Genomic DNA, 460,078 nt, shown 5'->3' on the forward strand with positions numbered 1-460,078 from the left:
ACAAAAAAGCCTTCCCAACTCGGTCCAGGTTTTTTTAATATTCCTTGACGGATGTTGTTTGTACTTACCAAGTCCCCTACCCCGCTAAAGGTAGAGGCTTGCTGTCTGTCAATATGTCAATGACCTTCCGGTAACCCAGGACCTAAGCCCTCTCGTTACCCCACTCTCATATCCTCTCGGCCTGAAAGCGGCTGCAAATATATGATGGTTTTTTTGGTTCCACAAACCCCTCTGGAAAAAATTTTTTCTAAAACTTTCTTAAATCAACAATACGATGATAATCAGAGTTTTACATCAATATTCAAAAGTCAGAAACCTCCAATTGATTGGTAATCAGGAGAAAGAAATCTTCCGGGTATTATCCCAAAAAAGGCAGATAGGTCAGGAGAAGAAGTTCCAGACCAACCCAAAACGGATCACAAAATCCCGGTACGGGTAGCCGGGGGCGGCGTAAAACGTGTTCCCTGAAAAGGAGGAATTGAAGTGCTCCGCCTTGAGGTAAATGCGCGTCTGGCGCACGCGGGCATTGATAAAGAAATCGAGCATGGGGAAGCCGCCCAGTTTCTCCCGTTGCTGCACATAGAAATCGCCCAGGAGCGGGTTGTAGGCATCCATGTAATACTCGGTGAAATACTTCAGGGTAACCCCCGTCTGAATAAACATGGCCTTCTTAAAAACGTCGCTGGAGAAATACAGGGTATTGCGGGTTACCAGGGTAGGTACATTAAATACATCCTCCGCCTGGTCCACTTCCTGGTAAAGCAGGGTATTCATCAGCGCCCATTTACGCCAACGAAGCTCCTTTTCGTAACGAAGCCTCAAATAGGTGATCCGCTCCCCGAACTGGAAGGGGCGGATCAGACTCCGCTCCTGCCCTTCCGCAATCTGTTCGGCGCTGGCATCAGAAGCGAAATAGGAGTACTTGTCCATGGAGCTCACCTGGGCCTTAAGCGTTCCCCAGAAATCGGAGCGCAGTTCTGCCATTAGGCTCTGTACCTGCTGGTTCTCGAACCCCTGGCTGTTATCCCAGTTGTAGTTCAGGTAGTCGGATTGGTAGAGCAGCATATTAAATTCCGGTTTGGCCGCCCTGTGGTGCAGCCCTGCCCGGAACTGGTAGCGACTCCCAAGTGGAATGGAAAGTCCGGCATCCAGGTAGGAGCCTGTGAGGTCCCCGGAGAGGCCCAGCCCGCCGCGGGCATCGAGCTGGAATAGCCCGAAGTCCTTTACCCAGGAGGCCATGCCAAGCCACTGCTGCCCGTCCAGGCGATCGGGAATCACCCCGGCTTCGGTTTGCAGGATACTGGTGAAGTAGTAGTTGTAATCCAGGACCCCGAGGCTGGCTTCCAGCCGGCCCAGGACCTTGTTGTCCCATAAGAGGCCCAGCTGGTTGTAAGTGGTCTTGGAATAAGCCTGGTCCTTGACCGGGGTAAGGATCAGGTCCCCAAAATACCCCGTGGTATTGCTATTCTGGGAAAACTGGAACCATTTGGACTCATATTCGAACCGGTGGGTCAGATACATCCCCGCCGTAGCGGCAGTGGAGTCTGTGCCGTTGCCCAGCAGCCGGAATTGGTGGTCCAGGTAATACCGTTTCCCGTTGAGCTCATTCTGGACGTTGTTAAAAACCACATCTATACGGGAACGGTCGTCGAAGTCCGGGTTGCCGGATTCAAACTGCTCCTCTTTGTCCAGTAGCCCCCCATTCTCCTGTCCTTTGATGTCCTGTGCCGCAATATGCGCCCGGAAACGGTAGACGCCATTGGCCGTGACATAATTGGCGGTGGCCCTGAAGTTGCCGGAAGTGACCTCATCCTGGCGGTATTTGCCCCGGGAACGGAACCCCTTATAGGCTATGGACACATTGCTTCGTTTGCTGAAGTTGCTCGTAAGCATGGCATCCAATAGCTGTCCCTGCTCGAAGGTAGTCTTGAAGAACAGGTCCGTAAGAGGGGTGGCTACATTGTAGTATTGAATATCCTCGGTTTCCAGGTAGTTGAAATGCCTGGCCCGGGCCCCCATCCCCGGATAGGGCTTTACCCGGTTGGGCTGCCTGCCCAATCGGTTATAAGGCTGACCCACATTGGAAAAGGGCATCAGCTCAAAATCGTCCCGGCGCAGGTAGTTATACCGGTATTCCTTGGCAATGGTGAGGGAGGTGTCCAGCACCGTGGTATCCCGCCCATGCGAGATGATCTTGTAATCGGCAATGCTAATTTCCGATGCAGGCTGCTTCCCGCCCTGGGGTACACGTCCGGCCTCTTTGCCCAGGGGCAGGGCCTGTTTTTGTTTCAACGGTGGCGGGAGGGAATCCTGTGCCAGGGCCGGGTGAAGGAACAAGACCAGGAAGAGCAGTAATAAAAGGCGCATGGGCATTGTCTTCCGGACAAAGGTATCGTTTTTGTTGTGAAGTATATGTGAAAGTTTTAGATTGGGCTCGGCTAAAAACCAACAGTGCCTTCGCCGATAGAAATCAACCTTTTAACGGATGAATTGGCCGATAGGTTAAAATTTTACATCTTTAAGCAAAAAATTGGTATGAACCGCTATCTCATACTCTTCTGCCTGTTGGCAGCAGGGGTGCTGCGCGCCCAGTACAACCCAAGCGCGCCTTCCATGCAGCTCCTGGAAAAAGACACCAAAGGGCAGAACACAGCCAAACTGGCTTCCCCCGTTTATTCGATAGACCAATTATCGGCAGCTTTCCAGGAATACTGGACCGACCGGGACTGGCAGGCCCGCGGGAGCGGGTTTAAACCCTTTAAGCGTTGGGAGAATTATTGGCGTTTTTACCAGGACAAGCAGGGATATGTCCCCTCGGCAAAAGACCTTTGGGACAGCTGGGAACGCAAGGCATTCCGGTCTTCCTTTGCTGCCAACCCCATTAGCAACTGGAGTTCCGTGGGGCCTTTTGCACCCGGTATTTTTCCGGGGCAATTGCCCGGGGTAGGCAGGACCAACGCCATAGCCGTAGATCCGAATAACCCGGACATATGGTATGTAGGCGCCCCTGCAGGGGGTATCTGGAAAAGCACCGACGCCGGGGCCAGCTGGACCAACCTTTTCGACGATTTCCCACAGATCGGGGTTTCGGGTATTGCCATTGACCCCAACGATTCCAATACCATCTATATCAGCACCGGGGACGACGACGCTGCAGACTCTTACAGCGTTGGGGTTTTCAAGTCTACAGACGGGGGTGCCTCCTGGGCCCCGACGGGACTCAACCCGGACAATACAGACATATCGTCCCTGATGAATGAAATCATCATAGACCCCACGAACTCCAACATCCTTTGGGTAGCCACCAACACGGGCCTATTCAAATCCATAGATGCCGGTGTTACCTGGGAACAGAAGCAAAGCGGCAACATAAAGGACCTCAAGCTGAAGCCCGGGGACCCCAATACGGTTTATGCCGTAACCAACAGCCTGTTTTACAAGAGCACCGACGGGGAAACCTTCACCCGCATCATTGACAACGACCTGCCCGCCAACTCAGGGCGGCTTGTGCTGGGGGTGAGTCCGGCCAACCCGGAAGTGGTCTACATCCTAAGCGCCGCAACCTTCCAAAACGACTTTGAGTTTCAGGGCCTCTTTAAATCTACGGACTCCGGGGAGGACTTCACCCGCACCCTGAATAACGAGGACATTATGGAATCCAACCAGGCCTGGTTCGACCTGGCCCTGGAGGTTTCCCCGACCAATGCCGATGAGCTCTACATGGGTTGCCTGAACATCTGGAAAAGCACGGACGGTGGCGACAGTTTCAGTAAACTGAACGAATGGTTTATCAACGACCCCGCGTATACCCACGCAGATATCCACACCCTGAAGTTCTTCAACAACAAACTATACGCCTGCACCGACGGGGGGTTGTATGTAACAGAAGACGGCGGGCAGACCTTCCAGGACTACTCGGCTGGCATTGCCGTTGGCCAGTTTTACAGGCTATCGGTTTCCCCCCAGAACCCGCAAATCATGATCGGGGGGTTGCAGGATAACGGAGGGCAAATCCTGGGCGGAACCCAATGGAACAACTACCATGGGGGCGATGGGATGGACAATGTCATCGACCCGGGCAATGCCTCAATTGTGTACGGCTTTATTCAATTTGGCGGGGTGCTGAATATTTCCACTGACTCCGGGCAAACCATCGGGCAGGTAGGCGCGCCCTTTAACGATAACGGAGACCGGATACAGGGGAACTGGATCACGCCACTCGCCATTGACGGGGACGGGCAGGTCTATGCCGGTTACAATGCCGTGTACCGCCTGAATGGCAATGACTGGGAACAGCTTTCCTCTGCCCTGGGCCAGGGCATCGAGGATCTTGAGGTTTCCCAAAACAACAACCAGATCCTTTATGCCGCGGAAGGGGATGACCTCTACCGGAGCACCAACGGCGGGCAAACCTTTAGTTCCCTCACCTTTTTCGGGACTGTTATCGCCGATATCGCCATCCATTCGGATAATGACGACATCGTTTATGTGGTGACCTCCGACCGGGTAGGTACCCCGGAGTCGAACCAGCCGGGAGGTAGGGCCGTGTATAAGGTAACCGTTATAGGAGGGGATGCCCAGGTAGAGGATATTACCGGGAACCTGCCCACCGACCAGGCCTTCTTTTCCGTGGTCCACCAGGGCAGGCACTCTGAGAACCCCGTCTATGTAGGAACCAGCCTTGGCGTATACCGCATTGACGACACCCTCACCGAGTGGGAGGATTACTTCACCGGCCTTCCAAGCGTTGCGGTCAGCGACCTGGACATCAACCTGGACGATGGTATCATTACCGCTTCCACCTATGGCCGCGGGGTCTGGCAATCGCCCATACCGGTGCAGGTACCACAGGCCGACGTGCGCCTGCTTACTGTTACCCCCAGAGCCGATTTTGTAAGCTGCGGGCCGGTAAGCCCCGAGGTAGAGGTCGAAAACCTGGGCCAGGATCCCATTTCGCAAGTCCTGGTGAGCTATACCATAAACGGGGGAACACCCCAGGAATTTACACAGGACATCAACCTGGCAAGCGGGGCCAAAGGCACCTTCAGCTTGCCCTCCATCGATGCTTCCACAGGGGGGGAAATCCTCCTGCAACTCGATGTGAGCGTTCAGGGCGATGCCTTTGCAGATAACAACTCCGGCCAGGTGCGCTTCTTTGTGAATGCTCTGGGGGAACCCAATGCGCAAAACGATTTTGAAGCCGGGTCCCCGGATCTGGTTACCTATAACGCCGTGGGGGAAGGTTCGGAATGGGAACGGGGTGTTCCCACAGGGACCCTCCTGAACCAGGCCGCCTCCGGTACCCAGGTCTATGCCACCAACCTGGACGGGGACCACAACAATGCCACCCGGTCGTTCCTGGTGACTCCCTGCTATGACTTCTCCAGCCTGCTGGCGCCGGTGCTGCGCTTTAATATGGCTTATGAGCTGGAAATCAATTTCGACGTCGTCTATGTGGAGTATTCCACAGACAGTGGCACCAACTGGCAGGTACTGGGCAGTGTGAACAGCCAGCCCAATTGGTATAACAGCGACAGGACCAACGCCAGTTCCGGGGCAGACAACGATTGCCAGAATTGCCCGGGCGCCCAATGGACCGGCACCAATGCCACCATGACGGAGTACGCCTATGACTTTGTTCAAAATGCCGCTTTGGGCGAAACAGACCTCACCTCGGAAACCAATATTATGTTCCGGATCGTTTTCCATTCCGACCCATTGGTGGTGGAGGAAGGCGCCGTGGTGGACGACCTTGGGGTAACCAGCCCGATTGACGACGATGACGATGACGATGACGGTATCCTCGATGTGGACGACAACTGCCCGCTCATTGCCAATGCCGGCCAGGAAGACACCGACGGGGACGGCCTGGGCGATGCCTGCGACAACGACGACGACAACGATGGCATAGTGGATTCCGAGGACAATTGTCCGCTCACCCCGAATCCGGGGCAGGAGGATACGGATGGCGATGGCCTGGGCGATAGTTGCGATCCGGACATAGACAATGATGGCGTGCCCAACGCCACTGATGCCTGTTCGGATACCCCGGCGGGAGCCACCGTAGACGTAAACGGATGTGAGGTATTTACTCTGCCCATCTCGAATTTCCTGGTTCAGACCACAGGAGAATCCTGCATCGGAAACAATAACGGCTCCATCCGGATAGAGGCCGAGCAGGCCCTGAACTATACCGCCACCCTTACCGGCGGGCAGCAAACCCTCCAACAGGCCTTCACCGATGCCGCAGCCTTTGAGGACTTGCGAGCCGGGGGCTACCAGCTATGCATCACAGTGGAAGGCCAAGCCGGGTACCAGCAGTGTTTCAACCTTTCGGTTACCGAACCTGAAGCTTTAGGAGTTAGTGCCAAAATCAGTTCGTTGTCCCAGGAAGTGGAACTGCAGCTGGAAGGGGGCAAAGAGTACTTCATTACACTGAACGGAAGGGAATACCGCACCTCCCAGACCAGCATCCGGCTGCCGCTGGACAAACCGAGCAACAGCCTTTCCGTGCGCACCGAACTCGGCTGCCAGGGCGCTTATACGGACACCATCGTCCTGCAGGCCAAACCCTTGATTTATCCAAATCCTGTAGGGAACGAATGGCTCAGCGTGTATCTGGGCGAACAGACACCGCAGCAGGTAATGCTTTCCTTGTATACCCTTAACGGGACCCGGGTATTTGCCAAGGAAAGCCCTGTGGATGGAGGGGAAACCGGGCTCGACATGAGCGGCTTCCCGCAGGGGGTTTACATCCTTAATATCCGGACCGACAATACATTGCAGATTTATAAAATCGTGAAGAGATGAAAGTAGAAAAGGGAATCCTGATTTTGATGATGGCGCTCCTGGCTGCCTGCGGCGGGGGAGACAGCGGAGGGGAAGACCCGGATCCGGAACCGCAACCCAGGCAACAGCCGCCTACGGCAGCCTCCCTGGTGTTCCCGGAAAACAACCTTCCCTGTACCGAAGGGGTGGTTATCAGCGCTACCCGGAGCCGCATCACATTCCAGTGGAACGCCTCCCAGAACACCGATTCGTACCAGGTGGTTTTGCGCGACCTCAATACGAACGAAGAAGTAACTGCTACTGCCAATACCAATGAAGCAGCGGTGACAGTCAACCGGGGGACACCCTATGAATGGTACGTGGTTTCCAGGGCCAACGGCATCAACCAAACGGCCCAAAGCCCTACCTGGCGCTTTTACAACGAAGGTCCCGGGTTTGAGAACTACGCTCCTTTCCCGGCCCGTGCCATCTTCCCCCAACGGGGTTCCCATATTAATGCCAGTGGCACGGTCCTGCTCCAGTGGGAAGGGGCGGACGCAGACGACGACATTTCAGCGTACGAGGTTTTCTTCGGTACCGATCCGGCAGACCTCCCAACGGCAGGGTCTACTGTGGAAACAGAACTGGAAGTCCCGATTTCCTCAGGCACACCATACTATTGGGTGGTACGCACAACAGACCTTCAGGGCAATGCCACGGATTCGGAGTTATTCGAATTCCTGGTGCAATAGTTAGGATACTTTTTTCCTGAAGCAAGAACCGTCGGCCCATGCTCGACCCATACTATCACGGCCTCCAGGAAGCAGGCACAGACGAAGCCGGCAGGGGATGCCTGGCCGGTCCGGTAACGGCAGCAGCGGTCATCCTTCCCGAAGGCTTTTTCCACCCGGTACTGAACGACTCCAAAAAACTCAGTGCGGCCCAGCGGGAAGCCCTCGCCCCCATTATCCGAAAGGAGGCCCTGGCCTGGGCCGTAGCCCATGTGGAACCAGCCACCATAGACCGGATAAATATCCTGAATGCCTCTATAGAGGCCATGCACCGCTGCCTGAAGCAACTGGATCCCGTTCCAAGGGCCATCGCGGTAGACGGGAACCGGTTTAAACCGCTTGGGGATATTCCCTTTCAGTGTCTGATAAAGGGGGATGGGCGTTTTCTGAATATCGCAGCGGCCTCCGTCCTGGCCAAAACGGATCGGGACCACTATATGGCCCGTCTCCACCAACAGTTCCCGGAATATGGCTGGGACCGCAATAAGGGCTACCCCACCAACGAGCACCGGGAAGCCCTGGTGCGCTATGGGCCAACCCCGCACCACCGCAAGAGTTTTCGGCTACTCCCGGAGCAGTTGAAAATCCGGTTTTAGCCCGTACATTTGTCATAAAGCCCAAACACATGAGGCTCCCTGCCTTATTCCTGTTTCTTTTGGTATGGCTTACCGGCTGCCGGGAAGGAGTGCCGGAAGCCGCAGACCCTTCCGATTACCTCCCGGAATCGACCCTTTTGGTCTTGCGAATCCACCACAGTGACGCATTGCGGTCAGCCCTGCAGAACAATTCCCTGCTGGAACAGTTACGCACAGGCAATCCCGCCTCCCCAATAGAAATAGCCCACAAACAAGTCCTTCCACTAGACTTTGGGGAATCGGCTCTGGTGGCCTTCACCCGGGAAAGGGACACGGCCCTGGGGTGGGTCGCCATCTTCGAAGAGCCGGGAATGGTCCGTCCGGACAGCCTGGGGCAGGAGACCGGGCCTACTCCCCCGGCCTGGATGCTGCCAGACAGCACTACTCTCTTCACGCAGCGCGTGGGCAAATGGCGCATGGTCGGCACCTCCCAGGTCCTTTTGGAACAAGCTATATCCTCTGGAAAAACCGAAAGCGGGGGCTTGAAAAAAGCACTGCGCACCACCAACAACCAGGCGGCCGCCAGCCTGGTCTACCCCCGGACCGCCCTCCACCCCCTGGAGGTTTTGCTGGAGGGAAAAATACCTCCTTCCATAACAGATCGGATGGAGCCGTGGACGGCATTTGACCTGAAAATGGAATCGGACGCCCTTTTGGTACAGGGGTTGGAGATACGCCCGGATAGCCTTTGGGACAACCGCAAACTCTTCAGGGGAGCGCCCGTATTACCCCTGGATGAACTACTGGAGGTAACCCCCTCAGGAGCTACCTCCCTGGTAGGGTACTCCCTCCTGGACCCAGGGCAGTTCCTGGAAAACCAGCGGGGGCTGCTGGGCCATGAAAACCCCCAAAACACCCTGGCCGAAGGGGTAGAGCAACTGGCGCGATATTCCTGGGAGGGCAAACCCTACCTGGTTCTAAGGGCGCTAAACCCGGATAACCTCTCTGAAGTCTTCAGGTCCCAACAGGGGGAAGGCACTGAATTCCAGACGGCCGCCCTCTACAGCCTGCAATCGGACCAGGCCCTACAGGAGGCATTCCAACCCTTGTTGAATGAGGCACCCCAATGGACCTGGTATGCCCGGATGGGCAGCCATTTCATCTTTTCAACAGACCGGGAGGGCCTGGAAAACGCCATAAGTGCCCTGAACCGGAAAAACACCTACTTGGAGACCCCGGCCTACCAGTCCTTACGCGAGTACCTTCCGAGTAGTGCAACGGTAATGGCAATGGGCTCCCAGGCTGCCCCTTCCGACCCGCTCACCAATCCTGAAGCCGCCTTGTACCTGCCGGAAGCCATCGCCGCCCGCTTACCAGAAACCTATCTCTTTACCGCCCAGCTCAACAGCTCAGAGGCCTTCGACCTGCTGGAGTACCAGTTCCGTAAAAAAGACGACCCATCCGGTGGTGGCACAGGGGTCAGCCAGGTACTTAGCCTGCCCCTGGACGGACGTGTCCAGGCCGGGCCCTTTTTCCTGAAAAACCACCGGACCGGGGAAATGGATATTGCCGTCCAGGACGACAACAACCAGTTCTATCTATTCTCCAATACCGGGTCCCTTTTCTGGAAAAAAGAGCTTCCGGGACCCATTCAGGGAACCATCCACCAAGTGGACCTGTACAGGAACAACCGCCTGCAAATGGCATTCAACCTCCCGGACCGGCTCGTGGTGCTGGACCGCAACGGGGAAAGAGTTGCTCCTTTCCCCCTGGAATTTGAAGGCGGGAACCTGGGACCCCTTGCGGTTTTCGATTACGAGGGCACGCGAAACTATCGGCTGGTCTTCTCACAGGGGTCTAACATCCTGATGTACGACGGGCAGGGACGTGCGGTTAGAGGCTTCAAGTACCGGGATGCCGGCAGCCCTCTTCTGGGTCCCGCACGGCATTTTCGCATCGGCTCCCGGGATTATCTGGTTTTTGCCCTTGAAGACGGGCGTTTGGAAATCCGCAACCGGGTGGGAGACACCCGCGTACGGGTTAAGGAAACCTTTAATTTCTCCCAAAACGGGGTTTACCTCTACCGCAACACCTTCGCCTTCACAGACCGGGAGGGCCACCTGGTAACCATCGATCCGTCCGGGCGCGTTTCGCGTACCCCCATGAACCTGAATGCCGACCACGGGATCTTCGCCACGGCCAGGACCCTGGCGGTTATGAACGACAATATCTTCCAGGTCAAAGGGAACCGGGCAGAACTGGACTTAGGGGTCTATACGGCCCCAGAGATTTTCTACCTGAACGATATTATTTATGTTTCGGTGACCGACATCCAAAGCCAGAAAGTCTTCCTCTTCCGCTCCAATGCCGCAGCCTTGCCAGGTTTCCCGGTGGAAGGAAACGGACAGCCCGATATGGCCGATATGGATAACGATCGGAATCCGGAACTTGCGGTGCGTTTCCGCGACAGTACCGTGGCAGTGTACCGCCTGCAACGGTAAGCCTATCAGTACCAGATGTACAATTCCCGGATCAGGGCACACAATTGGTATTTGCCATTTACCGGAGATCGCTATCTTTAAGGGAGTCAAATCATTAGAAACAAGATGAAAATGAACAAATACGTGCTCCGGACCGTTCTGGTGGCGGGGCTGTGCCTGTTGGCTACCTCCGGTGCCGAAGCGCAATTCCTGAAAAAACTGGGCAAGAAAGCACAAGAAGCCGCCGAGCGCACCGTGGAAAGGCGTGTGGAACAAGAGTCCAGCAAAAAAACAGACCAGGCCCTGGACAGTATCCTGGAGCCCGGCTCCAAGTCCCCGGAAAACCCGGTCCCCCGGGACACCCCTAATGGCAATGGCGGAGGCAATGGAGCGGGCACAGGGCAATCCCCCGAGTCCTCAGGCGGGAATACCAATGGAACCATTGGCAGCCCTGCTACCGGCCCGAAATCCCTGGAAATCTACAGTAAGTTCGACTTTGTACCTGGCGATGAACTCTTGTTTTATGACGATTTCGGGGACGATTTTATCGGGGATTTCCCGGCAAAGTGGAATACCAATGGGAGCGGCGAAGTGGTGACCTTGGGGAATAGCCCCCAGCGTTGGCTTAAAACCGTACATGGCTATAGTATTTATTACATCCCTGATGTCCCGGATTTACCCGAGGATTACACCATTGAATTCGATATCGCGGTAAACGGGGTAGACCGTCAAACCTCCTCCACCGCCAGTATCACCGTACACCTGAGTGAAACCAAGACTTTCGACATGGACGGGCATTGGGCACGCGTTAGCATCCCGGTGGGGCAATACACCGTATTTTCCATGGCCCTCCGCAATTTCACCCCAAGGGACGGGTCCAGCATTAACAGCGATGTCAAAGCAGATATTCGGCAAGCCATCCTGGACGGAGCCCATATCTCCATAGCCGTAAATGGCTCGCGCTACCGGTTGTGGGTGAATGAAACCAAATTTGTGGACGTTCCCCGCTTTATCCCGGAAAACTCCGATTTTAAAGCGGTCAAAATCAACACCAATGGGCTGCGGGAAGGTGTCGAGAATATCCTGATCTCGAACTTCAAAGTAGCCAAGGGCGGTGTAGACCTTCGCCGCAAGCTCCTGTCGGAGGGTAAGATCTCCACCAATGCCATCCTTTTCGATTCGGGTTCTGCTAACCTCCAGCCGGCCTCCATGGGGGTTATCCGGCAAATAAGCCAGGTATTACAGCAGGATTCCGGGATACGGTTACAGATTGTAGGACATACTGATTCGGATGGAGAAGCAGCGGCCAACCAAGCGCTCTCCGAAGCCCGGGCAGCCGCGGTAAGGGACGCTCTGGTTTCCATTTACAATGTCTCCGGGGACCGCCTGGAAGTAGCCGGAAAGGGCGAGTCCGAGCCCGTTGCCGAAAACGCCGGCCCTAATGGAAAAGCCCAGAACCGTCGTGTAGAATTCATCAAATTATAAGTACCATGAAAACCAACTTCTTCTTCACCCCATCTGCCCTTTTGATTATACTGGCGGCCTTGACCTCCGGCAAGGGCATGGCCCAGGCCTGCAGTACCTATTATCCCATGAAGGAAGGTGTACGCCTGGAATATACCCTCTATGACAAAAAGGACAAGGTGGAGGGCACCCAATGGCAGGAATTCCGCAATGTTCAGGAGACCTCTGAAGGCCTTGAGGCGGAGGTCCATATGGGCTTCAGCGACGCCAAGGGCAAAGAAGTCTACGAGACCTCTTATGGCATGACCTGCAATGGGAGTGTGATCCGCATAGACTACCAGTCGTTGCTTTCCGGGCCCATGCTGGACCAATACGGCGAGATGGAAGCCGAGATAACCGGAACGGACATGGAGTTGCCCAACAACCTGGAGGTAGGCATGGAACTGCCCGACTCCCAGGTGACTATGACCATCGACATGGGAGCCATGAATATGAAAATGGAGGTAGAGGTCACGGGCAGGAAAGTGGAAAAAAAGGAGACGGTTACCACCGCCGCCGGCAGCTTTGAGTGTTTTGTGATCTACAGCGACACCCGTTCGAAAATGATGATGGCCAACCAGAACTTTCCCACCCGGACCTGGATTGCCCCGGATGTTGGGATGGTCAAAAGCGAGAGCTACAACAAGAGCGGTAAACTAACCAGCCGGATGGAGCTCAGCGGCATTTCCGGATAAGCCTATTGGGATCAGGCGGGTCGGGCCTCGAAAAGGGTCATAAAATGGTGTAAAAGCCTCGTTTTAACTTCCTGCAGCGGGGTATGCCTCCCAAGCTCGGCACTCAGGGAAGTCACCCCTTTATCCCGTATCCCGCAAGGTACCATAAGGTCAAAATAGCTTAGGTCCGTATTCACATTCAGGGCAAACCCGTGCATGGTGACCCACCTACTGGCCCTGACCCCCATGGCGCAGATCTTCCGGGCTTGGGGGGTGCCCACATCGAGCCATACCCCGGTCTCCCCGGGGGAACGCTCCCCCTTCAGGCCAAAATCCGCCAGGGTGAGGATAACCATTTCCTCAAGGAACCGCAGGTATTTATGAATGTCGGTGAAAAAATTCTCCAGGTCCAGGATGGGGTACCCCACAATCTGGCCCGGCCCGTGGTAGGTAATGTCGCCCCCCCGGTTTATGTGGTAGAAGGTGGCGCCCCTTTCAGCCAATACAGTTTCGGGAACCAGCAGGTTGTTCCTATCCCCGCTTTTTCCGAGGGTGTACACATGGGGATGTTCTACAAATAGCAGGTAATTGGGGGTAGGCTGGGGCTGATCTGCCTTGCGGTTCGAAGACTTCAACTGAAGCAGGTCGGAGAATAGGCGCTCCTGATACTCCCAGGTCTCCTTGTAGTCCCGGAACCCCAGTTCCCGGATGTCCACCGTTTTATTCATGCGGCAAAGATACGTAACCGCGGGGCGGCTAACCTAATCTTCCAATTCCACCTCCATATCCAGCAGGGAGGGGTTCTTCAGGTACTCCATGAAGCTCACTTCCCGAATCAGGGTTTTGCCGTCCATACTTAGGGTAGCCTCCTGGATGTTGGCGGATTTGACCTTCCTCGGAAAATGGATTTTAAGGGTATAGGTGGAGCCGGATAAAAACGCTTCGGTACCGGCCAGGCTGTCTATGCGCTGCTGGTGGAGCACGGAGTCGGTTATGAAGGCGCGGCGGGAAAACCGGCCCTTTCCATAGCTGAAAGCGACGTCGGTACTTTGGTAAAACTCGGTGGAGGCGGTCATAGGGGATTCCTTGTCGTCCGGATCCAGGGCACTGGCATCCTGGAAGGCATTAAAGGAGTCCTGAATTTCCCCGATATCCGTAAAGTCGCGTTCCAGGGAGAAGAATAAAGACTTGGCCTCCGGATCTGCCTTCATATGCATCCGATAGGGCTCTAGTTTGGCCAGGCGCTGTTGCTCTGCCTCCGGGAGGGAGGCGATACTATCCTTCTTCTCGGCCAGGATATCGGAGAAATAAATGACCGAATCCATGGCTTGCTGCCCGGGGGTCTCCCCTTCTTCTCCGGTTATGGACATCAGTTCCGACCCATCGAAGCTCAGGGCTACGGATCCGGAACCATCTTCACTCAGGTAGATCTCTTCTGTAAAGTTACAGGAGGCAAATACTATCGCCACCAGCGACAGTATTCCCATTCGAATGGATTTCACGGGCATCAATTAGGGTTGTTCAGAATGATCAGGGCCGCAATAACTCCCGGCACCCAACCGCAAAGGGTTAAAAGTAAGACAATAAGGACGGAACCGCAACCCTTGTCCAGCACAGATAAGGGCGGAAAGAAAACAGCCAGTAACACCCGGAAACATCCCATTATATCCAATTTCCATTCATACCCATAGGTCGCAGCCAAAGGCGTTTCGTTACAAATTTGATACATTTATTCACCAGAGCGGTAGCGCATGAAAAAAGGACTCATAATTCTATTGGGGATAGCGGGGTTCCCGTGTTTCGGACAATTCCATTTTTCCGGTGAACTCGGCCAGGAGCACGGGGGTAAAGCGGTCTACCTGTCCTTGGTAGAGGACTATCGAAAGATGGGACGGCCCTATGCGGACCAGATCATCGGCCAGCAATGGGCAGACCCCGAAGGCCGGTTTGCTTTTGCGGGCGATCAGCTGAGCGGGGACAACCGGATTTACCGCATCCACCTGGATGATTGCGAAGTATCCGGTTCCAAACCCGGGCACATCCTGCAGCATTGTCCGGGCTATAAATCCCTGCTTTTTATCGCTCATAACCAGGACACCCTGGTGCTGCCCCCTTCCTTCGATCTGGAGATCTTTTGCGAAATACAATCCACCAATTCCTCCAGCGGGGACCTGCTGGAGGTCGAACGCCTCAAGGAGGAAATGGCCTTCGATTTAATGGAGGTACCCACCCGGGCCGGTACCCGCCTGAATATGGATCGCTGGTTCAGGCGCTTGCAGGAATTCGGGGAGAACAGCCAGGAACCGCTCACCGAACTCAGTATTTACTCCTTCCTTTCAGACCGGGCTAATGAGACCCGGGCCTTTTTCCTGGAAGACCTCGCCTACAATCCGTATTACGACAAGCTCGCGGCAAGGTTGGAGGAGCGCTATCCCGAAGCCCCCTTTACCCGCCTCTATGGCCTTGAATTGCAAGCCGACCGAAATACGGGAGTTTCGCCATCCCAGGATAGCCCGCAGACGCTCTGGCTCCTTGGGGGGCTCCTTTTCGCTTCCATGGGCGCCAATATATACCTGGTTGCCCGGCGCAGGAGGCCTTCGGCAGGTACTACCGCGCCCCTGGAGCAGCTCACAGCCCAGGAAAAACGCATTGCCCGCGGCATTCTCCAGGAGGCCTCAAATAAGGAAATCGCTTCGGAACTCTTCATTAGTGTAAGCACGGTTAAAACCCACATCAACAATCTGTACAAGAAACTGGGGGTCCGTAACCGGGACGAGCTTAAAAAACGGTTGCAGGAATAATTCCACCGGGGTTCTAGTACCAATCCCATACCCCCGGAATGGGGAAGGTATCTCCATACCGGGGCATCTTCATGGCATCAAAAATGCAAACCCATGAAGATTATTATCAGCCATTTCCTTTTGGTAATCCTTTCACTCAGCCCGCTGCTCGGCCAGGTCGCACCCGATGAAGTGCAGATGGCAGACGGGTCCCGTTTCCTGTTGGGGGCTATTGGCCGCCATAGGCTACAGGACCCACCGTATGGGTCCTGGTTTCATTCGGGATACCGCGCCTACACGCCGGATCCCGCCCTTGTCCAAAGCCTGGCACCCTTGTTGCACGATGTGGAGATCCTAGTGTTCCTGGGTACCTGGTGCGGAGACAGTAGGCGCGAGGTCCCCCGGTTTTTAAAAATTCTGGACGAAGCCGGATTTCCCCCGTCCCGTCTGAAGCTCGTAGCGGTGGACCGGCGCAGGCCCACCTATAAGACTAGTCCGGGAGGGGAAGAACGCGGAAAGAACATCCTTAGGGTACCAACCTTCATCCTTCAGCGAACTGGCAGGGAAGTTGGCCGGATCGTGGAGCGCCCCAGAATGGGACTGGAACTGGATCTTTGCGACATCCTCTCATGCAGCCCTTCAGTCCCCTGGAGGGACTGAAGGGCTGTATCTGATTCCTTCCCCGTAGCGGGTTGGGGTTGAGGCCTTAGAGGCTGGTGTTCCCCGGGGCGCAAAGGCCTTCCAGGGTGTCTTCGATGTCTCCGGGGGTACTCATGATCTTCATAAAGGTCCCCATGGTCAAATCCGGCCAGTGCAGGGCTATACGGTACTTGCCGTGCAACATGGTGGCTTCGGTCCCCTGGAGGATAATCTCATAGGGCAGGGCAGCCGCGTGCGCCTCCCCGATTTTGGACAGGAAGTGGGCTTCCCCGTCTTCGGGGCTCATAAGACCCACCCCGAAGACCGCCACTTCGCGGCCGGGGAAGACCAGTTTGTATACCTCCACGGTATGGCCTTTACGCGCTTTCAGGTTGGCTTCAATCACGCTAAGGCCCTGCTCGAAGGAGCTAAATGTGCCCAGGGTAACCGGGTCGGTAAAGTAAGGCATCATGATCTTGTAATGGTAGTTCCCGAGCTTATCGGCATCGATGGCTCCCCCAAACGGGGTGGCGTCCGGGCCCACCCGGCCCATGGCCACCTTAAGGTCCCGGGCAAATTTCACGAGGGATGCCTCGTGGGCTGCATAGGCTTCGCGCAGGTAGGCCCGATGCAGGTACTCCGGGTTCGTGTAGGAGACGGTAACCCGGCCGTTGTTTGAAACCAACCCGACTTTCAGTACTGCCCCCAGGGCACCCCGGTCTGCCACGCGGATGGTTGTGTTCTTTAAATCGTTCCGGGTAAACGCAATGACTTTCAAGGCCTGTCTCCCCGCTGGTTGGTAGGTTCCAAGCACCTCAAAACCCGCATCATTGAGGGCGTCATTCACCTGCTGGGAGACCCCGGCTACCGAACCCTGGATGTCGGCCACCTGGATATAAGGGGCCAGGTCCTGCCCGGTTAGGGTAGTTTGAAATGTAATAAATAAGGAGAAAACAAGAACCAAATGTTTCATCAGAAATCGTTTTATCGGACCGGGTATAAGCTACCCCGTCCTTGTAGTTAGTCAAAAGGAACCCGGACCTTAGCCGGGCCGGGTCCTGCATATATCCCACAAAGGGAAACCAATGGGTGCAAATCACCTATGATTTTTATCATGGCCTCCCCCTTCCCACCCCGCCCCATCTTTCTCTTAAATAGCTTAATTTTGCGGCTGAAATCTATTTCTCATGCAACTCAGCGAACAAGAAATCGTACGGCGCCAGAAACTTGCCCAATTGCGGGAATTGGGGATTGATCCCTACCCTGCCGCCCAGTACCATGTGGATACCTATTCCCGGGAAATCCAGGAAACCTATGCCGAAGGGCAGAAGGTTACGGTGGCCGGAAGGCTGATGTCCCGACGCATTCAGGGGAAGGCGTCGTTTGCCGAGTTACAGGACAGCACGGGACGCGTACAACTCTATTTCAACCGGGATGAAATATGCCCGGGGGAAGACAAAACCCTCTACAACGAGGTCTACAAAAAATTGCTCGACATCGGGGATTTTATTGGGATTGAGGGGGAACTATTCACCACCCAGGTGGGGGAACGGACCATCATGGTACGCCACTTTACACTGCTGAGCAAATCCCTGAGACCCCTGCCCCTGCCCAAAACAGATGCAGACGGCAAGGTGTACGACCAGTTCAATGACCCCGAACTCCGCTACCGGATGCGCTATGTGGACCTGGTGGTAAATCCTCAGGTAAAGGAAACCTTCGAGAAACGGACCCGGATTACCAATACCATCCGTACCTTTTTCAATGAGATGGGGTACCTGGAGGTGGAGACCCCTATCCTGCAGCCCATTCCTGGGGGTGCCACAGCCCGCCCTTTCGTGACCCACCACAATGCCCTGAACATACCGCTCTACCTGAGAATAGCGAATGAACTCTATCTCAAGAGGCTTATCGTGGGGGGGTTCGAAGGCGTATATGAGTTTGCCAAGGACTTCCGCAACGAGGGGATGGACCGCACCCACAACCCCGAGTTCACTGTCATGGAACTCTATGTGGCCTACAAGGACTACCACTGGATGATGGAAACCACCGAACGGCTGCTGGAGCAGGTAGCCCTGGAGGCCAATGGCAGTACCCGGGTAAACGCCTGGGGACAATCCATCGAATTTAAGGCTCCCTATCCCCGTGTCCCCATCCTGGAGGCCATTAAGGAACATACCGGATACGATGTGGCCGGGATGAACGAGGCCCAACTGCGGGAAATAGCCCGGAAGCTCGACCTGGAAGTGGACGATTCCATGGGTGTAGGCAAACTCATCGACCAGATCTTCGGAGAGTGCTGCGAACACCATTATGTGCAACCCACTTTCATTATAGACTACCCCGTGGAAATGAGCCCCCTTACCAAGGCGCACCGCTCCAAACCCGGGCTTACCGAACGTTTCGAATTGCTGGTGAACGGCAAGGAAATCGCCAACGCCTATTCGGAGCTGAATGACCCCATAGACCAGCGGGAACGCTTCGAGGACCAGCTCCGGCTTTCCGAAAAAGGGGACGACGAAGCCATGTTTATAGACCAGGATTTCCTGAGGGCCCTCGAGTTCGGGATGCCCCCAACTTCCGGGATCGGAATCGGGATTGACCGCCTGGTGATGCTGCTGACCGATAACGCTTCCATCCAGGAAGTCCTCTTTTTCCCGCAGATGAAACCCGAGGCCAAACCCGTGGAACTCAGCGAGGAGGAAAAGGCGGTCATGGCCCTGCTGAAACCCGTGGGCGAAATGGACCTTTCCGAACTCAAGGAGAAAACAGGCCTGAGCAATAAAAAATGGGATAAGGCTACCAAAGCGCTGAGCAAGAAAGGTCTGTTCCAGGTCGAAAATACCGAAGCTGGCCTAATAGCAAAACTCAAAGGCTGAGGTACCGCCCGAACACAGGATGGTTTTTCAGCAGCGTCGGGAGTTTTCCTTTCCAGCTAAGCCCCTCTACTTCTTCTTCCAACGGGTTATGCCAATCGTAGAAGGCGTATTCGTATACCGGGATTTTAACCCCTAACAGTTTGAGGGTCCCTGAGGCCTTGCCCTGGGGCCTGAAATCGGATATGGCCTGTTCCAGGGCTGCGACCATTTCGTCCCGGCTGTACGTCTGCGGCAGATATATTTCAAGGAGTTCAAGCACCTGGGCATTTCCCGCCAGCCCGTTGTAGAACACATGGGGAAGCAATTTTTCGATAGCCTTCCTGGGTTTTCCCTGCCCGTAGTACACACGGGCATAAAGGGTGGCGGTAAAAATCTCATTGGCCGAAAGCTCATTTCCGCAAAAGTGCTGATAGGGGTATACCTTGTCGTACTGGTACACGTAAGCAGCCGCCTGGTCATAATCTTCGAGTTCCAGATAGAGTTCCGCCAGGTGACCCGCGCTGCGGTTCTTATACAGTGCGTATTGCTCCATTATCCCCCCATAAGGCTCGTATTCGTCAAAATCGGAGCGCATAATGGCTTTGAAGGCGGCGATTGCCTGGTCCGGTTTGCCCAGCTCCCGGAGCAGGCAGGCCCTGTTGAATTCGGCCCGGGGACGAAATTCGGAACCCGGGTAGGTTTCCATAAACCGTTCAAAACCCATAAGAGCAGTCCAATACTCCCCGTCGTAATAGGCGGTTACCAGGTCGTCGAACCATGTTTCCTCGGTGCGGGTACCCTCTTGGGCCCAGGTGTATGCACCTGTAAACCCCATCAGTAGAATCCAAAAATATTTCATAGTACCAGGGTGTTGGTTTACCCCAATATGCCAGTAAAAACAGGACACCACCACCAGAAATGAGGGAAAGCCCACCCCGGGTTAGGGAACCCCACCGGGTTGCTGCCAATCCAAAAAAAAGAGTAGCTTAGAGGGCCTAAAACCGATCCATGGAGCGACCCAAAATGATCGGGCTCCTGGCAGGGCCCCTCCTTTTCCTGATTTTAATGGTATTGCCGGGCGACCTGGTGTCGGCCGATGGAGACAGGGTCCTTGCTGTGGCTGCATGGATGGTCCTCTGGTGGATTACCGAGGCCGTATCCATTTCGGTGACCGCCCTGCTGCCCCTGCTGCTCTTCCCCTTGCTGGGGGTCATGGACCTGCCCGATGTGGGCGCCAATTACGGAAGCCCCATCATCTTCCTGTTCTTCGGGGGTTTTGTCCTGGCCCTGGCCCTTGAAAAGGTCAACCTGCACAAACGCATTGCCCTGACCATTATTAACCGCACCGGAACGGGCCCGCAGCGGGTGATCCTGGGGTTTATGATTGCAACGGCTTCCCTGTCTATGTGGATCAGTAACACGGCCAGTACGGTGGTGATGCTGCCCATAGCCCTCTCAGTAATCGGGCTGCTGGTGGACGACGCCGATGGTTTTACCAAAAAGGACCGGAATTTTGCCCTGAGTGTTATGCTGGGGATTGCCTTCTCGGCCAATGCCGGGGGAATCGCCACCGTCATTGGCACCCCACCCAATTCGGTACTGATCGGGTTGCTGGAAAACGAATACCAGATTGAAATCTCCTTCCTGCGCTGGATGACTATTGGCCTTCCTATTTCGGTGATCCTGATCGGGGTCTCCTACCTGGTGCTGGTCAAGTGGATGTTTCCCTGCAAAGGGCTCCAATTTGCTGCCTCCCGGGACGTTATCAAAAACGAATTGAAAAAACTGGGGCCCCCGGACGGCAAGGAAAAACGGGTGATGCTCATTTTCGGCATTACCATCTTCCTCTGGATCTTCCGCACCCTGATCAACCACCTGATCCCGGGGCTGGGACTGACCGATACGGCCATTAGTATGTTTGGCGCCCTTCTGCTCTTTACCTGGCCCTACCGTTGGGGCAGGGGGGAATTTATCCTGGAGTGGACAGATACCACCCGCCTGGCCTGGGGTATCCTGATGCTCTTTGGGGGTGGGTTGGCGCTGGCGCGCGGCATGTCGGCCAGCGGGCTGGTAGACCTGGTATCTGCGGCCATCGCCAGCAGCGAAATTAGCGTGTTGCTCACCGCCGTATTGCTAATTGCCCTCATGCTCTTTATGACCGAACTGATGAGCAACGTGGCCCTTGTGGCTGTATTGGCCCCAGTGGTAGCCGGAATAGCCATGGGCCTGGAGATCCCTATCCTTTACCTGCTTATTCCGGTAACTATCGCCAGTAGTTGTGCCTTTATGCTCCCTATGGCGACCCCGCCAAACGCAATTGTCTTTGCCAGCGGGTATATCCGGGTACACCAGATGGCCCGGGTGGGGTTTGTCCTGAACCTTATTTCCATCCTCCTGCTGGTCCTGGTATTCCAGTTTGTGGTGCCGCTCCTATTCTAAACACAAAACCCTTGCGGAACAAGGGTTTTGCAGCTGACTAATTCAAATAACTGACAGAAATGAGAAAATGCTGTCACTCGGAAAGTTCAATGCCCTAACTGGCATCGCTTCAATACTATAGACGGCAGTTCCCCGGCATTGTTACAGGATTCCCTATGAATTAACGTTTATTTATCGTTTCCGGAACCCGGGCATAAAAACCCCGTATAGGACCATAGGTGCCCTTTTTCGGATAAACGGTAAAAAGACCCGAAAATAGGGCCTTGCACGATCCCGATTTTACCACAGGCATCCTCCTTTTAACCACACGGAACCCGTTTTTGACAACATTTCGCCACACCTCACCTCTTGTGCTGCTATCTTTATTCCTATCAAAACCCCCGAATATCATGAACACCTACAAAATCAAAAGCCTGCTGTATCTGGTCCTTTTTGCGATCAGTGCCGTTATCTATTACCACGTCATCCCGGATAGCGCTAAGGAACACCAGAGTAAAAACACTCCTGTCCTGGCCGAGGCAGATTCCCCGGTTAAAGCGGAGCAGGCCCTCTGACCCCTCCGTGTTAATTCTATGCCAAAACCCCTGTATCGGATTAAACGATCAGGGGTTTTTCGATTCTTAAGGGTATAATCTTAAAATCGTAAACATGATGAAAAAAGCATTAATGGCCGTAATGGTTCTGGCCGGATTGGGCCTGAACGCCCAAAGGGGCCCGGGTCCGGGCCACGGAAACCACCCCGGAAAGGAAATGAGTGCCGAACAGGCTGCCACCCTCCACAGCAAGCGGATGACCCTGGCCCTGGGCCTGGATGATCGTCAGCAAAAAGAAGTCAAGGCCCTGCTGGAAACCGAGTTTCAATGGCGGAAAGAAACCCATGAAGCCCGCAAGGCAAACCGGGACTCTACGGCGAAGGCCGATCCCGAAGCACGGTATGCCCATATGAACGCCCGGCTGGACCACAGGATTGCCTTTGAGCGCGACCTGAAGGAAATCCTGTCGGAGGCCCAATTCGACCAATGGAAGAAACACCAGCACCGGAAAAAAGGCCGTAAAGAACACCGGCGCCAAAAGGGGCATCACGGTAAATAAGACAGGGCATTGCCCTGTTTTTTTATACGATTTCCCATGCCTATGCGTTTAACCCAAAAGGCTACCTATGAAATCGTTAACCGCTTTTTTGTTTTTTATCCTGCTTGTTTTCAGCACCCATGACCTGTGGGCCCAGCAACAGGGACGTGGTAAGGGTACCCCAACTGCCACGGAGAACCGGGTAAAGGGAAAGGAAACCCAGAAAGAGTCCCGCCGCAGCTCCGAAGGGGATAAAAAGGGAAAGAAAGACAAGGACAAAGACCGGGACAAGGACAAGGACCGCGATAAAGACAAAGACCGGGACAAAGACAAAGACCGGGACAAGGACAAGGACCGGGACAAAGACAAAGACCGGGACAAGGATAACGATAAGGACGATTTGGAGGATGTTTTCTCCGAAGCACCCTCAGACCCCTCCGAGTTGCGTGCAGTCGAAGAAAGCCAGCGTTTGGCCCGGCAATACGGCATTGAAACCGACAAAGACAAGCGCGAATTACTAAAGGCCTGCAAGAAATACTACAAAGCCCGGGCACTGCTCACCCGCCAATACCCGGACAAGAAAGCAAGGGCCCAGAAGGACCGTGCTGAAATCCTCGAAAAAGAATACAGTAGGGAATTGCGCAAAATACTCCCGCAATCCTGATCTTAGCTCAGACCGCGAGGACCTCGGCCGCTGCCGCTATGGTAAAGTCCAGATCCTCATAGCTGAGGGCATCGTTCAGGAAGTAACTCTCGAAAGCACTTGGAGGCAGGTAAACACCGCGGTCCAGCAACCCGTGGAAATAGGCCTTGAAAGAAGGGTTGTTACCGCTCGCTGCCGTTTCAAAATCCGTTACGGGAACCTCCGTGAAGTGCACCGAAATCATGGAACCAAACCGGTTGATCTGGTACGGGCGCCCGGTTGCAGAAAGCACCTGGTCCAGGCCTTGGTGCAGGTAGGCCGTTTTCTCTCCAAGGCGGGTGAAGACTTCCGGGTCGGCCTCTATGCTGCGGAGCATGGCCAGGCCGGCACTCATGGCCAGCGGGTTGCCACTCAGGGTCCCCGCCTGGTAAACCGGCCCTTCAGGGGCCAGGCAGGACATGATTTCCGCAGAAGCCGCGAAGGCGCCTACAGGCAAACCTCCCCCAATGACCTTTCCGAAGGTGACCAGGTCGGCACGGACACCAGTGACTTCCTGTGCCCCGCCCCGGCCCAGGCGGAAACCGGTCATTACCTCATCGAAAATAAGGAGGATCCCCTGGTCGGAACACCGCTCGCGCAGGCCTTCCAGAAATCCCGCCTCGGGCGGGATACAACCCATATTCCCCGCTACAGGTTCGAGGATTATGGCTGCAATGGTGCCTTTATTGGCGTCCAGGAGGGCATCCACGCTCTCCAGGTCGTTGTACCGGGCCAAGAGGGTATCTTTTGCGGTACCCGCGGTTACCCCGGGGCTGTTGGGGCTCCCGAAGGTTACGGCCCCGCTGCCGGCCTGGATCAGGAAGGCGTCGGCATGGCCGTGATAGCACCCGGCAAACTTGATGATCTTATCGCGCCCCGTATACCCGCGGGCCAAACGGATGGCACTCATACAGGCCTCCGTTCCGCTGTTTACAAACCGGATCTTGTCGATGTTGGGCACCATGGAAACGGCCAATTGGGCCAGCTCGGTTTCCAGGGCGGTGGGAATCCCGAAGGAGGTCCCCTTTCTGGCCCGCACTACAACCGCTTCCAGGACCGCCTCATGGGCATGACCGAAAAGCAGTGGCCCCCAGGATGCGATATAATCGACATACCGGTTGCCATCCTCATCCCAGAAATAAGCCCCTTTGGCTTCCTTTACAAAAACCGGGGTCCCCCCTACCGCCTTAAATGCCCGCACCGGGGAGTTAACCCCTCCGGGCAATACCTGGTTGGCCTCCTGAAACAAGGCACTGCTTCGCTGGTAGCGCATATTATCTTCTGGTGTTTTCGGGTTTTACCTTCAACAGCTGGCCTACGGATATAAGGTTGCTGTCCAATTCATTGAGCCGCATGAGTTCGTCCACCGTCATACGGTACCGGCGCGAAATCCCGTAGAGGGTATCGCCGGCCTGCACCCGGTGCATCTCGTATTCCCCGGCGGCACTGGCAATAAGCGACCCGCGGCCTGGCCGGCCGAGTACCTCCTCGTCGTAGCGGTAGAGTTGGTACCGTTCAATAATCTGGATGAGTTTTTGGGGGTATTTCCGGTCTGTGGCATAGCCCGCAGCTTTGAGACCCCTGGCCCAGGCCTTGTAATCGTCCTGGTCCAGGTCAAAAAGCGCAGCATAGCGGGAACGGGTGGTCAGGAACAGGCTATGGTCCCGGAAGGAGTACATCGGGTGGTTGTATTTGCGGAAACATTCCCCCCGTTCATCATCGTCGTGGCGTTCGTAATCCCCTTCCCACCCGGTATGGCACTTGATGCCGAAGTGGTTGTTCGTCTTGCGCGTGAGCTCACCTTTTCCAAAGCCGCTTTCCAGCAAGCCCTGGGCCAGGGTTATACTCGCAGGGATGCCGTAGGTGCGCATCTCGGATTTGGCCACATCGGAAAACATCCGGATGTAGTGCTCCGGGGAATTGGCAGAGACAAAAACAAAGCGTCCGGGGTCCTCCGGCATGGGATATGCGCCCTGGGAAGCCTCCTTTGTTGCAGGGGATTCGGTTTTGACATTTTGGGCCAAACTCCGCTTCTTGCTTCCGCAACCGGCAAGCAACCCTCCCAGGAGCAACCCGCAAATCAGCATCCTTTTCATAGTAGCAACAAAGGTAAGTTCTTTTTCTGCAATTTCTGGTTCATCCCGCGGAGGCCCTGCATCCCCCCGGTGTGGATGAGCAGTACCCGGCTCCCTTCCCGAATACGCCCTGACCGTATATCCTCCAGCACGCCGAAAACCATTTTCCCTGTATAAACCGGGTCCAGGGGGATTCCAGTGCGCTCCCTGAATGCGTTGATGAATTCGACCAGCTGCGTATCTATCCGGGCATACCCGCCGAACCGATCGTCCTGGATAAGGATCCAGTTTTCCGGGGTTCCCCAGAGGCGAAGTTCCGTCTCCAGTCCGGGGGCTTTCAGGGCACTGTACCCCAGGATGCGCTGGCCCGGGCCAGCGGCACGGGACAAGCCGGCAAGAGTACCCCCCGTCCCCACCGGGCAGCCAATCAGGTCGTAATCGGAATCCCCGGGCTGCAGGATTTCCTCGCACCCTTTGAGGGCCAGGGCATTGGTCCCCCCCTCCGGAAGCAGGTACGCCGGGCCAAAACGCTCCAAACAGGATTCCCGGAACCCAGGGTCGTTTCTCCGGGCGTATTGGCCGCGGGAAAGGAAATGAAGCTGCATCCCCCATGCGCTGGCGTCGGAAAGGGTGGGGTTTAAAGGGGCCCGGGCCAGTTCTTCCCCCCGGATAAGCCCGATGGTTTCCATTCCCGCTGCTGCGCCTGCAGCTGCAACGGCGTGGATATGGTTGGAGAAGGCGCCCCCGAAGGTAAGCAGACGGTTAAAGCCCCTGGCCTTGGCCTCCAGGAGGTTGTATTTGAGTTTTCGGTATTTATTGCCGGAAACCTCAGGGAAAAGCAAGTCTTCCCTTCGGATAGAAAGGGTAACCCCGCGGGCTGTGGCTTCGTCCAGTTGTACCGGGTCAGTCCTGGCTTTCAACAGGGTAGATGTGCCTTAGTCAGATACGAAAGGAATTGGTAGGGCCTGCGGCTACCCAGGTAATCCCTGTCCCGTTCCCGGGCATAGGCCTCCCTTTCGAAGGATATATTCCGGTATGCCTTGTAGAAACTAAAGTATACCAGGCTTCGCAACAACCACTCCACCAGGTACCAGAGGTAGAAAAACACCACCAGCAATTCGGCTTGCTGCCGGAGGTGGATCCGCTCGTGATTGATCAGCACGGCATCCTGACGCAAGGCCGGCGACCTTAGAAATATAAAGGGCCATAGGGTAAGGCCTACATAATTCCGATAAAAGAAGTGCTTGAAAACTAATATCATAGCTGTCAGTGGGGAACACCTAAACAAATATAGCAGTTTTCCGGTAGGCCGGGGCAACGGGGTCGCCGGGGCGTATTGAAATTAAGCCTTGATGCCTATTTTTGCAGAAAAAGGGACTATGAAGCGCAACCCGCCCCTGGAAGAAGGGGATTTTTACTGGAGCGAGTCCGGTTACCGGGTATTTACCGAGCAATACCTGCTCAAAAGGGGCTATTGTTGCGAGAGTGGTTGCCGGCATTGCCCCTATGGCTTTAATGTTAAAACCGGGCAAAAAATGTAGGGTATTCGGCATGATTTTTGTTATCTTTTAAAATGGATTCTCAAAAACCGTATTGCTATGAAACCCCTCCACAAACCCTTACTTTTTATCGCCTTTATAGCCCTGCTGGGCAGTAGTTGCACCTCTGTGCGCGTCCTCTCGGATTACGACCGTACGGCAAACTTCGACCAGTACCGCAGCTACGCCTTTTACAAAACCGGCATAGACAAGGCCCAGATATCCGACCTGGACAAAAAACGCATCCTCAGGGCCATAGAAACCGAAATGGGTACCCGGGGGTTTGTGAAATCCGAACAACCGGATTTGCTGGTGAGTATTTTCACTACCGAAAAAGAGCGCGTGGACATCTACAACAACAACCTGGCCTGGGGATGGGGCTGGGGCTGGGGTTGGGGTTGGGGACCCTACTGGGGCGGCGCAGGCTGGTGGGGGCCGAATGTCAGCACCCGTACCGAAGGCGCCCTCTACATAGACCTCATCGATGCCCAAACGCGGGAGCTCATCTGGCAGGGCCGGGGAACCGGCTCCCTGAACTACGGGACCAACGTAGACAAGAAAGAGGAGCGGATCCGGGAATTTGTGAGTCGTATCCTCTCCCAATACCCGCCGGATGCCCTGGTATCCAACTAATGTATCCAAACCCTGCCCCGAGCAGGGTTTGCGCTTTAATACGGCCTTATAATTCGTATCTTTAAGGGACGCAAAACACCTGGTATGTCTTACGAAAGCAACCCCATCCTGGACCGGCTCCCAAAACATCTGAGGCAGTATATCAAACCGCAGGACTACGAAGACTACAGCCCGGTAGACCAGGCCGTCTGGCGGTATGTGATGCGCAAGAACACCGATTACCTCAGCCGTGTAGCCCACCCTTCCTACCTGCCCGGGCTGGCCAAAACAGGTATTACCGTAGACCGGATCCCCAACATGTATGGCATGAACCGGATCCTGAAAGAAATCGGGTGGGCGGCTGTGGCGGTAGATGGGTTTATCCCACCCGCCGCCTTTATGGAATTCCAGGCATACAATGTACTGGTCATTGCTTCGGATATCCGGCAACTGGACCACATCGAATACACCCCGGCCCCGGACATCATCCATGAAGGCGCCGGGCACGCCCCCATCATAGCCAACCCGGAATACGCAGAATACCTCCGGCGCTTCGGGGAGATTGGGTGCAAGGCCATTTCCAGTGCCAAGGACTACGAGCTTTATGAGGCGGTCCGCCACCTCTCCATTATCAAGGAGGCACCGGGGACCCTTCCGGAAGCCATCCGCCAGGCAGAAGAAAAAATTGAATACCTCCAGGAAAATATGGGCCCGCCCAGCGAGATGGCACTGATCCGGAACCTGCACTGGTGGACGGTGGAATACGGGCTAATCGGCACCCTGGATTCCCCGCGGATTTACGGGGCAGGGCTGTTGTCTTCCATTGGCGAAAGCAGCTGGTGCATGACCGGCCAGGTTCGGAAAATCCCATACTCCATAGAAGCCGCCCACACGCCCTTCGACATCACCAAACCGCAGCCGCAATTGTTTGTAACACCTGATTTTGCGTACCTCAGCCAGGTGCTGGAAGAATTCGCCAATACGATGGGGCTTCGCAAAGGAGGGCTGAAAGGCCTTGAGAAGCTGATAGAATCCCGGGCCCTGGGTACGGTGGAACTCAGCACGGGCCTGCAGGTATCGGGGGTGTTTTCCCGCGCGATCTCCCACGAGGGGAAGCCGGTATACCTGCAAACCTCCGGGCCTACCGCCCTGGCCTATCGGGAAAAAGAACTCATCGGCCATGGCACCGCTTCCCACCCGGATGGTTTCGGTTCCCCTGTAGGCAAATTAAAAGGGATCAACCTGGCCATAGAAGACATGAGCCCGAGGGACCTGAAGGCCTACAATATTTACGAGGGGGAGAAGGTAACGTTGGAGTTTGTGGGGGGAATTACCATAGAGGGACGGATCGTGACCGGTACCCGGAACCTGCGGGGTGAAATTATCCTGATCACCTTCGAGGATTGCCGGGTAAGGCATGGGGATGAGGTCCTCTTCGAACCCCAATGGGGCCTCTACAATATGGCGGTGGGCCAGCATATCCGCTCTGCCTTCAACGGCCCGGCGGACCTGGGGAGCTTCGACCTGGTCAGCCACGTCCCGGAGGAAAAGACCATCAAGGTAGGAAAAGACCCTGCCAGACAGACGCTCGAACAACTCTACGGGCAGGTGCGCGACTTCCGGGAAGGCACCAACACCACCATCTCCCGAAACAAAGTACTCAAGGTGCTTCGGGAGGAATTTCCGAGGGATTGGCTGTTGGCGGTGGAACTCTATGAACTGGCCAAAGGGGAGAAGGACCGCGACTTTGCGGCAGAGATCCTGGAGCACCTGGAACAGGTGAAGCAAAACCGGCCCGAGGTGGGCCACCTGATAGACGACGGTATTGCCCTTGCACGGGGCGAGACGGTTACTTACTAAACCAGCGATGTGTATCCGGGGTATCGGATAACTGAATAATAGGGGCGCGCCGGACGGGAAGATACTGGATAGGGACCCGTTTCCCATCCCGCAGCACCACTAATTCCACTTCCTTGGTCGTGCTGCCCATATAGATGCTTCTGGAAACCACCCGGTCGCCCTCGCGCAGCCCGGTGGCGTAGGCCACAGAGGCGGTATCCACGGACTGGACCCGCGCCCGGTCCGGGTCAAACTCAAACCCAAGGTCAAACACCTCAGCTCCTATGGTATATTCCAGGCCCAGGGATGTAAACAGGTCTTCCAGGGGCAGGGGGACGCCCTGTTCGATATGCGCCTCCAAAAACGGGGCCAGGTCCTCTACCAGGTAAGGCCGGGCCTTTTCCAGGAACAATCCGGCATTTAGGCGGGCCCCGGAGCGGCGGACTTCCTCCAGCAGGTCCCGCATCAGGTTATCCAGGCTTTTCTTTATATCGCTAACGGCCCGGATCTGCTGGTCCAGGTAAAAGGCAAAGAGCATCCCACGCCGGTACGGCAGTTTCTCATAATCCCGGCTACCCCAGAAAGTTTCGTAGGTGATGGCGCTGTTGGGCTCCCCCCGTACCGGGGAAGTTTCCAGCAGGCGGATGGTTTCGTTCAGGTATTCGATAAAGTACCCCCAGTCCTTTCCCCCTATGCCATTGCTGGCGATGTTCTTTACGGTGTAGTATTCGGTGAACCCCTCACTGAACCAGTACTGGGCCTCCTCCGATTCGTTTTCTATGGTATGCCCGATCCAGTTGTGCATCAGTTCATGGTTAAACAAGTAGAGCAGCTGGTCCAGTTCGGTTTCCATGTTATTGGAAACGGAAGTGGCAAAGGAGTTTGTAAGCCCGGTACCCTGGAAACTGGAACCGCGCTCCTGGGGGTAGGGCCGCATGGTAACCGTGAAATACTCCTGGCTGTGGTCGTCCCAGAACCTGCGCTGTGCGCGAACCGTCTGGCTGAGGACATTCATAACCTCCTGGTCTGTAAAGGGCACCCATTGGCCCCGCGTCGCTAAATGGAGGGCATTCCCTTCTATGGTATCGGTGTAGATGCGGAAATCCCCACCGGTGAAGATGGCGCTGTGAAAGCGCGCAACAGTGAGGACCCCGAGATTCTGCTCCTTCTGGTTGCTTCCAAAACTGTTATGCACCACTTCCGGGTGCTCCCAACCACGCCAACGCAGCCGGAAATGTACAGGAGTCTCCGGCTCGGCATCGAGGTGGGCGGGCATCATAAACAGGTTGTGGGAGAATACATGGAAATAGTCAGGGGTCACATGCGGGCGGTAACTCTTGTCCGGGTCGCCACTGGCCGTGGCGCTGTCCTGGACTACCTTGTAGCTTAGATAGACCTGCTCCCCCGGGCGGGTCCGTTTCACTTCCACGCGGTTACTATCTGCCAGGACCACTACCTCCCCATTCCCTTCCAGCAGTCGTACATCCCGGATATGCCGGAACATATCGGTCTCCCCCCAGGCATTGTTCTGGTAGGCAACAGGGCTTACCTCCCCTTCAGGGGCCTCAAAAGCCATTCGAACCTCCAGGGCCGGACGGCCCTCGTGGGTCGATTTTACAATTTCATAGACCACCTCCGGGGTGGTTTCGCGCTGGCAGGATAGGGCAAGGACCAGGAATAGCCCGGCAATGCCCCAGTTCAATCGGGTAAGAATCATGCGTTGGTTTTAAACACCTAAGAGACGGCAGAATGGGTCGAATGTTTCAACCCTAAGAAGAAAAATCCATGTGCGGGAACTCGGCCTGCAGGGTTTCCCGCTGCCCTTCCAGCTTCTGCAGGAAAGCCCGATGCCCTTCCGATTGGGGATTAAGGGGGCGGTGTGCGAGGCCTTTGCGAAGCGCCTCCACCCGATCCATTACAGGTTGGGCTGCCGGGCTTACCCAGGCCTCCCTGAAGCGGTCCCAAATGTGTTGAACCGCCACGGCACTGGGGTGTGCCAGGTCTTCTGCGTAAAAGCGGTAATCCCGCAATTCATCCACCAGGAGCTCATAGGCCGGAAAATAATGGGCCCCATGGGCTTCCAGCACCTGATGGATGGCTGTGACCAGGTGGGCCTTGGAGCGCTGGTTTTCCACAATCCCATCGCGCAGGTGGCGCACGGGGGACACCGTCAGAATGGGTGTGACCTGTGGATTTGCTTCCTTAAGGGTGCCCAGGAGGGTGTCCAGGATCCCGGCGATGGCCGACACCCCGGCAAGTTCCTTGCTGAAATACCCCGAGGGTTGCTTATGACAATTGGCCACCAGGATACCCGATTCCCGGTGCCGGTAGCCCCAGGCCGTACCCAGGGTAACCACCACATGGGTGGCGGAACGGAGTGCGGTTGCCAGGGTCTGAAGGGAGCCGTTTAGCCGTTCCAGGGCATTGCCTGCATCCGGATGTGCCAGGCTCCCGTGGGCCGCATAGCAGCGCCACAGGCCCTGATGCTCAAAAAGATCATCTCCGGTAAAAGGGCGGTGTTCCAGAGCACGGGTGACCAGGCCTGCCAGGGGCTGCGGATGGAAAATAACCCCGAAAGGGTTGGTCCACTGCCGGAACTGAAAATACCTGAGGTGCTCTCCCATATGGGCTGCAAAACAAGAGCCCATCAGCAACACCCCACTGTGGTAGTCGATGGGAGCCGGTACTTTGGAAATCGGTATTTCGGTAGACCATTTCATGGGCGCGTCAGGTATCAGCCTTGTGGGAGGAAACCGGAAGCCGCATCAAGGGCAGCAGGGATCCCCTGGGGGTCCTTTCCTCCGGCCGTGGCAAAGAAGGGCTGCCCGCCCCCGCCACCTCGGATGTGTTTACCCAGGTCCCGGACAATGGCACCGGCGTTAAGCCCGGATGCAGCGGCCAGGTCCTTGGAAATATAGCAGGTTAACAGTGCCTTCCCGTCCTGTTCCGACGCCAGCAGCAAAAAGAGGTCCTGGTACTGTTGGCCCAGTTCAAAGGCCAGGTCCTTCATGCCCCCGGCATCCAGATCTACTTGGCGCGCTAGGAAATGCACGCCGTTGCGCTTGGAGATTTCCCGCAGGAGCTCAGTTTTCAAATTGCCTGCTTTCTCCCTTTTGAGCGCTTCCACCTCTTTTTTCAGGCGGTTATTTTCCTGTTGCAGTCCTTCCACGGCCTCCACCGGGTCCTTGGGGTTTTTCAGAAGGTGGCGGATTTCCTCCAGGGCCTTATCCCGGTCGTCGAAATAGGCCTTTACTGCATCCGAAGTAATGGCTTCGATACGACGTATACCTGCAGCGATGGCACTTTCGGAAACAATCTTGAAGTGCCAGATATCCCCGGTACGCGCCACATGGGTCCCCCCGCATAGCTCTATGGACTCCCCAAACCGGATGGTGCGGACCGAGTCCCCGTACTTTTCCCCGAACAGGGCCATGGCTCCCTCGGCCATAGCCTCGGCAATGGGCACCCCGCGGTGCTCTACCAGGGGGAGGTCTTCATCGATCCGGGCATTGACAAAATCCTCAACCTGCCGCAGCTCCTCCTCCGTGAGTTTCGCGAAATGGGAAAAATCGAAGCGCAGGTACTTGGAGTGTACCGCAGACCCTTTCTGTTCCACATGCTCCCCTAAAACCGTGCGCAGGGCCTGGTGGAGCAGGTGGGTGGCGGTATGGTTGCGGGCCGTCCGCTGCCGCTGTTGGCGGTCCACCACAGCATTAAAGGAGGCAGATGGATCCTTGGGCAGGGCCTTTACCATATGCAGGATTTCGTTGTTTTCCCTGAGGGTATCCAACACATAGGTGACGTCCCCGTTGGGGGCTTCCAAATACCCCTTGTCCCCTACCTGCCCACCGCCTTCCGGATAAAAGGGCGTGCGGTTGAGCACCACCTGGAAGCGGACTCCTTCTTTCTTGGTTTCCACCTTGCGGTACTTCACCAACCGTACAGATTCCTGCAACTGGTCGTACCCCAGGAATTCGGTGCCCTCGCCCGGGTGTACGGCCACCCAGTCGTCCCGGGAAATTTCCGAGGCCGCCTTAGAACGATTTTTCTGTGCCTGCATGGCGCGGTCAAAACCGGCTTCATCCAATTCATAACCCCGCTCCCTGAGGATAAGGGAGGTGAGATCTATAGGGAAACCAAAGGTGTCGTAGAGCTCAAAGGCGCGTGCGCCATCTACCAGTTTGCCCTGGGTTTCGCCCAGGATATGGTCCAGGCGGACCAGCCCCTGCTCGAGGGTTTTCAAAAAGGAAAGTTCCTCCTCCCGGACTACGTTTTCAATGAGTTGGCGCTGATGCCCCAGCTCCGGAAAAGCCTCCCCCATAACACGGCCCAATACCTGTACCAGGCGGAACATAAAGGGTTCACTGGCCCCGAGGAAGGTAAACCCGTACCGGATGGCCCGGCGCAGGATACGCCGGATCACATAGCCGGCCCCGGTATTCCCGGGCAGTTGGCCGTCTGCGATGGCAAAGGAAACGGCGCGGATGTGGTCGGCAATGACCCTCAGGGCAATGTCGGTATCTTCCGATTGCCCGTATTTGGACCCCGTAATGGTTTCAATTTCGCGGATGAGGGGCACAAAAAGGTCTGTGTCGTAGTTGGATCGTACCCCCTGCAGGACCATACAGAGGCGTTCGAAGCCCATGCCCGTATCGATATGCTTCTCCGGCAGGGCCTCCAAGCGGCCGTCTGCCTTGCGGTTGTACTGGATAAATACCAGGTTCCAGATTTCCACCACCTCCGGGTGGTCCTGGTTGACCAGCGATGCGCCTGGTACTTTGGCCCGCTCTTCATCCGGGCGGATATCCACGTGGATTTCCGAGCACGGCCCGCAGGGACCCTGGTCCCCCATTTCCCAGAAATTGTCCTTTTTGGAGCCCGGCAGGATACGCGCCTCGGGAATCACATCTTTCCAGAGGGCATATGCTTCTTCGTCCCGGTCAAGGGCATCGGCATCGGAGCTCCCCTCAAATATGGTCACATAGAGCCGCTCCGGGTCTATCCCGCAGGTTTTGGTAAGGAATTCCCAGGACCAGGCGATGGTTTCCTTTTTGAAATAATCCCCGAAACTCCAGTTCCCGAGCATCTCGAAAAACGTATGGTGGTAGGTGTCGCGACCCACCTCTTCCAGGTCGTTGTGCTTCCCGCTCACCCGGAGGCACTTCTGGGTGTCTGCCACCCGCCGGTCGGCCGGAGTGGAAATCCCCAGGAAATACTCTTTGAAAGGGTTCATCCCGGCATTGGTAAACAGCAGGGTGGGGTCGTCCTTGTTCACCAGGGGTGCGGAAGGGACAATCCGGTGGCCCCTGGCCTGGAAAAAGTCCAAAAACTGCGTTCTTATCTCTCTGGAAGTCATACCAAAAGCTGGGGTTATATTACGCTTTGATTATCCAAACAATTTTTATCTTTGTTGGATACCGCTTGTAAACGGTGCAAAAATAGGACAAAATCCCGTCATGACTAAGGTTAAGTACTACTACGACCCGGATACGCTCTCCTATCGGAAGATCGAACCGAAAAAATCGCGAAAGTACCGGAATATTACCCTATTCCTCCTGGGTTCTGCCCTTTTCGGCTTTATGGGGCTTATGCTGCTGCTCAACACCAACCTGCTGAACACCCCCAAGGAACTCGCCCTTCAACGGGAAGTCAACAACTTCGAACTGCGTTTTGAACTGCTCAACCGGAAAATGGACCAGATGGAGCAGGTCCTGGCCAATATCGAGGACCGGGACAACAACATTTACCGGCTTTATTTTGAGGCCAACCCCATCCCGGAGGAACAGCGGCGGGCAGGTTTCGGGGGCGTCAACCGCTACAAGGACCTGGAAGGGTTCAACAACAGCGAGATGATTAAGGCCACCACCCGCCGGATGGAAATCATACAAAAACAAATGGTCATCCAATCCAAATCCCTGGATGAGATTACCAAACTGGCTGCGGAGAAAGAAAGCCTCCTGGCCGCTATCCCCGCCATACAACCTGTCAACAATGAGGACCTTACCCGGATGGCCTCCGGTTACGGATGGCGTTCAGACCCCTTTACCAAAGCGCGGAAAATGCATTGGGGCATGGACTTTACCGCCCCCAGGGGCACCCCCATTTACGCCTCCGGCGACGGGCAGGTGGTCCGGGCAGACAACTATGCATCCGGCTATGGCAAGCACATCCGCATAGACCACGGCTACGGCTACCTGACCGTTTACGCCCACCTGAGCAAATACAATGTGAAGAAGGGGCAACGGGTGAAGCGGGGCGACCTCATTGGCTTTGTAGGGAGTACCGGCCGTTCCGAGGCCCCCCACCTGCACTACGAGGTCTGGAAGGACGGCAACAAGATTAACCCTATCAACTTCTACTACGGCAGCCTTACCGCCGAGGAGTTCGAGAATATGCTGAAGATAGCCACCCAGGAAAACCAATCGCTTGACTAATGATCGTAGAGCTGCCCGAGAAACGGTATTACGGAATTGGCGAAGTGGCGCGTGCCTTTAACGTGAACACCTCCCTGATCCGTTTCTGGGAAAAGGAATTCGATGTTTTGCAGCCCAAGAAGAACGCCAAGGGGAACCGGAAATTTACCCCGGCAGACATCAAGAACCTGGAGCTGATCTACCACCTGGTCAAGGAACGGGGCTTTACCCTGGACGGGGCCAAACTCCACCTGAAGGAAAACCGCCAGAAAACCCTCGACACCTTCGAAATTATCCGCAAACTGGAGCGGGTAAAGGCAGAGCTTATCAAGATCAAGGACCAGCTCTGAGCAGCAGGGTTCTTGTAACATTTTGGCGCGCTTCGCGACCTATTACCGCTAACCATTAATCCTTAATAACCATGAAAAAAGGACTTGTCGCTTTAGTAATCCTCGGGATAATTGTCTTTTTGGGCGTAATCCTGGGTGGGTGGTACATCCGTACCAACAACGTATTGGTGGACATGAAAGGCCAGGCCACCAAGCAATGGGCCAACGTAGAGAGCTCCTACCAAAGACGAAGCGACCTGATTGGCAACCTGGTCAAAACCGTCCAGGGGGCGGCAGATTTTGAACGGGAGACCCTAACGGAAGTCATCGAGGCCCGGGCCAAGGCCACTTCCACCACCATAGATGCCAATAACCTGGACGCCGGGAGCCTGGCGGCCTTCCAGGAAGCCCAGGCAGGACTCTCCTCTGCCCTTTCCAGACTTCTGGTCACCGTAGAGCGCTACCCGGAACTGAAGGCAAACCAGAACTTCCTTGAGCTGCAAACTCAGCTGGAGAGTACGGAGAACCGCATCAATGTGGAGCGCAACCGCTTTAACGACCTGGCCGGGGAATACAATATCAAGATCCAGAAAATCCCGACAAACATCATCGCCTCCATTGCCAATTTCGAACCCATGGCCCTGTTTGCCTCCAACCCCGGTGCGGAAAATGCGCCAGAGGTGAACTTTGAATTCGACTAAGGCCGATGTCCAGGGTTGAAGCCTTCCTGACGGCAGAAGAAGAGGCCGAGGTTGTCCGGGCCATCCAGGAGGCGGAGCGGGACACCTCCGGCGAGATCCGCGTGCACCTGGAGCACACCGACCGGGGCAACCCCCAGAAGCGGGCCGAGGCCCTCTTCCACCTCCTTAAAATGGACAACACCCGGGAGCGGAACGGGGTACTGCTCTACATCGCTGTGAAGGACCACCATTTTGTGATCCTGGGAGACAAGGGAATAGACCGTGTAGTCCCCGAGGGCTTCTGGGATGGCACCCGGGATGTGATCCAGGACCATTTCCGGCGCGGTGCTTTCAAGGATGGCATTATTGCGGGTATCCGCTCGGCAGGCCAGGAGCTCAAGGCGCATTTCCCCTGGCACCCGGAAGACGTAAACGAACTAGACGATGGGATTTCCAGGAGTTAGAAAAGCATTGGTGACTGCAGCGGTGTTGCTGTTTTGCAGCACAGGGCTCCTGGCGCAGTTCCGGATTCCTGAAAAACCCACCGGTTCCGGCCAAACCAGCCTTTACGACTATATTGGGTTGCTATCCCAGACCCAGCAACGGCAACTCGAACAGAAACTTATCCGGTATTCCGATTCCACCTCCACCCAGATCGTGATTGCCATAATCGGTAGCACCGAAGGGGAGAATATCCAATATCTGGGGGCCCAATGGGGACATGCCTGGGGCATCGGGCAGGAAGATGAAGACAACGGCATCCTGGTCCTGTTGGCCAGGGAAGACCGCCGGTTGGCGATCAATACAGGCTATGGGGTGGAAGAATTCCTGACGGACGCCCAGTCCAGGCGCATCATTGAACGGGTCATTATCCCGGAATTCAAGAAAGGGGATTATTACGCCGGGCTCGACAAGGGTACCGATGCCATTTTCCAGACCCTCACCGGACAGTTCCAGGCCGGGGAAAAACCAGCCGAGTTTCCGTTCCGGGCCTTGCTGCCCCTGATCTTCTTTATCGTCATCGTCATTATCCTGGCCTCCCGCAACAAACGGGGCGGCGGCAGGGGTGGCCGCAAACGCGGCCTCGACCTGTGGGATGTCATCATCCTCAGTAATATGGGGCGGTCCGGGTCTTCCGGAGGGGGCTTCGGCAGTGGCGGGTTCGGAGGAGGAGGCTTCTCGGGCGGCTTTGGCGGCGGCGGTTTCGGCGGCGGTGGTGCCTCCGGGGGGTGGTAACCCTTATTTCTTCCGCATAAAAATATCCATGGGGACCCCGGTAAAGTCGAAATGTTTCCGGAGTTGGTTCTCCAGGAATCGCTTATACGGGTCCTTCACATACTGGGGCAGGTTGCAGAAAAAGGCAAACTGCGGGTATGGGGTTGGAAGTTGGGTGATATACTTGATCTTGACGTACTTCCCCTTGGCGGAAGGCGGAGGCTGCCGCTCGATGATAGGCAGCAGCACATCGTTAAGTTTGCGGGTTGGGATTCGCCTTTTCCGGTTTTCATAGACCGTAACCGCGGTTTCGATAGCCTTAAAGATGCGCTGTTTGTTCAGTACGGAAATAAACAGAATCGGCACGTCGGTAAAGGGGGCAATGGCTTCATGGATTTTCCGCGTGTACGTTTTCACGGAAGCCGTATCCTTATCTACCAGGTCCCATTTATTCACCAGAATCACAATCCCTTTGTGGTTGCGCTGCGCCAGCCAGAAAATATTCTGGACCTGCCCGTCGAAGCCTCGGGTGGCATCGACCAGCAAGAGGCAAACATCCGAATGCTCAATGGTGCGGACCGACCGCATTACCGAGTAGAATTCCAGGTCTTCTTTTACCTTCGACTTGCGGCGGATCCCCGCCGTATCGACCAGGTTGAATTCAAACCCGAAACGGTTGTACCGCGTATCGATGCTGTCTCGCGTGGTACCGGCAATGTCGGTAACGATATACCGCTCCTCCCCGATGAGGGCATTGATAAAGGAGGATTTTCCCGCATTGGGGCGCCCCACCACTGCAAAGCGCGGCAGGTTTTCTTCCCGCTTCGGTTTTTCGGGCAGCACCTCTACCAGGGCATCGAGCAGGTCCCCGGTTCCGCTGCCATTGATACTGGATACGGGGTAGTATTCCCCCAGCCCCAGCGCATAGAATTCCACAGCATCCTCCAACCGGGAGTTATTGTCGACCTTGTTGACCACGAGGAATACCGGTTTCTCTACCTTCCGCAGCAGGGTCGCCACTTCTTCGTCCATACCCGTTACCCCGGCCTCGGCATCAACCATAAAAATGATAGCATCTGCCTCGGCGATGGCTAGTTCCACCTGCTTATCGATCTCCTTTTCGAAGATATCGTCGCTGCCCACCACGTAGCCGCCGGTATCGATCAGCGAAAATTCCCGGCCATTCCAGTCGGACTTACCGTAGTGACGGTCCCGGGTTACCCCGCTGACGGCATCCACAATGGCTTCACGCCTCTGGATCATCCGGTTAAAAAAGGTGGACTTGCCCACGTTGGGCCGTCCTACTATGGCAACAATGGCAGACATAGGCTTGCTTCAGGCTGCAAAGGTAGTCTATTGGCGGGAACTCCAACCCATCCAGGTTGGCATCAGGGTTTGGAACCGGACGTTACCCCGTAGGCATGCATGGCTTTGCGGTTCAGCCCGGAGAGGTACGCCTCCCCGGCTTCCCGGCCGCGGATGACCCTTGCCGGGGATCCAAAGGCGACAGAAAGCGCAGGAACCGGGTCTATCACCAGGGATGCTGCCCCCACCACACTGTGCTGGTCAATGCTAATGTTTTCGATGATGTTGGCGCCCAGGCCAATGGCAGAGCAGTACCCAAGGCGGAAGTTACCCCCGGCGCACACCATGGGGGCCAGGCTGGAATAATCGGCCATCTGCCCGTCGTGGCCCAGGGAACAGCGCGTATTGAGGATGCAATGCCTGCCGATCCTGGAATTGGCATTCACAATGACCCCGGGCATCACCACAGTGCCCTCGCCTATCTCCACATCCCGGCCCAAAACGGCATTCGGGTGGATGGCGCGGACAAACCGGAAATCCGGCATGATGCGAAGAATTTCATGAACAATGCGCCGGCGCACCCAGTTATCCCCAATAGCCACAATTCCACCTACGACATCGAAGCGGGTGACGATTTCCACAAGGTCATTTTCGGTACCGAGAACCGGGTAGCCATTGACCAGGCTACCGGTTTCCTTAAAAGAATCCAGGAAACCCACCGGGGTATAAAGGCCTTCATTCTCAACGATATCCAGGACCACGCTCCCATGACCAGAGGCGCCAAAAATGAGGATGTTTTTCATGAAATTCGGGGGAATTTATGCATTTCATCGATGAAATTGACCGTTCGTCGATAATAACCAAAGATAGGCAAACTTCTCCTATCCGAAAAACAAGGCGAAAATATTTCATCCGGATCGGGAGTTTAGCCGCAATTGGCTATCTTTCCCATTACCCTAACCCACCGCCATGTCGCTGCCCAATGAAATCGTACTGCGACCCCGTTTCCAGGAAACCCTGGATACCCAAGCCGCATCCCTCCTGGACCAATTGGAGCATGCCTCCACCCCTCCTTTCCTCGTTAAGCGCCTGGACGACCACGTCTTTATAAAAATCGCGGATGCAGAGCGGCATTTCTGGTCCCCCCAGCTACAGCTGGAAATCCTGGAGGAAGAAGGCCAAGAAGGCTGCCGTATATACGGGCTTTTTGGTCCCAACCCCTCCTTGTGGACTTTCTTCATGTTCCTGCATTTCGGGGTAGCCACCCTTTTTGTGATCCTGGGGATATGGGCCTACAGCAGCGCCTCCCTGGGACGGCCCTACGGAATCTTGCTGGGGGCTATGGGCGGAATGGTCGTGCTGTGGTTTGTCCTGTACGCCTTCGGGCGGGCCGGTAGGGCCAAAGGGAAACCCCAGATGCACCAGCTATACACGTTTTACAAAGAAGTAACCGGCACCTGATTACTTGTTGGAATAGCCGAATCGACGCAGCTGGCGCTCATTGCTGCGCCAGTTTTTGCTCACCTTAACAAAAAGCTCCAAAAATACCTGCTTGCCAAAAAAGGCTTCCATGTCCTTGCGGGCCTCGGTGCCCACGCGCTTCAGGGCACTCCCCTTGTGGCCGATAAGGATCCCCTTCTGGGTTTCCCGCTCCACATTGATAACAGCCCCAATGCGGATCAGGTCTTCCTCCTCTATAAAACTCTCGGTAACCACCTCAACGGCATAGGGTACTTCCTTCTTGTACTGCTGCAGGATTTTCTCCCGGATGATCTCCCCCACAAAGAAGCGCTCGGGCTTATCGGTAAGCTGGTCTTTGGGGAAGTACGCCGGGCCTTCGGGCAAGAGCTCCAGCAAACGGCCCATGACCGCCTCCACCCCAAAGCCCTCCAGGGCAGAGATGGGAAAAATCTCCGCCTGCGGCAGGGTTTCCTGCCAGTACGCGACCTGGGCTTCCAGGAATTCCTGGTCTGAGGTATCGATCTTGTTGATGAGCAGCAGGACGGGGACCTTGGCATTACGGATACGGGCCATCAGGCTTTCATCCTTCAGTTCCTTTTCCCCGATTTCGACCATGTAGATGAGGATGTCTGCGTCCTCCAGGGCCAGGCGGACAAAATCCATCATGGAGTCCTGCAACTGGTAAGCCGGTTTGATAACCCCGGGGGTATCGGAGAACACCACCTGGAAATCGTCCCCGCTCACAATGCCGAGGATCCGGTGGCGGGTGGTCTGTGCCTTTGAGGTGATAATAGAGAGCCGCTCCCCAACCAGGGCGTTCATCAGGGTAGATTTCCCCACATTGGGGTTCCCCACGATATTGACAAAACCGGATTTATGCCCGTTCATGTTTCATTTTTTTCAAATACTCCCGCGCTGCGGCATTCACACGCGGTGCCAGCAAAAGTACCGCAATCATGTTCGGGATCACCATAAGGGCATAGGACAGGTCGATCAGGTTCTTCACCAGTTCCAGAGAGGCCACGGCCGCAAAGACGATCATCAGTACAAAATACACATTATACCACTGCCCGATGCGGGCATTGGTCAGGAAGGAAAGACTCTTGACCCCGTAATAGGAATAGGTGAAAAGCGTAGAAAGGGCAAAGGCGGTTACAATGAGCATAAGCAACTCATCCCCCCACCCGAAAAGGGTTTTCTGGAAGGCGTTCAGGGTCATGACAATACCACTGCCGTCCTCCAGGTAGGCACCGCTGAGAATGATGACCACCGCGGTAAAGGTACAGACCATAATGGTGTCTATAAAGGGGCCCAGCATGGCCACCAGCCCTTCCCGTATGGGCTCGTTGTTGCGGGATTGGCCATGGTACATGGGCGCACTTCCTAAACCGGCCTCATTGGAGAACATGGCCCTTTTGACTCCAATTATCACCAACCCCCAGAAGCCGCCGGTCACCACCGACTTGAAGTTCCAGGCCTCGGTGAGGATCATTTTCAGGGCGGGCCATACCTGCCCGGCATTCATCCCCATGACCACCAATACAGCTGCCAAATACAAGAGCACCATAAAAGGGACTATGGCAGAGGCCACCCGTGCGATCTTTTTCAACCCCCCGAATATGACAAAGGAGGTGATGACTGCCAGCAGTATCCCGATACTGAGTTGCCAGTTGAAGTCGCTGGTCGCATAGAGGGTCTCACTTGGGCGGACCACACTCATAAAGGTTTCGGTAAACTGGTTGGCGGTGAATACTCCAAGAAAGCCAAAGAGCCCGCAGATACTGAAGAAAATGGCAAGAGGCCTGGCTTTTGGCCCGAGGCCCCGGGTAATGTAAAACATGGGGCCGCCCTGGGGTTTCCCATCGGAATCCACCCCCCTGTACATAATGGCCAGGCTGCAGGAATAGTACTTGATACACATCCCGATCAGGGCCGTCATCCAGATCCAGAAGACCACCCCGGGCCCGCCGTCGTGGATGGCAATGGCCACCCCCGAGATGTTTCCAAGGCCCACCGTGGCAGCTACTGCAGCCGATAAGGCCTGGAAGGAGCTCACCTCCCCCTCGGCTTTTTTATCGTCGTATTTGCCCGCGGTAATCGCCAGGGCATGGCGGAAAAACCGATAGGGTAAAAAGCGGGAATAGACCACCAGGAAAAGCCCTCCCCCTATGAGCAACACAAACATGGGCCACTCCGCATAGCTGTTGGCCCCTACCAAAAAGTCGTTGATTGCTTCCATGAGATGTGCCGAAGGTAGGGAATTTGGTCAAATGGACCACTGCCGTAAAATCCACCCCGAATTCCGATGCCAAAGTTTGCAGAACCAAGAAACCTTCGTATATTTGCCGTCCACATCGCGGGGTAGAGCAGTAGGTAGCTCGTCGGGCTCATAACCCGAAGGTCGCTGGTTCGAGTCCAGTCCCCGCTACAAGGAAAACCGGTCGCCAGAGGCGATCGGTTTTTTTGTTCATGGAAAAGCCAAATTTATTTGAGCTTTGGAATGGACAAAAAACCGAAGCGGATGCACAGCATCTGCCGGTTTTCCTTGTGAAGCTCTCCCATTCTGGCCCTTTTCCGACTGAAGGGAGGAAAAGAATCCAGTCCCACCAGAGAAAATTCCAAATTCCAAATTCCAAATTCCAAACCTGCCTGCTGTTACTCCTTGTGAAGCCCTCCCTTTGGCCCATTTCGAGGCAAAGCCGAGAAATGAATCCAGTCCACCATGTAAAACAGGGCGGATGGCTTTCCTTGTTAAGCCTCCCCCAAGGCCCCTTCCGAGCAAAGCGAGGAAGCAATCCAGTCCACCAAACTACTGCACAACCGGTTTTCCTTGAGAAACTCCCCAAGGATTGTTAGATATGCCTTGAAAACGTAAACTTGAGATTTGTCATACTTTGATTTATGGGGTAATCCTAATTTTATCCTATAAAACTACTGGTATGTTCTTGAAAGCACTCCCCCTGGTGGGATGGGAAAACGGAATTTGGATGATCGGGCTGTTTGCCCTTGTGGTGGTTCTGCTGATTGTTGCCGTGGTTTCCATGATGAATAGTGGCAAGGGTTCTGAACCAAAATAAGGGGTCATGCCTGAAGCAAAGGAGAAGCGCCCGGACCAAAGTCCGGGCGCCCCTCCTTCAACATAGGCATCCGTTTTCCCTGCTACGGCACATAGCAGACAGATGCAGAAACCTAACAACTAATTCTCTACAGACAGGGTAACCCGCAACATCTCTGAGACCTGGGGGACATTGTCGGGGATAGCGCCCTCCAGCATCACCATCCCGTTCTCGTCCACCCCGGTATCGGGTCCTGCTTGCCTGGGTGCCTGGTTAGGGCCTGCGCCGGGATATTCATCCACTTCTGTACCGGAGTCATAGATGGCGAGTTGTGCGGTGATGTCGCCGGATACGGGCATGCCGTTCTCGAACAGGGCAATCCCGTTCCCGCCAATTACCCAGTCATTGGACTGGATCAGCATGGTGGCAAGGGAGAGGACATCGCCATCCACTGCCTCGCAGGTGAAACTGTAGGACTGCCCGGGGAAAATCGGACCCGGGGCAGATGCCCCAACCGGGGTATTGAAAATATGGGCGTACCCTGAAGGATCCCCATCTTCGGCCAGGTCTTCGAAGGCTGCCGTGGACGGGGCCCCTGTCTGAAAAACCATTTCGTTTACGGCAAAAGCACCTGGGGCAAACGGCGTTACAAAGCCACTATTCTCGGACAATTCCATATCAGAAATACTGTTGTCTCCATCCTCGGCGATATCTTCAAGGCCCGGGGAGGCGGGCATCCCCTCCATAAACACCGGGGTTTGGTTTCCGCTATGTACCACCCAAACCCCCGGAGCCAACGGAGATGCGATCCCACTCATGTCCGAGATATTGTTCAGGGTAAGGGTAAATTCCGTGTCCCCGTCGTGCTCCAGGATAACCTGCAACTGATCGGCAACTGCCGGGTAGGTGAAACCGTCGTTTACATTGGATAGGCGCTGTACGGTCCCGCCTTCATCCACCCCGGTATCGGGACCGGCCTGCCTGGGCGCCTGATTGGGGCCCACTCCGGGTTCTTCATTGACCTCCGTGCCCGCATCCCAAATGAGGATGGAGCTAGTCACATCGCCGGTTACGGCGTTCCCCATGGCATCGTAAAGGGCCAGCCCTGCTTCCTCCGGGGCAAAAAACAAGTCATTGCTTTGGACAAACATGGTGGCCAGGCTTACATAATGTCCCGGTCCTGCATGGAAGGTATAACTGGCCGACTGCCCTGGCATGATAAAGCCGATGGTCCCCGAGTCGAAATACATCCTGGGGGTGCCTACATTCTCAATGGTCACGGTAAATCGGGTGCTTTCCAGGGTATTCCGGTTCACCGTGATCGCATTGGAAAGGTCGTACTCGCCTGCAAGCTCACTCACATTGTTACCCACTTGCAAACCCGTAAGGCCCGTGCGATAGGTCATATGCCAGATCAGACAGACCCCGGGCCCGGCTTCATCGAAATCCACACCCTCTACAGCCTCAAGGGTAGGCGGAAGCCCGAGGATGTTGTTCTGATCGTCGGTTATGACATAGGTCTGCGCGTCCCCGGACCCATTAAAGTCGGTAAGGGCAATGCCGCTGACCCTATCCGGGGTCCCGTCTACCGTGAAGGCAAAGGGGCCACCGCTCAGGGTGCCGGCATTCAGGGTTTGGGGCATATCCTCTGCGTCGTCCGATTCGCAGGATACCAGAAAGGCCCCTGCACTAAAGAGTAGAAAAAGTGTTTTAACGTATCTCATGATTTTTGGTTTTAAGGATGCTACAAAGGACCCGATGAGATGTTGCAGAAGGATCACGGAAAAATCAAATTTTTTAATAGGCTTATTTTCAATATTTTACATTAATTATTGTCTAGGGATTGCAAGCAATGGGCCCATTTCCCGACCCAAAGCGTATTGGACTTAGGGGGAATCGTTACGGCTCCGTGAAGATTCCGTGATACTTTGCCCCTTTATTTGCCCGTAGATGAAGCATGTATTGATCATAGAAGACGATCCCGAAATTATCGGGCTATTGGAGATTCACCTTTCGGATCTCGGATGCCACGTAAGCTCGGAGAAGCAGGGCGATTCCGGCTTGAGAACTGCCGTAAACGAGGTCCCCGACCTTATCATTCTCGACGTCATGCTCCCGGGTATGGATGGGATTGAGGTTTGCCAGAAAATCAGGGCCAGCAATGTGCACTCGCCTATCCTGATGTTAACCGCAAAGTCCGAGGAAATAGACAAGGTCCTGGGGTTGGAGGTCGGGGCAGACGACTACCTGACCAAGCCATTTAGTGTTCGGGAATTCATCGCCAGGGTCAAAGCGATCTTCCGCCGGCAGAAAATGGACCACCCCCTGGAAAACCCCATGGAAACTGCGCGGGTGATGACTTTCGGGGATTTGCAAATCGATGTGGATATGCGCAAGGTTACCCTGGGTGGCCAGCGGGTAGAACTTTCCCCCAAGGAATTTGAACTACTGGTCCTGCTGTCTTCCAACCCCGGTAAAAGCTATGATCGGAGCAAGCTGCTCAACCTGATCTGGGGGTACGATTTCAAAGGATATGAACATACGGTGAACTCCCATATAAACCGGCTCAGATCGAAAATTGAACCCGATATGGGGCATCCGAAATTTATCCTCACCACCTGGGGTGTGGGATACAAATTCAATGAAGAAGCATGAAGGCCCCTCTCCTCTCCAACCGGCTGATTAAAAAACTGGTACTCGCCTTCCTGGGCATCCTGGTCCTGGCCAGTTTGGGCTACGCCCTTGCGACGATTTACTTTACCAACCAGCACTACAACGAAACCACCCAGCGGGTCCATGCCAGCCTGGCCCAGGACCTGATCGATGAAAAATTCCTGAATGAAAGCCCCATAGACAGCCTGGGCAATGTGAACCAGGCCTTGTTTGGGGATATCATGCACGACATGATGGCGGTGAATAAGGCCATAGAGGTCTACCTCCTGGATATGGAAGGGCAGGTCCAGTATTCGGTAGTCCTGGACCACGATTCAAGCGATACGCCTCCGCAGCAGGTATCCCTTTCACCCATTAAGGAATTCATTAAAACCGGTGGGGAAAGATACGTTCTGGGCGACGACCCGAGAAACCCGGGAGCGCAGAAGATTTTTTCCGCCGCCCGGTTTAACAGGGGTGGCAAGGAAGGGTATATCTATATTATCCTGGCCGGGGAGGACTACCTCGCTACCAAGAACATGCTTCTGAAGGGGTATGGGATGAAACTCGGCCTGGGTATCTCCCTGCTTACCCTGCTTTTTGCTGCGGTTTTAACTATAGGCGCCGTCATGTATCTGACCCAGAGCCTCCGTAAGATTACCTACGCCAGCCGGCGGTTTCAGGAAGGCGACCTGCACTACAGGATTGAAAATGCAGAGCGAACAGATCTGGCCGGGGTGGCATGTACCTATAATGAAATGGCCGAAACCATCCTTAAGGATATTGAACAGATCAAATCCCTGGAAGGCCTTCGCAGGGAACTGATCGCCAATATTTCGCACGACCTGCGTACGCCCCTTGCAGTTATCCAGGGGTATATAGAAACCCTCCAGATGAAGTATGACACCCTGAGTCCGAAGGAGCGGGAGCACTACCTGAATACCATCAACCAGGGGTGTGCAAGACTGTCCAAACTCATTGCCCAGCTCTTTGAGTATTCCAAACTGGAGGCCAACCAGGTCGTCCCCCAGAAGGAGCCGTTTCTGATTGGGGATCTCGCCAATGACCTGTACCTGAACTACAAGCTGCTGGCCGAAAAAAAAGGCATCCGTTTGCACCTGGAAATGGACGATGCACCTCCCCTGGTGTTTGCAGATATTTCGATGGTGGAGCGGGCCATCCAGAACCTTATGGACAATGCGCTTAAATTCACGCCTGCGGGGGGTGTGGTAACCCTCAAAATCCTGGGCAGCGAGCAGACTGTTGAAATCAGCATCAGGGACACGGGGCCGGGAATTAGGAAAGAGGAGCAGGCGTTGATTTTTGAACGCTACCGGCAGATCAAAAGCGGCAGTTCCAAGGAAGGCGCTGGGCTGGGCCTGGCCATTGTCCGCAAGATCATCGAGCTGCACAACGCGAGTATCCGCGTATTGAGCCAGCCCAACGAGGGTACGGTCTTCTCTTTCGAACTTCCGGTGTATCCGGTATCCCAGCTATCCTGAACGAATACCCCCCCTTTACGTAGTTCTTTGTCCCGTAGGATTCCAACCGCACGTTTCCTATCTTACCTCCAATCCCGGCTAAAAGCGGCTGGATACCGGACCTTTACGTTCCATGAAAACACATAAAGACCTAACAGACAACGAACTGGTACACGCCTTTAAAGCCTGTAGCCTTGCCCCTGCCATTTTCACGCACGAAGCCCACCTTCGGATGGCCTGGCTCTACCTGAAACAATACGGGTTGGAAGAGACCCTTGTACAATTCCCCCGGGACCTGAAGGCGTATGTAGATCATCTGGGGGTCTCCGGGAAATACCATGAAACCCTTACCCAGGCGGCCATCAGGGCGGTTTCCCATTTCATGCAGCGCTCAGAAGCCTCCGACTTCCCGGGGTTCATCTCCGAATTTCCCCGCCTGAAAACCCATTTCAGGGAGTTGATGGCAGCCCATTACGGGAATGATATTTTCAACTCCTCGAGAGCCAGAAGCGAGTACATTGAACCTGACCTGCTTCCTTTTACCTGATCCCTGCCACGCCTTATGAAACCCAAATCCGACCCGGTTTCCGATTACATAGAACGCGCTCCGGAAGCTGTCCGGGAAGTCCTGTTCCGCATAAGGTCGCTGATCCTGGAATTGGCGCCAGGGGCCGAGGAGGGAATGGCCTATGGCATGCCGGCCTACAAGACCCATGGGCGGCCATTGGTTTATTTTGCAGCCTTCAAACGGCATCTGGGCCTGTACGCCACCCCCAGCGGGCATGCGGCCTTTGCCGAGAAGCTGGCAGGTTACAAACAAGGTAAAGGATCCGTACAATTTCCATGGGACCACCCCATCCCTTATGACCTCATCAGAGAGATTATACAGTTCCGGGTTTCGGAGAATGAGCACCTGTACGGATAAGACTTGTCGCGGCAGGTGAGAATGCCTACATTTAAAACACCCGCACCACGGGCCACCTAAAAACACCTCCCTATGAAGCCTGCCCTTTACCTCCTGGTCTGCATCAGCCTGTTCTCCTGCCAGGAACAGCCCCCTACAGGGGCCGACCTCATCGTCATCAATGCCGATGTCTGGACGGGGGTACCGGATGCCCCGTCTGCCACTGCCTTTGCGGTACAGGGAGACACCCTGGTCGCGGTTGGCAACGACGCGTATGCCATGGAGTGGAAAGGAACGGCTACCCAGGTGGTAGATGCCGGAGGGCACTTTGTAACCCCTGGGATCATCGATTGTCACACGCACTTTATAACCGGGGGCATGAACCTGGCTTCAGTACAACTCCGGGACGCGGCAACACCCGAGGAATTCATACGCCGGATGGGGGCCTTTGCAAGCACCCTGGAACCGGGGCAATGGATCAGCGGAGGAGAATGGGACCACGAGCGCTGGGGAGGCGAGTTGCCCACCCGCCAGTGGATCGACTCTGTTACGCCACAGAATCCGGTTTTTGTACGCCGCCTGGACGGGCATATGGCCCTGGCCAATTCGCTGGCCCTGGAGCAGGCCGGGGCTACACATTTCCCACAGGTGGTAGAAGGAGGCGAAATCATCCGGGATGGCTCCGGGAACCCTACCGGTGTGCTTAAAGACAATGCCATGACACTGGTCCTTAAGCATCTGCCTCCCCCATCTGCCGACACCTACCGGAAAGCCCTGGATGCCGCTATGGAATACGTGGCCAGCCATGGGGTAACCTCGGTTCACCATGTGGCGGGCACCAACCAGGAAGGCTACCTTGAGGCGTATGAAGAAGCACATGCCGGGGGCCGTCTCAAAACCCGGGTTTATGTCCTTACCCCTCTTTCCGAGTGGCAATGGCTGCAAGCGCGTATGCAGGAAAAAGGGCCGGGAGATGACTGGCTGAAATTCGGGGGCCTGAAGGGGTTTGTGGACGGCTCGCTGGGCGCCCACACGGCAGCCTTTCTGGAACCCTATACGGATGCCCCCAAGGACCGGGGGTTCTTCCTGAACCACCGGGATAGCCTCAGGCAGTGGATAGGGCATGCAGACCAGGCCGGTCTGCAGGTGGCTGTCCATGCCATAGGCGATGCCGCCATCCGGTTCCTGCTGGACACCTACGACTCCGTTGCCCGGGCCAACGGGCCGCGCGACCGGCGCTTCCGCATAGAACACGCCCAACATATTTCCGAAGCCGATATCCCGCGTTTCGGGGCTTTGCGGGTAATCCCCAGCATGCAGCCCTACCATGTGGCAGACGACGGACGATGGGCCACGGCTGTAATCGGGCCGGATCGCAGCCGCACCAGCTACGCCTTCCGCTCCCTTATCGAAAACCGTTCCCGCCTGGCCTTTGGCAGCGACTGGTTTGTGGCGCCACCAATCCCAATGGCCGGAATCCATGCCGCAGTGACCCGCCAGACCCTCGATGGCAAACACCAGGAGGGCTGGGTTCCGGACCAGAAAATCACGGTACAGCAGGCCCTGGCCGCCTACACCGTGAACGCCGCCTACGCTTCCTTCGACGAAACCCGGAAGGGTACCCTGGAACCGGGTAAACTGGCCGATTTCGTCCTCTGGGATGCCAACCCCATGGAGGTACCGGCAGACCAGATCCAACAGATCCGCGCCTTGCAAACCTATGTGGGGGGAAAACGGGTATTTACACAGGAGGACTAAACAAAACGGCGCCCCGAAGGACGCCGCCTCAACATTCAAAACAACATCAACATTAAAGTTCTGAAAGTGCGGTTTGCCGGATGTCCCGGGAGGAAGCCCCGACGCGTATTTCATACATCCCGGGGTCCAGGATCCAGGCCGCAGCTTCCTCATTCCAGTAACGCAGGTCTGCGACCGGAAGGGTAAACCACATTTCCTGTGACTCCCCCGGGGCGAGCAGGCGGGTCTTGCCAAATACTTTTAGCTCCTGCACCGGCCGGTCTATGTGGGAATCCGGTTTTGATACATATACCTGCACCACTTCCTTCCCAGGGGTTTCCCCCCTGTTGCGGACCTGTAGGTGCACCTCCAGAATATCTCCCCTCGCAGCCACCTGCAGGGAGTCCATTTCGAATGTGGTATAGGACAGGCCAAAACCGAAAGGATAAGAGACAGGGATATTTTCTTTGTCGAAATGCCGGTATCCCACATAAATGCCTTCCTCATATACCGTATAGTCTACATTGGGCTCCCACTCGGCTTCCGGTTTGCGTTTGGAAGACAGCATGTCGGTCATACTCATGGGCCTGCCGTCCAGGGGAAAGTTGGCATGGGAGGCATGGTCGGCCACGTTGACGGGAAAAGTCATGGGCAGCTTCCCGCTGGGTACTACCTTGCCGCTGAGGATATCGGCCACGGAGTTCCCCCCTTCCTGACCGCCCTGCCAGGCCAACAGGATGGCATCCGGCTTGTCCTTCCAGGACGCCGTTTCAATCACGCCCCCCACATTGAGGACCACAACGACTTTTTTGCCGGCCTCGTGGAATAGGCGACAGGTGAGGTCTATCATGTCCTGCTCGGCCGAACTCAGCAGGAAATTATCCCGCTCTACCCGGTCTCCCCCTTCGCCGCTGTTGCGGCCTATGGTGATAATCGCGACATCGCTGCCCGCTTCGATCTCCCGCATTTGCGCTTCAGAGTACACCAGCTCCGGCGGGGTGTAGGGGACAAACATGGCATTGATCCCTTCCGGCTTTTCAAAAGCTTCGGGATTGGCAGCCCTGTGGGACTCATAGGCCGATTTAGCTACCGCGTTTACCACAAACGGGGTGCTTCCCATCCCCTCCTGGGGAGAAAGCCCCGTGGAGCGGAGGCCTTCCTCCAGGCTCACGGAATAGGCTTCGTTGACATCTCCGGAACCCGTGCCCCCTGCAATAAAATCGTAGGAGGTAACTCCGATAAGGGCTACATTCTCCATGTCTTGGAGGGGCAGCACCCCTTCGTTTTTAAGGAGCACCATGCCTTCTGCAGCCGATTGACGGGTAATTGCGGCATGCGCATCCAGGTCTGGGTTATTGCCGTAGGATGGATTCTCAAATTTGCCGGACTTGAACATGAGTTCGAGGATCCGCATGGCCGAGGTATCGATGGAGGCTTCGGAAAGGGTCCCGTTTTCATGGGCATCAGTCAGGGCATCCCATTGTTTTTTGGTTCCCGGTTCCAATAGGTCATTCCCTGCCCGTACCATGGCTGCGGCATCCTTCCCGCCGAACCAGTCGGACATGACCAGGCCCTCGAAGCCCCATTCGTCCCGCAGGATGCCCGAGAGCAGCTCGGGGCTTTCCGCCACATGGGTGCCATTTACCAGGTTATAGGAAGACATGATGGTCCAGGGCTGGGATTCCCTCACGATTATTTCAAAACCCTTCAGGTAGATCTCCCGCATGGCCCGGCCCGATACGATCACGTCATTGTTGTTGCGGTTGGTTTCCTGGTTGTTGGCCACAAAGTGCTTTACCGAGGTCCCTACCCCCTGGGATTCGATCCCGTTTACCATGGCGGCGCCGATATACCCTGTAAGGACCGGGTCCTCCGAGTAATATTCAAAATTCCTGCCGCAGAATGGGTGCCGGTGGATGTTAGCCCCGGGGCCAAGGATCACATCAATGCCGTATTCCAGGGCCTCGTTCCCCATAGCGGTGCCTACCTGCTGCACCAGCTCGGTGTTCCAGGTGGATGCCAGCAACGTGCCGATGGGAAAAGCCGTACAGTAATAACTGCGCTCCTCCCCTTCGCGGAAGGGCTCTATCCGGAGACCTGCCGGCCCGTCCGAAAGGTATATGGTAGGGATTCCCAGGCGCGGGGTAGGTACAATGGTCCCCACGGCCCCTGGGATACCCTCTCCGGGCTCGGTACGACCCATAGCAGAGGAAAGCCCGGAACCCTTCAGGAGGTGAATCTTCTCTTCAATGGTCATTTGCGAGAGCAAGTCCGCTGCCCGTTCTTTGACCGGGAGCCGGCTGTCCTCGTATGTATCGAGTCTTCCATTCCCATTTCGGTCATAATAGGTATGGCCGTTTTCCGTCAATTCCACCAGCTCCGTTTTGTCGGCATAGTCGCCCTCGAAATCCAGAAATCTGGATTTGAGGTACCACCAACCACCAACCCCCGTCAGTATGAGGAGTAACACGATTATCCCGATTATTTTCAGTGCGATTTTAAGGCCTCTTTTCATGACAAAACCATTAATTGTGTCTTATTGTCACAAATATAGATTTAATTTTATTTGTGGCCAAACGCCTCAAATGTTTACTTTTGGGTATGGCCCTTGAAAAATTCCTTACAGAAGGTGGGAAGGAATTTCTCCCCAACCTCAGCGTGGATATTGTCATTATCGGGTATCAGCAGCAAACCCTGAAATGCCTGCTGGCGCGTATCGGCAGCAAGTGGATGCTGCCCGGGGGGTTTGTGGGTTATAATGAATCCGTGGATACTGCCGTAGCCCGGGTCATGAAACAGCGTACCGGGCTGGAAGACCCTCATCTGCGGTTCCTGGCCGTATTCGGGGAGGGCAACCGCAATTTCGCCATGCAGTGGAAGGCCTATATCGAAAAAGAAGGGGTTCCCTGGCAGGAAGATTCCTGGATCAATTCGCGATTTGTAACCCTGGCGTATTATTCCCTGGTGGATATGGCCCATGCACAACCGGAAAAAGGCGCCATAGACGAGGCCATCGGATGGTTTCCCCTGGATAACCTGCCCAGTATGTGGATGGACCACGCCGCCATTGCCACGCGTGCCCGGGAACAACTCAAGACAGATATCCGGAGGGAACACGTGACCCACAACCTCCTGCCGGAACCCTTCACCATGCCGGAACTGCACCAATTACACCAGACTATCCTCGAAGAAAAACTGGACCGGAGCCGGTTTCAGAAGAAAATGCTTGCCACTGGCCTGCTGGAGCGCCTTCCCAAAAGGCAAAAGGACAGCCCGGGCCGCAACCCATACCAGTACCAGCTGAAGGAAGGGGGCTAACCGGGTGTCAGCCCCTCCTAAAATCCGGTTCTCTTTTATTGGAACAACATCGGGGCGAATTCCGACAGGTAAATCCGCCAGTTGGTCCAGGTATGCCCGCCGGGACTCTCGCGGTATACATAGGGGAAGTCGTGCTTATCCAGTTCGGCCCGCATGGTCACCACACTTTCAATGAGGAAATCCTCCTTGCCACAGGCAATCCAATACACCTTAGGGGCAGCCGCCTTCAGGGCCAGGATCTGTTGTTCGCGTTTGGAGTGGTCTATGTTAATCCCAAACCGGCTCAGGTCTGCAAAGCCCATACTCATCACCCCGATATAATCGAACAGCTCCGGGTTTTCGAAGGTGGTGTTCATAGTCTGCAGGCCACCCATGCTCAGGCCGGTCAGGGCCCGGTTTTCCTTTCCGGTTTTCACCGGGAAATGTTTTTCCACGTAGGGGATTACGTCCTGTACCAGGCTCTTTTCAAATTGCATGCTGGCCATCCCGCCAATCCCGGCACTGGCCACTTCCACAGGCGGGCTTACCGTAAAGGCCGCAGCCTGGTCCGGATTGCCGTTGGTCATCACCACAAGCATGGGCTTAGCCTTGCCTGCATTAATCAGGTTGTCCAGGATATTGGCAGCCGTCCCCAGGGTAGGCCAGGCCTCCTCATCGCCCCCGCCTCCATGGAGCAGGTACAATACCGGGTAGTTTTCATTGCTGTCCTCATAACCCGGAGGGGTATAGACAAACATCCGTCGGGTCAGCCCCAGGGTGGGCGACTCGTACCAAACGGCGCGAACAGACCCTTTAGGCCCGGTTTTGGCCCAGTAGAGGTCCGAGGCAGGGCCGGGCACGTAGAGTACACTGGCCGTACTGAAGCGTCCGTCGCGGACAATATTCTTGTTGGCCGGGTCCAGGGTGCGCACCCCATCCACCATAAAGGCATAGGCGTATAGTTCCGGCTCCATGGCGGGGATGGCCACGGACCACACATCGTCTTCCCCTTTCTCCAAAGAGGTCATTTGCTGGGCAAAGCCCCCATTGCCATCGGGCCCGAAAGGCATCCAGTTCCCGGAGAGCTGCACCAGGGTAGCTTCCGGCGCTTTAATCCGAAAGGTGACCGTCCCGTCCTCTCCCATTTCCGGGGATACTACTGGGATATTTTGTGCCAGTTCCTGGGCGCCGGCAAAGAGCGGAAGCGCAGCTATTACTAGGGCGAATACTGCATTTTTGAAGGCCGGTTTCCGACCTGTGGAGAAGGGTGTTTTCATGGTTAAAGAAGTTTATGTGTGAAAGATACACATAAGGCGTTCCGCGGGCAATTTTCCCGTCAAAAAAAACATCGCGCTACATTTTTGTAATTCCCTGAAGCGCAAGGTATTCTTCCTTTTGATTATCTTAATCCCTGACCAACCTAAGCAACCGACATGCTGCGCTTCCTTCGCGCTTTTCGCCAACGCCTGCTCGCCGAAAACCGGCTGAGCAAGTACCTGCTGTATGCGGTTGGTGAAATTGTGTTGGTGGTGATCGGGATCCTGATTGCTTTGCAGATCAATACCTGGAACAATGACCAGATGGAAAAGCAGGCCGCGGTCATTTTTTACCAGAACATCATACAGCAATTGCGCGATGACCGGGGAAATTTAATGGGGCAAATCGAGTACAATAACCGGTATTATGCACCATTTGAATTTGCCATCCGTACCATCGACTCCAAAAATCTAAGCCAAAAGGACAGCCTGAGTTCCATTGCAGTTCACCTTTCCGATTACTCGGACTTTGACCGGGAGGGCAACATCTATGAGACCATTGTGGCAAGCGGGGACGTCCAGCTCATCCACAACGACCAAATAAAGGGACGCTTACGCAACCTGGAGGAAACCTATCTGTATATTAACCGCATAGAGTCCATCCAACTGCAGTTTATCATGCAACTCATGCCGGAGCTGCTTCAAATGGTGCAACTTACCACAGGAAAGCCTGTGGATATCGAAAAACTGTTTGGGGTGGAATTGCAAAATTCCTTCGCTATTGCGCTGCGGCTCATGGGCGAGAAAGGTGCCATCTATGACCGGGCCGTCCGGGAAATAGACACCGCGATAATGGAAATAGAAGCAGAACTCGGCCGGCTTCAATAAATAAGTACCCTATGACCCTCGACCTTACTTTCACCCGCTCCCAATTCCCCGCCTTCTCCCAACCCGATTTACAGGGGTGGGCCTTTTTTGAAAATGCGGGGGGCTCCTATCCATGTAAGCAAGTCGTGCAGCGGCTCACGGATTTTTACACCCAAAACAAGGTACAGCCTTATTACCCCTACCCGGCTTCGGAACGAGCCGGGGACCTTATGGACAGCGCTTATGCCCGAATGGCCACCTACCTGAATGCGGAACCGGAGGAGGTTCACTTCGGGCCTTCCACCACCCAGAATGTCTATGTGCTGGCCCATGCGCTGCGGCCCATGTGGCAGGAAGGCGACCGGATTATCGTCTCCTGCCAGGACCACGAGGCCAATGCCGGGGCCTGGCGCCGCCTGGCAAAGCGGGGTATTGAGGTAGTGGAATGGCATGTGGACCCCCAAACCGGAGTCCTGGACCCCGCTGCACTGGAAGGGTTATTCAACGACCGTACCCGCCTGCTGGCCTTCCCGCATTGCTCCAATATTATTGGCCATGTAAACCCGGTGGCCGAACTCACCCGGATGGCCCATGCGCATGGAGCCCTTTCAGTAGTGGATGGGGTGGGATGGGCCCCGCATGAAATCCCCGACATGAAAGCCCTTGGGGTGGATATTTATATGTTTTCCTCCTACAAGACTTACGGCCCCCACCTGGGGGTGATGTACGTAACAAAAGACCTGATGGGCCGTGTGGAAAACCAGGCGCATTTCTTTAAGGAAGGAGTGGCCCGAAGCATGCTCACCCCGGCCGGGCCGGACCATGCCCAGGTGGCTGCAGTGAATGGTATCCTGGACTATTTCGATGCCCAGTACGCCCACCACGTTGGAGGGGATGCCCCCGCACCGGAGCGCGCCCGTGCCCTGAACGGACTCTTCCGGGCCCAGGAACAGGGCTTGCTGGAGCCGTTGATGGGCTTCTTAGAAGCGCGGGAAGATGTACAGCTTGTAGGACCGGGCATGGGTGCCCAGCGGGCCCCCATTGTAGCCATCCTGCCGAAAAACAAACCACTGGAGGAGGTATACGCGGCGTTAACCGCTCATAAACTGATGCTGGGCTTCGGTGACTTTTACGCCGTAAGGCCCCTGATGGACATGGGCATCCCGACCAAACCCGGAGTCATCCGTATGTCCTTTGTGCACTATACCTCCCCGGAAGAAATCGGGCAATTGATCCGCGGGCTGGAAGCCGCCCTATAACGGACATGAAATAGCATAAAAAAAGGGGGCCTATACCCCCCTTTGAATACGTTTAAGAAGTCGCCTTAGGCCGTAGTGTCGTTAACACCGGCATCCGGAGCATTCTTTTTAACCGAGGCAATTCCATTTTCCATGGCGCTGGTCCCGGAATACATTTCGCTGGAGCCGATTACCTGGCCATTGGATGCCTTCAGGTTGAAGTAGGGACTGCCGTTGCTGGAAGTCTTGCGCTCGAACATGGCGTCGTTCTGAGAATTCTTGCGAACGGATTCGATGCCGTTTTCGCATGCAGCTTTGGTGGAATACCCCTGGCTGCTAAGGATGACTTGTCCGTTTCCGGCCTTGAGGTTAAACCTGAACTTGCCAGCATTATCGGTTTTTATTTCAAATTTTCCCATGTCAAAAGAGATTTGTTAATGGATTTGCCGTGAAGTTAACTAAAATGGGCGGAATCTTATAATAAAACGCTTAAAACGTTGCCCATAATAGGGGCATAATCCCGTTTGTTCATTGGAGGCGGGATTAGCCTATGCTGGGGAGTTGCAGGGTAAAAGTGTAGGTTGCTGGGTGGGCGGGAGTGGGGGACCCCCTGGCCTGAAAATGCGATTTGTGGCATCCGCTATTTCAATGGCGAAAAGGCAACAGGCACCAGCAATTCCGCAGTTATGGAATCCACCAAGGGGCCATCCGCAATAGATTCGGCATACGCCTTTTTCCAGGCAGGGTCCTCCCCGAAGCGCTTCCAGCTTTCAGACCGCGCCGCAGTATCAGGGAAACTCACCAGGTATTTCAGGGTATTTCCTGCTCCCGGAGTCTGCGGGTCCAGGTTGAAATACACCACATTTGTAATTCCATTGTCCTCAAAGATTTTCATAGTATGGTCCCGGAACCGCGCGTGGAGGGCTTCCAGCTTACCCGGGTGGGTATAGTAGGTACGAAGGGAAAAAATCCGGGGGGCTTTATCTTCTGGCAAAAGGCGGGGGGAATAGTCCGTATAAGACAAAAAGACATTGGCCACGGAATCCACAATCGGGCCGTTCTGGTGGGAGGCCTCATAGGCCGACTTCCACTCCGGATCGTTTGAGAAAGCTTGCCAGGATTGGTCTCGGGCTTCACGCGACGGATACCCCATCAGGTAAACCAGAACATCCTCCTCTCCTTCCAGGGGGGTCCAGTATCCGAGATTGACCATGTCATGCTTTTCGAAAAGGGCCAGGGTATGGTCCTGAAAACGTCTTAACAAGGCTTCCCGTTTGCCGGGATAGCAGTAATAGGTCCTCAGCTCGAAGTATTCCGGAGTTACCGCTTCCGCAGCTTCAGGGACCGGTTCTGCAGGGGCTTCCTCCTTATTGGCGGGCCCTCCGCAGGAGAGGGTGATCAAAGCGGCAATCAGATAAATAAGTTGGGTTGGTTTCATAAGGTGTTTCTTTTCAGTAAACAGGTTCTTTGGTATTCGGAGGGGTGTAAAGCAATGGGAAAAAGCGGCCTTCCATTTTTTTGCCCTTGGCAATGGAGGGGACCCCTTCCAGCAGTACCTCATCGGAATTCGACAGGGTGCCATCGGCAAAAACGTTGATAACAAAGGCCCTTCGAGGGCGCTCCGACCGGTTCTCGTAGGACCCGTGTACCATTTTGGGATGGTGGAAGGTGCCATAACCTGCAGGCATTTCCACTGCGACCCGATTCTCGTAGGCCTTTCGCTGGGCATCCGAAAGCAAGGCGCTTAGCCCGTCCATATCCCCTGCCAGCTCAATTTTATCCAAAAGCTCCCATTTATGGCTTCCGGGGATATAATGAATACACCCGTTATCGGCACTGGCATCGTCCAGGCCCACCCAACAGGTGAGGTGTTGCAGAGGAGTCGTTCGGGTCCAGTAGCTGTAATCCTGATGCCAGGCCACTACACCCCCATGGCGCGCCGGCTTGCAAAAAAGCTGGTCGTGCCAGAAGCGGACTGCACGGGTACCCAGCAACTGGGATGCCGGAACCACAAACCTCGGGTTAAAGAGGACGTCATGAAACCCCTCGGCAATACGCCAATGGCCCAGGGAATGAAAAAGCACCTTGTCTGCATCCCCTGATTCGTTCGAATGGAATTCATAGAAGAGGTCATGACCGGGATGACCGGGATCCATAAGCCGCTCCAACTCGGTGCGCAGGGCATTTATCTGATCCTCCTCCAGGATTTTTACATGGCTGAGGTACCCGTTTTCTTCATAGAACGCTACCTGCTCCTCCCCTAGCCGGTACCGTTCCCAGGCATCCTCCGGGGACATTCCGGGGAACAGGTCACTTACAAGGCCATGTATTTCGGCCAGATCCCTTACACCGTGTTTGTTCATGTCACCATCCATTTTCAAATCGACACAGCTTCAAATCAACTACATCTCCCATCCTTCCCTGTAGGTGCGACCCACAAACTGGTTGGCTTCTTCGAGGTTGGTGACGCGCATAGCATCCCCATCCCAAAGCAACTTCTTCCTGCCGTAGAATTCATGGCGGCCTTCCTCAGTTTCCCTGCGCAGCATATAACTGCGTATGGCCAGGTTGCCCATCAGCACCGTTTCGGTCATGGGCCCGGCGTAGTCGAAAGAGGAGGTCAGCGAACGGTGCTCCTCGCTGTCAAAACCGGCCTTGCAGGCATCCACCCATTTGCGTTGGTGCCCGTATTCCGGTTCTTCCATTTCTTCCACCTCCGGGCCGAATTCCCGGGTTCCATCATTGAGGAACAGCTTGGGCATAAGGGGGGAACTATCGTTGATATTGGTCGAGATGATCCCGTTTTCCCCGATAATCAGGACCCCATTGGCACTGTCTCGACCTCCGATATCCATATCTGCGGGAATCCCTTCCGGGTGGGCCGGGCGGATGCCGCCGTCGCTCCAGGTCATTTCCACAGGTGCCCCGGTCTTAGCCGTAGCCTCGTAGTGGAGGGTAATAAACGAAGAGGCCGGACAGCCTTCCGGGTGGTAGTCCGGAGTCCACATCTGTGTATATACAGAGCCCACACTGCATTCGGCATCAGTGGGAAAGGTAAGCCCCAGGGTGCGATAGGGGATGTCGATCAGGTGGCAACCCACATCTCCAAGGGCGCCTGTTCCGTATTCCCACCAGCCCCTCCAGTTAAACGGATGCATGTTGGGAATATAGGGTGTTTCCGATGCAGGCCCCAGCCAGAGGTCCCAATCCAGGGCATCGGGTTTCCGGGCTGGGTCCGGTTGCGGCATGGCAAACCCCTGCGGCCACACCGGGCGGTTGGTCCACACCTGTACTTTTGAGATGGTCCCCAGCACCCCGGAATCTACCCACTTTTGCACCATCCCCAGAAGCGGGTTGGATGCCCCCTGGTTACCCATCTGGGTAACGACCTGTTTTTCCCGGGCCATCTGGGTAAGCAATCGCGCCTCCCGGATATTGTGGGTTAAGGGTTTCTGGACGTAGACGTGCTTTCCGCGTTGCATGGCAAATGCAGCTGCCGGACCGTGCACATGGTCCGGGGTGGAAATGGTAACGGCATCGATGCCTTTCTCCTTATCCAGCATCTCGCGGTAGTCTGCGTAGCGTTTGGCTTTGGGGAAATGCTCAGCCGTCCTGGAGGCAGAACCGGAAAAGTCCACATCGCAAAGGGCAACCACCCGTTCCCTGCCACCTACAGAGGCATTGATAATATCGCTATGGCCCTTGCCCCCGGCCCCAATGGCGGCCAGGTGGAGCCGGTCGCTGGGCGGGATGAACCCCGGGCCACCCAACACATATCGCGGCACGATGAAAATGGAAGAAGCCAGAGCGCCCTTCTTGAGAAATTCCCTGCGACTATCGGCCTGGGAACGGTTGGGATTTTCAGGGGTTTGTTTCATGGATTGTCGGTATTTGAAGTAGGGTAGAAAGTACAAATTATTTCGATAGGGTTCCCGGTCAACCCAGCATGGGGTGCTTTAGGGCCAACCGGATTTGCCCGGCATGGTAGGCATTGTGGTTGAGGATATGGCCCAGTAGCTTCACCCTTGGGATAACCCCGAAAAAAGGGGTCTCAACTTCCCCTTCCCACCAGCTGCCGTCTTGGGATTCCGCCAGCCGGTTCAAGAGGCTATTCCCCGAGGCAACCAGCTCCCGGGAGGCTTGTATATCTGCCCCCTGGCCCGTATCTGTGAACCCCATAGTGGTATTCTCCACATGGGTCTCAACTCCCAGGAAGGTACAGAGCAGGTGCATGATTTCGCCCACATGCCTGTAGTAGAACCCCACCCGAGCCGTGGAAGGGTTAAGTTTATTGTCCTGGTTGTCCTGGTCTATCTTATGGAAAACATAATGGCAGGTGAGTTCGTTCTGCGCAATGAGTTGGAGGAGGTGTGCTTGCATAGGTCCGTTTTGAATGTATTCCTCAATATCGGCAAAATCCTCAAGCCGGCCACCTTGTTGTTTCAGGGTGCTGCCGAGCGCTTCAAAACCCAGGAAAAATCTTTTTGCCTAAATTTAGGACCGAGGTACCTTCAACACGATACGCATGTCCATTCCCCTGGTAGACCGCGCTGCGGCATTTGCTTCCCGAACCGCCATCCGGGAGGATGATCAAAAGTATTCCTATTCACAACTACTGGAGCGTTCCGAAGCAATCGCCCGGCATCTGCTCGGTTCCCGGACCGACCTTCAGGAGGCGCGAATAGCCTTCCTGGTCCCCGCAGGGTTCGATTATGCCTGCGTGCAGTGGGGTATTTGGCGGGCAGGAGGCATTGCAGTCCCCTTATGTGAAAAACACCCCCTGCCCTCTATGGAGTACGTTTTGGACGATACAGATGCAGAACTCCTGCTCTGTACGGAGGCCTTTGCCGGAAAACTGGCTCCTCTGCAAGGCCGAAACGGGTTGGATGTCCTACGTCTCGAAAATTTAGGGGAGGCCTCCGGCCCCCTTCCGGAAATCGGACCGGACCGAAGGGCAATGATCCTGTATACGAGCGGCACCACCGGACCGCCTAAAGGGGTGGTTACCACCCACGCCAATATCACCACGCAGATAACCACGCTGGTATCTTCCTGGGAATGGGAGCAGGAAGACGAAGTCCTGAATGTCCTGCCCCTCCACCATGTACACGGTATCGTGAACATGCTCTGCTGTGCCTTGTGGAGCGGTGCCTGTTGCCGGTTCCTGCCCAGGTTTGAGCCCGATGCGGTCTTTGAAATTTTCACCGAGGGCGAAGTGAATGTCTTTATGGCTGTCCCCACCATCTACTATAAACTCATTGCCCATTACGACTCCCTTCCGACATCACGGCAAAAACAGATTTCGGAACAGCTGCGGGGCTTCCGCCTGATGGTTTCAGGATCGGCTGCCCTGCCGGTGAGTGTCCTGGAACAGTGGAGGGACATCAGCAGCCATACCCTTCTGGAACGGTATGGGATGACAGAAATGGGGATGGCCATCAGCAACCCGTACCGGGGCGAAAGGCGACCCGGCCATATCGGGCAGGCCCTGCCCGGGGTCCGGATCCGCCTGGCGGACGAAAACGACCTCCCGGTCCCTCCTGGGGAGCAGGGCGAAATCCAGGTAAAAGGAGACAACGTCTTCTCCGAATATTGGGGAAAACCGGAGGCGACGCAAAAGGCATTTACCTCGGACGGATGGTTCCGAACGGGCGACATGGCCCTCCTGGACCAGGGGAGTTACCGGATCCTGGGGCGGAATTCTGTGGATATCATCAAATCCGGCGGGTATAAGATCTCGGCCCTTGAAATCGAGGAAGTCCTCAGGACGCACCCGGCCGTTAAAGATTGCGGGGTGGTGGGCCTGCCCAACGTGGAGTGGGGGGAAATTATAGGGGCCGCAATTATCCCGGACGGGGCCGCTACTTCCTCCGAAACCCTGGTGGAATGGCTGGGTGAGCGCCTGCCTTCCTATAAAGTGCCGCGTGTGTACATCACCGTAGAAGACCTTCCCCGAAACGTCCTGGGAAAGGTCACCAAAAATGAACTGAAATCCCTGTTTCCTATAACCGGAGCCGCATGAAAATTTATGGTGTAGCACTTCTTTGTGCCTGTTTCCTGGCGGGCAAGAGTATCGGGCACCTTTTGGGGGAACTACTCGGGATTCCCGGAGATATCGGGGGCGTTGGCTTTGCCATGCTGCTGCTGATGGGGATAAGTGCCTATTTGCGCAAGCGCGGGCGTTTTTCGGCAGAATCCGAGACCGGGATTACCTTCTGGAGTGCCATGTATATCCCCATTATCGTAGCCATGGCCGCAACCCTCAATGTGAAGGCAGCCTTCTCCGGAGGCTGGACAGCCCTTCTGGCCGGGGCGGCGGCTACCCTGGCCGGGTTCCTGCTGGTGCCCGTCCTGACCCGGCTGGGCGCGAAGGGAGACTCTCACGATAATCCGGAGCACTGATGGACTGGTTAGATCCTGTAATCGGCAAAAACGGACTCATCCTGGCCTTCCTAGTGGTGGGCCTTATCCTGCTGTTCTCCTATGCCGTATCCCATTTCCTGGGACGGGGACGGATCCCCGGCGCCGCCCTGGCGATCATCATGGGGCTGGCCCTGGCCTTTACCGGATCCGAAAAGGGCATTGCCGACCATCCCCTGTTTGCAGGCATGGCTGTTCTGGGAGGTTCGATGTTCCGGGATTTCTCTGTAGTGGCTACTGCCATGGGCGCCAACCTGGAAACCATTCGTAAAACGGGGCGTGCTGGGTTTCTTTCCCTCCTTATAGGGGTTTGTATCTCCTTTATAGTCGGGGTTCTGGTGGCATGGGCCCTGGGATATACCGATGCCGTAAGCCTTACCACCATAGGGGCCGGCGCCTGCACATATATCGTAGGGCCCGTTACCGGGTCGGCCATTGGTGCAACATCGGAGGTCATTGCCATATCGGTAGCGGCCGGGGTGGTCAAAACCCTGGTGACCACTATAGGGACCCCACTTATTGCCAGGCGGATAGGACTCACAAGCCCCCATGCCGCCATGGTCTTTGGTGGCCTGATTGGCACCACCAGCGGCGTGGTGGCAGGCCTTGCTGCAACCGATGCCAAATTGGTCCCCTACGGGGCTATGACCGCTACCTTTTATACCGGCCTGGGGTGTCTGTTATGCCCCTCTATCTTTTATGTGCTCCTCCGGATTTTCATTCCGGCATAACCCGATTCCATGACCAAACGCAATCTGGGCCACCTGTCTTTTATGCTTGCCGGCTGCACCCTGGCCTGGCTGCTTTACCTTTCGGTGGCCGGGGAACTCGGGAGGACCGGAGTCCCGATGGTGCTGTTTTTTGTCCTTACGGGACTGGGGTTTCAGGGCTTCGACAACCTAAGAGGATATACATTTTCGACGCTTATTTTTGCCGGGGTTGCCCTCTCCCTTTATTTTCCTGAGTACTTCATCGCTATAGGCCGTTTTAAACTCGCCGCCCTGATCATCCCCCTGATTCAGGTCATTATGTTCGGGATGGGCACCGCTATGAGCCCGTCCGATTTTATGGCGGTATTCCGGGCCCCGAAAGGGGTGCTGATCGGACTGTCCGCCCAGCTTACCCTCATGCCTTTATTAGGCTACTTCCTGGCCAGTTTCAGTGGGTTGCCGGCAGAGATAGCCGCGGGAATCGTCCTGGTGGGGTGCTCCCCCAGCGGGGTGGCATCGAATGTGATGGCCTACCTGGCAAGGGCTAACCTGGCGCTGTCCATTACCATAACCTCGGTGGCCACCTTGCTGTCGCCTTTTATCACCCCCCTTGCGATGCGCCTGTTGGCCGGAGAATTCGTGCAGATCGATGTAGTTCAGATGATGTGGGACATCGTTAAGATGATCCTCCTCCCCATTGGGATGGGCCTTTTGGTTAACAGGCTTTTGGGCAGGCATACCGCACGGATTACACGCATTATGCCCCTGCTGTCCATGCTGGCAATAGGGCTGATTATCACCATCATTACCGCGGCAGGGAGGGACAGCCTGCTTCAGATGGGAGGGGTTCTGATCCTGCTGGTCCTGGTGCATAATTTCAGTGGTTATCTTTTAGGGTACGCCTATGCCCGCCTGCTCCGCATGGACCGCAGGGACGCCCGCACCATCGCCCTTGAGGTTGGGATGCAGAACAGTGGCCTGGCTTCAGGCATTGCGTACTCCCTGGGCAAAATCGCAACCATGGGCCTTGCCCCAGCGGTTTTCGGGCCGCTCATGAATATTTCAGGCTCTGCCCTGGCCAGCTATTGGCACAACCGGGACCCTGAAAAAGCAGCATCGGCTTAAACAGGGAGGGTATCTTTAGAAACGGGCTTAAAATTCCCGAAATTTGTCCTGCCGTGAAAAAACCGCGATCCTATTTCCTGTTGTTAACCGGCTGGGGGCTTATCCTGGCGGACCTCCTGCTTATCCCCTTGCTGGTTGTGCAGAATATTGCCATTAACCGCTTGTTTATGGAGGGGCGCATGGACGATGCGACCATTTCGGCATTCAACCGTATTGAAGTGGTTTTTTATTCCAACCTGAGGGAATTCCTCGCCTTCTTCCTCCTGGCCTCCCTGGTGCTTTTGGTAAGCGCCATCGCATTGCTCAGGCGGAAGCGCTGGTCCCTGTTAAGCCTGTCCATCCTGTTGGGGGTTGGTATAGGGGGGATGATCCTGTTGTCCGGGTCCTATTGGTATTATGACTATGAAGTGACCCTTTGGCCGGATCCCGAACGCAATGCCCGCTTTGTCCGGAACGCCTTCCTGATTATGGGCAGTCTGAGCCTTTTGTTCGGATGGCTGATCTATAAACTGAATTCCCCGCGTATCCGGCGGTTGTTCGAACCCGCGCTTCCCTAAAACCCAATACGTTATGAAAAAACAAGCCCTGCAACCCTTGCTCAAGCCCAATGACGCCCTCGCTTTGGAGCGGACCCGCCTGGCAAACGAACGGACCTTCCTGGCCTATTTCCGCACCTTCATCGTCTTTCTGAGCTCCGGTTTTGCCATCCTTAAACTGAGCGCCTTAAGTGAAATTATATCGGTGGGTTATTTCCTGATGATCCTCTCCCCGCTCTTACTGGCGGTGGGTATTGGCCGCTTCTTATACGTCCGCCGCCAATTGCGCCGCTACTATCCTTAGCCTGATAATCTTATATATTGATTATCAGGTATTTACTTATTTCAAAGTAACAGCTATTTTCCCGGGCTGTTTTCCCTGGATCGATGGTTATTTGCGTACTTTAGAGGTAGCAATGAACCTATATCCAAGCGCCTTATGGCACCCCCATTGAACATGCTCGACGGGGTTCGCCCCAAACCCATTCGCATCAGTAAAGATGTGGAAGCCCTCGCCCGCGAGGTACGGGACACCAGCCTGTCAATTACAGACCGCCTGGAGTCCTTTGAAGATATCATCAACCTGGAAGTAGGCGATACGGCCTTAACCCGGCTTCGGAACCTGGAGCGGGAGTACGACCTACGGCAGCTCTATGTGAAATTCGAAGGGGACAACCCCACCGGCACCCAGAAGGACCGCATTGCCTTTGCCCAGGTATACGATGCCCTCAGAAGGGGATTCACCACAGTAGCCCTGGCAACCTGTGGGAATTACGGGGTGGCCATGGCCTTCGCCTGCTACCTGGCCGGGCTGCGGTGCCGGATCTATATCCCGGCCTCCTACCATACCGAACGGGTACGGGAAATGGAAGACTACCATGCAGAAATCATCCGTTTGCCAGGCACTTACGAGGATGTGGTGATGGCTTCGAGCCGGGACGCCAGCGAACTGGAACTCTACGATGCGAACCCGGGCGGCAGCAATACCCCCCTGCAGCTGAAGGCCTACTCCGAAATCGCCTTCGAAATTTACGACCAGTTGCGCGATGCCCCCAAATACGTGGCCTGCCCGGTCTCCAATGGCACCTTGCTGGCCGGGGTCTACCGGGGGTTTGTGAACCTGTTTAAGCGGGGAAAAACCTCCCGCATCCCTATTTTCATCGCAGGGTCTTCCAGCCACAAGAACCCCATCGTAGTTTCTTTCAACAAAGGACTCAAACACTGTGCAGACCTGGACCCGGCCAAAATAAGGGAAACGGAGATCAACGAACCCCTTATTAACTGGCACAGTTTTGACGGGGACGAAGCCCTGTATGCCCTGAAGCAAACCCATGGGCGGGCAGCTCATGTGAGCGACCAGAAAATGCGGCAGATGAGCGCCTCCATCTTAAAGAGCGACGGGATGAAGGTGCTGCCGGCTGCCACGGCAGGACTTATCGCCCTACTGGAGATACACCAGGAGGCAGACCTGGAAAACGACCGCTTTGTGGCCATTGTGACGGCCAGAAACTAATGTGCCGCGTATAAGCACGCAAACAACCAGAATTATGAAAAGAGTTATTGACGGCACCGCAATTGTCTATGCCGACGGCGCCTTTAACACCCCTAACGGAAAAACGGCCCATGGCCTTGTGCGTTTTACAGAACGGTATGAGGTGCTTGGGGTTATAGACCGGAATTACGCCGGCCGTGATGCCGGGGAAGTTCTGGATGGCCGCCATTACGACATCCCCATTTTCAGAGACCTCCGGGAGGCGACGGAGGCTCTGGGAGCAGGCCGTTTGGATTATTTCGTGGTTGGGCTGGCCCCGGATGGCGGACGCCTCCCGGACGAAGCACGCTCCGTAATCCGGCAGGCCATTGGCCTGGGGATGCATGTGGATTCCGGGTTGCACGATTTCCTGTATAAAGACCCGGATATAGCCGGCCTGGCCAAAGAAAAGGGATGCCGCCTGAGGGATATCCGGCGGACGCCCGAACGGGAAGAGCTCCACTTTTTCACAGGAAAGATCGAGGAGGTGGATTGTCTGAAGGTTGCCGTCCTGGGCACCGACTCGGCAGTGGGGAAACGCACCACAGCCTGGATCCTGGTCCATGGATTCCGCAACGCAGGCCTAAAGGCCGAGCTCATCGGGACCGGGCAAACCGCCTGGCTGCAAGGAGCCAAATACAGTATGGTGATGGACAGCTGCATCAACGATTTTGTCTCTGGTGAAATAGAACATGCCGTTCACGAGGCCTGGAAGCAAGAAAGCCCGGACCTGCTGGTCATAGAAGGACAGGGCAGCCTGATGAACCCGGCATACCCCGGAGGGTTTGAAATCCTGGCTGCCGGAAGGCCCGACTACGTAATCCTGCAACACGCCCCCATGCGCAAAGAGTACGATGGCTTCCCGGGATACCCCCTGCACCCCCTGCCGGAACAAATCCGTGCCATTGAACTGATCTCGGGGAAAAAAGTCATTGCCATTACCGTAAACCACGAGGACATGGAAGCCGAAGCCATCGGCCCTGCCTGCGAAGCCATAGAAGCGGAAACAGGCATCCCCGCCTTCGACGTACTGGCCCATGGGCCGGAAGGACTTACCCAACTGATCCGCAACTACCTGCCGTGAGTCAACTTAAAGATTTTCAGGTATTGCGGAGCCTCAGGGTAGACCACCTGGAACTCAGCCGCAAGCGGGTGCAGGCCCGGTATACCGCAGTGCGGGAGGATGGGTCGGAAGCGTCCACGGACCTGATCTATTCCTACGAAGCAGACCTGTTTAACCCCGAGGACCCGGCAGACTTGAACCTGGCCAGCATGATGGTGGCGCAGATAGCCCTCAATTACGGACTTTTCTGCCGGGAAATCGTCCTGGAGGGCCTGTACGACAAGGCAGACGAAAGCCTGCTGCGCTACATGCTCGAAAACACCAGCCGGGAGATCCTCACCGGGAAACTGCTGGCCCCGAACCCCTTCCTGAAACCCGGGTACCAACCCCTTGAAGCAGGTCGTCAAAAACGGTATACCCAGGCTACCCTTGTCATTACCCCGGAAGCCAAAAAGGAAATCCACAGCCCCTACCCCACGCCAGACTATGGGCGTTACGCCATCCTCAGCAGCGGAGGCAAAGACAGCCTGCTCACCTACGGCTTAGTCCGGGAGCTGGGGGAAGCCCACCCGGTATACATCAACGAAGCAGGTCGGCACTGGTTCACCGCGGTGAATGCCTACCGTTATTTTAAGGCGAACGAACCCCGTACAGCCAAACCCTGGTGCAACAGCGACCGGGTCTTCACCTTTATGCTGAAACAACTGCCCTTTATCCGGGAGGATTTTGCCTCGGTACGGGCAGATATCTACCCCATCCGGCTCTGGACGGTGGCCGTTTTCCTGTTCGGCGTCCTCCCCCTTGCCCTGAATCGCGGGGTGGGCAACATCCTGATCGGGGACGAATACGATACCACCGTGCGCGGAAACACCCAGGGCATCAGCCATTATTCCGGGCTCTACGACCAAAGCCGGTTTTTTGACAATGCCTTTACCCGGTATTACCGGCAAAAAGGATGGCACCTGCGGCAGTATTCGATGCTCAGGAGCCTCTCGGAGCTCCTGATCATGAAGGTTCTCACAAAGCGCTATCCGGACCTGCAGGCCCTGCAGGTATCCTGCCACGCCGCCCACGAAGCGGAAGGAATAATGAAGCCTTGTGGAAAATGCGAAAAATGCCGGCGGATTATCGGGATGATGGTAGCCCTGGATGCCGATCCTGCCCATTGCGGCTACACCCCTTCACAGATCGAAGAGGGGTTGCGCCAGCTGGCCTCCCGTTCCATTAAGCAAATAGGCAGTGATGCGGCCCACCTGTATCACCTGCTTCGCGAAAAGGGCGCCCTCCCCGATACCGCCCATGTCCGGAAGCTGGCCCGCCACCACCCGGAAATCCTGAAGCTGCGATTCGACTCCGGGCGCAGCCTCCTGGAAGACCTCCCTCCGGAGGTACGGGAACCACTTTTCAGGATCCTGAGGCAGTACGCCACAGGCACCGTAATCAGAACCCCAAAAGGTTGGCAGGGCCTGGACCTGGACCAACACCTCAAAACACAACCCAAATACACACCCTATGCCGTTCAATCCTGAAACTTCATTTATGTGGGAAGAGATGAAATGGCCCGAAATCGAGGCTAAACTGAAGATCACCGATACCGCCATCCTCCCCACAGGGGCCATCGAACAACACGGGCCCCACCTGCCGGTAGATGTGGATTTCTACGATGCCGTATATATGGCCCGGGCCGTGGCCGAGGCATGCGGCACCCCCCGGCCTTTTGTCCTGCCTGCCATCCCTTATGGCGTCTCATACCACCACAGCGCCTTTAAAGGAACCCTGAGCGTGACCAACAATGCGCTTTCGGCCCTTATTTACGACATCGGGATGTCCCTGGCCCATAACGGGATCCGGAAAATCATAATCCTAAACGGGCATGGGGACAACAAACCCACCCTTACCTACGCGGCCCAGATGATCAACCGGGATGCCAAGATCTTTGTGTGCGTGGAAACCGGGGAAACAAGCGATATCGACCTCTACGAACACGTGGAGACCCATAACGACATCCACGCGGGGGAACTGGAAACCAGCACCACCCTTGCCCTTCGCCCGGAGCTGGTAGACATGGAGAAGGCTGTAGACGAAACCCTTTACCTGGATAACGAGTACCTGGAGTTTACTTCCGACCGGGGGGTAAACTGGTATACCCACACCCAGCGCCTTTCCCAGTCCGGCATTATTGGCAACGCCACCAAGGGTACTGTGGAAAAAGGCAAGCTCATGTGGGAGATCTCCATCCGCAAAATGGTGGAATTCGTGGAGAGTATCATGCACACCCCCCTGGAGGAATTGCATCAAAACCGGTACTGAAATGAAAATCCACTCCCTGGAATACGAACTTTTGGAGCTACGCCTGGCCGAACCCTATGCCATTGCCTATGAGACGGTCCATTCCAGCGCGAATATTATCCTGAAGGTGATAACCAGGGAAGGCCAGGTGGGCTACGGATGCGCCTGCCCGGACTGGCATGTTACCGGGGAGCGCCCCCATGAGGTACTGCGCCACCTGGAAGGGCCTGTAACCGATCTCCTGACTGGGGAGCCGGCCTTCCGGCGCAGGTACTACCACGAACAGCTCAAAACCCATTCCGGCCTTGGGCCCTCTGCCCTGGCCATGGTAGATATGGCCCTGCTGGATCTCATGGCCCGAAAGGCGGGCGTCCCCCTGTATCAGCTCTTGGGAGGGTACCGGAACCGGATGGCCACCAGCATTACCATCGGCATACTGCCGCTGGACCAGACGCTTGACCATGCGGAACGGTTCCTGAAACAAGGGTTCAGGATCCTGAAGCTGAAAGGAGGGGCCCACCTGGAAGAAGACATTGAAAAGGTGCACCGGCTTCGGGAGCGATTCGGCCCAGGGTTCGACCTCTGGTTCGATGCCAACCAGGGCTATACGGCAGAACAGGCCATTCGTTTTATTTCCATGACCCGGGAGGCCCGAATCGAAATCCTGGAGCAGCCTACCCCTACAGCAGACCCCGAAAGCCTCGGGAAAGTAAGCCGGGAAGTGCCCATCCCCGTAATGGCCGATGAGAGCATCAAATCCCTGGCCGATGCCTTTCACCTGACCAGTGGGGAGATGATCGACATGGTCAACATCAAAATCCAGAAGGTAGGCGGTATACAGGAAGCCGGACATATCAATTCCGTGGCCCGGGCCGGTGGTTTAGAGGTCATGGTCGGGTGCCTGGACGAATGTGGCCTGGGCATTTCCGCAGGCCTGCATTTCGCCCTGAGCCGGCCCAACATCCAATACGCAGACCTGGATGGCCACCTGGACCTGGTAGACGACCCATTCGGCCAGCTGTTCTCGCTGAAGGATGGGGTGCTGATCCCATCCGATTCCCCGGGCCTGGGGCCTATTCCTACGGGAATATAACCTCCCTGGGTTATTGCGCCGCTCCAGGGATATCCATGACACACCGGAACCCCGTATGGCCAAAACCGGAATCCGGGGTGGAACGCATGCGCCGTGAGACGCGGTACCCAGTGCAATAGGATTCACTACACAAAAAGGACCCGCCCCGAATAACAAATTTTTCCGCCTGGGGCTCGACCGGGTCAAAGGACGTTTGCGGACCCTTGGGGTTCGAAAGAGAAGCAGGGTCCTGTTCCAGCCGATAGGTATCGGCCCGGTACCTGTCCTGGCACCATTCCCAGACATTGCCGGCCATGTCGTACAGGCCATAGCCATTAGGTGGAAAGGACCTGACGGGTGCCGTGCCGTAATAGCCGTCGAGGGTATCGTTTCGGAAGGGAAAAATCCCCTGCCAGAAGTTGGCCATAGAGGCTGCTGCCTGGGCGGGTTCATTTCCCCAGGGGTATATGGGATCCTCCAGCCCCCCCATGGCCGCCCACTCCCACTCGGCTTCTGTGGGGAGTCGCTTGCCCGCCCATGCCGCGTAGGCCCGGGCGTCTTCCAGGGAAATGTGCACAACGGGGTGGTCCATCCGCCCCTGAAGCGTACTCCCGGGACCCTCAGGGTGCCTCCAGTCTGCGCCAAGGGTCCAGGTCCACCACTGACTCAGGTCCCTGAGGTCCACCGGCCGGTCTGTTGGCGTGAAAACCAGCGACCCGGCCTCCAGAAGGGAATCCGGGGGCTTGGGTGTGCCGGGGGGCAACTGGGATTTGAGAAGCTCCCAGTCCACCGGACGCTCCGCTGTGGTGATATACCCGGTCTGGTCTGCGAACGCCGCAAACTGCTGGTTGGTCACCTCGGTTCGGTCCATGTAAAAGGCGGAAACACTAACCGGACGCCGGGGCAATTCATCTTCCTGGGCCTGGAGGCTTTTACCCCCCATAAGAAACCGCCCAGGCGGGATACGCACCATTCCCTCAGGGGTCGCCTCCTCCCGGGCCACGGTATCCTGTACCCCAGGTCCCTCCTTTCGGGTGGGATCCTGGCAGGAACGCCCCACTACCAGAAGCAGCAAAAGCAGAAAGATGTATCTTGAGAATGATTTTAGCTGCGGAAGGTTTTCCATAACAGTTACACGTCTGCAGCACAAATTACAACAAACCCATGAAAACCGAATTTGTCGAAATTCAACGATTCAGGCAGTGGTGGTTATGGCTGATCCTTCTCGGCAGTTTCCTGCCTTTGGCCGTATCCTTCTTCCGGAAAATAAACCGGGAAGGGGTATCGCCGGAGGACTTCTCCTTTAGCGGGTGGCTGGTGTATATTGGGATAAACGCCGTGGTTTTCCTGTTTTTCCTGGCCCTGGAATTGCGCACCGAAGTGGACTCCAAGGGTGTGCGGATGCGCCTTCGGTTTGTAGACCGCAAAGTAATCCCCTGGGAAGACGTGCAATCAGCCGAAATCATCACCTATGGCTTTGTAGGCTATGGCCTGAGGTTACTCACCAAATACGGTACAGTATTCAACATAAGCGGCAACAAAGGCCTAGCCATCCGATGCAAAGACGGCAGCCGCTACCTGGTAGGGACCCAGGAGCCGGAAAGGCTCCGGAATACCCTGCAAGCCCTCACGGCCCAACACGCTATTGCCTTTAAAGACACATCTGATCCCCTATGAAACCTCATCTGCGCATCCCATACCTTTTCCTCATTACAGTCCTGTTTTCCGCAGGCTGCCGGCAACAGCCCGAAACCGAGCCCCTGTTCCAACACGGGATAACGGCAGGCCCAACCCCGTGGACTTCCGATACCTTCGAGCCCACAGAACCGGATTTCACCTTTGCCATTATTTCCGACCTGAACGGAGGGGAGCGGCCGGGAGTTTTCAGCCGGGCCGTGGAACAGCTAAACCGCCTAGACCCTACCTTTGTGTTAAGCGTAGGGGACCTGATTGACGGGGGCACGGAAGACAGCCTCCAACTAAAACGGGAATGGGATTTTTTCGAGGCCCGCGCCTCCAGGCTCCAGATGCCCTTCTTCCACCTGGGGGGCAACCACGACCTGACCAATGTAAAAATGCGGGAATTCTGGGCGCAGCGTTTCGGCCCCAGGTATTACCACTTTGTATACGACAACGTCCTGTTCCTGATGCTGGATTCCGAAGATTATAGCGAGGCGCGCATGCATGCCATCTACCAGGCGCGGGATACAGCCCTTCGCATTCTCGATGGTGAACTACCCGGGTCCTATCCGGAATCTACCTATTACCATATGCCGGAACGGAATCTCGGCGGCATGAGCGATGCGCAACTGGCCTATTTTAAAGAGGTGTTGGAGAAATACCCGGATGTGAGGTGGACGTTCCTGTTGATGCACAAACCCCTATGGCTCCGTGAGGACGGGATGGGCCTGAGCAGGGACTATGCCCCTCTGGAAGGCCTGGAAGCTGCATTACAGGGACGCAGGTATACGGTTATTAATGGCCATTTCCACCGGCTGTCTCACCGGAAGCGCCACGGGATGGAGTATCTGATCCTGGGGACTACAGGCGGGAGCCAGGTGGCCGGGGATTCTACAGCCTTCGACCACGTAAGCCTGGTGCGGATGGATACGGTACCTGTCATAACCCATTTGCGGATGGACGGCATCCTTCAATCTGACGGACAACTCCCCCCGGGCAAGGACCCCCACAGGCCCTAGCGGGGTTACTGTTCCAGGCTTCCTGCGCTAAAGCCCTCCAATTCCCCTCCCTGGCACCTGATAACAAAGTCGATGGGGTTGCAGCATACCTCACAGTCCTCCACGTATTGCTGGGCTGGCACAGAGGTGTCGACCAGCACGGAAATGGTTTCCCAGCAATACGGACATTGAAAAAAGTGTTCCAGCACGGTAAAATGGGTTACTCAGAAAGGCTCTGATGTTCTTTTGGGGTTTCCATTGCTAGGGGAATAAGCCCCCTTCCTTGCCCCAAGGATCAAAGTACAGGATATCCCCGCAATTCACCAGCAGAAATAGAAAATTTCGGTTCCCCTGTGCGCCCGCAAACCATGCCTGCCGGCTCTTGTCAGAACTCCAGGTTCAGGAGCTGGCCGGTGAGTTGCAGCAACTGGATCTCCGCCAGTTTGGCATCGTACTTGGCCAGGTTCTTATTGGTCAGGGCATTGAGCAGGTTAATCTGCGCCTGGCGGAATTCGATGGAAGTAATCCGCCCCAGCTGGAATTGCTCGCGAGACCGTTCGAAGTTATTCTGGTTGGTCTGCACATTCTGTTCCTGGATGTGGAAGATCTCCAGGCGGTTCTCATAAATCGCCAGGGCGTTTTCAATATCGCGGGCCACTTCCAGTTCTACCTGCTTCTTGAGCAATTCCTGGTTTTCGAAGGCTATCCTGGCGTTTTTCACCCGTACCGTGGTGCCACCCCCGTCGAAAAGGTTCCAGGTCAGGGTTGCCCCAAGGGCCAAGTTATTGCTGATGGTATTGGTTCCCGGTGCGGTAAAGGCCCCAAATACCCGGGGCGGGCTCTGGGTCCTGTTCCACCCATAAGAACCGTTCAAACCAATGGTGGGGAGGTATCCGGAACGGTTAATCTTAATATCGTACTCGTTGATGGTCAGGTTCCGGGCCGTTTGCAGGATGGCCACGTTGTACTGCATGGCCGTCTCGATGTAGGCCTCCAACTGGGGCCTGGGGATAAAACGGATGACAGTATCTACCTCGAACCCGGCATTCAGATCCCGGCTCAGGACTACATTGAGGTCCCGTTTCACGTTGGCCAGTTGCTGGCGGGCGCTCAGCAGGTTTATGCTGTCATTGGTTACATCTACCTGAGCATTGAGGATATCCAGCTTGGTATTCTGGCCGAATTCAAAGGCATACTCGGCCCGGGTAATGCGGTCCCTGGAAATACGCAACGCCTCTTCGAAGATCCGCTCGTTTTCACTCAGGCGGGCGACTTCAAAGTACACGCTGAACAACTGCAGGATGGTGTTCTCGATGGTTTCCCTGGCCTGCAATTCGCTAAGGGCATACCGCTCCTTGAGGCTCTTATAGTTATAGTAGCGCCCCAACCCGTCAAAAAGGGTGTAGTTCACATTGAGGGAGCCGGTATACTGCTGGGTCTCCGCATCATTGATTTCCACATCGGGTACGGGGTTGCCGTTCTCGTCAAATTGCCCCGGGAATTCCGTCCGGCTGTTGTTGCGGCTGTAGTTGGCGCCGGCAATACCCGTCAGGGTGGGCAAATACCCGGAATTGAGAAGGCTGGCGTTGTTGTCGGCCACTTCCACCTGGTTGCGCGCCACCTGGATGCCGAAATTGTTTTCCAGGGCCAGGGTAACTGCAGTTTCCCGTGTTAGCAGGGTATCCTGTGCCCAAACGGCAGACAGCCCGCCAAGGCAGATACACAAAAGAAATAATCGTCTTATCATTTCAGATTCTTAATATTCGGCAACCCTTTCCCTGGATTTACCACTGCGGGCGCCCGGGCCTTCAGGGCCCTGAGATAAATGCGCTCCGAGGTGCTCCTCCTCCCTCTGTTCCTTAATGGCCCGCTCTACCTCTTCCTTGGTCACGGCATCCCCTGTTTTCAGCCATTTGCCCGTTACTTTAATCCGGTTGTTAAAGGAAAGCAGCAGGGGCAACATCAGCAGGGTCAGGACCGTGGCAAACCCGATGCCATAGGCGATGGAAATAGCCATGGGCTTGAGGAACTGCGCCTGTCGGCTTTTTTCCAACAGCAGCGGGGCGAGGCCCGCTATAGTGGTGGCAGAGGTCAGGAAGATGGCGCGGAACCGCGAGCGGCCGGCCTCAAAGATAGCGTCATCGAATTTCATCCCGCCGCGCAGGTTGGTGTTGAACTTACTTATTAGTACCAACCCGTCATTCACCATAATCCCGATAAGGGCAATGATTCCCAGGGTAGAGGGCATGCTGATGGGGAACCCATGGATCCAGTGGCCCCAGGCCACAGCTGTAAGGCTGAAAGGCACCAGCAGGATCAGCATAATGGGTTGGCTCAGGCTACGGAAGGTAAAGGCAATAGTGATGTAAATCAGGAGCAGCACAGTAAGGCCTGCTGTCTTCATGGAACTGGCCGTTTTGGCAGCCTCCCGGTTCTGGCCTTCATAGGATACAGCCACGGTGGGGTAACGCGAGAGGATATCCGGCAGGACGTCCTGACGGATCCAGGCCAGCATGTCGGTGGCTGTTGTGGTCTCGTCATCCTGGATATCAGCCGAAATCTGGATTTCCCGACGGCCGTCCAGGTGGTTTATGGCCACATCGCCCCGCTGGATGGAATAATTGGCGATTTCCCTCAGAGGCACCCGCTCCCCGGAAGGGGTCACAATGCGCATGTCGTCCAGATCCGTGATGGAAGAACGGTTGCTGCGGTCGTACCGGACCCATACCCGGATCTCATCCTGCCCGCGCTGGAAGCGCTGCACCGGGGCTCCGAAGAACCCGGCCCGTACCTGGTTCATGAGCGAGCGCAGGTCGAGGCCCAGCAAATAGGCGTTTTCCTTGAGGTCCAGGCGGATTTCCTTGATCCCGGCCGGGTCGTTGTCCTCCACGTCCTTAAGGAGCGCATTGTTTTCCATGGCTGCCTTGAGTTCTTCCTTGGCGCCCTTGAGTTCCTGGATATTGTTACCCAGCAGGGAGACCGATACGGGTGAGCCCCCAAAGCGCCCGCCAAACCCGTAGACCAGGCTTTCTACTCCGGTAACAGGGCCCATTAGTTCCCGGATCCTGTTCGAAACGATAACCGACCCCACCTGGTCGGGGCGTTCTTCGCCCGGCAGAAGGTTGATGGTAAGGGTAGCCTGGGAAGACCCGGGCCCTATGGACTTGATAATGTTTTCAAACATCTGTTTGCCCGTGCCCTGCAGGTATTGTTCAGTAAGCTCCTGGTTTACGATAATGGCCTTTTCCTCAATAAGATCAATGATGGAATCGGTTACCCGTTCATTGGTCCCATTAGGCATGGTCAGTTCCACCGAAACCCGGTCGCTGGCAATATTGGGGAAGAAGGAGGTGCGAACCACCCCTCCGCCAATGGAGCCCAGGGTCAGGACAAAAGCGGTGATGAAAAACGCGAAAGTGAGCACCTTGTGCTTCAGGGTAAAATGCAGGGTAGGCGTGTAGAGTTTATCCCGCATCCACATCATGAAGCGGTCTCCAATTCTGTTGATTTCGCGGAGTTTTGAAAAGGCTTTTCCCAGGAGGGTTTTAGGCCCTTTACGCTCCCGACTGAGGGCCTTGGAATGCGCCAGGTGGGCCGGGAGTATGATCAGAGCCTCCACCAGCGACACCAATAGGGTCAGGATCACAATGACCGATACCTCCCCGAAAAATTCCCCAAGGCGACCGTCCAGGAAAAAGAACACCGAAAACGCGAGTATCGTGGTTATGATGGCCGAGACAATAGGCGGGATTACCTCCATGGTCCCATCGATAGCGGCCTGTATGGGGTTTTTACCCTTTTCGTAGTGCTGGTAGATATTTTCGGCAATCACAATACCGTCATCCACCAGGATCCCGACTACAATAATCATCCCGAAGAGAGAAAGTACGTTGATGGTCACATCGAATAGGGGGGCGAAAATAAACATCCCCAAGAAGGAGATGGGCAGGCCAAAGGCCACCCAGAATGCGAGCCGGGTATTCAGAAAAAGGGAGAGGAAAATGAGGACGAGTACCATCCCCATGATAGCGTTCTCTGTAAGGAGCTGGGTCCGTTGGTTCAGGGTCACGGACTGGTCGCTGACCACGTTGAGCTGGACGTTGTTGTACTTCTGGTTAAACTCGGTGATGTATTCTTTTACCTTGTCGGCCGAGGAGAGGAGGTCTTCCGTGTTGGTACTGTTGATTGAAACGTTCACGGAAAGCTTGCCATCCAGGTAGGAAGCATTGGGCGTTTCGGAGAACCGGTCCCGTATGGTGGCCACGTCCTTCAGGCGCACGGTCTTCCCGGTGGCATCCCCCCGGATGATGAGGTGGGATAGCTCGTCCCCGTAATAGGAACGGTTGTTGGCCCGGATCAGGTATTCCTCCGTATCGGTTTTGATGTTCCCCCCGGTGACCAGGATGTTGGCGTTGGCAATGGCATTAGCCACCTCGTTAAAGGTGAGGTCATAGGCCAGCAGGCTGGTCTCGTTTACGGCAATCTCAATCTCCTCTTCCGGGAAGCCCGAAACCGTTATCTGGGAGATCCCCTCCATGCCCCGGATGTCGTTTTCGATCTGGCGGGCAATTTGCTTGAGGGTTACCAGGGGGACCTGGTCTCCGCTGATGGCAAAGTTGATGGTGGGGCGGATCGGCCGCTGTTTGGATACCACAAGGGGCTCCATGCCCGTAGGGAATGTAGGCACCTGGTCTACGGCGTTCTTGACCTCCAGGAGCATAAAGTCCACATCCCGGCCCTTTTCGATCTCGATATTGATGGTCCCGCTGTTCTCCCGGGAAACGGAAGTCACACGCTCTACCCCTTCCAGGCCCTTTAGGTTGTCTTCAATTTTCAGGACTACCCCTTCCTCGATTTCCTGGGGGGAGGCCCCGGGATAGGCAATGTTGATGGAGAGGTTCCGGGACTCCACCAACGGGAAGAAGGAGGAATTCAGGTTTTTGGCCCCGTAAATACCAAAAATCACAAAGGCGATGATCATGACATCTACCGCCACATGGTATTTGATGAAATAGGAAATCAGGTTACGCATCCGGAAAGGGTCACTTAGATTAGTTGGCAGGGGAATCTCCCTGGAAAATCTTTACCAGCATCCCTGCATAAGCACCCACTACAGGACGGGACACAATGGTGGTTCCGTCCGGAACGGCCTTCAGGACCACAGACTTATCGGTAAAGTAAACGGGCTTAACGTCCATCAGGTCCAGCACGCTGTCGCGGACTACAAAAATCTGGTCGTTCTCCAGGAGCAGGCTCCGACTGATCTCAATGGCATCGGGCTCCTCCTTGGCACTGAGGCTGGCTTCCAGGTACATTCCTTCCTTTAGGGAGCGGTCCCGGACCTCAATAAAGGCCGTAATGGTCTGGGAGGTCTGGTCTACCCGGGAGTTGATCCGCGCCACGCGGCCTGTGTAGGACTGGGTGCGCTCCAGGTTGGTCAGCTCCACGGCTTCCCCGATCCGGAGCATGTCGCTGTAGGTTTTGGGGATGGCCACCTCCAGCTCATACACCTCCGTGTCGATGAATTCGCCAAGCTTCTGCCCGGAGCGGATAAGGGTGCCTTCTGTAACAAGGGTTTCTGTCAATACCCCGGCAAAAGGGGCCCTGATATTGTATTTGGCGAGGCGTTCCTCCAGGTTCTTGACGTTGTAATAACTGGTAAGGATGCCCCGGCCGGAGATAAAATACCGCTCCTTTTCCGAGGTCATTTCGGGAAGGGCGGGCGTTACCTTATCCATATCAAACCCGCTGAGGTATTGTTGCCACTTGGGGCTTACCTCCGGGTAGTCCAGGCGCAGGTCCGGCATGATGGAGGTGATGAGGTTGTACAAATTGCTCTTGGCCGACTGCACACTGGCGCGGTACTCTGCCGCATCTATGCCTATAATGAGTTCGCCGGCCCGGTAGGCCTGGCCCGGCTTAAAGAGTTTGTTGCCGCGTTTAAAGACTCCCTGGACCTCTGAAAACAGTTCCATCCGCTGCCGGGCCACGAGGTTACCGTTGGCCGGGACCACAATGGGAATGGAAGTGTTTTGAACCGTGTCTACAAAAACGGTTTTAACCACCCGGTTTGGCCTTGGGGCCGGGGTGGTTTTACTATCGATAATAACTTTCGCAAAATAAAAAGAGAGGGCAATCAGGACGACACCCAATATCGAAAGGACGATTTTTCTTGTATCCATGCAGGCAGATTGGTCCGTTTAAGACTCCAAAACTATCCATAAGTTTAACCGGGCTTCGTTAAATAAATCATAAATACCCTTGAACAAAAAAAGGGCGCCCGAAAGCGCCCCTCCAACAGCTACGTTGAAAACTAACCTAATCACTCATTGTCAACGTCGTCAAATTTCGTGTCCGCCATCCGGGTACGGGAAAAGTTCAGGTTGCGGTAATCGATATCGGCCTTCTCCACGTCGTAATCGAAGACCAGAAGTTGCCGGGTATTGATTTTCCCGAGGTTTTGGTAATTGTCAAAGTCGTTGTGCTGCAATTGCAGGACCTCCAGGCTGGCCAGGTTCTCAAAACTCTCCGGAATAGCCCCACCCAGTTTGTTGTTGGACAGCACCAGCTCGCGCAGGGCGGTCAGTTTCCCAATGCTCTCCGGGATATCCCCAAAGAGTTGGTTGTCGAACAGGCCTAAAACCTCCAGCTTCTCATTCTGCCCGATGCCGTCGGGGATCCGCCCGTAAATCATGTTACTGGAAAGGTTCAGAATCTCCAGGTGTCCGAGCTCCCCGATCCGGGCCGGGATGCGGCCTGAAAGGAAGTTGTTGAACGCTGAAAGTTCCTTGAGGTCCTTCATATCGCCCACCGTCTCCGGGATCTTTCCCTTCAGGCGGTTCATCTCTATTTTCAGCACCTGGAGTTTCTTCAGGTTAAAAACGGTTTCGGGCAACTGGCCGGTGAGGTTGTTGAATGCGAGGTTCAGTATGCGCAGCTCGCTCAGTACCCCTAGGGTCTCCGGCAGGGGACCCATCAGGTTATTGTGAAACAATTCCAGGGCCACTACATGGCCATCCTCTACGGTTACCCCATACCAGTCGGCAACCGGGGTATCCGGGTTCCATTTCCGAACCCAGTGGAGGCCGTTGGTCCCCCTGAAGAGATCCATCAGGGCCTCTTTCTCCTGCTCAGGGATTTGGGCAAACCCGCTTTGCAGACCCAGGCCCAAGGCTACTACCGTTAAAAACCAAACGACACGCATTATAACTTTTTCTTATAGTATAACGATGTATTTTCCTACAATATTACAAATTCCTACATACGGGCCCTCTTTTTAAACGCCCTATCTTCAGAAAATGTTGTGAAAATTCGATAACCAGTGGTGAAATGGAAATTCCCCTTAGCCGAGGGAGTCCAGCTCGGCAGAAAGGGCTGCCCAATCTTCCATTAATCCCTCCAGGATTGCTTTACGCTGCTGGTACGTATCGAAGAATTCCGGGTCGGAAACCGTCTTGTCGTATTCCATCTGCAGGGCGTAATCCATCTCCCCGATTTCCTTTTCCAGCCCGGCAATTTTGGTTTCCAGGGTCCCAAGGCGGTTTTTCAGGGAGCGTTTCCGCTTGCGCGCCTCGTAATTCTCCGCACCATCCGATGGCGCCTGTTCGTTTTTCGAAACGGTAGGTACTGCTTCCCCTTTTTCAATACTGCGGAAATCCTCCGCCTTCCGCTCTTTCAGGTAAAAGTCGATATCCCCCAGGTAGGGTTTGATCCCGCCATCGCGGAACTCGTAAACCTGATTGGTAAGCCCCTGCAGGAAATCCCGGTCGTGGGAGACCAGGATGAGGGTCCCTTCAAAATGCTTCAGGGCTTCCTTGAGTACTTTCTTGGAAGGGATGTCCAGGTGGTTGGTCGGTTCGTCCATGACCAGGACGTTGAAGGGTTGCAGCAGCATGCGCGCCAGGGCCAGTCGGTTGCGTTCCCCACCGGAAAGTACCTTTACCGGCTTCTCCACATCGTCGCCCCGGAAAAGGAAAGCACCCAGGATATCCCGGACCCTGGGGCGGGTTTGTTCGGTAGCGGCATGGATCATGGCATCCTCCACCGTTTGGGACCCTTCCAGGAAGTCTGCCTGGTTCTGGGCAAAATACCCGATCTGTACGTTGTGGCCCAGGGTACACCCGCCCTGGTAGTCCAGATCCCCGACCAGGATCCGGGCCAGGGTGGTCTTGCCCTGTCCGTTTTGCCCCACAAAGGCAATTTTACTGCCCCGCTCCACCAGCAGGTCTATATCCTGCAGGACGGTGTTAGACCCATAGGTCTTGGAGAGGCCTTCCAGTTCCGCTACCACCTTTCCCGGGCGGACAGAAACCGGAAACCGCAGGTTCATGACCTGGGAATCTTCCATATCCACCTCAATGCGCTCCATCTTGTCCAGCTTCTTGATCAGGGACTGGGCCATGGAGGCTTTGGAGGACTTGGCACGGAACCGTTCAATGAGGCGTTCGGCCTGCTGAATCTCGCGTTGCTGGTTCTTAAGGGCACTGAGTTGCTGTTGCCGGATTTCTTCCCGCATCTCCAGAAAAGCCGTGTAGGGCTTGCGATAGTCGTAAAGCCGACCCAGGGAAATCTCGATGGTCCTGTTGGTGACCTGGTCCAGGAACATCCGGTCGTGGGAAACCAACACCACGGCCCCGGGAAACTGCCTCAGGAATTCCTCGAGCCAGATGATGGAATCGATATCAAGGTGGTTGGTAGGCTCGTCCAGGAGCAAGAGGTCGTTTTCCTGCAGCAGGAGCTTGGCCAGTTCCACCCGCATGCGCCACCCTCCGGAGAATTCCGTGGTCTGGCGCTGGAAATCGGTACGTTGAAACCCGAGGCCCATCAGGATTTTCTCGGTTTCCCCCTGATAGCGGTACCCCCCTATCAGCTCAAAGCGGTGGGTAAGTTCACTCAGGTCCACCATAAGCTGATGGTAGGCCTCGCTGTCGTAATCCGTACGGGTGGCCAAAGAGGCATTTACCTGTTCCAGGGCCGCCTCCACCTGCTGGATTTCCCCAAAGGCCGTATAGGCTTCCTGGAGAACCGTCCGGCCCTTTTCAAAGTCCAGGTCCTGTTTCAGATACCCCAGTTTCAGGTCCTTTTCCCGGGCAATGGTCCCGCTGGAGGGCTGCATTTCGCCTGAAAGCAGGCGCAACAGGGTCGATTTCCCGGCCCCGTTCTTGCCGATGAGCCCCACGCGGTCGCCCGGCCCCAGTTGAAAGGACAGGTCCTCAAAGAGGGTTTCCCCTGAAAATTGGACACCGAGTTTATGGACGTTTACCATCTGGACATATTACAGGGCAGGGGCCTGTGGATTGCGGTTGCAAAAGTCCGAAAAAAAAAGCAGACGGGCACCAGGCCTAAGGGCGCCTGGCTTTGCGGTAGTATCTTTCAATATCCATATCTGCAGGCAAAGGGCGACCTTTTGAGATGAAGGCCCAGAGACAGGAAGCCGCATACGGGGCAATGAGTACCCCGCGGGAACCCAGGCCGTTGACCAGGTATAGGTTGGGATGCTCCGGGTGCCGGCCCACCAGGGGCCTGCGGTCCGGCACCGTTGGGCGTATTCCGGCTTGCTGGGCCTCTACCTCATAGGGGCAGCGGATAAAGGTATCTAGCCGTTCCAAAAGGGTTTCGCGGGCCTTGGCCGTAGTGTCCTGGGAATAGTCGTTCCAGGCATAGGTGGCACCAACCCGGTACCGATCCCCGCCCAGGGGGATGATGAACGCCCCGGATTTGATCACGGCTGCTTCCCGGAGCTCCGGGGCCCGGATGGTCAGTAATTCCCCTTTGGTACCCTGCAGGGGCAGGTCCGAGAAAAAGGGGTTCTGCAACATCCCGTACCCTTCGCAAAAAATGACCCCCCGGGCCTGGATTCCCTTATAGGAGATGCCTGTAGGGTGGAACTCCAGGGCCTCGTATTCGAAGGACTCCGATAAAAGGTGGCCCTCCCGGTGCAGGCTTTTGCTGTAGGCCTCCAACAAGGCGGCGGTATCCACTTTCCCTGTATGCTTTACCCTGCCGTAGCCAAATGGGGCATCCAGCGCCGGGTTCTCATTTGGGATGATCCGGGGCTCCAGAAAATCGGCAAGCCCGGGTTTGTCTGCAGCCTCAAACCAGGCATTTTGCTCTCCCGCCGAGGCAAACCGCCGCATTACCGGGAGTTTGGCATCCACACGGATCCCCAGGCGCGCTTCCAGGTTGGTGTACAGGGGAATGGAATGCGCCATGAGCTCCCCGCCCTTCCAGCTGAGGTTTAACCTTTTCAGGACCACCGGGTTGTAAAGCCCCCCTGCCACCCGGGACGCACGCTGGGAGCGGTTGTCGAATAGCCGGAAACTCTGGCCGGCTTCCCTCAGGGTTTCGGCCATGGCCATCCCGGCCAGGCCGCCGCCTACAATGAGATAATCCACCATGGGGCAAAGGTAGGGAAGTTCCTTGGGGCGCATAAAAAAAGATCCCGGCCAAATGGGCCGGGACCTTGATTCGATTGAATTGGAAAATCGTAGTTCTTGCTGGCCCTCCGGCCAGCGGGGCAAGGGTTAATACGCCCACATATCCTGTTCGCGGTTGCGGATCTGTTCTTTGATCCGCTCCGATTCCAGGAGTTGGAACAGGGCGTTGTCTGCGATGTAGTCGCGGATTTCCCTGTCGCCATGAACGTTGTCTTCCTTATAGATGACCCCGTTAAACCGCCGCGCGTTGAGCAGCATATCGAAGGATATGGGCTGGGCGGAATTGCGTTGGTTGAACACCTTTGCCTCATGCAGGATCTGGCGGGCACTGGGGTACCAAACCCAGAACAGTTCCACCAGGGCGTCTTCCGGGGCCATGGTATCGTCGTCGATAAAGTTGACGTCCGGGGCCACCGGGGCAATCCCCAGCAGTCGGTACTTCAGCTCGCCCTGCCGTTTGTCGAAATACCAGATCCCTTTGACACGGTACTCCTCAATATCGGCGGCAGTAAGCTCCCTGCGGTTGATGAACTCCGGAGAAATCTGCTCCCCGGCGTTGAGTTGCTCGTACCCCAGGTCCGTGGTATCCACTTTCTGGAGGGTGTATTTCAGGTCTTCGAACTTACGCTTCTCGGTAAAGTACGAATCCACATATACATCGCTGAGCTTCCCGTTTTTGATGTTCTTGATCAGCACATGATACAGCGACCGGCGGTCCGGCGCGATATCGATGGTGTCTGTGGGGTAGTACAGCGGGAAGTTCACCCGCTCGTCCAGGTCAATGGTTTCCCACACGGTCTTGGACCAAAGGATATCCCTGTCGTCTACGTAGCCGTAGTCCAGGGGCTTATCGTTGTCCAGTTCCTTCTGGGCTTCGGTCCGTACCCCGATCTGTTCCGGCTTCTTCGCGTTGAGGATGTTGGCCTGGGCCATTCCGGCTGCCGGAAGCACTGCGAGTACCCCGAGTGTTACTATTCGTTTCCAATTCATGGTTTTACCCTCTTGTATTTATGGTTTAGGTAACCGGCGGGCGGGCCGGCGGGCCCGCCCTTCGGTTTAGCACATTCTAGTTGGTGATCTCCACGAATACGGGAGATACCTTCTTCAACTTGTAACTCTTGTTATTGGTAATATAAGCCTGGATATCGAAGATCTGTACGGCATCGCCGCGCTTCACACGAGCCAGGGCAGATTTGGCGCGGGCATCGAGTTTGTTGCCCTGTACGTTAACCGTGGGCTGGCCCGGCACCTTAAACTTGAAGCCACTGACTTCCAGGTTCAGGTCGAAATCGAAATCCTCCAGCATGGCGCCGATGGTAGACAGTTCCAGGTTGCGTTTCGGCATCTGGATACTACCGGTCTCGCCACGTACGGCACCTTCAGGACGCGGGATATCCTTGATACGGAACTCGCTGCGCGTGCTGATGTTCTGACCGTCGGGCAGGGTACCACTGGCCGTAATGGTCACGGTACGCCCGGTTCCGGGGTTCATCACGTAGTTGCTGCCGCTGCGCTTGCTCAGGCCGGCGGCCGAAGCCGTTACCTTGTTGTCCGGGATACCGGGGATGGAGATGGTCATGGGGTTGGCCACTCCGCGGTATACCACGTTCATCTTGTCGGCAGAAATTACCGCTGCATTCGGCTTGGAGATGGTAGAGAAGGAGTTCTTAACCGGAACTTCAGTCTCGGCACCGTCCTGCATGTAATACAGCATACCGGCAATTTCGTGGTCTCCCGGGTTGCCTGCTCCGATGAGCATTTCAACCCCACCTTCCTTCAGGCGGTAATCCGTCCCTTCGGACAGTTTGCGACCGTCCAGGGTGAGCTCGGCGCGAACCGGCTTGGCAGACTTGTCGGTCTTGCCCAGTACCAGGCTTCCGCTGAATTTCTCCCCGGCGTAGAAGGCCGATTTCTCAGACTCCAGCAGGGTGGAGAAGTTGGAAAGGGATACCTGGCTGGTCAGCTCGCCTTGCAGCATGGCTTTCAGGGCAGCCTCCTCGGTTGCCTTGATATCAGATTGCAGGGAAGTGAGCTTGGTCAGGGAGGCGATAAGCGGGAAGCCTTCGTAGTGATAGTTGATCCAATCTACTTTGGCCCCGTCGCGACGCGCCACCTTACCGTTTTCGTCCCCGGTCTCGAAACGGGTTTCAACCGCTTCTTTTACGTCCGGGAAACCATCACCGAGGATACTGACCACCTGGGTCCGGTACTCATTGATCCGATTCATGAATTCCTGACCGGTAGGTCCGAGCTTATCGCCCTGGAAAAATTTCTGATCCAGGTAGTCGGACTTGTCCATGACCTGATAGTCGGTCGGGTCTTCGATGTCCTTAACCATTTCAGCCTTGAGGTCCTCGAGCCAGGTGTAGTACTCCTGGGAGAGCTGCTTGATCTGCTGAGCGTCTTTGTAGAGCTCCGCATACTTGGCAGCATCCTCTCCGGCTTTGGTTTCGAGGCTTGCGAGGAACGCTGCGTTGTTCTCGCTTGCCTTTTCATTGGAGGCTTCCAGCTTGGCATTCATCAAGCCGAAGGCGGCCAGAACCTCCTTACTCATATTTAAAGCCAACATCGCGATGAAGATCAAGTACATAAGGTTGATCATCTTCTGACGTGGTGTTTGTTTTCCTGATGCCATTGTGTCTAATCAGTTGTTAATAGTTACTTTGATTTGGGATTTTTGCTAGAACAACACGATTAGTTTCTGTTCATGGCAGACAGCATACCTCCGTAAACGCCGTTCAGGGAAGAAAGGTTGCTGGCCAGGGATTCCATCTGATCTTTGAGGGCTCCTGCATTCTGTACCACTTCCTCGTTGATGGAAGCCTGACGGGAGGCATTCTCCAACTGAACCTTGTAAAGGCTGTTCAGGGATTCCATTTGAGAAGCGGCCTGAGAGAGCTCGTCGTTGTATTTCTTGGTAGACTGGATGGCATCGGCAGTCGGGGCAATGCCTTTGGCAGCACCTTCGAAGTTGCGGATGCTCTCGCCCAGGCTGGTCATCAGCTCGGCGTCGATGTTGGCTTCTTTCAGCAGCTCATCGAGCTTCTTGGAAAGCAGACCTTCGGCTTCCTTGGCCTCGGCAGCAGCATTCTTACCACCTTTGGATTGTCCTCCGGAAAGTTCCGGGTACACCAGGGACCAGTCGTATTCGTCGTCTACCGGTTCAAAGGCGCTTATCGCGAAGATCAGGGCTTCGGTAATAAGACCTACCGCGAGAAGCAGACCACCGGTAAGGGGGCCAAACTCCCAGTGAAGGATCTTGAACAGGGCCCCGATGATTACCACCGAAGCTCCAAGGCCGTAGGCCATGTTAAAGAGCTTTTTTGTTGATTTAGATTGTGCCATAATTTGAAATTTAAATGAAGATTGAAGTTAACAATAAGTATTTGGTTGCGTTTGTTCGGTTTTGAATACCGGGGGATGTTTACTGGGTTGAATCTTCTTCTCCCATGTAATCCTGTACGGTGCGGAAGCCAATGTAGCTCCGGGCCGAATCCCTGTATTCGTAATCTCGCGTACTCACCTGAAGGAAGTACGCCACATCCTTCCAGGACCCACCCCGGATCACTTTCCGGGTGTTGTTCTGGGTATCCGCATTCGGGTTCATTGTGGATGCGTACTCGTAGGAACCGGAATAATAGCTGGAGTTGGTCCACTCCGAAACGTTTCCGGCCATATTGTAAAGGTTGTAATCGTTGGGCTCGTAAGACTTGGCCTCTACGGTGTAAAGGGCCTGGTCTGCGGCGTAGTCCCCACGCTGCGGCTTGAAGTTGGCCATAAAGCAGCCGGTATCGGAGATCACGTACGGGCCACCCCAGGGGTAGGTCCCCCCTTCGATGCCCCCGCGGGCTGCATATTCCCACTCGGCCTCGGTAGGCAGGCGGAACTGGTTCACAAACTGTTTACCGCGCTCGCGCTGGTCATCGTTCTTGTATTTGGTACGCCAGTTGCAGAACGCCTTGGCCTGGGTCCAGGACACCCCAACTACCGGGTAGTCGCTATAGGCATCGTGCCAGAAATAATCGTTGTGCATGGGCTCATTATAGGAGTACTCAAAGTCGCGGATCCAGACGGTGGTGTCCGGGTAGATGGACGTCTCCTCCTTGCGGATGAAATCCTTCCGGCGGCCGGTCTTGGCCCGGGCGGCGGCTTCGATATCCATCCAGGTATACTTATAAACGAGCTTGGTTACATCTATGGTGCGCTGCCCGTTGTATGCCTCTTCCTCAGGGATGTACATGGAGTCCATCACCTCGGCATAGTACTCGTCCGGGTAATCGGAGGTATCCCATACCAGGTCCTCATCCTTGTTGAGGGCGCGGTTTTCGAAATAATCCTCCCCGAAACCGTAATTGTCCATCATGTACTTGTCGTACACAGACAAGTTGGCGGTATCGGCATCCTTAAAGGCATATTGCCCGATCCCGTCGTCTTCCGGGCCCAGGCCGAGCTCGTCGGCCAGGATGGCCAGCTTGCTGCGCACAACCGAATCCTTTACCCATTCCACGAACTGACGGTATTCGCTATTGGTAATCTCGGTGTCGTCCATATAAAAAGACCGGACGGTAACAGTCTTGGTAGGGGCATTGAGCAGGTTGCCCATATCTTCTTCGCTTTTACCCATTATAAAGGAACCCCTTGGGATGAGTTCCATGCCATACGGTTTTTCTGGGTACCATTTTTTCCCGCGAACGCCTACCAGTTCCCCTTTTGATTTGGAACCACAGCTACTCAGCAAAAAAACACACGCTAAAGATGAAAACAATAGCTTCTTCATACGTTAGGTCAATTTCGGTTAAGATTGTACGGTACTATCTTTTAATTATTCACTAAAACTTAAAAACGAATAATTTATTGTACGATAGCGCCTAATCTCGCTAATTCAATGTCGGTTTAGTTGAAGCCTTTCTTGTAGGCCTTGAACCACCGTTCCGGGATGTTCTGATCGCAGGCGTCCAGGTAGTCCCTCTCGGTGCAAGGTAATAACGCCGTTGCATTGGATTTAGTATGCCCTGTGAGCAGGTTTGGTACCTCCACCCACCAACGGGAGGTCAGGGCGCTTTTGTAGAAGTGCAGTTCTTCGGAATCGCAGGGTACGATGTAGTGGGTAAAATCCGGGTTGGATTCCGAAGGATTTTCGCTAACGCGGAAGTTGTGCCCTTCCAGGAAATACCAGATCATCTGGGCTACCAGCTGGAAGGACTGGGGGTTGTTTTCAATTTCGAAGATCCCGAGGGCAGCTATCCGGTCGCCCATACCCGCATACCGGGTAATGGCGCAGATTTCCCGCCCGGTAAACCCATTGGGCGAGAAGTGTTCGCTCATCCCCATTTCGCAGGCACGCACGGCACGGGCATCGATGCTCACCAGATGGGCGTTGCGCAGTACGGGCTCGGCAAGGGCCACGTCGGCCGTGATTTCCCCCAAGCGGTAGGCGTCGAAAAAGAGCCGTTCCATCAGGTCCACTTCTTCCTGGGCATTGAAGTAACTCTGGTACCCGATATTGGAAAAATTAAACAGGTTGTTCGGCTTGTCTGTAATGATCCGGCTCATGTAGGAATTGGAGGAGATCAGTTCCTCATCGGCGCCGAAGTCGAAGCGGCTGTCTACCGAAACCAGGTTGACCATGTCTTTTATACCGTCGAAGGCGCGGTACATCGGGTAGGTAATATCCTGGGTGGCCCCCAGGACAATCGGGATGATTCCCTCCTCCAGGAGTCCGGCCATAATTTCGCGCACCACGAAGTAGGTGTCATCCACGGTTTCCCCCTCATCGATATCCCCCAGGTCTATAATCGTATCGTTCCAGTTCCCCAGCATGAGGCGGTAGAGCTGCAGGCGGAGCTCCTCCAGGTCCAGGCGGTTGTGCTTCTTGATAAAGGCATTGCGGGACTCGAATACCCCCACTATGGCAAAGGTAGCCCCGGCCAGTACCGGGAGGCCATCCTGTTCGGTATGCTTATAGATAAGCTGGCCCAATGCCTGGGGAGGCATCAGTTCGCAATGGGCCAGGACTTTTTGGGAGACGGGTTGGAGAAAATCGAATGCCATGGGCCCTATACCTTATTCTATTATACTAGCTTTTTTTCTTGGGTTTGCGTTTGGAGAGCAACTCCTGGGCCTGTTCCAGGGTCATACTTTCCGGGTCTGTATCCTTGGGGAGGTTTACCCGGGTCCGGCCTTTGATCAGTACCAGGTTGCCCCAGCGACCCTTTTCGATCCGCACCTCGGCCTCGGGCCACTGCCGGACCTGTTTCTCCCGGTCCTTCTGCAGCTTGTCTTCAATCAATTCGGCGATATCCGAATCGGAAAGGTGGTCGAAGTCGTATTTCTTACCCACGTTAATAAACATGTCGTCCCATTTGATAAAAGGCCCGAACCTCCCTTTTCCCTTGGTCACGGGTTTGCCCTGGTACTCCGCAATGGGGGCGTCTGCCTTTTCCTTGGCCCGGATGAGCTCAGCAGCGCGCTCAAGGTCCACATCGAAAACACCCTCGTCCTTATCCAGGGAAACAAATTTCTTCCCGTAGCGCACATAGGGTCCGTAGCGGCCCACATTGGCTTCTACTTCCATCCCCTCGTAGGTGCCCAGTTTCCGGGGCAGCTTGAACAGGTCCATGGCCTCCTCGTAAGTAATGGTCCCTATGGACTGTTCCGGGAGCAGACTGGCAAAAAGCGGCTTCTCCTCCTCCTCGGCCGTCCCGATCTGCACCATAGGGCCAAAGCGGCCCAGCCGTACCGAAACCTGCCGGCCGGTCTTGGGGTCTGTCCCCAGGATGCGTTCGCCCTTGGCCCGGTCTGCATTTTCCTCCACGTCCTCCACGGTTGGGTGGAAGTCTTTATAAAAGGTACGGAGTACCTGCTGCCAGTCTTCGTCACCCGCAGCGATATCGTCGAAATCCTTTTCCACCTTGGCGGTGAAATTGTAGTCCAGGATATTGGCAAAATGGCTTACCAAAAAGTCGTTCACAATCATGCCGATGTCCGTGGGAACCAGTTTGCCCTTGTCCGAGCCCACCAGTTCCGTGAGGTCTTTGCCCTGAATCTGGCCGGCTTCCAGCACCAGCTGGCGGTAGGCCCGCTCCTGCCCTTCCACACTTCCCTTTTCCACATACCCACGGTTCTGGATGGTAGAGATGGTGGGGGCATAGGTAGAGGGCCGGCCAATGCCTAGTTCCTCGAGTTTCTTGACCAGAGAGGCTTCCGTATACCGGTAAGGCGGCCGCGTAAAGCGTTGGGTGGCGGTGATATAGTTACACTCCAGGCGGTCTCCCTTGCTCATGGCCGGCAACATGCCGTCCTGCTCTTCCAGATCCTCCTCATCCTTGCCTTCGAGGTAGACCTTTAAAAACCCGTCGAATGTGATGACCTCCCCGCTGGCATTGAAAAGGGCATCCTCCCGGTTGTTTCGTATCCGGACATTGGTGCGCTCCAGGCGGGCATCGGCCATCTGGGAGGCCAGGGTCCGCATCCGGATGAGTTCGTATAGGCGGGATTGGTCCCGATCCAGGTTGGGGTTCTGCAGGCGCATGTCCGTGGGGCGGATGGCTTCGTGCGCCTCCTGGGCCCCCTTTGTTTTGGAGCTGAACTGGCGCACCTTGCTATAGTCTTCCCCATAGGCCTCCACAATGGCATCTTTGGCGGCTTGTATGGCTTCCCCCGAAAGGTTCACACTATCGGTACGCATATAGGTTATAAGCCCGGCCTCGTATAAGCGCTGGGCCACCTGCATGGTGCGTGCCACAGAAAAATAGAGTTTCCGGGATGCCTCCTGTTGGAGGGTAGAGGTGGTAAAGGGCGGAGCGGGAGATTTTTTGGCAGGCTTGCTCTCGAGGCTGTCCACACTGAAGGCGGCATCGGACACGGATTGCAGAAAGGCTATGGCGGCCGATTCATCTGCAAAGGTCTCGTTCATCCGGGCGCGGAAAACACTCCCGCCTTCGGTGCGGAATTCCGCCACTACCCGGAAACTGCTCTCCGGGTTGAAGGCTTCGATTTCCCGTTCGCGCTCCACAATAAGCCGGACCGCTACGGACTGTACCCGGCCGGCGGAAAGGCCTGGCTTGATTTTTTTCCAGAGTACCGGCGAGAGTTCATACCCCACCAGGCGGTCCAGGATCCGGCGCGCCTGCTGGGCATTGACCAGGTCGTAGTTAATGGTGCGCGGGTTTTCGATGGCCTTCTGGATGGCCGACTTGGTAATGGAGTTAAAAACAATCCGGCGGGTCTTGTCCCGGTCGAGTTTCAGGGTCTCGGCCAGGTGCCAGGAAATGGCTTCCCCTTCCCGGTCCTCATCGCTCGCCAGCCAGATGGTTTCGGCTTTGGAGGCGAGCTCCTTGAGTTTCTTGACCAGGGCTTTCTTTTCCTTGTCTACGACGTATTTAGGAGTGAAGTCCTTTTCTACGTCAACCCCGAGTTCCCGGGAGGGCAGGTCTGCAATGTGGCCGAAACTCGAGGTCACCTTGAAATCCTTTCCCAGGAATTTCTCAATGGTTTTAGCCTTTGCGGGCGACTCTACGATGACCAGGTTCTTTGCCATTCAATGCGCGTTTTGGTTCACAAAAGTATGGCAATTTTTTTATAGGTACCCCCAGGGCCCTTCCGGATTGTCCCGGAAAAAGGCCGCAACGAGACATCCGCCCGCCTCCCTTAAGGCGGGAAGATTCAGTCTTTCAGCGAAAGGGTGCTGACCCATTCCAGCCCCGCCTCACTATAGGAATACTGTAAAAGTTCCCCGTCCCCCACCATCAGCAGGCGCTCCTGCAGCGGGATAACATCGTAGGCGTCAACTTCCTGGAACTGCCCCAGCAGTTGCAGGTCCATGATGTCGGTTTTATCGTAGACCTTCAGGCCGGAAGACCCGTCGCAGACAAAAAGCTGGGTTCCCTTCAGGCCCAGGCCGTAGGGTTCATCCAGGGGGTATTGCACCGCGAGTTCCGGGCGGGTGATATCCGATATGTCCACGATGAACAGGCCGCTTTCCAGGGCGCCACACCCGTTACCTCCCCGGAGGGTCACATAGGCATATTGCCCGTCTACCACCACCGGGTCGCAGGCTGTGCCATGCTGGAATTCCGATACAAAGGTGGGGGTGGCAGGGGCGGTGATATCGTAGATGTACATCCCGCGCATGCTGCCCAGAAATAAATGGTCGCCGTAGTTAAAAATGGTTTCAATATCGAAACCGGCAAAGACGTCCTCCAGGGCCACCGGGGCTTCCAGGTCCGAGATGTCAAAGACGTTGATGGTATGGCTGTCTACGGCATAGAGGTAGTCTGCCACAATCTTGAACCGGGCCAGGGACCCGCCTTGCCCGGTATCGGCACTGGCGGCATCGGCAAACATCAGGACCTCCTCGTTCATCCGCTGACGCACCTCCTCTACCCTGCGCCGTTCCGAGGTCACCTCCCACCCAACCTGGATTTCAGTTTGGGGGTCCCAGTCTCCATATTCGATAAGGTCTGCCTCCAGGGGCCAGGCAAAATAGGATTGCAGGACACCCTCCAGGCGGGCAACGGGCCGGATATTCCCCATATCCGAAATATCCAGAACCACCAGGTCGGAGAGGCTGTCGGCAAAGAGGTAATCCCCCTTCACCGAGATATCCACGTTGCCGGGGATGCGTATAAAACCGGTTTTTCTGGGGGATGCAGGATTGCTGTTGTCAATAACATGCACGCCTTTGTAGGGTTCGTTCACAAAAACATAATCCGCATAGGCATAGATCTTCCCGGACTGCGCAATGGGCTGGGGGGCTACAATATCGAGGCTGTTGCTGAAGTCCTCGAGGGTCATGGTCAGGGGTCGGGCTACCAGGTAGTCCGCAAACTCGGGGTTGTCATCCTTTTCACAGGAGGACAGGCCGGCGGCAAGGGCAACTGCCAGCAGGATTCGAAGCGATTTCATAACCGTTTGTTTTTGGGGCTGTATCCCAAAGATACAACGCAGGCAGCCCCGTTGCGTTTTTGCAAAAATTTAATTTCTGCCAAATTGTCACTTCTATGCCGAAGTCGTATCTTTGCCTCCCTGCCGGAAAAAGGGAAACATGGAAAAGATCATAGACGAAGCCATACAGGGCAGCGCCCTGGAAACACACGGGCGGCAGACCAATGCCCGGAAACTGTACATAGAGAGCTACGGCTGCCAGATGAATTTTTCGGACAGCGAAATCGTGGCGTCCATCCTGGCCGGGGAGGGGTTTAACACCACCCCCAAAATGGAAGAGGCAGACCTCATCCTGGTCAATACCTGCTCCATCCGTGACAAGGCGGAGCAAACCGTCCGCAAGCGCCTGGAGCAGTTCAACACCCTGAAAAGGGAGAGACCCTCTATTAAGGTAGGGGTCCTGGGCTGCATGGCCGAACGCCTGAAAGCCCAACTCCTGGAAGAGGAAAAGATCGTCGATATGGTGGTAGGGCCCGATGCCTACAAGGACCTGCCCAATTTGGTGAGGGAAGTAGACGGGGGCGCGCAGGCGGTTAACGTTATCCTCTCCAAGGAGGAGACCTACGGGGACGTTTCCCCGGTGCGGCTGGCCTCCAACGGCGTAACGGCCTTTGTCTCCATTACCCGCGGGTGCGACAATATGTGCACCTTCTGCGTGGTCCCGTTTACCCGGGGCCGGGAACGCAGTCGCGACCCCCAGTCCATCCTGGAGGAAGTGGGCACGCTCTGGGAGCAGGGCTTCCGGGAAGTGACCCTTCTGGGCCAGAACGTAGACAGCTACCTCTGGTATGGGGGAGGGCTCAAAAAGGATTTTGAAAAGGCGAGTGCCATCCAGAAAGCCAGCGCGGTGACCTTTGCCGGGTTGCTGGACCAGGTGGCCACGGCCTACCCGGGGATGCGGATCCGCTTTTCCACCTCCAACCCCCAGGACATGACCCTGGAGGTAATCGAGACCATGGCCCGCCACCGGAATATCTGCAAGTACATCCACCTGCCGGTTCAGAGCGGGAGCGACCGCATCCTGCAGGCCATGAACCGCCTGCACACCCGGAAGGAGTATATGGAACTGATAGACAACATCCGCCGGATTATCCCGGAATGCGGGATCAGCCAGGACATGATTGCCGGCTTCCCCACCGAGACGGAGGAGGACCACCAGCAAACCCTGTCCCTGATGGAGTACGTCAAATACGACTTCGGCTTTATGTTTGCCTATTCGGAGCGGCCCGGAACCCTGGCGGCCCGGAAGATGGAGGACGATGTGCCGGAGGCCGATAAAAAACGCCGGCTCCGTGAAATCATCGAGCTCCAGCAGCAGCACAGCCTCTGGCGCAACCAGCAACACCTGGGCCAGGTGGAGGAAGTCCTCATAGAAGGGCCTTCCAAACGGTCCGACGCCCACTGGATGGGGCGCAATACCCAGAATACAGTGGTGGTCTTCCCCAAGGAAAACTACCGCAAAGGGGAATTGGTCAATGTCCGGATCGAAGACTGTACCTCGGCTACCCTGCTGGGGACAGCCGTCGGGTATTCAAATTCGTGAACAACACCATGGAAAACATACAGGTCATTAAACAACGGTTTGAGATTATCGGGAACGATACCAAGCTCAACCGCGCCCTGGAGAAAGCCATACAGGTGGCACCGACGGATATTTCCGTCTTGGTTACGGGGGAGAGCGGCGTTGGGAAGGAAGCCATCCCAAAGATCATCCACTCCCTTTCCCACCGCAAGCACGCCAAGTACATAGCAGTAAACTGCGGGGCCATCCCTGAGGGGACCATAGACAGTGAACTTTTCGGGCATGAAAAGGGGGCCTTTACCGGGGCTACCCAAACGCGCAGCGGGTATTTCGAAGTGGCAGACGGGGGCACCATCTTCCTGGACGAGGTGGGGGAGCTGCCCCTGACCACCCAGGTCCGCCTGCTGCGGGTGTTGGAAAACGGGGAGTTCCTCAAAGTGGGTTCCTCACGCGTCCAGAAGACCAATGTCCGTATTGTAGCAGCTACCAATATCAATATGATAGAGGCCATCCAGAAGGGTAAGTTCCGGGAGGACCTCTACTACCGCCTCAGCACCGTGGAAATACACATCCCGGCCCTGCGCGAACGCCAGGGAGACATCCACCTGCTCTTCCGCAAATTCGCCTCGGATTTCGGGCAGAAGTATAAAATGCCTACCATCCGCCTGGAGGACGATGCCGTGCAATTGTTGGAACACCACCGCTGGCCGGGCAATATCCGGCAGCTGCGCAACATAGCCGAGCAACTCTCCGTCCTGGAACAGGACCGGTCTGTTTCGGCAGCCACCCTGAGGTCTTATCTCCCGGATGCCGGGAGCAACCTGCCTGCCGTGGTGGCCACCCGCCGCTCAGAAGGCGATTTCAGCAATGAGCGGGAAATCCTCTACAAGGTCCTCTTCGACATGAAGTCGGACCTGAACGACCTGAAGAAACTGACCCTGGAGTTGCTCAAGCACGACGATGCCGAAAAAGTACAGGAGGAGCACGGCTCCCTGATCCGTAAAATCTACGGGGAGGCCGAGGATGCCGTGGAGGAGAGCAGCGCGGTAGCCGTCCTGCCGGCAGCACCGGACCCGGAGATAGAGGCCCCCGTGCCCCAGGCTCCGGCCGAGGACCGGTACCACTTTGCCGAAGAGATAGAAGAGGAAGAAACCCTATCTTTACAGGAAAAGGAAATCGAACTGATTGCCAAAGCCCTGGAGCGCAACAAAGGGCGTCGGAAGGCTGCGGCCTCCGAACTGGGGATTTCCGAACGCACCCTGTACCGCAAGATCAAACAATACGACCTGTAAGATGGCTGCCAGACCCTTTTTGTTCCTTGCTTTCATGGCCATGGCCCTGGTAGGGTGCGGCGCCTACAACTTTACCGGAGGGGATGTGGGTACAGCCCAAACCTTCCAGGTGAACTACTTCCAGAACAACGCCACCCAAAGCCCGGGTTCGGTATTCCACCCGGGGCTGGACCGCGATTTCACCCTGTCCCTGCAGGACCTCATCCTGAACCAGACCAACCTGGACCTGGTGGGCTCCAGCGGCGATCTGGTTTACGAGGGCGAGATCGTGGAATACCGGGTACAGCCTATGTCTGCAACCGCGGAACAGCGGGCAGCACAGAACCGGCTTACCATGAGTGTAAACGTGCGGTTCTTTAACCGGACCAAGGAGGACTCGGACTGGGAACAGCGGTTCTCCTTTTTCTTCGATTACCCTGCTGCCTCCCAGCTCTCGTCTGTACAGGACGAAGCCCACAGGGAAATTTTCGAACGGATCAACCAGGAAATATTCAACAAATCGCTGGCAGACTGGTAAGATGAAGGTCTCGGATTTCACAAACCTGCTCAGGGCGCCCGAAACGCTCCGTACCCCGGCCCAGGCCAGGGCCCTGGAAGAGGTGGTGGAGGCCTACCCCTGGTTCCAGGCCGCCCGCGCCCTGCACCTCAAGGCCCTGCACAACGAGGAGAGTTATAAATACAATCAGGCCCTGAAGGAGACCGCGGCCTGTACGGCAGACCGGGAAATCCTGTTCGATTTTATCACTTCGGAAGCCTTCCTGCAGAACCCTATTGCCGACAGCATTTCCGGCCGGGTATCCCTGGAAGACCAGGAAATCATTGCAGAACCCGTGGAGCCGAACATGGCGCGGGATACCGGGATGATCGAAAAACAGGAGGACAGCCCCCTGCCACGCAACCTGGAGGAGGCCGACCAGATCCTGGACCCCAAACTGTTCCGCTCAGTAGACCCCGAGGTAGACAAAGCCCTGGAAGCCTCCCGGGAAAGCCTTCAAATGGGCAAGCCCCTGCGATTTACCAAGGACGAACGCCACTCCTTTTCCGAATGGCTGCAACTGGCCAGTTTCAAGAAGCCCGCCCCGCCCCCTGCGGAGGCACCGGTGCAGACGGAACCGGAAGCCGATCCCAGAAAGGAAAAATTCGAATTGATTGACCGGTTCATAGCCGAGAACCCCAAAATTGTCCCCAACCCGGAACAGGCCGAAAAAGTGGATATCGGAGCCTCGGTGCAACTCAATAAAAACGAGCTTATGACCGAGACCCTGGCGCGGGTTTACCTGGAACAGGGGAAGTATAAAAAAGCCATTCAGGCCTACCGCATTCTCAGTTTGAAATATCCGGAAAAAAGTGGTTTCTTTGCAGACCAAATTAAAGCCGTCGGGAAACTTCGCGACGCTAAACCGAAGAAAGACAAATGAGCACATTTACAATCTTTGTGATCCTGATCATCGCAGTCTGCTTGCTGCTGATGCTGGTAGTGATGGTGCAGAACCCCAAAGGCGGAGGGTTGTCCTCTTCTTTTGGAGGCGGCGGCAACCAGGTTGTAGGAGGGGTGAAGAAGACCGGGGATTTCCTGGACAAGAGCACCTGGACCCTGGCCACCATCCTCATCGTCCTGATCCTGGTCTCAAACGTGACCCTGAAAAGTAATTTTCAGGCTTCCGAATCCAAACTATTGCAGGAAGACGGTATCGAAGCTGTCCCGGAAGGCGACCTCAACGCCATCCCGGAAGAGGCCCCGGCCGGAACGCCGGCTACGCCGATTGACACCCTGCAGTAACATCAAGACATTTCGCGTGACCAAAATGCCAGCTTTTATGACAAGCTGGCATTTTCATTTTACAATCTGTCAGTTTTTATCGGCTGGCACAATTTTGGCCCAGGCAATGGGCGTAATCTTTAAATTAAAAAATCGATCAATATGGCTAAAGTGAACATTAAACCATTGGCGGATCGGGTCCTGGTAGAACCCATGGCAGCCGAAACCAAGACAGCCTCTGGCATTATTATCCCGGACACGGCCAAGGAAAAACCGCAGAAAGGGAAAGTGGTTGCGGTTGGCCCCGGTACCAAAGATGAGAAAATGACCGTATCTGTTGGAGACACCGTGTTGTACGGGAAGTACTCCGGTACCGAGCTGAAGTTCGATGGCACGGATTACCTGATGATGCGGGAAAGCGATATTCTGGCGATCATCTGATAGAACACCAACCTGGCCCGCACCCGGGCCGAAACCCAAAAAAACGAAACAAGTATTATGGCAAAAGATATAACCTTTGAAATTGAAGCACGGGATGGCCTGAAGCGCGGCGTGGATGCCCTGGCCAATGCCGTAAAAGTAACCCTCGGCCCCAAAGGCCGCAATGTGATTATCAGCAAATCCTTCGGGGCGCCGGTAGTCACCAAGGACGGGGTAACAGTAGCCAAGGAAATCGAATTGGAAAACGCCCTGGAAAACATGGGTGCCCAGATGGTAAAAGAAGTAGCATCCAAAACCAACGACCTGGCTGGGGATGGCACCACTACCGCTACCGTCCTGGCACAGGCCATCGTTAAGGAAGGCCTCAAGAACGTAGCCGCAGGCGCCAACCCCATGGACCTGAAACGCGGGATTGACAAGGCCGTGGAGGCCATTGTTGCCGACCTGTCCAAACAGGCCAAGAAAGTGGGGGACTCATCCGAGAAAATCAAACAGGTAGCTTCCATCTCCGCCAACAACGACGAAACCATCGGGGAACTCATTGCAGAGGCCTTCGATAAAGTAGGCAAGGAAGGCGTAATTACCGTAGAGGAAGCCAAGGGAACCGACACGTACGTAGACGTGGTGGAGGGCATGCAGTTCGACCGCGGATACCTCTCCCCTTACTTCGTTACCGATTCCGAAAAAATGATTGCCGAGCTGGATAACCCTTATGTGCTGCTCTTCGACAAGAAGATCTCCACCATGAAGGACCTGCTGCCGGTACTCGAGCCCGTGGCCCAGTCCGGGAAGCCCCTGCTGATCATTGCAGAGGATGTGGACGGCGAGGCCCTGGCTACCCTGGTAGTGAACAAACTGCGCGGCAGCCTGAAGATTGCCGCGGTTAAAGCTCCCGGCTTCGGGGACCGCCGCAAGGCCATGCTCGAGGATATCGCCATCCTTACCGGAGGTACCGTTATCTCTGAAGAGCGCGGCTTTACCCTGGAGAATACCACTGTGGACATGCTGGGTACCTGCGAGAAGGTCAGCATCGACAAAGACAATACGACCATTGTGAACGGTTCCGGAGCTGCCGATACCATCAAGAGCCGCGTGAACCAGATCAAATCCCAGATTGAAACCACCACTTCCGATTACGACCGGGAGAAGCTCCAGGAGCGTCTGGCCAAACTGGCCGGTGGGGTTGCCGTACTGTACGTAGGCGCCGCTTCGGAAGTGGAGATGAAGGAGAAGAAAGACCGCGTTGACGATGCCCTGCACGCCACCCGTGCCGCGGTGGAAGAAGGCATTGTTGCCGGAGGCGGGGTTGCGCTGGTACGCGCCCAGGGAGTCCTCTCCAAAGTAGCCGTGGAGAATTCCGATGAGGAAACCGGGCTTCAGATTGTTTCCCGTGCCATTGAGGCACCCCTGCGCACCATCGTGGAAAACGCCGGCGGGGAAGGCTCCGTTGTCGTAGCCAAGGTACACGAAGGCAAAGGCGACTTCGGTTACGACGCCAAGAGCGAGAAGTTCGTGGAAATGATGAAGGCGGGTATCATCGACCCGAAAAAGGTAACGCGTATTGCCCTGGAAAATGCCGCTTCTGTAGCCGGTATGATCCTCACCACGGAGTGCGCCCTTACCGAAATCAAGGAAGATGCCCCGGCAGGGCCCCCTATGGGCGGAGGCGGTATGCCCGGCATGATGTAAACCACAGCCTTGCAAAACCAGAAAATCCGGCAGTTTCCCTGCCGGATTTTTTTATAGGTTTGGGACGTGTTTTGTACCTTGGCCCAATTAAAACTGACTCCCATGCAGGACCACCTCACCCGTGCATTAGCCATCCTTTCCGAAGCGGGTACAACACCTTCCCGGAAGCTGGAGGCCGTTTGTGAATACCTCCGCACCACCATTGCCCATTACGACTGGGTGGGCTTTTATTTCCGCAATGGCCAGCGGGAGGAACTCAAACTGGGACCCTATGCAGGCGACCCTACGGACCACACCCTGATCCCCTTCGGGAAGGGCATTTGCGGGCAGGTAGCCCTCAGCAACCAGAACTTTGTGGTGCCGGACGTTTCGGCCCAGGACAATTACATCGCCTGCAGCCTGCATGTGAAATCCGAGATTGTGGTCCCCGTTTTTCTGGATGGGAAGAACATCGGGCAGATCGACATCGACTCCCATACCCCGGACCCGTTTTCCGAGGAAGATGAACGGTTGCTGGAAGGGATCTGCGCCGGGGTCTCCCGCTTGCTGGAGGCCGAAGGGATTTCCGACCCATCCGCCCAACTCGGGTAGGACTGGCAACCGGCCAGGCTTTTAAAAACTTTCCCTCTATTGTTGATAACCCGGCGGGGTTCATCGGGCGAAATGCGCTACTTTTGCTTGCCTAAACCTTTTATCACAAGCCTTTAGCATGAGTACTTCCAGGAAGGCGGCATCCGCCCTTATTTCGGTATTTCACAAAGACGGACTGGAGCCTGTGGTCCGCAAACTTCACGAGCTCGGGGTAACCCTCTATTCCACCGGGGGTACCGAAGCCTTTATACGGGGGCTGGGCCTCCCGGTAACGGCGGTCGAGGACCTTACCGGATACCCCTCCATCCTGGGCGGGCGGGTTAAAACCCTCCACCCGAAAGTATTCGGCGGCATCCTGGGGCGACGGGAACTGCAGGAAGACCTGGAGCAGCTGGGGCAGTATGAAATCCCGCAGCTCGATATTGTGGTGGTGGACCTCTACCCATTCGAGAAAACGGTTGCCGAGGGCGCCTCACAACAAGCCATCATTGAGAAGATCGACATCGGCGGGATTTCCCTGATCCGCGCTGCCGCCAAAAACTACAAGGACGTGCTTTGCGTGGCCTCCATGGAAGACTACAAACCCCTGCTGGATCTGCTGGGGGAAAAAGGCGGGAGCACCGATATGGAAGACCGACAGGCCTTTGCCACCCGGGCCTTCCAGGTATCCTCCCACTACGATGCCGCCATTTTCAACTATTTCAACCGCAGCGGCGCCAGTAGCGCTTTGAAAATCAGCGAGCCCGTTGGGCGGGTGCTCCGGTACGGAGAAAACCCGCACCAGGAAGGAGTATTCTACGGGGATTTTGACGCCCTCTTCGAACAATTGCACGGCAAAGAACTCTCCTACAACAACCTGCTGGACATAGACGCAGCCGTGAACCTGATGGAGGAATTCCGGGGGGAAGATCCCACCTTTGCCATCCTGAAGCACAACAACGCCTGTGGTCTGGCCACGCGTCCCACCCTGGCCCAGGCCTACGCAGACGCCCTGGCCGGAGACCCGGTTTCCGCCTTCGGGGGCATCCTGATCTGCAACCGGGAAATGGATGCTGCCACGGCAGCCCAGGTTCACGAACTTTTCTGCGAGGTGGTCATCGCCCCGTCCTATACCGCTGAGGCCCTGGAAACCCTCAAGGGGAAGAAGAACCGTATTCTGCTGATCCAGAAGCCTACCCCCCTGCCCGAAACCCAGGTGCGCACCTGCCTGAACGGCATCCTATTCCAGGACAAAGACCTGAAAACCGATGCAGCGGAAGACCTGAAATGCGCCACCAAAAAAGCCCCCACGGACCAGGAGGTCAGGGACCTGCTTTTTGCTTCCAAGATCTGCAAACACACCAAGTCCAATACCATTGTCCTGGCCAAGAACCAACAGCTCTGCGCCAGCGGCACCGGGCAAACCTCCCGGGTGGACGCCCTGAACCAGGCCATCCATAAGGCCGGCTCCTTTGGTTTTGACCTCAATGGGGCTGTTATGGCCAGCGACGCCTTCTTCCCGTTCCCGGACTGTGTGGAGATTGCCGGCAATGCCGGAATCCGCAGTGTAATCCAGCCCGGAGGGTCCATAAAAGACCAGCTGAGCATCGATTATTGCGATGAAAACGGAATTGCCATGGTAATGACGGGAACCCGTCATTTTAAGCATTAATTTTACTACTTTTACCGGTAAAATTTACCCGTTCGTCGGGAAGCAACCTTTAGCCCATGGGTTTTTTTGATTTCTTGACCGAGGAAATTGCCATCGACCTCGGAACGGCCAATACCCTTATTATCCACGACGATAAAGTAGTGGTGGACAGCCCCTCTATTGTAGCGCGCGACCGTATTTCCGGAAAAATCATCGCCGTAGGCCGCGAGGCCAATATGATGCAGGGGAAAACCCATGAAAACATCAAGACCATCCGACCGCTGAAGGACGGGGTTATTGCAGATTTCGACGCTTCCGAGAAGATGATCAACATGTTCATTAAGGGCATCCCGGCCCTGAAAAAGAAGTGGTTCCCGCCGGCCTTGCGCATGGTTATCTGCATCCCTTCGGGCATTACCGAAGTAGAGATGCGGGCGGTAAAGGAGTCGGCCGAACGCGTCAATGGCAAGGAGGTATACCTCATCCACGAGCCCATGGCGGCTGCCATCGGGATCGGCCTGGACATAATGCAGCCCAAGGGTAACATGATTGTGGATATCGGAGGGGGTACCACCGAAATCGCGGTTATCGCCCTGGGCGGGATTGTTTGCGACAAATCCGTAAAGATTGCGGGGGATGTGTTTACTAATGATATCATCTACTACATGCGCACCCAACACAACCTCTATGTTGGGGAAAGTACCGCAGAGAATATCAAAATCCAGATAGGTTCGGCTACCGAAGACCTGCAGTCTCCCCCGGACGAAATGTCCGTGCAGGGGCGCGACCTGCTCACCGGGAAGCCCAAGCAGGTTTCTATCTCCTACCGGGAAATTGCCAAAGCCCTGGATAAATCCATCCTCCGGGTAGAGGATGCCGTAATGGAGACCCTTTCCCAAACCCCGCCGGAGCTGGCAGCGGACATCTACAATACCGGGATTTACCTGGCAGGGGGCGGATCCATGCTCCGGGGCCTGGACCGGAGGTTGTCCCAGAAGACAGACCTTCCGGTTTACATCGCGGAAGACCCCCTCAGGGCTGTTGTGCGCGGAACGGGAATCGCCCTGAAAAACCTGGAGCGCTACAAAAGCATTCTGATCAAATAGGCGGGGCGGCGCTGCCGCCTGACGCCCAGCCCCAAAGCGCTGTATGCAAAGGATCATCAATTTCATATTACGGAATAAGACCTCCTTGCTCTACCTCTTTTTGCTGCTTATCGGGCTCGTCCTTACCATTCAGAACAATACCTACCACCGGACGCGGTACTTCAACTCCGCCAACTGGCTCAGCGGCTCGGTCTATTCGGCCTCGGCCTCGGTTACGGATTATTTCGGGCTCTACTCCGAAAACCAGAAACTCGCCGAGGAAAACCGCCGGCTCCGCCAGCTGCTGATCAACACCCCGGCGGTCGATAGCACGGCCCTGGATACGGCCGGGCTCACCTACGAGGTGTTTGCCGCCCAGGTCATTAAAAACAGCTATTCCCAGGCGAATAACTATATCACCATCAACAAGGGGGCTCGGGACAGCATCCAACAGGACATGGGGGTCATTACCCCCCTGGGCATCCTTGGGATCGTGGAGCGGTCCAGCGCGAACTTTGCCTCGGTGCAAAGCATCCTCAACACCCGCTCCAACATCAACGCGAAAATTGCCGGGACGGATTATTTCGGCTCCCTGACCTGGAACCGCAAGGACTTCCGCTTTGCCCAGCTGGAGGACATCCCCAGGCTGGTTCCCTTAAGGGCCGGGGATACCATTGTGACGGGGGCCATGTCCAGTATTTTCCCGGAAGGCATTCCCATTGGCACCATCCATTCCTTCGACCTGAACGAAAGCAACAGCTTCTACCATATCGAGGTACGGCTGTTCAACGATATGACCAACCTGAGGCAGGTATACGTAATCCGCAACCGATTCCGCCCGGAACTCCTGCAACTCGAATCCGAAATCTCCGATGAACAATAGCATCCTGGTCGGAATCCTTCGTTTTGCAGGCCTCGTGCTCCTACAGGTCCTGATTTTCAGCCGGATGAATTTCCTGGGGCAGATCAACCCCATGGTCTATATCCTATTCCTTTACTGGTACCCGGTACGTGAGAACCGGACTGCGCTCCTGGGCATTGCCTTTTTACTTGGCTTTGCCGTTGACCTCTTTACCGATTCCCTGGCCATGCATACTGTAGCCAGCCTCACGGCAGCCTATTTCCGGCCTGCCATCATGCGGTTTGTCTTTGGGGTAAACCTGGAATTCCAGAATTTCCGCCTCTCCGCCTCCACCCGGGTACAAAAAGTCACTTTTCTTGCGTTATTGATAGGGATACACCACCTGGTTTTCTATACCCTGGAAATTTTTAGTTTGACGAATTTGCTCTTAATTTTGAAACGGGTGGTACTCAATGGCCTGGGGACCTTTGTTTTTGCCCTGTTGCTTTCCTCCCTGTTTGCCCGGCAACGGGAATAAGCCAGGCCCGGCCCCAAAGACCGAAATGCCCGCGGAAAAGCTATGAAGAAACTGGTGCTTTCCTCCATCATTATCCTGATAGGGATTTCCTTTATCGGAAGGCTTTCCTATTTGCAGCTATTCCGGTTTTCACCCGACCAGATCCTGGACGACCCTGCCATTAAACGCGTTTACGACTACCCGGAGCGGGGGTACATCTACGACCGCAACGGTGAGCTGCTGGTGGCCAACCAGCCCGCCTACGACGTGATGGTCATCCCCAGGGAGGTGGAACCCCTGGATACCACGGAGTTCTGCCAACTCCTGAATATTACCCGGGAGCGCTTCGTTGCCCAGTTGCAGAAAGCCCGCACTTACTCCCCACGCCTGCCCTCGGTCCTGGTTCCCCAGCTCTCCAAAGAGGACTATGCACGGTTACAGGAGAAAATGCGGAAATACCAGGGGTTTTATATCGAGAAACGCTCCCTGAGGGACTACAACACCCCGGCTGCCGCCAACGTGCTGGGCTATATCAGCGAAGTGAGCGAATGGGACCTGAAAAGCAATCCCTATTATGAACTGGGCGAACTTACAGGCAGAACCGGCATTGAAAAGCAATACGAGGAAATCCTGCGCGGTCGCAAAGGGGTCAAACTCATCCAGAAAGACCGGTTTAACCGCGACATTGGCCCTTACAAGGGCGGAAGCCTGGACACCCTGCCAGAGCCCGGCACCGAAATCCATATTACCCTGGACAAGGAGTTACAGGAATACGGGGAGCGACTGATGAACGGAAAACGCGGGGGCATTGTAGCCATTGAGCCCTCCTCCGGGGAAATCCTGGCCATGATCTCCGGGCCAACCTATAATCCCGAACTCCTGGTTGGGCGGGAACGTTCGGCCAATTACAGCACCCTCCACTACGACTCCATTTCCAAGCCCACCTGGGACCGTTCCATCCTGGCCGAACCCAGCCCGGGCTCGCCTTTTAAGACTCTCCAGGCCCTGGCCGCCCTGCAGGAAGGGGTTATTACCCCGGAGACCACTTTCCGCTGCTACAACGGGTTTTATGTGGGGAACAAGAAGCGCGGGTGTCATTGCGGGGGCGGTCTGCGAACAATGAACAGCGGGATCTTTCGCTCCTGCAACGCCTATTTTGCCGGTACCTTCCGCAAATTTTTCGAGAAATTCGAAACCACCGATGCCGGCATGGACGTCTGGGAAAAGCATATGCGCAGCTTCGGCCTGGGCGATTACCTGGGGTACGACCTGCCCACCGGGCGGCCTGGCCGGATCCCCGGCAAGGAATATTATGACCGAGTGTATGGGGACGGCCGCTGGTCCTCCACTTACATCATTTCCAATTCCATCGGGCAGGGCGAGGTGGCGGCAACACCCATTCAGCTGGCCAATATGACAGCAGCCATTGCGAACCGCGGGTACTACTACACCCCCCACCTGATCCGGCAGATCGGGGATAACCTGGTAGACGACCCTACTTACACCGAACGCAAATATACCACCATTGCCCCCCAGCATTTCGAACCGGTTATCCGGGGCATGGCAGATGTGTATGAAAAAGGGACGGCCAAATGGATCCAGATCCCGGGCATCGACATTGCAGGGAAAACGGGAACCGTGGAGAACTTTACCCGTATAGACGGGGTGCGCACCCAGCTCACAGACCACTCCCTTTTCGTGGCCTTTGCCCCGGTGGACAACCCCAAAATTGCCCTGGCGGTATATATCGAACACGGGTATTACGGGGCCCGTTATGCCGGGCATATCGCCTCCCTGCTCATCGAAAAGTACCTGAAAGGGGAGATCACCCGGAAGGACCTTGAGAAGCGGATGCTGGAGAAAACCCTGGAGCACGAATACGCCAAACCCTACAGCGGGGAGGAATTCAAGATCAACGAGTATGTCTGGTAGCGTGCTCAGAAGGGTAGACTGGCTCTCGGTCCTGATCTACCTCCTCTTGGTCCTTATGGGCCTCTTAAGCATCTACTCCAGCACCTACGACCCGTCCTCTCCTTCTATCCTGGACCCCGGGCAGCGCTATGGGAAGCAACTGGTCTTTATCCTGATCAGCGTAGGGGTCATTGTCCTGATCATGGCCCTGGAAGCCCAGTTTTACGAACGGTTTTCCAGTTTGTTCTACGTGGTTACTCTGGCCCTGCTCCTGGGGCTGTTCCTTTTCGGGAAGACCATTGCCGGGGCCACCTCCTGGTACGACCTGGGGTTTTTCAACTTCCAGCCCTCCGAACTGGCCAAAACGACCACTGCCCTGGCACTGGCCAAATACCTGAGCGATATCCAGACCGACATCAAGAAGGTGCGCCACCAGGCCTACGCCCTGCTGATCGTGATCATCCCGGCACTGCTGATTATCCCCCAGCCGGACCCGGGGAGTGCCCTGGTATTCTTTGCCCTGGTCTTTGTGCTGTTCCGGGAAGGCCTGCCCTTGTGGTACCTCATAGTAGGGCTCATGGCGGTCCTGGTTTTTATCGCGACCCTGGTCTTCGGGACCATCTGGGTAGGCATTGGCCTGGCCCTTATCCTGGGCCTTATCTATATTCTGAAGAAGCCCTCCTTCAAAATCCCGCTCCTGCCCGTTCTGTTGGTCTACGGCGCTGCGGTGGTCTTTTCCCTTTCCGTGAATTTTGTGTTCGAAAACGTCTTCGAACAGCGCCACCGCGACCGCTTCAGCCTCTGGCTCCGCCTGGAAAAAGACCCGGAGAAGCTGGAGGAGATCCGCAAGACCATCGGGTACAACACCTACCAGTCCGAAAAGGCCATCGAATCCGGCGGACTCAAGGGAAAGGGGTTCCTGGAAGGCACCCGCACCAAGGGGGACTTCGTCCCTGAACAGGATACGGATTACATCTTTACCACCATCGGGGAGGAATGGGGGTTTTTGGGGACTGCCTCGGTAGTGCTGCTCTTTACGGTACTGCTGCTGCGCCTGGTCCACCTGGCGGAACGCCAGAAAAACCCTTTCAGCCGGATGTACGGCTACGGGGTCATTTCCATCCTGCTGGTCCACTACTTTATCAATATCGGGATGGTTATCGGGCTGTTGCCCACCATTGGAATCCCCCTGCCCTTTTTCAGTTACGGGGGCTCCGGCCTGCTGGGCTTTACCACCCTGCTGTTTATCTTCCTGAGGCTGGATGCCAACCGGCTTAACGAGTGGAATTAAAGCCCCCAGTCCGAGGGTCGTACCCGGGATTCCAGGCGGTCTTCCTCTTGCTGTTCCAAAGCTTGGAAGAAATCGAGCCCGGAAAGGGATTCAATACGGTCTACAGGCACCGCATAGGTGTGCAGGGAAGCCTGGTGGGGCCTGTTTTCCATTAGAAACCCGATAGCCTTCCGGTTAGTCCCTTCCCCTCGGACTACCACCTTAAAGAAGTATTCCGGCACACTTACGCCTTCGTCTCCAATTGTGGGCAACCCATTGCGCAATACGCCTCCGGTGATTACATACAGCCTGCCATAGCGTTTGCACCACCGGCGCACCTGCTGCTCCAGGTCGTTCCAGGGCCCGGCATTAAACTCCCGGTCCTGCGGGCTTATATTGCTGGTATAAAAGGTCTGGTTATAGGCCAACTCCGAAAAACGCCGGTCGCCGGCCGGGCAGAGGTGGCCCCGGTCGTACCCGGAGCCGCGATAATTGCGCCAGTCGGCCGAATGGGTGGGTACCTTCGGGTCTTCCACAAAAAAAGGGCGCTCCCGGTCCTCGTAAGTCAGGTGGGACGGGTCCAGCACATAAGCTACCCAGGCTGCCTGCTCGTGCGGCTCGCTGTACTGCAGGACATAAAAGTCGTGACGCACCAGGTCACCCTCAGGGCCCTTGGGGTAAAAGGCCTCCGGAAAATCTGCGGTTTCGGGTGCGGTCCCGGACCCATAGGGGTCCTCCCGGTAGTAATTCTCAAACCACCAGAAAAGGATAATACACGCACCCATCAGCAGGGTGTAGGTCCATTGTTTCTTGCGCATAGGCCAGGATGGGGCTTGCCCAAATTTACACTAAATTCGCAGGGGACAAGCACCGGAACACCCCTGTAAGGGACCCTGCCCGGTGCCGACTATTTCCTACCTAAACCCACAGCATGTTACACTGGAAAGACATTATCCACTTTACCGTTCAAGGCAACCCCGAGCCAGACCGGCGCGTTGAGAAAACGGAAGCCGAGTGGCGGGATCAGCTCACCCCTGAGCAATTCCGCATCACCCGGAAGCATGGGACAGAGGCGCCCCACTCCGGGGCCCTGTGCAGCGCACACGAACCGGGGCTCTACCGCTGCATCTGTTGTGATACCCCCTTGTTCGATTCCACTATCAAGTTCGAATCCGGGACCGGGTGGCCGAGCTTTACCCAGCCGGTAAAGGAAAACGCCGTCCGGTACATCCGGGATACCTCCTTCGGGATGGTACGGGTAGAAACCCGCTGCAATACCTGCGATGCCCACCTGGGCCATATTTTCCCGGACGGGCCGCCCCCCAGCGGGCTTCGCTATTGCATTAACTCCGAGGCCTTGCGCCTGGACCAATCCGAAACCGATGCGTAGCGGGGTTGCAACGGCCACCTTCGGGGGTGGCTGCTTCTGGTGTACGGAAGCGGTTTTCCAGCAAGTTAAAGGGGTGGAGCATGTGGAATCCGGATACAGCGGGGGGAATGTACCGGGCTACCCTACCTACCGCGAGATTTGTTCCGGACGCACCGGGCATGCCGAAGTCGTGCGGATCACCTATAACCCGGAGGAGGTTTCCTATGCCACCCTGGTCCGCATCTTTATGGGAACCCACGACCCCACAACGCTGAACCGGCAGGGGGCAGACAGGGGTACGCAATACCGGTCTGTTATCTTTTACCACGACCCCGGGCAGGAAACCACCGCCCGGGAGGTGGTGGCAGCTATGCAATCCTATTACCAGGACCCTATCGTGACCGAAATAAGCCCCCTGATTAACTATTACCCGGCCGAGCCCGAACACCAGGACTACTACCGCCGCAATACCGCACAAGGGTACTGCCAGGTGGTGATCAGCCCCAAGCTCCGAAAGTTGCGGGAGACCTTCTCGGAGTACCTGGAAAGCCCTGCAGGCCAGTCATAAAAAAAGCCCCGAATTTCTTCGGGGCTTTTTGCTCTGGGCCAGGGCTTAATCCTGTAAACGGCTGGCCAGCTTGTCTTTCTTGAAGTTGTTCAGCTTGATGTCTTCCAGCACATTGATGGCCTCTTCCACATAGACATCCCCGGCGAGTTCCTTGTGCCAGCGGTCGCGCTTTTCGCGCAGGACCGAATCCTTGGTAAACAGTTCCTGTTCGTAACCCAGGGAACTGAAAGTCATTCTGGAATCGTACTTCATCTGGGAGCGGAAATACTGGGAACGCTCCTTGTTCTGGGCCTCCCGTTGCTTGTAGAGGTCGTAGTTCAGGGGCACGCGGGTATCGTCCTGCTGCTCCTTGAGCCATTGGGCATTCTCCTCGATCAGGGCAATCTGCGGATGGGTTTCCATCCGGGCCTTAGACCGGGCAATGGTGGTTTCGAAATCGATGTATCCATCCCAGACCTGGTATTCGGCCGGGCTGATTTTATCCCATTTCAGGGGGTTGGACTGGTCGCGTTCGCCCAGGTCGATATAGCTGTAGCGGTCCGGGACCACCACATCGCTCTTCACCCCTTCCAGCTGGGTAGACCCGCCGTTGATGCGGTAGAATTTCTGGGTGGTGAGCTTAATGGCCCCAAGGTCCCCGTATTCGTTGCTCCGCATGATGTTTTCCAGGGGGATCACGTTTTGGACGGTACCTTTTCCAAAGGTTTGTTTGCTGCCAATCACAATGGCGCGCTTGTAATCCTGCATGGCCGCAGCCAGGATTTCGGAGGCCGAGGCAGAGAGTTCATTCACCAGGATCACCAGCGGGCCATCCCATTGGATCCGCTCGTCCCGGTCTTCGTAGATTTCCTTGTCGCGGGCAGAGGAACGCACCTGCACCACAGGGCCGTCCTTGATAAAGAGACCTGCCATATCCACCACGGTCTTCAGGGAACCACCCCCGTTGTCGCGGAGGTCCAGGATAAGGCCCTCCATCCCCTCGGATTTGAGGCGCTCGATTTCCCGGGCCACATCGGTGGCGGCGTTGCGCTCGCTGTAGTCGTCGAAATCCACATAGAATTTCGGGAGGTGGATCAGGCCGTACTTGCGTTCGTTTTTAATGACGGTGGCAGACTTGGCGAAGGACTCTTCGAGTTCCACCACATCGCGCACCAGGCTTACCTCGTCTATAGTGCCATCTACCTTACGGACAGTCAGGTCCACTTTGGTCCCCTTTGGGCCTTTGATCAGCTTGATGGCGTCGTCCAGGCGCATGCCCACAATATTCACGGGCGGTTCCCCGTCCTGGCCCACTTTGAGGATTTCATCGCCCACTTCCAGGCGTTTATCCCTCCAAACCGGGCCCCCGCTGATGATCTCAACGATTTTGGCCCCTTCGGGTTGCTTTTGCAGGCGGGCGCCAATCCCTTCGAATTTCCCGGACATGCTAACGTCAAAACGCTCCTTGTCCTCCGGGGCGAAGTAGTAGGTATGGGGGTCAAACTCGTCTACGATGGTATTGAGGTATTGCACAAACCAGTCCTTGCGCTCCAGGTCGTCCACGAAGTCGAAAAATTCATCCAGGGTTTTTTTGGTGGCTTCCCGGGCGGCCAACTCGGCCTCGGCAGGGCTCAGGGCCTCCTTCTCGTCCGCGCTTTCCGCAGCGCTGAGGTTGAGTTTGGAGTGGTAGGTGCCAATGCTGGCATACTTGAGTTGTTTGCGCCAACGCTCCTTGAGGTCGTTGCGGTCCTGGGCGTAGGGTTGCTTTTCGTAATCGATCTCGATGCTTTCCTCCACAGAAAAATCGAAGGGCTCCTCCAGCACCTCCCCATAGAGGTCCCGGGCCTGCTGCATCCGCTCCATCAGGCGGTCGTACACCAGGTTAAAAAACCCGATCTCCGTATTTCGGATCTGGTCGTCTATGGAAAACTTATACTGTTCGAATTCGGCCAGGTCCGAGGCCAGGAAATAGCGCTTGGTCGGATCGATCACATCGAGGAAATCCTCATAGACACTGGCGGAAAAATCGTCGTTGATATCCTTGGGCTCATAGTGGCCGCGCTCCAGGACATAGGTAATGAGGTCCAGCAGGAGCTTGTCCTTGTCGTCGGACTCGAAAGAGCGGTTGGTAAAGCTACAGGATGCTATTGCAATGAGGGGGACGAAAAATACGAGTAGTAAATTCCTTTTCATGTACATTTTTTTTGAAAGGACCCCATGGTATAAGGCCCCGGTAATCCTTCTACATTCGTTACTTAAACTCCCAAGATACAGAAAAAACCATGCCAGCATGGGAGGGCCGCGCATAATTTTTTGTTAATGCCGGGGCCGGGAGTCCTATTACTGAAAAACGTATTTTTACCCCGGAAAGTATACCCGACGGGAAAAGCCCGTGCATTTCATGCCGGGAATCGGCCAAAAAGAGCCCAAAACCCTGACTTCAGGGCCCTTTCAGGCCTTTAAGGCGCCTGGGGCAGGCCACTTGGTCGGGGAACCAAATCGCTGTGTTCTATGAATCGCAATAAGGAAATTGCCATCGGCTTCGTTGTAGGCGTCATCGCAAATGCCATAGGGGTGCTGCTCTATATCCTGCTCTTTTCGGATATGGGCATAGTGGAAACCTATCAGGCAGCCGTGCAGGAAGACCACGTGGGCAGCCTGCTGGCCCTGGGTGCCATCCTGAACCTTGTGGCCTTTTTCGGTTTCCTTAAACTGAGGAGGGACTACCGGGCGCGGGGGGTGCTGATGGCAACCGTCCTGACAGCCCTAATCATCCTCTATTACAAGGTCGTCTAAAGGTGAAGTACTACATCATTGCGGGAGAGGCTTCCGGGGACCTGCACGGGTCCAACCTGATCCGTGGCATCCTGGCGGAAGACCCAGAAGCGGACATCCGCTGCTGGGGGGGCGACCGCATGGAACAGGCCGGGGGGACCCTTGTCAAGCACTTTAAGGAGATGTCCTTTATGGGCTTTGTGGAAGTCCTGACCCACCTGCCCGCCATTTTCCGCAATATGGCGTTTTGTAAGGCCGATATAGAGGCCTTTGGCCCGGATGCCCTGATTTTTATCGACTTCTCCGGGTTTAACCTGCGCATTGCCAAATGGGCACACGCCCGGGGTATCCGCACCCATTACTATATCTCCCCCCAGGTCTGGGCCTCCCGGGAAGGACGGGTGGCCAGCATAAAGCGGGATATAGACCATATCTATGTAATCCTCCCTTTTGAAAAGGCCTTTTACGAGGAGAAACACCACATGCCCGTGCACTTTGTGGGCCACCCGCTTATCGATGCCATGCAGGGCCTGCCCGAACCTGACCCGGAGGCATTCCGCAAGCGCCACGGACTTGCCCCGGATAAAAAGATCATCGCCCTTCTGCCCGGGAGCCGCCGCCAGGAGATCAGCAAGGTCCTCCCGATGATGGTAGCGGCAACCCGGGAGTTCCCCGACTACCAGTTTGCCGTGGCGGGTGCCCCTAACCTGGGGGAGGAGCCCTATGGCGCTTTCCTTGAGGGTACCGGGATCCCATTGCTCATGGACCAGACCTACCCGCTGCTCCAACACGCAGAGGCCGCCCTGGTGACCAGCGGGACGGCAACCCTGGAGACAGCCCTGCTGCAGGTGCCGCAGGTGGTGTGCTATAAAGGCAACTGGATTTCCTACCAGATTGCCCGCCGCCTGATCCGGTTGGAGTATATCTCCCTGGTGAACCTCATTATGGACCGGGAGGTCGTCCGCGAACTCATACAGGACGCCCTTACCCCCAAGGCCCTGAAGGAGGCCCTGTCCGAAATCCTCAGCCCCAATGGGCGGGAAAAACAGCTGGGGGACTATCGGGAGCTGAGGCAAAAACTGGGTGGGGCCGGGGCCAGCAGAAAAGCGGCCAAACTGATCGTGGATTTCACCCGGGCCGAATAGGTTTGAACCTGTTGGCCGGAGCAACTTCCGGCTGGTTTCCGGGATTTCTATAATTTAGTGGAACGGTTAAGCGTTACATCCCTATGAGGCGAATCTTGGGTATTACGGTCATGGCATTGCTTTTGGGCAGTTGCGGGGCGGTCAAAAAACGGACCACCTATGCAGAACCCAGGACCGTTGAAGTGCCCCCGTCCGGCCCCGTTTCTGAATCGGAACAGGCAACGCGCCAAAGCGGGCCCAGTGCCCCGGAGGTCTTTACCAAAGCAGCCGCTGTGGTGGAAACAGCCCTCTCCTATGCTGGGGTGCGGTACCGGTATGGCGGGACCACCCGTAAGGGTATGGACTGTTCCGGTCTGCTGTTCGTCTCCTTCCAGGAGCACGAGGTACCCCTGCCCAGGGTCTCCAGCCAAATGGCAGATACGGGCGAAAAGGTGCGTCTGGGCAACATCCGCAAAGGGGACCTGCTCTTTTTCAACACAAAAAAGAGGGGCCGCAAGATCAACCATGTGGGGCTTGTGGTCGAGGTCCGCGGCGACGATATCCGTTTTATCCATTCCACCACTTCCCGGGGCGTCATTGTCTCATCCCTGCGCGAAGGTTACTGGAATTATGCCTTTGTAAAGGCAACCCGCGTCTTCTGACATGAACCACCCACATATGCCGGCAGCCGCTTTGGCTGTTGGCCTTGCCTCCGGGATTGGCACGGGGCAGTTACTGGGGTACCCGGAATCGGGTTCCGGATGGGCAGCCCTTTTACTATTGGCGGCCCTGGCCCTGGCCCTGCGCCGCGGGAGGAACCTGCCCTACCCGGCCTTCCTGCTGCTGGCCTGCCTGACTGCCTGGGGCATCGGCTTCCACGCCGGCTGCCTCCACCACCCACCCAACCGGCCAGAGCACTTCAGCCGTTCAGCGAACCAAACCCCCACCCCCTTGCTCCTGGAACTGGACGAAAAACGGAGCCCCGGGTATTACCAACCCTGGACAGCCACCCTTCTCCGAACAGGGGACCGTCCCATAAGGGGTAAAATCCTGTTGGAAATCCCCAGGGAGGTCCTCGCAGAATCCTGGCAGCCCGGGGACCTCCTGCTGGCTGAGGGCTTGCTAGAGCCCTTCCGACCACCCGCAAACCCCCATGCCTTTCCATACAAGAATTTCATGGAAACCCGGGGTATTTGGGGCCGCATAAGGACCCGCCAGGGGCGCTTCCGCCATATCCCTATTCCTAAACCAGGGTACCGGCACAGCCTGGCCCGGTTCCGAAGCCGGATGGCGGGTCTGCTGGAGCATCCCCACCTGTCTTCTGACACCTCCGGCCTGCTTAAAGCCCTCCTGCTGGGGAACCGCTCCGGGCTGGACGCCGATTTGTCCAGGGCCTATCAACAGGCCGGGGTGGCCCACCTGCTGGCCGTTTCCGGACTTCACGTGGGCATCCTTTCCGGGATCCTGGCCCTGTTGCTGCGGCCCATCCGGATCCTCCGGCAGGGCCGGGGTACCCAGGTGGGATTTACGTTATGCTGCCTGTGGGGGTATGCATGGCTCGCGGGATTCAGCCCGTCCATCGTGCGCGCCTCTGTCCTTTTCAGCCTGCTGGCCCTTGCCCTGCTCCTGGGCCGGGGCAGGGAAAGCCTGCACTTCCTGGCCCTGGCTGCGCTGATCCTGCTCGCGCTCATAGACCCCCAATGGCTTTTCCAACCCGGCTTCCAGATGAGTTTTGCCGCAGTGTGGGCCATCCTGCATTTCTATCCTGCCCTGATGCAGACATGGCCCTTTCGGCGCGGCCCTGCCAAGGCTATTGGGGCCTGGACGGCCCTGAGCCTCTCGGCCCAGGTTGGGGTACTGCCCATAAGCCTTTATTATTTCCACCAGTTTCCCACCCTGTTCCTGGTCTCCAACCTACTCCTGGTGCCCTTTGTCGGGTTGGTGGTAACAGGGGGGCTGCTGGTCCTGGGGCTGCGGGCGCTGGGAATAGATCCGCCTTTATTCTTCCAGAGCTATGACATCCTGGCCGGGACCTTCCAGGCCGGGGTATCCCGCCTGGGCAACCTCCCCGGGGGCCTGGTTCGGGACATCCCCTGGGACGCTGCCGAGCTGGCTCTGGGGGTATGTGCCATAGGGTGCCTGGGAGTGTGGATCCGGGCCCGGAAGCCTCTTTTTAGGGTGCTCGCAATTACCGCTTGCCTGGCACTGGGCCTTTATGGTATTGGAGTGGAGTACAGAAGCCTGGGAAAGGCAGAATGGGTGGTGCCCCACCGTACCAAGGCCAGCGGGTTCTGGTATCGTAAGGGCAAGTCCGTAAGCCTGTTTACACAAACCCCGGAACTCTGGAGCGCCTCCTTGCGAGACTACCGCTTGGGGGAGCGCACCGACGCTCCTGTGGCCTTCCCCCTAGGGCAGGCGTACCGGATGGGAGACCTCCGCCTTATCCGTATCGATAGCAGCGGGGGCTACCCTATAGGAACGGATCCGGCAGATATTGTCTTGCTGAGCGGGTCCCCCCGGATACACCTGGAACGCGTCCTGGACGCATTAAAGCCGCAACAGGTCATTGCCGATGGCAGCAACTACAACAGTTACGCGGAGCGTTGGCGGGAAACATGCCGGGATATGGGCATCCCCTTCCACCATACTGCGGCAGACGGGGCGTTTATCCTGGAACCGGAGTAGAACCCGGGTCCTAATCGTCCATTTTCCTTTCGGCTTCCTCTACCCCGTGGGTGAGGCGTTTCAGGGGTTTGATCAGGGCGATGACCAGGAGTCCGAAGACCACACAGAAAATGGTGATCCCGGAGAAGATTGTGAGTTCTCCCAATTCAGATGCCGATTCCCCGATTAATCCGGCCACCTTATTCCCCAGGCCTGTAGCGGCGAAATACACCCCCATCATCAGGGCGCCATAGCGCACAGGTGCGAGCTTGGTGATAAAGGAAAGGGCCACTGGCGAGGCCGAGAGCTCCCCAACCGTATGGAAGAGGTAGGCCAGGGCCAGCCAATAGAGGGCAGATTTTCCGAGGGCTTCGTACTGCATGGAGGCAAAGACCATAAAGACAAACCCGAGGCCCATAATAATGACCCCATTGGCCATTTTAAAGAGGGAGGAGGCTTCCTTGCCCCGGTGTTTCCACCACAGCCAGAAGTTGGCTACGGGAATGGCCAGGATCAGGATGTAAAAAGGGTTGAAGAATTGCAGGGCCGCAGCCGGGACTTCATACCCGAAGACCATCCGGTCGGTGCGGTTTTCCGCATAGAGGTTCATCAGGCCGCCCGCCTGTTCGAAGGCGCCCCAGAATACGATCACGATGATGAAGGAAAGCAGCAGCACCAGGTAGCGGTCCTTTTCCTGTTGGTTGTCCAGGTCGCCGTAAATGGTAATCATCATCCCCACAACAACAGAGAGGAAGATGAAAAAGAGAATATAGGCCCATTGCTGATCCTGAATAAACAGGAACGCCACCAGGGAGGAAACCACCGCCAGGGCCAGGGTAACGGTAAGCGGGGTTTTCCGGCTGAACTGCTGGGAAAAGATCTCCCCGATGGAGACATTCCCGGATGCCGCCGTGGCCCTTTCGGGCTTGTTGCCCACTTCCACCAGGTATTTCTGCCCGCTCATATAGACCACCTGGCCCAGCACCATCCCGATAGCGGCCAGCCCAAAGCCGGCATGCCACCCGTAGATATCGGCCACATAGGCCACCGAAAGAGCTGCCAGGGCAGCACCCACGTTAATCCCGATATAGAAAATGGAGAACCCCTTGTCGCGTCTTTCGTCCCCCTGCCGGTAGAGGCTGCCTACCAGGGTGGAGATGTTGGGTTTGAGCATCCCTACCCCGGAAACAATCAGGGCAAGGCCGGTATAAAAGGCCCACATCTGTTCCACCGAAAGGATGCCGTGCCCGGCTACCAGCAGGAAGCCCCCAATCATCACAGCCCGCTTCTGCCCAACTATCTTGTCGGCAATAATCCCCCCGGGAATGGAGGCAACATAGACCAGCATGGTGTACCAGCCGTACAGAGACAGGGCTTCGGCATTAAGCCACCCCAGCCCCGGGTTGTCCCCAAGGGTCTCGGCCGTAAGGTAAAGCACCAGGATGCCGCGCATCCCATAGTAGGAGAAGCGCTCCCACATTTCGGTAAAGAAGAGGATATACAGGCCAACGGGGTGTCCGAAGAGCTTTCGTTTGTGCGCGGGTTTGTTTACAGCATCCATTTGTATGAAGTTTGGTTATAGGTTATCCAGAACGAAATTGGTCATCCGGGTATAGAGGTGGAGGCGGGTATTGCCCCCGTATATGCCGTGGTTCTTATCCGGGTAGATGGCCCACTCGAAGGGCTTGTTGGCTTGTACCAGCGCCTCCACCATCCGCATGGTGTTCTGCACGTGTACGTTGTCGTCTGCAGAGCCGTGTACCAGCAGGTAGTTCCCCTGCAGGCGGTCTGCGAAGAACAAGGGGGAGTTTTCATCGTATCCGCCCGGGTTCTCCTGGGGGGTATGCATATAGCGCTCGGTGTAGATGGTGTCGTAGAACCGCCAGCTGGTGACCGGCGCCACCGCGATGGCCATTTCAAAAACGTCGTTGCCTTTCAGGATACAATTGGTAGACATAAAGCCTCCGTAACTCCACCCCCAGATGCCCGTACGGGCTTCGTCGATATAGGGAAGGGCGCTGAGCTTCCGGGCGGCTTCAATCTGGTCTTCCACCTCGTACTTGCCCAGTTCCAGCTGGGTCACTTTCTTGAAATCCCTGCCCTTGAGGCCTGTTCCCCGGCCGTCCACGCAGGCCACGATGTATCCCTTGGAGGCCAGCAGATGGTGCCAGTAGTCGTTGCTGCCGTTCCAGCGGTTGGCCACCTGCTGGGAACCCGGGCCGCTGTACTGGAACATCAACAGGGGGTATTGCCGGTTCGGGTCGAAGTCGACAGGTTTAATCATGTACATGTTCAGCGCATGCCCGTTTACTTCCAGGGTGCTGAATTCCTTGGGCGAGAGGGCATACCCGGCCAGTTTTTCCAACAGGGCGTTGTTGTTTCGGAGTTCCCGGACCAGGGCACCGTCAGATGCCTTGTGAAGCGTATACCGCGGCGGAGTCTGGGCGCTGCTGTAGGAGTCGATAAAATAAGAGTAATCCGCACTAAAGGACGCCCCATGGGTGCCTATGTCCTGGGTTAGCTGGCGCTTCCCCTTCCCGTTGGTCCCTACACTGTATACATCCCGCACGGTGGAGCCGCGTTCGGAGGATTGGTAGTAGATGCGCTTGCGTTTGGCATCGAAGCCGTAGTAGGCGGTCACTTCCCAGGGACCGCTGGTAAGCTGGCGCTCCAGGGCGCCGTCTGCCCCGTGGAGGTAAATATGGTTATAGCCGTCCTTTTCGCTGGTCCAGATAAAACGGTCCGAGGGCAGGAAGGTCAGGTTGTCTGTCACATCCACATAAGCGGCGTCGGTTTCTTCCAGCAGGACAGATGCTTGCAGGCTGGCGGCATCTACCTTGTGCAGCAACAGGCGGTTCTGGTGGCGGTTCAGGGTCTGGACACTCAGGTGGTCCGGGTGTTGCATCCACTGGATCCTGGGGATGTAATAGGCTTCTCCCAGGTCTACCGTATTTGTAGTGCCCGAATCGAGGTTGTAGATGTGGAGGGAAACCACGGCATTGGCCTCCCCGGCTTTCGGGTATTTGAACACATGGGGCTGCGGATAGAGCCCATCGCCATAGACATCCATGGAGAACACCGGTACCTCCCGTTCATCGAACCGGAGAAAGGCAATCCTGTTACCGGCGGTATTCCAGTCGAAGGCGCGCACAAAGGCAAATTCCTCTTCGTACACCCAGTCGGTGACCCCATTGATAATGGCATTGGGGGCCCCGTCTGTGGTTACCTGTACCACATTGCCGCTGCTGAGCTCGCGGATATAGAGGTTATTCTCCAGGACATAGGCCACCCTGCTCCCGTCCGGGGAAAGGGTGGGTTCCTGGATTTTGGCATCGGCTATCCGGATTACCTCCCCGGTGGCCATATCGTATACATAGTAGATGCCCAGGCGGGACCTGCGGTATACCGCTTCCACATCGGTAGCCAGGATGACCATGGATTCGTCGGCGCTAAAGGCATAGGACGTGAAATAGGGGATGCCGCGGCCGGTATCGGTCTGCACCAGGGTCCCCACGCGCAGCTGGGTTTGGTAGTCGTATTTGACAATGGCGCTGCTGCGGGTGGCCCGGTCCACTTCCAGAACCGTATAGTGCTGTCCGTCATTCATGGAGCGGAGCACCTGCAGGCCTTCCGTCTGGAAAGCCCCGCCCCAGATCTCTTCGAGGGTAATCGTTTTCTGGGCACTTGCCGTTATAAAACACAACAGGAGCAGCACCAATGGGAAACGCATCTTCATAAAGGGTAAAAAAGGTTATAAACCCTCAAGTTTAGCAATATTTTACCAGAATCCGTAACCCTTGGGGCATTTTGTGCCCCGGCCCGCGGGATGTTTTCCCGGATATTCCCGAAGGTTTCGATTCCGTATCTTTGAGGCCAGAAATACATCCCCGATGGCCCAACCCGTAGAAGGATTCTCCAAGCGCTCCAAGGATGAAAAAATCCGCTGGCTCGCCGAAAACTACACCGACTATCCCGAAGAAACCCAGCGCCTGCTGAAGCAGTACTGGAATTCCGATGCCCAGCTCCAGCAGCTGCACGACGAGTTCATCGAAAACACCATCAGCAACTTCTACCTCCCCCTGGGGGTGGCGCCCAACTTCCTGATCAACGGGAAGCTATACGCTATCCCAATGGCCATTGAAGAGAGTTCCGTAGTTGCGGCGGCGAGTAAGGCCGCCAAATACTGGGGCTGCCGGGGTGGGTTCCACGCGGAGATCCTCGGGACGGAGAAAATCGGGCAGGTCCACTTTCAGTACCACGGGCCGAAAAAAGGCCTGCAATCCTTCATCGAGGCCATTACGCCCCAACTCCTGCAAGACGCCGAACCCATAACCCGCAATATGGAAAAACGGGGCGGGGGTGTTACCGGCATCGAGCTGCGGGACCGCACCGATGGGCTCGATGGGTACTACCAACTGCATTGCCGCTTTGAAACGCGCGATGCCATGGGTGCCAACTTCATCAATTCCTGCCTGGAGCAGTTTGCCACCACCCTGCTGCGGGAAGCCGGGAACCATCCGGACCTGGGTGGGGAAGCACAGCCGATAGAGGTACTTATGAGTATCCTCTCCAACTATACCCCCGGCTGCCTGGTACGTGCCGAGGTACGCTGCCGGGTGGAGGAACTGGAAGCAGAATCCGGCATGGAAGGCGCGGAAATCGCCTCCCGGCTGGTACGGGCGGTACAGGTAGCCGATTGCGAACCTTATCGTGCCGTGACCCACAACAAAGGGATTATGAACGGTATAGACGCCGTGGTCATTGCCACGGGGAATGACTTCCGGGCCGTGGAAGCCGGGGTACATGCCTATGCTGCCCGTTCCGGCAGCTACAGGAGCCTGACCGGGGCCGAATGTACCGATGGCATGTTCCGGTTCTGGATTGAACTGCCACTGGCCCTGGGCACCGTGGGGGGGCTCACCCAACTCCACCCTTTGGTAAAGCTGGGGCTGAACATCCTGGGGAACCCGGGGGCCCCGGAGCTGATGCAGATCGTGGCCGTAGCCGGCCTGGCGCAGAACTTTGCGGCCGTCAGGTCCCTGGTAACCACAGGCATCCAACGCGGGCATATGAAAATGCACCTGCTCAATATCCTGAATCAATTGGGGGCTACCGAAGCGGAGAAAACCGCCGTGGTAGACTACTTTAGAACCCATACGGTAAGCCACAGTGAGGTAGTGGCCCGCTTAAATGCCCTGCGGCAGATGCCATGAAAGAGCGGTTCTACAGCCATGGCAAACTCCTGATTTCCGGCGAATACGCCGTGCTGGACGGGGCCAGGGGCCTGGCCGTACCCACCAGACGGGGGCAGTGGCTGGACGTGACCCCGGGAGAAGGCCCGGGGCTGCACTGGGTGAGCCGGGATGCAGACGGCAGCCCCTGGCTGGAGGCCTGGTTTGAACCGGAGGGACTCGTCCCAAACCTCACAAAAGGCCCCTTCCCCAAGGATCCGAAAGCCGGGTTGGTGCGCATCCTCCAGGCCACTATTGCCCTGAACCCCGGGTTTGCCGCCTTGTGCCAGGGTAAGACCGTGGAAACACAATTGGAATTCCCGAGGCCCTGGGGCCTGGGCTCCTCCTCTACCCTGCTGGCCAACCTAAGCCGGTGGGCCGGGGTAGATCCCTACGCCCTGCTTGAGGCGACCATGGGCGGGAGCGGATACGACCTGGCCTGCGCTACCGCCGCCGGGCCGGTATATTTTACACGGGTCGCAAGCGAAGCGCCTCTGGTAACCCCAGCACCCTTTAACCCCCCGTTTAAACAGGAATTGCTGCTGGTGTACCGGAATGTAAAACAGGATAGCCGCGAAGGTATCCGCAGGTACCGGGAAGCCGGCGGCCTTGGGCCAAAGGCCCTTCAGGAAATTACGGGTTTGGCAGAAACCCTTGCCACAGCCCAGGACCTCGGGAGCTTCCGCAATGCCATGGATGCGCACGAGGCCCTTATTTCCAATGTACTGGGGATGCCTCCGGTACAAGAATCCCACTTCCCGGACTTCGACGGGAGTGTAAAAAGCCTGGGCGCCTGGGGTGGCGATTTTATCCTGGCTGCCGGGGGCACCGAGGCCACGGCCTACTTTTCAGGGAAAGGATTTACGACCCTCTTTCCCTTTTCCGACCTGGTTCTGATATAAAAAAAATCCGCAGTTGCCTGCGGATTTTTATTCTTCCAGGGGGTTAAACCCGGATTAATCTTTAGTAATACGCTGCACGCTCATCCTCGATGGTCGCCTTGGCCTTCAGGGCTTCGTAAACCGCGGTCCCAACACGGGGGGACAGGCTTCGGGTAAGCGTATTGGCGTAAGGGGCATAGTTGTCCATGGCCGGGGCGGCCTGCCGGGCAGTCACCTCCAGTTTGAAAATACCAGTCTCCCCTTCGATAAGCCCGGAAACGGCGCCCTCCTCAAGGGAAATGGCAGTCCCTACCACCAGGGGCTCGCGGCCGGCTCCTGCAATGGTGGGGGTTTTGGCATTAAGGGCGGAGGCACTGGAGATCGCCACGTTGTTGGCCTGGGCAATATCCTCCATAGATTTCCCCTGGTTGGCTGCTATCAGCTGGGCGGCCTTTCGCTCGCGGCGCAGACGGGGGATAATCTGTACGGAAGCGTCTTCCACGCTCATGAGCCCTTCGCGGTATTTGGCGGTAAGCTGTACTACGGCATAGCCGCCTGTCAGGTCGAAACGGCGCACATTTCCTACTTCGGTGTCCGGGCTGAAAGCCCAGTTTACCACACGGCGTTGGGCTCCCAAGCCGGGGAGGTTTTCGTCCATGGCGTTGAGGCGGTTTACCGGCCTTACCGAATAATTCATTTCCTCAGCCTTGGTACCATAGGTGTCGGTGGCCTCACTCACAGCCATCTCGAAAGTGGTGGCTTCCGTAAAGGTAGCGTTGATGGTTTCTTCGGAGGGTTCAATAAGGCGGGCCATGGTGGCTACGCGAACAATATCCTCCTTGTCGTCTACCTTAACGATATGGTATCCGAATTCGGTTTCCACCAGGCCGATGGTACCGATGGGGTTCTGGAAGGCAAAATCGTTGAACTTGGGAGTCATGACCCCTTCCTGGAAAAACCCGAGGTCTCCCCCGCTGGGTGCAGAAGGGCCATCGGAATTCTCCCGGGCCAGCTGGGCAAAATCGGCCCCGCTTTTGCGGGCCTCGGCCAGGAGTTCCTGGGCGCGGGCCTCAGCCTCTTCCTGGGTCCGGGTAATGGCAGGGTTGGCGCGCATGGCCCCCTGGTAGGCCACCAGAATGTGGCTGGCCTTTACCGATCCGTTTTCCTTCCGGTCCATCATCCGGGAGACCTTGAAGTACTGCCCGTCCCGATACGGACCGTATAGATCGCCTACTTCCAGGGCCATCAGGCTGTCTGCAACCACGGAAGGGAAATCCTTCCGGGCTTTCATGACGGTGTCGTATTTGATGTCGGAATTCCGGTCCAGGAACGCCACCATATCGGTGGTATTGCGGAAGCCGTACACGGTGACCGTGGAGTCCAGTTCATCCCGGTATTCCTCGCGGTCTTCCAGCAGGTTTACCAGGGATTCGCGAAGGGCCGCTTCATCGGCCTCGGAGGCCTTTTCCTCGAAGTAGACATAGCGGATATCCCGCATCGCCTCCTGTTGGAATTCATCTTCATGCGCCTTCATATAGGCCTCGATATCGGATTTTCCTATGGTAAAGGAGCTGTCCGGGACGCTGGTGTAGGGCACACGTACGTAGCGGATATCCACCTTGTCGTTGGCCAGGCGGTAATCCAGTTCCCCTTCCTTGAGGGTGGCTCCTATCCCAGCTCGGATCAGGTCAAAATAGGTTTGTTCCATTGCCGCACGGATCAGGGCCTGCTCGCTCTGCAGCCACAGCCGGTACTGCTCGGGCTGGTTTACGCGGAGTTCCGTGATAAAGTTGCGGAAGAGGTCTTCGTCGAAGATCCCGTTGGCATCCTGGAACTGCGGGTTTTGTGTAAAGTTGGGGTTGTTGCGGATCAGTTCCATGATCTGGTCCTGCTGGATGTCGATGCCCAGGGCACCAAACTGCTGGCCCAACAGGGTGTTGCGAACCGTTTGCTCCCAAACGGAATTCACAATCTGGGTGGAAGTGGCCTGCCCGCCGAAACGGCCTTCGGCAGCTTCCATTTCCTCCCGAAACTGGTCTATGCTAATGGATTCTCCGTTGATCTCCCCTATGGCACTTCCCACCTTGCCGAGGCTCATGCCCCCGTTACCGGTAAAAATGCCGGAAATCACAAAAGCGAACAGGGCCATCCCGATAATCAGGATCAGCACGGTGGTACGCTTGCGAATCTTCTCTAAAATTGCCATGTGCGGTCTTCTTTAAATCAGTGGGCGAAAATACCATTTTCTCCCCAATAATAAAAGGGAAATACGGGTTGGAAAACTAATCGGATTCGAGGATTTCCAGGGACACCAGGTCGATCTTGGTACTGGACACCTCCAGGACGCGGAAAAGGAAGCGCCCGATCCGGATTTCCGCCTCTTTGGTGGGTATATCTCCCGTCTCATTCAGGATCATCCCGCCCAGGGTGCCGTACTCGTCGCTTTCCGGGAGGTTCAGACGGTACTGCTCGTTGAGGTAGTCTACCTCCAGGCGGGCCGAAAACACAAACCGGTTCTCGTCTACCTGCTCCTCGTGGTGTTCCACACTGTCGTGTTCATCCTCGATTTCGCCGAAGAGCTCTTCAATAATGTCCTCCACGGTGAGGATCCCGGAAGTCCCGCCGTACTCGTCCAGGACCACGGCGATACTCTTGCGTTTTTTGGTGAGGGCGTTCAGGATATTCTGGATGAGCATGGTTTCCGGGACGAACTCCACGGGCAGAAGGATGCTTTTAACCGTTTTGGGCTTTTTAAACAACTCGTAGGAGTGGACGTACCCGATAATATTATCTATGTTTTCCTTATAGACCAGGATTTTGGAATACCCGGTCTCGGTAAACAGCTTGGTGAGGTTTTTCGGGGTTTCGTGAAGCTCAACGGCCATGATCTCTGTCCGGGGGACCATCACTTCCCGGGCCTTTACCTCGGAAAATTCCAGGGCATTCTGGAAAATCTGGATCTCGGAATCTACCTGGTCTTCCCGTTCCACGGTTTCCATCTGCTCGGTGATGTAATCGCCCAGTTCTATCTTGGTAAACGTGAGCTGCACCGTATCCCCATCCGTTTTAAAAAAAACCTTGAGGATGCGGTCCGAAATCCACATGACCCCCTCGGAAATCAGCCAGAACACCTGATAAAACAGATAGGCCGGTACGGCCAGGGCCTTGAGCAGGGTATTGGCGTAGATCTGGAAAAGCACCTTGGGCAGGAATTCCGCGGTAACCAGGATCACCAGGGTCGATATCACCGTTTGGGAGAGCAGGCTAAAGTCCGTAAGGAGGGACTCCACCACCGGGTAGGGCGACGGGAGCATGCCCTGGAACCACTGCATGAGCCACTCCCCCATATAATAGGCGTAAATGACCAGGGCAATGTTGTTGCCCAGCAGCATAGTGGTGATAAACTTGGACGGTTTGGCCGTAAGGCGCCCCAGGACCCCTGCCAGAAAGCCCTCCTGCTTCTTCTCGATCTCGATGTGGATCCGGTTGGCCGAGATAAAGGCGATCTCCATGCCCGAGAAAAAGGCACTGCAGAGCAGGGAGACCAGGATGATGATCAGGGTCATGGCCGCCAGGTTCCCTAAGGTTTATCGGACTTCTGTCGTTGCTCGAACTTCTTCCGGTAATTCCGGCGGAACAGGAACATCCCCAGGGATACCACCGCAAAGAATATAAACAGGTAGCTGCGGTTGCGGTCCGGCCCCCAAAGCTGGCTTACCTCATAGATGGATATAAGCCCAATGGCCAGATAAATATACTCGGTGTATTTCAGGATCTTGATCATAGGTTTATTCTTCTCGTACCTGTAATTCGCCCCCGGTGCGGTGGGCATTAAAATAGGTAAATTCCCGGTTAAAATCCATCCCGATACCATTGAGCACAGAACCCTCTTCCGGGTTGGTCAGGGTAAACCGGGATTCGGTAAAAATCCATTCGCTGCCGCGGTCCCAGTACAACTGTTCGGCCTGGAGCCGCTTCCCGTCGAAGGTCTCCATCACCACATTGCCCCTGAGGTCCACCACATTGGTTTGGTCGTAAATGATAGCCGAGTCTGCCGTTATGGTACTCATGCGGCCCTCCTCGTCGTAGTGCTCTACGGTCAGGCCCTCGGGAAAGGTGCGGTACTTAAACCGGAGGTTGGTATAGTCTTCGCTTACCGGGCTGCGAAGCACCGCCATTTTCCTGGTGTGGCTGCTGTCCTGGGTATTGAGGGCTTTGGGGCTCTCGGTATAGTTCAGGGTAAAATTCCGCGCAACCCCCTGGGGGTATACCGGATCTGCCTTTTCCTCCCCGACCCTCTGGTACTGGTCCTCACAGCCCAAAAAGGACATTGCCATGGCGCAGGCCATGGCAATGCAATAAATTTTTCTGGTCTTTCCGGGCCTCATGGCTACAGGGTAGGCACCGTAACGCTACCGCCAATCCAGCATGGGAAAGAAAGGGATTTGCCCGACATTCCGGACTGGAAGATATCTGTCTTGGAAGGCGCCTTGGCACTGTAGCTGGCGGCAGCCTGGCTGGCACGAGAGCTCAGGGACGGGTCTACCCGTGCGGCCTGGCGGGCCATTTCAGCAGCCTTCCAGTACACGGCACGCTTTTCGAAAGGCGTGCTGCCACATTCGTTGGCGCTGGATGCGTACAGGGTGGCGATCAGCAAATACGCCTTCCCGTTGGAACCGTATGCGCTAATGGCCTTCTGGGCATAGCTCCGGGCCTGAACCTTGCTGAATTTACGTGCAATGGTAGCAGCCTTATAGAGAATGTCCGATTTCTTGCGGGCATCGGTCTCCAGTTCTGCAGCCTTGTCGAAGTCTGCGATGGCACCTTTATTGTCCCCATCCTTGGCCTTAAGGGTACCGCCATAGAGGTAAGCACTGGCAGAAGGCTCCAGGGCCAGCTGGGCTTCGAAAAGTTTGCGGAAGAGCGGGTCGTCTGTACATTCCTTGGAGAACATACGCCCTACGGCGCGCTTCACCCAGGTAACGTCTCCCTTCTTCTCCTCGAAGCTCTTCTGGTAGAGCGGGATCAGGTTCTCGCAGTCTGCCAGGGCACCGAGTTTGGAATCGATACTTCCGGAAATCTTTCCGTAATTCTCAGAGTAGCTGTTATAGGACTTCAGGCGGAGTTTTTCCTTGGAGGTAAGCGTTCCGGCCTCTTCCTTGGGCAGGAGTTGTTCAATCTGCTTAAGGTATTTGCTGTTTTCCTCCTCGATCTTTTCGGTAACGTCGTCATAGACATCGAATACCTCCTGCAGGTCCTTTTTGCCGGCTCCGTGAAGGTCTACCAGGCTGGAGAAATACAGGTAAAGGGCCTTGGGGTTATCGAAATTGTCCCGGTCCTCCTTAAAGGCTGTGGAGAGCATGCTGTAGAGCTGGTCGTCCGTGGCCATTTTATTGTCGTACAGAAGGGAAGCTTTATCACTGGCTACTCCCGCCTTGGTGTAGTTCTTCGGGAAATACTCCATACTCTTGTCGTAGAGGGACAGCAGGTCTTTAATATACCCTTCCTTCTCTGCGCCGGTGGAGTTGTCGATCTTGTGGTTCAGGATACGCTCCCCATAGGAAAAGTTGGCCTTGTTGACCCCGGGACAGTTGTCATACACCATCTTCCAGGGCTCGTAAGCCGCTTCGTAGTTCTTCACCTTTACGTGCTCTGCGTAAATGGAAAGGTTGGTCATGCATTCCGGATTCTGAGCCTGACCGAACACCGATCCGAGGACCCCAAAAAACGCAAGCAGCATAGAGTAAAAATCCTTTTTCATCGTATTCATTTCTTTTGAGGGGGGTTAAAATACAATTTTTTTATCAATTTATAGTCCTCTTCAAGAACCACTTAGAGTTGAAGGATATCCCTAAACTCAGTTTAAAATAGCTTTCGCGCACCAGGTTGTTCATCGTGGTGCCGCGCCTTCCCAATTCGAACCCCACGTTAACGTTAGAGAAGGTACTGGTACCGGTAACATCGCGTCCCAGCGGTAAACCCATTCCAAATGTTATGCCATAATTCGAAAGGGGCTTGTCATTTACGACGAAACCCGTATTATCCAGACGAACGCCCGCCCGGTAGGTCACCCGGCTGAAATAGGAATCCAGGGAGGTGTAATCCGGGACGTAAAACCCGCCCAGGGCATAACTGCTGGCATCCTCATACTCGGAACCCTCAATCTCAAGGAAGCGGTTCTGGAAATCGGAAAACTTCTGCATGCTGTATTCGGCACCTACAAACCAGTGTTTGTCCTCCCCGTACCCGAGGCCTACGGTATAGGTAGTTGGGATTCTGATCTCTGTGAAACGCAGCAGGTCGCGGTCCAGGTTAACGTCTATCGATTCGATATCCCGACCGGTCAGGGGCACAAAACTGGCGATGCGCTGCTGGTTTTCGGAAGTCAGGTTGCCCTGGGTATGCACCCGCAAGGAGGTAAATAAGGTATGCTTGTCGGTAACCTTCGGGGTATAGATAAGCCCGTAGTTAAAATCGAATCCACGCACATCGGAGATGCGCTCGTCCAGGGTCCCGAAGGCCACGCCCTCGGTAACCTGGCTGCGGGCATATTCCAGGCGGCCAAAGTAGTGGTTTACCGTAGCTCCCAGGTAAAGCTGCGGCATGAGGCGGAAGCCAAAGGTGAGGAACACCTGGTTTACCCCGCCTTCACCTGTATATAAGGTATTCACCGGAACCCCGGTGTCGTTGACCGTTTGGTTCTCGATGTCGAAGCCCACCGAACTGAAGGGTTTTAACCCGAAGGTGAGGCCGGCGCGCTGCATTTTTATCGGAAAGGCCAGGGCCAGGTAGTCGATATTGGTAACCGAGGTGTTTTGCTGGTCCGAAAAGGTCTCCACGCGCAACTCGCTGTGGGAGCCCCCCACGCCAAAAGCGGTAACCCCGAGCATCCCGAGGGCTGCGGGGTTATTAAGGTGCAGGTGGATGCTATCCCCATACATGCCCAGACCCCCCATCATCTGGTTTTCGACCGTGCGCACAGACCGCATATCCCCAATGCCAAAGGCAGAATAGGGGGAAACAGTGGCGTCCTGGGCGTACGTTGAGCAAAATGCAAAAATGAGGATTGCGAAGACGAGACGTCTGACCATCTAGTTTTTGTTGTATTCCAGCAGCTGATTTAAGCCCTCAAGGAGAAAATTAGGAAGGGCAAATATGGTATTTTTTAGTCGCTTAGACAAAAATTGCGCATCCCCGCCTGTTAAAATCACTGTTAAAGTAGGATAGCGGGATTTATACCGGTCTATCATGCCGTCTATTTCGGAGCAAAGCCCGAATACCACCCCGATGTGGATACTGCTTTCGGTGGCATTGCCAATCAGGTCCGGCGGGTCTGCCGGCTCCAGTAGTGGCAGGCGTGCGGTAAACGCATTCAGGGAGGTATAGCGCATGCGCAGGCCCGGGGAAATGGCGCCACCCCGGTATTCGCCGAAGTCATTTAGAAAATCATAGGTGATACAGGTACCCGCATCGATCACCAGGGTATTGGTATTCGGGTACCTGAAGAATGCCGCACTGGCCAGGGCCATCCGGTCTGCCCCCAGGGTCTGGGTAGTGGCATACGTATTCCGGTACGGGGTGCGCATGGAAGGGGATACCACCACCACAGGACAGAACACCCGAATCAGGTCGGTCATGGTCTTGTCCGGCGAACCCACTGAGGCCAGGATGGCATGCCCGATGCCGGGATACTTATCGAAGGTTTGGGTAAGGGCCCATTTGAACGTCCCCACTTCGCACCGCTCCACGTGCTCCAGGCGCGTGCCCCGGAAGACGCCGAGTTTCACCTGCGTATTGCCTGCATCCACAACTAAATTCATACTGTAAATATCGCCCATTTCGGGCAGACCCACCCCTTTTTTCAGGATTTTGTTGGTTCTTGATAAATAAGAAATTATATTTGCACCCGCCTGTTCGGAAAGCGCTGGTTGCGGGCCAAACCCCCAACTCCCGAACAGCCTGACATCCTGGTACCTTAGCGCTCCCGATAGCCATCGGGAGGTAGAGCAACGGACTGAACCCCGATAGCTATCGGGGCTTGTGTCCCTGGTTCATAAAACACGTTAAGACAGGTCGTTCATTTAGTATTCTGGTACCTTAGCTCAGTTGGTAGAGCAACGGACTGAAAATCCGTGTGTCCCTGGTTCGATTCCTGGAGGTACCACAAGAACCCCCCGAAACTTTAATGTTCTCGGGGGGTTTTCTTTTTGGTTGACAATCTGGTTGACAAACTTGATTTCGTATTCACTTATAAAATCCTTAAAAATTGATTCTAACTGACTAATTTTAAATCCAATAATTTCAACCTCAAAATTAGATTTCAAATAGTGAGTAATGTTTATAATTTGTATTGTGATGAAAGTTGTCATTTGGAAAATGACGGCATTAACGTAATGGTGTTAGGCGCTTTATGGTGCCCCGATGAAAAGCGAAAGGAAATCTTTGAGAGAATTCGAGAAATAAAGGCAGACCATGGATTTGGGAATGACTTTGAAATAAAATGGAATAAAGTCTCTAGAAGTTATGTTGACCTTTATTTGGATTTAGTCAACTATTTCTTTGATGACGATGACATGCATTTTAGGGCATTAGTCATACCGGACAAATCAGCTCTTGACCATAAAAAATTTGATCAAGATCATGACACCTTCTATTATAAAATGTATTTCGACCTAATCAAGGTAATTCTTAACCCTGAATACGCTTTCAATATATATATAGACATAAAAGATACTCGAAGCCAGGATAAAGTAAATAAGCTCCTAGAAGTCCTGAGAAACAATCATTATGACTTCAATAAGAAGATAATAAGGAAAGTTCAGCAAGTCCATAGCCATGAGGTTGGCACTTTACAAATAGCTGATTTACTTACCGGTGCAATTTCATATTTACACCGTGGCCTAAGTGGAAATAAAGGAAAGGAAGTCCTTATTGAAAGAATAAAAAGACGTTCTGGATACGCTTTAAACCATTCAACTTTATACAAGGAGAATAAATTCAACTTGTTTGTTTGGCAACCAAGAATTATTGAATGATGAGCGAGCTTGGATTACCAGAATTAATTTATCTCAACGACTATTCAGGTAATTACGAGGCCTATATAGCTGCCGTATATGAGGTGTTTAGAAGGGACTTCGTCGTAAATCGTCCTTTATTTCAAGGTGTAAGACTTAGGTTAAAATGTCATCCATACTTTCAAGATAGGGAATATACATTCTATCATATTACCCACGAAGGGGATCAAGAGGATCAAAGAATTCCAGATTTACGCAGATGCGAAAGAATTGGCTATGCTAGAGTACTTATTGAAAATGCAGACCATCCAAGTCTAAAGGTTTGGAGACAAGTAAGGAATGGCAAAAATAGAATTGCCATTTATCATGAAGAAGAAAGTTACCTAGTAATTTTGGACGATCGTAGTGAATATATTTTACTATGGACTGCTTTCTATGTCCGACATAATAGCTTCCATAAGAAATTGATGAAAGAATATGAGGAGTATATTAAAAACCAAAACCGCCCAGGGTAATACTGAACGGCTTCTTAACTCCTCTAACGCTTACAACCTAAAGGTATGGTCATTGAGTTGAAGCAAAATTAAGTATTTTTTTTTGGTTTTTTGCAAAAAAATCGTTAATAAGCATGATTTCAGTCATTTAGCGATTAATTTCCGAAAAATTGTATTCACACGATCCTCACCGCAAAATAACAGAAGGCGTTATTGCAAAAGGCTATCAAGGCGTAACCCGATGAGATACTTTGCAGGGATAGCACAGTAGGCAGTTAGTCCCGTGCTATTGCCCAAGGCATCGAACCGGAGTTCTACAAAAAAAGAATCAAGCGCATAGATTAATGGCCCTGCTTTCTCCGGGCATGGGTCCAGAACTAGCCGTCCGGCGTTCTGTAGATACTCTGTTTGCTCTGAATCGTTGAGGTCGAGAAAAGTTTCAAGTTTCATAAAGTCAAAGGTATTCCCGGTCGCTGCAAAATTCTTGCAGTTCATACAATCTCAGGATAACTATAAAAGCGTTTTTAACGCCAACACAGTATTGAGATTTATTTGTGGATTCCCGTAACTGGTATTCAAAACATCTTAATACTTTTTGCTCCCTTTGAAAGTGAAATATCCTTGAGGCTAATCATACGAATCTAAATTTCAACCTATCATGAAAAATCAATTTCTATTATTTTCTCTTTTTGCCCTTTTCCTCAACCAAATAGTCCTCTCACAAAGACTTGCCGTTACGATAGACGGGGACACTTTGGAAATATTTGAAAATGGCACATGGAAGAATCTCAATTCTTCTGCTTCAGTAATAGTGCCGATTGAAACAACAGTAATGGCCACAGTAGAAGTTGATGACTTTAGCGGCAAAAAAAGCGCGTCAACCGAAACATGGAATAGCTTTGCCAGGGGGCCTTTAACTTCCCTTAGCGGCAGTGCTTATATGACTGAAACTGGAATAATCTCTTTTCCTTTTATTGTTTCTGGAGACTTAGGGTGTTTGGTAAAATGGCAAAGCACAATGCAGATCAAACTTTCAAATGACGCTGTTGTTACGCTAACCTATATTTCGGACACAGACTGTGGGGATGTAGTTTTAGGATCATGGGTAGCCTTAGAGCCGACGGATGCCGAAAACCCAAATTTCGAATCAATTATTTCAGAAAACAATGAGCTTTTGAAGACATACGATTGGGTTAAAATTCGAGTTACTGGTTCTGATGTTTATGCAGACCTTGAACCTCGTAACTCAAATAGGTCAATGCCTAACCCTGAACAGTTCTTTAGACAACACATTATTGCTTTAGAAGGAACCAAATAGTCTGGCAAATCAGACATTAATTAATCCCCCAATCATGGCAGGACTAAGAAAAACACCACTTGAAGAATTTGTAATCGAGCACCGGCATTGGGAGGACTCGGCCTGATTCTCTAAAATCAAGTACACCTAAAAAATGGTTAATAAATGTCGATGGAAGAAAAAGATCAATTAATGGAAATAACAAGAATGAAAGCGCTTTTGGATCGTCAATCTCAATTGGACGAAATTGCAAAACAAAAGATTCAGGACTTATTGAAGAACTATCTTATTCTTGAAAATATTGAGGGGAATTTTGAGGACTTCCAATCAAAGCAAAAACAAATGGAAAAAGACGGCATAAGAATGGCCGTTGAACTTTGGGAGAATGCCAAAAGCATTCATAAGGAACATCAAATAGGCGGACTCCCCATGGTAGCACATCCACTTACCCAGTATCCTCAATTAATTGAAGGTGTTCTTACTTTGATCTTTTGTAACATTACTGCCTACTGGAATAACTTAAAGTATTATAACATTCGTAATAAAACGATGCATTCCGGATTCTTAAGGGAGCAGAAAAATATTATGCTTTCGAATATTAAGACTGCTAAATCTTTTTTGAAAACAGAAGAACAAGAGCTTATACCGATTAGATTGGAATACATAAATCCATTCAACGAATTCAAAACTTTAGAAAAGACAATATCGGACAGGATAAAGGAAATAGAAAATCGTCTTTCACCTGAAACACCTAAAGGCTGTCTGGCCTCAATATTCTTCCTTTATTGAAAGAAAATCTAGAACATTTCACAAATAAAACTTTGGCCCGTTTTTTTCCATTCCATATTTCTGTGTGGGACCAAATTCTAAGTATGTAATGCCGCTTTTTTCAAGATGAGGAATTATCGGTTTTAGAAACTTGTTGCACTTATCATCATCAAAAACAATGTATTTGACAATCCGTTCCCATTCATGCTTTGTATAATCGTTGCCTGATTCGAAGTTGCCGGCAATTCGAACCATATTCTCATCAAACCCGACATATTCAGGCAGAATAGTAAACTCAGGCTCGATGCTGGTTTCTATCTCTTCTAAAATCTTAAGCTCTTGTTTCTTGTCCATTTTGCCCATAATAATATTCAATACGCAACCTAATATCCTGGAGGTGTAAGTGTCCCTAAAAACAGCTACGGTTAAAAATAGAATATTAACTGTAGATTTAGAGACATGAAAAGAAGTCGATTTTCGGAGACCCAGGTGGTCAGGATTTTAAAGCAACACGAGGCTGGCGTTTCGGTAACGGAGCTTTGCAAGGAGCACGGCATCAGTGCGGCCACGTTTTACAACTGGAAGGGCAAATACGGAGGGATGGATGCCTCACAGCTAAAAAAGCTTAAAGAAATGGAAGCTGAACTCTCCCGCTACAAGCAAATGTATGCCGAGCTGGCCCATCAGAATTACGCCCTGAAAGATCTCATTGAAAAAAAGCTCTAGGGCCAGCCGAGAAGCGATCTGCAGCGGATTATCTGGTAAGCGAACACCGATTAAGCTTGCGCGTGGCCTGTATGGTACTGGTCTTAAGCAGTTCGGTGTATTATTACCGGCCCAAAAGCCGGGATGATCAGGCAATCATCCAGGCACTGGATCGGCTGGCTCAAGAGCACCCCACATACGGTTTTGGAAAGATGTTCCGGATGCTTTGCGCTGAAGGGCATCCCTGGAACCACAAACGGGTGTATCGGGTCTACAAGCAGATGCGGCTTAACGTACGCCGTAAACGCAAACGCAGGGTGCCCCAGCGCGTGAAAGAACCCCTCACATTGCCGATCACCAGGAACATTACCTGGAGTATTGACTTTATGCAGGACTCTTTAAGCTATGGCAAGACCTTCCGGGTGCTCAATGTTCTCGATGATTTCAACCGGGAAGCCCTTTGGAACGTGATTGACGTATCGATTGGCTCTCAGCGTTTGGTTCGGGAACTGGATAGACTGGTGGCCTTACGGGGAGTTCCTGAAGCTATCCGGGTGGATAATGGTCCGGAGTTTACTTCGGCCAACTTCCAGATTTGGTGCCAACAAAAGGGCATTGAGATTAAATACATCCAACCCGGAAAGCCGGTGCAGAACAGTTTGATTGAACGTTTCAATAGAAGCTATCGACAGGAAGTATTAAACGCTTATCTTTTTGAATCCCTCTCACAGGTAAGGGTTCTATCCGAAGAATGGATGGAGCATTACAATGGGAAAAGACCCCATGAATCCCTGGGGAATCTTACCCCAAAGGCATTCTTAAAAAAGCATGCGAAGAAAAGAGAAGAAAATAACCTAATTTATATACCCTGAACTGTAGCTAAATAAGGGGTACTTACAATAAGACATAAATCTCGGATCAAACACAAATCGCTTTATATACCACTGTGACAAAAATTGTAGATAATTTGCCTACAATAGGCATTATCAATTTGGTTATATTAAATCTTTTATATGTTAATCTATTTGCACAGGTATACTTCCGCCAAAACTAATCCACTTTCCACCTACCTCGGAAATGTTTACATGTAATTCGTCTTTAGTTTCTATTCCAACTAAATTGACGTCAATCTCATCAAATGAATTGAGTCTAACGGTTATAGAACCATCTTCATTTATTGGCACTAGTCCGTAACTACTACTTGGAATTGTATTCAAATTACTGGACGGTTCGTTGGCATAGGCCTTAGGTATCAAATCAATATTCTTTAGTGTCAATATTGACAAGTTGATTGCTATAACAGTTAATACGATTTTTGTAAATGTGTCTACCTTCATGAAAATTAGATTTTAATTGTAACTCAATATATTTACCGGCATTCTATGGAAAGATTTATTAGTTCAATAGAAAACTTTTCAAACAACTTAATCCAAACATCTTAACATTCCCGTTAGGGTCACCTTATAAGGGGGAGGCAAAGTAAGAAAACCGATCTTAAGTTAAAGCAAATTAATCCGAAGGCTTCCCTGTTTTTCGGACAGTTTAAAAAGCAACTACTTTGAGAGCATCAAGAAAAGTAAATTGGCGAAAACCCAGATTGTTGCCATGCTTCACCAATATATTAATCAACACCTATTCCTCCTTCATGTTTGATATTATAAAAGCCTACGCTCAATGAAATCTTACATTACGGATATAATTCCCAAAATATCTTCCTACTCCAAAAAACTGGACGATCTAAGTCTCCTTAAAAATCAGAATTGGGTTTTGATAAATCAAATTCAAAAAAGCAAAACTGTTTATATATTTCGCGACAACTCGCAATTATTAATTATCGAAAATGGAATTGTTAGTAATGCCGGCTGGGAATACATTAACAGTAATTCCTTGATTATAGAAAGAAATAGCAAACCTATGTTATTTAAACATGGGTTTTTAGACCCAAATGTTCTTCTACTTAGTATTGATGGTTCCGACAATGAATACATCTATTTCATAAATGAAAGCAGAGCAAATCGAAATTTAAATAGTGTTAATGATGTAAATAATTATCTACGCAGAACCTATTTGACAAACAAACCCAGTAGTACGAATAATCCATCCAGACCTTATCTAAAGACATTTTATTGCCTAAATCCAAAAACTCAAAAAGAGTATGGCCCATACTCCGCTCCTGAAATTGTTAAGAAATTAAAAAACGGAAGGCTACAAAGCGGCTATTTAGTGCGTGAGTCAAGTATTGAAGGTTATCAACACGCGCCGAGAATCATGGATCTTCTTGAAAAATGATTCCATAATGCTAGAATCTAAAAAAGTGTCTGTTGATTTACTAAAAATTATTCCCTCTTCATTACAGACCGGTTACTTGGGATGGACAAGTTTGACGATGTAGATTATTGGAAAGGTATTATCCTCTATGGGCTTAATCAAGCCACCTATAAGATTGCCCTGGGTAAAACTTTACTAGAATTAGCTGAAGAAGGTAATGATGTTGTCGATTGGAGCCAACTCTCTAAAGTCTACCTTGACAATTACATAAAAAGACTAAAAGGCACCCATCTCCCCCAACAAAATAACCCCACCAGAAAGACGAAAATGGAGCGGATCGTGGATTCTCTGAGGAAGGGGAAGATTAATTACGACACCGCTGTCATTCAAGTAGGCCAGGAAGCATTCAATGACGTAATCCCACGCTTTCAGACTATCGGGACAAACAAAGAAATTGTCGGCGAGAGATTCTATCATTTTGACCATTGCAAAAAGCTATATCTGCATGATCCGACCTTCAGAATCCATGAGGAGTTCAAGCAGGAGCTTTTCGATGAGCTGGAGGCACGCTGGAGTCTTTTGGAAGGAGCTTTTACAATAGTGCACGGAGATTGGCAGCTATCAAATGACATCAGAGACATTTATCTTGTAAACGGCTACTCCAGGACCAACATAACGCATAACATACCCTTCCTGCAAGGCTATCAAGGTAACACTTGTTTTTACTGCGGTGAGCCTATCCGTGACACGGATATTCATGTAGATCACGTGCTTCCCAGGCAGGTGATTCAACATGACGAGATATGGAATTTGGTCCTCAGTCATGGTATATGCAACCTCCATAAGAATGATGCCTTGGTTGGAAAACATTACTTTGAAAAGCTTGTTGCCCGAAATGAGAATATTATGGGCAGCAACCACCCCTGGAAGAAAAAAATTGCAGATGCCCTGGGTAGTACCCCAGCAAAAAGAGCTAAATCCATGTGGCACCATTACGAGAATGCCAGGATTGTTTTGAGAAATAACTATTGGGAGAACTCTCCTGGTTATAATAGAGAGACCGATCCTTTTTTTAAACGCCTAATTACCAAACTGAATAACCCATGAGTGTCTTCAGCGAAATAGATCCAGACAACTACGTGTTTGAGTCTGAATTTTTCTTTGCCATCTATGATAGGTTCCCTGTTTCCGAAGGGCACATCCTGATAATTTCGAAACAGGAGAAGAAGGACTACTTTGAGCTGAACCAGAATGAGCAAGAAGAATTACCAAAACTTATTCTCAAAGCTAAAGGAATCCTTGAGGATAAACACTCACCCGACGGATACAATATCGGAATGAATTGCGGAGAAGTTGCAGGCCAAACGGTAATGCATTTCCATTGTCATGTAATACCAAGATACAAAGGAGATATGGGTGATCCTCGTGGGGGTGTAAGACATTGCGTTGAGGGGAAGGGCTATTATTAGCCAGAAGTATTCACCGGATAAACAAGCTAAGGCCCTGCATTCTGAGACAGACAATTAAGGCCAAACACTATGTTATTCCCGACCTTTAACTTGAGCCATTCCACGAATCTAAAGACTCGCGACAACAGCTTTATGTGTTCTCTCTTACCTTCGAGGTTTCAGGCAGGGGACCAGAGGAACACCCCGGAAGTAGTGCTAAGCTCACTACCGGGATGATCTCCCGGAGGCTGCAAATCGCGAAAAATCATCTATAAAAGAGTCCAACAGCAGCGTTCTGAGTTCCTTTAAGAAAGCTCAGATATTACTGGTTCGGCCAGGTTACCAGCTCTTGAAAAGCCCCTAAAAAAATCATGCTGAATTGCATAGAATAATTTCCTATTTTGCTGCTGGACATCAGTCCATTACGCAATTAACACACATCAACCATTAACACTTTACTATTATGAAAAAACTAATCGCAGAATTTATCGGAACGCTCTGGCTGGTACTTGGAGGGTGCGGTAGCGCGGTGCTTGCTGCCGGGTATCCGGAACTCGGTATCGGGTTTGCAGGCGTTGCCCTTGCCTTTGGGCTTACCGTTGTGACCATGGCCTATGCCATAGGCCACATTTCCGGGTGTCATCTGAATCCGGCAGTAAGTATCGGACTTTGGATGGGAGGCAGGTTTAGCCGCCAGGACCTCATCCCCTACATTATTGCTCAGGTACTAGGGGGCATTGCAGGAGCGGGCATTTTGTATGTCATTGTATCCGGTAAACCGGGGTTTGAACTCGGAGGGTTTGCAGCCAATGGATTCGGGGAACACTCCCCAGGGGGGTACGGGATGATGGCAGCCCTGGTTACCGAGGTGGTCATGACTTTTATGTTCCTGATCATTATCCTTGGTGCTACCCATTCCAAAGCACCCCAAAAATTTGCCGGACTCGCTATCGGGTTGGGTCTTACGCTCATCCACCTGATCAGCATCCCGGTAACCAATACTTCGGTAAACCCGGCAAGGAGTACGAGCCAGGCCCTCTTTGCAGGCGGATGGGCCACAGAACAACTCTGGTTGTTCTGGGTTGCCCCCATCGTTGGCGCCATTCTGGCTGGCCTGGTTTACAAGGCCATTTCTCCGGACGAATAAAGGCATTTACACCAGACAAAAACCCCGCCACCATGGCGGGGTTTTATTTTTAGGCGGGCGTTCACAGTTTTCCGTTCCCCTATTCCACACGCACTGAAAACCTCACCTGCACATCCCGGGATGAATTCCCAACGGTAAAGTCATACCAGGTGGGCTCCACCTCCCAGGATCGGCTTTCCTCATTGTAAAAAGCCAGTTCCGAAACCGGGATGGCCATTTCTATGGTTTTCGTCTGGCCCGCAGGCACCAACACCTTCTGAAACGCTTTGAGTTCCTGTGCCGGGCGGGTTACCCGGGAGTCCCGGGCAGTGGCATATACCTGTACTACTTCCTTTCCGTCCCGGGTTCCCGTATTGGCCACCGTTGCCCGGATCCGAATCGTATCGGAAGGGGCATAGATTTCCCACTCCGGTGTGGCCTCCCCAATTTCGAAGGAGGTATAGGAAAGACCATATCCAAAGGGGTAGAGGGGCTCGATATTCTTGGTGTCGAACCAGCGGTAGCCCACCAGCAGGCCTTCACTGTAGGTAACCGTGGTGTCTCCGGGGAAGCTATTGGTGGCATGGGCCGGGGAGTCCATCAGGTCTTTGGGCATGGTCCACGGGAGTTTCCCGGAAGGGTTCACCTGGCCCAGGAGCACATCGGCAAGCGCAGTTCCCCCTTCGGAACCGTTGTACCAGCTCCATACAATGGCCTTGGCCTTCTCCTTGATGGAGCCTATATCGAAAGGCGCCCCCGCAATGATGACCACAATGGTATTCGGGTTTACTTCCAGCACCTGCTCGATGAGTTCCACCTGCCCAAAGGGCAATTTGAGGTCCACCCGGTCTGAGGCCTCGGTCTCATAATCCCGGTTAGACCCTGCAAACAAAATGACCTGTTCCGTTTGCGCGGCCACCGCCAGGGCCTCTTCTAAAAGGTCAGGGTCCAGTTCATCTATCGTAAGGGCCCGCTCCTGGGTCACTTCGCCAAAAACGGACTCCTTTTTGGGGGCATAGCGCTCCAGGTATCCTTCGGCATACCGGACCTCAACATATTCCGGGAGCCGGTTCTGCAACCCCTCGAGAGGGGTAACCTCCCGTTTTGTTTTGACCCCCGCACCAAAGCCGCCGAGGGCATTCTTCTTGGTGGCATTGGCACCGATAACGCCTATTGAACCCATCCCATCTGCGGTCAAGGGCAGCAGTGCGCCCTCATTCTTAAGCAAGACCACGGATTCCGAGGCAATTGCATAGGCGTCCCCAAAGTGTTCCTCGGTATGGATACTGCCTTCCGGGCGGGCCTCCCCTCCCATTGCCTTGAGGGCAAAGAGTACCCGCAGGATCCGTTTCACGTGCACATCGATCTCGGCCTCTGAGACTGCACCGGAGCGCAAGGCCTCCAACAGGGGGTCGGCCAGGTAGAATTCGTCAAAGGGCTTAGGGGTACCCATCTCCAGGTCCAGCCCGTTTTCCAGGGATTTAACCGTACTGTGGACGGCGGCCCAGTCGGAGATCACAATCCCCTGAAATCCCCACTCGCCCCGCAGGATATCATTAAGCATGTAGCCATTCTCACAGAGGAACTCCCCCCGGAACTTGTTGTAGGCCCCCATCATGCTGTATGCCTTCGCGTCGGTTACCGCCGCCTTAAAGGCCGGGAGGTAAATTTCCCTGAGGGTGCGCTCATCGATCTGTACATCCACAAAATCGCGGTTGGTCTCCTGGTTGTTTGCCGCATAATGCTTCACGCAGGCGGCAACATCGTTTTCCTGTAACCCGACAATAAAGGGCACCGTCAGTTTTTTATTGAGGAAGGGGTCCTCGGTAAAGTATTCATAGGTCCGGCCGCCCAAGGGGGTACGGATGATGTTGATGGCCGGGGAGAGCAGGACGTCCTTGCCCCTGGCCCGGGCCTCCTCCCCCACGCTCTGGCCGAACAGATAGGCCAGGTCCGGGTTCCAGGCCGCAGACAGGCCCGCCCCTGCCGGGTAATAGGTAGCAAAATCGTCGTCCGCCCCAAGAGGGGCCCAGGAATCCCTGGAAATTTCCTCCCGAATTCCAAGGGGGCCATCGGCCATCTTTAGTTCGGGGATGCCCAGGCGGGGTACCCCGTCTGTGGAAAACATGCTGGTCCCGTGAAGCATGCCAACCTTTTCCTCCAGGGTCATCTGCCCGATGAGGCTGTCTATCTGGGCATCGAACTGCTCTGGAATGGGTTTTCCTGAGTACGATTTCTGGGTCTCCATAGGCGTTTCCTGGGTTTGGGAAGGTTCGCTAGTACAAGAAATAACAAAAAAGGCAATGGCTGCAAATGCCGCCATGGCCGGAACTAACCGTTTCATGTTGTGGATGTTGTGGATACCTCCAGCGGATTTATCCGGATTAAAAGCTAAAAGTACGGCCGGAGCGGGAGGAAAAACCTGCTTTTTATCAGGTGCAGAGCCATCTGCCAGGTTCCACGGATTTCGCAGATTCCTGTACCTTTAAGGAGACTACCCGAATCCGTGCGGGCTCCCATGAAAAAACTCCTCATCCTGCAGATGCGCCCGGAAGACGCCACCGCCAATAGCGAATTTGAAGCTATCCTGCGGGTGAGTGGGTTGAATCCCAGTGAAACAGACCGGTTCCGCCTGGAACAGGAAATCCCCAAGCTGCACCTGGAGGACTATTACGCCATCATCGCTGGGGGCAGCCCCTTCGATGTAAGCACCCCGGAAGCGGAAAAAACCCCGGTTCAGCTCCGTATTGAGGCCTTTTTTACAACCCTTTTCGACCGGATCCTCCCGGCGGATTTCCCGTTTCTGGGGTGTTGTTCCGGGAATGGATTGCTGGGGAAATACTGCGGGGCTCCCATTTCGGGCACCTATTCGGAACCCATCTCGAGCGTGGCCATAACCCTGACACCAGAGGGCAAAAAGGACCCCCTGCTTTCCGGGCTGTCCAACCGTTTCGAGGCCCTGGTAGGCCATAAGGAAGCCTGTGACGCGCCGCCCGGCGGGGCCGTCCTGCTGGCGTCCTCCCCTACCTGCCCCGTGCAGATGTTCCGGCTCGGGAAGCATGTATATGCGACCCAGTTTCATCCGGAGGCAGATGCAGAGGAATTCATCCTCCGCATTCATACGTACAAAGACTACGGTTATTTCCGGCCCGAAGAAGCGGATGCGCTGATTACTGCTGTCCGGCATACCGACACCCCGGTTCCTAAGGAAATCCTGAGGCGGTTTGTAGAGGCGTACAAACCGGCTTAACGCCCATTTCACCCCCAAATTCCCTCGGTTAATCGAAAAAAAGGCCACCCCGGTGCGTTTGGCCTGCTCCTGGATTGTTACATGACAAAACCCTCAAAATACTATCGTCATGAAAACAGCACTACTCATCAAGGAAATCTATATGGAAGCCTTCCGCGACCTGGGAAACTTCCTGATCAAGAACTACCTGAAGGTTTTTGCCTGGTTTAGCTTTGCCATGTTTGCCGTGGTTTTGTACGCCTTTGTCTTCCGCGTGGCTACGGGGTTTGTGTTTGATTAGGGGTGGGGTTGGAGCGAATGTCTGCCTGGGTGGGGCGTACCCCCACCCATGGGGATAAGATAACCTCCCGGACTGCAATGCGCCAGCACGCCACTACCACGCACAATACGCCGAAAGGTTTTGTTTGCTATCTTGCCGGGAAAGACTTTTCACCTCTGTGACATCATTCACCCTGGACACCGAACCCGGCAAACTGGAAACGTACCTGCAGCAAAAGGCCTGGCTGCGGCCCGGGGAGCGACTGCTTCGGATCTCCAAGCCCGGGGAAGGGAATATGAACGTCGTTCTGAGGCTGCATACGGATTCGCGCAGCCTGATCCTGAAGCAATCCCGGCCCTACGTCCAGAAGTACCCGCAAATCCCTGCCCCCCTGGATAGAATCGGGGTGGAATACCAGTTCTACAAGGCTGTGTTTGGTTCTGGCGTCAGTAAACACATGCCGGAGATCCTGGGATACGCAGCAGAGGACCACCTGATGCTTTTGGAAGACCTCGGGGAGTCCGAGGACCTGACAACGCTTTATACCCGCCGTACCGTTTCGGAAGATACCCTTACCACCCTGGTATCGGTAATGGAAAGCATCCATAGTACAGGTGCAGTAAAAGGCTTTCCTGAAAACCTGCAACTGCGCCAACTCAACCACCAACATATTTTCGTCCTTCCCTATGCCGAGGATAATGGGTTTCCCCTGGATCAAATTCAACCCGGGCTGGAAGCGCTTGCTAAACCCATAAAAACAGACCGTATTCTTAAAGGTCGAATTACCGCTTTAGGAGAAAAGTACCTGTCCCGGGGGGCTACCCTGCTGCATGGGGATTACTATCCAGGCAGCTGGCTGGAAAGTGAGGGGAAGGTTTATGTCATTGACCCGGAATTCAGTTTCCTGGGGTTTCCGGAATTCGATCTTGGGGTAATGGCAGCCCATATGTACATGGCCACCTCCCGGGCCGAAATGCTTCCCGCTCTTTGGGACCGCTACTCCCTGCCTCTGGACCGTGGATTGGTACAACAGGTGGCGGGCACCGAAATCCTGCGTCGCCTTATAGGCCTGGCACAACTGCCCCTGGAGCGGAGTTTGGATGAAAAATCGGCCCTGCTGGAACAGGCTTGTAACTGGATATCAAATGAAAACTAGGCCTCTTATTGTTATAATTCTGTTGGCAATCCTGTCTGGGTGCAACCCGGAAAAAGCCTCCGCACCAGAGTTTATACAGCCTGTTAAACCTGCCTATGGCCATGCGACAGCGTTGCCGGAGGGTGAGGTTTTATACGATAAGGTACTGGGTGCCCTGGTGGGATCGGCCATTGGGGATGCCATGGGCGCTTCCACCGAAATGTGGCACCGTACGGACATACGGCGCACCTACGGGTACATCAATAACCTGACCCCGGCGGTGCGCAACCAGTCCCCGGAAGGGACCTGGGATCATAACCTGGGGGCAGGTGCCACCACCGATGATACCCGCTGGAAGGCACTGATGTCTTACTATCTGGAACCCGCTGAGCAGGCCTGGTCTGCCGCTTCCTTTGCCTCGCATATCGTGGATTTTTATGGACAGGCTGTTGGAGGGATCGATACGGAAAAGGCCGCATTGGACCCTGACCTGCTGGAAGCCCCGCTGGAACAGGTAGACTGGATTCGGGAATGGGCCCGGGTAGCCCTGGCCTACCAACAGGGACCTGAACCCTACCACAGGGCCCGCGATCGGTTCTATGGGGGCGAAATGTCCTGCGCCGGGATGCTGTATACCCCGGTATTCGGACTGGTCAGCCGGGACCCCCTATCTGCTTACGAACTGGCCTTCGAACATACGCTTTTCGATATTGGGTATGCACGGGATATCTCGGCCCTGCTAGCTGCCATGACCCGGACAGCCGTGGATACCCGCAATATGGATTCCATCCTGAATACAGCAGTCTTTACCGACCCCCTTCGCTATCAGGACAGCCGGCTGGTTGGCAGGATTTCCCTGCAAACCGCCCAGAGGGCCAGGGACCAGGTTCGCCGTGCCTTGCAAATGGAGCCCAACTTCCAAGGCCCAGTCCTGGATTCCCTCCTCAGGAATATCCCGGAAGGGTACCCGGGAAGCCCCTCCGACTGGGTCCGGCAGGAGGCCATTTACACCCTGCTGGAAAAAGATCAGGAAGCCATCCCCTTTCATGCGGGGGAGATATGGCAAATCCTCATTGCCGGGTTAGAATTCGGGCAGGGGGATTTTGAAAAGACCATGGCCTTTATTGTCAACTACGGAAGGGACAACGACACTGTTGCGGCCGTCGCCGGTATGATCCTGGGGGCCAGCCTCGGATATGAGGAACTGCCAGAAAGTACTCGGGAAACTGTCCTGAAAGTCAACCGCGAACAACTCGGTATAGACCTGGAGGCCGCGGCGCGAAGGATATCCGGGTATTCTTCTCAACAGGCCCATTAGTCGGGAGCATCCTGAAGGCAACCGCCAGACAGATATTCACGTACTCCTCTGACACCTAAACCAAAACCGGAGCATGGGTATTTAGTACCTGGCAAACAATATCCGATGCAACATCCGGATAGTTTACGGAAACCTTTTTATCAGAATCTACCCAGTCCCATAATGCCGGTAGGGTCTTTTCGTGCAGGGACTCCAGGATGGGAACACCCATTTGGCCAAGTGCCGCGGCATTACACTGCTGCTCATATTGTCCTTTCATGGGAATGACACAGAGTTTCTTGCCCATAAAAAGGGCCTCTGAAGGGGTTTCAAAACCCGCAGCACAAAGGACGCCTCGGGCTCTGGTTATACTCGCTAGGAAAGCCTCATTGCTTACCGGTTGTACCCTGACATTTCCAAATTCGTAATGCCGTTTACCGTGCTTGGAAAACACCTGCCAATCCACATCGGGGACTCGTAGAAGGACGTTGAGGATCCGCTGGTCCTCATAGGCCGGGAGGTAAACCGTATAATGCCCCTTGTCGGCAAGGGATGCTTCTCTTACCCCCTTTCGAATTACCGGGGTGAAAATACCGGGGTCATAGGCCTGGAAATGAAACCCATATTGGGCCGAAACCGGGGCATACCGTTTTAGTACAAGTAATCCCAAGGGGTCCGCCTGATTGGGTCTGGGGGCGGAGGGCGACAGCACGGCTGCCTGGTGGCTAATCCCGATGCATGGAATTCCCCTCAATTTGCAAGCCCATGCAGAAATGGGCTCAAAATCGTTCAATACAAGATCGTAATCGCGAACGGGCAACATACGTACCTCCTTTTGAATTCGCAGCGCATTAATCTGCAGATAGGTCTCCCAGATATCAACCCCCCCTTGCCTGCCGAAAATAAAGCTCATCCCCCCAAAACGGAACTTAACTTCATAGGGTAGTGGAATATCGGACTGTACCCCACTAACCAGGAGGTCCAGCTGTACTCCTGCCTTGAGTAACTCGGGGATTATCGCCCTGGCCCTGCTCAGATGGCCATTCCCGGTTCCCTGGATAGCGTAAAGCACTTTCATGTCAGCCTTGCTTGATTTGAAATTCCTGAACCAGGGCTTCAAAGAGCACCTGGGTGTTGTGTAATTCTTCTGTTTCGGGAGCCGGTTCACCTGTTAAAAGGAGCTGATCATCCTCCTCGTAGCGGTAAAGTTGCCATTGGCCCTGGTGGTATTCCAGACTGGTGAGGTTTTCTATCCAATCCCCGGAATTCAGGTACGCCACCTTTCCTTCCCGACTTGCGATTTCTTTAATTTCCGGCTGATGGATATGCCCGCACACCACAAAATCATAGTTGTTGTCTATAGCGATCTGGGCCGCCGTCATCTCAAAATCGTTGATGAATTTGACGGCAGACTTGACACTGTTTTTAATCTTCTTGCTCATAGAAATTTTCCCGTATCCAAGTTTCATACTGAAATAATTCATGACACGATTCAGAAGAATCAGGGTATCATAGCCTATGGCTCCGAGTTTTGCCAACCATTTGGAGTGCTGCATGGTAACATCGAACACATCACCATGAAAACACCATGCCTTCTTCCCATCCAAATCCAGGACCACTTTATTCACGATCCGGAAACTCCCCAGCTCAAAACCTGTAAATTTCCTCAGCATTTCATCGTGATTCCCCGTTATATAGTACACCCTGACACCTTTGGAAATCCAATCCAGCAAGATCTTGACCACCTTCATATGGGAAGCGGGCCAGTAGCGTTTGGAGAATTGCCATATATCCACAATATCTCCGTTCAGGATAACGGTCTGGGGACGAATGGATTTGAGATACGCAATTAGCTCCTTGGCATGGCATCCATATGTGCCCAAATGGACGTCTGAGAGCACCAGGAGATCCAGTTCTCGTTTTTTCATATGAGTGTCGGATTAAAGTTCCTGCTGCCGAGAAGTGGGGTCATAGCGACTGGTGGGAGCAGCGCTGGTATCTCGCTAGTGCCGGGAGGAAAATGGCGATTCAACAGGACAGGGTTCTCGGTGAAAAGAATTTAATTTCAATATTGGGACTTTTCTTTTACCGGAATATCATCTGTGCTTTATAGAACCGTTGTTTTAGCATTAAACCAGTGTTAGGCAGTAAAGCAATCTCCCCATGTGGCGAAAAAGGAAATCCCCCTCCCTCCCACCCATAAATCTACCTCCCCACCCTGCAACCCGCCAGCACCCACCCCACTTCCACACCCCCCCTATTGGCAACCTGCACATTTTTCAAAAAAGCAACCCTTTCTTAATGCTGCCCTAACGCCGGTCGGTGAAATAAACCACATCTTTGAATCTCATTCATTGCTAAGCCAGAATTGAGTTAGTTTGGTTGTAAGGCCGGTACGCCCCAAGAGTACCGGCCTTCATTTTTTTCCGGTGGTTGCCCCCTGCTCCTTATACGGCACTTCACAGTGTCGTTTATCGATTATTCCCACGGCTCTTTGAGCCTTGTAGGAATTTCCTTCACCCGACGGGATGTCTGAAAAATCGGCTAAAGGGAAAACGAGAGGCCGTTTACCGAGAAAAAGGGTGCGAAAATCCAATCCGGAGGCGGATTTTACAGAAGCGCTGCAGATTTGTCCCAACAGCAAGTCAAACGCAAAATTCCCCAAGTATGAAAACACTTTTACTCGTTAAAGAAATTTACCTGGATGCTTTTAAAAACCTCGGCAACCTAATTGTCCGGAATTATTTCCGCGCCTTTGCCTGGTTCAGCTTTGCTATGTTCCTGGTAGTGCTTTACGCATTCGTCTTCCGCATCTCTACCGGATTTCCTTTCGATTAAGCCAAAGGTTCCCAAAACAGACAGCAGAACACGAATACCCGATTTACTCTTCTCCGAGAAACAGCACTTATGAAAACAATGGAAAACACCGCGGTTATTACCCGGATAGGACGGTTCGTCCACCGGTTCCGCACAGCATTCCTCTTCTGGATGTATATCCTGGCACTGATGTTATACGCCTATCGCTGGATGCCCGCATAGGGCACCTGCAGGGCGCGTGGTGGCGTGGTATAAAACCCTTTGGGGTTAGGGCGGGAGTTCCCTGCCAAACACTATCTTTGTGGGTGCCGGAGGCCCTTCCGGCAAAACCGCAAAGCGCCGTTACTTGACCCGAAATTCCAGACAGGCATTATTGATATTTACCCGAAACCCCGTTTTGGGATCCTGCAAAACCCGGCTCGCCGCAACCCTTGGCGATAGCCGGGCTTTGGAGGTTTACCGCTTTTTATTGCGCCATACTGAAGGGGTTGCAGAAGCCCTGGAAGGCACCGACCGCTATGTTTACTTTTCGGATTCCCTGGGCGATGGGTCCCATTGGGACGTTTCGCATTTTACCCATTGCCTCCAGCACGGGGAAGACCTGGGTGCCCGGATGCAAAAGGCCTTTGAAGCGGCTTTCTCAGAAGGCTACCAACGCGTATGCCTCATCGGAAGCGACCTTTACGACCTGCGGACCCGGGACCTGGAAGAAGCCTTCCGGTTACTGGAATCCCATGAAGCCGTGGTGGGCCCTGCCCAGGACGGGGGGTATTACCTGTTGGGCCTCACCCGGATGTTTCCGGGCCTCTTTACTGCAAAAAAATGGGGGACTTCCTCGGTGCTCTCAGACACCCTGAATTCCCTGAAGGGCCGGGCGGTGGCTGCCCTCCCTGTACGAAACGACATCGACTACTACGAAGATATTGCCGGCCACCCGGACTTTGAACCATTCCTAAAAGACTTGCACCATGACTAAAAAACAGCTGGAAACCTCCGTTCAGTTTTTAAAAGACAAGGGGTTTGACGCCCCCGAGGTAGGGATCGTCCTGGGCTCCGGCCTGGGGCGGATGGTGGAGGAAATCCAAAACCCCAGGGTAGTGCACTACCACAACATCCCGTTTTTCCCGCTTGCCACCGTGGAATTCCACAGCGGGAAACTTATCTATGGCGAAATCGGCGGCCGCAGGGTGGTGGTCATGCAGGGGCGCTTCCACCTCTATGAGGGGTACGCCTTTACGGACATCACCTATCCCATCCGGGTCATGCACCTGCTGGGGATTAAGCGCCTGCTTATTTCCAATGCAGCCGGGGCCATAAACCTCGGGTACCGGAAGGGAGATTTAATGCTGGTTGAGGACCACCTGAACCTGCAGGGCGGGTCTCCGCTGGCCTTTAAGACGGTCTCGGAATTCGGGGAGCGTTTTGTCGATATGAGCTGCCCCTATAACCCGGAAATGTCCTCGGGGCTCGAAGCTATTGCTAAGGCTGAGGGGATTGTCCTGCATAAAGGGGTGTATGCCGCAGTGGTGGGGCCCCAGCTGGAAACGCGGGCCGAATACCGGATGCTGGGCCGGATGGGTGCCGACGCCGTAGGCATGAGCACCGTACCGGAAGTCATCGTGGCCAACCACCTGAAACTGCCCGTGGCAGCCGTATCGGTCCTCACGGACGAATGCGACCCGGACCACCTGGAGCCGGTCAATGTGGCCGAGATCCTGGAAGTGGCTGGCAAGGCCGAACCCAAACTGGTCACCCTCTTTAAAAAACTGATTGAAACATTCTGACGGCGGGCTGTAAGTTCCCGTTTTCCAACCCTACTAACCTAAGTGATAATCCTAATGCTACCCCCGTATGAGCTACCTGAAGGCCACCAATGACCTTTATCGCGATGCAGCCCTGACCCCGGATGTGGGCCTGTGCTGCACCACCAACCCCGTTTGGCAATTCCCCGGACTGTCTATTCCCCGTATCATGCAGGAGATGAATTACGGCTGCGGCAGTACGGTTTCCGCCCAGGATTTAGTGGGCAACCCCAGGATCCTCTATGTGGGCGTAGGAGGCGGGATGGAGCTGTTGCAGTTCTCCTATTTCTCCAGGCAAAAGGCCGGGGTGATAGGCGTGGATGTGGTGGATGAAATGCTCGCCGCCTGCCGGGATAATTTCCGCCAGGCCGAAGCCGAAAACGACTGGTTCCGCTCCGAATATGTAGAACTGGTAAAAGGCGACGCCCTGGACCTCCCGGTAGCCGACCAAAGTGTGGATGTGGCTGCCCAGAACTGCCTCTTCAATATCTTCAAGGAGCAGGATCTGAGGAAGGCCATCTCGGAGATGTACCGCGTACTCAAACCTCAAGGAAGGTTGGTGATGAGTGACCCGGTCTGCGAGGTACCCCTTGGCCCGGAGCTCCGGAATGACGACAGGCTCAGGGCAGCCTGCATTAGCGGCAGCATCCCCGTGCGTGACTATATCCGGATCCTCACTGACGCCGGGTTTGGGACTATCGAGGTACGGGCCAGAAGGCTCTACCGCGTATTGAGCCCCAACCACTACCCTGTGGATCAGCTCATCCCTATCGAATCTATCGAAATCGCCGCCATCAAAGATCCCATGCCAGAAGACGGGCCCTGTATCTTTACCGGAAAATCGGCCCTATACTACGGGAAGGAGGAATATCTGGACGACGGCAAGGGCCACGTGCTATTGCAGAACCAGCCCCTGGCCGTTTGCGACAAAACCGCTGCTGCTCTGGCGTCCCTGGGTGCTGAAATCTACATTAGTGAGAGCACCTGGCATTATAACGGCGGTGGATGTTGTTAACCCCTATGGTAGCTGTGCTTCGCTTCGCCCGTTTTTTCTGCCTGTTGGGCTTCCTGCAGTTCTGCAACTGGCACCCGGGGGTGCGTTTGCCGGATCCGGACCCCGCCCAGAGTGCCCCTACCCATGAAACCTGGGACGCCCTTTTGAAAGCCCACGTGTCCGAAGACGGGATGGTGGATTACCAGGGGATGCTCCGGGACCGGGACGTCCTCAGGGACTACCTGGAGATGCTCTCACAGCATATTCCCGGGGAGCACTGGAGCCGCGAGGCGCGCCTGGCCTACTACATCAACCTCTACAACGCCGGGACGGTAAACCTCATCCTGGAACACTACCCGGTAAAAAGCATTAAGGACATCCGAAACCCCTGGGGGAGGAAGGACCTACAGATAGGAGATAAAAGGGTTTCCCTGGACGACGTGGAACACGGAATCCTGCGGAAAATGGATGAGCCCCGCATTCATTTTACCGTGAATTGCGCTTCCTTTTCCTGCCCGAAACTCCTTCCCGAAGCCTTCACAGAAGCCGAGGCAGAGCGCCAGCTGGATGAGGCCGCCCGGGCTTTTATCAATGACCCCCTGCGCAACCGGATCGGGAAGGGGGACTACGCCCTTTCCCGGATTTTCAAATGGTACGGGGGGGATTTCAAGACAACCGGGAGAAGCCTGGAAGCCTTCCTGAACACCTACCTGGAAGAACCCCTCCCGGAAGGTGCCAGACCCGAATTCCTGCCCTATGACTGGTCCCTGAACAGCCAGCGATGACCCGCATCAGTATAATCATCCCGGTCCTGAACGAAAGGGCCAACCTGGAAGCGCTGCTCCCCTACCTGAACGCGGCAGCAGATGACCCTTCCTGGTTTGAAGTCCTGGTTTGCGATGGGGGCAGTACCGACGGTGGGGCAGAAGTAGCGCGCTGCCATGGCGCCTCATTCCTGTCATCTGCCCCGGGAAGGGCCCGTCAGATGAACGCCGGGGCCCTGGAGGCGCGGGGGGAAGTGCTCTATTTCCTGCATGCGGATTCCCGGCCACCACAGGGCTTCGACAAGATGATCCTCAAGGCCCACGACCGCGGCAAGGGGGCCGGCTGCTTTCGCCTGGCATTCGACAGCCCGAACCTCGTCCTCAGGGCCTTTGCCTGGTTTACCCGCCTGAACTGGCCCCTTTGCCGCGGGGGTGACCAATCCCTTTTTATCCGCAAAGCCTGGTTTGAAGCACTCGGGGGGTTCAACGAGCGCTTTATCATCTATGAAGACAACGAATTTACAGGCCGCATTTACGACCGGTTCGCTTTTACCGTCCTGCCCGCAGTGGTAAAAACCTCGGCCCGCAGGTACGCGGACCACGGGGTACTGACCCTGCAATTCCACTATACGGTTATCCACCTGAAACGATGGCTGGGGGCCCCGCCTGAAGCCCTCTACCGGTATTACCGCAAATTCATTGGAACCTAATCTTCCCGGGACTCAAAGTCGAGCATTAACCCTTCCCCAATCCACTTGGCCAGGGCCTGGCGGTTGTCGGGCTCTAGGATACGCCTTTGGTCGCGGGTGTTGCTAATGTTGCCTACCTCGATAAAGGCGGTGGCCGGGAGGGTATTTTTGACCACGTACAGGCTGCTGCGGTCCTCGAAGGTGCCGGTATAGGTGCGCCCCGGCTGGAACCGGGCATAGTTTTCCCGGAATGTGGCGTGGATATGCTCTGCAAGCCTGCGGCCGCTTTTGCTCTTCTCGTGGTGGTAAAAGAACACATCGATGTTCTGCCCTTTGCTGCGGCTGTCCACATGAGTAACCACCAGTCGCTGGTAGCGTCCCCTGTGCTGCCGGTACAGCTTGTTTACGGCTTCTACCCGCTGTTCCAGCCGCTCCTTCTGGCCCAGGGGGATCTCCAGGTCCGGGTAGGTGACTTCATCCCTGTCCATCTCCAGTATGCGCTGGTCCCGGATGCCGTCGTCCGGGTCCCGGATAATGACATAGACCAGGGCCCCATGGGAAATGAGGTAATGGGCCAGTCTCAGGGTAATATCGTAGGCGTATTCATCCTCGCTAATCCGTCCCTTTCCGTATCGGGTAACCGCACCGGGGTCCGGCCCGCCATGTCCGGAAATCAGGTAATAAACAGCTCCCTCAAGGCGCTTGCTGCGCTCGGGCACCCGGGCATAGTCGGGTCCGAAAAGTTCATAAAGGGTTTCGGTGGCGGTTGCCTCCGGGCCTGTTTTGGTTTCGGGGAGGGAATCTCCCGGTACCGGGCTGGGCAGGACATAGGTACTTCCTGCAATAAGCTGGTCGCCCTCCCCGAGTCGGGGCCCGTTGAGTTTTCTGAAGTCGTCCATACGGGAAAGGTCGGCCCCGTGGCGCCGAAGGAGGGAATAAATCCCATCCCCGGGGGCCGCAACCACCTGCTGTAGGGAATCCTGGGCACACACAGGGAAAGTCTGTACCAGGATCATAGCAGTAAAAAGGCGTAACAGGCCGCGCGGCATGGGCAAAGGGTTTTACAAAGATTATCAAAAATGCGGCCGAATTGCAAATACCCCCTATTGGAAGCGCTGGTAGTAGGTGCGGATTACCTGTTGGGCCGGTTTGTTCTGGGGGGTAAACCGGTTGTCCATGGCCCCTCCGGAAACCGGGTGGTGGATAAACCATTTCCAGACAAAGCCCCCGGCAAACCAGGGTTCTGCCCAGAATTCCTCAAAAAGGGCTGTCTTGGCATTGGCCTGGGCCTGCAGGTTTACCCGTTCCTGGTTCCGATCTACCAACCAGGGTTTCTTGGCGGTGAAGTCCATGGACCGGTACCCGTATTCGGTAAAGATTACCGGGCGGGCAGTGCCTTCCGACAGGGCCCGGATCTCTTCTTTCCACCGCTTCCAGCCCGTGCGTAATTCCTCCACGGAAGGGTCCCGGCTCTCAGAAAGCGGGAAGTACGCATCGATACCAATAAAGTCCAGGTCTTCCCAAAACGGGGTCCGCCCGTATTCGTCCCAGTTGGCGGCATAGGTAAGCTTACCGCTGTAATGCTGGCGGACTTCCGCAATAAGAGCTTTCCAGAATTGGGGGCGTGCCGTGACGAATTTCTCGAGTTCAGTACCCACACAAAACAGTGCCACTCCCGTCTCCTCCGCCAGGTCTGCATAATTCAGGATAAAAGCCCGGTAAGAGTCTTCCAGGGCTTGCCAGCCCGCTTCCGAGTCCATTTCCATTTCCCCGGTAAAGAGGCCCCTCCAAATCCACAATTGCGGCTTGAGCATAACCGATATCCCGTTGCCTTGTAAGGTTTCTATGTACTGCCTGGCCCCCTGACGGGTTTCCCCGAACCACTGGCGGTCCGTATCATAAATAATTTCAGCGCTCCCGATTTCCCGGATAAAACCAAAGGGCATAACCGCGGCATGGTCCGCGTAGACCTCCAGCAAAGCATCCACATGGGCCTGGCTGGCAGCTTCTCGGGAACCCACAAAACTCACCCCATTGATCTTGGGTGCGCGCTGGGCGGCGCACCCTGCAAGCAGCAGCAGCAACAGTATCCCCAACCTTCTCATAAACGGGCTCTTAGCGCTAAAGGTAAAGATTTAATTCACTCCCGTTTCAGAATAATTGTTAAGTTCCTAACTTCCCTCCGACTGAGGCTAAAACACTCAGCCCTAACCATGCATGTTGTCATAATTGGAAATGGTATTGCCGGGGTTACAGCGGCCCGGCATATCCGGAAATTATCCGATGCCCGGATTACCCTCATCTCGGCAGAGACCGATTCCTTTTTCTCCCGCACCGCCCTGATGTATATCTACATGGGGCACCTGACCTTCGACCAGACCAAGCCCTACGAGGAATCCTTCTGGGGTAAAAACCGCATCGACCGGGTCCGGGGGTACGTGCAACAGGTACTTCCGGAGCAAAAATCGCTGGAACTGGCAGACGGCAGGACCATGGGGTATGATACCCTTATCCTGGCAACCGGGTCCCGCCCCAACAAATTTGGCTGGCCGGGCCAGGACCTGGATGGGGTGCAGGGGCTGTATTCCTACCAGGACCTCGAACTGCTGGAGCGCTATGCCCCGGACAACAAAACCTGCCACAGGGCGGTCATCGTGGGCGGGGGGCTTATCGGAATAGAGCTGGCGGAAATGCTGCGTTCCCGCGAGATCCCGGTCACCTTCCTGGTCCGGGAATCCAGCTTCTGGAACGGGGTCCTGCCGAAGGGGGAATCCGAAATGATTAACGAACACATTCGGGAACACCATATAGACCTTCGCCTGGGGACCAACCTGAAAGAAATCCTGGCAGACGCCTCCGGGCGGGCCCGGGCCGTGGTCACGGACACGGGGGAAACCATCGATTGCAACCTGGTGGGGCTTACCGCCGGGGTGTCCCCGAACATCGGCTTCCTCAAAGGATCCGGGATTGAGCTCGACAAAGGGGTCCTGGTAAGCCGATATCTGGAAACCAACATCCGGGATGTCTATGCCATTGGCGATTGCGCCCAGCAACGGGAGCCAATCGGCCGCCGAAGACCGGTGGAGGCTGTTTGGTATACCGGTAGGATGATGGGCGAAACCGTGGCCCAGACCATCTGTGGCAACCGGCGTGAGTACGCCCCAGGGCACTGGTTTAATTCCGCTAAATTCCTGGATATCGAATACCAGACCTATGGCTGGGTTTTCCCCGAGCGCTCCCGGGGGGAGGAAGAACAGCACTTCCACTGGCGCCACCCGAAGGACCTGGTTTGCCTGACCCTCGCCTACAACGGGTCTTCCGGCCTGTTCCTCGGGCTAAACACCTTCGGCATGCGAATGCGGCACGAAGTCCTGGACCGCTGGCTCCGGGAAGGCCGCAGCGCTACCCACGTGGTAGCCCACCTGCGAGAAGCCCTCTTTGACCCTGAATTATACCGCCACCCGGTTGCACAAATCCAGGCCGCCTATCAACTCCAAAACCAACCTGTATCATGACCACACCCCAATCCATGTCCCTTGCCGGAGGACCCCCGAAAAGCCTGAATACGGCGCAGCGCCTTTGGCTTTTTACCGGGTTTGCAGGCCTGTTTATCCTGCTCCTGGCCACCTTCGGGATTGCCTTTCCGAACTCAGGTTTATGGCTCAGTTCCTCCCTTTTCGCCATCCTCGTCTCAGTAATCGGGTTCAGCCATGCCTCCTATGGCACACATCCCGAAGGCATCAAGAACAACGGGGTTTGGTTTAAGTCCGTTTCGGGCCGGGGCATCTGGGCTTGGGGCCTGGGGATTTTGCTGACGGGCTTTTACGTCGTCCTTTATTTTTACCCGGAATACCTGGGGCTGGTATCCGGGGGAGACAACCAGGGGCTTATCGCCTTCTTCGACCCCCTGAGCCGTGCCCTGAGCGGGAACCCGGCCAGCCAATGGTTTGTATACGGGGCCCTCTATACCCTGGCTATCCTGGCCTTTGGCATTAAGTTTATCTGGAAATACCGCCACAACCGGTATCAGATCCTGCGCACCCTGAGCGTGATGTTCTTCCAACTGGCCTTTGCCTTCCTGATCCCGGAGATCATGGCCCGCCTTAACGGGGACCTGCCCTACTACGACCTGAAAAACATCTGGCCCCTGAATTACTACAATTTTGAGCGTTATCGCATCAACGCCTTTATCTCCTCGGGCAATCTGGGCCTGGCCATGCTGCTCTTCGGGATTGCCTCCACCCTGGTCATTACCCCGATACTGACTTATTTCTTTGGGAAACGCTGGTACTGTTCCTGGGTATGCGGGTGTGGCGGCCTGGCCGAAACCGCCGGGGACCCCTTCCGCCACCTGAGCGACAAGAGCACCTTTGCCTGGAAGGTAGAGCGTTGGGTCATCCACAGCGTGTTGGTTTTTGTGGTCCTGATGACCACGGCGGTTATCTACTCCTACCTGGGCCCGGACAACAGCAAATACTGGCTCAGCCGCGGTCAGCTTCTATTCGGTGTTGGCGCGCTCCTGACCCTGGTATTTGCCTGGGTAATGGTATTTAAACGGCAGGAGCTCCGAAAAGATGCCAAGGTAGGCGCCATCGCTTATTTTGTGGTTATCATGGGGCTGATCCTGCTGCACACCACCAGCGACGGCCAGCAGCTCTTCCTCTTCAAGTCCGAAACCCTTCGCAAGACCTACAGCTTCCTTATCGGAAGTGTCTTTTCCGGGGTGATCGGCACGGGGTTCTATCCCATTTTCGGCAGCAGGGTCTGGTGCCGCTTCGGGTGCCCCATGGCGGCTATCCTGGGCCTTCAGCAAAGGCTGTTTTCGCGCTTCAGGATCACGACCAACGGCGGGCAGTGTATCTCCTGCGGCAATTGCTCCGCCTATTGCGAAATGGGGATAGACGTGCGGGCCTACGCCCAGAAAGGCCAGAATGTAGTCCGCGCCAGCTGCGTGGGGTGCGGGATTTGCTCGGCCGTATGCCCGAGGGGGGTGTTGCGGCTGGAGAACGGCCCCTTAAAAGACCGGATCAACCCGCGGGAAATCCTCCTGGGCAACGATGTGGACCTTATGGATTTTCTGGGTAAAAGCCCCCGATAATTGCCTGGGATTGCGTTCTTTTGCACCGGCCAAGCGCCCCACCCATGACACGCATAGACCTTATCATACCGGCCTATAACGAAGCGGATTCTATTGGCCACGTCCTGGCGGAGGTGCCCGATTTGGTCTCGGAAGTGGTGGTGGTAGACAACCATTCCACCGACCAGACGGCTGCCGTTGCAAGGGCTGCGGGCGCAACCGTCCTTCACGAACCCAACCGGGGCTACGGGTATGCCTGTCTGAAGGGCATGAATTATCTGGTCGAAAAATCCAACCCACCCCATATTCTCGTATTTATGGACGGCGACTACTCCGATTACCCGGAGGAGCTGCCAAAGGTGGTGGCGCCCATCCTGGAAGGGAGGGCAGACCTGGTAATCGGGGCTCGGCATAAAAGCCTCCGCGAACCCGGGTCCATGACACCGCAACAGGTCTTTGGAAACTGGCTGGCCACAACGCTGATGCGGCTGCTCTACGGGGCACGCTTCACAGACCTGGGGCCCTTCCGCGCCATCCGAACGGATCGGCTGCTGGAGTTGGGCATGCAGGACAAAACCTACGGGTGGACCGTGGAGATGCAACTGAAGGCCCTCAGGCACAAGCTTGCATATTGCGAAGTGCCAGTGCGTTACAAAAAAAGAATTGGCGTTTCCAAAGTATCGGGAACGGTAAAAGGTACTATATTTGCAGGCGTAAAAATCCTGGGGTGGATCTTTAAACACAGTATAACATAAATGGGACTTACTATTTCCTACATCATCATCGCAATCTACAGCCTGGCGCTGTTGCTGATCTTTTTCTACAGTTTGTCCCAGCTTAACCTGCTGGTGAACTACCTCGGATATAAACGGCGCAACCAGGATGCCCCCAAGTTCAACCTGCTGGACCCGAAGGAAATCCCCTTTGTAACCATCCAGCTGCCCATCTTCAATGAAGAATACGTGGTGGAACGCCTGCTGGAGAATATCGCCAAAATTGAATACCCCAAGAGCAAGCTGGAAATCCAGGTGCTGGACGATTCCACAGACGACTCCGTCCATGCCACCGCTGCCATGATTGCTGAACTTCAGAAGGAGGGACTGGACATCCAGCACATCCGCCGCGAGAACCGCGAAGGCTTTAAGGCCGGCGCCTTGAAGGAAGGGCTTAAAATTGCCAAAGGCGATTTTATCGCCATCTTCGATGCCGACTTCCTCCCCGGAAGCGACTGGCTGAAGAAAACCGTACCCTATTTCAAGGACGAGGAAATCGGGGTGGTACAGACCCGCTGGGGCCACATCAACCGCGATTACTCCACCCTGACCCGGATTCAAGCCTTTGCCCTGGACGCGCACTTTACCCTGGAGCAGGTAGGACGCAACTCCAAAGGGCACTTCATCAACTTCAACGGCACAGCCGGAATCTGGCGCAAGGAGTGTATCTACGATGCCGGGAACTGGGAGGGGGATACCCTTACCGAGGACCTGGATCTGAGCTACCGCGCCCAGCTTAAAAACTGGAAATTCAAGTACCTGGAAAATGTGGAAACCCCGGCAGAACTCCCGGTGGTTATCAGTGCTGCCCGGTCCCAGCAATTCCGCTGGAACAAGGGCGGGGCCGAAAACTTCCGCAAGACGGTACTGAGTGTGATCAGGGCCAAGAACATCCCGTTCAAAACCAAGTTCCACGGGGTCATGCACCTGCTCAACAGCAGCATGTTCCTATGTGTTTTCGTAGTGGCCGTGCTGAGCATCCCCATGCTCTACATCAAAAACACCTATGGCCACCTGGGCTGGGTCTTTGAGGTTACGAGCTTCTTCATTGTTAGCACCATCATCCTCTTTGTCTGTTACTGGTTCACCTACAAGAGTATGCAGGGCAGCAGTTTCGACAACTTTGTGGACTACATCAAACTGTTCTTTACGTTCTTCTCGGTAGCCCTAGGCTTTTCGCTCCACAACACCGTGGCGGTGCTGGAAGGGCATATGGGCAAGCGGTCTGAGTTTGTCCGCACCCCGAAGTTCAACATCAACAGCCTTACGGACAGCTGGAAGGGCAACAAGTACCTGGCCAAGAAACTGTCCCCGAACATGATCCTGGAATTTGCCCTGATGCTTTACTTCCTGTTTGGAATGTACAGCGCCATCCCGCTGAACGACTTCGGGTTGTTCCCGTTCCATTTCATGCTGTTCCTCGGCTTCGGGTTTGTCTTCTTCACATCCCTTACGGCAAAGGCCTGAGTAAAACCATCCCCCTGGGGAATTCCGTGCGGTTTTCCTGAATATTTTTAGTTATTTGCAGGAGTAACCAAACCAAACTCCTATGCCCCGGGCATTGGTGACCTACTGGAACCTCCACCGGATCTCCATCCTGTTGCTGGCCCTTGGCCTGGGCCTTTACGCCGCCTTTGCCTACGACCTGGCCCGCGCCGATTCGGTTAAACTGGTTACCCTTTACGCTGCCCTTTTTTTCCTTGCCTTTAAACTTATTCAGTTCGAAAAGTGGAACTACCGCTTTCTGGTGGTTGGGGGCATCCTCATGCGCCTGGTTTTCTTCCTGGCCGAACCCAACCTTTCCCAGGATTTTTACCGGTTTGTCTGGGATGGCATCCTCGTGCTGGATGGAGGCAACCCCTATGCCATAACCCCGGATGCCTTCATGGAGCAAGGAGGCAGGGGCTTCCCCCTGGCCGAAACCCTGCATCAGGGCATGGGGTCGCTCAGCGCCCGGAATTACAGCAACTACCCCCCGGTTAACCAGTATTTCTTTGCCCTTGCCGTATGGCTCGGGGGCAAAACCCTTTGGGGTAGCCTCCTGGCCATGCGGGCCCTGTTACTCGCCGCCGATATCGGAATCCTGTATCTGGGTCGGAAACTGCTCCGGAGCCTGAACAAACCGCCACAGCTCATTTTCTGGTACTTCCTGAACCCGCTGATTATAGTGGAGCTGGGGGGAAATCTGCATTTCGAGGGGCTCATGATCTTCTTCTTCCTGATGGGCTTTTACCTGTTGGTGCACGCATCCTGGGTGTGGGCGGCTATCCCCTATGCCCTTTCCATTGGGGTAAAACTCATGCCCCTATTGCTTTTGCCTTTGTTCTGGCCCCTGCTGGGCTGGAAAAGGGGTTTCGGGTTTTACGCGATTACTGCGGCAACCCTCGGCCTTGCCGTTTATCCCTTGTACTTTCCGGAGTTCCTCCCGCACTACCTGCAAACCCTGAAACTCTGGTTTTCCAACTTCGAGTTTAACGCAGGGCTCTATACCCTGGCCGAAAAGCTTGCGGTATGGCAGGGTGCCAAACCCTGGGAATTCATTGCCGACTACGGCCGCTATGTGCCCTGGTTAACCGCCTTGGTTGCCGGCCTTCTTTGCTTCCATCCCAAGATGCGTTCCCCAAGGCATTGGTTTACCGGAGCCCTGGGGGTGTTCAGTGTGTATTACCTCACCGCCGCGGTGGTCCACCCCTGGTACCTGGCTTTCCCCTTATTGCTTAGCCTTTTTACCCGTTTTCGCTTCCCGATTGCCTGGAGTGCCCTGGTTGTCCTGTCTTATACGGCCTATGCCTCGGAGGTGGTGGAAGAGTTACCCCTCTTGCTGTTCGTTGAATATTTCATAGTCATCGGGTATATGGTTTATGAAATCGTCAGGATGCGCCGGGATATTTATGCGTTTTTCAAAAAAGAATCGCCGAAAAGCGCCAATTAAATAATATTTGTACATTTAACCCGATGAATACGAGCGCCTCTTTATCGAATTTCAACGGGAAGTATACATTCCCGTTCCCCCGTGCGCGCCGTCGCCGCCCGTAAGGGTGTGCTGCTGTTTTTGGAATTAGGTGTGTCCAATTCCGTTTCTCCGACCCTCTTTTCTCCTTTTTAACTTAATCCCCAGTTGGCAATGAATATTTGCGTTGCTGATGCATCACATGTAAAATACGCGCAGATTATCTGCGACACCATCGCCGAGTCCGCCAAGGTGCGAGGAACCGGTATCGCTAAGCGTACGCCCGAATATATCATTAAACGGATCAAGAACGGGAATGCCATCATCGCCCTGGACGGGGAGCATTTTGCCGGTTTCTGCTACATAGAAGTATGGGGGCACCAGAAATATGTGGCCAATTCCGGGCTTATCGTGCACCCGGACTACCGGAACCAGGGCCTGGCGAAGAAGATCAAAAAAGCCATCTTCGACCTCTCGCGCAAGAAGTTCCCCGAGGCAAAGATCTTCGGGATTACCACAGGGCTGGCCGTGATGAAGATGAATTACGACCTGGGGTACCGCCCGGTCACCTTTTCCGAACTTACGGACGACCCCGAATTCTGGAAGGGGTGCCAGACTTGCAAAAACTTCGACGTCCTTACCCGGACCGAACGCAAAATGTGCCTGTGCACCGGAATGCTCTACGACCCCAACGACCGGAGCATAGGCAGGGAGCGGCAGGTAAACAAAAAAACCTACGAGCGCCTTAAGCGCATAAAAGAAACCCTTTTTCTAAAGAAGAAGAAATCATGAAAAAACTCGTGTTGGCATACAGCGGGGGCCTGGATACTTCCTACTGTGCCCATTACCTGACCCACCAGGAAGGCTATGAAGTACATGCCGTAACCGTCAATACCGGGGGCTTCGATGCCGCCGAACTCCAAACTATTGAACAAAAGGCGCTGGAACTGGGTGCCGCTTCCTATACGGCCATAGACGCGGTGGATTCCTTTTACGACAAGGTGGTGAAATACCTGATTTTCGGGAATGTGCTGCGCAACAATACCTACCCCTTATCGGTAAGTGCGGAGCGGATCGTGCAAGCCCTGGAGATCGCCCAGTACGCCCGAAAGATTGGCGCCACCCATATTGCTCACGGCAGTACGGGCGCGGGCAACGACCAGGTGCGGTTCGACCTCATCTTCCAGGTCCTGGCGCCGGAAGCGGAGATCATTACCCCGATCCGCGACCGGAAACTGTCCCGGGAATCGGAAATCGAATACCTGCAGTCCCACGGGATCCCGTACAGCTGGGAAAAGGCCAAATACTCCATCAACAAGGGGCTTTGGGGCACCTCCGTGGGGGGCGATGAAACTCTCACTTCCCGCAAGGCCCTCCCCGAGGAGGCCTATCCCACGCCAGCCAGCCAGACCGAGCCAAGGACCGTGGCCCTGGAATTCCAACAGGGCGAGCCCGTGGCCCTGGACGGCAAAAAAGCTTCGCCCGTGGCCATCATCCAGCAATTGGAGGCCCTGGCCGGGCCCTACGGCATCGGGCGCGACATCCACGTAGGGGATACCATCATCGGCATAAAGGGCCGGGTGGGGTTCGAAGCCGCAGCTGCGCTGATTATCCTTAAGGCCCACCACCTGCTGGAGAAGCACACCCTGAGTAAATGGCAGCAGTTCCAGAAGGAACAACTCGCCAATTTCTATGGGATGCTGCTGCACGAAGGCCAGTACCTGGACGAAGTAATGCGCAATATAGAAGCCTTCCTCTCCGACGCCCAGCGCAAGGTTAGTGGCACGGTGTACGTCCGGCTGCTGCCTTACCGCTTCGAACTGGAGGGGATTGCCTCGGAGAACGACCTGATGAATGCCTCCTTTGGCAGCTATGGCGAAATGAATAAAGGTTGGAGCGCCGAGGAAGCCAAGGGCTTTATCAAAATCCTGTCGAACCCCGGGCGGATAGCCCGCCATGTGCAGCAGTCATGATCCGGGCGGGTATCATAGGGGGTTCGGGATATACCGGCGGGGAGCTTATCCGGCTCCTGCTGGCCCACCCTGCCATCTCACTGGATTTCGTCTACAGTACCACCCGGGCGGGCAAGCCCCTTTCCGAGGCACACCCGGACCTGCTGGGGGTTACCCGCCAGGTTTTCAGCGGGGAGGTCGATGCGGGGGTCGATGTAGTCTTCCTTTGTCTGGGCTATGGGAACTCCAGGGCATTCCTGAAGGAACACCCGTTTAGTGAGAAGACCCATGTGATAGACCTGAGCAATGATTTCCGCCTGCAGGCGGATGCCTCCTACCTGGGGCGGGATTTTGTCTATGGCCTGCCGGAACTGTATCGGGAGGCTGTTGAAGGCGCCCAGAACATTGCCAACCCGGGGTGCTTTGCCACAGCCATTCAGCTGGCACTGCTTCCCCTGGCCAAAGCCGGGCTGCTGACGGAAACCGTACACGTAAATGCCGTTACCGGGAGCACGGGCGCAGGGGTTAGCCCGTCGGAAACAACCCATTACAGTTGGCGCGACAACAACGTGAGCTGGTACAAACCCTTTACCCACCAGCACCTTGGGGAAATCGGAGAAAGCCTCTCCGACCTGCAGGGTAAGGGGGCAGAAGTCCTCTTCCTGCCGGTTCGCGGGAACTTCACCCGGGGGATTTTCGCCACCGCCTATACCCGGTATGAGGGGAGCCTGCAAGAGGCAGAAGGGCTGTACGATGCCTTTTATGCCCAGGCCGCCTTTACCGTCCGCAGCGGGAAACCCCTGGCGCTAAAACAAGTGGTCAATACGAATTTTGCCCATTTGCACCTGCACCGCCACGGCGAATACCTGCTCGTAACCTCGGCCATAGACAACCTTTTGAAAGGGGCTTCGGGCCAGGCAGTACAGAACATGAACCTCATCTTTGGCCTGGAGGAAACCCTGGGCCTGGAACTCAAAGGCAGCGCCTTTTAACCCAAAAACACAACCGCCATGAAAATAGCCATAATCGGGGCCGGCAACCTGGGAATCTCCATTGCCACGGGAATCCTCCACAGCGGAGGCGCCACCACCATGTATCTGACCCGGCGCAACCTGGAGGGCATCCGCTCCTTTGAAGAGTACGGAAATGTAAGGCTGACTACGGATAACCGGGAGGCCGTTGCCGGCTCGGATATCCTGATTTTCGCCGTACAACCCATCCACTTCGAAGGCATCCTGGAATCCGTGAAGGACCTGTTGCACGAAAACCACGTGGTCATTTCCACCATTACCGGTTTTGGGATTGCCAAGATGGAATCCATCCTGGGGACGGACACCCATATTATCCGCTCCATGCCCAATACCGCCATCTCAGTAGGCCATTCCATGACCTGTCTGTGTTCGAATAAAAAAGGGGAGGCCCGGCTGCAACTGGCAGCGGCCATCTTTAACCGGATGGGGCACTCCATGGTTATCCCGGAAGCGCAGATGCAGGCTGCCACTGTGATTTGCGCCAGTGGCATCGCTTTCTGGATGCGCCTGATCCGCGCCACCACCCAGGGGGCCATCCAGCTCGGGTTCGATGCTCGGGAAGCCCAGGAACTGGCCATGCACACCTGCCGGGGGGCAGCAGAACTCCTGATTACCTCGGGCAGCCACCCGGAAGAGGAAATCGACCGGGTCACTACCCCCATGGGCTGCACCATAGAAGGGCTCAATGAAATGGAACACCAGGGGCTCAGCTCTTCCCTCATCCGTGGAATTGTGACCTCATTCGATAAAATCTCTGTAATCCGCAAAGGCTAGGCCATGGAATTATTCGACGTTTACCCCCTCTACCCCATTACACCCGTACAGGGCCGGGGTGCCTGGATTACCGACCAGAAGGGAGACCGCTACCTGGACCTCTACGGCGGGCATGCCGTTATTTCCATTGGCCACAGCCACCCGCATTTCGTCCGTGGGGTGGAAAACCAGTTGCGAACCCTGGCCTTCTACAGCAATTCCATCGAAAACCCGCTCCAACAGGCCCTGGCCCAAAAACTTGGGGAGATGTCCGGGTTGGAGGACTACCAGCTCTTTTTGTGCAACTCGGGCGCCGAGGCCAATGAAAACGCCCTGAAACTGGCCTCCTTCCACACCGGGAAGTCCAGGGTTATCGCCTTTAAAAACAGCTTTCACGGGCGGACCTCCGCCGCGGTTGCCGCAACGGACAACAAGGCTATCGTAGCCCCGCTCAATGCCGGGCACCCGGTAACCTTCCTGGAGATGAACCACCCGGAAGCCCTGGAAGCAGAACTCCGCAAAGGGGATGTCTGCGCCGTTATCCTGGAGGCCATCCAGGGGGTGGGCGGGCTGGATATGGCCACCCCGGAATTCCTGGAGGCTGTAAGCCGGCAGTGTGCCGCCCACGGGGCGGTCTTTATCGCAGACGAAGTCCAGTGCGGGTTCGGCAGGAGCGGCCGGTTTTTTGCCTTCCAGCACAGCGCGGCTACCCCGGGCATCATCAGTATGGCCAAGGGGATGGGCAATGGCTTCCCCGTGGGGGGCATCCTGATCCACCCGGACATCAGGCCCTCGCATGGGCTGCTGGGCACCACCTTTGGCGGCAACCACCTGGCCTGTGCCGCAGCCCTGGCGGTCCTGGAAGTCTTGGATTCTGAAGGCCTGGCAGAACATGCCCGGCAGATGGAAGCCTATTTCCGCAAAGGGGTAGCCGGGATAACAGCAGTGACCCAGGTAAAGGGAAAGGGCCTGATGCTGGGGCTGCGCCTGGACCGGGAAGTGGCAGCCCTCCGCCGCAGGCTCATTTTCGAACACCGCATTTTTACCGGCAGCGCCAAGGACAAAAACCTCCTTCGCATCCTGCCGCCCCTGAATATCAAACCCGAAGAACTCGACCTGCTTTTTGCAGCCCTGAAACAGGAACTGGCATGAACCATTTTTGCGACATTGACGACATAGACGACCTCTCTGGATGGCTGGCCCGCGGGAAGGCCCTGGCGCTGGACCAGGGGGCCCTGGGTACCCCCGGAAAGGGGAAAACACTCTGCCTGCTCTTTTTCAACAACAGCCTCCGCACCCGCCTGAGCACCCAGATGGCAGCCCGAAGGCTGGGGCTTGAGGTCATTGTGATGAATTTTGGGGCCGAAGGCTGGCAGCTGGAGTATGAGGACGGCACAGTCATGGACGGTGGCAAGGCCGAACACATCCGCGAGGCCGCCCGGGTGGTAGGGACCTACGCCGACCTGATCGGGGTACGGGCCTTTGCCGGGTTGCAGGACCGGGAAGCGGATTATGCAGAACAGGTCCTCAAGGGCTTTGCCCGTCACAGCGGGGTACCTGTCCTCAACATGGAGAGTGCCACGGCCCACCCCCTGCAGGCCCTGGCGGACGCCCTTACTGTAGAAGCGTACCGGAAAACGGACCGGCCCAAGGTTGTGCTCTCCTGGGCACCCCACCCGAGGGCCCTGCCCCAGGCCGTCCCGAATTCGTTTGTGCGGATGATGCGCCGCATGCCGGTAGACCTGGTGGTGACCCATCCGGAAGGCTATGAACTGGCCCCGGAAATCACCGGGGGTGCCCCTGTGGTCTACAACCAGGAAGAAGCCCTTAAAAATGCCGATTTCGTATACGTCAAGAACTGGAGCAGCTATACCCGGTACGGGCAAATCCTCACCCAGGATCCGGGCTGGATGATGACAAGGAACAAACTCGGGACTGCGCAGTTTATGCACTGTTTACCCGTACGCCGAAACGTGGTGGTGGAAGACGCCGTGCTGGACTCCGCCCAGTCCCTGGTTATCCACCAGGCGGCCAACCGTACGCGCTCCGCCCAGCTTGCCCTGGCCCACCTATTGGAATCGAACGCTTAACCCGTATGGCTGTGAAAACACCTGTTTCCATTGTAAAAATCGGAGGGGCCTTCCTGGAAGAACCGGAACTGGCCTCAACCTTCTACCGGAATTTTGCCGGCATGCCTGGGTTGAAAGTCCTGGTACACGGGGGTGGCAAGCGCGCCACCGAGCTGAGCCGGCAACTGGGGCTGGAACCCAGGATGGTGAACGGGCGCCGCATTACCGATGAGGCAAGCCTGGAGGTAGCCGTGATGGTCTATGCCGGATGGGCCAACAAATCCATGGTTGCTGCCCTGCAGGCCCTGGGATGCCCTGCCCTGGGCCTCAGCGGGGCCGATGCCGACCTGATCCGGGCCCGTAAGCGGCCCGTGGCCGAGATCGACTACGGGTATGTGGGAGATATCGAAGCCGTTCGGGAAGAGGCCCTCCACGGGATGCTGCAGGCGGGGTGGGTCCCGGTATTCTGCGCCCTGACCCACGACGGGAAGGGCCAGATGCTCAACACCAACGCCGATACCATTGCCGCCGCCCTGGCCGTGGCCCTCTCCTCACGGTATGAGACCCGCCTGTATTACTGCTTTGAGAAACCAGGTGTGCTCACAGATATCGAGGACCCCGCTTCTCACGTGGCCGTCCTGGACCGGAAGCGGTACGATGCCATGGTGGCATCGGGCCAGATTGCCACCGGGATGCTCCCCAAACTCCACAATTGCTTCCAGGCCCTGGAAAAAGGCGTAGGACAGGTGCGTATCGGCCTGCCCGACATGTTGTTGCCCGGGGCTGAAACCTTTACCTCCATCTGCCTATGAAATCCATCGAAACCCTCACCAAAAGCGCGATAGAGCTGCTCAAAGACCTAATTGCCATCCCTTCCTTTTCCGGGGAGGAAGACCAGACGGCCAGCCGTATCGGAGCGTGGCTGTCCGGGCACGGCATCCCCTTTGAGCGAAAGGGCAACAATATTTATGCCTTTAACCAGCATTTTGAGCAAGGCAAGCCTCTGCTGCTGATGAATTCCCACCACGATACGGTCAAACCGAACAGCGCCTACACCCGGGACCCCTTTACCCCGGTGGTCGAAGACGGGAAGCTCTACGGCCTGGGCAGCAACGACGCCGGAGGGCCCCTGGTTTCCCTCCTGGCTGCCTTTGCCTACTGGTACCCCAGGGAAAACCTGAGCCACAACATCGTAATGGTGGCTTCTGCGGAAGAGGAAAACTCAGGGCCCAACGGGTTGGGCAGCATGCTGCCCGTCCTGCCTGAAATAAACGTGGCTATTGTGGGGGAGCCCACCCTGCTGGAACTGGCCATAGCCGAAAAAGGGCTGGTGATTTTCGATGCAGAAGTACACGGGACCCCCTCCCATGCCGCCCACCCCAATGACAACAACGCCCTGTATAACTGCATCCCCGTCCTGGAATGGTTCAGGAACTACCGGTTTGAAAAGGTATCCGAAGTGCTGGGGGAGGTAAAGATGACCGTTACCCAGATCAACGGCGGGACGCAGCACAATGTAGTCCCGGCTAAGGTAGATCTGGTGGTGGACGTCCGGGTGAATGATTGCTATACCAACCAGGAAGTCGCCACCCTCTTGCAGGAACAGGCGCCCTGCCGGATGAACCCCCGGTCACTCCGGTTGAATTCCTCTTCCATCCCAGCGGACCACCCCCTGGTGCAGGCGGGAGTGGCCCTGGGTCGCGGGACCTATGGTTCCCCCACCCTCTCCGACCAGGCGGTCCTCAGCTGCCACTCCTTGAAACTCGGCCCGGGAGACAGCCGGCGGTCGCACTCGGCAGATGAGTATATCTTTGTCTCGGAAATTGAAGAAGGCATTGCACTGTATATCGATATGTTAAACGGGTTTTTGAAATAACCCCGCACCAACTGGCTAAAACCAAGAAGACATGAAGCTTTGGGAAAAAGGACTGAAAACCGATGAGAAGATAGACCGCTTTACGGTGGGCAATGACAGGGAACTAGACCTGCTCCTGGCGAAATACGATGTGATTGCCTCCAAGGCGCATTGTAAAATGCTGCACGCCATAGGCCTGCTCACCGAGCAGGAACAGACGGCCCTGCTGACCGAGTTGGACGGGATTGGCAAAAGCATCGAGGCCGGGCGTTTCACCATTGAGGAATCCTTCGAGGACATGCACTCCAAGATCGAATACCTCCTCATAGAGAAGCTGGGGGATACGGGCAAAAAAATTCACACGGCCCGCTCCAGGAACGACCAGGTGCTGGTGGCACTCCAGCTCTATGTAAAGGAGGAGCTCACGACCATCAAGGGGCTGGTCCTGGAACTATTCGATGTGCTGCTGGGGCTGGCAGACCAGCACAAGGCTTTGCTGCTGCCCGGGTACACCCACCTGCAGGTGGCCATGCCCTCATCCTTCGGACTCTGGTTTTCGGCCTATGCCGAAAGCCTTATCGACGATATGATCCTGCTCAATGCCGCTTACCACATTGCCGACCAGAACCCCCTTGGCAGTGCCGCAGGCTACGGGAGTTCCTTTCCCATAGACCGGGAGATGACCACCGGGGAAATGGGATTCAGCACCCTGAAATACAATGTGGTTGCCGCGCAGATGGGCAGGGGTAAGGTGGAAACCTCTACCGCAAGGGCCCTGGCCTCCACAGGCGCTACCCTGGCTAAAATGGCCATGGATATCTGCCTGTACATGAACCAGAATTTTGACTTTATCTCCTTTCCGGACGACCTGACCACAGGCAGCAGCATCATGCCCCACAAGAAAAACCCGGACGTTTTTGAGTTGGTACGCGGCAAGTGCAACACCCTGCAGGCCCTGCCCAATACGTTGTCCCTGTTGCTGACCAACCTTCCCAGCGGGTACCACCGGGACCTACAGCTCACCAAGAACAGCCTGATCCCCGCTATTCAGGAGCTTAAGGCCTGCCTGGACATTACCACCTTCAGCCTGAAAAAGGTTCGGGTAAGGGAAGACATCCTTCAGGACCCCAAATACAACCTGCTCTTTACGGTAGATGCGCTCAACGAACTCGTGAAAAAGGGCACCCCGTTCCGGGATGCTTACAAGGAAGTCGCCTCGGTAGTGGAGAAAGGCCAATTCGAGGCCCCGAAGGATGCCAGGCATACCCATTTGGGGAGCCTGGGCAACCTGGCCCTGGATAAAATCCGGGAAAAAATGGATGCCTTTTCCAAATAATCTCGGGGCCACTTTGGGATTTCCCTATCTTTAGGATACAACCAAGCGTATCCCACCATGTTCAGCTTAGTGTACAGGTCAGTTGCCAAACCGGATTTCAACCTGGACAGGATCGAGCAAATGCTGGCCAAAGCGAAAGAAAACAATAACCGCCTGGACATTACCGGCTGCCTGCTCTACTACGATGGGGAATTTATCCAGTACCTGGAGGGGAACCAGATTAAGGTCCTCACCCTTTTCGACAAAATCAAAGCCGACCCGCGTCACCGGGACGTGGAACTGCTCAGCTACGGGGAACGGGAAGGCCGTGTCTTCGACACCTGGGATATGGCCTTTGAGAATTTCTACGGGGAGAATGTCCAGTTTGCCCACCTTAGAATGGTAGTAGGGGAATTCCTGAATTTCAATAAGGTAGCGCTGGAAGACAACCCCTCCAATGGGGTTTTCTGGGAGTCTGTGGGGCAGTTGTTACGTCAGGGTACTGCCCAATAAGGAAGGGCTACTTCAACATCCCCAGATTGATCACCTCCTGGGGGGTCAGGTGTCGCCAATGCCCACGGGGTAAATCCTTTTTGGTAAGGCCTGCAAATACCACGCGGTCCAGGCGCACCACCTCATACCCAAGGTGTTCGAATATCCGGCGCACAATGCGGTTGCGGCCGCTGTGGATCTGGATCCCAACCTCGCGCTTACTTCCCCCGTCTATGTAATCGACAGCGTCTACGGCTATGGGCCCATCCTCCAGGGTAAGGCCCTCCCGGACCTGTTTCAGGTGTTCTGCCTTGAAGTTCGTATCGAGTTCCACGTGGTAAATCTTACGTACCCCGTGTTTGGGGTGGGTGAGCTTTTTGGCCAGATCACCGTCGTTGGTGAACAACAAAAGGCCGGTGGTGTTCCGGTCCAGGCGCCCTACCGGTACCAGGCGGGCGTTGCTGGCCCTGGAGATCAGTTCCATGACCGTACGACGGCCTTTCTCGTCCTTGGTGGTGGTAATGAAATTCTTGGGCTTGTTCAGCAGCACATACTCCTTGCGCTCCTGCCGCAACAGGCGGCCATCGAACCGGACCTCGTCCGTGGGCTGTACCTTGTAGCCCATTTCGGTAACGGTTTTGCCGTTTACCGTTACACTGCCCGCAGCAATAAAAGTATCGGCCTCCCGCCGGGAACAAATGCCTGCATTGGCAATAAAACGGTTCAGGCGGATCAGGCCCGGGGTCCCTTCCGGGCCGTGGGCCTTTTTGGGCACGGGGGCATTGCCCCGCGAATAACTCTTGCGCCTGAAATTACCACCCTGCCTGCCGGAAGCCTTCCGGCCAGCAGAAGCTCCGGACCGCACACTGCGCTTGCGGCCACTTCCTTTATTTTCTCGTGTACTCATAAATTCCGGGTCAAAGGTAGGGAATAATCCATCGGAAAAACCCAGGGGTCATAGCAATCGGTCCAGGACCAGGTCCACATCGATGAGCAGGATGCCAAACACCCCGGAAACAATGACAAACTTCAGGATGTTGTGCAGCCACACATAATGGCTTTTGAAACGGGCCCGCCACATCAGCACCAAAAACAGCAGCAGCAGCAGGCTGCAGGCTATAAAATACAGGTACATGTACCCCACCTCGAAATACCGGACCAGTAAATAGGCAGGGATCAGGGCCGCAAGAATCAAGAAAGTCACGCACCCCTTGGTAAAGGTGGTGCCATAGCGCACCGCAACGGTCTGGTATCCCTGTGCCAGGTCTCCAGTAAGGTTTTCCATATCCTTGATCATTTCCCGGCTCCAGATGAGCAGGAACAGGAATAGGGCATGGACAAAAATCACCGTCTCAAAATTCTTGTAATAGACGAACACGGCAAAGAACGGGGCAATGGCCAGGGTAGCCGAAACGAGGTTGCCCAGGAAAGGGATGCGTTTGAGGCGGTGGGAATAGATCCAGATCCCAAAAATGTAGGCGGCAAAAAAGAAGGCCGCCCGGAAGGAGACGTAGCTAGCCGTAAGGACAGAGGCAAAATTGAGCACAAAATAAGCCTGGATTTTGGTCCGCTGGGGCACCAGGCGGTCCAGCATGCTTTTCCGTGGCTTGTTGATCAGGTCCTTCTCCGAATCGTAGAAACTATTGATGATATACCCGGCAGCGATAACCATGGCCGAGGAGAGCACAATCAGAAAAAGGTTCACATCCAGGACTACCTGCCGCAGAGGGAGGTCCGGGGAGAGAATGTAGATGGAGGCCAGGTACTGCGCAAGTGCAATTACCAGGATGTTATAGCCACGCACAATGGACACGAGGCTAAGGGCCTTCAGCAGGAGCAGGCGGTTTTTACGGCTCAGCATGCCGGATGGGTCTTAGAAATTGTATACCACCTCCAGGCGGTGCCCGCTAAGCGCTTCCCGGGCTTTGCTAAGGTCTTCGGTAAACCCGAGGATATACCCCCCGCCACCGGAACCGCAGAGTTTCAGGTAGTACGCATTGGTTTCGATGCCATGCTGCCAGAGCTGGTGGAACTCCTTGGGGATCATGGGTTTGAAGTGGTCCAGGACCACATGGGAAAGCTGTTTGATGTTGCCAAACAAGGACTTGACATTCCCGCTTACAAAGTCCTCCACACAGGCATCGGAATACTTGATGAACTGGTCTTTAAGGACCTTGCGGAACCCTTCCTGTTTCATCTTCTCCATAAAAATCTGCACCATGGGTGCTGTCTCCCCAACGGTCCCGCTGTCCAGCAGGAACACGGCCCCTTTCCCCTCCGGGTTCTGGGACGGGATACTGGTAGACTCTATGTGGTCCCTGGAATGGATCAGGATGGGAAGGCTCAGGTAGCTATTAAGCGGGTCCAGGCCGGAGGATTTTCCATGGAAAAAGGATTCCATAACGGAAAAAATGCCCTTGAGCTGCAGCAGCTTCTCCCGGGTGAGATTTTCCAGGACCGTAATTTTATCGTGGGCGTAACGGTCGTATACGGCAGCCACCAGCGCCCCGCTGCTCCCTACTCCATACCCCTGGGGGATGGAGCTGTCGAAATACATGCCCTCATCCAGATCCCTGTGGAATTGCTCCAGGTCAAAGACCGGGAGGTTTTCTTCGGACGGACCCAGGTGTTCCAGGTAGGCCGCAAACTTCCTGAGGTTTTCATTAGAGGTGCGGGCTGCACCTCTCAGGTCGGAATCCTTTTTCAGGGCGCCTTTAAAAAAGTTATACGGGATGGACAGCCCCCGGGAATCCTTGATGATACCGTATTCGCCGAAGAGCAGAATTTTAGAATAGAACAGGGGTCCTTTCATACACGAGCAACCATATGCGGGTCAAAAATACGAAACTTTAAGTGAAAGTAACTGAAACGTATCGACTTAGCAAAATTTTATGAAAGGCTGCCACCCTTTCTCAGGGCGTGCCGAAGGTCCTTGCCCCGGTGCCCACCCGGTCGCAGATGTGGTGGCCGTCCTTGCAGTAAGCCGTAAGGACCTCCCGGATAAAGGGGTAAACCTCCCCGGCCGAGGCAGCCGGGTAAAGCACATGGACATTGGCCCCGGCATCGAGGGTGAAACAAACCGGGTTACCGGTTCTGGCCCGGAAGTCCCGGATGGCCTCGATAATAGAGAGGGTCCCGGGCTTCATCAGGATGTAGGAGGGCGTACTGGCGAGCATCATGGCATGCAGGCTCAGCGCTTCGCTTTCCACCACCTCTATAAACCCGTCTAAATCTCCTGCCGCCAATATGTCCTGTAACCGTTCCAGGTTTCCCCCCGCCTGGGCAAACCGGGAGGCGGCATAGGGGTGCCCGTGCATCAGGCCATGGCCAACGGTACTGCTTACCGCCTTTTCGCCTTCGTCCACCAGCAGGATGGTGTCGTGATACTCCTGGAATACCGCATGTACCTCCCCCGGGTAGGGGATAGCATAAAGGTCCGAACTCCCATTAATGGAAGGGTGCTCCCCCCAGAGTACCAGCCCGCCGTCTATACTGCGGGCAGCGGAACCGGATCCCAGCCGGGCCAGGAAGGAGGCTTTCCGGCGGAACAAGGCTTCTGGCATCTGCGGGTAGAAGCGGCGCTCCAGCTCGACAAGGCATAGGGCCAGGGCCGCCATCCCGCTGGCCGAGGAAGCAATGCCGCTGCTGTGCGGGAAACTGTTGGAGGTTTCCAGGCGAAACCCAAACTGGTCGAGCCAGGGCATATAGGGGCGGGCACGCTCCAGGAATTGACGTACTTTGGGTACAAAACCCGGGGCAGACAGGCCGTCCAGGAAGACCTCCACTTCGGGTTGGGTACCTGTTTGCTTTTTCGGGTAGTAATAGAGTTCGGTCCGGGTGGCGCAGGCCTCCAGGGTAAAGCTCAGGGAGGGGTTTGCCGGTAATTGCACCCCGTGTTTACCCCAGTATTTCACAAGGGCAATATTACTGGGGGCAGACCACCGGACAGAACCGGAACCGGGGGTCACCTGCGGGCCCTGATACTCGAAATCCCTTTCCTCCATACTTGGGTTTTGCGCAAAGATAGGTCTTATTGGCCCGGTGCCGCAAAGCAAAAATTACCTAAATTGGCCCGGTGCTGCATTCCAGAAAGAAATACCGCCGTATCCTGATCGCCGTGGGGGTGTGCCTGCTGATCGGGTTTTTATCCGGCTATGCCACCCAAAGTTCTGTGACGACCTGGTACGCAGGCCTGAATAAACCCTGGTTTACCCCTCCAAACTGGCTTTTCGGGCCCGTCTGGACCCTGTTATATATCCTTATGGGCATTGCCGCCGGCCTGGTTTGGGCCCGTGGGCTGCACCATATCTGGGTGAAAACAGCCCTCTATCACTTTGGGTTTCAACTCCTGCTTAACGGAAGCTGGAGCCTGGTTTTCTTCGGCCTGCAGGAGCCTTTCTGGGCCTTTCTGATCATCATGGCACTTTTGGTGCTGATTATTCTGACCCTGAAATGGTTCCGGGTGGTAAGCAAACCTGCAGGCTGGCTTATGTTGCCCTACCTGGCCTGGGTCTTATTTGCCAGTGTGCTGAACCTGAGCATCGTACAACTCAATTAAAGGGCTTCGGCCATTTCCAGAAGGCGGCACAGGGTCTTATGGTTCCGGGTGGTTGCCTGGGTGCCGGCCATCCGCTCTATCCTGTTGTTGTCCAGACGCGCCTTACCATAGCCCTGCCCGCACCAGAGATACAGGCCCAGGGAGCCCACCTGCCACTCCTGCCCAGGGTAGTCCCCTTCCCGGAGTCGTTCTTCCAGGGAGGCGTCCGGATCCGATTTCCATAGCACATAATACATCTTGTTTCCCTGCTGTTGCATGCGGTCGGCAAAGGGGTTTGCTGCCAGAAATTCCCGCAGCGGCCCGGGCCGATATAGGATTACGGGGATCGAAAACCCGAAGGCCGCTTCCAAAGCGACCTCTACCTCCGCCGTAAGGGAAGCGGAATCTCCTGTCCCGGAACGGAATACCAGGTTGCCGCTCTGCACATAGGTGGTGACCCCCTGGAGCCCGAGCCCTCCCAGGACCTGCCGAAGGGCTTCCATCTTCACAGGGCGGTGGCCCCCAACATTAATCCCCCTGAGAAATCCGATGTACGTCTGCATAGATGCCCGTGTGCCGGGTTTGTGGGTTAGCGGATATTTCCGTTATTTTTAGGGCGCATACAACCTTGCCTGAGGCAAATCTACAGAATTATGGAGCAGTATATCCTGGCCCTAGACCAGGGCACCACCAGCTGCAGGGCACTCCTGTTCGACAAGGACGGGAATATTGCCGCTGCGGCCCAACAGGAATTCACCCAGCACTTCCCCGAACCCGGATGGGTGGAACACGATGCCGGCGAAATCTGGTCGGTCCAGGCCGAGGTGGCGCGGAAAACCCTGGAAAAAAAGGGCATACAGGCTGCCCAGATCGCAGCCGTGGGTATCACCAACCAACGGGAGACCGTCGTGGTCTGGGACCGCCATACCGGCCAACCCATCCACAACGCCATTGTCTGGCAGGACAAGCGCACGGCGGACTATTGCGAAAGCCTGAAAGCCGATGGCCACCAGGACCGGATTCGCCAGAAGACCGGGCTGGTTATCGATTCCTATTTCTCTGGGACCAAAGTGAAATGGCTCCTGGACCACGTTCCCGGGGCGCGCAAACGGGCCGAAGCAGGGGACCTGCTGATGGGCACCATCGATACCTGGCTTATCTGGCAGATGAGCGAGGGCGCGCTCCATATTACGGATACCACCAATGCCAGCCGGACCCTGCTTTTTAACATCCATACCCTGGAGTGGGATGCAGACCTCCTCTCCCTTCTGGATATCCCTGCCTCCATGCTACCCGAGGTAAGGGCCTCCAGCGAGGTCTATGGGATGGCTGCAGCCGCCTTTCTGGGAAGCCCAGTACCGATTGCCGGGATAGCCGGAGACCAGCAAGCTGCGCTCTTCGGGCAGATGTGTACCCGCCAGGGCATGGTAAAAAACACCTATGGAACCGGCTGTTTCATGCTTATGAATATCGGCCACGAGCCCATCCTTTCGCAGAACAACCTGCTCACCTCCGTGGGGTGGACCCTGGGTGGGAAAACCACCTATGTCCTGGAAGGGAGCATCTTTATCGCCGGGGCTGTGGTACAATGGCTGCGCGATGGGCTGAAAATCATAGCATCCTCGGCAGAAGTGGAGGCACTGGCCACAAGCGTCCCCGATTCCGGGGGCGTCTACCTGGTCCCGGCCTTTGCAGGGCTGGGAGCCCCCTACTGGAACCAACAGGCAAGGGGCACCATCTTTGGCCTTACCCGGGGATCTACCGATGCCCACATAGCGAGGGCCGCAATAGAGGCCATCGCCTACCAGACCATGGACGTGCTGCGCGCCATGGAGGCCGATTCCGGGATCCCCATCAAGGAACTCCGGGTAGACGGGGGGGCCACGGTCAACGACCTGCTGATGCAATTCCAGGCCGATGTGCTGCAGGCCAATACCATCCGCCCCAAAATCGTGGAGACCACCGTAATGGGGGCTGCCTTCCTGGCCGGCCTGGCTGTGGGATACTGGAAGGATACAGCCGAAATTTCCGGCCTCTGGGAATCGGACCGGGTATTCCAACCCGGGGCGGACCCCAAGGTCATAGAAGCCAAAATCCTGGGGTGGAAACGCGCGGTGGCCGCCCTGGAATCCTGGAGTCGTTCAACTCTCTAAATCCAACATAGATGTCGCCATTCAATGCAGAACTTATCGGGACTTTCCTGCTCATCCTACTGGGGTGCGGGGTCAATGCCAACGTGGTGCTGGAAGGCACCAAAGGGCAGAACAGCGGCTGGATAGTCATCACCGCCGGGTGGGCCTTTGCCGTTTTTGTTGGGGTCGTGGTGGCTGCGCCCTACAGTGGGGCCCATATCAACCCTGCCGTTACCCTGGGCCTTGCTGCAGCCGGGGAATTTGCGTGGGCCTCCGTCCCGGGATATCTCGTTGCGCAAATGATAGGGGCCATGCTGGGCGCTTTTGCAGTCTGGCTCGTGTACAGGGACCACTTCAACCGCACGGCCGACATCGACCTGCAACTCGGGGTGTTCAGCACTGCCCCGGCCATTTCCAACCGGTTGCTGAACTTCCTCTCCGAAGCTCTGGGCACCTTTGTGCTGGTCTTTACCGTCCTTTATTTTACGGAAGCTTCGTTGGGAGACGAAAAAACCATCATCGGGCTGGGTTCTCTCGGGGCCCTTCCGGTAGCGTTGCTCGTCTGGGGCATCGGCTTATCCCTCGGGGGGACTACCGGCTATGCCATTAATCCTGCACGGGACCTCGGGCCGCGTATCATCCACCTACTGGTGCCTATCAACGGGAAGGGCCACAGCCAGTGGGGCTATGCCTGGGTACCTGTCGTTGGTCCGGTGTTAGGGGGCCTGCTGGCAGCGGGCCTGTATCTCGTGCTGAATTAGGGAAAGCTACCGCATGCGGTCGGGGAAGTCCGTAAAGACGGCGTCCACCCCCATAGCCTTGAGTTTCTGAAATTCCTCCGGTTCATTTACGGTCCAGACATTTACCCGGAAACCGGCTTCATGCATGGCCTGGACGTTTTCTTCCGTCACACTGGCAGCGGCCGGGTTGATGGCCTCGGCACCCAGTTCGCGGGCCACCTCCAGGGCCTCAAGCGGGTCCTCTTCCGTAAGCACAGCAATCCTGGCATTGGGATCCAGGGCCCTGTACTCCCGGAGTTCATCCCAGTTAAAGCTGGAGATGAGGAATTGCTCCGGCTGCCAGCCCTCCCGCTCCGAATAGTAGTTGGTGATGTAGTGAACCCGCTCAGCCGTCCCGGCACCCTTGAGTTCTATATTGAGCGGGACCCGGTGGTCTATGGCCTTAAGTACTTCCTGGAGTACAGGGATCTGGTGTCCGCCGTCCAGGAGCAATTTCTTCATGTCGAACATGAGGTATTCCTCTATGCGCCCCCCGCCATTAGTCAGGCGTTCCACGCGCTCGTCGTGGAAAACCACAATCTCACCACTTTTAATCCGGAATACATCGATCTCGATCATATCCACGCCCAGCTCCAGGGCCTTCAGGACAGAAGCCACGGTGTTTTCCGTTTCGTATCCCATGGCTCCCCTGTGCCCAATAATCTGGGGGCCGGAAGCCGTGTTGCAAGCAGTTAGGGTCATCAGTACCAGTACAATCCCAAGGTATCGCATTTTTTGTCGGTTTAGGCCCCCAAAAATACAAACTGCTCCCCAGACTATCCAAAAAGGGCATCTCTCCAAGGAAAAAAATGAGTCCACGCATCTGTATATTGATTATATTGTATTCACTATTAACCAATTAACAAGCAACTATGTTTACAAAACAAAACCTTTTGGCTGCCCTGGCGGGCACCGTGGTAATGTACCTCCTCGGGTTTGTGATCTGGGGAATTGCCACGGCTGATTTTTTTGAAGCGCACTCCCTGGTGGACACCATGAAAAGTGACGAGGAAATGGACATGGTCATGATCCTGCTCGGGAACATCGTTATGTCTTTTGTGATGAGCTCCCTCTATGGCAAATGGGCCCGCGGGCACCACAGTGCCGGGCAGGGCTTTCAGTTCGGGGCCTGGATTGGCCTTTTTGTAGGCGTCGGGATGGGCCTGCTCTGGTATGGTACCAGCAACATGATGGATGCCACCGGCCATATGGTGGAAGCCGCTCTGGATATCGTGTTTTACGGTATCGTGGGCGCGGTCATTGCCATCGTTTACAAGGTCACGGCAGCCAAAGAGGCTTCTTAACCCACGGCGGCACCAGACTATTGAGAACGGCCGGGGAAATCCCCGGCCGTTCCTGGTTCTAGAGTTTCAGGATTACCGACTCCAGGGGCGGCAGGGAAATAGGCACCTTTCCTCCCGAGGCGTCTGCTTCCAGGACATATTCCCCTTTCCCGTAAAGTGCTTCTTTGAGGGGGTGGCTTCCCTCTTTCAGCCCCCAGAGTTGTACCAAATCGGGCGGGAGCCTGAGGTCCACCTCGTAGGTGCGTTCGGTATCGAAATTGGAGACGATGATCAGGCGCTGCCCATCCTCCCACCGCACAAAGGAATACACCCGGTGGTCGTAGCCCTCGGTATGTTCCTTGTTGTAATAATGGATGTCCCGGTACTCCCCCATCAGGGCCGGGCTCTGGATGGTAAAATTCAGAAGCCTGCGATAGAAATCCTGCAGGTCCTTTTCCCGCTGGGATAGCCCTCCCCCGTCGAAGGCGCCCCCGTTCATCCACCGCTGGTGATGGGGCACCCCGATGTAATCGAAGATGGAGGTCCGCGACGGCTTCCCGAAACCGGCGTCTTCTGCCCCGGGCTCCCCTACTTCCTGCCCGAAATAGATCATGGTTGGAGAGGTACCCAGGGTAGCCGAGACCACCATGGCCGGCTTCCCGATTTCCGCATTGCCGGCAAACTCGGGGGAGGCAATGCGTTGCTCGTCGTGGTTCTCCAGGAAATGGAGCATGTGGTGCTCGATATCTGCCAGGCCGCGCTGCACCACCGGGATATGGTCGGTCCAGCCGTAGCCCTTCATAATATGTTTCAGGCTGTCGTAGAGCTCCACTTTATCATAGAGATAATCCATTTTGCCCTGGTGGATATAGGCCCGGTATAGGTCCGGGTTGTAGACTTCGGCCAGCAGGAGGGCCTCCGGGTTTTTGTGCTTGATGGCGGAGTTCAGGTAGCTCCAGAATTCCACGGGAACCATCTCGGCCATATCGAAGCGAAACCCGTCTACCCCCATGTCCAGCCAGTACCAGGCAATGTCGCGAAACTTCTCCCAACTGGGGGGTACCTGCCGGCCCTGCCAGAAGTCGTAGTGGACGGTAGCAGATTCCCGGTCCATCCCCTCGGGCAATGCATCAAAATCCCGATGGCCATCCGGGCTTACCCCGTAGTTGATCTTTACGGTTTCGTACCAGTCATTCATATCGGGCTGGGCCAGGCGGGAGCCATTGCCCGTCCATTTGGCCGGGTTTTCTGCAAAACGGCCGTCTGCCCCGGGGTGTGCCTCCCCTCCAAGTGGGCGGTACCCGTCCCGCCATTGCGGCACCCGGAAGGGTTCCCCGGGAATGTAGTAAAAATCGTTGGTCGGGCTGTACGCCACAGTGGTGTCGTCTGTTGCCCCAAAGGGCTGGTGCCCTTGAGGTGTGGAGCCCCCCTGGTAGTCGCGGGCCACGTGGTTGGGCACGATGTCTATAAGCACCTTCATCCCTGCCTGGTGGGTGCGGCCCACCAATTGGCGGAATTCCTCCAGGCGGTTGGCCGGGTCATCGGCCAGGTCCGGGTTTACATTGTAGTAATCCTTTACCGCATAGGGAGACCCTGCCCTGCCCTTGACCACATCCGGGTCGTCCGGGGCAATCCCATAAGCCGAATAGTCGGTGACCAGGGCGTGGTGTGGCACCCCGGTATACCAGATGTGGGTGACCCCAAGGTCCCTGATGGCCTCCAGGGCGGTTGGGGTAAAATCCGAGAACTTACCCACCCCGTTTTCCTGGAGGGTACCCCAGGGCTTGTTGGTGGTATTGGTATTGCCGAAAAGGCGGGTAAACACCTGGTAAATGACTTTCTTTCCTTCGCTTCTCATGGGCGGTGGTATCTCGGTGGCATCCTTCCCTGCCGGACCTGCGCAGCCCAGGGCCAGGATGGCAGCCAGCACTAAGGAATGGGTTGGTTTCATAACGGTTTTATTCGGCCGTGGCCAGCACGTAGGCTCCCCGACGGTCTAAAGATAGGGATTCGGACCATTCCAGTACTTCCCCGGAGAGGACCTCCCGGAGGTGCCGGCCCGCCAGCCCCAATTCCGAAAACCGTTCCAGGTGTAGGGATACAGGACCTTTGTTCTTGTTGAGGATGAGGACCACCGTTTCTCCCTCGTGCTGCCGGGCCATCAGGTAGATCCCTTCTTCAGGGGCAAAATGGACGGTCTGCCCCCTGTGCAGGGCAGTACTGGTTTTGCGGAACGCCAGCAAGCGCATTACGCTCTGCTGCATGTTGCGCTCTGCACGGGACAGCCCCCTGCCCGTAAAGGCATTTTTTGCCGCGTCCGGCCACCCTCCAGGGAACTCGGTTCGGATGAGGCCGTGGTCCCCCGGCTTTGCCGAATTCTGCATCAGGACCTCCGTCCCGTAATACACCTGGGGGGTGCGGGGGGCCGTCAGGATAAAGGCCATGGCCATCTCGGCCAGGGTTTCGGATTCCCCCACCTGGGTAAAAAGGCGGTCCATATCGTGGTTGTCCCCAAAGAGCATAACGTCTAATGGACGGGTGTAGTGGAAGTCATTGGCCAGGGCCTCATAGAGTTCAATAAGCCCGCTGTCCCAGGCCTCTGGGTTTACCAGGGCAGCCACCAGGGCCCGCTGCAGTGGGAAATCCATAGTGCTTCTCAGGTAGGACCGATAGCCTTCCCGGTTGGGGCTCCCGTCCTGCCAGTACCCTACCAGCAGGGGGTTGTAACTCCACTCCTCCCCGACGATGTTGAATTCCGGGTAAGCCTCCATCAGGGCCCTGGCCCAATCCGCCAGGAAGTACTTGTCCGGATAGGGGTAAGTATCCTGCCGGATACCCCCCAGCCCCAGGGTCTCCACCCACCAGACGCTATTCTGGATCAGATATCGGGCCAAAAAGGGGTTGCCCTGGTTCAGATCGGGCATGCTGGGCACAAACCAGCCCTGGTCCATCCGCTCCCGGTCTGCTTTGGAGGCATACAGGTCCTGGTTCACCGTGCGGCGGTGGTTGGTGACGGTGATGGGGTCTCCCTGCTGCCATTCGCGCTGGAAATGGATCCAGTCCTCAAAGGGCAAATCCTGCATCCACCAATGGTACGCCCCGCAATGGTTGGCCACCTGGTCCATGATGAGTTTTATGCCATGCCTGCGGCACTCCCGGGCCAACTCCCGGTACTCCTCCAGGGTGCCAAACCGCGGATCCACCTGGTAGAAATCGGTAATGGCATACCCGTGGTAGGAGGCCTCCGGCATATCATTGGTCAGCAACGGGCTGGGCCAGATGGCCGTGAATCCCATCTCCCGGATATACTCCAGATTGTTTATGATCCCCCTGATATCGCCTCCATGCCTGCCATAATCGTCTTCGCGGTCCAGGCGGTCCTCCCGCATCCCCGGCACCACGTCATTGTTCGGATCCCCGTTGGCAAAACGGTCCGGGGTAATGAGATAGACCACATCGGAGGAATCGAAGCCGCGGAAATCGTCCGGCCGGAATTCCCGGTCCTTCAGCAGATAGGAAACCGAAACTGGCGATGCCCCGTCTTTCTCCAGGCGTAGGGGGAGGTTTCCGGCGGCCGTCCCCGGTGCAATGGTCAGGTCCAGGAACAGGTAGTTGGGGCTGGCGCCGGGGTGCCAGGCTTCCAGGGTCACCCCCGGGACATCCAGATGAGGAGTATATCCGGCCAGGCCTTCCCCATAAAGCATGAGCTGCAAGGAGGTGTCGTGCATACCTACCCACCAATGGGGCGGCTCCACGCGTATCTGGGCCGTTATTTTTACGGTACAACTCATAAGCAGTATGGCCAGCAGGGCTAAACCACCCCGTATGCCGCCCAGGGCAACCATCCGCTAGCGGACTTCAACGGTTTCCCCAGGAGTGAGGACCACCCGCTTGTCGTTGACCCGGATGGACATTTCCTCCTTCCCTTCCAGTCGGAAACTACTGCCTCCGGCGGTAACCGTCACTTTCAGAATCCGATGGCGGAAATTGATCTTGAAGGAATAGGAGTCCCACTGTTTCGGGATACGCGGGCTGAAATGGAGTTTGTCGTTCAGGACGCGCATGCCCCCGAAACCTTCCACAATACTCATCCAGGTCCCGGCCATGGAGGTGATGTGAAGGCCCTCGTGGACCTCTTTGTTGTAATCGTCCAGGTCCAGGCGCGAGGTCCTCAGGTAAAAGGCGTAGGCCTGTTCCATCCGGTTGAGCCTGGCCGCCTGTATGGCGTGCACACAGGGGGAAAGGGAAGACTCATGGACCGTAAAAGGCTCGTAGAAGTCGAAGTGCTTCTCGAGTTGCTCCAGGGTGAAATGGTCTTCGAAGAAATAGAAGCCCTGCAGGGTATCCGCTTGTTTGATGTAGGGTGAACGCAGGATACGGTCCCAGGACCATTTCTGGTTAAGCGGCCGCTCCTTGCGGTCCAGCTTGGAAACCGGGACCAGTTCCTTGTCCAGGAAACCATCCTGCTGGAGGAAGACCCCATGTGCTTCCGAATAGGGGAAATACATGTTCTCGGCCACCTTGGACCAGGCCTTGGTCTCCGCCTCGGTCAGGTGGCAAACGCCAATTACCCGGTCGTAATCGTCCGGGTAACCCTCTTTTACCTTGGCGAGCTGTTCCAGGCAGAAACGGATGCACCACCGGGCAATGTAGTTGGTGTACCAGTTGTTGTTGACATTGTTCTCGTATTCGTTGGGACCTGTAACTCCAAGGATCACGTATTTTTTCCGGTTTTCGGAGTACGAGGCCCGCTGGTGCCAGAACCGGGCAATGGCCACCAAAACTTCCAGCCCCATTTCCGGGATGTAGGTATAGTCCCCGGTAAAGCGATAGTAGTTGTAAATGGCAAAAGCGATGGCCCCGTTGCGGTGGATTTCCTCGAAGGTAATCTCCCATTCGTTGTGGCATTCCTCCCCGTTCATGGTCACCATGGGGTACAGGGCTGCCCCGCCTGAGAAGCCGAGCTTCTCGGCATTCTCAATGGCCTTGTCCAGCTGGTTGTACCGGTACTTGAGCAAATTCCGCGCCACGTGCTGGTTCTTGGTAGCCATGTAAAACGGGATGCAATAGGCTTCGGTATCCCAATAGGTACTGCCACCGTATTTCTCCCCGGTAAACCCTTTGGGCCCGATGTTCAGGCGGGAGTCCCGCCCGGTGTAGGTTTGGTTCAGGTGCAGGATATTGAACCGGATCCCCTGCTGGGCCTTCACATCTCCTCCTATGGTGATGTCGCTCATTTCCCAGACCGCAGCCCAGGCATCGCGCTGCTCCTGAAGCAGGGTTTCAAAACCGGCCTTCAGGGCGGAATCCAGGTTGGCATCCGCCGCAGCCTCGAGGTTATCCTTGGGGTGGTTCATGCCCGTAACATAACCTCCGTATTTAAAGAGTACAAGGGTTTGGCCCGCGGCCACCTGTTGCGTATACCGGTACCCGGCACGCGTGGGGCCCTCCACCGCTTCGCCGCTTTGCCCAACGGCACTGCCGTCCAGCTCCAGGCGGGAATCCATGAAGGTACAGGTGCGGAAATGGGTCTTAAGGGTGTGTGCCAGGATGTAGGCCCGGGACCCGGAGGTCCGTACCCCCGTGGTCTCCCAGAAGGGGTCGTCCCAGTTGGTATCCTGGTTGGTAATACCGCTGTCTATATACGGTTCCAGGGTGACTTCGGCCCCCTGGTCCAGCACCCGGATTTCGTAGCGGATGGCCCCGATTTCATCCCGTTTCATGGAGAGGAAACGGCGGGCGTTTACGGCCACGGTTTTCCCGTTTTCCATTACGGCGGTAAAGGAGCGCTGGTACCAGCCTTCCTTCATATTGAGTTCCCTCCGGAAATCCTTGACGGATTTGCAAGTATGCAGGTCGAGGGGGGTACCGTCCACGGATACGGAAATACCGATCCAGTTTGGGGCATTGAGCACTTTGGCGAAATATTCGGGATATCCGTTTTTCCACCAGCCCACCCGGGTTTTGTCCGGGTAATACACCCCTCCTATATAGCTGCCCTGAAAGGTTTCACCGCTGTAATCCTCTTCGAAGTTGGCCCGCTGGCCCATGGCCCCGTTGCCAATACTGAAAAGGCTTTCGGAAGATTCTACCCGGCCGGGCTCAAATCCTTCCTCAATGATAGACCACTCATTAGGTATGATATAATCCTGATTCATCTTTTGATGGTTTCTTGGGTTCAGGGACGCCCCTGGAGGAGTCCCGTAATAAAATCACTATCAATTTCCGTAAAATCCCGGAAGACCCGGTCTGCCTCGGTAAGGACCTCCGGGTCCCCTATACCGATGCTGGTCATCCCGGCCGAGTTGGCTGCCGCGATACCGGCAAGGGCATCCTCGAAGACCACGCAGCTTGGGGCCGCTACCCCCAGGCGGGAGGCTGCAAGCTCAAAGACCTGCGGGTCCGGTTTGGCCCGGGTGGTATCGTGCCCGTCCACCACGGCGCTGAAGTATTCCGTAAGGCCCACCTTCTCCAGGATGGGCTTGGCATTCTTACTGGCAGAACCCAGGGCCATAGGCACCCCCCGGGAGCGCAGGAAATCCAGTACCCTGGGTACGTCCGGCAGAATTTCGGAGGCGTCCATTTTTGCAATGTACCCGAGGTAATCCTCGTTTTTCTCCACCAGCCAGCGGTCGAATTGCTCCTGAGACACGGTTAGCCCACCCATTTCCAGCAGGAGTTCCAGGCAGCGTTTGCGGCTTACACCCTTGAACTGCTCATTGTCCTCCTCTGTAAAAGGGATGTCCAAGTGGTCTGCCAGGTGTTTCCAGGCGTGGTAATGGTATTTGGCGGTATCGACGATAACGCCGTCGAGGTCGAATATGAATGCTTTCATGTGTGTTGAGTCGCTTGCAAGCTGCTTCCAAATATAGATAAGGAAAATGACTTGTCCGGGTATCCTGTACAAGGATCTGCCCCGGGGTCAGGAGAGGACGGTGGATTCCCGCTCTATTAAGGCCGTGGGGATGATCCGGGTCTGGTAATTCCGTGCATCGTTCTCGTCGTATTCCATCTCAACCTTGGATATGAGCAGCTCTGCAGCTGCCTGACCCATGAGTTCCCCCTGCTGGTCCACGGTAGTGAGGGACGGGGAACTGTAGCGGGAAAGCAAGCCATCGGTAAAGCCCACAAAAGAAACATCCTGGGGGACCCGCCTGCCGAGTTGCTGGGCCAGCCGGATGGCCCGGACTGCAAAAATCTCATTAACACAAAGCACGGCATCGAAATCCTGTTCCCGGAAAAACCGCAGGCTTGAGGACTCCTCCTCAAACTGGTAGGGAAGCCTCAGGATAAGTTCCTCCAGCACCGGCAGCCCATGTGCCTCCAGGGCCTGCCGGTACCCCGCTTCCCGTTTGGCACTTACATTCAGGTAGGTTTCGGTGGTGAAAAGGGCGATGCGTTTGCGCCCGCTTCGGATGAGCCGCTCTGTAGCCTCCATCGCGGCCCTGGAGTCATCTATAATGACCTTGTCGCACCGGATCTCGTCGGTGACGCGGTCGAAGAGTACCAGGGGGATGCCCTGCTCGGTTACCTCCCGCAGATGGTTGAAATCGTTCCTGCGCTGGGTTTCGGCAGACAGCGCCATGATAAACCCGTCTATACTCCCGTTGGCCAGCATCTCCATGTTGATGACCTCCTTGTCGAACGACTCGTCCGAAACACACACGATCACATTATACCCCTTGGCATTGGCATACTTCTCTATCCCCCGGAAGACCGTCGTGAAGAAATGGTGCACAATGTCCGGGACAATGACGCCAATATTCTTGGTGCGCTTGTTTTTCAGGCTGATGGCAATGTTGTTGGGTTTGTAGTTGTAGAGCCTGGCAAAGGCCTGCACCTTGTCCTTGGTATCCTGGCTGATCTCTTCGCTGTTCTTGAGGGCCTTGGAAACAGTCGAAATGGAGACGTCCAGTTCCCGGGCAATATGCTTGAGGGTTATTTTGCGTTTCACAGCTGTCGGTTGCGGTTTTCGACCATGAAAGTACGCAATATTCCCGTGGGGGAAAACAGCATCAAACCATAATAAATACAGGTTATTAACAATGTTTTGGCAAATTTTGCTAAATTGCCGGACGAATAAAAAAAAGCTATATTTGATTCGCTATTGGCAAATTCCACCCCTCCGTAATACCGATTGGCTAATTTAGCGAGGTACAAATTATCAGATCAGCATTATCCAAAGTTATTAACACGAAACCGTTTTCGTAAGGCCGCAGGTGCCGTAGAATAGGATATTAACCTTTTTTTTACATACTTTGACCCCTTGAATTAAATTAACTAAACTCAAAAATTAACTATCTATGAAGATTACGCTACTGAAGGGCTTGTTGCTTGTCGGCGCATTTTTATGCTTCGGACTGGTGCAGGCGCAAGATGTATCAGGTACTGTTTCTGATGCAAACGGTCCGCTTCCGGGAGCCAGTGTGGTCGTTAAAGGAACCACCACGGGTACCCAGACGGATTTCGACGGTAATTATACGCTGTCGGGCGTACCCTCCGATGGAGTGCTGGTATTCAGTTATATCGGTTATTCCACCCAGGAAATTGCCGTTAACGGGCAGTCCACTATTAACGTAACCCTGACGGAAGATGCCACGGCACTCGATGAAGTTGTGATCATCGGTTACGGTCAGACTACTGTTAAGGATGCGACAGGTTCGGTAACCGCAGTAACCTCCGACGACTTCAACGGCGGTGTCATCGCTTCCCCGGAACAACTGATCCAGGGTAAGACAGCCGGTGTTAACATCCAGCAAACCAGTGGTGAGCCGGGTGCCGGGATCCAGGTAAACATCCGGGGTTCCAACTCTGTCCGCGGTAACAACAGCCCGCTGTTCGTAGTGGATGGGGTGCCGCTGTTCGGCCAGAACACCGATGCCTCCGGAGATACCGGACAGGGTGGAAGCGAAGTGGGTAACCCCCTTAACTTCCTTAACCCCAATGACATCGAAAGCATCTCTATCCTGAAAGATGCCTCTGCTACCGCTATCTACGGTTCACGGGGTGCCAACGGTGTTATCATCATTACTACCAAGAGCGGCCGCGGAGCCAGCGGCGGGCAGATCGAGTGGTCTTCCAGCCTGAGCATCTCCACCCCCGTTCGCAAGTACGACCTGCTGGATGCCGACGGCTTCCTTCAGGCAGTTAGCGATTACGGCGGAAACCCGAACAACGTAAACTTCGGAGCCAACACAGACTGGCAGGAAGTAGTACTGCGTACAGCCGCCTCCTCCAACCACAACATCGCCTACAGCCGCAACTACGGCTCCGGGAACGTCCGGGCCACTTTCGGTTACCAGAAGCAATTCGGTGTGGTTGAGAAGTCAGAATTTGAGCGGATTACCGGGCGCCTCAACCTGAACCAGCGCCTGCTGGATGACAAACTCATCCTGGGTCTTCAGGCTTCCGTAGGTCGCGTTAACCGGGAGCAGCCGCCTCTGGCTGCAGGAGCCGGATTCCGGGGTGACATCCTCGGTGCCGCCTACTCCGCCAACCCGACCTGGCCTTCCAACGCCGGCTTCGACGATGGTGGTGGGCAAATCCAGCCCGCCAACTACCTGAATGAAACTCAGAACCGCACCAACACCAACCGGTTCCTGATCAACGGTTCTGCCGAGTACAAGTTTACCCCGGAATTCTCCGCCAAGGTAAACCTGGGCTACGACCAGTCCGAAAGTGAGAACACTTCCGTACTGTCTACCAAACTCCAGAACTTCACCGGTATTGAAGGAAACGGTTTCGGTACCTACAATACCCTGGACCGGGAAAACAAAACCCTTGAAGCTACCTTAAACTACGTTAAGGAATTCGAGAACTCCAACCTCGACCTGCTCGTGGGTTATGCCTTCCAGGATTTCCGCACCTCCGGCCGCAACGCTGCCGGACGCGGGTTTGGTACTTCCGACCTGAACGAAATGGGCGATGACCTGCGCAACACCATCAACGCTGCCGCAGCCACCATCGACGGGTCTTACCAACAGTTCTACTACGGGACCAATACCTCCGGGCTGGTGGTTAACCGCCTCTTCCCGTCTGTTGTGGCCGGGGAAACCCAGTCCTTTCAGTTCCTCCGCGGCGTCCGCGCTGCGGTTGCCGATGTCTTCGACAACACCGATGAGCTGCAATCGTTCTTCGGGCGTGTGAACTACAGCATTGCCGGCAAGTACCTCTTTACCGGTACCATGCGGGCAGACGGTTCTTCCCGTTTCGGTCCTGATAACCAATACGGGTACTTCCCCTCAGGAGCCTTCGCCTGGCAGATTGCCGAGGAGGATTTCATCGGGGAGAATGTCTCCACCCTGAAACTCCGTCTGAGTGCCGGTATCACCGGTAACCAGGATGGCCTTGGGTACGGAAACTTCGTAGCCCGCCAGCGTTTTGCCGGCCTGGGCATCAACAACGACAACACGGTTAACCAAAACGGTCTTTCCATTGTTGCCACCGACGTTCCCGACCTGAAATGGGAATCTACCATCAACTTCAACGCCGGTCTCGATTTCGGGTTCAACCTGGATCGTTTCAGCGGTAGTATTGATGTATACCGGAACGAAACCCAGGATGTACTGCTGCAAACGCCGCCGGCCGCGCCTTCTACCAACCCCTTCCAGTTTGGTAACGTGGACGCCAGCATCATCAACCAGGGTGTGGAACTCGCGTTGAACTACGACTTCGTACAAACCGAAGACGCCACGTTCTCCGCTTCCTTCAACATTGCCTACAACCAGAACGAGATCCAGGATTTCGCCGGCGCCATCAACACTGGTGAGATTGCAGGTCCCGGTCTTTCCGGAGCCTTTGCCCAGCGTTTCGAGGCGGGTCAGTCCCTGTTCTCCTACTACATGGCAGAGTTCCTTGGCTTCGACGCCAATGGAAACCCCCAGTACGAGGATGTTGACGGCAACGGTATCGGCGATCCGGATTCCGACAAGAAATTCGTCGGAGAGGATGCCCTTCCGGATGTAACTACCGGTCTCAGCCTGAATTTCAACTACAAGAACTGGGATATGAGTGCCTTCTTCAGCGGGCAGTTCGGCTTCTCCGTTTACAACAACACGGCTAACTCCTTCTTCAACGCCGGCCAGATCGTTACCGCCCGTAACGTGACTGTCGACGCTGCCAACGCTGGCGAGAACGGAGGTGCTTCCACTGCGGTATCTACACGTTTCCTTGAAAAAGGAGATTTTGTACGGTTCCAGAACGCAACCATTGGCTACAACGTGCCTCTTACTGGAGACGGGACGTTCAAGAGCCTGAGGTTCTCCCTTACCGGTCAGAACCTGCTGCTGATCACCGATTACAGCGGTATCGATCCTGAAGTTACCGTACCTACCGGTACGCTTGGTTCAGGAGTACCGACCCGGGGTATCGACTGGGCCGCGTTCCCGAACCCGCTTACTGTAACCTTTGGAATTAACGCCACCTTTTAATTAAAAAAATTGTCTATCATGAAAAGATATCTGAAGTATTTTTCTTTATCTCTGTTGGCGGTATTCGCCCTCGGTTCCTGTACAGACCTGGAAATCGAGGAAACGGATTCCTTCATCAGCGAAGGGTTCCAGGGTCTTGAAGACCCCACCTCTGCGCTGAACCAGCTCTATAACCAGGTAGGAGGCCAGCTTGGCGACCAGGCCAACACCTACGCCCTTACCACCGTTACCACAGACGAACAGCTCATCCCTACCCGGGGTGCAGACTGGGGGGATAACGGACGTTGGAGGAAACTCCACCAGCACGAGTGGGGCTTTGAGGAAACTGACATCCTCACCCCCTTCGACCAGTGGAACGCTAACCAGCTCCTCGCATCCCAGATCCTGGATGACCGTACCGGAGCCCCGGCCGATGTAGCTGCCCAAGCCCGCTTCCTGCGCGCCTGGTCTATGTTCATCATCCTGGATTTCTACGGACAGGTTCCTTTCCGCGACACCCAGCTCTCTTCCTCAGAACTGCCTTCTGTCCTGACAGGAGCAGAAGCTGTTAGCTTTATCCTTGCCGACCTGGATGCAGCCATCTCCGGACTGCCTGCCGTTCAGGCCGGAACCGGCGACCTGAGCAGGGCTTCCAAAGCCGCTGCCCGGATGCTGAAGGCTAAAGTGCTGCTGAACCGCCACATCTACGAGAACCAACTCACTGGTGGAGGCGGGTCTCCCGCAGCCGGCGATATGCAGGAAGTAATCAGCCTGGTAGATCAGATTGCCGCCGATGGCTACGCCCTGCAAAGCGGCTACTTCGAAATCTTCGAAAACAGCGCTGACAGCGAAACCATCTGGTTCATCAACTCCGGTAACACCGGTAACCGTATCTTCAACGGGTTGCACTACAACTCTACCGGTCTCGGTGGAGGAGGGTGGAACGGCTTCAGCACCCTTGCTGAGTTCTACGACCTCTTTGAAGGCGATGCCAACCAGAACCGTTTTGCCACAGACCTGGAAAGCGCCCAGATCGATGGGCAGGAAGAGCGTCGTGGTGGCGTTCCTCAGGAAGGTGTTCCCTTCTCAGGTGCCGCCAATACCTCCGACAATGGCGGGTATGAGGATGGCTCCAACGTAGGACTTGGTTTCCTCGTAGGCCAGCAGTATGCCCTTAACGGGACTGCCCTGGAAGATCGTCAGGGACAGCCCCTGGTATTCTCCCGGGAGTTTGTTGACGGAGATGGTAACGCCAGCCTGATTAACAACGACGAGAAAACCGGTATCCGGGTAATGAAATACAGCCCCCGTTTCGGAGGAGGTTTCACTAACCACGTACTGGTTATGCGCTATGCCGACGCTCACCTGATGAAGGCAGAGGCCATGATGCGCAGCGGTGGCGACCCCACTGCCATGGTAAACGAACTGCGTGTACTTCGCGGTGCTGCCCCTCTGGGTACCGTTACCGAGTCTGAGCTTCTGGACGAAAGAGGTCGTGAGCTCTACACCGAAGGCTGGAGGCGTAACGATATGATTCGTTTCGGCCAATACCTGCGCAACTGGGAATTCAAGGCGGATACAGACCCCAAGCGTCTGCTCTTCCCCATCCCGCTGCCGCAGCTTCTGGCTAACCCGAACCTGGTTCAGAACCCGGGGTATTAATCCCGATAGCCATACAGAAAAGGCCGCCCTGAGGCGGCCTTTTTTTATACGCGGAATCCAAAAACTAATAAAAGATTAACAAGGGTAAAAGGATCGATAAAAGCCTGTGTTGTCGCCAGTAAACACGGGGCATTTCCCCTGATAATCGCTAATTTAGCAGCCCTTGAATTAGCTATGCGGCCAACGATTATCACGCTTCTGACCCTGCTACTCCTTTCCGCATGCCGGGATGCCACCCCCCTATTCCGCGAACTCAAGCCCGGGCATACGGGGATTGCATTTGCAAACCGCCTGGAAGAAACCCCAGAGCTCAACATCCTCAATTACCTGTACTACTACAATGGAGCAGGCGTAGCGGCAGCGGACTTTAACAATGACGGGCTCATAGACCTGTACTTTACCGCCAACCAGCAGGCCGATGCCCTCTACCTGAACCAGGGCGGGTTACAGTTCAAGGACATTACAGAGGCCTCCGGATTGCCGGTGGAGGCACTGGGCTGGACTACCGGGGTGACCCATGTGGATATCAACGCGGATGGCCTTTTGGATATCTACGTCTGCCAGGCCTCCGGCTACCGGAATCTCTCCGGGGTCAACCGCCTGTATGTCAACCAGGGCGTGGATGCCAATGGCATCCCCCAATTTGCCGAAAAAGCCGCAGACCATGGGTTGGATATCTCGGCCCTGAGCACCCAGGCCGCCTTTTTTGACGCCGACGGGGACGGCGACCTGGATGCCTTCCTGATGAACCATTCGGTCCACCCTAACCGGAACTACGGGCGGGGGAGCCAACGACTGGGGTACGACCCCCTGTCCGGCGACCGCCTGTTGCGGAACGACAATGGCTTTTTTACGGACATCAGCCAGCAGGCGGGGATCTACCAGGGCAAGGCGGGATACGGCCTTGGCCTCGGCATCAGCGACCTGGACGGCAACGGGTATCCCGATATCTATGTGGGCAACGACTTCTTCGAAAACGATTACCTCTATCTGAACCAGGGTAACGGGCAATTTGTGGAAGTAATTGCCTCCGATTCCTCCGGCGTGGGGCACACCACCCATTTCAGCATGGGCAATGACATTGCAGACCTGAACAACGACGCCCTCCCGGACATCCTTTCCCTGGATATGCTACCGGAAGACCTGGTCACCTACAAGACCTCCGGGCTGGAGTACGCCTACCCCATATACCGCCAATACCTGCAACAGGGGTTTGCCCCTCAATACATGCAGAATACCCTGCAGCTGAACCTGGGCGGCGGCCGCTTTTCCGAGGTAGGATACCTCAGCGGGGTTGCGGGCACCGAATGGTCCTGGGGGACCCTTATAGCCGATTTCGACAATGACGGCTGGCGCGACATCTTTATCACCAACGGGATCAAAGGCGCCACCAACGATATGGACTATATGAACTTCATTGCCAATGAAGACATACAGCGCCGTATCGATGCAGGTATGCGGCAGTCCGATATGCCGCTTACCCGGGAGATCCCGCAGAAAAAGGTCCCCAACTATATCTTTCGCAATGAGGGAGACCTGGGGTTCTCCAACCAGAACGGTTCCTGGATGGACGCTCCTCCCTCCTTTAGCCACGGCTGCGTCTATGCCGACCTGGACCGGGATGGCGACCTGGACCTGGTGGTCAACCACATGGACCAGACCGCTTCCCTCTATGAGAACACCCTATCCGGGGCGCATTACCTGGGCCTCCGTTTTGAAGGGCCCCATGCTAACCCCCACGGCATTGGCGCGCGGGTCTGGCTCTACGGTCCGCAAGGCATCCAAACCGCGGAAAATTTTCCAACCAGGGGCTATCTTTCGGCCGTTGCCCCTGAGGTGCACTTCGGTTTGGCAGAGACCCGCATCGATTCCCTGAAAGTCCTCTGGCCCGACGGTGCCACCCAGGTGCTGCGCCAAACCCCTGCCGACACCCTCCTTACCCTCCGCAGGGCCGATGCCCGGCCGGGTAAGGCATTCCCACAGGGACCCCCTCCCGTGTTACGCGCAAATGACTCCCTGTTCCCGGTACTGCATCGGGAGAACCCGGTCCTGGACTTCGACCGCGAACCCCTTATTGTGTATGCCGGGTCTACCCAGGGGCCTGCACTGGCTGTGTCAGACCTCAACGGCGATGGGCTGGACGACCTGGTCATAGGCGGGGCCAAACGCCAACCAACTGCCCTGTACCACCAGACAGCAGATGGGGATTTCCTCCCAGCCACCCCGGATATTTTTGAAGAAGACGCCCTTAGCGAGGATACCGCCCTGCTGCTGGTCGATGTAAACGGGGATGGCTGGACCGACCTGGTTACCGGGAGCGGCGGGAATGAATTTCGCGAAGGAGAGCCGTTGCAACCCCGGCTCTACCTTAACCGGGGCGGCCGCCTGGAAAAAACAACGGGAGCCTTCCCCGGAATAGAACTCAATGCCTCCCACATCAGCACCACCGACCTGGAAGGAGACGGGGACCCGGACCTGCTCATCACTTCGGACGGGGTACCCGGGGCCTTCGGGAAGCCCCCTGTGCACTACTTGCTGGAAAATGACGGCACCGGCACCTTCAAGGATGTCACCCATGCCCGCATCCCGGGTCTTACTGCTTCCGGGGCCATAAGTGCTGCCCAATGGGCAGATTTCAACGGGGATGGCCGGACCGACCTGGCTGTAGCGGGACACTGGAGCCCGGTCCGCATCTTCCTGGCCAGGGGCAACCGCTGGGAGGAAGCTGCCGGAAACGGCCTTGAAACTACCCATGGGTGGTGGAACGCCCTGCGCGCGGCAGACCTGGACGGGGATGGGGATACCGACCTCCTTGCCGGAAACTGGGGGCTCAACAGTAAATTCCAGGCCAGCCAAGAAACCCCGGTACGCCTCTATAGGAACGACTTCGACGAAAACGGCTCTGTAGAACCGGTGGTGACCTATTTCCATAAAGGAGTGGAAACCCCCTTTGCCTCCCGGGATGAACTGGCCAAACAAATGCCCTTCCTGAACAAGAAGTTCAGGACCTATAAGGCCTTTGCCCAGGCCAGCCTGCGCGAGGTCTTTTCGGATGAAGCCCTTCAGGCAGCCGAAAAAAGCGAAGTATACCTGCTGGCCAGCTGCATCTTCCGCAATGACGGGAAGGGTAACTTTCAAAAAGAGGAACTGCCCCGGATTGCTCAGACCTCGGCGATTTTCGACTTTGGGGTGGAGGATTTCACCGGGGACGGCCAAACAGACGTCCTTGTGGTAGGCAACCACTACGACATTAGCACCCAGCTGGGTAGGCTGGATGCCTTCCAGGGGTTACTTTTGCAGGGGGATTCCCGGGGCGGTTTCCGCTGGGACCCTCGAATGGACCCCTATATCCCCGGGGCTGGAAGGTGTGTGGAACCCATCGAGATTGAAGGAAAAAAGACATGGATCATCGGCAGGAACAACGATACCCCCCTGCTGCTGTCCCAAACGAAAGAATGAAAATGAAAGCAAGACGACTTATAATAGCCCTCACGGGGATCTTTGCACTGGCATCCTGTGGCGACCAGCAGCAGGATAACGCAGGCGCAGCTGCCGGGCAGGAACCCCTTTTCACCCTGTTGCCTCCGGACAGTACCGGGGTCTCTTTTGTGAACCAGGTGGAAAACCAGAAGGAGTTCAACATTTTCAAATACCGCAACTTCTACAACGGAGGGGGTGTGGCCCTGGGGGACATCAACAACGACGGCCTCACCGATATCTTCCTTACCGGCAACATGGTGTCCAACAAACTCTACCTGAACAAGGGGGGGTTCAAGTTCGAGGATATTACGGAATCTGCCGGGGTCGGGGGGAATAAACCCTGGTCTACCGGGGTCACCATGGCAGATGTCAATGCCGATGGCCTGCTGGACATCTATGTGAGCAATGCCGGGAACATGGAAGGCAACAACCACGACAACGACCTGTATATCAACAACGGGGACAATACTTTTACCGAGCGAGCCCACGAATTCAACCTGGCCGAAACGGGGTTCACCACGCATGCGACCTTCTTCGATTACGACAAGGACGGGGACCTGGATGCCTATATCCTGAACAACAGCAACATCCCTGTAAGCAGCCTGGGCTATGCCGAGCAGCGGGAGGTCCGCGCCCAGGACTGGGAAGGCGTCCCGCATATCTTCCGCGGCGTGGGCGACATGCTGCTGCGCAACGACGGGGGTACTTTTACAGACGTAAGCGAGTCGGCAGGTATCTACGGCAGCCTCATCGGTTTTGGCCTGGGGGTATTGGTGTCGGATTTTAACCAGGACCTGTACCCGGACATTTATGTCTCCAACGACTTCTACGAACGGGACTACCTCTACATCAACAACCAGGACGGGACCTTCAGCGAACAGATCAAGGACTGGACCGGCCACCTGAGCCTTTCGGCCATGGGGATCGATATCGGGGATATCAATAACGACGGGCACCAGGACGTGTTTATAACCGACATGCTCCCCGAAGCCGAGCAGCGGGTAAAATCCGTTATGGAATTTGAAGGGTACAATGTCTACAAACTCAAGGAGGGCAAGGACTTCGGCCACCAGTACATCCAGAATACCCTGCAGCTCAACAACGGGAACGGGACGTTTTCCGAAGTGGCTTACTACAGTGGGGTTCATGCCACCGACTGGAGCTGGGCCGGGCTGATGTTCGACATGGACAATGACGGGTACCGGGATATCTTTGTGACCAACGGGATCAACCACGACCTTACGGACCTGGATTTTGTGGATTTCTTCGCCAATGAAATCATCCAGAAAATGGCCCTGACCGGCCGGAAGGAATCCATCGATTCCATCATCCAGAAAATGCCCATTAAACCTCAGCCCAATTACGCCTTCCGCAACAAGGGCGACCTGACCTTCAGCAATGCCAATGCAGACTGGGGCTTCGAACTCCCCACCCGTTCCAACGGCGCTGCCTACGGGGACCTGGACAACGACGGCGACCTGGACCTGGTGGTCAACAACGTAAACATGCCCGCCTTTGTGTATCGCAACAATACCGAAACCCAAACCGACCACCACTACATCAGGTTCCGCTTCCTCGGCACGGACCAGAACCCCTTTGGGGTGGGAGCCACCGTGAGGGCCTACGCCAATGATCAGGTATGGGTTCAGGAACTGGTTCCCTCCAGGGGGTTCCAGTCTTCGGTGGACTACCGCATTACCTTCGGCCTGGGGGCCACTACCCAACTGGACTCCCTGCGGGTGATCTGGCCGGACGACAAAACCCAGGTCCTGACAGGGGTTGCGGCCGACCAGGAGGTCCTGTTGGACTATGCCAGCGCCAAGGAGGTATACCAGGTACCCCGGGCAGGAACTACCCCTTCCCTGCTCACCGAAGTACCCCTACAGGGGGTGAAGTCCCACAACGAAGACCTCTATAACGACTTCGACCACGAAGGGCTTATTTACGGGAAGCTCTCCCAGGAAGGCCCGGCCCTGGCCGTAGCCGATGTGGACGGGGACGGAAACGACGACTTTTACCTGGGGGGCGCCTCGGGGGAAAATGGCTCCTTGTACCTCCACCGCGGGCAGGGCAGACTCACCGAGAAACCATCCGCGGCATTCACAGCGGATGCAGCCTTCGAAGACACGGCAGCAGCCTTCTTCGACGCCGACGGGGACGGAGACCAGGACCTGATGGTCGCCTCCGGCGGGAACCAGGCAGACCGGTACCGTACCTACCGCCCCCGGCTGTACTTGAATGACGGAAAGGGGAACTTCGTTAAATCGGCCCAGGAACTGCCCACCAGCTTTAAGAACATGGCCACGGTAAGCCCCTACGACTTTGACGGGGATGGAGATGTGGATGTCTTTATTGGCTCGCGTTCGGTAGCCGGCATCTACGGTGTAGACCCGGACCACCTCCTCTTGGAGAACGACGGGTCCGGAAATTTCCAGAACGTCACAGACCGGGCCGGGAATGCCCTGAAGTACGCCGGGATGGTGACCGATGCCCAATGGGCGGATATGGACGGGGACGGCCGTAAAGACCTGCTGACCGTAGCAGACTGGGGGACCCCGAAGATCTACACCAACAATGGCCGGCGGCTCAGCCCCATGGCCACAAGCCTGGACACCCTGGACGGCTGGTGGAACGCCCTTGCAGTCGCAGACCTGGACGGGGACGGGGACCAGGACCTGATCCTGGGCAACCAGGGGTCCAACCTGCATTACAAGCCCACCCCGGGCAAACCCATGAAGATGTGGGTAAATGATTTCGACGGGAATGGGACCCTGGAACAGGTGGTTACCCTCACCAATGAGGCAGGGGACTACCCCCTGCACCAGAAAAAGGAACTCACCGCCCAGGTGGTATCCCTCAAAAAAGAAAACCTGAAGGCCTCGGTCTACGCCGCCCGGACCATCCACGAACTGTTCCCCGGGGAACTGGTAAACCGCTCCATAGTGAAACGGGCCGTGATTTCCGAATCGGTCCTGGCTATCAACGAGGGCAACGGGCAATTCCGCATCCAGGTACTACCGCCCCGCGTCCAGTTCTCATGCCTCTGCGACATCGCCTGTACGGACATCAACCAGGACGGGAATCTGGACCTGATTATGGCCGGGAACAATTACGAATTCAAGCCACAGTTCTCCCGCCTGGATGCCAGCTACGGGAATGTACTGTTGGGGGATGGCGCCCTTGGCTTTGAGTGGCAGCCCTACGACCGCAGCGGCTTTGTCATGCGGGAAGAAGTGAAATACCTGCGCGAGCTTAAGGACCGGGAGGGACGTACCTACCTCCTGGCCGCGGCCAACGACAGCAAACCGAGATTATTTGCCATCAATGAGTAGAAGAGCCCTCATACCAGTACTCGTCCTGGGCCTCCTTGCGGGCTGTTCCCGCGGAGGGGAGGTTTTCGACCAACCCGGGCCCGGGGCCACCGGCCTGGACTTTACCAACCAGCTGCAGGAATCCGACCGGCTCAATATCCTTGATTACCTCTACTTCTACAACGGGGGCGGGGTGGCCGTGGGCGATGTGAACCAGGACGGGCTGCCGGACATCTATTTTTCCGGGAACCAGGTGGGCAACAAGCTCTACCTGAACCGGGGTGGCATGCAGTTCGAAGATGTGACCGAAACGGCAGGAGTAGCCGGGCAAAGCACCTGGAACACCGGTGCCGTGATGGCCGACGTGAATGCCGACGGCCTGCTGGACATCTACGTATGTGCCGTGGTGGGCATCAATGGCTTTACCGGCCACAACGAGCTCTTTATCAACAATGGGGACGGGACCTTCACCGAGCGGGCCGCCGAATTCGGGCTGGACCTGGACACCTACAGTTCCAATGCGGCCTTCCTGGACTACGACGGGGACGGGGACCTGGACATGTACCTGCTTAACCACGCCGTCCATACCCAGGACTCCTACGGGAAGGCGTCCCTGCGGTACGAGCGCAACTACGAGACCGGGGACCGGCTCATGCGAAACGACGGCGGGAGGTTCACCGACGTAAGCGAAGCGGCCGGCATCTATGGCGGCATCAATGGGTACGGGCTTGGGCTGGCAGTATCCGACTTCAACCAGGACGGCTACCCGGACCTTTATATCGGCAACGACTTCCACGAGGACGACTACTTTTACCTGAACAACGGAGATGGCACCTTTACGGAAAGCCTCCGGGACTACTTCGGGCATACCAGCCGGTTTTCCATGGGCAGCGACGTGGCCGACATCAACAACGACGGGCGCCCGGATATGATTTCCCTGGATATGCTCCCGGAAGACGAGGTGCCCCTCAAATCCTCAGAGGGGGACGACAATGTGCAGACCCAGCGTATGCGCACCGAGGAATTCGGCTATTACTACCAGTTTACCCGCAATATGCTCTACGTGGGGCAGCCGGACGGCCGCTTTAGCGAAACGGCCCTTATGAGCGGGGTTGCCGCCACCGACTGGTCCTGGAGTGCCCTTTTTGGCGACTGGAACCTGGACGGCCACCAGGACCTCTTTGTTTCCAACGGGATCCCCAAGCGCCCCAACGACCTCGATTTTGTGCGGTATATCTCCAATGACCAGATCAGCAGCACCATGGACAATACCCGCCTGGTAGACCAGGAAGCTCTGGAGATGATGCCCTCGGGGAATGTCCACAATTACGTCTTTGAAGGCCGGGAAGGTCTTGGGTTTGAGGACCGCAGCAACCAATGGATGCAGCCGGACACCCTGCTTTCCGGGGCAACGGCCTGGGCCGATTTCGATGCCGATGGGGACCTGGACCTTGTGGTGAATAACCTGAACCACCCTGCCAGCCTGCTGGTGAACAAAAGCGAAAAGAAGGGCAACTACCTGAAACTCCGCCTGCAGTTCTCCCCGAAAAACCGTTTTGGGGTGGGCAGCAAAGTCTTCGCCTATACGAATGCCGGAATGCTGTACCGGGAGCTCTTCCCTGTCCGTGGGTTCCAGGCGTCCTCCGAACCCATGGTTCACCTGGGCTTTTCCCCGGGCCAGCAAGTCGATTCCATCCGGGTGGTGTGGCCGGACAATACCTACCAGACCCTTGTGGCTCCCGACCTGAACCAAGACCTGGTCCTGACCCCGGACGGCCCCAAACCCTTCGACTACAATTCTATCAAAACCCGCAGTAAATCTCTGTTTGTGCGGACACAGGATAACCTCGGGCTTCAGTTTACCCACCGGGAAGACCGGTACACGGATTTTAACCGGGAAAAACTCCTCCCCTACAGCTTTGCAGACCGCGGGCCTGCCTTTGCCGTAGGGGACCTGGATGGAGACGGGAAGCAGGATGTCTTTTTTGGCGGCTCCAAGCGCATCCCTTCCCAGGGCTTTATTCAACAGGACACTACCTTTATACCCTACCCTTTACCAGAGATTACGGCAGACAGCCTCCCGGAAAATACAGCAGCCCTGCTAGCCGATTTCGACCGGGACGGGCAGGACGACCTCCTAATAGGAAACGGGGGGTCCGACTTCTTTGGCACTTCCAAACCCCTGCTGAACCAGTATTTCAAATACACCGGCGGGCAGTGGATGGAAGAAGGCCTTCCGGAGTCCTACAGCAATACCGCGGTCCTGGCCCCTTACGATTTTGATGGGGACGGGGACCTGGACCTTTTTGTGGGCAACCTCTCCCTTACAGGACAATTCGGGTCTGCCCCGGATTCCTACCTGTTGGAAAACCAAAACGGCACCTTTATCCTGTCCGGGGCGCTGGACGGTAAAGGCCTGGGCATGGTAACCGATGCGTTGTGGACCGATTTCGATGCCGACGGGGACGGGGACCTCATTGTTGTGGGGGAATGGATGGCCCCGGTGTTTTTTACCAACCGGGACGGCCGCTTTGAAGGGACTTCCAACCCAGCCCAAACCGGCCTGTGGCAATCGGTAGCGGCCATGGATATGGACGGGGACGGAGACACCGACATCGCCCTGGGCAACTGGGGTGCCAACTCCAAATTCAGGGCCTCGGAGGAACGCCCCTTGCGGCTATACCTCTCAGATTTCGACAAGGATGCCAGCCCGGACCCGGTTATCGCCACCGCCAAAGGCGATGGGTATTACCCCCTTGTGGGCCTGGACGAACTGGGGTCCCAGATGGTGTTTTTAAGGCGGAAATTCCCGAAGTACCGGGATTTTGCCGGACGCACTATGGAGGAAATTTTCGGGAAGGAAGCCCTGGAGGCCAGCAGGGTCTCAGAGGTGCGGGAGCTCCGCTCCGGCTACCTCCGAAACAACGGCGGCATCTTTGATTTTGTTCCGTTCTCTGAAGCCTTGCAGGTAGCCCCCATCCTGGAGCTCCTCCCTTACGATTTTGACGGGGATGGGACGGAAGAGCTTCTGGCAGCCGGGAACTATTTCGGGCTGAAACCCTACCAGGGGCGGCTGGACGGCTTTCCGGGGGCTCTCATAAAACCGGATGGCCATGTGCTGCCAGCTAACGAATTGGGCCTGGAATTGCTCCATAAATCGGTACGCCACCTGAAGATAATTACCTTTAAAAACAAACCCTACCTGCTGGCAGTGTTCAACAATGCCCCGGTAGAAGTATATGCCTTAACCTCAAAATAAAAGAACTGATGAAACTAAAATTCGGAATCCTGCTGCTTTCCGTCCTGGCCCTTGCCTCCTGTGGTACGCCGGACCAGCCTATCGTCATTACGCCGGAAGAGTACCACGCCTCCGTAGACCAGGTCACGGACATCATGGTGCACGACATTTTCAGCCCGCCGGTGGCCAGCCGGGTATACGTATACCCCAACATAGCGGCTTATGAAATCATGGCCCTCCACAACCCGGGGTACCGGTCCCTGCAGGGGCAGGTATCAGAGTTGGGCGCCATCCCGGAGCCCAAAGCCGGGGTCCCTGTTAATTATCGCCTGGCTGCCCTGGTGGCACATATGGACCTGAGCCGCCAGCTGATCTTCTCCGAAGAGATGATGACGCGTTTCCGCGACAGCCTCTACACGGCCTGGTCCGAAACCAACCGGAAAGAGTTCGAGGCTTCCCGCGATTACGGCCTGGAGGTTGCCGGATTTATCGCCGGATGGATGGACAAGGACAATTACAAGCAGACCCGCACCATGTCCAAATTTACCGTGGATACGGAGGAACCCTCCCGGTGGCAACCGACCCCGCCGGCCTATATGGAAGGCATAGAGCCGCACTGGAGCAAGATCCGGCCTTTTGTGATCGATTCCGCCGCCCAGTTCAAACCCACCCCCCCGCCTCCCTTCTCCATGGAAGAAGGTTCGGATTTCTATAATGAGGTTAAGGAAGTTTACGATGTGAGCCTGGAAATCACCGAAAAAGGGGATGCCTCCGAGGAAGTGGCCATCGCCCAGTTCTGGGACTGTAACCCGTATGTATCGGTCACCCGGGGGCACCTGATGTTCGCCACCAAAAAAATCAGCCCCGGGGCCCACTGGATCGGGATTGCCAAGATTGCCAGCCGGAAATCCGGAGCCGATTTCGACAAGACGGTTTATGCCTACACCAAAACCTCCCTGGCCATAGCGGACGGGTTTATAAGTTGTTGGGATGAGAAGTACCGCAGCAACCTGATCCGGCCGGAAACCCTGATCAACCAGTACATTGACGAGAATTGGAAGCCGGTCCTGCAAACCCCGCCTTTCCCGGAATACACCAGCGGCCACAGTGTGGTCTCCGGGGCTGCGGCTGTTGCCCTAACCAGCATTTTCGGGGACAACTTCGCCTTCGACGACGATACCGAACTGCCTTATGGCCTGCCCGTTCGTTCCTTTAACTCCTTCCGGGAAGCCGCAGACGAGGCGGCCATCAGCCGGATGTACGGGGGCATCCACTACCGCGCAGCAGTTGAAATAGGTGTCAGCCAGGGGCGCAGCCTGGGCGCCTTCCTCGTAGACCATCTGCAGATGACCCAGGAAACGGCCATGGCCGAACCACAATCCGAATAACTACTTTAGAACCCAATTGTTGAACCCACTAAATGCATTGCTGACGGATGAAGAAACCTGTTAAGGTACTGGGCGGGATACTCCTTCTGGCCCTTGCCGGCTATTTGTTTGTCTATCCGAACGATTACATTGTACGCTTCGAGGCCCGGACCTTCCCGGGCCCCATTAACCAAACCATCAAAATCTGGCACGAGGAAGTCGGGGTGGCGGACTCCCCGGTAACCCAGGAAGACCTGTACCACCTGGAACAGCTGGTACAGGCCGGGGATTCCGTCCACCGGTACCGCTGGGAAATCGAGCCCCTGACCGATTCCACCTCGAGAGTCACCGTCAAGGTACGGGACATGGACCACAGCCTGATGAACAAACTAAAGGTTCCCTTTGGGGGGTCGGCCGTGGAGATGGCGTCAAAACGCTACGTAAAGGAATTCGCTGAAAGCCTGAAAACCCACATCGAGCAGTTCCGGGTCCGGATTGTAGGGGAGGCCGAAACGCCCAGCACTTTCTACGCCTATGTAAACCTGACCACCTCCCAGCACAAGAAGGCTGCAGGGATGATGGACAACTACATGCTGCTGAGCAACCTGTTGTACCAAAACCAGGTTACCCTCAACGGCCCTCCCATGATTGTGGTAAACCGGTGGGAACAGGAGAAGGACAGCCTCAATTATAATTTCTGCTTCCCCATTATCCGCTCGGACCACCTTCCGCAGCACCCTGAGGTCTCCTATAAAAGGATCTTCCCGGAGCGCGCCCTTAAGGCCGAGTATTACGGGAATTACATCACCTCGGACCGGGCCTGGTACGCCTTGCTGGACTACGCGGAGCAGAATGGCATCCCGGTGGACCCCACTCCCGTGGAGGTTTTCTACAACAACCCGAATACCGGGGGGGATATGCTCAACTGGAAGGCGGAAATTTACCTGCCCATCCTGGAAGAAAATAAATAACCAAAAGGGACTTTACGCCCCAATTCAGGCAACAAAACGGGTTCCTGACCGAACATTTGGCAAAAAAAAGGACCCAATTAGCCCGAATCTGTTATTTTAGCTACCGCCGACACCTAAACAACCAACTAATCAGGACCCACTATGACCTCTTCTTTCGAATTTTGGGATTATTTCGTCTTTACCGCTTACGCCGTCCTCATCCTCGGGGTTGGCCTCTATGTTTCTAGGGATAAAAAAGGGCACCAGAAAAATGCCGAAGACTACTTCCTGGCCAGTAAATCCTTACCCTGGTGGGCCATTGGCGCCTCCCTTATTGCAGCGAACATCTCGGCCGAGCAGTTTATCGGGATGTCCGGTTCCGGTTTTGCCGTAGGCCTTGCTATCGCCTCCTACGAGTGGATGGCCGCCGTGACCCTCATTATTGTGGGGAAATACTTCCTGCCCATTTTTATAGAAAAGGGCCTGTATACCATCCCGGAATTCATAGAAAAACGGTATTCCACCAACCTGAAGACCATCCTGGCGGTGTTCTGGATAGCCCTCTACATCTTTGTGAACCTGGCATCCGTACTTTACCTGGGGTCCCTGGCCCTGGAGACCATCATGGGTATCCCCATGGTGTACGGGGTTATTGGCCTGGCCCTTTTTGCCGCTGCCTACTCCCTGTACGGGGGGCTTTCGGCCGTTGCCTGGACCGATGTCATCCAGGTGATCTTCCTGGTATTAGGAGGTCTAATCACCACTTACCTGGCGTTGAATGCCGTCTCGGACGGTGCCGGGATATTTGCAGGGCTCCAGACCGTGTACGATGCCGTCCCGGAGAAATTCGTAATGATCCTGGACAAATCCAACCCGGAGTACAACAACCTCCCCGGTTTGGGCGTGCTCATCGGTGGGCTCTGGGTAGCCAACCTCTACTACTGGGGCTTTAACCAGTATATTATCCAGCGAACCCTGGCCGCCAAATCGCTGCGGGAATCCCAGAAAGGGATCATCTTTGCAGCCTTCCTCAAAATTATTATCCCTGTCATTGTGGTGGTTCCCGGAATCGCAGCCTATGTGATGGTAAACGACCCCGCCACCATGGACCGGCTCGGGCAGATGGCCATGAACAACGTGCCTACGCTGTCCCAGGCAGACAAGGCCTATCCGTGGCTGCTCCAATTCCTGCCTGCCGGGCTTAAGGGCGTGGCCTTCGCGGCCCTGGCAGCGGCTATTGTTTCCTCCCTGGCCTCCATGCTGAACTCCACGTCCACCATCTTTACCATGGACATTTACCGGCAGTACATCAATAAAAACGCCTCGGACAAAAAGACCGTGAACGTAGGGCGGCTATCCGCCGCAGGTGCCCTGGTTATTGCCTGTATTATGGCACCCCTGCTAGGGGGTATTGACCAGGCCTTCCAGTTTATCCAGGAATACACCGGGCTGGTGAGCCCCGGTATCCTGGCCGTATTCCTCCTGGGTCTGTTCTGGAAGAAAACCACCAACCGCGCAGCCATTGCGGGCGCACTGGCCTCCATCCCGATTGCCCTGTATTTCAAGGTAGGGCAAAACGGCTGGTCGGACAGCCCCTTCTTTGTCGACATCCCCTTCCTGGACCAGATGGGCTATACCCTGCTGCTTACCATGGGGGTTATGGCCCTGGTAAGCCTTTCCCAGAACAAAGGGGAGAACGACCCCAAGGGAATCCCCCTGAGCCGGTCTACCTTCAAAACAAGCCCGAAGTTCAACATCGGGGCGTTTGCCGCTCTCATTATCATAGCGGTAATCTACGCCCTGTTCTGGAACTAAGGCGGGAAGTTGCCCCTAACCGGCCGGAGATCCCGGGCTGTTGGTTATCTTCGTACTGATATGAAGGTGACCCGCATAAAAAAATCCCTGCTATTCCTGTTGCTCTGCGCCTGTACCAGTTGCAGCCAATACGGCCAGTTGGAGCGCGTCGCGCAATTGCCGGGAAGGCTCAATGAAGTCTCCGGCATGGTTGCTTACTCCAGTGAAACGGTATGGGTCATAGAGGACGGTAGCAACCCGGACAATATCCGGGAAGTGGACACCCTGGGGCGGATTGTGAGGGAACTCGAAGTGGGCAATGCCAGGAACAAAGACTGGGAGGCCCTGACCGCAAGTCCGGATGGCCGCATGTTTATCGGGGATTTTGGCAACAATATCAATGAGCGGGACAATTTGCGTATTTACCGCCTGCCCGACCCCCGTACGGAGAAAGGAGATAAAATAGAAGCCGAGGTTATCCGCTTCAGGTATCCGGACCAGCAGGCCTTTCCCCCTCCCGACTCCCAACGCAGATTCGATGCGGAGGCCTTTTTTTACCTCGAGGGCTACCTCTATATCATCACCAAAAACCGATCTGAGCCCTTCGATGGGACCGCTGCGGTATACCGTGTCCCGGAAACGCCGGGGGACTACGAAGCCGAGCGGGTTACCGAACTGAACCTATGCATGGACAGGCGCAGTTGCCAGGTGACCGACGCGGCCCTGTCATCGGATGGTTCCCGCCTGGTGCTGCTGGGTTATGGGTACCTCTGGGTCCTGGACCATTTTGGGGAGGAGGGATTTAAGAGCACCCCCAGGAGGATCGCCTTGCAGACCAACACCCAATTGGAGGGCGTCTGTTTTGTAAATGACACCCTGCTATACCTGTCGGATGAGAAGAGCCTCGGGCGGGGCGGTTTTGTGTACCGCTACCCCCTGCCTTTCCTTAAAAGTCAAACCCTACCCCAAAAGAAAACCGAAGGCCCTCAGAGCCCGTAAAGAGGGAAAAACGGGCGGTAGCCAGGTCCAGGCCGTTCAGGAAAAACCCACCCCCGAATGAGGTATGCCACAGGGAGGATGGGAGGCCGGGAGACCATACCCTGCCGTAGTCGAACCCCCCGAAAACCCCAAGTGACATCGGAAGAAAACCGGTTTTCCACTGCCTGAACTGGTAGCGCAGATCCGTGAGTTGATAGTATGCCGTTTTCCCGGAAAAACGTTCATTCCGGAAGCTTCGCGGGCCATCGCTGGCACCGATGGATGCCGCCTGGTAGAACGCGTACCCATTGCCCATATTGAAGTGGGCCTTCCAGCGGGTCGCCAATACCAGGGCGCCGGAGGGGATAAGGGGGTGGTCCAGGGCGAGCTCGGGCACGAGATACCCGAAATGGTCCTGGGCCCCGCCGGACAGTTGCTTTTTAAACCCTGCTTCCAGGGAGGCAGACATCCCCAGGGTGGGAAAGGCTTCGCTATCCCGGTTCTCAAAACGGTATTCCCCGAAAACCCCTGCAAACTCCTGGGTGCGCTCCTCCCCATTGGCCTGAAAAAACACATTGACAAAGCGATCTGATGTTTCCTCTACGGTGATATACTCGTACCCCGCACCCGCCCGGAAGCTGCCCCCCATAGGACCCCTCCATACCAGGGCAGGCTTCACTTCCAGAATCCGCATCCGTACCCGGTTGTAGTCCAGGCCCAGGTCGTCGTCCGGGTTTGCTGTCTCATTCCCGATCCCAAAGAAGTTCATGCTGAAGTTCGGGCTGGTATACCGCCCGGCCACCTGGAAGTTCCAGTTCCCCAGAGCATTTGCGAATTCGCCCGTGTAGTTCAGGTCAAAACCACTGGTGGCAAAATAATAGGCGCCGCTAAACTGGTGACGGGTGGTAAAGGGGTTCCGCCGGAACCCGTACCGGGAATGCGTCCAGGACAGCCCGGTTCGAAACCCGTCGTCCGGGTTAAACCCGAATGCCGGCAGGAGCTGGCTTTGGAAATTTCCTAATTTCAGGGGCTGGTAGGTATTCACATCGTACGAATCGGTAAAGCGCCTGCGGGCACCTCCCATTCCGGTTACTTCCGAGCGTTTGCTCTTATAGTCGTACAAAAAGACCCGCTTGCCGGCGGCAACTTCGTAGCGGTCCCTGCCCAGCCCGCCGATGAGCCGGAACCGGATCCGGTTACCCCGGGGAAGGTCCACTTCGAAGCGGTCAGCGTCATCCAACCCATATACCCAGACCTCGCGGGTTTGCTCCGGGTCAAAAACCTTGCTGAAAAAGGGTTTTTGTTTCTCCCCTCCGATATTCCGGTAAGCCGTCAGGCGCACGCCGCCACTTGCTGCTCCTTCCAGGACAAACCAATCGTCCTTGTCGGTCCCCTGCACCACGATGTATTGCTGGAGCGTATTGTAATAGCGCAGGGCCGTTTCTTCCAGGCGGTCCAGGCGGGTCATGAGAATACCGGTTACAGCAGCCGTTGTGCTTTCGCGAACTTCCGCCGGCAGCCCCTCAAAAGAACGCGCCACCAGCTCCGGGGAAACCCGGCTGCAGATCAGGGCGGCCTGTCGCTGCCATTGCTCACGGGTGCTGCTGCCGAGCAGGGCCATGTCCAGGGGAAAGGGGTTGGTGTTGAAGGTGCGTACGTTGCGGACTTCCGGCCCAAACCCTTCCATTTTTTTAACGGCCGGGATGGCCCGTGTCAGAAAGGCTCCCAGCCAGCCGTCGCCCATTATGGAAAAGACCTGATCCCGGTCCCGTGGGATGGGTCGGTAGACCACGCTGTCCCCTTCTTCGAATTCTGCCCATCGCCACTGGTCCTGGTGTCGGTCCCAATCCCCGATAAGCATATCGAAGAGGCGGGCGCGCAGGTAGGCTTCCGTATCCACGCTGTACTTTTCGTCCCGTCGCAACCGCTCCAGCATGTCGGCTGTACTTTCTATATCCCTGGCAAAACCGAAACTCGCCAATCTTTCATGGCCTTCGGAGGGGTGCTCCTCAATCATATACAATTCGTCCCCGAAATCTGCATTGAACCGCTCAAGGGCGGGTTGCTTCGGGACGTAAAACAACCTGGGGTTGGTGTGGTAGATTTCCAGGGAATCCATCAAGACATCCAGGGCAAAAGGAGCATAGGGATGTGCCCCGGTATACAGGTCCTCCAAAAAGGCCACAGGTGCCGTACTCCCGAGCTGCCCCTTGATATACTGGTCCAGGAACACCGCGGCCTGGAGGTTCTGTTCGGCCTGCTTGCGCAGGGCCCTCATCACATATTCCTTGCCGCTGCCATGGCGGAGCCGCAGCGATTTGGATTGCTGGCCACCCCCTTTGCGGACCGGGACCAACCCGCCGTATAACGTATCCAGGCCCACCAGGGGAGCTTTCACCGGGGTGGCGTAATACGCCCGGTACCGTTCCCCCCATAACCGACGGTATAACCCGCCCTTGTCCACCTCTTCCCGGGTATAGACTGAGGCGAGAGTATCTTTCGGGTACGCTGTATGCCGGGGGTTTGCGTTTGCCGGTTCATAGGGCGCATACACCTCTGTTTCATACAACAGGGTTTCTTCCCCATTATCGGTTACCCCATAGTAGCGAACCAAGGAAGCCCCGTCCCCGAACAGCTCCAACACCACGTATCCCCGCTGGCCCGAAGAGAACCGGCTGCCCCCGAGCAGGCGGGTGGCGCCTTTTTTGGCCCCGGCCCCGCTCACAATCTGGGGGATTTCCTGCTCCACGATATACTGCAGGGTGTGCTCGTGCCCGGAAGCAATGATCACGCGTTCCCCGTGGCGGGCCAGGGTTATGAGGCGCTCCCGCATTTCCCGGTAGCGCTTGTTGAAGAGGTCTTCCCGGGAGACCCCGGCGGTTTTCCGGATGAGATTACCCAGGGAGCCCAAAACGGGAAGCGGCAGCTTGTCCGAGGCCGGAAAAACCTGTTGTTTTAAGGTAAATTGCCCCCCGTGCTCCCCATAGGTGAACATGGGGTGGTGGGCCGCCAACAGGATGGTCTTTTCGGCGTGCTTCTTGATTTCACTGCCCACCTCGTTCCAGAACACCTCCCGGCTTTTGATGTCGCAATCGTCGTTGATGCCAGGGTGTCTGTCCCAGTCTGCCAGATACCACTCCGTGTCTACCACGATAAGTACCAGGTCTTCGGAAAGGGTCTCAACCCGCAGGGGACACCCATTCTCAGGCTGGAATACGTTCTTCCGGTCCAGGAAATCCTCCACGTACTTTTCCTGTCGCTTCAGCCCCTTAAGCCCCTCGCTATACCAATCGTGGTTTCCCGGGATAAAAAGCGGCCGGCCCGGGAAGCCCTCAAGGGTCAGGAGCTGCGCTTTCAGGTGGCTTTCAGCCAGAGCATAACCGGGCGCCCCTTCCTCCGGGAGGCCCTTGGGGTAGATATTATCGCCCAGGAACAGGGCTGTACTGTTGGGAGCTGCTGTGGTCAACCGGTCCCGGAAGCGCTGCAACACCGGGTTCATGCCATCCATAGGAGACAGGCCTGCATCCCCGATCAGGTAAAAGGTATGGGATACGGGCCCATGGCTGGAGCGCACCACCAGGGGTTCGCCCCCGGCGTATTTGGGGGCGTATGTCGCACAAGAAGCCAGCAGCAACAGGACGCCTGCAACCCAGAAGAGTCTTGAGAAACGGGGCCTGTAAGGAAGCAGTGTTTTTTTCGTACTTTGTGTTACCAATCTGATGCGCCAATGAGTCAACTCCTGCAAGCCGTTGAAACCTACGCCACCGACCTGCTTTCCGAAAAACTGGACCCCCGTTACCTGTACCACAACCTGAGGCATACGCAACGGGTTGTTCAAGGTACGAAAGATATCCTTACCCAACACGACCCGGGGCCCGGGGAGCGGGAGGCCCTCCTGGCGGCAGCATGGCTTCACGACACCGGCTACACCCAGGGGAGCGAAAACCACGAAGAGGCGAGTTGCACCCTCGCCCGGGAATTCCTCTCCAGCCAGGATTGCGGGGAGGCATTTATCGAGCGCGTGTGCACCCTGATTTTAGCCACCCGCCGCTACCATAACCCCAGGGACCTGTCCGAAGAAATCATCCGGGATGCCGACGCCTCCCATCTGGGCAAGGAGAGCTACCCGGAGACCGCAGAACTCCTCCGGGAGGAACTCGAGCAGCTGGGTATAGCGACCTATACGGCGGAACAGTGGCGCGAGGCTAACCTGACTATGTTCCGCAGCGAACACCGCTTTTATACCGACTACGCCAAAAACCAGTGGCAGGACGGTAAGGACGAAAATGTAGCCCGGCTGGTCAGGGAAGGAAAAAAACGAAAAAAAATGGCCAAAAAGGAAGCCCTGAAAGCCCAGCTCAAGTCCGAAAGCCCGGAGAGGGGCATCCAGACCATGTATCGGGTTTCCATGCGCAACCATCTCAAATTAAGCGACATAGCAGATACAAAAGCCAATATCCTGCTCTCGGTAAACGCCATTATTATTTCCCTGGTCATCGCGAACCTCATCCCCAAGCTGGATAACCCCTCCAACGATTACCTCATTGTCCCAACCATCATCTTTATCATCTTCAGTATCGGGTCTATGATCCTGTCCATCCTCGCTACGCGGCCCAACATCACCAGCGGGGAATTCACCGAGGAGGACGTCCGGCAGCGCAAGGTAAACCTGCTCTTTTTCGGCAATTTCCACAAAATGGACCTGAAGCAATACGAATGGGCCATGCGCGAGCTCATCCGGGATAAGGAGTACGTCTACAGCACCCTTACCAAGGACCTGTATTTCCTGGGCCTGGTCCTGAACCGCAAATACAAATTGCTGCGCTGGACCTACACCTTGTTTATGATCGGGATGATCCTATCGGTGATTTCCTTTTTCGTGGCCCTTAAGTACTTCGGGCCAGACCGCATCCTGGAACTTACCCCCTGATTAATCCTCCAGGGTTTTCATCAGGTCGTTGTAGTTGTAGAATTCCTTTTCCGGCTCCTCTTCCCCTTCCTTGCTGTAGAGGATTTCGGCCCGTATGGCCTTAAGCCCGGTCACGCCCTGCAGGCCCTCTAGTTCCACAATCTCTACGTTGCTGGTAAAATACCCTTTAGTGCGCAAAAAGGCAATATAGCGCAGGTACTCGAGCTCATCCGATTTCTGTGCATAGACTATGGCGAGTTTCCCGGGCTGGGTAAGCCGCTCCGAAGTGCCTTTGATGTAGGACTTGTCGATGCGTTTTTTGATGACCTCGTAGCGGGCATTGTAGGTCCCGTCCACGTCGAACCGTTTCTCATCCATGCGGAAGCGGATGGAGAGCTGGGTATTGTGAACCAGGATGAGGGAGGCCACATCGAGGGGCACGGCCAGGTCCCGTTTGAGGTTGTAATGGGCATTCTCCATCTCGCAGACCACCTGCAGTTGCCAAAGGCGCAGGTTGTTCAGGTAGAGGGGGTCGAACTCCCGTTCGGAGGCGATGGAGCTCCCGATATACATATTGTGTTCCACCCCGTCGGTCTTGTAACGCTCAAAATAGTGCGGGAACATCTGCTGGGCATCCTGTTGTCGGTGGTCCAGCAGGGAGGTCATGGTCTTGTTGATCCGCATGATGCTCTCGTCGTAGTTGCGGCGGTGGTCGTAGTAGGCCTGGGTGGTCGGGTCTATCCCGGCCTCATAGGCCTCAACAGCGGTTTGCAGTACGCCACCCCGCCCTTTCAGGTGCTGGAAGACAGGGTTGATCTCCTCCTGGATAAAGTTAAATACCAGTTGCTCGGTATTGGTATGGAGCACTTCCCCCACCTCGCGTACATAGCGGTCTACCCGGAAGATGAGCTCCTCGAATACCGGGAGGTTCTCCAGGTCCAGCGCCTCGCTCAGGACGTTACGGATCCCGGAGAGCTGTATCATCAGGTCGCGCTGGATGGCCTCGTTGCGCGCCGTGGAGGATTCCTTGATATCGGTTTGCCCGTAAAGGGGGTAAACCTGGTCGAAGCTGATCTCGCGGAACCCGGGCTCCCGGCCTTCCAGCTGGTCGATGATAAACCGACGGGCCTCTTCCTGGAACCGCCACAAAACGGAGTCGTGGACGGTGGTACATTCGTGCTGGATAATGGCGTCGATCAGGTTTTCCTCCTCGATCTTGGACCGTTGAACGGCAGAAACGATATAAGGCATCACATCGTCCAGCTTGGTCGCATTTACCCCGTTCAGGGCGTTGGGCACCCCGGATACCACCTCGAGAACCCCCAGCATTTCGCCCCCTTCGGCAATGGGGGCAAAGATTGCGCTCCGGATTCCCTGCTCATAGAGGCCTGCATAAAAGGGGTGCGATTCGGATACCGCTTTGTACTTGTCCATATCCGGGACCACGAAGTACCCCTGGTCCTGGATGAGTTTTTCGTAAGAGCCGTCGCAAAAGGCCTGGGAACAGTCCTCTGCATCCAACCCTTTGAGAATAAAGCTTTCTATCCCCTTGCCGTGCACCCGCTCCAGGCGGTCCCGCTTGGCGTTGTAGGTGATAAACCCGACCTGTATATCCTTCTGCCGGAAAAAAGACCGGAAGGTGTCCTGTAAGTCCTTCATGAAGCGGTCGCTTCCCCTCTTGTCGCTCGAAATCAGCTTGGACTTGATGGTGGAGATAGACTGGTCGTTGGTCACATCGAACATATTGGCAATGGCAAAGCCCTTGACGATAAAACTGCGGGGGGGGATCTTGGTCTTCCAGAATTCGATATCCTCCGGCCGCTCCAGCAGCTCATCCACGTCCTCCGGGGTAATATCCACTGCAGTGCCCGTTGGGATCAGTTCCAGGAAATCCGCGTTGTACATGATGCGGTAATGGCGCACCACACCTTCGCTGTCCGGGATTTCAAAAAAGTAAGGCCGGCTGAAATCGAACTGGTACCCGTAATAGAAATTCAGGATAACCGTGCAGGCCATGATGTAGTCGAAGCCTTCTTCCCGGTTCCTGAGGTCCGGGACAAAACCCTCCCCCGCATTGTCCAGGATCGCCTTCAGGCGGGCAGACGGGCTAAAAAGGATGTTTTTATACGGAAAGGTCAGGGCCTTGATCTCATTTTCACTGAGGACGGCGGAGAAGGCATCCTGCAGGATAAACTGAAGCACTTCCTTGTGGGTGTCTAACTTGTCCACCTCGGAAAAACCTTCCCGAAGTTCCGGGAACGGGGCCTGGGCTTCCAGGATGCGGCGCGCCTTTTCCTGTTCGAAAGCACTCCCCTCTACCGCCATCCTGTCGTAGGCGCGGAGGTACTTGTCGAAGCTGATCAGGTACTGTAGGGGTAATTCTTTCTCCATATGCATTGCGTTCCTTCTGCCCGTTAGTCTGCCAAAAGTCCATAAAATTACAAAAAACGACCATGAAGGTGGCGGGCACCCGCCAATCCGCACATTTTTTGGATATTTATCAAAACAAACCACATGACCTTCCGCAAACGTCTAGATCGCGCCTACGCCCAGGCGCGGGTGGTCCCCTTTAACGACGACACCCGGATTGTGCTTTTCAGCGATTGCCACCGGGGCGACAACAGTTTTGCAGACGATTTTGCCAACAACCGGAACATCTATTTCCACGCCCTGAAGCACTACTACAACGAGGGGTTCCTCTACTTTGAGCTCGGTGACGGGGATGAACTATGGGAAAACGTACACTTCGATGCCATTTTCGAAGCCCATAAAAATGTCTATGAACTCCTGCGGAAATTCCACCTGGAAAAACGGCTTTTTATGATCTGGGGGAACCACGATATGGTGTATAAGGACCCTGCTTATGTGGAAAAACACCTCAGCAGTTACTTCGAACCCATAGACGGACGCGACAAGGCCCTTTTTGAGGGCATCCGGTACGAGGAAGGAATCCGCCTGCGCCATGAGCACACCGGGCAGGAACTTTTCCTGTGTCACGGGCACCAGGCAGACTGGTGGAACTACACCTACTGGCGGTGGAGCCGTCTGTTGGTGCGCGTCCTCTGGAAGCCCCTGCAGGTGGTGGGCATCGCAGACCCCACCTCCCCCGCCAAGAATTACAAGGAACTCATCCGCATCGAAAAACGGATCAAGAAGTGGATCCTGGAGAACGAGATGCGGGTCACGGTGGCCGGGCATACCCACAGGCCGCGCTTCCCGGAGCCCGGGGAAATCCCGTTCTTCAACGACGGGAGTTGCGTGCACCCGCGCAGTATTACCGGCCTGGAGATCGAAGGGGGGCGCATCAGCCTGATTAAGTGGCAGATTGCCACCACGGAAGAGGGGGTCCTAAAAGTGGTGCGCCTGCTTCTGGAAGGCCCGGAGAACCTTTCGGATTACGCCAAAGCCTGAGATTAATCCGGGAAAGCAGGACAAACAGCCTATACACTTCAGAATAAAAACAGTTGCCCTGGCCTGAACCAGGACGGGCTGCCGGAAAATACTATCTTTAGGAGCACCAAACCTCCTAACGCTTAGGTTCTATGCCTTTATTGATTGTTATCGGGGGCATCCTGCTCCTGTTTCTGCTGGTTGCCCGGTTTAAGCTCAACGCCTTTATCGCCTTTATCATCGTCTCCCTTATGGTGGGCTTTGCCGAAGGCATGCCGCTTGAAGCCCTCGTTGCTTCGGTCCAAAACGGGATTGGGAGCACCCTCGGGTTTCTCATCCTGATCCTAGGCCTGGGGGCCATGCTGGGCAAACTGGTGGCAGACAGCGGTGCCGCCCAGCGGATTACCACCAAACTGGTAGGGCGCTTCGGGAAACGGTACATCCAGTGGGCCGTGGTCCTTACCGGGTTTATTGTGGGTATCCCCATGTTTTACTCTGTGGGCTTCGTGATCCTGGTACCCCTCGTCTTTACGGTTGCCGCAGCCACCGGGCTCCCCTTACTCTATGTGGGCATCCCCATGCTGGCCTCGCTCTCCGTTACCCATGGCTACCTCCCGCCCCACCCTGCCCCTACGGCCATCTCGGACATGTTTGGAGCAGACTTTGGTAAAACCCTGGTGTACGGGATCATCGTGGCAATCCCGGCCATCATTGTGGCAGGTCCGCTTTTTGCCCGGACCCTCGGGCGCATCAACGCTACCCCCATGAAAGAATTTATCAACCCCAGGGTGCTTACCGATGAGGAGATGCCGGGTACCGCCGTTAGTATCTTTACGGCCCTGCTTCCCGTCCTGCTCATTGCCCTGGCCACGATATGCGGGTACCTCCTCCCGGAGCAGCACCCCGCAACTCAGGTTATCTCCTTCCTGGGGAACCCGGTCATTGCCATGCTTATTGCAGTCCTGGTTGCCATTTATACCCTGGGCCTGGCCCGGGGCAGGAGCATGAAAGAGGTGATGGGAACCGTTTCCGAAGGGGTTACGGGAATTACCATGGTCACCCTGATTATTGCAGGCGCCGGGGCCCTGAAACAGGTCCTGGTAGACAGTGGGGTGAGCGATTACATCGCAGACCTGCTGAAAGGTTCCACCATTTCCCCCCTGATCCTGGCCTGGGGCATTGCCACGGCCATCCGGGTCTGCGTGGGCTCGGCTACGGTGGCAGGCCTTACCGCAGCGGGTATTGTCCTGCCCCTGGTACACCAGAGCGGGGTAAGCCCGGAGCTTATGGTACTGGCCATCGGCTCGGGCAGCCTGATGCTGTCCCATGTAAACGACAGCGGCTTCTGGCTTTTCAAGGAATATTTCAACCTTTCGGTAAACGATACCCTGCGCAGCTGGACTGTTATGGAAACCACCGTAGGGGTCATGGGCCTGATTGGGGTCCTCATTCTCAATACCTTTATCTAAACGCTTTATCATGGAACAAAAACCTTCCGATATCCTCCGGGAACTGCGCGGGGATCTGCCCCCGGCACCCCCGCCCGCCGGGCTCTACAAACCCGTAAAAATCATAGACGGCATGCTCTATGTATCCGGGCAGGGGCCCATGCTTAAAGACGGCACCTACCGCACTGGTAGGGCCGGGGACGACATGGACCTGGATGCCGCCAAAGCCGCAGCCCGCCAGGTGGGCCTTACCATGCTCTCCACCATAGAGACGCATTTCGGCTCCGTAGACCGTATTGAATGCCTGGTCAAGACCCTGGGGATGGTGAACTGCACCCCGGATTTTGCGCAGCACCCCCTGGTGATAAACGGGTTCAGCGAGCTGATGGCAGAGGTCTTCGGCCCCGATAACGGGGTTGGCGCAAGGAGTGCCGTGGGGATGATGCTCCCGGGGAATGTCGCCGTGGAAATCGAAGCCATCTTCAAACTCAAGCCCGATGCCCGATAAACAGACCGCCTGGTATGCCCTGGAAGACCCGTCGGCTATCCCCTCCCCTGCGCTTTTGGTCTACCCGGAGCGGATAGCCCTAAATATCGATACCATGATCCGGATGGCCGGCGACCCGGGTCGCCTGAGGCCGCATATCAAAACCCACAAGACGGCTGAAATCATCCGCATGCAAATGGACCGGGGCATTTCCAAGTTCAAATGCGCTACCATTGCAGAAGCCGAACTACTGGGCCAATGCGGGGCTGCCGATGTCCTCCTGGCCTACCAGCCCGTAGGTCCGGACCAGAAACGGTTTTTGGACCTACAGGAAGCCTATCCCAAAACCCAGTTTGCAGCCCTGGTAGACAATAGGAAGTCCCTGTCCGAACTCAATGCCCAGGCGGGAGCGCGGGGTACTGCCGTCCGCTTGTTCCTGGATCTGAATGTAGGGATGAACCGCACCGGGATTATACCTGGCCAGGAGGCAGAGGCCCTGTACGCGGAACTCTGTGGCATGGATGCCGTAGAGCCTGGTGGCCTGCATATCTACGACGGCCATCTGCGGGACCCGCTTCTGGAAGACCGGAAAGCGGCCTGCGATGCCGCCTTCGCCCCGGTGGAAGAAATGAAAGAACACCTCGAAGCCCGGGGCCTTCCTGTGCCTTCGGTCATCGCCGGGGGCTCCCCTTCCTTTCCGGTACACTGTCAAAGGGACGGGGTAGACCTCAGCCCCGGCACAACCCTGCTCTGGGATGCGCGGTACGGCGAATTTTTCCGGGATATGGAATTCCTGCCCGCGGCTGTACTCCTGACGCGCGTGGTAAGCCACCCCGCCCCGGGCACCTGGTGCCTGGACCTGGGCCACAAAGCCATTGCCCCCGAGATGGATTTCCCGCGGGTGCACCTCATGGGCCTGGAAGCCTGCCGGCAAACCGGGCAAAGCGAGGAACACCTGGTGCTCACCTGTCCGGAAAATAGTACCCTCCAGGTGGGGCAGGAAGTATACGGCATCCCCATACATGTCTGCCCTACCGTGGCCAAATATCCCAGGCTGCTGACGGTTTCCGAAGGCCGGGTAACCGGCAGCTGGAAAGTGGCCGCCCGGGATTACCAACTCAACATTTAAGAGTATGCTGGTATTCGATGCCCACCTGGACCTGGCCATGAACGCCATGGAATGGAACCGCGATCTGAGACTCCCCCTGGAAGACATACGGGCCAGGGAACAGGGAATGGCCGACAAACCGGACCGTCGCCGGGGGACGGTGTGTTTCCCCGAAATGCAAAAAGGACAGGTCGGCCTCTGTGTGGCCACTCTTATCGCCCGGTATGTAAAGCCTGCCAACCCGCTGCCGGGATGGCATTCCCCGCCCCAGGCCTGGGCCCAGACCCAGGGGCAGCTGGCCTGGTACCAGGAAATGGAACGGCAGGGCTACCTAAGGCAGATTACCACGGCCAAAGCCCTGGACCAGCACGTGGCCGACTGGGAGAAGACAGGCCCGGGGAGTGTGCCCATAGGGTATGTCCTGAGCCTGGAAGGGGCGGATTCCATCCTCAATCCGGAGCTCCTGCAGCGCTCCTGGGAACAAGGGCTGCGCCTTCTGGGACCGGCACATTACGGCCCAGGCACCTACGCCATGGGCACCCATACCGAAGGAGGCTTCACCGAAAAGGGCAGGAGCCTGCTGCGCGCCATGGAACGCCTGGGGATGGTGCTGGATGTTACCCACCTGAGCGACGCCTGTTTTTTTGAGGCTGTTGAACGCTACGACGGGCCCATTTGGGCCAGCCATTCCAACGCCAGGGCCCTGGTTCCGGACCAGCGGCAATTCTCGGACCAGCAGCTGCGCCTGCTCATTGGGCGCGGGGCGGTAATCGGGGCTGCCATGGATGCCTGGATGCTGGTTCCCGGCTGGGTCCGGGGTACCTCTACGCCGGAAAACACCCCGGTAACCCTTCGGGACGTGGCCCGGCACATCGACCATATTTGCCAGTTGGCCGGCAACAGCCGCCACAGCTGCCTGGGAACCGACCTGGATGGAGGGTTCGGGCGGGAGCAGAGCCCATCGGACCTCAACAGTATCGCAGACCTGGTCACCATGCGGGAAGTCCTTGCCACCATGGGTTACAAGGCAGAAGACCAGCAGAATATCCTGCGGGACAATGGCCTGGGGTTCCTCCGGAAGGCATTGCCACAGGACTGAGCCCGTCATCATATCGAATTTAACAGCAATTTAGGCCACCCCGGCAAGGTATTTGCTACTTTTACCGTGAAGCACTGGCTATGCGTACGCTGCTCTCCATACTGCTCCTTCTGCTGGTAACCAGGGTGTCCGCCCAAACGGATATGCCGGCCACACAGCCTTTGAATATTCAGGCCGACCCTGATCCGGAAGCCAAGCCTGAAAGCACCTTCTCCGCATCCCCCCTTAGCCCCAACCTCCCCGAATACGACCTTGGGGTCACCACCGGGAAGAACGAGGTGCGTATGCTCCCGGACCGGGATCTGAAACAGGCAGGACACGACCTGGTGCTTAAGCCCAAAATTGCCTTTAATGAAAAGGGATCGTCGGACCGGCATTACGGCGACATGTACCTGGGAGACATCAAGACCTCAGCCAAATTCGTGGGGGTGGTTTGCCGAGACCACGAGTTTGTGGACGGAGACCGGGTGCGCATTTTCGTCAACGGGAAGGTGGCCGAACACAACATCCTGTTAACAGGTGCTTATAAGGGCGTTAACCTGGAGCTGGAGAAAGGGTTTAACCGCCTGGACTTCGAAGCTCTCAACCAGGGTTCCACCGGACCCAATACCGCACAGGTAGACGTTTATGACGAGAAAGGCCAGCTCATCTATTCCAATAAGTGGCTCTTGTCTACCGGTTCCAAAGCCTCTCTGATTATCGTCAAGGAGGAGGAATAACCTCCTATTGGCGCTTCCCTGGCTGGTAAACCTCTACCGCCCCGGCCTTCACCTCTTCTTCGTAAAAGAGCACGTCCTTGAATTCGGCATTGGCGTAACGCCCTGCCTGATCGTCGAAATGGGGCGAAGCCGGGTCCCCGCTCTGCCCGCCGGCCAGGATGGTTTTCGCCTTAACCTTCGGACCAAACTCCACCACGGCTACAAAACTGTTGCCCCGGGTCCCGTAGATTTTCTTCGTGTTGTTGTGGTAACGGGCGCCATAAGCCGCCAGAGCACCCCACCTGCCGGAAGCAAACCCAATGGGAATGCTCGGTTTGGAATCGTCAAAGGCCTGGCGGATATCTCCGTTGAGACGCTGGTAGCGGTTCACCTCCCCCCAGGGCATCTCCCAGGTGCCGAAGTCAGTGGTAAGCCGGGCCACCACCTGTTGCAGTACTTCGAGGCGTTCGAGCTCCGGGGATTGTTGCCCGTAATACACCATTTGCTCCATAGGGGTGAGTCCCTCCGGGGCCGTCCCCCTGGCGCCGTAGGCGGTACCATAGTAATGTGCAAGGGTCATAGGGACAGAAGTCGCGTTGGTCCGGAAGTCCCAATTCCTGAGGGCCGAAACGGGGCCTTCCAGTTCCGGGTACAGGCGGGAATGGCTGTCATAGGCGGCAACCAGGCCCGGGATTAACGCCTCAAAAGCAGGGAGGGAAGGGTCGTGGGCCAGGGCAATAAGGCTGTCCAGGGTATACCCGCTCCTTCCGGTAAGCAGGGAAATGGCGTGCACCCCCCTGAAATTCTCCCGGTCCAGGGTCATGTAACCGGGGTAGTCCTCCCGCTTTGGGCTGTATTCCAGGGCAGCGGTATAGGGAGTGGAATTGCAGTTTTGTATCCAGCCGTTGGCCGGGTTCAGCACCAGGATATTCTCCTCCACCGTATGCAGCCCCTGCCAGTCCGTTTCGGGGTTACTCCCGTCCACGGGCTGGCTGTAGTCGAACCGGGTGTCGCGGCGGGGGATAAAGTTGCCGTGGAAGTAGGCGATGTTCCCGTCGGCATCGGCATAGACCGTATTGTTGGAGGAGTTTGTGCGGATATCCATCATGGCCCGGAACCCTTCGTACCCGTCCTGTTTGGTGCGGATAAAAGCCTGTTCCAGGGCGCGGGCAGGATCCCACATCATGGCGGAGGCCACGGGTTTCCCGCCCAGCTGGTGCGTGATGGGGCCATGGTGGGTCCGGTAAATGGGAAAAGTCCGGGAAACCAGACTATCCCCGGCCTTATAAGACAGGGATACTTCGGAGACGGAAACGGGGCGCCACTGTTCCCCGTACCGGTAAACCGGCCCCTGCTCACTCTCGCCCAGGGTTTCCACGAAATCATCCATGACGTCAGTATAGGTGGAGGTATGCATCCAGCCGGTCTTTTCATTAAAGCCCTGGTAAATAAAAAACTGGCCCCAGGTAACCGCGCCATAGGCATTGAGGCCTTCCCCACTTGACACATGGACCTCCCCCCGGAAATAGAAGGAGGTATGGGGGTTGATCAGCAGCATGGCATTGCCGGACTGGGTAAGCGCCCCGGATATGGCAATCCCGTTGGAGCCCTGTGGTTCCTCCCGGGCTGCTTCGGCTTCCATGGCAGCTACGGCTTCGGCCGGGAGTTCGGCCCCGGCCTCGTAGAAGGCGCGTATCTTCTCCGTGCTGATCCGCTCGATATCCCCGCCAATAGACCCTTCGCTGAAATACATGGGCATCCAGGGCTCAAACCGCTTAAGCAGGCGGGGGGTTACCTCCGGGTGGGTGTGCAGGTAGTAATTCACCCCATCGGCAAAGGCATCGCAGAGTTCCCGCAGCCAGGGCGGGCTGTTTTCGTAGGCGGCAACAGCCTCCTCCCTGCTCATAAACAGGCGGGCGCGTAAATCGCTGTAGAGGGCGTCTTCCCCTTCTACCTCCGCCAGGCGCCCGATGGCCCAGATATAATTCTGTTCCACCCGGTTGAAGTCGTCTTCGCACTGGGCATAAAGCATCCCGAAAACCGCATCGGCATCGGTTTCCCCATAGATGTGGGGGATCCCGAAAGCGTCCCGGGTAATGGTCACATTGCGGGCCCTGTCCTCCCACCGGGCAACCTCCGGGGAAGGGGATGTTTTACACGCGGTTACCAGGATAAAGGCCAAAAAAATGATACTTCTCATAGGTTTCAGGTCTTATGGAGGCGGTTTTTCCAGGCGGGCCTTTACGGTTTATCAAGGCCCCGGGCCGCCGCGATGCTTTAAATGTACGGCGAAAGATGGATTCCCGCGCATCTGGCCTGTCCTGCCCCCCATTTCCCAACGCTGACATATATCATGAAATACCGGTGGCATATGTAGTAGTTTCACATCGAGCCATCTGCTCATGCAAACAGCCAAAGCCATGGGTTCGATTCCCTCACATACCGATGTGTTTGTCCATTCCGGTGTGGTTTCCCGCGTGGAAGGCCACAGCGTAACGGTCACACTGGACCAGAACGTGCATTGCGAATCCTGTCGGGCCAAGGGCGCCTGCGGCGTTTCCGACGGGGCCGCCAAGCAGATTCAGATTGACGATCCCACCAAGACCTATACCCGGGACCAACCCGTACGGGTGGTCCTGAAAAAAGGCCTGGGCCACAAAGCGGTAGCCTGGGCATATGTCTTTCCGTTCCTCCTGATGACGGGGACCCTGATACTCGGGTCCGCCCTCTTTGAGGAATGGCTGGCCGGGGTGCTTTCCCTGGCCGTTTTGGTTCCCTATTTCACGGGGGTCTATGCCCTGAAAGGCTATTTCAGGAAAACCTTCAAAGCCTCACTCCAAAGCCTGTAAAACACCATGACGGATTCCATACTCAACAGCATCATCCTGCTCGGCGCCCTCGGGGTAATAGCCGCGTTGGTGCTCTACGTGGTCTCCAAGAAATTCCACGTATACGAAGACCCGCTTATCGCCGAGGTCGAGGAATTGCTGCCGGCAGCCAATTGCGCCGGGTGCGGGTTTCCCGGCTGCCGCGCTTTTGCCGAAAAACTGGTGGCCACCGAAGATATATCGGAGCTCTTCTGCCCGGTTGGGGGGAACGAGGTCATGAAGCTGGTATCGGAGACCCTGGGTAAGGCCGTTGCTGAAAAGGACCCGACGGTAGCCGTCATCCGCTGCCAGGGAAGTTGCGAGGTACGGCCCAAAACCTCGGAGTACCAGGGGCCTAAATCCTGTGCCATTTCCGACCTGATCTACAGCGGGGAAACCGACTGCCAGTATGGGTGTCTGGGTGACGGCGACTGCGTGGCCGCCTGTTCCTTCGATGCCATGTACATGGACGAGGCCACCGGACTACCGGTAGTCATTACCGACAAATGTACTTCCTGCGGCATGTGCGTGGATGCCTGCCCGCGGAATATCATCGAGATGCGGCCTAAAAAGAAACGGGACCTTAAGATTTTTGTGGGCTGCCTGAACGAGGAGAAGGGCGGGCTGGCCAAAAAGGCCTGTTCCGTGGCCTGTATCGGTTGCTCCAAATGTCTGGATGTCTGCCCGAAGGACGCCATTGTTATCGAAAACAACCTGGCCTATATAGACCCGGCCTATTGCACCCTCTGCCGCAAATGTGTGCCGGTGTGTCCTACCGGGTCCATTATAGAAACCAATTTCCCGCCCAGAAAAGAGAAAGTTGCCGAACCGACCAAAGCCGAAAGCGATGCTTAAGACCTTCCCGAAAGGGGGCATCCACCCCCCTGAAAACAAGATTACCTCCGGACGGCCTATCCGCCGCCTGCCGGCACCCAAAGTGGTCTATGTCCCCATTGCCCAGCACATCGGGATCCCGGCAGAAATCATCGTAGACCGCAAGGATAAGGTTACGGTAGGGCAGGTTATTGCTCGCTCCGGCGGTTTTGTATCCTCCAACATCCACTCCCCGGTGGCCGGGACTGTCACCAAACTCGATATGGTAGTCGATACCCGTGGGTACAAAAAACAGTGTATCGTGATCCGGACAGACCCCAAGGACCCTGCCAACGAGGACCTGCCGGAGGAAATGCTCAAAACCGAAATTGCGATGGCGCCCGAGGAAATCCGCCAACGCATCTCGGATTTCGGCATTGTGGGCCTTGGCGGGGCCACCTTCCCTTCCCACGTAAAACTCAGCGTTAAGGAAGACCAGATAGACTGCCTGGTCGTGAATGGGGTGGAGTGCGAGCCCTACCTGACGGCCGACCACCGCCTGATGCTGGAAAAGTCACAGCAAATCCTGGTGGGTATCCGCATCCTGATGCGGGCCCTTGGGGTGACGCGCGCCATCATCGGGATCGAAAACAACAAATGCGACGCTATAGACCTCTTCCGCAAGGAAGTGGCCGGCAACGACGGGATTCAGATCGCCGCCCTGCAGGTCAAATACCCCCAGGGAGGCGAGAAGCAACTCATCCGCGCACTCCTGGGCCGGGAAGTGCCCAAAAACGGGCTGCCCATGGATGTTGGGGTGGTAGTACACAACGTGGGAACGGTTTATGCCGTGTACCAGGCGGTCCAGCACAACCGCCCTCTAACCGAGCGCGTGGTCACCGTTACAGGGAAATCCCTGCAGGACCCCTCCAACTTCTGGGTCCGCATTGGGACACCCATCAGCGACCTGCTGGAGGCCGTTGGGGGAGTACCTGAAAATACCCGGAAAATCGTCAGTGGCGGGCCCATGATGGGCAAGGCCCTGAAAAGTACCGATGTGCCAGTTACCAAGGGGACTTCGGGGATCCTGGTCATTCCCGAAGGGGAGGCAAGCCGGGGTGAGCCCCGGAATTGCATCCGCTGCGGGGAATGCGTCAATGTCTGCCCCATGGGCCTGGAACCCCACCTGCTGATGAACCTCACCGAAAAGGGGATGTATGAGAAGGCTGCCCAGGAAGACATCCTCACCTGTATCGAATGCGGCTCCTGCAGTTATGTGTGCCCCTCCCACCGGCCCCTGTTGGATTATATCCGCTTTGGGAAGAGCATCTCCCGGCAACTCGCAACGAAAACAGCCCAGCAATGAGCGACCAACCCATTATTGTTTCCGCATCCCCCCACGTCCACTCAGACCGCACATCCCGCAAACTGATGTTCGACGTGGTGCTGGCGCTGATGCCGGCCCTGCTGGTTTCCCTCTATGTCTTCGGATACAGCGCCGTAATTACTACAGTGGCCGCCGTGGTTTCCTGCCTGGTATTCGAATACCTCATCCAGCGGTACATACTCAAGACCCCTGTGACCATTGGGGATGGGTCTGCGCTTATCACGGGCTTGCTCCTGGCATTCAACCTCCCGGCCGGCCTACCGGTGTGGATGGTAATAGCCGGCAGCCTGGTGGCCATAGGGATCGCCAAGCTCTCCTTCGGGGGGCTCGGCTTTAACGTTTTTAACCCTGCCCTGGTAGGCCGCGTATTCCTGTTGGTCTCCTTCCCGGTGCAGATGACCCGCTGGCCCACGGCCGTGGAGAACAACACCCGCTTGGTGGACGCCGTTACCGGTGCCACTCCCCTGGGCATGATCAAGGAAGGGGTGCAGTTTGGGGAAACCATGTCCCAGATCAGTACCCGCCTCCCCTCCCATACCGATATGCTGCTGGGCCTCACGGCGGGGTCCCTGGGCGAAATGTCTGCCCTGGCCCTGATCCTGGGGGGTATTTACCTCATCGCCAGAAAGGTCATTTCCTGGCACATCCCCGTTACCGTACTGGCGACCATTGCCCTGATGACCGGCTTGTTCTGGTGGGCAGACCCCGAACAATTTGCAAACCCCCTGCTGCACGTCCTCTCCGGGGGCGCCATCCTGGGGGCCTTTTACATGGCTACAGACCTGGTGACCAGCCCGGTGACCCGCAAGGGCATGGTGGTCTTCGCCATTGGGGTTGGGGTCATTACCGTGGTCATTCGCCTTTTTGGCTCCTACCCGGAGGGCATCTCCTTTGCCATCCTGATTATGAACGCATTTGTCCCCTTGATTAACCGGTACTTCAAGCCGAAGCGGTTCGGGGCCAGAATCAAAGCCAAAATGGTATGAAACCGAAACGACGCGCCTCCACCCTGGCCAATATGGTACTGGTACTGCTGGCCATCACCCTGGCTGCCGGGGTCACCCTGGGGTTTGTGAACCAATGGACCCTGGAGCCCAAGGCCGCTGCCCAGCGGGCACGCAAACTGGAAGCCCTTTCTTCTGTCCTTCCGGAATTCAACAACCAACCGGTTGACCAGGTTGTCCGCCTGGCCGTGGGGCGGGACAGCATTGAATACTACCCGGCTTATATGGACGACACCTTTGTGGGAGCAGCCGTTACCGGGTATTCCGAAAAAGGGTATAGTGGTAATGTCCGCATTATGGTCGGGTTCGAGCCCGATGGTACCATCCTCAACATTGCAGTCCTGGAACAGAAGGAAACCCCCGGGCTGGGGACCAAAATGAAAGGCGAGTCCTTTATTAGGCAATTCCGGGGGCAGAATCCTTCGGGCTTTGACCTGCGGGTGGAAAAGGACGGAGGGGAGGTAGACGCCCTGGCCGGGGCCACCATCAGTTCCCGTGCCTTTTGCGAGGCTGCCCTGATGGCCTACGAGGCCTACGTGGATCAACAAAATGCACAACCCGATAAGTAAGGAACATGGCACAGGCATTAAAACAGAATTTCCTGAAGGGGATTATCAAGGAAAACCCGGTCTTTGTCATGCTGCTGGGGATGTGTCCCACCCTGGGGGTAACCTCTTCGGCCTTCAATGGCCTGGGCATGGGAGTGGCCACCCTCTTTGTGCTGCTGATGTCGAACATCGTGGTATCCCTGATCCGATCCCAGATCCCGGCCAAGGTCCGTATCCCGGCGTTTATCGTCATTATCGCCTCCTTTGTGACGGTAGTGGAAATGGTCCTGGAGGCGTACATCCCCTTCCTGTATGAGCAACTGGGGATTTTTATCCCGCTTATTGTGGTGAACTGCCTTATTCTGGGGCGGGCCGAGGCCTTTGCCGCCAAGAATACCCTCCTGGATTCCGCAGTAGACGCCCTGGGCATGGGGGTTGGGTTTGTCATAGCTCTTACCGCCCTGGGGGCCACCAGGGAAATCCTCGGCAATGGCAGCCTGTTTGACCTGCGGTTTGTCTCCGAGGATGCCAGCACCTTTATCCTGTTTATCCTGCCGCCCGGGGCCTTTATTGCCCTGGCGTACCTGGCCTACCTCTTTAACCGGTTCACCCAAAAATCTGCCTAGCTATGGAATACTGGACTATCCTGATCGGCGCCGTTTTCGTCAACAACATTGTCCTTTCCCAGTTCCTGGGGATTTGCCCCTTCCTGGGGGTCTCCGGAAAGGTCTCCACTTCCCTGGGCATGTCCGGGGCCGTACTCTTTGTGATGACCATAGCCACCACGGTTACCTACCTGCTGCACGAGTATGTCCTGGTCCCTGCGGGACTGGATTATCTGAGGACCATTACGTTTATCCTGGTCATCGCGGCCCTGGTACAAATGGTGGAAATCGTGCTGAAGAAGGTAAGCCCGCCACTCTACCAGGCCCTGGGGGTTTTCCTCCCGCTTATCACCACCAACTGTGCCGTGTTGGGGGTTGCCATCCTGGCCCTGGGGCTGGAGAATGCCAGCCTGCTCAAAGCCGTATTCTTCGCGGTATCCTCCTCGGCAGGCTTTGCCCTGGCCCTGGTGGTCTTTGCCAGTATCCGGGAATACCTGGAACTGGCAGACCTGCCCGAAGGCATGAAAGGGGTACCGATCAACCTGCTGGTTGCCGGACTCCTTTCCCTTGCATTCCTGGGGTTTGCAGGCCTGGTATAACCCTTCCTTTTATTTTACTTCGTACGTTTCGCCGGAGAAGAAGAGGTCGTCTGTTTTGGCATAGGGGGAATTGGCCTTTACATGACGGGTCTGGGCATCCTTTCGCTCTTCCAGGGTAACATCCTGGAAGCTTCGGATAATGCCCGTTACCAGCGGGTACTCCAGGCGCACCAGCATCTGGTGGAGGGTGGGGTCCTGCTCGTGGGCGTCGTGCACCAGGATATCCGCCTCGGTAATACCGTTTTCCCCAACGGTCACCACCTCGAGTTTCAGGCCGTTCAATACAAGTCCCTTGTCCCGGTCTTTACCGAAAATCATGGGCTCCCCGTGGCGTACGTGCAGCTGTTTGTCCTCGCGCACATTTTTGTCAGTAAAGGAGGTATAGCACCCGTCGTTGAAAATCACGCAGTTCTGCAACACCTCGATAAGGGTGGTTCCCTTGAAGGCCTCGGCGGCGATAAAAAGCTCCGTCATCTCCTTGGGGGTATTCCCGGCTGCCCTGGCAAAGAAGCGCGCCTGGGCGCCAATGGCCAGTTCCCCGGCCAGGAAAGGAGGCTGGGTGTTTCCATAGGGCGAGGACTTGGTTTTCTGCCCCACGGTCGAAGTGGGCGAAAACTGCCCTTTGGTAAGGCCGTAGATCCGGTTGTTGAACAGGATCATATTCAGGTCGATGTTGCGCCTGAGCACATGGATGAAATGGTTCCCGCCAATGGCCATGCTATCGCCGTCTCCGGTAATGACCCAGACGCTAAGGTCCGGGTTGGCCAGCTTTACCCCGGAAGCAATGGCCGGGGCCCTTCCGTGGATGCCATGCATCCCGTAGGTGTCCATGTAATAAGGGAACCGGGAGGAACATCCTATCCCGGAGATAAAGACCACATTTTCCTTGCGCACGCCCATCTCGGGGAGCGCCTTTTGCATAGCCCTGAGGATCACGTAATCGTCACAACCGGGGCACCAGCGCACTTCCTGGTCGCTTGCAAAGTCTTTAAAGGTGTATTTCGGGGTTGTCGCTTCCATAGCTCAGGCCAATAATTGTTTGAATTTCTGAATGAGTTCGTCATTGCCAAAAGGCAATCCCTGGATCTTGTTGTACTGGTGGAGTTCCAGCCCTTCGAAGTTCATCCGCAGGATACCGGCAAACTGGCCGGAGTTCAGTTCGCAGACCAGGATCTTTTTGTACCGGCCCAGGACCTCCCGGGTATTCCGGGGCAGAGGGTTGATATAGTTAAAATGGACAAAGCCGAGGTTCTCGATCCCCTCATCGTGAAGCTGCTTGGCAGCGGTGTGCAGGGCGCCGTAAGTACCGCCCCAGCCTACCACCAGCAAGTCTCCCTCCTGGGCAAATTCCGGGACGATATCCGGGATATTCTGTTGCACGCGGCAAATCTTCTCGGCCCGGATGTGTGTCATGTGCTCGTGGTTTTCGGGCACATAGGACACATTCCCGGTGGTGCCATCCTTTTCGAGCCCGCCTACCCGGTGCTCCATCCCGGGCGTACCTGGGATGGCCCATTGCCGGGCCAGGGTCGCCTCGTCCCGGAGGTAGGGCTGCCAGCCTTCCTCCGCTTCGCGCACTATGCGGTTGCGGATTTCCGGCATGTCATCTACCGAGCGGATTTTCCAGGGGGCCGACCCGTTGGCGATATACCCGTCGGTTAAGAGGATTACCGGGGTCATGTGCTCCAGGGTGAGCCGCGCTGCCTCGTAGGCATAGTGGAAGCAGTTGGCGGGGGTACTGGCCGCAATCACAATGACCGGGCTCTCCCCGTTGCGGCCGTACATGGCCTGCATCAGGTCCGATTGCTCGGTTTTGGTGGGCAGGCCGGTGGAAGGGCCACCCCGCTGGACGTCCACAATGACCAGGGGGAGTTCCACCATCATGGCAAGCCCCAGCGCTTCCCCTTTCAGGGCAAGCCCCGGGCCGGAGGTGGTGGTAATGGCGAGGTTTCCGGCAAAGGAAGCCCCTATAGCCGAGGTAATCCCGGCAATCTCATCTTCGGCCTGGAAGGTTTTTACCCCGAAATGCTTGTGTTTGGCCAGCTCGTGGAGGATATCCGAAGCCGGGGTGATGGGATAAGAGCCCAGGAACAGGTCCAGGCCGGACTTTTCGGCTGCGGCCAGGAAGCCCCAGGCGGTAGCCGTATTCCCCATAATAACTCGGTAGGTCCCCTTTGCCATTTTTGCCGGGGCAATGGCATAGGAGTTCGGGATAAGCTCGAGGGTCTCCGAATAGTAATATCCGGCATTGAGGACCCGGGTGTTGGCCTCGATGAGGATGGGTTTGTTCTTGAACTTCTTGTTGAAAAAGGCAATGGTGTGTTCCGGGGAACGGTGGTACATCCAGTATACCATCCCCAGGGCGAACATATTCTTGCTGCGGGTGATGGTCTTGTTGTCGAGCCCCTCGATGTCTTTCAGGGCCTCCTTGGTGAGGGAGGTCATGGCCACCTCTATGACCTGGTAATTCTCCAGGCTGCCGTCTTCGAGGGGGTTGGAATCGTACTCCGCCTTTTCCAGGTTTTTCTTATTGAAGGAATCGGTATCCACGATAATGGTATGGCCGGGCTTCACCGCATACAGGTTGGTCTTGAGCCCGGCCGGGTTCATGGCGACCAAAAGGTCTACGTTGTCTCCCGGGGTACTGACCTCAATACTCCCTATGTGCACCTGAAACCCGGAGACCCCGTAGAGGCTGCCCTGGGGGGCGCGGATTTCGGAGGGGTAGTTGGGGAAGGTGGCCACGTCATTGCCGAACATGGCGGACGTATCGGAAAACTGGGTTCCGGTCAGCTGCATGCCGTCTCCGGAATCGCCCACGAATCGGACGACTACATGTTCCAGGGATTCGATATCCCTGAGTTCTTTTTCTAAGGGGATCATGGGCTACAATTCTTAGGTTTTATCCTATTAATTACTACAACATCAAATAGGTAGCACTAAATATACCATGGCCCGGGCGGACAAATCCTGATTTTTGTCATTAAATGGGTGGGGAGGACCGCCTACTTTTAGGGTTCAACAAATAAATCCGGAAAGCCATGGCTATTATTATTACCGATGAGTGCATCAACTGCGACGCCTGTATCTCAGAATGCCCGAACAACGCCATCTACGAACCCGGCGATGAGTGGACCTACGCCGATGAAACCGCCCTTAGCGGTACTGTGAGCCTGCCCTCAACGGGCGAAGAGGTCGACGCCGATGCATCCAACGAGGCCCTCTCCGATGAATTCTACTATATCGTGCCGGATAAGTGCACCGAATGCAAGGGCTTCCACGATGAGCCTCAGTGCGCTTCCGTTTGCCCGGTAGACTGCTGTGTCCCGGACGACAACCACGTAGAGAACGAATCCCAGCTCCTGGCCAAGAAAGCCTGGCTGCACGGAGAATAACACCTGTCATATAATTCAGGGCGTTTAACCCTTCCTCGTAATACCTGGGCCCAAACTGTGTGCTCCTGGCATTGTCAGCCCTGATAAATATCATGTTCTGAGCGCTTTAGAGCATGTACATTTAAAGGTGTCAAAACATAAATCCCAACAGAACCACGATCTTCCCCGGAAGGGGAGTCCGGGGCCTGACAGGTGCTTTAGAATATAACATCCTATCCGTCATGAAAAAAGAATTCCCAAAACTCATTTGCGACGCGAATGAAGCGGTAGCGCGAATTGCACATAAAACCAACGAGGTCTGTGCCATCTACCCTATTACGCCGGCTTCCCCCATGGGCGAGCACGTAGACGTCTTCAGTGCCCAGGGCAAAACGAATATCTGGGGCAACGTACCCAAAATCGTCGAGATGCAGAGCGAGGGCGGGGCGGCCGGAGCCGTCCACGGCTCCCTGCAGGCCGGGGCCCTGACCACCACCTTCACGGCTTCCCAGGGCCTGTTGCTGATGATCCCCAACCTGTATAAAATCGCCGGGGAATTGCTTCCAGGCGTCATCCATATTGCCGCCCGGACTGTGGCCACACATGCGCTCTCCATTTTCGGGGACCATTCTGACGTGATGGCTGCCCGGCAGACCGGATTCTCCATGCTTTTCGGCGGATCGGTGCAGGAAGCCATGGACTTTGCGCTCATCGCGCAGTCTGCCACCCTGAAAACCCGGGTGCCCTTCTTGAACGTATTTGACGGGTTCCGCACCTCCCACGAAATTTCAAAAATTGACGCCATCCCGGATGATATTATCCGGGACATGATGCCAGAAGAGGCCATCATGGCGCACAAAGAGCGTTCTATGGACCCGGACCACCCGGTAGTCCGGGGTACCTCCCAGAACCCTGACGTGTTCTTCCAGGCTCGGGAAGCGGCCAATACCTATTACCAGAAGGTGCCGGGCGTGGTCCAGGAAACCATGGATGAATTTTACCGCCACACCGGCAGGAAGTACAGCCTTTTCGACTATGTCGGTCACCCGGAAGCGGAAAAAATAATCGTGATCATGGGTTCAGGTCAGGGACCCGTCATAGAAGCGGTGAACACCCTGGTTGGCCAGGGGGAACGGGTAGGAGCCCTTATCGTCCGGTTGTACCGGCCGTTCTCCATTTCCCACTTTATCGAAGCTTTGCCGGAAACCGTGAAGCAGGTAGCCGTCCTGGACCGCACCAAGGAACCGGGAAGTACAGGGGAACCCCTCTACCTGGACGTGATGGCAGCTTTCAGGGAAAGCAAGCGCCAGATGCCGCAGATCATCGGCGGCCGCTACGGGCTTTCCAGCAAGGAATTCGACCCCGCCATGGTTAAGGCGGTCTACGACGAACTCGATAAGCCCGAACCTAAAAACCACTTTACGGTGGGCATCCAGGACGACGTTACCCATACCAGCCTGGAGGTTGGCCCGCGCCTGCAGACCCTCAAAAGCACGTTTAACTGTATGTTCTACGGCCTGGGGTCCGACGGTACGGTTGGGGCCAACAAAAACTCCATCAAAATCATTGGCGAAACCACAGACAATTATGTCCAGGGGTATTTCGTCTACGACTCCAAGAAAGCCGGGGCGCAAACCGTATCCCACCTGCGTTTCGGACCGGAGCCCATCCGCTCTACTTACCTCATCCACCAGGCCGATTTTATCGCCTGCCACCAGTTCAACTTCATCGAGAAGTACGACCTTCTTAATAACATCAAGAAAGGCGGTACCTTCCTGTTGAACTCCCCGTTCGACAAAACGGAAATCTGGGACAAACTGCCCCGGAAAATGCAAGAGGAAATCGTGGAAAACCAATTGGATTTCTACGTGATAGATGCCACGGCAGTGGCACAGCAGGCGAAACTCGGCAAACGGACCAATACCGTGTTGCAAACCTGCTTCTTTGCCATTTCCGGCATCCTGCCCAAGGATGAGGCCATCCAGAAAATAAAGGATGCCATCGTGAAAACCTATTCCCACAAAGGGGATAAAATCGTGCAGATGAACTTCAAGGCGGTGGATACCTCCCTGGAGAACCTGCAAAAGGTGGACTACCCGGAACAGATTACCAACGACCGCGGCCTGAAGCCCATGATGACCGGCACAGACGACCCGTTTGTTATGGAAATCCTCGGTAAGATCCTCGCGGGTAAGGGAGACGAACTCCCGGTTAGCGCATTCCCGGTAGATGGTACTTTCCCGACCGGAACCTCCCAGTACGAGAAACGCGGTATTGCCAATTTCATCCCGGTTTGGGACGATGAAAGCCTCTGTACGCAGTGCAACAAGTGTGTGGCCATCTGCCCGCATGCCGCCATCCGGGCCAAGGTAGTGCCCAACGACATGCTGGAAGGGGCACCTGCAGACCTGAAGTCCGCCCCTGCCAAGGGACGGCCATTCGATGCCAAGACCGAATCCTATATCCTCCAGGTCTCGCCTGAGGACTGTACGGGTTGCGATCTCTGCGTGGCGGTTTGCCCGGCAGAAAGCAAGGAGATCGAGAACTTCAAGGCCATCAACATGCGACCGAAGCTCGATGTGGCTGCGGTGGAGAACAAGCATTGGGACTACTTTGCCCAGTTGCCCGAATACGACCGTACCGCCCTGCAGATTACCAACGTCAAGGGATCCCAATTCCTGGAGCCGCTCTTTGAATTCTCCGGCGCCTGCTCCGGATGCGGGGAAACGCCCTATATCAAAATGCTAACCCAGCTTTATGGGGACAGCATTATGATTGCCAATGCCACCGGTTGTTCTTCCATCTATGGCGGCAACCTGCCCACTACCCCTTATAAGACCAATAAGGATGGGCGCGGACCGGCGTGGGCCAATTCCCTCTTCGAGGACAACGCCGAATTCGGATATGGTATGAAACTGGCGCTGAACAAGAAACAGGAGATTGCAGCCGGCCTCCTTGCCGAGCTCAAGCCCCTGGTAGGGGAAGCCCTGGTGACAGCTATCCTGGAGAACCCCGAACAGGACGAAACCCAGCGCAGCCAAAAATTCGAAGACATCGCCTCCCTGAAGCAACTCCTGCAGGGTAGCGAAGACCCGAAAGCGCAGAAACTCCTGCGGTTGACGGAATACCTGCGCCGGAAGGCTGTTTGGGTAGTAGGCGGCGACGGCTGGGCCTATGATATCGGCTACGGTGGCCTGGACCACGTCCTGGCATCCGGGGAAGACATCAATGTTATGGTCCTCGATACCGAAGTCTATTCCAACACCGGAGGCCAGACCTCCAAGGCAACTCCCCTGGGGGCAAGCGCCAAGTTCTCCGTTTCCGGAAAACGCACCGGCAAGAAAAGCCTGGCGCTGCAGGCCATCTCCTACGAGAATGTTTATGTAGCCCAGGTAGCCATCGGCGCCAAGGATATGCAGACCCTGAGAGCTATCGAAGAGGCTGCAGCCTACCCGGGCCCGTCCCTTATCGTAGCGTACTCTCACTGCGGGGAACACGGGTATGACCTGAAGGACGGAGCCATGCACCAGCAGAAAGCGGTAGAAACCGGCTACTGGCCGCTCTTCCGCTTCGATCCTTCCAAGCCGAAAGGCAAGAAGTTTAAACTGGACTCCCAACAGCCCAGCGTCCCGGTAGACGAGTTTATGTATATCGAAACGCGCTTCAAACGGGTGGTCAAGGAAAATGCCGCCGTTGGGGAAGCCCTGCTGAAAGAAGCCCAGGAAGAGGTGGATACCCGTTGGGAACGCCTCGATTTATTCAGAAATATGTAACCCGGCAAAAAGCCCCCCGGGCCGGCCAGCCGGCCCGGGGTCTAAAACGCATTGACCATGAAAGAGCAAGCCCGCAAAATGTTCGAGATGGCCATCCGGAAATTACGGGAAGCCAACGACGAACTCTGCAGACCCGAAGAGGATGTAGTCCGCGCCCTGGTCTGCAGCAATGCCCACGCCGCCATTGAACACTACCTGAAAGGGTACCTGATGCTGCATTCGGTTAGCCCGGAGGAAGAAGCCTCCATTGACGGGATGTACCAGCAGTGCAAGGCCATAAACCGGCACTTTGAGGAAGTACACCTTTCAGGGTTCCAGTGCAACGCACACAAGGACGAGTCCCGGTTCCACAACGAACCCTCGGAGCTCTCGCGCTGCTTCGACATCGCAGACAGCCTGGACACGTTCCTCAGACGGGAACAGGTCCTCGCCTGAAACCTGAAATTCAGTATGGGGTCCGTTTTTAGCTAGGATCCTTCAGGGGCCAATTCCACCTGCAGGCCGTTGAGTTTATCGGTAAGGTGGATCTGGCAACCCAGCCGGCTCTTGTCGTTTACGAAAAACGCCTCGGACAGCATGGCCTCCTCCTCGTCGGATTTGTCCGGCAACTGATGGGGGCTAAGTACGTAGCACTGGCAACTGGCGCACATGGCCATCCCGCCACACACCCCAATGGTGCCTTCCGGGGCCAGTTCATAGGCCCGGACCAGTTCCATAAGGTTCATGTTGAGGTCCGTGGGAGCCTCTATCTGGTGGGGTTTTCCCTGGCGGTCAATAATGGTCACCTGGATGTCGCGCATAGTCATACGTGCCTTTTTCCGTTTTAGTCAATGGGTTTTACCACGGCCTTGGGGGCCTCCCGCTTACTGCCGTCGAAACCGTGGATCCCGCCCACGGTGGTATACTTCATCACATACCTGCGTTCCGGGTATATTCGCTGGTAAGCACTCTGGCACATCAGGGTAGCCTCGTGGAAGCCGCACAGAATCAGTTTGAGTTTCCCCGGATAGGTATTCACATCCCCAATGGCGTAGATGCCGGGGATGTTGGTCTGGTAATCCAGGGTGTTGTCTACCCGGATGGCATTTTTCTCGATCTCAAGCCCCCATTCAGCGATAGGCCCCAACTTGGGGGAGAGCCCAAAAAGGGGGATAAAGGCGTCGGTTTCCAAGTGGAGTTCCCGAGGGTCTTCCCCTGCCATCCGGATGCCGAGGGCTTCCAGGCGGCCGTTGCCCGAGAGGGAGACCACCTCTGCAGGGGTAACCAGCTGGATCTGCCCCTTCCGTTTGAGTTGCTGTACTTTTTCGACCGAATCCAGTGCCCCCCGGAATTCGTTTCTGCGGTGTACCAGTATTACCGATTCGGCTATTTCGGCCAGGTAGATGCTCCAGTCCAGGGCAGAATCGCCCCCACCGGCAATGACCACTTTCTTGCCCGCATACTCCTCCGGGTTGCGGATCATGTAGGCCACGCCTTTGCCCTCGTAGGTTTCTAGATTATCCAGCAGGGGCTTTCTGGGCTCAAAACTGCCCAACCCTCCTGCTATGGCCACGACCGGAGCCTTATGCCTGGTGCCTTCGCTGGTTGTGACAATAAAGGTCCCGTCCTCCTGGGGTTCTATGGTTTCTGCCCGTTCCCCCAGGGTAAAACCGGGCTGGAACGGACGAATCTGCTCCATGAGGTTATCCACCAATTCCCCGGCCAGGACTTCGGGAAAACCCGGGATGTCGTAGATGGGTTTCTTGGGGTAGATTTCAGCCAGTTGGCCTCCCGGCTGGGGAAGGGCGTCAATCAGGTGACAGCGCAATTGGAGCAAGCCAGCCTCGAAAACGGCAAAAAGCCCCGTGGGGCCTGCTCCTATGATCAAGATGTCCGTTTTAATCATTCGGATAATGTCTTAATACTGGCTGGTTGTAAGAAGGAAATAACAGGTCTTAACTGACATTGACGACCTGTTCAATTTGGGGGGCGTGCTTTTTGATGGTCATTTCCACGCCGCTTTTAAGCGTCATCTGGTTTACCGAACAGCCTACACAGGTCCCCTCGAGGCGTACCCGTACCGTCTTGCCGTCATCGATGGATACCAGGGAAATATCGCCTCCGTCGCTCTGGAGGAACGGACGGATTTCCTGAAGGGCGTCCTCTACCTTGGTTTGTAATTCCTGCGCTGTCATAACCATTACTTTTTTACTGCCGAACACCCTGCCATCGTTGTGATCTTGATGGCTTCGGTGGGGGGCAGAGATTCATTGCGGGCTACCAGTTCCCTGACTACGTTACGCGTAACCTCCTCCAGGGCCTCTTGGGTAGGGGTCCCGTCCTGCATAGCTGCCGGGCGGCCTACGTCCGAGGCCTCCCGGATGCCTTGTACCAGGGGGATTTCGCCCAGGAAGGGGATGTCCAGGTCCTCGGCCAGGTTGCGGGCTCCGTGCTTCCCGAAGAGGTAATACCGGTTGTCGGGAAGTTCCTCAGGGGTAAAGTAGGCCATATTCTCGACCACCCCCAAAACAGGCACCTGTATGGCTTCCTGCTGGAACATGGCTACCCCCTTCCTGGCATCAGCCAGGGCGATCTGCTGGGGAGTGCTCACCACTACCGCACCCGTTACGGGCATGGATTGCATGATGCTCAGGTGGATGTCCCCGGTGCCGGGGGGCAGGTCTACCAACAGGAAATCGAGTTCACCCCAATGGGCGTCAAAAATCATTTGGTTCAAGGCCTTAGCGGCCATGGGCCCACGCCAGATCACGGCTTGTTCGGGCGCCGTAAAGAATCCTATGGAGAGGATCTTTACCCCGTAATTTTCCACGGGTTTCATCCGGGATTTCCCGTCCACTTCCACGGCCAGGGGTTTCTGGGAAGCCACGTCGAACATAATGGGGATGGAGGGCCCGTAGATATCCGCATCGAGGATCCCGACCTTAAAGCCCATGTTGGCCAGGGTTACCGCCAGGTTGGAGGTAACGGTGGATTTCCCCACACCGCCTTTTCCACTGGCCACCGCGATGATGTTCTGGATGCCGGCAATGGGCTGGCCCTTAATGAGGTTGGCACTGGGTTTTGCCGGGGCGTCGACCTTGATATTCACGGTAATCTTGGCCTTTTCATAGACCAGGTCGTGGATGGTCTTCAGGATACTGACCTCCGCCTTTTTCCGGGCTTGCAAGCTTGGGTTCTTCACCGTAAGGTCTACCACGACCTCGTCTCCGAAGACCTGCACATTGGTTACGGCCCCGCTATCTACCATATTGGCGCCCTCTCCGGGGACGCTTATGGTTTCCAAGGCCTTCAGCACCTGCTTTTTATCCAGTTTCACCGCCATTGCTTTTATTCAGATTCGCTTTAAATAGCAAAGATACGGCACCCGTTTGAATTGGGAAAAAAGCAAAGGGAAGATTAGCAGTTCTTTATCATCTACAATTCCCGGGCCGGATCCCAGAAAAGGGCCTCGAAATCGACCACCCGGTTATCGGATACCCGGACCCCTTCATTTTCCAGGAGTTGTTCCATAAGACGGGTCCCGCCAAAGTGGTGCTTCCCGGTAAGCAACCCCATGCGGTTTACCACGCGGTGGGCCGGCAGATCCTCCAGGCCGTGGCTCTGGTTCATGGCCCACCCCACCACCCGGGCGCTCCGGGCAGTGCCCAGATACCGGGCAATGGCACCGTACGAGGTGACCCGACCATAGGGTACCTGCCGCACCACCTCATATACTCTTTCGAAAAAATCGCCTTGGGGGTCCATAGGGTCAGGTATAGTAAATTCGGATTAAGGTGATCACCAGAAGGATCAGCATCAGTACGCTCAGGATATAATTGGAGTTCCTGGAAAAAGCACTGTTGCCGGGTTCCAGTTTGTTGAAATACACGGTATAGAGATACAGGACCGCGAAACTCCCGCACCCGGCCGAAAGGATAAAGACCGCGATGTCCCAGAATTCGAACTGGATCCACCCCGAAGCGTTCCACATGGCATTCAGGGCGCTGTAGTAGGGTATGGTCAGGAAATTCAGGGCCGCCAGGAACATCCCCTTGAAAAAGCTGTTTTTACGGCTTACAGCAATGACCTGCCGGGGTTTCTGCTTCTGTTTGCGCGCCAGGGTAAAGAAGTAAATGGCGAAAAAGGCAAAAACGGCAATGGCCGCTTTCTGAATCCAGACAATGACTTCCGGGTGTCGGAAGAGGAATTTGGAGATGAGGACCGCCACATAGGCCTGCAGGACTATCATGGTGGAAACCCCCAGGCTGAAGATGATCCCGTTCGCTTTACCCTTTTCCACACTCACCTTGGCCGCATTCATGTTGAGCAGCCCTGGTGGCACTGTAGCCATAAACGCCGCGGAAAAAGTGGCAAAAAACAACGTGAGCAAATGGGTCATTTTGTATGCGGGCTGAAACTGAGATAGGTGATGGCCTTCCCCATTTCAAGATACTGTTTTTCGTAAAATGTCTGGATCTGGGTTACTTCCGGCGGGGCGCCCTCCAGGCGGTAAATGTCGTGGTTGGCATAGAAAATGGGCAGGCCGAGGCCCTGGAGCAGGCCCAGGGTATAGCCGTGCATGAACTCGCTGTCTGTCTTCAGGTGGACCTTTCCCCCGGGAGCCAGGATGGTGCGGTACCGCTCCAGGAAAACGGCGTTGGTCATCCGGTGCTTGGTACGCTTGTATTTGATCTGGGGGTCCGGGAAGGTAATCCAGATTTCCGCCACTTCCCCAGGGGCAAAAACCCGGTCTATGAGTTCAATATGGGTCCTTAGAAACGCCGCATTGGGCAGGGGTTCTTCCAGGGCTGTTTTGGCACCCCTCCAGATCCGGGCCCCTTTGATGTCTACCCCGAGGTAGTTCACCCCCGGGTTGCGCCGTGCAAGGGCGAGGGTATAATCCCCCTTGCCGCACCCCAATTCCAGTACAATGGGGTTGGCATTGCCAAAATGGTCCTGCCACCTGCCCCGTAAGGGAAAGGTGCGTTCCAGGACTTCCTGCCTTGGGGGCTGGATGACATTCGGAAAGGCTTCATTGTCCCTGAACCGGCGGAGTTTGTTCTTGCTGCCCATCTGTTAAGCGGTTAGTTCCGTGCAAAAGTATGAAAATACTGCTGCCGGGAAGGCCCGCTCCTATCAGGCGGCGGGGGCTTTTTCCAGGGTAAAGGAGAACTCGCTGCCCACATCGACCACGCTTTCCACGTAGATCTTTTCGTTATGGGCCTCTATGATATGTTTTACGATGGACAGGCCCAAACCGCTCCCCCCTTCTTTGCGGCTACCGCTTTTATCTACCCTGTAGAAGCGCTCGAAAAGGCGGGTGAGGTGTTGCTCGGCAATCCCCTCGCCGTTATCGGTAACGCGGACGATGACCTTGTTCTTGATCAGGTTCTCCACGCTTACCTCCGTGGTGCCGTCCTCATGGCCGTATTTGATGGAATTCACTACCAGATTGGTCAGCACCTGCTGGATTTTTTCCCGGTCGGCATAGACCATAACGGGCTCCTTGTAATCCATGTCGAAGACCAGGGAAATTCCTTTTTTGGAGGCTTTCATTTCCAGGAGGTCGAAGACGTTTCGGATGAGTTCAATCATGTCGAAGGCCTCCTGTTCCAGGTGCATGTCTCCTATTTCCAGCTTGGTAATCAGGTCCAGGTCCTTGATGATATAAATGAGGCGTTCCACCCCCTTGGCGGCCCGCTGCAGGTATTTCCGACGCACCCGTTTATCTTCCAGGGCGCCGTCCAGCAGGGTATGGATATACCCTTGCACCGTAAAGAGGGGGGTTTTAAGCTCGTGGGAAACATTGCCGAGGAACTCCTTCCGATACTCCTCCCGGATGCGAAGGGTGTCGATCTCCACTTTTTTGCCCTGGGCGAATTTCTCGATCTCCTCGGTGAGGGTTTTCATGTCCGTGGTAATGGGGGCCGAAGCCAGGGAAGAAGACTCCAGAAGGGCCACATCGTCGTAAATCTGCTTGATGCGGCGGTAAATAAACTTTTCGGCCCGTACCTGGATGATCAGGAAGGCGATCCCGAAGGTCAGGGCCACCATGCCCACGGCGGCATACCAGTACTGGAGCAGCACCCCTTCAAGGAGCATCCATAGGAGGAAGGCCGACCCCAAAAATACAGCAATCAGGGTGGCAGAACGCAGCGCAAAACGATAGGATTTGCGGATTTGCGCCGGCATTACTGGACGAATTTATAACCTACCCCTTTGACGGTCTTAAAATGGTCCTCCCCGATTTTCTCCCGCAATTTCCGGATATGCACATCTATGGTGCGGCCTCCAACCACTACTTCCTGTCCCCAGACCTTGTCGAGGATCACTTCGCGTTTGAATACCTTGTCGGGTTTGGAGGCCAGCAGGGCCAGCAGCTCGAATTCCTTCCGGGGCAGGATGAGTTCCTCCCCCTTGTTGATCACTTTGTACTCCTCCCGGTTGATGACGAGTTTGCCCACCTTGAGCACATCCTCCGGGGCATCCCCATCGCGGCGGTAGCGCCTGAGCAGGGCCTTGACCTTGCTCAGCAACACCTTGGGTTTGATGGGTTTGGTAATGTAATCGTCCGCCCCGGCGTCGAAACCTGCAACCTGGGAATAATCCTCGCTGCGCGCGGTCAGGAAAGTGATGATGGTATTCTCCAGCCCCCGGGTACCGCGAATGGCCTCACATGCCTCTATCCCGTCCATCTCTGGCATCATCACGTCCAGGATGATCAGGTGGGGTTGCTTCTTGATGGCCTTCTCCACCCCTTCTGCGCCGTTCTTGGCAGTAAATACCTGGTACCCTTCGGAAGTGAGGTTGTATTTGAGGATTTCCAGAATATCCGGTTCGTCATCGACCAGTAGAATCTTGATATCCTGATTCTTCATGAAAAGGGGGTTTTAAAGGTTGATCCTTTCAAAAATACAGAAAAACCGCAAGGGGCATTTTTCCTTAACCTGAATTTAAAATGCATAACGATTTGATAATCTTGCAGAGCGGCTTATTCCCACATTTTGCATTTCATCGAAAATTCGGGAATTTTCCGACAGCCACCTGCGTTGGGCGGCCAAAAATTATATCTTTGTGGCACGTCGTTTGTGAGGAGTTCAGTATGAAGCACTTATACACCCTGCTTTTCTTCTTTATGGTTTCAGCCGGTTTTGCTCAAAGCCAACCGGACCGGGGGGAAATTGAAGGCTTCAAACTCTTTCCCAACCCTGCCACAGCGGGCAAAGTCCAGATTGTAACGGCGAATAATGCCCCTAAAAACATCCGCATCTACGACGTGCTCGGAACCCCGGTCCTGGAAACGACCCTTATGGGGACGGAGCTGAATATTACCGGGCTGGATGCCGGGGTTTACCTCATTCAGGTCTTCGAAAAAGACAAGGTTGCCACCCGCAAGCTGATCGTCCGCTAAGGATTCCATTCGACAAAATGCAGGAAATATCGGTGAACGGCACAGTGCCTGAACCCTTACCTACATTTTCCGAAGTTTCACAACAAATACTCCCATTCCCCGAAGGCGTGTACTAATTTTAAGGTGTTGATCCCAAATCAATACCCTGAATGAAGTACCTCTACCTCTTGCTTTTTGCGATGGGGACCTTTGTGCTCTCGGCCCAGCAGGCGGACCCCGCCCCGGGTGCCAGGGAGGCTTCATTTACCCTGAGCCCCAACCCCGCCAGCGGCGACGTCGTATTCATCTCCGGCGGAACTAATGCTCCCAAAACCATCCGCATTTACGACCTGTTCGGGAAGGTGGTCCTGCAGCGCAGGCTCCAGGATAATTCCCTGCCCATCCACCCATTGGTACCCGGTGTCTACATGGTGCAGATAGAACAAGGGGCCAACCGGGTTACGCGCAAACTCGTGGTACGCTAACCAGACCCGTCTACCTTCGCCCCTATTTGGCTATTTTTGCGCCAAGACTGTGGCATGGAACCCCAACCTATATTCGATATAGACTCCCCCGCAACATTCCGGGATCTGGCCCTGGAGACCTTTGCCCTGCAATACCGGGAAGTACCGGTATACCGGGAATTCTGTGACCACCTGAAGCGGTCCCCGGCCCGGGTAAGGAGCATAGAAGACATTCCGTTTTTGCCCATTTCCATGTTTAAGTCCAGAGAGATCCTGGCCCAGGGGAAACAACCGGAAACCGTCTTTCAGAGCAGTGGCACCACGGGGATGACCCGCAGCCGGCACCTCGTGGCCGACCTCAGCCTATACCAACAGAGTTTTACCCAGGGTTTTAAGGCGTTCTACGGCAACCCGTCGGATTGGTGTATCCTGGCGCTGCTTCCCTCCTACCAGCAACAACCGGGCTCCTCCCTGATCTATATGGCAGACCACCTCATCCGCCAGTCTGCGAACCCTATGAGCGGGTATCTGCCGGCCGAGCCCAAGCGGGCTGCCGATATCCTCTTAAAAGCCGACGGGGCAGGCCAGAACGTGCTCCTTATTGGCGTTTCCTACGCCCTGCTGGACCTGGCCCGTTCTTTCCCCATGAAACTCCACCATACGGTGGTCATGGAAACCGGAGGGATGAAGGGTCGGGGCCAGGAACTGGTCCGGGAGGCCCTGCACGAGAGGCTGTGCTCCGGGCTGGGCGTGGAAGCCATCCACTCCGAATACGGTATGACCGAACTGCTTTCCCAGGCGTATTCCCAGGGCAGGGGGCTCTTCCGTACCCCCCCGTGGATGCAGGTTCGCATACGGGACACCGAAGACCCGTTATCCCTGGTCCCGGACGGCAAAACGGGCGGGATAGATATCATTGACCTCGCCAACAAGTATTCCTGCAGTTTTATTGCCACACAGGACCTGGGGAAGAAGACCGCCAATGGCCATTTCGAAGTATTGGGAAGATTCGACCATTCGGATATCCGCGGGTGCAACCTGCTGATGCTGTAACTCCCGCAGCCGAAGGGATGAGACGGCCTACTCGAATACGAGGACGAAGTAGTTCTTTTTACCCCTTTGCAGGAGTACAAAGCGGTCGCTGATCAGGTCGCTTGCCGTAAGCGTGTAGGCTTCATCAACCTTGGTCTTGTTTACTGAAATGGCATTCTGGCCGAGCTCCCGGCGGGCTTCGCCATTGGATTTTAGGAACCCCGTCTTGGCAGACAGGGCGGCAATCATGTCCATACCCCCGTCCAGTTCCAACCGGCTAAGACTGGCCTGGGGCACCCCCTCGAAGACCTCCATAAAGGTGTCCTGATCCAGGCCCTTGAGGGCTTCGGCCGTAGCCTTCCCGAAGAGGATGGTACTGGCGGCCTCCGCCCGCTCATAGTCCTCCCGGGAGTGGACCATGGTGGTAATTTCCATGGCCAGGCGCCGCTGCAGGGCGCGCTGGTGGGGGGCATCCCTGTGGGATGCCACCAAAGACTCAATCTCCTCCCGTCCCAGGAAGGTGAAAATCTTGATATACTTCTCGGCGTCCTCGTCCGAGGTATTGAGCCAGTATTGGTAAAACTTGTAGGGTGAGGTCCGGTGGGCATCCAGCCAGATGTTGCCACTTTCTGTCTTCCCGAATTTCGTGCCGTCGGCCTTGGTAATGAGCGGGCAGGTCAGGGCATAACCCTTCCCGGAATCGATCCTCCGGATGAGCTCCGTCCCGGTGGTGATGTTCCCCCACTGGTCGCTCCCTCCCATCTGAAGGGTGCAGTCGTGGGTGCGGTAGAGGTGCAGGAAATCGTATCCCTGAACCAGCTGGTAGGAGAACTCGGTAAAGGACATCCCCTCGGCGGAATCCTCCGACAACCGCTTGCGGACGGAGTCCTTGGCCATCATGTAGTTCACGGTGATATGCTTCCCGATGTCCCGGATAAAATCCAGGAAACTCAGGGGCTTCATCCAATCGTAGTTGTTTACCAACAGGGCTGCGTTGGGGGCATCGCTCTCAAAGTCCAGGAAGCGGGCCAGTTGCCCCTTTATGGCTTCCTCGTTCATGCGGAGGGTGGTTTCATCCAACAGGTTCCGCTCGGCCGATTTGCCCGAGGGGTCCCCGATCATTCCCGTAGCCCCGCCTACAAGGGCGATGGGCCGGTGCCCGGCCAGCTGGAAATGGCGCAGCATCATCACGCCTACCAGGTGCCCGATATGGAGGGAATCCGCCGTGGGGTCTATCCCCACATAGGCCGAGTGCATCCCGCTGAGCAGGTGCTCTTCCGTGCCGGGCATGATATCGTGCAACATCCCCCTCCAGGTCAGTTCTGAAACAAAATTGGAAACCATAACCTCATTTTAAAGCCCAGCAAAGATACAGAAATCGTCCGCTTCGGGAGGCCCCACGGGCCATATCATTCCCAGAATCGCTACTTTTGGGCCATGGAACTGGTAACGGGCGCAACGGGCTTGCTGGGCAGCCACCTCACCCTGGAGTTACTCCGCTCCGGGGCAACCGTCCGGGCGGTATATCGCCATGACGGGCGAAGGGAACAAACCGTGCAGCGTTGGCTGGATGCAAACCCTGCAAATGCTGCCTTACTTTCCCGCCTGGAATGGGTGCATGGCGATATCCTGGACCTGCCCTTCCTGGAAACCGCCCTGACCGGGATCCAAACCGTATTCCACTGTGCCGCCCTGGTCAGCTTCGACCCATCCCAGGAGGCGGCCCTGCTGAAAACCAATTGGGAAGGCACGCGCAACATGGTCAACACGGCCCTGTATGCCAAGGTGGAGGCCTTCTGCCATGTCAGTTCCATTGCCACGGTAGACGGTACGGCCGAAGTCCTTACCGAATCCGACACCTGGGACCCTGCGCGCACCAACGGGTATGCCACCAGCAAATACCTGGGGGAAATGGAGGTCTGGCGCGGCAGCCAGGAGGGCCTGCAGACTCTTATTGTAAACCCGGGGGTCATCTTCGGGCCCGGGAACTGGGATGAGGGGAGCGGGCGCTTCTTTAGCCGCGTTGCCGGCGGCCTTCGGTATTACCCCCCTGGGGGTACGGGATTTATAGGCCTGGATGACACCGTCCGCTGCATCCTGGCCCTGGTTCAAAAAAAAATGTACCGGCAGCGCTTCCTGCTGGTAAGCGAAAACCTTAGCTATCGATCCGTTTTGGTAACCATTGCCCGCAACCTGGGGGTGCGCCCCCCTTCCCGGCCGCTGCACCGGTGGCACCTGGAGTTGTTATGGCGGCTGGATTGGGCCCGGCATCGCCTCACGGGCAGCCCGCGTCAACTCAGCCGGGGTATGGCCCGCCACATGGGAGGACCTGGCAGATATGGTAATAAAAAAGTCAGGGAAGCCCTGGGGTACTCTTTTCAACCTATGGAGGAGGTCATAGCGGCCTGCGCAACGGCATTCAAAAAAGACAGGCCCGTAGGCTGACTACTCCTGAGGCGGGTTTTCCTCCTGCTGGTCCGAAGCCGACCGGCCACCCCGGATGACCTCCGTAATACTGTCCTTGTATTTCAGGATGCGCGCCTCCAGGGCCTCGTAAATCTGTTGGTATTCCACCGGGTTGGAAGCATAATAGAGGTCGCTCTGGGCAAACTGGAGACTGTCTATGCCGTACTTCTCATAGATAAAGGGCATAACCCGGATATCGTTTTGCTCCAGGACGTTGGGGTAATTCCCCTCGATGGCATCCATGACCGAAAGGTCGAAGAGGATATCGGTCATCTGCGCATTGGGAATGAGGTCCTGTGGGGGCTCCATCAGCTTCTCCCCACAGGAAACGAAGATCAATAAGGTCCCTATGGCTATCAGGTATCGCATCAGCGGTCGAATTCGAGTCTCATGGCATGGCTCTCGTCCGAGAGCGTGCCCTGGCTGTAGGCCAGGTGGCCATTGACAAAGGTATGCATTACCCGGGAACGGAAACGCTGTCCCTCAAAGGGGGACCAGCCGCACTTGTACAGGATGTTGGCGGGTTCCACGGTCCAGGGCAGGTCCGTACGCACGGCCACCAGGTCTGCGTAATACCCCTCCCTGAGGTAGCCGCGCCTGTCGATGTCGAAGAGAATGGCCGGGTTGTGGCACATTTTTTCCACGAGCCGCTCCACAGGCAGTACCCCGTCCAGGTGCTTTTCCAGCAGGGCGGGCAACACATGCTGTACCAGTGGCCCTCCGGAGGGGCACTCCAGGTAAGGGTTTGCCTTTTCTTCCAGGGTATGGGGAGCGTGGTCCGTAGCCAGGACGTCGATGCGGTCGTCCAGGACCGCCTCCCAAAGCGCACTGCGGTCTTCTGCGGTCTTGACCGCGGGATTCCACTTAATGCGGCTGCCCTTGTCCTGGTAGTCCGCATCGGAGAACCAGAGGTGGTGGACACAGGCTTCGGCTGTAATCTTCTTTTCTGCCAGGGGAATATCGTTGCGCAACAAGGAGGTTTCCACCCCGGTGGAGAGGTGGAAGACATGCAGGCGGGCCCCGGTTTCCTCAGCCAGGGCAATGGCCCGGCTGGAAGAGAGGTAGCAGGCCTCCGCACTGCGGATGATCGGGTGCAGGTGCATGGGGATATCCGTCCCGTATTCCGCCTTGAAGCGCTCCGTATTGGCGCGGATGGTCTGCTCATCCTCACAGTGGGCGCAGATCACTAAGGGGGTACTGCGGAAGATCCGTTCAAGTACCTGCTGGTCGTCTACCAGCATATCCCCCGTGGAGGATCCCAGGAAGAGTTTAATATTGGAGGTAGCACGGGGGTCCAGTCGTTTGATCTCTTCCAGGTTGTCATTGGTGCCCCCAAAGGGAAAGGCATAATTGGCAAACGAGGACCGGGCGCCCATGGCAAACTTCTCCTCGAGCCGCTCAATGGTAGTGGTCTGAGGCTTGGTGTTGGGCTGTTCCATAAAAGATGTAACACCCCCGGCCACTGCTGCGCGGCTTTCAGAGCGGATATCGCCCTTATGGGTAAGCCCCGGCTCCCTGAAATGGACCTGGTCGTCTATGAGGCCCGGCAGGAGGTAGTGCCCCTCCAGGTCCAGGACCATCGCGCCTGGGTCGGAAATGTCCCGGTCTATCCGGCTAATAAAACGGTCCTCGATAAGCAGGTCTGCGGCCTCGGTTCTCCCTTCGTTGACCAAAAGGGCATTTTTAAGTAGTGTACGTTTCATTTTAAAATCCATTTTTTTTTAATAGGCTGCGGAACTTCATCCCCATCACCCCGAAAACGGCCTCCCAGATGATGGTCTTACTCATTTTGGACTGCCCCTTTTCCCGGTCTGTGAAAACGATGGAAACCTCGTCCAGCCGGAATCCCTTTTTATAGGCCCGGTACTTCATCTCAATCTGGAAGGCATACCCCACAAACCGAACCTGGTCCAGGTCTATGGCTTCCAGCACCTTCCGGTTATAGCAAACAAAGCCCGCAGTGGGGTCGTGCACGCGCATGCCCGTTACAATCTTGACATAGATAGAGGCCCCGTAGGAGAGCAATACCCGGTGCAGGGGCCAGTTCACGACATTCACCCCTTTTTTATAGCGCGACCCGATGGACATATCGGCCCCATTCAGGCAGGCCCGGTGCAGGCGTGGCAGGTCTGTGGGGTCGTGGGAAAAATCCGCATCCATCTCAAAAATAAAGGGATAATCCCGTTCCAGGGCCCATTTAAACCCGTGGATGTACGCCGTCCCCAACCCGGTTTTTCCCTGCCGGCGCTCCAGGTGGAGCCTCCCGGGGAATTCATCCTGGAGCTGGGCTACCCGGTTTCCGGTGCCGTCCGGGGAATCATCGTCTACAATCAGGACGTCGTATGCCCGTGGCAGGTCAAAAACGGCGCGAATAATCGCCTCGATGTTTTCGATCTCATTAAAGGTAGGGATGATTACCAGTCCTTCTGCCATAGTTTCGGGTTTAGGGGCAAAAATACCACTTTTAAGCCCTTTTGCAGGCCTCCTGCCCAATTTTGTAACTCCGGGAATACCCCTTTTTTGTACCTTTGGCCCAACGCCGGTACCTATGAGACAACAACTTCCCCGGGTCCTGTTACTTGCGCTCGGGTGCTTGCTGCTGCTGAACCTCTTCCAGGCCTATTTCACCGGACTCCTGTACGACGAGGCCTACTACTGGTACTATGCCCAGAACCCGGCCTGGGGGTACTTCGACCACCCGCCCATGGTGGCCTGGATGATCTGGGCCGGCATCCAGGTTTTTCCCGGGGAATTGGGCGTCCGCCTGCTGAGCTGCCTGGCCGGAACGGGCACACTGCTTCTGCTGTGGCGCCTGACCGACCACCCCGCCAAAAACAAACACCCCTGGCCCTTATTGTTGTGGCTGGTCTCCATTGTTCTGATGCACGCATATGGGTTCCTGAGTTTGCCGGATACCCCCCTGCTCTTTTTTACAGCCCTTTTCCTGTGGACCTACCGCAGGTTCCTGCAGGCACCCTCGCGTTGGTTCCTGTTGCTGGGGCTGGTCATGGCAGCCCTGATGTACAGCAAGTACCACGCCGCCCTTGTGATCCTCTTTACCCTGGCATCCAACCCCCGCCTGCTGCGCAACCCCTGGGCCTGGGCGGCAGTGGGCATTTCCCTGGTTGCCTATGCCCCCCACCTGTACTGGTTGTTCGACCACGACTTTGTCTCGGTGCGCTACCACCTATTCGAACGCCCCAACCAACCCTATAATTTCACCAAGTTCACAGCCGGGTATCTTGTAAACCTGCTCGCCCTTTTTGGCCTTACTTTTCCGTGGGTGTACCTGGCCCTGTTCCGTTTCAGGCCTGCAGACCGCTTTGAGAAGGCCTTGCAATACCTCGCCTGGGGGGTGTTGCTCTTTTTCCTGATTTCGAGTTTCCAGCGCCGCGTACAGACCCAGTGGCTCATTGTGACCTGCATCCCATTGGCCCTGATCGTAGGCCAGGCCCTGGCCCGGCAACCCGGTTGGAGCAAATGGATTAAACGCGCGGCCATTGCCAACCTGGTGGTGCTGGGGTGGCTCCGCCTGGGGCTGGCTTACCCTCCCCTTTTCCCGGTTTACTTCGAGGCACATGGGAACAAAGCCTGGGTAGTGCGCTTGTCCGAAGTGGCAGGCGACGCCGAGGTTGTCTTTGAAAACTCCTACCGGCTGGCCTCCATGTATGGGTTCTACAGCGGCAGGCCCTCTTTCAGCCTCAACAACGTGTACTACCGAAAAAACCAGTATTCCATAGACGGGTCCGAGGCCTGGATGCAAGGCCGGAAGGTCTTGTTTATCCCAAAGGTGGCCACCTCGGGGGAACGCTCCTATACCGATGCCCGGGGCCGGCTCCGCTATGGCAATATCATGGATCCCTTTACCAGTTATCGGCAACTTCGGGCCCAAATCCTCCCTGAAGCGCCTGCACCACAGGACGGCACCTATACGTTTTCGCTTATCAATCCGTACCCGGAACCCGTACCCCTGGATTCACTGCGGTTTGGCATCGCCCTGCTGGATGCCTACAAAGAAGTGCAAAAGGTGCAGCCCATTACCCCGGAAGGTCCCATTCCCACTGGGCTCCTGAACCCCGGGGATACCCTCCGGTTCACATTCAGAAAACCGGCATCCGGGCAAGACACCCGCTACCTTAGGGCCGTGGTCAGCAAGAAGGGTTTTAATTGGGGGCTCAATGGTATCCCCCAGAAAATAGCTGAATAATGGAGGCTGTAGCCAGATATATCGAATCTACAGACTGGATTAGCGCAATCTTCCTGCTGGGCCTGCTTTTGCTGGTTTTTGCGAAAGGCTTGTTCTACAGCCGCTTCCTGACCTTTGTTATCCTTCCCTTTAACAATAAATATATCATCCTGAATAATAAAAAGGGGAAGCTCCTAAGCGGGTTCCACCTTTCCCTAAGCCTGTTTCAGTGGCTCAACCTCAGCCTGTTCGGGTACTTTGCCCTGCAGGCCCTGGTCCCCGATTCCGGGCAGTGGGACCCTTTGGTCCTGTTTTTTATCCTTTTCGGGGCCCTTCTGGGTTTCACCCTTGCCAAACTCCTGCTGCAGTTGGCCTGCGGGTACCTTTTCGACAATACCAAAATGATTTCCTATCTGGTTTTCCAGAAATGGTCGTACCTGAATTACAGCACCCTGGTTCTCTTCCCGGTGAACCTCCTGCTGACTTACCTGTTCCCGGGTTCAAAAGCACTGGTACTGATAGGGGTTATCCTCCTGTTTGCCGTGAATATCACGGGTTGGGCGAACATCCTGAAAATTCATCAAAAAGTGATCTCGGCCCAGTTTTTCTATTTTATTTTGTACCTTTGCGCACTTGAAATTGCTCCAGTTCTGATCGTAACAAACTTGGTAAACGCTTGATAGTATGAAGGTAAAGACGATTCTGGTCTCGCAGCCGGAGCCAAAAATGGAAAACAGCCCTTATCTCCGGCTCATCGAAAAGGAGAAGGTCAAGGTAGACTTCAGGCCGTTTATCCACGTGGAAGGCGTTGATGCCAAAACGGTGCGCCAGCAAAAGATCGATCTCGCCAAATTCACCGCCATCATCCTGACCAGCCGCAACTCGGTAGACCACTTCTTCCGGATTGCAGAGGAGATGCGCTTCAAGGTGCCGGATACCATGAAATATTTCTGCCAGTCCGAAGCGGTGGCCTACTACCTGCAGAAATACGTCGTGTACCGCAAGCGGAAAATCTATGTGGGGAAGCGCAACTTTATAGACCTGGCGCCCCTTTTCAAGAAATACAAGGATGAGGAGTACCTGCTGCCCTCTTCGGACGTGCTGAAGCCCCAGGTGCCCGAAACACTGGAAAAGGCGGGTATCCGCTGGACGCGCGGTATTTTCTACAAAACCGTTATCAGCGACCTTTCCGACCTCAGGGATGTTTACTACGACATCCTGGTATTCTTCAGCCCTTCAGGCATCGAGTCCCTGCTGAAAAACTTCCCGGACTTCGAGCAAAACAACACCCGTATTGCCGTCTTCGGCAATTCCACGGTAAATGCCGCTACCGAAGCCGGGCTGCGGATCGACATTCAGGCCCCTACGCCGGAGACCCCTTCCATGACCATGGCATTGCAGAAATACATCAACCAGGTCAATAAGAAATAAGCCCTTTAAAGGGTTAAAAAAAAGCCTCCCCAAGTGGGAGGCTTTTTTTATATCAGAAGGCGTAGCGCTGCGGGCCGCCCCGCCGGATTTCCTCGCTGGCGTTGGCTTCGAACTTTTTAAAGTTTTCCCGGAAGGCATTGCTCAGCTTAAAAGCTGTTTTGTAGTAGGCCTCGTCATTATTCCAGGTAGCCCTCGGGCTCAGTACGCGTGTGGGCACCCCAGGGCACTCCCTGGGTTGCGCTACCCCGAACACCGAATGGATGTGGTAGGTGTCGTAGGTGTACAAGCCCAGCTGGCCACTGAGGGCGGCATGGATCATGGCCCGGGTATACTGGAGCTTCATCCGCGTTCCAACCCCATAAGGACCTCCGGTCCACCCGGTATTCACCAGCCAGACGTTGGTCCCGGCTTCTTTCATTTTCCGGCTCAGCATCTCGGCATAGACGGTTGGGTGAAGGGGCATAAAGGGGGCTCCAAAGCAGGCGGAAAAGGAAGGGACTGGCTCATCTACCCCGGCTTCCGTACCCGCCACCTTGGCCGTGTATCCGGATATAAAGTGATATGCCGCCTGACTGGGGGTAAGCCTGGAAATGGGAGGCAAGACCCCAAAGGCATCGGCGGTTAAAAAAAAGATATGCTTGGGGTTCTGCCCAATGGACGGCTCCCGGCGGTTCTCAATATGGTAGAGCGGATAACTCACCCGGGTATTCTGCGTAATAGTGGTATCTGCAAAATCGACCGCTCCTTTGGTGTCCAGAATAACATTTTCGAGGATGGCACCCTTTCGGATGGCCCCGTAAATCTCAGGTTCGTTTTCGGCACTGAGGTTTATGACTTTGGCGTAGCAGCCCCCTTCAAAATTAAAGACGGTATTTTCTGCCGTCCAGCCGTGTTCGTCGTCGCCTATGAGTTCCCGGTTGGGGTCGGTGGAAAGCGTGGTCTTACCCGTGCCCGAAAGCCCGAAGAAAATGGCGGTTTCCCCGTTCTCCCCTACATTGGCAGAGCAGTGCATCGGCAGGGTGTTCTCAAAAACAGGGAGGATAAAGTTCAAAGCCGAAAAAATACCCTTCTTGATTTCCCCGGTATATCCCGTACCCCCAATGAGTGCGATTTTCCGCGTAAAGTTCAGGATGGCGAAATTGTGCTGGCGGGTACCGTCCACCTCCGGGTTGGCGTGGAAGCCCGGGGCGTTGATCACGGTCCATTCGGCGTCGAAACCTTCGAGTTCGCGCTCCGTTGGCCTGATGAACATATTGTAGGCAAACAGGTTGGACCAGGGGTACTCATTGATCACCCGTATACCCATGCGGTAATTCGGGTCTGCGCAGGCAAAACAATCGCGCACAAACAGCTCCCGTCCGCCCAGGTAAGCCACCACCTTGTCGTAGAGGCGGTCGAAGGCTTCCGGCTCAAAAGGGATATTCACCGGGCCCCACCAGACCTTGTCCTCGGTAATGGCGTCTTTAACGATGAAGCGGTCCTGGGGGGAACGTCCCGTAAACTCCCCGGTGTTCACCGCCAAAGCGCCGGAATCCGCCTCCCGGCCCATTCCCTTTTCAATAGTTATTTCATGCAATTCGTCTGCGGAAAGCTGGTAACGTACCTTGTCCGATACAATCCCGTAGGATTCCAGCGAAATCGTTTTCGTATCCGAAGCGGATGAACTCATACTATGGTGATTTTTGTGGTGCAAAGGTCATAAAATTTCGCCTGTTGATGGCCATATCCAGCAATTTGTTAGGTCAATGGCCTAAAAACACGATAAAGCAGCCAGAGCCATCCGGAAATCAACAGGGCGCCCCCTACCGGAGTGATCAAGGCTATTGAACTGAAATCCAAACCGGTGAGGGACTGGGTGCTAAGGGCGTATATGGAAAAAGAGAAACAGAGGACCCCGGCCGTAATGAGCCGGAAAATGATCCTGGTATCCTGAAGCCGAAGGTCCTTTTGCGCGCCCAGGAAAAGGAGGAACAGGGCATGGTACATCTGGTATTGCACCCCGGTTCGGAAGCTCTCCAGGGCCTCCGTTGGGAGGGCGTCTTTCAGGGCATGGGCACCCATTGCGCCGAGGACCACGGCGAGTAGCCCGAAGAGGGCGCCGGTCATCCATATTGTTTTGTTCATAACTCTCATGCAATATTTTTTTACAAATGTAACAATTGATACCTTCGTGTTTACCAAACCAAAAGTACTATGCCGAGACGTATTCTGGTGATCGGGGCAGGAAAGTCCGCCGCCTATTTGTTGCATTACCTGTTGGAGCAGGCCCAGGCCGAGGACCTGGAGGTGGAAATTGCAGACAAGACCGTAGACCACCTGCCCGAAACCATTGCCCGCCACGAAAGGTGCCGGGTACGGTCATTGGACATCTCCGATGAACAGGCCCGCAGGGCCGCTGTAAAGGAGGCTCGCCTGGTTATTTCCATGCTCCCCCCTTCCCTCCACCTGGAAGTGGCAAAAGATTGCCTCGCCTTTGGTAAAAACCTGGTAACAGCCTCGTATATCAGCGAGGGGATGCGCGCCCTTGACCAGGAAGTACGGGACAAGGGGCTGGTCTTTATGAACGAGATCGGGCTGGACCCGGGCATAGACCATATGAGTGCTATGCAGGTCATAGACCGCATCAAGGCCCGGGGCGGGAAAATGCTGCTCTTCGAATCCTTTACCGGGGGCCTTTTGGCGCCGGAAAGCGACAACAACCTGTGGAACTACAAGTTTACCTGGAACCCCAGGAACGTGGTCCTGGCCGGTCAGGGAGGGGCTGCCAAATTCATTCAGGAAGGGACCTATAAATACATCCCCTACCATAAACTCTTCCGCCGCACCGAGTTCCTGGAAATCCAGGGATACGGCACCTTTGAGGCGTATGCCAACCGGGACTCCCTGAGCTACCGGCTGGCCTACGGGTTGGAGAACGCACTAACCCTGTACCGCGGCACCATGCGACGGGTCGGGTTTTCACGGGCGTGGAATATTTTTGTCCAGTTGGGCATGACAGACGACAGCTACCGGATTGCCAATTCCAAAGGCATGTCCTACCGGGAGTTCGTCAACCTCTTCCTGCCCTACTCCCCAACCGACTCGGTGGAACTCAAGCTGCGCCACTACCTGAAGATAGACCAGGACGACATCATCTGGGGGAAACTGCTGGAGCTGAAGCTCTTTGACGCCAACCGTAAAATTCAGACCCCCAATGCCAGCCCGGCACAAGTGCTTCAGGAAATCCTGGAAGCCAGCTGGATGCTCAGCCCCGAGGACCGGGATATGATCGTGATGTACCACAAATTCGGGTACCTGCTGGACGGGAAAAAGTACCAGCTGGATTCGAACATGGTGGTCGTTGGGGAAAACCAGCGCCTCACGGCAATGGCCAAAACGGTTGGGCTGCCCGTGGCCATGGGGGCCCTGCTCATTCTCAACCAGCAGGTGAAAAAACCCGGGGTACAGATCCCCATACAGGCCGAAATCTACGAACCCGTCCTGAAAACCCTGGCGGAAAACGGTATCGCCTTCCGCGAATACGAAGTCCCCTACCTGGGCTACAACCCAGACTCGGTAGCCTCTTGAGCATCTGACGGATTGTGCTATCTTTAGCGGGAGAATACGGGTATGAAAGCAAACAAGGGCAACGTCCAGATAGACGGGATCGACAAAAAAATCCTGAGGTACCTCATGGAGGACGCTCGCAAACCCATCCTGGAAATTGCACGACATATCGGTATTTCCGGGGCAGCCATCCACCAACGCCTCCGGAAACTGGAAAAATCGGGCCTGCTGGCCGGATCCAAATTCGTGCTTAACCCCAAAGCGTTGGGATATACCACCATGGCTTACGTCGGCATTTTCCTGGACAAGGCCATGAGCAACCCCCAGGCCGTGAAAGCCCTGGAACAGATCCCGGAAGTGCTGGAATGCCACTACACCACGGGCAACTGGTCCATCCTTGTGAAAGTCCTCTGCAAAGACAACGAACACCTGATGTTCCTGCTCAACAAAAAAATCCAGCAAATTGAAGGGGTTTCCCGCACGGAAACCTTCATTTCGCTGGATCAGCAAATAGACAGGCAGATTGCCCTGTAGGCCACCCGGTTAGTCCCTGCCGCCAAAGACCTGCAACCCCCAGTATACCAGGGAGGCCAGGGAGCCGATAGCGGCTACTACGTAGGTCCTGGCAGCCCATTTCAGGGCATCTTCGGACCCTTTATATTCCTGTGGCGTCACCATATTCCGGCGCTTCAGCCAGGCCAGGGCCCGGTTGCTGGCGTCGTACTCCACGGGCAGGGTGATAAAACTAAAGAGAGTGGCAAAGCCCATCATTACAAGGCCCGCCACAGCCACCCAGAACCCAAGCCCCGCACCGGAAGCAGCCCCAAGGACCAGCCCGCCGACTACCACCCACATAGAAAGCCCGGAGGTCACACTAACCACCGGCACCAGTTTGGAGCGCATGGTAAGCCACTCATAGGCCTGGGCATGTTGCACGGCGTGGCCGCACTCGTGGGCAGCTACGGCTGCCGCAGCCGCATTGCGCTGGTGGTAGACCCCTTCACTGAGGTTTACCGTCTTGTTCTTCGGGTTGTAGTGGTCGGTAAGCATCCCGGCCGTACTCACCACCTTAACGTCGCGGATGCCGTGGTCCTGCAGCATTTTCTCTGCAATCTCGGCCCCGCTCATGCCATTTTGCAAATGCACCTTGGAGTAGTGGCGGAACTTGCTTTTGAGGCGTGCACTCACCAGCCAGCTCACCAGGGCTATGGCTCCAATCAGTATATAATATCCCATCATAAGGCAATAACTTTTGAATTAAATGTACGGCATGTATAGCAAAAATCCGGCCAGAGCGGCCGGATTTTGAAATGTGGGGTGTAAGGGCTGGAAACCTGACAGTATTGCCGGTCAGACCGTCGTATTTTCGACCAGGTCGAAGGCTTCGGCAATTTCGCGGTATACGATTTCGCCTTTAACGATATTCAGCCCCCGTGCCAGGGAAGCATCTTCCGCACAGGCCCGCTCCCAGCCCTTGTTGGCCAGGTCCAGGACGTACGGGAGGGTAACATTGGTAAGCGCCTTGGTGGAGGTATAGGGAACGGCCCCGGGCATATTGGCCACGCAGTAATGCACTACGTCGTCAATAATAAAGATGGGGTCTTCGTGGGTGGTGGGGCGCGAGGTTTCCACGCATCCGCCCTGGTCTACGGCCACATCCACGATAACCGCACCGGGGTGCATCAGCTTCAGCATGTCCCTGCGGATGAGTTTCGGGGCACGGGCTCCTTTCAGGAGGACCCCGCCTACCACCAGGTCGTGGGTGCGCAGGTGCTTCCGCAGGTTGTATTCGTTGGAATATTCGGTAACCACGTGGTTGGGCATTACATCGTTGACGTAGCGGAGGCGTTTCATGTTTACGTCCATAATGGTCACATGGGCCCCGAGCCCTGCTGCCATTTTGGCTGCCTGGATGCCCACTGTCCCGGCCCCGAGAACCAGAACCCTGCCGGGGGGTACCCCGGGGACTCCCCCGAGCAATACACCCTTCCCTTTTTTGGGTTTTTCCAGGTACTTGGCCCCTTGCTGGATGGCCATGCGCCCGGCTACCTCAGACATGGGGGTAAGCAGGGGCAGGCTGCCATCGGCGTCCTCCACGGTTTCGTAGGCGATGCAAACCCCCTTGCGGTCTATCATGGCCCGGGTAAGGGATTCACTGGAGGCAAAATGGAAGTAGGTGAAGAGGATCTGGCCCTTCTGCACCAGGTGGTACTCCTCTTCTATCGGTTCCTTTACCTTCACAATCATCTCGCTGAGGGCATAAACCTGCCCGATGGTATCCAGGATGTGGGCCCCCGCCTTTTTGTAATCGGCGTCCTGGAAGCCGCTGCCTTCTCCCGCACCCGATTGTACGTGTACCGTGTGCCCTTGCTGCACCAGTTCAAAAACCCCTGCAGGGGTCATCCCTACACGGCTCTCATTGTTCTTGATTTCTTTGGGAATTCCAATGACCATATCCGGTTGTTTACTGTTTGGTTGCTAAAATGGTGTGAAATATCGATTCGATACGAAAAAGTCGATGAAATGAGGGGGTGATGGGACAAAAATAATCTTTTATACAAAACTACCCCCTTCTTTTTGGGGGTATGACTTCTTCAATTTATAGTTTTCAACATTTTATCCACCAAAAAAAGGGGGCCAAAACGCCCCCTTTTAAAAACGGTTACAAGGTGTCCTATCCCACAATATTCACAATCCGCCCCGGTACTACAATAACCTTTTTGGGTGGACGCCCCTGGAGTTGCTCCCCGGTCCGGGAGTCTGCCAGGACGGCTGCCTCGATGTCCTCTTTGGATAGGTCCAGGGGCAGTTCCATGGTGAAGCGCACCTTTCCGTTAAAGGAAATGGGGTACTCCTTGGTGCTTTCCACCAGAAAAGCCGGGTTGAACTCCGGGTACGGGACATGGGCAATAGAGGTGGTGTGTCCGAGTTTATGCCAGAGCTCCTCCGCCATGTGGGGGGCATAGGGCTCAATTAGGATGGCCAGGGGCTCCAATACGGCCCGCTCGCGGCAATGCTGTGCGGTGAGCTCATTCACGCAGATCATAAAAGAAGACACCGAGGTATTAAAGGAAAAGGCCTGAATATCCTCCGTTACTTTTTTAATGGTCTTATGCAGGGTCTTGAGGTTCTGGGCAGAGGGTTCGCCCTCCAGGACTTCAAAGCTGCGGTCAGGCCCCTGGTGGTAAAGTTTCCAGAGTTTTTTCAGGAACCCGTATACCCCGCTAAGGCCGGCTGTGTTCCAGGGTTTGGACTGTTCCAGCGGCCCCAGGAACATCTCGTAGAGGCGCAAGGCATCGGCCCCATACTCCTCGCAGATCTGGTCCGGGTTGACCACGTTGTACTTGGACTTGGACATTTTCTCGACCTCCCGGTCCACTTTGAACACCCCGCCTTCGGTACGGAACTCGGCTTCTGCGAACTGGGGCTGCCATTTCCGGATGGCTTCGGGGTCTATCTCGTCCGAGGCGTTAACCAGGTTGGCATCTACCCGGATGGGTTCGGTCTGTTCCCCTTTGGCCAGGCCACTGCTCAGGTAGATCTGGGTGCCGGCCTTCCTGTGGATAAATGCACTGGTCCCCAGGATCATCCCCTGGTTGATGAGTTTGCGGGCATATTCGTCCGTGGGCACCCAGCCGCGGTCGTACATGAATTTCTGCCAGAAGCGGGAGTAGAGCAAATGCCCCGTGGCGTGTTCGCTGCCGCCTATGTAGACATCCACGTCCTTCCAGTAGCCAATGGCCTCAGAGGAAACCAGGGCCTGCTCGTTGTCCGGGTCCATATACCGGTTAAAGTATTGGGAACTCCCAGCCCACCCGGGCATGGTGTTGAGCTCCAGGGGGAAGACGGTCTTGTGGTCTATGCGGGCGTTCTCGGTAACGGTTTCCGCCTCGGTATCCCACGCCCAGCGGGTGGCGTTGCCCAGGGGCGGTTCCCCCGTTTCCGTGGGTAGGTATTTTTCCACCCCCGGCAGTTCCAGCGGGAGGCAGTGCTCCGGGATCAGGTGGGGCAGGCCTTCGGCGTCGTAATACACCGGGAACGGCTCCCCCCAGTAGCGCTGGCGGCTGAAGACCGCATCGCGCAGGCGGTAATTAATCGTACCCTTGCCCAGGCCTTTGGCCTCAAGGGCTTCTATAACCTTCATGGCAGCTTCCTTCTGACCCAGGCCGCTGATAAAGCCGGAGTTGGCGATTACCGCATTTTGTTTGTCTTCATAGGCCTCCTCCTCCACAGATACCCCTTCGAAGATATTGGGGATGGGGATCCCGAAATGGCGGGCGAAGTCGTAATCGCGCTGGTCCCCGCATGGAACAGACATTACCGCTCCCGTACCGTACCCGGCCAGGACGTAGTCCCCGATCCAGACCGGCACGGCCTCCCCGGTAAGGGGGTGGGTGGCGTAAGCTCCTGTAAAGGCGCCTGACACGGTTTTCACGTCGGCCATCCGTTCCCGTTCCGAGCGGCGGGCAGTAGCGACCACATAGGCCTCCACCTCGTCCTTTTGCTCTGGGGTGGTAATCTTGCCTACCAGCTCGTGCTCCGGGGCCAGGGTCATGAAACTCACCCCGAAAATGGTGTCCGGGCGGGTGGTAAAGACCTCGATATCGAAGGCTTCCTGCCCCGGGCCAGGCTGTGTTTTAAAGGTCACTGAAGCCCCCTGGGAGCGGCCAATCCAATTGGTTTGAGCATCCTTAAGTGGCTGGGGCCAGTCTATGCCCTGCAACCCGTCCAGCAGGCGCTGGGCATAGGCGGTAATCCGCATGCTCCACTGGGTCATCTTCTTGCGCACCACCGGGAAACCACCACGCTCTGACACCCCGTTCACCACCTCGTCATTTGCCAGGACCGTGCCCAGTTCCGGGCACCAGTTTACCTCGGCTTCGGCCAGGTAAGTGAGGCGGTATTTAAGCAACATCCGTTGTTTTTCGGCGGCGGAAAAGGCCTTCCATTGTCCGGCACTGAATTCGGGGGTGTCCGCATCGCAGGCAGCCCGAACCCCTTGGTTTCCTGAGGCCTCGAACCGCTCCACAAGCGTACTTACCGGTTCCGCCCGGTCTGCCTCCCTATTGTACCAGGAGTCGAAGAGCTGCATGAAAACCCATTGGGTCCACCGGTAGTATCGGGGCCTGGAAGTACGTACCTCCCGGGACCAATCGTAAGAGAAACCGATGGCGTCCAGTTGTTCCCGGTACCGGCTGATGTTCGCCTCGGTAGTCACCGCCGGGTGCTGGCCGGTCTGGATGGCGTATTGCTCTGCCGGCAACCCGAAAGAGTCGTACCCCATGGGCTGCAGGACGTTGTAGCCCTGGTGGCGCTTAAAACGGGCATAGATATCGCAGGCGATATACCCCAGCGGGTGGCCCACATGAAGCCCGGCCCCAGACGGGTACGGGAACATGGTTAGGGCGTAATACTTGGGTTTCTCCGACGGGTAGACCGCCCTGAATGTTTGATTTTCGGCCCAGAAGCGTTGCCACCTGGCCTCTATTTCCTTGTGATCGTAAAACATGTTTTCCGGCTGCAGGCACCGGGGGCGGACCCCCCGGGCATTTAACGCTGCAAAAATAAACGGAATCCATTTACTTTCCTATTTTTACACCTGAACTCCTGCCGTCTGTAAGCAACTATGAGCAAATCTTTTGAGCGGTACCAAAGGAGGAAGCTGATCTCCTCTTATTTTTCCGTCACCCTCAGTATTGCACTGGTACTCCTGCTCCTGGGGGTGCTGGGGCTTTTGGTGCTAAACACCCGCAAGCTGGCAGACCATTTCAAGGAGCAGGTGACCCTCTCGGTGTTTTTCAAGGACACGGCCAGGCAGGTGGAAATAGACCAGCTTCAGAAAAGCCTGGTCATGGCCCCGTATACCAAGAATGCCCTTTACGTTTCCAAGGAGGAGGCCGCCGAACAGCACAGTGCGGAAATCGGCGAGAATTTCCTGGAATTCCTGGGGTACAACCCCTTAAAGAATTCCATTGACCTGCAGCTCAACGCCGCTTATGTGTCCCCCGTCCAGATAGACTCCATCGCCACTGACATCGAAACCCGGGAGTTTGTGGAAGAAGTGAGCTACGACCGGCCCACCATAGCCCTGCTTACGGAAAACGTACAGCGAATAGGGCTGGGGATCCTGATTGCCTCTGGCGTTTTTACCCTGATAGCCGTGCTGCTTATCAACAGTTCCATCCGGCTTTCCATCTATTCGAAGCGTTTTATTATTAAAACCATGCAAATGGTCGGGGCCACTAAATCCTTTATCCGAAGGCCCTTTATCTGGACCAATATCAAACTGGGGGTGCTGGGTGCCCTCATAGCCCTGGCAGCCCTCTACGGCCTGCTGTTCTACCTGGATGTCAATTTCCCGGACCTGGGGCTTATGGAAGACCTCCTTACCCTGATAGCCGTATTCGCCTCGGTTTTTGTTTTGGGGGTCCTCATTTCAGGCATCAGTACGTTTTTTGCCACCCAGCGCTTTTTAAACCTCCGCACAGACGACCTGTACTACTAGCAGGGCGCAGAGCCGCCCCCGGCGGCCGAAAAAATAGTACCTTTGAAACATGAGCAAGAAGAAAGTACAGGGGGGCGCCCCGCGCAGCAACCGGGAGTTCATCTTCCAGAAACGCAACTACCTTTTTATGTTTGCCGGCCTGGTGCTCATTTCCCTGGGGTATATCCTGATGGCCGGTGGGGGAAGTGACGACCAGGCGGTCTTCAACCCGGAAATCTACAGCTTCCGCCGCATCCGCCTGGCCCCAACCCTGGTACTCATTGGCCTGGGGCTGGAGGTCTATGCCATCCTGACCCACCCGAAGAAAAAATAACAGCCCTTGGACCTGATAGACGCCATCCTGCTGGGTATTATCCAGGGCCTGACCGAATTCCTGCCGGTATCTTCCAGCGGGCACCTGGAATTGGGTAAAGCCCTTTTGGGCGACACCTCAGTACCCGAAGAGAGCCTCTTGTTTACCGTGGTACTGCACTTTGCCACAGCCCTGAGCACCATCGTGGTTTTCCGCAAAGACGTTTGGGAAATCCTCGAAGGACTCCTGAAATTCCGGAACAATGAAGAATCCCGGTTTTCCCTGAAGATCGTTATATCCATGGTCCCGGCTGTAGTTATAGGGCTTTTCTTTGAATCGGAACTGGAACAATTTTTCGGGGGCAACATCACATTTGTCGGGGCCATGCTGCTGGTAACGGCCCTGCTGCTGTTCCTGGCAGACCGGGCCCGCGATACCCACCGGCCCGTTTCCTTCTGGGACTCCCTTATTATAGGAGGGGCACAGGCCATTGCCATGTTGCCCGGGATTTCCCGGAGCGGGGCCACCATAGCAACCTCGGTCCTGCTGGGCGTAGATAAACGAAAGGCGGCCCGGTTCTCTTTCCTGATGGTGGTCCCCCTTATTTTCGGCAAGATGGCCAAAGATATTTTCAGCGGGGAGCTCACCCTGGAGAGCGAGAATTTCTGGGCCATGGGCGCCGGCTTCCTTGCGGCCTTCGCAGCGGGTTTGCTGGCCTGTACCTGGATGATCCGCCTGGTGCGCAACAGCAAACTCTCCATTTTTGCAGTATATTGCCTGCTGGTGGGCCTGCTGGCCATTGCCGCCGGAATCTGGCTGGCCCCGTAGCCCAACCCATCCTGTTTTGGAACTCACCCGCGAAGCATTTCTGGAAGGGCAGATCCTGCTCATAGACAAACCCCTGGGGTGGTCCAGTTTTCAGGCGTTGAATGCCGTGAAGTGGACCATCCGCCGCGCGTTTGGCCTGAAGAAGATCAAGGTGGGTCACGCCGGTACCCTGGACCCCCTGGCCACCGGGTTATTGTTGCTTTGCACCGGAAAAGCTACCAAACGCATTTCGGAACTACAGGGCCTCGAAAAAGAGTACCAGGCCACCATGGTGCTGGGCTACACCACCCCTTCCTACGACCTGGAAACTGAACCGGAACCCTTCGGAAGCACGGCGGGCATCACCCGGGAGCAAGTGGAAGCGGTGGCCAAAGCTTTCACCGGGGAAATTCGCCAGAAACCGCCGGTATTCTCTGCCATTAAAAAGGACGGAAAGCGCCTTTATGAGTATGCCCGCAAAGGGCAGGAGGTGGAAATACCCGAACGGGTGGTACAAATCAGCCGCTTGGATATAGACCGGATGGAAGGGGCTGAAGTAGCCTTTACCGTGTCCTGCAGCAAGGGCACTTACATCCGCTCCCTGGCCCACGATATGGGGCAGGCCCTGGGGTGTGGCGCCTATCTCTCGGCCCTTAAAAGAACCAAAACAGGCGGTTTTTGCGTAGATAATGCGCTAACCCCCGATGATCTGAAGGCCCTGTTCCGGGAAGCGGGCTTTGAAGTATAACTTCCTTTCAGGTATGGGTGGGGGACGCATATACTAAAACCAGGATTTGACTGTTATTGCTCTATGCACCTGAACCGAAGTCAGTTATCGCTTATCATTACCGCCTCCACCCTGGGGATCGTGGTGCTGACCCTGTTCAATATCCACCTGGGGGCAACCCTGGAGGAGGAATATGTCATTGAGATGAGCCTTGAGGAAGAAGACCTGCCGGAACTGATGGAGCTCCCGGAGGAGGAGGTTTCCGAATCGGACCCGGTGCGCTCCCACATGGCCCTTAACGAAACGGCTAAGCCCCAATACGGGGACCCGGAGCCTCTGAAAACCCTAGAAGAACTCCTGCAGGAACGGGAAGCCCTCGAAAATCAGGAAGCCGGGGAACCCTACGCAGACAACGGGGACTACGCGGAACACCTGAAGGAACTGGCACGCAAACGGGAAGAGCTCAAAGAGCAGCTGGACCAGCAGGAGGCCGAAAAAAAGGAATACACCAATGTCCTCAAGGACCGGCGTACCTCCATCTCCTACTCCCTGGTGGAGCGGAATGCCCATGAATTACCCCCGCCCATCTATACCTGTATAGAGGGAGGCAAAGTGGTGATCAATATCGAGGTAGATGCCCTGGGATATGTGATCCAGGCCGATTTCAACGCCAAAAGTTCCGGCACCTCCAACGGCTGCCTGGTGGAAAACGCCATTGCCTATGCCCTAAAGGCCCGCTTCAACCCTTCATCGAGAAGTACCCAGAAAGGGACTATCACCTACCTCTTTCAAAGCAAGTAACGCTTCCAGTTCCCGTGCAATAGCACTTCCGCCGTCGGTATTATACCACTGCTGGAGCGACTCCCTGAATTCGGCGCTCAAACCCCCGTGTTCGGCCTTGTAAGCCCGCACCATCTGCATGGGTTCCTCCGGCCTGGGCCCCCACTGACCGACCACTTCCAGGGAAGCCGCATCCAGCACCAGAAGCTTGGGGATGGCCAGGGCACCGTCTGTGCGAAAGCGGTCCATGAGTTCCGGGTGGTCATCCCGCCCAGCAATGCGCAGCGAGAGGTTGGGGCTCTGGAGTTCGAAGGCGCGCATTACAGGCAACACCGGGGCTGCGTCTCCGCACCAGGATTCGGTGAGCACGAGCCAAATCATCCGGCTTTGGAGGTCGCGTAATTTCCTGGCAACGGCCTCGTCCGGACGAAAACGCTTCTCCCACCGCTTCATACGCTGGTGGTTCAGCCGGGTATATCCCACAAGGGACTCGTCCTGGTTCAGACCAGAAGTGCGGCCTTCCCGGACCTGTTGCGCCATAGCTTCCCTATAGGCGGCATAGTCCGTGCTTTTTTTCAGGGCGCTTCTGATCTGGGTATGCAATTCCATGCTTTCTTTTTGCATCGTTTTGTGGCTTACCGGGTTACCGGAGTTCCCCTTAGTAGGAACCCGGGCGTAACCCTTACACCCCAACCCCAGGTATTACGGTACGGTATCCGGGGTAAATTCAGGGTTAATGCCCAGGACCTGGAAGAGGCCTGCCTGGGTCATCAGATACTTGTTCTGGACTGCATTTGCCTTGAGCCGGGCGTCTATCAGGCTCCTTTCGCGGGTATTGATCAGAAAGATAGAACTCTCCCCGAAACTGAATTTGCGCTCTTCGGCCTGCAACATGCGCTCATAGTCCTGGACAATCTGCCCGATGAGCAGGTTCTGCCGATCGAAGGACTCCAGCTCGTTGAATATCCCGGCAATCTTGTTTCGGATACTCACCCGGGCGTTGTCCCGCTCGAACTGGGCTTCCTGCAATTTGGCCCGCGCCATCCTCAGGGCACCCCGTTCCTTCCGCAGGAATAGCGGCATGCGAAAGGTAATCCCCCCTTTGTACTCCTGGGTCTCAAAAGACCGTATAAACTCCGGGGTCTCGGTCAGGAAATTGTATTCCACGTCTATCTGGGGCAAGAGCTGGTTCACCTTAAGGCGTTTGTCCACCTCCAGGCCCTGTATCTTGAACTCCAGGGAGCGCAGCTTGGGGTGCGCCTCCAGGGCCAGGCTGTCCATGAGCCAGCCTTCGATCTGCAAGGTGCGGGCCACCTCGGCCGAGGGCTCCAGGTCCGGGAGGACCCCTTCCTGCAGCTCTACGGGGACATTGTCCTCCATCCAGAGAAAGGCAGCCAGGTCCAGGGAGGCCTTGCGGTACTGTACCCCGGCCTGTTCCAGACTCAATTCCCGGTTCTGCACGGCTATGCGCGCCTCCACCGTATCGATGGCCGCCCGGTCCCCGGCCAGGGCGCTTTGGCGAATCCCCTCAAACCGCAGGCGGGCATTGTCCCGGAATTGCTCAAAGACCAGGTAATCACTGTAGGCCTGCAGCCAGTCGAAATAGGCGGCGGCTGCATCGTACAGGATCTGGTTGACCAGCAAATCGCGGTCTGCCTGGCCCTGGCGGGCAAAAAACCGGGCCCGGCGCAGGGTGGCCATGCGCTCGTCTATCCAAAGCCCGCGCGCAAGGGAAACCGATACCCCGGCACTGTAGAGTCCGTCTGAGGGCACGGTCTCGGTCGGGTTCAGGAAGTCCCCCTCGTTCTGCTCAAACTGCCCCTTCAGTTCAATCCCGTACCAGGTCGGGATTTTAAAGGCGGCATTGAGGCGGTCGTAATACTCCGTCCCCTTAAAGCGCTTGCGGTCATAATCCACCTCCAGCTTGGGGTCGAACCCGCCCCGGGATTTGAGCAGGTTGGCCTCGGCCAGAGTGAGGGTCAGGTTGGCCTGCTTGGCTATGGGGTGGAACTGCTTCACAAAGGCCATATACTCCTGGAACCCCAGGACCTCCGTACCCTCCTGTTGCGCAGGCAGCAGCCATGTGCCAAAGGCCAGTAAAATGACAAATACCTGTCTCATACTATTTCTTGGAAGCGGTATCACCACCGTTTTGGGGGTTATAGTAGTTCGGGGGGAAGCCGTTCAGCTGCCGCCAGAGTTCAAACCAGATAGGTACGTCCTCCAGCAGCGCGATGGTGCTCGCACCGGAGCCCACCCGCAATTCCGTGGGCCATGGGTGGTCCTCCGGATCCGGGGCCAGCAGGATGCGGTACTTCCCGTTGGGGCTGATAAAGGTCTCTATGGCCACTACCGTGCCCCCATAGGTTCCGTAGGAGACATTGGGCCATCCGCTGAAAATAATGGCAGGCCATCCGTCGAACTGGATACGCACTTTTTCGCCTATGTGGACCAAGGGCAGGTCAATTGGTTCCACATAGGTCTCCACCGCCATATCGTACTTGGTAGGCATGATGCTGACCAGTTCATCCCCCTCCTTGAAGGTCTCCCCTATCCCAGCGCGGATGGCTTTGTTCACGTAGCCGGTTTGCGGGGCCCGCACATAGTGCAGATCCCTCCGCCGCTCATAATTGGCATATTCATTTTCCAGTTTGGTGACCTGGGCCTCCGAATCGAACTGGTCGGATTCCGCCGTGGAACGGTCCGAACGCGCTTTGGAAATCTTGTCGGTATACTCCGCCTGTACCCGGTTGATTTCCACTTCGGCATTTATGATATCCGTCTTGCTGGCAAGCAATTTGGCCTCCTGGGAGATGAGTTTTGCCTGAGCCTCCTGCAGTTTGAGTCTTTTTTCTTCCACGTCGGTAACGGCCTTGAGTCCTTCCTGTTCCAACTGGCTGGTCCGGTTGTATTGCCGCTCGGCGATTGCAATGTTGGTCCTGGCCGCTTCCAGGTCAATGCTGTCTGCCTGTACCTTGAGCCGGGCCTGCTGCAACTTGTTCCGCGCCTGGGCCAGTTTCAGCTCCCGCTCATTGTTCAGGGCGCTGATCTGCGTGCTGAGTGCCACCACTTTGTCCTGGTAGGACTCTACTGCCCTGCTTTTCGCCCGGACCTGCTGCTGGGTGCGCTCCAGCAGTCTGGGGTCGAAATACTCATTCTTGACCTCGGACATAAAAAGGATGGTATCCCCGGCCTGTACCAGGTCCCCCTCGCGCACAAACCACTTCTCGATACGCCCCGGGATGGGGGATTGTATGGTCTGGGGGCGCTGTTCCGGCTGAAGGGTAGTCAGGTACCCGTCTCCGGAAATATTCTGGGTCCAGGGCAGGAACAGCACAATGAGCCCGATACCCGCAAACGCCAGCAGGAACCGGTTGAAGTGCTTGTAGTGCCTCCGGTGGAACACTTTCTTGGCCGCCTGGAACCTGCCCAGGTCTACCTTCTCATTGAGTTTATTTGGCGATATATTGAGCATCTTATTTCTCTTTTACAATCTTCCCGTTCTCCATATAGACTACCCGGCCGCACTTGTTCGCCCAGCGCTCGTTCTGGCTCACTACTACCAGGGCCCAGCCGTTGGCAGGGTCGGTGAGGAAATCCATCACCTCCGCCGCCTCGTCTGCCTTGAAATGGTCCAGGGGGTCCTTCAGCAACAGCAACCTGGGCTTGCGCAGGATACTCCGGGCCAGGACCAGTTTCTTGCTCACCGTATAGGGGATCTGCTGCCCTTCCGGGTAGAGGATGGTCTTTAACCCCATGGGCTGCTCCTTTACAAAGGAGATCAGCTTGGTTTTCTCCAGGGCCCAGTATACCTGTTCGAGGGTCACTGAGGCATCCCCAAAGGTCAGGTTGTCCAAAATGGTCCCTTCGAAGGGGGATTCCTCTGGCATGGACTTGCCCAGGTGGGAGCGGTAATAATTCAGGTGTACTCCACTCAGGGCTACGTTGTTGACAAAAATCTGCCCCTCGTCCGGTTCGAGGATCCCCGCCATAAGGCGCAAAAGGGTCGATTTCCCCGAACCGGATGGGCCCTGCAGGAGGACCGTACAGGTCGGGGTCACCTTGAGATTTACCCCTTCCAGGATTGGCTTCTGCGTGCCCGGAACCCGGTAGGTCAGGTCCTTGACCTCCACATGGAATCCTTCATCCTCTTTAAAGGGCTTCTCCCCGCTGAGCGGTTCGAGCTCCTTGTCTACCACCTGCCCGAGTTTCTCCAGGGAGGTAAGGAGGTCATAGAAGGTTTCCAGGCCCAGGATTAGCTTCTCCACCGAACTGATCACCAACAGGATGATAATCTCGGCAGCGACAAATTGCCCGATGTTCATTTCCTGGTTCAGAACCAGCAGCCCCCCTATGAGCAAAAGACCGGCTGTTACCAGCACCTTGAAGCCTATCATCTGGATAAACTGGATAACCAGTACCTTGAAGTGGCTCTCCCGGGCATCCAGATAGGAGCTTACAAGGGCATCGTTCTTGTTCAGGGCATGGGAGGTCTTCCCGGAAAGTTTAAAGCTGATGATGGTACGCGCCACTTCCTGTATCCAGTGGGCCACTTTGTATTTGTACTTGGACTCCTCCAGGGATGTTTCCAGGCCCCGCTGGGCGGTGTACTTGAAAACCACATAGATCAGCAGCAACAGCAACAGGCCGTAGATTATGAAAAACGGGTGATAAAAAGACAGCAGGAGCAACCCGAAAATGATTTGCAACAGGGCCGCTGGGAAATCCACCAGGATTTTGGCCAGGGATTTCTGTACCGTAAGGGTATCGAAAAAGCGGTTGGCCAGCTCCGGCGGGTAGTAGTTCACCAGTTCCCGCATCCGGATCTTGGGGAAGCGGTAGCTGAATTCGAAGGAGGCCCGGGTGAATATCTTTTGCTGCAGGTTCTCAATAATCCGGATCTGCATCAGCTGCAGTACCCCCACAAAGGCTACCCCAAGGGTTACCAGGATAACCAGGATAACCCAGGATGTACTGACCTGGGCACCCTGTATCAGGTTTATGATCGCCTGGATCCCCAAGGGCAGGGAGAGGTTCACCAACCCCGCAAAAATGGCATAGTAAAAGACCTGGAGGACGTCTTTTTTCTCGAGGGTGAGCAACCCCATCAGACGCTGCCAGGTAGTTAGTATTTGTTTTGTCATCAGGAAGCTTGGTTTAAGGCAGCGCTAACGAGCTGCTTGAAAAAACGGGTGATGGTTTCGGGCTTTTTACAATTGGTAAGGGACGGGAAGTGCACGTCCAGGAAATGCTGGTGGAGAGACCCCTCCAAAACCGTGCTGGCCAGACTCAGGGAAAACCCATAATCCCCGTCCACGGCACGGATCATCTCTGCGAGCCGTTCCACAAGCCTCTTGTATGGCTCAAAATAGCCTTCCCGGTTTTCCCGGTCTACAGATTTGGTCAGAAAGGGCTTGGAGTGCTCATTGACCATAATCCGGTTGAGGGCCACCTCGTCTATGTGTTCAAAGGCCATATCCAACTCTACGGGCTGAGTGAGGATCTCCAGGGCCTTGCTAAGCTTCTCCTCAGCGTCTGCAATCCCAAGGGTGTTCAGTACCAGGCGGTACTCCATCCAACCCCAGTACCAGGAAGAGAGATAGAGCAGGAATTTATGCTTGTTCTCAAAATACCGGTATACCGAGCTCTCGTTGGAACCTACCTGCTCCCCCAGCTTTTTGAACGTAAAATTCTCAAAGCCGTGGGCGTCGATAAGGCCGATCCCATGCTCGACCAGCCGCTTTCCCAGATCGGAAGACTCCGGATCCTTAACAAAGACCTTTGGGTTGATCGCGATTTTCAGGTTACGTATTAAACGCTCCATGATAGATATTTTCGCAAATATAATAGTGTTACTATCATTTATAAAGTGTTTAACTATTATTTAACGATAGTGATATTCCTGAAATCGAAGGATATTTTGTATATTCGTAATAATTGAAGCATATAATCCCATATCCTTAAAATAACAACCATGAAAAAGATATTTTTTGCCGTATTCGCAATGACAGGTCTGATTCTTTCTGCTCAGGACCAAGCTGTTACCGTAAGCGAAGGCGCGGAATTCCAGATTGAAAAACCGGATGGCGACTTCCAGCACATCCTCTTTCCAAGGAAGAATTTTATCATTAAGCGGGGTGGTATTGCCAACATGAACCTCGCCGACGGCCTGCACGTGGTGGTAGACCGGGTGGAGCGCAAAGGAGACCGTCAGGTGGTTATCCTCCGCCGGAAGGACGGCGCCAAGTTTTTCCGGAATTTCAGCACTGTGGCCGCCTATTGGCCGGAAGCCATGCAGGCGGGCGAACTGGAGCCCTCCAGATAGTTGCCCCGGCTCTGCCGATGCCGTACCTTTAAGGCATGGAGCTACACAGATGCGGATGGTGCGTGGGTGACCCGGTTTACGAAGCCTACCACGATACGGAATGGGGTGTCCCCGTGCGGGACGACCTTCGGATGTTCGAATTCCTGATCCTGGAAACCTTCCAGGCAGGGTTAAGTTGGATAACGGTCCTAAAGAAAAGGCCCCATTTCCGCGAGGCCTTCGACGGCTTCGACTTCGAGAAAGTAGCCGCCTACGACGAGTCGAAAATCCAAAGCCTGCTCCGGAACCCGGGTATTATCCGCAACCGCCTGAAGGTGCGGGCAGCCGTATCCAACGCCCAGGCATACCTGAAAGTGAGGGAAAGCCATGGCTCCTTCTGCAACTATTTCTGGGAGTTTACCCAGGGAGAGACCATCCGAAACCAGGTAGCCGATTACAAAACAGCCCCGGCCACTACCCCGCTTTCGGACCGCATTAGCAAAGACCTGAAGCAGCACGGCTTTAAGTTTGTGGGCAGTACTGTGGTGTATGCGCACATGCAGGCCACGGGGATGGTGAACGATCATGAAATGAGTTGCTTTCGCTATGCGGACTTGTAAAACCCTGCTTACCCTCTTGCTCCTGTTCACCGGAACCGCCCTGTTCTCCCAGGTCAAGTACGAGCGCGAATACCGCATCCGTCAGGAGCAATTCCCGTCTGCTGCCCTGGAGGAAATGGCCCCTTTCCTGGAAGATGTCCGGCGGTTGCGGTTCTACCGGGAAATAGACAGCAGCCGCAGTAGCTACGAGATGAAATTCCGTAAAGTCCGCCTGAACTACAGCGTTGAATTCACCCCGCAAGGCCAGCTGGAAGATGTCGAGATCGAGGTCCGCCCCATAGATATCCCTAACGAAAGCTGGGGCAGGATCCTGGAACATTTAAACACCCTGTACCCAAAATACCGCGTCCGGCGCATCCAGCAGCAATATCCGCGCAGTGCCTTCCCGGATGTGCCTTCAACCCTTAAAAACGCTTTCCAGAACCTCCTGCTGCCGCAGATCCGCTACGAACTGATCGTACAGGCAAGGACACCCGAAGGCCCCGGGCAATACGAATACCTCTTCGACAGCGAAGGAGGGTTTCTATTAAAGCGAAAATCCCTGCCGCCAAATTACGACCATGTCTTGTATTAGGTGGCTTCCCCTGCTGTTCTTGCTTTGGGGCATTTACGGTTTAGGCCAGGAAGGCCTTACCGTATTTGCCGAGCCCAGCGTGGCCCTGAACTACCGCGTGGGCCCTCACCTGAAACAGAATGCCTCCATCCGAAGCCGGCATTTCCTGGTCAGGGATGGAGAATCCTTTACCCAAACCCGGCAGGCAGATCTCTCGGTATATACCAGCTATACCTGGCTGGGGAATTCCGGTGTGGCCCTGGGGGTGATGTATCGGTTTCGGGACCCTTTCCAACCCGGCTCCGGCAACGAACTGAGGGTTACCGAGCAATTGGATTTCCGCCGCAGTTTCGGTCCGGTTCGCCTGGGGCAAAGGGCGCGGTGGGAACAGCGCATTTTTCAGGCTAATACCGTCCACCGCCTCCGGTACAGGCTCTCGGCAGACCTTCCCCTACAGGGCGAAAAGGCAGATGTGCGTGAATTTTACCTGATAGGTCAGGGGGAACCCCTGCTAAGTCTGGGGCGTTCCAGAGCCCCTCAATGGGACCTTCGCCTAACCGGCTTGCTGGGCTATCAGATTTCCGGAAACACCCGGCTGCAAATTGGGGGGGAATACCGTTGGGAAGCACTGAACACCCAAACCCGGAAAGTCCTGCTATGGCTCACTTCCCTGGTCCTTACCCTTTAAAATCCTCAGAAAATGGGCCCGCGGGATCTCCCGGGCCCCCAGACTCTCCAGGTGAGGGGTATGCACCTGGCAATCGACCAGGGCATAGCCCTGCTGCTTCAAGTCCTGAACCATACGAATGAACGCCGCCTTGGAGGAGTTCGAAACCCGGCTGAACATACTCTCCCCGCAAAAGACGTTCCCCAGGTCCACGCCATACAAGCCGCCCACCAGCTCTCCCTCCTGCCATACCTCGTAGGAAACGGCATGGCCCTGACGGTAGAGCTCCAGGTACGCCTGGCGCATGCCTGGCGTAATCCAGGTACCAAGCCCTTCTTTCCGGGGAATCTGTGCGCAGGCGTCTATAACCTGCTCAAAGGCCTTGTTACGGGTCACCCGGAACATGCCGGAAGCAAGGACTTTCTTCATGCTTTTGGAAATGCGGAGTTCCGAAGGGAAAAGGACCATCCTGGGGTCCGGGCTCCACCATAAAATAAGCGCGTCCTCATTAAACCAGGGAAAAATGCCGGAACGGTAGGCCAGCAGCAGCCGTTCCGGGCTGAGGTCACCCCCGGCCGCTACCAGGCCTTCGGGCCCTGCCCCCTCTGCGGGGGGAAAAACAAGGGCCTCCGAAAGAAAGGGTATGGGATAACGGGACTGGGACATTGGTCTTTTAGACTAAAAATAGGGGCTGCCCTACCAAAAAAGCAAACCCAGAAGGAAGGTTACCCCTCCAAAAACCATAAAAACAAGGGAATACGGCAGGATTTCCCGCGCCTTAAGGCCCGTGATCCCCAAAAGGGGGAGCGCCCAGAAGGGCTGCATCATATTGGTAAGTTGGTCGCCATATGCCAGGGCCATAAGGGCCTTGGCCGGGGAAACCCCGAGGTCCATGGCGGCCTGGAGGATAACGGGACCCTGTACGGCCCACTGGCCCCCGCCGCTGGGGATAAATAAATTGACCATCCCCGCGCTGAAGAAGGTATACAACGGAAAACTCGTGGGGGTCCCTATAGCCACAAAAAAATCGGACACCATCTGTATGAGCCCGCTGTCTGCCATAATCCCCATTATCCCAAAATAGAGGGGGAATTGAATCAGGATACCCGATGTGCCCCCAATGGCAGCGCCAATAGCCCTGCCAAAGCGTCCAATACTTCCATGGAGCAGCACCCCGAGTCCCAGCATAAAAAAGTTAAGCATGTCTGGAGTGAGGTCGAAGCGAAGCAACCTGGGGGTGTACTGAAGTATGAATGCCGTAAAAATCACCGCGGCAAAAATCCGGGCCACCCATGGGGACTGATCCAGGCGTTCGGCCCCCTGTAACTCCGTTTCCACCTCCTGCATCCCGTCTGTTTCTGGCAGCAGGGGAGCGCGCTCCGGGGTTTTTTTACCCAGGTACCAGGCAATAGTACCCAACCCCACCAACAGGATGGCAAACAGCAGCAGGTTGGAGCCAAAAAAGATGGTTTGGGAGGTAGGGATGCTGGAGGGAAAGGTTGCAAGCACTTCCTGGGGTACCACGTCCTTGAGCAGGAGGGGAATATGGCCCGGTTCAGAAGCCTTGATGGCAGCCGAACTACTTATGCCGCCGTTGCAGGTCATCAACCCGAGGTATCCGCAGGCCCCGATGAGGGGGTAATTAATCGGGATCCCATTTTTCTGGGCGTGTTCCCCCACCTTGCGGGCCAGGATGGCCCCGAAAATCAGGGCCAGACCCCAATTGAAAAACGCCACCGCAACAGTAGCGGATGCCACGAGTAACGCGGCCGAAGCCCCGTCCCTGGCCAGGGAAGTAATGCGCACCATAAGCCGTTCCATAGGCTTGCTCAATACCACGACATGCCCCAGGACCAGGATAAGCATCATCTGGTAGGCAAATACCAGCAGGCCCGGGTTCCATACCCCGCTTTCCCAGGCGCGCAAAACCTGCTTCCAGGAAGATGCCCCGGAGGGGTAATCACCGAACGCCCAGGCCAGGACCATGGTAAGGCCGGTAAGCAACAAGGCGATGATAAAGGGGGACGGCAGGATGCGCCTGAAGCCTGTCAGAACGGTGTTTCCCAATCCCATAATTGTGGAATATGGCGTAAGGCCCTCCCCCTAAGGGTTAAAAGGGCAGGTCGTCGTAGTCCTCTTCCTTGAGGTCCTCTGCGGGCTCAAACGCTTCCATAGGGGGTACGGGCGGCATGCTGGCGTTTTCCTGCCCGGCTTCCAGCGACTCAATGCGCCAGCCCTGTATGGAATTAAAGTACTTGACCTCTCCTTGCGGACTGGTCCATTCCCGGCCCCTGAGGTCGATACTGATTTTTACCTTCTGTCCTACCTGATAGGCATCGAGCAGGTCGGTCTTATCCTGAACAAACTCTATCAGCAGAAACTGCGGGTACTGGTCCTCAGTGGTCAGGACCACTTCCCTTTTGCGGAAGCCGTTGCTGCCGTATGTTTTTGTTGCGTCGATTTTCTTAAGTGTTCCTTGAATTTCCATGGGGTAAATTAAAAATGATCTATTGGTTTGGCTTTTGTTGCGGTTCGGATCTTACCGGTGCTCCCAGGCCAGCAGTATTTTCCAGGCAGAAGATACGTCATTCCCCGCTAAATAGCGGCGCGCTGCCTGGTGTACCTTCTCGGTGCTTCCGCCCTCCAGCAAGGCGCTTGCCTCCGGGGCCGATTCCAGGAAAGCCGCTACTTCTTCGGTCTGGGGTAAGGCCTCCACATTCCCGAGCAGCCCCAGGTCATTCCCTGTAAGGATGGTACTGCTCCGGATGCCTTCAGGCATGAGGTCCATCCCGATACCCAGGTTGCGCAGGGGCTTGGGCACCTCAAACAGGCCCGAAGCCGACCGGCTGTACCAGTCCCCGCCCATACGCGCCACCAGGTCCTGTTTAGCCGGGTCCGGCCTGCCCTCTGCATCCAGGACCGCCCGGTCCAGATGAAGGGCCACCACCTGGCAAAAAACCAGGTTTCCGGCACCGCCCTGCTGGCCCAGGGGTCGGATCTCCGTGACCTCGCATTCGAACTGTGCAGGCGCCCCCGAAACCCGGAATGGCCGCACTTTCCGGGAGGGCTCCATCCCAAACCCGGCCTTGACAAACTCATTAACGCCCCTGGGGTATTCCGTGCTGGAGAGGGACATCTGCTGCACCATGGCGTAGGAAACAGTATTGATCACGACTTCGGGGACCTCCCGAACGTTTTCCAGGGTGTGCTTCTCAGTATTGTCCCGGACCCGTCGGGCGGGTGAAAAGATCAGCACCGGCGGGTTGGCACTGAAGACATTGAAAAAACTGAAGGGGGAGAGGTTGGGCGTGCCGGCGGCATCTACCGTACTGGCAAAGGCGATGGGCCTGGGTCCTATGGCCCCCAGCAAAAACCCGTGTAATTCCGGGGTTTCCATCTCCGACGGCAGCAAGGTGAGCATCTCTTGTCCCATACCGGCAAAGGTAGCAAAAATAAGGGCGGGGCCATAGGCAAATGGGGCCACGTCCCACAACAATTCCGCCTATTTTCAGTTATCTTAGCAAGACCAGCCCAAGGGGTATGCGACTGAATCCACCCAAGAAATTCTCTAATGCCTTTTTGCTGCTTACCTCCTTTGTGATCGTAAGCCTGATCCTCTGGAATACCAATAGCTTTTTCCGGAAATTCAAGGAGGAGGAGCGCAACAAAATGGAAATTTGGGCCACGGCCCAGTCCGAATTACTGCGTACCTCGGAAGACCAGGACCTGGGCAACCTTACCCTGCTGGTCCTTCAAAACAACAGCAGTACCCCCATGATCCTGGTTAATGCGGATGGTTCCTTCAAAATAAACAACCTGCCCGAGATAGACCCCGCAGACAAGGCTAAAGTGGAAGCCCTGATTGCCTCGTTCCGGTCCCAGAATACGCCCATTGCCATAGACTACCAGGGGGAAACCCTGGCCACGCTTTACTACGGGGATTCCGAAGTTCTCAACAAACTCAAGTACTACCCCATTGCCTTGTTGCTTATTATTTTCCTTTTTGGGGCGGTTATCTTTTTCTTTTTCAAAACCAACAAGGCCTCCGAGCAGAATAAACTCTGGGCCGGGATGGCCAAGGAAACCGCCCATCAGATAGGCACCCCGCTTACCTCCCTGCTGGGGTGGAACGAACTGCTTAAATCTGAAGCCCTAAACCCGAAAATCACCACGGAAATCGAAAAGGACATCGGGCGCTTGCAAACCATCACCGAACGGTTTTCCCAGATTGGCTCCCTCCCGAAGCTGGAAGCCCACGACCTGGTGGCGGAGACGAGGAGCGCCGTGGACTACCTCAAAATACGGAGTTCCAAGCTCATCCATTTCAGCTTCCATGCCCCGGAAAAACCCATTGAGGTACTGCTCAACCAAAGCCTCTACAACTGGACCATCGAAAACCTGGTCCGCAATGGTATCGATGCCATGAAGGGCAAGGGGCAGATTAGTATTGAAATCATTCCAGACGGCCCCTGGGTTCGGGTATTGATCTCGGACACGGGCCAGGGCATCCCTAAAAAGAACTGGGCCCGTATTTTCGACCCTGGGTACACCACCAAAAAAAGGGGGTGGGGCCTCGGTTTATCGCTGGTACGGCGGATTGTGGAAGAATACCATAACGGCAAGGTACGGGTGCTCACCTCGGGAAGGGAAGGCACCGTGATGCAAATCTCCTTGCGGACGAACAACACACCATGAAAGGAATTCGAGCCAAAATCCTGCGCGAGGCGCCCCTCAGTAACAATTGCCCGGAATGTTTTAATCAGGATATGACCCTGAGCTTTACCCAGCAGCACCGGGAAACCCGTTTTATGCATAAGGTGTACCGGGGAGTTACCCGCGAATTGCGCTGCAATACGTGCCAGAACCTCATCTACCCCGTAACCTGGACGGAGGACATTGAAAGGAGTGTGGAATACTACGAAAAACTCGTACAACCCGAACGCCCGGGCGTGCGCCTGAAGCCCCTGTTTTATCTGGTGGCTATCCTCGTCCTGGCCCTGGCAGGCAGCCTGGTGTACCTCTACCTCTCCGGACTGCTTACAGCTTAGCGCGGATCTTCCCGGCAATCGCTTCAAACACCTCCGGGCTCAGTTTCTCCTTTTTCTGGAAGGTAGCGTCTGCCATGCTGTTGAGGGGAATCAGGTGTACATGCACATGGGGAACTTCCAGGCCGATAACCGTGAACCCCACCCTCAGGCAATCCACCGCTTCATCGATAGCCACCGCCACCCTGCGGGAAAACCGCATCAGGCTGTCGTAGGCCTCCGGGTCCAGGTCCGTGATTTTATCCACTTCCTGCTTGGGCACACAGAGGGTATGCCCGGCACTGTTGGGGTTGATGTCCAGGAATGCGAAGTTGTCTGCGTCCTCTGCAATCTTGTAGCAGGGGATCTCCCCCTGGATAATCCGAGTGAATATACTGGCCATCTGTTCTTTTTACCCTAAAGATACAAAGTAGGCCCTTACGCCCTCAACCTTCCCTCCGAAAGAGCAGGTAGGAATAGATGGCCGGAATGATACTGATGACCAGGGTTATCCCCATAAAAATATAGAAGTGGGTCCGCCCCTGCATCAGGAAGGAAATGAGGACCATAAGCAAGCCCCCTACAAACCAGAGCATCCCGCCCATTCTATGGGTTTTTTCCCAGATGGTGTTGTTCTCCAGGGTCCAGGGGGTGCGGAACCCGATAAAGTAATTGGGCTTTACGGTTTTCATATAATTCCCAAGGGCGGCGAAGAGCAACCCTACCAGGACAAAGATGAGCCGCGCAGACCCCTCTCCCCCTTCCTTAACCATGTATAGGACCACCAGGGCCAGGCCAGACATAAAGGTGACCAGGGCAAATTTCAGTTGCTGGTACTTGGCCCCCATCTCCTGGATTTTCCGCTTGGGGTCTATGGCAGGTACTGCCAGCAAAATAAGATAGATCATCAGGGTAGTGACCACGGGGATGAGCCATAGCTCCTTTTTGGAACCCACACGGTCTACCTCCCCCTCTACATTCCAATGCAGGGGTACAGTATCCGGGAGGTCATTCCAGATGGTCCAGAGGTACACAAAAGGCACCGCTACTAACAACAAAAGCGGCAGTTCCGAACGAAAGGATGTCTTCATGGTTTTAGTGTTTAAGGTTCATGACCCACTGCATGAGGTCTTCCAAAATGGTGGTGTTGATCGAATAGTAGAGAAATTGCCCATCCCTGCGGACCGACACCAACCCGGAACGTTTAAGCAGGTCTAAGTGGTGGGAGATGCTCGGCTTGGAGATGTCGAAATGCGAGGCAATATCACCTGCCGTAAGGTCTGTGTCCTTAAGGAGCTGCAGGATCTCACGCCGGGTGGGGTCGCTCAGGGATTTGAAGAGGGCATTCAATGTTTATATATTTAGATAAATATCTAAATATTAATTCAAATTTGCAAACCCCGGAACTCTTGGAGGGGGTCGTTTTGTTATCGGGTTATGTCCAGGATTTCGAAAGCCATGGTCCCGTTGGGTACCTGGATTTCCGCGATATCGCCAACCTGCTTCCCGAGCAGGCCCTTCCCTATGGGGGAGGTTACAGAAATCTTGCCGCTTTTCAGGTCGGCTTCGCTCTCCGCAACCAGCGTATAGGTAAGCTTCTGTCCGGTTTTGGTGTTTTTCAGGGTAACGGTGGAGAGCACCAGTGCCTTGGAGGTGTCCAGCTGGGATTCGTCTATCAGGCGGGCATTGGCCACCAGTTCTTCCAGCTTTGCGATTTTCATTTCCAGCAAGCCCTGAGCCTCCTTGGCGGCATCGTATTCGGCGTTCTCGGACAGGTCTCCCTTGTCCCGCGCCTCGGCAATGGCTTCCGACGCCTTGGGGCGTTCCACGTCCCTGAGGTGGTTCAGCTCATCCTTCAACTTCTTCAATCCTTCTGCCGTATAATAGGATACCTTGCTCATAGCTGTAGGTTTATTAAATAGAAAATCCCCCGCAATACTTACGCGAATGGTAAGTTATTTAGAGGATTTAAGACAAATATAGGCAATTTTTGCACATTTTTGTGGTACACGCCTCTTGTTATGAAGGGATTAAGAATGCTTATTGTGGGCCTGGGCCTGCTCGCGCCGATGGCGTGCAGCAACGACCCTTCCAACCGGAACCCCTACCTGCAGGAAATTGGTTTCCGCTTCGACATCAACCTGAACCTGCCCCTGTACAGCCCCCTGAACTTTATCAGTAATTCGGTTTACGTGAACAGTTCGGGTTCCGGGATCCGCGGTTTTTTCATCACCAATACCGGGACGGGCTTCCGCGCCTTCGAAGCCAGCTGCCCCAACCATCCGCCCAATAGCTGTTCCACTATGGAAATGGAGGGGCAACTGGCCCGATGCGCCTGCGAGGGATACGAATACAGCCTCTTTACCGGGCAATTGCTCAACCGGCCAAACGACGGGGAGCGTTACTTCGACATGCTGGAATACCGGGCTTCCCAAAACGGAAACGTGATTACCGTATCCAATTGACGCTCCCTTTCCCTTAAAAGGTGAAGGTGGCCCCGGCCAGGAAATGGATGCCGGCCTGCGGGTAATACCCCACCCCCTCCACGGTAGTAATAACCCCCGGGTTGGAGAAATCATCGTCGAAGGTATAGAAATAACCATTGGAACTATACAGGGCGTCAAATAGGTTATTCACCAGCAGATTGAGCTCTGTACGCGGCCACCAGCCCCTGGCCGGCAGGGTGTACTGCAGGTTCAGGTCCGTTTGCCAATAGGCCTCCAGCCGGGATAATTCCGCCTCGATATTGCTCATGTACTGCGCGCCCACATACTTGGTTAGCAGGGCTGCCTGCAGGGATTCCGTGGGCCGGTATACCAGCCGGCTTGCCCCAACAACCCCGGGGGAATAGGCGATCTCTGTATTGCCGAGATTCCGGAGTTCCCCGTCGCGCCGGAAGAAAAAATCCACGTTTCGGTTGATGCTCAGGGAAAGGTTGGGCTGCCAGTACCACCGGTTCGTCAGTTTCACGCTGGCATCCAGTTCCAGACCCGTGCGGAAGGAATCGCCCACATTGGCGCGCAGGGGTGCCCCCACGTCGTTTAACTCCCCGGTAAGGACCAACTGGTCCTTATACCTCATATAGTAAAGGTTGGCGTTAAAGGAAACCCCGGGGCGCTGCAGGCGCCAGCCCAGTTCGAAATCGTGCAACCGCTCCGGGCGGGGGTTGCCGTTTTCATAGTCGTTCCGGTTGGGTTCCCGGTTGGCGACCGCATAGGAGAAATAGAGGTTCTGACCCGGGTCCAGGGTATAGGTGATCCCCGCCTTGGGGTTGAAAAAACGAAAGCGGTCGTCTACCAGGCCGGTCTCCCGCCCATTGGCCTGGTACCGGACGCCACGGTACTGCAAATCCGCAAAAAGCCGCCAGTTGTCGCCCCACTGGTAGTCGGCCTTCAGGAAAAGGTTCCCGTCATCCTTGGTGGAATCGTCTTCATAGTAGCGGTCTCCCCGCTCCAGGCCAGGGGCGTAGCGCGCCCATATCACTTCCCCGAAATGGTCACCCCGGTAGGTATTCCATCCTCCCCCGAGGGTCAGGCCCAACTTGTTCTTCTGGTACTGGGCCGAAAATACGGTCCCGTAAAAATCGTTATCCAGCCAGCGCCGGCGGATGTAATCCGTGGAACTCCGCTCCTGCCCGTCTACCACCACCGGGTCCTGGCCCAGGAAGGACAACTGTGAATCCGGGGCAAAGAAGACATTGGTGTAATACCAGTCGTCTACGTACTCCTCAAAAAAGCCCCGGCCGCGGGTGTAATGTACCGCAATATTGGTCCTCAGGTCTGCAGACCAGCCCTCGCTCCAGTGCAACTGGAAATGGTCCTGTTTGTAATTGTCGACCTGGTTTTCGTAAAAGCCTTCGAAAGTGCCATTGTCGTCGAACTGGATTCCGGCCACGTTATACCTCCGGTTGGTCTCCAGGTTGGCATCCACCCCTATGGCGCCAAGGATGGCCGGGTCGAAGCCATACCAGGACTGGTAGGTGATTTCATGGCCCCCGAATAGCAGGGCCTTTACCAGGGTATTCCCATCCCGATATGCCCCCTGCAGGAAATAGGAATCCAGGTCCGAAGACGCCCGGTCTATATACCCGTCCGAGGCGATACGCGAAAGTCGCCCGCTCAGTTCAAACCCGTCGCCCATGAGGCCCGTACTAAACTTAAGGGTGGCTTTGTGGGTAGCGAAACTTCCCGCACTGGCTGCAAGTTCGGCAAAGGCTTCCTCCGATACAGCGTCGGTGAGCAGGTTAAGGCTGGCTCCGAAGGCGCCGGCGCCGTTTGTGGATGTCCCCACCCCCCGCTGCAGCTGCAGGCTCTGGGTGGAGGAGGCAAAATCCGGCATATTGACCCAGAAAGTCCCCTGGGACTCGGCATCGTTATACGGGATGCCGTTAATGGTTACGTTGACCCGGGTAGCGTCGCTCCCGCGGACACGGATACCGGTATATCCGATCCCCGCCCCGGCATCGGAGGTAGTGACCACCGACGGCATGAAATTCATGAGGATGGGGATGTCCTGCCCGAGGTTCCTGCTGCGGACCCGTTCGGCTTTGAGGTTGCTGAAACTAACCGGGGTTTGTTGCCCGGCGCGCAGAGCAGACACCAGGACCTCATCGAGGCGGATTTCATCTGCGGTTGTACTGTCCTGCGGTTGGTCCTGGGCTTGTAGTTGCAAAGCCAGCCCAAGAATGGCTACTGTAGAATAGATGCGTTTCATTCGTAAATAGATTACGAATAAAAGGGGTCATTATTCTGGTTACACTTGATTTTTGCGGCCCTTTGCCACTTGGTTTGGAAGAAGTCTGCGGCCCAGCGCCGACGGCCTCCTTTTCCGATTGCCTGCGCCTGACGCAGGTCCTATCCGGACTTCCCTTGGCAGCATTACCTGCCCAGGTTCATCGGGTATAATCTCAGCCCCGCAAAACCAAGCCGCCACAGCGGCTTTCCAATGCGAAGCACCCCTTATGAGACAGGGCAAAGATAGGGAGGAAATTAAAATTACGCCATAAAATCCCCGCACAAAAGCGCAGCCAAAACAGAGCAAAACAAAGACGGTAGTTTATGTGCCAATCAGCGTTCCGCGCTTTTAGTCACAAGGCACATAAGTAGGTCACTTCTGCCCTCCGGGATGTGGGAACAGTATCCGGTAGACATTGCGGAAAGGGCGTCAGGGTTTACCGCTGTGGGCCGGTTTCAGCAGGTCGTTTACGGTCTTAACCGGGTTGAAGGTACTGACCGGGACTTCCACAAAGAGCGTGTTCCAGAATGCCATGGCCCCGTTCCAAAGCCCGGGGAGTTCCAGCGCTTTAAGGGGCCTTCCTTCATAGGTCTTCCCCGTAATGAAACCCTGTTTGGTGTCGATGTAGTTCATCAGGTTGAACTTACGCCCGTAGGCATCGCGGACCCCGCAAACCAGGTCTACCGGGTTAAAGTGGGTGGATTCCCTGAAAATCCGTTCCTGGGCAGGATCCGAAAGGTCTGCCTGAGCCGATTCCACAATCTGCAGGGACTCGTTCCCGGAAGCGTCGGTAATCCAGAACGGGCCTCCCCCGGGCTCCCCTTCGTTTTTAACCATCCCGCAAACGCGGATAGGGCGGTCGAGCTTGTCCTTGAGGACCGCTACCTGGTCGTCTATACTCAGACTGTCGTATGAAGGTTGGAAGCGCACATTGAGTTTTTCCTGAAGGAAGGTGCGGACCCTGACCAGCAAGTCGTGGTCCAGGCTCCCCTCCTGCAGCATGCGGGAGTAGCGGAATGCTTCCTCCTGAACTTCGAGGAGCACCCCTCCCAGGATTTCCTTCCAACGGGAAACCTCCTCCAGGGAACCGCGGGTAACCACATTGTCGATATTCTTGATAAAAAGGATGTCGGCATCCTGCTCGTTCAGGTTCTCAATGAGGGCGCCATGCCCCCCCGGCCGGAAGAGCAGCTGGCCGTCGTTATCCCTGAAAGGCTCGTTCTCCGGGGTAACCGCCAGGGTGTCGGTGGACGGTTTCTGGAAGGAGAACCCCACCCGGAACCGGCAGCCCGTTGCCTTCCCGGTGCTGTCCTTAACCCGTTCGAATTCCTCCCGGAAGAGTTCCTGGTGCTGGGGGGAAATCGTAAAGTGCAGGCGGGCTTCATCTTCGCCTGCCGCATAAGCCGCCCCCTCAAAGAGGTGTTCCTCAAAAGGGGTAGCCAGGTGGTCTCCATACCTGTGGAAGGGCAGAAGTCCCTTGGGATAAAACCCGTAATTGAGGCCGTCCTCAGAAAGGAGCTCCTCCACAAAACGATACAGCACGTGGCCCTCCGGCAGGTCCTTGCCCCCAATGCGCCCCATGACCAACTCGTAAAAGGAGAACTCCTGCAATCGGGAGTGGAACGCCTTTATGGAAGCGTTTTCCGGGTCTTGCAAGTAGGTCTCCAGGGTGACCCGACCCGGGTCGAAATGCTCCAGGAAATGGAACAGGGCCTTAAACATGCGGGATGCCGCCCCGGATGCCGGGATGAACTTCACCACCTGTTTCCCTGTCCTGGCCTCCCGGTAGCGCTTCAGGTAATGGTCCTGCAGGCCGGGGTCCAGACGCAGGATGCCATCGGTTACCACCGCGGCTTTGCTCAGGTGGACATGGGGGATTCCCTCCCGGAACGTCTCCACCTGGTCCTGTATTTTTTCCGGGGACATCCCCCGTGCTTCCATAAACCTCAGATCTTCGGTGCTAAACATGCTCATTGCTAATAGGTTGTCTATGTGCCGGACGGCTTTTTGGAGCCGCTCCTCCCGGCTACCGCTTAAAATTACGAATCTGCGACCAGTTTTAAGGAGGGCCTCCCGGAAATAGGCAAACATCTCTTCCCGCTGTTCCGGGCGGTCCCGCAGGTCGTCTGCTACCCAGGGTACGTCAATATCGGTCAGCAGGTAGAGGTCGTAGGTGTTCTCCAGGGCATGGTACTCCAGCACGGGGTCCACAAAGCCCTGGTAATAGGCTTCCGAATACACCTTGGTTACCAACAGGTCCGTATCGCAGATCAGGACCCGGTTGGCCCGTGCGGCGAGCAGGTTCTCCTGCTGCATTTGGCCCCGGGCTATGGGCAGCAGGTCTTCGGGCTGGCAGACCAGGCCTTCCCTGTCCCATTTTTCCTGCAGGTATTCCCGGGCGTATTCCGGCACCCAAAGGGTTTGGTAATGGGCCGCCAGATCTGCTGCCAGGGTAGACTTCCCAGTAGATTCAGGGCCGAAAAGCACCACCTTCAGGAGGTCTGAAGGCTGTTGTTTAAGAGCTTCTTCCATGCGAAGTATCCTTGAATGGCCAGGATGGTGAATATCAGGTATTGCAGGGAAAGCATCCCCCACCCCCTGTAGGCGTACAGGGGTACGGTAATTACGTCTGCCAGAATCCACAGGGTCCAGTTCTCGATTTTCTTAGTTGCCATATACCACATGGCCGTAAAAAAGATCCCGGAAGTGACCATATCGGTGTAGTTGGTCCAGTCGGTTTGCGTCCCAAAAGCCCGGTAAACCCCATAAGTTACCGCCACGGTAAGGAGGAACAACAGTACCCCAATGCCCTTCTCCCTCCTGTTGGTGCGGGAGACACGCACCACGGGCGCCCCTTCCCTACGCCGCGACCAGTTCCACCACCCGTAGATGCTCATGAGGGAATAATACAGGTTGAGCATCATATCGCCCAGGAGTTCGTCACGGAGAAAAATATACATGGTGATCACCGTGGCAATAAGCCCGGTGGGATACACCCAGATATGCTCCCTCTTGGCGTAGACCACACTGGCTATCCCAAAAACAAAGGCAATAGCTTCCAGGGCTATTAGCGCGGCAGGGCGGTCCCGGTACGGGTCCAGGAAAAAATCAAAAATGGGGCTCATAGTCGCTGCGGTCCGTTTTGACCAGCTTAATAAAGAATACCGCCTGGCCCACCGCCTGCAAGCTGCGCTCCATCTCGTCCTGCAGTAGCTGCATCACCTCCCGGTACTCCCCGAATACCTGGGTGCTCATGGGGTTCTCCAAAACCGTAAGGCCCGATGCGCGCAGGGCTTTGATAAAGCGGATGATTTCGGGTTCATACTGGTCCTGCAGGGGGCTGAGGGTGAGTTCTACGGATACCTTCATCGGGGTTCATTTAGATGCCCAAAGGTAGGCAGTAATGGGTTTTCGGCCAATACGGCACGGGCCCTTTGCCGCCTATTGCCGGATGGCGTAGGCACAGGTATACCCTTCGAATTCCAGGAAGTAGGTGCGAAAATCGGCCCGCATGCCCTGATAGAGGGCCGTCCCGGTGCTCTGCCCGGAATCCATATCGAAATCGTCTATGTCTATATGGTTGAGGAAACTCAGCCCGGGGGTTGAAAGCACTTTGTAAATGGACTCCTTGGCCCCCCACACCATGGTGAGCTTGCGGATAATGGCCTCGTCGTTGGCCAGGGAGCGGTATTCCCGAAGCGGGGTAAACTTATGCGCTATGCGGAGTATCTTGTCCCGTTGCATCTCGATATCGATGCCCACCTCGGCCTCCTTCGATACGATAATCCCTGAAAACCCGAAGGAATGGGTAATGGAGATGGAACACCCGTCGGCCAGGTGCGGTTTTCCGGCAGCGTCGTAGGTGAGATCGAAATCCGTATACCCGGCCTCGGCCAGTAAGTGGCGGATACTCAAAAAACCCCTGCGGTGGATTTCAGAACGCATGCCCTCCAGGCGCTCCGTACATTGTGGGCGGAGGGCTATCCCATGGGCCAGCGCAGCCTCCGGTTCGGTGATTTTCCAGACCAGTATTCGGCATCCCGGATGGGCTTCCAAAGACTTGAAAAGCGGCATGAGTTCGAATCAGATGATGTACCTTTGCAAAAATTGCGGCAACCCGCCCGGGCAAGGTACAAATTTAAGAGGCACTTTCCCCCGGGCCATTGAGCACGACAGGGGCCGCAACCAAAAAAAATGCTAATTACAAGGAATATGAATACCAAGAGTATCGAATACCTCCCCTACAAAGTAAAAGACATTGCCCTGGCAGACTGGGGCCGGAAGGAAATCCGCCTGGCAGAAGCTGAAATGCCCGGACTCATGGCCCTGCGCGAGGAATACGGCCCATCCCAGCCGCTTAAGGGTGCCCGCATTGCCGGTTGCCTGCATATGACCATCCAGACCGCGGTCCTGATTGAAACCCTCGTAGCCCTTGGGGCGGAGGTGACCTGGAGCTCCTGCAATATCTTCTCCACCCAGGACCACGCCGCAGCCGCTATAGCAGCGGCCGGTATCCCGGTGTATGCCTGGAAAGGGATGAGCGAGGAGGAATTCGACTGGTGCATAGAACAAACCCTCTTCTTTGGCGAGGCGCGCAAGCCGCTGAATATGATCCTGGACGACGGGGGAGACCTCACCAACATGGTGCTGGACCGGTACCCGGAGCTCACCAGCGGAATCCGAGGGCTCTCGGAGGAAACTACCACCGGGGTACACCGCCTCTATGAGCGTTTCAAAAACGGAACCCTGCCCATGCCGGCCATTAATGTGAATGATTCGGTGACCAAATCGAAATTCGACAACAAGTACGGGTGCAAGGAAAGCGCCGTGGATGCCATCCGCCGCGCCACGGATACCATGCTTGCCGGAAAACGCGTCCTGGTTGCCGGCTACGGGGACGTAGGCAAAGGAACTGCAGCCTCTTTCCGGGGGGCGGGAGCCATTGTAACCGTCACGGAAATAGACCCCATCTGCGCCCTTCAGGCCTGTATGGACGGATACGAAGTAAAGCAGATGGAAAACGTGGTTGGGAATATGGATATCCTTATCACGGCCACGGGGAACAAGGATATCATCCGGGAGGAGCACTTCCGTGCCATGAAAGACAAGGCCATTGTCTGCAACATCGGTCACTTCGACAATGAGATCGATATGGCCTGGCTCAATACCCACTTCGGCGACACCCGGGTTGAGATCAAGCCGCAGGTAGACCAGTACACCCTGGACGGGAAAGACATTATTGTCCTGGCCGAAGGACGCCTGGTAAACCTGGGGTGTGCCACCGGCCACCCGAGCTTTGTAATGAGCAACAGTTTCACCAATCAGACCCTGGCTCAGATCGAACTCTGGAACAACCACGACCAGTACGAGAACCAGGTGTATACCCTGCCGAAACACCTGGACGAAAAGGTAGCTGCCCTTCACCTGGCTCGCCTAGGGGCGGAGCTCACCCCCCTGCGGCCGGAGCAGGCAAAGTATATTGGGGTGGACGTCAAAGGACCCTTCAAGCCGGAGTATTACCGCTATTAACCGGCATCGCCAAATAAAAAAACCCCCGGAATTTCTTCCGGGGGTTTTTTGTTTCAGGGTTTAGGGTTTAGCGGGCCTCGGCCAGCATGCCCTCCATATTGTAGCAATCCCTGTATTCGCCAAGTAGGGCGAGCCCTTGCTCCGGGGTCAGGTCGTTGCGGATTTCCACCTCCTGCCCGTTGGGCATATACACGATATAGAAGCCTTCCTCCATTCGTGAAAGCGGGATAATTTCCCCATTAGGACGGATGGCGTTCCAGGATTTTTCATCGGGCCGGTAGAACATTTCCAGCTTATTGCCCTTCTTGGGACCATCCACAACCACAATGGCCATGCGGTTTTTGGTGGCGGTAAGCTCGTAGGTATTCCCCTCGTGTTCCACCATCTGGGTTTCCGATTCCCCGTCGCGCATGGCTATGGGGTTGGAGCCGGACCAGAATTCGATCACGTTGAATATCAACGTGTCGCCCAGGAAGAACAGCCCGTATACGGGAATAATGTTCAGCCCCCAGAAGACGAGGTTATTTACAAATTTGCTGTCGGATACGGTTTGGTTCCAGTCTTTCAGGTTATTAAAAGCCCGGAAGGATCCCAGGCAGCTGCTGAAGGTGAGCGCCCCCGCCATAACAAGGGCCATAAATGATTTTTTCATTGGAAACGGATTTTAGTGTTACTGTCCTGAATGTACACATTATCCGCAACCTTTTCAACACCTGAAAAAAGAAAGCCCCCCATCCGGTAGTCCGGGTGGGGGGCTTTCAGGTGTGTAATCCGAAAGTTCTTACGCTTCGAAAGGCTCTATGGAGACAAAGGACTTGCCACCGCTTTTCTTGTCGAAGCGGACAATCCCATCCACTTTAGCGTGGAGGGTGTGGTCTTTCCCCACATATACGTTTTCTCCGGCATTGTGCTTGGTACCGCGCTGGCGAACAATGATGTTCCCGGCTACGGCTTTCTGGCCACCGAAAATCTTAACGCCAAGGCGTTTAGATTCCGATTCCCTTCCGTTCTTGGAGCTACCAACCCCTTTTTTGTGTGCCATGATTTAATCGTTTTGACGGGAACCCAGTTCCCGGTTACACCATTTATTTTCCTCCGAGGGCTTCGATGAGTTCGGCTTTCTTCATGGAAGAGTAGCCGGTGATGCCCTTATCCTTTGCCATGTCCTTAAGCTCGGCCACGGTTTTGCTGCTCAGGTCTTCAGCGGCTTTGGGCTTGGCTGCCGGGGCAGCCGCCTCTTGCTTCTTCGGAGCAGCCTTCTCGGCCTTGGCTGGTTTGGATTCGGTTTTAGCAGGGGCGGCCTTCTTGGCGCCTTTGGCCACAATCCCCTCAATCACCAACTGGGTGAGCGGTTGCCGGTGTCCGTTCTTTACACGGTATCCCTTCCTGCGTTTCTTTTTAAAGACGATAACCTTATCGCCCTTCAGGTGCTTCACCACTTTCGCTTCAACGGCGGCACCGTCTATAGCCGGGGCGCCAACGGTTACCGCATCGCCGTCTCCAATGAGGAGTACCTGGTCAAAAGTCACCTTTTGGCCTTCCTCCGATTTGAGGCGGTTGACGAAAACCTTCTGGTCTTTCGCAACTTTGAATTGCTGCCCTGCTATCTCTACAATTGCATACATAGCCTTGGTTCTTAAAATCGTTTTTGAACTGCCCCCCGTCTGGCTCAATATTCCAGTAGCCGGAAAGGCGGGTGCAAATATAAACCTTAATTCTCAATTGGCAAGGCCGTTGCAGGATATTTTAGGCCTTTTTACGGGGGCTGGCCGATGGCTTCAAAAGCTGCATAAAAGCGAGGGTCAGCACCAGGGTAGTTGCAAGCCCCATAATGGCTACTGTCAGGAAGACGATCCCTTCGAAATTCTGGAAATCCTCGAAGAATACGGTGGAAAGTGCAGGAAGGAATTCCGCATTGATCTCTGTACTGTAAAGGGCAAAGAAGACCGTGAAAACCGCTGTTGCCACCCCTCCGGTGACCATCCCGGCCATAAATCCGGACCCGTAGCCAAACCCGTTGCCCGTCTGCATCCTGAAGGCTTTGATGGCCTCATAAATACCGAAACCGGTGATAACACCATTAAACAGACTGTAGAAAACGTTGGTGTGCAGCCCGAATAGGGACAGTAACAGGAAATAGGCAATAAGGCTGCCGCTGGTGGCAACCCCGTACCTTATGGGAAGGGCATAGGTTTTCATGAGTGGGATTTATGGGATTCCCTATAATTTAAGGATTTACAGGGAATTATTTTTAAAGATTTGTTAAAGGGCCGGAGGCGGCCGGCGGATTGTGGAAATGACCTTATTTTAGGGAGCGCATAACACCCCTTTAAGGGGAATTCAACAGAAACACAAAACATTAACCATGAAAAAGTATTCCATTTTCGGATTGATGCTGGCTGCATCTGCCCTGGTTTCGGCCCAGGAAGTTGCCTACCAGGAGTACGACCTGGAGAACGGCCTGCACGTGATCCTGCACCAGGACAATTCGGCCCCTGTGGTGGTGACCTCGGTCATGTACCATGTAGGGGGCAAGGACCGTACGGAAGGGCGAACCGGTTTCGCCCACCTCTTCGAACACCTGCTCTTTGAGGGCACCCAAAACATCGAAAAAGGGAAATGGTTCGAAATTGTCTCCTCCCATGGGGGGCAGAATAACGCCAACACCTCCCAGGACCGCACGTATTACTACGAGGTGTTTCCGTCCAACCACCTGGAACTGGGGTTGTGGATGGAGTCCGAGCGCATGCTCCACCCGGTCATCAACCAGGAAGGGGTAGATACCCAGCAGGAAGTGGTCAAGGAGGAAAAGCGACTGCGCTACGACAACTCTCCGTACGGCCAGATCCTGCCCGTCCTCGGGAAGAACCTCTTCAAGGTGCACCCCTACAAGGATCCGAATATCGGGTATATGGAAGACCTGGATGCTGCCACGCTCGAAGACGTGATCGCCTATAACCAGAAGTATTACGTCCCCAACAATGCCGTTTTGGTGGTAGCCGGGGATATCGACGCGGAAAAAACCAAAAAAATGGTAGCCGATTATTTCGGCAGCATTCCCCGGGGTGCAGACATTGTCCGGGAATTCCCCACGGAAGAACCCATCACCGAGGAGGTGCGTAGCAAGGCCTACGACAAGAATATCCAGATCCCTGCCTCCATTGTGGCCTACCGGACACCGGGGTTCCGCGAGCGGGATGCCTACGTCCTGGACATGATTTCCTCCTACCTCAGCGACGGGCGCAGCTCAAAGCTCTACAAGAAGATGGTAGACGACCAGAAACAAGCCCTCCAGGTGGGGGCCTTTAATATCGGCCAGGAAGATTACGGGATGTACATTGTCTTTGCCCTTCCGGTGGGCAGTACGCCCCTGGACACTTTGGTTTCCGAAATGGAGGAGGAAATAGCCCTGGTGCGTAGCGAACTCATTACGGAACGCGACTATACCAAGTTGCAGAACAAGTTCGAAAACCGCTTTGTGAACTCCAATTCCAGCATCCAGGGCATTGCCAATTCCCTGGCCCGGAATTATATGCTGTATGGGGATACAGAACTTATCAATAAGGAAATTGAGATCTACCGCTCCATCACCCGCGAGGAAATCCGCGAGGTGGCCGAAAAGTACCTGAAACCGAACCAGCGGGTGGTCATCGATTACCTCCCCGAAGAAGCTCAAGACAACTAAGATGAAGAAATCCGTTATACTCACACTACTGATTGGCCTGATCGCTTTTGGGATGCAGGCACAGATAGACCGCTCCCAGATGCCGCAACCGGCACCGGCCCCGGAGATTAACCTGGAAGAAGCCCAGCGGTTTGAACTCAAAAACGGCCTCACGGTCCTGGTGGTGGAAAACCACAAACTGCCCCGGGTATCCATACAGCTGACCATAGACAACCCTCCTATTCTGGAAGGGGATAAAGCCGGCGTGTCTTCCCTGACCGGAAGCCTGCTTGGGAAAGGCTCCAAGAGCATCTCCATGGATGACTTCAACGAAGAAGTGGATTTCCTGGGCGCCAGTATAAACTTTGGCTCCCAAAGCGCCTTTGCACAATCGCTTAGCAAGTATTTTCCCCGAATCCTGGAACTGATGGCAGATGCCGCCATCAACCCTAATTTCACCCAGGAGGAATTCGACAAGGAAAAGGAAAAGCTCCTTACGGCCCTCAAAACAGAGGAAAAGGACGTTTCCTCCATTGCAGGCAGGGCACAACGGGCCCTGGCCTATGGGAAAACTCACCCGTTCGGGGAGTTTACCACCGAAGAGACCGTAAAGAACGTATCCCTTTTAGATGTAGAGGAATTCTACCGGAACTATTTTGTACCCGCCAATGCCTATCTGGTGGTCATTGGGGATGTTACCTTCGGACAGGTGGAGGAGTTGGCTAACGAATACTTTACTCCATGGACCAAGGCTTCTCCCCCTTCCCTCTCCTACGAGGATCCTGCCGATGCCCAGTATACCCAGGTCGGTTTCGTGGATATGCCCAATGCGGTACAGAGTGAAATTGCCGTCCAAAACCTGGTGGATCTGCAGATGAACGACCCCGACTACCTGGCGGCCCTGGTGGCGAACCGGATCCTGGGCGGGGGCGCAGAAGCCCGGCTTTTCCTGAATCTCAGGGAAGATAAAGGCTATACCTACGGGTCCTATTCCCGGATTGGCAACGACAAATACGGACCCTCCCGCTTCAGTGCCACGGCCAGCGTGCGCAACATGGTGACAGACAGCGCGGTGGTGGAAATCCTGAAGGAAATAGACCGCATGCGCACCGAACCGGTTTCCGACAAGGAACTGGAAATTGCCAAGGCCAAGTACACCGGTAGTTTTGTTCTTGCTCTGGAACAACCTTCCACCGTGGCACGGTATGCCTTGAATATCGAAACCCAGGACCTTCCCTCGGATTATTACAAAACCTACCTGGAGCGCCTCAACGCCCTTACCAAGGAGGATATCCAGCAGGCAGCCCAGAAGTACTTCAGTACGGACAAGGCGCGGGTAGTGGTGGCCGGAAAAGGTAGCGAAGTCCTGGAAAACCTCGAGAAACTCAGCTTCAATGGGAAGGCTGTACCCATCAAGTACTACGATAAAATGGTGGAACCGGCTGAGAAACCGGATTACAACGCAGCTGTCCCCGAGGGCCTAACTGTTCAGGACGTCATTGGGAAGTATTTCCAGGCCATTGGAGGGACGGAACAAATCGGAAAGATCCAATCGCTGAAACTCGTCTATGAAGGCTCTGCCATGGGCACAACCATCAAGATCGAGGAACTGCGGACCGCAGACCGCTACGCCCAAACCACGTACATGAACGATGCCCCGATGATGGGGGTAGTGGCCAAGGGCGACGAGCTGTACATGAAGCAGGGCAACAATAAAATCCCGCTGCCCGAACAAATGCAGAAGGACATGCAACAGGTTATGGGTATTTTCCCGGAGCAGTCCGTGGCAGCAAACCCAGGGGCACGCCTAACCGGGACCGAGGAGGTAGACGGCAGGCCTGCCTACCGCATTGAGGTGCCCGGGGAAACCGTTCAGGCCACCTACTTTTTCGACGTGGAAACCGGGTTGAAGGTTAAGGAAGCTTCCGTGATCAATATGAACGGACAAACCCAGAACCAGGAGGTCTATATCAAGGAGTACCAGGAGGTGGACGGCATTAAGTTCCCGTCCTTAAAGACCCAGTCTATGGGCCCGCAGCAAATTGAAAGCAAACTCCTGGAGGCAGTGGTCAACTACCAGGTTCAGGAATCGGATTTTGACTGATTTGCCATAGCATTTTCAGGGAAGGCACTCCTTTTGGGGTGCCTTTTTTGTTTGTTGACCAGGTATATTCCGCCCAGGATAAGTCCTGCAGCGCCCAGCTGCCCCACGGAAAACCGTTCCCCGTCCAGGACCCCCCAGAGGATACCTACTACCGGGATCAGGTAGGTAACCGATACCGAAAATACAGGGGTTGATATCTGGATAAGCCGGTTGAACATGACCTTGGCCACACAGGTTCCAAAAAGGCAGAGCACAAAAACATACCCCAGGGCCGGAACAAAGGTCGGGGCCTGGCGGACTCCCACCGAAAGCGAACTGGAAACAATCAACATAACCAGGGCCACCGGGAGGATACACACAAAATTCCCGACGGCAATCCCCATGGGACTTACACCGGAGAGTTTGCTTTTGATGATATTGGCATTGCAGGCATACCCCAGGGAAGCCAGCACCACCAGCAGGGCATAGCTGTAATCCCTGCCCGGGTTTATGCCCGCCCCGAGCAGGATGAGCACCAGGGCGCCCGCAAGGCCCAGGCCCACCCCGGCAACCTGGTTCCTGGTAAAGGGTATCCCGAAGGCGAAATAGCCTACAAAAATCGTGAAGATGGGAACCAGGGAATTGAGGACAGCGGTAATACCGCTATCGATCTCGGTTTCTGCAAAGGCAAAGAGGTACATAGGCACCAGGCTTCCCACTACCCCGCTGAGGGCTACCCATTTCCACTGCCCCGGGCCAATGGTCCTTAGGGAGCGCCAACCGATACCCAAAAGCATCGCTGCTGCCATCGTGATCCGGATACTCCCCAGCTGTAGGGGCGTGAACCCCTCCAGCCCTTTTTTAATAAGGATATAAGAACTCCCCCAAATCAGGGAAAGAACCAGCAAATAAACCCACCTTCTGTTGCGTTCGCTCATGGTTTCTTTCGCGCAAAGTTGCTATTTTTGAGGGTATAATCATTCGTATTTCCCGATGAAATATCCCCATCTCCTCCGCAACCTGTTTTTAGCAACCCTTTTAGCATCTGGCATATCTTGCAAGGACAAGGCTACGGATGCACCGGATGCAGGGGAAACCCGCATGGAAACCGTAATCGCCATCCACGATGAGGTCATGCCCGAAATGAAGACCATCGGGCAGCTCGTGGGCCTGCTAAAACCGCTGGCAGACAGCACCGAAGCGGGCAAGCCCTACCAGGCGGCCATGGAAGACCTTCAGGCGTCTTACAAGAGCATGATGGACTGGATGCAAGGTTTCGGGGACCGATTCACCTACGAGGAAATCATGGAGGGCAAACCCCTTACTTCCCAGAAAAAAGAGTGGCTGGAAGAGGAAGAAATCAAGGTTAAGGCCATGCGGGACGAAGTAATGGGCAGCATAGAACGCGCCCGGGAATTACTGAAAAAACAAGCGCAGGATTAAAAGGGCAGGTTCCCCAGGTCTACATTTCCCCCGGAGACCAGAATCCCGGTTTGCAGCCCCGCAAAACGCTCCGGGGATTTCAGGACAGCTGCAAAGGCAACTGCGCTGGAGGGTTCAATCACGATTTTCATCCGTTCCCACACCAGCCGCATGGCGGCTACGATCTCCCCTTCTTCTACCCGGATAATCGTCCTGACGTGCTTTTGGATGACCGGGAAGGTATGACTGCCCAATACCGTACGCAGGCCGTCGGCAACCGTATACCCGCCTGTATTGCCTTCGATTTTTCCACTCTGCAGGGACCGGTAGGCATCGTCTACCGCAAAGGGCTCCCCCCCAACAGGCTCGCACCCGGGCGCCATAAAGGCCGTTGCCAGGGCCGTGCCCCCCAACAGGCCGCCGCCCCCCACCGGGGCTACCACGCAATCCAGGCCGGGGACCTCCTCCAGCAGCTCTGCACAAGCAGACCCCTGGCCCAGCATAACCATCGGGTCGTTCGAAGGGTGTATAAACAGGGCCCCGGTCTCCCGGGCAATTTGTTCCGCAGCCGCCTCCCGCGCTTCCAGGGTGGGGGCGCATTCGGTAATGATCCCTCCATAGGTGCGTACGCCCTCCCGCTTTACCGCAGGCGCATTGGTGGGCATCACAATATGGGCCGGGATACCCAGGGAATGGGCAGCCAGGGATAAGGCCTGTGCAAAGTTCCCGGAGGAATGCGTAACCACGGCCGGGACGTCCCCCTGGGCCTGTAACTGCAACAACGCATGGGTAGCCCCGCGTATCTTATAGGACCCTCCCCTCTGGAAATTCTCGCACTTAAAGGATAACCGCGCCCCGGAAAGCTGGTCGAGCAGGCGGGAACGCAGCACCGGGGTCCGGTGCACGTGGGGTGCGATCATCTCACGGCAGAGACGGAGTCCTTCAGGGGTAAGTGCGGGGTGAGCCATAGTAATGCGCTATTTCCAGCGGAGACTCTCCATAAGCCTCCGGATATCGTTTTGCAGATACACTGCCGCCGGCAGGATGGAATCGTAATTGGGCTTCGCATAAAAGTACAGCGAGCCGGTAACAAAATGGCGGGTGCTGTCTGTTACGTAAAACTGGCTTTGGGATGCGGCATCGCCCTTTACTTCGTAAAACATACCATATACCCCGTTATCGGGGTCCACATAGGGTTGCTCCAGGATGTTGTCTGCCTTAACCACGTGCTCATAAGATAGCTTCTGGGCATCCGAAAGGAGTTCCTTCAGGTTGCCTTCCACTGGTTTGTAGGTAATATAGATGGAGCCCTTCATGGGTTTGTAATCCAGGACCAGGTTGCATCCGGATTCTTCCGACTGTGCAGCCAGGCGGTTAAATTCGAAGGTGTACGGGCAATCTGCATCCAGCACCTTATAAGCGTGTACCGGATAGTCCAGGCGCAGCATGGCCTTGGGCTTCGGGACCGGGTCCTCCCCGCAGCTTCCCAGCAGAATGGCAGCCACAAGGGCTGTAAGCGTTGTTCTAATGCTCATGGGGCAATGCGATTTTTATCTGTTTCAGGCGCTTGCGGTCCAGGCTTTCCACCACAAATTCATACCCCTCAAAAGGGACGACTTCCCCCCGCCTGGGAAAGCTGCCCGCTACCTCCAGTACAAAACCCGCAATGGTTTCCGCCTCTCCCTTATGGGATTCGAAAACCGACTCATCGTGGATTCGGGCTACCCGGTAGAAATCCTTCAGGTTGGTCTTTCCCTCAAATACATAGGTATGGTCGTCCAGCTTGGAATACACCAGGTCCTCGTCGTCGAATTCATCGCTGATATCCCCTACGATCTCTTCGATAACGTCCTCCAGGGTCACGATCCCAGAAGTACCGCCAAACTCGTCTACCACAATGGCCAGGTGGTTTTTCTTGTTCTGGAATTCCAGCAGCAAATCGTCCAGCTTCTTGTTCTCCGGGACAAAAAAGGGCTCCCGGATCAGGGACGTCCAGTTAAAGACCTTCCGGTCCAGGTACGGCAGGAGGTCCTTTACATAGAGCACCCCCACGACCTTGTCTACATTTTCGCTGTAAACCGGGATGCGGGAGTAGCCGTTTTTCTTGATTTCCTCCAGGACTTCGGGGAATTTCAGATCCTCGGGAAGGGCAAAAATATCCATGCGCGGCCGCATGACCTGCTTGGTATCGGTGTTGCCGAACGAAACAATGCCCTCCAGTATTTTCTGTTCCTCCTTGGTGGTATCCCCCTCCGAAGTGAGCTCCAGGGCCTGCGAAAGGTGGTCTACGCTCAGGCTGGACTTCTGTTTCCCGAGGCGCCTGTAGAGCAGGAGGGTACCTGCCCGCATAGGCGCTGTAAGCGGTGTGAAAACTACATCGAGGGCTTTAAACGGGTAGGCCATCCGCCTCAGAAAAGGGATGCGGTTCCGGTTGGCATAGACCTTCGGTAGGATTTCCCCGAAAAGCAGGATCAGGAAGGTGGCAAGCACGATCTCCACCACAAAACGCAGGGAAAGGAAGCCAAAATAGACCTGGTCCACCCGGGCAAAGAGGGTTTCCCCCATGTCTGTAAACAACAGTACTATGCCAATGTTTATGGCATTGTTGGCCACCAGGATGGTTGCCAGGAGTTTCTTGGGTTTCTGGAGCAGGCGGTTGATAATGGCCCCGGGGGTGCCCCCGTTGTCGCGCAGGTCGTTGAGTTCCGTCTGGGACAGCCCGAAAAAAGCAACCTCAGACCCTGAAATGAGCGCAGATCCCAGGAGCAGCAGGACCAGGAAAAGGGTCTTGAGGGTCAGGATCCCATTCCAGGCGAGCAGGGGCAATACCAAAAAAAGGGGCTCCGGGTCCAAGCGCAGTCAGTTTGATTCCATCAGAACGGGAGGTCGTCTTCTTCCTCGGCCTCCACCCCCTGGGCGGGTTTATCCGAGTACTGGGGGTTTCCTGCAGCCGGAGGGTTTTGTCTCTGTTGTTGCATTTCGCCCCCCCGGGCATCGGCCTCCCCTTTGGGCGAGAGGAAGGTAAAGTCCGTAACCTGCACCTCGGTGGTATACCGGGTAGCGCCGTCCTCCCCTTGCCACTGGCGGGTCTTCAGGCGTCCTTCCACATAGATCAGGTCACCTTTTTTCAGGTATTTCTCACAGATTTCAGCGGCCTTGTTCCGCACCACAATGTTGTGCCATTCCGTATTGGTGACCTTCTCCCCGGTTTGCCGGTTGGTATAGGACTCATTGGTGGCAATGGGAAACCTCCCGATACAGTTGCCGCCTTCAAAATAATGGAGCTTCACCTCGTCTCCCAAATGCCCTATCAGCATCACCTTATTTAATGTACCGCTCATATCCGTTGTATTAAGGTCAAAAGTACGAATTTTTGACTGTTTCCATGAATTTGGATATCAACACCGGCACCGGGTAAGCCTCCCACTCATTATAGGGGATCCCGACGCTGCCCAGGTCCTCGAGCCCCACCATCCAGAAGGTGGTTATCAGGTGCTGGTGCGACAATTTGTGCACGATGGGCTCCGGGTTAAAGCAACGGATATCCATACGCCCCGGCGGCATGCCCAGGTGGGCTTCCAGACACTGGCGGATATCCTCCTCCCCCGGGTCTTCCTCAGACTCCAGCAGGGGAAACTGGTAGAGGCCCTGCCAGATACCCCGCCCGGTCCGCCGGTGCAAAAAGGTGGCGAGGTCCGGCCCCAACGGCACCAGGTAGTGCAGCCTCCTTTGGCGCGCTGCTTTGCCCTTCTGTTTGGCGGGCAACTGCAGGACCCGGCCCCCGGCCAGGGCCTTACAGGCTGAAGAGAAAGGACAGCGGTCACAATCCGGGGCCTTGGGCTGGCAATGCACGGCCCCGAATTCCATCAGGGCCTGGTTGAAATCGCCGGGCCGGTCACTGCGGATAAGGGCTGCTGCCAGTTCGCGGAACTCCCGCTGTCCGGCCGGGATATTGATATAGGTCTCCACCCCAAATACCCGGCTTAACACGCGGAATACGTTCCCGTCTACCACGGGCACCACCTCGTCAAAGCAGACAGAGGCGATGGCTGCAGCCGTATAGGGCCCTATACCTTTTAAGGTAAGGAGTGCTTTATAGGTATTGGGGAACCGGCCGCCGTGCACCCCGGCCACCTCCCGGGCGGTCTGGTGGAGGTTGCGCGCCCGGGAATAGTACCCCAGGCCCTGCCAGAGTTTCAGAACCTCCTCCTCAGAAGCAGCTGCCAGATCTTCTACCCTGGGGTAGGCGCTTAGGAAACGCAGAAAATATGGGGTGCCCTGGGCTACACGGGTCTGTTGGAGGATGATTTCGGAGAGCCAGACCACGTACGGGTCCCGGCTGCCCCTCCAGGGCAAATCGCGCTTGTGGGTGTCATACCATTGTAAGAGGATGGCGGAAAAATCCATGGGATTTCAATGGGCTTGCAAAACTAAGGCTTTTAAGCAGTTAAAAATCTCCGGGCAGCCAAAAGATTGAATAATATTTATATATTTGCAACCCTGAAAACCTACAGATAATAATAATACAATGACCAAAGCAGATATCGTATCGAAAATCTCAGAAAAACTGGGAATGGAAAAGGGAGATGTTCAAGCCACCGTGGAGAGTTTTATGGAGGAGGTAAAGGCATCCTTGGAGAATGGAGACAATGTCTATTTGCGTGGTTTTGGTAGCTTCATCATCAAAACCCGGGCCGAGAAAACCGGACGGAATATCTCTAAGAATACTACTATCAAGATACCTGCTCATAACATCCCTGCATTTAAACCCGCCAAAGTTTTTGTGGAAGGAGTTAAGAGTAACGTGCAGGTGAAATAATAACCGTTAATTACGAGCTATGCCGAGTGGTAAAAAACGAAAAAGACATAAGGTAGCAACGCACAAGCGCAAGAAGCGCAGAAGAGCGAACCGCCACAAGAAAAAGTAGTCTTCGCACTACTTTTTTTCCTTTTATACGTTCATTGACATAGGAATTCTCAAGTAGGATTTCGACGGGTTTACGATAGTAACCTGTACATATATTGTTTAATCCATTCATGCCCGCATGCCGGGTGTGAAGCAAAATCGAATCAGGTGAACAGAGAGTTAATCGTAAGATCCAACACCGATTCCGTCGATTTTGCCCTTCTTAAGGATGGAAAACTCATTGAGCTGCACCAAGACGAGAACGACCACAAATTCAATGTGGGAGATGTGCTTCTGGCCAAAATACGCAAGCCGGTTTCCGGCCTGAATGCGGCCTTCGTTGATGTGGGGTACGAGAAAGATGCTTTTTTGCATTACCACGACCTCGGCCCGCAACTGCAAAGCCTTCTCAAATTTCTCAAGAGAGCCCGTTCCGGCCGGATGCGGGACTATACGCTCAAGGACTTTCCCTTCGAAAAAGACATCGACAAGAACGGTAGCATCAAAGATGTTATCAAGCCGAACCAGGCCCTGTTGGTGCAAATCGTGAAAGAACCGATTTCCACCAAAGGCCCGCGCATCAGCTCTGAAATTTCCATAGCTGGGCGCTACCTCATCCTGGTCCCTTTCTCCGACCGGGTATCCGTGTCCCAGAAAATAGGGAGCAAAGAGGAAAAAAGCCGGCTCAAGCGATTGGTCCAAAGCATCAAGCCCAAAGGGTTTGGCGTGATCATTCGCACCGTTGCAGAAGGCAAAAAAGTTGCGGAACTCGACAAGGATCTGCAGAATCTGGTATCCAAATGGGTATCGATGTGCAAAAAATTGAACAGGGCGTCTACCCCTTCCAAGGTCCTGGTAGAACTCAACCGGGCATCTTCCATCATCCGCGATGTATTCAATGATACATTTACCGGCATACATGTGGACGATGAAACGCTCTACAACCAGATCAAGGACTATCTGCATGAAATTGCCCCGGAAAAGGAATCCATTGTAAAACTGTACAACTCTTCCGTCCCGATTTTTGAAAAATTCGGGATAGAGCGGCAGATCAAAACCTCTTTTGGCCGGACGGCCTCCATGAGCAAAGGCGCCTACCTGGTGATCGAACACACAGAGGCGCTGCACGTCATAGACGTGAACAGCGGGAACCGTTCCACCCGGGCCAAAAACCAGGAAGACACCGCCCTGGAAGTGAATTTGCTGGCAGCTTCGGAAATCGCACGCCAACTGCGTCTGAGAGACATGGGCGGCATCATTGTGATAGACTTCATCGACATGGTGCGGCCGGAGCACCGCAAAAAGTTGTTCAACCATCTCAGAAACGAGATGGAGGACGACCGGGCCAAGCACAAAATCCTTCCCCCGAGTAAATTCGGGCTCGTCCAGATCACCCGCCAGCGGGTTCGGCCGGAGGTCAATATCAAGACCACCGAAGAGAACCCCAGCGGCAGCGGACAGGAAGTAGAAGCCCCCATCGTGATGATTGAAAAGATCAACCACGAATTGGAGCAAATTGTCAAACGCAATGGAAAAATCAAGCACATAGTGCTGAATACCCATCCGTTTATTGCAGCATACCTGACCAAAGGGTTTCCCTCTATCCGATCCAAGTGGTTCCTAGAACACAAGAAATGGGTCAAAATACAACCGCGGGATGCGTACACGTATCTCGAATACCGGTTCCAGGACAAAGAAGGAAAAGACCTGGTCTCAGAATAAGAAACAGCCACCCCCAACCGGGTGGCTGTTTTTTTTTGCCCTGGTTCCGGCACGAATCCTGCCACATCCTTCTGCCTGAATTCTTTATTTTAGACCGTACAAATGCTTCTTGTTATGTATCCCCGCAATGCGTTCCTACTTCTAACCGCAATTCTCACCCTGGCCGGCTGCAGCCAACCCGGCACCACACAACCGGAAGGCATGGCCGCGACCCTGGCGGGTACCCCATTCCTGGAAGGGCGGCCCCAATACCTGGCCAGCCCTTTTGTTACCCCGGGCGACCGTGCCTATATGGTGGGCCACCAAGACGGCAGCTTCCCGGAACTGGGGTGGCACATTAAAGGGGAGATGGGGGGCATCTGGGCGCATCCCATAAAGCTGATGGATGGGTTTAGCGCCATGGTAGACTTTGGTGATACATCTGTTATTTTAAAGAATGCAACCCGTTTCGCGAATTATCCCATGGCCAATCGGCACGATTTTTCCCTGGATTCGCTAGGCCTTGAAGTCTCCCGATTACAGTTTGCCCCTGATGGGATGGAAGGGGTTGTAGTAGAATTTGAATTTCGGAATCAAAAGCAGAATCTACTAAAATTCGATTTTGATTTTATCGGACATTCCGACTTGAGGCCTACCTGGCTTGGAGAACGAACCGGGATGGCAGATGCAAAAGACCTGGCGCAATACGATTCCATAAACAAGGCATGGGTAGTAAAGGACAAGGACAACCCCTGGTGGGTAATGTTCGGTTCTGAGCGGGGCCCGTCCGATACAGGAGGATCAAAACCTTTTTACAGGGGCAATGGGACATCTTCAGAACTCATGTATCCTATAGAAATTGAACCGGGCGGAACAGAATTTCTTCGCTTTGTTATAGTCGGCTCATCCCATTCCGAAGAAGCGGCCAAAAATACCTATTCCGATTTGTTGGCAAATGCCGACACTTATCTGGCCGCTAAACGCGACCGGTACGCGGCCCTGGCGGAACGCTCCAAACTGACCATCCCGGATTCGGCCCTGCAGCAGACTTTTGAATGGCTCAAATACAATGCGGACTGGATGATCCAGACCGTACCGGGCATTGGGACGGGCATTACCGCCGGCATCCCTGATTACCCCTGGTGGTTTGGGGTGGACAGCGAATACGCGCTAAGGGGGTATATGGCCGTGGGGCAGGACGAGGTGGTCTACCAAACCATCCACCTGCTGGACAGCGTCTCCCGGGCCGTAAACGGGAACGGGCGCATCCTCCATGAGATGTCTACCAACGGGGCGGTCTTTAACCCCGGGAATATTAATGAGACCCCTCAGTTTGCCTCCCTCATCTGGCATGTGTACCGGTGGAATGGGGACAAGGAGTTCCTCAAAAAATACTACCCTACAATTCAAAAAGGCCTGGCGTGGCTGATGAAAACCAACGACGCCAACGCGAACGGTTTCCCGGATGGGTTTGGGATGATGGAAATCCACGGCCTGGACAGCGAGATGATCGATGTGGCCGCCTATACCCAGGCGGCTTTTATGCATGCCAGCCTCATAGCACGGGAACTTGGGGATACGCAGGCCTCGGAAGACTACCTGGCCAAGGCCATGGAACTGGCCCGCAAAATCAATGACGAATTCTGGTCGGAAGAATTTGGGTCCTATGCCGATTTTATGGGAACGGACCAGCAAGCGTTGCATCTAATCGAAGATGCGATTGTGCGGGCGGATACCCTCAACAAGCCCTGGGCAGTGGCCGAGCTGGAACAGACGCGCAAGGCCATCCTGGCCAACCCACAGGAGGGTCTCAGGCCCTTTGTGGTCCACCATAACTGGGTGGTGAACACCCCCATGGAAATGGGGATTGCGGATTCGGCCAAAGCCATCCGGGCCCTGGAAACCGCCCGAAAATACACCAATCCCTTCGGCATGTTTGTTACCGGGATAGACCGGGACGAAAGCGCGGGGACGGACGAAGGCTCTTTCCAGGGGAGCAAGGTCTTCTCCTATACCGGGGCGGTGATGACCCTCCCTACCGGGGTGCAGGCCGTGGCCGAAAACAACTACGGTCGGCCGGACATGGCCCTGGACTACTTGAAAAGAATGACCCGCAGTTTCAGCTATGCCCTGCCCGGGAGTATGTACGAAGTATCGCCGGATTACGGCATGATAGTCCAGGCGTGGAACCTCTACAGCTTTGCAGTCCCGATTGTGGAGCAGTTTTTCGGGATTTCTCCTATGGCCGCACGGAAGGAAATCCGCATTGCCCCCCAAATGCCCACCGCCTGGAATACAGCCAGCCTGGAACACGTGGGCATTGCAGGCAATTCCGTTTCGGTACACTATACCAAAAAAGCCAATGGGCGGATTCACCTTCGTGTGGAACAATCCAACCCGGGTTGGACCCTGATTTCGCCGGTACCGGCATCCGGGGCGGACCGTCTGGAAATTATAAGCGGACAACTGCAGGAAACCGGTCCGGGCACCTTTACGGTTACCTCCCAGGAAGGCATCCTCGAATTCGAATACCTCCCATGAACCGGTTTGGCTATAAGGCCTATACGGTAGAAGAGGCCACCCGCAAACTGGAACGCTACTGTGCCTACCAGGAACGCTGCCATAGCGAAGTGGTGGAACAATTGCGGCGGATGCGGATGATTCCCGAAGCCATTGACCAGATTGTAGTACACCTCATACAGCACGAATTCCTCAACGAAACGCGCTTTGCCCTGGCCTTCGTCAGGGGGAAATTCCGGCAGAAAGGCTGGGGACCCCTCCGCCTATCGGCTGAACTGCGCAACAAGGGGGTTTCCGAAAACCTGATTTCCCGGAGCCTGGACGCTATTTCAGAAGACGAGTACGCCCGCCGTTTCCAGGAGGTCGCAGCCCGGAAGGCCGACACCCTGAAAGAGGAGGACCGGGAAAAAGCCCGGCAGAAACTCTTTCATTACCTCTATTACCGGGGGTGGGAAAAAGACCGGATTTACGGGGCACTACGGGAACATTTCCCGGGTGGTTAGGCCTTGAGGTTGCGGTGGGTCCGCACAATGGCCTCCTCATTTTTCCAATCGATCCAGCGCTGACCGCGGATTCGGCGCATGAGGTTATCGTAGTGCCGCATGATAAAAATATTGTACAGCGCCTTGCTCAGGTGTCTGGGGTTACGCGCAAGGCCCCTGAGGCTCATGGAGAACCCCGGGGTTATATACCGCATATAGTGCCAGTACCCTTCCGGGATATAGAGGACCTCCCCATGGTTGAGCCGGGCGCGATAGCCGCTTACATGCCGAAGGGCGGGCCACTTTTCAAAGTCTGGGGCAGCAAAGTCTATAGACTCGTGGGTGATGAGTGAATGGGGGATCTTGTAGAGATACCGGTTCTCGGTCTGGGAAAACAGGATGCATTCCTTCTCCCCTTCGAAGTGGAAGTGAAAGATATTGGCCAGGTCTATATCGTAGTGCATGAAGGTGTAGGAATCTCTTCCCCCGAAAAAGAGCATGGGCAGGCTTTTCATAAGCCGCAACCCGAAGTCCGGGTATTCGAAATCCGCCTGCAACTCCGGTACTTCCTTGAGGATATTCCATAGGAAAATGCGGTAGCGGGTGGGTTCCTTCAGCAGGAGATCGATGTATTCGGACATGCGCATTTTCGCATGGGGCTCGTTAAACCCGTCGTTGTAGTCCACGGGCCGGTCGTCGTAGAGCGGGACGATCTTATCGCCGGCCACCTTCCGCATATACTCCAGGTTCCACTTGGAATAGGCCGGCCAATCCGCTATAGCCTCTTCGATAACCACGGGTTGCTGCTTCCGGAAGTAGGATTCCAGAAACGCCTCTTTGGAAATACGGGGGACCCTTGGAACATCTTGTAAATACACGGGGCAGGTGATTTTTAAGTCCGTTGCGTTTCGCTAAGCGCCGGGAAGCGGATTTCGCGTGGTGCGGCCTACTTCCCCCTGGCGCGTTCGTTGCGGGGGATCTTGTGTCCCGGGCGGCTCCAGCGCGGCTTCTCGCCCAGGGCTTCCCACTGGGAGGCCCCGGCTTCGACCGTTTCCGGCTGGGCCTTCTTGGCAAAGGGCTGCTGGGGGGTTAGCCCTAACTCGCGAAACATCTCCATATCCTCGTTTACATCCGGGTTGGGAGTGGTCAGGAGTTTGTCTCCGGCAAAGATACTATTGGCCCCGGCAAAGAAGCAGAGGGCCTGTCCTTCCCGCGTCATCCCGGTGCGGCCTGCCGAGAGGCGCACCTGGGTCTGGGGCATAACGATTCGGGTAGTGGCTACCATCCGGACCATTTCCCAGATGGAAACGGGCTCCATCTCTTCCATAGGGGTGCCCGGCACGGCTACCAGGGCATTGATGGGCACAGATTCCGGCTGCGGACTAAGGGTACTGAGCGCTACCAGCATCCCGGCCCGGTCTTCTGCGGCCTCTCCCATCCCGATAATCCCACCGCTGCAGACCGTCACATTGGTCTTCCGGACATTGCCGATGGTTTCCAACCGGTCCTGGTAGGCCCGTGTGGAAATCACGTCCTTGTAGTAATCCTCAGATGTGTCCAGGTTGTGATTATAGGCATAAAGGCCGGCCTCGGCCAGTCTGCGGGCCTGGTTTTCGGTCAGCATGCCCAGGGTGCAGCAGACTTCCATGTCCAGTTTGTTAATGGTCCGCACCATCTCGAGCACCTGGTCAAACTCCGGGCCGTCCTTCACATTCCGCCATGCAGCGCCCATGCATACGCGGGAGCTGCCGGAGGCCTTGGCGCGCAATGCCTGGGCCTTTACCTGGGAAACACTCATCAGGTCGTTGCCTTCTATATCGGTGTGGTACCGGGCCGCCTGAGGGCAGTAGCCGCAATCTTCAGGGCAGCCTCCCGTCTTGATAGACAACAGGGTAGATACCTGTACCGTGTTCGGGTCGTGATACTTCCGGTGAACGGAGGCCGCCCGGTAGAGCAGCTCCATGATCGGAAGGTTGTACACGTCCAGGATTTCCTCCCGGGTCCAGTCATTACGGATATCACTCATAGATTCGTTCTTTGATGATCTACTTCAAAAATAGGCCATTGCAGGAGAATGCACAATCCCCAATTTAGTGCCCTTCCCCGGGGCGCTCCAACAGTACACTCACCGCATTGCCGCCAAAGCCCACGGCATTGACCATTACACGCCGGATGGGCCGGGACTCAGCCTCCTGGCCCAGGTAGGGCAAAGCCGGGATTTCCTGCCGCTCCAGCATATAAAGGGCAAGCTCCAGGCTTAAAAGGCCGGAGGCGCCAAGGGTATGCCCAATTTTCCATTTGTTGGAGGTCAGGGCAGGCATAGCCCCCCGGAATACCTGTTCCACCGCACGGAGCTCTGCCCGGTCCCCCAGGCGCGTTCCCGGGGCATGCAGCACAATGGCGTCCACATCAGATGGCATGGTTTCTCCAAGGGCCATGGTCATGGAGCGTTGCAGGCAACCGGCATCGGCAGACAGCGAGACGGCATGGGTTAGCGGCTCCGTGGCGTACCCAACCCCCGCTATCACGGCCAGGGCATCTTCATGGGCGCCCCCTTCCAGGGCCACCACCCCGGCGCCTTCCCCCAGGACCATGGTGTTGGATTCCTTCCGGGGGTCCAGGGCACGGCAGGGATAAGGCGCAGCCTCCTGGCTGTAAATCTTAAGGGCCGCCATTTGTTTAAAGGTAAAATCGGTCAGCGGGGCCTCGGCCCCCCCAACCAAAAAGCCGTCGGCCATCCCGGAACGGATCCAGGCGCATCCGTTCAGCAGGGCGTGCAGGGCCGTGGAACAGGTGATGGAATGGGAAATGGCCGGGCCAAGGGTCCCTAGGTCGTGGGCTACCCAGGAAGCGATATTGCCCAGGGTGGTACTGGGGGAGGCATGGCTGTTTACTGATCCGGAGCGAAGCAGTTCCCCATGGTGGCTTTCCCACAGGCCGGTAGCCCCGCGCGAGGACCCCAGGTTAACCCCTATGCGCATATCCGGCGCCCAGCGGGCGGCCTGCAACGCCTTTCGGGAAACCCATAGGGCGTACAAAACAGTGTCGTCCAGGCGGCCATAGGATTCCAGGGAGGCCCGCAGCTGCTCCTTGAGGGGCTCCGGGATTGCCCCGGCCCACCACCTTTGCCCGCCGGATTCCCTAAGGGTTAACCGGGACTGCGGATCCGAATAAAACCGGGAGGCATCCTGCTCATCGCCCAAAGCGCTCAGCGAGGCCAGGGAACGGATGGAAATCTTCATCGGGAGCGATTTTTGGCAAAACTACGGGTTTTCATTTGGGAGGGAGGCCATACCCCGGGCGGGAATCGTTAAAATCGTATTTTTACCGTGGGGTCCCGAAACACCCCGGCACCTATGTCTACTCCTTCCCTGGCTATCGTCATCCCCTGCTACAACGAGTACGGCCGCCTGTACCCCGATCGGTTCAGGGGGTTCTTAAGTCAGCACCCGGACGCCTTTATCTGTTTCGTGGACGATGCCTCCACAGACCGGACCCCGGAATTGCTGGAAGGGTTCCGGGCTGAATTCCCCGGGCAGGTAGCCGTATGTACCAACCCCTCCAACACCGGAAAGGCAGGTGCCGTTCGGCATGGGGTCCTCTACGCCCACCAACACAACCTTGCCCCTGCCCTGGCCTATCTGGACGCCGACCTGGCTACCTCTCTGGAGGAGTGCTACTCCTACCTCCCGTCCCTGGAGGAAAAAAGCTTCCTTTTTGCCTCCCGGATTCTTATTGTCGGCTCTGAAATTGAGCGCACCTTTATGCGGTTTTTCGTCGGGCGGGTCATAGCCACGGCTATATCCAATATCCTGAACCTGAAGGTCTACGACACCCAATGCGGGTGTAAGGTTTTCCGCTCGGAGCTGGCGCCCCTACTGTTCGGGGAACCCTTTGTTTCCCGCTGGCTCTTCGATGTGGAGCTTTTCAGCCGGATCTTGTCTGAATATGGGCCGGAAAAAGGGGAAGCCCTGATGCGGGAAATCCCGGTCCGCCGATGGATCGACCAGGGGGAATCCAAGGTCCGGATTACCTACGGGTTCCGCCTTTGGTGGGACCTGCTCAGGATAGGTACGCGGCACCGGCGCGCTATGAAGCCCTGGAGGAATCAGCCCAAACCGGAACAGTAATCCAGCAGTGATTCCATGGTGCTGTAAATCTGCCCCAGCGCCTCCTGAGAAATGACATACGGGGGCAGGGTATAAAGGGTCCGGCCCAGCGGCCTCAGGTAAACGCCGTTTTCCAACCCGCGCTGATAGAGTTGCTGCCTTAAATCGCCATAGCGCTCTGCGCCGATGCGGATGTCAAGGGCCAGGATGGCCCCTATATGGCGAATCTCCGCTACCATGGGGTGGCCTTCCATGCGGGCGGCAAATTCCCGGTGGCTTTCCATTACCCGTTTCAGGCCATCCTGGATTTCAGAAGACTGATAGAGTTCCAGTGCCGCCAGCGCGGCCTCGCAGGCCAGGGGGTTAGCGGTATAGGTATGACCATGGAAAAAGCCCTTGGCCACCTCATCGGCATAAAAGGCATCGTAAACCTCCTGGGTACAGGTGGTAACGGCCAGAGGCAGCAGCCCGGCAGAGAGGGCTTTGGAAAGGCATATCAGGTCTGGCTTCACCCGGAGCTGTTCCGAGGCAAAACAGGTGCCGGTCTTCCCGAATCCGGTCATCACCTCATCGGCAACAAGCAATACCCCCCGGGTGCGCAAGAATCCGAGAATCCGGTCCAGGCCTTCCGGGTGGTGGGTTTTCATGGCGGCCGCCCCCTGCACCAGGGGTTCATAGATAAAGGCCGCTACCCGCCCTGTATCGACCCACTTGCCCAGCTGTGCCAGGGTCTGCTGCGGATCGGCCTCCACGGGAGGGGGGATGCGGAAGACCTCGAGGGCCATGCCGTCGAAGGGTCCGTTGTATACCGAAAGGCCCGAGACGGAGAGCGCCCCGAAAGTATCGCCATGAAACCCGGATTCAAAGGCCAGCAGGAGGTCCTTTTTTCGCCCCTGGTTAAAATGGTATTGTAGGGCCATTTTCAGGGCCACCTCCACCGCGGTGGAACCGTTGTCCGAGAAGAACACCTTTTCCTGATTATCGGGCAGTATCTCAATAAGCGATTCGGCCAGGGAAACCGCCGGCTGGTGTGTAAGGCCGGCGAAAACCACCTGGTCCAGCTGTTGCATACGGGCCGCAACCCGACCGGTGATATAGGGGTGGCAATGGCCGTAAATACATGTATACCAGGAAGAAATCCCGTCTATATAGGCCTTCCCGGAGGTGTCGTAGAGGTAGGCCCCGCTGGCCCTTTCTATGGGCAGGGCATGGGGGTGGTGCTTATGCTGGGTCAGGGGGTGCCAGATATGCCTGCTGTCTCGTTCGCTCAGATTTTCCATGGGGGCCTTCCCGGCAGATTCGGACCTTTTCATATCTTGCAAAGATGGGAAAATACCGAAAAAATCCATGGTGAAAAAAGTCGCCGGTAGGCAGGAAAACCAACTGGGGGCCCTGGGGATGCTGACCCCTGGCCGGGTCCTTGCCCTCTACACCCTTGTGAGTGTTCTCCTGCGCCTGCCCTTCTTTTTCCGGGACTATGTGGACCGGGATGAAAGCACCTTTATCCTGATGGGCCAGGCCTGGGTGGACGGACACCTCCCCTATACCTTTTTGTGGGACGTAAAGCCTCCCCTGACCTTTTTGTTCTACACCGGGGTCATTGCCCTGTTTGGTAAAAACATGCTCGTACTGCGGCTTATAGGCGCCCTGGTGGTTGCCCTTACCGCCTGGTTCGTGTACAAACTGGCCCTGAAATATGCTCCCGGGCGGCAGGCCCTGGTTGCCGGGGGACTCTGCATCTATCTGCTCAGTCTCTTCGGGAGTATACAGGGGGTGATGTCCGAACACCTGCTTATGGGCAGCCTTATGGCCGGGTGTTATTTCCTGGTACGGGAACGGGGCATGGGAGATTACCTCCTGGCCGGAACCCTGTTCGGGGTGGCCCTTATGATCAAGATCAACATTGCCTTTGCCTTGCTGGGCACCGGCCTGTGGCTTTTGGTGTATTGGTGGCGCAACAACCCCATACCTTCAATACTTGGCCGCAGCCTTGCCCTGGTGCTGCCCGGGATCCTCGTGGTGGGGGCCACGCTGCTCCCTTACCTCTGGACCGACCAGGCATCCCTTTGGTGGGATTCGGTAATCCTTGCCCCCCTGGGGTATACAGAAGGCAAGGGCTCCTCCCTGTTTGCCCTGTTGGGGTTTAACGGCCTGCTGGCTGCCTTCCTGATCTGGGCCTTTGCCTCCCGCCGCCTGTCGTGGTCGGACCCTGGCCTGGCCGTGATGGCCCTGGTGGTGTTGGGAGTTGTGCTTTCCTTCCTGAAGGCCGGGCGTGTCAATTCCCATTACCTCATACAGGTCTACCCGCCCCTGCTGGTATTACTGGCCGCTTTGCTGCAGGCGTACAAACCTCAGAAGTGGGTCCTGCGAGCCGTCCTGGGGCTGGCCCTGCTGCTCCCCGTGGAAAGCTACCTGGAATACGTCCATATCATTCGGTACCGGATGGCGCGAGGCACCTGGTTTAACGGGGAGGGCTACAGTGTGCCGGACTACCTCAGGAAAGCCGGTGCAAACACCGAAAACATCCTCTTTCTGGAATACCACATTGGCTACTGGGTACTGGACCGGTACCCCCCTTCCAAAGCGGCCACCCACCCCAGCAACCTCTGCAAGGACGAAATGTTCCCCTACTACAATGCCCCCAGGGCTACCGCCATGGAGGAATTACATTTTCTGATGGATAGTGTCCGCCCCCCCATAGTAGTCACGCGCCTGAACCGGCGTATTTTCGACAAAAGCCACGTGGAGGAGAACGCCTATATGGAAAACGTCCTGGAAACTCAATACGAAATCATGGAGGTGGTAGACCAGGCCGTAGTGCATTCACGAAAGCCAGGAGAGTAGGGCAGGCCGCAGCCGCAGGGCCTCCTCCCGGACCGTTTCCGGATTTACCGGGTCCAGGGGGCGAATACGGCCCAGAACGGGACACCCCGTACGCTTCTGGATAATGGATTCTGTAGAGGGGTGCTCTTCCCCATTGAAAAGCAGCGCAGGACGAATGCCCCTGCTACGGAGGGCCTCTACGGTTAACAGGGTGTGGTTGATGCTCCCCAGGTAATGCCGGGATACCACTACCACCCTGTATTCAGGCCGGATGAGTTCCGCAATGGTATCCGAATCGTTGAGGGGTACCAGCAGCCCCCCCGCCCCTTCAATTACAAGGGTATTTCCCGTTTCCGGCGGCCGAATGGCATCGAGTGCTATCCGAAGCCCGTCTATCTCCGCTGCCGCATGGGGGCTCATGGGGGTATTCAGGGCATAGGCATTGGGGTGGATCACACTGTCCGGGTGCCGTACCAGCCCGGCCACCTTATGGCTGTCGGAATGATCCAGGTCCCCGGCCTGAACCGGTTTCCAGTAATCTGCCCCCAGGGCTTCGACCAAAATGGCAGCTGCCACGGTCTTTCCCACCTCTGTGGAAATACCAGTTACAAAGAGGGTTTTCATGGTTGCTGGCGCGTTATCATCCCGCATTGCAGGCACTTGTATTTGGCCGGTTCCAGGAAGGGGAACAACCTAAACCACAAGCGGTCCCGCTTGTAAAACCTCTCCATCCGCTTCGCCTTGCAATTGGGGCAAACCAACAGGTTTCCTGCATTGTCCACAGCATAGCCCCGGACCTGATTGTAAATGGCCTCGGCCCGCTCCCGGTCCGCCAGGGGGACCATGACCTTCACCCCCCCTATTGCAGATGAGATAAAGGGTTCCGCCTGCATGACGTTGGCATCCTTCAGGAAGACCTCGATACCCTCGGCCTCCAGGCGGGTCCGCAGGAGCTCGGCATCGGTCAGGTAGTCGAACGCGCCAATTACACAAAACTTACTGTTCATTTGCCGATTGGTTTACTCGTGTTTCCAAAATACGCAAAACCTCTTGGATTTCTGCCGGGGTGTTATAGCTGTGCAGGCAAATCCGGAGGCATTCCCGCCCCGTGGGTACGGTGGGCGACAGGATGGGCCTGATGTCGAACCCTCTGCCCGCCATCTCCCGGGCCAGGCGCCGCGTAGGCCGGTTGCCCCCAACGGTAAAACCAAACACGGCCGAAGCGCCTCCTGTAAACCGTTTCTGTAACCCCGCCGCCTCTATCCCGAGGGCCATGGTGCGGATATTGGCCTGGAGGGCTTCCATACGCTTCTGGCCCTCCATGGATTCCAAAAGAGCATATGCCCTGCCGATCTGCGCAAGGCTCCCAGGCGGGAGGGCCGTGGTATAGATAAGGCTGCGGCTGAAATTCACCAGATATTCCCTTAAGGAAGACCCTCCCAGCACTGCCGCCCCGTGGCAACCCAGGGCCTTGCCAAAGGTCACTACCCGGGCAAAGAGTTCCCCCTCTGTACCCAGATTTGACGCCAGGCCCCGCCCGCCGGGCCCCAGGACTCCTACCGCATGGGCCTCATCCAGGATCAGCCTGCACTTATAGGAACGGCAGAACTCCAGCAGGGCTTCCACAGGGGCCAGGTCGCCTTCCATGGAAAATACGCTTTCCGAAACGACATATACCTCGCACCCCTCGGGCCTCCCCTGCCTGAAAACCTGCCGATACCTTTTTTCCAGAGCCGGGATATTATTGTGTTCGAAGGAAAAGGAGCGCGCCTGGCTCAGGCGGACTCCGTCGCGGATGCTGGCATGGGAAAGGGCATCGTAAAAAAGGACATCCGACCGGAGGGCTACGCTCGAGAGGAGCCCCAGGTTAGCGTCGTATCCCGAGGTATACACCAGTGCACTTTCCGCTTGGTGGAACCGGGCCACCACGGCTTCGGCTTCGGGATAGCCCTGGTGGTTTCCGCGGATCAGGCGCGATCCGGCACTCCCCGAAGCCCCAACTTCGGGGGCCGGGGGCAGCTGTGCCAGGCCCAGGTAATCGTTGGAAGAAAAGTCTGCCAGGTCCGAGGGGGCGGAAAGGGTCCTGAGGCTGTCTTCTTCCCGACGCCTGTTCAGCATGGCCCTGAGTTTTTCGGGGAACTGATCCATAGCGCAAAAGTAGCACATCCACCATGATTGCGCTATATTGGGATAGCGAACTGCACTGTTATGCCAGAACCGGAAACGACGTACCGCCCGGCCAGGGGGCCGGAAGAACTCCGGCAAATCCTCTCCCTCCAGAAAGCCAATCTCCGGGGTGGCCTGACCCCTGGCGAATGCAGGTCCGAAGGCTTTGTAACCCTCCGGCATTCCTTGCCCCTGCTAAGGCGCATGCAGGAGGCCTGCCCGCAAATGGTAGCCGTACAAGAGAAGGAGGTAATTGGGTACGCCCTCTGCCTGCACCCTGCCCTGCAGCAGGAAGTACCGGCTCTGGCTCCCATGTTTGAGCGTATCCGCCAGCTGTTAGATTCTTCCCAGGACTACCGGATTATGGGGCAGATTTGCATTGCGAAAAAAGCCAGGAGGCAAGGGCATTTCAGGGCTTTGTATGCCAGCCTGCAGCAGCAATGCCAGCCCCTGCCCATCATTACCGAAGTAGCCGCTGATAACCTGCGGTCCATGGAAGCCCACCTCGCGATCGGCTTCCGGCTCCTGGATACTCACACGGAAGACAACACGACCTGGCAGGTTATTATCCGGCCATAAAAAAACCCCGGCCGGGCCGGGGTCTTGATGGGTTTAAGCAGCGGGTTAATCCGCCAGGACGATAACCTTGTTATGCTTCAGTTCGATGGTCCCGCTATTGATCTCCAGGGCCGTTTTACCGTCCGGGGATTTCTTGAAATAGCCGGCATAATCCTCGTCAATTTCAAAGTTCCCGTCGAACTTCACCCACCCTGCCTGCAGGAGGGATACGATGGGTGCGTGGTCTTTGAGCATCTGGAATTCCCCATTGATCCCGGGAACGGTTACCGAGGTAACTTCCCCTGAGAACAAGGTGGCTTCGGGCGAAACAATCTCTAAGTACATCATACTGCTGATTTCTGAAATAGCTCCGGGTTATTACGCCTCGGCAAGCATTTTCTCACCGGCTTCGATAGCCTCCTCAATGGTCCCTTTCAGGTTGAACGCAGACTCGGGCAGGTGATCCAGCTCGCCGTCCATGATCATATTGAATCCTTTAATGGTGTCCTTGATGTCTACAAATACCCCGGGGATACCTGTAAACTGTTCGGCCACGTGGAAGGGCTGGGACAGGAAACGCTGCACGCGGCGGGCGCGGGCTACCGCAAGTTTGTCCTCTTCGGAGAGTTCCTCCATCCCGAGGATGGCGATAATATCCTGCAGCTCCTTGTAGCGTTGCAGCAGCTCTTTTACTCGCTGGGCGCAGCCGTAGTGCTCTTTCCCCAGGATGTCCTCGGTAAGGATCCGGGAAGTGGAATCCAGCGGGTCCACCGCCGGGTAGATTCCAAGCTCGGCAATTTTCCGGGAAAGTACAGTGGTGGCGTCCAGGTGGGCAAAGGTGGTTGCAGGCGCCGGGTCAGTAAGGTCATCCGCAGGTACGTAAACCGCTTGTACAGAGGTAATGGAACCGCGTTTGGTAGAGGTGATCCGCTCCTGCATGGCCCCCATTTCGGTAGCCAGGGTAGGCTGGTACCCCACCGCAGAAGGCATACGCCCCAGAAGGGCCGATACTTCGGAACCTGCCTGGGTAAAGCGGAAGATGTTGTCCACGAAGAACAGAACGTCCTTGCCCTGGCCGTCTCCGGCACCGTCGCGGAAGTACTCGGCAATGGTGAGTCCGGAAAGCGCCACACGGGCACGGGCTCCGGGGGGTTCGTTCATCTGGCCGAAGACAAAGGTGGCTTTGGACTCCTTCATAGCCTTCTTATCTACTTTGCTCAGGTCCCAACCGCCTTCCTCCATGGAGTGCAGGAAGTCTTCCCCGTATTTGATAATCCCAGATTCCAGCATTTCGCGCAGCAGGTCGTTTCCTTCCCGGGTGCGTTCGCCAACCCCGGCAAATACGGAAAGACCGCCGTGTCCTTTTGCAATGTTGTTGATCAGCTCCTGGATCAGTACCGTTTTCCCAACCCCGGCACCTCCGAAAAGGCCGATCTTACCCCCCTTGGCATAAGGCTCAATCAGGTCGATCACCTTAATCCCGGTAAAGAGTACTTCGGTGGAGGTGGAAAGGTCTTCGAATTTAGGGGCTTCCCTGTGGATGGGAAGGCCATTGTCCCCAGCCTTGGGCAGGTTGCCCAAACCGTCGATGGCATCTCCGATTACGTTGAACAGGCGTCCGTAAACCTCCTCGCCAATAGGCATTTGGATGGCGGCACCTGTGGCGGTTACCTCAGTCCCCCGACTCAAACCGTCGGTAGAGTCCATGGAGATGGAGCGAACGGCGTTTTCACCGATATGGGATTGCACTTCCAGTACCAACACGGAACCGTCTTCGCGCTTAACCTCCATAGAATCGTAAATTTTGGGGAGTTCGGATCCGGAAGGGAATACCACGTCGATTACCGGTCCGATGATCTGGGAAATTTTGCCTGCTTGATTTGCCATTATATCGTTTTTAAGCTTCTAATGAAAAATGGGCTCTGTTTTTTCGGCTGCAAAGATAGGGTTTTCCCTTCTAAAAAGGAACGGATACTTGTGATTTTAAAGAACTTATTCCGACTTTTTTGACAAAGGTCGAAATCTGCAGATTTGACCCGGGTTGTGCTGCAAACCCGAAGCAGCGGCAGCTCTTATGCCCTGCTGACAAAGCAGGCCTGGCGGCAGCCCGCGCTAATATGCGATCGGCCGGGAATTGCGGGAGTGCAATCAAAAAAAAAGCGCCGGAAACCCGGCGCTTTTAGTTTGTTGGTATCTCCCGTTAGGGGTTGATGGTCCAGGATACGTAGAAGATGGAACCTACGGCACCTGTACCCACGGCTGAGAAGTACTCATCCCCAAGGATGTTGGAGCCCCCGGCCTTGAATACAGACTTGATGGAGGGTGCAGAATAGTTGATCTGGGCATCCAGAACGCTATAGGAATCGATAATCCCGTCGGCAAAGGTATTCTGCCACAGGTAGGAATCGCTCCAGCGGTAGTTCACGTTGAACCCGAAGTTCTTGAAGAGCTCGGTATTTCCGAAAGAAGCCTTCACCTTGTGGTTAGGGGTGTTGAAGCTGGTCCGGAAATCCGGGAAAGCCGCCTGGTCAAAATCCTGCTCGGCGTAGGTGTAGTTCACCCCAATATCGAAGTTCCCCAGGATCTTGGCGTCTACCCCAGCCGTAATTCCGTAAGATTCGATATCCACCGGAGAGTTGGTGTAGGTCTGGTAGGCAAAGAAATCCCCGTTCTGAAGGGCCAGCAGGGAAAGGGCTCCGTCTCCGGCCTGTCCGTAGAAGGGAACCACCACGGTGCTGTTGGAAATAAAGTTGGTGTACTGGTTGAAGTACCCGCTAATGTCGATGGCTACCTTCCCGAACTGGGCGCGGTAACCGGCTTCGAAGGCCGTGATTTCCTCCGGCTGTACCAAAGGCGTTTCCACAGCCTGGGGAGCACCGGTCTGAACAGATGCCAGGGAGAAGGCATTCTCGTATGCCGCCCGGCCCACCACTTGTGCCGTGGCATTGCCCGTAAGGGCCTGGCCGTTGGTGCTCAGGTCGAAGGTGCGCACGTCCCGGTCGAGGTTATCCGGGGCTGCGCCCACCAGGATGGCACGGCCTGCATTCAGGCCGATAAACAGGTCCTGGGTGGTCGGGTTGCGGAAACCTTGCTGCACGGAAACGCGCAGGTTGTGGTTGCGCTTCTCGCCGAAAATCCCCAGGAGGGAAAGCCTGGGTGAGAAGAACCCATCGAAGAACTCGTTCTTGTCGTAACGGACAGAGCCGGTGAATTTCAGGCGCTCATCCAGCAATTTTTTCTGAACTTGCAGGTAGGCCCCGTACTCTTTGTAGGTAATAGGACCGTCAAAATCCGTAAAGATGGTCCCGCTGGAATTCAGTTCGTACTCGCGGAAGGAGCCCCCAATCTGGATATCGGCTACCTCTGAAGTGAGGTGGCTGAAATTGTAGTTGGCATCCACATGGCGGAACTTGGTGTTGTCGATGAACTTCGCCCCGGTGGTAAGGTCTCCATCGGAGGTTACCCGGTTGAAAGCCCTTTGGAAGCCCGGTGTCCCGGGAACCAGTCGGCCGGTGTCGGCTGCCTGGCGGGCCAGGGCATGGGCCGTTGCCTCATCCAGTTGCTGGCCTGTACCAACCCCCAGGCGGGCGCCGATATAGGTCTGGGCATAATCGGTAAACCATTGTGTATCCGATTTCCAGCTGCGGTTGATGTTGATGGCTGCAAAGCGGGTGTCGTAGGAATCCCCGGCATTTTCCGAGGTGATATATCCCCTCACAAAGAAGTTGTTGTTGCGGACTTCGATGCGGTGTTGTTGCAGGATGAAATTCTGGATGGAGTAGCGGTTGGCACCCTGGTAAATGGTATTCCCGCGACCCACACGTCCGTTGTAGATGATTTCAAAATCGTTGGCCCATGGGCGGTAGTACACCGAGAAATCGGTTTTGACACTCTGGGCGTTGTAGTTGGTGAGCTCCCGCTCCTGATACCCCGTACGGGAAACCGTGGCAGAACCTACGGTCCCGGAGGGCAACCCTGCAAGGGCGTCGAAATTCAGCACCGTGCTTACCTCATCCCCATAGACATTCAGGCCGTCGTAGGCGGGGTTGGAGCGGTCTGCACCCGGGTTGAGCAGGTCCAGTTCGCTCGTGGCATGCCAGTCTTCCCCCTGCAGGAAGGAGAAATTGGCCTTCACCGCGAGTTTGTCTGAAAAGGCATGGGCAGCACGGATCCCGATATCGTAATACTGGTTGTCCCCGGCGGCCTCCTGGGAGGTGTATCCGGTTTTGAAGTACGCGCTGATGCCCTGGTAATCGAAGGGGTTCTTGCTGTTCATAAACAGGATCCCGTTGAAGGCCCCAGCCCCATAGAGGGCGGAGGATGCTCCCGGCAGGATTTCCACGCTCTGTACTTCCAACTCCGACATCCCCACCAGGTTACCCAACACGAAGTTGAGACCCGGGGCCGTATTGTCCATTCCGTCTACCAGCTGCATAAAGCGCGTATTGGCGAAGGTGGCAAAACCACGGGTGTTGATGGAGTTGAACGTAAGACTGTTGGTGTTGATGTCTACCCCCTTGAGGTTCTGAAGCCCTTCATAAAAGGAAGGAGCCGAGGTAGACTGGATTTCTTTGAGGCCAAAGCGCTCTACCGATACCGGCGATTCGAAGATCCGTTCCGGGGTACGGGATGCGGATATTACCACTTCGTCCAGGAAGGTCTGTGCCTCGTTCAGGACAATGCTGAAGGATTGCCCGCTGGAGGCAACCTCCACAAGGGTTTCAGCATATCCGATACTGGTAACGCGGAGTTGGAAGGGAGGAGTCTCGGAAGTCTCCAGGGTGAAATTCCCGTCAAAATCCGCAGTGGCCCCGACAGCCTTCCCCACGATGACGATATTCGCCCCCGGGACCGGCTCTCCATTCGCATCCGTAACGGTACCCGAAATGGTGGTTTGCGCAAATGCCCCTGCGCCTAACAGGAGCATCATAGAAAGTAGTAGTGATCTCATTTGCATGGCTTAGTTTGCGTTATTCGGTCGTAGGGCAAGATACCAATTTTTTCAGATGCAGAATCATAATTCCATAAAATGATGCATGCATAATACCTGGGTTCGGATTTTTCCGACCGGGATATTGTGAATTCTTCAAAAACAGGGGGTTGCAGTGGCTTCGGGGGTCCCGTCAGAAATGGCCTACCCAGGCCCACAAACGATGGCCGGAGCCGCAGCCTGGGAGTACAGCTATTGCGGAAGTGACCGGGACTACTCTACCGTAACCGATTTTGCCAGGTTGCGCGGCTGGTCCACATTGCATCCGCGCATGACGGCGATGTGGTAAGACAACAGCTGTAGGGGAATGGTTGTCAGCAAGGGGGAGAGGCATTCCGAGGTTTCCGGGATTTCCACCACGTGGTCCGCCAGTTCCCGTACCTGCTCGTCACCCTCGGTGACCACGGCGATGATTTTACCCTTCCTGGACTTGATCTCCTGGATATTGCTGACCACCTTTTCGTAGTGGCCTTTGCGGGTGGCAATCACAAAGACGGGCATGTGTTCGTCTATGAGGGCAATAGGGCCGTGTTTCATCTCGGCCGCAGGATATCCTTCGGCGTGGATATAGCTGATTTCCTTCAGCTTGAGCGCACCTTCCAGGGCTACGGGGAAGTTATACCCGCGCCCCAGGTACAGGCAGTTTGTGGAGTCTTTATAGGCACGGGCGATATGTTCTACCTCCGGGTTGGACTCCAGCACGCGTTCCACCTTTCCGGGAATGGCCTCGATTTCGGTTAGCATGTTGCGGAAATGGGATTCCGATATGGTTCCCGCCTCCTTGGCGAGCTTGAGTGCCAGGAGGGTAAGAACGGTAATCTGGGTGGTAAAGGCCTTGGTAGACGCCACCCCGATTTCCGGTCCCGCATGGGTGTAGGCCCCGGCATCGGTTTCCCGGGCAATGGAAGAACCCACCACATTGCAGACCCCGAAAACGAAGGCCCCATGGGATTTCGCCAATTTGATCGCAGCCAGGGTATCTGCCGTTTCCCCCGACTGGGAAATGGCTATGACCACATCCTTATCCGTAATCACCGGGTTTCGGTAGCGGAACTCGGAGGCGTACTCTACCTCGACAGGGATACGGGCAAGGTCCTCGAAGATATATTCGGCCACAAGGCCTGCATGCCATGAGGTGCCACAGGCCACAATAATGATGCGGTTGGCATTGCGGAAACGCTCCAGGTGCTGGTCCACGCCAGCCATTTTTACCAGGCCCTGGTCTGCCCTGAGACGACCCCGGAAGGTGTCCCTGATGGCGTGGGGCTGCTCGTAAATCTCCTTGAGCATAAAGTGCTCGAAGCCGTTTTTCTCGATAGCCTCCAGGTTCAGTTGCAACTCCTGCACCATGGGGTAGGCCACGCGGTCGTCCTTGATCTTGCGAAGCTTTATTTCCTTGCCCCGCCGTATGATCGCCATCTCCTCGTCTTCGAGGTATACGGCATTATTGGTGTATTCGATAAAGGGGGAGGCATCCGAGGCGATAAAGAACTCGTCCTCGCCGATGCCGATGGCCAGGGGGGAGCCCAGCTTGGCCACTACGATCTCATCGGGTTTGGTGCGGTCGAACACCGCTATGGCATAAGCCCCGATGACCTGGTTAAGCGCAATCTGAACCGCCTTCCCAAGCTTGACGTTTTCCTTCTTTTTAACCTCCTCGATAAGGTTGACCAGGACCTCGGTGTCCGTATCGGAATGGAAGACGTACCCACGCTGGATAAGCTCTTTTTTGATGGATTCGTAATTCTCGATAATCCCGTTGTGGATAATCACAAGGTCTCCGGAATTGGAAAGGTGCGGGTGGGCGTTGCGCTTATTGGGTTCCCCGTGGGTAGCCCAGCGGGTATGCCCGATGCCAAGGGTACCGTCCAGGGTCATTTCGCTGGCAGCGATGGCCCTGAGGTCATCCACCTTCCCCGGAGTCCTGGAAACATTGATATTGCCGTCGTCGTAGAGCGCTACGCCGGCACTGTCATACCCCCGGTATTCCAAACGCTGTAAGCCCTTGATAATGATTGGGTACGCGTTGCGGTTCCCGATATATCCTACTATTCCGCACATAACTCAAAAAATGGAATTCAAAAATGGGTCGATTGTCCAGATAAAGGTACTACAAGAAACCGCAGCACCTGATTCTACCTGTTGAATAACGAAAAATCTCTGTGTCTGGTATATTCAGGGGTCAATAACGGTGTAGTATATCTCCAGCTGCAACCGCCTCGGGTCTGAGGGGTCTACATTGCTGCCCACCAGAACGGTCCCCAGCGGGCTAAGCGCACTGCTGATCGGGAGTTCCTTCTCAGGGCCTTCGCCATCGGAGACCAGAGCGCCTTCCGCTCCTGCCAGCCTGAGGTCCGGGGTGGTCATCAGGCCCAGGCGGGCGTTGACCGAATCCCGGATTACGATGTTATTGATGTGCTCGGTAATGTTCACGGTATACTTTTCACCAACCGGTCCGTCCTTCTGCAGGAAACCGTCGTAATTCAGAAAGGCCCCGAAGGGGTCGTTGGCCGTGTTGGTCTCCGTAAGCAAGTTGTACAAGGGCTGGTTGGTCTCGGCGTTGTAGACATAGAGCCTGGGGGGTTCGTCCCTGCCCACGGGCATGGCTTCCTGGTCTACGTAAAAGGTGAGGTATGCCGCGTTGATAATCCAGTTCTCCTGTTTGATCTGGTTGATAATCTCCCCGCCTCCCAGCTGGTCGAAAAGGTCCAGTTCCGCATAAGTGCCGCTACCCCCCTTGAGATAAATCCGCGAGGCATTCTGCCCGGTGCTGATCTGCTCCGATACGGATGCCGGGTAGGGATCGCTATTGAGCGTATTCAGGGCATTCCCCAGGATTTCCTGGGTCCCGCCTCCGGTAAGCAGTAAAAGTTCGTACTGGGAAGAGGCCACCCCCTCATCCGAGGTGGTGTCGTAATCGTATTCCACGGTAACGCGGGCCTGGGTCAGGTCCAGCAGAAGCATCATTTCCTCCCCGGCCGCCGGGGTGATGGAAAGGTGTATCCCGCGCAGGAAGTTCTGGAAATTGGCATTGCTCAGCAACTCCAGCTGCCCTTCCAGGTCCAGGAAGTTTTCCTGGAAGAAGTCGGGGTCCAGTTCCACCAGGATGCCAGGCGCCCTCCGGTCGTCCACAACGGTCTGGGATTCGTCCTCCTCGGTATCCGGGTCGTCTTCCTCGAAGGTGAGGATCTCCTGGTTGGAAATCGTTACCGGCCCCTCAAAGAGCACCTCATCGACAAAATCCGGGGCGATCTGAAGATTGGAATAATTGGGTTGGGCCTCCGAAAATCCGGAGCCGGGGTCCAGTTCGCTCAGGAAATACGTGGAGCGCTCCACCTTGAGGGTGAAGGTCTGTTCCCGGTTGCCGTAAATACTGTCCAAATCCCGCGTAATGGGAAAAATGTTGTTGGCGGTCTGGGGGTCCTCCCCGTCCAGAAGGCCGTCGTTGTCGGTGTCGGGGTTAAGCGGGTCCGTGCCCCCAACGCGTTCCTGGTTATTGGTGAGGCCGTCATTGTCCGAATCGTTGTTGGGGTCGTCCTCAAAACCGGGTTCTTCGGCATCGATAACCCCGTCCAGGTCAGAGTCTGCACCATTGTCGAAGAAATAAGGGAGGTATAGCTTCACGGAAGTAACCCGTTCGTTCTCCACTATGGCATTGGCATCGGTATCCTCCCGGAACTGGGAATAAACCCCAAAGGTCGGATTCTGACCGGTGGAAAGGCTCAGCTGTGCCGTAATGCGGCCCTCGGTAGGCCCGTAAACCGGGTCGTTGAACACCCCTAACTGGTATACGGGGAGGCGGTTGGTGGGTACGGCATCGATTTTTCTGTTGTAGGCAAAGACCTCGTAAGTGGCCTTCCCTGTGCCAAAGGGCTTCCCGCCGATGACGCCCTGACCGAGGGTAAGCGGATCTTCTTCGCAGGATACCGCACCGGCAATCAAACACAACCCCGCAACTACGGAGAACAACAGTCGCTTCATATCCGCTACCTATTTTAGGACTTCGGTATTGTAGAAATTGGTGTATGCCTCCTCGAACTCCTGGAAGGGCACATAGGGCAATACCGGTTTATCGAGCTTGGCAATGTAATCCCCCAGGTCCTGGGGAATATCTTCGGCGGCTAAGATAACGGCGTCCGAATAATCCATGGCCACTTTTAACAAATTATTGTAGGACGGGGTTTTCAGGGACTCCACCTGTGCCTCGGAGATATTGTCGAAGGCTATTTTGGCGCCGAGTTCCGGGTTGAGGCTTCCTTCGAAACTCCGGCCGTAGACGGAGGTGACGATTTTACTGTCTGCAAACAAGGGCTCATCTGCGTAGTACTCCCTCAGATACAGGGGCAGCAGGGATGCCATCCAGCCATGGACATGGATAATGTCCGGTGACCAGTTCAGTTTCTTGACCGTTTCCACCACCCCCTTGGCAAAGAAAATGGCCCTCTCGTCGTTGTCCGGAAAGAGGTTGCCGTCCGAATCCGCAAACGTGGCTTTACGTTTGAAGTATTCCTCGTTGTCTATAAAGTACACCTGAATGCGCTCCTTGGGAATAGAGGCCACCTTGATAATCAGAGGCATGTCCATATCGTTGATCACCAGGTTCATACCGGAAAGGCGGATGACCTCGTGCAATTGGTGCCGCCGCTCGTTGATGTTCCCGTAGCGCGGCATGAATATCCGGATCTGGCCGCCTTTGCTGTTGACCATCCGGGGTGCTTCGTAAGACATCAGGGAAACCTCGTTCTCGGGTAAGTAGGGCACTAATTCAGAAGATACAAACAATATCTTTTTACCATTCATAAAGCGCGGTATTTGATTCGCGAGGAAACGTAGCCGCAAAATTACAAAAATTATGCAGAATAGCCGTAATTATAGTAAGTTTGCACCCCATTTGAGGGGCCTATGCAGCTATTGAAAACCAAATCCGGACTACGGAATTTCCGCAAGGAAGCACGCCTTTCAGGGAAGACCGTGGGGCTGGTGCCCACTATGGGGGCCCTCCACTCCGGGCACCTGGAGCTGGTTAAACGGGCACTCTCTGAAAATGAGGTGGTTATCGTCAGTATTTTTATCAATCCTACCCAGTTCGACAACCCGGAAGACCTCAGTAACTACCCAAGGGGCCTGGAACGGGATATGGAGGCCCTGGAAACCCTGGGAAAACCCCTTGTGGTTTTTGCCCCGGAGGTAGATGAAATGTATCCGGACCGCGTAGATTCGCAGCGGTACAACTTCGACGGGTTGGACCAGGTGATGGAAGGCGCCCACCGCACCGGACACTTTGACGGGGTCGGGACCATTGTGGAAGCCCTGCTCCGCCTGGCAGAACCCACCCGTGCCTACTTCGGGGAGAAGGATTACCAGCAATTGCAGATTATCCGCAAACTTGTAGAAAACAGGAAGTTACCCGTGGCTATTATCCCCTGCCCAATTGTGCGGGAAGCCGACGGCCTGGCCATGAGTTCCCGCAATGCACGCCTGTCGGCCCCCTTACGCGCCCAGGCCCCCTTCCTTTACAAAACCCTGCAGCGTGCCAAAGCGATGTTTGGCACGAAAAGTGCTACCCAGGTAAAGGAATTTGTACGGGCGGCCTTTGCCGATCATCCGGAGTTTAAACTGGAGTACATTGAAATTGCCAATGCAGATACCCTCAGGCCAGTAATGCGCAAGGGGAAAGGGAAAAAATACCGCGCCTTTGCCGCAGCCTACCTGGGTGGGGTCCGGCTCATCGACAACATCGCCCTTAATTAAGTATCTTTGCCCCATGAAAATTGAAGTCGTCAAGTCCAAGATTCACCGCGTCCGGGTAACGGGAGCCGACCTGAATTACATCGGTTCCATTACCATAGACGAAGACCTGATGGACGCAGCCAATATCATCCAGGGGGAAAAGGTGCAAGTCGTTAACAACAATAACGGTGAGCGCCTGGAAACCTATGCCATCCCCGGACCCCGGGGAAGTGGGGAAGTCACCCTTAACGGGGCGGCGGCCCGCAAGGTGGCAGTGGGTGACATCCTGATCCTGATTACCTATGCCTGGATGGAAGTGGAGGAAGCCCGAAGCTTCAACCCGGCCCTGGTGTTCCCCGACGAAGCCACCAACCTGCTCCGATAACCTTGAAGCCCGGCCTTAAAAAAGCGCTTAAGATTGTCCTGCCCATTGCCCTTGGGCTTTTCCTCATCGGATATTCCTACCAGATGACCTCTCCGGAGGATAGGGGTGAGATCGTCCGCTATATCCGGGAAGCCAATTTGTTCTGGGTGGGCATTTCCATCCTGATTGGCATCCTGAGCCATATCAGCCGGGCCATCCGGTGGAATTACCTGCTGGAGCCGATGGGGTACCGCCCGCGAATCCGCAATAACATCCTCATTATCCTGATGGCATACCTGGCCAACCTGGGCATCCCCCGCTCCGGGGAATTCCTGCGGGCCACTGCCCTGGCCACTTACGAAGGCGTCCCCTTCCAGAAGGGGTTCGGGACCATCGTCACCGAGCGGATCATAGACCTGATCATGCTTTTCCTGGTCATCCTGATCACCCTGGTTGCCCAGACCGATATCATTTCCGGGTTCCTCTCCGAGCAGGGCCTTGGCCTTACCGGCAGCCTGGTCCTGCTCGTTGGGGGCATTGCCGGGCTTTTTATCCTCCGCGCCTTCCTCCGGATGTCGGATTCCCCCCTGGCCCTGAAAATGCGCGGGTTTATCCGCGGCCTGCTGGAAGGGGTCCTCAGTGTCTTCAAAATCCGACGGAAATGGGCCTTTTTGGGCCATACTGTCTTTATCTGGGGAGCGTATTTCGCCATGTTCTGGGTCGTGAAGTACACCGTCCCGGAAACGGTATCCCTGGATCCGGGCCAGTTGCTGGTGGCCTTTGTGGCCGGGGCTTTTGCCATGACGGCCACCCCCGGAGGCCTGGGCCTGTACCCCATTGCAGTAAGCCAGAGCCTGGGGCTCTTCGGGATCAGTGCGGTTTCCGGGGATGCCTTCGGGTGGATCATGTGGATTGCCCAGACCCTGATGGTCTTCGTTTTCGGTGCAATATCTTTCCTGTTGCTGCCGTTATGGAACAGGGCCGAATAAGCCCTGCACCAAGCGCAAAACCAGTCCTATGAAACGTCTTTTGGCCGCCATGGCGGCATTTTTCTGCCTGCTGCCCCTTGCGGCCCAGGTCAAACAGGAAATTTTTGAATCCTTCAAACTGCAGGAGCGACGGGATGTGAGCTACTATATCCCGGAATCCTACACCCCGGACAAACAGTACCCCCTGGTGATTGTCCTCGATGCCGAACGCCTCTTCGACCAGGTGGTGGCCGTCTCCAAATACCACAGCAAATACCAGGGGATGCCCGAGACCCTTATCGTGGGGATCCACCAGGAAAAGGACGACCTGCGCTGGTACGATTGTGCCTTTGAAGAAGACAGCGGCCTGCCTTCGGACAAGGGCAAGGCCTTTTACGAATTCATCGGGCTGGAACTGATCCCTTACATGGTAAGCGCCTATAATGTGGCGCCCTTTAAAATGATTGTGGGGTACGACATCACGGCCAATTTCGGCAACTTTTACCTCTTCAAAGAAGCCTCGCTCTTCCATGGGTTTATCAGCATCTCCCCCTTCCTGGCCCCGGAAATGGAAACACGCGTACCCATGCGGCTTGCCGAACTGGACCAGCAAATCTTCTATCACCTCATTGCGGAAGGGGCCCCCGGCAAAGACCTGGAACGCATCAAAGCCATGGATGCCGGGATCGGACAGATCAAGCGGGAAGGGCTTCACTACTATTTTGACCTATACCCGGAGGCCGACGACATCTCCATTGGCGCCTATGGCATCAGCCAGGCCTGGGACCGCACCTTTTCCCTGTTTAAGCCCATCAGCCCCCGGGAATACCGGGAAAACATCCTGACTTCGGAAGAACCGGTCTTCAGCTACCTGGAAAACCGCTACAACACCATCGAATCCCTTTTCGGCTTCCGCAAAAGCGTGGACCTGGACGATGTACTGGCCATCTATGCCGGGTGCAGGAAAAAGGGCGACTTCGAATCCCTTAAACCCCTGTCGGACCTCTGCAAGGAGGCCTTCCCGGAAACCATGCTCGGCTTTTATTTCGAAGGGGAGTACTACGAGGAACTCGGGGAACCCAAGAAAGCCCTCCGCACCTTCGAAAAGGCCTTCGGGATGGAGGAAATCGACTTCCTGACCAAGGAGATGGCCCTGGAGAAAATGGATGCCCTGAAGGCGGACTTCGGGTTCTGACCCACAGGCGTATCCCCGCTTGCCCATTGCGCAGGAGCGCGTATCTTTAGGCCAAAGTCCTTCCTTCGCTATGGCCAAGACCAAAACGGCTTATTTCTGCCAGAACTGCGGTGCCCAATTTGCCAAATGGCAGGGGCAATGCACCTCCTGCAAATCCTGGAACACCCTGGCCGAGGAAGTCCTGGAAGCCCCGAAAACCGCGGGCTGGCAAAGCGCTGATACCCCCAGAAAAGCAAGCAAACCGCTCCCGGTGGGCCAAATCCGGTCCGAAGCAGAAATGCGGGTACCCCTGGGGGACGCGGAACTGGACCGCGTGCTGGGGGGCGGGCTCGTGCCCGGGTCGCTGACCCTGCTGGGCGGGGAGCCCGGGATTGGCAAAAGCACGCTGATGCTCCAACTGGCCCTGAAGCAGGACTTTACCACCCTTTATGTGTCCGGGGAGGAAAGCCAGCGGCAGATTGCAATGCGCGCCCAGCGGATTGCCCCCGGGGCCGAAGCCTGCTACATCCTTACGGAGACCAACACCAGCAGGATTTTCCAGCAAATTGAGGCTGTAAAGCCCGGGCTGGTGGTGGTAGACAGCATCCAGACCCTGCACTCAGACTACCTGGAAGCCGGGGCCGGAAGCATCTCCCAGATCCGGGAATGCACGGCAGAACTGATCAAATTTGCCAAGGTCTCCAACATCCCCGTGATCCTGATCGGGCATATCACCAAGGACGGCACCATTGCCGGGCCCAAGATCCTGGAGCACATGGTAGATACGGTCCTGCAGTTTGAGGGCGACCGCAACCACCTCTTCCGCATTGTACGCAGCCTTAAAAACCGCTTCGGGTCCACTTCCGAACTGGGGATTTACGAAATGAAGGGGGATGGGCTCCATCCGGTAGCCAACCCCTCGGAAATCCTGATTTCCAAGGGCACCGAGGCCTTGAGCGGGACCGCCATTGCAGCCACCGTGGAGGGCATCCGCCCCCTGCTGATCGAAATCCAGGCCCTGGTGAGTACGGCCGTATATGGCACCCCCCAGCGCTCGGCCACGGGCTTCCCGCCCAGGCGCCTGAACATGCTGCTGGCAGTCCTGGAAAAACGGGCCGGCTTTAAGCTGGCCGCCAAAGATGTCTTCCTGAATATTACAGGGGGGATCCATGTAGACGACCCGGCCATAGACCTGGCCGTATTGGCCGCCATCCTCTCCAGCACCTCAGACATCGCCCTGGAGCGGGGCGCCTGCTTTGCAGGAGAAGTGGGGCTGGCCGGCGAAATCCGCCCGGTCCCGCGAATAGACCAGCGCATAGGGGAAGCCCAAAAGCTGGGCTTTACCCGGATCTTTATTTCCTCCCATGCCAAAACCAGCCTAAAGAAACCGGGCATAGAGATTGTCCGGGTGGGCAAAGTGGAGGACTTGTTGCGGCGGCTTTTTGGATGATATTCAATGGGTAAATGAACCGGTATGTTAATGTGCTAATGTGCTAATGGGTTAATGGGCAAAAGTGATCATTTTCAAATTTTCAAATTAGCACATTAGCACATTAATCAGGGCGCCGGATTAGGATATTGCTCATGCACAGCCTCCAATTCCTGCAGAACCTCTGTAGAAAGCTCCAGGTCGATGCTGCCGATATTCTCCTGTAACTGCTCCATGGAGGTGGCCCCGATAATGTTGCTGGTCAGAAAGGGCCTGGAGGTGACAAAGGCCAGGGACATCTGTGCCAGGGAAAACCCGTGCCGGTCCGCAATATCCTTGTACGCCTGGGTAGCTGCCGTTGCCGTTTCGCTGCTGTAGCGCTTGTAATTTGGAAAAAGGGTAATGCGGGCCTTCTCCGGGCTGCGGCCCCCCAGGTATTTCCCGCTGAGCACTCCGAAACCGAGGGGTGAATAGGCTAATAACCCGATTTTAGCGCGGTGTGAGACTTCGGCCAGGCCCACCTCGAAGGTCCGGTTGAGCAAACTGTACGGGTTCTGGATGGTGATCATCCGGGGCAGCCCGGCATGCACCTTGGCCTCCTCCAGGTAGCGCATGGTCCCCCATGGGGTTTCGTTGGAAAGGCCTACCTGGCGGATCTTCCCCTGGCCGATAAGGTCTGCCAGGGTCTCGAGCACCTGGTGGATATTGTCCTCCCAATGGTCGTCCGACCGGTGTTCATACCCCCTTTTCCCGAAATAATTCGTGTTGCGTTCCGGCCAGTGCAGCTGGTAGAGGTCGATATAGTCCGTCTGCAGGCGGCGCAGGCTTCCCTCCACAGCCTCCCGGATGGACTCCGGGCTGAAGCCCGTAGTCCGGATGTATTTGGTAAATGGGGCCTTCCCGGCAATTTTGGTGGCCAGGACAATTTCGCTGCGTTTTCCGGTTTTCTTGAACCATTTGCCAATGTATTCCTCTGTGAGCGAGTGGAAATCCGCATGGGGTGGAATGGGGTATAACTCTGCCGTATCGAAGAAGTTGATGCCCTGCGCTACGGCGTAGTCCATTTGCTGGTGCCCTTCGGCCTCGGTATTCTGGCGGCCCCAGGTCATGGTGCCCAGGCAGATCTTGCTAACCTTTATGTCGGTATTCGGGAGCGTAGTGTATTTCATGGATGGTTTGGATATGCGTTACGATTCGCTGAGTTCTAAAAGGATGGGGCAATGGTCGCTGTGCATGGCACTGGGGAGGATCACCGAGCGTTTCAGCCGGGGTTCCAGGGGGGTGGAGACCATGCCGTAATCCAGGCGCCAGCCCTTGTTCTTTGCCCGGGCACCCGCCCGGTAGGTCCACCAGGTATAGTGGTGCGGGTCCGGGTTAAAGTACCGGAAGCTGTCTATAAAACCGCTGTCTATGAAGTTGCTGATCCATTCCCGTTCTACGGGGAGGAAGCCGGATACATTCTTATTGCGGACCGGGTCGTGGATATCGATGGCCCTGTGGCAGATGTTGTAGTCCCCCAAAATGACCAGTTCCGGCTTCTCTGCCTTTAACCGGTTCACGTACTGTTGGAAATCCGCCATGTACCGGATTTTATGCTCCAGGCGGGCTATGTTGGTTCCGGAAGGCAGGTAGAGGCTCATGACCGAAACGCCCCCGAAATCGGCCCTCAGGTTGCGCCCTTCCTCGTCCATATAGCCTATCCCGGTCCCGAATTCCACGTGGTCCGGGCGCTGGCGGGAGAGGATGGCCACCCCGCTGTATCCCTTTTTCTGGGCGGGGTACCAGTAATGGTAGGGGTACCCGGCCTTGTGGAATGCTTCCAGGTCCAGCTGGTCTTCCTGCGCCTTGATCTCCTGCAGGCAGATCACGTCCGGCCCGGTCTGCACCAGCCATTGCAGGAAGCCTTTCCTTATGGCGGCGCGGATACCGTTAACGTTATAGGATGCAATCTTCAATGCGGGCGGGTTTCCCGCAAAAATAACCATTGCCCGGGAGTCGTGAAAACAGCGTTCCGCGGGCAGCCTAATTTTACCCTTATCTTTACGGTTTTAATCCCTGGTACGTGAAACGCATCTGCCTCATTTTCCCCCTGCTTTTCTGGCTTTACCCGGCCCTATCCCAGCAAACTCCCAAGGACAGTATCATTGGCCTGGACGAAGTGGTCCTCAGCCTGGAACGCGACCCGTCTTCTGCCCTGGGCCTGGTGCCCGTCGAAACCCTCACAGAACAGGCCATCCGCCTGCAAAACCCGGTAGACTTCGCCGGGACCCTGAACCAGGTGCCCGGCCTCTATATGCTCTCCGGCGCCCTGAACACCAACCGCATCACCATCCGGGGGGTAGGGGCCCGGACCCCGTTCGGCACGGACAAGCTGAGGATGTACTTTAACGACATCCCGGTAACCAACGGCACGGGGGTATCGGCACTGGAAGCCTACGACCTGGAGGACCTCTATGCCATCCGCGTGGTAAAAGGGCCTAAATCCGGGGCTTACGGGGCTGCATTGGGCGGTGCCCTGTTGCTGGAAAGCGACCGTCCCATCCAGGATGGCACCTTTTTGAGGAGCAGGACCACCACGGGTTCTTACGGGATGTTTAAGACCAACCTGGCCCTGGAACACCAGGACGGAAACCTCAGCGCGGAGGTGCGCTACAACAAACTGACCACCCAGGGATACCGGGAGAACAACGCCTTCGACCGGGATGGAGTCCTGGTAGGGATTACCCAGTCTTTTTCCGAGGACCACCAGCTCTCTCTCCTGGCCAATTATATCGATTACCGGGCCGAAATCCCGAGTTCCCTGAACCGGACCGATTTTGAAACGGAGCCCACCAAAGCCGCCTTTACCTGGGCTGCAGCCAAAGGCTATGAAGCCAACCGCTACAGTCTTTTCGGCCTGGCCAACCGCATGAAGCTGGGCAAGGCCCTGGAAAATACCACCAGCCTTTTTGCCACCTACCTGGACCACTATGAGCCGCGGCCCTTCAACATTCTGGACGAAACCACCTTCGGGTATGGCCTCCGAACCGTGTTCCGCCTTCCGCTGAGCCCTGCGGGGGCACAGGCGGAATGGGGAGGGGAACTCTACCGGGACCGCTACCAGTGGAGCACGTACGAGAACCGCTATGAGGACAACAACGGGAACGGCAGCCTGCAGGGGGACCAACTCTCGCGCAACAAGGAATTCCGCAACCAGTTTTTTGCTTTTGCCAGTTTGAGCTGGCCCGTGGCACCCCGCCTTACAGCACGCGCCGGCCTGTCCCTGAACCATACCCGGTACGATTACCGCGACCTCTTCCGGACCGGGACGGATAACCGTTCCGGGAAAAGGGACTTCGACCCGGTACTGCTACCCAGTTTCGACCTGAGATATGAGGCCCCGGGGGGCTCCTCCCTCTACCTGAATGTCAGCCGGGGCTTCAGCAACCCGGGGCTGGAGGAAACCCTGACCCCGGACGGGCTAGTAAACCCGGAAATCGGGCAGGAAAAAGGGGTCAATTACGAGGCCGGGGGGCAATGGCTGGCGGTTGAAGGGCGCTTGAGGGTTTCGGGCTCCCTGTACCGGATGGAGATCCGGGACCTGCTGGTAGCCGAACGGGTGGGAGACGACCAGTTTGTGGGGCGCAATGCCGGCCGCACCCGCCACCAGGGGCTGGAACTCCTAGCGGAATACCAATGGCCCATAGGCCGCTGGAACCTGGCCCCATACCTCTCCTATTCCCTGAGCGACCATAGTTTCAGGGAATTTGTGGACGGGGATAACAATTATTCCGGGAACCCCCTTACCGGGGTCCCACGCCACAGGGTATACGGGGGGGTGCGCCTTCGGAGCCAGGGCGGTATGTACTGGAACACAACCTACCAGTATGTGGACCCCATACCCCTGCGGGACGACGCCTCGGTCTACAGCGATCCCTACCAGCTGCTGAGTATGCAATGGGGGTATCGAAGGGCGCTGACGGGAAAACTAACTGCCGAATTCCAGTTGGGCATCAACAACCTGGCCAACGCGAATTACGCCAGCTCGGTCCTGATCAATGCCGGGAGTTTCGGGGGCGCCCAGCCGCGGTACTTCTACCCCGGCAATAACCGGAATTACTACACCGGCCTGCTGCTGCTCTGGGCCCTTTAGGCAGGCTGCTCCATCCGCTGCAGCCATTGCTTCATATCCACTTCCTGGTGGATATGGGCGGCGAGGGCATCTATGGAAACGCGCTTTTGCTCCATGGTATCCCGATAGCGGAGCGTCACGGTGCGGTCTTCCAGACTCTGGTGGTCTACCGTAATGCAGAAAGGGGTGCCGGCGGCATCCTGGCGGCGGTAGCGGCGGCCTACAGCATCCTTTTCGTCGTACTGCACATTGAAATCCCACTTGAGCAGGTCCACGATTTCGTGGGCCAGCTCCGGCAACCCATCGCGCTTGATTAACGGCAGGATGGCTGCTTTGGTGGGTGCCAGTACGGCCGGCAACCGCAAGACGGTCCGGCTACTGCCGTCCTCCAGGGTCTCTTCCTGCAAGGCGTGGGAGAAGATCGCCAGGAACATCCGGTCCAGGCCAATGGAAGTCTCCACCACGTACGGCACATAATGCTCCTCGAGTTCCGGGTCGAAATACTGCAGTTTCTTTCCGGAGTATTTCTCGTGGTTGCCCAGGTCGAAGTCGGTACGGGAATGGATGCCCTCCAGTTCCTTGAAACCAAAGGGGAAGCGGAATTCGATATCGGCCGCGGCATCGGCATAGTGGGCGAGTTTTTCGTGGTCGTGGAAGCGGTAGTTCTCCGGCCCCATCCCCAAGGACAGGTGCCATTTCATCCGGGCCTCCTTCCAGTGCTCGTACCACTCCTTCTGGCTGCCGGGGCGGATAAAGAACTGCATCTCCATCTGCTCGAATTCCCGCATGCGGAAAATAAACTGCCGGGCTACAATTTCATTCCGGAAGGCCTTCCCTACCTGTGCGATCCCGAATGGGATTTTCATCCGTCCGGATTTCTGCACATTGAGGAAGTTCACGAAAATCCCCTGGGCGGTCTCCGGCCTGAGGTACAGGTCCATGGCGGTGTCTGCACTGGCGCCCAGCTTGGTGCCGAACATAAGGTTGAACTGCTTGACATCCGTCCAGTTGCGGGATCCGGAAAGGGGACATACAATCTCGAGTTCCTCGATAAGGGCCTTTACATCGGCCAGGTCCTCCTTTTCAAGGGAACGGGCCAGGCGCTGGATAATGGCCTGGGACTCTTCCTGGTACTTCAGCACCCTCGGGTTGGTAGCCATAAACTGGTCCTGGTCGAAGGCATCGCCGAAGCGCTTGGCCGCCTTGGCCACTTCCTTCTCTATCTTGGCCTCGATCTTGGCCACGTGGTCCTCTACCAGGACGTCTGCCCGGTAGCGCTTTTTGGAGTCCTTATTGTCGATCAGGGGGTCGTTGAAGGCATCTACGTGCCCGGAGGCCTTCCAGGTGGTGGGGTGCATAAAAATAGCGGCGTCTATGCCCACGATGTTCTCGTTGAGCTGCACCATGGCCTTCCACCAGTATTCCCGGATGTTTTTCTTGAGTTCCGCCCCGTTCTGGGCGTAATCGTAAACGGCGCTCAAACCGTCATAAATCTCGCTGGACTGGACTACATACCCGTATTCCTTCGCGTGCGATATTACTTTCCTGAAATCGTCTTCTTGCTTTGCCATTGGGCAAAAATAGAATATTCAGGGAAAAAGGCCGATGATTATTTCAGCTGAAATTCCGTGGTGGCGAGGAGTTTCTCATCCTCGAAAACATTGAGGGTATAGATGCCCGGTTGCAGGGAGCCTTCCGGTACGGTAATGAAGTCGCAGATTTTCATTTCCTCGCCCAGGAAGATGAGTTCGGCCCGCTTGCTGTAGATATTGCCGTTGACCGAAACAATGGTGGCATTGTCTTCGATAACCTGCATGTTGGGACCCAGGAATTGCAGGTAGAGCACCTTCTCTTCCGAGACCACATTAGGGTTGCCCATAACCGTGACGCACCCCCGGAGCTTTTCGATGGTAGAGGCCTTGTTGGTCCGGATAGGCCGCTCCGAGCGCATGCGGAAGCCGCTGCCTTCGGGGTCCTGCAACTTCAGGTAGCTCTTGCGCTTGAGCTCCTGGCTCAGTTCGCGGATTTTCTCGCGCTGCAACGCCTCGGCCTCGGCCAGGGTATTGCTGCGGCCCCGCAATTCCTCAATGAGGTCGCGGGCTTCCTCGTACCGGTCTGCCAGGACACTGTTGTTGTATTGCAGGTAGTTGTTGCGCAGTTTTATACTGTCGTACCGTGATTCCAATTTGCGGAGTTCGCGCCGAAATTCGCGCAGCTTGGCAATGTCGTAGTTGAGTTGGCCCACGGAGTCCATGAGCTGCTGGACGCGGTCCCGGCTGTCTTCCAGTTCAATTTCGTTGACCTCGTTCAGGGCCGAGAGCCGGTCTACCTCGGTGCGCATCAGGGTGAGGTCCTTCATAAGGAGCTCCCGTTCCTGCTCCAGGTAGGAAATCTCGGTTCGGGACTGGGCATAGCTGTAGTAGAACGCAATCAGGATGCCGATGATCACCGCAATGAGAGCGGCCAAAATGATCTTGAAGTTAAACTTGGTATCCTGAAAAGTCATTTGGGGAAGCCTCCTTTGTAGGTTAACGTATGAAATGCGGATTCGGTGTATTCCAAGGTTTCAAAAATACTAAATGGGGCCAACAACTTCCTGTTGCCCGCCCTCTGTTTTGGATGTAATGCCCACTTATATCGGGGAGAATCCCTGCTTTGTGCATTTTGTCGGCACGATTTGCCGCTCACCGAGTACTCTTTTGGGGAAGAAAACCCCGTAGACCGCATATTTTACGGGGAAGAAGCCGTAAAAAAAGCCTGGGCCCTGCTGCAGTATAAAGCCGGGGGCATGGTGCAGCACCTGGTCCACCAGCTCAAATACCAGGAACGGGAGGGCATTGGCAGGGCTTTCGGGGCCTGGATGGGTGAGGCCCTTTTGCGGGACCCTTTTTGCCCCTCATTCGATTTTATTGTCCCCGTTCCCCTGCACTGGCGCCGCCTGCTCCACAGGGGGTACAACCAGTGCCATGGGATGGCCAGGGCCCTGGCCGGGACCACCGGGGGGCACTATGCCCCCGGGCTGTTGGTACGGGAACGTTTCCGGCGCACCCAGACCCGCAAAGGGCGGCGGGGGAGGCATGCGGGGACAACCGGGGTCTTCCGGCTTCGCGGCAGGGAGTTGCCACGGGGGGCCCGCGTCCTGCTGGTAGACGATGTGATCACTACGGGGGCCACCCTTCGCGCCTGTTGCCAGGCGTTTGAAGCCGAGGGCGGAATATCCCTTTACATCGCCGCCCTCGCGGCCGTACCGTAGTTTCCCGATCTGTAAATTATATCGTTTCTTTGTGGCTCAGATCCCTGGCCTATGAACCTTCTTCGACGCCTGCCCACGGCGGCTTTTGCCCTCTGCCTGCTGGTGGCCCTGGCCCAGTGCGGGCGGCGCGGGTCTCCCAGCGGGGGCCCCAAGGATGTGACCCCCCCGGTATTGCTGCGGGCGGAGCCCGAAAACAGGACCACGGGCTTTTCGGCATCGCGCATCCGGCTGTACTTCGATGAGTACATCCGCCTGGAAGACGTCCAGAACCAGCTCATCATTTCGCCCCCCATGAAATACCCCCCGGAAATCAGCCCGTTGGGCGGAGCGAGCAAATACATCCAGATCGACATTGTGGACACCCTCCTGGAAAATACCACCTATACGCTCAACTTCGGGCAAAGCGTGGTAGACCACAATGAGGGGAATCCTTACCCGCTGCTGACCTATGTTTTCTCCACCGGAGATTTCCTGGATTCCCTGAGCCTTCAGGGGGCTGTGGCCGATGGGTACAACCGCACGGCCGACCCCTTTATCAGCGTAATGCTGTACGAGCTGGACAGCACCTATACGGACTCTACTGTTTACCAGGAGCCCCCCTATTACCTGACCAATACCCTGGACAGCGCCGTGGTCTTCCAGCTCAGCAACCTGAAGCCCGGCCAGTACCGGCTGATAGCCCTCAAGGACGAGGGGAAGGACAATACCTTTACCCCGAATGCCGACAAAATCGGGTTTGTGGCAGACACCATAACCCTTCCCACCGATTCCACCTATGTGCTGCGCCTGTTCCGGGAAATCCCGGAATACGGGGTCCGCACCCCCTCCTTTGCCGCCTCCAACCGCATCCTTTTCGGGTTTACCGGGGGGGTAGCCCCTTTGGTGGAGCCACTGACCCCTCTGCCCGATTCGGTCCGGACCGCCCTGGTCCGGGAACCCGGAAAAGACAGCCTGACCCTTTGGATGAGCCCCTTCGAAGCGGACTCGCTCAGGTTTGTCCTGACCCACCCGGAGCGCGAACAGCAGCGGGATACCTTTACCGTTAAGCCCATCTCCGGCCAGGCAGCCGACACCCTGAGGATCTCCTGGTCGCCAACGGGTTCGCTCACACCCCTGGACTCGGTGTATTTCGAAGCGACCCTGCCGCTGGTTTCGGTAGATACCGCCATGTTCCGGCTGGTAGACCAGGATACCGTCCCCGTACCCTTCTCCCTGCGGTCCGATTCTCTATCCTACCGGATCAACCTGGATTTTGAGAAAGCCCCCAACCAAACCTACCGCCTGGAAGTGTTCCCCGGGGCGATGACGGATTTTTTCATGGGGACCAACGACAGCCTGCAGACCCGGTGGAGTACAGGGGCCCCGGACGAGTTCGGCACCCTGAAGATGAACCTGGAAGGGGCTGTGACCTACCCGGTGGTGGCAGAGCTCATCGACCAGCGGGACCGCCTGATACGGCGCGTGGCCCTTTCCGAACCCCAGACGCTGGAATTCCCTTGGCTGAACCCCGGGACGTACCGGTTCCGGATCATCCTGGATGCCAACGGAAACGGGAAATGGGATACGGGTAAATTCCTGGAACAGCGACAGCCGGAGCGGGTCATCCACTTCCCTGCCCCCATAGAAATGCGGGCCAACTGGGAAGACGTGCGCACCTTTACCATCCGGGAGTAAAGCGGTCCCGGTCCTCCAGGAAACGCAACTGCCGGCGGGTATCCTCCAGGTGGGCCTTGGAAAGCTCTGCATGCAAGATGCCCGATTCCCCTTCCAGATAGGCCAGGGAAGCCCCAAGGGGGTCGTACACGGCCGAATGGCCGGAATATTCAAGTTTCGGGTCGGTGCCAACGCGGTTCACTCCCACCACATACGCCATATTCTCAATAGCCCTGGCCTTTAAAAGGGTGTCCCAGGCCGAAATACGGGCTACCGGCCAGTTGGCCACATAAATCAGCACATCGTAATCCTGGATGTTGCGGCTCCAGACCGGGAAGCGAAGGTCATAGCAGATTTGCAGGCAGCACTGAAACCCCCTGAAGGGGACAATTACCTGGCGGTTGCCGCGGGTATAGACCTTGTCCTCACCCGCCAGGGTAAAGGTATGCCGCTTGTCGTAGCTGTGGCAGGTCCCGTCGGGCTCCACAAGGAAGAAGCGGTTGTAAAACAGCTCACCCTCCGGCCAGACCAGGCTGCCCGCGATGGCGGCATCCGTTTTCCGGGCCCACCGGGCCATCCAGTCCAGGGATTTTTCCGCTTCCTCGGGCGGGATGTTGCGGGGTTCCATCGTAAAACCGCTGGTAAACATCTCGGGCAGGACGATAAGGTCGGTACCCGGGGCTATTTGTCCCAGGAGGCCGTCCAGGTGTTCCCGGTTGGCTACAGGGTCTTCCCAGGCAAGGGTGGTTTGGACCAGGGCAACGGTAAGGGTCATAGGGTCAGGATTCCAGCAGGGAGATCATGTCGGCATTGCCCTGAGACTTGGCATGGTAGAGGGCCGTCTGGCCCCGGGCGTCGCAGGCCGTGGTATCGGCGCCGGCATTGAGCAGCAGGCGTACAATTTCCGTGCGGCCAAAGGTAACCGCAAAGATCAGGCAGGTGCCCCCCATGGGGCTTACCGCATCTACGTTGGCCCCCGCATCGATCAGCACCTGGGCCGATTCTGCGTACCCCTTGAAACACGCACCCATTAGCGCGGTGTTCCCGGTGGCGTCCGTTTCGTCTACCGGGGCACCCTGTTCCAGCAGGAATTTTACGATTTCACTGTGGTTGTAATAGGCCGCCAGCACCAGGGGGGTAGACCCCCGGGGGTCGCGGGCGGAGAGGAGTCTGGGGTCCTGCTCCAGGGCCTGCCTGACCCCGAAGAGGTTGCCCTCGCGGATGAGTTCGAAAAAGGCGTTGGCGTTCATACCTTCAAAGGTACGGAAAACTTCGGTCTGCTTTGCGCAAGTCCTACTCCGGCTGAAGCGGTTCCGGGTGCTGCCCCGGGGTGAAATCTGCCGGCGCCAGCATGGGCTGGCGCAGGGTCCCGGAGGCGCCGGTATCGTTCCAGACCTGCCATTGGGAAGGTTGAAATATGTCAGAGGCCCGAGCCACCTCTGGCCTCCTAAGCGCCCGGCCGTCCTCAAATTCGTGGCTGGTGCCACTGCCATCTTCCCCGGGGATCCCGAAAATATCGACCACTGTTCCAAAAGGATCCACCAGCAGGATATTGTCGTCCCCGTTGGAGTCTGCCGGGCCATTGGCGCGCAATTCCACATCGGGCGCAAACCCGTAGACGGCCTGGAATACCCCGGGGTTTGCCGAAAAAACCAGGGTTGCACCTCCATCCAGTTCCAGTCCTGTGAGGTCTGCCTCCATGCCCGGGCTGCTATTGCCGTTGGTATACCGCTGGAGTTTCCAACCCCTGAGGTTTAAAGCTGTTTTCCCGGCGTTGTAGAGCTCCAGGAAGCGGGCACCCGCCTCATTATCCGGGTCTGCCAGTTCGGATATCAGGATGCTGTCCGAACGCATGGGCGGATAGCGTTCTTCGCAGGTAAGGCCGGAAAGGTCGAGATCCTCAGCCCGGCGCAACAACAGTTGAAAGTCCCCTTTGCGACCAACCAGGATGCCGGTGGCCGTACCGCTGCCCTCCGGGAGGTTTTCGGCCTGGAAGTCTGAAAACCCGCTATTGACCAGCTCAATCCCTGTACCTTCACACCCAACAAGGGGGACCAGGGTTTCTTCTCCCTCCAGCGCAAAGGTGGGCACGGGGTGTTCCGCGGCCACTTCCAGATCAGGGATCCGGACTAGGGTATGCAGGTGGCTTTCCCGCAGGGAATCCGCCCGTACCGGCAATGGAGCAATTTCACCCCCCGGTTCGCAACTCAGGACAATGTGCTCAAGGGTTGCCTGGGCCGGAAGGCGGTCCAGGACGGGATTCCCAAAGATGTCCCTTCGGCTGCCCAGGGCCCACCCGGCACCACTGCGCCCCAGGAAAAGGCCCGACAAGAGGATGTGGACCCGGGAGCCCTCCGGGAAATAGGTAAACGCGTTCAACAGGTCCGTTTTGATTTCCAGACCGCGCGTTGGGGATTCCAATCGGTCCTGTAGGTACAGGCTCCCGAAAATATTCCCGCCCTGGCCGGTGGCGGTCACATATCCTTCCAGATAGCGCGCCTCCGAGAATTCGTGCAAGCCTCCGTCCAGGAACAGATCCAGTTGCGCCATCTCCATAAATTCCAGGCCTTCGTTCTTACAGGGATCCCCAGGCGGGTCCTGTGTTTCGTTCGGAGAACAGGCCAGAGCGACCATACTCAAAATAAACATCCCGGAAAACCAAGTGCGCCCCAGGCGCTGCTTTAAAAACTCCATGCTATATTCAGATAAAAGGTTCTGCCATATCCCCTCCAATACCGGGGCCCAAAGGAAGGATGCCCGCTTCTCAGGTCCGTCCTGTATTCCTGATAGGTGGCCAGCCTGCCCTGCTGGTATCCCCCCGTCCGATACCGGTTATTGAACAAATTGTTCAGCCCCAGAAACCCGCTTATATAGTGTTTGCCGATAAGCCAGGATTTGCCCAGGCTCAGGTTCAGCAGGTAATACCCCGGCAAAGCCAGCGGTTTCCTGGAAGCGCCCAGGGAGTGGGGCCCGTCATCGGCCGGATTTATTTCCGGCGCCTCCTGGAGGCCTTCAAACCCCTGGGTATGGCGCAAAAAGGCTGGGCTTGCATACTGTCCGCCCAAATAAATGGCCCTGAGGTCGAGCCACCAGTAAGTCGGGTCCCGGTAACCTGCGCCAACCGCAATGGAGCATTGCGGCCCCGACGGATAGGGGCTTCCGCCCAGCGCTGCCCGCCCGGCATCCAGCAATCCATCCGGCGGAAACCCCTGGGCGCGATCCCCCCCGGGATACGCCTGTAACCAGAGCCTCGGGTTTCCCCAGTACTGCATTACCCCGAAGGCACCGGCGAGATTCAGGTTAACCACCGGGCTGGCCTGGTACACTATCCCACCTTCCAGGCCAAGGTGCCGCTGGCCAATTTGCCCTGCAATTTCCCGGATAAAGGCAGCGCCATAGGCCGTTTCTGTAAAATAGGAGCGCAAGGACCGCCCTCCTGAGAACCGGTTGTAATAGGCGCTTATCCGGACCGTTGTCCGGGGGTATCGCCCATAAAGGGTGAGGGAACCCCCGGAGGCGGAAGGGGGGTTGGGGTCCGGAAATATCCGGCTGTGCTCCCGCGGATCGGTGAAGACCTCCTGTAGCCCGGGGGCCCGGGTCTCCATCCCAAAATAGGCCCGCACCCAAAGACGGCCGGAATACCGGTAGCCCAGGAAACCCTTAATACCTGCTTCAGAATACAAATCCCAGGGACTTTCCCCGAGGGATTCGTCCGGATAGCGAGCATTCCTGAAATGGCCCATACGCATAAACCGCCGATGGCCATAGCGCAGGGCCAGGCCCGCATCCCAGGGTCCGGCTGCAAGCCCCGCTTGCGCAAAAACCTCCCAACCCTTTGAGAGAAGGGAATACGAATACCCCCAGATATCCCCCGGTCCTTTTCCACCTGATCCCTCCATATCATTTCGGGTGCCGGTAAACGGATCGGTATCGGAAATGGATTGTGCCCCGAGCAAATCCAGGACGCGGGCCCCATGGTGCACCTGTGTGCCATGGGCCTGTGCAGCCGCGTCCAGGTGCCAGCCCGAATTCCACCGATAACGGCCCGAAGCCCGCAATACCCATCGCCCGGACTGTTGTTCGTCCCCGCTCAGCACATAGCGCGCCTCACCGCCCGGGGCGGCCATGTTTGCCCTTCGCAATGCTCCCCAATCTATCTGGGGGTTGCGCCGGAGGGATGCAGCAGCACGGGCCACATTCTCGAAATTGGGGCCGATAGGCGCATTGTAGTAATAGGATGGCATATTCCGGTAGGCCACAGGGTCTGGGTTAGGGGCGTTGAAATAGGCCAGGCGTGTGGACGTGCGCCTTCCCCAGTGGTATCCGCTGCTAAGCCGCCATTGAAAGCGCTCCCCTTGCTTCCGTATCCCCGCAGTGATAAAGGGTTCCATATCCCACTGCTCCCTTGCATTGCGAACCCTGCCTTCATCCTTGCCCCAATACGGGTTATACCGATGCCCCAGGAGCTTTGCTGCCTCCTGGGTAAGTGCTGCCGAACGCCCCCGCCTGGTCCGGCTCACAACCGCAGAAAGCCAGGCAGAAAGCCCCCGGGAAATCTTCCATTCCAGGACGCCATAACCGGCTACAGACCTGTAGGGCGTCCCCTGGACATACCCCGTGTTCCCCCACCTGTGCGAAAGGGATACCAGATACCCAAGGCCTTTGGGATTCGGGCCGGAATTGTGCGTCCACATCTGCCGCATCGCATAACTGCGGCTACTGGCCGAAAGGGTGGCGCGGCTTCCGGGCCGGAGGGACGATGGCATGGCTTCAATGGCCACAGTACCGCCGGGACTTCCAAACCCATGGGCGGAAAAAGCCCTGCCCACATACGTTTCGGGGCGGCGGGCGATATCGGTAAGGCCGCTCCACAGCCGCCACATTGGGCGGCGGTCCAGGTCGCTGTTTACCGGTATGCCATTAAAATAAACCTGTGTTTCAGAAGATGCCAGGCCGCGGGGACGGAAAAACCCGGCACTAAAGTCGAATGCTGCCCTGCTTAGGAAGTGGTCCCGGGAGGCTGTCAGCAAACCGGATGCCTGGTCCCGGGACTCCCCTTCGGTTTCCGAGGCCTCTCCAATGACGATAAAGTCCCGTTCGGGTTCTGCAGTCCTGGGCCGCATCCCTACCTCTCCAAGGGCAAGACTATCACCCGCGTGAAAATCAATGGGGAAACGCCTGGATGCATACCCGTCGGCCTCCATTCGGATTTCCTGAACCTTGCGCCCCACAGCAAGGACAAAATGCCCATCTTGCCGGGATCGCACCGAATCCGGACTGCCAACCGCATAGATCAGGACCCCGGCCAGGGGCGACCGGTGCTGGGCATCCATGGCCCTTCCGCTGACTTGGCACTGCTGGCCCTGCAGCCGATTGAATCCCGACAGGAACACGGCCAGCAGACAAATGGGCAGGAACTGCAAATGGAATGGAGCGGTGGTGTATGGCATCCGGCAAACCTAAGGCCATACCCTGCACGGCGCATGCAGGAGTCAAGGCTACTTTTGCGCCATGACCTGGAAATGGATACCCTTTGCCTTTGTCCCGTGTCTGTTTACGGGGTGTAATACACCTGAACTTAGCCAACCCCCTCCCGGCAGGTACCAGGTCCGAACGGTTGCTTTCTACAATGTCGAGAACCTCTTCGACACGGTAAATGACACCCTTGTATTCGATGAGGAATACACCCCCGGGGGCGGGAAAGGATGGACCCGGGAGCGGTACGAAGCGAAACTCCTGAACCTGGCAACTGTGCTGGAGGCCATCGGCAAGGAGGAGTCGGGCAGGAGTCCGGACCTGATAGGCCTTTGCGAAGTAGAGAACAGCGGCGTTATAGAGGACCTGCTCCTTCAGGACCCCCTGCGGGAAATCCCATACGGTATCGTCCATTTCGATTCCCCGGACCACCGGGGGATAGACGTAGCCCTCCTGTACAACCGGAACAGCTTTAGCGTCCTGGATGCCCAAAGCAGGCGGCTGGTGCTCCGGGACACCGAAAACAACCGGAAATACACCCGGGACCAACTCGTGGTGCACGGAACTCTGGATGGGGATCCCGTGTACCTCTCGGTAAACCACTGGCCTTCGCGCAGCGGGGGGGAGCTGGCCAGCGCCCCTTACCGGAAACAGGCAGCTGCCCTGCAGCGCCGCATCCTGGATTCCATCCTAAGGGAGGACCCGGGGGCGCGGTTCCTTTCTATGGGGGATTACAATGACAACCCCCCGGATGCCAGCCTGAGATTTGGCCTGGGGACTACGGCAATTGCAGACAGCATCCCGAAAAACCTCCTGTATAATCCTATGGAAAACTGGTACCGTTCCGGGGAAGGTTCCCTGGCCTACCGGGACCAGTGGAGCCTATTTGACCAGATCCTGGTAGGACACAACTGGTTAATGGAAAAAGCAGAGTATCGTTTCTGGAAGGCCGGAATATTCCGGCCCGGGTACCTGATAACACCAGACGGACCATACAGGGGCTACCCTTTACGGACCTATGCCGGAGGGGTTTATCTGGGCGGGTACAGCGACCACTTCCCGGTATATGCATTTTTGATTAAGCCTGCAGGGCCTACATCGGAGTAACCACGCGGATGTTCCGCCACTTCACCTTAATACCGCCCCCATCGTGGATCTGCAGGGCAATGGAGCCTTCCCCGGCCCCGATTTTCTCATCGGTGAGGGTCACCATCTCCACCCCGTTCAGGTAGGAGGTAACCGTATCTCCGGATACGCGGATTTTCATGGTGTTCCATTGGCCCATTTTTACATCGGGCTTCCCGGCTTCGGGCTTGATGAGCCACCCGCGGCCATAGGATTCGTAGATGCCCCCGGTGTCACTCCCGGGCGGGGCCACTTCCACCTGCCAGCCGCTTACTTTGGTCCCCTCTACCGTAGAGCGGATAAAAACCCCGCTGTTGCCGTCGGCCTCCTGCAGGAATTCCAGGGTGAGTTCAAAATCCTTGTAATGCGCATTGGTGGCCAGGTAGCCATAGCCCTTGTCCGGGCCGCTTTCGCATACCAGCAGGCCGTCTTCCACGTACCATTTTTCGGTGCCGTAAACGGTCCAGCCATCGAGGTTGCTGCCGTTGAATAATTCGGTTTCCTGGGCGTAGGCGGCCATAAGCCCCATCAGGAACAGGGGGAGGAAGATGCGTTTCATATCGGAGTTTTAATTAATCAAACCAAAGGTTCCAGGGGATGCGGCTGAGGATCAGCACCAGGCCTATCCCGTAGAAGATCCCGATGCTCTTGAACTTCTTGTCGCCCTCCATAAACCTTTTGTGGCGGCTCCAGCCCACGGTAATCAGGGCAATGGCAATGATGTTGATAAGCGGGTGCTCCAGGGCCAGCAGGCGGGCGGCGGAATTCAGGTTGCCGATCCCCACGTTGCTAAGTGCATTAAAGCCACTGGCAGAGACAAAATAAAGGATTAGCCCCACTACCAGCTGGAGGTGGCTTAAAATGAGCGCAAAGAGGCTCAGGCGCAGGTCGCGGTGCATATTGAACACCCGTTTGGCTGCCAGACCCGCAAAGGCGTTAACCACGGCCAGAATAAGGAAGGCCAGGGCCACGTAGGCCATATAGGAGTGAACGGTACGCAGGATTTCCATGGAGTATTGTTTTTGCTAAAGGTAACCCTTTTTGGCATAAAAAAACCCCGGCCGCTGGGCCGGGGTCCTTTCTGTAATTCGGAAGCGCTTAGTTGAAAATGTAGCGCAGACCGATCTGGGCTTGCCAACGGGAAGAGGCCAGACCAAAGTCGTCCAGTTCTTCGATGTTGGGGGTACCGTCGGGGTTCACAACCGCATCGTTCACCTCGAAGGTGGGGGTATCTCCGGTGGAAATAGTAGTCAGCGGGGATACGTTGCTGCGGATAAAGGTCCGCTTGCCCCAATCCTTGTTCAGCAGGTTGGTGAAGTTGAAGACGTCGGCAGAAAGCTGGAAGGTGTGTTTCTTGCCTGCAAAGTTCAGGCTGAAATCCTGCAGCAGCTTCAGGTCCACGATGTGGCTCCACGGACCGCGTACGGCGTTGCGCTCGGCATACTCTCCGCGGTTTTCGCGCAGGTAGTCGATGCTGTTGATAAAGGTCTCCAGACGCTGCCATTCGGCGGCGGGGTCGTCCCCTACCAGTACGATGTCTGCCTCACGCGCCGGGATGAAAATCAGGGCGTTGTCGCGGGAGTCGTCGTTGAGCAGGTCACGTCCTTCGTTATAGGTAAAGCTGTAAGGACCGCTCTGGTATCCTTCGTAGAACAGGCCAATGGTGGTCTTCACGTTGTCGCTCCACGGAATTTCGTAGGAAACGTTGGCCGTGATCCGGTTGCCCAGGGCAAAATCGGAACGGGTAACGGGAAGGTTGGAGTTCTTACCGTTTACGGTTTGCATATTCCGCCACTGGGAGCTGTTCTGAGAGGAGGTTCCGTCGAAAATCTTGAAGGAATCCCCGTAGGTATAGGAAACCGACCCGGCAAAGCCATTTTCAAACGGCTTGCGCAGGGTGAAGGTCAGGTTGCGGGAGTACCCGCCACCGGTGTTAGAGGCCAGGTAAACCCCCTGGTACGTATCGTCGATAACCGTACGGCGGTCGTAGAACGGACGGTTGTCCGCACCTTCGTAGAAACCTACAGGTCTTCCTATGTTCAGGTTCTGGTAGTACACATCGGTAATCACATCGGTGTAGAGGAAGTCTACAGTACCGATCAGGTTCCAGATGGGGAGCTTCTGGTCGATGGCGATGTTGTACTTCACTACCTGCGGGAGTTTGAAGTCCTTGGCAATGAGGTCTACGTTACCACCGGTTCCGCCGCTTCCCGGGGCCGGATCCTCGAACTGGTTCTGTACATTCGGCTCAAAGGGTTGGCCGAAGCGGAACATAAAGCCACCGGTTACCCCGTTGTTGTTGTAGGTTCCACCGGGCCATACCAGGGGCAGGCGGGAGGTGAATACCCCAATACCACCACGGATCTGGGTGGTGCTGTTGCCGTTAACGTCCCAGTTGAATCCGAGACGTGGGGCGAACATGGGGGTCGGGTCGATCCCCTGCCCAACGCGGGCGCCCTGCAGGTCCTTGCCGGCAGCCTCCAGGATCGGAATGGTACGGGTGTTAAAATCCTCATTCTCCACTCCGTCGCTCCAGTAGGGAACGTCGATACGGGCACCCATGCTCAGGCGGAAGTCGTCGGAAACCTGGACCTCGTCCTGGATGTAGAAACCGGCCTGGAAGGTGTCGAATTCGGAAGCACCGGCAGACTCATCGCCGGTCACGCCAGTACCCACCAGAGAATATCCGTGCTGGTATACGTCGGCATCCTGCCCGGTGAGGAACTGGTTCAGACCGGAAGAGAGCAGGTTCCCCTGGTCGTCAAACTGGTCTTCGAAGGTGTAATCCCCATAGTTAAAGGCAAAGAAGAGGTTTTTGATTTTGGCGAACTCGAGGTTGGTACCCAGGGTCACAGTGTGGCGCCCGGCGTAGATCTCGAAGTTGTCGGTAATGGTGAAAACGTCCTGGTCCAGCAGGTTGGCTGTGGAGAAGGGCTCAGCACCAAAGGAGAGGGTTCCCCCTCCGTCCTGGATGTCTACTGTCGGGAACGGGTCGCCGGCCGGGTCGCGGTCGTCGCGAACGCGGGTATACCCCACTACCAGGTTATTGGCAAACTTGTTTCCGAAACGGGAGTTGAGTTCCAGGGCAAAAGAGCTGGTCTTGGACACAAAGGCCTCGGAACCATTGATAAACCCGATGAAGCGGTTTCCGGAGTTCCGGGCTTCCAGGTTGTCTGCATCGGTGTAACCGTAGCGGAAAGACAGCTTGTGGTCCTGGTTGATGTTCCAGTCGATCTTAGCGGTGATCCGGTTACTTTCCAGGGTCCGGGTGTTGTTGTCGAAGATGCCCGGGTTGTACCCGTAGGTGGTATTAAGGAAGTTGCTCAGGTTCTGCAGGTCTGCCAGGGAAGAACGCCCGCTGTAGTTGCTGAAGTTGAACGGCTGGGGGGTTTCGTCTTCCTGACGCTCGTAGTTGAAGAAGAAGAACAGCTTGTCCTTGATAATGGGGCCGCCGATACGGGCACCATAGGTCAGGGCGCTGAAGTCTGCGAGTTTCTCGCGCTCTTCATCGTCTCCTACCAGGCTGGGCGGGGTTTTTCCCGCCAGGCTTTCGTTCCGTACGAAGCTGTAGGCAGAACCTTCCCAGTTGTTGGATCCGGAACGGGTAATGGCGTTGATGGAACCTCCGGAGAAACCGGACTGGCGCACGTCGAAGGGTGCAATGTTGATCTGGAAGGTCTCAATCGCATCCACAGAAAGCGGGTTAACCCCGGTCTGACCCCCGTTGGTACCGGAGCCGGCCAAACCAAATACGTCGTTGTTTACCGCACCGTCAATGTAGATGGCGTTGTAGCGGTTGTTCTGACCGGCCAGGGAGATACTGAATCCGTCGTTACCCTCAGTAACCTGGGCCTGGGGAGTGATCCGCACGAAATCCGCAATGGAGCGGGACGCTGCCGGGACAGTTTGTACCTCGCGCTGGGAAATCGTGGTTTCCGTACCGGTTTTGTTCGCACCGAAAACGCCGGTGGAGGTGGCCGTTACCACAACCTCATCGAGGGCGGTGGCAGACTCGGAAAGGGCAACGTTGAACTGGGAAGTACGCCCCAGGGTGAGATATACATCGCTTTTTACATTTTCTTCAAAACCGATGTAAGAGAAGGTAATGCGGAAGGGACCCCCGGCACGCATACCGGAAATACGGTAGAAACCGTCGAAATCCGTTGCGGCCCCGTAGGTGGTACCCGTTGGGACGTGTACGGCCACAACGGAAGCACCTCCGAGGGGCTCTCCATTCTGGTCCGTTACCTGACCGCTAACCGCGGAGGTGGTTACCCCTTGGGCCATCGCCAGGGAGGCGGAAAAAACCAGGAGTAAGCTTAAGACTAATTTTTTCATGTTCACGTGTTATTTAGGTTTGCAATAGTGGTGCAAAAGTGGCGTAGAAATGCCACTTACGCATTAAGGGAATGTTAAAATTCCGCGGCGTAAATTTAACACTGAAATGCTAAAAAACCTACTGGCGGGCAGGGACTTATACAGTCTGGGAGTCGGTTTTGCGAATCCTGCAGGCTATTTCTTAAAATTCTGCAAAAGACGAAGGGTGGAGGCGTCGTGTTTGCCGATTTCAGCACCTTCCATTTCATCGAGGATGGTATTGGCCAATTGCTTGCCGAGCTCCACGCCCCACTGGTCGTAACTGAAGATGTTCCAGAGAATCCCCTGCACAAAGATCTTATGCTCGTACATGGCGACAAGGGCCCCCAGGCTTTCCGGGGTCAACTGCTCCATAAGGAGGGTATTGGTGGGTTTGTTCCCCTCAAAGACCTTAAAGGGGAGCAGGGCTTCCAGGGCAGCGCTGTCCATCCCCTTGGCCTCCAGCTCCCGGCGTACTTCCCCGGCCGTCTTCCCGTTCATCAGGGCTTCGGTCTGGGCGAAGAAATTGGCCATGAGCTTGCGGTGGTGGTCCATGTCGCCGAACAGGGGCTTCCTGAACCCTATAAAATCGGCGGGGATCAGCTTGGTGCCCTGGTGGATGAGCTGGAAGAAGGCATGCTGGGAATTGGTCCCGGGCTCTCCCCAGATAATGGTACCCGTCTGGTACCCTACCCGTTTCCCGTTGCGGTCCACGCATTTCCCGTTGCTTTCCATAATGCCCTGTTGGAGGTAGGCGGGCAAACGGTGCAGGTACTGGGTATAGGGAATAATGGCCTCGGTTTCGGCCCCGTGGAAGTTGTTGTACCAAATGCTGATCAGTGCCAGCACCACGGGGATATTGCGTTCCCATGGGGTTTCCCGGAAGTGGGTGTCCATGGCTGCCGCACCGCCCAGCAGGCGTTCAAAATGGTCGTAGCCTACCGCCAGGGCTATGGAGAGGCCCACGGCGCTCCAGAGGGAGAACCGGCCGCCTACCCAGTCCCACATGGTAAAGACATGGTCCGGGGCTATGCCAAAGGCGTCTATTTTTTCCTGGTTGGTGGAGACCGCTGCAAAGTGGAGGGCCACATCGGCCTCGGTGGCCTGCTCCAGGAACCACTTGCGGGCCGTTAAGGCGTTGGCCAGGGTTTCCTGGGTGGTAAAGCTCTTGGATACGATTATAAAGAGGGTGGTCTCCGGGTTGAGGTCCCGCAGAGCCTGGTGCACATGGTCCCCGTCCACGTTGCTCACAAAGTGCAGACGCAGGTGGTTTCCGTAATACTTCAGGGCTTCGGTGACCATTACAGGGCCCAGGTCGGAGCCGCCTATCCCGATATTCACCACATCGGTGAAGGCCTTCCCGGTATAACCCTTTTTGGCACCCCCGATAACGGCATCGGCAAACGCCTTGATCTGCGCCTTTACCTCGGATACTTCCTTGCGGATATCGACTCCATCTACCTTCAGGGGTGTTTGGGAAGAAGCCCTCAGGGCGGTGTGCAAAACGGCACGGCCTTCGGTCTGGTTGATGGCCTCCCCGCCAAAATAGGCGTCCATGGCACTTTCAAGGCCGGCTTCCCCGGCCAGTTCCAGCAGGAGTTCCAGGGTACGGTCGTCCAACAGGTTTTTGGAGTAATCCACCAGCATGCCCTCCCACTCAATGCTGAAGCGCCCGGCTCGGCCCGGGTCTTCGGAGAAAAGGTCACGGAGGTGGCGTCCTCTGGTTTGGTTATAGTGTTCGCGAAGTTTCTTCCAGGCCCCGGTTTGGGACGGATCAGTATGAGTCAGGGGCATTCTCGGAGGAGTTGTAAGTGATGAGCTCTTCGGTCTGCTCCCCCGTTTCGGGGAGGACAATGCACTCGAGTTGTTCTTTTAAGGGCCGGATATAGTCAAAGTATTCCGGTTGCTTGTGCTCGGCCAGGGGCTCTGCCTTGGGCAGGTCCTCCTTTAAGGGGTCCACCTGGCGGCCATTTTTCCAGAACCGGTAACACACGTGCGGGCCCCCGGTGTTTCCGGTCATCCCAATCCACCCGATCACGTCGCCCTGGCGGACAAAGTCGCCCTTTTTCACATTCTGGGCCTTCATGTGGAGGTACTGGGTGCTGTAGGTGCCGTTGTGGCGGATCTTCACGTACTTGCCGTTGCCCCCCCGGCGGGTCGATTCGGTAACCACCCCGTCTGCCGTGGCCAGGATGGGGGTGCCAATGGGCGCTGCGTAGTCGGTTCCCTTGTGGGGGCGGACCTTGTAGCCGTAATAGCGGATGCGGCGTTTGAGGTTATAGCGGGAGGAGAGGCGCCCGAACCGGATAGGCATACTGAGGAAGGTCCTCCTGAGGTTTTCGGCCTGGTCGTCGTAATATTCCCGGATGTTCAAAGAATCGTTGTGGTAGGCAAAGGCATACAATTCCTGCCCCCGGTGTTCAAAATAGGCCGCCTTAATCGGTCCTGCCCCGGCATAAAGACTGTCCGCAATGTATTTTTCGTCGAAGATGATCCGGAATTTATCCCCGGCATCGAGCTTGGAGAAATCCACGGTCCAGGCATACACCTGGGAAAGGTCCAGGGTGACCTGATAGTCTACCCCCTGCTCGTCTATGACCTGGGAGAGAGAACCCCCTTCCGGGATCACCCCGCCAATTTCCCGTTCCCGCAGCACAATGTCCCTTTTCTTGCGGTAAGCCTTGGCCGAGTCCCGGAAATCCACCACGGTATAGTTAATGGGGTCGTTCTGGTATATAAACACCTGGGCGGCCTGGGCCGTATCCTTCGATTTAAGGATGATGTAGGGCTTCCCCACCCGGATGCGGCGCACGTCGAAGGTATCGCGGAAGCGCTCTGCGATGGTGGCAATCTTAGGGTATTCCACCTTGTTTTTGATCATGAGCTCCCCAAAGCTATCGCCCCTTCGGACGGTATCGTTTACCACCTCGAATTCGTCCAGGTTAAAGCCGTACTCGATCCGCGGTTCTGCCTGGGCAATTTCATCCCCTGCGGTTTCCTGGTCCGCAGGCATATCGGGTTCCACCCTTTTGCAGGAAGTCAGCCAGAGGGCAAGTACGAGGATGCCCAGGAAGGTACGCGTCATGGATCAGATATGTTTTTCGGGGTTCAGCTGGTGGTCCACCCACTGTTTGCCCCAGTTCTCCAAAGTTTCTTTATCGTGGACCTGCGGGAAGAACACCACCTTCTGGAAACTGGGCGGCAGGTAGGTCTTCCAGTTGGTCCCCCCGGTTGCCTCAATGGTTTCCGATTCCCGGTTCAGGTAGCGGTGTGCCGACCCCAGGTGCATCAGCGGCCAGAGCACATTGGCATTGATGTCCATCTGCTGCAGCGCCTTCACCAGGGTGCTGTTGCTGCGGTCCGATGGTGGCAAATTTAAATATTTGTGATAAATCGTACTGCCCTCAAGGGCCCGGGCAATCCGGATAAACCTCGGGGTGTACCGGTATTCGAATTGTTTCAGGGTCAAAGTTTTCTCCCCAGTGGCCTTGTCCGTAGCCCCCCGCTTCCAGTAAATGTGCTCGTAGAGGGTCTCAATGGGGTCATTGGGGCCAAAGCGGTCCCGCTCGTCTGCGTGCACCAGCAATTCCAGGGGGGTGGCATAGATCTCGATCATGCGGTACTGGGCAGACTGGAAGCCGCTGGCCGGCAAAAGCGCCATGCGGTACCTCAGGAACTGTTCCCGCTGCATCCCCCTCACCATAATGCTGAAGGAGGAGATCAGGGCCTTGTAATAGTTGTTGATCCGGTTGAGCTTCTCCACGAAGAAATCCACCGCCTGAGACTTGTCGTCCACAATCTGCTTCTGCTCGTGCAGGATAAGCTTAAAGTAGAGTTCGGTAATCTGGTGGTACATGATGAAGATCTCCTCATCGGGGAAATGGGTGCGGGGCACCTGCAGGCTCAGCAGGGTATCAAGGTGGATATAATCCCAGTAGGTGAGGTAGCGTTGGTAGAGCAGCCCGTCCAGGTAGGAGCCCAGGTCCTGGCCGGAATCCTTGTATTTGGCCTCCAGCTTTTCTATCTGGGAATCGATGTGCTCCTTGTTTTTCATGCGGCCCCTCAGTCCATGATAATGGCAAACTGGTTCCTGAGGCTGTTAAACCCGTCCAGATCTGCCTTGATAGACCCCACGGCAAGGTCTGCTTCTATCCGTATGGGGATCTTGTTCTTATCGTTGGACACCCACAAAGATAAACTTTCCTGCTCTTTAAAAACCCTCCCGGACTGCACATAGGGGCGGAATTTCAGGCATTCCACCTTCCCGAATTTGGTCTTCAGGACTTCGGTGCCCAGGTATTTGAGTCGGAAGCGGAAAATACCGTCATCGTCGTAGAGCATATTCAGCTCAATGCTTTCCCCCTCCACCAGATCGTCCACATCGTAGTAGTTTCTGAGGTAATAAAACCCGGATACCAGGTCCTGGACGGTACCATTGATGTCGAAGGACATCTCCTCCCCCTTTTTCTTGTCGTGGAGGACTGCCCGGCCGGTCCCGTGGTCGAAGTCGATCTCCATGTCCTTGGTATACCCGCCTTCCGAGATGTTGCGGATAAACCGGTACGGCCTGCCGTCCTTCTTGCTGAAATAACTTTCGTACGTATCGTCTACCTTGAAAAAAATACTGGCAAACCCGGTGGTCCGCCCCCTGCCCACCACGTGGTAAACGGGTACCCCCTGGATGGTGTCCGAAGTCAGGTGGAGTGTGGCATAGCTGGCATTTAAAATACCGTAGTGGATCCGGAACTTGAGCCATTCCCCGGGCTTGAAGGCCTGCTGCACCTTCCGCGGGGCCGGCGCCTCTTCATAATACTGTGCCATGGCCGGGGAGGTTCCCAGCAGGGCTATCAGAAGTAAGAGCCGGACCGATTTCATAGTCGTAGGGTTCAGGGTAAAAGTACAAACTAAACAAGGCCGTTGGCCGGTTTCACAATATCTTAAACACAATTTGTACCAAAGTATTGTATACTGTTACTGCCGGGGCCTTCGCGCTACAAAAAAAGCCCCGATCTAGCGACCAGGGCTTTTCCTAAATAACCAACCAAACTTTAAATTATGAAAAACCAATACTTAAAGCTATAAGGGAACCACCCCTTACACCATCAAATGTAGTACAAGGCCGCGGCCCCCGGTAGGCCTTTAACGCATTTTAACTCGCCTCTTAACAATACTTTATCTATTCCGGTGCCATTTTGGGATTTCCCTAAGAAAAATCAGAGGGTTCCCCGGGAAGCCTGCTCCCGTTCTATGGCCTCGAAAAGGGCTTTGAAGTTCCCCTTGCCAAAGGATTTTGCTCCTTTGCGCTGGATAATCTCGATAAAGAGGGTGGGGCGGTCCAGGATGGGTTTGGTGAAAATCTGCAGGAGGTAGCCTTCGTCGTCCCGGTCTATGAGGATGCCCAGGTCCCTCAAGGGGGCCAGGTCTTCGTCTATTTCCCCTACCCGGTCCAGGACATCCTCGTAGTAGGTGGCCGGAACGGTCAGGAATTCCACCCCCCGGTCCCTGAGGGCCGTAACGGTCTCGATGATGTTGTCCGTTGCCAGGGCCAGGTGCTGCACCCCTGCCCCGTTGTAGAATTCGATATACTCCTCGATCTGCGACTTCTTGCGCCCTTCGGCTGGCTCGTTGATGGGGAATTTGATGCGGCCGTTGCCATTGCTCATCACCTTGCTCATCAGGGCGGTATATTCTGTGGAAATATCCTTATCGTCGAAGGAGACCAGCTGGGCAAAGCCCATCACCTTGGCGTAGAACTCGCACCATTTGTTCATTTCGTTCCACCCGACATTGCCCACCATGTGGTCGATGTATTTCAGCCCCACCGAAGCTGGGCGGTAATGGGGGTTCCAGGGCCGGAACCCCGGCATAAAGGTCCCGCTGTACTGCGAACGCTCTACAAAAAGATGAAGGGTTTCCCCGTAGGTGTGGATGGCCGAAAGCACCACTTTCCCGTGGGCGTCCTCCAGGGTGTGGGGCTCGGTGTGGGGCTTGGCACCCCGTTTTACGGTTTCCTCAAAACTCCGGGTGGCGTCGTCTACCCATAGGGCGATGACTTTAACCCCGTCTCCGTGCTGTTCGATATGCCGGTTGATGTCCCCTCCCGGTTTCAGGGGAGACGTGAGTACCAGACGGATTTTATCCTGCCGCAGCACATAGGATACCCGGTCCTTGAGACCGGTTTCCAGGCCGGCATAGGCCTCGGGCTGGAAGCCCCAGGCAGCCATATAATAGTGCGCCGCCTGCTTGGCATTGCCCACGTAAAGCTCTACGTGGTCGGTCCCCAGCAAGGGGAGGAAATCCTCGGCGGAAGGGTTTTCTTTTGGGAGTTTCAGGGAAGTATTATCTGTTGGTGTCATGAAAATAAAAGTTACGAATGGAACATATTGGTAAGGGTCTGGGTCCGGGAGGGCCTGCCTTACCACATGGCCCTGAGGTGGGACCCGATATCCATCGTGCTGAATTTCATACCACTGCTTTCTGCAAATATCGCAAAAAAGCGGGAAGCCGGCCAACCGGCCTACGCTTTAAAAAAGGCCTAGAACCAATAGCCCAGGCTCACAAACACCCTTCCGCTCCCCCCGTCGGGAGACCAGGAATACAGGAGTTGCAGGGGTCCGAAAAACGACTCCCAGGCATAGCCCACTCCGTAACCCGCATAATCCGGTTCGGTAAACCACTCGCCTGTACGGAACAAGTCGTCTTCCACATTGGCAAAATTGGCCGCCAGCAACAGATGGTTCTTGGGGGCAAATTCCAGGTCGAAACGGGCGTCGGCCTTCACAAAGCTGTTCCCCGGCAGGGCCAGGAAATCGTAGCCCAGGAAGGGTACAAAATTGTTGATCAGCTGGCTCCCATAGCCCCCCAGCACAAAATCGAAGGAGGTTACCGGCGCCGTCCCCAGTTTGAACCCCCCGGAGGTCTCCAGGTTGAGGCTCAGGTTATGGGTAAGGGGGAAGGCCGCCCCCATCCGGGCCCTGGCCACGGCAAATTCCCTGAAGTTGTCGTTGAAATCCGATGAGAGCAGGTAGAGGTTAAACACCCCGTCGAAGAGCAGGCCCCGACTGGGCAGGTACCTGTCGTCGTAAGTGTCCAGGGTAAGGGTCCCGTAGGTGCTGAAGTAGTGGCTGTTCTCAAAAAACGTCCGGGTGCCATCCCCCCCGAACGCGGCTTCCGGGCTTCCTACCTCGTTTAAGGTACGGGTGCTGTATTTCAGCAGTTTATGCTCTACCCCGAGGCCGAAGGCAAACTCCTCCCGCAGGACGGTTTGCAGGTATATCTGGTTGGTGAGGTCACTGACATCGAGGTTAATGGCATTGATGTTGGGGTCGTCTGCCACATCGAAATTAGAACGGATAACCCCGTAGTTCACATCGTAGTCGAAACTGTTGAACCGGGAATTGATCCCGAAACTCCAGTACGACCCCTTGTCGATGTAGTACTCTGCATTATATCGGATGTGGTCGCCCAGCACCAGGTCGAAGGAAGCCACATCGTCATTGGTCAGGAAATGCTTTTGGGTGATGTTGATCAGGGCACCGGATTTATAGAGGTCGTCATAATGGGCGCCAATCCGGATAAACCTCCGGGTGGGGTTCTCCTGCAGTTTCAGGACCAGGTCCTGGCCCAGGCCGTTGGAGAGGAGTTCATAGCGGATGGTTTTGAAGTTCCCCGTGGCAGCCAGGTTGCTGATCCCCTGCCGGAGCTTGGAAAACGGGATACGCTCTGCCAGGTCAAACCGCAGTTTTCCCTTTACGTATCCGCGGCTGTAGGAGTTGTTTCCCTGGATGAGCAGGCGGTTTATGGCCAGGGAATCGACCGTAGGAATACGAGGTCTTCGCGCGGGCTTCCGCCCCTGTTTCATGGCGGCTTCCCGCAGGGGCCTCAGCTGCTGCATGGCGGCCCGCTCCCCCGTGGCAATAATGCTGTCCAGGAGGTTGAAGTCTATGACCGAATAGGGCTCCATATCCGGTTTGATGTAGATGTCGGTGCGCTGGGATTTCACCGCCATCTGGCCCACTGTCCTGTAATTGTTGATCTGCAGCAGGATTTCCGTGGCAGACATCAGGGATTCCCGGTCCCGCAGCCCGTGCTGCACATCGACCCCGATGACCAGGTCGGCCCCCATGGCCCGCACCTCATCTACCGGGTAGTTATTCAGCACCCCCCCATCTATGAGGATGCGCCCGTCCACCTCCGAAGGCTCAAACAAGGAGGGAAAGGTCCCGCTGGCCATGATGGCTTCGGGCAGATAGCCCTTGTCCAGGCGGATTTCCTCCCCGGTCTCCACGTCGGTTGCCACGCAGAAAAACGGGATGGGGAGCTCGTTGAAATCGCTGATGTCCTTCACGTGGTACAGGGCGCGAACCAGTTCGTTGTAGATATTCTGCCCCCCGGAAATGGCCTGGGGGAAGGTTACCCGGAACCCGTTGAAAGGAAGGGTTAGGGCATACCGCTCGGAATCTTCTTTCTCATAAAAGGTCTTGGCCCCGCGGGGGAGGTTGTCCTGGATGAGTTCGGTAAAATCCGTTTCCCGGAAGAGGGAGTCCAGCTGGCCGGCGGAGTATCCGGAGGCATACAGCGCTCCTACTATAGCCCCCATACTGGTGCCGCCAATATAATCGATGCGCACCCCGGCCTCTTCTATGACTTTAAGGGCGCCGATATGGGCCAGCCCCTTGGCGCCGCCGCCACTCAAAACCAGTCCTACCTTGAGTTCATGTCCCCCTTGTTGTTCCTGGGGGCGGACCACATGGAACAACGACAAGAGCAGAACAAAAGTCAGGAAGGGGCGCATACCGTGAAGGTACTTCATTCGCGCAAACTATCATAAACTTTACGGGCTTTTGAAGGGCCTACGACCTCGCCCAGGGCTTCGAGGGAAGCCTCCCGGATCCGCTTAACCGATTTGAAAGCCCGCAGCAGGTCCCGGGCCGTTTTTTCGCCAATACCGTCTATCCCTTCCAGGACCGAGCTGATGGCCGCTTTACTCCGCTTGTTGCGGTGGAAGGTAATGCCAAACCGGTGCGCTTCGTTCCGAAGTTGCTGGATCACCCTCAGGGTTTCCGATTTCTTGTCGAGGTACAGGGGGATGGAATCGCCCGGAAAGTAGATTTCCTCCAGGCGCTTGGCGATGCCGATAATAGCCACTTTCCCGCGAAGGCCCAGGGTGTCGAGGCTTTTCAGGGCGGCCGAGAGCTGGCCTTTCCCCCCATCTATGACGATGAGTTGCGGCAGGTCCTCCCCTTCATCGAGCATCCGCCGGTAGCGACGGTGGACCACCTCCGTCATAGAGGCAAAATCGTCCGGCCCCTCCACGGTCTTGATGTTGAAATGCCGGTATTCCTTCTTGGCGGGGCGGCCATTGCGGAATACCACGCAGGCTGCCACCGGGTTACTCCCCTGTATATTGGAGTTGTCGAAACATTCAATGTGGCGGGGTTCTGCCGATAGCCGGAGGTCTGTCTTCATCTGGGCCATCAGCCGCTTTTCGTGCCGGTCCGGGTCGGTAATGCGGATCTGGTTGAAGCGCTCCTGCCTGAAAAACCTGGCGTTCCGCTCGGAGAGGTCCAGGATTTTCCGTTTATCCCCCACCTTTGGGACCGTGACCCGGACATCCTCCGGGAGGGAAACGGCATAGGGCAGGTAGACCTCCCTGGCGTCGGATTCGAACCGCTCCCGCAGGCCCACTACCGCCAGGGCCAGGAGGTCGGCGTCCGGTTCATCGAGTTTCTTTTTGATCTCCTGGGTGTGGGACCTCACGATAGACCCATGGGAGATCTGCAGGTAATTCACGTAGGCGTGGGTGGGGTCGGAGACAATGGTAAAGACATCCACATCGCTGATACGCGGGTTTACCACCGTAGACCTGGACTGGTAATGCTCCAGGGTTTCGATTTTCTCCTTCATCTGCTGGGCCTCCTCAAAACGCATCTCCGAGGCGAGGTGTTCCATCCGGGTTTTGAAGTAGCGGAGTGACGCCTTGAAATCCCCCTTGATAATACTCCGGATATCTTCGATCTGACGGGCATAGGACGCCTCTTCCTGCAACCCTTCACAGGGCCCCAGGCAATTGCCCAGGTGGTACTCCAGGCAACGTTTGTATTTGCCGGCCTGGATCTTTTCTTCGGAGAGATCGTAGTTGCAGGTGCGCAGGGGGTAAACACTTTTGATGAGGTCCAGCAGGGCCCGGACGGTTTTCATGGACGTATAGGGGCCAAAGTACTGGGACCCGTCGCGGATGCGCTTGCGGGTGGGGAATACCCTGGGAAAGCGTTCGTTCTTGATGCAGATCCAGGGATAGGACTTGTCGTCCCGCAACAGGACGTTATACCGGGGTTGGTGTTCCTTGATCAGGTTGTTCTCCAGCAGGAGGGCATCGGATTCGGTGGCCACCACGATATGCCGGATATTGCGGATCTTCCGTACCATGACCCGCGTTTTCCCGTGTTCGTGCTTCTTATTGAAATACGAGCTCACGCGTTTTTTGAGGTTCTTGGCCTTCCCCACGTAGAGCATCTTCCCGTCCTCGTCGAAAAACTGGTATACCCCCGGCGACCCCGGAAGGGTTTTCAGCTGTACTTCTATCGGAACCGGGGTCGTCTGGCCTGCCATAGATGTCAAAGATAGGGTTTGGATTGCATCTCCCATACATGGCATCCAGCAGTGGGGGCCGTTGCTTTCCTCAATCCGACCAGACCCTGTCTGTGTCGGCAGAAGTGTCGACGAACTGCAAGGTTTTTGCACTCAGGAAAAGTAGCTTTACGGGAACAATAACTTCTAAGCGGCTCTTATAAATTGAATTTCAAGTGTTTACAATACACAAATGGTCTTTATTTTGTTTCACCAAACAGGGAAAAAGGTTAACGAAATGCTAAAAATGTGCATTTCATCGATTTTTTAATACCGTTGGTGGTGGGAGTTAGGGGTTTTTTAATTACTTTGTAACTGTATTACTGGGCTTTGCAATGGACAATTATCTGATCACTCTGGGGATGTACCTCATCTTGATGCTCTTTTTCAAGGTGTACTTTGCGGTTTCCGCCAAGGATTAACAAGGCGGATTCCCCCTGCTTTTTTCCTGCCTTAAATCCTCCTCCTGAATGCGGAAGGAAGAACTGCGTCTCCATTTTCAGAAGCTCCGGAATTCCCTTACCGAATCAGACATCCAGAACGGCAGCCATGCTATTGCACTAGGTGCGCTCAACCTGCCCATCTGGCATGCCGAGGTCTTCCATATTTTTCTGAGTATCTCCGAGAAAAAAGAGGTAGACACGCGCTTTCTGATTTCCCTCCTACAGGAACGCGGCAAACAGCTCATAGTCCCGCGGATGGCCCCCGGGAGGACCCTGGAACATTTTTCTCTTACCCCGGAAACACGACTGATAATCAATGCCTGGGGCATTCCGGAACCCTCCGGGGGCAACCCCGTTTCCCCGGAAATCCCGGAAGTCATTTTCATCCCCTTGCTGGCGTTCGACCTGCAGGGGTATCGCGTAGGGTATGGAGGCGGGTATTACGACCGGTTTCTGGAACAGGCGCGCGCCGGTGCCATACGGGTTGGGCTCTCCCTTTTTGGCCCCGTAGAACACATCGAAGGGTTACACCCCGGGGATGTCCCCATGGACTACTGCATCACCCCGGAGCAGGCCTATGCGTTCTCCTGACCGGGCTTCTCGAAAGCGCGCTTGTTGAAGACCAGTAAAATCCCCACCCCGGTGCTTATCGCCGTATCGGCGAGGTTGAATACAGGAGCAAAAAACCGGAAGGAATTCCCCCCAATACCCGGGACCCACTCGGGCCAGTGGCTGTCTATAAGCGGGAAGTAAAGCATATCCACCACTTTCCCGTAAAACAGGCTGTCATAGGGCTCTTCCGGGAGGAAGGTGGCCACCTGGTGGTAACTGTGGTCGAAGAGTACCCCATAGAAGATGGAATCGATAATATTGCCAACGGCCCCGGCAAAAATGAGGCACACGGCAAGGATAAGGGTTCTGTTGTAGCCTTTGCGCAGGATATCCCATAACCAGTACCCGATCCCCCCAATGGCCACCATCCTGAACAGGGTGAGCAGCAATTTGGCCGTCCGCTCCCCCAGCGGGAGCAGGTCGCTGAGTTTGGTCCCCCATGCGGCCCCCTCGTTCTCGATAAAATAGATCTTGAACCAGGAGAAGACCTCCACCGATTCCTCCAGTTCGAAATGGGTTTTGACGTAGATCTTGCTGATCTGGTCTGCCAGGAGGATCAGGACAATCAGGATCAGGGGTTGGCGGATGCGCATATGCTTGGATTGAACCGGCCAAAAATAGGGATAATCTGCCAAAGGAGCGGCAGCCTGGGTCCGATTAGGATGGCCGACGCACCGTTATGTCGCCATGCCTGGTACGCAGGCTTAGCCTGCTATCCCCTGGCGGAAGGGAGTCCACCTCTACCCTGCCGTGTCGGGAAGAGGTCTCTACGACGCCCTCGGATACCCAGGCATAAATATCGGCGGCATCCGTGGTCACCCGGGTAGTTTCGGACTGGTGGCGCAATTCGCACTGCCCGTCCTGCAGGTGGATGTCCACCTGTCTAAACCGCCCCTGCGTGCCGAGGGTGGCGAATGCTCCGTTGATCCGGACCTGCTGGAACTCCGGAAGGCTTACATGCAGGCGGATGGAAAGGACTTTGTGGGCGCCCAGTTTGTCGTTGGGCCATTGGAAGGCCGGGGATGGCACGGTGCTTATATGAAGGGTATTGCCAAGAGTTTCGGTCTGCACCAGGACATCGCCCTGGTACTCCCCTTCCATTTCGGCCCGGACAACGACCTGATCCGAGGGCACGGCCTCCACCCGAATATCAAAACACTGCTGCCCATCGATGACTATGGAAGAAATATGGGGCTGGAGCAATGTTTTGCTGACCCGCTTCTGGGCCAGAAGGGGGGTTGCAGTAAGGAGGGCCACTCCCAGGGAGGCCAAAAGCGGGATACCGCGCATCAGAGGTCCGGGGGTTCCGAACAGCTTACTTCTGCATATTCTTAGCCTCAATGCTAAGGGTGGCGTGCGGGACGAGCTTCAGGCGTTCCTTGTTGATGAGTTTCCCGGTTACCCGGCAAATGCCGTAGGTCTTGTTTTCGATCCGCAACAGGGCATTCTTCAGGTCGCGGATAAACTTTTCCTGGCGGATGGCCAATTGGGTATTGGCTTCCTTGCTCATGGTCTCCGAACCTTCCTCAAACGCCTTGAAAGTGGGCGAGGTATCGTCGGTACCGTTGTTGCCGTCGTTCATATAGGCGCTTTTGAGCAGCTCCAGGTCGTTCTTGGCTTTCTCAATCTTGTTTTCTATCAGTACGCGGAACTCCTCGAGGTCCTTATCCGAATAGCGTACTTTCACATCTTCTCCCATAGTCTTTAGTGTTTTTGGATGAACAGTCTGGTCTGGATGTCGTCAAACGCAATGTCCGTGCCATCTTCAAGTGATTCGCGGAACTGGAGCCCCGCGGTCAGGGTTTCGGTTTTTATGTACTGCAAATTGCGCTGTACCGCCTGTTCAACTGTTTCGTTCTTTAAAAAGGTAATGTCGATCTTGTCGGTCACTTCGAATCCGGATTCCTTACGCAGGTTCTGTATCCGGTTGACGAGTTCCCGTGCAATTCCTTCGCTTCTGAGATCCTCGTCTATGGTGATATCCAGGGCTACTGTAATGGCCCCGGAAGAAGCGACCAGCCACCCCTCAATGTCCTGGGAGCTGATCACTACGTCTTCTAACTGTAAAATAAGGCTTTTATTTTCCAAATGGAGCTCGAATTCGCCTTCCCGTTCCATTTTCTGGATGTCCTCCTGCTGCATCCCCGCAACGGCAGCCGCAATGGCCTTCATATCCTTGCCGTACTTGGGACCCAGGGTTTTAAAGTTGGGTTTGATGCTCTTGACCAGGATGCCTGAAGCATCGTCCAGCAATTCGAGTTCCTTCACATTCACCTCCGAACGGATCAGGTCGGAGACCGCTTCGATCTCCTCGTGTTCCCTGGCATCCAGCACCGGCACCATAACCTTTTTGAGGGGTTGGCGCACTTTGATCTTTTCCTTCTGGCGGATAGACAAAACCAGGGAGGAAATGGTCTGGGCTTTTTCCATGCGCCGTTCCAGGGCCAGGTCTATCAGGCCTTCCTGTGCCTTGGGAAAATCTGTAAGGTGGACACTTTCGGCCTGCTCCAGCACAGTGCCCGCCATAAGGTCCTTATAAAGGCGGTCCATAAAGAAGGGGGCAATGGGGGCGCCGAGCTCCGCCACAGTCTTCAGGCAGGTAAACAGGGTCTGGTAGGCCGAAATCTTGTCCGGGCCGTAGTCCCCTTTCCAGAAGCGACGGCGGCACAGGCGGACATACCAGTTGCTGAGGTGTTCCTGTACAAAATCCGAAATGGCACGAGCGGCGCGGGTGGGCTCGTAATCTGCATAAGCAGCGTCTACCCGGCCGATAAGGCTGTTGAGTTCGGAGAGGATCCAGCGGTCTATCTCCGGACGGCTGGCCAGGGGCACCTCGGCTTCCTTGTAGGCAAACCCGTCTATGTTGGCGTAAAGCGCAAAAAAGGAATAGGTGTTATAGAGGGTGCCGAAGAACTTCCTTTTAACCTCAACTACCCCGTCCATGTCGAACTTCAGGTTATCCCAGGGGTTCGCATTGGAGATCAGGTACCATCGGGTGGCATCTGCTCCATGGGTTTCCATGGTCTCGAAGGGATCTACGGCATTGCCCAGCCGCTTGGACATTTTCTTGCCTTCCCGGTCCAGCACCAGGCCGTTGGATACCACGTTGCGGTACGCCACAGAATCGAAGACCATGGTGCCGATGGCGTGGAGGGTATAAAACCACCCCCGCGTCTGGTCTACCCCTTCCGCGATAAAATCGGCGGGGAAGCCTTCCCCGGAATCGATCAGCGCCTTGTTCTCGAACGGATAGTGCCATTGGGCATAGGGCATGGACCCGCTGTCGAACCAGACGTCAATGAGGTCTGCTTCGCGCCGCATGGGCTGCCCGGAAGGCGACACCAGGACAATACGGTCCACGATATTCTTGTGCAGGTCTATTTTGTCATAATTGGCCTCGCTCATATCGCCGGGCACAAAATCCCCGAACAGGTCGGCCTCCATAAACCCGGCTTCCACCGCCTGTGCCATAGCTTCCTTGAGCTCTGCCACCGATCCTATGATCCGTTCCTCACGCCCGTCTTCGGTCCTCCATACCGGCAGGGGGATCCCCCAGTACCGCGAGCGGGAAAGGTTCCAGTCGTTGGCCGAGGCAAGCCAATTGCCAAACCGGCCCTCTCCTGTAGACTTGGGCTTCCAGTTGATTTCCTGGTTGAGGGCAAACATCCGGTCCCGGACCTCTGTTACCCGGATAAACCAGGAATCGAGGGGGTAGTAGAGGATGGGCTTGTCGGTCCGCCAGCAGTTGGGGTAGCTGTGGGTATATTTTTCCACGCGGAACGCCTTGTTCTCCTCTTTCAGACGGATGGCGATTTCCACGTCTACAGATCTTTCAGGCGCTTCGCCCTCGCCGTAGTATTCATTCTTCACGTATTTTCCGGCCAGTTCCTTCATCTCCGGGCGGAAACGGCCCTGCAGGTCCACCAGGGGCACCGGGTTGTCGTTTTCGTCCAGGACCAGCATGGGCGGTACCGGGGGTGTTGAGGCCCGGGCCACCTGCATATCGTCTGCCCCGAAGGTCGGAGCCGTATGGACAATACCCGTACCGTCTTCCGTGGTCACAAAGTCGCCTCCAATCACGCGGAAGGCGTCCTGCGGGTTTTCATAGGGCAAGGCATATTCCAGCAACTGCCGGTAACGGATCCCCAACAGGTCGGACCCCTTGCACTGCCCCACAACCCGGTAGGGCACTTTTTTGGAAGAGGCATCGTAGGCGGGCCAGGGGGCATCAGCTTCCACCGCTTCAAAACGGCCGGAAAACTGTTTTTCCACCAGGGCTTTGGCCAGTACTACCCGTACTGGGGCATGGGTGTATTGGTTATAGGTCTCCACCAGGACGTAATCGATGTCCGGGCCTACAGTCAGGGCGGTATTGGATGGCAGGGTCCAGGGGGTCGTGGTCCAGGCCAGCAGGTATACCGGAGGTCCGTCTGTGCGGAACGCAGCCGGGAGGGTGTCGGCCAGGGCTTCGAACTGGGCAGTAACCGTAGTATCGGTCACATCCTGGTAAGTTCCGGGCTGGTTGAGCTCGTGGGAACTCAGGCCCGTCCCCGCTTTGGGGGAATAGGGCTGTATGGTGTACCCCTTGTACAGCAGTCCCTTGTCGTAGATCTGCTTCAGCAGCCACCAGACCGTTTCCATGTACTTGGGCTTGTAGGTGATGTAGGGGTCATCCATATCTACCCAGTAGCCCACCTTTTCGGTCATGTCGTTCCACACATCCGTGTACCGCATCACCGCCTTTTTACAGGCTTCGTTATATTCGGCAATGCTGATCTTAGTGCCTATGTCTTCTTTGGTAATCCCGAGCTCCTTCTCCACCCCGAGTTCCACCGGCAGGCCGTGGGTATCCCACCCGGCCTTGCGCTTTACCTGGAACCCTTTCATGGTTTTGTACCTGGGGAAGATATCCTTAATGGTCCTGGAGATCACATGGTGGATCCCGGGCCGGCCATTGGCAGAAGGCGGGCCTTCGTAAAAGACATAAGGCGTTCCCCCGTTCCGGTTCTGAACGCTTTTCTCAAAGATCTGCGCCTCCTTCCAGAAATCGAGGATTTCCCCGGCCAAACCGGGCAGGTCGAGTTGTTTGTATTCTCTGAACTTCATCGGTAGCTTCGGTTAACAGTCGCGCTGTTAAAGTGCGCAAAATTAGTGATTTTAACTGTAATCTGCCTGCCTCCGGAAGGGGTTTTGGGTTTCGCCGTATTTCGGCCTGAAAAAAGGGGATGCGCGAGCCGCCTGCCGCTCAGAACTGAAGCCGTAGCCCGGCTATGAGGTTGAAGCCTGCAGCGGCTATCCCGGAGGAGTACGGGCGGTACCGCTGGTCGGTGAGGTTTTCGGCGGCCAGGGTGAGCTCCAGAAAGGAACTGAAGGTGTAGGAAGACCTGAAATTAAGGGTATACCAGGAAGGGGAATACGGGTTCCCGTTGGCGTCCTTCAGGTAAATATAGTCCTTGCTCCGCTCGGAAAATGCCAGGTCCCGATAGGGTATTTCCCCGTTGTAATTCAGAAAGAAGTCTGCCTTCCACGGGTACCGGTTCCACTTCAGGTGGAGGTCGGCAAAGGTAGGCGCAGCATGGCGGGCCGGGGAATCGTTCCCTTCATCGTCCTCCTCGATCCCCTCCGTCAGGGTCAGGTTGCCGCCCAGGCTCAGGCTTTCGGTAAGCACGGCGTCCACTCCAAATTCAAACCCATAGACATAGGCCTTGGCCGCATTTTGAATGGCCTGTACATTGCTCAGTTCCCCGTTGTATTCCAGGGTGTTTTCCCCGTTAAAGGTGAAATCGCGGCGCACCAGGGCATCCACCAGATAGGTGTAGTACGCCGAGACCTTAAGGACCCATTTATCCCGGATATTCTGACGGAAACCCACCTCGGCATTGTAGGCGTATTCCGGTTCCAGGTTAGGGTTGGGCACCACCACGGAGCCCGGCTCCGAATCGAATACCTTTCCGATATCGTCGATATTGGGCGCCCGGAACCCGGTAGATCCGTTGAGGGTAACCTGGGTGTTCTTCGCCGGGAACCAGCTCAGCCCCAGGCTGCCGGTAAGGGCCCCGTTGTCCAGCATGGCTTCTGAAAAAGGGAAGGGGTAAAAGGTGGTGTCAAAATCGGCATTGATCCATGTATGGCTGTAGCGGAGCCCCCCCAGAAATGTAATGTTGGGGCGGTAGCGGTGGGTGGCACTCACATAGGCAGCGGCACTGTGCCACTGCGACCCGTCCGGGTACCGGGAAGGGCCTGCCTGGGTTTCCCCCGTTGTCACGTTGCGCTCAGACCCTGTGGAAGCCACCTGGTTGGCGATATACTCCAGGCCATAGTACAACCGGGTATCTCCCATTTTCCGCGTCTCGAAATCGAGGTTCAGGGAAAGGGCGCCTACCCGCTCCCGGGTCTGGAACAAGGTGGGGGCCTGGAAATTCCGGTCGTTCCGGCTCTCTTCAAAAAACTGGTAGGCCACCCCCATCTCCAGGCCTTCGTAAAAGGAGCTTCCTCCCTGGTGGCGGGCGCGCAAATGCCCCATAAACCACTTCTGGGGGCCGTAATACCATTCCGAGGAGCGCAGGCCGGCGGCATTGTCGGCCGGGCGGATCAGACGGTCGTAACGGGAATACTCGGAGGTTTCGGAGTAGTGCAGCCCCAGGTCGAAGGCCCATTGTTTGCCCGGGCGGTAAATCCATTTCTGCATGAAGCTGAGCTGGTCGTACCCCGTGGGCACCTGCTTTTTGGGGTCGCTATTTTCCACAATCCGGTCAATCCCGTTGGAGGTGGCGATATACCGGGGCCTGAGGTAGGCCTCGGGCCCGTGGGAGCCCATCTGCAGGTCCCCGAACCGGTTAAAGGAGATACTGCTCAGGGAGGCCCATTTCTGCCACCCGAGCTCCACTTCCGCATGAACGGTGCGCTCTGCAGATGCCGTTGCCGTGCGTAACAGGGCATTTCCGGAAACGCGCAAACTATCTGTCTCCGAGGTCCGGGGCGCCTTGGTGTAAAACTGCATGACCCCCCCAATGGCATCGCTGCCATAAATGACCGAGCCCGGCCCGAACAGGATTTCGGTGCGGGCCACTGAAAGCGGGTCGATGGAAATGACGTTTTGCAGGTTACCGCCCCTGAAGATGGCGTTGTTCATCCGCACCCCGTCCACCGAAAGCAGCACACGGTTAGTGGCAAACCCGCGAATCATGGGGCTTCCCCCACCATACTGGCTTTTCTGGACAAAGACTTTCCCGGACTGCTGCAACAGGTCTGCAGAGGTTTGGGGCTGGGCAAGGATGATATCGGCCGCCCGGACGGTCTCGATCCGGTGCGGTACATCCTTCTTCTGCTGCTCCCACTTCGATACGGACATAACCACTTCCTGCAATTGCTCGGTCCGGGGCTCCAGCAGCACCCTGCCCCCGTTTCTCAAGACCCCTGCCTTGGTCCGCTCAATGGGGAAGTATCCCAGGTGGCGGAAAAAGATCCGTTCCCTCCTTGTAAAGGCGGAAAGGTCTGCAACCCCGTTGTCATCCGAAAGGGCAGAGGCGGTCCGGTCTTCGTTGAAGACGGCCACATCCGGGATACGCTCCCCGGTCTCGGCATCCACCACAAGGATGGTCTGGGCGCCCGCCACACCGGGCAGGACCCACAAGAACAGCAGTAAACTCAGGTTACGAAAAAACTTCATCCAATACCCCCAGAGACCTGGGCTCCTTAAAGCCGTGCAAATGTATTTGAAAATACTGTACCAGGGCTTTCAGCAGCGCGCGCCTCCTTTTTTGTGTCATTTTTACACCGTGGAGTTCATCAAAATTCGTGCCTAAAATAATGTTAAAATCTGCCAGCACCTCCCCGCTCAGGACAGGGTTTAACGGGAGCCTGTGCGTAAAAGCCCCCTCCACCAGGTCAAAATACGGGGCCCCGTTATCGGTTTGGTCCGGGTAAAACCCCAGGTAGCGGGTAAGACCCAGCAAAAACCGAAGGTGGAAATTGGCGACGTGCTCCTGGTGGTCCAGCCATTGGAGGGCGCTTTCCAGATACTCGAACAGAGCATGGTTTGGGCTTTCTTCCCGTATGGCCTGCGCGAGGACCTCGGAGAGGAACAGGGCCAGGCTGCTCTTGCGGATGTCGGATTGGAGGGTGGCGTACGGGTAGGCAATAGCAGCATCCCGAAGGTGCCCCATTTTTCCGGACGGCGGGACGCTCCCGGTAATCTCCAGCTGGGTAAGGGGCTGAAAATGCCCGGCCTTCACCTTGCCTTTCCTGCGGCTGAGCACCCCGCGGACCATGTAGGTCTGCAGCCCGAATTCCCGGGTGTAAACCTTCACAATAAGGCTGGTGTCTCCGTACCGGATTCCCGAAAGGACAATGGCTGGGGTAGAGGCGGGCATGAATTGGCGAGGGTTACCCTCCAAAGATACTCCAATAAAAAATCCCCGGTCCTTGGCGGGCCGGGGATTTACTTAGTTGAGGCACAGGGGTCAGATGACGCCCTGGGCGAGCATGGCATCTGCCACCTTTACAAAGCCGGCAATGTTGGCGCCGCGCACGTAGTTGCAGTAATCCTCGGATTCCATGCCGTATTCCCGGCAGGAGTCGTGGATGTCAGACATGATGCTGCGCAACCTCTGGTCTACCTCCTCGCGGGTCCAGCTGATGCGCAGGGAGTTCTGTGACATTTCCAGGCCCGATGTGGCTACCCCGCCGGCGTTGGACGCCTTGCCGGGGGCAAAGAGCATCTGGGCATCGTGGAAGGCGTGGATGGCCTCCGGGGTGGAGGGCATGTTGGCGCCTTCGGCCACACAGATACACCCGTTCCCGATGAGCTTGGCCGCATCGTCCCCGTTCAATTCATTCTGGGTGGCACACGGCAGGGCAATATCGCAGGGAACGCCCCACGGAGTTTCCCCCTTGTGGTAGGTAGCCCCCGCAAACTGCTCCACATATTCGGAGATGCGGCCGCGGCGGTTGTTCTTCAGGTCCATGACCCAGGCCAGTTTCTTCTCGTCGATTCCATTGGGGTCGTGGATGTACCCCCCTGAATCGGACAGGGTAAGCACCTTGCCTCCCAGTTGGAGTACCTTTTCTGCCGCATACTGGGCCACGTTTCCGGAGCCCGAGATCACCACGGCCTTGCCTTCAACTTCCTGGCCGCGGGTCTTGAGCATGTTCTCGGCGAAATACACCGTGCCGTAGCCGGTAGCCTCCGGGCGGATCTTGGACCCTCCCCAGGAGAGGCCTTTCCCGGTTAACACGCCGGTGAATTCATTGCGGATTTTCTTGTACATGCCAAAGAGGAACCCGATTTCCCGTGCCCCTACGCCAATATCGCCGGCCGGCACGTCCGTGTTGGGGCCAATATGCCGGCAGAGTTCCGTCATAAAGGCATGGCAGAAACGCATGACCTCATCGTCGGATTTGCCTTTGGGGTCGAAATCCGAACCGCCTTTCCCGCCGCCCATGGGCAGGGTGGTAAGGCTGTTCTTGAAGACTTGTTCAAAGGCGAGGAATTTCAGGATGCTTGCGTTTACCGTGGGGTGGAACCGGAGCCCGCCCTTGTAGGGACCAATGGCAGAGTTCATCTGGATACGGTACCCGCGGTTAACATGGATCTCCCCCTTGTCGTCCACCCAGGCGACCCGGAAGGATATAAGCCGTTCGGGCTCGACCATCCGCAGCAGGATGTTCTTCCCGTTGTAGATTTCGTTCTGTGCAATGTATGGGATAACCGTATCGGCTACCTCCTGCACCGCCTGGATGAACTCGGGCTCATGGCCATTGCGGGCCTTAACCTCGTCCATAAAGGCTTCAATTTTTGCATGGATATCGGACATATTGCGAACTCTGGATTAAAAGATTATGAGTATGAGCGCAAAATTATAGGTTTTCCTAAATCTGAACTATAGTATTTTGAAAATTTGATAAAATAGGTTGCCGAATCCGGGGCCGGAATACAGATATTTCAATCAACCCCCCAGCCCGTCGAGGGCGCGGTCCAGGTCGGCTTTCAAATCATCGATGTCTTCAATCCCCACGCTCAGGCGGATAAGGGCATCGGTAACCCCGCTTTTTTCCCGTTCCGCTTTCGGAATACTGGCATGGGTCATGCTGGCCGGGTGGCCGGCCAGGCTTTCCACGCCGCCCAGGGACTCGGCCAGGGTAAATACCTGCAGGGATTCTACAAAACGAACCGCATCGGCATAGCGCGCCCCCTTGGGCCTGAAGGAGATCATGGCCCCGAACCCTTTCATCTGGGAGGCCGCCACCTGGTGGTTGGGGTGGTCTTCGAACCCCGGCCAGAATACGGCCTCAACGGCGGGGTGCTCGCGCAGGTGCCGGGCGATGGCCTCCCCGTTTTCGCAATGCCGCTGCATGCGAACGGCCAGGGTCTTGATCCCCCGAAGCACCAGGAAACTGTCCATGGGCCCGCAAACCGCCCCGCTCGCATTCTGGATGAAATACAGGCGCTGGGCCAGGTCGGGGTCCCGGACCGCCAGGGCCCCGGCAACCACGTCGGAATGCCCCCCGAGGTATTTGGTGGCAGAGTGCATGACGATATCGGCCCCGAGCTGGAGGGGTTGCTGCAGGTAGGGGGTCGCAAATGTATTGTCCACCGCCAGGAGCACCCCGTGCGTTTTAGCCAGGGCAGCCAGGGCCCGGATATCGACAATGTTCATCATGGGGTTGGTAGGGGTTTCCACCCAGATCAACCGGGTATTTTGCCCTATAAGGGCCGCAACTCCTTCCACGCTTCGCATATCGGTAAACCGGAACCGGATGCCCAGGGGCTCGAAGACTTTGCGGAAAAGCCTGTAGCTCCCCCCATACAGGTCGTGGGTGGCGATAACCTCATCGCCTGGGCCGAGCAACTTGATCACGGCATCCATGGCGGCCAACCCGCTGGCGAACGCCATTCCGAAACTTCCCTTCTCGATACTCGCCAGGGCCTGCTCCAGGGCATGGCGGGTGGGGTTTCCACTCCGGGAATACTCATAGCCCTTATGCCTGCCGGGGGAAGTCTGGGCATAGGTTGAGGTTTGATAAATGGGCGGCATTACGGCGCCGTAGGCCTTGTCGGGCTCCTGCCCCCCGTGGATGGCAAGGGTATTGAATTTCATATCTTCCTTCATAGTTGCAGGGTATGGATGTCACAAAGCTACCATTTTCTGACCTGGGCCACACCACCCTAAATTGAGTCGCGGGATAGGTGCCCGCGAAATCCAAAATCGTACCTTTGGGGTAGATCAACCTGTCCCTACATGAATCGGATTATTTGGATTGTGCTGCTGGTCCTGGCCGGCAGGTGCGGAGATGCTGAAACCATCGAATGGCAACCCCGGGAATACCAGGGCCCCCAATGCGAGGCATGCCCTTCCGTATTAATTGCAATCCCCGCAGGGCCGGAAGATGACCCCCTGGCTGCGGTGGTGCAGCGGTCCCAAGAAGAGGAGATCATCCAGTGGCTTGACTACGACGACAAGAACGATGCGGCCAGCATAGAAGAGGCTATCGACGCTTTCGGCGCCGGATACCGCAAACTCCTACGGGACTTCCCGGACGAACGCATCGGCTGGGAGGCCGAAATTGAAAGCCTGGTCCGCTACGAAAGCAGTACCCTGCTGACCCTGGCCATGGACGGCTATATCTTTACAGGGGGCGCCCACGGGTATTCGAGCATGCACCTGCTGAATTTCGACAAGGTCCGGGGCAGGGAACTGGAGGCAGAAAGCCTGTTGGCAGACCGGGAAGGGTTCCGACGGGTTGCCGAGGAGGCCTTCCGCACCACCTATGGTATAAGCCCAGCCAGCGACATCAATAGCACCGGGTTCATGTTCCCGGAAAACCGCTTCGAGCTTCCCGAAAATATGGGGTTCAGTCCGGAAGGGGTCTTATTGCACTACAACCCGTACGAAGTAGCCTCCTATGCCGATGGCCCCCTGGAAGTGATCATCCCCTTTGCCGTGGCTGCCCCGTTCCTGGTCTCGGATTACCTCCCTGAAGCAAACAAAAGTTAACACTACAGCCCCGGAGCCGATAACCCCCCCGAATATGAAGAAAATCTACCACCTGAGTACCTGCGACACATGCCGGCGCATCCTGGGCGAACTCAACCCGGGGCCCGAAGTAACCCTGCAGGACATCAAAGAAAGCCCCCTCAATGCAGCCCAACTGGATGCCCTGAAGGAAAGGGCCGGGAGCTATGAGGCCCTGTTCAGCAAACGGGCCCGGCTCTTCCGCCAGCGCGGCCTGCACGAAAAATCCCTGGCCGAAGCGGATTACCGCGACCTGTTGCTGGAACATTACACCTTCCTGAAACGCCCCGTAGTGGTATGGGGTGATGCCGTTTACATCGGGAATGCGAAAAAAACCGTTGCTGCGGCAGCCGAAGCCATGACTTCTTGAGCCGGCGCACCCTTGCCATCCTGGCGGCCCTCACCGCCACCACCATCTATGGCCTGAACCACACCATTGCCAAGGGGGTCATGCCCCACTACGTGCAGCCGTTCGGGTTTATCCTGCTCCGGGTAACAGGGGCCACCCTCCTGTTGTGGGCCTGTTCTGTATTTGCCCCCCGCCAGCGGATCGAAAAACGGGATTACCTCAGGTTGGTGCTCTGCGCCATATTCGGGATGGTAATCAATATGCTGGCCTTTTTTAAGGGCCTGGAACTCTCCACCCCGGTCAACAGTTCCGTGCTGGTGACCACCACGCCCATTATAGTGGTTATCCTTTCCTTCCTGCTGATCCGCGAACAGGTCACCTGGCGTAAAGCCCTGGGGATCGGTCTGGGGATGCTGGGAGCCCTGGCACTCATCTTTATGAATGAGACCACAGGGATGAATGCCCCCAACATCCCCATGGGCAATGTCCTCTTTATTGTGAACGCCACCTTTTACGGATTGTACCTGATTACCGCCAAGAAACTAATCGAAAAATACCACCCCCTGGTGCTGTTAAAGTGGCTTTTTACCATCGCCCTGGTGGTAAACCTTCCCATCACCCTGCCCGAGGTGCTGGAAATCCCCTGGGCCGAAATCCCGCTGAAGGGCTATGGCGCCATCTTGTTCGTGGTGGTGGGCACCACCTTCCTCACCTATCTCTGTAACGCTTTTGCGCTCACTCAGTTAAAAGCATCCACCGTAAGCGCCTTTATCTACGCCCAGCCGGTAATAGGAATTGCCTTTGCCGTAGGGTCGGGCAAGGATCGTTTCGGGTTGCTCAATGCCCTGGCTACCATCCTGGTCCTCGCCGGGGTTTACCTGGCCAGCAGGAGGCCTAAGCCAGGTCGTTCGGCCGCTTGAAGTGTTTGCGGGTGTCCTCCCGGGTCAGGTGGCGAAACCCTTCTGCTTTTTCCAGGGATTCGAACCCGCTTAACAAAGCCTCGGGCAGGCCGGTCAGTTTCCGGCTTTCCAGGTCTATCCACCCGCCCATCATCTCGCAATGGGCCAGGTGCCTGCCCTTCGGATCGTAGAAATTATGGTGGAATTCGAAAAACATCCCGTCCGGGCTCAGGCCTTTAATCTCCAGAGAGACCCGCACCGGAACCCCGGGGAGGATTTCGCGGAAATAATACATATGCTCGTAAAAGACCACCGGGCCAATGTGGTATTTAACCATATTCTTATGCCCGAAACCGTGTTCGGTGAGGTAGGCCATGCGGGTATGGCTCATAAAATTGATATAGGCACTGTTGGCCAGGTGACGGTTGGCGTCCAGGTCGCTCCAGCGCACTTCAAATTCTTTCAGGTACATCTAAGGCTTTTTTACTCGTGGGCAAATTTATAACGGTTTTGAAACCTGCCACTTCAACGGGCTTTAATTTATCCTTACTTTTAGCGGATATATCGTATTTATGAGCCAGAAAGCGCCTTTTATCCAAGACCTCTCCCTGCCTGTGGTGGCTGCGCCCATGTTCCTGATTTCCAACCCGCAGCTGGTTATCGAATGTTGTAAAAACGGCATTGTCGGGACTTTTCCCGCCCTGAACCAGCGCACCAGCGAGGGTTTTGAGGAGTGGCTTGTCGAAATCCGCACCGCCCTGGAGGCCTTCGAGAAGGAGACCGGAAAAAAGGCCGCCCCTTTCGGGGTCAACCTCATTGTACACCCTACCAACCCCCGCCTGGAGGCGGACCTCAGACTCTGCATCAAGCACCGGGTACCGCTCATCATCACCTCCCTGGGGGCCGTCTCCGAGGTAGTGGATGCCGTCCACAGCTACGGGGGGGTTATTTTCCACGACATCATCAAACGCAGGCATGCCGAAAAAGCGGCGGAAGCCGGGGTGGATGGACTTATCCTGGTCACGGCCGGGGCCGGCGGGCACGCAGGCACGCACCACCCGATGTCCCTGATTGCCGAAGTCCGCTCCTTCTTCGATAAGACCCTCCTGCTTTCGGGCTGCATCAGTACCGGCCGGGACATTGCCGCCGCTATCCAGATGGGGGCAGATCTGGCATACATGGGCACGCGCTTTATCAACACCACCGAAAGCCGGGCACCCGAGGCCTACAGGCAGATGATCATCGATGCGGGAGCCGGGGATATCGTCTATACCGCTGCCATTTCAGGGGTTCCAGCCAATTTCCTGGGCCCGAGCCTGCGGGCTGCGGGCCTTACCGAAGAGGACCTGAAGCGGGGGACCAAAATCGATTTCGGAAAGGAACTGGATACCGAGGCCAAGGCCTGGAAAACCATCTGGTCTGCCGGGCAGGGCGTGGCCAGCATTTCCGATGTCCTGCCGGCCGAAACCCTCATCGGCCGCCTCCGGGAAGAATTCCTGGGCGCCCTCCGGGAACAGGCCGGCCTGTTGGAACACTATCAAAAGGGCTGAAAGAGCCTCGAGACATGGCCCTGATCCCATCGGCTTACCGCCCGCCCTGGCCCTTTAAAAACGGCCATATTTCCACTATTTATTCGGCCCTGGTGCGCAAGCCTCCCCCCGTGGTTTTCCAGCGGGAACGCCTGGAGCTGCCGGACGGGGACTTCCTGGACCTGGACTGGGCCGGTCCGGAAAACAAACCCATGCGGATCCTGATCCTGCTCCACGGCCTGGAGGGCAACGCCAGGCGTCCGTATATGCAGGGCAGCGCCGCCTTGTTTGCCGCCGCCGGTTACCGGGTTTGTTCGGTAAACTTCAGGGGGTGCAGCGGGGAGCCCAACCGGCTGTACCGCTCGTACCACTCCGGGGCTACCGAGGACCTCAAAGAAGTGGTGCGGTACCTTGCCGGGAAATTTCCCGGCGTCCCCCTTTTCCTGAAAGGGTTCAGCCTTGGGGGCAACCTCACCCTGAAATTCCTGGGGGAAGGCAACCCGGAAGCGGCATACATCCGCGGGGCGGTTGCGGTTTCGGTCCCGGTGCAGCTCCGCGATTCCCTGGAACAACTCAACAAGGCCAACAATGCCCTGTATGCTCGCAGGTTCCTGGTAAACCTGAAGGACAAACTAAAGCAGAAAAACAAGCGCTTCCCGGAGCGCATCTCCCTGGCGGAAATCGGGCAAATCAAAACCCTGAAAGATTTTGACGACCGCTATACCAGTGTGGCCCACGGGTTCCGGGACGCCCTGGATTATTACCGCCAGTGCAGTGCCCTGCAATTCCTGGATGGGATTACCACTCCCTCCCTGCTGTTAAACGCCAGGAACGATTCCTTCCTGGGCCCGGAGTGTTACCCCAGGGAGCGTTGCGAGGCCCACCCCTACCTGTCCCTGGAAATGCCCGAATACGGGGGGCATGTGGGGTTCTACACCCGGGATAACCGCTATTATAATGAACTCCGGGCAGTGGAATTTCTGGAGGGTCTTTCTTAAAGCGCTATTTCTTATCTTAGTGCTCTTAATTTGGTAAACGATGAAGCAATTCTGGACAATGGTAGCTGCCGCGGTACTGGTAATAAGCTGTGGCGAGAAAAAAGAGGAAAAGAACGACGGCGGTTTTGAAATGAACCGCACCAAAAAAGAGGCCCCTGCTGCAAAGGCCTCCGAGGGCGTCCCGGTGGACCTCAGCAATAACGGGGTGGGGCCCATTAAGGAGCTTACCTTCCCGGATGAAATCGACGCCGAACTCGCCGCACAGGGCGAGGCAAAATACTCCACCATCTGTGTGGCCTGCCACCAGGCCGAGCAGCGGATGATTGGCCCGGCCCTGAAAGGGGTTTACGAGCGCCGGAGCCCGGCGTGGGTCATGAACATGATCCTCAACCCGGACCGGATGCTCAAGGAAGACCCCATCGCACAGGCCCTGCTGAAGGAATACAACAACGCCATCATGCTCAACCAGAACCTCACCGAGGAAGAAGCACGGGCCGTGGCGGAGTACCTGCGGACCCTCTAGGCTACCAGGGGTCTGCCCCCAGTAATTTCTTGCCCAAGGGGCTGAGCGCTGCCGTCTGATATTTGGTTTGCTCCCAGTTCCTGGGGTCACCCGGAAAGGCATACCCTTCCGGGGCCACCCGGTTTTTCCAGGAATGGAGCCTCCATTGTAGCAGGGGCTGGTTTTCGGGTTCTGCCGGCATCATGGAAATATACTGGGCCATGCGCACCTTGTTGGCAGAACGGTTTGGTCGGATCCCGTGGGGTTGGGTGCTGTTGAAGATCAGTAAGTCCCCGGCCTCCATCTTTACTTTAACCAGTTTGTCTTCCAATCCGGTAATATCCGGCTGAAACCGGTCCCGGTCCTCCGGCTGGGATTGTTTCCAGGTATCGTAGTTCCGGTAAAGCCACGGGATGCACTGGAACCCTCCCATATTCTCGTCGGTCTGGTCGGCAAGGGCCAGTACCCCCTGCACATTTTCCGGCCGGGTTTCCGGGTCGTAATCCCAGTGGATGAACCCCTTTTGCTCGAACCCCGGGCGCTGGGGGAAATTCAGGTTGGCCCGGTCTATGGTGACCCACAGTTTTTCGGTACCCCAGATATCCACAAAGGCATCGTATACCCGTTGTGTCTGGCGGTTGTCCCAGAGCAGTTGGTGGTTGTATACTTCCACCATCCCCGTCCCGGTGAGCTCCTTCATCTGCATCTCCGCCCTCGGGGGGGCGTACCAGGTTTCCGGGTTTCCGGGGTCCTTCTCCTCGAATTCCCAGAGGAAGTCCGCCGTGGCCATTGCCTGGGCCTTGGGGACGGCATTTTTGATGACGATATACCCATTGTGTTTCCAAAACGCCCAGTCTTCTTCGGACAAGACGCGCAAGGGCACCCCATTGCTGCGGTCGTTGAGTTTCTTTTTGCTGCTGGTGGCGGTAGACGGGTTGCCCGGGATAGCCTCATGGGCCTTGTTGCCCATTTCTACTTTAGTCGTTGGTTTCACGGTGCTGTTATTTTCAACCCAAAGTACATGGATATAAACGATGCCGCCACCGTAATATTGACAAGTATTTGTATTATATTGATATTTCCAGTGAGTATTACATCATAAATAGATAATATAGGTAAATTATCAGGATGAAAGTACAGCTCGAATCTATCGATGGGGACTCCCCCTCCCCCTTCAGGCTCCTGCACAGCCCCAGATTGGGCGACCTGTTTTACTGGCATTTCCATCCGGAATACGAACTGGTCTACATTGAAGGCGCCAGTGCCACCCGCCATGTGGGGAACCACATCTCCACCTACTCCGGGGCAGACCTCGTCCTGATAGGCTCCAACATCCCGCACCTGAATTTCGACTACGGCGTTAAAGGGGATTATACCCACGAGGTGCTTCATATTAAACCGGAATTTAAGAACACGGTCCTGGATGCCTACCCTGAGATGGGGCGGCTGCGGACCTTGCTCCAAACCTCCCAGTACGGGATTGCCTTCCATGGAATCACGCGGGAAAAGGTAGGGCATGCCATGAAGCAATGGCACGCCATGGACCCCTTTTCGCGTTTTACCGACATCCTGCAAACCCTGCATCAGCTCTCCCAGAGCACCGAGTTTGAGCTCCTCCACAAAAGCCCGTATATCAACCGGTTTAAACAGCGGGACCAGCAGCGCCTGAGATCGATCCACGCCTTTATCGAGCAGCGGTATGCCTCCCGGATCTCCTTGGGGGAAGTGGCTGCGCAGTGCCACCTGAGCCGTGAGGCGTTTTGCCGCTACTTCAAGAAGGAGACCGGGAGCACCTTTGTTACCTTCTTAAACCAGTACCGCATTGCCCATGCCCGCCGCATGCTCCTTACCGGCCATTCGGTAAGCGAAGCCTGTTTTTCCTGTGGTTTTGAAAGCCTCTCCTATTTTAACCGCATCTTCAGGAACATCACCGGGGAAAACCCCTCCCGCTTCCGGAAAAAGTCCCGGGCGACCTAGCTTATAGCGGGCGCCGGCGCGCTACAGACATGGATGACAGTTTCCGGGCCTCCCGTTTGGTTCCTGCCCCTGCCCCGTCCTTCAGGTAGGCCTGGTAACCACGCCCACCAAAGACGTACAGGGTGCCGCTGTCCGGGTGGTAGAGTTCCACCGTGGCATCGTCCGCCACATAGAGTTCAAAGTAATCGTCCCCTAGACCCTGATACTCCAGGGTGATGGTTTTCATTTCGGGTTCCCCGGGCACGTCGTAAATCCGGTAGGCCCCCTGGTAATCCCAGTAGATATCTCCCAGGGGTAGCCCCCCGGGATCCGTAGAGGAGCGGAAGGCATCCCGGCCAGCGGAGGCGAAAAACGCCAGATACCGCTCCTGGTCGAAGGCATTGGAGCGCCCCTCAGTATGGACGGCTATCCGTTCCCAGGCCGCATACTCCTGCAGGAAATAGTGGATATTGTCGTAAAACAGGCTGTCGTAGTCGAACAGGTGGCGGTCATAGCCCCGCAGGTAATAGGAGGTGTCGGACAGGGGGTCGTAGAGCTCAATGGCATTGGGGCCTTCCACATACACCTCCAGCTCCCAGAGCCCATCCAACTGGTGTACCACTTCCACAGCCCCGCTTAAGGGCGCATAGGAACCCACGGCCACCCCAAGGCCGCCCCCCGTTTTACCGATACCCACCAGGTTGTTGTTCGCCCGCAGCACGCCACGGTCGAAACTCAGGGTAAAGGCCATCTGCAGAAAAGGGACCTCGCCTTGGCCCCGGGTCTGGTGGATGTCTACATACCACAGGTCATAGGACTCCAGGACATCGGCTGTCTGCCAGGGTGTTTCAGCTACAAAATCGTCCTCTACCCAAAGCTCTGCATAGCAGGAACCCAGAAAGAGGGACATCACGAAGAGGACAAAAGGAATGGCTTTGGTTCTCATGACAGACAGGTTTTGGTTTGTCCCTACTCCTATACAAGAGACATGCCAAAGTGGGAAGCCATGCCCGGATAGGGCACCGGGGCGGTCGCGAATTTTAGTACTTTTGCCCAAAACCACCTACGTGAAGAAAGCCACTCGGTTTGCCGTACTCGGGGGCGGGAGCTGGGCTACCGCCATTGTCAAGATGCTCTGCGAGAACCATTCGGGGGTATTGTGGTATATGCGAAACGAAGAGGCCGTAGCGCATATCCGTACCCACGGGCACAACCCCAATTACCTCAGCTCGGTCACTTTCGACACCGCCTGCCTGGACCTGACCACAGATCCGGATAAGGCGATCCGGGAGGCAGACATCCTGATTTTTGCCATCCCCTCGGCCTTCCTGGAAACCGAACTGAGCAAGGTTAGCGAATCCTTCGAAGGGAAGGCGATCTTCTCCGCCATCAAGGGCATTGTGCCCGAATCCGGGCGAATCGTCGGGGAGCATTTCCACGAGAAATACAACATCCCGTACAAAAAAATCGGGGTTATTACCGGCCCCTGCCACGCCGAGGAAGTAGCCCAGGAAAAACTCTCCTACCTGACCATTGCCTGTTCGGACCGCGGCCTGGCCCAGAAAGTGGCACAGGCCCTCAGCAGCCCCTATATCAAAACCAAGGTGAGCAAGGACATCATCGGCACGGAATACGCCGCCATGCTCAAGAACATCTATGCCATTGCTGCCGGGATCGCACACGGCCTGGGGTACGGAGACAACTTCCAGTCGGTCCTGATGAGCAACGCCATCAGGGAGATGAAACGGTACACCAAACGCAAGTTTAATATAGACCGCAACATCAACCATTCGGCCTATCTGGGGGATTTACTGGTTACCGGTTACTCGGTATACAGCCGCAACCGCATGTTCGGGAATATGATCGGCAAGGGGTACACCGTTAAAAGCGCCATGATGGAGATGAACATGGTTGCCGAGGGGTATTATGCCGCCAAGAGCGCCTATGAGATCAAAGAAGGCTTCGAGAAGAAGGTTAAAACCCCCATCATAGATGCGGTCTACAAGGTGCTCTACCAGGGCAGGAATGCCAAAAAGGTCTTTGCGGAACTGGCCGATAAGCTCAGTTAGGGCTCCAGGGAAAAACGGGAATGCGCCTCAAGGGTAGCTTCCATCTCCTCCAACCACGCGTTTTTAACTTCGGCACCGGCACCGGTAGCCGCTGCGCAGTAGTCCGCAACCGCCTTCAGGTGGCGGCGCACGCTGTGAATATCGAAGTACAGGCGACCCGTCCGCTGGATAAAGAAATCCATGGGGGTGTGTACCATTTCATAGTCCAGGCCAAACTGCAGTTCTGCCTTCACCAGGCGCCGCTCGGAATCCGCATCGGTAAGCCCATCGAAAGTCCCGAGAATGACCTCCGTCTGCTTGCCGTAAGTAGTCACCAGGTACCAGGCTGCCTGCCGCTCTAACCCGTGGGGCTGGAGGCGTTCGGCTACCTGGTCGATATACTTCCCAACCGCTTTGAACTTCTTGAAATCATTGCCGCATAGGGGGATCTGGTCGGTAATACAAGCGCCAACCTCCCGGCTGTGCGCCTCCTCCATCTCCTTAACCACGCGGTTAACAGCCCGTTCCGCCATTTTCCTGTACCCGGTAAGCTTGCCCCCTGCAATACTTATGAGTCCGGAGTCTGAAGTAAAGATCTCATCCTTGCGGGAGAGCTCGGAGGCAGACTTGCCCTCCTCGTGGATCAGGGGGCGCAGGCCTGCCCAGGAAGACTCCACGTCGGAGAGTTCCAGTTCTATGGAAGGGAACATATTGTTGACGGCCGAAATGAGGTAGATGGCATCGGCAAGGTCCGTGTGTACCTGGTCCTTATCGCCGTCGTAGTTGGTATCGGTGGTGCCTACGTAGGTGACCCGCCCCCTGGGGATGGCAAAGATCATCCGGCCGTCCGGGACATCGAAATAAACACTCTGGCGCACCGGGAGTTTTTCATAGGGGAAGACCAGGTGTACCCCCTTGGTGAGGTGCAGGCGTTTGCCCGTCCTGCTCTTGTTGGCGCTGCGCAACTCGTCTACCCAGGGTCCGGCGGCATTGATGACGTAGGCAGCCCGAAAGGCGTGCTGCCCGCCCGAAACCAGGTCGGTGCCCAGAACCCCGGATACCCGGCCGGAAGTGTCATAGCTGAAATCGTCCACCTGCAGGTAATTCAGGGCTGTAGCCCCATACCCCAGGGCCGTCTTGATGTTTTCAATAGTAAGTCGTGCATCGTCCGTGCGGTACTCGGCATAATACCCGGCCCCCTTCAGGAGCTTCTTGGGCAGCAGGGGTTCCCGGCCAAGGGCTTCCTTTTTTTCGAGCATCTGCCGCTTGTCTTCCCCCGTTACCTGGGCCAGGATGTCGTATACCTTGAGGCCGATGGAGGTAAGCCACTTGCCGTAGGACCCCCCTTCGATAAGGGGCAGCAGCATCTTCTCGGGCAGTACCAGGTGGGGAGCCAGCTTGTGGACGATCGCCCTTTCGGAACCCACTTCCTTGACCAGCCAGAAATCGAATTGCTTGAGGTAGCGCAACCCCCCGTGGATGAGCTTGGTGGATTTACTGCTGGTGCCCGAGGCAAAATCGCCCTTTTCCAGCAAGAGGGTCTTAAGACCCCTGGCACTGGCATCCAGGGCAATCCCGGCCCCGGTAATGCCTCCCCCTATTACGATAAGATCGAAGGCCTGGTCTTGTACTTGTGCTAGCTGTTCTTTCCTGTTCCGGCCGGAGAAAGGCTGGGGTTCCGTCATGGCAATTCCGTTTTTTTTTCAAAAATACAGCGGAATTCCCGGGCAGCAAGGGGGCTATTCCCCGCGTTCGAAGTGGTAGGCCCGTTCCACCCTGCAAATACGGATGCTGTACTGGCTGTACCACTTGTCCCTGCCCCATTTTTGGGCCAGCTGGTGGTCTGCCTGCTCTTTCCAGGCCGCGATGGCCTGAAGGGAATCCCAGTAGCTCACGGTAATCCCTACCTCCTCCCTGGCGTGTTCCACCCCCAGATACCCGGGCTGCCGGGAGGCGAGGTCCATCATGGCATCGGCCATCCGGGCGTACCCTTCATCGGTTTCGGTCCGCACCGAAGTGAAGATTACGGCATAGTAGGGCGGGTCGGGCATCATTGCAGATACTGTTTTTCGAGGAAATACCCCACAATGGCCTCCTTCATGAGCACTGCCTGTTCCCCTGCTTTCAGGGTAGGCAGGGGCTCCTCCAGGGTATAATGCGGCCACCCGTCGGCATCGAAGTAATCGAAACGGTAATACCCGTAGGGCTCCAGCAACCGGCAGATGGCGATGTGCATGAGGTTTACCTTCTCGTCTTTCTTAAACGTTCGGTGCAGCTGCCCGAGCTCCTGTACGCCTATCAGGTAAATGATAGCGTCCAGGTCCAGGGGCGCCCCTTCCGCAAACTGGTCGGAGAGTTTCCGAACCAGGAGTTCCCATCGCTCCTTTAGCTGTTCATCCCGGGCCATATCCGAAGTGTCTTTTGGTTTGGTTTAGCGGTCCGCTAAGGTACAAATCAATAGGCTATATTTGCCAAAAGCCTGTTGTGGTACTACTCGACATCATCCTGGGGTTGCTCCTGGCCTATGGCCTTTTCAAGGGGTTGAAAAACGGCCTGCTGCTGGAACTCGCCTCGGTCATCGCCCTGGTAGCCGGAATCTATGGGGCCATCCACTTTTCCTACGTTGCCGGGGACTACCTGGGCGAGCGGTTGGAATGGGACCCCCGGTACATCAAAATCGCCGCCCTGATCATCACTTTCTGCGCCATTGTCCTGGCCGTACACCTATTGGGCAAATTCCTGACCCGGATTGCGGATTTTGCCATGTTGGGAATTGTCAACACCATTGCCGGCGGGGCCTTCGGCCTGCTTAAGGCAGGGGTTATCCTGGCAGCCCTGCTGATATTTTTCGACCACCTGAATGCCAATATAGGCCTGGTGGACGACGCTACCCTTGAGAATTCGGAGTTGTACCCGCTTATCCGCAACTTCGGCTACCTGGTTTTCCATTGGGTCGTGGAGCGGCCAAGCCCCTGACCCCTAAGGCATTCATCCTCAGAAAATGACTGTTCCCCGAGAGAATTGGCAAATGGTCGAAAAAAACGCCCCATTGCCTGACCCGGGCGACATATTTCCTTAATATTACCCTCCTGGCTGAGAAGCCGGGACGAAAAGATCCCCCAATCTTTCCGCCTGACCTGCTTGCAACGAGAACACCCCATGAAACGAATTCTGCAAGCAGCCATTTTGGTGCTAGTTGTGGCCTTTGCATCCTCGTGCAGCAAGGAAGCCATCGAGTCTGTCCCTGCCCCGGAGGCAGAAAATGTCCCCGCCGTAGAACAGGCCCTTTTACAAATGGTCAATGAATACCGCGCCCAACAGGGGCACCAACCCCTGTCCTTTAGCCCGGTGGCCTATTCTTACGCCAACGCCCACACGGATTATATGATCGCCTCGGGAGAAATCAGCCACTATAACTTCAGTGCCCGCGCCCAGGATATCACCCGTGAGGCAGATGCCAAGGCTGTGGCCGAAAATGTGGCCAAGGACTATCCGGATGCGGAATCTGCCCTGCAAGGATGGTTACAGAGCGAATCGCACCGCAAAACCATTGAAGGCACCTTTTCGCACACGGCCATCAGCGTGAAAAAAGCGCCGGACGGCAGCCTGTTCTTCACCCAGTTGTTCTACCTTAAATAACCGCTTTCGCCCGGGGGCTGCATTGGGCCTATCCCAACGCTTTTCGTACCTTTCCCGAAAGGAATGAAAACTGTTTGCTATGGCTGTAGCCCCTCCCTTTAACCTGCATGCCTGGTTGGAAAAAAACCGGGATAAACTCAAACCCCCGGTAGGGAACAAAAATCTCTATACCGAATCGGAGGACTATATCGTGATGGTGGTTGCAGGCCCCAATGCTCGTAAGGACTATCACTACAACGAAACCGAAGAACTCTTTTACCAGTTGGAAGGCGAAATCCGGGTCCATATCCAGGAGGATGGGCGCAAAAAGACCTTTCGGCTAGGGCCGGGCGACATGTACCTGCATCCCGCGGGCATCCCGCACTCCCCGGAACGACTGGAAGGTTCAATAGGTCTTGTTGTAGAACGCAGGCGCGATGGCCTCGACGCTGAGGACGGCCTTATGTGGTTCTGCGATTCCTGCAACAACAAGTTGTACGAAGCCAGATTCCCGCTGCGCGATATCGAAAAGGATTTCCTGGCGCATTTTGAAAAATTCTACGGCTCGGAAGCCCTGAGGACGTGTTCAAAATGCGGAACCGTCATGGAGGCTGACCCGCGGTTTGTCGCCGATAACCCCGAATAGGGATGCGGCTCATGGCACAGGTGCTCATTGGCATCATCGCATTGGAACACCTCTATTTCCTCTGGTTGGAAATGTTTGCCTGGACCTCCCGCGGCCCCCGGGTCTTTAGTATGCTGCCGAAAACGCTGTTTGAACCCACCCGGAAACTGGCTGCCAACCAGGGCCTGTACAATGGGTTCCTTGCGGGCGGCCTGCTTTGGTCGCTGCTGATAGAAGACCCACTGTGGAGCAGCAACGTGGCTGCGTTCTTCCTGTGCTGCGTGGCCCTGGCCGGCATTTATGGGGGGTGGAGTGCGCACCGGAAAATCTTTTTTGTACAAGGGTTACCGGCCCTTGTAGCCCTGCTCCTGCTCTACCTGGCCCTTCACCCATAAGAATTATGGCCTGGGGCATGGGAAGGGGGAGGAGATTTCGTAATTTTGTCACAGATTTAACAAGAAAGACTTAAAAAGTTAGAAATGACAGAGGTTGCCGTAGATTTTGGAATTGAAAAGGCATTGAAGCAATTAGGCGTTAAGGCCGAAAACCCCGGGACATCCACCGGATCGGACGCCTTTGGGTCCGGCCCGCTCGTGGAATCGTACTCCCCGGTAGACGGGGCGTTGATAGGAAGTGTCCGGACCACTACCGCAGAAGATTACCAGCGGGTAGTGCAGGCCGCCTCCCAGGCCTTTGAGACCTGGAGGACCACCCCTGCCCCGAAACGGGGAGAGATCGTCCGGCAATTTGGGGACCGGCTGCGGGAACTGAAAGAACCCCTGGGCAAACTGGTGTCCTATGAAATGGGCAAATCCTACCAGGAAGGCCTTGGGGAAGTACAGGAAATGATCGATATATGCGACTTTGCCGTTGGGCTAAGCCGCCAGCTTCACGGCCTAACCATGCACTCCGAAAGGCCTGGCCACCGGATGTACGAGCAGTACCACCCCCTGGGGATTGTAGGCATTATCTCAGCCTTTAACTTCCCCGTGGCCGTTTGGTCCTGGAATACGGCCCTGGCCTGGGTTTGCGGGGATGTCTGTATCTGGAAACCTTCAGAAAAGGCGCCCCTCTGCGGCATCGCGTGCCAGAATATCGCTGCGGCCGTATTCCGCGAAAACGGGTTACCCGAAGGCATCTCCTGCCTGGTGAACGGGGATTATCGCGTGGGCGAAATGATGACGGCAGACCCCCGTGTACCGCTGGTCTCTGCCACGGGCTCCATCCGAATGGGTAAAATCGTTGCCCAGGCCGTTGCCGCCCGCCTGGGTCGTTCCCTGCTCGAACTCGGGGGGAACAACGCCATAATTGTTACCCCGGATGCCGATATCAAAATGACCGTCATCGGGGCCCTTTTTGGGGCGGTAGGCACTTGCGGGCAACGGTGCACCTCTACCCGACGCCTCATTGTGCACGACTCGGTGTACGACGAGGTCAGGGATGCCCTGGTCAAAGCCTACGGGCAGCTGCGCATCGGCAACCCCCTGGACGAAAAGAACCACGTGGGGCCCCTGATCGATAAGCAGGCAGTGGCTATGTACCAGAAGGCCCTGGAGAAAGTAGTGGAGGAAGGCGGTAAGGTCCTGGTGCCCGGTGGGGTCCTGGATGGCCCGGGCTTCGAAAGCGGCTGCTATGTAAAGCCGGCCATTGCTGAGGCGCGCAATACCTTCGAAATTGTTCAGGAAGAAACCTTCGCCCCCATCCTGTACCTGTTGCGGTACAGCGGGGACGTCTCCGAGGCAATTGCCCTGCAGAATGGGGTAAAACAAGGCCTGTCTTCGGCCATTATGACCACCAACCTGCGGGAGGCCGAGCTATTCCTTTCGGCTGCCGGCAGCGACTGCGGTATTGCCAATGTGAATATCGGAACCTCCGGGGCGGAAATCGGAGGCGCTTTCGGAGGTGAAAAAGAGACCGGGGGCGGGCGCGAGTCCGGCTCCGACGCCTGGAAGGTCTACATGCGCCGTCAGACCAATACCATCAACTACACCACGGAACTGCCGCTGGCCCAGGGGATCAAGTTTGACCTTTAGGCTCTGAGGGCACTGCCTCCCGGGGTTCGGGAGACCAGCTTCCCTCCCAGAGGCGCTGCAGACCCAGCAACAAGAGTCTTGCAAGGGCAATTAACCCGGTTTGAAGCAGGAGTAAAAGGCGTTTCATTTTTACATGTTTTGCCCCCAAGGTAACACGCGGGGGCGCACATAAATTGCAGGAATAAATCCGCCCCGTATTAAGGTGCTGACGGGGCGGATTCCAAACTAACCAAACTAATCCAAAACAATTTCTGTTTGAATACAGGCCCTGCCTCAATGCCGTAACCTTGTAGGGAGAAGCAGGGCCTTTGTCGAGACACTCTAAAATACCCTTCTCCATGCTTCCTTTTAATGGCAATTGTATAACTGGTGCCAAAAAGTGTATAACTGGCAGCGGTGTCATTCCCCGGCTGAGGTCGTAAAATCCATTTGAAATCCCGGAATTGCTGGGATTTTTTTAATACCTTTTCCCTTGGCCAGCCCCGGTTGCCCTTTGTTTCCATGGCCGTAGGGGGCAGGCGCAAATAACCACTAAACCTCACCGATATGGATTTAAGCTCCTTCACCACCCTCCATTGGGTACTCTTACTCCTGGTTGGGATTGTATGTCTGATCATTGGCTATTTCTGGGGCCGAAGCGGCGATAAAAGTGCCGGTATTGCCTCCGAGCTCGAACGGGAAAAAGAGAAGGCAGGCCGCCTGGAAAAGGACCTCGAGACATGCCGGGGCCGCCTCTCCGAAGCAGAATCTGAGGTAGAAGCCTCCCACGAAATCCCCTTCGATGCGAATGCTGCCAAGGCCGCTTTCGGAAAGCGCATCAAGGAAAATGACCTGAAAATCGTAGAGGGGATCGGCCCTAAGATCGAGGGCTTATTCCACAATTACGATATCCGAACCTGGAAAGCCCTGTCGGACACCCCGGTTTCCAAATGCCAGGCGGTACTGGATTCAGGAGGGGACCGTTTCAAGGTGCACGACCCATCTTCCTGGCCCATGCAGGCTCGAATGGCCTATGAAGGTAAATGGGCAGACCTGGTGCGCTGGCAGGACGAACACAACCACGGTAAGCTCTGAAAAGCGGGTTAGTTCCGGCCCTGTTCCCCTGGGTATAATTCATGTACCGGGGGGCTTTGCCATACCTGCCCCTCGGTAACATCCATGGCGGAAAGGGGCCCCCGGAATGCCGCGCCGGTATCGATATTCCAAACATTGGCAGCCCGGTAGGGCGCGGTCTTTCCAATCCGCGTAACCGGGGTGTGTCCTATAAAGATCTCCCGGTACACCCGTAGCCGCCTCGGGTAAGTGGGCTGGTCCTCGGTCAGTTCCGGGTTCAGGGCCAGGGCTGTTTCCCAGAGGGTCCGGTCCCAATAAAAGTTCTTGCTGAAATACTCGTGTTCCACCCCGCGCTGGTTGGTGAACCCGGCGTGGAGGTACAGGCGACGGTCTTCGTCCAGCAGGTAGTCCCGGGTTTGTTCCAGAAACCGGATGTGCGCCTCCCGGGTTTTCCCGCCCAGGCCTTTGTAGGATAACTGGGTGGCCACCCCCCCGGAATGCAGCCAAAGGTCCGGTGCCTTTCCGTCGCGCAGCCAATCCAGGCAAAGGTCGTCGTGGTTGCCCCTCAAAAAAACACAATCGTGCTGCCTCTCCAACTCCATAAGGAATGCAACCGTCCCGGCAGCCTCGCTCCACCCATCCACATAGTCCCCCAGGAACACCAGCCGGTCCCCCGGCTCCGGGCCTACCTCGTCCAGGAGCAGCTTCAGGGCCTTTAATCCGCCGTGGATATCGCCAATAACAATCGTCCTCATTTTGCCAGCAGACTTATAAGTGCTATCCCAGCAAAGATCGCAAGGACAAACAAGATGATTTTCCAGGCAGAATACGGCCGGCTGCCATGAATACTTCCGGTCTGCCCGTTAATGTAAAAGCGGTAGTCCCTGCCCCGGTACTTGTAACTGCTGATGTACACCGGCAGCAAAATGTGTTTGAAGGTCTCCCCGGACAGGCGGATATCCGCCTGGAGGATGCGCTGCTCATCCCCGCCGATATCCCTGCGGATCCAGGTATGGGCAATTTCCCTGGCCTTGGCGAAGGACTGCTGGTGTCCGTCCTTTAAAGAGAGGGTATATTTTTCAGTGGTATAGCCGGCCAGGTAGTCCGTCTGGAAAGGTTTTAACGCCTTGAGATTCCAATGGCTGACCCCTGAAGGAAGGGGATCGGCCTTTCGGTGGGAAGCCGGAATCAGGATGTCGTCCACAAATCCTGAAACTTCCCCACTGGCCGGGCGCCACCTGGTTTTGCGCACCTGGCGGGTCTGCATCCCCTTTTCCGTACGGTAGCGCTCGGTTTCGTAGTAATAGTCGCCCCTCTGGCCCGAATACCGGGCGGCCATCCGGGCATCGAAGGTCCAGTAGGGCAGATACAGCCCATGCATGCCTTCGGGGTCCAGGGCGGCTCTTTTAAGCTTGCCGGGGGCAAACCAAAGCTTGCGTACCCAGGTCCGGAAAATGGCGCGCGCCTTGTCGTGATCCAGTTCGAAAGGCGCCACGGCGCCAGGTTGGATCCACCCTTCCCGGAAGACATCCTCGCGGATGAGCGGTTCCCCACAGTACCCACAGCTTAGGGATTTATACCGCTCCTGTACATGTTGGTTAGCCCCGCAATTCTCGCAGTGTAGCAGGTCTATGGTGTCGGTATGGACATGGTTCCCGGTCAGGTCCAGGTAATGCTCCAACTCCAGTTCCTCAAAGCTCTTGCGCGCGGGTTCTATATAGGCCTCATACCCACAGTATTCGCACCTGAGCTGGTCCGATCCGGGTTTGTACAGGAGTTCCGCGCCACATTTGGCACAGGCTTTCCGCTTTTCCGATTGGGTAATGGTATCCATATTCGTTCAGGGCCGCCGCCTGGCGGTTTTCCCTGCCAGCAGTAATCAGGCGCCCGGCAGGGGCGGAGGGGTATTCCCGCCCAGGAAGGACTTAAGTTCTGCCACTTCGCTCAGGGGCGTCCACCCGTCCAGGCCCTGCTTCCAGATCAGGGTATCCCGATTGATGGATCGGGCCGCAAACAGCTCCTTCAGGCGGTCGAATGGCACCGGGCCCTGTTGCTGGCCCCCAACGGCATAGAAATAGGACACGGCCACCGGGACGGGCGGGGATGCCGGAGCAGCCTGGGCCGCTGCCTGCGGCTGGGCCATCATACTGCCCATCTGCTGCGCCAGGACAAAGCCCATACCCATGCCCATGCCGGCACCGGCGGTGCCCCCTTCGTTGGAAGCGGCTGCCTCCATGGCCTTGGCGGCTTTGAACTGGGCCAGTTTGGACATGTCCAGCTTATCGAGCCGGCTGTATTCGAAAATTTCCTTTTTGAGCTCCTCGGGCATGGAAACATTCTCGATGTAGAATTTCTCGAGTTCTATCCCCACCCGACCAAATTCCGGACTCATGACCTCCCGGCAGGTTTCGGACAATTCCGTGGTGTTGGCCGCGTAAAGCTCCAGGGGGAGGTTGGCCTCGCCCACGGTGTCGGTAAAACGGGTTACAATGAGACTTTTCAGGTGTTCATTTACCTCGTAATTGGTAAAATTCCCGTCTGTTCCCACAATATTGACCACGAAGGTGCCTGGGTCCGAAATCCGGTAACTGTAGGTGCCAAAGGCTCTGATCTCGGTAAGGCCAAAACGGCTGTCGCTCAGCATTACCGGGTTTTTGGTACCCCATTTCTCATCGGTAAACAAGCGGGTATTTACAAAGTAGACCTCTGCCTTAAATGGGCTGTTGAACCCATATTTCCACCCCTTCAGGGTGGCCAGGATCGGAAGGTTTTTGGTCGTAAGCTCGTACGTGCCAGGGGTAAAGACATCCGCCAGTTGCCCCTCGTTGACAAAAACGGCCTGCTGCCCTTCGCGGACCACTAATTTGGCCCCGTTTTTAATCTCGTTCTGGTACCGCTCAAAGCGGTGCACAATGGTGTCGTTACTTTGGTCCAGCCACTCTACAATATCGATGAATTCGTGGCTTAGTTTTTTCTTGATTTCGTCAAAAAGGCCCATTTCAATTCGGGTTTAAGGGTTCTGAACTGGTTTGCCTGCAGGCCAGGCCAAGGGATGCCCTTTGCTTGCAGTTGCCAACAGGGGTAAAGGCAATTTCCCCTACAAGGTACTACCCCCTGTGCATTCTGAAAAGCCCCACCGCCAATTAATCCCCTATTTTTTGGTCTGTACCCCCAAATTGGAGTACATTTCGGGTCCGTAATCCCGCAGGCATACCCTAAAGGCGGGACGGGAGATACCATGAGGAACGTATTTTGCATTGGGGAATTGCTCATCGATTTTGTGGCGGAAAACCAGGGCAACAACCTCTCCGAAGCCCACCAATTCACCCGGAAGGCTGGTGGCGCACCGGCCAATGTGGCCTGTGCCATTTCCAAGCTGGGCGGGTCCAGTGCCTTTATAGGGTGCGTAGGGGAAGACCCCTTTGGGAATTTCCTCTGCCAGACCCTTATGGACCAGGGCGTGGATACGCGTCACCTGCAGCGCAGCGATACCTTTACCACCCTGGCCTTTGTGTCCATTGCGCAGGACGGGGAGCGGGATTTCGTTTTCAGCAGGGGGGCAGACCGCGAATTAAAATACCTCCCGGCCATCAAAGCCGAATTCAAAGGGAATATGATCCACCTGGGGGCTGCCACCGCCCTGTTGGGCGGGCCGCTGGAATCGGCCTACGGCCATTATTTTTTCGATGGGCTGACAAGCCGGTCCTTTATCAGCTTCGACCCCAATTTCCGCCAGGACCTCTGGAAAAAGAAGGAGTCTGTCTTTGTAAAGAAATGCCAGCCGTTTATCGAGAAGGCCAACCTGTGTAAATTCAGCCTGGAGGAGGCCCAGCTGCTGGCCGGGGCAGAAGACCCTTCCGAGGCCTGCGAAATCCTCCATAATACTGGGGCAGAAATCATCGTGGTTACCCTGGGCAAGGCCGGCACACTCCTGAGTATCCCGGGAAGGCAGCAAACCATCCCGAGTATTTCCGTATCCCCCGTAGATACCACCGGGGCGGGTGATGCCTTTATCGGTTGCCTGCTCTGGCAACTCGCCTCCCTGGAAGACCCCTTTGCGGCAAAAGACCAGTTCGAAACCCTTGCCGGGATGATTCGCATCGCCAATGCTGCCGGGGCCCTCACCACCACGGGCTTCGGGGCAATTGAATCCCTCCCGGACCGGGACAAACTCCAGCAAGCCCTGGCATGAACCAGTACGAGCTACACCGCCTGCTGGCCGGGTCCAGGCTCGGAGACCGCTCCGGGGGTACCCGAAAGGCCCTTTTTGAACAGCGGCTGGCTGCCAACCTAACGCTGATCCAGGACCTTTTTTTCAGCCTCTACCCGGACCAGGCCGATGCCTTTAAACGACTCCTGGGTAAATTGCCGGGGTGGTTTAAGGAGCGTACTACAGACCTGCAGGACCAGGACCTGGACCGCCTTGCGGAAGGCCACTGGTACCAGTCCAGCCGGTGGGTGGGGATGCAGCTCTACGTAGACCGGTTCTGCGGGGACCTGAAGACCCTCGAGCAAAAACTCCCCTATTTCCAAAAACTGGGGGTGAACTTCCTGCACCTGATGCCCCTGACCAAAAGACCCAAAGGGCCCAACGACGGGGGGTACGCGGTTAACAGTTATACCGAGATAGACCCGCGCTACGGCACGGACAAAGACTTCGCCAGGCTTTCAGCCACCTTCCGGGAAAACGGGATCTGCCTCATGCTCGATTTTGTGGTAAACCACACCTCGGACGAATTCTCCTGGGCGCAACGGGCCAAGGCAGGGGAAGCCCGGTTTCAGCAATACTATTACACCTATCCGGACCGTACTGTTCCGGACGCCTTTGAGGCGAACCTCCCTGAAATTTTCCCGGAAACCTCCCCGGGGAATTTTACCTACATCCCGGAAATGGACCGGTGGGTGATGACCGTTTTCAATTCCTACCAATGGGACCTGAACTACACCAACCCGGAGGTTTTCCTGGAAATGCTGGGAAATCTGATCCACCTGGCCAACATGGGAGTAGATGTCGTGCGTTTCGACGCCCTGGCCTTCCTGTGGAAAAAACTGGGCACCGATTCCCAGAACCTGCCGGAGGCACACCAGCTCATCAGCCTCTTCCGCCTTTGCCTTCAGGTGGTGGCCCCGGGGGTTGCCCTGCTGGCGGAAGCCATTGTGGCCCCGCATGAAATTGTCCGGTATTTCGGGGAAGGACCCTTAAAGGGCAATTCCTGCGAACTGGCCTACCACGCCACCTTTATGGCCTGCCTCTGGGATGCGGTTGCCACAACCAAAACTGGCCTGCTCTACAGAAGCCTGAGGCATATCCCGGAAAAACCGGCCTCCGGGAGCTGGATCAACTATATCCGTTGCCACGACGACATTGGCCTGGGGTTCGACAATGCCCATATTGCAGCCCTTGGGTGGGACCCCGGCATGCACCGGAAATTCCTGGTCGATTACTACTGCCAGCGCCTGGACTGGTCTCCTGCCAAGGGAGCTGTTTTTATGTTCAACCCCTTCACGGGCGACGGCCGCATTACCGGAAGTGCCGCCTCCCTCCTGGGGCTTGAGAAGGCCCTGGAAGCCTCGGACCCCGAGGCCATTGACACGGCTGTAGATAAACTCCTGATGCTCTACGGCATCATCCTGGCGGCCCCGGGCCTGCCCCTGGTTTATGCCGGGGACGAGATCGGGATGCCAAACGATTACTCCTACCTGGATGACCCTGCCATGGCCGAAGACAGCCGGTGGCTCAACCGTCCCCTCCACGACTGGAAAACCGTCCGGCGCCTGGGGGAGGCCTCCCTCCCGGCAACCCGCATTTTCGAATCCCTCTCCCGAATGATCGGGTTGCGCAGGGAGATCCGCGCCCTAGACGGGGCCGGCGAAGCCTTGCTGCACGACCCGGGAAATGAACACCTGTTTGTCTTTGAAAGACGCGGCAAGGACGACGGCCTCCTGGTCGTGGCCAACTTCGCTTCTTCGGTGGAGGTATTGAATGCCAGCTGGCTACAGCGCCTGGGGTATGTGCAGGATGGCACCTACCACAACCTGGCCCGGGACACCCGGGGGAAGGTGGGCAGCGGGCTCCTCGAAGTCCCGCCTTACGCCCTGATTTGGCTCTCCAAAAGTCAGTTGTAACGCACTTTTCTCAGGATGCGCAGGGATTCCTTTAGGGAAATATAGGAGGCCTCATGCCTGGTTTTGAGCCAGGAGCGGGCAGCCAGGAGTTCATCCCTCGATTTCTCAAAACCATTCAGGTAACAGATCAGCAAGAGGGAAGGTATTTGTGGCAGGTCCCGTTCCTCCGCAGGGGTTAACGGGATCCCCCGGCTGAGTTTCGCCCAAATGGCGGTGCAGGCGTTGAGGATGTGGTGTAAGGTCTTCCGGTCGTATTGGGGAGGCTCAAAAACCAGGTCGCTCTCTATCTGGTAATCCCCGTTTTCCTGGAAGCGGATGGCTACCTTCTCCAGGGGGTAGTAGTGCTTCTGGTTCTCCAGGCCCAGGTAGACGTATTCCACAATGTTGAAGGAATCCGCATCGAAGCTGATGGCCACCTCATCGAGGGCGGAATAAAAGAGTTTGACCTGCTCGTTGATCAGTTCGATATCGACCCGGGAGAAGTACTCATGTTCCCGGACCACCTTCCGGTTGCCGGCCCAGCACACCACGAACTGCTCTTTAAACACCCGGTAGAAACTCGGCAGGTCCGCATGGCGGATGTTGATAAAATCGATGACCCCATCCAGGGTGAGTTCGATGTTGTTGCGGGCGTGCTGTTCGATGCGGGCCACCACTTCCGAATTCACATCTGCGAGTTCGAGGTTGTCCTTCCGGGGTTTGCTGATGCTCCCTTCCCGGAAAAAAACCATCCCCCCATAGTATTTCCAGATGTTCTTGCGGAGGGAGCAAAGCCGGCCCGAAGACCGGATGGTCACCAGACCCACCACCTTGCCCTCTGGCAGGTTGGGGAACTGGACGTTCTCGTAGGCAATCCGAGGGGGAGCATCCAGATAGGCATTAACCAGATTCTGGATCTTGCTGTCGTCGAAGAAGTCCACGCCTGTGATTTCGTTGTTGGCATCCTCCACTCCCACCACAATGTAGGAGCGGTTGGCCGGGTTGCTGTTGGAAAGGGCGCAGACGTGTTTCAAAAACTTGGCCTTCCCTTCCTTGTGACCAATATCGATGAAGCGCTTTTTGTCGTAGAAACTGTTCTCGTCGTTATGCGCCAACAGGGTCTTAATCAGAAGGCGCTTGTTGATCATGACTTTCTACGTACGATGGTACTACTGGCCTGGGCGGTGGGCATGACCACCAGGTCCGCGATGTTCACATGGGGCGGGCGGCTGATGGCAAACGAAATGAGGTCTGCGATGTCTTCGGGTTTCAGGGGTTGGAACCCCTGGTACACCCCGGCGGCACGATCCGTGTCCCCTTTAAACCGCACCTCGCTGAACTCGGTTTCCACCAGGCCCGGGTTGACGGCCCCTACCCGGATCCCCGCTTCATTGAGGTCTATCCGCATGGCCTGGTTGAGCGCATCCACGGCGTGTTTGCTCGCGCAGTAGACATTGCCCTTCGGATATACCTCCTTCCCTGCCGTGGACCCGATGTTGATAATGTGGCCTGCCCCGGACTCCAGCATCATAGGCAGGACGGCATGGGTGACGTAAAGGAGGCCTTTGACGTTAATGTCCATCATGGCATCCCAGTCCTCCAGGGACCCGGATTGAATGGGGTCCAGACCATGGGCGTTTCCGGCGTTGTTGACCAGGATATCCACGGGCCTGAAAGCCTCTGGCAACCCGTTTATGGCAGCCGCGACAGCCTCCTTGTTGCGCACGTCGAAGACCAGGGTATGCAGGGCATCACCCCATGTGTCACGCAATTCTGAAAGGCGGTCTTCCCTCCTGCCGCAGGCGATAATCCGGTAACCCTCCCCGGCCAGCCGGTTTACGGTGGCGCGGCCAATCCCACTGGTGGCTCCGGTAATCAATACAACTTTATCCATGTCTTCCTTTTGGTTTACTTCAGGGTACTTTATGGCCCTGGGCGGCCACGAGGAGCTCGAACCAGTCCTCCAATTCCAGCTCCAGGTTGCAGGCCTCCAGGGATTCTTTCAGGCGCTCCGGGCGGGTGGTCCCCACCACGGGGCGGATTCCGGCAGGGTGCTGCATAAGCCAGGCCAGCAAGAGCTGGTTTTCACTCGCCCCGTAACGCCGGGTTAGCCCTTCCAAACAGCCGGCAATTCGTTCCCGGGCCGGGTCCTCCCCGCGGAAGTAGGAGCCAAGCGGGCTCCAGGCCATCGCCATCCGGCCGTGTTGCAGGCAATCGTCCAGAACGCCGTTGTACAGGGCTTCACGGGCCGTCAGGGAACACTCAAACTGATGGGCGGAAACCTCGGCCGCAGCACTGATCAGGGCTACCTGGGAAGGGGTGAAATTCGAAACCCCGAAAGCCCGTACCTTCCCCGACTCCCGAAGTACGGCAAAGGCCTCGGCAACTTCGGCAGGGTGCATGAGCGGGCTGGGCCTGTGCAACAGCAGCAGGTCCAGGTACTCCGTTTTCAGGTTTTTGAGGGATTGCTCCGCAGACCAGACAATATAGGCCTTGTCGTACTGGTAATGTTTCACCCGGTTTGGCCTGGACTCACAGAGGTACTGTATGCCGCATTTGCTGATCAGCTCGAGGTTTTCCCGGGCTGCGCCACTTTCCTTCAGGGCAGTCCCGAAGGCGGCTTCGGTGGTGTATCCACCGTAAATATCGGCGTGGTCGAAGGTGCGGATTCCGATATCCAGGCAGTGATCTATGAGCCCTGCCATGGCCGGGGTATCCAGCTCCCTTCCCCACCGCCCCCAGGTCATGGTTCCGGCAATGATTCGGGAGGGGTTAACGGGCGTCTGCATAGGCTTGTGAATGTAGAAATAAAATCCCTTAAAACCATCATAAAACTGGGGGTTTTGCGGTATTTTTAACCAATCGTTAACAGGGCAATCGTAAATAAATTTTCAATTTGCGGCTTGCAACTAAACAGGCTTATCGACAAACAATTACTAAAGCTTTTGGGATGGAAGAAACCCGTGCAGTGGACATTAGCGCTGTAAATGAAAAAATAGCCGAGCAAAGTGCCTTTATTGACCTGCTGATCCGAGAAATGGACAAGGCCATTATAGGACAGCGCTACATGGTAGAGCGATTGCTCATCGGATTGCTGGGGCAGGGACATATCCTGCTGGAAGGCGTTCCCGGGCTGGCCAAGACCCTGGCCATCAAAAGCCTTGCCCAGGCCGTAAAAGGGAGCTTTTCCCGCATACAGTTTACCCCGGACCTGTTGCCTGCCGATGTGATCGGAACCCTGATCTACAACATCAAGGAGAACGATTTCTCCATCAAGCGCGGGCCCATTTTCGCCAATTTTATCCTGGCCGATGAGATCAACCGGGCCCCTGCCAAGGTGCAGTCGGCCCTGCTGGAAGCGATGCAGGAACGGCAGGTAACCATCGGGGATGAAACCTTCGGGCTGGACGAACCCTTCCTGGTTATGGCTACCCAGAACCCGGTGGAACAGGAGGGTACATACCCCCTCCCTGAAGCCCAGGTGGACCGTTTTATGCTAAAGACCATCATCGACTACCCGAAGATGACCGAGGAACAGCTCATCATCCGCCAGAACCTGAAAGGCGAAAAACCGGCCATCAACCCGGTGGTGAGCCTAAAACAAATACTGACAGCGCAGGAAGCCGTCCGGGGGGTCTACATGGATGAGAAGATCGAGAAGTACATCCTCGACATCGTCTTTGCCACGCGTTACCCGGAAAAGTACGGCCTCTCCGAAATTAAACCGCTGATCAGCTTCGGGGCATCTCCCCGGGGCAGTATCAACATGGCCACGGCAGCCAAGTGCTATGCCTTTATCAAACGCCGGGGCTATGTGATTCCGGAAGACGTCCGGGCCATTGTCCACGACGTGCTCCGTCACCGGATTGGGATTACCTATGAGGCCGAAGCGGAAAACGTCACCTCGGAGGAACTCATTAACCGCATCGTAAACCAGGTGGAAGTCCCCTAGGGATTGCTCATTGGCCCCCTGTTTTTTCGGATTCCGGAACCTGCTTTCAAGGCCCTGACCCGTTATGGATACCAAAGCGCTTTTAAAGAAAGTTCGCAAGATCGAGATTAAGACCCGCCGTCTTTCCGATCACATTTTCGGGGGGGAGTACCACTCCACCTTCAAAGGGCGCGGCATGACCTTCAGCGAAGTGCGGCAATACCAGTACGGAGACGATGTACGGGCCATAGACTGGAACGTTACCGCCCGCTACAACGAGCCGTTTGTGAAAGTGTTCGAGGAGGAGCGGGAACTCACCATGATGCTGCTGGTAGACGTCAGCGGTTCGGAGTTTTTCGGCACGGTAGAGCAGTTTAAACGCGAGGTTCTCACCGAGATCTCGGCAACCCTGGCGTTCTCTGCCTTGCAGAACAACGACAAGGTGGGACTTATCCTGTTTTCGGATGAGGTGGAGTTGTTTATCCCTCCGAAAAAGGGGAAAAGCCACGTACTTCGTATCATCCGGGAACTCCTGGAATTTGAGCCCAAAAGCCATAAGACCGATCTGTCCGAGGCCCTGAAGTACCTCTCCAATGTCATGAAGAAAAAGGCCATTGTTTTTGTGCTTTCGGATTTCATGGCGGCAGATTACGAACATACCCTCCGGATAACCGGGAAGAAACACGACCTGACCGGCATCCGGGTTTACGACCCTGTGGAAGCAGAGATTCCAAACCTGGGGCTGGTACGCATGCAGGACGCAGAAACCGGTCAAATGCGGATGGTCAACACCCAGTCCAGGGCCTTGCGCCAACGCTATGCCGACCACTACAGGGAACGCATCCGGTATTACCACGAAACCTTTAAACGCGCAGGCTGCGGGTCCCTCGATTGCCGGGTGGACGAAAGCTATGTAAAAAAATTGCTGGGCTTTTTCAAACAAAGGGCCTGATGGGAATGAACACGAAAAGGCAACATATCGGGATTACCTGGGGGCTGGCTTCGGCCCTGTGGCTCCTTTGCCTTTTTGGCGCCATGGCCCAGGAGGGTCCGGTAATCCGCAGCGCTGTAGATACTGCCGCCATCCGAATCGGGGAGCAGATCCGGTTTACCGTGGAGGTCGAAGCGGACTCTGCCGCAAACGTCATATTCCCAGAGGGGCAGACCTTTTCCCCCCTGGAAACCGTAGAGGCCCTGCCCACCGACACCACCCGGGAAGACCACCGGATGCGGTTGCTCAAAACCTATGCCCTGACCCAGTTCGATTCGGGGTATTTCCTGCTGCCCAGCCAACGTATCGAAGTGGACGGGCGCGGCTATTTCACCGACTCCCTGTTTGTGTCAGTAGCTACCATCCCGGTAGACACGGTTACCCAGAAAATGTACGATATCAAACCCCTGGAGGATGTGGAAGCCTCTTCCTGGGGGTGGCTGCGCATCCTGGGGTGGGTAGTCCTCGCCCTGCTTTTTGCCGGGGGGCTTTTCTATTGGTTTTTCTGGCGCCGTAAACCCCTTTCGGAATCCGAGCAGGAAGCTTTGTTGCCGCCTTTTGAAAGGGCGTTGCACCAGTTGCGGCAATTGGAGGACTCCCGGTACCTCATCCAGGACGAATTCAAGGCCTATTATACCGAACTGACCAACATCGTTCGGTTATACCTGGAGGATGAAATCCATGTGAGTGCCCTGGAGAGCACTACCTCCGAACTCATCACCAAGCTGGAGATGCTCCGGGACGCCGGGCAGCTGAACCTCGACCCGGAAACCCTGTCCCAGTTCAGGACCATCCTGGAAACGGCGGACCTGGTTAAGTTCGCCAAGTCCAAACCCGCCACCTCCAGGGCCGAGGAGGACCGCAAGGCTGTGGAACTTATCGTAGTGAAAACACACGACGCCATCCCCCCGCCCACAGAGGAGGAACTAATGGAACAAGAGGCCTACAAGGAAGCCCAACGCGCACTGCAACGCCGCAAACGAATCCGGCTGGCAGCGGCTGCAGCAGGCATCCTCCTCTTGGTAGGTTCCGGCGCTTCCGTGGCCTATTTCGGAGTAGACCGGGTGCGGGAGTCTGTTTTCGGGACCCCGACCAAATCCCTCCTGGAAGGGGAATGGATTTCCAGCTCCTATGGCTACCCTCCAATCCTGGTAGAAACCCCACAGGTCCTGCTCAGGAAGGAAATCACGATCCCACCGGAAATGCGCGCCAGTATTGCAGACATGCATATCTTCGGGTACGACAACCCCGGCGCCAGGCTATCGGTCATGGTCAGCTCCACCGTACTGACCGACCCGGAAGCCGAGCCCGACATAGAAGGCAGTATTGAAGCCGTGCTCGCCCGCTTCGAGCAGTCCGGGGCCCGCAATATCATCACCAAACAGGATTCCTTCACTACCGCCTCCGGAGTAGAGGGTATCAAAGTTTACGGCAGTGCCCGTTTTGCCGTCCCGGATTCCGGGGACAGCTTGGACGGCGCCTACCAAATCCTGTTATTCGGGGGCAAGGGCTTCCTGCAGCAGGTAGTCCTGTCCTGGGAAGAAGGGGATGCCTACGCCGAAGCCATCGTGCAGCGCATCCTGCAAACCCTCGATGTAAAAACAACCGTATGATCGGGAACAACATCACATTCGCCAACCCTGAGTATTTCTGGCTGCTGCTGGCCCTGCCGGTGGCACTGGCGTGGTACCTGATCAAACGCAACAAACAGAGTGCGCACCTGCGCATGTCCAGCCTTACTGGTTTTGGGGCCCGGGGCCTGCTGGACCGGCTCTACCCCCTTCCTTTTGCCCTGAGGCTCCTGGCCCTTGCCGCTGTCATTACCGCCATGGCGCGCCCGCAGACCCAGGATGTCTCCACCCGAACCAAGACTACCAAGGGCATCGACATTGTCATGGCCATAGACGTCTCCTCCAGTATGCTGGCGCGGGACCTGAAACCCAACCGCCTCTCGGCCCTGAAGGAGGTTGCCGGGGAGTTCATCCGTCAAAGGCCCAATGACCGCATTGGCCTGGTAGCTTACGCCGGGGAAAGCTATACCAAAACCCCCATAACCAGCGACAAGTCCATTGTCCTGTCTGCCATGAAGGAAATCACCTATGGGCAGCTCAACGACGGCACTGCCATCGGGATGGGGCTGGCAACGGCCGTAAACCGCCTGAAGGAAAGCCAGGCGGTATCCAAGGTCATTATCCTGCTTACGGACGGGGTAAACAATGCCGGCTTTATCGAGCCCCAAACCGCCGCGGACCTGGCCCTGGAATACGACATCAAGACCTATACCATTGGCCTGGGCACCAACGGGAATGCCCTTTCCCCTATAGGCTATAACCCGGATGGCTCCTTCCGCTACGGCATGCGGCAGGTAGAAATAGACGAAGCCCTTTTGGAAGACATCGCCCAAGCTACGGGGGGGCAGTATTTCCGGGCCACAGACAATGAAAAACTCCAGGAGATCTACGATGAGATCAACAAGCTGGAAAAAACGGAAATTGAGGAATTCAAGTATTACCGGTACGAGGAGAAGTTCCGGCCCTGGGTGCTCCTTGCCGGAGGCCTGTTGCTCCTGGAATGGCTCCTGAGGTATACCCTGTTCCGCAGTTTTATCTGATCAAGACATGATACAGCTGGACGAAAAAACATATTTGTACCTGTTGCTGGTTATCCCAGCCCTGCTTCTGCTGTACCTGCTGCACCACTTCTGGAAAAAACGCACCCAGCGCAGGTTTGCCGATGGCCGGTTGCTCCGGAAGCTGGCCCCGGACCGTTCCCTTTTCAAACCGCAGATCAAACTCATCCTTTTTCTGGGGGCCATTGCCCTGTTGGTGGTGGGGCTTGTAAATCCCAAAATGGGGACCAAGCTGGAAACGGTCAAACGGGAGGGGGTAGACATCGTCTTTGCGGTAGATGTTTCCAAGAGCATGCTGGCGGAGGACATCGCCCCCAACCGCCTGGAAAAGGGCAAGCGCCTGGTATCGGAGATCATCAACAACCTGGCCAGCGACCGGGTGGGCATCATCGCCTATGCGGCCCAGGCATATCCGCAGCTGCCCATCACCACAGACTATGGGGCGGCAAAAATGTTCCTGCAAAGCATGAACACCGATATGCTCTCCTCCCAGGGGACGGCCATCGGGGAAGCCATTGAACTGGCCACTACCTACTACGACGACGAAGAGCAGACCAACCGGGTCCTTTTTATCATTTCGGACGGGGAAGACCATTCGGAAGGCTCCCTGGGCAGCGCCCTGGAAGCAGCCCGGGAACAGGGCATCCGCATCTTTACCATAGGGGTGGGCAGCGCCAAGGGCGGGCCAATCCCCATCAAGCGCAACGGGGTCCTGGAAAGCCTGAAGAGGGACCAGGAAGGGGAAGTGGTCATTACCAAACTCAACGAGGATATCCTGTGGGAAATCGCATCGGAGGGGGATGGGGAATACCTCAGCGGGGCGAACACTTCCGAGGCCGTTTCCTCCATTACTCAAATCCTCCAGGAAATGGACAAAATGGAATTTGAAGCCAAGCAATTCGCCGAATTCAAGGATCAGTTCCAGTGGTTTTTGGGAGGTGCCATCCTGCTGCTGTTGCTGGATATCTTTGTCCTGGAGCGCAAGACGGCATGGCTTCGCAAACTGGATTTGTTTAACGAGAAAAAAGCTGCTTAGGGCATGAACCGCTGGACCTGCATCATACTATTCTTTATCCCGGCCGTAACCCTCTTGGGGCAGGAAGCCCAGAAGGAAGAGCAAAAGGCACTCCGGGCCTCCAGACAGCTTACGGCCGAGGCCAACGACCAACTGGCCGAAGATGCCTTTGTGGATGCCGAGGCCAATTACCGGAAAGCCATTGCGCGCAGCGATAAAAATGCCGCCGCCCCTTACAATCTGGGCAACGCCTATTACGAAAAGGAGAGTTTCGGGGAAGCCTTCGGCCGGTATAAGGAAGCCGGGGAACGGGCCGAAGCCAAGCCCGGAAAACACAAAGCGTACCACAATATGGGGAACGTCTATATGAAACAGAAGGACTATCAGAAGGCCGTTGAGGCCTATAAGGAAGCCCTGCGAAACGACCCCACGGACGAAGAGACGCGCTACAACCTGGCCCTGGCCAAGGAAATGCTGAAGAACGACCAGCAAAACCAGGATAACCAGGATAACCAGGAAGACCAACAGGAGCAGGACCAGCAGGATCAGGAACAGGAAAACCAGGACCAGAGCGAGCAGGAAGGGGAAAATGACGACCAGCAGGACCAGCAGGGAGACTCCGATGAAAAAGAGGAGAACCAGCAAGGGGAAGGCGACCAGAAGGAAGAGCAGGACCGCAAACCCGAACAGAATGAGCCCCAGCAGCAACAACCCAACCAGCTATCCCCTCAGCAAATCCAGAATTTGCTGCAGGCCATGGAGAATGAAGAGAAAAAGGTAAAGGAGAAAATCGATGCCCAAAAAGTAAAGGGGGTACCTGTTAAAACCGAAAAAGACTGGTAGTGAAACACGCTTTCCTCCATATGGTTCTGGCTTTGTGCCTGCTGCTTCCGGGTGCCACTCGCGCCCAGGATGAGGAGGGGGTTACCTTCGAGCTGAAATTGAGTAAAAACCAGCTAGGGGTAAACGAGCGCCTCCGGGCCGATTTTATCATGAACCAGGATGGGGATAACTTTATCCCCCCGGATTTCGAAGGGTTCCGGGTGCTGATGGGCCCCTCCCAGGCCATCAGTTCCAGCTGGATCAACGGCGTGCGCAAATACTCCAAAACCTATTCCTATATCCTGGCCCCTACGGCAAAGGGCAACTTCCGCATCGGGCAGGCCAGTATTGATATCTCAGGGGAAACGTATAAGACCATCCCCGCAGAAGTTTCGGTGACCGAGGCCGTGGATACCCCTAATGGCGCCCCTTCCCCGGACGACATAGCGGATAAGAACCTCCACCTGGTAGCCGAGGTTTCGAAAATGGACCCCTTCATGAACGAGCCCATAAGCGTGGTGTACAAATTGTATTTCAGCTCGGCGGTGGGCGTCTCTAATTTCAGACCGCTTGACAACCCCAAATACAACGATTTCTGGAGCCAGGAAATCCCATTCAGCAAATACAATGTGGAAAACGGCTCGTATAATGGCCAGCCCTACCGGTATGTGGTGCTCAAACGAGTGGTGCTCTACCCCCAAAAGAGCGGGGAGCTGGAAATAGAACCCCTCGCCCTGGACGTATCCCTGGAAATCCCCACGGACCGCCGGGACTTTTTCGGGAACCGGATCTACACCACCACCCACAAAACCGTCTCGGCGGGCAAGCGCAGCATCCGCGTTAAACCCCTGCCCCTGGAGGGGCAGCCCGAAGGGTTTAGCGGTGCTGTCGGCGAATTCGACTTCAAGGTGGAAACCACCAAGGACGCCCTTAACGCCTCCGAGTCCTTGCAGGCCCGCGTTAGCGTATCGGGAAAAGGAAACCTGAAGCTTTTCCAGCTCCCGGAACTGAACCTGCCTAGTGCCCTGGAGGTTTACGAACCGGAATTCTCGGAAGATGTCCGTACCACCCTGGCCGGGATGCAAGGCAGCGTAACCGAGACCTATACCATTGTCCCCTCCTTCCAGGGGAAATACCCCATCCCGGAAATCCGGTTTTCCTACTTCGACCCCAAGGCGGAAACCTACCGCAGCATCACTTCCGAGGAAATAATGATCGATGTCCTCGAGGGACCCTCGGCTAACATGCCATCGGCTTCCCCGGCCACGGCAGAACGCAAAATCCCGGTTTCCAGAGGGGACCAATTCCACTTTATCAAACTGGAACCAAACCTCGGCCCCAGGGCATGGGTGCCGTTTTTCGGTACAGGCAGGCACTGGGCCCTGTTGTTTACCCCGCTGCTGCTGATCCCATTGGTAGTCTTTGCGCGCAGGCGGAAGGATAAAAAGGACCAGGATATAGAGGGCACCAAGGTCCGGCGCGCCAACAAGCTGGCCCGCAAATACCTGTTCCGGGCCAAAAAGGTCCTGGGGGAAAAGGAGGAGTTCTACATTGCCCTGGAAAAAGCCCTGCACAACTACCTGAAAGCAAAGCTCAAGATCGAAACCTCGGAATTCAGCAAGGACAAAATCCGGGAACTGCTGGTCTCCAGGGGAATCTCCCAGGAAGACATCGGGTACTTCACGGAGTTGCTTGTGAGCTGTGAAATGGCCCGTTACAGCCCGTTCTCCGTGGCGCGTATGCAACAGGATTACGAAAAGGCCAGCGAAGTGATAACCGCATTAGACAAAGCCCTATAAGATGAAGCAGTTCTTGTTTTTCTTTCTGCTTTTCGCGCTGGGCACCAGGCTCCTGTTTGGTCAGGCCCCTGCAGATAGCCTGTTTTCCAGGGCTACCGACGCCTACAATGAAGGCGATTACCAGGAGGCTATTGACCTTTACGAATCCATCCTGGAAGAAGACCTGCATTCCTCCGCCCTGTATTTCAACCTCGGGAATGCGCACTACAAACTCGGCCGCATTGCCCCGAGTATTTATTATTACGAAAAAGCCCTGCTCCTGGACCCCAACGATACCGAAATCCGGAACAACCTGGGGTTTGCGCAGAATATGACCCTGGACGACATCGAGCCCATGCCCCGGACAGACCTCCGGCGTGCCTACGACGCTGTCCTGCATATGCTTACTATGGATCGGTGGGCCTTTTTCGGGATAGTCCTGATGTTTCTTTTTGTAGTAGGGTCCCTGCTCTATTACCTGCTGGACCAACCCAACAAAAAACGCATTTCCCTGATTGGCGCCCTGGCAGCCCTCCTGCTGGCGATGGCCGCCACTACCTTTGCCTTCCTGAATTACCGTGAGTACCAACGGGACCAACCTGCCATTATCTTCTCCGAGTCCCTGTCGGTTAAAACAGAACCCAACCCCCGGTCCGAGACGGTATTTGAATTGCACGAAGGCACCAAGGTACAGGTGCTGGACAGCCTGGACAGCTGGGTCAGGCTTCGGATTGCAGACGGCCAAACCGGGTGGACACAAGGAGACAACCTCAGGCTCCTCAAGGACTTTTAATGCTCCTTTAAGCGGTTTTGGCTATATTTAAGCCAAGCCAATTGAAAAATGGACCTCCGACCTGTCTTAGTGTCCCTGACCTTGTTATGGGTTTTTCTGATCGTTGCCCCCCCGGCATTGTGGTATGCCATGCAGGAAGAACCTGTGGGCATAGCCCTCAATACGGGCGAAGAAGAGCCTGGTGAGCCATCCGGGCCAGACAAATGGGAGGAGAAAATCGTCTTTTCCGAAGCGTCTCCCGGGGTTTCAGGCCTCTGGACCCGGAAGCCGGATACCCCCTTTACCGCAGACAGCCATTTGGCTTCCCATGCCATGGAAGTCAGGGTACCCCCTCCTGAACAGGCCACGTCATAACCCATAGACATCCTTTCCTTTTTGTAAACTAACTGGCGCCCATGCGCCACATTTTCCTTTGTTATGTTTAAATCCATACGGCAGGACCTGCCTGCCAGTATCGTCGTCTTTTTTGTAGCCCTGCCCCTTTGCCTCGGAATTGCCCTGGCCAGTGGCGCACCCTTATTTTCCGGCCTTATAGCCGGGATTATCGGGGGGGTCGTTGTTGGGTCGCTCAGCGGCTCGCAAATAGGGGTAAGCGGCCCTGCTGCGGGGCTGGCTGCCATCGTCCTCACTGCCATTGGAGCCCTTGGGGGCTGGGAGAACTTCCTGGTAGCCGTGGTCCTGGGGGGTGCCATCCAAATGCTCTTCGGGGTACTCAAAGCCGGGGTTATCGGCTACTATTTCCCATCATCCGTCATTAAAGGGATGCTTACGGGGATCGGGATTATCATTATCCTGAAACAAATCCCGCACTTCTTCGGGTACGATGCCGATCCGGAAGGGGATTTTGCCTTCTTCCAGGTCGATGGCCAGAACACGTTTTCGGAAATCCTCCTTACCCTGAACAATATCTCCCCGGGTGCCACCCTGGTAGCCCTTGTAGGCCTTACCATTCTCATTTTGTGGGATAAGGTGCTCTCCAAAAAAGCGAAGATTTTCCAGCTGATCCAGGGACCCCTGGTAGCCGTAATAGTCGGGATTGTGTTCTACGCCACCACCCGCGGTCATGCCGTGCTGGGTATCTCCCCGGAACACCTGGTAAGCGTGCCGGTCCCGGAAGACAGCGCCTCGTTTTTGGCGCAATTCAGCTTCCCGAACTTCGCGGTTATTACGCAAACCGAAATCTGGATCACCGCCTTTACCATTGCCCTGGTAGCCAGCCTGGAAACCCTGCTTTGTGTGGAAGCCACGGACAAGCTGGACCCGGAGCGCCGCGTGACCCCCACCAACCGGGAGTTACTCGCCCAGGGGGCCGGAAACATGATTTCCGGTTTTGTTGGCGGGTTGCCTATTACCCAGGTCATCGTGAGGAGTTCGGCCAACATTCAATCCGGCGGGAAAACCAAGATGTCTGCCATCATCCACGGGTTTTTCCTCCTGTTCTCCGTGATCCTGATCCCCCGCCTGCTCAATATGATTCCCTTGTCGGTTTTGGCTGCCATCCTATTTATAGTAGGTTTTAAGCTCGCCAAGCCCACACTGTTCAAGGAGATGTACCATAAGGGCTGGAAACAGTTTGTACCCTTTATCGTTACCGTTTTGGGGATCATCTTTACAGACTTGCTGGTGGGGATTGGCCTGGGCCTTGGGGTTGGCATTATTGTTATCCTCATCAAAAGCTATCAGAATTCCCATTTCCTCCACATCCAGGACAAGAGCAACGGCAAGCACAAAATCCTGATGACCCTGGCCGAAGAAGTCACGTTTTTCAACAAGGGGGCCATCCTGAAGGAGCTCGACCAACTACCGGAAAATACCTATCTTGAATTGGATGTTCGAAAAACCCGGTACCTGGATAACGACATTATTGAAATCCTGGACGACTTCGCCTATAAGGCAAAGGCCAGGAACATTGAAATCCACCTCATCTCCGAACGGGGCGAGGTGGTCAACCCGGAGAGTTTTGTAGCCTTTTTCAAACTCCGTAAAAAAACAGCCTGACCCATGAAAGCACACAACGCAGAAACCCAGGCGTCCATGACGCCGCAGAAAGCCCTGCAATTCCTTAAGAAGGGCAACCTCCGGTTCCAGCAAAACCTGAAGGCGAACCGGAACCTGCTGGAGCAGGTCAACGACACCAAGGACGGGCAGTTTCCGTTTGCCACCGTCCTGAGTTGCATCGACTCCCGCGTTTCGGCCGAATTGGTCTTCGACCAGGGCCTGGGGGATATCTTCAGCATCCGCATAGCCGGTAACTTCATCAACCAGGACATCCTCGGGAGTATGGAGTTTGCCTGCAAGCTGGCGGGAACCCGGTTATTGCTGGTGTTGGGCCATACCAGTTGCGGCGCGGTTAAAGGCGCCTGCGACCATGCGCGCCTCGGACACCTGACTACCCTGATCAACAAGATTGAACCCGCAGTGGCAGCGGTAAAAGAGCCCAGGGAAGAATCGGAAAGGACCTCCAAAAACCTGCAGTTCGTAGACGCAGTGGCCGAGGAAAACGTTCGCATGGCCCTGGAGAATATCCGCTCGCAGAGCAAGATCCTGTGTGAAATGGAGCGGGATGGAGAAATAGGCATTGTAGGCGCGATGTACGACATCTCCACCGGGGAAGTCCGCTTTTTAAAATAGGGTACACCACCCGAAAAAAGGAGCAAAGGTCGGGGGGGGCAGGTACCCCGGCCTTTCCCTTTTTGTACTATCTTCACCCCGGATACAGAAAACGGTTCAAGGATGAAATCCCTATTCGCCCACTTCCGGGGCGACCTCTTTGGCGGCCTTACCGCAGGAATCGTAGCCCTACCCCTGGCCCTGGCCTTCGGGGTGAGTTCGGGTTTGGGGCCAAGCGCCGGGCTTTACGGGGCCATCTTCATCAGCTTTTTCGCCGCCCTTTTCGGCGGGACCCCCACGCAAATCTCGGGGCCTACCGCACCTATGACGGCAGTAAGCATGGTGGTTATAGGCAGTATCATTGCCGTAAACGACGGCAGCGTGGAGAAAGCCCTCCCCGCCATACTCACGGTATTCCTTCTGGCCGGGCTGATGCAGGTTGGCCTGGGCCTTATGGGGCTGGGGCGGTACATCCGCTACATCCCCTACCCGGTGGTATCCGGGTTTATGACAGCCATTGGGGTTATCATCATCGTGACCCAGATCCTTCCGGCCATCGGGTACTACCCCAAGGAAGATGCGGAGTATGTAGCCCTGTTTAAACCGCAGGCCGAGGAACTCATCCTGGAAAACATCCTACGGGAGGAGGCCGGAGAAGGCATCCTCGTTTTGGAAGACTTCCAGGAAACCATCAACCGATCTCACGAAATCACCCCGGAGGCCATCCTGAAGGAATCCGGAACCCTGGCCGCCAAGGAAGCCTCCGGGGTTATGGGCACCTTCCGCGTTCTGCGCCGGGCAGTGGGTCAGATCCAATACCTTGAGCTTCTGCTGTGCCTGGCCACCATTGCCATCATCTACGGTTTTAAGCGCATTACCACAGCGGTTCCCAGTACCCTGGTGGCCCTGCTCCTGGTTTCAGGGGTTGCCTATGCCGCCAACCTCAATTACCGCCCCATCGAGCAAATCCCGGAAGGGTTCCCCATTCCCAACCTGGAAATCTTTACGGGATTTCGGCTGGACCAGATCAGCCCTTATATCTTTACGGCCCTGACCCTGTCCCTACTCGGGGCCATCGATTCCCTGCTGACCTCTGTGGTTGCAGACAACATGACCAAGACCAAACATAAACCCAACAAAGAACTCGTGGGCCAGGGGATAGGGAATAGCATCGCCGCTATTTTCGGGGGCATTCCCGGTGCCGGGGCTACCATCCGTACCGTGGTGAACATCAACTCCGGTGGCAAAACACGGCTTTCGGGCATGATTGCCGGGGTCATCCTATTGGTGATCCTGTTGGCCCTGGGCCCGGTGGCCTCCAAAATCCCGGCTGCTGTGCTGGCAGGAATCCTGATCACAGTAGGCATCAATGTGATGGACTATAAGGGGTTACGGGCCATCCCCAGCCTCCCGAGGGATATCTCCCTGGGGCCCGTACGGCTCAGTTCGGAAGTCCTGATCATGATCGTGGTCCTGGTGCTATCCACCTTCTGGAACCTGGTTTACGCCGTGGGAATAGGCCTGGTCATCGCCTCCCTGATGTTTATGAAACAGATCGGGCAACTCACCGGGCAGCGCTCCGATGTAAAACCCTTACTTCGGGAAAAGGCCTGGCCAGACGAAAAGAACTTTCCCCAGAACCTGCAGCAGGAAGTCTTCATCAAACACATCAAAGGCCCGTTATTCTTCGGTACCACCAGTGAGTTCCAGCAACTGGCCGAACAAATCCCGGATACGGCCCGTGCGGTTATTATCCGGCTGGGGCGAATGCAGTATATGGACCAATCCGGTCTCTATGCCATGGAAGATGTCCTGCAGGCCCTTCGCAAGAAAAATGTAACGCCCCTCTTCGTCAATGTCCTGGACCAACCCAGGTATATGATGGAGCGCATCGACATTATCCCGGATCTGGTTCCCCACGAACATATTTTCCCGAATTTCAGGGCCTGTACCGAATGGGTAGTGGAGCACATAGGCGACACTGTCCTGTAAGGCGCAAACACCCCTGCGGTTGAAAGAAATGCGTACCTTTGTTCCCGCCCAGAGCGCGGATTCCCCGCAGGGGCGATGATTGGATACCATGATCGAAGAACTGAAAAAACACCTGGAGGAAGTAACCACCTTCGAAGCCGACTCGGCGGAAGCCCTCGAGGCCTTCAGGATCAAATACCTGGGCAAGAAAGGCCTGCTCAATACGTTCTTTGCAGCCCTTAAGGACGTGCCCAAAGAGGAAAAAAGGGAATTCGGCCAAACGGTCAACACCCTGAAAAATGCAGCCAACGAAAAGTGGGAAACCCTGAAAAGCAAGTTGGAATCCCAAACCAGCCAGCAGGCCCGCTATGGCGATTTAACCCGGCCCGGGGAGCCGCTGCCCCTGGGGTCGCGCCATCCCATTTCCGTAGTGCGGGACGAGATCATATCCATTTTCTCACGGATCGGTTTCACCGTATCGGAAGGCCCGGAAATCGAAGACGACTGGCATAATTTCACCGCCCTGAACCTGCCGGAATACCACCCGGCCAGGGACATGCAGGATACCTTCTTTATCCAGACGGACCCGGATATCCTTCTGCGCACCCATACTTCCTCGGTACAGGTCCGCTATATGGAGCAGCACAAACCGCCCATCCGGACCATTTCCCCGGGGCGGGTATACCGGAACGAGGCCATTTCGGCCCGCTCCCATTGCTTTTTCCACCAGGTAGAAGGGCTTTATATCGATAAGGGCGTTTCCTTTGCTGACCTGAAGCAGACCCTGCAATACTTTACCAAAGCCCTTTTTGGTAAATCGCGCATCCGCCTGCGCCCCTCCTACTTCCCCTTTACCGAACCCAGTGCGGAAGTGGATGTCTACTGGGGGCTGGAGACGGAAACCGACTACAAGATCACCAAGGGTACGGGATGGCTCGAAATTATGGGCTGTGGGATGGTAGACCCCAACGTGCTGAAGAATTGCGGGATAGACCCCGCGGAATATTCCGGCTTTGCTTTTGGAATGGGGATAGACCGCATTGCACTGCTACTCTACCAAATTCCGGATATCCGTCTCCTGAGCGAAAATGACGTTCGCTTCCTGAAACAATTCAAGAGCAGCCGCTAACGCAGCGGAAACCCTTTTGCGGCCCACCACGGGTGTACCTCGATGGCCAGCCGGCCAGCTTTTACAGAAGGGTCCATGTTGGCCAGGCTGTCTGCCATTTCCAGGGTAGGGACATTGTAGATGGTAATCCCCCGGATGTCGCCATCGTCTCCAAAAGGCCCGGAGATATCGGCGTAACCTTCCTCGTACATGCGCCCGAGGTGTTCCAGGTGGAGGCGCTGCAGGCTGTCTGCCTCCTCCTTATTCTGTGAACGGACCGGCCCGCGTTTCAAAAAGGCGATGAAGTACTGCTGCATCAGCACCGTGTCTCCCGTTGCCTGGTCCACATAGTCGAATATCTGGAACCCCCGTTGCTCCAATTCCCGGCGCAGCTCTGCCTGCGACTTTTCCGGCACAATGGGCTCCTCTCCTGCAGGGTTTTGGGCCTCCTCCCTGGAGGCACATCCGGCTGCCAGCATCCCGGCAACCAGGATAAGGGTGCGCAATATCGTTTTTAGTTCCATGTTTTAAACGGATTTTTACTGAGCTGTGAATTGTAGTATTCGGGCTTGCCGGTTACTTCTTCCCCCAGCCAGGCCGGCCTGGGAAAGGACTCTCCCTCCTCCTGCAGCTCCACCTCGGCCAGGATCAGGCCCTGGTTGTCGTCCTGGAACTCATCTACTTCAAATATGTGGTGGCCCACCGGCACCTCGTAGCGGATTTTGCGGATCACACTGGGCAAGCAGATCTCCAGCATTTCGGTAGCGTCTTCCGGGGAAATGGCGTACTCCCATTCCTGGCGGGTAGTCCCCCCGGCATCGGAGCAACCCTTGATGGTGATCCAGGCCTGGTTGCCACAGCGGCGGATGCGCACCACCCGGTCCGGGTTGGTGCTCAAAAACCCCTGGATCATTTCCCAGTGCTGCACCGCGGCTTCCCGGTAGGAGCGGTTGCGCACAAGGAACTTTCGCTCAATCTCAATCATAGGTACCTGTTTCCCGGATGGTCCGGGCGGCCTAAATATACCCTAAATTTGACTATGGAAATGCGGGAAATCCGAAAGATCATCCATGTGGACATGGACGCCTTCTTCGCTTCGGTGGAGCAGCACGACCACCCAGAACTCGCCGGGAAACCGGTGGCCGTAGGGGGAGGGTCCAAACGGGGGGTGGTGGCGGCCGCAAGTTACGAAGCCAGGAAGTTCGGGGTGCGCTCTGCCATGAGCGGGGCCCTGGCGCGGCGGCAGTGCCCGGATCTCATCTTTGTGGCACCCCGGTTTGACCGGTACCGGGAAGTTTCCCTGCAAATCCGGGAGATCTTTTGCGAATACACGGACCTGGTGGAGCCCCTCTCCCTGGATGAAGCCTACCTCGATGTTACCGTAAATAAAAAAGGGAAGCCCTCCGCAACGCTGATCGCCCGGGATATCCGCCGTAAGATCCTGGAAAAAACGGGGCTAACAGCTTCGGCAGGGATTTCCATCAACAAGTTTGTAGCCAAGGTTGCCAGCGATATGAACAAGCCCAATGGGCAGAAAACCATCCCGCCGGAAGAAGTGGAGGCCTTTCTGCTGAGCCTGGACATACGCAAGTTCCATGGAGTAGGAAAGGTAACGGCCGCCAAGATGAACCGCCTGGGCATCTTTACCGGGGAGGACCTGGCAGCCCGGTCGGAAGCCTTCCTGGCCGAAAATTTCGGGAAAAGCGGGAAGCACTATTACGACATTGTCCGCGGCATCCATAACAGCCCGGTGCAGCCCAGCCGTACCCCAAAGTCCGTGGGTGCAGAACGCACCTTTTCGGAAAACCTCAGCAGCGAAGTCTTTATGCTGGAAAAGCTTGAGCACATCGCCGGGGAGCTGCAAAACAGGCTCCGTAAAAAGGGCCGGGCCGGGAAAACCATTACCCTGAAAATCAAATACAGCGACTTCAGGCTGCACACCCGCAGCCGTACCCTGGAGTACTATGTGTCCGATGCGGGCCTGATCCTGGAAACGGCCAGGTCCCTGCTCTACCAGGAGCCCCTGCAGGAATCCGTCCGCCTGCTGGGGATTTCCCTCTCCAACCTCAACACCGAAAAAAAGAAAACCGAACCCCAGGCGGATTCGGTTTCGGTCCAATTGCAATTTGACTTTTAGAAATTGCAGGATTCGATCTGGGTCACCCTCAGGGTGTTGACCATCCCCTTGTCCTTAATGGGCATAGCTGCCAGGCTAATGAGCATATCGCCGGCTTCCAGGAAGCCCTTCTGGCAGGCAATTTTGTTTACGTCTTCTATGGTTTCGTCCGTGGAGACAAAACGGTCGTAATAGAAAGCCTTTACCCCCCAGAGCAAATTGAGTTGGGAGAGGATCTTCTTGTTGGAGGTGAAGACCAGGATATGCGCACTGGGGCGCCAGGCCGAAATCTGGAAGGCCGTATACCCACTGTTGGTAAGGGTGGAAATCGCCTTGGCCTTGATCTCATTGGCCATAAGGGCGGCATGGAAACAAACCGCCTTGGTAATATAGCGCTTGGTGCGGATCTGAGGGGGCTCGTGGGGTACTTTGATAAGTTCGGACCCCTCCACGCTCTTGAGGATGCTGGTCATCTTCTGAATAACCTGTACCGGGTAATTCCCAACGGAGGTCTCCCCGGATAGCATTACCGCATCTGCCCCGTCCATCACGGAGTTGGCCACATCGTTTACCTCTGCACGCGTGGGCGTCAGGCTGGTAATCATTGTCTCCATCATCTGGGTGGCAATAATGACCGGGATACGCGCTTTTTTGGCCCTTAGCACCAGGCGCTTCTGGATAAGGGGGACTTCCTCTGCGGGCACTTCCACCCCAAGGTCGCCCCGGGCCACCATAAGCCCGTCGCAGTACGCGACAATCTTGTCGATATTCTCCACGGCCTCCGGCTTCTCGATCTTGGCAATGATCGGGATCTTGTGCTTGGCATGCTCCTCGATGAGCTGTTGGAGGTCTATCAGGTCCTGGCTGTGACGCACAAAAGAAAGGGCAATCCAGTCCACATCCTGGGAAATGGCAAAGATGGCGTCCTTGATATCCTTTTCGGTAAGGGCCGGCAGGGAGATATTGGTATTGGGCAGGTTTACCCCTTTCTTGGATTTGAGGGGGCCGCCCTGCACAACCTTGGCCTTCACACTGTCCTTGCCGTTGGTTTCCAGGATCTCGAAGATCAGCTTCCCGTCGTCCAGCAGGATCCGTTCCCCCGGGTTAACATCCTTGGGGAAGTTCTTGTAGTTCATGTAGACTTCCTTGTCGTTCCCTTCAAAGGGTTTCCCGGTGCGGAAGGTAATCTCATCTCCCGGGGCAACCACGACCTCCCCGGACATGACCCCAACCCGCAGTTTGGGGCCCTGCAAGTCTGCAAGGATAGCCGTGTGGATACCCAGTTCCTCGCTTAATTCACGGATCATGGCAACGCGCTGGGCCACATCGTCGTAGTTGGCGTGGGAAAAATTGATCCGAAAGACATCCACCCCGGCCTTTACCATTTCCCGCAAGGTGTCCTTACTGCTGGTAGCCGGCCCCAAGGTGGCGACAATCTTTGTCTTTTTCTGGTTTGGCATATTGTTTTTAGAAAATTAGATTGTGTTTGGATTTAAGTTCGGCTGCCTCCAGGCGGTAGGCGGTTTGCACCTTCGGGACGGCAAGAACCTTCGGTAGTATGGGCTCTTCTGGCTCCCCTCCGTCTATCTTCAGGAAGAAGTCCACCTCCTTGCGTTCCGGGATCAGATAAACCCGTCTGCTGGAGGGTGTACTGGAAAACAACCCACCCCCGTCCGATGCGGCTTCTTCGACCGTTCCCGGGTTTACCATCAGCGTCCAGTCCCTGAAGTGCTTCTGGTCCTTCCACTGGTATACGGAAAAAGCCGCAGACTCCCCCAGGAGCAAATCATCGTGCATCCGCTTAAGGCGAATCCCGCAGTGCGCGTTCAGCGCATAGGCAAGGGCGTAATCCTCCAGCGAACTGTGAATGGCAATCAATCCGAAGGAAGTATCCTCCAGAAGATCCTCCCATATACTATGCCTGCTGCCCATTGCCGAGTTCAAACGAGCCGTAAATATAACGGTTATAGCCGAATCCACCTACTGGAAGCCGGTATTGCGGGTATTCCCGCTTCCTTGGGAAGTCCTGGATCACAGTTTAGCCCATCTTGCCCTGCAGGGCATAGAACGCCCTTTTGGAGGCCTTTTCCTCTGCTTTCTTTTTGGAGGTGGCCCGGGCCTTGGCCATTATTCGGCCATTGATGCGGAGTTTTACGGCAAAGTGCTTCACGGGGTCGTTGCCAGTATCCTCGTATACATCGAAGTGGAACTCCTTCTTTTCCTTCTGGCACCACTCGATGACCAGGCTTTTGTAGCTGATGACCTGCCCTTCCAGTTGTTCGATATCCACATAGGGCTCAATGACCCTGCTCTGGATAAACTTCTCGCAGTACTTGTACCCGCGGTCCAGGTAAATGGCCCCAATGAGAGCCTCGAACACATTCCCGTGGATGTTCTCGCCGAAATGCGATTTCGGGATGCGGCTTTCCACGAATTTCAGGAGGCCCAGGTCCTTGCCGAGTTCGTTCAGGTGCTTGCGGCTCACGATTTTAGACCTCATTTTGGTCAGGTAGCCTTCATCTCCGGCCGGCACTTCCTTGTAGAGGTGTTTGGAGATGATGGTCCCCAGCATGGAATCGCCCAGGAATTCCAGGCGTTCGTAATTCATGGGGTTCCCCTTTTTGTCCTTCTGGTTGGCAGAGCGGTGCAGGAATGCCCGCTTGTAGATGTCGAGGTTCTTGGGCTTAAACCCCAGTATTTTTGTAATCCCCAAAAAAAAATCCCCATCCTCCTTAGGATGGGAATTGAAGATATTTCCTGGGAAGGTCATACGGGAATCAGCTTATTTTCTTGAAAAGTACACAGGCATTGTGCCCTCCGAAGCCGAAGGTATTGCTCATTGCCACGCGCACATCCCGTTTCTGTGCCTTGTTTAGCGTTAAATTCAGCGAAGGATCGATGTTTTCATCCACCTCAGTGTGGTTGATGGTGGGCGGAACAATCCCGTGCTCCATAGCCAGGATGGAGGCAATGGCCTCAATAGCCCCGGCCGCCCCCAACAGGTGACCCGTCATGGACTTGGTGGAGTTGATATTGATATTGGGGGCATGGTTCCCGAACACCTTGGAAATCGCTTTGAGTTCGGCCACGTCGCCAAGGGGGGTCGACGTTCCGTGGGTGTTGATCGCATCGACCTCCTCGGGTTTTACCCCGGCATCCCGCAGGCAGTTCTCCATCACCCGGACCACCCCGATCCCATCCGGGTGGGGGGCCGTCATATGATAGGCATCGGAGGAAAGGCCTCCTCCGGCTACTTCGGCATAAATTTTGGCTCCCCTTGCTTTAGCGTGCTCGTATTCTTCGAGGATGAGGGCTCCTGCACCTTCCCCCAGCACAAACCCGTCGCGGGTGGCGTCGAAGGGGCGGGAAGCAGTTTCAGGGCTTTCGTTCCGGGTGGAAAGGGCATGCATGGCATTAAACCCGCCCATCCCGGCAATGGTTACGGCGGCTTCGCTCCCGCCCGTGACCACTACATCGCAATGCCCGAGGCGGATATAGTTCAGGGCGTCTATCAGGGCATTGGCAGAACTGGCACAAGCCGAAACGGTGGTGTAGTTCGGTCCCATGAAACCGTGTTTGATACTGATGTTCCCGGGGGCGATGTCGGCAATCATCTTCGGGATAAAAAACGGATTGAAACGGGGGGTACCATCCCCTGCCGCAAAGTTGAGGACCTCCGTCTGGAAGGTCTCCAGGCCTCCGATACCTGCGCCCCAGATCACCCCAACGCGGAATTTGTCGATCTGCTCGAGGTCCAGCCCGGAATCGGCGATAGCCTCATCGGAAGAGACCAGGGCATACTGGGCAAAACGGTCCAGTTTGCGCGCTTCCTTCCTGTCGAAAAAATCGTTGGGGTCGTACCCTTTGAGTTCGCAGGCAAACTTAGTCTTGAACTTCTCGGTATCGAAATAGGTGATGGGAGCACATCCGCTCTTGCCGTTCTTCAGCCCTTCCCAGTAAGCATCCTTTGTGTTGCCTATGGGTGTGAGGGCTCCAAGCCCGGTTACTACTACTCTTTTTAATTCCATACAATGAAACTATTTGGCAGCTACTTATCCCATGCGTAAATTAAAAAAAATTATCCATGCAGCCCTGCGGTGCATGGATAATTTGACTTTAGGAAAAAGTATATCATGTACTTACTTGGCCTCCTCTATGTAGCTAATAGCCTGGCCAACAGTAGCAATATTTTCAGCCTGATCGTCAGGGATCTGTATATCGAATTCTTTTTCAAATTCCATGATCAACTCTACAGTATCCAAGGAATCTGCACCCAGGTCGTTGGTAAAGCTCGCTTCAGCAACCACCTCGTTTTCGTCAACACCGAGTTTATCAACGATGATAGCCTTTACTCTTGATGCAATGTCTGACATATCGTTTGGTTTTAAATTTGAATTGTTGGCAAAAATATAAAACTTTGGGTTAAATACACGAAATACCGATAAAATGTAGCTTTCTATACCTCTAAATATAGTGGCAATAGTACATTTGTTCCATGGCAAATACCTTGAAAACGGACAATCCGCCGCTCAGGAAGCTGGTTTTGTTCGCTTCCGGATCGGGCAGCAATGTAGAGCGTATTGCTGCACATTTCGCAGAAGATGCCCGGGTGGCCATTAGCGGTGTGCTCTGCAATAACACCAAGGCCGGGGTCATAGACCGATGCAAGCGCCTGGGGCTCCCCCTGTACTGCTTCAACCGACCCGCTTTCCATAACCCGGAAGGACTGCTGGCCCTGCTGGCCGGCCTGGAACCCGACCTGATTGTCCTGGCCGGATTCCTCTGGAAAATCCCCGATGCCATGGTGGAGGCCTACCCGGAACGCATTGTAAACATCCACCCGGCCCTGTTGCCTAAATACGGGGGAAAAGGGATGTATGGAATGCATGTGCACCAGGCAGTGGTCGAAAACAAGGAAGCCGAAACGGGGATCACCATCCATTTTGTGAATGAGGCCTACGATGAAGGGGCTATTATTTTTCAGGCCCGCACGGCGGTTACCCCGGAACATACTCCGGAAGATGTAGCGGCGAACGTGCACGAGCTGGAGTACGCGCACTTCCCCAGGGTTATCGAAGAACTCCTTAATCTTGAGGATGGCTGAGAAAAAAAAATACTACACCGTCTGGAAGGGGAAAACCCCAGGGGTCTATAAAGGATGGGAAGCCTGCAAAAAAGAGATAGGGGGTTTTAAAGGGGCCCAGTATATGGGTTTTGCAGACCGGGAGGAGGCCCAGAAAGCCTATCGCATGGGCTACGGGGCTGCCCTGGCCGCTAAAAAGCGCGCCAAATCCGCTGCCGAGGCATCCCTGGCACGCCTGGGCTCCCCGAATATGAATTCTATTTCGGTTGATGCGGCCTCCAGCGGGAACCCTGGTAAAATGGAATACCAGGGTGTAGATACCCGGACGGGCAAGCGACTCTTCCACCAGGGCCCTTTCGAGGAGGGCACCAACAACATTGGGGAATTTTTAGCCATTGTACACGGGCTGGCCTATTTAAAAAAGCACGGCAGTGACCGGATTATTTATACTGACTCCCGGACAGCCATGAGTTGGGTCCGCAAGAAAAAATGCAACACCAAACTGGAGGAAAACGAAAAAAACGACGCCCTCTTTGAACTAATAGACCGGGCCGAACAGTGGTTGCGCGAGCACCCCTACACCACCCCGGTAGTGAAATGGGAAACCAAGGCATGGGGGGAAATACCGGCGGATTTCGGGAGGAAGTAAGACGGGATCATCCGTTGGTGTATCGTGCGCAGAAGGCGTATCTTTGCCGCAAACTCCAGGCGGATACATGGGAAAACTTTTAGTTGTGGGGACCGTGGCTTTCGATGCCATTGAAACCCCATTCGGAAAAACCGACAAAATATTAGGGGGGGCAGCGACCTTTATTAGCCTGGCTGCGGCTCTCTACAAAACCAAAACCGGGATCGTTTCCGTGGTGGGGGACGATTTCCCGGAAGCCTACACCGAGCTGTTGCAGCAAAAGGGCATCGACACTTCCGGAATAGAAGTGGTGCCCGGCGGAAAAACATTTTTCTGGAGCGGGCGCTACCACAACGACCTGAACCGACGGGATACCCTGGCTACCGAATTGAATGTCCTGGCCGATTTTAACCCGGTAGTCCCCGAGGGGTTTCGCAACCCGGATGTCCTGATGCTGGGCAACCTGCACCCGGAGATCCAGATGGATGTCATCCGGCAGATGCGCACCCGGCCCAAGCTCACCGTCCTGGATACCATGAATTACTGGATGGACCACACCTGGGATTCCCTGATGGACGTAATCCGCGAGATTGACGTGATTACCATCAACGATGAGGAGGCCCGGCAAATGAGCGGGCAGTATTCCCTGGTGAAAGCCGCCGGTATGATCAGTGCCATGGGGCCGGATTATGTGGTTATCAAAAAGGGTGAGAACGGGGCCCTGCTCTTCCACGAAGACCGTATTTTCTTTGCCCCTGCCCTCCCTCTGGAAGAGGTTTTTGACCCCACCGGGGCCGGGGACACCTTTGCAGGAGGGTTTGCCGGGTACCTGGCCGAGTCCGGGAACCTGAGCTTCGAAAACATGAAAAACGCCGTGATACATGGGTCCAATCTGGCGTCCTTCAGCGTGGAGCGCTTCGGAACGGAACGTCTTCTGGAGGTGCAGCCCGGGGAGCTCTCTGCACGACTGCAGCAATTCAGGGAATTAACCCAATTCGATATCGAAGTTGAATAAGCGGTTTTCCCAGGTAGTTTTTATAATTTTGCCGGCATGAGCGACGCCATCAAACACGAATGCGGGATTTCCCTCATTCGTCTCCTCAAACCCCTCGAATACTATCAGGAAAAATACGGTACGGCTTTTTATGGGGTAAACAAGATGTACCTCATGATGGAGAAGCAGCACAACCGGGGGCAGGATGGCGCCGGTTTTGCCAGTATCAAGCTGGACATGAAGCCCGGCGAGCGGTATATGAGCCGGGTCCGCTCCAACCTCTCCCAGCCCATACAGGACATCTTCGAGCGCATCAACGACCGGATAAACGAATCCCTGCGGGAACACCCGGATAAAGTGGATGATGTGGCCTGGCAAAAACGGAACATCCCCTATGTTGGGGAATTGCTCCTGGGCCATGTGCGCTATGGCACTTTCGGTAAGAACAGTATTGAAAGTGTCCACCCCTTCCTTCGGCAGAACAACTGGATGCACCGCAACCTCATTGTGGCCGGCAATTTCAACATGACCAATGTTACCGAACTCTTCGAGAACCTGGTTCACCTGGGCCAGCACCCGAAGGAATTGGCCGACACCATCACGGTAATGGAAAAAATCGGGCACTTCCTGGACGATGCCGTTGCCAAACTCTACAAACAAATCAAAAAGGAAGGCTTTAATAAAATGGAAGCCTCCCCCCTTATTGCGCAACGGCTTAACCTGGCCAAAATCCTGAGGAAATCCTCCAAAAACTGGGATGGAGGCTACGCCATGGCCGGCCTGCTAGGTCATGGGGACGCCTTTGTCCTGCGCGATCCTTCGGGGATCCGCCCTGCATATTATTACAAAGATGATGAAGTAGTGGTTGTGGCTTCCGAACGCCCGGCCATTCAGACGGTGTTCAATACCTCCTATGAGGAGGTGCATGAACTCCCGCCGGGGCATGCCATCATTATAAAGAAGGACGGGCAGGAAGAAATCCGGGAAATCCGCAAACCCGAAGCGCGGAAGGCCTGTTCTTTTGAACGCATTTATTTCTCCAGGGGCAACGACAAGGAAATCTACGAAGAGCGGAAAATGCTCGGAAAGCTGCTGTTTCCTCAAATCCTGGAGGCCATAGACCACGACCTGCGCAATACGGTGTTTTCCTATATCCCCAATACAGCCGAAACCTCTTTCCTCGGGATGTTGCGGGAAGCCCAGAATTACCTTAACAATAAGAAGGAGGAACAAATTCTGGCCCTGGGGTCCAATATCAGCCGGGAAGCCCTGAACGACATCCTGGACGTACGCCCCCGGATCGAGAAAGTCGCTATTAAAGATGCCAAACTCCGGACCTTTATCACCCAGGACAGCAGCCGGGACGATCTGGTGGCCCACGTCTACGACATTTCTTACGGCTCGGTGAACCCCGGGGATTACCTGGCTATTATAGACGACAGTATTGTTCGGGGAACTACTCTGAAAAAGAGTATCCTTCGCATTCTGGACCGGTTGAATCCCAAAAAGATCATCGTGATTTCCTCGGCTCCCCAAATCCGGTACCCGGACTGCTACGGGATCGACATGGCCAAGCTGGAGGACTTTATCGCATTCCGGGCGGCCCTGGAACTCCATAAAGACCACGGCACCGAACACATTATTGAGGAGATTTACCAGAAATGCAAGGCCTCCCTGGCTTCAGGAAAGCTGGAAAACACCGAGAACCATGTAAAGGCATTCTACCGCCCCTTTACAGCCGCACAGATCTCCGAAAAGATCGCGGTCCTGCTGAGCCCTCCGGATATCAAGGCGGAGGTCCAAATCATTTACCAGACCATCAGCAACCTTCACCTGGCCTGCCCGAAAAACCTCGGGGACTGGTACTTCACCGGAGACTATCCCACCCCGGGGGGCAACCGGGTCGTAAACCGGTCGTTCGTCAACTTTTATGAGGGAAAGAACGAACGCGCCTATTAGGCCAATCCTCGATGAACTACCACTTTTTGTGCATTTCATCGATAAAACGTGCATTTTACCGTATTTATCCATGGAGCGGACAGAACCCCACTACTTTAGGATTGCCATAGCATAAGTAGGTTAAGTTCATGGTAAGATTTGGGGCAAAAAAGGTGGAGTTTCTCCACCTTTTTTATTTGTCCTAATCCCTGAGAAAGTTCCCACAACCCCTTCATCCTCTTCTCTCTTTGCGTAGGAACTATACGGCGCCAAGGGCAGTTCAACGGTTTTCTCAGGCGTTTGTCCAAAATCGAAAGCGCAACCCGGAACTCCGGCCTATTTTTGGATCACCATAGCATAAGTAGGTTAAGTTCATGGTAAGATTTGGGGAAAAGGCAAGGGTAACACCTTGCCTTTTTATTTTTTCCGGGAGGTTTAACGCCTTGATATCCTGCCTGTATGGGCCCAGAAAGCGACACTTGATCCTTCCCGCCTCCTAAAAAATCGTCAAAATCTTTTGTTATTTCTCTTAATACCAGTAATTTAGTCTTGCCATAGCATAAGTAGGTTAAGTTTATGGTAAGATTTGGGATGAAAAGGGCAGAGTCTTCTCTGCCCTTTTCTATTGGATAACATCCAAAAAAAAGCCCCGCCTAAAGCAGGGCTATTCTCCTTATAGTTTCAATGACTATTTGTTCGCCTCGAAAAGCTCGGACACCTTATCCCAGTTAATCACATTGTAGAAGGCGCCGATATAATCCGGACGGCGGTTCTGGTAGTTCAGGTAGTAGGCGTGTTCCCAAACGTCGATCCCCAGAATGGGGGTTCCGCCGCAGCCTATGCCGGGCATCAGGGGGTTGTCCTGGTTCGCGGTGGAGCAGATTTCCACTTTACCGCCTTTATGCACACACAGCCAGGCCCATCCGGAACCAAAGCGGGTAGCAGCAGCCTTGCTGAATGCCTCCTTAAAGGCGTCGAAAGAGCCATAGGCAGCTGAGATGGCATCGGCAAGCGCCCCTGAAGGGGTGCCTCCGCCACTGGGTCCCATTACTTCCCAGAAGAGGCAGTGGTTGTAGTACCCCCCACCGTTGTTACGAACCGCCATATTATTCATGTCCAGGCCGGATAGGATGGCCTCAATGGACTTGCCCTCCAGGTCTGTACCTGAAATAGCGGCATTCAGGTTGTTGGTGTACCCGTTGTGGTGTTTGGTATGGTGGATCTCCATGGTGCGCGCATCGATATGCGGCTCCAGGGCGTCGTATGCATATGGTAAATTCGGTAGTTGAAAAGACATAGAGTATAGGAATTATAGTTAGCAAAAAGTGTTCATCAAAAATAAGGATTTTAACAAACATAAGGCGCTAATTAATTGTTAAGAACCCCCCGATATTGTGTAATTTGCACCTAATGGCCACGGAAACTTCTGCTTTTAGAATTTACGATGCTTCCGCCGGTTCGGGAAAGACCTACACCCTTACCCTGGAGTACCTGAAATTATTGCTTAAACCCGGAGGCCGCAGGAGCTTCCGGCACATGCTCGCCATTACCTTTACCAATAAGGCGGTTGCCGAACTCAAACAGCGGATCCTGAGCAGCCTGAGGACCTTCTCCGAGCTTCCGGAAGATGCGGAGCTCCCCAGCCTTTTTGCCAAATTACAGGAGGCCCTGGGCATGGAGGCCCCTGCCCTTAAAGCGCGATGTGCCGAAGTCCTTAAGGAAATCCTGCACAACTACGCCTTTTTCGATATTTCGACCATTGACCGCTTTAACCACCGAATCCTGCGGACCTTTGCCCAGGACCTTCGCCTCCCTGCCCATTTCGAAGCAGAGATCGATACGGACTCCCTGTTGAGCCAGGCGGTAGAGGCGCTCATCCGAAAAACAGGAGACGATCCGGAACTGACCGGGGCGCTGATTGACTTCGCACTCGAAAAATCGGCCGAGGACCGCCATTGGGACATTGCCTTCGACCTCCGGGAAACGGGCAGCCTCCTGTTTAACGAAAATAACTTCCGCTACCTGGACGCCCTGGCGGGCAAAGGCATCCGCGACTATGCTGCCCTGAGGAAGTCCCTGGAAGAAAAGCGCAAGGGCTACGAGGAATCCATCCTGGAGATCGCCCGGGAGATGGCAGCCCTGCTGGACCGCCACCAGCTCGGTGAAAAAGATTTTTATCGCGGGTTTTTCCCAAAATTCCTGGAAAAAATTCTGAGCGGGCATTTTGAGATGCCTAACCGCCCTCTGAAATGGCAGGAGGAATTTGCAGATCGGCCCCTATACCCTTCTAATCTGGACGCAGGCCGTAAAACCCTCATGGACGGGTTGCATGTCGAGCTGGCCCAAGGGCTGTCCCATATTTTAGAAACCCTGTCCAAATGCGCCTTTCTGAGCAATGTCTCTTCCAACATGGCCCCGTTTACCGTCCTGGGCTTGTTGCAGGCCGAATTGAAACGGATCCAGGAGGAAGAAAGCCTGCTCCCGGTGGCCCGTTTCAATGCCATTATCGCTGCGGAAATTGCCGGGCAGCCCGCCCCCTATATCTATGAACGGCTGGGCGAGAAATTCCGCCATTATTTTATAGATGAATTCCAGGATACCTCGGAATTGCAATGGAAAAACCTAATCCCCCTTATCGGGAACGCCCTGGAAAGCCTGGACGAACAGGGCAGACAAGGCTCCCTGATCCTGGTGGGCGATGCCAAACAGGCCATTTATCGCTGGCGGGGCGGAAAGGCCGAACAGTTCCTGGACCTTTCCAACCACAGGGAGCAGCCCTTTTCTGTACCCGCAGAACACATCCCGTTGCCCAGGAATTTCCGCAGCCGCCAAACGATTGTTGACTTTAACAACGCCTTTTTCCTGCACCACTCCAAACACCTCGCGAACGAGGCCTACCAAAAGCTCTTTGAAAAGGGTGGTGAGCAGAAACCGGAATCCCAGGAAGCAGGGCTTGTACACCTCGAATTCCTGGAAGCGGATGTTGCCGACCTCAGGGCGGCATACACCGAAAAAGCCGTGACACAAGTCGTGGAACTGTTGGGGTCCGGCTACAGCCCTGCAGCCATATGCATCCTGACCCGAAAGGGCGATGAGGGCATTGCGGTGTCCGAAGGCCTTGTCCGCGCGGGAATCCCCATTATGTCCTCCGAAACCCTCCTGCTAAAAAACCATCCCGGGGTGGGCTTTCTCACAGACCTGCTCCGATACCTGCATGAAAGCGGTGACAAAAACCACCAATACGCCATGCTCCGGTTCCTGTATGGCGGAAGGGAGGATTTCCATACAGCAACCACCGAAGCTCTGGTCCGTTTCCAGGCGTTCGTGGAAGAATTTGGCTTTCCGGTAGAGCCGGCAAGGACCTGGGCTGTCTACGACATCCTGGAAGAAGCCATCCGGGCCTTTGGCTTATGCGGGGAGGGCGACGGGTACCTGCTGTACCTGCTGGATTTGGCCCATGAGGTAGGCCAGCGCCACGACCCTTCCATTGCCCGATTCCTGGAATACTGGGAAACCCATGAAGACAAGTTGAGTGTTGCAGCCCCCGAGGGGCAGCAGGCAGTTAGGCTTATGACCATCCATAAAGCCAAAGGGCTGGAATTTCCAGTGGTGATCTACCCCTTTGCCGACACCCAGATCTATTTTGAACAGCGGCCGAAGGTGTGGTTGGAGGTTCCGGCCCCGGAATTCGCCGGTTTCCCTTACTTGCAACTCTCCAAACGGCAAGAGATGGAGCGGTACGGCCCCGAAGCCAGGGAAGCCTATCTGCAGGAACGGGAGCGGCTGGAACTCGATGCCTTCAACGTCCTTTATGTGGCCCAGACCCGGGCCGCCGAAGCCCTCTATGTCTTTACCCGCCAACGCAGCCGAAGCGCCAGCAGTCCGATGTCCGATTACGGATCATTGTACCAATCCTACCTGGAAGCGGCAGGGCTATGGGAAGCCGGCCGGCAGGTATACACCTTCGGGCAACTGCAGCCGGGACCCCGCCCGACCGTTACCATGGGTCGGGAGACTTTGTCGCTAACGCCTGGCCCGCCTGGCCGCAAACGCCTGAACCTGGTTACCCGGGCAGCCAGTCTTTGGGAAACCGAAGCGGGCAGTGCCATCAGTTATGGAAACCTCATCCACCTGGCCCTGAGCCGGGTTACCGTTTACCAGGACGTACCGGGGGTAGTTGCCCAACTGGTGGAGGAAGGGATGCTGGAGCTTACAGAGCTGGAACCGGTAACCACCATCTTGAAACGCGTAACGGAACACCCCGACCTGAAATCCTATTTCGGGCCTATGGCAACCTGCTATGCCGAACGCGATATAATCGCGGAAAATGGGCTAATTTTACGCCCCGACCGCCTGGTCCTGATCCAGGGGGAAGCCGTGGTCCTGGATTACAAGACCGGAGGGCCTCGCCCCGAGCACAGGGAACAACTGGCCCGGTATGTCCGGGAGGTTTCCCAATTGGGATTGGGCCGTGCAAGTGGCATCCTCATTTATATCGATCCCACAGGCGTAAACCTTGATTATCTTTAACACCTATCAATAACGGATATGTACGGAAGTATTAAATCGCATTTGGAAAAAGAACTGGAAGACATCCGGGAAGCCGGGCTCTTCAAGGAAGAACGCATTATCACTTCCCCCCAGGGGCCGGTGATCCGGGTCTCTACCGGGCAGGAAGTTCTCAATTTCTGCGCGAATAACTATCTGGGACTCTCCTCCCACCCCGAAGTCGTCCAGGCCGCCAAGGACACCCTGGACAGCCACGGATTCGGCATGTCTTCCGTCCGGTTTATCTGCGGTACCCAGGATATCCATAAAAAACTCGAGCAGACCATTGCCGGGTTCTACGGGACCGAAGACACCATCCTCTACGCAGCGGCCTTTGACGCCAACGGGGGTGTTTTTGAACCCCTGCTGGGCCCTCAGGACGCGATAATCTCAGACGAACTCAACCACGCCTCCATCATAGACGGGGTCCGGTTGTGCAAGGCCATGCGATACCGGTATAAAAATGCCGATATGGCAGACCTGGAAGCCCAACTCAAGAAAGCCAATGAAGACGGGGCCCGCTTTAAAGTCATTGTGACCGACGGGGTTTTCTCCATGGACGGGTTGGTCGCCCCCCTGGACGCGATCTGCGACCTGGCCGAGGCCTACGATGCCCTGGTGATGATAGACGAGTGCCACGCCACCGGTTTTATCGGGGAAACAGGCATCGGTACCCTGGAAGAGAAGGGGGTGCTGGGCCGCATCGACATTATTACAGGCACCTTGGGCAAAGCCCTGGGCGGCGCAATGGGAGGGTATACCACCGGGAAAAAGGAAATCATCGAAATGCTGCGGCAGCGCTCCCGGCCGTACCTGTTTTCCAATAGTCTGGCCCCGGCCATTGTGGGGGCCTCCATAAAGGTCTTTGAATTGCTGGGGCGCGACCGTTCCCTGAAGGCGCGTCTGGATGAGAATACCGCCTACTTCAAAACGGAGATGAAGGCGGCAGGGTTCGATATTATCGACGGGGACTCGGCCATTGTACCGGTAATGCTGTACGATGCCAAACTCTCCCAGGAAATGGCCCGCAGGCTCCTGGATAAGGGGATTTACGTGATCGGGTTCTTCTATCCGGTAGTCCCCAAGGGCAAGGCCCGCATCCGCGTGCAGTTGTCGGCCGCCCACACCCGGGAACACCTGGACAAGGCCATCGCTGCATTTAAGGAAGTCGGAAGGGCCCTGGATGTGATATAAGCCCCGGAATCCGGGCCTTTGAGCGTCGAAAAAAATGGAGTTTTGATTTTGTTAATAATATTTAACAACTTACATTTGCCTCTGATAAACACTTAAACTTAAAAATTTGGACATGAAACAGCTTAGCAGAATATTGGTTGTTGGCCTGCTTGTTCTTGGGTTTAACAACATTCAAGCTCAGGACGAAAACAATCCCTGGCAAGTGAGCCTTGGTGTAAACGCCATTGACGTTTACCCTACCAATGCTTCTAACGCCTCTTATCCGACGGGAACGCTTTTCAGTGAGTACTTCAATGTGAACGACCACTGGAACATCCTCCCCTCCATTTCCTATGTATCCCTTTCCCGTTACGTAGGCGACGGATTCTCCGTTGGAGTCCGCGGATCTCTGAACCGCATCTCCAAACTGGGAGACGTTGAAGTAGATGACCTGTCTCACTACGCTGTTGACGGTACCATCAAGTACAACCTTCTGAAAGGAACCAAACTGGATCCTTTTGTTGAGTTCGGTGGTGGTTACACCTGGGTAGACGAGATCGGTGCCGGAACCGTTAACGGTGGTATCGGGCTGAACTACTGGTTTACCGACTTCATCGGCCTTACTGTACAAACTCAATACAAGCACGCCTTCGAAGATTACGGAGTGCGTCACTTCCAACACCTTGCCGGTATTTCCATCCGCTTCGGAGGAACTGATACCGATGGTGACGGCATCTACGACAAAGACGATGCCTGCCCGGAAGTTGCCGGTCTGGAAGCTTTCAACGGTTGTCCTGATGCCGACGGCGATGGTATCGAAGATTCCAAGGACAGCTGCCCGAACGAGCCCGGATCCAAAGAAATGAACGGATGCCCCGATTCTGATGGAGACGGTGTTGCCGACAAAGACGATGCCTGCCCGAACGAAGCTGGTCTGGCTGCTCTTTCCGGATGCCCCGATGCCGATGGCGACGGTGTAGCCGATAAAGACGACGAGTGCCCGAGCGAAGCCGGTCCTGCTGAAAACAATGGTTGCCCCTGGCCGGACAGCGACGGAGACGGCGTACTTGACAAAGACGATCAGTGTCCTGACGTAGCCGGTACCGTAGCCAACAACGGTTGCCCGGAAGTAACTGAAGAAGTTCAGAAACAACTGAACGACTACGCTCGCACCATCCTGTTCGACACTGGTAAAGCTTCTCTGAAACCTGAAACTACCCGCGTATTCGTAGATATCATCCGTATCCTGAACGAATACCCGACCGCTCGTTTCACTGTGGAAGGCCATACCGACAGCCAAGGTAGCAACGCTACTAACCAACGTCTGTCTGAGCAACGTGCCAACGCTGTTCGCGACTTCCTGATCGAAGAAGGAGTTGACGCTTCCAGGTTGCAAGCCATCGGTTACGGTGAAGACCGCCCGATTGCCTCTAACAACACCCGCGCCGGACGTACTCAAAACCGTCGCGTAGAGATCAACCTGATCAAATAATAAGGATAACACTCTTTCCTTGAAGAAAGCCCCGGCAGAATTGCCGGGGCTTTTTTATTTTTAGCTCATGGAGTCCTTCCTGAATTCTGTTCTGGATGCATACCCGGACTGGAAAGCCCATCCGGAAAAAGTCTCGTTTGTCCTGCCCAGCAAACGGGCTGGCTTTTTCCTGCGCCATGCTATGGCGCAAAAGGCAGGTAAAGCGCTCCTGGCCCCCGAGATCTGGAGCATTGAATCCCTGGTCTCCCACATTGCAGGAATGCGCTATGTCCCACCCCTGCATGCAGTCTTCCACCTCTACGAAGCCTACCTGGACACCCCGGGAGGCGAAAAGGAATCCTTTTATGATTTTGCCAAATGGGCCCCCACTCTGCTGCAGGATTTCAATGAAACAGACCGCTATCTGGTAGACGCGGAAGCACTTTTCGAACACCTGGCCGCCCTGAAGGAACTCCGAAACTGGCTGCCGGATGGGGAAACCACCGACATGATAGAGCGCAGGACCGCCTTCTGGAAATCCCTGCAGGACATTTACTACCGTTTCAGGGAGTCCCTGGCAGAAACCGGGATGGGATATCAGGGACAGGTATACCGGAAAGCGTTAGAGACCCTCCCTGAGTTCCTCCGCGACCACCCGCACCATTATGTCTTTTTGGGTTTCAATGCCTTGAATACGGCTGAAAACCGCCTTATTCAGCAGATACTGGAGCAGGGAATGGGATCCGTATACTGGGATGCCGATTCCCACTATCTGGAAGACCCTGTTCACGACGCCGGGCACTTCATGCGCCGGTACCAGAAGGAATGGCCAGCCCTTGCCGGGGAATTGAAAGGATCCGGGTCCTATCTGAGCCAGGAAAAGAAAATCCGCCTGATTGGTTTACCAAAGGCCGTGGCTCAGGCCCGGTATTGTGGCAAGATCTTAACCGATATACAACGCCAGGACCCTGGACGCCTGAACCGGACTGCCGTGGTTCTGGGAGATGAAACCCTCCTGGGACCGCTGTTGCACAGCATCCCGGAAGAAATCCCATCTGTAAATATCACCATGGGATATCCCATAAAAAACAGCCCCCTGGCTCAGCTCTTCCGGCAGTTATTCGAACTGTGGTCTACAGTTAATGAACGGGGGTGGAGTATACACCCCGTATTGGAGCTGCTTTCCAATCCTTTTCTTCGCAAATGGTTTGCTGCTTGCGGATTCCAACCCGGGCAAGCCCGGGCCAGAGCCCTTGAGGAAAATATCTTCCGCACCAGCACAGCCAAACTGGAGGACATGGGAGTCCCGACTTCGGTCTCAGAGGTACTTTTCGGGCTGGAACATCCCTCTCCAATGGACTGTATTAAGGCTTCAAGGCGTTTGATCCTGGCCCTGAAAGTCGTATATCAAAAAGATTCAGACCGGGAAGGCCTGGAATATCTCCGTCACTTTTTTACGCTGTTTAACCAACTAGAAGGCCTCTGCAGCAAGCATCCGTATATCGGGAGCCTGCAGGCCCTCCAACTGTTATTTGAACAGATCCTCTCGGACCAGCAAGTAGACTTCCAGGGGGAGCCCCTGGACGGGTTGCAGATTATGGGAATGCTCGAAAGCCGGAATCTGGATTTTGAAACCGTTATCCTGACCCATGTAAATGAAGGCATCCTCCCTTCCGGGAAGGCCCATGGATCCTTTATCCCCTTTGAGGTAAAGAAGACCTTTGGCCTGCCTACCTACAAGGAAAAAGATGCCGTGTACACCTATCACTTCTACCGGCTGCTGCAACGCGCCAAAGAGGTCTATATCTGTTATAATACGGAGCCGGATGTACTGGAGGGAGGGGAACCGAGTCGTTTTATTGAACAACTCCGGACCGATCCCGTTTTATCCCGCTATGTTCAGGAAACCACAGGGGTCCCGGAACTGGCTACTCCCCCAGCTGAACCCCTTCAAATACCTAAAGACCAGGGGCTCATGGCGCGCCTGGCAGAGATGGGTGAGTCCGGGTTTTCCCCAACCTCGCTCTCCCGTTTTATCCTCGACCCCCTGGAATTCTACAAAAGAAACGTCCTTCGGATTTCTGAATCCGAAATCCTGGAAGAGCACCTCGCCGCCAACACCTTCGGAAACGTCCTGCACCAGGCACTGGAGGCGCTTTTCCTGCCCTGGAAGTCGAAAGTCCTGGATGTCCCTGCGGTGGAGGAGATGCTAAGAAAAGCCCCGGGATACCTGGAAGCTGCCCTGTCCGATCAGTTGCTTAAGGGGGCCGCTGCTCAGGGGAAAAACCTGATCGCCCTTAAGGTATTGCAACAGCAGGCCAACCAATTCCTAAAGCAGGAGCTGCATCTAGTGAAACACCATGAAGTCCGTGTCCTGGATGTTGAGGCAGAACTGAAAAAACCCCTCCTGATCCCTGCCCTGGGCAAAGAAGTATACCTTAAAGGAACCATAGACCGCATTGAATCTGTGGATGGGGAGGTCCGGATTATCGATTACAAGAGTGGCGCCGTAAGCCCAGCCGACCTCCGCACCTGCAACATGGAGGAGGTGGTATCGGACCCCAAGCGCTCCAAGGCTTTTCAGCTGTTGTGTTACGCCTGGCTCTACAGCCGGGACAACCCGGTATTCCCATACAGGGCAGGCATTGTCTCCTTTCGCAACCTGAGTCTGGGAAGGCAGTGGTTTGGGGTGCGGGCAGGCGGTAAAAAACCGGATGAAGCCCTGGGGCCCGAGCAGGTCAAGGCCTTTGAAGAGGTACTCCAAAACCTGATTGCCGAAATCTATTCCCCTGAGCTGATACTGGCTACCCCGGAACCCTGAGGCAGGTTATTTCCTGTCCGGACGGGTGGGGCGCACTTCGATCTTGCTGGGCAGGGTACGCGGGTGCATTTTCAGTAAATCCCAGACTAATTCTCCTATATCCTCAGGCTGAATCTTCCATGCATCCTTCTCTCCGGGTTCGTTATTGTTAAAATGGGAAGCCACAGAGCCCGGCATAATGGTGGACACTTTGATGTCATAAGGGCGAAGGTCCAGCATGGCCGCCTGGGTGAAGCCAACCACCCCGAACTTGGTTGCATTGTACCCTGCGCCGGAGGCAAAAAAATTGGTGCCTGCCAGGCTGGCCACTGTGATATAGTACCCCCTCGACTCCTTTAAAGCCGGCAAAGTCGCTTTAAGCGTATGGAATACCCCTGTAAGGTTAGTGCCGATCATCTCCCCCCATTGCTTTTCCGATAAGGCGTCAACCGGGGCGAAATGCCCCACCCCAGCATTGGCTATAACAACATCGAGCTGCCCCCACCGGTACAGAATGGCCTTAACCGCCTCCATTTCATCTTCCAGTTGTGTCACGTCCGAGACCACGCCCATGGCGCGCTCCCGGTCCAGGGAGTCTACAGCGGCCTTTACCCCCGCTTCATTGCGCCCGCTGATTGCCACCCGCATCCCCCGGTCCAGCAATACACGAGCGATACCATATCCGATGCCCTTGGACCCTCCTGTGATATAGGCCACCTTATCCTTCAATGCTTCCATAAACTCAAATTGATTCTTAATCCTACAAGATACTACATGGCCGACAGTCCGGAAAAACACCTCACAAAAATGCTTCTGTATTTTTTGGTATTTGCATAAAATCCGTAAATTTGCCGTCTAGTTTCTGGGGGATTAGCTCAGCTGGCTAGAGCGCTTGCATGGCATGCAAGAGGTCACCGGTTCGACTCCGGTATTCTCCACTGATCAAGCGCAATTTTCATTGCGCGAATTAGAAACAAGAAAAACCGCCGAGTATCACTCGAGCGGTTTTTTGTTTTCTAAGGCGCCCATGCCTAAAGGCAAGGAAAAGGCAATGAAAATTGCATTTGCAGGACTGGAGTTCACCGGAGCTGCGAAGCGACTCCGGTCACCGTTTCCGACGTTTTTTTGTTTTGAGCGCCTGAGCTTAAGCGAAGCAATTTCTTCACCTTGCATTTGCAGGACTGGAGTTAACCGGAGCTGCAAAGCGACTCAGGTTATATCAATCTCCTTATTCCCTCAGTATTTCCATGCATTACACCATCACTTGAAGTGCCTTATGCCATCCCCCCATGGGGGAAGCTACCCCCCGAAAGCAAGATAATCCCTTATCCTGCAAAGGGCGATCAGTACTTCTTCACACTAAGTACAAGCACCGGAATCCGAACCGAAAACTCCGATTTGCGGATGGTGTTCTTCTCCCAAAGGGTGGAAAAGAAACCCCTCTTACGCCGGAAAACGCAAAGTAAATCCGGTTTATGGGATTGGAAGTGCTCCAACACCCCCAGATAGGTGCTGGCCTGTTCGGTCATGGTCACCTGAGAGGCCATATCCATAAGGGCTGTATCTATTTTAAGGTCATCATCCGTGTAATTCGGCGTCTTGACCATAAGCAGGTTAACCTTGGAACCAAACTTACGCTGGATCTGCATCAGGGGGTTAAGGATTCGTTTCCGCTTCAGGATTCCAGACCTGAACGCCGTCAGGATTGAGGTGTAGGGCTCAAATCGCACCCCCCTGGGGACGATCAGGGTAGGGATATCCGTCCGTTTGATAATCTTTCCGGATGTGTTCCCCAGGTAAAGTTCCTCATCGATCTCCACACTCCTGGGGGCCATAATAATGAGGTCTATCCCTAGTTCCTTCTCCAGTTCCTTAAGGCCATCCACAATGTCACCTGTGTAAGTGGCAATCTTGATCTCCACCTTCCCCGGGTCTACCCCGGCAATAACCTCCCTGAGGCGCTCCTGGCTGCTCTCGATAAACTTTTCCTTGATATTCTTCAAATCCCCGGCCCGGGAACCGACGTTAAGGACTTCCATTACATAAATCCCAGCCCCGAAAGCCGATGCAAAATCTACCGCATATTGCAGGGTTTCATGGGCGTGCTCGGGGTTTCCGACAGGAACAAGTATGTTTTTCATAAGAAGGCTGGTATGGATTATTATCTAAATTTACGCAAAAATGCGCCAGTCCTATGATCCGTGCCGCAAAGGTAAATGAAATCCCACGCATTCTCGATTTTACGCAGGCATGCGGAGCGGCTATGAGGGCAAGGGGCATCTTCCAGTGGACCCCGGAATACCCTTCCCGCTATGCCTTTGCCCAGGACATTAAGCGGGGGGAACTATGGGTCTACGAACAGGAGGGGCAGGTTATCGGGACCGTCGTGTTGTCTTCACAAATGGACGAAGAGTACCAGCACGTCAGGTGGCTTACGGAGAACCGGGCTAACCGTTATATCCACCGGTTAGCGGTAGACCCGGCCTTCCAGGGCAGGGGCATCGCGCAGGCACTGATGGATTTCGCAGAAACCCGCGCTGCTGCGGAAGGGGCTGTGTCCATCCGCCTGGATACCTTCAGCCGAAATAGCCGCAATCAGCATTTCTACGAGCAACGGGGGTACACCCGTTTAGGAGCCGTCTATTTTCCACTCCAGAGCCCATACCCCTTTTACTGCTACGAACGAATTGTAACCCCTTAAGGCGTGAGTAACCCCCCCAGCACCAAAGCGATTAACCGGTTGGCCATCCCTGCCATTTTTGCGGGAATCGCCGAACCGGTCTTGAGCATCACCGACACGGCCATAGTGGGCAATATCCCGGAAAACGGCCTGGAATCGCTAGCCGCCGCAGGCATTGTGGGTTCCTTCCTCTCGATGCTGATCTGGATCCTGGGACAAACCCGTTCCGCCATTTCCGCGATTGTCTCACAGTACCTTGGCGCGGGAAAACGCGAAGACATCAGGAGCCTCCCTGCCCAAGCCATTTACCTGAACATAAGCCTGAGCGTGCTCATCCTGTTGGCTACACTCCCCTTCAGCAGCCAAATTTTTCAGTGGCTCAATGCCAGCGGGACCATACTGGAATATTGTATTTCCTACTATGGGATCCGGGTTTGGGGGTTCCCCCTTACCCTGTTCACCTTTGCCGTGATGGGGGTATTCCAGGGGCTGCAAAACACCCTTTGGCCCATGTCCATTGCCCTGACGGGAACGGTGATCAACATCGTCCTGGATTTTGCATTGGTTTACGGGGTCGATGGGTTCCTGCCAGCCATGTATTTGGAAGGCGCAGCCTGGGCCAGCCTGATTGCCCAGGGCTGTATGGCGGTCATGGCTGTTGTCCTGTTGGTGAAAAACACAGATATCCCATTGCGCTTAACCCTGCCCTTCCATCCGGAAATGCGCCGGTTGGTCGGGATGGTCCTCAACCTGTTTGTCAGGACCCTATCCCTTAATGTTGCCTTGCTTTTTGCTGTACGCGAAGCCACTGCCATGGGGGATCGCTATATAGGGGCCCATACCATTGCCGTAAACCTGTGGCTGTTTGCCGCCTTCTTCATCGATGGGTATTCTGCCGCAGGGAAGATCCTCGGGGGGCGGTTCCTGGGGGCCAGGGACTACGATCAACTCTGGAACCTGGCACGCAAAACGCTGCGCTTTGGGTGGGTAGTCTGCGCCGTCCTCATGGGGGCCGGAGCCCTTTTCTATTATTCCATTGGGAGGTTGTTCTCTTCCGACCCTGCGGTACTCGAGGCATTTTACGGGATTTTCTTTGTGGTTATCCTGGGAATGCCCGTCAATGCCATCGCCTTTATCTACGATGGGCTGTACAAGGGTATGGGGAAGATGCGGTTGTTGCGCAACGTGCTGCTGGCCGCAACCTTTCTGGGGTTCCTCCCCGTGCTTTACCTGGGCGTTTATTTGGACTGGAAGCTCTACGGGGTCTGGGCGGCCTTTACGGTGTGGATGGCAATCCGCGGTGGTGCCCTGGTGTGGAACTTCAGGTCCAGATTTCGCCCCCTCTTGCAAAAGGCATAACTTTGGAAAAAAAGCATGCCCACCACCCGACCACAAGGCAGTCTCTATACCCGGATTGAAGGCGCCCTGGCGATCCTTGAATTCGGCCACCCCTCCAGCAATGCGATGAATTCGGACCTGCTGGGCAGGTTGGAACGCGAATTAAAGGCATTGGGCGAAAACCCGGACATTGCGGTAATCCTACTCCGTTCGGAAGGGGATCGGGCCTTTTGTGCCGGTGCTTCTTTCGACGAATTGCTGGCCGTGAGCACAGCCCAGCAGAGCCGGGAATTCTTCAGTGGGTTTGCCCGGGTGATCCTCGCTATGAAATCCTGCGGAAAACCTATAGTAACCCTGGTACAGGGCAAAGCCGTTGGCGGGGGCGTAGGCCTTATTGCTGCCTCGGACTATGCCCTGGCTTCCGAAGCTGCCTCGGTGCGCCTCTCCGAGTTGGGGATTGGCATTGCCCCGTTGGTGATTGCCCCTGCCGTGGAACGCAAAGCCGGGGCAAGTGGCCTGGCCGAATTGGCCCTGGCGCCCCGGGAATGGAAGAGCGCCTATTGGGCCAGGGAAAAAGGGTTGTATGCCCGCGTTTTTGAATCCCAGAAAGAACTGGTAAAGGAAGGGGAAGCCTTCGCCCTGGAACTGGCCACCTACGCCCCGGAAGCCCTGCACCAACTCAAGGCAGCCCTTTGGGAAGGAACCCAAGGGTGGGACACCCTTCTTTTCGAAAGGGCAGAACAAACGGGAAAACTGGCTTTGAGCCCTCAAACCCAGGAAAAACTCAAGGCCTTCAAGTCCAAAAAGTAACGCAACCGCTTAGTGGGTCTTCAGCCACCCCGTGAGGCTCAACCTGGGGCGTCTGGAGGGCTTTACCTCATGTTCCAGGGTATGGCTTTCCAGCAAGACCAACTGCCCGGGAAGCGGGTCTATTTCAATGGCTGTTTCTTCCTGTCCTTCCTGTCGGTAAATGACCAACTGCCCCCCATCCTCCCGGGTCCAGTCCGGGGGGTTCAGGTAGGTGATGACCGAGAGCCTGCGGCGGTCGTCGTTGCGAAAGACATCCAGATGCCTTTTATAGCATGTCTGAGGAGGGTAAAGCGCATAGTGGAACTCAGCCCCTGCAATACCCATAAAACACGTGCGGTTCAGGTATGCTGACAACCGGTCAATCTCGGTAAAAAAGGCCTGTTCCGGTGCTTGCAAATCGCTGCGGTTGAGCCAGTGGATGAAATCCCCCCGAATCCCGGAACGGACCTGCTCATTGAGATGGTTCCCAATGGCGGCCTTCTTGAACTGGTCCTGCTCATAGCGGGCTGTAAGTAAGCTCCGCAAGGCTTCGGTCAGGGTTTCGGAAAGATATCCCGGCACTACACTATACTGCCGGTCCATCAAATCCGAAATGATCTTTTCGAACTGAGCATCGGGCGTAAAGCCCACCTGCTCAAAAAGTTCCTCGGACATGCAATCGTAAAAAAAGCGGCTAAAAGTAATCCAAAAACCCCTACCTCCGACATAATTTCTACTTTTGCAGGGATAGCATTACCTATGTCCAAAATTCGCATTACCAAAGAATTCACTTTCGAGACCGGGCATGCCCTTTTCGGGTACGACGGCAAGTGCCGCAATGTGCACGGGCACAGCTACCACCTCTCGGTTACCGTTATCGGGACCCCAATAAGCCAGGAAGGGCACAAAAAACTGGGAATGGTGGTAGATTTCGGAGACCTGAAGGCCATTGTGAAAGAGGAGATTGTAGACCCCTTCGACCACGCTACGGTTTTCAATGGAACGACCCCTCATGTGGCCCTGGCCCGTACCCTGGAAAAGGAAGGGCACAAGGTTATCCTGGCCGATTACCAGCCAACCAGCGAGAATATGGTCATCGATTTTGCCGAGCGCATTAAAGGGCGCCTGCCGGGCCACATCCAACTCCATTCCATCCGACTCCGGGAAACGGGGACGGCTTACGCCGAGTGGCACGCCAGTGACAACCCCTGATTCCTGCCCGCATGAACCGAATTGAAATCCCACCAGGCAAAAAAGTCTTCTTCGCCAGCGACAACCACCTGGGGGCGCCGAACCAGACCCTTAGCCTGCCGCGGGAAAAGAAATTCGTGAAATGGCTGGAAGCCATAGAAAATGAAGCTGCGGCTATTTTTTTATTGGGGGACCTCTTCGATTTCTGGTTCGAATACAAAACGGTAGTGCCCAAAGGCTTTACCAGGACCCTTGGGGCCCTGGCCCGTCTGGCCGACTCCGGGGTGCCGGTCTATTATTTTGTGGGGAACCACGACCTCTGGATGCACGGGTACTTCCAGGAAGAACTGGGGATTCCCGTATACCATAAGCCCCAGGTCTTCGAGCTTGGGGGGAAGACCTTTTTCATTGGCCATGGCGATGGCCTGGGACCCGGGGACAAGGGTTTTAAGCGGATGAAAAAAGTCTTTACAAACCCTGTGGCCAAGTGGTTTTTCCGATGGCTGCACCCAGATATCGGCGTCCGCCTGGGGCACTACTTTTCCGTAAAAAACCGGATGATCTCCGGGGACGACGATGTCCGCTTTTTAGGTGAGGAAAATGAATGGCTGGTACAATACGCGAAAAGAAAGCTGGAGCAACAACATTACGACTATTTCGTATTTGGCCACAGGCACCTGCCCCTGGAAATCCCCTTATCGGATTCCTCCACCTACTACAACACGGGGGATTGGATTAGCCATTTTACCTATGGCAGCTTCGACGGGGATACCTTCAGCCTGGATACCCTGAAGCCCTAGTCGTCCGAAACCGGGCGGATATCCTTCACCTTCAGCTGGATTTCCTTTCTGCCCTGCCAGTGGTTCTCTTCCAGGGAGAATGCCGCTTCGAAGGCATGGCCCCTTTTGATATACTCCAACTGGCTGGCCAGGCCAAAGCCGATTCCCCCGAAAGGCCCGGCGTCATCCTGGGTAACCGCCAGTTTTAAATGTGCCCCGTCAGACCCTACTGCCCGGGCATATCCGGTGTCATGCAAGGGGCCCGCACTGAAAACGGGGTTGGGGTTCCCCGGGCCAAACGGGGCAAACTGCCTGAGGATTCGCAGGAACTTGGGGGTGGCCTGCGCCAGGTTCAGCGGCATGTCGATCTGGAGTTGCGGCAACAGGGATTCCGGGGCAATGGTTGCGGCCACCTCTGCTTCGAAACGGGCCTTAAACTCTTCGTAGCGGGAGGGCTCGAGAGTAAGCCCTGCTGCATAGGTGTGCCCCCCGAATTGCTCCAGGCAATCCGAGCAGGCCTCCAAGGCTGCGTAGACGTCAAACCCGCGTACCGAACGTGCAGACCCGGCCAGCTTCCCGCCGCTTCGGGTCAGCACCAGGGTGGGCCGGTAATGGGCTTCTATCAGGCGGGAGGCGACAATTCCGATAACCCCTTTGTGCCAGTGGTCCCGGCAAACTACCGTGGCACTTCTGTCCTGCACGCCTTCCGCCTGGATCAGGGCCAGGGCCTCTTCCGTGATGGTTTGTTCCATTTCCCTGCGGGAAGCGTTTAAGGTGTCGATAGCAGCTGCCTGCTGCTGCGCTTTCCGCACATCGGTTTCCATAAGTAGGCATACGGCATCCTCCCCATGGCGCATACGCCCGGCGGCATTGATTCTGGGGGCGATATGGAAAACGAGGTCCGAGACTTCATAGCGGTGTTTATCGCGGGACTGGAGCATGGCGCGGATACCCGGCCTGGGGTGGGAATTGATCACCTCCAATCCGTAATACGCCAGGATCCGGTTTTCCCCGGTAATGGGGACGATATCGGCCCCAATGGCCGTAGCCACCAGGTCCAGGTACGGCTTCAACCCCTGCAGGTCTCCCCCGGCCCGGCTTTCCAGGGCCTGGATCAGTTTAAATCCTACCCCGCACCCGCAAAGTTCCTTATAGGGGTACGGGCAGTCTTCACGCTTCGGGTCCAGGACTGCTATGGCATCCGGGAGTTCTGGGCCAGGCCTGTGGTGGTCGCAGATAATCAGGTCAATGCTTCTGGACGCGGCATAGCGTGCATGGTCCAGGGCCTTTACCCCACAGTCCAGGGCTATGATAAGACCCATTTCGTTGTCTGCGGCAAAATCGATCCCCGCCTGTGAGAGGCCATAGCCTTCGGTATACCGGTCCGGGATATAGGTGGCCACAGCGCCCCCCCGGGTTTGCAGGTAACTGGCCATTAAGGCCACGGCCGTGGTCCCATCCACATCGTAATCCCCAAAAACCAGGATGCGCTCCCCCTGGTCCAGGGCGGCTTCCACCCGGGTTACGGCGGCGTCCATGTCCCGCATCAGGAAGGGGTTGTGCAGGTCCTCCAGGGCGGGCCTGAAAAACAACCGGGCCTGCTCGAAAGAGGAGATGCCGCGCTGCACCAGCAACCGCGCGACTAAAGGCGGTACTTGTAATGCCGTGGCCAGTTCGGTTACTGCCGATTGCTCAGGTTCTGGCCTGTAAATCCATTGCATGGCACAAAGGTAAGGGTGTAGGCGGAAAGATGGCTGCAGGGGAGGAGGTTACTCCTGGTGGAAATAGGTTTCGAACTCCAATTCGGCAAAGTCGCGGAACATGCGGATCACCCCGCAGTATTTCTCCACAGAGAGGTTTACGGCCCGCTGCAGTTTGGCTTCGTTCAGGTCAACCCCCGCAAAATGGTAGGCGACCCGCACATGGGTATAGGTTTGGGGTTGGGATTCGGAAAGGGTTCCGGTTAGTTCCACCCTGAAATCCGATACCTCCAATTTCATTTTTCGGATCATCGAGGCAATATCGAGGGCAGAACACCCCGCAAGGGAGCTAAGCATCAGGGCCTTTGGCCGGAGTCCGTCCCCTTCGCCCCCATCCTCGGGGCTTGCATCTATCCGGAACGTCTTTCCGGAGGGGTTGGTGCTTTCAAAAGCCATATTCCCCAGCCAGCGCAGGGAGATCTCATTGGTGGCTGCCATAAATTTTGTTTCTTATGCCCGTCAAAAGTACAATAAATTCAACCTATTATGGCCCTGGTAGACCCACTAGACCCCAATGCAGACCCTGAAACCGCCCAACTGGCAACCTTCTTTAATGAAACCCTGGGGTTCTGCCCCAACTCTGTGCTGACCATGCAGCGCAGGCCGGCCATATCGAAGGCCTTTATCAACCTGAACAAAGCTGTAATGGCCAACGAGGGAAGGGTAACCTCAGCCCTGAAACGTATGATTGCCTGGGTAAGCAGCAACGCAACGGGGTGCCGGTATTGCCAGGCACACGCCATCCGGGCCGCCGAGAGATACGGGGCCGAGGCAGAACAACTGGATAACATTTGGGAATACAGAACCCACCCGGCGTTCTCAGAAGCCGAAAGGGCAGCCCTGGATTTTTCCCTGGCGGCTTCCCAGGTACCCAACGCCGTGGATGAGCAGATCAAAGCCCGGCTGTATCAACACTGGGACGAAGGGGAAATTGTGGAAATGCTTGGGGTGATATCCCTTTTCGGGTACCTGAACCGCTGGAACGACTCCATGGGGACCCACATAGAAGCAGGTGCCGTGGAAAGCGGGGAAAAATACCTCGGCAAATACGGGTGGGAAAAAGGTAAACACAGCGGCTAAGAGCCTATAACAACCATCTCATGGCCTCCAGGGTCAGCATCCCCCAGAACGTCCCGGTAGCCATGCTAAGGATGGCCAGCAGGACGGCATGCGGCATCCATTCCCGCCTGTAGGCAGCCGTTACTGCCGGGGCTGTGGCAATGCCGCCCACATTAGCCATACTGGCAATGGGAACCCAGGCTACGTGCAGGCGCAACAGGCGAGCAACTCCCAGCATCACCAGGAAGTGGCTCACCAGCCAGACCGAAAGAAAAACCAGGAACCCAGCTTCAAACCGAAGGGATTCCAGCCGAAGGCGGAAACCCAAGATAGCCATGACGCAGAGGATGGCCACACCCCCCACGCGGAGGGCAAAGCCCCTGTCCCATCCTTTAACAAAGTGCCCCAAAAGGAACCCGGCTACGGAGAGGGCCACCACCTGCAGGGCAAACCGGTCCGACAGGACCTGGGCAGCCAGGATAATGCCCGCCGCCATCAGGAAGGTGAGTACCTGGTTGGCCGAGGCACCTTCCTCCTCTTCTATTTCCGGGGGAGGGGCCGAATCGGAAATCCGCAGCCACCGGTTGAGGACATCACTACGGCGGATCCCCTGGAACATAAGGATGGTCCACAGGTTCACCAAAAGGGCATCGAGGACCAGGACCGACAAAAAGACCGCTTCCGGGCATCCCGAGAGTTCTTTGAGCACCAGCTGGCTGGTACTCCCGCCTATCCAGCTGCCGACTACAGGCGGGACCCCCAACCAGTACTCCGGATCTGAAAATAGCCGGGCCTGGGGAGCGAACAGCGCCATAGCCCCCAGGACCAAAATGGGAAAAAGGGCAATCCAGGCAGAGCCCGAAAAAAAGAGGGCCACCGGCCGCCATCCTACTACCCTGAGCTTCCCCACCGACAGGCTGCCCATTACCATGACGATGGCCAGGGGGATAAAAACCTTCCGGCTCCAATCGTGGATCCCGTCTTGTGAAAAGTCCCAACCCATGAAACCGCAAAGGACTGCAGGCAGGAGATAGGCAAGCAAAATGGCAGGAATCCAGTTAAATACCCGCCTGAGCCAGGGTTGGGGCAGGCGCTCCAACCACATGACCACCAGCACGGTAAGCAGGAAAACAACCCAGGGGATCATGGTTGGTCGCCCGGGGCTTCAATACCCAGGTGCAGGATGCGCGCGCCGTTTTCCGCCGCAGGGTTCGTGGAGCGACCAATCACCACCCCGGCCTGGGGGGCAGTATACCGGCGAATCTCCCGGCCGAAGGGGTCGCGTAAGACAGCAATAGGTTCGCCCTGGGTAAGTCGCTCCCCCAGAGGGGCCAGGACTTCCAGCATCCCACCCTGGTCGGTATAGATCCAATACGAGCGGATGCAAACAATGGGTTGGGGTGCCTCCTCCAAAACGCCTGGGAGCATATCCAGGATGCGCATCGCCTGCAAGAGGCCTGCCGCACCCCTCCGGATCATGTCCGGCTGAAAGACCTGCGGGTCCCCGAGTTCCACAGTAAATCCCGGGATGCCGCGGGCCGCTGCCGCAGCCCGGAAAGTCCCGCCCGTTTGGGTCCCCGCAGATGCCTCCTTACTGTTGAGGACAATATCGGCGCCAAAGGACACAGCGACCCGGGCCAGCGTGTCATGTGCCAGGTCGGCGCGCAGATACAGGGTGTTTTCCCGCCCGAAACTCGCCGTGTGCAGGTCCGCCAGATAATCCAGGTGGGGCAGCAAAGCAGTGGTCAGGGTATAGGCCGTTTGCTGGGACCGGTTCCCGTTTCCCTTACCCGGGAAAGCCCTGTTGAGGTCCGTCCCGTCCGGGTGCTCTCTCTGGTGACGGGCAATACCCCCGGGGTTCATCCCCGGGACCGCGAGTACCGTACCCGAAAGGTTTTTCGGGTCCAGGGTTGCAGCCAGTTCCTGTATCACCCGGATGCCATTGAGTTCATTCCCATGGGTGGCGGCCACAACCCCCAATACCGGGCCGGGTTTTACTCCACGAACCAGGATAACAGGCACGCTTTCGGGCCTGCCCTGGGTGTCCTGCCCAATCCGCAACCAGTAATGGGAAATAGTGCCCGGCAAGGCATGGGCCATGGGAACACTGTCTACCAGGGGGGTCGCTTCAGACTGGGGCCGGGCTACCGGTGCCAGGCTCAGGCAGGCCAATAGCAAAAGGAATGGGGTTTTCATCTGCGATAGGTTCTGTACCCCAGCAAAATACACCAATTTTAAATGTAAAAAACAGGATGGTAAAAACGGGGGGCTAGGCCCCTGCCAGGACCACCACCAACTCGCCTTTGGGGGCACGCCCTTTAAAGTGTTTTAAGACTTCTTCCAGGCTTCCCCGTATGGTTTCCTCATAGAGTTTGGTGAGTTCCCGGCTCACGGAAACCTGGCGCTCCGGGCCAAACACTTCGATAAAGTGCTCCAGGGTCTTGAGGAGTTTGTGCGGGGATTCATAGAACACCATGGTCCTGGTTTCCCCTGCCAGTTGATCCAGGCGGGTTTTCCGGCCTTTTTTGACCGGGAGGAACCCTTCAAAGACAAAACGGTCCGAAGGCAGACCACTGTTGACAAGGGCCGGGATAAGGGCCGTTGCCCCGGGAAGGCACTCCACGGCCACCCCGCTTTTAAGGCACTCGCGCACCAGCAAAAACCCGGGGTCTGAAATGCCGGGCGTCCCGGCATCGGAGATAAGGGCCAGGGTGGCCCCCGCAGCCAACTCCCCCACCACCTGGTCTACCACCTTATGTTCGTTGTGCATGTGGAAGGAGCGCATGGGGGTCCCCACCTGGTAGTGCTTGAGCAGTTTCCCGCTGGTTCGGGTGTCCTCGGCCAGGATTACGTCGGCTTCCCGAAGCACTTCCAGGGCTCGGAGGGTGATGTCCGAAAGGTTTCCGATAGGGGTGGGTACCAGGTAGAGTTTTCCTCGCTCCATAGGCTAAAAAATAAGGCCGATCCCGGTAAGGGAAATCGGCCTCCTCATTCTTATAAGGTGAAGGCTCAGGAGAAACGGCGCTCAATAAGCTCCATAAACCGCTGCTGATAGGCTTCCTTGCCTTCCCAGTTGTATTTTGGTTTGACCTGCTTTTCGATGTAGGCTACGGACTGCTCCAGGGAGTCCATCCCGTTGAGGTCGCCCACCACCTCACCGAAGGCATCTGCCTGCTCATCGAAGAGGTGTTTTACAAATGCCAGGCGGTCGTTCAGGCCCACGGTGAGCTCCCGGGTCGTAAGGGTGTCGTTTAGCGATTTTGCCGTAGCGCCCTTCACTGCCGGCTCCACCTTGGGGGCCGCAACGTCCCGCTGGCTCTTGATGAACTCCGTGTTCCCGATAAGCCGGCTCAGCACTTCCTCGAGCTCCTCCCCCCCGGGCATTTCAGAAACCATGTGTTTGATGGTATCGATCCCCGGCACGATAATATCCTCTTCGTGGGGGTTCGATTCCGGCACCTGTTTGTTTTCCCTCAGCACAGCGGTGGCCATATGCTCAAATTTGGAGGCCACAACACTCTTGGTCACATCCAGTTCCACGTCGTTGAGTTTCTCTTCAATGAACGTCAGCACTGTTAATTTCTCATACAGCAGGCGGGCCCGATGGTGCAAATCCGGCAGCTCTGTCAACCCCTTACCGGATAGGATGTCCTGGGACAGCTTAACCAGTTCCTCTTTCAACTTCTGTTTCATGGCATTTTTGGATGAACCCTCGGGAGAAGGCTTGGTTTTTTAATACTTTTACAAGGCCGTATACCGATAACGGGAATCGGCCTTACTTTCGTCTAAATTTACAAAATGTTTCTCGAAAACACTGTTAACCACGAAGAACAGTTCGGATGGATCGAAGTGATCTGCGGGTCCATGTTTTCGGGAAAAACCGAAGAGCTGATCCGCCGCTTGCGCCGGGCGCAGTTTGCCCGGCAGAAGGTAGAGATCTTCAAGCCCATGGTAGACACCCGCTACCACGAGGAAATGGTGGTGTCGCACGACGAAAACGAGATTCGCTCCACCCCGGTTCCCGCAGCTGCCAATATCCGGCTCCTGGCAGACGACTGCCACGTGGTGGGAATAGACGAGGCCCAGTTTTTCGACGACGAGATCGTAACGGTCTGCAACGACCTGGCCAACAGGGGTATCCGGGTGGTGGTTGCCGGCCTCGACATGGATTTCAAGGGCAATCCCTTCGGGCCCATGCCTGCCCTGATGGCCACAGCCGAGTACGTCACCAAGGTACACGCCATCTGCACACGTACGGGCAACCTGGCCCATTACAGCTTTCGGAAATCCCGGAACGAGCGCCTGGTACTCCTGGGAGAGACAGACCAATACGAACCCCTCAGCCGGGCAGCTTTCTACAAGGCGCAACTCACGGATAAAATCAGGGACCTGGAGGTAGACGGGGCCGAAATCATCCCTCCCAAAAAAGCGAAAGATGCCTGAAAGCCGGGGTACGGTACTGGAAATACATCTCGGCGCACTGGCACACAACTACCGGGAACTCCGCGCCCGCATCCGTCCGGAAACCCGCTTTCTTGGCGTGGTCAAAGCCTACGGGTACGGGAGCGATGCTGCGGCTATTGCCCGCAAACTGGAAGCCCTGGGGGCCGACTACCTGGGGGTGGCCTTTACGGACGAAGGGGTCTATCTCCGGCAACAGGGAATCCGCCTTCCCATCCTGGTACTGCACCCGCAACCCGGGGACCTGGGCACCCTGATTCCACACTGCCTGGAGCCCAGCCTCTACAGCCCGCGTATCCTGGAGCGCTTCCTGCAAGTGGCAGCTGCTTCGGGGCAGGAAGACTACCCGGTGCACCTGAAGTTCAACACCGGCCTGAACCGTTTGGGTTTCAAGGCCGAAGACCTGCCAGCCCTGGCCGAGACCCTGCGCGGGTCCCGTAACCTGATAGTCCGTTCTGTATTTTCCCACCTGGCCGCCTCGGACGACCCCGGGGAGGCCGACTTTACACGGGGGCAGATTCAGGCGTTCGAAGAGATCGTTTCAGCGGTGCGGTCGGAAGTGCCGGGGGCCCCGTTCTTCCACCTGCTCAATACCTCGGGGGTGCTGAATTACCCGGAGTCGCAATGGGATATGGTGCGGTGCGGTATTGGCCTTTACGGCTATTCCAACGACCCGAAAACCGATGCCCGTCTCAGGCCGGTGGCCCGTCTGTTAACCCGTATTTCGCAAATCCACGACGTGGCACCCGGGGAATGGGTGGGGTACAACAAAGGGTTCCAGGCCGGAGAGGCCCGAAGGACCGCCACCCTGCCGATAGGCCATGCAGACGGTATCGGCCGGATCTATGGCCAGGGAGCCGGTCAGGTCCTGATAGGTGGAAAAACCGCCCCGATTCTGGGCAATGTCTGTATGGATATGACCATGGTGGATGTTACCGGGATCTCCTGCAGGGAGGGGGATGAAGTAGAATTCTTCGGGGATGTCCGTTCCGCAGAGGCGTTTGCTGCCGGGGCAGGGACCATCTCCTATGAACTGCTCTCCGGCTTGTCCCGCAGGGTACCCCGGGAGATTATCCCCGAATAGGCATAGACAAGATTCAGGCTTTTTTCCTACATTGGGGGTTAATAACCATTAAACGCTAAAACCAATGCTTAAAGAATTCAAGAACTTTATCATGACCGGCAATGTTATTGACCTTGCCGTTGCCGTAATCCTGGCCGGCGCTGTTGGCCTTGTGGTGAACGGTTTTGTCAACGACATCATGATGCCCATCGTGGGCTATTTTGCCGGAGGAATGGATTTTGCCGATATGAAACTTGTCCTTTCCGAGGCTGTGGTAGCTGCAGACGGGACTGTGGAAACCCCGGAAAGTGCCGTCCGTTATGGCGCCTGGATCAATTCCCTGATCAACCTTGTCATTGTGGGCTTTGTCCTGTTTATGATTGTCAAGTCGTACAACAAGGTGCGCAAGAAAGAAGAACCGGCCCCGGAACCGCCCAAGGGCCCTACCCAGGAGGAATTGCTCGCAGAAATCCGCGACCTGCTGAAGAAGTAAAAATTCGCCCGGCTAGTGGTCCGGGAACCGCTACACCACTACGTTTAACCCTAAAACCGTCCTGGCCCAACCAGGGCGGTTCTTTTTTAGTGTTTGTTATAAATATTACAATTTGTTGAATTTATAAGTATTGTTGCCTTTCGGCTTGTCCGAAACCCGGGGCGGGCTTACCTTTACCCCCTTAAATTACACCTATGAAAGTTGCCGTGGTAGGTGCCACCGGGATGGTAGGCGCCGTAATGTTAAGAGTCCTTGAGGAACGCGATTTCCCTATGGACGAGCTATTGTTGGTCGCTTCCGAACGCTCTGTGGGCAAAACCCTTCCGTTCCGCGGGGAGGAGATTGCAGTGATTGGCCTGGAGGAGGCAGTATCCCGCCGTCCGGACATCGCCATTTTTTCGGCGGGGGGCGACACCTCCCTGGAATGGGCGCCGAAATTCGCCGCTGTCGGTACCACGGTTATCGATAATTCATCGGCCTGGCGGATGGACCCTGACAAAAAGCTCGTGGTCCCGGAGATTAACGCCCACACCCTGGGCAGGGACGACAAAATCATCGCCAACCCCAATTGCTCTACCATCCAGCTGGTGATGGTCCTGGCACCCCTGCACCGGAAATACCAGATGAAGCGGGTAGTGGTCTCCACCTATCAATCCGTTTCAGGCACAGGGGTTAAGGCGGTCCGGCAACTGGACAATGAAATTGCCGGGGTAGAAGGCGAGCGTGCCTACCCCCACCCCATTAACCGCAATGCCCTGCCCCATTGCGACGTATTCCTGGAAAACGGCTACACCAAGGAGGAAATGAAACTGGCCCGTGAGCCCCAGAAAATCCTGGACGACCGCACCTTTTCGGTTACCGCAACCGCGGTGCGCATCCCCACTTCAGGGGGGCACTCGGAATCGGTCAATATCGAATTCCACAACGATTTCGACCTGGCAGAAGTCCGGGACATCCTGGCAGGGACACCGGGGGTTGTCCTGCAGGACAACCCTTCGGAAAACCTGTACCCCATGCCGGTAACGGCCCATGACCGGGACGAGGTCTTTGTAGGGCGTATCCGCCGGGACGAAACGCAACGCAATTCCCTGAACCTGTGGATCGTGGCAGATAACCTCCGCAAGGGAGCGGCCACCAACGCCATCCAGATCGCGGAATACCTGCTGGCCCAGAACCTGGTCTGAGTTTCCCAATCCAATCCATGAGCAGCCGCCGGACATCCGGCGGCTGTTTTTGTCGTATTTTTGACGGACTAAAATGTCCGAATCATGAAGCGCCTTTTTCTTCTGGCCGGCCCGGCACTGATCCTGTCGGCCTGTATGAATCAAAATTCCCAACCCATGGATATTGCCTACCCCGAAACGGCTAAAGTAGATACTGCAGACACCTATTTCGGTCAGGAGGTTCCCGACCCCTACCGCTGGCTCGAAGACGACCGCAGCCCGGAAACCGAGGCCTGGGTACGCAGCCAGAACGCCGTTACCTTTGGGTTTCTGGACCGAATCCCCTACCGGGAGGACCTTCGCAAAAGGCTGGAAACCCTTTGGAATTACGAAAAGTTGGGCACCCCGTTTAAAGAGGGTGGTTACACATATTTCTATAAAAACGACGGGCTGCAGAACCAGTATGTGCTCTATCGGAAAGCCTCTGAGGACAGCCCGGAGGAGGTATTCCTGGACCCGAACACCTTTTCGGAGGATGGCACGACGTCCCTGGCGGGCCTGAGCTTCACCAAAGACGGGAGCATGGTGGCCTATTCCATTTCCGAAGGGGGGAGCGACTGGCGTAAGATTATTGTGATGGATGCCGGGAGCCGCGAAATTGTGGAAGACACCCTGGTAGATGTAAAATTCAGCGGCATTTCCTGGAAAGGAAACGAAGGCTTCTATTACTCCAGCTACGACAAACCCAAAGGCAGCGAACTCTCTGCCAAAACCGACCAGCATAAGGTGTATTTCCACCGCTTGGGGCTGCCCCAGGCCCAGGACCAGTTGGTCTATGGCGGAACGGAATCGGAAAAGCACCGTTATGTAGGGGCCCGGGTTACCGAAGACCAGCAGTACCTGGTCCTGTCTGCCTCCAACACCACCTCGGGCAACAAACTCCTGCTGATGGACCTCAATGCCCCGGAAAAAGGCTTTGTCCCCATTGTAGACCATGAGGAATCCGACAGTTATATCATAGACAATGTGGGATCCAAACTCTACATCGTCACCAACATGGATGCCCCGAACCAAAAAATCGTAACGGCTGATGCCTCACAACCGGAGCCTGAGCACTGGGTGGACTTTATCCCGGAAACCGAGCACGTGCTGAGCCCGGGCACCGGGGGCGGATACTTTTTTGCCGAATACATGGTAGATGCCATCTCCAAGGTCTTGCAGTACGATTACGACGGCAACCTGGTCCGCGAGGTACCCCTGCCGGGCGTGGGCAGTGCTAACGGCTTCGGGGGCAAGAAAGAAGAGAAGGAATTTTACTTCTATTTCACGAACTACAGCACCCCAGGCTCCTCCTATAAATACAACGTGGAAACCGGGCAGTACGAGCTGTACTGGAAACCGGAGATCGATTTCGATGCGGAAGCCTATGTCTCCGAACAGGTCTTCTATACCTCTAAAGACGGGACCCGCATCCCCATGATCATCACCTATAAAAAAGGGGTAGAGCGCAATGGCAAAAACCCCACCATCCTTTACGGGTACGGGGGCTTTAACGTGAGTCTCACCCCGAGTTTCAGCACCTCCAACGCCGTGTGGCTGGAGCAGGGCGGCATCTATGCCGTCCCGAATATCCGGGGCGGGGGCGAATACGGGAAGAAATGGCACGACGCCGGCACCCAGATGCAAAAACAAAACGTCTTCGACGATTTCATCGCTGCAGCAGAATACCTGATTGAACAGGGGTACACCTCTTCCGAGTACCTGGCCATCCGCGGCGGATCCAACGGCGGGCTGCTGGTGGGCGCGGTAATGACGCAGCGGCCGGACCTGATGCGGGTAGCCCTGCCGGCTGTAGGGGTCCTGGATATGCTGCGCTACCACACCTTTACTGCTGGGGCCGGATGGTCCTACGACTACGGCACCTCTGAAGACAGCCCGGAAATGTTCGAATACCTGAAGGGGTATTCCCCCCTGCACAATCTGAAGGAAGGGACGGCCTACCCCGCCACCCTGGTGACCACTGCGGACCATGACGACCGCGTCGTACCGGCCCACAGTTTTAAGTTTGCCGCCACCCTGCAGGAAAAACACGGTGGAGACAGCCCGGTGCTGATCCGAATTGAAACCAATGCGGGCCACGGGGCGGGAACCCCAATTAGCAAGACCATTGAACAGTATGCGGATCTCTTTGGGTTCACTTTTTACAATATGGGATTCGAACAACTCCCGAACCCGGCAGCGCTGAAGGAATTTAAAGACTGATCCCCCCAAATCCGTTTCAGCAGAGACCGATTTTATATCCTATGCTACAGGTAGACCAGGTTTCATTCGGTTACGACAATGCCCCGGTCCTGGAGGACATACAGTTCCATCTGGAGGCAGGGGAGCACCTGGCCGTGATGGGCGAAAGCGGATGCGGGAAAAGTACGCTTCTGAAACTCATCCATGGGGAACTCCCATTTGAACAGGGCAGCATCCGCTGGAAAGACCACGCCATCCTGGGGCCCGCCTTCAACCTGCTCCCCGGGGCCCCTTTTATGAAGTACCTGGCGCAGGATTTCGACCTGATGCCCTTTCTGAGTGTCTCAGAGAACATCCGAAAACACCTCAGCCTGAATGAGCCGGAGGCATCAGACCGGCGTGCGGAAGAACTTCTGGAGGTCATGGACCTGGCTCCTTACCGGGACCGGCAGGTCCGGTTCCTGAGCGGGGGCGAACAACAACGGGTAGCCCTGGCCCGGGTCCTGGCACAGAAACCGGAGCTGCTTTTGCTGGACGAGCCCTTCAGCCACATGGACCACTTCCGTAAAAACCAGATGCGGCAAGACCTCTTTGGCTGGCTCCGGAAGGAAGGCATTAGTTGCATTTGCGCCTCCCACGATTACAATGATGTGCTGCCCTTTGCCGACCGGATCATGGTCCTCAAGGCCGGGAAGATACTGGACCTGAGGCCTGCCCAGGAGATGTTCCAGCAGCCGGCAAGGCACTATACTGCTTCCCTGTTGGGCGATGCCAACCTCATCCCGGTACAGGTACTGAAATCCTACGCGACTACCACCCATCGGATCGTGGTCTATGCCCACGAACTCAAGGTCTCTGAAAAATCCGGATTTGGAGCAGAAGTCCTCCAGTCCTATTTCCTGGGCACGCATTTTCGGATCCAGGGGCGGTTAGAGGATGGTGGCAGTGACGTCTATTTCTACCATAGCGCCCCCCTGAAGGCCGGTAAGAAGGTGTTCCTGAACGTATCCCTGGAAACCATCAACAAGCGCCTGCCAATCTGACCTGCTACCCCAGCAGGAGCGAACAGAGCCAAACGCCGGTAGCAGCCGTAAGCCCAATGAGCATGGTGCCGCTGCCAAAAAGCCGGTACCCCGTTTTCACATCCATCCCGCTCATTTGGGTCACCACCCAGAAAAAACTGTCGTTTGCATGGGAAAATACCGAAGACCCGGCACCTAGGGCTACTACAGCCAGGGCCTTTCCGGTATCGGTATCCAGGCCCAGGGCGGGCATCAGGGGCAGCAGGATGGAAGCAGCTGTGATCAGGGCCACTGTAGAGGATCCCTGGGCGGTTTTCAGCGCGGCAGCCAACAGGAAGGGGAGCCAGATTCCCAGTTCGTACTGTGCCAGGCTCTGGCCCAGGGTCTCGGCAATGCCCGAGCGTTGCAAGACCGTGCCGAAAATACCGCCGGCACCGGTTATGAGGAGGATGGAAGCCGCACTCATAATGGCCTTCCCGACCCAGCCTCCTGAGGAGAGCATTTCCGAAGACAAACGGGCCGGAAGCAACAAGGAGAGCATCATCCCGATGAGCAGGGCAATTACCGGCTCCCCGAGAAAATCGACCAGTGCGATTATCCCTGTAATCTCGGTATCCCGGACCAGGGCAGATTTCAATACGATCAGCAGGATAGGGACCACAATGGGCAGGACGGATTTCAAAAACCCCGGAGGGCGGTGTGCCGGATGGGATGAAGGTACTTCAGCAGCCTCCTTTCCTGCATCCAGGGGGGTGCGCTGGGCGTACCTGCTGGCAAACAAAACCCCTGCTATCAGGGCGAGGAGGCTTATCGGGAAAGCGTAGAGGATTACCAGGCCCAGGTCTGCCCCCAGGATGCCGGCAGCCGCTATGGGCCCGGGGGTGGGCGGAACCAGGGTGTGGGAAACCATAAGGCCCAGGCCCAGGGCAATAGCTGCCCCTGCCAAACTGATGCCTGCCTTGCGGCTCAGACTTTTGGCAAGGGGATCGAGCAACATAAACCCGCTGTCGCAGAACACGGGGATGGAGACCACATACCCCAGGACTCCCATGGCCAGAGGGATGCGACGGCTTCCAATCCAGCGCAGCACCGTGGAGGCCAGGGTCCGTGCCCCACCACTGTGCTCCAGGAAGGCCCCTATGATCACCCCAAGGACAATTATGAGCCCGATTTTACCCAGGGTACCTCCAAACCCCTCATTTACAGCCAGGATAAGCGCCCGGGGCTCCATCCCCGATAGGATCCCATAGCAAAGGGAAACCCCCAACAGGGCAAGGAAAGGGTGCAACCGGAGTTTGGTGGTCAGGACGATGATTACGACAACGGCCAGGAGGAGGTACAGGAGTTCCATAGGGGTCGGGGTTGAGTCAGTAGTGCCCCTGTAATATCCGGAATTTGACGGGTTATGCCAAACCTCAGGCCTCTTCCAGGGCCAGTGCGGCGAGTTGTGTGCCCACTTCGCTGCCTATGGCAACCCCCATGCCCCCAAGCCGGACGCCGCAGCTTACACGGGCCGAGAGCCTACTGATGATGGGGCGCTTCTGGGGCCCCACCCCCATGATGCCGCTCCAGCGGCGCTCCACAATGGGGTTCTGGTCCGGGAGGATTACGGTTTCGAGGAGTTCCTCCAGGCGCTGCTGGATCAGCGTCGTCTGCCCGAAATTGGTGGTGGTTTCCCCTTCCTTGTCCAGGTTCCGCCCCCCGCCAAAGAGGACGCGATCTCCTACATTGCGGAAGTAATAATACCCCGCATCCAGGTGGAAACACCCGCGAATTTTCAGGTTGGGCATGGGGCGGGTAATCAGGACCTGTGCCCGAGCAGGCTTCAGTTCGAGGGAGGCCATTTCCCCTGCAAAGCCATTGGTGGCCAACAGGAGCTGGCGGGTCTGGAAGGAAAACCCGGGGGTTTGCACCTGTACCGCGTTCCCGGCATCCTCAAAAGCCAAAACCTCCAGGCCGCTCAGAACCTCTACTCCTTCTCGTCTGAGGAGGGACAGGAGGGCCTTCATGGTCTTCCCGGTATCGATCTGGCCCTCGTGGGGCTGGAGCACGAGCTGCGGCATGATCCCGGCCATACCAAAGGAATTGGGCCGGGTTTCGAAGGCATCTGCCCCGAAAACGGGCTTTAGCAGGGTATTAATCCGGGACATCTGGTCCAGGGCGGCTTCCTGCTGGGCCTTCCCGCCCTCTGGAAATACTTCATAGCCCCCCAGCTGCTGATACCCCAGGGCCGCATCCCCAAGTCGTTCCCGCAACAGGCGGATACCCCGGTAGCGCTGGGCCACAAGGGTAGCTACTTCGTCTTCGGAATGGGATTGGAGGTCCTCCAGAATCTCGGTAAGGCTGCCGAAACAGGCAAATCCGGCATTTTTGGTGCTCGCACCCTGGGGCAGGACCCCCCGCTCCAGGACCAGGACGCGGGCGCCGGGATCCTTCCTTTTGAGCTCCAGGGCACAAGAGAGGCCCGTTATCCCGCTGCCCACCACACAGTAGTCGACATCGGAAAACCAGGATGCGTATTCCCAGTGGCTGAGCTCCATAAAGGGTGAAATACAGGCTAGGCTTCGGCCTCGGGCTTCAGCTCAAAGTCCTCCATAAACTTGGTGGTATAGTTCCCCGCGAGATAGTCCGGGTGCTCCATGAGCTGCCGGTGGAAGGGGATGGTGGTCTTGATCCCCTCAATAACGAACTCGTCCAGGGCCCGCTTCATCTTGTTGATGGCCTCCTCCCGGGTCTGGGCCGTAGTGATGAGCTTGGCAATCATGGAGTCGTAGTTGGGGGGGATCACATATCCGCTGTAGACATGCGTATCGAGCCGCACCCCATGACCCCCTGGTGTATGCAGGGTGGTGATCCTTCCCGGGGAGGGACGGAAATCGTTATACGGGTCCTCGGCGTTAATACGGCACTCGATGGAATGCAGGTTAGGCGTATAGTTCTTCCCGGAAATAGGGACGCCTCCGGCTACAAGGATTTGTTCGCGGATCAGGTCGTAGTCTATCACCTGTTCGGTAATCGGGTGTTCTACCTGTATCCGGGTGTTCATCTCCATAAAGTAGAAATTCCGGTGCTTGTCCACCAGGAATTCCACAGTCCCTGCACCCTCGTACTTGATGTACTCCGCCGCCTTTACCGCAGCCTTGCCCATTTCATCCCGGAGCTTGTCCGTCATAAAGGGGGAAGGCGTTTCCTCGGTGAGTTTCTGGTGGCGTCGCTGGATGGAACAATCGCGCTCGGAAAGGTGACAAGCCTTCCCGAACTGGTCTCCGATAACCTGGATTTCGATATGGCGGGGTTCCTCGATAAGCTTTTCCATATACATCCCCCCGTTGCCAAAAGCGGCCTCGGCTTCCTTGACCGCACTCTCGAAATTCCTGGCCAGATCTTCCTCTTTCCAGATGGCGCGCATACCCTTTCCGCCACCTCCCGCAGTTGCCTTAATCATGACCGGGTACCCCATTTTCTTGGCCACTTTCCGGGCGTGGTCCAGGTCTTTGAGCAGGCCATCGGAGCCGGGGATGGTGGGAACGCCTGCTTCCTTCATGGTAGCTTTGGCCGTGGCCTTGTCCCCCATACGCTCAATCTGGTCGCCAGTAGCCCCGATGAACTTGATGTCGTGTTCGGCACAGATCCTGGAGAACTTCGCGTTCTCGGAGAGAAAACCGTACCCCGGGTGGATGGCATCCGCATTGGTGATTTCCGCGGCAGCGATAATGTTGGGGATCTTCAGGTAGGATTGGTTGCTGGGCGCCGGTCCGATACATACGGCTTCGTCTGCAAAACGCACGTGCAGGCTTTCCTCGTCTGCCTTGGAGTAAACGGCAACGGTCTTGATGCCCATCTCCTTACAGGTCCTAATGATGCGCAAAGCGATTTCGCCCCGGTTGGCGATCAGTATTTTCTTGAACATGATGCGTGTCTTGGCTGTTGTGATACAATCTATTCCCGAAGGGACGGGTCCCGCAGGCGCGAAGCCTAGGACGGGTCGATCAGGAAAAGGGGCTGGTCGAATTCCACCGGTGAAGAGTCCTCTACCAGGACTTTTACCACCTTGCCGGAAACTTCGGATTCGATGTCGTTAAAGAGCTTCATGGCCTCTATAACACAAAGTACGTCTCCCTTGGCGATGGTGTCCCCAACTTCCACGAAAGAAGGTTTGTCCGGGGCGGGCTTGCGGTAGAAGGTCCCGATAATGGGAGACTTGATGGTGATGTACTTGGAATCTTCCTCCTCTTTTTTGGGAGCAGCCGCTTCCGGGGCCGGGGCGGCAGGCGCCTGGGGCATGGGTGCGGCGGCAGGCATCCCCTGCGCCACGGGAACGTGCTGGACGATGGTGGTCTCGCCTTCCCTGCCTGTACCTCCCGTGCGGATAGTGATCTTGAGGTCCTCCGTTTCCAGCTTCACTTCGCTGGCTCCGGACTTGGCCACGAATTTGATCAGGCTCTGAATTTCTTTAATATCCATGGGTCTCGCTTTAGTTTGATGTTGTCAGTTAAGAATCATAGGCCCAGGTGAGGTAAATGGCTCCCCAGGTAAACCCACCGCCAA

At 55.8% G+C, this 460,078-nt stretch carries 417 protein-coding genes, 3 tRNA genes and 1 pseudogene (1 of these 421 cut by a window edge); 226 read left to right on the plus strand and 195 right to left on the minus strand.

Going from position 1 to position 460,078, the window contains the following annotated elements; genetic code table 11:
- Positions 1–381: 381 nt before the first annotated feature.
- Positions 382–2,367 carry a putative porin gene (locus tag CA832_RS00005; RefSeq protein ID WP_088339516.1) on the minus strand — a complete coding sequence of 662 codons (1,986 nt, stop codon included), beginning with the start codon at positions 2,365–2,367 and terminating at the stop codon, positions 382–384.
- Positions 2,368–2,535: 168 nt separating this feature from the next.
- On the opposite strand from CA832_RS00005, the gene CA832_RS00010 reads away from it, so the two are divergent.
- The 6 genes from CA832_RS00010 to CA832_RS00035 all read left to right on the plus strand — a co-directional run bounded on the left by CA832_RS00010 (position 2,536) and on the right by CA832_RS00035 (position 12,812).
- Complete coding sequence (locus CA832_RS00010; RefSeq protein WP_088340698.1) at positions 2,536–6,810, plus strand: thrombospondin type 3 repeat-containing protein; 4,275 nt, start codon at positions 2,536–2,538, stop codon at positions 6,808–6,810.
- A complete protein-coding gene (locus CA832_RS00015) occupies positions 6,807–7,520 on the plus strand; it encodes a hypothetical protein (RefSeq protein WP_088339517.1) in 714 nt (237 codons plus the stop codon). The genes CA832_RS00010 and CA832_RS00015 overlap by 4 nt, the downstream gene beginning before the upstream one ends.
- A gap of 38 nt (positions 7,521–7,558) precedes the next feature.
- Complete coding sequence (locus CA832_RS00020) at positions 7,559–8,155, plus strand: ribonuclease HII (protein ID WP_088339518.1); 597 nt, start codon at positions 7,559–7,561, stop codon at positions 8,153–8,155.
- A gap of 29 nt (positions 8,156–8,184) precedes the next feature.
- A complete protein-coding gene (locus tag CA832_RS00025; RefSeq protein WP_088339519.1) occupies positions 8,185–10,635 on the plus strand; it encodes a hypothetical protein in 2,451 nt (816 codons plus the stop codon).
- 105 nt (positions 10,636–10,740) lie between these two features.
- Positions 10,741–12,099 (plus strand): OmpA family protein, encoded by a 1,359-nt coding sequence (locus CA832_RS00030; protein WP_233131666.1) that lies wholly within the window; start codon positions 10,741–10,743, stop codon positions 12,097–12,099.
- A 5-nt stretch (positions 12,100–12,104) separates the two neighbouring features.
- Positions 12,105–12,812 carry a TapB family protein gene (locus CA832_RS00035; protein WP_088339520.1) on the plus strand — a complete coding sequence of 236 codons (708 nt, stop codon included), beginning with the start codon at positions 12,105–12,107 and terminating at the stop codon, positions 12,810–12,812.
- 11 nt (positions 12,813–12,823) lie between these two features.
- Here CA832_RS00035 and lipB read toward each other — a convergent pair whose 3' ends face one another.
- From lipB to CA832_RS00050, 3 genes are read right to left on the minus strand one after another with little or no spacing between them, the layout of a single operon-like run.
- On the minus strand, positions 12,824–13,519 hold the full coding sequence (lipB, locus tag CA832_RS00040) for a lipoyl(octanoyl) transferase LipB (protein WP_088339521.1): 696 nt from the start codon (positions 13,517–13,519) through the stop codon (positions 12,824–12,826).
- A 33-nt stretch (positions 13,520–13,552) separates the two neighbouring features.
- Positions 13,553–14,278, minus strand: coding sequence for a hypothetical protein (locus CA832_RS00045; protein WP_088340700.1), 726 nt, complete (start codon positions 14,276–14,278; stop codon positions 13,553–13,555).
- A 20-nt stretch (positions 14,279–14,298) separates the two neighbouring features.
- On the minus strand, positions 14,299–14,454 hold the full coding sequence (locus CA832_RS00050) for a YqaE/Pmp3 family membrane protein (RefSeq protein WP_088340701.1): 156 nt from the start codon (positions 14,452–14,454) through the stop codon (positions 14,299–14,301).
- Positions 14,455–14,542: 88 nt separating this feature from the next.
- On the opposite strand from CA832_RS00050, the gene CA832_RS15275 reads away from it, so the two are divergent.
- The gene (locus tag CA832_RS15275; RefSeq protein WP_088339522.1) at positions 14,543–15,592 is read left to right on the plus strand and encodes a helix-turn-helix transcriptional regulator; all 1,050 of its coding nucleotides are present in this window, start codon (positions 14,543–14,545) and stop codon (positions 15,590–15,592) included.
- Positions 15,593–15,685: 93 nt separating this feature from the next.
- Positions 15,686–16,231 carry a thioredoxin domain-containing protein gene (locus CA832_RS00060; protein ID WP_088339523.1) on the plus strand — a complete coding sequence of 182 codons (546 nt, stop codon included), beginning with the start codon at positions 15,686–15,688 and terminating at the stop codon, positions 16,229–16,231.
- Between the two features lie 46 nt (positions 16,232–16,277).
- Here CA832_RS00060 and CA832_RS00065 read toward each other — a convergent pair whose 3' ends face one another.
- Positions 16,278–17,183, minus strand: coding sequence for a hypothetical protein (locus CA832_RS00065; RefSeq protein WP_088339524.1), 906 nt, complete (start codon positions 17,181–17,183; stop codon positions 16,278–16,280).
- A 214-nt stretch (positions 17,184–17,397) separates the two neighbouring features.
- Between CA832_RS00065 and lysS the strand changes: the two genes are divergently transcribed.
- The gene (gene lysS, locus CA832_RS00070) at positions 17,398–19,089 is read left to right on the plus strand and encodes a lysine--tRNA ligase (RefSeq protein ID WP_088339525.1); all 1,692 of its coding nucleotides are present in this window, start codon (positions 17,398–17,400) and stop codon (positions 19,087–19,089) included.
- Here the strand turns inward: lysS and CA832_RS00075 are convergent.
- Positions 19,079–19,927, minus strand: a complete 849-nt coding sequence (locus CA832_RS00075) for a tetratricopeptide repeat protein (protein WP_088339526.1) — start codon at positions 19,925–19,927, stop codon at positions 19,079–19,081. The genes lysS and CA832_RS00075 overlap by 11 nt on opposite strands.
- A gap of 149 nt (positions 19,928–20,076) precedes the next feature.
- Here CA832_RS00075 and CA832_RS00080 point away from each other — a divergent pair, with 149 nt between their 5' ends.
- The 4 genes from CA832_RS00080 (at position 20,077) to CA832_RS15080 (ending at position 23,242) form a co-directional block, all read left to right on the plus strand.
- Positions 20,077–21,507, plus strand: coding sequence for an SLC13 family permease (locus CA832_RS00080; RefSeq protein WP_088339527.1), 1,431 nt, complete (start codon positions 20,077–20,079; stop codon positions 21,505–21,507).
- 389 nt (positions 21,508–21,896) lie between these two features.
- Positions 21,897–22,061, plus strand: coding sequence for a hypothetical protein (locus tag CA832_RS14970; RefSeq protein ID WP_158211858.1), 165 nt, complete (start codon positions 21,897–21,899; stop codon positions 22,059–22,061).
- Positions 22,062–22,158: 97 nt separating this feature from the next.
- Entirely contained in the window at positions 22,159–22,599 is a 441-nt protein-coding gene (locus CA832_RS00090) for a hypothetical protein (RefSeq protein ID WP_143542313.1), read from the plus strand.
- A 67-nt stretch (positions 22,600–22,666) separates the two neighbouring features.
- Positions 22,667–23,242 carry a hypothetical protein gene (locus tag CA832_RS15080; protein WP_088339530.1) on the plus strand — a complete coding sequence of 192 codons (576 nt, stop codon included), beginning with the start codon at positions 22,667–22,669 and terminating at the stop codon, positions 23,240–23,242.
- A 7-nt stretch (positions 23,243–23,249) separates the two neighbouring features.
- On the opposite strand, the gene hemL is transcribed toward CA832_RS15080, so the two are convergent.
- The 4 genes from hemL to CA832_RS00115 are packed head-to-tail and all read right to left on the minus strand — an operon-like array spanning position 23,250 to position 26,512.
- Positions 23,250–24,533, minus strand: a complete 1,284-nt coding sequence (gene hemL / locus CA832_RS00100) for a glutamate-1-semialdehyde 2,1-aminomutase (RefSeq protein WP_088339531.1) — start codon at positions 24,531–24,533, stop codon at positions 23,250–23,252.
- A gap of 1 nt (position 24,534) precedes the next feature.
- Positions 24,535–25,356, minus strand: coding sequence for a glucosaminidase domain-containing protein (locus CA832_RS00105; RefSeq protein ID WP_088339532.1), 822 nt, complete (start codon positions 25,354–25,356; stop codon positions 24,535–24,537).
- Positions 25,353–26,255, minus strand: a complete 903-nt coding sequence (locus tag CA832_RS00110; protein WP_198944423.1) for a 1-aminocyclopropane-1-carboxylate deaminase/D-cysteine desulfhydrase — start codon at positions 26,253–26,255, stop codon at positions 25,353–25,355. Before CA832_RS00110 ends, CA832_RS00105 begins: the two co-directional genes overlap by 4 nt.
- The gene (locus tag CA832_RS00115) at positions 26,252–26,512 is read right to left on the minus strand and encodes a hypothetical protein (RefSeq protein ID WP_317042250.1); all 261 of its coding nucleotides are present in this window, start codon (positions 26,510–26,512) and stop codon (positions 26,252–26,254) included. The genes CA832_RS00110 and CA832_RS00115 overlap by 4 nt, the downstream gene beginning before the upstream one ends.
- 202 nt (positions 26,513–26,714) lie before the next feature.
- Here CA832_RS00115 and CA832_RS14905 point away from each other — a divergent pair, with 202 nt between their 5' ends.
- The 3 genes from CA832_RS14905 (at position 26,715) to CA832_RS00125 (ending at position 29,345) form a co-directional block, all read left to right on the plus strand.
- Positions 26,715–26,876, plus strand: coding sequence for a DUF5522 domain-containing protein (locus tag CA832_RS14905; protein ID WP_158211893.1), 162 nt, complete (start codon positions 26,715–26,717; stop codon positions 26,874–26,876).
- A gap of 57 nt (positions 26,877–26,933) precedes the next feature.
- Positions 26,934–27,506 (plus strand): DUF4136 domain-containing protein, encoded by a 573-nt coding sequence (locus CA832_RS00120; RefSeq protein WP_088339534.1) that lies wholly within the window; start codon positions 26,934–26,936, stop codon positions 27,504–27,506.
- Positions 27,507–27,590: 84 nt separating this feature from the next.
- Positions 27,591–29,345 carry an aromatic amino acid hydroxylase gene (locus CA832_RS00125; RefSeq protein WP_088339535.1) on the plus strand — a complete coding sequence of 585 codons (1,755 nt, stop codon included), beginning with the start codon at positions 27,591–27,593 and terminating at the stop codon, positions 29,343–29,345.
- Here the strand turns inward: CA832_RS00125 and CA832_RS00130 are convergent.
- From CA832_RS00130 to alaS, 3 genes are read right to left on the minus strand one after another with little or no spacing between them, the layout of a single operon-like run.
- Entirely contained in the window at positions 29,335–31,041 is a 1,707-nt protein-coding gene (locus CA832_RS00130; RefSeq protein ID WP_088339536.1) for a M61 metallopeptidase family protein, read from the minus strand. The two genes, CA832_RS00125 and CA832_RS00130, sit on opposite strands and share 11 nt — an antisense overlap.
- A 52-nt stretch (positions 31,042–31,093) precedes the next feature.
- Complete coding sequence (locus CA832_RS00135) at positions 31,094–32,044, minus strand: GSCFA domain-containing protein (RefSeq protein WP_088339537.1); 951 nt, start codon at positions 32,042–32,044, stop codon at positions 31,094–31,096.
- Between the two features lie 14 nt (positions 32,045–32,058).
- Positions 32,059–34,680 (minus strand): alanine--tRNA ligase, encoded by a 2,622-nt coding sequence (gene alaS / locus CA832_RS00140; RefSeq protein ID WP_088339538.1) that lies wholly within the window; start codon positions 34,678–34,680, stop codon positions 32,059–32,061.
- 100 nt (positions 34,681–34,780) lie between these two features.
- Between alaS and CA832_RS00145 the strand changes: the two genes are divergently transcribed.
- From CA832_RS00145 to CA832_RS00165, 5 genes are all read left to right on the plus strand, one after another.
- Positions 34,781–35,758: a M23 family metallopeptidase gene (locus CA832_RS00145; protein ID WP_088339539.1), complete on the plus strand. Its 978-nt coding sequence runs from the start codon at positions 34,781–34,783 to the stop codon at positions 35,756–35,758.
- A complete protein-coding gene (locus CA832_RS00150) occupies positions 35,758–36,087 on the plus strand; it encodes a MerR family transcriptional regulator (protein ID WP_088339540.1) in 330 nt (109 codons plus the stop codon). The genes CA832_RS00145 and CA832_RS00150 overlap by 1 nt, the downstream gene beginning before the upstream one ends.
- A gap of 71 nt (positions 36,088–36,158) precedes the next feature.
- A complete protein-coding gene (locus CA832_RS00155; RefSeq protein WP_088339541.1) occupies positions 36,159–36,767 on the plus strand; it encodes a LemA family protein in 609 nt (202 codons plus the stop codon).
- Positions 36,768–36,772: 5 nt separating this feature from the next.
- Positions 36,773–37,210 (plus strand): TPM domain-containing protein, encoded by a 438-nt coding sequence (locus CA832_RS00160; RefSeq protein WP_088339542.1) that lies wholly within the window; start codon positions 36,773–36,775, stop codon positions 37,208–37,210.
- A complete protein-coding gene (locus CA832_RS00165; protein WP_088339543.1) occupies positions 37,191–37,982 on the plus strand; it encodes a TPM domain-containing protein in 792 nt (263 codons plus the stop codon). Before CA832_RS00160 ends, CA832_RS00165 begins: the two co-directional genes overlap by 20 nt.
- A gap of 3 nt (positions 37,983–37,985) precedes the next feature.
- Here CA832_RS00165 and der read toward each other — a convergent pair whose 3' ends face one another.
- Together der and CA832_RS00175 are read right to left on the minus strand one after the other, a co-directional pair.
- A complete protein-coding gene (der, locus tag CA832_RS00170) occupies positions 37,986–39,287 on the minus strand; it encodes a ribosome biogenesis GTPase Der (protein ID WP_088339544.1) in 1,302 nt (433 codons plus the stop codon).
- A 62-nt stretch (positions 39,288–39,349) separates the two neighbouring features.
- Positions 39,350–40,069 carry an acetyltransferase gene (locus tag CA832_RS00175; protein ID WP_088339545.1) on the minus strand — a complete coding sequence of 240 codons (720 nt, stop codon included), beginning with the start codon at positions 40,067–40,069 and terminating at the stop codon, positions 39,350–39,352.
- A 166-nt stretch (positions 40,070–40,235) separates the two neighbouring features.
- On the opposite strand from CA832_RS00175, the gene CA832_RS00180 reads away from it, so the two are divergent.
- A complete protein-coding gene (locus CA832_RS00180) occupies positions 40,236–40,727 on the plus strand; it encodes a GTP-binding protein (RefSeq protein WP_088339546.1) in 492 nt (163 codons plus the stop codon).
- Here CA832_RS00180 and era read toward each other — a convergent pair whose 3' ends face one another.
- Together era and CA832_RS00190 are read right to left on the minus strand one after the other, a co-directional pair.
- Complete coding sequence (gene era, locus CA832_RS00185; protein ID WP_088339547.1) at positions 40,728–41,615, minus strand: GTPase Era; 888 nt, start codon at positions 41,613–41,615, stop codon at positions 40,728–40,730. It abuts the gene before it with no gap.
- Positions 41,602–42,966, minus strand: coding sequence for an alanine/glycine:cation symporter family protein (locus CA832_RS00190; protein ID WP_088339548.1), 1,365 nt, complete (start codon positions 42,964–42,966; stop codon positions 41,602–41,604). The genes era and CA832_RS00190 overlap by 14 nt, the downstream gene beginning before the upstream one ends.
- A gap of 116 nt (positions 42,967–43,082) precedes the next feature.
- On the opposite strand from CA832_RS00190, the gene CA832_RS00195 reads away from it, so the two are divergent.
- Positions 43,083–43,155, plus strand: a tRNA-Met gene (locus tag CA832_RS00195).
- A 511-nt stretch (positions 43,156–43,666) separates the two neighbouring features.
- On the plus strand, positions 43,667–43,804 hold the full coding sequence (locus CA832_RS15085; protein WP_198944424.1) for a hypothetical protein: 138 nt from the start codon (positions 43,667–43,669) through the stop codon (positions 43,802–43,804).
- 119 nt (positions 43,805–43,923) lie between these two features.
- Here the strand turns inward: CA832_RS15085 and CA832_RS00205 are convergent, their stop codons facing one another.
- Positions 43,924–45,507, minus strand: a complete 1,584-nt coding sequence (locus CA832_RS00205) for a spondin domain-containing protein (RefSeq protein WP_088339550.1) — start codon at positions 45,505–45,507, stop codon at positions 43,924–43,926.
- A 226-nt stretch (positions 45,508–45,733) separates the two neighbouring features.
- On the opposite strand from CA832_RS00205, the gene CA832_RS00210 reads away from it, so the two are divergent.
- The 5 genes from CA832_RS00210 to CA832_RS00230 all read left to right on the plus strand — a co-directional run bounded on the left by CA832_RS00210 (position 45,734) and on the right by CA832_RS00230 (position 50,578).
- Positions 45,734–46,438: a response regulator transcription factor gene (locus CA832_RS00210; protein WP_088339551.1), complete on the plus strand. Its 705-nt coding sequence runs from the start codon at positions 45,734–45,736 to the stop codon at positions 46,436–46,438.
- A complete protein-coding gene (locus CA832_RS00215; RefSeq protein WP_088339552.1) occupies positions 46,435–47,937 on the plus strand; it encodes a sensor histidine kinase in 1,503 nt (500 codons plus the stop codon). The genes CA832_RS00210 and CA832_RS00215 overlap by 4 nt, the downstream gene beginning before the upstream one ends.
- Positions 47,938–48,049: 112 nt before the next feature.
- Positions 48,050–48,463, plus strand: a complete 414-nt coding sequence (locus CA832_RS00220) for a hypothetical protein (RefSeq protein ID WP_088339553.1) — start codon at positions 48,050–48,052, stop codon at positions 48,461–48,463.
- Positions 48,464–48,478: 15 nt separating this feature from the next.
- On the plus strand, positions 48,479–48,841 hold the full coding sequence (locus CA832_RS00225) for an iron chaperone (protein ID WP_088339554.1): 363 nt from the start codon (positions 48,479–48,481) through the stop codon (positions 48,839–48,841).
- Positions 48,842–48,913: 72 nt separating this feature from the next.
- Positions 48,914–50,578 (plus strand): amidohydrolase, encoded by a 1,665-nt coding sequence (locus CA832_RS00230; protein WP_088339555.1) that lies wholly within the window; start codon positions 48,914–48,916, stop codon positions 50,576–50,578.
- Positions 50,579–50,630: 52 nt separating this feature from the next.
- Here the strand turns inward: CA832_RS00230 and CA832_RS00235 are convergent, their stop codons facing one another.
- Positions 50,631–53,072 carry a glycoside hydrolase family 3 C-terminal domain-containing protein gene (locus tag CA832_RS00235; protein ID WP_088339556.1) on the minus strand — a complete coding sequence of 814 codons (2,442 nt, stop codon included), beginning with the start codon at positions 53,070–53,072 and terminating at the stop codon, positions 50,631–50,633.
- Between the two features lie 86 nt (positions 53,073–53,158).
- Here CA832_RS00235 and CA832_RS00240 point away from each other — a divergent pair, with 86 nt between their 5' ends.
- Entirely contained in the window at positions 53,159–53,875 is a 717-nt protein-coding gene (locus CA832_RS00240; protein ID WP_088339557.1) for an NUDIX hydrolase, read from the plus strand.
- Between the two features lie 35 nt (positions 53,876–53,910).
- Here the strand turns inward: CA832_RS00240 and CA832_RS00245 are convergent, their stop codons facing one another.
- Positions 53,911–55,131: an esterase gene (locus CA832_RS00245; RefSeq protein ID WP_088339558.1), complete on the minus strand. Its 1,221-nt coding sequence runs from the start codon at positions 55,129–55,131 to the stop codon at positions 53,911–53,913.
- 156 nt (positions 55,132–55,287) lie between these two features.
- Here CA832_RS00245 and CA832_RS00250 point away from each other — a divergent pair, with 156 nt between their 5' ends.
- Both CA832_RS00250 and CA832_RS00255 read left to right on the plus strand, forming a co-directional pair.
- Positions 55,288–55,998, plus strand: coding sequence for a DUF6090 family protein (locus CA832_RS00250; protein WP_088339559.1), 711 nt, complete (start codon positions 55,288–55,290; stop codon positions 55,996–55,998).
- An 11-nt stretch (positions 55,999–56,009) separates the two neighbouring features.
- Positions 56,010–57,236, plus strand: coding sequence for an aminotransferase class V-fold PLP-dependent enzyme (locus CA832_RS00255; RefSeq protein ID WP_088339560.1), 1,227 nt, complete (start codon positions 56,010–56,012; stop codon positions 57,234–57,236).
- A 65-nt stretch (positions 57,237–57,301) separates the two neighbouring features.
- Here the strand turns inward: CA832_RS00255 and CA832_RS00260 are convergent, their stop codons facing one another.
- From CA832_RS00260 to CA832_RS00280, 5 genes are all read right to left on the minus strand, one after another.
- On the minus strand, positions 57,302–57,634 hold the full coding sequence (locus tag CA832_RS00260; RefSeq protein ID WP_088339561.1) for a YegP family protein: 333 nt from the start codon (positions 57,632–57,634) through the stop codon (positions 57,302–57,304).
- 221 nt (positions 57,635–57,855) lie between these two features.
- Positions 57,856–58,653 carry an NIPSNAP family protein gene (locus tag CA832_RS00265; protein ID WP_158211859.1) on the minus strand — a complete coding sequence of 266 codons (798 nt, stop codon included), beginning with the start codon at positions 58,651–58,653 and terminating at the stop codon, positions 57,856–57,858.
- A gap of 13 nt (positions 58,654–58,666) precedes the next feature.
- Positions 58,667–59,578 (minus strand): phytanoyl-CoA dioxygenase family protein, encoded by a 912-nt coding sequence (locus CA832_RS00270; protein ID WP_088340703.1) that lies wholly within the window; start codon positions 59,576–59,578, stop codon positions 58,667–58,669.
- 39 nt (positions 59,579–59,617) lie between these two features.
- Complete coding sequence (locus CA832_RS00275; RefSeq protein ID WP_088339563.1) at positions 59,618–61,093, minus strand: Gfo/Idh/MocA family protein; 1,476 nt, start codon at positions 61,091–61,093, stop codon at positions 59,618–59,620.
- A gap of 58 nt (positions 61,094–61,151) precedes the next feature.
- Entirely contained in the window at positions 61,152–61,595 is a 444-nt protein-coding gene (locus tag CA832_RS00280) for a hypothetical protein (protein WP_088339564.1), read from the minus strand.
- Between the two features lie 145 nt (positions 61,596–61,740).
- Between CA832_RS00280 and CA832_RS00285 the strand changes: the two genes are divergently transcribed.
- From CA832_RS00285 to CA832_RS00335, 11 genes are all read left to right on the plus strand, one after another.
- Positions 61,741–63,237, plus strand: coding sequence for an acyl-CoA synthetase (locus CA832_RS00285; RefSeq protein WP_088339565.1), 1,497 nt, complete (start codon positions 61,741–61,743; stop codon positions 63,235–63,237).
- Positions 63,234–63,617, plus strand: a complete 384-nt coding sequence (gene madL, locus CA832_RS00290) for a malonate transporter subunit MadL (RefSeq protein ID WP_088339566.1) — start codon at positions 63,234–63,236, stop codon at positions 63,615–63,617. Before CA832_RS00285 ends, madL begins: the two co-directional genes overlap by 4 nt.
- A complete protein-coding gene (gene madM / locus CA832_RS00295) occupies positions 63,617–64,366 on the plus strand; it encodes a malonate transporter subunit MadM (RefSeq protein ID WP_088339567.1) in 750 nt (249 codons plus the stop codon). Before madL ends, madM begins: the two co-directional genes overlap by 1 nt.
- 9 nt (positions 64,367–64,375) lie before the next feature.
- Positions 64,376–65,470, plus strand: a complete 1,095-nt coding sequence (locus tag CA832_RS00300) for a bile acid:sodium symporter family protein (RefSeq protein ID WP_233131668.1) — start codon at positions 64,376–64,378, stop codon at positions 65,468–65,470.
- 53 nt (positions 65,471–65,523) lie between these two features.
- Positions 65,524–66,027 carry a hypothetical protein gene (locus CA832_RS00305; RefSeq protein WP_088339568.1) on the plus strand — a complete coding sequence of 168 codons (504 nt, stop codon included), beginning with the start codon at positions 65,524–65,526 and terminating at the stop codon, positions 66,025–66,027.
- Between the two features lie 13 nt (positions 66,028–66,040).
- Entirely contained in the window at positions 66,041–66,310 is a 270-nt protein-coding gene (locus CA832_RS00310) for a DUF202 domain-containing protein (protein ID WP_088339569.1), read from the plus strand.
- 135 nt (positions 66,311–66,445) lie between these two features.
- Positions 66,446–67,519, plus strand: a complete 1,074-nt coding sequence (locus CA832_RS00315) for a pyridoxal-phosphate dependent enzyme (protein ID WP_088339570.1) — start codon at positions 66,446–66,448, stop codon at positions 67,517–67,519.
- A gap of 34 nt (positions 67,520–67,553) precedes the next feature.
- On the plus strand, positions 67,554–68,621 hold the full coding sequence (locus CA832_RS00320) for a DUF1611 domain-containing protein (RefSeq protein ID WP_088339571.1): 1,068 nt from the start codon (positions 67,554–67,556) through the stop codon (positions 68,619–68,621).
- Positions 68,618–70,129: a hypothetical protein gene (locus CA832_RS00325; RefSeq protein ID WP_143542315.1), complete on the plus strand. Its 1,512-nt coding sequence runs from the start codon at positions 68,618–68,620 to the stop codon at positions 70,127–70,129. Before CA832_RS00320 ends, CA832_RS00325 begins: the two co-directional genes overlap by 4 nt.
- Positions 70,113–70,910 carry a creatininase family protein gene (locus CA832_RS00330; protein WP_088339573.1) on the plus strand — a complete coding sequence of 266 codons (798 nt, stop codon included), beginning with the start codon at positions 70,113–70,115 and terminating at the stop codon, positions 70,908–70,910. Before CA832_RS00325 ends, CA832_RS00330 begins: the two co-directional genes overlap by 17 nt.
- A gap of 1 nt (position 70,911) precedes the next feature.
- Complete coding sequence (locus tag CA832_RS00335; RefSeq protein WP_088339574.1) at positions 70,912–71,982, plus strand: mandelate racemase/muconate lactonizing enzyme family protein; 1,071 nt, start codon at positions 70,912–70,914, stop codon at positions 71,980–71,982.
- Positions 71,983–71,992: 10 nt separating this feature from the next.
- Here CA832_RS00335 and CA832_RS00340 read toward each other — a convergent pair whose 3' ends face one another.
- Complete coding sequence (locus CA832_RS00340) at positions 71,993–73,036, minus strand: formylglycine-generating enzyme family protein (protein ID WP_233131670.1); 1,044 nt, start codon at positions 73,034–73,036, stop codon at positions 71,993–71,995.
- 89 nt (positions 73,037–73,125) lie between these two features.
- Between CA832_RS00340 and CA832_RS00345 the strand changes: the two genes are divergently transcribed.
- Together CA832_RS00345 and CA832_RS00350 are read left to right on the plus strand one after the other, a co-directional pair.
- Positions 73,126–73,638 carry a hypothetical protein gene (locus tag CA832_RS00345; RefSeq protein ID WP_088339576.1) on the plus strand — a complete coding sequence of 171 codons (513 nt, stop codon included), beginning with the start codon at positions 73,126–73,128 and terminating at the stop codon, positions 73,636–73,638.
- Positions 73,635–74,660 carry a metallophosphoesterase family protein gene (locus CA832_RS00350; RefSeq protein ID WP_088339577.1) on the plus strand — a complete coding sequence of 342 codons (1,026 nt, stop codon included), beginning with the start codon at positions 73,635–73,637 and terminating at the stop codon, positions 74,658–74,660. The genes CA832_RS00345 and CA832_RS00350 overlap by 4 nt, the downstream gene beginning before the upstream one ends.
- Before the next feature lie 5 nt (positions 74,661–74,665).
- Here the strand turns inward: CA832_RS00350 and CA832_RS00355 are convergent, their stop codons facing one another.
- From CA832_RS00355 to CA832_RS00420, 14 genes are all read right to left on the minus strand, one after another.
- The gene (locus CA832_RS00355; protein WP_088339578.1) at positions 74,666–74,848 is read right to left on the minus strand and encodes a CPXCG motif-containing cysteine-rich protein; all 183 of its coding nucleotides are present in this window, start codon (positions 74,846–74,848) and stop codon (positions 74,666–74,668) included.
- A 176-nt stretch (positions 74,849–75,024) separates the two neighbouring features.
- Positions 75,025–76,386 (minus strand): TolC family protein, encoded by a 1,362-nt coding sequence (locus tag CA832_RS00360; protein ID WP_088339579.1) that lies wholly within the window; start codon positions 76,384–76,386, stop codon positions 75,025–75,027.
- 9 nt (positions 76,387–76,395) lie between these two features.
- Entirely contained in the window at positions 76,396–79,671 is a 3,276-nt protein-coding gene (locus tag CA832_RS00365; RefSeq protein ID WP_088339580.1) for an efflux RND transporter permease subunit, read from the minus strand.
- A gap of 19 nt (positions 79,672–79,690) precedes the next feature.
- On the minus strand, positions 79,691–80,821 hold the full coding sequence (locus tag CA832_RS00370) for an efflux RND transporter periplasmic adaptor subunit (protein WP_088339581.1): 1,131 nt from the start codon (positions 80,819–80,821) through the stop codon (positions 79,691–79,693).
- Positions 80,822–80,961: 140 nt separating this feature from the next.
- The gene (locus tag CA832_RS00375) at positions 80,962–81,843 is read right to left on the minus strand and encodes a hypothetical protein (RefSeq protein WP_088339582.1); all 882 of its coding nucleotides are present in this window, start codon (positions 81,841–81,843) and stop codon (positions 80,962–80,964) included.
- A 138-nt stretch (positions 81,844–81,981) separates the two neighbouring features.
- Positions 81,982–83,904 carry an ABC-F family ATP-binding cassette domain-containing protein gene (locus CA832_RS00380; RefSeq protein ID WP_088339583.1) on the minus strand — a complete coding sequence of 641 codons (1,923 nt, stop codon included), beginning with the start codon at positions 83,902–83,904 and terminating at the stop codon, positions 81,982–81,984.
- A gap of 76 nt (positions 83,905–83,980) precedes the next feature.
- Positions 83,981–85,069 (minus strand): NAD(P)/FAD-dependent oxidoreductase, encoded by a 1,089-nt coding sequence (locus tag CA832_RS00385; protein ID WP_233131671.1) that lies wholly within the window; start codon positions 85,067–85,069, stop codon positions 83,981–83,983.
- A 93-nt stretch (positions 85,070–85,162) separates the two neighbouring features.
- Positions 85,163–86,065: a type IX secretion system ring subunit PorN/GldN gene (gene porN / locus CA832_RS00390; RefSeq protein ID WP_088339584.1), complete on the minus strand. Its 903-nt coding sequence runs from the start codon at positions 86,063–86,065 to the stop codon at positions 85,163–85,165.
- 76 nt (positions 86,066–86,141) lie between these two features.
- Positions 86,142–87,710 (minus strand): type IX secretion system motor protein PorM/GldM, encoded by a 1,569-nt coding sequence (gene porM, locus CA832_RS00395; RefSeq protein ID WP_088339585.1) that lies wholly within the window; start codon positions 87,708–87,710, stop codon positions 86,142–86,144.
- A gap of 59 nt (positions 87,711–87,769) precedes the next feature.
- Entirely contained in the window at positions 87,770–88,420 is a 651-nt protein-coding gene (porL, locus tag CA832_RS00400; protein ID WP_088339586.1) for a type IX secretion system motor protein PorL/GldL, read from the minus strand.
- A 79-nt stretch (positions 88,421–88,499) separates the two neighbouring features.
- Positions 88,500–89,852, minus strand: coding sequence for a T9SS ring complex lipoprotein PorK/GldK (porK, locus tag CA832_RS00405; protein ID WP_088339587.1), 1,353 nt, complete (start codon positions 89,850–89,852; stop codon positions 88,500–88,502).
- A gap of 116 nt (positions 89,853–89,968) precedes the next feature.
- The gene (locus CA832_RS00410) at positions 89,969–91,126 is read right to left on the minus strand and encodes a formimidoylglutamase (RefSeq protein ID WP_088339588.1); all 1,158 of its coding nucleotides are present in this window, start codon (positions 91,124–91,126) and stop codon (positions 89,969–89,971) included.
- A 25-nt stretch (positions 91,127–91,151) separates the two neighbouring features.
- Positions 91,152–93,614, minus strand: coding sequence for a type I DNA topoisomerase (topA, locus tag CA832_RS00415; protein WP_088339589.1), 2,463 nt, complete (start codon positions 93,612–93,614; stop codon positions 91,152–91,154).
- A 125-nt stretch (positions 93,615–93,739) separates the two neighbouring features.
- Positions 93,740–94,981 carry an LVIVD repeat-containing protein gene (locus tag CA832_RS00420; RefSeq protein WP_088339590.1) on the minus strand — a complete coding sequence of 414 codons (1,242 nt, stop codon included), beginning with the start codon at positions 94,979–94,981 and terminating at the stop codon, positions 93,740–93,742.
- A gap of 139 nt (positions 94,982–95,120) precedes the next feature.
- Here CA832_RS00420 and miaB point away from each other — a divergent pair, with 139 nt between their 5' ends.
- From miaB to rodA, 14 genes are all read left to right on the plus strand, one after another.
- Positions 95,121–96,563 (plus strand): tRNA (N6-isopentenyl adenosine(37)-C2)-methylthiotransferase MiaB, encoded by a 1,443-nt coding sequence (miaB, locus tag CA832_RS00425; RefSeq protein ID WP_088339591.1) that lies wholly within the window; start codon positions 95,121–95,123, stop codon positions 96,561–96,563.
- An 8-nt stretch (positions 96,564–96,571) separates the two neighbouring features.
- The gene (locus tag CA832_RS00430) at positions 96,572–97,834 is read left to right on the plus strand and encodes a sigma-54 interaction domain-containing protein (RefSeq protein ID WP_088340706.1); all 1,263 of its coding nucleotides are present in this window, start codon (positions 96,572–96,574) and stop codon (positions 97,832–97,834) included.
- Position 97,835: 1 nt separating this feature from the next.
- Positions 97,836–98,351 carry an LptE family protein gene (locus tag CA832_RS00435; protein ID WP_088339592.1) on the plus strand — a complete coding sequence of 172 codons (516 nt, stop codon included), beginning with the start codon at positions 97,836–97,838 and terminating at the stop codon, positions 98,349–98,351.
- Between the two features lies 1 nt (position 98,352).
- On the plus strand, positions 98,353–99,252 hold the full coding sequence (locus tag CA832_RS00440; RefSeq protein ID WP_088339593.1) for a hypothetical protein: 900 nt from the start codon (positions 98,353–98,355) through the stop codon (positions 99,250–99,252).
- The gene (secG, locus tag CA832_RS00445) at positions 99,249–99,614 is read left to right on the plus strand and encodes a preprotein translocase subunit SecG (protein ID WP_088339594.1); all 366 of its coding nucleotides are present in this window, start codon (positions 99,249–99,251) and stop codon (positions 99,612–99,614) included. Before CA832_RS00440 ends, secG begins: the two co-directional genes overlap by 4 nt.
- Positions 99,615–99,755: 141 nt before the next feature.
- A complete protein-coding gene (locus tag CA832_RS00450; RefSeq protein ID WP_088339595.1) occupies positions 99,756–100,034 on the plus strand; it encodes a co-chaperone GroES in 279 nt (92 codons plus the stop codon).
- Between the two features lie 57 nt (positions 100,035–100,091).
- On the plus strand, positions 100,092–101,723 hold the full coding sequence (groL, locus tag CA832_RS00455) for a chaperonin GroEL (protein ID WP_088339596.1): 1,632 nt from the start codon (positions 100,092–100,094) through the stop codon (positions 101,721–101,723).
- Between the two features lie 102 nt (positions 101,724–101,825).
- Positions 101,826–102,314: a GAF domain-containing protein gene (locus tag CA832_RS00460; RefSeq protein ID WP_088339597.1), complete on the plus strand. Its 489-nt coding sequence runs from the start codon at positions 101,826–101,828 to the stop codon at positions 102,312–102,314.
- A gap of 118 nt (positions 102,315–102,432) precedes the next feature.
- Complete coding sequence (purH, locus tag CA832_RS00465) at positions 102,433–103,965, plus strand: bifunctional phosphoribosylaminoimidazolecarboxamide formyltransferase/IMP cyclohydrolase (RefSeq protein ID WP_088339598.1); 1,533 nt, start codon at positions 102,433–102,435, stop codon at positions 103,963–103,965.
- Positions 103,966–104,021: 56 nt separating this feature from the next.
- Positions 104,022–105,050 (plus strand): rod shape-determining protein, encoded by a 1,029-nt coding sequence (locus CA832_RS00470; RefSeq protein ID WP_088339599.1) that lies wholly within the window; start codon positions 104,022–104,024, stop codon positions 105,048–105,050.
- 43 nt (positions 105,051–105,093) lie between these two features.
- On the plus strand, positions 105,094–105,912 hold the full coding sequence (mreC, locus tag CA832_RS00475) for a rod shape-determining protein MreC (protein ID WP_088339600.1): 819 nt from the start codon (positions 105,094–105,096) through the stop codon (positions 105,910–105,912).
- Complete coding sequence (locus CA832_RS00480; RefSeq protein ID WP_088339601.1) at positions 105,902–106,408, plus strand: rod shape-determining protein MreD; 507 nt, start codon at positions 105,902–105,904, stop codon at positions 106,406–106,408. The genes mreC and CA832_RS00480 overlap by 11 nt, the downstream gene beginning before the upstream one ends.
- Positions 106,409–106,450: 42 nt before the next feature.
- Entirely contained in the window at positions 106,451–108,319 is a 1,869-nt protein-coding gene (locus tag CA832_RS00485) for a peptidoglycan D,D-transpeptidase FtsI family protein (protein ID WP_088339602.1), read from the plus strand.
- Positions 108,309–109,589 (plus strand): rod shape-determining protein RodA, encoded by a 1,281-nt coding sequence (gene rodA / locus CA832_RS00490; protein ID WP_088339603.1) that lies wholly within the window; start codon positions 108,309–108,311, stop codon positions 109,587–109,589. Before CA832_RS00485 ends, rodA begins: the two co-directional genes overlap by 11 nt.
- Here rodA and CA832_RS00495 read toward each other — a convergent pair.
- Positions 109,586–110,386, minus strand: a complete 801-nt coding sequence (locus tag CA832_RS00495; RefSeq protein WP_233131673.1) for a DNA/RNA non-specific endonuclease — start codon at positions 110,384–110,386, stop codon at positions 109,586–109,588. The genes rodA and CA832_RS00495 overlap by 4 nt on opposite strands.
- Positions 110,387–110,499: 113 nt before the next feature.
- Between CA832_RS00495 and msrB the strand changes: the two genes are divergently transcribed.
- Positions 110,500–110,958, plus strand: a complete 459-nt coding sequence (gene msrB, locus CA832_RS00500) for a peptide-methionine (R)-S-oxide reductase MsrB (RefSeq protein ID WP_088339604.1) — start codon at positions 110,500–110,502, stop codon at positions 110,956–110,958.
- Positions 110,951–111,505, plus strand: a complete 555-nt coding sequence (gene msrA, locus CA832_RS00505; RefSeq protein ID WP_088339605.1) for a peptide-methionine (S)-S-oxide reductase MsrA — start codon at positions 110,951–110,953, stop codon at positions 111,503–111,505. Before msrB ends, msrA begins: the two co-directional genes overlap by 8 nt.
- Before the next feature lie 45 nt (positions 111,506–111,550).
- On the opposite strand, the gene CA832_RS00510 is transcribed toward msrA, so the two are convergent.
- Positions 111,551–113,677 (minus strand): carboxy terminal-processing peptidase, encoded by a 2,127-nt coding sequence (locus CA832_RS00510; protein ID WP_088340708.1) that lies wholly within the window; start codon positions 113,675–113,677, stop codon positions 111,551–111,553.
- A 318-nt stretch (positions 113,678–113,995) separates the two neighbouring features.
- Here CA832_RS00510 and CA832_RS00515 point away from each other — a divergent pair, with 318 nt between their 5' ends.
- From CA832_RS00515 to CA832_RS00530, 4 genes are all read left to right on the plus strand, one after another.
- Positions 113,996–114,280: a hypothetical protein gene (locus CA832_RS00515; protein ID WP_088339606.1), complete on the plus strand. Its 285-nt coding sequence runs from the start codon at positions 113,996–113,998 to the stop codon at positions 114,278–114,280.
- Positions 114,281–114,282: 2 nt separating this feature from the next.
- Positions 114,283–115,404, plus strand: a complete 1,122-nt coding sequence (lpxB, locus tag CA832_RS00520) for a lipid-A-disaccharide synthase (RefSeq protein WP_088339607.1) — start codon at positions 114,283–114,285, stop codon at positions 115,402–115,404.
- A gap of 83 nt (positions 115,405–115,487) precedes the next feature.
- Complete coding sequence (locus CA832_RS00525) at positions 115,488–116,045, plus strand: C40 family peptidase (protein ID WP_088339608.1); 558 nt, start codon at positions 115,488–115,490, stop codon at positions 116,043–116,045.
- A 1-nt stretch (position 116,046) separates the two neighbouring features.
- Positions 116,047–118,068, plus strand: a complete 2,022-nt coding sequence (locus CA832_RS00530; RefSeq protein ID WP_088339609.1) for a ComEC/Rec2 family competence protein — start codon at positions 116,047–116,049, stop codon at positions 118,066–118,068.
- A gap of 10 nt (positions 118,069–118,078) precedes the next feature.
- Here CA832_RS00530 and CA832_RS00535 read toward each other — a convergent pair whose 3' ends face one another.
- Both CA832_RS00535 and CA832_RS00540 read right to left on the minus strand, forming a co-directional pair.
- Positions 118,079–119,608: a peptide MFS transporter gene (locus CA832_RS00535; protein WP_088339610.1), complete on the minus strand. Its 1,530-nt coding sequence runs from the start codon at positions 119,606–119,608 to the stop codon at positions 118,079–118,081.
- Between the two features lie 15 nt (positions 119,609–119,623).
- Positions 119,624–121,783 carry a S9 family peptidase gene (locus tag CA832_RS00540; RefSeq protein ID WP_088339611.1) on the minus strand — a complete coding sequence of 720 codons (2,160 nt, stop codon included), beginning with the start codon at positions 121,781–121,783 and terminating at the stop codon, positions 119,624–119,626.
- Positions 121,784–121,937: 154 nt separating this feature from the next.
- Here CA832_RS00540 and CA832_RS00545 point away from each other — a divergent pair, with 154 nt between their 5' ends.
- On the plus strand, positions 121,938–123,260 hold the full coding sequence (locus CA832_RS00545; RefSeq protein ID WP_088339612.1) for a hydroxymethylglutaryl-CoA reductase, degradative: 1,323 nt from the start codon (positions 121,938–121,940) through the stop codon (positions 123,258–123,260).
- Positions 123,257–124,180, plus strand: a complete 924-nt coding sequence (locus tag CA832_RS00550; protein WP_088339613.1) for a GYDIA family GHMP kinase — start codon at positions 123,257–123,259, stop codon at positions 124,178–124,180. The genes CA832_RS00545 and CA832_RS00550 overlap by 4 nt, the downstream gene beginning before the upstream one ends.
- 61 nt (positions 124,181–124,241) lie before the next feature.
- Here CA832_RS00550 and CA832_RS00555 read toward each other — a convergent pair whose 3' ends face one another.
- The 7 genes from CA832_RS00555 to CA832_RS00585 all read right to left on the minus strand — a co-directional run bounded on the left by CA832_RS00555 (position 124,242) and on the right by CA832_RS00585 (position 131,979).
- Complete coding sequence (locus CA832_RS00555) at positions 124,242–126,365, minus strand: peptidylprolyl isomerase (RefSeq protein ID WP_088339614.1); 2,124 nt, start codon at positions 126,363–126,365, stop codon at positions 124,242–124,244.
- A 76-nt stretch (positions 126,366–126,441) separates the two neighbouring features.
- Entirely contained in the window at positions 126,442–127,725 is a 1,284-nt protein-coding gene (locus CA832_RS00560) for a hemolysin family protein (protein WP_088339615.1), read from the minus strand.
- Between the two features lie 14 nt (positions 127,726–127,739).
- Positions 127,740–127,943 (minus strand): hypothetical protein, encoded by a 204-nt coding sequence (locus tag CA832_RS00565; RefSeq protein WP_088339616.1) that lies wholly within the window; start codon positions 127,941–127,943, stop codon positions 127,740–127,742.
- Positions 127,944–127,947: 4 nt separating this feature from the next.
- Positions 127,948–128,547 (minus strand): LPS export ABC transporter periplasmic protein LptC, encoded by a 600-nt coding sequence (gene lptC / locus CA832_RS00570; protein WP_088339617.1) that lies wholly within the window; start codon positions 128,545–128,547, stop codon positions 127,948–127,950.
- Between the two features lie 2 nt (positions 128,548–128,549).
- Positions 128,550–129,920, minus strand: a complete 1,371-nt coding sequence (locus CA832_RS00575; RefSeq protein WP_088339618.1) for a tetratricopeptide repeat protein — start codon at positions 129,918–129,920, stop codon at positions 128,550–128,552.
- 43 nt (positions 129,921–129,963) lie between these two features.
- Positions 129,964–131,250: a porin family protein gene (locus CA832_RS00580; RefSeq protein ID WP_088339619.1), complete on the minus strand. Its 1,287-nt coding sequence runs from the start codon at positions 131,248–131,250 to the stop codon at positions 129,964–129,966.
- A complete protein-coding gene (locus tag CA832_RS00585; protein WP_088340709.1) occupies positions 131,251–131,979 on the minus strand; it encodes a type III pantothenate kinase in 729 nt (242 codons plus the stop codon). It lies immediately after the preceding gene.
- A 271-nt stretch (positions 131,980–132,250) separates the two neighbouring features.
- Here CA832_RS00585 and CA832_RS00590 point away from each other — a divergent pair.
- The 3 genes from CA832_RS00590 to CA832_RS00600 all read left to right on the plus strand — a co-directional run bounded on the left by CA832_RS00590 (position 132,251) and on the right by CA832_RS00600 (position 133,688).
- A tRNA-Phe gene (locus tag CA832_RS00590) sits at positions 132,251–132,323 on the plus strand.
- 163 nt (positions 132,324–132,486) lie between these two features.
- Positions 132,487–133,194 (plus strand): DUF3800 domain-containing protein, encoded by a 708-nt coding sequence (locus tag CA832_RS00595; protein WP_088339620.1) that lies wholly within the window; start codon positions 132,487–132,489, stop codon positions 133,192–133,194.
- Positions 133,191–133,688, plus strand: a complete 498-nt coding sequence (locus CA832_RS00600; RefSeq protein WP_088339621.1) for a hypothetical protein — start codon at positions 133,191–133,193, stop codon at positions 133,686–133,688. The genes CA832_RS00595 and CA832_RS00600 overlap by 4 nt, the downstream gene beginning before the upstream one ends.
- 189 nt (positions 133,689–133,877) lie before the next feature.
- Here the strand turns inward: CA832_RS00600 and CA832_RS00605 are convergent, their stop codons facing one another.
- Positions 133,878–134,162: a hypothetical protein gene (locus CA832_RS00605; protein WP_088339622.1), complete on the minus strand. Its 285-nt coding sequence runs from the start codon at positions 134,160–134,162 to the stop codon at positions 133,878–133,880.
- Between the two features lie 163 nt (positions 134,163–134,325).
- Between CA832_RS00605 and CA832_RS00610 the strand changes: the two genes are divergently transcribed.
- Positions 134,326–134,985 carry a hypothetical protein gene (locus CA832_RS00610; protein WP_088339623.1) on the plus strand — a complete coding sequence of 220 codons (660 nt, stop codon included), beginning with the start codon at positions 134,326–134,328 and terminating at the stop codon, positions 134,983–134,985.
- 144 nt (positions 134,986–135,129) lie between these two features.
- Positions 135,130–135,753, plus strand: coding sequence for a hypothetical protein (locus CA832_RS00615; RefSeq protein ID WP_088339624.1), 624 nt, complete (start codon positions 135,130–135,132; stop codon positions 135,751–135,753).
- 18 nt (positions 135,754–135,771) lie between these two features.
- Here the strand turns inward: CA832_RS00615 and CA832_RS00620 are convergent, their stop codons facing one another.
- Positions 135,772–136,086 (minus strand): hypothetical protein, encoded by a 315-nt coding sequence (locus CA832_RS00620; RefSeq protein WP_143542316.1) that lies wholly within the window; start codon positions 136,084–136,086, stop codon positions 135,772–135,774.
- Positions 136,087–136,191: 105 nt separating this feature from the next.
- Between CA832_RS00620 and CA832_RS00625 the strand changes: the two genes are divergently transcribed.
- Positions 136,192–137,309, plus strand: a protein-coding gene (locus CA832_RS00625; protein ID WP_088339626.1) for an IS3 family transposase whose coding sequence is annotated in 2 segments (ribosomal slippage) — positions 136,192–136,444 and positions 136,444–137,309 — 1,119 coding nt in all. Because the reading frame shifts where the segments join, the coding sequence is not laid out codon by codon here.
- A 144-nt stretch (positions 137,310–137,453) separates the two neighbouring features.
- Here the strand turns inward: CA832_RS00625 and CA832_RS00630 are convergent.
- The gene (locus tag CA832_RS00630; RefSeq protein ID WP_088339627.1) at positions 137,454–137,774 is read right to left on the minus strand and encodes a hypothetical protein; all 321 of its coding nucleotides are present in this window, start codon (positions 137,772–137,774) and stop codon (positions 137,454–137,456) included.
- 337 nt (positions 137,775–138,111) lie between these two features.
- On the opposite strand from CA832_RS00630, the gene CA832_RS00635 reads away from it, so the two are divergent.
- The 4 genes from CA832_RS00635 (at position 138,112) to aqpZ (ending at position 141,300) form a co-directional block, all read left to right on the plus strand.
- Positions 138,112–138,726 (plus strand): hypothetical protein, encoded by a 615-nt coding sequence (locus tag CA832_RS00635; protein WP_088339628.1) that lies wholly within the window; start codon positions 138,112–138,114, stop codon positions 138,724–138,726.
- Positions 138,727–138,807: 81 nt separating this feature from the next.
- Positions 138,808–139,812, plus strand: a complete 1,005-nt coding sequence (locus tag CA832_RS00640; protein ID WP_088339629.1) for an HNH endonuclease — start codon at positions 138,808–138,810, stop codon at positions 139,810–139,812.
- A complete protein-coding gene (locus tag CA832_RS00645) occupies positions 139,809–140,174 on the plus strand; it encodes an HIT family protein (RefSeq protein ID WP_088339630.1) in 366 nt (121 codons plus the stop codon). Before CA832_RS00640 ends, CA832_RS00645 begins: the two co-directional genes overlap by 4 nt.
- A gap of 442 nt (positions 140,175–140,616) precedes the next feature.
- Positions 140,617–141,300, plus strand: coding sequence for an aquaporin Z (gene aqpZ, locus CA832_RS00650; protein ID WP_088339631.1), 684 nt, complete (start codon positions 140,617–140,619; stop codon positions 141,298–141,300).
- A gap of 79 nt (positions 141,301–141,379) precedes the next feature.
- On the opposite strand, the gene CA832_RS00655 is transcribed toward aqpZ, so the two are convergent.
- Entirely contained in the window at positions 141,380–143,623 is a 2,244-nt protein-coding gene (locus tag CA832_RS00655; protein ID WP_088339632.1) for a glycoside hydrolase family 3 C-terminal domain-containing protein, read from the minus strand.
- 174 nt (positions 143,624–143,797) lie between these two features.
- Here CA832_RS00655 and CA832_RS00660 point away from each other — a divergent pair, with 174 nt between their 5' ends.
- The 4 genes from CA832_RS00660 (at position 143,798) to CA832_RS00670 (ending at position 147,241) form a co-directional block, all read left to right on the plus strand.
- A complete protein-coding gene (locus tag CA832_RS00660) occupies positions 143,798–144,529 on the plus strand; it encodes a glutamine amidotransferase (RefSeq protein ID WP_088339633.1) in 732 nt (243 codons plus the stop codon).
- A 109-nt stretch (positions 144,530–144,638) separates the two neighbouring features.
- Complete coding sequence (locus CA832_RS15090; RefSeq protein ID WP_198944426.1) at positions 144,639–144,809, plus strand: DUF6747 family protein; 171 nt, start codon at positions 144,639–144,641, stop codon at positions 144,807–144,809.
- A gap of 157 nt (positions 144,810–144,966) precedes the next feature.
- On the plus strand, positions 144,967–145,944 hold the full coding sequence (locus tag CA832_RS00665) for a phosphotransferase (protein WP_088339634.1): 978 nt from the start codon (positions 144,967–144,969) through the stop codon (positions 145,942–145,944).
- A 22-nt stretch (positions 145,945–145,966) separates the two neighbouring features.
- Positions 145,967–147,241 carry an ADP-ribosylglycohydrolase family protein gene (locus CA832_RS00670; RefSeq protein WP_233131675.1) on the plus strand — a complete coding sequence of 425 codons (1,275 nt, stop codon included), beginning with the start codon at positions 145,967–145,969 and terminating at the stop codon, positions 147,239–147,241.
- Between the two features lie 55 nt (positions 147,242–147,296).
- On the opposite strand, the gene CA832_RS00675 is transcribed toward CA832_RS00670, so the two are convergent.
- Both CA832_RS00675 and CA832_RS00680 read right to left on the minus strand, forming a co-directional pair.
- Positions 147,297–148,298, minus strand: coding sequence for a glycosyltransferase family protein (locus CA832_RS00675; RefSeq protein ID WP_088339636.1), 1,002 nt, complete (start codon positions 148,296–148,298; stop codon positions 147,297–147,299).
- Position 148,299: 1 nt separating this feature from the next.
- Positions 148,300–149,148 (minus strand): UDP-2,3-diacylglucosamine diphosphatase, encoded by an 849-nt coding sequence (locus CA832_RS00680; protein WP_088339637.1) that lies wholly within the window; start codon positions 149,146–149,148, stop codon positions 148,300–148,302.
- A gap of 739 nt (positions 149,149–149,887) precedes the next feature.
- Here CA832_RS00680 and CA832_RS15095 point away from each other — a divergent pair.
- From CA832_RS15095 to CA832_RS00710, 7 genes are all read left to right on the plus strand, one after another.
- The gene (locus CA832_RS15095) at positions 149,888–150,058 is read left to right on the plus strand and encodes a DUF6747 family protein (protein WP_198944427.1); all 171 of its coding nucleotides are present in this window, start codon (positions 149,888–149,890) and stop codon (positions 150,056–150,058) included.
- 69 nt (positions 150,059–150,127) lie between these two features.
- Complete coding sequence (locus CA832_RS15245; RefSeq protein ID WP_262502070.1) at positions 150,128–150,259, plus strand: hypothetical protein; 132 nt, start codon at positions 150,128–150,130, stop codon at positions 150,257–150,259.
- Positions 150,260–150,338: 79 nt separating this feature from the next.
- Positions 150,339–151,013: a TIGR04282 family arsenosugar biosynthesis glycosyltransferase gene (locus CA832_RS00690; RefSeq protein ID WP_317042251.1), complete on the plus strand. Its 675-nt coding sequence runs from the start codon at positions 150,339–150,341 to the stop codon at positions 151,011–151,013.
- On the plus strand, positions 151,006–151,821 hold the full coding sequence (locus tag CA832_RS00695; RefSeq protein WP_088339640.1) for a purine-nucleoside phosphorylase: 816 nt from the start codon (positions 151,006–151,008) through the stop codon (positions 151,819–151,821). Before CA832_RS00690 ends, CA832_RS00695 begins: the two co-directional genes overlap by 8 nt.
- Before the next feature lie 67 nt (positions 151,822–151,888).
- Positions 151,889–152,854 carry an arsenosugar biosynthesis arsenite methyltransferase ArsM gene (gene arsM / locus CA832_RS00700; protein WP_088339641.1) on the plus strand — a complete coding sequence of 322 codons (966 nt, stop codon included), beginning with the start codon at positions 151,889–151,891 and terminating at the stop codon, positions 152,852–152,854.
- Between the two features lie 5 nt (positions 152,855–152,859).
- Positions 152,860–153,618: a DUF547 domain-containing protein gene (locus CA832_RS00705; RefSeq protein ID WP_158211860.1), complete on the plus strand. Its 759-nt coding sequence runs from the start codon at positions 152,860–152,862 to the stop codon at positions 153,616–153,618.
- On the plus strand, positions 153,615–154,307 hold the full coding sequence (locus tag CA832_RS00710; RefSeq protein ID WP_088339643.1) for a TIGR04283 family arsenosugar biosynthesis glycosyltransferase: 693 nt from the start codon (positions 153,615–153,617) through the stop codon (positions 154,305–154,307). The genes CA832_RS00705 and CA832_RS00710 overlap by 4 nt, the downstream gene beginning before the upstream one ends.
- Here the strand turns inward: CA832_RS00710 and CA832_RS00715 are convergent.
- Together CA832_RS00715 and CA832_RS00720 are read right to left on the minus strand one after the other, a co-directional pair.
- Entirely contained in the window at positions 154,304–155,335 is a 1,032-nt protein-coding gene (locus CA832_RS00715; protein ID WP_088339644.1) for an N-acetylmuramoyl-L-alanine amidase family protein, read from the minus strand. The two genes, CA832_RS00710 and CA832_RS00715, sit on opposite strands and share 4 nt — an antisense overlap.
- A 54-nt stretch (positions 155,336–155,389) precedes the next feature.
- A complete protein-coding gene (locus CA832_RS00720) occupies positions 155,390–156,391 on the minus strand; it encodes a glycoside hydrolase family 113 (RefSeq protein ID WP_088339645.1) in 1,002 nt (333 codons plus the stop codon).
- 108 nt (positions 156,392–156,499) lie between these two features.
- On the opposite strand from CA832_RS00720, the gene CA832_RS00725 reads away from it, so the two are divergent.
- From CA832_RS00725 to CA832_RS00795, 15 genes are all read left to right on the plus strand, one after another.
- Entirely contained in the window at positions 156,500–157,801 is a 1,302-nt protein-coding gene (locus CA832_RS00725) for an NAD(P)/FAD-dependent oxidoreductase (protein WP_088339646.1), read from the plus strand.
- Complete coding sequence (locus CA832_RS00730; RefSeq protein ID WP_233131680.1) at positions 157,798–159,384, plus strand: 4Fe-4S binding protein; 1,587 nt, start codon at positions 157,798–157,800, stop codon at positions 159,382–159,384. The genes CA832_RS00725 and CA832_RS00730 overlap by 4 nt, the downstream gene beginning before the upstream one ends.
- 44 nt (positions 159,385–159,428) lie before the next feature.
- Positions 159,429–160,118: a glycosyltransferase family 2 protein gene (locus CA832_RS00735; RefSeq protein WP_088339648.1), complete on the plus strand. Its 690-nt coding sequence runs from the start codon at positions 159,429–159,431 to the stop codon at positions 160,116–160,118.
- Positions 160,119–161,603 (plus strand): cellulose synthase family protein, encoded by a 1,485-nt coding sequence (locus CA832_RS00740; RefSeq protein ID WP_088339649.1) that lies wholly within the window; start codon positions 160,119–160,121, stop codon positions 161,601–161,603. It begins immediately after the preceding gene.
- Between the two features lie 82 nt (positions 161,604–161,685).
- On the plus strand, positions 161,686–163,068 hold the full coding sequence (locus CA832_RS00745; RefSeq protein WP_088339650.1) for a mannosyltransferase: 1,383 nt from the start codon (positions 161,686–161,688) through the stop codon (positions 163,066–163,068).
- Between the two features lie 192 nt (positions 163,069–163,260).
- On the plus strand, positions 163,261–163,878 hold the full coding sequence (locus tag CA832_RS00750) for a GNAT family N-acetyltransferase (protein WP_088339651.1): 618 nt from the start codon (positions 163,261–163,263) through the stop codon (positions 163,876–163,878).
- Entirely contained in the window at positions 163,875–165,059 is a 1,185-nt protein-coding gene (gene argG / locus CA832_RS00755; protein WP_088339652.1) for an argininosuccinate synthase, read from the plus strand. Before CA832_RS00750 ends, argG begins: the two co-directional genes overlap by 4 nt.
- The gene (gene argC / locus CA832_RS00760; RefSeq protein ID WP_088339653.1) at positions 165,056–166,030 is read left to right on the plus strand and encodes an N-acetyl-gamma-glutamyl-phosphate reductase; all 975 of its coding nucleotides are present in this window, start codon (positions 165,056–165,058) and stop codon (positions 166,028–166,030) included. Before argG ends, argC begins: the two co-directional genes overlap by 4 nt.
- A gap of 18 nt (positions 166,031–166,048) precedes the next feature.
- The gene (gene proC, locus CA832_RS00765; protein ID WP_088339654.1) at positions 166,049–166,843 is read left to right on the plus strand and encodes a pyrroline-5-carboxylate reductase; all 795 of its coding nucleotides are present in this window, start codon (positions 166,049–166,051) and stop codon (positions 166,841–166,843) included.
- Positions 166,844–166,846: 3 nt separating this feature from the next.
- A complete protein-coding gene (locus CA832_RS00770) occupies positions 166,847–167,974 on the plus strand; it encodes an aspartate aminotransferase family protein (RefSeq protein ID WP_088339655.1) in 1,128 nt (375 codons plus the stop codon).
- On the plus strand, positions 167,971–168,912 hold the full coding sequence (locus CA832_RS00775) for a Rossmann-fold NAD(P)-binding domain-containing protein (protein WP_088339656.1): 942 nt from the start codon (positions 167,971–167,973) through the stop codon (positions 168,910–168,912). The genes CA832_RS00770 and CA832_RS00775 overlap by 4 nt, the downstream gene beginning before the upstream one ends.
- A gap of 5 nt (positions 168,913–168,917) precedes the next feature.
- Positions 168,918–169,703, plus strand: coding sequence for an acetylglutamate kinase (gene argB / locus CA832_RS00780; RefSeq protein ID WP_088339657.1), 786 nt, complete (start codon positions 168,918–168,920; stop codon positions 169,701–169,703).
- Positions 169,700–170,767, plus strand: a complete 1,068-nt coding sequence (locus CA832_RS00785) for a M20 family metallo-hydrolase (RefSeq protein WP_088339658.1) — start codon at positions 169,700–169,702, stop codon at positions 170,765–170,767. The genes argB and CA832_RS00785 overlap by 4 nt, the downstream gene beginning before the upstream one ends.
- Positions 170,768–170,798: 31 nt before the next feature.
- Positions 170,799–172,082 (plus strand): argininosuccinate lyase, encoded by a 1,284-nt coding sequence (gene argH / locus CA832_RS00790; RefSeq protein WP_088339659.1) that lies wholly within the window; start codon positions 170,799–170,801, stop codon positions 172,080–172,082.
- A gap of 57 nt (positions 172,083–172,139) precedes the next feature.
- A complete protein-coding gene (locus CA832_RS00795; RefSeq protein ID WP_088339660.1) occupies positions 172,140–172,574 on the plus strand; it encodes a BLUF domain-containing protein in 435 nt (144 codons plus the stop codon).
- Positions 172,575–172,581: 7 nt separating this feature from the next.
- Here CA832_RS00795 and CA832_RS00800 read toward each other — a convergent pair whose 3' ends face one another.
- The 4 genes from CA832_RS00800 to CA832_RS00815 all read right to left on the minus strand — a co-directional run bounded on the left by CA832_RS00800 (position 172,582) and on the right by CA832_RS00815 (position 176,557).
- The gene (locus CA832_RS00800; RefSeq protein WP_088339661.1) at positions 172,582–173,460 is read right to left on the minus strand and encodes a pseudouridine synthase; all 879 of its coding nucleotides are present in this window, start codon (positions 173,458–173,460) and stop codon (positions 172,582–172,584) included.
- 48 nt (positions 173,461–173,508) lie between these two features.
- Positions 173,509–174,414, minus strand: a complete 906-nt coding sequence (locus CA832_RS00805) for a geranylgeranylglycerol-phosphate geranylgeranyltransferase (RefSeq protein WP_088339662.1) — start codon at positions 174,412–174,414, stop codon at positions 173,509–173,511.
- A 12-nt stretch (positions 174,415–174,426) separates the two neighbouring features.
- Complete coding sequence (locus tag CA832_RS00810; protein WP_088339663.1) at positions 174,427–175,365, minus strand: mevalonate kinase family protein; 939 nt, start codon at positions 175,363–175,365, stop codon at positions 174,427–174,429.
- 100 nt (positions 175,366–175,465) lie between these two features.
- A complete protein-coding gene (locus CA832_RS00815; RefSeq protein WP_088339664.1) occupies positions 175,466–176,557 on the minus strand; it encodes a diphosphomevalonate/mevalonate 3,5-bisphosphate decarboxylase family protein in 1,092 nt (363 codons plus the stop codon).
- A 71-nt stretch (positions 176,558–176,628) separates the two neighbouring features.
- Between CA832_RS00815 and CA832_RS00820 the strand changes: the two genes are divergently transcribed.
- The gene (locus CA832_RS00820) at positions 176,629–177,111 is read left to right on the plus strand and encodes a TspO/MBR family protein (protein ID WP_233131682.1); all 483 of its coding nucleotides are present in this window, start codon (positions 176,629–176,631) and stop codon (positions 177,109–177,111) included.
- Here CA832_RS00820 and CA832_RS00825 read toward each other — a convergent pair.
- Positions 177,108–177,653: a DUF1697 domain-containing protein gene (locus CA832_RS00825; protein ID WP_088339665.1), complete on the minus strand. Its 546-nt coding sequence runs from the start codon at positions 177,651–177,653 to the stop codon at positions 177,108–177,110. The genes CA832_RS00820 and CA832_RS00825 overlap by 4 nt on opposite strands.
- Before the next feature lie 90 nt (positions 177,654–177,743).
- On the opposite strand from CA832_RS00825, the gene glpK reads away from it, so the two are divergent.
- Entirely contained in the window at positions 177,744–179,243 is a 1,500-nt protein-coding gene (gene glpK, locus CA832_RS00830) for a glycerol kinase GlpK (protein WP_088339666.1), read from the plus strand.
- Between the two features lie 11 nt (positions 179,244–179,254).
- Complete coding sequence (locus tag CA832_RS00835) at positions 179,255–179,983, plus strand: MIP/aquaporin family protein (RefSeq protein ID WP_088339667.1); 729 nt, start codon at positions 179,255–179,257, stop codon at positions 179,981–179,983.
- Positions 179,984–179,989: 6 nt separating this feature from the next.
- Here CA832_RS00835 and CA832_RS00840 read toward each other — a convergent pair whose 3' ends face one another.
- Complete coding sequence (locus tag CA832_RS00840) at positions 179,990–180,733, minus strand: glycerophosphodiester phosphodiesterase (RefSeq protein ID WP_088339668.1); 744 nt, start codon at positions 180,731–180,733, stop codon at positions 179,990–179,992.
- Positions 180,734–180,873: 140 nt separating this feature from the next.
- On the opposite strand from CA832_RS00840, the gene CA832_RS00845 reads away from it, so the two are divergent.
- Positions 180,874–181,305 (plus strand): hypothetical protein, encoded by a 432-nt coding sequence (locus CA832_RS00845; protein ID WP_088339669.1) that lies wholly within the window; start codon positions 180,874–180,876, stop codon positions 181,303–181,305.
- 58 nt (positions 181,306–181,363) lie between these two features.
- Here CA832_RS00845 and CA832_RS00850 read toward each other — a convergent pair whose 3' ends face one another.
- From CA832_RS00850 to CA832_RS00870, 5 genes are all read right to left on the minus strand, one after another.
- Positions 181,364–183,235, minus strand: a complete 1,872-nt coding sequence (locus CA832_RS00850; protein WP_088339670.1) for an alpha-amylase family protein — start codon at positions 183,233–183,235, stop codon at positions 181,364–181,366.
- Positions 183,236–183,242: 7 nt separating this feature from the next.
- The gene (locus CA832_RS00855; protein ID WP_233131683.1) at positions 183,243–185,129 is read right to left on the minus strand and encodes a glycoside hydrolase family 13 protein; all 1,887 of its coding nucleotides are present in this window, start codon (positions 185,127–185,129) and stop codon (positions 183,243–183,245) included.
- Positions 185,130–185,132: 3 nt separating this feature from the next.
- Positions 185,133–187,442, minus strand: coding sequence for a glycoside hydrolase family 65 protein (locus tag CA832_RS00860; RefSeq protein WP_088339671.1), 2,310 nt, complete (start codon positions 187,440–187,442; stop codon positions 185,133–185,135).
- 20 nt (positions 187,443–187,462) lie between these two features.
- The gene (gene pgmB / locus CA832_RS00865; RefSeq protein WP_088339672.1) at positions 187,463–188,119 is read right to left on the minus strand and encodes a beta-phosphoglucomutase; all 657 of its coding nucleotides are present in this window, start codon (positions 188,117–188,119) and stop codon (positions 187,463–187,465) included.
- Positions 188,120–188,206: 87 nt separating this feature from the next.
- Entirely contained in the window at positions 188,207–189,238 is a 1,032-nt protein-coding gene (locus CA832_RS00870) for a LacI family DNA-binding transcriptional regulator (protein WP_088339673.1), read from the minus strand.
- Positions 189,239–189,587: 349 nt separating this feature from the next.
- Here CA832_RS00870 and CA832_RS00880 point away from each other — a divergent pair, with 349 nt between their 5' ends.
- The 9 genes from CA832_RS00880 to CA832_RS00920 all read left to right on the plus strand — a co-directional run bounded on the left by CA832_RS00880 (position 189,588) and on the right by CA832_RS00920 (position 209,493).
- On the plus strand, positions 189,588–192,713 hold the full coding sequence (locus tag CA832_RS00880) for a SusC/RagA family TonB-linked outer membrane protein (RefSeq protein ID WP_088339675.1): 3,126 nt from the start codon (positions 189,588–189,590) through the stop codon (positions 192,711–192,713).
- An 18-nt stretch (positions 192,714–192,731) separates the two neighbouring features.
- Positions 192,732–194,354, plus strand: a complete 1,623-nt coding sequence (locus CA832_RS00885) for a RagB/SusD family nutrient uptake outer membrane protein (protein ID WP_088339676.1) — start codon at positions 192,732–192,734, stop codon at positions 194,352–194,354.
- A gap of 174 nt (positions 194,355–194,528) precedes the next feature.
- The gene (locus CA832_RS00890) at positions 194,529–197,813 is read left to right on the plus strand and encodes a VCBS repeat-containing protein (RefSeq protein ID WP_088339677.1); all 3,285 of its coding nucleotides are present in this window, start codon (positions 194,529–194,531) and stop codon (positions 197,811–197,813) included.
- Positions 197,810–201,166, plus strand: coding sequence for a VCBS repeat-containing protein (locus CA832_RS00895; protein ID WP_394335730.1), 3,357 nt, complete (start codon positions 197,810–197,812; stop codon positions 201,164–201,166). Before CA832_RS00890 ends, CA832_RS00895 begins: the two co-directional genes overlap by 4 nt.
- On the plus strand, positions 201,159–204,404 hold the full coding sequence (locus CA832_RS00900; RefSeq protein ID WP_088339679.1) for a VCBS repeat-containing protein: 3,246 nt from the start codon (positions 201,159–201,161) through the stop codon (positions 204,402–204,404). The genes CA832_RS00895 and CA832_RS00900 overlap by 8 nt, the downstream gene beginning before the upstream one ends.
- An 8-nt stretch (positions 204,405–204,412) precedes the next feature.
- Positions 204,413–205,771, plus strand: a complete 1,359-nt coding sequence (locus CA832_RS00905; protein ID WP_088339680.1) for a vanadium-dependent haloperoxidase — start codon at positions 204,413–204,415, stop codon at positions 205,769–205,771.
- A gap of 47 nt (positions 205,772–205,818) precedes the next feature.
- On the plus strand, positions 205,819–206,721 hold the full coding sequence (locus CA832_RS00910; RefSeq protein ID WP_088339681.1) for a GyrI-like domain-containing protein: 903 nt from the start codon (positions 205,819–205,821) through the stop codon (positions 206,719–206,721).
- Between the two features lie 141 nt (positions 206,722–206,862).
- The gene (locus tag CA832_RS00915; protein ID WP_088339682.1) at positions 206,863–208,515 is read left to right on the plus strand and encodes a sodium/sugar symporter; all 1,653 of its coding nucleotides are present in this window, start codon (positions 206,863–206,865) and stop codon (positions 208,513–208,515) included.
- 60 nt (positions 208,516–208,575) lie between these two features.
- A complete protein-coding gene (locus CA832_RS00920; RefSeq protein WP_088339683.1) occupies positions 208,576–209,493 on the plus strand; it encodes an esterase-like activity of phytase family protein in 918 nt (305 codons plus the stop codon).
- On the opposite strand, the gene CA832_RS00925 is transcribed toward CA832_RS00920, so the two are convergent.
- Positions 209,441–213,106, minus strand: coding sequence for a metallophosphoesterase (locus tag CA832_RS00925; protein WP_233131685.1), 3,666 nt, complete (start codon positions 213,104–213,106; stop codon positions 209,441–209,443). The genes CA832_RS00920 and CA832_RS00925 overlap by 53 nt on opposite strands.
- Positions 213,107–213,199: 93 nt before the next feature.
- Between CA832_RS00925 and CA832_RS00930 the strand changes: the two genes are divergently transcribed.
- Complete coding sequence (locus CA832_RS00930) at positions 213,200–214,402, plus strand: Pycsar system effector family protein (protein WP_088339684.1); 1,203 nt, start codon at positions 213,200–213,202, stop codon at positions 214,400–214,402.
- On the opposite strand, the gene CA832_RS00935 is transcribed toward CA832_RS00930, so the two are convergent.
- Positions 214,403–216,772: a GAF domain-containing protein gene (locus CA832_RS00935; protein ID WP_088340713.1), complete on the minus strand. Its 2,370-nt coding sequence runs from the start codon at positions 216,770–216,772 to the stop codon at positions 214,403–214,405.
- A 123-nt stretch (positions 216,773–216,895) separates the two neighbouring features.
- Between CA832_RS00935 and CA832_RS00940 the strand changes: the two genes are divergently transcribed.
- The 6 genes from CA832_RS00940 to CA832_RS00965 all read left to right on the plus strand — a co-directional run bounded on the left by CA832_RS00940 (position 216,896) and on the right by CA832_RS00965 (position 222,632).
- Positions 216,896–217,792 (plus strand): metallophosphoesterase, encoded by an 897-nt coding sequence (locus CA832_RS00940; RefSeq protein ID WP_088339685.1) that lies wholly within the window; start codon positions 216,896–216,898, stop codon positions 217,790–217,792.
- A gap of 131 nt (positions 217,793–217,923) precedes the next feature.
- On the plus strand, positions 217,924–219,240 hold the full coding sequence (locus CA832_RS00945; RefSeq protein WP_088339686.1) for a gluconate:H+ symporter: 1,317 nt from the start codon (positions 217,924–217,926) through the stop codon (positions 219,238–219,240).
- Between the two features lie 10 nt (positions 219,241–219,250).
- Positions 219,251–219,727, plus strand: coding sequence for a RidA family protein (locus tag CA832_RS00950; protein WP_088339687.1), 477 nt, complete (start codon positions 219,251–219,253; stop codon positions 219,725–219,727).
- Complete coding sequence (locus tag CA832_RS00955; protein WP_088339688.1) at positions 219,717–220,835, plus strand: D-TA family PLP-dependent enzyme; 1,119 nt, start codon at positions 219,717–219,719, stop codon at positions 220,833–220,835. The genes CA832_RS00950 and CA832_RS00955 overlap by 11 nt, the downstream gene beginning before the upstream one ends.
- A gap of 4 nt (positions 220,836–220,839) precedes the next feature.
- A complete protein-coding gene (locus CA832_RS00960) occupies positions 220,840–221,913 on the plus strand; it encodes a dipeptidase (protein WP_088339689.1) in 1,074 nt (357 codons plus the stop codon).
- Between the two features lie 80 nt (positions 221,914–221,993).
- A complete protein-coding gene (locus CA832_RS00965) occupies positions 221,994–222,632 on the plus strand; it encodes a hypothetical protein (RefSeq protein ID WP_088339690.1) in 639 nt (212 codons plus the stop codon).
- Between the two features lie 4 nt (positions 222,633–222,636).
- On the opposite strand, the gene CA832_RS00970 is transcribed toward CA832_RS00965, so the two are convergent.
- On the minus strand, positions 222,637–224,811 hold the full coding sequence (locus CA832_RS00970; protein WP_088339691.1) for an acylase: 2,175 nt from the start codon (positions 224,809–224,811) through the stop codon (positions 222,637–222,639).
- A gap of 202 nt (positions 224,812–225,013) precedes the next feature.
- Between CA832_RS00970 and CA832_RS00975 the strand changes: the two genes are divergently transcribed.
- The 7 genes from CA832_RS00975 to CA832_RS01005 are packed head-to-tail and all read left to right on the plus strand — an operon-like array spanning position 225,014 to position 230,434.
- Positions 225,014–225,460 carry a SoxR reducing system RseC family protein gene (locus CA832_RS00975; protein ID WP_088339692.1) on the plus strand — a complete coding sequence of 149 codons (447 nt, stop codon included), beginning with the start codon at positions 225,014–225,016 and terminating at the stop codon, positions 225,458–225,460.
- A gap of 6 nt (positions 225,461–225,466) precedes the next feature.
- On the plus strand, positions 225,467–226,333 hold the full coding sequence (locus CA832_RS00980; RefSeq protein WP_088339693.1) for a Fe-S cluster domain-containing protein: 867 nt from the start codon (positions 225,467–225,469) through the stop codon (positions 226,331–226,333).
- Positions 226,326–227,657 carry an electron transport complex subunit RsxC gene (rsxC, locus tag CA832_RS00985; RefSeq protein ID WP_088339694.1) on the plus strand — a complete coding sequence of 444 codons (1,332 nt, stop codon included), beginning with the start codon at positions 226,326–226,328 and terminating at the stop codon, positions 227,655–227,657. The genes CA832_RS00980 and rsxC overlap by 8 nt, the downstream gene beginning before the upstream one ends.
- Positions 227,654–228,664: an RnfABCDGE type electron transport complex subunit D gene (locus CA832_RS00990; protein ID WP_088339695.1), complete on the plus strand. Its 1,011-nt coding sequence runs from the start codon at positions 227,654–227,656 to the stop codon at positions 228,662–228,664. Before rsxC ends, CA832_RS00990 begins: the two co-directional genes overlap by 4 nt.
- Positions 228,661–229,251, plus strand: a complete 591-nt coding sequence (locus tag CA832_RS00995; RefSeq protein ID WP_088339696.1) for an RnfABCDGE type electron transport complex subunit G — start codon at positions 228,661–228,663, stop codon at positions 229,249–229,251. Before CA832_RS00990 ends, CA832_RS00995 begins: the two co-directional genes overlap by 4 nt.
- A gap of 5 nt (positions 229,252–229,256) precedes the next feature.
- Positions 229,257–229,856: an electron transport complex subunit RsxE gene (gene rsxE, locus CA832_RS01000; RefSeq protein ID WP_088339697.1), complete on the plus strand. Its 600-nt coding sequence runs from the start codon at positions 229,257–229,259 to the stop codon at positions 229,854–229,856.
- A 2-nt stretch (positions 229,857–229,858) separates the two neighbouring features.
- Positions 229,859–230,434: an electron transport complex protein RnfA gene (locus CA832_RS01005; RefSeq protein ID WP_088339698.1), complete on the plus strand. Its 576-nt coding sequence runs from the start codon at positions 229,859–229,861 to the stop codon at positions 230,432–230,434.
- A gap of 9 nt (positions 230,435–230,443) precedes the next feature.
- Here the strand turns inward: CA832_RS01005 and CA832_RS01010 are convergent, their stop codons facing one another.
- Complete coding sequence (locus CA832_RS01010) at positions 230,444–231,454, minus strand: 2-oxoacid:ferredoxin oxidoreductase subunit beta (protein WP_088339699.1); 1,011 nt, start codon at positions 231,452–231,454, stop codon at positions 230,444–230,446.
- Positions 231,455–231,457: 3 nt separating this feature from the next.
- Positions 231,458–233,317 (minus strand): 2-oxoacid:acceptor oxidoreductase subunit alpha, encoded by a 1,860-nt coding sequence (locus CA832_RS01015; RefSeq protein WP_088339700.1) that lies wholly within the window; start codon positions 233,315–233,317, stop codon positions 231,458–231,460.
- A 158-nt stretch (positions 233,318–233,475) separates the two neighbouring features.
- Here CA832_RS01015 and CA832_RS01020 point away from each other — a divergent pair, with 158 nt between their 5' ends.
- The 3 genes from CA832_RS01020 (at position 233,476) to CA832_RS01030 (ending at position 238,016) form a co-directional block, all read left to right on the plus strand.
- Positions 233,476–233,829, plus strand: a complete 354-nt coding sequence (locus tag CA832_RS01020) for a 4Fe-4S dicluster domain-containing protein (RefSeq protein ID WP_088339701.1) — start codon at positions 233,476–233,478, stop codon at positions 233,827–233,829.
- Between the two features lie 221 nt (positions 233,830–234,050).
- Positions 234,051–237,581 carry a pyruvate:ferredoxin (flavodoxin) oxidoreductase gene (gene nifJ / locus CA832_RS01025; RefSeq protein ID WP_088339702.1) on the plus strand — a complete coding sequence of 1,177 codons (3,531 nt, stop codon included), beginning with the start codon at positions 234,051–234,053 and terminating at the stop codon, positions 237,579–237,581.
- A 57-nt stretch (positions 237,582–237,638) separates the two neighbouring features.
- Positions 237,639–238,016, plus strand: a complete 378-nt coding sequence (locus tag CA832_RS01030; RefSeq protein ID WP_088339703.1) for a HEPN domain-containing protein — start codon at positions 237,639–237,641, stop codon at positions 238,014–238,016.
- 32 nt (positions 238,017–238,048) lie between these two features.
- On the opposite strand, the gene CA832_RS01035 is transcribed toward CA832_RS01030, so the two are convergent.
- From CA832_RS01035 to CA832_RS01075, 9 genes are all read right to left on the minus strand, one after another.
- Positions 238,049–238,381 carry a 2Fe-2S iron-sulfur cluster-binding family protein gene (locus CA832_RS01035; RefSeq protein WP_088339704.1) on the minus strand — a complete coding sequence of 111 codons (333 nt, stop codon included), beginning with the start codon at positions 238,379–238,381 and terminating at the stop codon, positions 238,049–238,051.
- A gap of 23 nt (positions 238,382–238,404) precedes the next feature.
- Positions 238,405–239,466, minus strand: coding sequence for an NAD(P)/FAD-dependent oxidoreductase (locus CA832_RS01040; protein ID WP_088339705.1), 1,062 nt, complete (start codon positions 239,464–239,466; stop codon positions 238,405–238,407).
- 49 nt (positions 239,467–239,515) lie between these two features.
- Positions 239,516–239,755: a NifU family protein gene (locus CA832_RS01045; RefSeq protein WP_088340714.1), complete on the minus strand. Its 240-nt coding sequence runs from the start codon at positions 239,753–239,755 to the stop codon at positions 239,516–239,518.
- Positions 239,756–239,760: 5 nt separating this feature from the next.
- A complete protein-coding gene (locus CA832_RS01050; RefSeq protein ID WP_088340715.1) occupies positions 239,761–240,897 on the minus strand; it encodes an Mrp/NBP35 family ATP-binding protein in 1,137 nt (378 codons plus the stop codon).
- A 98-nt stretch (positions 240,898–240,995) separates the two neighbouring features.
- Complete coding sequence (locus CA832_RS01055; RefSeq protein WP_088339706.1) at positions 240,996–241,325, minus strand: MGMT family protein; 330 nt, start codon at positions 241,323–241,325, stop codon at positions 240,996–240,998.
- A gap of 4 nt (positions 241,326–241,329) precedes the next feature.
- Positions 241,330–241,959, minus strand: coding sequence for a LysE family transporter (locus CA832_RS01060; RefSeq protein WP_088339707.1), 630 nt, complete (start codon positions 241,957–241,959; stop codon positions 241,330–241,332).
- Positions 241,956–242,633, minus strand: a complete 678-nt coding sequence (trmB, locus tag CA832_RS01065; protein WP_088339708.1) for a tRNA (guanosine(46)-N7)-methyltransferase TrmB — start codon at positions 242,631–242,633, stop codon at positions 241,956–241,958. The genes CA832_RS01060 and trmB overlap by 4 nt, the downstream gene beginning before the upstream one ends.
- Before the next feature lie 63 nt (positions 242,634–242,696).
- Entirely contained in the window at positions 242,697–243,614 is a 918-nt protein-coding gene (locus tag CA832_RS01070) for a sensor histidine kinase (protein ID WP_394335740.1), read from the minus strand.
- Between the two features lie 137 nt (positions 243,615–243,751).
- A complete protein-coding gene (locus CA832_RS01075; RefSeq protein WP_088339710.1) occupies positions 243,752–244,438 on the minus strand; it encodes a response regulator transcription factor in 687 nt (228 codons plus the stop codon).
- 194 nt (positions 244,439–244,632) lie between these two features.
- Here CA832_RS01075 and CA832_RS01080 point away from each other — a divergent pair, with 194 nt between their 5' ends.
- The 3 genes from CA832_RS01080 (at position 244,633) to CA832_RS01090 (ending at position 246,467) form a co-directional block, all read left to right on the plus strand.
- Positions 244,633–244,971, plus strand: coding sequence for a T9SS type A sorting domain-containing protein (locus CA832_RS01080; RefSeq protein ID WP_317042252.1), 339 nt, complete (start codon positions 244,633–244,635; stop codon positions 244,969–244,971).
- Positions 244,972–245,120: 149 nt separating this feature from the next.
- On the plus strand, positions 245,121–245,435 hold the full coding sequence (locus CA832_RS01085; protein WP_088339712.1) for a T9SS type A sorting domain-containing protein: 315 nt from the start codon (positions 245,121–245,123) through the stop codon (positions 245,433–245,435).
- Positions 245,436–245,489: 54 nt separating this feature from the next.
- The gene (locus CA832_RS01090) at positions 245,490–246,467 is read left to right on the plus strand and encodes a LuxE/PaaK family acyltransferase (protein WP_088339713.1); all 978 of its coding nucleotides are present in this window, start codon (positions 245,490–245,492) and stop codon (positions 246,465–246,467) included.
- 27 nt (positions 246,468–246,494) lie between these two features.
- Here the strand turns inward: CA832_RS01090 and tyrS are convergent, their stop codons facing one another.
- Positions 246,495–247,790, minus strand: a complete 1,296-nt coding sequence (tyrS, locus tag CA832_RS01095; protein ID WP_088339714.1) for a tyrosine--tRNA ligase — start codon at positions 247,788–247,790, stop codon at positions 246,495–246,497.
- A gap of 93 nt (positions 247,791–247,883) precedes the next feature.
- On the opposite strand from tyrS, the gene CA832_RS01100 reads away from it, so the two are divergent.
- Positions 247,884–248,891, plus strand: a complete 1,008-nt coding sequence (locus CA832_RS01100) for an NAD-dependent epimerase/dehydratase family protein (protein ID WP_088339715.1) — start codon at positions 247,884–247,886, stop codon at positions 248,889–248,891.
- Here CA832_RS01100 and CA832_RS01105 read toward each other — a convergent pair whose 3' ends face one another.
- The 3 genes from CA832_RS01105 to CA832_RS01115 are packed head-to-tail and all read right to left on the minus strand — an operon-like array spanning position 248,892 to position 251,345.
- Positions 248,892–249,281 (minus strand): DUF4296 domain-containing protein, encoded by a 390-nt coding sequence (locus tag CA832_RS01105; protein ID WP_088339716.1) that lies wholly within the window; start codon positions 249,279–249,281, stop codon positions 248,892–248,894.
- Positions 249,281–250,615: a dihydroorotase gene (locus CA832_RS01110; protein ID WP_088339717.1), complete on the minus strand. Its 1,335-nt coding sequence runs from the start codon at positions 250,613–250,615 to the stop codon at positions 249,281–249,283. The genes CA832_RS01105 and CA832_RS01110 overlap by 1 nt, the downstream gene beginning before the upstream one ends.
- A gap of 1 nt (position 250,616) precedes the next feature.
- Entirely contained in the window at positions 250,617–251,345 is a 729-nt protein-coding gene (locus CA832_RS01115; RefSeq protein ID WP_088339718.1) for a polyprenol monophosphomannose synthase, read from the minus strand.
- A 115-nt stretch (positions 251,346–251,460) separates the two neighbouring features.
- On the opposite strand from CA832_RS01115, the gene CA832_RS01120 reads away from it, so the two are divergent.
- Genes CA832_RS01120 through CA832_RS01130 form a run of 3 tightly spaced genes read left to right on the plus strand, consistent with a single transcriptional unit; the run spans position 251,461 to position 254,529 of the window.
- Positions 251,461–253,119, plus strand: coding sequence for an ArnT family glycosyltransferase (locus CA832_RS01120; protein WP_158211861.1), 1,659 nt, complete (start codon positions 251,461–251,463; stop codon positions 253,117–253,119).
- Positions 253,119–253,778 (plus strand): DUF4271 domain-containing protein, encoded by a 660-nt coding sequence (locus tag CA832_RS01125; RefSeq protein ID WP_088339720.1) that lies wholly within the window; start codon positions 253,119–253,121, stop codon positions 253,776–253,778. The genes CA832_RS01120 and CA832_RS01125 overlap by 1 nt, the downstream gene beginning before the upstream one ends.
- Positions 253,779–253,782: 4 nt before the next feature.
- Complete coding sequence (locus tag CA832_RS01130; protein ID WP_088339721.1) at positions 253,783–254,529, plus strand: uroporphyrinogen-III synthase; 747 nt, start codon at positions 253,783–253,785, stop codon at positions 254,527–254,529.
- A gap of 52 nt (positions 254,530–254,581) precedes the next feature.
- Here CA832_RS01130 and pckA read toward each other — a convergent pair whose 3' ends face one another.
- Together pckA and CA832_RS01140 are read right to left on the minus strand one after the other, a co-directional pair.
- Positions 254,582–256,198, minus strand: coding sequence for a phosphoenolpyruvate carboxykinase (ATP) (pckA, locus tag CA832_RS01135; protein ID WP_088339722.1), 1,617 nt, complete (start codon positions 256,196–256,198; stop codon positions 254,582–254,584).
- Between the two features lie 68 nt (positions 256,199–256,266).
- Complete coding sequence (locus CA832_RS01140) at positions 256,267–256,653, minus strand: DUF423 domain-containing protein (RefSeq protein ID WP_088339723.1); 387 nt, start codon at positions 256,651–256,653, stop codon at positions 256,267–256,269.
- A 69-nt stretch (positions 256,654–256,722) separates the two neighbouring features.
- Here CA832_RS01140 and CA832_RS01145 point away from each other — a divergent pair, with 69 nt between their 5' ends.
- Together CA832_RS01145 and CA832_RS01150 are read left to right on the plus strand one after the other, a co-directional pair.
- Positions 256,723–258,096, plus strand: a complete 1,374-nt coding sequence (locus tag CA832_RS01145) for a saccharopine dehydrogenase family protein (protein ID WP_088339724.1) — start codon at positions 256,723–256,725, stop codon at positions 258,094–258,096.
- Between the two features lie 42 nt (positions 258,097–258,138).
- The gene (locus CA832_RS01150; RefSeq protein WP_088339725.1) at positions 258,139–258,609 is read left to right on the plus strand and encodes an Lrp/AsnC ligand binding domain-containing protein; all 471 of its coding nucleotides are present in this window, start codon (positions 258,139–258,141) and stop codon (positions 258,607–258,609) included.
- A 9-nt stretch (positions 258,610–258,618) separates the two neighbouring features.
- Here CA832_RS01150 and CA832_RS01155 read toward each other — a convergent pair whose 3' ends face one another.
- From CA832_RS01155 to leuS, 3 genes are all read right to left on the minus strand, one after another.
- Complete coding sequence (locus CA832_RS01155) at positions 258,619–259,314, minus strand: zinc metallopeptidase (RefSeq protein WP_088339726.1); 696 nt, start codon at positions 259,312–259,314, stop codon at positions 258,619–258,621.
- A 111-nt stretch (positions 259,315–259,425) separates the two neighbouring features.
- The gene (gene ald / locus CA832_RS01160; RefSeq protein ID WP_088339727.1) at positions 259,426–260,529 is read right to left on the minus strand and encodes an alanine dehydrogenase; all 1,104 of its coding nucleotides are present in this window, start codon (positions 260,527–260,529) and stop codon (positions 259,426–259,428) included.
- Positions 260,530–260,749: 220 nt separating this feature from the next.
- Complete coding sequence (leuS, locus tag CA832_RS01165) at positions 260,750–263,584, minus strand: leucine--tRNA ligase (RefSeq protein WP_088339728.1); 2,835 nt, start codon at positions 263,582–263,584, stop codon at positions 260,750–260,752.
- 117 nt (positions 263,585–263,701) lie between these two features.
- Here leuS and CA832_RS01170 point away from each other — a divergent pair, with 117 nt between their 5' ends.
- The 5 genes from CA832_RS01170 (at position 263,702) to CA832_RS01190 (ending at position 267,207) form a co-directional block, all read left to right on the plus strand.
- On the plus strand, positions 263,702–264,580 hold the full coding sequence (locus CA832_RS01170) for a cell division protein FtsX (protein ID WP_088339729.1): 879 nt from the start codon (positions 263,702–263,704) through the stop codon (positions 264,578–264,580).
- Between the two features lie 49 nt (positions 264,581–264,629).
- Complete coding sequence (locus CA832_RS01175; protein ID WP_088339730.1) at positions 264,630–264,893, plus strand: DUF3098 domain-containing protein; 264 nt, start codon at positions 264,630–264,632, stop codon at positions 264,891–264,893.
- Positions 264,894–264,899: 6 nt separating this feature from the next.
- Positions 264,900–265,700, plus strand: a complete 801-nt coding sequence (locus CA832_RS01180; protein ID WP_088339731.1) for an undecaprenyl-diphosphate phosphatase — start codon at positions 264,900–264,902, stop codon at positions 265,698–265,700.
- 16 nt (positions 265,701–265,716) lie between these two features.
- The gene (truB, locus tag CA832_RS01185; RefSeq protein WP_088340716.1) at positions 265,717–266,427 is read left to right on the plus strand and encodes a tRNA pseudouridine(55) synthase TruB; all 711 of its coding nucleotides are present in this window, start codon (positions 265,717–265,719) and stop codon (positions 266,425–266,427) included.
- Positions 266,428–266,490: 63 nt separating this feature from the next.
- Positions 266,491–267,207 (plus strand): energy transducer TonB, encoded by a 717-nt coding sequence (locus CA832_RS01190; protein ID WP_088339732.1) that lies wholly within the window; start codon positions 266,491–266,493, stop codon positions 267,205–267,207.
- Here CA832_RS01190 and CA832_RS01195 read toward each other — a convergent pair.
- The 5 genes from CA832_RS01195 to CA832_RS01215 all read right to left on the minus strand — a co-directional run bounded on the left by CA832_RS01195 (position 267,154) and on the right by CA832_RS01215 (position 273,010).
- A complete protein-coding gene (locus CA832_RS01195; RefSeq protein WP_143542318.1) occupies positions 267,154–267,810 on the minus strand; it encodes a thioredoxin family protein in 657 nt (218 codons plus the stop codon). The genes CA832_RS01190 and CA832_RS01195 overlap by 54 nt on opposite strands.
- A 78-nt stretch (positions 267,811–267,888) precedes the next feature.
- On the minus strand, positions 267,889–269,307 hold the full coding sequence (locus tag CA832_RS01200; RefSeq protein ID WP_088339734.1) for a TolC family protein: 1,419 nt from the start codon (positions 269,305–269,307) through the stop codon (positions 267,889–267,891).
- Between the two features lies 1 nt (position 269,308).
- On the minus strand, positions 269,309–270,661 hold the full coding sequence (locus tag CA832_RS01205; RefSeq protein ID WP_088339735.1) for an HlyD family secretion protein: 1,353 nt from the start codon (positions 270,659–270,661) through the stop codon (positions 269,309–269,311).
- Position 270,662: 1 nt separating this feature from the next.
- Positions 270,663–272,330, minus strand: coding sequence for a peptidase domain-containing ABC transporter (locus CA832_RS01210; protein ID WP_088339736.1), 1,668 nt, complete (start codon positions 272,328–272,330; stop codon positions 270,663–270,665).
- Positions 272,330–273,010 (minus strand): TetR/AcrR family transcriptional regulator, encoded by a 681-nt coding sequence (locus CA832_RS01215; RefSeq protein WP_088339737.1) that lies wholly within the window; start codon positions 273,008–273,010, stop codon positions 272,330–272,332. The genes CA832_RS01210 and CA832_RS01215 overlap by 1 nt, the downstream gene beginning before the upstream one ends.
- 150 nt (positions 273,011–273,160) lie before the next feature.
- Between CA832_RS01215 and CA832_RS01220 the strand changes: the two genes are divergently transcribed.
- From CA832_RS01220 to CA832_RS01235, 4 genes are read left to right on the plus strand one after another with little or no spacing between them, the layout of a single operon-like run.
- Positions 273,161–273,511 carry a hypothetical protein gene (locus CA832_RS01220; protein WP_143542319.1) on the plus strand — a complete coding sequence of 117 codons (351 nt, stop codon included), beginning with the start codon at positions 273,161–273,163 and terminating at the stop codon, positions 273,509–273,511.
- Between the two features lie 35 nt (positions 273,512–273,546).
- A complete protein-coding gene (locus tag CA832_RS01225; protein WP_088339739.1) occupies positions 273,547–274,110 on the plus strand; it encodes a DNA-3-methyladenine glycosylase I in 564 nt (187 codons plus the stop codon).
- The gene (locus CA832_RS01230; protein ID WP_088339740.1) at positions 274,097–274,684 is read left to right on the plus strand and encodes a hypothetical protein; all 588 of its coding nucleotides are present in this window, start codon (positions 274,097–274,099) and stop codon (positions 274,682–274,684) included. Before CA832_RS01225 ends, CA832_RS01230 begins: the two co-directional genes overlap by 14 nt.
- Positions 274,671–275,351: a DUF2490 domain-containing protein gene (locus CA832_RS01235; RefSeq protein WP_088339741.1), complete on the plus strand. Its 681-nt coding sequence runs from the start codon at positions 274,671–274,673 to the stop codon at positions 275,349–275,351. Before CA832_RS01230 ends, CA832_RS01235 begins: the two co-directional genes overlap by 14 nt.
- On the opposite strand, the gene aat is transcribed toward CA832_RS01235, so the two are convergent.
- The 4 genes from aat to CA832_RS01255 are packed head-to-tail and all read right to left on the minus strand — an operon-like array spanning position 275,319 to position 278,763.
- Positions 275,319–275,996 carry a leucyl/phenylalanyl-tRNA--protein transferase gene (gene aat, locus CA832_RS01240; RefSeq protein WP_088339742.1) on the minus strand — a complete coding sequence of 226 codons (678 nt, stop codon included), beginning with the start codon at positions 275,994–275,996 and terminating at the stop codon, positions 275,319–275,321. The genes CA832_RS01235 and aat overlap by 33 nt on opposite strands.
- A 30-nt stretch (positions 275,997–276,026) precedes the next feature.
- Positions 276,027–277,403 carry a short-chain fatty acid transporter gene (locus CA832_RS01245; RefSeq protein WP_088339743.1) on the minus strand — a complete coding sequence of 459 codons (1,377 nt, stop codon included), beginning with the start codon at positions 277,401–277,403 and terminating at the stop codon, positions 276,027–276,029.
- Between the two features lie 37 nt (positions 277,404–277,440).
- Positions 277,441–277,818 carry a DUF3127 domain-containing protein gene (locus tag CA832_RS01250; RefSeq protein ID WP_088339744.1) on the minus strand — a complete coding sequence of 126 codons (378 nt, stop codon included), beginning with the start codon at positions 277,816–277,818 and terminating at the stop codon, positions 277,441–277,443.
- Between the two features lie 51 nt (positions 277,819–277,869).
- Positions 277,870–278,763 carry a flavin reductase family protein gene (locus CA832_RS01255; RefSeq protein ID WP_233131688.1) on the minus strand — a complete coding sequence of 298 codons (894 nt, stop codon included), beginning with the start codon at positions 278,761–278,763 and terminating at the stop codon, positions 277,870–277,872.
- 107 nt (positions 278,764–278,870) lie between these two features.
- Here CA832_RS01255 and CA832_RS01260 point away from each other — a divergent pair, with 107 nt between their 5' ends.
- Together CA832_RS01260 and CA832_RS01265 are read left to right on the plus strand one after the other, a co-directional pair.
- Positions 278,871–280,025 carry a sensor histidine kinase gene (locus CA832_RS01260; RefSeq protein ID WP_088339745.1) on the plus strand — a complete coding sequence of 385 codons (1,155 nt, stop codon included), beginning with the start codon at positions 278,871–278,873 and terminating at the stop codon, positions 280,023–280,025.
- Positions 280,022–280,378 carry a hypothetical protein gene (locus CA832_RS01265; RefSeq protein ID WP_088339746.1) on the plus strand — a complete coding sequence of 119 codons (357 nt, stop codon included), beginning with the start codon at positions 280,022–280,024 and terminating at the stop codon, positions 280,376–280,378. Before CA832_RS01260 ends, CA832_RS01265 begins: the two co-directional genes overlap by 4 nt.
- Here the strand turns inward: CA832_RS01265 and CA832_RS01270 are convergent.
- The 4 genes from CA832_RS01270 to greA form a co-directional block, all read right to left on the minus strand.
- A complete protein-coding gene (locus CA832_RS01270) occupies positions 280,368–280,757 on the minus strand; it encodes an HIT family protein (RefSeq protein WP_088339747.1) in 390 nt (129 codons plus the stop codon). The two genes, CA832_RS01265 and CA832_RS01270, sit on opposite strands and share 11 nt — an antisense overlap.
- Positions 280,758–280,800: 43 nt before the next feature.
- Positions 280,801–281,445, minus strand: a complete 645-nt coding sequence (locus CA832_RS01275) for an SdpI family protein (RefSeq protein ID WP_088339748.1) — start codon at positions 281,443–281,445, stop codon at positions 280,801–280,803.
- 4 nt (positions 281,446–281,449) lie between these two features.
- On the minus strand, positions 281,450–281,704 hold the full coding sequence (locus tag CA832_RS01280) for an autorepressor SdpR family transcription factor (protein ID WP_088339749.1): 255 nt from the start codon (positions 281,702–281,704) through the stop codon (positions 281,450–281,452).
- Positions 281,705–281,781: 77 nt separating this feature from the next.
- Positions 281,782–282,255, minus strand: coding sequence for a transcription elongation factor GreA (greA, locus tag CA832_RS01285; RefSeq protein ID WP_088339750.1), 474 nt, complete (start codon positions 282,253–282,255; stop codon positions 281,782–281,784).
- A gap of 120 nt (positions 282,256–282,375) precedes the next feature.
- Between greA and CA832_RS01290 the strand changes: the two genes are divergently transcribed.
- Positions 282,376–282,819 carry a Rieske (2Fe-2S) protein gene (locus CA832_RS01290; protein WP_233131689.1) on the plus strand — a complete coding sequence of 148 codons (444 nt, stop codon included), beginning with the start codon at positions 282,376–282,378 and terminating at the stop codon, positions 282,817–282,819.
- Positions 282,820–282,832: 13 nt separating this feature from the next.
- Here CA832_RS01290 and CA832_RS01295 read toward each other — a convergent pair whose 3' ends face one another.
- From CA832_RS01295 to CA832_RS01315, 5 genes are all read right to left on the minus strand, one after another.
- Entirely contained in the window at positions 282,833–285,067 is a 2,235-nt protein-coding gene (locus CA832_RS01295) for a TonB-dependent receptor (protein WP_088339752.1), read from the minus strand.
- A 450-nt stretch (positions 285,068–285,517) separates the two neighbouring features.
- A complete protein-coding gene (locus tag CA832_RS01300; protein ID WP_088339753.1) occupies positions 285,518–287,620 on the minus strand; it encodes a DUF4301 family protein in 2,103 nt (700 codons plus the stop codon).
- The gene (pnuC, locus tag CA832_RS01305) at positions 287,581–288,213 is read right to left on the minus strand and encodes a nicotinamide riboside transporter PnuC (RefSeq protein ID WP_088339754.1); all 633 of its coding nucleotides are present in this window, start codon (positions 288,211–288,213) and stop codon (positions 287,581–287,583) included. Before pnuC ends, CA832_RS01300 begins: the two co-directional genes overlap by 40 nt.
- Positions 288,197–288,457 (minus strand): thiamine-binding protein, encoded by a 261-nt coding sequence (locus CA832_RS01310; RefSeq protein ID WP_088339755.1) that lies wholly within the window; start codon positions 288,455–288,457, stop codon positions 288,197–288,199. The genes pnuC and CA832_RS01310 overlap by 17 nt, the downstream gene beginning before the upstream one ends.
- Positions 288,458–288,529: 72 nt before the next feature.
- Positions 288,530–289,162, minus strand: coding sequence for a 4'-phosphopantetheinyl transferase family protein (locus CA832_RS01315; RefSeq protein ID WP_088339756.1), 633 nt, complete (start codon positions 289,160–289,162; stop codon positions 288,530–288,532).
- Between the two features lie 138 nt (positions 289,163–289,300).
- Here CA832_RS01315 and ahcY point away from each other — a divergent pair, with 138 nt between their 5' ends.
- Positions 289,301–290,617, plus strand: coding sequence for an adenosylhomocysteinase (gene ahcY, locus CA832_RS01320; RefSeq protein WP_088339757.1), 1,317 nt, complete (start codon positions 289,301–289,303; stop codon positions 290,615–290,617).
- A 67-nt stretch (positions 290,618–290,684) separates the two neighbouring features.
- Here ahcY and CA832_RS01325 read toward each other — a convergent pair whose 3' ends face one another.
- The 4 genes from CA832_RS01325 to CA832_RS01340 all read right to left on the minus strand — a co-directional run bounded on the left by CA832_RS01325 (position 290,685) and on the right by CA832_RS01340 (position 292,816).
- Positions 290,685–291,269 carry a DUF3332 domain-containing protein gene (locus CA832_RS01325; RefSeq protein ID WP_088339758.1) on the minus strand — a complete coding sequence of 195 codons (585 nt, stop codon included), beginning with the start codon at positions 291,267–291,269 and terminating at the stop codon, positions 290,685–290,687.
- Between the two features lie 129 nt (positions 291,270–291,398).
- Positions 291,399–291,659 carry a 50S ribosomal protein L27 gene (gene rpmA / locus CA832_RS01330; protein WP_088339759.1) on the minus strand — a complete coding sequence of 87 codons (261 nt, stop codon included), beginning with the start codon at positions 291,657–291,659 and terminating at the stop codon, positions 291,399–291,401.
- Positions 291,660–291,702: 43 nt separating this feature from the next.
- A complete protein-coding gene (gene rplU / locus CA832_RS01335; protein ID WP_088339760.1) occupies positions 291,703–292,242 on the minus strand; it encodes a 50S ribosomal protein L21 in 540 nt (179 codons plus the stop codon).
- Between the two features lie 121 nt (positions 292,243–292,363).
- Positions 292,364–292,816 (minus strand): DUF4199 domain-containing protein, encoded by a 453-nt coding sequence (locus tag CA832_RS01340; protein ID WP_088339761.1) that lies wholly within the window; start codon positions 292,814–292,816, stop codon positions 292,364–292,366.
- A gap of 166 nt (positions 292,817–292,982) precedes the next feature.
- Here CA832_RS01340 and CA832_RS01345 point away from each other — a divergent pair, with 166 nt between their 5' ends.
- Both CA832_RS01345 and CA832_RS01350 read left to right on the plus strand, forming a co-directional pair.
- Positions 292,983–294,302: a M16 family metallopeptidase gene (locus CA832_RS01345; protein WP_088339762.1), complete on the plus strand. Its 1,320-nt coding sequence runs from the start codon at positions 292,983–292,985 to the stop codon at positions 294,300–294,302.
- 1 nt (position 294,303) lies between these two features.
- On the plus strand, positions 294,304–296,385 hold the full coding sequence (locus tag CA832_RS01350; protein WP_088339763.1) for a M16 family metallopeptidase: 2,082 nt from the start codon (positions 294,304–294,306) through the stop codon (positions 296,383–296,385).
- Here the strand turns inward: CA832_RS01350 and CA832_RS01355 are convergent.
- Complete coding sequence (locus CA832_RS01355) at positions 296,364–297,302, minus strand: DMT family transporter (RefSeq protein WP_088339764.1); 939 nt, start codon at positions 297,300–297,302, stop codon at positions 296,364–296,366. The genes CA832_RS01350 and CA832_RS01355 overlap by 22 nt on opposite strands.
- A 163-nt stretch (positions 297,303–297,465) precedes the next feature.
- Between CA832_RS01355 and CA832_RS01360 the strand changes: the two genes are divergently transcribed.
- On the plus strand, positions 297,466–297,807 hold the full coding sequence (locus tag CA832_RS01360; protein ID WP_233131691.1) for a hypothetical protein: 342 nt from the start codon (positions 297,466–297,468) through the stop codon (positions 297,805–297,807).
- Here the strand turns inward: CA832_RS01360 and CA832_RS01365 are convergent.
- The 5 genes from CA832_RS01365 to mutY are packed head-to-tail and all read right to left on the minus strand — an operon-like array spanning position 297,804 to position 302,193.
- Positions 297,804–298,754, minus strand: a complete 951-nt coding sequence (locus tag CA832_RS01365) for a pyridoxal-phosphate dependent enzyme (protein ID WP_088339766.1) — start codon at positions 298,752–298,754, stop codon at positions 297,804–297,806. The genes CA832_RS01360 and CA832_RS01365 overlap by 4 nt on opposite strands.
- A gap of 9 nt (positions 298,755–298,763) precedes the next feature.
- A complete protein-coding gene (gene gldD / locus CA832_RS01370; RefSeq protein WP_088339767.1) occupies positions 298,764–299,321 on the minus strand; it encodes a gliding motility lipoprotein GldD in 558 nt (185 codons plus the stop codon).
- Positions 299,311–300,639 (minus strand): gliding motility-associated protein GldE, encoded by a 1,329-nt coding sequence (locus tag CA832_RS01375; RefSeq protein WP_088339768.1) that lies wholly within the window; start codon positions 300,637–300,639, stop codon positions 299,311–299,313. Before CA832_RS01375 ends, gldD begins: the two co-directional genes overlap by 11 nt.
- A 20-nt stretch (positions 300,640–300,659) precedes the next feature.
- Entirely contained in the window at positions 300,660–301,127 is a 468-nt protein-coding gene (locus CA832_RS01380; RefSeq protein WP_088339769.1) for a single-stranded DNA-binding protein, read from the minus strand.
- 16 nt (positions 301,128–301,143) lie between these two features.
- Positions 301,144–302,193, minus strand: a complete 1,050-nt coding sequence (gene mutY, locus CA832_RS01385; RefSeq protein ID WP_088339770.1) for an A/G-specific adenine glycosylase — start codon at positions 302,191–302,193, stop codon at positions 301,144–301,146.
- Positions 302,194–302,311: 118 nt separating this feature from the next.
- Between mutY and CA832_RS01390 the strand changes: the two are divergent.
- The 4 genes and pseudogenes from CA832_RS01390 to CA832_RS01405 form a co-directional block, all read left to right on the plus strand.
- Positions 302,312–302,605 (plus strand): annotated as a pseudogene (locus tag CA832_RS01390) (HU family DNA-binding protein); the annotation flags it as partial.
- Positions 302,606–302,860: 255 nt separating this feature from the next.
- Positions 302,861–304,414, plus strand: a complete 1,554-nt coding sequence (locus CA832_RS01395) for an Rne/Rng family ribonuclease (RefSeq protein ID WP_088339772.1) — start codon at positions 302,861–302,863, stop codon at positions 304,412–304,414.
- 114 nt (positions 304,415–304,528) lie between these two features.
- Positions 304,529–306,934, plus strand: coding sequence for an alpha-L-rhamnosidase-related protein (locus CA832_RS01400; protein WP_088339773.1), 2,406 nt, complete (start codon positions 304,529–304,531; stop codon positions 306,932–306,934).
- Entirely contained in the window at positions 306,931–307,416 is a 486-nt protein-coding gene (locus tag CA832_RS01405) for a regulatory protein RecX (protein WP_088339774.1), read from the plus strand. The genes CA832_RS01400 and CA832_RS01405 overlap by 4 nt, the downstream gene beginning before the upstream one ends.
- Here CA832_RS01405 and CA832_RS01410 read toward each other — a convergent pair.
- The 3 genes from CA832_RS01410 to CA832_RS01420 all read right to left on the minus strand — a co-directional run bounded on the left by CA832_RS01410 (position 307,413) and on the right by CA832_RS01420 (position 310,637).
- Positions 307,413–308,273, minus strand: a complete 861-nt coding sequence (locus CA832_RS01410; protein ID WP_088339775.1) for a cupin-like domain-containing protein — start codon at positions 308,271–308,273, stop codon at positions 307,413–307,415. The genes CA832_RS01405 and CA832_RS01410 overlap by 4 nt on opposite strands.
- A gap of 68 nt (positions 308,274–308,341) precedes the next feature.
- Positions 308,342–309,421 carry a biotin synthase BioB gene (gene bioB / locus CA832_RS01415; protein ID WP_088339776.1) on the minus strand — a complete coding sequence of 360 codons (1,080 nt, stop codon included), beginning with the start codon at positions 309,419–309,421 and terminating at the stop codon, positions 308,342–308,344.
- Positions 309,422–309,485: 64 nt separating this feature from the next.
- Complete coding sequence (locus tag CA832_RS01420) at positions 309,486–310,637, minus strand: beta-ketoacyl synthase N-terminal-like domain-containing protein (protein ID WP_088339777.1); 1,152 nt, start codon at positions 310,635–310,637, stop codon at positions 309,486–309,488.
- A gap of 114 nt (positions 310,638–310,751) precedes the next feature.
- On the opposite strand from CA832_RS01420, the gene CA832_RS01425 reads away from it, so the two are divergent.
- A complete protein-coding gene (locus CA832_RS01425) occupies positions 310,752–311,525 on the plus strand; it encodes a glycosyltransferase (protein WP_088339778.1) in 774 nt (257 codons plus the stop codon).
- Here the strand turns inward: CA832_RS01425 and bioA are convergent.
- The gene (bioA, locus tag CA832_RS01430; protein ID WP_233131693.1) at positions 311,504–312,817 is read right to left on the minus strand and encodes an adenosylmethionine--8-amino-7-oxononanoate transaminase; all 1,314 of its coding nucleotides are present in this window, start codon (positions 312,815–312,817) and stop codon (positions 311,504–311,506) included. The two genes, CA832_RS01425 and bioA, sit on opposite strands and share 22 nt — an antisense overlap.
- A 37-nt stretch (positions 312,818–312,854) precedes the next feature.
- Between bioA and CA832_RS01435 the strand changes: the two genes are divergently transcribed.
- Positions 312,855–314,348 carry an ArnT family glycosyltransferase gene (locus tag CA832_RS01435; RefSeq protein WP_233131694.1) on the plus strand — a complete coding sequence of 498 codons (1,494 nt, stop codon included), beginning with the start codon at positions 312,855–312,857 and terminating at the stop codon, positions 314,346–314,348.
- On the opposite strand, the gene bioD is transcribed toward CA832_RS01435, so the two are convergent.
- Genes bioD through CA832_RS01450 form a run of 3 tightly spaced genes read right to left on the minus strand, consistent with a single transcriptional unit; the run spans position 314,328 to position 316,475 of the window.
- Complete coding sequence (gene bioD / locus CA832_RS01440; RefSeq protein ID WP_088339781.1) at positions 314,328–314,951, minus strand: dethiobiotin synthase; 624 nt, start codon at positions 314,949–314,951, stop codon at positions 314,328–314,330. The genes CA832_RS01435 and bioD overlap by 21 nt on opposite strands.
- A complete protein-coding gene (locus CA832_RS01445; RefSeq protein WP_088339782.1) occupies positions 314,948–315,334 on the minus strand; it encodes a putative signal transducing protein in 387 nt (128 codons plus the stop codon). Before CA832_RS01445 ends, bioD begins: the two co-directional genes overlap by 4 nt.
- Positions 315,324–316,475 carry an aminotransferase class I/II-fold pyridoxal phosphate-dependent enzyme gene (locus CA832_RS01450; protein ID WP_233131696.1) on the minus strand — a complete coding sequence of 384 codons (1,152 nt, stop codon included), beginning with the start codon at positions 316,473–316,475 and terminating at the stop codon, positions 315,324–315,326. The genes CA832_RS01445 and CA832_RS01450 overlap by 11 nt, the downstream gene beginning before the upstream one ends.
- 60 nt (positions 316,476–316,535) lie before the next feature.
- On the opposite strand from CA832_RS01450, the gene CA832_RS01455 reads away from it, so the two are divergent.
- Entirely contained in the window at positions 316,536–317,072 is a 537-nt protein-coding gene (locus tag CA832_RS01455) for a GNAT family N-acetyltransferase (RefSeq protein ID WP_088339783.1), read from the plus strand.
- A 45-nt stretch (positions 317,073–317,117) separates the two neighbouring features.
- Here CA832_RS01455 and CA832_RS01460 read toward each other — a convergent pair whose 3' ends face one another.
- The 6 genes from CA832_RS01460 to CA832_RS01485 all read right to left on the minus strand — a co-directional run bounded on the left by CA832_RS01460 (position 317,118) and on the right by CA832_RS01485 (position 326,841).
- The gene (locus CA832_RS01460; RefSeq protein ID WP_088339784.1) at positions 317,118–317,396 is read right to left on the minus strand and encodes a F0F1 ATP synthase subunit epsilon; all 279 of its coding nucleotides are present in this window, start codon (positions 317,394–317,396) and stop codon (positions 317,118–317,120) included.
- A 33-nt stretch (positions 317,397–317,429) separates the two neighbouring features.
- A complete protein-coding gene (gene atpD, locus CA832_RS01465; RefSeq protein ID WP_088339785.1) occupies positions 317,430–318,938 on the minus strand; it encodes a F0F1 ATP synthase subunit beta in 1,509 nt (502 codons plus the stop codon).
- A gap of 313 nt (positions 318,939–319,251) precedes the next feature.
- Positions 319,252–322,002, minus strand: coding sequence for a TonB-dependent receptor (locus tag CA832_RS01470; RefSeq protein WP_088340719.1), 2,751 nt, complete (start codon positions 322,000–322,002; stop codon positions 319,252–319,254).
- Positions 322,003–322,254: 252 nt separating this feature from the next.
- A complete protein-coding gene (gene glmS / locus CA832_RS01475; protein WP_088339786.1) occupies positions 322,255–324,102 on the minus strand; it encodes a glutamine--fructose-6-phosphate transaminase (isomerizing) in 1,848 nt (615 codons plus the stop codon).
- 114 nt (positions 324,103–324,216) lie between these two features.
- Complete coding sequence (locus tag CA832_RS01480) at positions 324,217–326,022, minus strand: DUF4270 domain-containing protein (RefSeq protein ID WP_088339787.1); 1,806 nt, start codon at positions 326,020–326,022, stop codon at positions 324,217–324,219.
- A gap of 9 nt (positions 326,023–326,031) precedes the next feature.
- Positions 326,032–326,841 carry a glycogen/starch synthase gene (locus CA832_RS01485; protein WP_088339788.1) on the minus strand — a complete coding sequence of 270 codons (810 nt, stop codon included), beginning with the start codon at positions 326,839–326,841 and terminating at the stop codon, positions 326,032–326,034.
- A gap of 102 nt (positions 326,842–326,943) precedes the next feature.
- Between CA832_RS01485 and panC the strand changes: the two genes are divergently transcribed.
- The 5 genes from panC (at position 326,944) to radA (ending at position 331,727) form a co-directional block, all read left to right on the plus strand.
- A complete protein-coding gene (panC, locus tag CA832_RS01490) occupies positions 326,944–327,792 on the plus strand; it encodes a pantoate--beta-alanine ligase (RefSeq protein WP_088339789.1) in 849 nt (282 codons plus the stop codon).
- Positions 327,793–327,805: 13 nt separating this feature from the next.
- Complete coding sequence (gene panD / locus CA832_RS01495; RefSeq protein WP_088339790.1) at positions 327,806–328,156, plus strand: aspartate 1-decarboxylase; 351 nt, start codon at positions 327,806–327,808, stop codon at positions 328,154–328,156.
- Between the two features lie 2 nt (positions 328,157–328,158).
- A complete protein-coding gene (locus CA832_RS01500; RefSeq protein WP_088339791.1) occupies positions 328,159–329,124 on the plus strand; it encodes a lysylphosphatidylglycerol synthase transmembrane domain-containing protein in 966 nt (321 codons plus the stop codon).
- A gap of 28 nt (positions 329,125–329,152) precedes the next feature.
- A complete protein-coding gene (locus CA832_RS01505; protein ID WP_088339792.1) occupies positions 329,153–330,298 on the plus strand; it encodes an alpha/beta hydrolase in 1,146 nt (381 codons plus the stop codon).
- Positions 330,299–330,368: 70 nt separating this feature from the next.
- The gene (radA, locus tag CA832_RS01510) at positions 330,369–331,727 is read left to right on the plus strand and encodes a DNA repair protein RadA (RefSeq protein ID WP_088339793.1); all 1,359 of its coding nucleotides are present in this window, start codon (positions 330,369–330,371) and stop codon (positions 331,725–331,727) included.
- 107 nt (positions 331,728–331,834) lie between these two features.
- Here radA and CA832_RS01515 read toward each other — a convergent pair whose 3' ends face one another.
- Positions 331,835–332,875, minus strand: coding sequence for an NADP(H)-dependent aldo-keto reductase (locus CA832_RS01515; RefSeq protein WP_088339794.1), 1,041 nt, complete (start codon positions 332,873–332,875; stop codon positions 331,835–331,837).
- Between the two features lie 18 nt (positions 332,876–332,893).
- The gene (locus CA832_RS01520) at positions 332,894–333,661 is read right to left on the minus strand and encodes an exodeoxyribonuclease III (RefSeq protein WP_088339795.1); all 768 of its coding nucleotides are present in this window, start codon (positions 333,659–333,661) and stop codon (positions 332,894–332,896) included.
- A 107-nt stretch (positions 333,662–333,768) separates the two neighbouring features.
- On the opposite strand from CA832_RS01520, the gene CA832_RS01525 reads away from it, so the two are divergent.
- On the plus strand, positions 333,769–335,838 hold the full coding sequence (locus CA832_RS01525) for a TonB-dependent receptor (RefSeq protein ID WP_233131698.1): 2,070 nt from the start codon (positions 333,769–333,771) through the stop codon (positions 335,836–335,838).
- Here CA832_RS01525 and CA832_RS01530 read toward each other — a convergent pair.
- Both CA832_RS01530 and CA832_RS01535 read right to left on the minus strand, forming a co-directional pair.
- Positions 335,835–337,388 (minus strand): glycine--tRNA ligase, encoded by a 1,554-nt coding sequence (locus CA832_RS01530; RefSeq protein ID WP_088339796.1) that lies wholly within the window; start codon positions 337,386–337,388, stop codon positions 335,835–335,837. The genes CA832_RS01525 and CA832_RS01530 overlap by 4 nt on opposite strands.
- 38 nt (positions 337,389–337,426) lie before the next feature.
- A complete protein-coding gene (locus tag CA832_RS01535) occupies positions 337,427–338,323 on the minus strand; it encodes a hypothetical protein (RefSeq protein ID WP_088339797.1) in 897 nt (298 codons plus the stop codon).
- 171 nt (positions 338,324–338,494) lie between these two features.
- Here CA832_RS01535 and CA832_RS01540 point away from each other — a divergent pair, with 171 nt between their 5' ends.
- Together CA832_RS01540 and CA832_RS01545 are read left to right on the plus strand one after the other, a co-directional pair.
- Positions 338,495–339,070 carry a ComF family protein gene (locus CA832_RS01540; protein ID WP_088339798.1) on the plus strand — a complete coding sequence of 192 codons (576 nt, stop codon included), beginning with the start codon at positions 338,495–338,497 and terminating at the stop codon, positions 339,068–339,070.
- 51 nt (positions 339,071–339,121) lie between these two features.
- The gene (locus tag CA832_RS01545; protein ID WP_088339799.1) at positions 339,122–340,744 is read left to right on the plus strand and encodes an Ig-like domain-containing protein; all 1,623 of its coding nucleotides are present in this window, start codon (positions 339,122–339,124) and stop codon (positions 340,742–340,744) included.
- Here the strand turns inward: CA832_RS01545 and CA832_RS01550 are convergent.
- Genes CA832_RS01550 through CA832_RS01565 form a run of 4 tightly spaced genes read right to left on the minus strand, consistent with a single transcriptional unit; the run spans position 340,728 to position 346,173 of the window.
- The gene (locus CA832_RS01550; protein ID WP_088339800.1) at positions 340,728–341,498 is read right to left on the minus strand and encodes an amidohydrolase; all 771 of its coding nucleotides are present in this window, start codon (positions 341,496–341,498) and stop codon (positions 340,728–340,730) included. The two genes, CA832_RS01545 and CA832_RS01550, sit on opposite strands and share 17 nt — an antisense overlap.
- A gap of 4 nt (positions 341,499–341,502) precedes the next feature.
- Positions 341,503–341,973 (minus strand): ankyrin repeat domain-containing protein, encoded by a 471-nt coding sequence (locus CA832_RS01555; protein WP_088339801.1) that lies wholly within the window; start codon positions 341,971–341,973, stop codon positions 341,503–341,505.
- 43 nt (positions 341,974–342,016) lie between these two features.
- Complete coding sequence (locus CA832_RS01560; RefSeq protein WP_088339802.1) at positions 342,017–343,417, minus strand: DUF5689 domain-containing protein; 1,401 nt, start codon at positions 343,415–343,417, stop codon at positions 342,017–342,019.
- Positions 343,405–346,173, minus strand: a complete 2,769-nt coding sequence (locus CA832_RS01565; protein WP_143542320.1) for a TonB-dependent receptor — start codon at positions 346,171–346,173, stop codon at positions 343,405–343,407. Before CA832_RS01565 ends, CA832_RS01560 begins: the two co-directional genes overlap by 13 nt.
- A gap of 61 nt (positions 346,174–346,234) precedes the next feature.
- Between CA832_RS01565 and CA832_RS01570 the strand changes: the two genes are divergently transcribed.
- Complete coding sequence (locus CA832_RS01570; RefSeq protein ID WP_233131700.1) at positions 346,235–347,305, plus strand: endonuclease/exonuclease/phosphatase family protein; 1,071 nt, start codon at positions 346,235–346,237, stop codon at positions 347,303–347,305.
- Here the strand turns inward: CA832_RS01570 and CA832_RS01575 are convergent.
- The 10 genes from CA832_RS01575 to uvrC form a co-directional block, all read right to left on the minus strand.
- Positions 347,292–347,882: a 3-keto-disaccharide hydrolase gene (locus CA832_RS01575; protein WP_088339804.1), complete on the minus strand. Its 591-nt coding sequence runs from the start codon at positions 347,880–347,882 to the stop codon at positions 347,292–347,294. The two genes, CA832_RS01570 and CA832_RS01575, sit on opposite strands and share 14 nt — an antisense overlap.
- A gap of 13 nt (positions 347,883–347,895) precedes the next feature.
- Positions 347,896–348,333, minus strand: coding sequence for a hypothetical protein (locus CA832_RS01580; RefSeq protein WP_088339805.1), 438 nt, complete (start codon positions 348,331–348,333; stop codon positions 347,896–347,898).
- Between the two features lie 88 nt (positions 348,334–348,421).
- The gene (locus CA832_RS01585; protein ID WP_088339806.1) at positions 348,422–351,661 is read right to left on the minus strand and encodes a TonB-dependent receptor; all 3,240 of its coding nucleotides are present in this window, start codon (positions 351,659–351,661) and stop codon (positions 348,422–348,424) included.
- Between the two features lie 174 nt (positions 351,662–351,835).
- Complete coding sequence (gene pgi / locus CA832_RS01590; protein WP_088339807.1) at positions 351,836–353,473, minus strand: glucose-6-phosphate isomerase; 1,638 nt, start codon at positions 353,471–353,473, stop codon at positions 351,836–351,838.
- Complete coding sequence (locus CA832_RS01595) at positions 353,454–354,764, minus strand: peptidoglycan DD-metalloendopeptidase family protein (protein WP_088339808.1); 1,311 nt, start codon at positions 354,762–354,764, stop codon at positions 353,454–353,456. Before CA832_RS01595 ends, pgi begins: the two co-directional genes overlap by 20 nt.
- A 3-nt stretch (positions 354,765–354,767) precedes the next feature.
- The gene (locus CA832_RS01600; RefSeq protein ID WP_088339809.1) at positions 354,768–355,733 is read right to left on the minus strand and encodes a tryptophan 2,3-dioxygenase family protein; all 966 of its coding nucleotides are present in this window, start codon (positions 355,731–355,733) and stop codon (positions 354,768–354,770) included.
- Positions 355,734–355,741: 8 nt separating this feature from the next.
- Complete coding sequence (locus CA832_RS01605; protein ID WP_088339810.1) at positions 355,742–356,554, minus strand: DUF3108 domain-containing protein; 813 nt, start codon at positions 356,552–356,554, stop codon at positions 355,742–355,744.
- Between the two features lie 338 nt (positions 356,555–356,892).
- Positions 356,893–358,035 carry a 4-hydroxyphenylpyruvate dioxygenase gene (gene hppD, locus CA832_RS01610; RefSeq protein ID WP_088339811.1) on the minus strand — a complete coding sequence of 381 codons (1,143 nt, stop codon included), beginning with the start codon at positions 358,033–358,035 and terminating at the stop codon, positions 356,893–356,895.
- Between the two features lie 179 nt (positions 358,036–358,214).
- Positions 358,215–360,491, minus strand: coding sequence for a patatin-like phospholipase family protein (locus tag CA832_RS01615; protein ID WP_233131702.1), 2,277 nt, complete (start codon positions 360,489–360,491; stop codon positions 358,215–358,217).
- A complete protein-coding gene (uvrC, locus tag CA832_RS01620) occupies positions 360,488–362,290 on the minus strand; it encodes an excinuclease ABC subunit UvrC (protein WP_088339812.1) in 1,803 nt (600 codons plus the stop codon). Before uvrC ends, CA832_RS01615 begins: the two co-directional genes overlap by 4 nt.
- Positions 362,291–362,778: 488 nt before the next feature.
- Between uvrC and CA832_RS01625 the strand changes: the two genes are divergently transcribed.
- Positions 362,779–363,342, plus strand: a complete 564-nt coding sequence (locus CA832_RS01625) for a 5-formyltetrahydrofolate cyclo-ligase (RefSeq protein ID WP_088339813.1) — start codon at positions 362,779–362,781, stop codon at positions 363,340–363,342.
- Here the strand turns inward: CA832_RS01625 and CA832_RS01630 are convergent.
- The 8 genes from CA832_RS01630 to CA832_RS01665 form a co-directional block, all read right to left on the minus strand.
- Entirely contained in the window at positions 363,327–363,956 is a 630-nt protein-coding gene (locus CA832_RS01630) for a lipoprotein signal peptidase (protein WP_088339814.1), read from the minus strand. The two genes, CA832_RS01625 and CA832_RS01630, sit on opposite strands and share 16 nt — an antisense overlap.
- 64 nt (positions 363,957–364,020) lie before the next feature.
- A complete protein-coding gene (locus CA832_RS01635; RefSeq protein WP_088339815.1) occupies positions 364,021–364,653 on the minus strand; it encodes a hypothetical protein in 633 nt (210 codons plus the stop codon).
- 25 nt (positions 364,654–364,678) lie between these two features.
- Positions 364,679–365,062 carry a TraR/DksA family transcriptional regulator gene (locus tag CA832_RS01640; RefSeq protein ID WP_088339816.1) on the minus strand — a complete coding sequence of 128 codons (384 nt, stop codon included), beginning with the start codon at positions 365,060–365,062 and terminating at the stop codon, positions 364,679–364,681.
- Between the two features lie 5 nt (positions 365,063–365,067).
- A complete protein-coding gene (gene ileS, locus CA832_RS01645; protein WP_088339817.1) occupies positions 365,068–368,469 on the minus strand; it encodes an isoleucine--tRNA ligase in 3,402 nt (1,133 codons plus the stop codon).
- Between the two features lie 139 nt (positions 368,470–368,608).
- The gene (locus tag CA832_RS01650; protein ID WP_088339818.1) at positions 368,609–371,032 is read right to left on the minus strand and encodes a TonB-dependent receptor plug domain-containing protein; all 2,424 of its coding nucleotides are present in this window, start codon (positions 371,030–371,032) and stop codon (positions 368,609–368,611) included.
- Entirely contained in the window at positions 371,016–371,735 is a 720-nt protein-coding gene (recO, locus tag CA832_RS01655) for a DNA repair protein RecO (protein WP_088339819.1), read from the minus strand. The genes CA832_RS01650 and recO overlap by 17 nt, the downstream gene beginning before the upstream one ends.
- A 90-nt stretch (positions 371,736–371,825) precedes the next feature.
- A complete protein-coding gene (gene gdhA, locus CA832_RS01660) occupies positions 371,826–373,178 on the minus strand; it encodes an NADP-specific glutamate dehydrogenase (RefSeq protein WP_394335733.1) in 1,353 nt (450 codons plus the stop codon).
- 132 nt (positions 373,179–373,310) lie between these two features.
- Complete coding sequence (locus CA832_RS01665; RefSeq protein WP_088339820.1) at positions 373,311–374,474, minus strand: cystathionine gamma-synthase; 1,164 nt, start codon at positions 374,472–374,474, stop codon at positions 373,311–373,313.
- A gap of 129 nt (positions 374,475–374,603) precedes the next feature.
- On the opposite strand from CA832_RS01665, the gene CA832_RS01670 reads away from it, so the two are divergent.
- The 3 genes from CA832_RS01670 to CA832_RS01680 are packed head-to-tail and all read left to right on the plus strand — an operon-like array spanning position 374,604 to position 376,646.
- Positions 374,604–375,359, plus strand: a complete 756-nt coding sequence (locus CA832_RS01670; RefSeq protein WP_088339821.1) for a DUF3298 and DUF4163 domain-containing protein — start codon at positions 374,604–374,606, stop codon at positions 375,357–375,359.
- 34 nt (positions 375,360–375,393) lie between these two features.
- Positions 375,394–375,747 (plus strand): arsenate reductase family protein, encoded by a 354-nt coding sequence (locus CA832_RS01675; RefSeq protein WP_088339822.1) that lies wholly within the window; start codon positions 375,394–375,396, stop codon positions 375,745–375,747.
- Positions 375,744–376,646, plus strand: coding sequence for a DMT family transporter (locus CA832_RS01680; protein ID WP_088339823.1), 903 nt, complete (start codon positions 375,744–375,746; stop codon positions 376,644–376,646). Before CA832_RS01675 ends, CA832_RS01680 begins: the two co-directional genes overlap by 4 nt.
- On the opposite strand, the gene CA832_RS01685 is transcribed toward CA832_RS01680, so the two are convergent.
- Entirely contained in the window at positions 376,621–377,097 is a 477-nt protein-coding gene (locus tag CA832_RS01685; RefSeq protein ID WP_088339824.1) for an acyl-CoA thioesterase, read from the minus strand. The two genes, CA832_RS01680 and CA832_RS01685, sit on opposite strands and share 26 nt — an antisense overlap.
- A 100-nt stretch (positions 377,098–377,197) precedes the next feature.
- Between CA832_RS01685 and CA832_RS01690 the strand changes: the two genes are divergently transcribed.
- The 3 genes from CA832_RS01690 to CA832_RS01700 are packed head-to-tail and all read left to right on the plus strand — an operon-like array spanning position 377,198 to position 379,675.
- Positions 377,198–378,175 (plus strand): NAD(P)H-dependent flavin oxidoreductase, encoded by a 978-nt coding sequence (locus tag CA832_RS01690; RefSeq protein WP_088339825.1) that lies wholly within the window; start codon positions 377,198–377,200, stop codon positions 378,173–378,175.
- A 14-nt stretch (positions 378,176–378,189) separates the two neighbouring features.
- Positions 378,190–379,152, plus strand: coding sequence for a YheT family hydrolase (locus CA832_RS01695; RefSeq protein WP_088339826.1), 963 nt, complete (start codon positions 378,190–378,192; stop codon positions 379,150–379,152).
- Between the two features lie 40 nt (positions 379,153–379,192).
- Positions 379,193–379,675: a c-type cytochrome gene (locus tag CA832_RS01700; RefSeq protein ID WP_088339827.1), complete on the plus strand. Its 483-nt coding sequence runs from the start codon at positions 379,193–379,195 to the stop codon at positions 379,673–379,675.
- Position 379,676: 1 nt separating this feature from the next.
- On the opposite strand, the gene CA832_RS01705 is transcribed toward CA832_RS01700, so the two are convergent.
- Positions 379,677–380,624 (minus strand): phytanoyl-CoA dioxygenase family protein, encoded by a 948-nt coding sequence (locus CA832_RS01705; RefSeq protein WP_088340724.1) that lies wholly within the window; start codon positions 380,622–380,624, stop codon positions 379,677–379,679.
- A gap of 158 nt (positions 380,625–380,782) precedes the next feature.
- On the opposite strand from CA832_RS01705, the gene CA832_RS01710 reads away from it, so the two are divergent.
- A complete protein-coding gene (locus tag CA832_RS01710; protein ID WP_088339828.1) occupies positions 380,783–381,631 on the plus strand; it encodes an AraC family transcriptional regulator in 849 nt (282 codons plus the stop codon).
- A gap of 1 nt (position 381,632) precedes the next feature.
- Here CA832_RS01710 and CA832_RS01715 read toward each other — a convergent pair whose 3' ends face one another.
- Complete coding sequence (locus CA832_RS01715) at positions 381,633–382,556, minus strand: nicotinic acid mononucleotide adenyltransferase (RefSeq protein WP_088339829.1); 924 nt, start codon at positions 382,554–382,556, stop codon at positions 381,633–381,635.
- Positions 382,557–382,677: 121 nt separating this feature from the next.
- Here CA832_RS01715 and CA832_RS01720 point away from each other — a divergent pair, with 121 nt between their 5' ends.
- Complete coding sequence (locus CA832_RS01720; protein ID WP_233131704.1) at positions 382,678–383,679, plus strand: NAD(P)H-dependent glycerol-3-phosphate dehydrogenase; 1,002 nt, start codon at positions 382,678–382,680, stop codon at positions 383,677–383,679.
- On the opposite strand, the gene CA832_RS01725 is transcribed toward CA832_RS01720, so the two are convergent.
- From CA832_RS01725 to CA832_RS01735, 3 genes are read right to left on the minus strand one after another with little or no spacing between them, the layout of a single operon-like run.
- Positions 383,676–385,343: a glycerol-3-phosphate dehydrogenase/oxidase gene (locus tag CA832_RS01725; protein ID WP_088339831.1), complete on the minus strand. Its 1,668-nt coding sequence runs from the start codon at positions 385,341–385,343 to the stop codon at positions 383,676–383,678. The genes CA832_RS01720 and CA832_RS01725 overlap by 4 nt on opposite strands.
- A gap of 54 nt (positions 385,344–385,397) precedes the next feature.
- Positions 385,398–385,712: an antibiotic biosynthesis monooxygenase family protein gene (locus CA832_RS01730; protein WP_088339832.1), complete on the minus strand. Its 315-nt coding sequence runs from the start codon at positions 385,710–385,712 to the stop codon at positions 385,398–385,400.
- Positions 385,709–386,065, minus strand: a complete 357-nt coding sequence (locus CA832_RS01735; protein ID WP_088339833.1) for a hypothetical protein — start codon at positions 386,063–386,065, stop codon at positions 385,709–385,711. The genes CA832_RS01730 and CA832_RS01735 overlap by 4 nt, the downstream gene beginning before the upstream one ends.
- 77 nt (positions 386,066–386,142) lie before the next feature.
- Between CA832_RS01735 and CA832_RS01740 the strand changes: the two genes are divergently transcribed.
- The 5 genes from CA832_RS01740 (at position 386,143) to amaB (ending at position 389,934) form a co-directional block, all read left to right on the plus strand.
- On the plus strand, positions 386,143–386,634 hold the full coding sequence (locus CA832_RS01740; protein WP_088339834.1) for a CvpA family protein: 492 nt from the start codon (positions 386,143–386,145) through the stop codon (positions 386,632–386,634).
- A gap of 183 nt (positions 386,635–386,817) precedes the next feature.
- On the plus strand, positions 386,818–387,297 hold the full coding sequence (locus CA832_RS01745; RefSeq protein ID WP_088339835.1) for a CAP domain-containing protein: 480 nt from the start codon (positions 386,818–386,820) through the stop codon (positions 387,295–387,297).
- A gap of 79 nt (positions 387,298–387,376) precedes the next feature.
- Positions 387,377–387,922 (plus strand): 3-hydroxyanthranilate 3,4-dioxygenase, encoded by a 546-nt coding sequence (locus CA832_RS01750; protein WP_088339836.1) that lies wholly within the window; start codon positions 387,377–387,379, stop codon positions 387,920–387,922.
- Between the two features lie 2 nt (positions 387,923–387,924).
- Positions 387,925–388,296: a DUF1304 domain-containing protein gene (locus CA832_RS01755; RefSeq protein ID WP_088339837.1), complete on the plus strand. Its 372-nt coding sequence runs from the start codon at positions 387,925–387,927 to the stop codon at positions 388,294–388,296.
- Positions 388,297–388,380: 84 nt separating this feature from the next.
- Positions 388,381–389,934: an L-piperidine-6-carboxylate dehydrogenase gene (gene amaB, locus CA832_RS01760; protein WP_088339838.1), complete on the plus strand. Its 1,554-nt coding sequence runs from the start codon at positions 388,381–388,383 to the stop codon at positions 389,932–389,934.
- Here amaB and CA832_RS14975 read toward each other — a convergent pair.
- Entirely contained in the window at positions 389,918–390,061 is a 144-nt protein-coding gene (locus tag CA832_RS14975; RefSeq protein WP_158211864.1) for a hypothetical protein, read from the minus strand. The two genes, amaB and CA832_RS14975, sit on opposite strands and share 17 nt — an antisense overlap.
- A gap of 419 nt (positions 390,062–390,480) precedes the next feature.
- Between CA832_RS14975 and CA832_RS01765 the strand changes: the two genes are divergently transcribed.
- On the plus strand, positions 390,481–391,008 hold the full coding sequence (locus CA832_RS01765) for a hypothetical protein (RefSeq protein ID WP_088339839.1): 528 nt from the start codon (positions 390,481–390,483) through the stop codon (positions 391,006–391,008).
- Positions 391,009–391,016: 8 nt separating this feature from the next.
- Here the strand turns inward: CA832_RS01765 and CA832_RS01770 are convergent, their stop codons facing one another.
- Genes CA832_RS01770 through CA832_RS01780 form a run of 3 tightly spaced genes read right to left on the minus strand, consistent with a single transcriptional unit; the run spans position 391,017 to position 393,985 of the window.
- On the minus strand, positions 391,017–391,742 hold the full coding sequence (locus CA832_RS01770) for a metallophosphoesterase (RefSeq protein WP_088339840.1): 726 nt from the start codon (positions 391,740–391,742) through the stop codon (positions 391,017–391,019).
- Positions 391,739–392,821, minus strand: coding sequence for a DNA helicase PriA (locus tag CA832_RS01775; protein WP_088339841.1), 1,083 nt, complete (start codon positions 392,819–392,821; stop codon positions 391,739–391,741). The genes CA832_RS01770 and CA832_RS01775 overlap by 4 nt, the downstream gene beginning before the upstream one ends.
- Positions 392,822–392,866: 45 nt before the next feature.
- Positions 392,867–393,985, minus strand: coding sequence for an SPFH domain-containing protein (locus CA832_RS01780; RefSeq protein WP_088339842.1), 1,119 nt, complete (start codon positions 393,983–393,985; stop codon positions 392,867–392,869).
- A gap of 240 nt (positions 393,986–394,225) precedes the next feature.
- On the opposite strand from CA832_RS01780, the gene CA832_RS01785 reads away from it, so the two are divergent.
- Positions 394,226–395,179: a carbohydrate kinase family protein gene (locus CA832_RS01785; RefSeq protein ID WP_088339843.1), complete on the plus strand. Its 954-nt coding sequence runs from the start codon at positions 394,226–394,228 to the stop codon at positions 395,177–395,179.
- Complete coding sequence (locus tag CA832_RS01790) at positions 395,176–397,113, plus strand: alpha-amylase family glycosyl hydrolase (protein WP_088339844.1); 1,938 nt, start codon at positions 395,176–395,178, stop codon at positions 397,111–397,113. Before CA832_RS01785 ends, CA832_RS01790 begins: the two co-directional genes overlap by 4 nt.
- Here CA832_RS01790 and CA832_RS01795 read toward each other — a convergent pair.
- The 3 genes from CA832_RS01795 to CA832_RS01805 are packed head-to-tail and all read right to left on the minus strand — an operon-like array spanning position 397,104 to position 399,881.
- The gene (locus CA832_RS01795; protein ID WP_088339845.1) at positions 397,104–398,240 is read right to left on the minus strand and encodes an ATP-binding protein; all 1,137 of its coding nucleotides are present in this window, start codon (positions 398,238–398,240) and stop codon (positions 397,104–397,106) included. The genes CA832_RS01790 and CA832_RS01795 overlap by 10 nt on opposite strands.
- Positions 398,237–398,986: an SDR family NAD(P)-dependent oxidoreductase gene (locus tag CA832_RS01800; protein ID WP_088339846.1), complete on the minus strand. Its 750-nt coding sequence runs from the start codon at positions 398,984–398,986 to the stop codon at positions 398,237–398,239. The genes CA832_RS01795 and CA832_RS01800 overlap by 4 nt, the downstream gene beginning before the upstream one ends.
- A gap of 19 nt (positions 398,987–399,005) precedes the next feature.
- Positions 399,006–399,881 carry an aldo/keto reductase gene (locus tag CA832_RS01805; RefSeq protein WP_088339847.1) on the minus strand — a complete coding sequence of 292 codons (876 nt, stop codon included), beginning with the start codon at positions 399,879–399,881 and terminating at the stop codon, positions 399,006–399,008.
- Between the two features lie 161 nt (positions 399,882–400,042).
- Here CA832_RS01805 and CA832_RS01810 point away from each other — a divergent pair, with 161 nt between their 5' ends.
- The 13 genes from CA832_RS01810 (at position 400,043) to pheS (ending at position 414,761) form a co-directional block, all read left to right on the plus strand.
- Positions 400,043–401,044 (plus strand): AAA family ATPase, encoded by a 1,002-nt coding sequence (locus CA832_RS01810; RefSeq protein WP_088339848.1) that lies wholly within the window; start codon positions 400,043–400,045, stop codon positions 401,042–401,044.
- A 64-nt stretch (positions 401,045–401,108) separates the two neighbouring features.
- A complete protein-coding gene (locus CA832_RS01815) occupies positions 401,109–401,975 on the plus strand; it encodes a DUF58 domain-containing protein (RefSeq protein WP_088339849.1) in 867 nt (288 codons plus the stop codon).
- Between the two features lie 5 nt (positions 401,976–401,980).
- On the plus strand, positions 401,981–403,627 hold the full coding sequence (locus CA832_RS01820) for a hypothetical protein (RefSeq protein WP_233131706.1): 1,647 nt from the start codon (positions 401,981–401,983) through the stop codon (positions 403,625–403,627).
- Complete coding sequence (locus tag CA832_RS01825; RefSeq protein ID WP_198944448.1) at positions 403,627–404,625, plus strand: vWA domain-containing protein; 999 nt, start codon at positions 403,627–403,629, stop codon at positions 404,623–404,625. Before CA832_RS01820 ends, CA832_RS01825 begins: the two co-directional genes overlap by 1 nt.
- 7 nt (positions 404,626–404,632) lie before the next feature.
- Positions 404,633–405,679 carry a vWA domain-containing protein gene (locus CA832_RS01830; RefSeq protein WP_088339852.1) on the plus strand — a complete coding sequence of 349 codons (1,047 nt, stop codon included), beginning with the start codon at positions 404,633–404,635 and terminating at the stop codon, positions 405,677–405,679.
- A 3-nt stretch (positions 405,680–405,682) separates the two neighbouring features.
- Positions 405,683–406,501: a tetratricopeptide repeat protein gene (locus CA832_RS01835; RefSeq protein WP_088339853.1), complete on the plus strand. Its 819-nt coding sequence runs from the start codon at positions 405,683–405,685 to the stop codon at positions 406,499–406,501.
- 20 nt (positions 406,502–406,521) lie between these two features.
- Positions 406,522–408,279, plus strand: coding sequence for a BatD family protein (locus CA832_RS01840; protein ID WP_088339854.1), 1,758 nt, complete (start codon positions 406,522–406,524; stop codon positions 408,277–408,279).
- A gap of 1 nt (position 408,280) precedes the next feature.
- On the plus strand, positions 408,281–409,051 hold the full coding sequence (locus CA832_RS01845; RefSeq protein WP_088339855.1) for a tetratricopeptide repeat protein: 771 nt from the start codon (positions 408,281–408,283) through the stop codon (positions 409,049–409,051).
- Between the two features lie 48 nt (positions 409,052–409,099).
- The gene (locus CA832_RS01850; RefSeq protein ID WP_088339856.1) at positions 409,100–409,405 is read left to right on the plus strand and encodes a hypothetical protein; all 306 of its coding nucleotides are present in this window, start codon (positions 409,100–409,102) and stop codon (positions 409,403–409,405) included.
- A 63-nt stretch (positions 409,406–409,468) separates the two neighbouring features.
- Positions 409,469–411,049, plus strand: a complete 1,581-nt coding sequence (locus CA832_RS01855) for a SulP family inorganic anion transporter (protein ID WP_088339857.1) — start codon at positions 409,469–409,471, stop codon at positions 411,047–411,049.
- Positions 411,050–411,052: 3 nt separating this feature from the next.
- Complete coding sequence (locus CA832_RS01860) at positions 411,053–411,682, plus strand: carbonic anhydrase family protein (protein WP_088339858.1); 630 nt, start codon at positions 411,053–411,055, stop codon at positions 411,680–411,682.
- A 102-nt stretch (positions 411,683–411,784) separates the two neighbouring features.
- Positions 411,785–413,653, plus strand: coding sequence for a SulP family inorganic anion transporter (locus CA832_RS01865; RefSeq protein WP_088339859.1), 1,869 nt, complete (start codon positions 411,785–411,787; stop codon positions 413,651–413,653).
- Between the two features lie 88 nt (positions 413,654–413,741).
- Positions 413,742–414,761 carry a phenylalanine--tRNA ligase subunit alpha gene (pheS, locus tag CA832_RS01870; RefSeq protein WP_088339860.1) on the plus strand — a complete coding sequence of 340 codons (1,020 nt, stop codon included), beginning with the start codon at positions 413,742–413,744 and terminating at the stop codon, positions 414,759–414,761.
- Here pheS and CA832_RS01875 read toward each other — a convergent pair.
- Both CA832_RS01875 and CA832_RS01880 read right to left on the minus strand, forming a co-directional pair.
- A complete protein-coding gene (locus tag CA832_RS01875) occupies positions 414,758–415,264 on the minus strand; it encodes a YciI family protein (RefSeq protein WP_088339861.1) in 507 nt (168 codons plus the stop codon). The two genes, pheS and CA832_RS01875, sit on opposite strands and share 4 nt — an antisense overlap.
- Complete coding sequence (locus tag CA832_RS01880) at positions 415,255–415,725, minus strand: CYTH domain-containing protein (protein ID WP_088339862.1); 471 nt, start codon at positions 415,723–415,725, stop codon at positions 415,255–415,257. The genes CA832_RS01875 and CA832_RS01880 overlap by 10 nt, the downstream gene beginning before the upstream one ends.
- Before the next feature lie 54 nt (positions 415,726–415,779).
- Between CA832_RS01880 and dinB the strand changes: the two genes are divergently transcribed.
- Positions 415,780–416,877, plus strand: a complete 1,098-nt coding sequence (gene dinB / locus CA832_RS01885; RefSeq protein WP_088339863.1) for a DNA polymerase IV — start codon at positions 415,780–415,782, stop codon at positions 416,875–416,877.
- On the opposite strand, the gene pyk is transcribed toward dinB, so the two are convergent.
- From pyk to CA832_RS01910, 5 genes are all read right to left on the minus strand, one after another.
- Positions 416,874–418,316 carry a pyruvate kinase gene (gene pyk / locus CA832_RS01890; RefSeq protein ID WP_088339864.1) on the minus strand — a complete coding sequence of 481 codons (1,443 nt, stop codon included), beginning with the start codon at positions 418,314–418,316 and terminating at the stop codon, positions 416,874–416,876. The genes dinB and pyk overlap by 4 nt on opposite strands.
- 7 nt (positions 418,317–418,323) lie before the next feature.
- Complete coding sequence (locus CA832_RS01895) at positions 418,324–418,800, minus strand: IPExxxVDY family protein (protein WP_158211865.1); 477 nt, start codon at positions 418,798–418,800, stop codon at positions 418,324–418,326.
- Positions 418,801–418,894: 94 nt separating this feature from the next.
- Complete coding sequence (gene rnc, locus CA832_RS01900; protein WP_088339866.1) at positions 418,895–419,626, minus strand: ribonuclease III; 732 nt, start codon at positions 419,624–419,626, stop codon at positions 418,895–418,897.
- Between the two features lie 7 nt (positions 419,627–419,633).
- Positions 419,634–420,884 carry a beta-ketoacyl-ACP synthase II gene (gene fabF / locus CA832_RS01905; RefSeq protein WP_088339867.1) on the minus strand — a complete coding sequence of 417 codons (1,251 nt, stop codon included), beginning with the start codon at positions 420,882–420,884 and terminating at the stop codon, positions 419,634–419,636.
- Between the two features lie 111 nt (positions 420,885–420,995).
- Positions 420,996–421,229 carry an acyl carrier protein gene (locus tag CA832_RS01910; RefSeq protein WP_009778413.1) on the minus strand — a complete coding sequence of 78 codons (234 nt, stop codon included), beginning with the start codon at positions 421,227–421,229 and terminating at the stop codon, positions 420,996–420,998.
- 122 nt (positions 421,230–421,351) lie between these two features.
- Here CA832_RS01910 and purN point away from each other — a divergent pair, with 122 nt between their 5' ends.
- The 4 genes from purN to CA832_RS01930 all read left to right on the plus strand — a co-directional run bounded on the left by purN (position 421,352) and on the right by CA832_RS01930 (position 425,520).
- Positions 421,352–421,960, plus strand: a complete 609-nt coding sequence (gene purN / locus CA832_RS01915; RefSeq protein ID WP_088339868.1) for a phosphoribosylglycinamide formyltransferase — start codon at positions 421,352–421,354, stop codon at positions 421,958–421,960.
- Positions 421,953–422,588, plus strand: a complete 636-nt coding sequence (locus tag CA832_RS01920) for a ribonuclease H1 domain-containing protein (RefSeq protein ID WP_088339869.1) — start codon at positions 421,953–421,955, stop codon at positions 422,586–422,588. Before purN ends, CA832_RS01920 begins: the two co-directional genes overlap by 8 nt.
- 67 nt (positions 422,589–422,655) lie before the next feature.
- Positions 422,656–423,582, plus strand: coding sequence for a PfkB family carbohydrate kinase (locus tag CA832_RS01925; protein WP_088339870.1), 927 nt, complete (start codon positions 422,656–422,658; stop codon positions 423,580–423,582).
- 36 nt (positions 423,583–423,618) lie between these two features.
- Positions 423,619–425,520 (plus strand): amidophosphoribosyltransferase, encoded by a 1,902-nt coding sequence (locus tag CA832_RS01930; RefSeq protein ID WP_088339871.1) that lies wholly within the window; start codon positions 423,619–423,621, stop codon positions 425,518–425,520.
- A gap of 667 nt (positions 425,521–426,187) precedes the next feature.
- On the opposite strand, the gene CA832_RS01935 is transcribed toward CA832_RS01930, so the two are convergent.
- The gene (locus CA832_RS01935; protein ID WP_088339872.1) at positions 426,188–426,796 is read right to left on the minus strand and encodes a superoxide dismutase; all 609 of its coding nucleotides are present in this window, start codon (positions 426,794–426,796) and stop codon (positions 426,188–426,190) included.
- A gap of 113 nt (positions 426,797–426,909) precedes the next feature.
- Between CA832_RS01935 and CA832_RS01940 the strand changes: the two genes are divergently transcribed.
- From CA832_RS01940 to CA832_RS01955, 4 genes are all read left to right on the plus strand, one after another.
- Positions 426,910–430,029, plus strand: coding sequence for a UvrD-helicase domain-containing protein (locus CA832_RS01940; protein ID WP_088339873.1), 3,120 nt, complete (start codon positions 426,910–426,912; stop codon positions 430,027–430,029).
- Positions 430,030–430,047: 18 nt separating this feature from the next.
- Positions 430,048–431,241 (plus strand): glycine C-acetyltransferase, encoded by a 1,194-nt coding sequence (gene kbl, locus CA832_RS01945; RefSeq protein ID WP_088339874.1) that lies wholly within the window; start codon positions 430,048–430,050, stop codon positions 431,239–431,241.
- A 112-nt stretch (positions 431,242–431,353) separates the two neighbouring features.
- Positions 431,354–432,712 (plus strand): OmpA family protein, encoded by a 1,359-nt coding sequence (locus tag CA832_RS01950; protein WP_088339875.1) that lies wholly within the window; start codon positions 431,354–431,356, stop codon positions 432,710–432,712.
- A 67-nt stretch (positions 432,713–432,779) separates the two neighbouring features.
- Complete coding sequence (locus CA832_RS01955) at positions 432,780–435,512, plus strand: PD-(D/E)XK nuclease family protein (protein WP_088339876.1); 2,733 nt, start codon at positions 432,780–432,782, stop codon at positions 435,510–435,512.
- A 6-nt stretch (positions 435,513–435,518) separates the two neighbouring features.
- On the opposite strand, the gene CA832_RS01960 is transcribed toward CA832_RS01955, so the two are convergent.
- Positions 435,519–436,229, minus strand: a complete 711-nt coding sequence (locus CA832_RS01960; protein ID WP_088339877.1) for an SDR family oxidoreductase — start codon at positions 436,227–436,229, stop codon at positions 435,519–435,521.
- A 126-nt stretch (positions 436,230–436,355) separates the two neighbouring features.
- Here CA832_RS01960 and CA832_RS01965 point away from each other — a divergent pair.
- Positions 436,356–436,429 (plus strand) — tRNA-Ala (locus tag CA832_RS01965).
- Between the two features lie 405 nt (positions 436,430–436,834).
- On the opposite strand, the gene CA832_RS01975 is transcribed toward CA832_RS01965, so the two are convergent.
- The gene (locus CA832_RS01975; protein ID WP_088339879.1) at positions 436,835–437,632 is read right to left on the minus strand and encodes a universal stress protein; all 798 of its coding nucleotides are present in this window, start codon (positions 437,630–437,632) and stop codon (positions 436,835–436,837) included.
- A gap of 53 nt (positions 437,633–437,685) precedes the next feature.
- Here CA832_RS01975 and CA832_RS01980 point away from each other — a divergent pair, with 53 nt between their 5' ends.
- The 3 genes from CA832_RS01980 to CA832_RS01990 are packed head-to-tail and all read left to right on the plus strand — an operon-like array spanning position 437,686 to position 440,319.
- Positions 437,686–438,192: a GNAT family N-acetyltransferase gene (locus CA832_RS01980; protein ID WP_088339880.1), complete on the plus strand. Its 507-nt coding sequence runs from the start codon at positions 437,686–437,688 to the stop codon at positions 438,190–438,192.
- 3 nt (positions 438,193–438,195) lie between these two features.
- Complete coding sequence (locus CA832_RS01985) at positions 438,196–439,530, plus strand: MATE family efflux transporter (protein ID WP_088339881.1); 1,335 nt, start codon at positions 438,196–438,198, stop codon at positions 439,528–439,530.
- A 15-nt stretch (positions 439,531–439,545) separates the two neighbouring features.
- On the plus strand, positions 439,546–440,319 hold the full coding sequence (locus CA832_RS01990; protein ID WP_088339882.1) for an enoyl-CoA hydratase/isomerase family protein: 774 nt from the start codon (positions 439,546–439,548) through the stop codon (positions 440,317–440,319).
- 9 nt (positions 440,320–440,328) lie between these two features.
- Here CA832_RS01990 and CA832_RS01995 read toward each other — a convergent pair whose 3' ends face one another.
- Complete coding sequence (locus CA832_RS01995; protein ID WP_088339883.1) at positions 440,329–440,973, minus strand: 2OG-Fe(II) oxygenase; 645 nt, start codon at positions 440,971–440,973, stop codon at positions 440,329–440,331.
- 84 nt (positions 440,974–441,057) lie between these two features.
- Here CA832_RS01995 and CA832_RS02000 point away from each other — a divergent pair, with 84 nt between their 5' ends.
- Complete coding sequence (locus CA832_RS02000; RefSeq protein ID WP_088339884.1) at positions 441,058–441,510, plus strand: 6-pyruvoyl trahydropterin synthase family protein; 453 nt, start codon at positions 441,058–441,060, stop codon at positions 441,508–441,510.
- A gap of 11 nt (positions 441,511–441,521) precedes the next feature.
- Positions 441,522–442,289 (plus strand): UDP-2,3-diacylglucosamine diphosphatase, encoded by a 768-nt coding sequence (locus CA832_RS02005; protein ID WP_198944429.1) that lies wholly within the window; start codon positions 441,522–441,524, stop codon positions 442,287–442,289.
- Here the strand turns inward: CA832_RS02005 and recJ are convergent.
- The gene (gene recJ / locus CA832_RS02010; RefSeq protein ID WP_088339885.1) at positions 442,286–443,989 is read right to left on the minus strand and encodes a single-stranded-DNA-specific exonuclease RecJ; all 1,704 of its coding nucleotides are present in this window, start codon (positions 443,987–443,989) and stop codon (positions 442,286–442,288) included. The two genes, CA832_RS02005 and recJ, sit on opposite strands and share 4 nt — an antisense overlap.
- 48 nt (positions 443,990–444,037) lie before the next feature.
- Positions 444,038–444,466, minus strand: a complete 429-nt coding sequence (locus tag CA832_RS02015) for an OsmC family protein (protein ID WP_088339886.1) — start codon at positions 444,464–444,466, stop codon at positions 444,038–444,040.
- Between the two features lie 48 nt (positions 444,467–444,514).
- Here CA832_RS02015 and CA832_RS02020 point away from each other — a divergent pair, with 48 nt between their 5' ends.
- Entirely contained in the window at positions 444,515–445,108 is a 594-nt protein-coding gene (locus tag CA832_RS02020; RefSeq protein ID WP_088339887.1) for a carboxymuconolactone decarboxylase family protein, read from the plus strand.
- Positions 445,109–445,112: 4 nt separating this feature from the next.
- Here the strand turns inward: CA832_RS02020 and CA832_RS02025 are convergent, their stop codons facing one another.
- From CA832_RS02025 to CA832_RS02040, 4 genes are all read right to left on the minus strand, one after another.
- Positions 445,113–446,234, minus strand: coding sequence for a DUF819 family protein (locus tag CA832_RS02025; RefSeq protein ID WP_088339888.1), 1,122 nt, complete (start codon positions 446,232–446,234; stop codon positions 445,113–445,115).
- The gene (locus CA832_RS02030) at positions 446,231–447,283 is read right to left on the minus strand and encodes a succinylglutamate desuccinylase/aspartoacylase family protein (RefSeq protein WP_143542321.1); all 1,053 of its coding nucleotides are present in this window, start codon (positions 447,281–447,283) and stop codon (positions 446,231–446,233) included. Before CA832_RS02030 ends, CA832_RS02025 begins: the two co-directional genes overlap by 4 nt.
- A gap of 73 nt (positions 447,284–447,356) precedes the next feature.
- On the minus strand, positions 447,357–448,031 hold the full coding sequence (rsmI, locus tag CA832_RS02035) for a 16S rRNA (cytidine(1402)-2'-O)-methyltransferase (protein ID WP_088339890.1): 675 nt from the start codon (positions 448,029–448,031) through the stop codon (positions 447,357–447,359).
- A gap of 65 nt (positions 448,032–448,096) precedes the next feature.
- Positions 448,097–448,780 (minus strand): hypothetical protein, encoded by a 684-nt coding sequence (locus CA832_RS02040; RefSeq protein WP_088339891.1) that lies wholly within the window; start codon positions 448,778–448,780, stop codon positions 448,097–448,099.
- 105 nt (positions 448,781–448,885) lie between these two features.
- On the opposite strand from CA832_RS02040, the gene CA832_RS02045 reads away from it, so the two are divergent.
- From CA832_RS02045 to CA832_RS02070, 6 genes are all read left to right on the plus strand, one after another.
- A complete protein-coding gene (locus tag CA832_RS02045; protein WP_088339892.1) occupies positions 448,886–449,530 on the plus strand; it encodes a thymidine kinase in 645 nt (214 codons plus the stop codon).
- Positions 449,523–450,632: an alanine racemase gene (gene alr / locus CA832_RS02050; RefSeq protein ID WP_088339893.1), complete on the plus strand. Its 1,110-nt coding sequence runs from the start codon at positions 449,523–449,525 to the stop codon at positions 450,630–450,632. Before CA832_RS02045 ends, alr begins: the two co-directional genes overlap by 8 nt.
- A gap of 64 nt (positions 450,633–450,696) precedes the next feature.
- Positions 450,697–451,104 carry a large conductance mechanosensitive channel protein MscL gene (mscL, locus tag CA832_RS02055; RefSeq protein WP_088339894.1) on the plus strand — a complete coding sequence of 136 codons (408 nt, stop codon included), beginning with the start codon at positions 450,697–450,699 and terminating at the stop codon, positions 451,102–451,104.
- 194 nt (positions 451,105–451,298) lie between these two features.
- A complete protein-coding gene (locus CA832_RS02060; protein WP_088339895.1) occupies positions 451,299–452,288 on the plus strand; it encodes an aspartate-semialdehyde dehydrogenase in 990 nt (329 codons plus the stop codon).
- An 84-nt stretch (positions 452,289–452,372) separates the two neighbouring features.
- Entirely contained in the window at positions 452,373–454,529 is a 2,157-nt protein-coding gene (locus tag CA832_RS02065; RefSeq protein ID WP_088339896.1) for a prolyl oligopeptidase family serine peptidase, read from the plus strand.
- Between the two features lie 41 nt (positions 454,530–454,570).
- Entirely contained in the window at positions 454,571–455,551 is a 981-nt protein-coding gene (locus CA832_RS02070) for an ABC transporter ATP-binding protein (protein WP_088339897.1), read from the plus strand.
- 4 nt (positions 455,552–455,555) lie between these two features.
- Here CA832_RS02070 and CA832_RS02075 read toward each other — a convergent pair whose 3' ends face one another.
- The 5 genes from CA832_RS02075 to CA832_RS02095 form a co-directional block, all read right to left on the minus strand.
- Positions 455,556–456,881 carry a GntP family permease gene (locus CA832_RS02075; protein ID WP_088339898.1) on the minus strand — a complete coding sequence of 442 codons (1,326 nt, stop codon included), beginning with the start codon at positions 456,879–456,881 and terminating at the stop codon, positions 455,556–455,558.
- 64 nt (positions 456,882–456,945) lie between these two features.
- Positions 456,946–458,070, minus strand: a complete 1,125-nt coding sequence (locus CA832_RS02080; protein ID WP_088339899.1) for an NAD(P)/FAD-dependent oxidoreductase — start codon at positions 458,068–458,070, stop codon at positions 456,946–456,948.
- A 17-nt stretch (positions 458,071–458,087) separates the two neighbouring features.
- Positions 458,088–459,440, minus strand: a complete 1,353-nt coding sequence (accC, locus tag CA832_RS02085; RefSeq protein WP_088339900.1) for an acetyl-CoA carboxylase biotin carboxylase subunit — start codon at positions 459,438–459,440, stop codon at positions 458,088–458,090.
- A gap of 65 nt (positions 459,441–459,505) precedes the next feature.
- Entirely contained in the window at positions 459,506–459,994 is a 489-nt protein-coding gene (accB, locus tag CA832_RS02090) for an acetyl-CoA carboxylase biotin carboxyl carrier protein (protein ID WP_088339901.1), read from the minus strand.
- 28 nt (positions 459,995–460,022) lie between these two features.
- On the minus strand, positions 460,023–460,078 hold the 3' portion of the coding sequence (locus tag CA832_RS02095; RefSeq protein ID WP_088339902.1) for a beta-ketoacyl-ACP synthase III. Its footprint extends 940 nt past the window's final position; 56 of the gene's 996 nt are visible here — the last part of the coding sequence; the start codon falls outside the window, past its right edge; the stop codon is at positions 460,023–460,025.

Origin of the sequence: Robiginitalea sediminis (genome assembly GCF_002198115.1) — a bacterium.
GTDB lineage: Bacteria > Bacteroidota > Bacteroidia > Flavobacteriales > Flavobacteriaceae > Robiginitalea > Robiginitalea sediminis.

Excerpts from the sequence above, each read along its gene's own strand:
- CA832_RS00005 (WP_088339516.1), bottom strand. The coding sequence starts at position 2,367 with ATGCGCCTTTTATTACTGCTCTTCCTGGTCTTGTTCCTTCACCCGGCC.
- CA832_RS00010 (WP_088340698.1), top strand. The coding sequence starts at position 2,536 with ATGAACCGCTATCTCATACTCTTCTGCCTGTTGGCAGCAGGGGTGCTG.
- CA832_RS00015 (WP_088339517.1), top strand. The coding sequence starts at position 6,807 with ATGAAAGTAGAAAAGGGAATCCTGATTTTGATGATGGCGCTCCTGGCT.
- CA832_RS00020 (WP_088339518.1), top strand. The coding sequence starts at position 7,559 with ATGCTCGACCCATACTATCACGGCCTCCAGGAAGCAGGCACAGACGAA.
- CA832_RS00025 (WP_088339519.1), top strand. The coding sequence starts at position 8,185 with ATGAGGCTCCCTGCCTTATTCCTGTTTCTTTTGGTATGGCTTACCGGC.
- CA832_RS00030 (WP_233131666.1), top strand. The coding sequence starts at position 10,741 with ATGAAAATGAACAAATACGTGCTCCGGACCGTTCTGGTGGCGGGGCTG.
- CA832_RS00035 (WP_088339520.1), top strand. The coding sequence starts at position 12,105 with ATGAAAACCAACTTCTTCTTCACCCCATCTGCCCTTTTGATTATACTG.
- lipB (WP_088339521.1), bottom strand. The coding sequence starts at position 13,519 with ATGAATAAAACGGTGGACATCCGGGAACTGGGGTTCCGGGACTACAAG.
- CA832_RS00045 (WP_088340700.1), bottom strand. The coding sequence starts at position 14,278 with ATGGGAATACTGTCGCTGGTGGCGATAGTATTTGCCTCCTGTAACTTT.
- CA832_RS00050 (WP_088340701.1), bottom strand. The coding sequence starts at position 14,454 with ATGGGATGTTTCCGGGTGTTACTGGCTGTTTTCTTTCCGCCCTTATCT.
- CA832_RS15275 (WP_088339522.1), top strand. The coding sequence starts at position 14,543 with ATGAAAAAAGGACTCATAATTCTATTGGGGATAGCGGGGTTCCCGTGT.
- CA832_RS00060 (WP_088339523.1), top strand. The coding sequence starts at position 15,686 with ATGAAGATTATTATCAGCCATTTCCTTTTGGTAATCCTTTCACTCAGC.
- CA832_RS00065 (WP_088339524.1), bottom strand. The coding sequence starts at position 17,183 with ATGAAACATTTGGTTCTTGTTTTCTCCTTATTTATTACATTTCAAACT.
- lysS (WP_088339525.1), top strand. The coding sequence starts at position 17,398 with ATGCAACTCAGCGAACAAGAAATCGTACGGCGCCAGAAACTTGCCCAA.
- CA832_RS00075 (WP_088339526.1), bottom strand. The coding sequence starts at position 19,927 with ATGAAATATTTTTGGATTCTACTGATGGGGTTTACAGGTGCATACACC.
- CA832_RS00080 (WP_088339527.1), top strand. The coding sequence starts at position 20,077 with ATGGAGCGACCCAAAATGATCGGGCTCCTGGCAGGGCCCCTCCTTTTC.
- CA832_RS14970 (WP_158211858.1), top strand. The coding sequence starts at position 21,897 with ATGAACACCTACAAAATCAAAAGCCTGCTGTATCTGGTCCTTTTTGCG.
- CA832_RS00090 (WP_143542313.1), top strand. The coding sequence starts at position 22,159 with ATGAAAAAAGCATTAATGGCCGTAATGGTTCTGGCCGGATTGGGCCTG.
- CA832_RS15080 (WP_088339530.1), top strand. The coding sequence starts at position 22,667 with ATGAAATCGTTAACCGCTTTTTTGTTTTTTATCCTGCTTGTTTTCAGC.
- hemL (WP_088339531.1), bottom strand. The coding sequence starts at position 24,533 with ATGCGCTACCAGCGAAGCAGTGCCTTGTTTCAGGAGGCCAACCAGGTA.
- CA832_RS00105 (WP_088339532.1), bottom strand. The coding sequence starts at position 25,356 with ATGAAAAGGATGCTGATTTGCGGGTTGCTCCTGGGAGGGTTGCTTGCC.
- CA832_RS14905 (WP_158211893.1), top strand. The coding sequence starts at position 26,715 with ATGAAGCGCAACCCGCCCCTGGAAGAAGGGGATTTTTACTGGAGCGAG.
- CA832_RS00120 (WP_088339534.1), top strand. The coding sequence starts at position 26,934 with ATGAAACCCCTCCACAAACCCTTACTTTTTATCGCCTTTATAGCCCTG.
- CA832_RS00125 (WP_088339535.1), top strand. The coding sequence starts at position 27,591 with ATGTCTTACGAAAGCAACCCCATCCTGGACCGGCTCCCAAAACATCTG.
- CA832_RS00130 (WP_088339536.1), bottom strand. The coding sequence starts at position 31,041 with ATGATTCTTACCCGATTGAACTGGGGCATTGCCGGGCTATTCCTGGTC.
- CA832_RS00135 (WP_088339537.1), bottom strand. The coding sequence starts at position 32,044 with ATGAAATGGTCTACCGAAATACCGATTTCCAAAGTACCGGCTCCCATC.
- alaS (WP_088339538.1), bottom strand. The coding sequence starts at position 34,680 with ATGACTTCCAGAGAGATAAGAACGCAGTTTTTGGACTTTTTCCAGGCC.
- CA832_RS00145 (WP_088339539.1), top strand. The coding sequence starts at position 34,781 with ATGACTAAGGTTAAGTACTACTACGACCCGGATACGCTCTCCTATCGG.
- CA832_RS00150 (WP_088339540.1), top strand. The coding sequence starts at position 35,758 with ATGATCGTAGAGCTGCCCGAGAAACGGTATTACGGAATTGGCGAAGTG.
- CA832_RS00155 (WP_088339541.1), top strand. The coding sequence starts at position 36,159 with ATGAAAAAAGGACTTGTCGCTTTAGTAATCCTCGGGATAATTGTCTTT.
- CA832_RS00160 (WP_088339542.1), top strand. The coding sequence starts at position 36,773 with ATGTCCAGGGTTGAAGCCTTCCTGACGGCAGAAGAAGAGGCCGAGGTT.
- CA832_RS00165 (WP_088339543.1), top strand. The coding sequence starts at position 37,191 with ATGGGATTTCCAGGAGTTAGAAAAGCATTGGTGACTGCAGCGGTGTTG.
- der (WP_088339544.1), bottom strand. The coding sequence starts at position 39,287 with ATGTCTGCCATTGTTGCCATAGTAGGACGGCCCAACGTGGGCAAGTCC.
- CA832_RS00175 (WP_088339545.1), bottom strand. The coding sequence starts at position 40,069 with ATGAAAAACATCCTCATTTTTGGCGCCTCTGGTCATGGGAGCGTGGTC.
- CA832_RS00180 (WP_088339546.1), top strand. The coding sequence starts at position 40,236 with ATGTCGCTGCCCAATGAAATCGTACTGCGACCCCGTTTCCAGGAAACC.
- era (WP_088339547.1), bottom strand. The coding sequence starts at position 41,615 with ATGAACGGGCATAAATCCGGTTTTGTCAATATCGTGGGGAACCCCAAT.
- CA832_RS00190 (WP_088339548.1), bottom strand. The coding sequence starts at position 42,966 with ATGGAAGCAATCAACGACTTTTTGGTAGGGGCCAACAGCTATGCGGAG.
- CA832_RS15085 (WP_198944424.1), top strand. The coding sequence starts at position 43,667 with ATGTTCTTGAAAGCACTCCCCCTGGTGGGATGGGAAAACGGAATTTGG.
- CA832_RS00205 (WP_088339550.1), bottom strand. The coding sequence starts at position 45,507 with ATGAGATACGTTAAAACACTTTTTCTACTCTTTAGTGCAGGGGCCTTT.
- CA832_RS00210 (WP_088339551.1), top strand. The coding sequence starts at position 45,734 with ATGAAGCATGTATTGATCATAGAAGACGATCCCGAAATTATCGGGCTA.
- CA832_RS00215 (WP_088339552.1), top strand. The coding sequence starts at position 46,435 with ATGAAGGCCCCTCTCCTCTCCAACCGGCTGATTAAAAAACTGGTACTC.
- CA832_RS00220 (WP_088339553.1), top strand. The coding sequence starts at position 48,050 with ATGAAAACACATAAAGACCTAACAGACAACGAACTGGTACACGCCTTT.
- CA832_RS00225 (WP_088339554.1), top strand. The coding sequence starts at position 48,479 with ATGAAACCCAAATCCGACCCGGTTTCCGATTACATAGAACGCGCTCCG.
- CA832_RS00230 (WP_088339555.1), top strand. The coding sequence starts at position 48,914 with ATGAAGCCTGCCCTTTACCTCCTGGTCTGCATCAGCCTGTTCTCCTGC.
- CA832_RS00235 (WP_088339556.1), bottom strand. The coding sequence starts at position 53,072 with ATGAAAAGAGGCCTTAAAATCGCACTGAAAATAATCGGGATAATCGTG.
- CA832_RS00240 (WP_088339557.1), top strand. The coding sequence starts at position 53,159 with ATGGCCCTTGAAAAATTCCTTACAGAAGGTGGGAAGGAATTTCTCCCC.
- CA832_RS00245 (WP_088339558.1), bottom strand. The coding sequence starts at position 55,131 with ATGAAAACACCCTTCTCCACAGGTCGGAAACCGGCCTTCAAAAATGCA.
- CA832_RS00250 (WP_088339559.1), top strand. The coding sequence starts at position 55,288 with ATGCTGCGCTTCCTTCGCGCTTTTCGCCAACGCCTGCTCGCCGAAAAC.
- CA832_RS00255 (WP_088339560.1), top strand. The coding sequence starts at position 56,010 with ATGACCCTCGACCTTACTTTCACCCGCTCCCAATTCCCCGCCTTCTCC.
- CA832_RS00260 (WP_088339561.1), bottom strand. The coding sequence starts at position 57,634 with ATGGGAAAATTTGAAATAAAAACCGATAATGCTGGCAAGTTCAGGTTT.
- CA832_RS00265 (WP_158211859.1), bottom strand. The coding sequence starts at position 58,653 with ATGAAACCAACCCAACTTATTTATCTGATTGCCGCTTTGATCACCCTC.
- CA832_RS00270 (WP_088340703.1), bottom strand. The coding sequence starts at position 59,578 with ATGAACAAACACGGTGTAAGGGATCTGGCCGAAATACATGGCCTTGTA.
- CA832_RS00275 (WP_088339563.1), bottom strand. The coding sequence starts at position 61,093 with ATGAAACAAACCCCTGAAAATCCCAACCGTTCCCAGGCCGATAGTCGC.
- CA832_RS00280 (WP_088339564.1), bottom strand. The coding sequence starts at position 61,595 with ATGCAAGCACACCTCCTCCAACTCATTGCGCAGAACGAACTCACCTGC.
- CA832_RS00285 (WP_088339565.1), top strand. The coding sequence starts at position 61,741 with ATGTCCATTCCCCTGGTAGACCGCGCTGCGGCATTTGCTTCCCGAACC.
- madL (WP_088339566.1), top strand. The coding sequence starts at position 63,234 with ATGAAAATTTATGGTGTAGCACTTCTTTGTGCCTGTTTCCTGGCGGGC.
- madM (WP_088339567.1), top strand. The coding sequence starts at position 63,617 with ATGGACTGGTTAGATCCTGTAATCGGCAAAAACGGACTCATCCTGGCC.
- CA832_RS00300 (WP_233131668.1), top strand. The coding sequence starts at position 64,376 with ATGACCAAACGCAATCTGGGCCACCTGTCTTTTATGCTTGCCGGCTGC.
- CA832_RS00310 (WP_088339569.1), top strand. The coding sequence starts at position 66,041 with ATGAAAAAACAAGCCCTGCAACCCTTGCTCAAGCCCAATGACGCCCTC.
- CA832_RS00315 (WP_088339570.1), top strand. The coding sequence starts at position 66,446 with ATGGCACCCCCATTGAACATGCTCGACGGGGTTCGCCCCAAACCCATT.
- CA832_RS00320 (WP_088339571.1), top strand. The coding sequence starts at position 67,554 with ATGAAAAGAGTTATTGACGGCACCGCAATTGTCTATGCCGACGGCGCC.
- CA832_RS00330 (WP_088339573.1), top strand. The coding sequence starts at position 70,113 with ATGCCGTTCAATCCTGAAACTTCATTTATGTGGGAAGAGATGAAATGG.
- CA832_RS00335 (WP_088339574.1), top strand. The coding sequence starts at position 70,912 with ATGAAAATCCACTCCCTGGAATACGAACTTTTGGAGCTACGCCTGGCC.
- CA832_RS00345 (WP_088339576.1), top strand. The coding sequence starts at position 73,126 with ATGAAAACCGAATTTGTCGAAATTCAACGATTCAGGCAGTGGTGGTTA.
- CA832_RS00350 (WP_088339577.1), top strand. The coding sequence starts at position 73,635 with ATGAAACCTCATCTGCGCATCCCATACCTTTTCCTCATTACAGTCCTG.
- CA832_RS00360 (WP_088339579.1), bottom strand. The coding sequence starts at position 76,386 with ATGATAAGACGATTATTTCTTTTGTGTATCTGCCTTGGCGGGCTGTCT.
- CA832_RS00365 (WP_088339580.1), bottom strand. The coding sequence starts at position 79,671 with ATGCGTAACCTGATTTCCTATTTCATCAAATACCATGTGGCGGTAGAT.
- CA832_RS00370 (WP_088339581.1), bottom strand. The coding sequence starts at position 80,821 with ATGGATACAAGAAAAATCGTCCTTTCGATATTGGGTGTCGTCCTGATT.
- CA832_RS00375 (WP_088339582.1), bottom strand. The coding sequence starts at position 81,843 with ATGCGTGTCGTTTGGTTTTTAACGGTAGTAGCCTTGGGCCTGGGTCTG.
- CA832_RS00380 (WP_088339583.1), bottom strand. The coding sequence starts at position 83,904 with ATGGTAAACGTCCATAAACTCGGTGTCCAATTTTCAGGGGAAACCCTC.
- CA832_RS00385 (WP_233131671.1), bottom strand. The coding sequence starts at position 85,069 with ATGCGCCCCAAGGAACTTCCCTACCTTTGCCCCATGGTGGATTATCTC.
- porN (WP_088339584.1), bottom strand. The coding sequence starts at position 86,065 with ATGAATTGGAAACGAATAGTAACACTCGGGGTACTCGCAGTGCTTCCG.
- porM (WP_088339585.1), bottom strand. The coding sequence starts at position 87,710 with ATGGCATCAGGAAAACAAACACCACGTCAGAAGATGATCAACCTTATG.
- porL (WP_088339586.1), bottom strand. The coding sequence starts at position 88,420 with ATGGCACAATCTAAATCAACAAAAAAGCTCTTTAACATGGCCTACGGC.
- porK (WP_088339587.1), bottom strand. The coding sequence starts at position 89,852 with ATGAAGAAGCTATTGTTTTCATCTTTAGCGTGTGTTTTTTTGCTGAGT.
- CA832_RS00410 (WP_088339588.1), bottom strand. The coding sequence starts at position 91,126 with ATGGCATTCGATTTTCTCCAACCCGTCTCCCAAAAAGTCCTGGCCCAT.
- topA (WP_088339589.1), bottom strand. The coding sequence starts at position 93,614 with ATGGCAAAGAACCTGGTCATCGTAGAGTCGCCCGCAAAGGCTAAAACC.
- CA832_RS00420 (WP_088339590.1), bottom strand. The coding sequence starts at position 94,981 with ATGAAATCGCTTCGAATCCTGCTGGCAGTTGCCCTTGCCGCCGGCCTG.
- miaB (WP_088339591.1), top strand. The coding sequence starts at position 95,121 with ATGGAAAAGATCATAGACGAAGCCATACAGGGCAGCGCCCTGGAAACA.
- CA832_RS00430 (WP_088340706.1), top strand. The coding sequence starts at position 96,572 with ATGGAAAACATACAGGTCATTAAACAACGGTTTGAGATTATCGGGAAC.
- CA832_RS00435 (WP_088339592.1), top strand. The coding sequence starts at position 97,836 with ATGGCTGCCAGACCCTTTTTGTTCCTTGCTTTCATGGCCATGGCCCTG.
- CA832_RS00440 (WP_088339593.1), top strand. The coding sequence starts at position 98,353 with ATGAAGGTCTCGGATTTCACAAACCTGCTCAGGGCGCCCGAAACGCTC.
- secG (WP_088339594.1), top strand. The coding sequence starts at position 99,249 with ATGAGCACATTTACAATCTTTGTGATCCTGATCATCGCAGTCTGCTTG.
- CA832_RS00450 (WP_088339595.1), top strand. The coding sequence starts at position 99,756 with ATGGCTAAAGTGAACATTAAACCATTGGCGGATCGGGTCCTGGTAGAA.
- groL (WP_088339596.1), top strand. The coding sequence starts at position 100,092 with ATGGCAAAAGATATAACCTTTGAAATTGAAGCACGGGATGGCCTGAAG.
- CA832_RS00460 (WP_088339597.1), top strand. The coding sequence starts at position 101,826 with ATGCAGGACCACCTCACCCGTGCATTAGCCATCCTTTCCGAAGCGGGT.
- purH (WP_088339598.1), top strand. The coding sequence starts at position 102,433 with ATGAGTACTTCCAGGAAGGCGGCATCCGCCCTTATTTCGGTATTTCAC.
- CA832_RS00470 (WP_088339599.1), top strand. The coding sequence starts at position 104,022 with ATGGGTTTTTTTGATTTCTTGACCGAGGAAATTGCCATCGACCTCGGA.
- mreC (WP_088339600.1), top strand. The coding sequence starts at position 105,094 with ATGCAAAGGATCATCAATTTCATATTACGGAATAAGACCTCCTTGCTC.
- CA832_RS00480 (WP_088339601.1), top strand. The coding sequence starts at position 105,902 with ATGAACAATAGCATCCTGGTCGGAATCCTTCGTTTTGCAGGCCTCGTG.
- CA832_RS00485 (WP_088339602.1), top strand. The coding sequence starts at position 106,451 with ATGAAGAAACTGGTGCTTTCCTCCATCATTATCCTGATAGGGATTTCC.
- rodA (WP_088339603.1), top strand. The coding sequence starts at position 108,309 with ATGTCTGGTAGCGTGCTCAGAAGGGTAGACTGGCTCTCGGTCCTGATC.
- CA832_RS00495 (WP_233131673.1), bottom strand. The coding sequence starts at position 110,386 with ATGCGCAAGAAACAATGGACCTACACCCTGCTGATGGGTGCGTGTATT.
- msrB (WP_088339604.1), top strand. The coding sequence starts at position 110,500 with ATGTTACACTGGAAAGACATTATCCACTTTACCGTTCAAGGCAACCCC.
- msrA (WP_088339605.1), top strand. The coding sequence starts at position 110,951 with ATGCGTAGCGGGGTTGCAACGGCCACCTTCGGGGGTGGCTGCTTCTGG.
- CA832_RS00510 (WP_088340708.1), bottom strand. The coding sequence starts at position 113,677 with ATGAAAAGGAATTTACTACTCGTATTTTTCGTCCCCCTCATTGCAATA.
- CA832_RS00515 (WP_088339606.1), top strand. The coding sequence starts at position 113,996 with ATGAATCGCAATAAGGAAATTGCCATCGGCTTCGTTGTAGGCGTCATC.
- CA832_RS00525 (WP_088339608.1), top strand. The coding sequence starts at position 115,488 with ATGAGGCGAATCTTGGGTATTACGGTCATGGCATTGCTTTTGGGCAGT.
- CA832_RS00530 (WP_088339609.1), top strand. The coding sequence starts at position 116,047 with ATGAACCACCCACATATGCCGGCAGCCGCTTTGGCTGTTGGCCTTGCC.
- CA832_RS00535 (WP_088339610.1), bottom strand. The coding sequence starts at position 119,608 with ATGGATGCTGTAAACAAACCCGCGCACAAACGAAAGCTCTTCGGACAC.
- CA832_RS00540 (WP_088339611.1), bottom strand. The coding sequence starts at position 121,783 with ATGAAGATGCGTTTCCCATTGGTGCTGCTCCTGTTGTGTTTTATAACG.
- CA832_RS00545 (WP_088339612.1), top strand. The coding sequence starts at position 121,938 with ATGGCCCAACCCGTAGAAGGATTCTCCAAGCGCTCCAAGGATGAAAAA.
- CA832_RS00550 (WP_088339613.1), top strand. The coding sequence starts at position 123,257 with ATGAAAGAGCGGTTCTACAGCCATGGCAAACTCCTGATTTCCGGCGAA.
- CA832_RS00555 (WP_088339614.1), bottom strand. The coding sequence starts at position 126,365 with ATGGCAATTTTAGAGAAGATTCGCAAGCGTACCACCGTGCTGATCCTG.
- CA832_RS00560 (WP_088339615.1), bottom strand. The coding sequence starts at position 127,725 with ATGACCCTGATCATCATCCTGGTCTCCCTGCTCTGCAGTGCCTTTTTC.
- CA832_RS00565 (WP_088339616.1), bottom strand. The coding sequence starts at position 127,943 with ATGATCAAGATCCTGAAATACACCGAGTATATTTATCTGGCCATTGGG.
- lptC (WP_088339617.1), bottom strand. The coding sequence starts at position 128,547 with ATGAGGCCCGGAAAGACCAGAAAAATTTATTGCATTGCCATGGCCTGC.
- CA832_RS00575 (WP_088339618.1), bottom strand. The coding sequence starts at position 129,920 with ATGAAAAAGGATTTTTACTCTATGCTGCTTGCGTTTTTTGGGGTCCTC.
- CA832_RS00580 (WP_088339619.1), bottom strand. The coding sequence starts at position 131,250 with ATGGTCAGACGTCTCGTCTTCGCAATCCTCATTTTTGCATTTTGCTCA.
- CA832_RS00585 (WP_088340709.1), bottom strand. The coding sequence starts at position 131,979 with ATGAATTTAGTTGTGGATGCAGGCAATACGCAGGTGAAACTCGGCGTC.
- CA832_RS00600 (WP_088339621.1), top strand. The coding sequence starts at position 133,191 with ATGATGAGCGAGCTTGGATTACCAGAATTAATTTATCTCAACGACTAT.
- CA832_RS00605 (WP_088339622.1), bottom strand. The coding sequence starts at position 134,162 with ATGAACTGCAAGAATTTTGCAGCGACCGGGAATACCTTTGACTTTATG.
- CA832_RS00610 (WP_088339623.1), top strand. The coding sequence starts at position 134,326 with ATGAAAAATCAATTTCTATTATTTTCTCTTTTTGCCCTTTTCCTCAAC.
- CA832_RS00615 (WP_088339624.1), top strand. The coding sequence starts at position 135,130 with ATGTCGATGGAAGAAAAAGATCAATTAATGGAAATAACAAGAATGAAA.
- CA832_RS00620 (WP_143542316.1), bottom strand. The coding sequence starts at position 136,086 with ATGGACAAGAAACAAGAGCTTAAGATTTTAGAAGAGATAGAAACCAGC.
- CA832_RS00630 (WP_088339627.1), bottom strand. The coding sequence starts at position 137,774 with ATGAAGGTAGACACATTTACAAAAATCGTATTAACTGTTATAGCAATC.
- CA832_RS00635 (WP_088339628.1), top strand. The coding sequence starts at position 138,112 with ATGAAATCTTACATTACGGATATAATTCCCAAAATATCTTCCTACTCC.
- CA832_RS00640 (WP_088339629.1), top strand. The coding sequence starts at position 138,808 with ATGGACAAGTTTGACGATGTAGATTATTGGAAAGGTATTATCCTCTAT.
- CA832_RS00645 (WP_088339630.1), top strand. The coding sequence starts at position 139,809 with ATGAGTGTCTTCAGCGAAATAGATCCAGACAACTACGTGTTTGAGTCT.
- aqpZ (WP_088339631.1), top strand. The coding sequence starts at position 140,617 with ATGAAAAAACTAATCGCAGAATTTATCGGAACGCTCTGGCTGGTACTT.
- CA832_RS00655 (WP_088339632.1), bottom strand. The coding sequence starts at position 143,623 with ATGAAACGGTTAGTTCCGGCCATGGCGGCATTTGCAGCCATTGCCTTT.
- CA832_RS00660 (WP_088339633.1), top strand. The coding sequence starts at position 143,798 with ATGAAAAAACTCCTCATCCTGCAGATGCGCCCGGAAGACGCCACCGCC.
- CA832_RS15090 (WP_198944426.1), top strand. The coding sequence starts at position 144,639 with ATGAAAACAGCACTACTCATCAAGGAAATCTATATGGAAGCCTTCCGC.
- CA832_RS00675 (WP_088339636.1), bottom strand. The coding sequence starts at position 148,298 with ATGAAAGTGCTTTACGCTATCCAGGGAACCGGGAATGGCCATCTGAGC.
- CA832_RS00680 (WP_088339637.1), bottom strand. The coding sequence starts at position 149,148 with ATGAAAAAACGAGAACTGGATCTCCTGGTGCTCTCAGACGTCCATTTG.
- CA832_RS15095 (WP_198944427.1), top strand. The coding sequence starts at position 149,888 with ATGAAAACACTTTTACTCGTTAAAGAAATTTACCTGGATGCTTTTAAA.
- CA832_RS15245 (WP_262502070.1), top strand. The coding sequence starts at position 150,128 with ATGAAAACAATGGAAAACACCGCGGTTATTACCCGGATAGGACGGTTC.
- CA832_RS00695 (WP_088339640.1), top strand. The coding sequence starts at position 151,006 with ATGACTAAAAAACAGCTGGAAACCTCCGTTCAGTTTTTAAAAGACAAG.
- arsM (WP_088339641.1), top strand. The coding sequence starts at position 151,889 with ATGAGCTACCTGAAGGCCACCAATGACCTTTATCGCGATGCAGCCCTG.
- CA832_RS00705 (WP_158211860.1), top strand. The coding sequence starts at position 152,860 with ATGGTAGCTGTGCTTCGCTTCGCCCGTTTTTTCTGCCTGTTGGGCTTC.
- CA832_RS00710 (WP_088339643.1), top strand. The coding sequence starts at position 153,615 with ATGACCCGCATCAGTATAATCATCCCGGTCCTGAACGAAAGGGCCAAC.
- CA832_RS00715 (WP_088339644.1), bottom strand. The coding sequence starts at position 155,335 with ATGCCGCGCGGCCTGTTACGCCTTTTTACTGCTATGATCCTGGTACAG.
- CA832_RS00720 (WP_088339645.1), bottom strand. The coding sequence starts at position 156,391 with ATGAGAAGGTTGGGGATACTGTTGCTGCTGCTGCTTGCAGGGTGCGCC.
- CA832_RS00725 (WP_088339646.1), top strand. The coding sequence starts at position 156,500 with ATGCATGTTGTCATAATTGGAAATGGTATTGCCGGGGTTACAGCGGCC.
- CA832_RS00730 (WP_233131680.1), top strand. The coding sequence starts at position 157,798 with ATGACCACACCCCAATCCATGTCCCTTGCCGGAGGACCCCCGAAAAGC.
- CA832_RS00735 (WP_088339648.1), top strand. The coding sequence starts at position 159,429 with ATGACACGCATAGACCTTATCATACCGGCCTATAACGAAGCGGATTCT.
- CA832_RS00740 (WP_088339649.1), top strand. The coding sequence starts at position 160,119 with ATGGGACTTACTATTTCCTACATCATCATCGCAATCTACAGCCTGGCG.
- CA832_RS00745 (WP_088339650.1), top strand. The coding sequence starts at position 161,686 with ATGCCCCGGGCATTGGTGACCTACTGGAACCTCCACCGGATCTCCATC.
- CA832_RS00750 (WP_088339651.1), top strand. The coding sequence starts at position 163,261 with ATGAATATTTGCGTTGCTGATGCATCACATGTAAAATACGCGCAGATT.
- argG (WP_088339652.1), top strand. The coding sequence starts at position 163,875 with ATGAAAAAACTCGTGTTGGCATACAGCGGGGGCCTGGATACTTCCTAC.
- argC (WP_088339653.1), top strand. The coding sequence starts at position 165,056 with ATGATCCGGGCGGGTATCATAGGGGGTTCGGGATATACCGGCGGGGAG.
- proC (WP_088339654.1), top strand. The coding sequence starts at position 166,049 with ATGAAAATAGCCATAATCGGGGCCGGCAACCTGGGAATCTCCATTGCC.
- CA832_RS00770 (WP_088339655.1), top strand. The coding sequence starts at position 166,847 with ATGGAATTATTCGACGTTTACCCCCTCTACCCCATTACACCCGTACAG.
- CA832_RS00775 (WP_088339656.1), top strand. The coding sequence starts at position 167,971 with ATGAACCATTTTTGCGACATTGACGACATAGACGACCTCTCTGGATGG.
- argB (WP_088339657.1), top strand. The coding sequence starts at position 168,918 with ATGGCTGTGAAAACACCTGTTTCCATTGTAAAAATCGGAGGGGCCTTC.
- CA832_RS00785 (WP_088339658.1), top strand. The coding sequence starts at position 169,700 with ATGAAATCCATCGAAACCCTCACCAAAAGCGCGATAGAGCTGCTCAAA.
- argH (WP_088339659.1), top strand. The coding sequence starts at position 170,799 with ATGAAGCTTTGGGAAAAAGGACTGAAAACCGATGAGAAGATAGACCGC.
- CA832_RS00795 (WP_088339660.1), top strand. The coding sequence starts at position 172,140 with ATGTTCAGCTTAGTGTACAGGTCAGTTGCCAAACCGGATTTCAACCTG.
- CA832_RS00800 (WP_088339661.1), bottom strand. The coding sequence starts at position 173,460 with ATGAGTACACGAGAAAATAAAGGAAGTGGCCGCAAGCGCAGTGTGCGG.
- CA832_RS00805 (WP_088339662.1), bottom strand. The coding sequence starts at position 174,414 with ATGCTGAGCCGTAAAAACCGCCTGCTCCTGCTGAAGGCCCTTAGCCTC.
- CA832_RS00810 (WP_088339663.1), bottom strand. The coding sequence starts at position 175,365 with ATGAAAGGACCCCTGTTCTATTCTAAAATTCTGCTCTTCGGCGAATAC.
- CA832_RS00815 (WP_088339664.1), bottom strand. The coding sequence starts at position 176,557 with ATGGAGGAAAGGGATTTCGAGTATCAGGGCCCGCAGGTGACCCCCGGT.
- CA832_RS00825 (WP_088339665.1), bottom strand. The coding sequence starts at position 177,653 with ATGCAGACGTACATCGGATTTCTCAGGGGGATTAATGTTGGGGGCCAC.
- glpK (WP_088339666.1), top strand. The coding sequence starts at position 177,744 with ATGGAGCAGTATATCCTGGCCCTAGACCAGGGCACCACCAGCTGCAGG.
- CA832_RS00835 (WP_088339667.1), top strand. The coding sequence starts at position 179,255 with ATGTCGCCATTCAATGCAGAACTTATCGGGACTTTCCTGCTCATCCTA.
- CA832_RS00840 (WP_088339668.1), bottom strand. The coding sequence starts at position 180,733 with ATGCGATACCTTGGGATTGTACTGGTACTGATGACCCTAACTGCTTGC.
- CA832_RS00845 (WP_088339669.1), top strand. The coding sequence starts at position 180,874 with ATGTTTACAAAACAAAACCTTTTGGCTGCCCTGGCGGGCACCGTGGTA.
- CA832_RS00850 (WP_088339670.1), bottom strand. The coding sequence starts at position 183,235 with ATGAAACCAACCCATTCCTTAGTGCTGGCTGCCATCCTGGCCCTGGGC.
- CA832_RS00855 (WP_233131683.1), bottom strand. The coding sequence starts at position 185,129 with ATGGTTGCCCTGGGCGGCATACGGGGTGGTTTAGCCCTGCTGGCCATA.
- CA832_RS00860 (WP_088339671.1), bottom strand. The coding sequence starts at position 187,442 with ATGAATCAGGATTATATCATACCTAATGAGTGGTCTATCATTGAGGAA.
- pgmB (WP_088339672.1), bottom strand. The coding sequence starts at position 188,119 with ATGAAAGCATTCATATTCGACCTCGACGGCGTTATCGTCGATACCGCC.
- CA832_RS00880 (WP_088339675.1), top strand. The coding sequence starts at position 189,588 with ATGAAGATTACGCTACTGAAGGGCTTGTTGCTTGTCGGCGCATTTTTA.
- CA832_RS00885 (WP_088339676.1), top strand. The coding sequence starts at position 192,732 with ATGAAAAGATATCTGAAGTATTTTTCTTTATCTCTGTTGGCGGTATTC.
- CA832_RS00890 (WP_088339677.1), top strand. The coding sequence starts at position 194,529 with ATGCGGCCAACGATTATCACGCTTCTGACCCTGCTACTCCTTTCCGCA.
- CA832_RS00895 (WP_394335730.1), top strand. The coding sequence starts at position 197,810 with ATGAAAATGAAAGCAAGACGACTTATAATAGCCCTCACGGGGATCTTT.
- CA832_RS00900 (WP_088339679.1), top strand. The coding sequence starts at position 201,159 with ATGAGTAGAAGAGCCCTCATACCAGTACTCGTCCTGGGCCTCCTTGCG.
- CA832_RS00905 (WP_088339680.1), top strand. The coding sequence starts at position 204,413 with ATGAAACTAAAATTCGGAATCCTGCTGCTTTCCGTCCTGGCCCTTGCC.
- CA832_RS00910 (WP_088339681.1), top strand. The coding sequence starts at position 205,819 with ATGAAGAAACCTGTTAAGGTACTGGGCGGGATACTCCTTCTGGCCCTT.
- CA832_RS00915 (WP_088339682.1), top strand. The coding sequence starts at position 206,863 with ATGACCTCTTCTTTCGAATTTTGGGATTATTTCGTCTTTACCGCTTAC.
- CA832_RS00920 (WP_088339683.1), top strand. The coding sequence starts at position 208,576 with ATGAAGGTGACCCGCATAAAAAAATCCCTGCTATTCCTGTTGCTCTGC.
- CA832_RS00930 (WP_088339684.1), top strand. The coding sequence starts at position 213,200 with ATGAGTCAACTCCTGCAAGCCGTTGAAACCTACGCCACCGACCTGCTT.
- CA832_RS00935 (WP_088340713.1), bottom strand. The coding sequence starts at position 216,772 with ATGGAGAAAGAATTACCCCTACAGTACCTGATCAGCTTCGACAAGTAC.
- CA832_RS00940 (WP_088339685.1), top strand. The coding sequence starts at position 216,896 with ATGACCTTCCGCAAACGTCTAGATCGCGCCTACGCCCAGGCGCGGGTG.
- CA832_RS00945 (WP_088339686.1), top strand. The coding sequence starts at position 217,924 with ATGCCTTTATTGATTGTTATCGGGGGCATCCTGCTCCTGTTTCTGCTG.
- CA832_RS00950 (WP_088339687.1), top strand. The coding sequence starts at position 219,251 with ATGGAACAAAAACCTTCCGATATCCTCCGGGAACTGCGCGGGGATCTG.
- CA832_RS00955 (WP_088339688.1), top strand. The coding sequence starts at position 219,717 with ATGCCCGATAAACAGACCGCCTGGTATGCCCTGGAAGACCCGTCGGCT.
- CA832_RS00960 (WP_088339689.1), top strand. The coding sequence starts at position 220,840 with ATGCTGGTATTCGATGCCCACCTGGACCTGGCCATGAACGCCATGGAA.
- CA832_RS00965 (WP_088339690.1), top strand. The coding sequence starts at position 221,994 with ATGCGTACGCTGCTCTCCATACTGCTCCTTCTGCTGGTAACCAGGGTG.
- CA832_RS00970 (WP_088339691.1), bottom strand. The coding sequence starts at position 224,811 with ATGAGAAGTATCATTTTTTTGGCCTTTATCCTGGTAACCGCGTGTAAA.
- CA832_RS00975 (WP_088339692.1), top strand. The coding sequence starts at position 225,014 with ATGCAAACAGCCAAAGCCATGGGTTCGATTCCCTCACATACCGATGTG.
- CA832_RS00980 (WP_088339693.1), top strand. The coding sequence starts at position 225,467 with ATGACGGATTCCATACTCAACAGCATCATCCTGCTCGGCGCCCTCGGG.
- rsxC (WP_088339694.1), top strand. The coding sequence starts at position 226,326 with ATGCTTAAGACCTTCCCGAAAGGGGGCATCCACCCCCCTGAAAACAAG.
- CA832_RS00990 (WP_088339695.1), top strand. The coding sequence starts at position 227,654 with ATGAGCGACCAACCCATTATTGTTTCCGCATCCCCCCACGTCCACTCA.
- CA832_RS00995 (WP_088339696.1), top strand. The coding sequence starts at position 228,661 with ATGAAACCGAAACGACGCGCCTCCACCCTGGCCAATATGGTACTGGTA.
- rsxE (WP_088339697.1), top strand. The coding sequence starts at position 229,257 with ATGGCACAGGCATTAAAACAGAATTTCCTGAAGGGGATTATCAAGGAA.
- CA832_RS01005 (WP_088339698.1), top strand. The coding sequence starts at position 229,859 with ATGGAATACTGGACTATCCTGATCGGCGCCGTTTTCGTCAACAACATT.
- CA832_RS01010 (WP_088339699.1), bottom strand. The coding sequence starts at position 231,454 with ATGGAAGCGACAACCCCGAAATACACCTTTAAAGACTTTGCAAGCGAC.
- CA832_RS01015 (WP_088339700.1), bottom strand. The coding sequence starts at position 233,317 with ATGATCCCCTTAGAAAAAGAACTCAGGGATATCGAATCCCTGGAACAT.
- CA832_RS01020 (WP_088339701.1), top strand. The coding sequence starts at position 233,476 with ATGGCTATTATTATTACCGATGAGTGCATCAACTGCGACGCCTGTATC.
- nifJ (WP_088339702.1), top strand. The coding sequence starts at position 234,051 with ATGAAAAAAGAATTCCCAAAACTCATTTGCGACGCGAATGAAGCGGTA.
- CA832_RS01030 (WP_088339703.1), top strand. The coding sequence starts at position 237,639 with ATGAAAGAGCAAGCCCGCAAAATGTTCGAGATGGCCATCCGGAAATTA.
- CA832_RS01035 (WP_088339704.1), bottom strand. The coding sequence starts at position 238,381 with ATGCGCGACATCCAGGTGACCATTATTGACCGCCAGGGAAAACCCCAC.
- CA832_RS01040 (WP_088339705.1), bottom strand. The coding sequence starts at position 239,466 with ATGATTAAAACGGACATCTTGATCATAGGAGCAGGCCCCACGGGGCTT.
- CA832_RS01045 (WP_088340714.1), bottom strand. The coding sequence starts at position 239,755 with ATGACAGCGCAGGAATTACAAACCAAGGTAGAGGACGCCCTTCAGGAA.
- CA832_RS01055 (WP_088339706.1), bottom strand. The coding sequence starts at position 241,325 with ATGGACCCCCAAGGCGATTTTTTCGAAAGAGTATATGAGGTGGTGCGG.
- CA832_RS01060 (WP_088339707.1), bottom strand. The coding sequence starts at position 241,959 with ATGACCCATTTGCTCACGTTGTTTTTTGCCACTTTTTCCGCGGCGTTT.
- trmB (WP_088339708.1), bottom strand. The coding sequence starts at position 242,633 with ATGGGCAGCAAGAACAAACTCCGCCGGTTCAGGGACAATGAAGCCTTT.
- CA832_RS01070 (WP_394335740.1), bottom strand. The coding sequence starts at position 243,614 with ATGGTGGCCCTGACCTTCGGGATCGCCTTCCTGATCATCCAGGTACGG.
- CA832_RS01075 (WP_088339710.1), bottom strand. The coding sequence starts at position 244,438 with ATGAAGAATCAGGATATCAAGATTCTACTGGTCGATGACGAACCGGAT.
- CA832_RS01085 (WP_088339712.1), top strand. The coding sequence starts at position 245,121 with ATGAAGTACCTCTACCTCTTGCTTTTTGCGATGGGGACCTTTGTGCTC.
- CA832_RS01090 (WP_088339713.1), top strand. The coding sequence starts at position 245,490 with ATGGAACCCCAACCTATATTCGATATAGACTCCCCCGCAACATTCCGG.
- tyrS (WP_088339714.1), bottom strand. The coding sequence starts at position 247,790 with ATGGTTTCCAATTTTGTTTCAGAACTGACCTGGAGGGGGATGTTGCAC.
- CA832_RS01100 (WP_088339715.1), top strand. The coding sequence starts at position 247,884 with ATGGAACTGGTAACGGGCGCAACGGGCTTGCTGGGCAGCCACCTCACC.
- CA832_RS01105 (WP_088339716.1), bottom strand. The coding sequence starts at position 249,281 with ATGCGATACCTGATAGCCATAGGGACCTTATTGATCTTCGTTTCCTGT.
- CA832_RS01110 (WP_088339717.1), bottom strand. The coding sequence starts at position 250,615 with ATGAAACGTACACTACTTAAAAATGCCCTTTTGGTCAACGAAGGGAGA.
- CA832_RS01115 (WP_088339718.1), bottom strand. The coding sequence starts at position 251,345 with ATGGCAGAAGGACTGGTAATCATCCCTACCTTTAATGAGATCGAAAAC.
- CA832_RS01120 (WP_158211861.1), top strand. The coding sequence starts at position 251,461 with ATGAGACAACAACTTCCCCGGGTCCTGTTACTTGCGCTCGGGTGCTTG.
- CA832_RS01125 (WP_088339720.1), top strand. The coding sequence starts at position 253,119 with ATGGAGGCTGTAGCCAGATATATCGAATCTACAGACTGGATTAGCGCA.
- CA832_RS01130 (WP_088339721.1), top strand. The coding sequence starts at position 253,783 with ATGAAGGTAAAGACGATTCTGGTCTCGCAGCCGGAGCCAAAAATGGAA.
- pckA (WP_088339722.1), bottom strand. The coding sequence starts at position 256,198 with ATGAGTTCATCCGCTTCGGATACGAAAACGATTTCGCTGGAATCCTAC.
- CA832_RS01140 (WP_088339723.1), bottom strand. The coding sequence starts at position 256,653 with ATGAACAAAACAATATGGATGACCGGCGCCCTCTTCGGGCTACTCGCC.
- CA832_RS01145 (WP_088339724.1), top strand. The coding sequence starts at position 256,723 with ATGCCGAGACGTATTCTGGTGATCGGGGCAGGAAAGTCCGCCGCCTAT.
- CA832_RS01150 (WP_088339725.1), top strand. The coding sequence starts at position 258,139 with ATGAAAGCAAACAAGGGCAACGTCCAGATAGACGGGATCGACAAAAAA.
- CA832_RS01155 (WP_088339726.1), bottom strand. The coding sequence starts at position 259,314 with ATGATGGGATATTATATACTGATTGGAGCCATAGCCCTGGTGAGCTGG.
- ald (WP_088339727.1), bottom strand. The coding sequence starts at position 260,529 with ATGGTCATTGGAATTCCCAAAGAAATCAAGAACAATGAGAGCCGTGTA.
- leuS (WP_088339728.1), bottom strand. The coding sequence starts at position 263,584 with ATGTTTTACGATCACAAGGAAATAGAGGCCAGGTGGCAACGCTTCTGG.
- CA832_RS01170 (WP_088339729.1), top strand. The coding sequence starts at position 263,702 with ATGAGCAAATCTTTTGAGCGGTACCAAAGGAGGAAGCTGATCTCCTCT.
- CA832_RS01175 (WP_088339730.1), top strand. The coding sequence starts at position 264,630 with ATGAGCAAGAAGAAAGTACAGGGGGGCGCCCCGCGCAGCAACCGGGAG.
- CA832_RS01190 (WP_088339732.1), top strand. The coding sequence starts at position 266,491 with ATGCACCTGAACCGAAGTCAGTTATCGCTTATCATTACCGCCTCCACC.
- CA832_RS01195 (WP_143542318.1), bottom strand. The coding sequence starts at position 267,810 with ATGCAAAAAGAAAGCATGGAATTGCATACCCAGATCAGAAGCGCCCTG.
- CA832_RS01200 (WP_088339734.1), bottom strand. The coding sequence starts at position 269,307 with ATGAGACAGGTATTTGTCATTTTACTGGCCTTTGGCACATGGCTGCTG.
- CA832_RS01205 (WP_088339735.1), bottom strand. The coding sequence starts at position 270,661 with ATGCTCAATATATCGCCAAATAAACTCAATGAGAAGGTAGACCTGGGC.
- CA832_RS01210 (WP_088339736.1), bottom strand. The coding sequence starts at position 272,330 with ATGACAAAACAAATACTAACTACCTGGCAGCGTCTGATGGGGTTGCTC.
- CA832_RS01215 (WP_088339737.1), bottom strand. The coding sequence starts at position 273,010 with ATGGAGCGTTTAATACGTAACCTGAAAATCGCGATCAACCCAAAGGTC.
- CA832_RS01220 (WP_143542319.1), top strand. The coding sequence starts at position 273,161 with ATGAAAAAGATATTTTTTGCCGTATTCGCAATGACAGGTCTGATTCTT.
- CA832_RS01225 (WP_088339739.1), top strand. The coding sequence starts at position 273,547 with ATGGAGCTACACAGATGCGGATGGTGCGTGGGTGACCCGGTTTACGAA.
- CA832_RS01230 (WP_088339740.1), top strand. The coding sequence starts at position 274,097 with ATGCGGACTTGTAAAACCCTGCTTACCCTCTTGCTCCTGTTCACCGGA.
- CA832_RS01235 (WP_088339741.1), top strand. The coding sequence starts at position 274,671 with ATGTCTTGTATTAGGTGGCTTCCCCTGCTGTTCTTGCTTTGGGGCATT.
- aat (WP_088339742.1), bottom strand. The coding sequence starts at position 275,996 with ATGTCCCAGTCCCGTTATCCCATACCCTTTCTTTCGGAGGCCCTTGTT.
- CA832_RS01245 (WP_088339743.1), bottom strand. The coding sequence starts at position 277,403 with ATGGGATTGGGAAACACCGTTCTGACAGGCTTCAGGCGCATCCTGCCG.
- CA832_RS01250 (WP_088339744.1), bottom strand. The coding sequence starts at position 277,818 with ATGGAAATTCAAGGAACACTTAAGAAAATCGACGCAACAAAAACATAC.
- CA832_RS01255 (WP_233131688.1), bottom strand. The coding sequence starts at position 278,763 with ATGGGACAAGAGATGCTCACCTTGCTGCCGTCGGAGATGGAAACCCCG.
- CA832_RS01260 (WP_088339745.1), top strand. The coding sequence starts at position 278,871 with ATGCGACTGAATCCACCCAAGAAATTCTCTAATGCCTTTTTGCTGCTT.
- CA832_RS01265 (WP_088339746.1), top strand. The coding sequence starts at position 280,022 with ATGAAAGGAATTCGAGCCAAAATCCTGCGCGAGGCGCCCCTCAGTAAC.
- CA832_RS01270 (WP_088339747.1), bottom strand. The coding sequence starts at position 280,757 with ATGGCCAGTATATTCACTCGGATTATCCAGGGGGAGATCCCCTGCTAC.
- CA832_RS01275 (WP_088339748.1), bottom strand. The coding sequence starts at position 281,445 with ATGAAGACATCCTTTCGTTCGGAACTGCCGCTTTTGTTGTTAGTAGCG.
- greA (WP_088339750.1), bottom strand. The coding sequence starts at position 282,255 with ATGAGCAAGGTATCCTATTATACGGCAGAAGGATTGAAGAAGTTGAAG.
- CA832_RS01290 (WP_233131689.1), top strand. The coding sequence starts at position 282,376 with ATGAAGGGATTAAGAATGCTTATTGTGGGCCTGGGCCTGCTCGCGCCG.
- CA832_RS01295 (WP_088339752.1), bottom strand. The coding sequence starts at position 285,067 with ATGAAACGCATCTATTCTACAGTAGCCATTCTTGGGCTGGCTTTGCAA.
- CA832_RS01300 (WP_088339753.1), bottom strand. The coding sequence starts at position 287,620 with ATGGAAGAAGCTCTTAAACAACAGCCTTCAGACCTCCTGAAGGTGGTG.
- pnuC (WP_088339754.1), bottom strand. The coding sequence starts at position 288,213 with ATGAGCCCCATTTTTGATTTTTTCCTGGACCCGTACCGGGACCGCCCT.
- CA832_RS01310 (WP_088339755.1), bottom strand. The coding sequence starts at position 288,457 with ATGAAGGTATCCGTAGAACTCACCCTCAGCCCCCTGCAGGACCAGTAT.
- CA832_RS01315 (WP_088339756.1), bottom strand. The coding sequence starts at position 289,162 with ATGCCGCTTTTCAAGTCTTTGGAAGCCCATCCGGGATGCCGAATACTG.
- ahcY (WP_088339757.1), top strand. The coding sequence starts at position 289,301 with ATGAATACCAAGAGTATCGAATACCTCCCCTACAAAGTAAAAGACATT.
- CA832_RS01325 (WP_088339758.1), bottom strand. The coding sequence starts at position 291,269 with ATGAAAAAATCATTTATGGCCCTTGTTATGGCGGGGGCGCTCACCTTC.
- rpmA (WP_088339759.1), bottom strand. The coding sequence starts at position 291,659 with ATGGCACACAAAAAAGGGGTTGGTAGCTCCAAGAACGGAAGGGAATCG.
- rplU (WP_088339760.1), bottom strand. The coding sequence starts at position 292,242 with ATGTATGCAATTGTAGAGATAGCAGGGCAGCAATTCAAAGTTGCGAAA.
- CA832_RS01340 (WP_088339761.1), bottom strand. The coding sequence starts at position 292,816 with ATGAAAACCTATGCCCTTCCCATAAGGTACGGGGTTGCCACCAGCGGC.
- CA832_RS01345 (WP_088339762.1), top strand. The coding sequence starts at position 292,983 with ATGAAAAAGTATTCCATTTTCGGATTGATGCTGGCTGCATCTGCCCTG.
- CA832_RS01350 (WP_088339763.1), top strand. The coding sequence starts at position 294,304 with ATGAAGAAATCCGTTATACTCACACTACTGATTGGCCTGATCGCTTTT.
- CA832_RS01355 (WP_088339764.1), bottom strand. The coding sequence starts at position 297,302 with ATGAGCGAACGCAACAGAAGGTGGGTTTATTTGCTGGTTCTTTCCCTG.
- CA832_RS01360 (WP_233131691.1), top strand. The coding sequence starts at position 297,466 with ATGGAAACCGTAATCGCCATCCACGATGAGGTCATGCCCGAAATGAAG.
- CA832_RS01365 (WP_088339766.1), bottom strand. The coding sequence starts at position 298,754 with ATGGCTCACCCCGCACTTACCCCTGAAGGACTCCGTCTCTGCCGTGAG.
- gldD (WP_088339767.1), bottom strand. The coding sequence starts at position 299,321 with ATGAGCATTAGAACAACGCTTACAGCCCTTGTGGCTGCCATTCTGCTG.
- CA832_RS01380 (WP_088339769.1), bottom strand. The coding sequence starts at position 301,127 with ATGAGCGGTACATTAAATAAGGTGATGCTGATAGGGCATTTGGGAGAC.
- mutY (WP_088339770.1), bottom strand. The coding sequence starts at position 302,193 with ATGGATTTTTCCGCCATCCTCTTACAATGGTATGACACCCACAAGCGC.
- CA832_RS01400 (WP_088339773.1), top strand. The coding sequence starts at position 304,529 with ATGTATCCCCGCAATGCGTTCCTACTTCTAACCGCAATTCTCACCCTG.
- CA832_RS01405 (WP_088339774.1), top strand. The coding sequence starts at position 306,931 with ATGAACCGGTTTGGCTATAAGGCCTATACGGTAGAAGAGGCCACCCGC.
- bioB (WP_088339776.1), bottom strand. The coding sequence starts at position 309,421 with ATGAGTGATATCCGTAATGACTGGACCCGGGAGGAAATCCTGGACGTG.
- CA832_RS01420 (WP_088339777.1), bottom strand. The coding sequence starts at position 310,637 with ATGAAGATTTCCATCCGTTCCCTGGCCTCGCTGAGCGCTTTGGGCGAT.
- CA832_RS01425 (WP_088339778.1), top strand. The coding sequence starts at position 310,752 with ATGTCTACTCCTTCCCTGGCTATCGTCATCCCCTGCTACAACGAGTAC.
- bioA (WP_233131693.1), bottom strand. The coding sequence starts at position 312,817 with ATGAAAAGGTCCGAATCTGCCGGGAAGGCCCCCATGGAAAATCTGAGC.
- bioD (WP_088339781.1), bottom strand. The coding sequence starts at position 314,951 with ATGAAAACCCTCTTTGTAACTGGTATTTCCACAGAGGTGGGAAAGACC.
- CA832_RS01445 (WP_088339782.1), bottom strand. The coding sequence starts at position 315,334 with ATGAACAGTAAGTTTTGTGTAATTGGCGCGTTCGACTACCTGACCGAT.
- CA832_RS01450 (WP_233131696.1), bottom strand. The coding sequence starts at position 316,475 with ATGGATCAGTTCCCCGAAAAACTCAGGGCCATGCTGAACAGGCGTCGG.
- CA832_RS01455 (WP_088339783.1), top strand. The coding sequence starts at position 316,536 with ATGCCAGAACCGGAAACGACGTACCGCCCGGCCAGGGGGCCGGAAGAA.
- CA832_RS01460 (WP_088339784.1), bottom strand. The coding sequence starts at position 317,396 with ATGTACTTAGAGATTGTTTCGCCCGAAGCCACCTTGTTCTCAGGGGAA.
- atpD (WP_088339785.1), bottom strand. The coding sequence starts at position 318,938 with ATGGCAAATCAAGCAGGCAAAATTTCCCAGATCATCGGACCGGTAATC.
- CA832_RS01470 (WP_088340719.1), bottom strand. The coding sequence starts at position 322,002 with ATGAGATCACTACTACTTTCTATGATGCTCCTGTTAGGCGCAGGGGCA.
- glmS (WP_088339786.1), bottom strand. The coding sequence starts at position 324,102 with ATGTGCGGAATAGTAGGATATATCGGGAACCGCAACGCGTACCCAATC.
- CA832_RS01480 (WP_088339787.1), bottom strand. The coding sequence starts at position 326,022 with ATGAAGCGACTGTTGTTCTCCGTAGTTGCGGGGTTGTGTTTGATTGCC.
- CA832_RS01485 (WP_088339788.1), bottom strand. The coding sequence starts at position 326,841 with ATGAATGGTAAAAAGATATTGTTTGTATCTTCTGAATTAGTGCCCTAC.
- panC (WP_088339789.1), top strand. The coding sequence starts at position 326,944 with ATGCAGCTATTGAAAACCAAATCCGGACTACGGAATTTCCGCAAGGAA.
- panD (WP_088339790.1), top strand. The coding sequence starts at position 327,806 with ATGAAAATTGAAGTCGTCAAGTCCAAGATTCACCGCGTCCGGGTAACG.
- CA832_RS01505 (WP_088339792.1), top strand. The coding sequence starts at position 329,153 with ATGAAACGTCTTTTGGCCGCCATGGCGGCATTTTTCTGCCTGCTGCCC.
- radA (WP_088339793.1), top strand. The coding sequence starts at position 330,369 with ATGGCCAAGACCAAAACGGCTTATTTCTGCCAGAACTGCGGTGCCCAA.
- CA832_RS01515 (WP_088339794.1), bottom strand. The coding sequence starts at position 332,875 with ATGAAATACACTACGCTCCCGAATACCGACATAAAGGTTAGCAAGATC.
- CA832_RS01530 (WP_088339796.1), bottom strand. The coding sequence starts at position 337,388 with ATGGCAAAGCAAGAAGACGATTTCAGGAAAGTAATATCGCACGCGAAG.
- CA832_RS01535 (WP_088339797.1), bottom strand. The coding sequence starts at position 338,323 with ATGACTTTTCAGGATACCAAGTTTAACTTCAAGATCATTTTGGCCGCT.
- CA832_RS01545 (WP_088339799.1), top strand. The coding sequence starts at position 339,122 with ATGAACCTTCTTCGACGCCTGCCCACGGCGGCTTTTGCCCTCTGCCTG.
- CA832_RS01550 (WP_088339800.1), bottom strand. The coding sequence starts at position 341,498 with ATGACCCTTACCGTTGCCCTGGTCCAAACCACCCTTGCCTGGGAAGAC.
- CA832_RS01555 (WP_088339801.1), bottom strand. The coding sequence starts at position 341,973 with ATGAACGCCAACGCCTTTTTCGAACTCATCCGCGAGGGCAACCTCTTC.
- CA832_RS01560 (WP_088339802.1), bottom strand. The coding sequence starts at position 343,417 with ATGGAGTTTTTAAAGCAGCGCCTGGGGCGCACTTGGTTTTCCGGGATG.
- CA832_RS01565 (WP_143542320.1), bottom strand. The coding sequence starts at position 346,173 with ATGCCATACACCACCGCTCCATTCCATTTGCAGTTCCTGCCCATTTGT.
- CA832_RS01570 (WP_233131700.1), top strand. The coding sequence starts at position 346,235 with ATGACCTGGAAATGGATACCCTTTGCCTTTGTCCCGTGTCTGTTTACG.
- CA832_RS01575 (WP_088339804.1), bottom strand. The coding sequence starts at position 347,882 with ATGAAACGCATCTTCCTCCCCCTGTTCCTGATGGGGCTTATGGCCGCC.
- CA832_RS01580 (WP_088339805.1), bottom strand. The coding sequence starts at position 348,333 with ATGGAAATCCTGCGTACCGTTCACTCCTATATGGCCTACGTGGCCCTG.
- CA832_RS01585 (WP_088339806.1), bottom strand. The coding sequence starts at position 351,661 with ATGAAAAAATTAGTCTTAAGCTTACTCCTGGTTTTTTCCGCCTCCCTG.
- pgi (WP_088339807.1), bottom strand. The coding sequence starts at position 353,473 with ATGCCCCTGACTCATACTGATCCGTCCCAAACCGGGGCCTGGAAGAAA.
- CA832_RS01595 (WP_088339808.1), bottom strand. The coding sequence starts at position 354,764 with ATGACGCGTACCTTCCTGGGCATCCTCGTACTTGCCCTCTGGCTGACT.
- CA832_RS01600 (WP_088339809.1), bottom strand. The coding sequence starts at position 355,733 with ATGAAAAACAAGGAGCACATCGATTCCCAGATAGAAAAGCTGGAGGCC.
- CA832_RS01605 (WP_088339810.1), bottom strand. The coding sequence starts at position 356,554 with ATGAAATCGGTCCGGCTCTTACTTCTGATAGCCCTGCTGGGAACCTCC.
- hppD (WP_088339811.1), bottom strand. The coding sequence starts at position 358,035 with ATGACACCAACAGATAATACTTCCCTGAAACTCCCAAAAGAAAACCCT.
- CA832_RS01615 (WP_233131702.1), bottom strand. The coding sequence starts at position 360,491 with ATGAAGTACCTTCACGGTATGCGCCCCTTCCTGACTTTTGTTCTGCTC.
- uvrC (WP_088339812.1), bottom strand. The coding sequence starts at position 362,290 with ATGGCAGGCCAGACGACCCCGGTTCCGATAGAAGTACAGCTGAAAACC.
- CA832_RS01625 (WP_088339813.1), top strand. The coding sequence starts at position 362,779 with ATGCGGAAGGAAGAACTGCGTCTCCATTTTCAGAAGCTCCGGAATTCC.
- CA832_RS01630 (WP_088339814.1), bottom strand. The coding sequence starts at position 363,956 with ATGCGCATCCGCCAACCCCTGATCCTGATTGTCCTGATCCTCCTGGCA.
- CA832_RS01635 (WP_088339815.1), bottom strand. The coding sequence starts at position 364,653 with ATGCGCGGTATCCCGCTTTTGGCCTCCCTGGGAGTGGCCCTCCTTACT.
- CA832_RS01640 (WP_088339816.1), bottom strand. The coding sequence starts at position 365,062 with ATGGGAGAAGATGTGAAAGTACGCTATTCGGATAAGGACCTCGAGGAG.
- ileS (WP_088339817.1), bottom strand. The coding sequence starts at position 368,469 with ATGAAGTTCAGAGAATACAAACAACTCGACCTGCCCGGTTTGGCCGGG.
- CA832_RS01650 (WP_088339818.1), bottom strand. The coding sequence starts at position 371,032 with ATGAAGTTTTTTCGTAACCTGAGTTTACTGCTGTTCTTGTGGGTCCTG.
- recO (WP_088339819.1), bottom strand. The coding sequence starts at position 371,735 with ATGCCCGCCTCTACCCCAGCCATTGTCCTTTCGGGAATCCGGTACGGA.
- gdhA (WP_394335733.1), bottom strand. The coding sequence starts at position 373,178 with ATGTCCGATATCCATGCAAAAATTGAAGCCTTTATGGACGAGGTTAAG.
- CA832_RS01665 (WP_088339820.1), bottom strand. The coding sequence starts at position 374,474 with ATGAAGGAAGATATGAAATTCAATACCCTTGCCATCCACGGGGGGCAG.
- CA832_RS01670 (WP_088339821.1), top strand. The coding sequence starts at position 374,604 with ATGAATCGGATTATTTGGATTGTGCTGCTGGTCCTGGCCGGCAGGTGC.
- CA832_RS01675 (WP_088339822.1), top strand. The coding sequence starts at position 375,394 with ATGAAGAAAATCTACCACCTGAGTACCTGCGACACATGCCGGCGCATC.
- CA832_RS01685 (WP_088339824.1), bottom strand. The coding sequence starts at position 377,097 with ATGTACCTGAAAGAATTTGAAGTGCGCTGGAGCGACCTGGACGCCAAC.
- CA832_RS01690 (WP_088339825.1), top strand. The coding sequence starts at position 377,198 with ATGAGCCAGAAAGCGCCTTTTATCCAAGACCTCTCCCTGCCTGTGGTG.
- CA832_RS01695 (WP_088339826.1), top strand. The coding sequence starts at position 378,190 with ATGGCCCTGATCCCATCGGCTTACCGCCCGCCCTGGCCCTTTAAAAAC.
- CA832_RS01700 (WP_088339827.1), top strand. The coding sequence starts at position 379,193 with ATGAAGCAATTCTGGACAATGGTAGCTGCCGCGGTACTGGTAATAAGC.
- CA832_RS01705 (WP_088340724.1), bottom strand. The coding sequence starts at position 380,624 with ATGGGCAACAAGGCCCATGAGGCTATCCCGGGCAACCCGTCTACCGCC.
- CA832_RS01710 (WP_088339828.1), top strand. The coding sequence starts at position 380,783 with ATGAAAGTACAGCTCGAATCTATCGATGGGGACTCCCCCTCCCCCTTC.
- CA832_RS01715 (WP_088339829.1), bottom strand. The coding sequence starts at position 382,556 with ATGAGAACCAAAGCCATTCCTTTTGTCCTCTTCGTGATGTCCCTCTTT.
- CA832_RS01725 (WP_088339831.1), bottom strand. The coding sequence starts at position 385,343 with ATGACGGAACCCCAGCCTTTCTCCGGCCGGAACAGGAAAGAACAGCTA.
- CA832_RS01730 (WP_088339832.1), bottom strand. The coding sequence starts at position 385,712 with ATGATGCCCGACCCGCCCTACTATGCCGTAATCTTCACTTCGGTGCGG.
- CA832_RS01735 (WP_088339833.1), bottom strand. The coding sequence starts at position 386,065 with ATGGCCCGGGATGAACAGCTAAAGGAGCGATGGGAACTCCTGGTTCGG.
- CA832_RS01745 (WP_088339835.1), top strand. The coding sequence starts at position 386,818 with ATGAAACGAATTCTGCAAGCAGCCATTTTGGTGCTAGTTGTGGCCTTT.
- CA832_RS01750 (WP_088339836.1), top strand. The coding sequence starts at position 387,377 with ATGGCTGTAGCCCCTCCCTTTAACCTGCATGCCTGGTTGGAAAAAAAC.
- CA832_RS01755 (WP_088339837.1), top strand. The coding sequence starts at position 387,925 with ATGCGGCTCATGGCACAGGTGCTCATTGGCATCATCGCATTGGAACAC.
- amaB (WP_088339838.1), top strand. The coding sequence starts at position 388,381 with ATGACAGAGGTTGCCGTAGATTTTGGAATTGAAAAGGCATTGAAGCAA.
- CA832_RS14975 (WP_158211864.1), bottom strand. The coding sequence starts at position 390,061 with ATGAAACGCCTTTTACTCCTGCTTCAAACCGGGTTAATTGCCCTTGCA.
- CA832_RS01765 (WP_088339839.1), top strand. The coding sequence starts at position 390,481 with ATGGATTTAAGCTCCTTCACCACCCTCCATTGGGTACTCTTACTCCTG.
- CA832_RS01770 (WP_088339840.1), bottom strand. The coding sequence starts at position 391,742 with ATGAGGACGATTGTTATTGGCGATATCCACGGCGGATTAAAGGCCCTG.
- CA832_RS01775 (WP_088339841.1), bottom strand. The coding sequence starts at position 392,821 with ATGGATACCATTACCCAATCGGAAAAGCGGAAAGCCTGTGCCAAATGT.
- CA832_RS01780 (WP_088339842.1), bottom strand. The coding sequence starts at position 393,985 with ATGGGCCTTTTTGACGAAATCAAGAAAAAACTAAGCCACGAATTCATC.
- CA832_RS01785 (WP_088339843.1), top strand. The coding sequence starts at position 394,226 with ATGAGGAACGTATTTTGCATTGGGGAATTGCTCATCGATTTTGTGGCG.
- CA832_RS01790 (WP_088339844.1), top strand. The coding sequence starts at position 395,176 with ATGAACCAGTACGAGCTACACCGCCTGCTGGCCGGGTCCAGGCTCGGA.
- CA832_RS01795 (WP_088339845.1), bottom strand. The coding sequence starts at position 398,240 with ATGATCAACAAGCGCCTTCTGATTAAGACCCTGTTGGCGCATAACGAC.
- CA832_RS01800 (WP_088339846.1), bottom strand. The coding sequence starts at position 398,986 with ATGGATAAAGTTGTATTGATTACCGGAGCCACCAGTGGGATTGGCCGC.
- CA832_RS01805 (WP_088339847.1), bottom strand. The coding sequence starts at position 399,881 with ATGCAGACGCCCGTTAACCCCTCCCGAATCATTGCCGGAACCATGACC.
- CA832_RS01810 (WP_088339848.1), top strand. The coding sequence starts at position 400,043 with ATGGAAGAAACCCGTGCAGTGGACATTAGCGCTGTAAATGAAAAAATA.
- CA832_RS01815 (WP_088339849.1), top strand. The coding sequence starts at position 401,109 with ATGGATACCAAAGCGCTTTTAAAGAAAGTTCGCAAGATCGAGATTAAG.
- CA832_RS01820 (WP_233131706.1), top strand. The coding sequence starts at position 401,981 with ATGAACACGAAAAGGCAACATATCGGGATTACCTGGGGGCTGGCTTCG.
- CA832_RS01830 (WP_088339852.1), top strand. The coding sequence starts at position 404,633 with ATGATACAGCTGGACGAAAAAACATATTTGTACCTGTTGCTGGTTATC.
- CA832_RS01835 (WP_088339853.1), top strand. The coding sequence starts at position 405,683 with ATGAACCGCTGGACCTGCATCATACTATTCTTTATCCCGGCCGTAACC.
- CA832_RS01840 (WP_088339854.1), top strand. The coding sequence starts at position 406,522 with ATGGTTCTGGCTTTGTGCCTGCTGCTTCCGGGTGCCACTCGCGCCCAG.
- CA832_RS01845 (WP_088339855.1), top strand. The coding sequence starts at position 408,281 with ATGAAGCAGTTCTTGTTTTTCTTTCTGCTTTTCGCGCTGGGCACCAGG.
- CA832_RS01850 (WP_088339856.1), top strand. The coding sequence starts at position 409,100 with ATGGACCTCCGACCTGTCTTAGTGTCCCTGACCTTGTTATGGGTTTTT.
- CA832_RS01855 (WP_088339857.1), top strand. The coding sequence starts at position 409,469 with ATGTTTAAATCCATACGGCAGGACCTGCCTGCCAGTATCGTCGTCTTT.
- CA832_RS01860 (WP_088339858.1), top strand. The coding sequence starts at position 411,053 with ATGAAAGCACACAACGCAGAAACCCAGGCGTCCATGACGCCGCAGAAA.
- CA832_RS01865 (WP_088339859.1), top strand. The coding sequence starts at position 411,785 with ATGAAATCCCTATTCGCCCACTTCCGGGGCGACCTCTTTGGCGGCCTT.
- pheS (WP_088339860.1), top strand. The coding sequence starts at position 413,742 with ATGATCGAAGAACTGAAAAAACACCTGGAGGAAGTAACCACCTTCGAA.
- CA832_RS01875 (WP_088339861.1), bottom strand. The coding sequence starts at position 415,264 with ATGGAACTAAAAACGATATTGCGCACCCTTATCCTGGTTGCCGGGATG.
- CA832_RS01880 (WP_088339862.1), bottom strand. The coding sequence starts at position 415,725 with ATGATTGAGATTGAGCGAAAGTTCCTTGTGCGCAACCGCTCCTACCGG.
- dinB (WP_088339863.1), top strand. The coding sequence starts at position 415,780 with ATGGAAATGCGGGAAATCCGAAAGATCATCCATGTGGACATGGACGCC.
- pyk (WP_088339864.1), bottom strand. The coding sequence starts at position 418,316 with ATGCCAAACCAGAAAAAGACAAAGATTGTCGCCACCTTGGGGCCGGCT.
- rnc (WP_088339866.1), bottom strand. The coding sequence starts at position 419,626 with ATGACCTTCCCAGGAAATATCTTCAATTCCCATCCTAAGGAGGATGGG.
- fabF (WP_088339867.1), bottom strand. The coding sequence starts at position 420,884 with ATGGAATTAAAAAGAGTAGTAGTAACCGGGCTTGGAGCCCTCACACCC.
- CA832_RS01910 (WP_009778413.1), bottom strand. The coding sequence starts at position 421,229 with ATGTCAGACATTGCATCAAGAGTAAAGGCTATCATCGTTGATAAACTC.
- purN (WP_088339868.1), top strand. The coding sequence starts at position 421,352 with ATGGCAAATACCTTGAAAACGGACAATCCGCCGCTCAGGAAGCTGGTT.
- CA832_RS01920 (WP_088339869.1), top strand. The coding sequence starts at position 421,953 with ATGGCTGAGAAAAAAAAATACTACACCGTCTGGAAGGGGAAAACCCCA.
- CA832_RS01925 (WP_088339870.1), top strand. The coding sequence starts at position 422,656 with ATGGGAAAACTTTTAGTTGTGGGGACCGTGGCTTTCGATGCCATTGAA.
- CA832_RS01930 (WP_088339871.1), top strand. The coding sequence starts at position 423,619 with ATGAGCGACGCCATCAAACACGAATGCGGGATTTCCCTCATTCGTCTC.
- CA832_RS01935 (WP_088339872.1), bottom strand. The coding sequence starts at position 426,796 with ATGTCTTTTCAACTACCGAATTTACCATATGCATACGACGCCCTGGAG.
- CA832_RS01940 (WP_088339873.1), top strand. The coding sequence starts at position 426,910 with ATGGCCACGGAAACTTCTGCTTTTAGAATTTACGATGCTTCCGCCGGT.
- kbl (WP_088339874.1), top strand. The coding sequence starts at position 430,048 with ATGTACGGAAGTATTAAATCGCATTTGGAAAAAGAACTGGAAGACATC.
- CA832_RS01950 (WP_088339875.1), top strand. The coding sequence starts at position 431,354 with ATGAAACAGCTTAGCAGAATATTGGTTGTTGGCCTGCTTGTTCTTGGG.
- CA832_RS01955 (WP_088339876.1), top strand. The coding sequence starts at position 432,780 with ATGGAGTCCTTCCTGAATTCTGTTCTGGATGCATACCCGGACTGGAAA.
- CA832_RS01960 (WP_088339877.1), bottom strand. The coding sequence starts at position 436,229 with ATGGAAGCATTGAAGGATAAGGTGGCCTATATCACAGGAGGGTCCAAG.
- CA832_RS01975 (WP_088339879.1), bottom strand. The coding sequence starts at position 437,632 with ATGAAAAACATACTTGTTCCTGTCGGAAACCCCGAGCACGCCCATGAA.
- CA832_RS01980 (WP_088339880.1), top strand. The coding sequence starts at position 437,686 with ATGATCCGTGCCGCAAAGGTAAATGAAATCCCACGCATTCTCGATTTT.
- CA832_RS01990 (WP_088339882.1), top strand. The coding sequence starts at position 439,546 with ATGCCCACCACCCGACCACAAGGCAGTCTCTATACCCGGATTGAAGGC.
- CA832_RS01995 (WP_088339883.1), bottom strand. The coding sequence starts at position 440,973 with ATGTCCGAGGAACTTTTTGAGCAGGTGGGCTTTACGCCCGATGCTCAG.
- CA832_RS02000 (WP_088339884.1), top strand. The coding sequence starts at position 441,058 with ATGTCCAAAATTCGCATTACCAAAGAATTCACTTTCGAGACCGGGCAT.
- CA832_RS02005 (WP_198944429.1), top strand. The coding sequence starts at position 441,522 with ATGAACCGAATTGAAATCCCACCAGGCAAAAAAGTCTTCTTCGCCAGC.
- recJ (WP_088339885.1), bottom strand. The coding sequence starts at position 443,989 with ATGCAATGGATTTACAGGCCAGAACCTGAGCAATCGGCAGTAACCGAA.
- CA832_RS02015 (WP_088339886.1), bottom strand. The coding sequence starts at position 444,466 with ATGGCAGCCACCAATGAGATCTCCCTGCGCTGGCTGGGGAATATGGCT.
- CA832_RS02020 (WP_088339887.1), top strand. The coding sequence starts at position 444,515 with ATGGCCCTGGTAGACCCACTAGACCCCAATGCAGACCCTGAAACCGCC.
- CA832_RS02025 (WP_088339888.1), bottom strand. The coding sequence starts at position 446,234 with ATGATCCCCTGGGTTGTTTTCCTGCTTACCGTGCTGGTGGTCATGTGG.
- CA832_RS02030 (WP_143542321.1), bottom strand. The coding sequence starts at position 447,283 with ATGAAAACCCCATTCCTTTTGCTATTGGCCTGCCTGAGCCTGGCACCG.
- rsmI (WP_088339890.1), bottom strand. The coding sequence starts at position 448,031 with ATGGAGCGAGGAAAACTCTACCTGGTACCCACCCCTATCGGAAACCTT.
- CA832_RS02040 (WP_088339891.1), bottom strand. The coding sequence starts at position 448,780 with ATGAAACAGAAGTTGAAAGAGGAACTGGTTAAGCTGTCCCAGGACATC.
- CA832_RS02045 (WP_088339892.1), top strand. The coding sequence starts at position 448,886 with ATGTTTCTCGAAAACACTGTTAACCACGAAGAACAGTTCGGATGGATC.
- alr (WP_088339893.1), top strand. The coding sequence starts at position 449,523 with ATGCCTGAAAGCCGGGGTACGGTACTGGAAATACATCTCGGCGCACTG.
- mscL (WP_088339894.1), top strand. The coding sequence starts at position 450,697 with ATGCTTAAAGAATTCAAGAACTTTATCATGACCGGCAATGTTATTGAC.
- CA832_RS02060 (WP_088339895.1), top strand. The coding sequence starts at position 451,299 with ATGAAAGTTGCCGTGGTAGGTGCCACCGGGATGGTAGGCGCCGTAATG.
- CA832_RS02065 (WP_088339896.1), top strand. The coding sequence starts at position 452,373 with ATGAAGCGCCTTTTTCTTCTGGCCGGCCCGGCACTGATCCTGTCGGCC.
- CA832_RS02070 (WP_088339897.1), top strand. The coding sequence starts at position 454,571 with ATGCTACAGGTAGACCAGGTTTCATTCGGTTACGACAATGCCCCGGTC.
- CA832_RS02075 (WP_088339898.1), bottom strand. The coding sequence starts at position 456,881 with ATGGAACTCCTGTACCTCCTCCTGGCCGTTGTCGTAATCATCGTCCTG.
- CA832_RS02080 (WP_088339899.1), bottom strand. The coding sequence starts at position 458,070 with ATGGAGCTCAGCCACTGGGAATACGCATCCTGGTTTTCCGATGTCGAC.
- accC (WP_088339900.1), bottom strand. The coding sequence starts at position 459,440 with ATGTTCAAGAAAATACTGATCGCCAACCGGGGCGAAATCGCTTTGCGC.
- accB (WP_088339901.1), bottom strand. The coding sequence starts at position 459,994 with ATGGATATTAAAGAAATTCAGAGCCTGATCAAATTCGTGGCCAAGTCC.